This window comes from Kitasatospora setae KM-6054, from assembly GCF_000269985.1.
GTDB classification, from domain to species: Bacteria; Actinomycetota; Actinomycetes; order Streptomycetales; family Streptomycetaceae; genus Kitasatospora; species Kitasatospora setae.
This window is the reverse complement of sequence record NC_016109.1, coordinates 4,902,805-5,356,362: the sequence shown is the minus strand read 5'-3', so window position 1 is coordinate 5,356,362 and position 453,558 is coordinate 4,902,805. Positions and strand designations below refer to the sequence as shown.

The 453,558-nt window shown below is 73.8% G+C and carries 403 protein-coding genes, 5 tRNA genes, 4 pseudogenes and 1 riboswitch (2 of these 413 cut by a window edge); of the genes and pseudogenes, 164 read left to right on the top strand and 248 right to left on the bottom strand.

What is annotated here, in order from left to right; genetic code table 11:
* Together KSE_RS23905 and KSE_RS46390 are read left to right on the top strand one after the other, a co-directional pair.
* A protein-coding gene (locus KSE_RS23905) for a hypothetical protein (RefSeq protein WP_014137922.1) crosses the window boundary here: on the top strand, positions 1–906 show its 3' portion. It extends 63 nt beyond the left edge of the window; the window shows 906 of its 969 coding nt (coding positions 64–969); its start codon lies beyond the left edge, outside the window; the stop codon is at positions 904–906.
* A 431-nt stretch (positions 907–1,337) separates the two neighbouring features.
* The gene (locus KSE_RS46390; RefSeq protein ID WP_014137921.1) at positions 1,338–2,063 is read left to right on the top strand and encodes a hypothetical protein; all 726 of its coding nucleotides are present in this window, start codon (positions 1,338–1,340) and stop codon (positions 2,061–2,063) included.
* 204 nt (positions 2,064–2,267) lie between these two features.
* Here the strand turns inward: KSE_RS46390 and dapC are convergent, their stop codons facing one another.
* Both dapC and fdxA read right to left on the bottom strand, forming a co-directional pair.
* Positions 2,268–3,413 (bottom strand): succinyldiaminopimelate transaminase, encoded by a 1,146-nt coding sequence (dapC, locus tag KSE_RS23895; RefSeq protein WP_014137920.1) that lies wholly within the window; start codon positions 3,411–3,413, stop codon positions 2,268–2,270.
* A 22-nt stretch (positions 3,414–3,435) separates the two neighbouring features.
* Complete coding sequence (gene fdxA, locus KSE_RS23890; protein ID WP_014137919.1) at positions 3,436–3,762, bottom strand: ferredoxin; 327 nt, start codon at positions 3,760–3,762, stop codon at positions 3,436–3,438.
* Between the two features lie 127 nt (positions 3,763–3,889).
* On the opposite strand from fdxA, the gene KSE_RS23885 reads away from it, so the two are divergent.
* Complete coding sequence (locus tag KSE_RS23885) at positions 3,890–4,885, top strand: GNAT family N-acetyltransferase (RefSeq protein ID WP_014137918.1); 996 nt, start codon at positions 3,890–3,892, stop codon at positions 4,883–4,885.
* Positions 4,886–4,970: 85 nt separating this feature from the next.
* Entirely contained in the window at positions 4,971–5,840 is an 870-nt protein-coding gene (locus KSE_RS23880; RefSeq protein WP_014137917.1) for a SirB1 family protein, read from the top strand.
* 20 nt (positions 5,841–5,860) lie between these two features.
* Here KSE_RS23880 and KSE_RS23875 read toward each other — a convergent pair whose 3' ends face one another.
* From KSE_RS23875 to KSE_RS23855, 5 genes are all read right to left on the bottom strand, one after another.
* Complete coding sequence (locus tag KSE_RS23875; protein ID WP_014137916.1) at positions 5,861–6,499, bottom strand: response regulator transcription factor; 639 nt, start codon at positions 6,497–6,499, stop codon at positions 5,861–5,863.
* A gap of 10 nt (positions 6,500–6,509) precedes the next feature.
* Entirely contained in the window at positions 6,510–7,751 is a 1,242-nt protein-coding gene (locus KSE_RS23870) for a sensor histidine kinase (RefSeq protein ID WP_231873217.1), read from the bottom strand.
* A gap of 8 nt (positions 7,752–7,759) precedes the next feature.
* Positions 7,760–8,482 (bottom strand): ABC transporter permease, encoded by a 723-nt coding sequence (locus KSE_RS23865; RefSeq protein WP_014137914.1) that lies wholly within the window; start codon positions 8,480–8,482, stop codon positions 7,760–7,762.
* Positions 8,479–9,492, bottom strand: coding sequence for an ABC transporter ATP-binding protein (locus KSE_RS23860; RefSeq protein ID WP_014137913.1), 1,014 nt, complete (start codon positions 9,490–9,492; stop codon positions 8,479–8,481). The genes KSE_RS23865 and KSE_RS23860 overlap by 4 nt, the downstream gene beginning before the upstream one ends.
* A gap of 132 nt (positions 9,493–9,624) precedes the next feature.
* Complete coding sequence (locus KSE_RS23855; protein ID WP_014137912.1) at positions 9,625–11,742, bottom strand: S9 family peptidase; 2,118 nt, start codon at positions 11,740–11,742, stop codon at positions 9,625–9,627.
* Positions 11,743–11,985: 243 nt separating this feature from the next.
* On the opposite strand from KSE_RS23855, the gene KSE_RS23850 reads away from it, so the two are divergent.
* The 10 genes from KSE_RS23850 (at position 11,986) to KSE_RS23805 (ending at position 24,787) form a co-directional block, all read left to right on the top strand.
* Positions 11,986–12,180: a DUF2304 family protein gene (locus KSE_RS23850; RefSeq protein WP_014137911.1), complete on the top strand. Its 195-nt coding sequence runs from the start codon at positions 11,986–11,988 to the stop codon at positions 12,178–12,180.
* Between the two features lie 68 nt (positions 12,181–12,248).
* On the top strand, positions 12,249–13,136 hold the full coding sequence (gene mshB / locus KSE_RS23845; RefSeq protein ID WP_014137910.1) for an N-acetyl-1-D-myo-inositol-2-amino-2-deoxy-alpha-D-glucopyranoside deacetylase: 888 nt from the start codon (positions 12,249–12,251) through the stop codon (positions 13,134–13,136).
* On the top strand, positions 13,133–13,588 hold the full coding sequence (locus tag KSE_RS23840; protein ID WP_014137909.1) for a DUF6113 family protein: 456 nt from the start codon (positions 13,133–13,135) through the stop codon (positions 13,586–13,588). Before mshB ends, KSE_RS23840 begins: the two co-directional genes overlap by 4 nt.
* A gap of 297 nt (positions 13,589–13,885) precedes the next feature.
* A complete protein-coding gene (locus KSE_RS42985) occupies positions 13,886–16,198 on the top strand; it encodes a hypothetical protein (RefSeq protein ID WP_014137908.1) in 2,313 nt (770 codons plus the stop codon).
* 195 nt (positions 16,199–16,393) lie between these two features.
* Positions 16,394–18,118 (top strand): ABC transporter family substrate-binding protein, encoded by a 1,725-nt coding sequence (locus tag KSE_RS23830; protein ID WP_157850072.1) that lies wholly within the window; start codon positions 16,394–16,396, stop codon positions 18,116–18,118.
* 505 nt (positions 18,119–18,623) lie between these two features.
* Positions 18,624–19,667: an ABC transporter permease gene (locus KSE_RS23825; protein WP_014137906.1), complete on the top strand. Its 1,044-nt coding sequence runs from the start codon at positions 18,624–18,626 to the stop codon at positions 19,665–19,667.
* An 89-nt stretch (positions 19,668–19,756) separates the two neighbouring features.
* Positions 19,757–21,523, top strand: a complete 1,767-nt coding sequence (locus tag KSE_RS23820; protein ID WP_051055366.1) for an ABC transporter substrate-binding protein — start codon at positions 19,757–19,759, stop codon at positions 21,521–21,523.
* Between the two features lie 81 nt (positions 21,524–21,604).
* A complete protein-coding gene (locus tag KSE_RS23815; protein ID WP_014137904.1) occupies positions 21,605–22,582 on the top strand; it encodes an ABC transporter permease in 978 nt (325 codons plus the stop codon).
* A gap of 61 nt (positions 22,583–22,643) precedes the next feature.
* A complete protein-coding gene (locus tag KSE_RS23810; protein ID WP_014137903.1) occupies positions 22,644–23,711 on the top strand; it encodes an ABC transporter ATP-binding protein in 1,068 nt (355 codons plus the stop codon).
* A gap of 11 nt (positions 23,712–23,722) precedes the next feature.
* Positions 23,723–24,787 (top strand): ABC transporter ATP-binding protein, encoded by a 1,065-nt coding sequence (locus KSE_RS23805; protein ID WP_014137902.1) that lies wholly within the window; start codon positions 23,723–23,725, stop codon positions 24,785–24,787.
* Positions 24,788–24,859: 72 nt separating this feature from the next.
* Here KSE_RS23805 and KSE_RS23800 read toward each other — a convergent pair whose 3' ends face one another.
* The 17 genes from KSE_RS23800 to KSE_RS23720 form a co-directional block, all read right to left on the bottom strand.
* On the bottom strand, positions 24,860–25,945 hold the full coding sequence (locus tag KSE_RS23800; RefSeq protein WP_014137901.1) for an ABC transporter ATP-binding protein: 1,086 nt from the start codon (positions 25,943–25,945) through the stop codon (positions 24,860–24,862).
* Positions 25,935–26,987: an ABC transporter ATP-binding protein gene (locus KSE_RS23795; protein WP_014137900.1), complete on the bottom strand. Its 1,053-nt coding sequence runs from the start codon at positions 26,985–26,987 to the stop codon at positions 25,935–25,937. The genes KSE_RS23800 and KSE_RS23795 overlap by 11 nt, the downstream gene beginning before the upstream one ends.
* 17 nt (positions 26,988–27,004) lie before the next feature.
* Positions 27,005–27,919: an ABC transporter permease gene (locus KSE_RS23790; RefSeq protein ID WP_033260404.1), complete on the bottom strand. Its 915-nt coding sequence runs from the start codon at positions 27,917–27,919 to the stop codon at positions 27,005–27,007.
* Between the two features lie 91 nt (positions 27,920–28,010).
* The gene (locus KSE_RS23785; protein ID WP_014137898.1) at positions 28,011–28,937 is read right to left on the bottom strand and encodes an ABC transporter permease; all 927 of its coding nucleotides are present in this window, start codon (positions 28,935–28,937) and stop codon (positions 28,011–28,013) included.
* A gap of 81 nt (positions 28,938–29,018) precedes the next feature.
* Positions 29,019–30,644, bottom strand: coding sequence for a peptide ABC transporter substrate-binding protein (locus KSE_RS23780; protein WP_014137897.1), 1,626 nt, complete (start codon positions 30,642–30,644; stop codon positions 29,019–29,021).
* 176 nt (positions 30,645–30,820) lie between these two features.
* Entirely contained in the window at positions 30,821–31,840 is a 1,020-nt protein-coding gene (locus KSE_RS23775) for an ABC transporter ATP-binding protein (protein WP_014137896.1), read from the bottom strand.
* Positions 31,833–32,888, bottom strand: a complete 1,056-nt coding sequence (locus KSE_RS23770) for an ABC transporter ATP-binding protein (RefSeq protein WP_014137895.1) — start codon at positions 32,886–32,888, stop codon at positions 31,833–31,835. The genes KSE_RS23775 and KSE_RS23770 overlap by 8 nt, the downstream gene beginning before the upstream one ends.
* 16 nt (positions 32,889–32,904) lie before the next feature.
* The gene (locus KSE_RS23765) at positions 32,905–33,858 is read right to left on the bottom strand and encodes an ABC transporter permease (protein WP_014137894.1); all 954 of its coding nucleotides are present in this window, start codon (positions 33,856–33,858) and stop codon (positions 32,905–32,907) included.
* The gene (locus tag KSE_RS23760) at positions 33,851–34,777 is read right to left on the bottom strand and encodes an ABC transporter permease (protein ID WP_014137893.1); all 927 of its coding nucleotides are present in this window, start codon (positions 34,775–34,777) and stop codon (positions 33,851–33,853) included. The genes KSE_RS23765 and KSE_RS23760 overlap by 8 nt, the downstream gene beginning before the upstream one ends.
* 142 nt (positions 34,778–34,919) lie before the next feature.
* The gene (locus KSE_RS23755) at positions 34,920–36,554 is read right to left on the bottom strand and encodes a peptide ABC transporter substrate-binding protein (protein ID WP_014137892.1); all 1,635 of its coding nucleotides are present in this window, start codon (positions 36,552–36,554) and stop codon (positions 34,920–34,922) included.
* Between the two features lie 355 nt (positions 36,555–36,909).
* On the bottom strand, positions 36,910–38,814 hold the full coding sequence (gene typA, locus KSE_RS23750; protein WP_014137891.1) for a translational GTPase TypA: 1,905 nt from the start codon (positions 38,812–38,814) through the stop codon (positions 36,910–36,912).
* Positions 38,815–39,051: 237 nt separating this feature from the next.
* Positions 39,052–41,514: a SpoIIE family protein phosphatase gene (locus tag KSE_RS23745; protein WP_014137890.1), complete on the bottom strand. Its 2,463-nt coding sequence runs from the start codon at positions 41,512–41,514 to the stop codon at positions 39,052–39,054.
* A gap of 156 nt (positions 41,515–41,670) precedes the next feature.
* A complete protein-coding gene (locus KSE_RS23740) occupies positions 41,671–44,442 on the bottom strand; it encodes a SpoIIE family protein phosphatase (protein WP_014137889.1) in 2,772 nt (923 codons plus the stop codon).
* Between the two features lie 214 nt (positions 44,443–44,656).
* A complete protein-coding gene (locus tag KSE_RS23735; RefSeq protein WP_014137888.1) occupies positions 44,657–45,058 on the bottom strand; it encodes an NUDIX hydrolase in 402 nt (133 codons plus the stop codon).
* A 50-nt stretch (positions 45,059–45,108) separates the two neighbouring features.
* Positions 45,109–45,579, bottom strand: coding sequence for a CYTH domain-containing protein (locus KSE_RS23730; RefSeq protein WP_014137887.1), 471 nt, complete (start codon positions 45,577–45,579; stop codon positions 45,109–45,111).
* 118 nt (positions 45,580–45,697) lie between these two features.
* Complete coding sequence (locus tag KSE_RS23725) at positions 45,698–45,901, bottom strand: hypothetical protein (RefSeq protein WP_051055931.1); 204 nt, start codon at positions 45,899–45,901, stop codon at positions 45,698–45,700.
* A 131-nt stretch (positions 45,902–46,032) separates the two neighbouring features.
* Complete coding sequence (locus tag KSE_RS23720; RefSeq protein WP_014137885.1) at positions 46,033–46,851, bottom strand: methyltransferase domain-containing protein; 819 nt, start codon at positions 46,849–46,851, stop codon at positions 46,033–46,035.
* A 149-nt stretch (positions 46,852–47,000) separates the two neighbouring features.
* On the opposite strand from KSE_RS23720, the gene KSE_RS23715 reads away from it, so the two are divergent.
* The 3 genes and pseudogenes from KSE_RS23715 (at position 47,001) to KSE_RS23700 (ending at position 49,571) form a co-directional block, all read left to right on the top strand.
* Complete coding sequence (locus KSE_RS23715) at positions 47,001–47,585, top strand: pyridoxamine 5'-phosphate oxidase family protein (protein WP_014137884.1); 585 nt, start codon at positions 47,001–47,003, stop codon at positions 47,583–47,585.
* A gap of 104 nt (positions 47,586–47,689) precedes the next feature.
* A pseudogene (locus KSE_RS43865) lies at positions 47,690–48,833 on the top strand (dihydrofolate reductase family protein).
* Positions 48,834–48,914: 81 nt separating this feature from the next.
* The gene (locus tag KSE_RS23700) at positions 48,915–49,571 is read left to right on the top strand and encodes an HAD-IA family hydrolase (protein WP_014137881.1); all 657 of its coding nucleotides are present in this window, start codon (positions 48,915–48,917) and stop codon (positions 49,569–49,571) included.
* A 27-nt stretch (positions 49,572–49,598) separates the two neighbouring features.
* Here the strand turns inward: KSE_RS23700 and KSE_RS23695 are convergent, their stop codons facing one another.
* The 3 genes from KSE_RS23695 to KSE_RS23685 all read right to left on the bottom strand — a co-directional run bounded on the left by KSE_RS23695 (position 49,599) and on the right by KSE_RS23685 (position 52,398).
* Positions 49,599–50,384 (bottom strand): alpha/beta hydrolase, encoded by a 786-nt coding sequence (locus tag KSE_RS23695; RefSeq protein WP_014137880.1) that lies wholly within the window; start codon positions 50,382–50,384, stop codon positions 49,599–49,601.
* Between the two features lie 86 nt (positions 50,385–50,470).
* Positions 50,471–51,772 carry an MFS transporter gene (locus KSE_RS23690; RefSeq protein ID WP_106438010.1) on the bottom strand — a complete coding sequence of 434 codons (1,302 nt, stop codon included), beginning with the start codon at positions 51,770–51,772 and terminating at the stop codon, positions 50,471–50,473.
* A 35-nt stretch (positions 51,773–51,807) separates the two neighbouring features.
* Entirely contained in the window at positions 51,808–52,398 is a 591-nt protein-coding gene (locus KSE_RS23685; protein ID WP_014137878.1) for a TetR/AcrR family transcriptional regulator, read from the bottom strand.
* A 53-nt stretch (positions 52,399–52,451) separates the two neighbouring features.
* Between KSE_RS23685 and KSE_RS23680 the strand changes: the two genes are divergently transcribed.
* The gene (locus tag KSE_RS23680) at positions 52,452–53,039 is read left to right on the top strand and encodes a Uma2 family endonuclease (RefSeq protein WP_014137877.1); all 588 of its coding nucleotides are present in this window, start codon (positions 52,452–52,454) and stop codon (positions 53,037–53,039) included.
* On the opposite strand, the gene KSE_RS23675 is transcribed toward KSE_RS23680, so the two are convergent.
* Positions 52,990–53,679, bottom strand: coding sequence for a 2-phosphosulfolactate phosphatase (locus KSE_RS23675; protein ID WP_033259950.1), 690 nt, complete (start codon positions 53,677–53,679; stop codon positions 52,990–52,992). The two genes, KSE_RS23680 and KSE_RS23675, sit on opposite strands and share 50 nt — an antisense overlap.
* Positions 53,680–53,916: 237 nt before the next feature.
* On the opposite strand from KSE_RS23675, the gene KSE_RS45905 reads away from it, so the two are divergent.
* The 3 genes from KSE_RS45905 to KSE_RS23665 all read left to right on the top strand — a co-directional run bounded on the left by KSE_RS45905 (position 53,917) and on the right by KSE_RS23665 (position 58,240).
* Positions 53,917–54,045, top strand: coding sequence for a DUF6408 family protein (locus KSE_RS45905; RefSeq protein ID WP_255518980.1), 129 nt, complete (start codon positions 53,917–53,919; stop codon positions 54,043–54,045).
* Positions 54,046–54,192: 147 nt separating this feature from the next.
* Complete coding sequence (locus KSE_RS23670) at positions 54,193–56,250, top strand: DUF2075 domain-containing protein (protein ID WP_014137875.1); 2,058 nt, start codon at positions 54,193–54,195, stop codon at positions 56,248–56,250.
* Positions 56,251–56,359: 109 nt separating this feature from the next.
* Positions 56,360–58,240 carry a DUF2075 domain-containing protein gene (locus KSE_RS23665; protein WP_014137874.1) on the top strand — a complete coding sequence of 627 codons (1,881 nt, stop codon included), beginning with the start codon at positions 56,360–56,362 and terminating at the stop codon, positions 58,238–58,240.
* A gap of 246 nt (positions 58,241–58,486) precedes the next feature.
* Here KSE_RS23665 and ychF read toward each other — a convergent pair whose 3' ends face one another.
* Positions 58,487–59,560, bottom strand: a complete 1,074-nt coding sequence (gene ychF / locus KSE_RS23660; RefSeq protein ID WP_014137873.1) for a redox-regulated ATPase YchF — start codon at positions 59,558–59,560, stop codon at positions 58,487–58,489.
* Positions 59,561–59,995: 435 nt separating this feature from the next.
* Between ychF and KSE_RS23655 the strand changes: the two genes are divergently transcribed.
* Positions 59,996–60,361, top strand: coding sequence for a DUF6542 domain-containing protein (locus tag KSE_RS23655; protein ID WP_148283150.1), 366 nt, complete (start codon positions 59,996–59,998; stop codon positions 60,359–60,361).
* 87 nt (positions 60,362–60,448) lie between these two features.
* Here KSE_RS23655 and ppgK read toward each other — a convergent pair whose 3' ends face one another.
* Both ppgK and KSE_RS23645 read right to left on the bottom strand, forming a co-directional pair.
* Positions 60,449–61,192, bottom strand: a complete 744-nt coding sequence (gene ppgK / locus KSE_RS23650; RefSeq protein ID WP_014137871.1) for a polyphosphate--glucose phosphotransferase — start codon at positions 61,190–61,192, stop codon at positions 60,449–60,451.
* Positions 61,193–61,333: 141 nt separating this feature from the next.
* On the bottom strand, positions 61,334–62,308 hold the full coding sequence (locus tag KSE_RS23645) for a 4-hydroxy-3-methylbut-2-enyl diphosphate reductase (protein WP_014137870.1): 975 nt from the start codon (positions 62,306–62,308) through the stop codon (positions 61,334–61,336).
* An 84-nt stretch (positions 62,309–62,392) separates the two neighbouring features.
* On the opposite strand from KSE_RS23645, the gene KSE_RS23640 reads away from it, so the two are divergent.
* The 3 genes from KSE_RS23640 (at position 62,393) to KSE_RS23630 (ending at position 65,920) form a co-directional block, all read left to right on the top strand.
* Positions 62,393–63,745: an APC family permease gene (locus KSE_RS23640; RefSeq protein ID WP_014137869.1), complete on the top strand. Its 1,353-nt coding sequence runs from the start codon at positions 62,393–62,395 to the stop codon at positions 63,743–63,745.
* A gap of 9 nt (positions 63,746–63,754) precedes the next feature.
* A complete protein-coding gene (gene xseA / locus KSE_RS23635) occupies positions 63,755–64,981 on the top strand; it encodes an exodeoxyribonuclease VII large subunit (RefSeq protein WP_014137868.1) in 1,227 nt (408 codons plus the stop codon).
* A 273-nt stretch (positions 64,982–65,254) separates the two neighbouring features.
* A complete protein-coding gene (locus KSE_RS23630) occupies positions 65,255–65,920 on the top strand; it encodes an RNA polymerase sigma factor (protein ID WP_014137867.1) in 666 nt (221 codons plus the stop codon).
* On the opposite strand, the gene KSE_RS23625 is transcribed toward KSE_RS23630, so the two are convergent.
* Complete coding sequence (locus KSE_RS23625; protein ID WP_014137866.1) at positions 65,854–66,333, bottom strand: GNAT family N-acetyltransferase; 480 nt, start codon at positions 66,331–66,333, stop codon at positions 65,854–65,856. The two genes, KSE_RS23630 and KSE_RS23625, sit on opposite strands and share 67 nt — an antisense overlap.
* 74 nt (positions 66,334–66,407) lie before the next feature.
* On the opposite strand from KSE_RS23625, the gene KSE_RS23620 reads away from it, so the two are divergent.
* A complete protein-coding gene (locus tag KSE_RS23620; RefSeq protein WP_014137865.1) occupies positions 66,408–66,647 on the top strand; it encodes an exodeoxyribonuclease VII small subunit in 240 nt (79 codons plus the stop codon).
* Positions 66,648–66,842: 195 nt separating this feature from the next.
* Entirely contained in the window at positions 66,843–67,436 is a 594-nt protein-coding gene (locus KSE_RS23615; protein ID WP_014137864.1) for a malonic semialdehyde reductase, read from the top strand.
* A gap of 78 nt (positions 67,437–67,514) precedes the next feature.
* Here the strand turns inward: KSE_RS23615 and KSE_RS23610 are convergent, their stop codons facing one another.
* The gene (locus KSE_RS23610) at positions 67,515–68,048 is read right to left on the bottom strand and encodes a DUF4245 domain-containing protein (RefSeq protein WP_014137863.1); all 534 of its coding nucleotides are present in this window, start codon (positions 68,046–68,048) and stop codon (positions 67,515–67,517) included.
* A gap of 238 nt (positions 68,049–68,286) precedes the next feature.
* Between KSE_RS23610 and glpX the strand changes: the two genes are divergently transcribed.
* Complete coding sequence (gene glpX, locus KSE_RS23605; RefSeq protein WP_014137862.1) at positions 68,287–69,327, top strand: class II fructose-bisphosphatase; 1,041 nt, start codon at positions 68,287–68,289, stop codon at positions 69,325–69,327.
* A gap of 97 nt (positions 69,328–69,424) precedes the next feature.
* On the opposite strand, the gene KSE_RS23600 is transcribed toward glpX, so the two are convergent.
* Both KSE_RS23600 and KSE_RS23595 read right to left on the bottom strand, forming a co-directional pair.
* Positions 69,425–69,775, bottom strand: coding sequence for a WhiB family transcriptional regulator (locus tag KSE_RS23600; RefSeq protein ID WP_014137861.1), 351 nt, complete (start codon positions 69,773–69,775; stop codon positions 69,425–69,427).
* Between the two features lie 244 nt (positions 69,776–70,019).
* A complete protein-coding gene (locus tag KSE_RS23595; RefSeq protein WP_014137860.1) occupies positions 70,020–70,760 on the bottom strand; it encodes a DUF1707 SHOCT-like domain-containing protein in 741 nt (246 codons plus the stop codon).
* 160 nt (positions 70,761–70,920) lie between these two features.
* Between KSE_RS23595 and KSE_RS23590 the strand changes: the two genes are divergently transcribed.
* The gene (locus KSE_RS23590) at positions 70,921–72,582 is read left to right on the top strand and encodes a fumarate hydratase (RefSeq protein WP_014137859.1); all 1,662 of its coding nucleotides are present in this window, start codon (positions 70,921–70,923) and stop codon (positions 72,580–72,582) included.
* An 84-nt stretch (positions 72,583–72,666) separates the two neighbouring features.
* On the opposite strand, the gene KSE_RS42980 is transcribed toward KSE_RS23590, so the two are convergent.
* A complete protein-coding gene (locus tag KSE_RS42980) occupies positions 72,667–72,876 on the bottom strand; it encodes a hypothetical protein (protein ID WP_014137858.1) in 210 nt (69 codons plus the stop codon).
* A gap of 212 nt (positions 72,877–73,088) precedes the next feature.
* Between KSE_RS42980 and KSE_RS23580 the strand changes: the two genes are divergently transcribed.
* The 3 genes from KSE_RS23580 to KSE_RS23570 all read left to right on the top strand — a co-directional run bounded on the left by KSE_RS23580 (position 73,089) and on the right by KSE_RS23570 (position 79,093).
* A complete protein-coding gene (locus KSE_RS23580; RefSeq protein WP_014137857.1) occupies positions 73,089–76,058 on the top strand; it encodes an AfsR/SARP family transcriptional regulator in 2,970 nt (989 codons plus the stop codon).
* Between the two features lie 487 nt (positions 76,059–76,545).
* Positions 76,546–77,283, top strand: a complete 738-nt coding sequence (locus tag KSE_RS23575) for a class I SAM-dependent methyltransferase (protein ID WP_014137856.1) — start codon at positions 76,546–76,548, stop codon at positions 77,281–77,283.
* 52 nt (positions 77,284–77,335) lie between these two features.
* On the top strand, positions 77,336–79,093 hold the full coding sequence (locus KSE_RS23570; RefSeq protein WP_014137855.1) for an ATP-binding SpoIIE family protein phosphatase: 1,758 nt from the start codon (positions 77,336–77,338) through the stop codon (positions 79,091–79,093).
* Here KSE_RS23570 and KSE_RS23565 read toward each other — a convergent pair whose 3' ends face one another.
* From KSE_RS23565 to KSE_RS23555, 3 genes are all read right to left on the bottom strand, one after another.
* Complete coding sequence (locus KSE_RS23565; protein ID WP_014137854.1) at positions 79,094–79,822, bottom strand: HNH endonuclease; 729 nt, start codon at positions 79,820–79,822, stop codon at positions 79,094–79,096.
* A complete protein-coding gene (locus tag KSE_RS23560) occupies positions 79,819–80,742 on the bottom strand; it encodes an AAA family ATPase (RefSeq protein WP_231873216.1) in 924 nt (307 codons plus the stop codon). The genes KSE_RS23565 and KSE_RS23560 overlap by 4 nt, the downstream gene beginning before the upstream one ends.
* Before the next feature lie 85 nt (positions 80,743–80,827).
* A complete protein-coding gene (locus KSE_RS23555; protein ID WP_014137852.1) occupies positions 80,828–81,841 on the bottom strand; it encodes a LysR substrate-binding domain-containing protein in 1,014 nt (337 codons plus the stop codon).
* A gap of 168 nt (positions 81,842–82,009) precedes the next feature.
* Here KSE_RS23555 and KSE_RS23550 point away from each other — a divergent pair, with 168 nt between their 5' ends.
* Both KSE_RS23550 and KSE_RS23545 read left to right on the top strand, forming a co-directional pair.
* Positions 82,010–82,561 carry a peroxiredoxin gene (locus tag KSE_RS23550; protein WP_014137851.1) on the top strand — a complete coding sequence of 184 codons (552 nt, stop codon included), beginning with the start codon at positions 82,010–82,012 and terminating at the stop codon, positions 82,559–82,561.
* A gap of 5 nt (positions 82,562–82,566) precedes the next feature.
* Entirely contained in the window at positions 82,567–83,100 is a 534-nt protein-coding gene (locus KSE_RS23545; RefSeq protein ID WP_014137850.1) for an alkyl hydroperoxide reductase, read from the top strand.
* Between the two features lie 85 nt (positions 83,101–83,185).
* Here the strand turns inward: KSE_RS23545 and KSE_RS23540 are convergent, their stop codons facing one another.
* The 4 genes from KSE_RS23540 to KSE_RS23520 form a co-directional block, all read right to left on the bottom strand.
* Complete coding sequence (locus tag KSE_RS23540) at positions 83,186–84,631, bottom strand: AI-2E family transporter (protein ID WP_014137849.1); 1,446 nt, start codon at positions 84,629–84,631, stop codon at positions 83,186–83,188.
* A 418-nt stretch (positions 84,632–85,049) separates the two neighbouring features.
* A complete protein-coding gene (locus KSE_RS23530; protein WP_014137848.1) occupies positions 85,050–85,724 on the bottom strand; it encodes an aggregation-promoting factor C-terminal-like domain-containing protein in 675 nt (224 codons plus the stop codon).
* 405 nt (positions 85,725–86,129) lie between these two features.
* Entirely contained in the window at positions 86,130–87,461 is a 1,332-nt protein-coding gene (locus KSE_RS23525) for a PhoH family protein (RefSeq protein WP_014137847.1), read from the bottom strand.
* Positions 87,462–87,654: 193 nt separating this feature from the next.
* Positions 87,655–88,449 carry an isoprenyl transferase gene (locus KSE_RS23520; RefSeq protein WP_014137846.1) on the bottom strand — a complete coding sequence of 265 codons (795 nt, stop codon included), beginning with the start codon at positions 88,447–88,449 and terminating at the stop codon, positions 87,655–87,657.
* 336 nt (positions 88,450–88,785) lie between these two features.
* On the opposite strand from KSE_RS23520, the gene KSE_RS23515 reads away from it, so the two are divergent.
* A complete protein-coding gene (locus KSE_RS23515; protein WP_014137845.1) occupies positions 88,786–90,402 on the top strand; it encodes a chitinase in 1,617 nt (538 codons plus the stop codon).
* Positions 90,403–90,521: 119 nt separating this feature from the next.
* Here the strand turns inward: KSE_RS23515 and KSE_RS23510 are convergent, their stop codons facing one another.
* The gene (locus KSE_RS23510) at positions 90,522–91,193 is read right to left on the bottom strand and encodes a prepilin peptidase (protein WP_014137844.1); all 672 of its coding nucleotides are present in this window, start codon (positions 91,191–91,193) and stop codon (positions 90,522–90,524) included.
* Positions 91,194–91,340: 147 nt separating this feature from the next.
* Between KSE_RS23510 and KSE_RS23505 the strand changes: the two genes are divergently transcribed.
* Positions 91,341–92,555, top strand: a complete 1,215-nt coding sequence (locus KSE_RS23505) for a pyridoxal phosphate-dependent aminotransferase (RefSeq protein WP_014137843.1) — start codon at positions 91,341–91,343, stop codon at positions 92,553–92,555.
* A gap of 65 nt (positions 92,556–92,620) precedes the next feature.
* Here KSE_RS23505 and KSE_RS23500 read toward each other — a convergent pair whose 3' ends face one another.
* Positions 92,621–94,450, bottom strand: a complete 1,830-nt coding sequence (locus tag KSE_RS23500) for a phosphoenolpyruvate carboxykinase (GTP) (RefSeq protein ID WP_014137842.1) — start codon at positions 94,448–94,450, stop codon at positions 92,621–92,623.
* A gap of 264 nt (positions 94,451–94,714) precedes the next feature.
* On the opposite strand from KSE_RS23500, the gene trhA reads away from it, so the two are divergent.
* Positions 94,715–95,383, top strand: coding sequence for a PAQR family membrane homeostasis protein TrhA (trhA, locus tag KSE_RS23495; RefSeq protein ID WP_014137841.1), 669 nt, complete (start codon positions 94,715–94,717; stop codon positions 95,381–95,383).
* A 17-nt stretch (positions 95,384–95,400) separates the two neighbouring features.
* Here the strand turns inward: trhA and KSE_RS23490 are convergent, their stop codons facing one another.
* On the bottom strand, positions 95,401–95,673 hold the full coding sequence (locus KSE_RS23490) for a hypothetical protein (RefSeq protein ID WP_014137840.1): 273 nt from the start codon (positions 95,671–95,673) through the stop codon (positions 95,401–95,403).
* A 214-nt stretch (positions 95,674–95,887) separates the two neighbouring features.
* Here KSE_RS23490 and KSE_RS23485 point away from each other — a divergent pair, with 214 nt between their 5' ends.
* Positions 95,888–97,537, top strand: a complete 1,650-nt coding sequence (locus tag KSE_RS23485) for an MFS transporter (protein WP_014137839.1) — start codon at positions 95,888–95,890, stop codon at positions 97,535–97,537.
* Positions 97,534–98,190: a TetR family transcriptional regulator gene (locus KSE_RS23480; protein WP_014137838.1), complete on the top strand. Its 657-nt coding sequence runs from the start codon at positions 97,534–97,536 to the stop codon at positions 98,188–98,190. The genes KSE_RS23485 and KSE_RS23480 overlap by 4 nt, the downstream gene beginning before the upstream one ends.
* A gap of 36 nt (positions 98,191–98,226) precedes the next feature.
* On the opposite strand, the gene KSE_RS23475 is transcribed toward KSE_RS23480, so the two are convergent.
* Positions 98,227–99,255 (bottom strand): NADP-dependent oxidoreductase, encoded by a 1,029-nt coding sequence (locus tag KSE_RS23475; protein ID WP_014137837.1) that lies wholly within the window; start codon positions 99,253–99,255, stop codon positions 98,227–98,229.
* Positions 99,256–99,339: 84 nt separating this feature from the next.
* Between KSE_RS23475 and KSE_RS23470 the strand changes: the two genes are divergently transcribed.
* On the top strand, positions 99,340–100,302 hold the full coding sequence (locus KSE_RS23470; protein WP_014137836.1) for a GlxA family transcriptional regulator: 963 nt from the start codon (positions 99,340–99,342) through the stop codon (positions 100,300–100,302).
* Positions 100,303–100,432: 130 nt separating this feature from the next.
* Here the strand turns inward: KSE_RS23470 and KSE_RS23465 are convergent, their stop codons facing one another.
* The gene (locus KSE_RS23465) at positions 100,433–101,272 is read right to left on the bottom strand and encodes a hypothetical protein (protein ID WP_014137835.1); all 840 of its coding nucleotides are present in this window, start codon (positions 101,270–101,272) and stop codon (positions 100,433–100,435) included.
* Between the two features lie 11 nt (positions 101,273–101,283).
* Positions 101,284–101,952: a papain-like cysteine protease family protein gene (locus KSE_RS23460; RefSeq protein ID WP_014137834.1), complete on the bottom strand. Its 669-nt coding sequence runs from the start codon at positions 101,950–101,952 to the stop codon at positions 101,284–101,286.
* Between the two features lie 253 nt (positions 101,953–102,205).
* On the opposite strand from KSE_RS23460, the gene KSE_RS23455 reads away from it, so the two are divergent.
* Positions 102,206–103,144, top strand: a complete 939-nt coding sequence (locus tag KSE_RS23455) for a hypothetical protein (protein WP_014137833.1) — start codon at positions 102,206–102,208, stop codon at positions 103,142–103,144.
* 18 nt (positions 103,145–103,162) lie between these two features.
* On the opposite strand, the gene KSE_RS23450 is transcribed toward KSE_RS23455, so the two are convergent.
* Both KSE_RS23450 and KSE_RS23445 read right to left on the bottom strand, forming a co-directional pair.
* Positions 103,163–103,927 (bottom strand): SDR family NAD(P)-dependent oxidoreductase, encoded by a 765-nt coding sequence (locus KSE_RS23450; protein WP_014137832.1) that lies wholly within the window; start codon positions 103,925–103,927, stop codon positions 103,163–103,165.
* A 5-nt stretch (positions 103,928–103,932) separates the two neighbouring features.
* Positions 103,933–104,643 carry a hypothetical protein gene (locus KSE_RS23445; protein WP_014137831.1) on the bottom strand — a complete coding sequence of 237 codons (711 nt, stop codon included), beginning with the start codon at positions 104,641–104,643 and terminating at the stop codon, positions 103,933–103,935.
* A gap of 85 nt (positions 104,644–104,728) precedes the next feature.
* Between KSE_RS23445 and KSE_RS23440 the strand changes: the two genes are divergently transcribed.
* Positions 104,729–105,283: a MarR family winged helix-turn-helix transcriptional regulator gene (locus tag KSE_RS23440; protein ID WP_014137830.1), complete on the top strand. Its 555-nt coding sequence runs from the start codon at positions 104,729–104,731 to the stop codon at positions 105,281–105,283.
* A gap of 78 nt (positions 105,284–105,361) precedes the next feature.
* Here the strand turns inward: KSE_RS23440 and KSE_RS23435 are convergent, their stop codons facing one another.
* The 3 genes from KSE_RS23435 to KSE_RS38760 form a co-directional block, all read right to left on the bottom strand.
* Complete coding sequence (locus KSE_RS23435; protein ID WP_014137829.1) at positions 105,362–106,258, bottom strand: GNAT family N-acetyltransferase; 897 nt, start codon at positions 106,256–106,258, stop codon at positions 105,362–105,364.
* A gap of 39 nt (positions 106,259–106,297) precedes the next feature.
* Positions 106,298–108,361, bottom strand: a complete 2,064-nt coding sequence (locus KSE_RS23430) for a thioredoxin domain-containing protein (RefSeq protein ID WP_014137828.1) — start codon at positions 108,359–108,361, stop codon at positions 106,298–106,300.
* A gap of 162 nt (positions 108,362–108,523) precedes the next feature.
* Positions 108,524–109,468: a DUF4357 domain-containing protein gene (locus KSE_RS38760; protein WP_051738454.1), complete on the bottom strand. Its 945-nt coding sequence runs from the start codon at positions 109,466–109,468 to the stop codon at positions 108,524–108,526.
* 83 nt (positions 109,469–109,551) lie between these two features.
* Here KSE_RS38760 and KSE_RS23420 point away from each other — a divergent pair, with 83 nt between their 5' ends.
* Positions 109,552–109,824: a hypothetical protein gene (locus KSE_RS23420; RefSeq protein WP_014137826.1), complete on the top strand. Its 273-nt coding sequence runs from the start codon at positions 109,552–109,554 to the stop codon at positions 109,822–109,824.
* Positions 109,821–110,228, top strand: a complete 408-nt coding sequence (locus tag KSE_RS23415; RefSeq protein WP_014137825.1) for a type II toxin-antitoxin system VapC family toxin — start codon at positions 109,821–109,823, stop codon at positions 110,226–110,228. Before KSE_RS23420 ends, KSE_RS23415 begins: the two co-directional genes overlap by 4 nt.
* A 33-nt stretch (positions 110,229–110,261) precedes the next feature.
* Here the strand turns inward: KSE_RS23415 and KSE_RS40295 are convergent.
* Positions 110,262–110,438, bottom strand: a pseudogene (locus tag KSE_RS40295) (DUF255 domain-containing protein); the annotation flags it as partial.
* Positions 110,439–110,605: 167 nt separating this feature from the next.
* Here KSE_RS40295 and KSE_RS23410 point away from each other — a divergent pair.
* The 4 genes from KSE_RS23410 to KSE_RS23395 all read left to right on the top strand — a co-directional run bounded on the left by KSE_RS23410 (position 110,606) and on the right by KSE_RS23395 (position 115,707).
* Positions 110,606–111,172 (top strand): Uma2 family endonuclease, encoded by a 567-nt coding sequence (locus KSE_RS23410; protein WP_014137823.1) that lies wholly within the window; start codon positions 110,606–110,608, stop codon positions 111,170–111,172.
* Positions 111,173–111,826: 654 nt separating this feature from the next.
* Positions 111,827–113,122: a DUF4041 domain-containing protein gene (locus KSE_RS23405; RefSeq protein WP_231873215.1), complete on the top strand. Its 1,296-nt coding sequence runs from the start codon at positions 111,827–111,829 to the stop codon at positions 113,120–113,122.
* A 161-nt stretch (positions 113,123–113,283) separates the two neighbouring features.
* Positions 113,284–114,261, top strand: coding sequence for a GlxA family transcriptional regulator (locus tag KSE_RS23400; RefSeq protein ID WP_014137821.1), 978 nt, complete (start codon positions 113,284–113,286; stop codon positions 114,259–114,261).
* Positions 114,262–114,405: 144 nt separating this feature from the next.
* A complete protein-coding gene (locus KSE_RS23395) occupies positions 114,406–115,707 on the top strand; it encodes an MFS transporter (RefSeq protein ID WP_051055358.1) in 1,302 nt (433 codons plus the stop codon).
* Between the two features lie 66 nt (positions 115,708–115,773).
* On the opposite strand, the gene KSE_RS23390 is transcribed toward KSE_RS23395, so the two are convergent.
* A complete protein-coding gene (locus tag KSE_RS23390; RefSeq protein WP_014137819.1) occupies positions 115,774–115,965 on the bottom strand; it encodes a hypothetical protein in 192 nt (63 codons plus the stop codon).
* 89 nt (positions 115,966–116,054) lie between these two features.
* Positions 116,055–116,924 (bottom strand): mycothiol conjugate amidase Mca, encoded by an 870-nt coding sequence (mca, locus tag KSE_RS23385; protein ID WP_033260258.1) that lies wholly within the window; start codon positions 116,922–116,924, stop codon positions 116,055–116,057.
* 158 nt (positions 116,925–117,082) lie between these two features.
* Between mca and KSE_RS23380 the strand changes: the two genes are divergently transcribed.
* Positions 117,083–117,520: a DUF4307 domain-containing protein gene (locus tag KSE_RS23380; RefSeq protein ID WP_014137817.1), complete on the top strand. Its 438-nt coding sequence runs from the start codon at positions 117,083–117,085 to the stop codon at positions 117,518–117,520.
* 339 nt (positions 117,521–117,859) lie between these two features.
* Positions 117,860–118,357 carry a transcription elongation factor GreA gene (gene greA / locus KSE_RS23375; RefSeq protein ID WP_014137816.1) on the top strand — a complete coding sequence of 166 codons (498 nt, stop codon included), beginning with the start codon at positions 117,860–117,862 and terminating at the stop codon, positions 118,355–118,357.
* Between the two features lie 132 nt (positions 118,358–118,489).
* Here greA and KSE_RS23370 read toward each other — a convergent pair whose 3' ends face one another.
* The 3 genes from KSE_RS23370 to ilvA all read right to left on the bottom strand — a co-directional run bounded on the left by KSE_RS23370 (position 118,490) and on the right by ilvA (position 121,776).
* Positions 118,490–119,350, bottom strand: a complete 861-nt coding sequence (locus KSE_RS23370; protein WP_014137815.1) for an ABC transporter permease — start codon at positions 119,348–119,350, stop codon at positions 118,490–118,492.
* A 1-nt stretch (position 119,351) separates the two neighbouring features.
* On the bottom strand, positions 119,352–120,371 hold the full coding sequence (locus KSE_RS23365) for a daunorubicin resistance protein DrrA family ABC transporter ATP-binding protein (RefSeq protein ID WP_014137814.1): 1,020 nt from the start codon (positions 120,369–120,371) through the stop codon (positions 119,352–119,354).
* A gap of 193 nt (positions 120,372–120,564) precedes the next feature.
* Positions 120,565–121,776, bottom strand: coding sequence for a threonine ammonia-lyase (ilvA, locus tag KSE_RS23360; protein ID WP_014137813.1), 1,212 nt, complete (start codon positions 121,774–121,776; stop codon positions 120,565–120,567).
* A 91-nt stretch (positions 121,777–121,867) separates the two neighbouring features.
* On the opposite strand from ilvA, the gene KSE_RS23355 reads away from it, so the two are divergent.
* Entirely contained in the window at positions 121,868–122,317 is a 450-nt protein-coding gene (locus tag KSE_RS23355; protein ID WP_051055355.1) for a MarR family winged helix-turn-helix transcriptional regulator, read from the top strand.
* Between the two features lie 22 nt (positions 122,318–122,339).
* On the opposite strand, the gene KSE_RS23350 is transcribed toward KSE_RS23355, so the two are convergent.
* Entirely contained in the window at positions 122,340–123,494 is a 1,155-nt protein-coding gene (locus KSE_RS23350) for a cystathionine gamma-synthase (protein WP_014137811.1), read from the bottom strand.
* Positions 123,495–123,662: 168 nt separating this feature from the next.
* Here KSE_RS23350 and KSE_RS23345 point away from each other — a divergent pair, with 168 nt between their 5' ends.
* Entirely contained in the window at positions 123,663–124,031 is a 369-nt protein-coding gene (locus KSE_RS23345) for a cupin domain-containing protein (protein ID WP_014137810.1), read from the top strand.
* Positions 124,032–124,040: 9 nt separating this feature from the next.
* Here KSE_RS23345 and KSE_RS23340 read toward each other — a convergent pair whose 3' ends face one another.
* The 5 genes from KSE_RS23340 to KSE_RS23315 form a co-directional block, all read right to left on the bottom strand.
* The gene (locus KSE_RS23340) at positions 124,041–124,508 is read right to left on the bottom strand and encodes a DUF1203 domain-containing protein (protein ID WP_014137809.1); all 468 of its coding nucleotides are present in this window, start codon (positions 124,506–124,508) and stop codon (positions 124,041–124,043) included.
* 214 nt (positions 124,509–124,722) lie between these two features.
* Positions 124,723–125,643, bottom strand: a complete 921-nt coding sequence (locus tag KSE_RS23335) for a hypothetical protein (RefSeq protein WP_014137808.1) — start codon at positions 125,641–125,643, stop codon at positions 124,723–124,725.
* Between the two features lie 565 nt (positions 125,644–126,208).
* Positions 126,209–127,495 carry a L,D-transpeptidase gene (locus KSE_RS23325; protein WP_014137807.1) on the bottom strand — a complete coding sequence of 429 codons (1,287 nt, stop codon included), beginning with the start codon at positions 127,493–127,495 and terminating at the stop codon, positions 126,209–126,211.
* A 124-nt stretch (positions 127,496–127,619) separates the two neighbouring features.
* Positions 127,620–127,946: a hypothetical protein gene (locus KSE_RS23320; protein WP_014137806.1), complete on the bottom strand. Its 327-nt coding sequence runs from the start codon at positions 127,944–127,946 to the stop codon at positions 127,620–127,622.
* 501 nt (positions 127,947–128,447) lie between these two features.
* Entirely contained in the window at positions 128,448–129,872 is a 1,425-nt protein-coding gene (locus KSE_RS23315) for a cystathionine beta-synthase (protein WP_202523333.1), read from the bottom strand.
* 268 nt (positions 129,873–130,140) lie between these two features.
* Here KSE_RS23315 and KSE_RS23310 point away from each other — a divergent pair, with 268 nt between their 5' ends.
* From KSE_RS23310 to KSE_RS23300, 3 genes are all read left to right on the top strand, one after another.
* Positions 130,141–131,241: an SGNH/GDSL hydrolase family protein gene (locus tag KSE_RS23310; RefSeq protein ID WP_014137804.1), complete on the top strand. Its 1,101-nt coding sequence runs from the start codon at positions 130,141–130,143 to the stop codon at positions 131,239–131,241.
* 57 nt (positions 131,242–131,298) lie between these two features.
* Positions 131,299–132,570 (top strand): acetyl-CoA C-acetyltransferase, encoded by a 1,272-nt coding sequence (locus KSE_RS23305; RefSeq protein ID WP_014137803.1) that lies wholly within the window; start codon positions 131,299–131,301, stop codon positions 132,568–132,570.
* A gap of 288 nt (positions 132,571–132,858) precedes the next feature.
* Complete coding sequence (locus KSE_RS23300) at positions 132,859–133,812, top strand: hypothetical protein (RefSeq protein WP_014137802.1); 954 nt, start codon at positions 132,859–132,861, stop codon at positions 133,810–133,812.
* 109 nt (positions 133,813–133,921) lie between these two features.
* On the opposite strand, the gene KSE_RS23295 is transcribed toward KSE_RS23300, so the two are convergent.
* Complete coding sequence (locus KSE_RS23295; protein ID WP_014137801.1) at positions 133,922–134,263, bottom strand: hypothetical protein; 342 nt, start codon at positions 134,261–134,263, stop codon at positions 133,922–133,924.
* 172 nt (positions 134,264–134,435) lie between these two features.
* Positions 134,436–135,314 (bottom strand): Bax inhibitor-1/YccA family protein, encoded by an 879-nt coding sequence (locus KSE_RS23290; RefSeq protein WP_033260152.1) that lies wholly within the window; start codon positions 135,312–135,314, stop codon positions 134,436–134,438.
* 169 nt (positions 135,315–135,483) lie between these two features.
* On the opposite strand from KSE_RS23290, the gene KSE_RS23285 reads away from it, so the two are divergent.
* Entirely contained in the window at positions 135,484–136,011 is a 528-nt protein-coding gene (locus tag KSE_RS23285) for a peptidylprolyl isomerase (RefSeq protein ID WP_014137799.1), read from the top strand.
* Positions 136,012–136,074: 63 nt separating this feature from the next.
* Here the strand turns inward: KSE_RS23285 and KSE_RS23280 are convergent, their stop codons facing one another.
* Together KSE_RS23280 and KSE_RS23275 are read right to left on the bottom strand one after the other, a co-directional pair.
* Entirely contained in the window at positions 136,075–138,636 is a 2,562-nt protein-coding gene (locus KSE_RS23280) for an ABC transporter permease (protein ID WP_014137798.1), read from the bottom strand.
* Positions 138,637–138,688: 52 nt separating this feature from the next.
* Positions 138,689–139,462 carry an ABC transporter ATP-binding protein gene (locus KSE_RS23275; protein WP_014137797.1) on the bottom strand — a complete coding sequence of 258 codons (774 nt, stop codon included), beginning with the start codon at positions 139,460–139,462 and terminating at the stop codon, positions 138,689–138,691.
* A gap of 350 nt (positions 139,463–139,812) precedes the next feature.
* Here KSE_RS23275 and KSE_RS23270 point away from each other — a divergent pair.
* Together KSE_RS23270 and KSE_RS23265 are read left to right on the top strand one after the other, a co-directional pair.
* Positions 139,813–139,897, top strand: a tRNA-Leu gene (locus KSE_RS23270).
* Between the two features lie 318 nt (positions 139,898–140,215).
* Positions 140,216–140,584, top strand: coding sequence for a hypothetical protein (locus tag KSE_RS23265; protein WP_014137796.1), 369 nt, complete (start codon positions 140,216–140,218; stop codon positions 140,582–140,584).
* Positions 140,585–140,680: 96 nt separating this feature from the next.
* Here the strand turns inward: KSE_RS23265 and KSE_RS23260 are convergent, their stop codons facing one another.
* The gene (locus tag KSE_RS23260; RefSeq protein ID WP_014137795.1) at positions 140,681–141,586 is read right to left on the bottom strand and encodes a hypothetical protein; all 906 of its coding nucleotides are present in this window, start codon (positions 141,584–141,586) and stop codon (positions 140,681–140,683) included.
* Positions 141,587–141,852: 266 nt separating this feature from the next.
* On the opposite strand from KSE_RS23260, the gene KSE_RS23255 reads away from it, so the two are divergent.
* Together KSE_RS23255 and KSE_RS42305 are read left to right on the top strand one after the other, a co-directional pair.
* A complete protein-coding gene (locus KSE_RS23255) occupies positions 141,853–142,233 on the top strand; it encodes a hypothetical protein (RefSeq protein WP_014137794.1) in 381 nt (126 codons plus the stop codon).
* A gap of 548 nt (positions 142,234–142,781) precedes the next feature.
* Positions 142,782–142,961 carry a hypothetical protein gene (locus tag KSE_RS42305; RefSeq protein ID WP_148283149.1) on the top strand — a complete coding sequence of 60 codons (180 nt, stop codon included), beginning with the start codon at positions 142,782–142,784 and terminating at the stop codon, positions 142,959–142,961.
* Positions 142,962–143,033: 72 nt separating this feature from the next.
* Here KSE_RS42305 and KSE_RS23245 read toward each other — a convergent pair whose 3' ends face one another.
* On the bottom strand, positions 143,034–143,573 hold the full coding sequence (locus tag KSE_RS23245; RefSeq protein WP_014137792.1) for a flavoprotein: 540 nt from the start codon (positions 143,571–143,573) through the stop codon (positions 143,034–143,036).
* On the opposite strand from KSE_RS23245, the gene KSE_RS23240 reads away from it, so the two are divergent.
* From KSE_RS23240 to KSE_RS23200, 11 genes are all read left to right on the top strand, one after another.
* Complete coding sequence (locus tag KSE_RS23240; RefSeq protein ID WP_081539584.1) at positions 143,572–144,828, top strand: helix-turn-helix domain-containing protein; 1,257 nt, start codon at positions 143,572–143,574, stop codon at positions 144,826–144,828. The two genes, KSE_RS23245 and KSE_RS23240, sit on opposite strands and share 2 nt — an antisense overlap.
* Before the next feature lie 139 nt (positions 144,829–144,967).
* Positions 144,968–145,528 (top strand): hypothetical protein, encoded by a 561-nt coding sequence (locus KSE_RS38755; RefSeq protein ID WP_014137790.1) that lies wholly within the window; start codon positions 144,968–144,970, stop codon positions 145,526–145,528.
* Positions 145,518–145,679 (top strand): hypothetical protein, encoded by a 162-nt coding sequence (locus KSE_RS42975; protein ID WP_157850101.1) that lies wholly within the window; start codon positions 145,518–145,520, stop codon positions 145,677–145,679. The genes KSE_RS38755 and KSE_RS42975 overlap by 11 nt, the downstream gene beginning before the upstream one ends.
* The gene (locus tag KSE_RS23230; protein ID WP_033260148.1) at positions 145,676–145,930 is read left to right on the top strand and encodes a hypothetical protein; all 255 of its coding nucleotides are present in this window, start codon (positions 145,676–145,678) and stop codon (positions 145,928–145,930) included. The genes KSE_RS42975 and KSE_RS23230 overlap by 4 nt, the downstream gene beginning before the upstream one ends.
* 240 nt (positions 145,931–146,170) lie before the next feature.
* A complete protein-coding gene (locus KSE_RS23225) occupies positions 146,171–147,037 on the top strand; it encodes a hypothetical protein (protein WP_014137789.1) in 867 nt (288 codons plus the stop codon).
* A gap of 189 nt (positions 147,038–147,226) precedes the next feature.
* A complete protein-coding gene (locus KSE_RS42970; RefSeq protein ID WP_014137788.1) occupies positions 147,227–147,391 on the top strand; it encodes a hypothetical protein in 165 nt (54 codons plus the stop codon).
* Entirely contained in the window at positions 147,392–149,182 is a 1,791-nt protein-coding gene (locus tag KSE_RS23220; protein ID WP_081539582.1) for an asparagine synthase-related protein, read from the top strand.
* Positions 149,176–149,439 carry a PqqD family peptide modification chaperone gene (locus KSE_RS23215; protein ID WP_014137786.1) on the top strand — a complete coding sequence of 88 codons (264 nt, stop codon included), beginning with the start codon at positions 149,176–149,178 and terminating at the stop codon, positions 149,437–149,439. Before KSE_RS23220 ends, KSE_RS23215 begins: the two co-directional genes overlap by 7 nt.
* Before the next feature lie 2 nt (positions 149,440–149,441).
* Complete coding sequence (locus KSE_RS23210) at positions 149,442–149,873, top strand: lasso peptide biosynthesis B2 protein (RefSeq protein WP_051055353.1); 432 nt, start codon at positions 149,442–149,444, stop codon at positions 149,871–149,873.
* Positions 149,870–151,012, top strand: coding sequence for a protein-L-isoaspartate O-methyltransferase family protein (locus KSE_RS23205; protein ID WP_014137784.1), 1,143 nt, complete (start codon positions 149,870–149,872; stop codon positions 151,010–151,012). The genes KSE_RS23210 and KSE_RS23205 overlap by 4 nt, the downstream gene beginning before the upstream one ends.
* A 79-nt stretch (positions 151,013–151,091) precedes the next feature.
* The gene (locus KSE_RS23200; protein ID WP_014137783.1) at positions 151,092–151,454 is read left to right on the top strand and encodes a hypothetical protein; all 363 of its coding nucleotides are present in this window, start codon (positions 151,092–151,094) and stop codon (positions 151,452–151,454) included.
* A gap of 900 nt (positions 151,455–152,354) precedes the next feature.
* On the opposite strand, the gene KSE_RS23195 is transcribed toward KSE_RS23200, so the two are convergent.
* From KSE_RS23195 to KSE_RS23185, 3 genes are read right to left on the bottom strand one after another with little or no spacing between them, the layout of a single operon-like run.
* The gene (locus KSE_RS23195) at positions 152,355–152,900 is read right to left on the bottom strand and encodes a GNAT family N-acetyltransferase (protein WP_051055351.1); all 546 of its coding nucleotides are present in this window, start codon (positions 152,898–152,900) and stop codon (positions 152,355–152,357) included.
* 1 nt (position 152,901) lies between these two features.
* On the bottom strand, positions 152,902–153,435 hold the full coding sequence (locus KSE_RS23190; RefSeq protein WP_014137781.1) for a GNAT family N-acetyltransferase: 534 nt from the start codon (positions 153,433–153,435) through the stop codon (positions 152,902–152,904).
* Entirely contained in the window at positions 153,420–154,703 is a 1,284-nt protein-coding gene (locus tag KSE_RS23185; RefSeq protein ID WP_014137780.1) for a helix-turn-helix domain-containing protein, read from the bottom strand. Before KSE_RS23185 ends, KSE_RS23190 begins: the two co-directional genes overlap by 16 nt.
* A gap of 250 nt (positions 154,704–154,953) precedes the next feature.
* On the opposite strand from KSE_RS23185, the gene KSE_RS23180 reads away from it, so the two are divergent.
* From KSE_RS23180 to KSE_RS23135, 10 genes are all read left to right on the top strand, one after another.
* Positions 154,954–155,361, top strand: a complete 408-nt coding sequence (locus KSE_RS23180) for a hypothetical protein (protein WP_033260339.1) — start codon at positions 154,954–154,956, stop codon at positions 155,359–155,361.
* The gene (locus KSE_RS23175; RefSeq protein WP_014137778.1) at positions 155,358–155,933 is read left to right on the top strand and encodes an ATP-binding protein; all 576 of its coding nucleotides are present in this window, start codon (positions 155,358–155,360) and stop codon (positions 155,931–155,933) included. Before KSE_RS23180 ends, KSE_RS23175 begins: the two co-directional genes overlap by 4 nt.
* A 163-nt stretch (positions 155,934–156,096) precedes the next feature.
* Complete coding sequence (locus KSE_RS23170) at positions 156,097–156,606, top strand: NUDIX domain-containing protein (protein ID WP_014137777.1); 510 nt, start codon at positions 156,097–156,099, stop codon at positions 156,604–156,606.
* A gap of 101 nt (positions 156,607–156,707) precedes the next feature.
* On the top strand, positions 156,708–157,184 hold the full coding sequence (locus tag KSE_RS23165; protein ID WP_014137776.1) for a DUF6415 family natural product biosynthesis protein: 477 nt from the start codon (positions 156,708–156,710) through the stop codon (positions 157,182–157,184).
* On the top strand, positions 157,181–158,035 hold the full coding sequence (locus KSE_RS23160) for a hypothetical protein (RefSeq protein ID WP_014137775.1): 855 nt from the start codon (positions 157,181–157,183) through the stop codon (positions 158,033–158,035). Before KSE_RS23165 ends, KSE_RS23160 begins: the two co-directional genes overlap by 4 nt.
* 299 nt (positions 158,036–158,334) lie before the next feature.
* Positions 158,335–160,128, top strand: a complete 1,794-nt coding sequence (locus KSE_RS23155) for a nucleotidyltransferase domain-containing protein (protein WP_014137774.1) — start codon at positions 158,335–158,337, stop codon at positions 160,126–160,128.
* Positions 160,128–161,249, top strand: coding sequence for a hypothetical protein (locus tag KSE_RS38750; RefSeq protein WP_014137773.1), 1,122 nt, complete (start codon positions 160,128–160,130; stop codon positions 161,247–161,249). Before KSE_RS23155 ends, KSE_RS38750 begins: the two co-directional genes overlap by 1 nt.
* Positions 161,227–162,021, top strand: coding sequence for an SDR family NAD(P)-dependent oxidoreductase (locus KSE_RS23145; protein WP_051055349.1), 795 nt, complete (start codon positions 161,227–161,229; stop codon positions 162,019–162,021). The genes KSE_RS38750 and KSE_RS23145 overlap by 23 nt, the downstream gene beginning before the upstream one ends.
* Before the next feature lie 32 nt (positions 162,022–162,053).
* Entirely contained in the window at positions 162,054–162,503 is a 450-nt protein-coding gene (locus KSE_RS23140) for an NUDIX hydrolase (RefSeq protein ID WP_014137771.1), read from the top strand.
* A gap of 5 nt (positions 162,504–162,508) precedes the next feature.
* A complete protein-coding gene (locus KSE_RS23135; protein ID WP_014137770.1) occupies positions 162,509–162,955 on the top strand; it encodes a hypothetical protein in 447 nt (148 codons plus the stop codon).
* A gap of 886 nt (positions 162,956–163,841) precedes the next feature.
* Here the strand turns inward: KSE_RS23135 and KSE_RS23130 are convergent.
* The gene (locus tag KSE_RS23130; protein WP_051055348.1) at positions 163,842–164,384 is read right to left on the bottom strand and encodes a GNAT family N-acetyltransferase; all 543 of its coding nucleotides are present in this window, start codon (positions 164,382–164,384) and stop codon (positions 163,842–163,844) included.
* Between KSE_RS23130 and cutA the strand changes: the two genes are divergently transcribed.
* Complete coding sequence (cutA, locus tag KSE_RS23125; protein ID WP_331457850.1) at positions 164,383–164,865, top strand: divalent-cation tolerance protein CutA; 483 nt, start codon at positions 164,383–164,385, stop codon at positions 164,863–164,865. The genes KSE_RS23130 and cutA overlap by 2 nt on opposite strands.
* A gap of 7 nt (positions 164,866–164,872) precedes the next feature.
* On the opposite strand, the gene KSE_RS23120 is transcribed toward cutA, so the two are convergent.
* On the bottom strand, positions 164,873–166,126 hold the full coding sequence (locus KSE_RS23120) for a helix-turn-helix domain-containing protein (protein ID WP_051055347.1): 1,254 nt from the start codon (positions 166,124–166,126) through the stop codon (positions 164,873–164,875).
* A 244-nt stretch (positions 166,127–166,370) separates the two neighbouring features.
* Here KSE_RS23120 and KSE_RS23115 point away from each other — a divergent pair, with 244 nt between their 5' ends.
* The 7 genes from KSE_RS23115 to KSE_RS23085 all read left to right on the top strand — a co-directional run bounded on the left by KSE_RS23115 (position 166,371) and on the right by KSE_RS23085 (position 171,551).
* The gene (locus KSE_RS23115) at positions 166,371–167,066 is read left to right on the top strand and encodes an ATP-binding protein (RefSeq protein ID WP_014137766.1); all 696 of its coding nucleotides are present in this window, start codon (positions 166,371–166,373) and stop codon (positions 167,064–167,066) included.
* 186 nt (positions 167,067–167,252) lie between these two features.
* Positions 167,253–168,269 carry a radical SAM protein gene (locus tag KSE_RS23110; protein WP_014137765.1) on the top strand — a complete coding sequence of 339 codons (1,017 nt, stop codon included), beginning with the start codon at positions 167,253–167,255 and terminating at the stop codon, positions 168,267–168,269.
* Positions 168,266–168,913 carry a dTMP kinase gene (locus KSE_RS23105; protein WP_014137764.1) on the top strand — a complete coding sequence of 216 codons (648 nt, stop codon included), beginning with the start codon at positions 168,266–168,268 and terminating at the stop codon, positions 168,911–168,913. The genes KSE_RS23110 and KSE_RS23105 overlap by 4 nt, the downstream gene beginning before the upstream one ends.
* Positions 168,897–169,394, top strand: a complete 498-nt coding sequence (locus tag KSE_RS23100) for a hypothetical protein (RefSeq protein ID WP_014137763.1) — start codon at positions 168,897–168,899, stop codon at positions 169,392–169,394. The genes KSE_RS23105 and KSE_RS23100 overlap by 17 nt, the downstream gene beginning before the upstream one ends.
* Positions 169,395–169,396: 2 nt before the next feature.
* On the top strand, positions 169,397–170,188 hold the full coding sequence (locus KSE_RS23095) for an STM4013/SEN3800 family hydrolase (protein ID WP_051055345.1): 792 nt from the start codon (positions 169,397–169,399) through the stop codon (positions 170,186–170,188).
* Positions 170,189–170,208: 20 nt separating this feature from the next.
* A complete protein-coding gene (locus KSE_RS23090) occupies positions 170,209–170,646 on the top strand; it encodes an NUDIX domain-containing protein (RefSeq protein ID WP_014137761.1) in 438 nt (145 codons plus the stop codon).
* A 440-nt stretch (positions 170,647–171,086) separates the two neighbouring features.
* On the top strand, positions 171,087–171,551 hold the full coding sequence (locus KSE_RS23085) for a hypothetical protein (RefSeq protein ID WP_014137760.1): 465 nt from the start codon (positions 171,087–171,089) through the stop codon (positions 171,549–171,551).
* Between the two features lie 251 nt (positions 171,552–171,802).
* Here the strand turns inward: KSE_RS23085 and KSE_RS23080 are convergent, their stop codons facing one another.
* The 7 genes from KSE_RS23080 to KSE_RS23050 all read right to left on the bottom strand — a co-directional run bounded on the left by KSE_RS23080 (position 171,803) and on the right by KSE_RS23050 (position 179,825).
* Complete coding sequence (locus KSE_RS23080) at positions 171,803–173,170, bottom strand: NAD(P)/FAD-dependent oxidoreductase (protein WP_033258371.1); 1,368 nt, start codon at positions 173,168–173,170, stop codon at positions 171,803–171,805.
* 467 nt (positions 173,171–173,637) lie between these two features.
* Positions 173,638–174,573: a Ppx/GppA phosphatase family protein gene (locus tag KSE_RS23075; protein WP_014137758.1), complete on the bottom strand. Its 936-nt coding sequence runs from the start codon at positions 174,571–174,573 to the stop codon at positions 173,638–173,640.
* The gene (locus tag KSE_RS23070) at positions 174,570–175,235 is read right to left on the bottom strand and encodes a DUF501 domain-containing protein (protein WP_014137757.1); all 666 of its coding nucleotides are present in this window, start codon (positions 175,233–175,235) and stop codon (positions 174,570–174,572) included. Before KSE_RS23070 ends, KSE_RS23075 begins: the two co-directional genes overlap by 4 nt.
* 67 nt (positions 175,236–175,302) lie before the next feature.
* Positions 175,303–175,716 carry an FtsB family cell division protein gene (locus KSE_RS23065; RefSeq protein ID WP_051055342.1) on the bottom strand — a complete coding sequence of 138 codons (414 nt, stop codon included), beginning with the start codon at positions 175,714–175,716 and terminating at the stop codon, positions 175,303–175,305.
* 117 nt (positions 175,717–175,833) lie between these two features.
* Positions 175,834–177,114: a phosphopyruvate hydratase gene (eno, locus tag KSE_RS23060; protein WP_014137755.1), complete on the bottom strand. Its 1,281-nt coding sequence runs from the start codon at positions 177,112–177,114 to the stop codon at positions 175,834–175,836.
* Positions 177,115–177,404: 290 nt separating this feature from the next.
* Positions 177,405–178,145 carry a LysM peptidoglycan-binding domain-containing protein gene (locus KSE_RS45900; RefSeq protein ID WP_014137754.1) on the bottom strand — a complete coding sequence of 247 codons (741 nt, stop codon included), beginning with the start codon at positions 178,143–178,145 and terminating at the stop codon, positions 177,405–177,407.
* A 3-nt stretch (positions 178,146–178,148) separates the two neighbouring features.
* Positions 178,149–178,346: riboswitch (cyclic di-AMP (ydaO/yuaA leader) on the bottom strand.
* 234 nt (positions 178,347–178,580) lie between these two features.
* A complete protein-coding gene (locus KSE_RS23050; protein WP_014137753.1) occupies positions 178,581–179,825 on the bottom strand; it encodes a cytochrome P450 family protein in 1,245 nt (414 codons plus the stop codon).
* 154 nt (positions 179,826–179,979) lie between these two features.
* Here KSE_RS23050 and KSE_RS38745 point away from each other — a divergent pair, with 154 nt between their 5' ends.
* On the top strand, positions 179,980–180,411 hold the full coding sequence (locus tag KSE_RS38745; RefSeq protein ID WP_014137752.1) for an SDR family NAD(P)-dependent oxidoreductase: 432 nt from the start codon (positions 179,980–179,982) through the stop codon (positions 180,409–180,411).
* A gap of 86 nt (positions 180,412–180,497) precedes the next feature.
* Here KSE_RS38745 and KSE_RS23040 read toward each other — a convergent pair whose 3' ends face one another.
* The 3 genes from KSE_RS23040 to KSE_RS23030 all read right to left on the bottom strand — a co-directional run bounded on the left by KSE_RS23040 (position 180,498) and on the right by KSE_RS23030 (position 184,621).
* Entirely contained in the window at positions 180,498–181,490 is a 993-nt protein-coding gene (locus tag KSE_RS23040; protein ID WP_014137751.1) for a MazG family protein, read from the bottom strand.
* A 104-nt stretch (positions 181,491–181,594) separates the two neighbouring features.
* Positions 181,595–183,811, bottom strand: coding sequence for a DUF7927 domain-containing protein (locus tag KSE_RS45895; RefSeq protein WP_014137750.1), 2,217 nt, complete (start codon positions 183,809–183,811; stop codon positions 181,595–181,597).
* Positions 183,812–183,997: 186 nt separating this feature from the next.
* Entirely contained in the window at positions 183,998–184,621 is a 624-nt protein-coding gene (locus KSE_RS23030; protein WP_014137749.1) for a SurA N-terminal domain-containing protein, read from the bottom strand.
* 330 nt (positions 184,622–184,951) lie between these two features.
* Here KSE_RS23030 and KSE_RS23025 point away from each other — a divergent pair, with 330 nt between their 5' ends.
* Positions 184,952–186,676: an amidohydrolase gene (locus KSE_RS23025; protein ID WP_014137748.1), complete on the top strand. Its 1,725-nt coding sequence runs from the start codon at positions 184,952–184,954 to the stop codon at positions 186,674–186,676.
* Positions 186,677–186,685: 9 nt separating this feature from the next.
* Here the strand turns inward: KSE_RS23025 and KSE_RS23020 are convergent, their stop codons facing one another.
* From KSE_RS23020 to KSE_RS23010, 3 genes are all read right to left on the bottom strand, one after another.
* The gene (locus tag KSE_RS23020; protein ID WP_014137747.1) at positions 186,686–188,284 is read right to left on the bottom strand and encodes a serine/threonine-protein kinase; all 1,599 of its coding nucleotides are present in this window, start codon (positions 188,282–188,284) and stop codon (positions 186,686–186,688) included.
* The gene (locus KSE_RS23015; protein WP_033258370.1) at positions 188,281–188,826 is read right to left on the bottom strand and encodes a hypothetical protein; all 546 of its coding nucleotides are present in this window, start codon (positions 188,824–188,826) and stop codon (positions 188,281–188,283) included. Before KSE_RS23015 ends, KSE_RS23020 begins: the two co-directional genes overlap by 4 nt.
* Before the next feature lie 150 nt (positions 188,827–188,976).
* Positions 188,977–191,043, bottom strand: a complete 2,067-nt coding sequence (locus tag KSE_RS23010; protein WP_014137745.1) for an N-6 DNA methylase — start codon at positions 191,041–191,043, stop codon at positions 188,977–188,979.
* Between the two features lie 182 nt (positions 191,044–191,225).
* Between KSE_RS23010 and KSE_RS23005 the strand changes: the two genes are divergently transcribed.
* Complete coding sequence (locus KSE_RS23005) at positions 191,226–191,828, top strand: DUF4352 domain-containing protein (RefSeq protein WP_014137744.1); 603 nt, start codon at positions 191,226–191,228, stop codon at positions 191,826–191,828.
* A gap of 103 nt (positions 191,829–191,931) precedes the next feature.
* Here KSE_RS23005 and mfd read toward each other — a convergent pair whose 3' ends face one another.
* Positions 191,932–195,540, bottom strand: a complete 3,609-nt coding sequence (mfd, locus tag KSE_RS23000; RefSeq protein ID WP_014137743.1) for a transcription-repair coupling factor — start codon at positions 195,538–195,540, stop codon at positions 191,932–191,934.
* A gap of 551 nt (positions 195,541–196,091) precedes the next feature.
* Here mfd and KSE_RS22995 point away from each other — a divergent pair.
* Entirely contained in the window at positions 196,092–197,399 is a 1,308-nt protein-coding gene (locus tag KSE_RS22995) for a nucleotide sugar dehydrogenase (RefSeq protein ID WP_014137742.1), read from the top strand.
* Between the two features lie 31 nt (positions 197,400–197,430).
* On the opposite strand, the gene KSE_RS22990 is transcribed toward KSE_RS22995, so the two are convergent.
* The 7 genes from KSE_RS22990 to KSE_RS22960 form a co-directional block, all read right to left on the bottom strand.
* On the bottom strand, positions 197,431–198,678 hold the full coding sequence (locus tag KSE_RS22990; RefSeq protein ID WP_014137741.1) for a hypothetical protein: 1,248 nt from the start codon (positions 198,676–198,678) through the stop codon (positions 197,431–197,433).
* A 171-nt stretch (positions 198,679–198,849) separates the two neighbouring features.
* Positions 198,850–201,225 (bottom strand): SUKH-4 family immunity protein, encoded by a 2,376-nt coding sequence (locus KSE_RS22985; RefSeq protein WP_231873212.1) that lies wholly within the window; start codon positions 201,223–201,225, stop codon positions 198,850–198,852.
* A gap of 14 nt (positions 201,226–201,239) precedes the next feature.
* Positions 201,240–202,241 carry an HNH endonuclease gene (locus KSE_RS22980; RefSeq protein ID WP_014137739.1) on the bottom strand — a complete coding sequence of 334 codons (1,002 nt, stop codon included), beginning with the start codon at positions 202,239–202,241 and terminating at the stop codon, positions 201,240–201,242.
* Between the two features lie 143 nt (positions 202,242–202,384).
* Positions 202,385–203,491 carry a DegT/DnrJ/EryC1/StrS family aminotransferase gene (locus KSE_RS22975; protein ID WP_014137738.1) on the bottom strand — a complete coding sequence of 369 codons (1,107 nt, stop codon included), beginning with the start codon at positions 203,489–203,491 and terminating at the stop codon, positions 202,385–202,387.
* 55 nt (positions 203,492–203,546) lie between these two features.
* Positions 203,547–204,713: a DegT/DnrJ/EryC1/StrS family aminotransferase gene (locus KSE_RS22970; protein WP_014137737.1), complete on the bottom strand. Its 1,167-nt coding sequence runs from the start codon at positions 204,711–204,713 to the stop codon at positions 203,547–203,549.
* A 58-nt stretch (positions 204,714–204,771) separates the two neighbouring features.
* Positions 204,772–205,755, bottom strand: coding sequence for an NAD-dependent epimerase/dehydratase family protein (locus KSE_RS22965; RefSeq protein WP_014137736.1), 984 nt, complete (start codon positions 205,753–205,755; stop codon positions 204,772–204,774).
* Complete coding sequence (locus KSE_RS22960) at positions 205,752–206,903, bottom strand: Gfo/Idh/MocA family protein (RefSeq protein WP_014137735.1); 1,152 nt, start codon at positions 206,901–206,903, stop codon at positions 205,752–205,754. Before KSE_RS22960 ends, KSE_RS22965 begins: the two co-directional genes overlap by 4 nt.
* 354 nt (positions 206,904–207,257) lie before the next feature.
* Between KSE_RS22960 and KSE_RS22955 the strand changes: the two genes are divergently transcribed.
* Entirely contained in the window at positions 207,258–207,713 is a 456-nt protein-coding gene (locus tag KSE_RS22955; RefSeq protein WP_014137734.1) for a YwqJ-related putative deaminase, read from the top strand.
* Positions 207,714–207,796: 83 nt separating this feature from the next.
* Positions 207,797–208,264, top strand: a complete 468-nt coding sequence (locus KSE_RS22950; protein ID WP_014137733.1) for an SUKH-3 domain-containing protein — start codon at positions 207,797–207,799, stop codon at positions 208,262–208,264.
* On the opposite strand, the gene KSE_RS22945 is transcribed toward KSE_RS22950, so the two are convergent.
* Positions 208,261–209,532 (bottom strand): sensor histidine kinase, encoded by a 1,272-nt coding sequence (locus KSE_RS22945; protein WP_014137732.1) that lies wholly within the window; start codon positions 209,530–209,532, stop codon positions 208,261–208,263. The genes KSE_RS22950 and KSE_RS22945 overlap by 4 nt on opposite strands.
* 322 nt (positions 209,533–209,854) lie before the next feature.
* Between KSE_RS22945 and ppc the strand changes: the two genes are divergently transcribed.
* Positions 209,855–212,650, top strand: coding sequence for a phosphoenolpyruvate carboxylase (ppc, locus tag KSE_RS22940; RefSeq protein WP_014137731.1), 2,796 nt, complete (start codon positions 209,855–209,857; stop codon positions 212,648–212,650).
* 81 nt (positions 212,651–212,731) lie between these two features.
* On the opposite strand, the gene KSE_RS42965 is transcribed toward ppc, so the two are convergent.
* From KSE_RS42965 to KSE_RS22875, 13 genes are all read right to left on the bottom strand, one after another.
* Positions 212,732–212,956 carry a hypothetical protein gene (locus KSE_RS42965; protein WP_033258368.1) on the bottom strand — a complete coding sequence of 75 codons (225 nt, stop codon included), beginning with the start codon at positions 212,954–212,956 and terminating at the stop codon, positions 212,732–212,734.
* A 163-nt stretch (positions 212,957–213,119) separates the two neighbouring features.
* Complete coding sequence (locus tag KSE_RS22930; RefSeq protein ID WP_014137730.1) at positions 213,120–214,352, bottom strand: ABC transporter permease; 1,233 nt, start codon at positions 214,350–214,352, stop codon at positions 213,120–213,122.
* Between the two features lie 77 nt (positions 214,353–214,429).
* Positions 214,430–215,122 carry an ABC transporter ATP-binding protein gene (locus KSE_RS22925; RefSeq protein WP_014137729.1) on the bottom strand — a complete coding sequence of 231 codons (693 nt, stop codon included), beginning with the start codon at positions 215,120–215,122 and terminating at the stop codon, positions 214,430–214,432.
* Positions 215,122–216,723: a peptidoglycan-binding protein gene (locus KSE_RS22920; protein WP_148283146.1), complete on the bottom strand. Its 1,602-nt coding sequence runs from the start codon at positions 216,721–216,723 to the stop codon at positions 215,122–215,124. Before KSE_RS22920 ends, KSE_RS22925 begins: the two co-directional genes overlap by 1 nt.
* 14 nt (positions 216,724–216,737) lie before the next feature.
* Complete coding sequence (locus KSE_RS22915; protein ID WP_014137727.1) at positions 216,738–217,280, bottom strand: hypothetical protein; 543 nt, start codon at positions 217,278–217,280, stop codon at positions 216,738–216,740.
* The gene (locus KSE_RS38740) at positions 217,277–218,062 is read right to left on the bottom strand and encodes a hypothetical protein (RefSeq protein WP_148283145.1); all 786 of its coding nucleotides are present in this window, start codon (positions 218,060–218,062) and stop codon (positions 217,277–217,279) included. The genes KSE_RS22915 and KSE_RS38740 overlap by 4 nt, the downstream gene beginning before the upstream one ends.
* 260 nt (positions 218,063–218,322) lie before the next feature.
* Positions 218,323–218,649: a hypothetical protein gene (locus KSE_RS22905; protein ID WP_014137725.1), complete on the bottom strand. Its 327-nt coding sequence runs from the start codon at positions 218,647–218,649 to the stop codon at positions 218,323–218,325.
* A 67-nt stretch (positions 218,650–218,716) separates the two neighbouring features.
* Complete coding sequence (locus KSE_RS22900) at positions 218,717–218,962, bottom strand: response regulator transcription factor (protein ID WP_051055334.1); 246 nt, start codon at positions 218,960–218,962, stop codon at positions 218,717–218,719.
* Between the two features lie 252 nt (positions 218,963–219,214).
* Positions 219,215–219,790 carry an aminoacyl-tRNA hydrolase gene (pth, locus tag KSE_RS22895; protein ID WP_033258367.1) on the bottom strand — a complete coding sequence of 192 codons (576 nt, stop codon included), beginning with the start codon at positions 219,788–219,790 and terminating at the stop codon, positions 219,215–219,217.
* Between the two features lie 109 nt (positions 219,791–219,899).
* The gene (locus KSE_RS22890) at positions 219,900–220,502 is read right to left on the bottom strand and encodes a 50S ribosomal protein L25/general stress protein Ctc (RefSeq protein ID WP_014137722.1); all 603 of its coding nucleotides are present in this window, start codon (positions 220,500–220,502) and stop codon (positions 219,900–219,902) included.
* 256 nt (positions 220,503–220,758) lie between these two features.
* Positions 220,759–221,739: a ribose-phosphate diphosphokinase gene (locus KSE_RS22885; protein ID WP_014137721.1), complete on the bottom strand. Its 981-nt coding sequence runs from the start codon at positions 221,737–221,739 to the stop codon at positions 220,759–220,761.
* Between the two features lie 164 nt (positions 221,740–221,903).
* Complete coding sequence (gene glmU, locus KSE_RS22880) at positions 221,904–223,349, bottom strand: bifunctional UDP-N-acetylglucosamine diphosphorylase/glucosamine-1-phosphate N-acetyltransferase GlmU (RefSeq protein ID WP_014137720.1); 1,446 nt, start codon at positions 223,347–223,349, stop codon at positions 221,904–221,906.
* Positions 223,350–223,473: 124 nt separating this feature from the next.
* Positions 223,474–223,544 (bottom strand) — tRNA-Gln (locus KSE_RS22875).
* Between the two features lie 246 nt (positions 223,545–223,790).
* Between KSE_RS22875 and KSE_RS22870 the strand changes: the two genes are divergently transcribed.
* From KSE_RS22870 to KSE_RS22860, 3 genes are read left to right on the top strand one after another with little or no spacing between them, the layout of a single operon-like run.
* Positions 223,791–224,777, top strand: coding sequence for an acyl-CoA desaturase (locus KSE_RS22870; RefSeq protein ID WP_014137719.1), 987 nt, complete (start codon positions 223,791–223,793; stop codon positions 224,775–224,777).
* Positions 224,774–225,487 (top strand): TetR/AcrR family transcriptional regulator, encoded by a 714-nt coding sequence (locus tag KSE_RS22865; protein WP_051055333.1) that lies wholly within the window; start codon positions 224,774–224,776, stop codon positions 225,485–225,487. The genes KSE_RS22870 and KSE_RS22865 overlap by 4 nt, the downstream gene beginning before the upstream one ends.
* Before the next feature lie 53 nt (positions 225,488–225,540).
* Positions 225,541–226,392: a DMT family transporter gene (locus KSE_RS22860; protein WP_014137717.1), complete on the top strand. Its 852-nt coding sequence runs from the start codon at positions 225,541–225,543 to the stop codon at positions 226,390–226,392.
* Between the two features lie 7 nt (positions 226,393–226,399).
* On the opposite strand, the gene KSE_RS22855 is transcribed toward KSE_RS22860, so the two are convergent.
* Positions 226,400–227,197, bottom strand: coding sequence for a methyltransferase domain-containing protein (locus KSE_RS22855; RefSeq protein ID WP_014137716.1), 798 nt, complete (start codon positions 227,195–227,197; stop codon positions 226,400–226,402).
* A 118-nt stretch (positions 227,198–227,315) separates the two neighbouring features.
* Here KSE_RS22855 and KSE_RS22850 point away from each other — a divergent pair, with 118 nt between their 5' ends.
* On the top strand, positions 227,316–227,810 hold the full coding sequence (locus KSE_RS22850; protein WP_014137715.1) for a MarR family winged helix-turn-helix transcriptional regulator: 495 nt from the start codon (positions 227,316–227,318) through the stop codon (positions 227,808–227,810).
* A 57-nt stretch (positions 227,811–227,867) separates the two neighbouring features.
* Here the strand turns inward: KSE_RS22850 and KSE_RS22845 are convergent, their stop codons facing one another.
* From KSE_RS22845 to KSE_RS22825, 5 genes are all read right to left on the bottom strand, one after another.
* Positions 227,868–229,409: a polysaccharide biosynthesis protein gene (locus KSE_RS22845; protein WP_014137714.1), complete on the bottom strand. Its 1,542-nt coding sequence runs from the start codon at positions 229,407–229,409 to the stop codon at positions 227,868–227,870.
* 60 nt (positions 229,410–229,469) lie between these two features.
* The gene (locus tag KSE_RS22840; RefSeq protein WP_033258366.1) at positions 229,470–230,375 is read right to left on the bottom strand and encodes a LuxR C-terminal-related transcriptional regulator; all 906 of its coding nucleotides are present in this window, start codon (positions 230,373–230,375) and stop codon (positions 229,470–229,472) included.
* A gap of 186 nt (positions 230,376–230,561) precedes the next feature.
* The gene (gene galE / locus KSE_RS22835; protein WP_014137712.1) at positions 230,562–231,521 is read right to left on the bottom strand and encodes a UDP-glucose 4-epimerase GalE; all 960 of its coding nucleotides are present in this window, start codon (positions 231,519–231,521) and stop codon (positions 230,562–230,564) included.
* Positions 231,522–231,679: 158 nt separating this feature from the next.
* Entirely contained in the window at positions 231,680–232,339 is a 660-nt protein-coding gene (locus KSE_RS22830; protein ID WP_014137711.1) for a LuxR C-terminal-related transcriptional regulator, read from the bottom strand.
* 167 nt (positions 232,340–232,506) lie between these two features.
* Positions 232,507–232,579: transfer RNA gene (locus KSE_RS22825), tRNA-Thr, on the bottom strand.
* A gap of 180 nt (positions 232,580–232,759) precedes the next feature.
* On the opposite strand from KSE_RS22825, the gene KSE_RS42295 reads away from it, so the two are divergent.
* The gene (locus KSE_RS42295) at positions 232,760–234,664 is read left to right on the top strand and encodes an FUSC family protein (protein WP_014137710.1); all 1,905 of its coding nucleotides are present in this window, start codon (positions 232,760–232,762) and stop codon (positions 234,662–234,664) included.
* A gap of 27 nt (positions 234,665–234,691) precedes the next feature.
* Here the strand turns inward: KSE_RS42295 and KSE_RS22815 are convergent, their stop codons facing one another.
* The 9 genes from KSE_RS22815 to rsmI all read right to left on the bottom strand — a co-directional run bounded on the left by KSE_RS22815 (position 234,692) and on the right by rsmI (position 244,146).
* The gene (locus KSE_RS22815) at positions 234,692–236,503 is read right to left on the bottom strand and encodes an ABC-F family ATP-binding cassette domain-containing protein (protein ID WP_014137709.1); all 1,812 of its coding nucleotides are present in this window, start codon (positions 236,501–236,503) and stop codon (positions 234,692–234,694) included.
* A 72-nt stretch (positions 236,504–236,575) separates the two neighbouring features.
* Positions 236,576–237,562 (bottom strand): aldo/keto reductase, encoded by a 987-nt coding sequence (locus KSE_RS22810; protein ID WP_014137708.1) that lies wholly within the window; start codon positions 237,560–237,562, stop codon positions 236,576–236,578.
* Positions 237,563–237,639: 77 nt separating this feature from the next.
* On the bottom strand, positions 237,640–238,566 hold the full coding sequence (locus KSE_RS22805; RefSeq protein ID WP_014137707.1) for a 4-(cytidine 5'-diphospho)-2-C-methyl-D-erythritol kinase: 927 nt from the start codon (positions 238,564–238,566) through the stop codon (positions 237,640–237,642).
* A 2-nt stretch (positions 238,567–238,568) separates the two neighbouring features.
* Complete coding sequence (gene rsmA, locus KSE_RS22800) at positions 238,569–239,453, bottom strand: 16S rRNA (adenine(1518)-N(6)/adenine(1519)-N(6))-dimethyltransferase RsmA (protein WP_014137706.1); 885 nt, start codon at positions 239,451–239,453, stop codon at positions 238,569–238,571.
* A gap of 16 nt (positions 239,454–239,469) precedes the next feature.
* Positions 239,470–240,021, bottom strand: a complete 552-nt coding sequence (locus KSE_RS22795; RefSeq protein WP_051055331.1) for a Uma2 family endonuclease — start codon at positions 240,019–240,021, stop codon at positions 239,470–239,472.
* Between the two features lie 42 nt (positions 240,022–240,063).
* Positions 240,064–240,951, bottom strand: coding sequence for a TatD family hydrolase (locus KSE_RS22790; RefSeq protein ID WP_014137704.1), 888 nt, complete (start codon positions 240,949–240,951; stop codon positions 240,064–240,066).
* A complete protein-coding gene (metG, locus tag KSE_RS22785; RefSeq protein WP_014137703.1) occupies positions 240,951–242,555 on the bottom strand; it encodes a methionine--tRNA ligase in 1,605 nt (534 codons plus the stop codon). Before metG ends, KSE_RS22790 begins: the two co-directional genes overlap by 1 nt.
* Before the next feature lie 113 nt (positions 242,556–242,668).
* Positions 242,669–243,085, bottom strand: coding sequence for a hypothetical protein (locus KSE_RS22780; RefSeq protein WP_014137702.1), 417 nt, complete (start codon positions 243,083–243,085; stop codon positions 242,669–242,671).
* A 215-nt stretch (positions 243,086–243,300) separates the two neighbouring features.
* On the bottom strand, positions 243,301–244,146 hold the full coding sequence (rsmI, locus tag KSE_RS22775) for a 16S rRNA (cytidine(1402)-2'-O)-methyltransferase (RefSeq protein ID WP_033258365.1): 846 nt from the start codon (positions 244,144–244,146) through the stop codon (positions 243,301–243,303).
* 138 nt (positions 244,147–244,284) lie between these two features.
* On the opposite strand from rsmI, the gene KSE_RS22770 reads away from it, so the two are divergent.
* Both KSE_RS22770 and KSE_RS22765 read left to right on the top strand, forming a co-directional pair.
* Positions 244,285–246,045 (top strand): dolichyl-phosphate-mannose--protein mannosyltransferase, encoded by a 1,761-nt coding sequence (locus KSE_RS22770; protein ID WP_014137700.1) that lies wholly within the window; start codon positions 244,285–244,287, stop codon positions 246,043–246,045.
* 169 nt (positions 246,046–246,214) lie between these two features.
* A complete protein-coding gene (locus KSE_RS22765) occupies positions 246,215–247,984 on the top strand; it encodes a penicillin-binding transpeptidase domain-containing protein (RefSeq protein ID WP_014137699.1) in 1,770 nt (589 codons plus the stop codon).
* A gap of 21 nt (positions 247,985–248,005) precedes the next feature.
* Here the strand turns inward: KSE_RS22765 and KSE_RS22760 are convergent, their stop codons facing one another.
* The 5 genes from KSE_RS22760 to KSE_RS22740 form a co-directional block, all read right to left on the bottom strand.
* Positions 248,006–249,544 carry a N,N-dimethylformamidase beta subunit family domain-containing protein gene (locus KSE_RS22760; protein WP_014137698.1) on the bottom strand — a complete coding sequence of 513 codons (1,539 nt, stop codon included), beginning with the start codon at positions 249,542–249,544 and terminating at the stop codon, positions 248,006–248,008.
* 38 nt (positions 249,545–249,582) lie between these two features.
* A complete protein-coding gene (locus tag KSE_RS22755) occupies positions 249,583–250,989 on the bottom strand; it encodes an APC family permease (RefSeq protein ID WP_014137697.1) in 1,407 nt (468 codons plus the stop codon).
* 97 nt (positions 250,990–251,086) lie between these two features.
* The gene (locus KSE_RS22750; protein ID WP_051055920.1) at positions 251,087–252,511 is read right to left on the bottom strand and encodes a penicillin-binding transpeptidase domain-containing protein; all 1,425 of its coding nucleotides are present in this window, start codon (positions 252,509–252,511) and stop codon (positions 251,087–251,089) included.
* An 86-nt stretch (positions 252,512–252,597) separates the two neighbouring features.
* On the bottom strand, positions 252,598–253,947 hold the full coding sequence (locus KSE_RS22745) for an FtsW/RodA/SpoVE family cell cycle protein (protein ID WP_014137695.1): 1,350 nt from the start codon (positions 253,945–253,947) through the stop codon (positions 252,598–252,600).
* Positions 253,948–254,041: 94 nt separating this feature from the next.
* A complete protein-coding gene (locus KSE_RS22740; protein ID WP_014137694.1) occupies positions 254,042–254,545 on the bottom strand; it encodes a DUF1269 domain-containing protein in 504 nt (167 codons plus the stop codon).
* Between the two features lie 159 nt (positions 254,546–254,704).
* On the opposite strand from KSE_RS22740, the gene KSE_RS22735 reads away from it, so the two are divergent.
* Positions 254,705–256,138, top strand: coding sequence for an MFS transporter (locus KSE_RS22735; RefSeq protein WP_014137693.1), 1,434 nt, complete (start codon positions 254,705–254,707; stop codon positions 256,136–256,138).
* 34 nt (positions 256,139–256,172) lie between these two features.
* Here the strand turns inward: KSE_RS22735 and KSE_RS22730 are convergent, their stop codons facing one another.
* Entirely contained in the window at positions 256,173–256,820 is a 648-nt protein-coding gene (locus tag KSE_RS22730; RefSeq protein WP_014137692.1) for a hypothetical protein, read from the bottom strand.
* A complete protein-coding gene (locus KSE_RS22725; RefSeq protein WP_033258392.1) occupies positions 256,817–257,656 on the bottom strand; it encodes an ABC transporter ATP-binding protein in 840 nt (279 codons plus the stop codon). The genes KSE_RS22730 and KSE_RS22725 overlap by 4 nt, the downstream gene beginning before the upstream one ends.
* Positions 257,657–257,749: 93 nt before the next feature.
* On the opposite strand from KSE_RS22725, the gene KSE_RS22720 reads away from it, so the two are divergent.
* Together KSE_RS22720 and KSE_RS22715 are read left to right on the top strand one after the other, a co-directional pair.
* Positions 257,750–259,117: a VWA domain-containing protein gene (locus tag KSE_RS22720; RefSeq protein ID WP_014137690.1), complete on the top strand. Its 1,368-nt coding sequence runs from the start codon at positions 257,750–257,752 to the stop codon at positions 259,115–259,117.
* 2 nt (positions 259,118–259,119) lie between these two features.
* A complete protein-coding gene (locus KSE_RS22715) occupies positions 259,120–260,058 on the top strand; it encodes a hypothetical protein (RefSeq protein ID WP_014137689.1) in 939 nt (312 codons plus the stop codon).
* Positions 260,059–260,116: 58 nt separating this feature from the next.
* Here the strand turns inward: KSE_RS22715 and KSE_RS22710 are convergent, their stop codons facing one another.
* Positions 260,117–262,309: a terpene synthase family protein gene (locus tag KSE_RS22710; RefSeq protein ID WP_014137688.1), complete on the bottom strand. Its 2,193-nt coding sequence runs from the start codon at positions 262,307–262,309 to the stop codon at positions 260,117–260,119.
* Positions 262,310–262,619: 310 nt separating this feature from the next.
* Between KSE_RS22710 and KSE_RS22705 the strand changes: the two genes are divergently transcribed.
* The 3 genes from KSE_RS22705 to KSE_RS22695 are packed head-to-tail and all read left to right on the top strand — an operon-like array spanning position 262,620 to position 265,275.
* Positions 262,620–263,384 (top strand): CPBP family intramembrane glutamic endopeptidase, encoded by a 765-nt coding sequence (locus KSE_RS22705; protein ID WP_231873210.1) that lies wholly within the window; start codon positions 262,620–262,622, stop codon positions 263,382–263,384.
* Complete coding sequence (locus tag KSE_RS22700) at positions 263,381–264,691, top strand: sensor histidine kinase (RefSeq protein ID WP_014137686.1); 1,311 nt, start codon at positions 263,381–263,383, stop codon at positions 264,689–264,691. The genes KSE_RS22705 and KSE_RS22700 overlap by 4 nt, the downstream gene beginning before the upstream one ends.
* Positions 264,631–265,275: a response regulator transcription factor gene (locus KSE_RS22695; RefSeq protein ID WP_014137685.1), complete on the top strand. Its 645-nt coding sequence runs from the start codon at positions 264,631–264,633 to the stop codon at positions 265,273–265,275. Before KSE_RS22700 ends, KSE_RS22695 begins: the two co-directional genes overlap by 61 nt.
* A 10-nt stretch (positions 265,276–265,285) precedes the next feature.
* Here KSE_RS22695 and KSE_RS22690 read toward each other — a convergent pair whose 3' ends face one another.
* Genes KSE_RS22690 through KSE_RS22670 form a run of 5 tightly spaced genes read right to left on the bottom strand, consistent with a single transcriptional unit; the run spans position 265,286 to position 268,767 of the window.
* Positions 265,286–265,912 (bottom strand): hypothetical protein, encoded by a 627-nt coding sequence (locus KSE_RS22690; RefSeq protein ID WP_014137684.1) that lies wholly within the window; start codon positions 265,910–265,912, stop codon positions 265,286–265,288.
* Entirely contained in the window at positions 265,909–266,427 is a 519-nt protein-coding gene (locus tag KSE_RS22685; protein ID WP_014137683.1) for a hypothetical protein, read from the bottom strand. The genes KSE_RS22690 and KSE_RS22685 overlap by 4 nt, the downstream gene beginning before the upstream one ends.
* Entirely contained in the window at positions 266,424–267,134 is a 711-nt protein-coding gene (locus KSE_RS22680) for a hypothetical protein (RefSeq protein WP_014137682.1), read from the bottom strand. Before KSE_RS22680 ends, KSE_RS22685 begins: the two co-directional genes overlap by 4 nt.
* Positions 267,134–268,474 (bottom strand): putative T7SS-secreted protein, encoded by a 1,341-nt coding sequence (locus KSE_RS22675; protein WP_014137681.1) that lies wholly within the window; start codon positions 268,472–268,474, stop codon positions 267,134–267,136. Before KSE_RS22675 ends, KSE_RS22680 begins: the two co-directional genes overlap by 1 nt.
* Positions 268,471–268,767, bottom strand: coding sequence for a hypothetical protein (locus KSE_RS22670; protein ID WP_014137680.1), 297 nt, complete (start codon positions 268,765–268,767; stop codon positions 268,471–268,473). Before KSE_RS22670 ends, KSE_RS22675 begins: the two co-directional genes overlap by 4 nt.
* 377 nt (positions 268,768–269,144) lie before the next feature.
* Here KSE_RS22670 and KSE_RS22665 point away from each other — a divergent pair, with 377 nt between their 5' ends.
* Complete coding sequence (locus tag KSE_RS22665; RefSeq protein ID WP_014137679.1) at positions 269,145–269,684, top strand: hypothetical protein; 540 nt, start codon at positions 269,145–269,147, stop codon at positions 269,682–269,684.
* A gap of 210 nt (positions 269,685–269,894) precedes the next feature.
* Here the strand turns inward: KSE_RS22665 and KSE_RS44910 are convergent, their stop codons facing one another.
* From KSE_RS44910 to KSE_RS22650, 5 genes are all read right to left on the bottom strand, one after another.
* Entirely contained in the window at positions 269,895–270,026 is a 132-nt protein-coding gene (locus KSE_RS44910) for a DUF6126 family protein (RefSeq protein WP_014137678.1), read from the bottom strand.
* The gene (locus tag KSE_RS22660) at positions 270,023–270,433 is read right to left on the bottom strand and encodes an ATP-binding protein (protein ID WP_051055917.1); all 411 of its coding nucleotides are present in this window, start codon (positions 270,431–270,433) and stop codon (positions 270,023–270,025) included. Before KSE_RS22660 ends, KSE_RS44910 begins: the two co-directional genes overlap by 4 nt.
* Before the next feature lie 83 nt (positions 270,434–270,516).
* Positions 270,517–272,253 carry a SulP family inorganic anion transporter gene (locus KSE_RS22655; protein WP_014137676.1) on the bottom strand — a complete coding sequence of 579 codons (1,737 nt, stop codon included), beginning with the start codon at positions 272,251–272,253 and terminating at the stop codon, positions 270,517–270,519.
* Positions 272,250–272,426: a hypothetical protein gene (locus KSE_RS44905; RefSeq protein WP_014137675.1), complete on the bottom strand. Its 177-nt coding sequence runs from the start codon at positions 272,424–272,426 to the stop codon at positions 272,250–272,252. The genes KSE_RS22655 and KSE_RS44905 overlap by 4 nt, the downstream gene beginning before the upstream one ends.
* 161 nt (positions 272,427–272,587) lie before the next feature.
* On the bottom strand, positions 272,588–272,971 hold the full coding sequence (locus KSE_RS22650) for an ArsR/SmtB family transcription factor (RefSeq protein ID WP_231873209.1): 384 nt from the start codon (positions 272,969–272,971) through the stop codon (positions 272,588–272,590).
* 301 nt (positions 272,972–273,272) lie between these two features.
* Here KSE_RS22650 and KSE_RS22645 point away from each other — a divergent pair, with 301 nt between their 5' ends.
* The gene (locus KSE_RS22645; protein ID WP_014137673.1) at positions 273,273–273,623 is read left to right on the top strand and encodes a zinc ribbon domain-containing protein YjdM; all 351 of its coding nucleotides are present in this window, start codon (positions 273,273–273,275) and stop codon (positions 273,621–273,623) included.
* A 74-nt stretch (positions 273,624–273,697) separates the two neighbouring features.
* Here the strand turns inward: KSE_RS22645 and KSE_RS22640 are convergent, their stop codons facing one another.
* Positions 273,698–278,527 carry a DUF7927 domain-containing protein gene (locus tag KSE_RS22640; protein ID WP_014137672.1) on the bottom strand — a complete coding sequence of 1,610 codons (4,830 nt, stop codon included), beginning with the start codon at positions 278,525–278,527 and terminating at the stop codon, positions 273,698–273,700.
* 302 nt (positions 278,528–278,829) lie between these two features.
* Here KSE_RS22640 and glsA point away from each other — a divergent pair, with 302 nt between their 5' ends.
* Entirely contained in the window at positions 278,830–279,852 is a 1,023-nt protein-coding gene (glsA, locus tag KSE_RS22635) for a glutaminase A (protein ID WP_231873405.1), read from the top strand.
* A 46-nt stretch (positions 279,853–279,898) separates the two neighbouring features.
* Here glsA and KSE_RS22630 read toward each other — a convergent pair.
* From KSE_RS22630 to KSE_RS22595, 8 genes are all read right to left on the bottom strand, one after another.
* Positions 279,899–279,975, bottom strand: a tRNA-Ala gene (locus tag KSE_RS22630).
* 149 nt (positions 279,976–280,124) lie between these two features.
* Positions 280,125–281,060 carry a divisome protein SepX/GlpR gene (gene sepX / locus KSE_RS42285; protein WP_148283144.1) on the bottom strand — a complete coding sequence of 312 codons (936 nt, stop codon included), beginning with the start codon at positions 281,058–281,060 and terminating at the stop codon, positions 280,125–280,127.
* A gap of 214 nt (positions 281,061–281,274) precedes the next feature.
* A complete protein-coding gene (locus tag KSE_RS22620) occupies positions 281,275–281,901 on the bottom strand; it encodes a GNAT family N-acetyltransferase (RefSeq protein WP_051055329.1) in 627 nt (208 codons plus the stop codon).
* On the bottom strand, positions 281,898–282,389 hold the full coding sequence (locus tag KSE_RS22615; protein ID WP_014137668.1) for a MogA/MoaB family molybdenum cofactor biosynthesis protein: 492 nt from the start codon (positions 282,387–282,389) through the stop codon (positions 281,898–281,900). Before KSE_RS22615 ends, KSE_RS22620 begins: the two co-directional genes overlap by 4 nt.
* A complete protein-coding gene (gene moaC, locus KSE_RS22610) occupies positions 282,386–282,823 on the bottom strand; it encodes a cyclic pyranopterin monophosphate synthase MoaC (protein ID WP_051055915.1) in 438 nt (145 codons plus the stop codon). The genes KSE_RS22615 and moaC overlap by 4 nt, the downstream gene beginning before the upstream one ends.
* Before the next feature lie 116 nt (positions 282,824–282,939).
* Positions 282,940–284,253, bottom strand: a complete 1,314-nt coding sequence (gene glp, locus KSE_RS22605) for a molybdotransferase-like divisome protein Glp (RefSeq protein WP_014137666.1) — start codon at positions 284,251–284,253, stop codon at positions 282,940–282,942.
* Positions 284,254–284,278: 25 nt separating this feature from the next.
* Positions 284,279–285,199 carry a UTP--glucose-1-phosphate uridylyltransferase GalU gene (gene galU / locus KSE_RS22600; RefSeq protein ID WP_014137665.1) on the bottom strand — a complete coding sequence of 307 codons (921 nt, stop codon included), beginning with the start codon at positions 285,197–285,199 and terminating at the stop codon, positions 284,279–284,281.
* Between the two features lie 9 nt (positions 285,200–285,208).
* Positions 285,209–286,096: a GGDEF domain-containing protein gene (locus KSE_RS22595; RefSeq protein ID WP_014137664.1), complete on the bottom strand. Its 888-nt coding sequence runs from the start codon at positions 286,094–286,096 to the stop codon at positions 285,209–285,211.
* Between the two features lie 78 nt (positions 286,097–286,174).
* Here KSE_RS22595 and KSE_RS22590 point away from each other — a divergent pair, with 78 nt between their 5' ends.
* Positions 286,175–286,747 (top strand): 5-formyltetrahydrofolate cyclo-ligase, encoded by a 573-nt coding sequence (locus KSE_RS22590; RefSeq protein WP_014137663.1) that lies wholly within the window; start codon positions 286,175–286,177, stop codon positions 286,745–286,747.
* Between the two features lie 36 nt (positions 286,748–286,783).
* Here the strand turns inward: KSE_RS22590 and KSE_RS22585 are convergent, their stop codons facing one another.
* On the bottom strand, positions 286,784–289,525 hold the full coding sequence (locus KSE_RS22585) for a penicillin acylase family protein (protein WP_014137662.1): 2,742 nt from the start codon (positions 289,523–289,525) through the stop codon (positions 286,784–286,786).
* Positions 289,526–289,694: 169 nt separating this feature from the next.
* On the opposite strand from KSE_RS22585, the gene KSE_RS22580 reads away from it, so the two are divergent.
* The 5 genes from KSE_RS22580 to mscL all read left to right on the top strand — a co-directional run bounded on the left by KSE_RS22580 (position 289,695) and on the right by mscL (position 294,245).
* Entirely contained in the window at positions 289,695–291,287 is a 1,593-nt protein-coding gene (locus tag KSE_RS22580; protein ID WP_051055327.1) for a potassium/proton antiporter, read from the top strand.
* A gap of 181 nt (positions 291,288–291,468) precedes the next feature.
* The gene (locus KSE_RS22575) at positions 291,469–292,770 is read left to right on the top strand and encodes an MFS transporter (RefSeq protein ID WP_014137660.1); all 1,302 of its coding nucleotides are present in this window, start codon (positions 291,469–291,471) and stop codon (positions 292,768–292,770) included.
* 95 nt (positions 292,771–292,865) lie between these two features.
* A complete protein-coding gene (locus tag KSE_RS40290) occupies positions 292,866–293,201 on the top strand; it encodes an FmdB family zinc ribbon protein (protein WP_014137659.1) in 336 nt (111 codons plus the stop codon).
* A 318-nt stretch (positions 293,202–293,519) separates the two neighbouring features.
* Positions 293,520–293,777: a hypothetical protein gene (locus tag KSE_RS22565; protein WP_033258361.1), complete on the top strand. Its 258-nt coding sequence runs from the start codon at positions 293,520–293,522 to the stop codon at positions 293,775–293,777.
* Positions 293,778–293,828: 51 nt separating this feature from the next.
* Positions 293,829–294,245 carry a large conductance mechanosensitive channel protein MscL gene (mscL, locus tag KSE_RS22560; protein ID WP_014137658.1) on the top strand — a complete coding sequence of 139 codons (417 nt, stop codon included), beginning with the start codon at positions 293,829–293,831 and terminating at the stop codon, positions 294,243–294,245.
* Between the two features lie 63 nt (positions 294,246–294,308).
* Here mscL and KSE_RS22555 read toward each other — a convergent pair whose 3' ends face one another.
* Complete coding sequence (locus KSE_RS22555; RefSeq protein ID WP_014137657.1) at positions 294,309–294,527, bottom strand: hypothetical protein; 219 nt, start codon at positions 294,525–294,527, stop codon at positions 294,309–294,311.
* An 83-nt stretch (positions 294,528–294,610) separates the two neighbouring features.
* Positions 294,611–295,582 carry a sigma-70 family RNA polymerase sigma factor gene (locus KSE_RS22550; protein ID WP_014137656.1) on the bottom strand — a complete coding sequence of 324 codons (972 nt, stop codon included), beginning with the start codon at positions 295,580–295,582 and terminating at the stop codon, positions 294,611–294,613.
* 431 nt (positions 295,583–296,013) lie between these two features.
* On the opposite strand from KSE_RS22550, the gene KSE_RS22545 reads away from it, so the two are divergent.
* Positions 296,014–296,751, top strand: coding sequence for a phosphatase PAP2 family protein (locus tag KSE_RS22545; protein WP_014137655.1), 738 nt, complete (start codon positions 296,014–296,016; stop codon positions 296,749–296,751).
* Between the two features lie 306 nt (positions 296,752–297,057).
* Entirely contained in the window at positions 297,058–299,181 is a 2,124-nt protein-coding gene (murJ, locus tag KSE_RS22540; RefSeq protein ID WP_014137654.1) for a murein biosynthesis integral membrane protein MurJ, read from the top strand.
* A 49-nt stretch (positions 299,182–299,230) separates the two neighbouring features.
* Here murJ and KSE_RS22535 read toward each other — a convergent pair whose 3' ends face one another.
* Positions 299,231–299,431 (bottom strand): hypothetical protein, encoded by a 201-nt coding sequence (locus tag KSE_RS22535; protein ID WP_014137653.1) that lies wholly within the window; start codon positions 299,429–299,431, stop codon positions 299,231–299,233.
* 170 nt (positions 299,432–299,601) lie between these two features.
* The gene (locus KSE_RS22530) at positions 299,602–300,618 is read right to left on the bottom strand and encodes a LuxR C-terminal-related transcriptional regulator (RefSeq protein ID WP_014137652.1); all 1,017 of its coding nucleotides are present in this window, start codon (positions 300,616–300,618) and stop codon (positions 299,602–299,604) included.
* A gap of 297 nt (positions 300,619–300,915) precedes the next feature.
* On the opposite strand from KSE_RS22530, the gene KSE_RS22525 reads away from it, so the two are divergent.
* The 3 genes from KSE_RS22525 to KSE_RS22515 all read left to right on the top strand — a co-directional run bounded on the left by KSE_RS22525 (position 300,916) and on the right by KSE_RS22515 (position 302,509).
* Positions 300,916–301,245 carry a hypothetical protein gene (locus tag KSE_RS22525; RefSeq protein WP_014137651.1) on the top strand — a complete coding sequence of 110 codons (330 nt, stop codon included), beginning with the start codon at positions 300,916–300,918 and terminating at the stop codon, positions 301,243–301,245.
* A gap of 252 nt (positions 301,246–301,497) precedes the next feature.
* The gene (locus KSE_RS22520) at positions 301,498–301,779 is read left to right on the top strand and encodes a hypothetical protein (RefSeq protein WP_148283143.1); all 282 of its coding nucleotides are present in this window, start codon (positions 301,498–301,500) and stop codon (positions 301,777–301,779) included.
* 31 nt (positions 301,780–301,810) lie between these two features.
* On the top strand, positions 301,811–302,509 hold the full coding sequence (locus KSE_RS22515; protein ID WP_051055325.1) for a response regulator transcription factor: 699 nt from the start codon (positions 301,811–301,813) through the stop codon (positions 302,507–302,509).
* A gap of 103 nt (positions 302,510–302,612) precedes the next feature.
* On the opposite strand, the gene KSE_RS22510 is transcribed toward KSE_RS22515, so the two are convergent.
* The 8 genes from KSE_RS22510 to KSE_RS42960 form a co-directional block, all read right to left on the bottom strand.
* The gene (locus KSE_RS22510; RefSeq protein WP_014137648.1) at positions 302,613–304,139 is read right to left on the bottom strand and encodes a SagB family peptide dehydrogenase; all 1,527 of its coding nucleotides are present in this window, start codon (positions 304,137–304,139) and stop codon (positions 302,613–302,615) included.
* A 55-nt stretch (positions 304,140–304,194) separates the two neighbouring features.
* A complete protein-coding gene (locus tag KSE_RS22505; RefSeq protein WP_014137647.1) occupies positions 304,195–306,465 on the bottom strand; it encodes a TOMM precursor leader peptide-binding protein in 2,271 nt (756 codons plus the stop codon).
* A gap of 29 nt (positions 306,466–306,494) precedes the next feature.
* The gene (gene lanM, locus KSE_RS22500; protein WP_014137646.1) at positions 306,495–309,752 is read right to left on the bottom strand and encodes a type 2 lanthipeptide synthetase LanM; all 3,258 of its coding nucleotides are present in this window, start codon (positions 309,750–309,752) and stop codon (positions 306,495–306,497) included.
* 1 nt (position 309,753) lies between these two features.
* Positions 309,754–312,018: an ATP-binding cassette domain-containing protein gene (locus KSE_RS22495; RefSeq protein ID WP_014137645.1), complete on the bottom strand. Its 2,265-nt coding sequence runs from the start codon at positions 312,016–312,018 to the stop codon at positions 309,754–309,756.
* Entirely contained in the window at positions 312,015–314,360 is a 2,346-nt protein-coding gene (locus tag KSE_RS22490; protein ID WP_014137644.1) for an ATP-binding cassette domain-containing protein, read from the bottom strand. The genes KSE_RS22495 and KSE_RS22490 overlap by 4 nt, the downstream gene beginning before the upstream one ends.
* Positions 314,357–315,166 carry an acetyl-CoA carboxylase biotin carboxyl carrier protein subunit gene (locus KSE_RS22485; RefSeq protein WP_014137643.1) on the bottom strand — a complete coding sequence of 270 codons (810 nt, stop codon included), beginning with the start codon at positions 315,164–315,166 and terminating at the stop codon, positions 314,357–314,359. Before KSE_RS22485 ends, KSE_RS22490 begins: the two co-directional genes overlap by 4 nt.
* Positions 315,163–316,401 carry a cytochrome P450 gene (locus KSE_RS22480; protein ID WP_014137642.1) on the bottom strand — a complete coding sequence of 413 codons (1,239 nt, stop codon included), beginning with the start codon at positions 316,399–316,401 and terminating at the stop codon, positions 315,163–315,165. Before KSE_RS22480 ends, KSE_RS22485 begins: the two co-directional genes overlap by 4 nt.
* Before the next feature lie 104 nt (positions 316,402–316,505).
* Positions 316,506–316,670 (bottom strand): hypothetical protein, encoded by a 165-nt coding sequence (locus tag KSE_RS42960; protein ID WP_014137641.1) that lies wholly within the window; start codon positions 316,668–316,670, stop codon positions 316,506–316,508.
* 274 nt (positions 316,671–316,944) lie between these two features.
* On the opposite strand from KSE_RS42960, the gene KSE_RS22475 reads away from it, so the two are divergent.
* The 3 genes from KSE_RS22475 to KSE_RS22465 all read left to right on the top strand — a co-directional run bounded on the left by KSE_RS22475 (position 316,945) and on the right by KSE_RS22465 (position 319,374).
* Complete coding sequence (locus tag KSE_RS22475; RefSeq protein ID WP_014137640.1) at positions 316,945–317,904, top strand: ABC transporter ATP-binding protein; 960 nt, start codon at positions 316,945–316,947, stop codon at positions 317,902–317,904.
* The gene (locus KSE_RS38735; RefSeq protein WP_014137639.1) at positions 317,901–318,710 is read left to right on the top strand and encodes an ABC transporter permease; all 810 of its coding nucleotides are present in this window, start codon (positions 317,901–317,903) and stop codon (positions 318,708–318,710) included. Before KSE_RS22475 ends, KSE_RS38735 begins: the two co-directional genes overlap by 4 nt.
* A gap of 178 nt (positions 318,711–318,888) precedes the next feature.
* On the top strand, positions 318,889–319,374 hold the full coding sequence (locus KSE_RS22465; protein ID WP_051055324.1) for an ATP-binding protein: 486 nt from the start codon (positions 318,889–318,891) through the stop codon (positions 319,372–319,374).
* Positions 319,375–319,545: 171 nt separating this feature from the next.
* Here the strand turns inward: KSE_RS22465 and KSE_RS22460 are convergent, their stop codons facing one another.
* The 3 genes from KSE_RS22460 to KSE_RS22445 form a co-directional block, all read right to left on the bottom strand.
* On the bottom strand, positions 319,546–319,986 hold the full coding sequence (locus KSE_RS22460) for an HPP family protein (protein WP_033258373.1): 441 nt from the start codon (positions 319,984–319,986) through the stop codon (positions 319,546–319,548).
* Between the two features lie 768 nt (positions 319,987–320,754).
* The gene (locus KSE_RS38730) at positions 320,755–321,882 is read right to left on the bottom strand and encodes a hypothetical protein (RefSeq protein WP_014137635.1); all 1,128 of its coding nucleotides are present in this window, start codon (positions 321,880–321,882) and stop codon (positions 320,755–320,757) included.
* Between the two features lie 198 nt (positions 321,883–322,080).
* Positions 322,081–323,046: an AI-2E family transporter gene (locus tag KSE_RS22445; RefSeq protein ID WP_231873207.1), complete on the bottom strand. Its 966-nt coding sequence runs from the start codon at positions 323,044–323,046 to the stop codon at positions 322,081–322,083.
* 467 nt (positions 323,047–323,513) lie between these two features.
* Here KSE_RS22445 and KSE_RS42280 point away from each other — a divergent pair, with 467 nt between their 5' ends.
* Both KSE_RS42280 and KSE_RS22435 read left to right on the top strand, forming a co-directional pair.
* On the top strand, positions 323,514–323,903 hold the full coding sequence (locus KSE_RS42280; RefSeq protein ID WP_014137633.1) for a hypothetical protein: 390 nt from the start codon (positions 323,514–323,516) through the stop codon (positions 323,901–323,903).
* 22 nt (positions 323,904–323,925) lie between these two features.
* Positions 323,926–324,465, top strand: coding sequence for an HNH endonuclease signature motif containing protein (locus KSE_RS22435; RefSeq protein ID WP_033259240.1), 540 nt, complete (start codon positions 323,926–323,928; stop codon positions 324,463–324,465).
* A 342-nt stretch (positions 324,466–324,807) separates the two neighbouring features.
* Here KSE_RS22435 and KSE_RS22430 read toward each other — a convergent pair whose 3' ends face one another.
* The 5 genes and pseudogenes from KSE_RS22430 to KSE_RS22410 all read right to left on the bottom strand — a co-directional run bounded on the left by KSE_RS22430 (position 324,808) and on the right by KSE_RS22410 (position 330,078).
* Positions 324,808–326,097: an MFS transporter gene (locus KSE_RS22430; protein WP_014137632.1), complete on the bottom strand. Its 1,290-nt coding sequence runs from the start codon at positions 326,095–326,097 to the stop codon at positions 324,808–324,810.
* Positions 326,098–326,175: 78 nt separating this feature from the next.
* Positions 326,176–327,633: an NB-ARC domain-containing protein gene (locus KSE_RS22425; protein WP_014137631.1), complete on the bottom strand. Its 1,458-nt coding sequence runs from the start codon at positions 327,631–327,633 to the stop codon at positions 326,176–326,178.
* A 287-nt stretch (positions 327,634–327,920) separates the two neighbouring features.
* Positions 327,921–328,505, bottom strand: a pseudogene (locus KSE_RS38725) (transposase); the annotation flags it as partial.
* Positions 328,506–328,857: 352 nt separating this feature from the next.
* Positions 328,858–328,930, bottom strand: a tRNA-Arg gene (locus tag KSE_RS22415).
* 113 nt (positions 328,931–329,043) lie between these two features.
* Positions 329,044–330,078, bottom strand: coding sequence for an MFS transporter (locus KSE_RS22410; protein WP_014137628.1), 1,035 nt, complete (start codon positions 330,076–330,078; stop codon positions 329,044–329,046).
* 187 nt (positions 330,079–330,265) lie between these two features.
* On the opposite strand from KSE_RS22410, the gene KSE_RS22405 reads away from it, so the two are divergent.
* Entirely contained in the window at positions 330,266–331,027 is a 762-nt protein-coding gene (locus KSE_RS22405; protein WP_033259241.1) for a polyprenol monophosphomannose synthase, read from the top strand.
* Between the two features lie 71 nt (positions 331,028–331,098).
* Positions 331,099–332,016, top strand: a complete 918-nt coding sequence (locus KSE_RS22400; RefSeq protein ID WP_014137626.1) for a YhjD/YihY/BrkB family envelope integrity protein — start codon at positions 331,099–331,101, stop codon at positions 332,014–332,016.
* Between the two features lie 126 nt (positions 332,017–332,142).
* On the opposite strand, the gene KSE_RS38715 is transcribed toward KSE_RS22400, so the two are convergent.
* Positions 332,143–334,365: a D-alanyl-D-alanine carboxypeptidase family protein gene (locus tag KSE_RS38715; protein ID WP_014137625.1), complete on the bottom strand. Its 2,223-nt coding sequence runs from the start codon at positions 334,363–334,365 to the stop codon at positions 332,143–332,145.
* A gap of 300 nt (positions 334,366–334,665) precedes the next feature.
* Between KSE_RS38715 and KSE_RS22385 the strand changes: the two genes are divergently transcribed.
* The 3 genes from KSE_RS22385 (at position 334,666) to KSE_RS22375 (ending at position 336,820) form a co-directional block, all read left to right on the top strand.
* Positions 334,666–335,394 carry a GOLPH3/VPS74 family protein gene (locus KSE_RS22385; protein WP_014137624.1) on the top strand — a complete coding sequence of 243 codons (729 nt, stop codon included), beginning with the start codon at positions 334,666–334,668 and terminating at the stop codon, positions 335,392–335,394.
* A 365-nt stretch (positions 335,395–335,759) separates the two neighbouring features.
* Positions 335,760–336,617 carry a helix-turn-helix domain-containing protein gene (locus KSE_RS22380; protein WP_014137623.1) on the top strand — a complete coding sequence of 286 codons (858 nt, stop codon included), beginning with the start codon at positions 335,760–335,762 and terminating at the stop codon, positions 336,615–336,617.
* Positions 336,614–336,820, top strand: a complete 207-nt coding sequence (locus tag KSE_RS22375) for a DUF397 domain-containing protein (RefSeq protein ID WP_014137622.1) — start codon at positions 336,614–336,616, stop codon at positions 336,818–336,820. The genes KSE_RS22380 and KSE_RS22375 overlap by 4 nt, the downstream gene beginning before the upstream one ends.
* Before the next feature lie 139 nt (positions 336,821–336,959).
* On the opposite strand, the gene KSE_RS22370 is transcribed toward KSE_RS22375, so the two are convergent.
* Positions 336,960–338,066, bottom strand: a complete 1,107-nt coding sequence (locus KSE_RS22370) for an ADP-ribosylglycohydrolase family protein (RefSeq protein ID WP_033259243.1) — start codon at positions 338,064–338,066, stop codon at positions 336,960–336,962.
* Positions 338,067–338,254: 188 nt separating this feature from the next.
* On the opposite strand from KSE_RS22370, the gene KSE_RS22365 reads away from it, so the two are divergent.
* On the top strand, positions 338,255–339,361 hold the full coding sequence (locus KSE_RS22365; protein ID WP_014137620.1) for a tyrosine-protein phosphatase: 1,107 nt from the start codon (positions 338,255–338,257) through the stop codon (positions 339,359–339,361).
* A 198-nt stretch (positions 339,362–339,559) separates the two neighbouring features.
* Here the strand turns inward: KSE_RS22365 and KSE_RS22360 are convergent, their stop codons facing one another.
* On the bottom strand, positions 339,560–342,208 hold the full coding sequence (locus KSE_RS22360; RefSeq protein ID WP_014137619.1) for a bifunctional FO biosynthesis protein CofGH: 2,649 nt from the start codon (positions 342,206–342,208) through the stop codon (positions 339,560–339,562).
* Positions 342,209–342,392: 184 nt separating this feature from the next.
* Between KSE_RS22360 and KSE_RS22355 the strand changes: the two genes are divergently transcribed.
* The gene (locus tag KSE_RS22355; protein ID WP_014137618.1) at positions 342,393–343,640 is read left to right on the top strand and encodes a LolA family protein; all 1,248 of its coding nucleotides are present in this window, start codon (positions 342,393–342,395) and stop codon (positions 343,638–343,640) included.
* Between the two features lie 57 nt (positions 343,641–343,697).
* Here KSE_RS22355 and KSE_RS22350 read toward each other — a convergent pair whose 3' ends face one another.
* A complete protein-coding gene (locus tag KSE_RS22350) occupies positions 343,698–344,003 on the bottom strand; it encodes a hypothetical protein (protein ID WP_148283142.1) in 306 nt (101 codons plus the stop codon).
* A gap of 266 nt (positions 344,004–344,269) precedes the next feature.
* On the opposite strand from KSE_RS22350, the gene KSE_RS22345 reads away from it, so the two are divergent.
* Positions 344,270–345,520 (top strand): extracellular solute-binding protein, encoded by a 1,251-nt coding sequence (locus tag KSE_RS22345; RefSeq protein ID WP_014137616.1) that lies wholly within the window; start codon positions 344,270–344,272, stop codon positions 345,518–345,520.
* Positions 345,521–345,580: 60 nt separating this feature from the next.
* Here the strand turns inward: KSE_RS22345 and rarD are convergent, their stop codons facing one another.
* From rarD to KSE_RS22245, 20 genes are all read right to left on the bottom strand, one after another.
* Complete coding sequence (gene rarD / locus KSE_RS22340) at positions 345,581–346,513, bottom strand: EamA family transporter RarD (RefSeq protein WP_014137615.1); 933 nt, start codon at positions 346,511–346,513, stop codon at positions 345,581–345,583.
* 186 nt (positions 346,514–346,699) lie between these two features.
* Entirely contained in the window at positions 346,700–347,737 is a 1,038-nt protein-coding gene (locus KSE_RS22335) for a 2-oxoacid:ferredoxin oxidoreductase subunit beta (RefSeq protein WP_014137614.1), read from the bottom strand.
* Positions 347,734–349,677 (bottom strand): 2-oxoacid:acceptor oxidoreductase subunit alpha, encoded by a 1,944-nt coding sequence (locus KSE_RS22330; RefSeq protein ID WP_033259244.1) that lies wholly within the window; start codon positions 349,675–349,677, stop codon positions 347,734–347,736. Before KSE_RS22330 ends, KSE_RS22335 begins: the two co-directional genes overlap by 4 nt.
* Positions 349,678–349,831: 154 nt before the next feature.
* Entirely contained in the window at positions 349,832–350,491 is a 660-nt protein-coding gene (locus tag KSE_RS22325) for a response regulator transcription factor (protein ID WP_282916554.1), read from the bottom strand.
* Between the two features lie 34 nt (positions 350,492–350,525).
* A complete protein-coding gene (locus KSE_RS22320; RefSeq protein ID WP_014137611.1) occupies positions 350,526–351,539 on the bottom strand; it encodes a polyprenyl synthetase family protein in 1,014 nt (337 codons plus the stop codon).
* A 231-nt stretch (positions 351,540–351,770) separates the two neighbouring features.
* Positions 351,771–353,408: an NADH-quinone oxidoreductase subunit NuoN gene (gene nuoN / locus KSE_RS22315; RefSeq protein WP_014137610.1), complete on the bottom strand. Its 1,638-nt coding sequence runs from the start codon at positions 353,406–353,408 to the stop codon at positions 351,771–351,773.
* The gene (locus tag KSE_RS22310) at positions 353,405–355,018 is read right to left on the bottom strand and encodes an NADH-quinone oxidoreductase subunit M (protein ID WP_014137609.1); all 1,614 of its coding nucleotides are present in this window, start codon (positions 355,016–355,018) and stop codon (positions 353,405–353,407) included. Before KSE_RS22310 ends, nuoN begins: the two co-directional genes overlap by 4 nt.
* Positions 355,018–356,913 (bottom strand): NADH-quinone oxidoreductase subunit L, encoded by a 1,896-nt coding sequence (gene nuoL / locus KSE_RS22305; RefSeq protein WP_014137608.1) that lies wholly within the window; start codon positions 356,911–356,913, stop codon positions 355,018–355,020. Before nuoL ends, KSE_RS22310 begins: the two co-directional genes overlap by 1 nt.
* Positions 356,914–356,928: 15 nt before the next feature.
* Positions 356,929–357,228, bottom strand: coding sequence for an NADH-quinone oxidoreductase subunit NuoK (nuoK, locus tag KSE_RS22300; RefSeq protein WP_014137607.1), 300 nt, complete (start codon positions 357,226–357,228; stop codon positions 356,929–356,931).
* Positions 357,225–358,076 (bottom strand): NADH-quinone oxidoreductase subunit J, encoded by an 852-nt coding sequence (locus tag KSE_RS22295; protein WP_014137606.1) that lies wholly within the window; start codon positions 358,074–358,076, stop codon positions 357,225–357,227. Before KSE_RS22295 ends, nuoK begins: the two co-directional genes overlap by 4 nt.
* Complete coding sequence (gene nuoI, locus KSE_RS22290) at positions 358,073–358,660, bottom strand: NADH-quinone oxidoreductase subunit NuoI (protein ID WP_014137605.1); 588 nt, start codon at positions 358,658–358,660, stop codon at positions 358,073–358,075. The genes KSE_RS22295 and nuoI overlap by 4 nt, the downstream gene beginning before the upstream one ends.
* 6 nt (positions 358,661–358,666) lie before the next feature.
* Complete coding sequence (gene nuoH, locus KSE_RS22285) at positions 358,667–360,043, bottom strand: NADH-quinone oxidoreductase subunit NuoH (RefSeq protein ID WP_014137604.1); 1,377 nt, start codon at positions 360,041–360,043, stop codon at positions 358,667–358,669.
* A complete protein-coding gene (locus KSE_RS22280) occupies positions 360,040–362,490 on the bottom strand; it encodes an NADH-quinone oxidoreductase subunit G (RefSeq protein ID WP_014137603.1) in 2,451 nt (816 codons plus the stop codon). The genes nuoH and KSE_RS22280 overlap by 4 nt, the downstream gene beginning before the upstream one ends.
* Positions 362,487–363,845, bottom strand: coding sequence for an NADH-quinone oxidoreductase subunit NuoF (gene nuoF, locus KSE_RS22275; RefSeq protein WP_033259245.1), 1,359 nt, complete (start codon positions 363,843–363,845; stop codon positions 362,487–362,489). Before nuoF ends, KSE_RS22280 begins: the two co-directional genes overlap by 4 nt.
* Positions 363,845–364,564, bottom strand: a complete 720-nt coding sequence (gene nuoE, locus KSE_RS22270) for an NADH-quinone oxidoreductase subunit NuoE (protein WP_051055911.1) — start codon at positions 364,562–364,564, stop codon at positions 363,845–363,847. Before nuoE ends, nuoF begins: the two co-directional genes overlap by 1 nt.
* A gap of 17 nt (positions 364,565–364,581) precedes the next feature.
* On the bottom strand, positions 364,582–365,910 hold the full coding sequence (locus KSE_RS22265; protein ID WP_014137600.1) for an NADH-quinone oxidoreductase subunit D: 1,329 nt from the start codon (positions 365,908–365,910) through the stop codon (positions 364,582–364,584).
* On the bottom strand, positions 365,910–366,632 hold the full coding sequence (locus KSE_RS22260; RefSeq protein WP_014137599.1) for an NADH-quinone oxidoreductase subunit C: 723 nt from the start codon (positions 366,630–366,632) through the stop codon (positions 365,910–365,912). Before KSE_RS22260 ends, KSE_RS22265 begins: the two co-directional genes overlap by 1 nt.
* Positions 366,629–367,183, bottom strand: a complete 555-nt coding sequence (locus tag KSE_RS22255; RefSeq protein ID WP_014137598.1) for a NuoB/complex I 20 kDa subunit family protein — start codon at positions 367,181–367,183, stop codon at positions 366,629–366,631. Before KSE_RS22255 ends, KSE_RS22260 begins: the two co-directional genes overlap by 4 nt.
* Positions 367,184–367,260: 77 nt before the next feature.
* Positions 367,261–367,620, bottom strand: a complete 360-nt coding sequence (locus KSE_RS22250) for an NADH-quinone oxidoreductase subunit A (RefSeq protein WP_014137597.1) — start codon at positions 367,618–367,620, stop codon at positions 367,261–367,263.
* Positions 367,621–368,043: 423 nt separating this feature from the next.
* Positions 368,044–368,955 (bottom strand): DMT family transporter, encoded by a 912-nt coding sequence (locus KSE_RS22245; RefSeq protein WP_014137596.1) that lies wholly within the window; start codon positions 368,953–368,955, stop codon positions 368,044–368,046.
* Between the two features lie 195 nt (positions 368,956–369,150).
* Here KSE_RS22245 and KSE_RS22240 point away from each other — a divergent pair, with 195 nt between their 5' ends.
* Together KSE_RS22240 and KSE_RS22235 are read left to right on the top strand one after the other, a co-directional pair.
* The gene (locus KSE_RS22240) at positions 369,151–369,384 is read left to right on the top strand and encodes a type II toxin-antitoxin system VapB family antitoxin (protein WP_014137595.1); all 234 of its coding nucleotides are present in this window, start codon (positions 369,151–369,153) and stop codon (positions 369,382–369,384) included.
* A complete protein-coding gene (locus tag KSE_RS22235) occupies positions 369,381–369,788 on the top strand; it encodes a PIN domain-containing protein (protein WP_014137594.1) in 408 nt (135 codons plus the stop codon). Before KSE_RS22240 ends, KSE_RS22235 begins: the two co-directional genes overlap by 4 nt.
* Positions 369,789–369,858: 70 nt before the next feature.
* Here KSE_RS22235 and KSE_RS22230 read toward each other — a convergent pair whose 3' ends face one another.
* The 6 genes from KSE_RS22230 to KSE_RS22205 all read right to left on the bottom strand — a co-directional run bounded on the left by KSE_RS22230 (position 369,859) and on the right by KSE_RS22205 (position 375,284).
* Positions 369,859–371,136 (bottom strand): geranylgeranyl reductase family protein, encoded by a 1,278-nt coding sequence (locus KSE_RS22230; RefSeq protein WP_014137593.1) that lies wholly within the window; start codon positions 371,134–371,136, stop codon positions 369,859–369,861.
* Positions 371,137–371,231: 95 nt separating this feature from the next.
* The gene (locus tag KSE_RS22225) at positions 371,232–371,927 is read right to left on the bottom strand and encodes a demethylmenaquinone methyltransferase (protein WP_014137592.1); all 696 of its coding nucleotides are present in this window, start codon (positions 371,925–371,927) and stop codon (positions 371,232–371,234) included.
* Between the two features lie 87 nt (positions 371,928–372,014).
* Positions 372,015–372,572, bottom strand: a complete 558-nt coding sequence (locus KSE_RS22220; protein WP_033259246.1) for a hypothetical protein — start codon at positions 372,570–372,572, stop codon at positions 372,015–372,017.
* Positions 372,573–372,636: 64 nt separating this feature from the next.
* Positions 372,637–373,431: an ABC transporter ATP-binding protein gene (locus tag KSE_RS22215; protein ID WP_014137590.1), complete on the bottom strand. Its 795-nt coding sequence runs from the start codon at positions 373,429–373,431 to the stop codon at positions 372,637–372,639.
* Positions 373,410–374,243, bottom strand: coding sequence for an ABC transporter permease (locus tag KSE_RS22210; protein WP_014137589.1), 834 nt, complete (start codon positions 374,241–374,243; stop codon positions 373,410–373,412). Before KSE_RS22210 ends, KSE_RS22215 begins: the two co-directional genes overlap by 22 nt.
* Positions 374,244–374,246: 3 nt before the next feature.
* Complete coding sequence (locus tag KSE_RS22205) at positions 374,247–375,284, bottom strand: ABC transporter substrate-binding protein (protein ID WP_014137588.1); 1,038 nt, start codon at positions 375,282–375,284, stop codon at positions 374,247–374,249.
* A gap of 225 nt (positions 375,285–375,509) precedes the next feature.
* On the opposite strand from KSE_RS22205, the gene KSE_RS22200 reads away from it, so the two are divergent.
* The 5 genes from KSE_RS22200 to KSE_RS22180 are packed head-to-tail and all read left to right on the top strand — an operon-like array spanning position 375,510 to position 380,450.
* Positions 375,510–376,532, top strand: coding sequence for a glycoside hydrolase family 10 protein (locus tag KSE_RS22200; protein WP_014137587.1), 1,023 nt, complete (start codon positions 375,510–375,512; stop codon positions 376,530–376,532).
* Positions 376,522–377,397, top strand: coding sequence for a MurR/RpiR family transcriptional regulator (locus KSE_RS22195; RefSeq protein ID WP_014137586.1), 876 nt, complete (start codon positions 376,522–376,524; stop codon positions 377,395–377,397). The genes KSE_RS22200 and KSE_RS22195 overlap by 11 nt, the downstream gene beginning before the upstream one ends.
* Positions 377,398–377,441: 44 nt before the next feature.
* Complete coding sequence (locus KSE_RS38710; protein WP_014137585.1) at positions 377,442–378,674, top strand: discoidin domain-containing protein; 1,233 nt, start codon at positions 377,442–377,444, stop codon at positions 378,672–378,674.
* Positions 378,658–379,596: an N-acetylmuramic acid 6-phosphate etherase gene (locus tag KSE_RS22185; RefSeq protein ID WP_014137584.1), complete on the top strand. Its 939-nt coding sequence runs from the start codon at positions 378,658–378,660 to the stop codon at positions 379,594–379,596. The genes KSE_RS38710 and KSE_RS22185 overlap by 17 nt, the downstream gene beginning before the upstream one ends.
* Complete coding sequence (locus KSE_RS22180) at positions 379,593–380,450, top strand: N-acetylglucosamine kinase (RefSeq protein WP_014137583.1); 858 nt, start codon at positions 379,593–379,595, stop codon at positions 380,448–380,450. Before KSE_RS22185 ends, KSE_RS22180 begins: the two co-directional genes overlap by 4 nt.
* Positions 380,451–380,456: 6 nt before the next feature.
* Here KSE_RS22180 and KSE_RS22175 read toward each other — a convergent pair whose 3' ends face one another.
* The 4 genes from KSE_RS22175 to KSE_RS22160 form a co-directional block, all read right to left on the bottom strand.
* Positions 380,457–381,056 carry a hypothetical protein gene (locus KSE_RS22175; RefSeq protein WP_014137582.1) on the bottom strand — a complete coding sequence of 200 codons (600 nt, stop codon included), beginning with the start codon at positions 381,054–381,056 and terminating at the stop codon, positions 380,457–380,459.
* A 14-nt stretch (positions 381,057–381,070) separates the two neighbouring features.
* Positions 381,071–382,279: a cyclic dehypoxanthinyl futalosine synthase gene (gene mqnC, locus KSE_RS22170; protein ID WP_014137581.1), complete on the bottom strand. Its 1,209-nt coding sequence runs from the start codon at positions 382,277–382,279 to the stop codon at positions 381,071–381,073.
* A 101-nt stretch (positions 382,280–382,380) separates the two neighbouring features.
* Positions 382,381–383,991 carry a serine/threonine-protein kinase gene (locus tag KSE_RS22165; RefSeq protein WP_014137580.1) on the bottom strand — a complete coding sequence of 537 codons (1,611 nt, stop codon included), beginning with the start codon at positions 383,989–383,991 and terminating at the stop codon, positions 382,381–382,383.
* A gap of 85 nt (positions 383,992–384,076) precedes the next feature.
* Positions 384,077–384,964 (bottom strand): menaquinone biosynthetic enzyme MqnA/MqnD family protein, encoded by an 888-nt coding sequence (locus KSE_RS22160; RefSeq protein WP_014137579.1) that lies wholly within the window; start codon positions 384,962–384,964, stop codon positions 384,077–384,079.
* A gap of 355 nt (positions 384,965–385,319) precedes the next feature.
* On the opposite strand from KSE_RS22160, the gene KSE_RS22155 reads away from it, so the two are divergent.
* Positions 385,320–385,523 (top strand): cold-shock protein, encoded by a 204-nt coding sequence (locus KSE_RS22155; RefSeq protein WP_003998944.1) that lies wholly within the window; start codon positions 385,320–385,322, stop codon positions 385,521–385,523.
* 171 nt (positions 385,524–385,694) lie between these two features.
* Here KSE_RS22155 and KSE_RS22150 read toward each other — a convergent pair whose 3' ends face one another.
* Together KSE_RS22150 and KSE_RS22145 are read right to left on the bottom strand one after the other, a co-directional pair.
* Positions 385,695–386,258: a Uma2 family endonuclease gene (locus KSE_RS22150; protein ID WP_014137578.1), complete on the bottom strand. Its 564-nt coding sequence runs from the start codon at positions 386,256–386,258 to the stop codon at positions 385,695–385,697.
* Between the two features lie 127 nt (positions 386,259–386,385).
* Complete coding sequence (locus KSE_RS22145; protein ID WP_014137577.1) at positions 386,386–387,717, bottom strand: dicarboxylate/amino acid:cation symporter; 1,332 nt, start codon at positions 387,715–387,717, stop codon at positions 386,386–386,388.
* Positions 387,718–388,142: 425 nt separating this feature from the next.
* Between KSE_RS22145 and KSE_RS22140 the strand changes: the two genes are divergently transcribed.
* Positions 388,143–389,336, top strand: a complete 1,194-nt coding sequence (locus tag KSE_RS22140; protein WP_014137576.1) for an MFS transporter — start codon at positions 388,143–388,145, stop codon at positions 389,334–389,336.
* 52 nt (positions 389,337–389,388) lie between these two features.
* Positions 389,389–389,823, top strand: a complete 435-nt coding sequence (locus KSE_RS22135; RefSeq protein ID WP_014137575.1) for a GNAT family N-acetyltransferase — start codon at positions 389,389–389,391, stop codon at positions 389,821–389,823.
* Positions 389,824–389,828: 5 nt separating this feature from the next.
* Here the strand turns inward: KSE_RS22135 and KSE_RS22130 are convergent, their stop codons facing one another.
* The 8 genes from KSE_RS22130 to KSE_RS22095 all read right to left on the bottom strand — a co-directional run bounded on the left by KSE_RS22130 (position 389,829) and on the right by KSE_RS22095 (position 397,295).
* Positions 389,829–390,791 (bottom strand): LacI family DNA-binding transcriptional regulator, encoded by a 963-nt coding sequence (locus tag KSE_RS22130; protein WP_014137574.1) that lies wholly within the window; start codon positions 390,789–390,791, stop codon positions 389,829–389,831.
* A gap of 60 nt (positions 390,792–390,851) precedes the next feature.
* Complete coding sequence (locus KSE_RS22125; protein WP_014137573.1) at positions 390,852–391,199, bottom strand: DUF4229 domain-containing protein; 348 nt, start codon at positions 391,197–391,199, stop codon at positions 390,852–390,854.
* Positions 391,200–391,281: 82 nt separating this feature from the next.
* The gene (locus KSE_RS22120; RefSeq protein WP_014137572.1) at positions 391,282–391,800 is read right to left on the bottom strand and encodes a GNAT family N-acetyltransferase; all 519 of its coding nucleotides are present in this window, start codon (positions 391,798–391,800) and stop codon (positions 391,282–391,284) included.
* A gap of 9 nt (positions 391,801–391,809) precedes the next feature.
* Positions 391,810–393,126 carry an MFS transporter gene (locus tag KSE_RS22115; RefSeq protein ID WP_014137571.1) on the bottom strand — a complete coding sequence of 439 codons (1,317 nt, stop codon included), beginning with the start codon at positions 393,124–393,126 and terminating at the stop codon, positions 391,810–391,812.
* 100 nt (positions 393,127–393,226) lie between these two features.
* Complete coding sequence (locus KSE_RS22110; protein ID WP_051055910.1) at positions 393,227–394,495, bottom strand: MFS transporter; 1,269 nt, start codon at positions 394,493–394,495, stop codon at positions 393,227–393,229.
* A 443-nt stretch (positions 394,496–394,938) separates the two neighbouring features.
* Positions 394,939–395,424, bottom strand: coding sequence for an ATP-binding protein (locus KSE_RS22105; protein WP_014137569.1), 486 nt, complete (start codon positions 395,422–395,424; stop codon positions 394,939–394,941).
* A 423-nt stretch (positions 395,425–395,847) separates the two neighbouring features.
* Positions 395,848–396,711 (bottom strand): formyltetrahydrofolate deformylase, encoded by an 864-nt coding sequence (gene purU / locus KSE_RS22100; RefSeq protein WP_014137568.1) that lies wholly within the window; start codon positions 396,709–396,711, stop codon positions 395,848–395,850.
* Positions 396,712–396,854: 143 nt separating this feature from the next.
* On the bottom strand, positions 396,855–397,295 hold the full coding sequence (locus KSE_RS22095) for an SCO4402 family protein (protein ID WP_014137567.1): 441 nt from the start codon (positions 397,293–397,295) through the stop codon (positions 396,855–396,857).
* Positions 397,296–397,591: 296 nt separating this feature from the next.
* Between KSE_RS22095 and KSE_RS22090 the strand changes: the two genes are divergently transcribed.
* Positions 397,592–398,875, top strand: a complete 1,284-nt coding sequence (locus KSE_RS22090) for an ABC transporter substrate-binding protein (RefSeq protein ID WP_014137566.1) — start codon at positions 397,592–397,594, stop codon at positions 398,873–398,875.
* A 77-nt stretch (positions 398,876–398,952) separates the two neighbouring features.
* Here the strand turns inward: KSE_RS22090 and KSE_RS38705 are convergent, their stop codons facing one another.
* On the bottom strand, positions 398,953–400,143 hold the full coding sequence (locus KSE_RS38705) for a hypothetical protein (protein WP_014137565.1): 1,191 nt from the start codon (positions 400,141–400,143) through the stop codon (positions 398,953–398,955).
* Positions 400,144–400,343: 200 nt separating this feature from the next.
* On the bottom strand, positions 400,344–401,720 hold the full coding sequence (locus KSE_RS22080) for a tetratricopeptide repeat protein (RefSeq protein WP_014137564.1): 1,377 nt from the start codon (positions 401,718–401,720) through the stop codon (positions 400,344–400,346).
* A gap of 255 nt (positions 401,721–401,975) precedes the next feature.
* Between KSE_RS22080 and KSE_RS22075 the strand changes: the two genes are divergently transcribed.
* Positions 401,976–402,680, top strand: a complete 705-nt coding sequence (locus tag KSE_RS22075; RefSeq protein ID WP_014137563.1) for a bifunctional DNA primase/polymerase — start codon at positions 401,976–401,978, stop codon at positions 402,678–402,680.
* 581 nt (positions 402,681–403,261) lie between these two features.
* Here the strand turns inward: KSE_RS22075 and KSE_RS22070 are convergent.
* The gene (locus KSE_RS22070) at positions 403,262–403,951 is read right to left on the bottom strand and encodes a metal-dependent transcriptional regulator (protein ID WP_014137562.1); all 690 of its coding nucleotides are present in this window, start codon (positions 403,949–403,951) and stop codon (positions 403,262–403,264) included.
* Positions 403,952–404,150: 199 nt separating this feature from the next.
* Here KSE_RS22070 and KSE_RS22065 point away from each other — a divergent pair, with 199 nt between their 5' ends.
* From KSE_RS22065 to KSE_RS22055, 3 genes are all read left to right on the top strand, one after another.
* The gene (locus tag KSE_RS22065; RefSeq protein WP_014137561.1) at positions 404,151–404,900 is read left to right on the top strand and encodes a sugar isomerase domain-containing protein; all 750 of its coding nucleotides are present in this window, start codon (positions 404,151–404,153) and stop codon (positions 404,898–404,900) included.
* Positions 404,901–405,073: 173 nt separating this feature from the next.
* Positions 405,074–406,003 carry a DUF4231 domain-containing protein gene (locus tag KSE_RS22060; protein ID WP_014137560.1) on the top strand — a complete coding sequence of 310 codons (930 nt, stop codon included), beginning with the start codon at positions 405,074–405,076 and terminating at the stop codon, positions 406,001–406,003.
* Between the two features lie 2 nt (positions 406,004–406,005).
* The gene (locus KSE_RS22055) at positions 406,006–406,887 is read left to right on the top strand and encodes an alpha/beta fold hydrolase (protein WP_014137559.1); all 882 of its coding nucleotides are present in this window, start codon (positions 406,006–406,008) and stop codon (positions 406,885–406,887) included.
* Between the two features lie 265 nt (positions 406,888–407,152).
* Here KSE_RS22055 and fxsT read toward each other — a convergent pair whose 3' ends face one another.
* The 6 genes from fxsT to pdxH form a co-directional block, all read right to left on the bottom strand.
* Positions 407,153–411,154, bottom strand: coding sequence for an FxSxx-COOH system tetratricopeptide repeat protein (gene fxsT, locus KSE_RS22050; RefSeq protein WP_014137558.1), 4,002 nt, complete (start codon positions 411,152–411,154; stop codon positions 407,153–407,155).
* Between the two features lie 104 nt (positions 411,155–411,258).
* Positions 411,259–412,509, bottom strand: a complete 1,251-nt coding sequence (locus KSE_RS22045; protein WP_014137557.1) for a TIR-like protein FxsC — start codon at positions 412,507–412,509, stop codon at positions 411,259–411,261.
* A 102-nt stretch (positions 412,510–412,611) separates the two neighbouring features.
* The gene (locus tag KSE_RS22040; RefSeq protein WP_014137556.1) at positions 412,612–413,457 is read right to left on the bottom strand and encodes an AAC(3) family N-acetyltransferase; all 846 of its coding nucleotides are present in this window, start codon (positions 413,455–413,457) and stop codon (positions 412,612–412,614) included.
* Positions 413,454–415,835 (bottom strand): FxsB family cyclophane-forming radical SAM/SPASM peptide maturase, encoded by a 2,382-nt coding sequence (locus tag KSE_RS22035; RefSeq protein ID WP_014137555.1) that lies wholly within the window; start codon positions 415,833–415,835, stop codon positions 413,454–413,456. Before KSE_RS22035 ends, KSE_RS22040 begins: the two co-directional genes overlap by 4 nt.
* Before the next feature lie 33 nt (positions 415,836–415,868).
* A complete protein-coding gene (gene fxsA, locus KSE_RS39380) occupies positions 415,869–416,042 on the bottom strand; it encodes an FxSxx-COOH cyclophane-containing RiPP peptide (RefSeq protein WP_014137554.1) in 174 nt (57 codons plus the stop codon).
* Positions 416,043–416,341: 299 nt separating this feature from the next.
* Positions 416,342–417,088, bottom strand: coding sequence for a pyridoxamine 5'-phosphate oxidase (gene pdxH, locus KSE_RS22030; protein WP_014137553.1), 747 nt, complete (start codon positions 417,086–417,088; stop codon positions 416,342–416,344).
* Positions 417,089–417,409: 321 nt separating this feature from the next.
* On the opposite strand from pdxH, the gene KSE_RS22025 reads away from it, so the two are divergent.
* Positions 417,410–418,510 carry a citrate synthase 2 gene (locus tag KSE_RS22025; protein WP_014137552.1) on the top strand — a complete coding sequence of 367 codons (1,101 nt, stop codon included), beginning with the start codon at positions 417,410–417,412 and terminating at the stop codon, positions 418,508–418,510.
* Between the two features lie 180 nt (positions 418,511–418,690).
* The gene (gene serC / locus KSE_RS22020; protein WP_014137551.1) at positions 418,691–419,809 is read left to right on the top strand and encodes a phosphoserine transaminase; all 1,119 of its coding nucleotides are present in this window, start codon (positions 418,691–418,693) and stop codon (positions 419,807–419,809) included.
* 177 nt (positions 419,810–419,986) lie between these two features.
* Here the strand turns inward: serC and KSE_RS22015 are convergent, their stop codons facing one another.
* Positions 419,987–421,084, bottom strand: a complete 1,098-nt coding sequence (locus KSE_RS22015) for an NAD(P)/FAD-dependent oxidoreductase (RefSeq protein WP_014137550.1) — start codon at positions 421,082–421,084, stop codon at positions 419,987–419,989.
* Positions 421,085–421,273: 189 nt separating this feature from the next.
* Here KSE_RS22015 and KSE_RS22010 point away from each other — a divergent pair, with 189 nt between their 5' ends.
* On the top strand, positions 421,274–421,747 hold the full coding sequence (locus KSE_RS22010; protein WP_014137549.1) for a MarR family winged helix-turn-helix transcriptional regulator: 474 nt from the start codon (positions 421,274–421,276) through the stop codon (positions 421,745–421,747).
* 130 nt (positions 421,748–421,877) lie between these two features.
* On the opposite strand, the gene KSE_RS22005 is transcribed toward KSE_RS22010, so the two are convergent.
* From KSE_RS22005 to KSE_RS21985, 5 genes and pseudogenes are all read right to left on the bottom strand, one after another.
* Positions 421,878–422,843 (bottom strand): SDR family NAD(P)-dependent oxidoreductase, encoded by a 966-nt coding sequence (locus KSE_RS22005; protein WP_014137548.1) that lies wholly within the window; start codon positions 422,841–422,843, stop codon positions 421,878–421,880.
* Positions 422,840–424,263 (bottom strand): annotated as a pseudogene (locus KSE_RS22000) (FAD-dependent monooxygenase). The gene KSE_RS22005 and the pseudogene KSE_RS22000 overlap by 4 nt, the downstream one beginning before the upstream one ends.
* Before the next feature lie 371 nt (positions 424,264–424,634).
* Entirely contained in the window at positions 424,635–425,627 is a 993-nt protein-coding gene (locus KSE_RS21995; protein ID WP_014137545.1) for an aldo/keto reductase, read from the bottom strand.
* Complete coding sequence (locus KSE_RS21990; protein ID WP_014137544.1) at positions 425,594–426,556, bottom strand: NAD-dependent epimerase/dehydratase family protein; 963 nt, start codon at positions 426,554–426,556, stop codon at positions 425,594–425,596. The genes KSE_RS21995 and KSE_RS21990 overlap by 34 nt, the downstream gene beginning before the upstream one ends.
* Positions 426,553–427,476 carry a ScbA/BarX family gamma-butyrolactone biosynthesis protein gene (locus KSE_RS21985; protein ID WP_014137543.1) on the bottom strand — a complete coding sequence of 308 codons (924 nt, stop codon included), beginning with the start codon at positions 427,474–427,476 and terminating at the stop codon, positions 426,553–426,555. The genes KSE_RS21990 and KSE_RS21985 overlap by 4 nt, the downstream gene beginning before the upstream one ends.
* 406 nt (positions 427,477–427,882) lie before the next feature.
* Here KSE_RS21985 and KSE_RS21980 point away from each other — a divergent pair, with 406 nt between their 5' ends.
* Both KSE_RS21980 and KSE_RS21975 read left to right on the top strand, forming a co-directional pair.
* A complete protein-coding gene (locus KSE_RS21980; RefSeq protein ID WP_014137542.1) occupies positions 427,883–428,650 on the top strand; it encodes a response regulator transcription factor in 768 nt (255 codons plus the stop codon).
* 190 nt (positions 428,651–428,840) lie between these two features.
* Positions 428,841–429,497 (top strand): ScbR family autoregulator-binding transcription factor, encoded by a 657-nt coding sequence (locus KSE_RS21975; protein WP_014137541.1) that lies wholly within the window; start codon positions 428,841–428,843, stop codon positions 429,495–429,497.
* 270 nt (positions 429,498–429,767) lie between these two features.
* On the opposite strand, the gene KSE_RS21970 is transcribed toward KSE_RS21975, so the two are convergent.
* The gene (locus KSE_RS21970) at positions 429,768–430,358 is read right to left on the bottom strand and encodes a TetR family transcriptional regulator (protein WP_014137540.1); all 591 of its coding nucleotides are present in this window, start codon (positions 430,356–430,358) and stop codon (positions 429,768–429,770) included.
* Between the two features lie 582 nt (positions 430,359–430,940).
* Here KSE_RS21970 and KSE_RS21965 point away from each other — a divergent pair.
* A complete protein-coding gene (locus KSE_RS21965; RefSeq protein WP_014137539.1) occupies positions 430,941–432,707 on the top strand; it encodes a glycoside hydrolase family 35 protein in 1,767 nt (588 codons plus the stop codon).
* A gap of 11 nt (positions 432,708–432,718) precedes the next feature.
* On the opposite strand, the gene thpR is transcribed toward KSE_RS21965, so the two are convergent.
* The gene (gene thpR, locus KSE_RS21960; RefSeq protein ID WP_014137538.1) at positions 432,719–433,279 is read right to left on the bottom strand and encodes an RNA 2',3'-cyclic phosphodiesterase; all 561 of its coding nucleotides are present in this window, start codon (positions 433,277–433,279) and stop codon (positions 432,719–432,721) included.
* Between the two features lie 51 nt (positions 433,280–433,330).
* Between thpR and KSE_RS21955 the strand changes: the two genes are divergently transcribed.
* Positions 433,331–433,864 (top strand): GNAT family N-acetyltransferase, encoded by a 534-nt coding sequence (locus tag KSE_RS21955; RefSeq protein WP_014137537.1) that lies wholly within the window; start codon positions 433,331–433,333, stop codon positions 433,862–433,864.
* A gap of 23 nt (positions 433,865–433,887) precedes the next feature.
* Here the strand turns inward: KSE_RS21955 and KSE_RS21950 are convergent, their stop codons facing one another.
* From KSE_RS21950 to KSE_RS21940, 3 genes are all read right to left on the bottom strand, one after another.
* Positions 433,888–435,162, bottom strand: a complete 1,275-nt coding sequence (locus tag KSE_RS21950; RefSeq protein ID WP_081539892.1) for an MFS transporter — start codon at positions 435,160–435,162, stop codon at positions 433,888–433,890.
* A 461-nt stretch (positions 435,163–435,623) separates the two neighbouring features.
* Positions 435,624–436,058: a MarR family winged helix-turn-helix transcriptional regulator gene (locus tag KSE_RS21945; RefSeq protein ID WP_014137535.1), complete on the bottom strand. Its 435-nt coding sequence runs from the start codon at positions 436,056–436,058 to the stop codon at positions 435,624–435,626.
* 87 nt (positions 436,059–436,145) lie between these two features.
* The gene (locus KSE_RS21940) at positions 436,146–436,691 is read right to left on the bottom strand and encodes a DUF1707 and FHA domain-containing protein (RefSeq protein WP_033257801.1); all 546 of its coding nucleotides are present in this window, start codon (positions 436,689–436,691) and stop codon (positions 436,146–436,148) included.
* A 169-nt stretch (positions 436,692–436,860) separates the two neighbouring features.
* Here KSE_RS21940 and KSE_RS21935 point away from each other — a divergent pair, with 169 nt between their 5' ends.
* Positions 436,861–437,358, top strand: a complete 498-nt coding sequence (locus KSE_RS21935; protein WP_014137533.1) for a hypothetical protein — start codon at positions 436,861–436,863, stop codon at positions 437,356–437,358.
* A 210-nt stretch (positions 437,359–437,568) separates the two neighbouring features.
* Here the strand turns inward: KSE_RS21935 and KSE_RS21930 are convergent, their stop codons facing one another.
* The 6 genes from KSE_RS21930 to KSE_RS21910 all read right to left on the bottom strand — a co-directional run bounded on the left by KSE_RS21930 (position 437,569) and on the right by KSE_RS21910 (position 441,196).
* Complete coding sequence (locus KSE_RS21930; RefSeq protein WP_014137532.1) at positions 437,569–437,988, bottom strand: PIN domain nuclease; 420 nt, start codon at positions 437,986–437,988, stop codon at positions 437,569–437,571.
* Positions 437,985–438,185: a type II toxin-antitoxin system VapB family antitoxin gene (locus KSE_RS21925; RefSeq protein WP_014137531.1), complete on the bottom strand. Its 201-nt coding sequence runs from the start codon at positions 438,183–438,185 to the stop codon at positions 437,985–437,987. Before KSE_RS21925 ends, KSE_RS21930 begins: the two co-directional genes overlap by 4 nt.
* 178 nt (positions 438,186–438,363) lie before the next feature.
* Entirely contained in the window at positions 438,364–439,596 is a 1,233-nt protein-coding gene (locus tag KSE_RS38700) for a tetratricopeptide repeat protein (protein ID WP_051055321.1), read from the bottom strand.
* 36 nt (positions 439,597–439,632) lie between these two features.
* On the bottom strand, positions 439,633–440,559 hold the full coding sequence (locus KSE_RS21915; RefSeq protein ID WP_014137529.1) for a hypothetical protein: 927 nt from the start codon (positions 440,557–440,559) through the stop codon (positions 439,633–439,635).
* 123 nt (positions 440,560–440,682) lie between these two features.
* Entirely contained in the window at positions 440,683–440,841 is a 159-nt protein-coding gene (locus KSE_RS42950; RefSeq protein ID WP_014137528.1) for a hypothetical protein, read from the bottom strand.
* Between the two features lie 130 nt (positions 440,842–440,971).
* The gene (locus KSE_RS21910) at positions 440,972–441,196 is read right to left on the bottom strand and encodes a hypothetical protein (RefSeq protein WP_014137527.1); all 225 of its coding nucleotides are present in this window, start codon (positions 441,194–441,196) and stop codon (positions 440,972–440,974) included.
* Positions 441,197–441,383: 187 nt separating this feature from the next.
* Here KSE_RS21910 and KSE_RS21905 point away from each other — a divergent pair, with 187 nt between their 5' ends.
* Positions 441,384–442,736 (top strand): tetratricopeptide repeat protein, encoded by a 1,353-nt coding sequence (locus KSE_RS21905; protein WP_014137526.1) that lies wholly within the window; start codon positions 441,384–441,386, stop codon positions 442,734–442,736.
* Positions 442,737–442,765: 29 nt separating this feature from the next.
* A complete protein-coding gene (locus KSE_RS21900; RefSeq protein ID WP_014137525.1) occupies positions 442,766–443,275 on the top strand; it encodes an NUDIX domain-containing protein in 510 nt (169 codons plus the stop codon).
* Positions 443,276–443,336: 61 nt separating this feature from the next.
* Here the strand turns inward: KSE_RS21900 and KSE_RS21895 are convergent, their stop codons facing one another.
* Positions 443,337–444,800, bottom strand: a complete 1,464-nt coding sequence (locus KSE_RS21895) for an NCS2 family permease (RefSeq protein ID WP_014137524.1) — start codon at positions 444,798–444,800, stop codon at positions 443,337–443,339.
* Between the two features lie 265 nt (positions 444,801–445,065).
* Between KSE_RS21895 and KSE_RS21890 the strand changes: the two genes are divergently transcribed.
* Entirely contained in the window at positions 445,066–445,347 is a 282-nt protein-coding gene (locus tag KSE_RS21890) for a DUF2530 domain-containing protein (RefSeq protein WP_014137523.1), read from the top strand.
* 84 nt (positions 445,348–445,431) lie between these two features.
* Positions 445,432–447,954 (top strand): HAD-IC family P-type ATPase, encoded by a 2,523-nt coding sequence (locus KSE_RS21885; RefSeq protein WP_014137522.1) that lies wholly within the window; start codon positions 445,432–445,434, stop codon positions 447,952–447,954.
* Between the two features lie 3 nt (positions 447,955–447,957).
* Here the strand turns inward: KSE_RS21885 and KSE_RS21880 are convergent, their stop codons facing one another.
* Entirely contained in the window at positions 447,958–451,245 is a 3,288-nt protein-coding gene (locus tag KSE_RS21880; protein WP_014137521.1) for a sacsin N-terminal ATP-binding-like domain-containing protein, read from the bottom strand.
* A gap of 118 nt (positions 451,246–451,363) precedes the next feature.
* The gene (locus KSE_RS21875) at positions 451,364–452,239 is read right to left on the bottom strand and encodes a DUF3027 domain-containing protein (protein WP_014137520.1); all 876 of its coding nucleotides are present in this window, start codon (positions 452,237–452,239) and stop codon (positions 451,364–451,366) included.
* Positions 452,240–452,659: 420 nt separating this feature from the next.
* On the opposite strand from KSE_RS21875, the gene KSE_RS21870 reads away from it, so the two are divergent.
* A protein-coding gene (locus KSE_RS21870) for an MFS transporter (RefSeq protein ID WP_014137519.1) crosses the window boundary here: on the top strand, positions 452,660–453,558 show its 5' portion. Its footprint extends 577 nt past the window's final position; only the first 899 of its 1,476 coding nucleotides appear in the window; its start codon is at positions 452,660–452,662; the stop codon falls past the right edge of the window.

Genomic DNA, 453,558 nt, shown 5'->3' with positions numbered 1-453,558 from the left:
CGGCGGGTACTGGTCGGGGTGCTGGCGCTGTCGGTGGTCGGCGGCCTGGTGGTCTGGCTGAACCGGGACAAGATCACGCCCCCCGACGAGGGCTGCACGGTCACCACCGCGGCCGGCACCGGCACCCTGGAACTCGCCCAGGCCGCGAACGCCTCGACCATAGCCGCGGTGGCGATGTCCCGCGGCCTGCCCGAGCGGGCGGTGACCATCTCGCTGGCCACCGCCATCCAGGAGTCCAAGCTGTACAACCTGGAGGGCGGCGACCGGGACTCGGTCGGCCTGTTCCAGCAGCGCCCCTCGCAGGGCTGGGGCTCGGTCGACCAGATCATGGACCCGGTCTACTCGACCAACAAGTTCCTGGACGCGCTGGTCAAGGTGAACGGGTACGCGCAACTGCCGCTGACCGACGCCGCCCAGCAGGTGCAGCGCAGCGGCTACCCGCAGGCGTACGCCAAGCACGAGAACAACGCGACGCTGCTCGCCACCGTGCTGACCGGCCGCGAACCCGCCTCGCTGGACTGCGTGGTGCACGCGCTGCCCGCACCCACCCCGACCGACCCGACCGAGCAGGCCCCGACCGCGGCCAACCTCACCGAGCGGGTCCGCCGGGAGTTCGGCAAGGCCGTGACGGTGGCGGGCGCCGACAAGGCCGCCAAGGACCCGCGCGAGGTCCTCGCGCTCACCCCGCAGCCCACCGCCAGCACGGCGGGCTCCGGCGGCCCCGGCCAGACCGGCTGGGCCCTGGCGCACTGGTCGGTGGCGCACGCCGCGGCGCTCGGCGTCGGCCAGGTCGCGTACGACGGCAAGGTCTGGCGGGTGGACAAGCCGCGCGACGGCTGGAAGCCGCTGGCGGGCGCGCCCGCCGAGCGGGTGCTGGTGACGATGGGCGAGCCGGTCGCGAAGTAGCCCCGGCGGCGGCTGTCTTGACGGCGGCGGTGGCGGTGACGGCGGTGGTGGGGGCGGCGGTGGCAACGGTCGTGACGGCGGTGGTGGGGGCTCGACGGTGCGTTGACGCACTGGTGCGCGGGTGACCGCCCACCGGGTGATTCGCGTCAACTCCCGCTGACGCCGGGGCCGTCGGCGGGCACCTCCGAACCGGTGCGCCCCGGGGGCGGCGAAGGCCCGGCCCGCAAGGGGAGTGACGGTTCTGCGCCCGCCGCCACCCGGCCGACACCCCCGCGAGGCCCGAAAAAGGATCGTCCGATCTTTGCCAACCCTTGACCTTGCCCGGCCGAAACCTTCCCGGTGCTCTTTCGGTCATACACGTCGCCCGCCGGGCGGAGCGCTCCCCGCGCCGCCCGCCCGGCGGACCGTTGACCTCACCTCTTAGGAGCACCATGTCCCTCCCCCTGACGCGCCGGATCGCCCAGGCCGCGCTGCTCGTCGCCGCCACCGCGGCGCCGCTGGCGGCCGCGGCGGGCGCCGCCTCCGCCACCGAGGTGGTGCCGCAGACCGACCTGGGCGCCGGCGTGACCAAGCTGGCCGACCTCCCCAACTCGGGGGACGCGGTGCAGGGGGCCACCCACGAGCTGGGCCACGTGGTCGGCACCACCGGCTCCGCGACCCTGGCGGCGGGCGGCCCGGCGGCCGCCGACGCGGCGGGCAACACCGTCGCGCACAACCTGCCGTCCACCGACGACGCGCTCGGCAAGCTCGGCCCGGTCGGCAAGGCCGGCCAGCTGACCGGGTCGCTGCAGACGCTCACCGACAAGGCCGGCCCGGCGATCGAGGACAAGGTCGCCCCCGCCGTCACCGAGAAGGTCCTCCCGGCCACCGACCGGGCCACCGCCACCCCGCTGGCCACCGTCGCCCGCGGCCTGCCCACCGACAAGCTCACCCAGAGCCTGCCGGCCGCCGACAAGCTCGGCCCGGTCACCGGCGCCCTCCACTCGCTGCCGGTCGCCGGCGCCGTCGAGGGCCTGACCGAGCACGAGTCCGCCAACCGCCTCGGCGGCATGCCCGCCCTCGGCGGCGACAGCCCGCTCGGCGGCCTGACCGGCGCCCTCGGCCCGGTCGGCGGCCTGCTCGGCGGCATCCAGGGCGGCGGCCTGCCGATCGGCTGACCCGTCATGCGTGTCGCGGCACGCATGACCTGACACGCATGTCACGACACTCGTGTTCCCACACGTATGTCGCGACATCAATGTCACTGCACGCATGACGCGACACGCATGACGGAGGGGGCGGGCCTGGGGCCCGCCCCCTCCGTCATGTCCGCCGTACGCGGCGCCGGAAAGCGCGCCGCCGGCCCGGAGGCCGGCCCGCGCCTACCGCTTGAGCCGCTCCACCGCCGAGGCCACCCGCTCGTCGGTGGCGGTGAAGGCCACCCGCACGAACCGGTCGCCCACCGGGCCGTAGAAGTCGCCGGGGGCCACCAGGATGCCCAGCTCGGCGAGTTCGGCCACGGTCTCCCAGCACGGCTTGTCCTGGGTCGCCCACAGGTACAGGCTCGCCTCGGAGTGCTCGATCCGGAACCCGTACGCCTCCAGCGCGGCCCGCAGCGCGCTGCGCCGCTGCGCGTACCGGGCCCGCTGCTCGGCGACGTGCGCGTCGTCGGCGAGCGCGGCCGCGGTGGCCGCCTGCACCGGCGCGGGCACGATCATGCCGCCGTGCTTGCGGATCTCCAGCAGTTCGGCGACCACCACCGGGTCGCCCGCCACGAAGGAGGCCCGGTAGCCGGCCAGGTTGGAGCGCTTGGAGAGCGAGTGCACGGCCAGCAGGCCCTCGTGCGAGCCGCCGCAGACCGACGGGTGCAGCACGGACACCGGCTCGGCCTCCCAGCCGAGTTCGAGGTAGCACTCGTCGCTGACCAGCAGCACCCGGTGCTCCCGGGCCCACTCGACGGCGCGGCGCAGGGCGTCCGCGTCGAGCACCCGTCCGGTGGGGTTGGACGGCGAGTTCAGCCAGAGCAGCCGGACCTTCGAGCCGTCCAGCTCGCTGACGTCCTCGTACGCGACCGGTTCGGCGCCGCAGAGCAGCGCGCCGACCTCGTAGGTGGGGTACGCGAGCGTGGGGTAGGCGACCTGGTCGCCGGGGCCGAGGCCGAGTTGGCCGGGCAGCCAGGCCACCAGCTCCTTGGAGCCGACGGTGGGCAGCACGGCCTCGGAGCCGATCTCGGCGCCGCAGCGGCGGCCCAGCCAGCCGGCGATGGCGTCGCGCAGCGACAGCGGGCCCCACACGGTGGGGTAGCCGGGGGTGTCGGTGTGCGCGGCCAGCGCCTGCTGGACCAGTGCGGGGACGGGGTCCACCGGGGTGCCGACCGAGAAGTCGCAGAGCCCGTCCGGGTGTGCCTGGGCGGTGCGCTTGTACGGTTCGAGCTTGTCCCAGGGGAAGACCGGCAGACGGTCGGAGACGCGGCGCGCCGCCCCCGGGTGGCCCGGGAACGGCGCGTGCGTGCTGTCGTTGGTGCTCACAGCGTGGTTGCCACCGATCGGCTCAGTGCTCGGCGTTCTGCGGGGGCAGCGCGGCGATGAACGGGTGGTCGCTCTGGATCAGGCCGAGCTTGGAGGCGCCGCCGGGCGAGCCCAGGTCGTCGAAGAACTCGACGTTGGCCTTGTAGTAGTCCTTCCACTCCTCCGGAGTGTCGTCCTCGTAGAAGATCGCCTCGACCGGGCAGACCGGTTCACAGGCGCCACAGTCCACGCACTCGTCCGGGTGGATGTAGAGGGAGCGCTCGCCCTCGTAGATGCAGTCCACGGGGCACTCTTCGATGCACGCCTTGTCCTTGACGTCGACACAAGGCTGCGCGATGACGTAGGTCACGCTGTCGTTCCTCCTCGGAAGGGCTGCCGCCCTACTGTTTACTCGGTCGCGCGGTGCGCGCGGCGCCGTCGATGCCCGCCCCTAGTATCGCGGGTCTGGGGGCGCAAATGCACAGGAGGTGTGCTTGATGCTCGGTCGAGGGCCGGTGGAGGCCCGTCCGGAGGTCCGGATAGGCCGGTCTGACGTGGGTCGACGGGTGTCGGTCCGGCGTGTCGACAGCGTGGCGGACGGACGTCCGGTGTTCCGCGATGTGATCGGCGTGCTCACCTCGTGGGACGGCGCCGGGTTGACGGTCGAGCCGCGGACCGGCGGGCCGGTGCGCTTCGCCGAGGAGCTGCTGGTGGCCGGCAAGCCCGTCCCGGCGTTCCCGGCCCGCCGCGCGGCCGCGCCCGCCGCCACGCCCGAGGCGCTGCAGCGGACCGCCTCCCGCGGCTGGCCGGCCGTCGAGCGGGAGCAGCTCGGCGAGTGGACGCTGCGGGCCGCCGCCGGGTTCACCAAGCGCGCCAACTCGGTGCAGGCGCTGGGCGATCCGGGCCTGCCGCTGGACGAGGCGCTGGCCCGGGCCGACGCCTGGTACGCGGCCCGGGGGCTGCCGCTGCACGCCGAGGTGACCGTCCCCGGCTCGCCGGACGGGCTGGACGCGCTGCTCGGCCCGGCGATCACCCCGACCCTGGTGCGCACTGCCCCGCTCGGCGCCTTGGCCCGGGCCGGCCGCCCGGCCGACGTCCGGCTGTCCCGGACCGCCGGGCCCGAGTGGCTGCCGCTGTACGGCCTGGCCGACGACGACCCGGCGCGGGCGGCCGCCCTGCGGGTGCTGCACGGCGGCCCCTCGGTCTGGTTCGCCCGGGTCGAGGGCCCGGACAGCGCCCCGCTGGCGATCGGACGGGCGGCCGTGGACGGGCCGTGGGCCTGCTTCAGCGCGATCGAGACCGCCCCGGCGGCCCGCCGCCGCGGCCTGGCCACCGCGGTGATGGCCGCGCTGGCCGCCCGCGCCGCCGAGGAGGGCGCCACCGGCGCCTACCTGCAGGTCGAGGCCGACAACGCGGGCGCGATCGCGCTGTACGACGGGCTGGGCTTCACGACCAGTCACACTTACCACTACGCCCGCCTGCCCCAGCGGTAGCGTGCACCATCTGACGCACCGTCCGACACACCGCCCGAAGCACCACCCGTAGTGAGCAACGACCGCTGCCGAACCGAAGGCCGCAGTGACCGAGCAGAGCAGAACCCGCTTCCGCACCGAGGCCCGGGGCGAACACCCGGACCCGGTGCTGCTGTGCCTGCTCGCCGCCGCCGAGCACACCCTCGGCGATCCCGGCGACAGTGCCGAACAACCGTCCCTGGACGCGCTCCTGACCGCGTGCGAGGCGGCGCTGGAGCGGCACGCCGCGGCCATCCGGCAGGCCGTCGCCGAGCGCCGCCCGAGCGGTCCGGAGGAGACCGCCGCGCTGCTCGCGGCGGTGCTCGGCGGCCGCGAGCGCTTCCACGGCCGGCAGTCCGACTACCTCCGGCTGGAGTCCTCGCTGCTGCCGGAGGTGCTGCGGCGCCGCCGCGGGCTGCCGATCATGCTGGCGCTGGTCTGGTCGGCGGTGGCCGCCCGGGCCGGGCTGACCGTCCACGGCATCGCGCTGCCGGGCCACTTCATCGTCGCGGTCGGCGGCCCGGCCGGCGGCGACGAGTACGTGCTGGCCGATCCGTTCCACGGCGGCCGCCTGCTCGACGTGCCGGACGTCGAGCGTCTGCTGGCCGCCTCGGGCCAGCCGTTCTCGCCCGAACTCCTGACGCCGGCCCAGCCGTTGGACACCGTGCTGCGGGTCCTGGGGAACATCCGCCGCTGGGCGGCGGACCGGCCCGAGCACGCCCGCACCCAGCTCTGGGCCACCGAGCTCGCCCTGCTGCTCCCCCGCCACCCCGCCCAGCTCCGGCTGGAGCGGGCCGAACTGCTGGTGAAGACCGGTGACTTCCTGACCGGCGCGGCCGAGATGGAGGCGTACGCGCAGATCCTGGACGCCTTCGACCCGGAGAGCGCGAAGAAGGTCCGACTGGCCGCGAGGTCGGCCCGGCACCGCCTCAACTGACGCCGCTGTCAGGGCCGTTGCTACAACCAGCCCTTCTCGCGGGCGACCCGCACCGCCTCGGCGCGGTTGCGGGCCGCCGTCTTCTGGATCGCCATCGACAGGTAGTTGCGCACCGTGCCCTCGGAGAGGTGCAGCCGGGCGGCGATGTCCGCGTTGACCGCGCCGTCGGCCGCGGCGGCGAGGACGTCGCGCTCGCGGGCGGTGAGCGGGTTGGCGCCCTCGGCGAGGGCGGCGGCGGCCAGCACGGGGTCGATGACCTTCTCGCCGCGCAGCACCCGCCGGATCGCGTCGGCGAGTTCGGCGGCGGGGGCGTCCTTGACCAGGAAGGCGTCGGCGCCGGACTCCATCGCCCGGCGCAGGTAGCCGGGCCGTCCGAAGGTGGTGGCGATGACGACCCTGGTCCGCGGCCGGACCCGCCGGATCTCCGCGCAGGCGTCGATGCCGGTCATGCCGGGCATCTCGATGTCCAGGACGGCGACGTCGACGTCGTGTGCGGCCACCGCCGCCGCGGCCTCGTCGCCGCGCGCGACCTGGGCGACCACCTCCAGGTCGTCCTCCAGCGAGAGCAGCGCGGCGAGCGCCTCCCGCACCATGCCCTGGTCCTCGGCGAGCAGCACCCGCACCGGCCGTCCACCCGTTCCGCCCGTTCCGTCCGTCACGTCGGGCAGCCTATTGCCCGCTGGGTCCGGGCCGCAGCGGGACGAGGGCGCGCAGCCGGAAGCCCCGGCCGCGGTCGGCGGGGCCGGTCTCCAGCCGGCCGCCGGCCTGGGCGAGCCGCTCGCCGAGGCCGGCGAGGCCGTTGCCGGCCCCGGACTTGCCGGGTCCGGCGCCGTTGTCGACGACCTCCAGGACGGCGTAGCGGCCGTCGTCCTCCCAGGTCTCGTCGAGGTGGACGGCGCACCGGGTGGCGCCGGTGCCGTGCCGGACGACGTTGGTGACGGCCTCGCGCAGCGCCCAGGCGAGCACGCCGGACTCCTCGGCGGCGAGGCCGGGGCGCTCCTCGGCGAGCCGGGGGTCGGCGTCGAGGGCGATCTGGCTGGCGGCCAGCGCGGTGCGGGCGGCGGCGAGTTCGACCGGCAGGGTGGGGCGGCGGAAGCCGCTGACGGCGCCGCGGACGTCGGCGAGGGACTGCCGGGCGACCTGTTCGATGTCGGCGACCTGGGCGCGGGCGGCGTCGGCCTTCCCGGCGTCCATCAGGCGGCCGGTGAGCTCGCTCTTGATCGCGATCAGCGAGAGCGAGTGGCCGAGCAGGTCGTGCAGGTCGCGGGCGAGCCGCAGCCGCTCCTCGGAGGCGGCGAGGTGGGCGACGGCGGCCCGGGCCTCGCGCAGTTCGCGCATGGTGGTGACCAGCCGCTGCATGGCGAGCATGGCGAGTCCGGCCATCAGGCAGGGCAGGCCGATGCTGACCAGCGTCTCGGCGTCGGCGTGGCTGGTGAGTCCGACGGCGGCGAACAGCCCGGTGGTGGCGAGGACGCCGGCCAGCCCGTACCGGCCGGGCAGGATCACCGAGGCGCACACCGAGGTGTACGTGAACAGGGTCAGCCAGGACTCGCCGAGGGTGTACGAGGTGGTGACGGCGATCCCGGCCATCAGGGCGAGCGGCAGGTAGCGCCTGGCCTCGCGGAGGCCCGGGTGGTTGCGGATCACGATCAGCGACAGGTAGCAGGCCAGGAAGGCGGCGAGCGCGACGGCCCCGGCGGTGCTCGCCGCCGGGGTGTGCTGCCCGCCGGTCAGGTCCTGGACGGGGTAGGCCAGGTAGAGCGCCCAGATGGACGTCCAGGCGAGCTTGGCGAGCAACTGCCGCCGGGAGTCCACCGGCACGCCCGGGTAGGTGGTCCAGCGGCCCTCCATGCCCTCCGGCCCGTCCTCCCCGGGGTGGTCGGGGCGGCGGGCCGGTTCGGGGGTCTGCATGCGGGTCATCATGCCCGGCGCGCGTCCTTGCGGTACAGGACGGCCGCGGCGGCGGTGAAGAGCGCCAGGAAGCCGGCCAGCACGGCGATCGGCAGGGTGGCGACGCCCTGGCCGTGGATGAACGAGGCCAGCTGGTTGTAGTCGTAGACCGGGTTGAACCGGGCGTACGCCTCCAGCGAGCCGGAGACCGGGAACCAGGTGCCGCCGAACAGCGCCATCAGCATGTAGACGATCATCACCACGGGCTGCACGGCGTCCGGTTCGGCGGCGTAGCCGAGGGCGACGCCGAGCGCGGCGAAGACGAAGCTGCCGAGCCAGAGCGCGGCGGCCAGGCCGAGCCACTGGGCGGCGGTCAGCTCGACGCCCTCGACCGCGCCGATCGCGAAGACCACCAGGATGGCGGGCAGCGTGGTGACCGCGCAGGCGGCGATCTTGCCGAGCGTGTAGGCCCGCCCGGGCAGCGCGGTCAGCCGCAGCTGCCGGGTCCAGCCGCTCTTGCGCTCCAGCGAGATGCGCTGCGCCGAGCCGGTCAGGACGGCGCCGACCGCGCCGAAGGTGGCCATCGAGACCATGAAGTACGACTTCACCGGGACGCCGCCGGCCACCGTGCCGCCGCTGCCGTAGGCGCTGATGAAGAAGACGTACAGCAGCGCGGGGTAGAGCACGGTGAACATCAGGTACCGCTTGTTGCGCAGGGTGCGCAGGATCTCCAGCCGGACCAGGGTGATCATCGGACGTACTCCTCTTCGCTCGCGGCCCGGTCGGTGTCCTCGGCCCGGTCGGTGTCCTCGGCCCGGTCCTGTTCGCCGGTGATGGTCAGGAACGCCTGCTCCAGGCCGAGGCTGGTGACCTCCAGCCCGCGCGGGTACAGGCCCGCCGCGTACAGCGCGGCGACGCCCGCGTCGGCGTCGGCGGAGCGGATCCGGATGGTGCGCACGCCGTCGGCGCGGGTGCTGACGTCCAGTCCGACGGTGCCGGGCAGCGCGCGCAGCACCGCCTCGTCGACGTCGGGACCGGTGCCGGGGCCGGTGCCGTCGGCCGGGTGCAGTTCGAAGCCGATCCGGCGGGCGCCGGCCCGGGCCTTGATCTCGGCGGAGGTGCCGTCGGCGATCAGCCGGCCCTTGTGCAGGACGAGGACCCGGTCGGCGATCGAGTCGGCCTCCTCCAGGTAGTGGGTGGCGAACAGCACGGTGCGCCCGGCGTCGGCCTGCGCCCGCATCGCCTCCCAGAACCGGCGGCGGACGGTGACGTCCATGCCGGTGGTGGGCTCGTCCAGGACGATCAGGTCGTTGGCGCCGGCCACCGCGAGGGCGAACCGGACCCGCTGCTCCTGGCCGCCGGAGAGCTTGTCGACCCGGCGGTCGGCGAGTTCGGTGATCCCGGCGGTCTCCAGCACCTCGCCGACCCGGTGGCCGCGGGGGTGCACCTTGCAGGCCAGTTCGACGATCTCGCGGACCTTGACGTCGCTCATCAGGCCGCCGCTCTGCAGCATCGCGCCGACCCGGCCGGCCGTGATCGCGGCCCGCGGGGTGCCGCCGAACAGCCGGACGGTGCCGCTGTCGGGTTCGCGCAGGCCCAGCAGCAGGTCGAGGCTGCTGGACTTGCCCGCGCCGTTCGGGCCGAGCAGCGCGACCGTCTCGCCGGGTCGCAGCACCAGGTCGAGGCCGTCCACCGCCTTCACCCGGCCGTAGCTCTTGCTGACGTTCCGGAAGGCCGCGACCTCCCCCGTTCCCGTCGCCATCTGGACCAAGTCCCTTCGAAGCCGTTGTTCTTCCGACTCCTCAAGGCTCCTCCGGACGGGGGTGGCCGCGGCAGTGCCCGGCGTCGTGGCCTCCGCATGACGGATGTCACGGGTCGGGCGGTGACCGGGCCGTCACAGCAGGCCGAGCGACTCCTTCAGGAACCGGACCTGGAGCAGCAGCAGGTTCTCCGCGACCTGCTCCTGCGGGGTCATGTGGGTCACCCCGGAGAGCGGCAGCACGGTGTGCGGCCGGCCGGCCGCGAGCAGCGCGGTGGACAGCCGCAGGCTGTGCGCGACCACCACGTTGTCGTCCGCCAGGCCGTGCACGATCATCAGCGGCCGGCGCAGCGAAGGGGCCATCTCCACCAGCGAGTTGGCCCGGTACGCCGCGGGTTCGGCGGCCGGGTCGCCGTAGTAGCGCTCGGTGTAGTGGGTGTCGTACAGGTCGTGCTCGGTGACGGGCGCGCCGGCCACCGCGGCGTGGAAGACGTCCGGCTCGCGGAGCACCGCGGCGGCGGCCAGGTAGCCGCCGTACGACCAGCCGCGGATGGCGACCTTCGCCAGGTCGAGCGGGAACTCCTCGGCGAGCGCGTGCAGCGCGTCGACCTGGTCCTGGACGGAGACCTCGGCGGTCCGCCGGTTGATCGACTTCTCCCAGCCGGGGCTGTGCCCGGGGGTGCCGCGCCCGTCCGCGACGATCACCGCGAAGCCCTGGTCGGCGAACCACTGCGAGACCAGGTGCGGGTTGTGCGCCCGCACCACCCGCTGGCCGTGCGGGCCACCGTACGGGTCGAGCAGGACGGGCAACTGCCCGTCGACGTCCGGGTCGTAGCCGGTGGGCAGCAGCACCGCGCAGGGGATCCGCCGCTCGCCGGCGAACCGGAACACCGGGCGGGCGGTGGTCAGCGGGACGGCCGCGTGCGAGGCGACGACCAGCGGTTCGGCGCCCTCGCGGTGCACGGTGACGGTGGTGCCGGGGCGCAGCGGGTCGGCGGTGGTGAGCACCGTGGTGCCGCCGCCGCGGACCGCGCCGAGCGCGCCGTCGCCGACCTCCCGGACGCCGTCCGGGCCGGCCTCGAAGACGCCGAGCCAGCCGGGCGGGCGGGTCTCGAACTCGGCGGCCCCGGCGGAGGCGCTGAACAGCACGGTGCCGCCGTCCGTCCCGAGCACCGCGCGGACGTGCAGCCCGGCGTCGGTGAGCGCCCGCTCGTCGACGGTCAGCACCCGGACGCCGTCCCGGTCGGCGATCCGCACCAGCCGCCCGTCGGCCAGCCGCACCGGCGCGCCGGCGAACAGCTCCAGCCAGTCCGGGTCCCGCTCGGTGACCAGCACGGTGGTGGCGCCGGTCGCGGGGTCGGCCTCCAGCACCAGCTGCTCGCGCTGGTCGCGGGCCTGCACCTGGAGCAGCGGCGGCCCGCCGGCCGACCAGTGCACCCGGGCCAGGTACGGGTACGCCGCGCGGTCCCAGCGGATCTCGGTGCGGCGGCCGTCCAGGCCGAGCAGCCAGAGCCCGACCTCGGCGTTGGGGGTGCCGGCCGCCGGGTAGGCGACCTCGACCGGCGGGCGGCCGGGGTTGGCCGGGTCGGCGATCCACCAGCGGCGCACGGGGGTGTCGTCGACCCGGGCGGCCAGCAGCGCGCTCCCGTCGGGGGCCCACCAGTACCCGCGGTCGCGGCCCATCTCCTCCTGCGCGATGAACTCGGCCTGCCCCCAGCTGACCCCGTCCGCCTCGGGCCCGGCCAGCAGCCGGTCGCCGCCGCCGTCGACGGCGCTCACCCGCAGCTCGCCGGCCGGGGTGGCGTACGCGACGTGCGTGCCGTCCGGGCTCGGCCGCGGGTCCAGCAGCGGGGTGGCGGCGGGCAGTTCGCGGGCCGCGCCGGTGCCGGTGTCGACCGCGAACAGCCGGCCGGACAGCGCGAAGACGGCGGTCCGGCCGGCCGCGTCCAGGGCGTAGCCGACGATGCCGGCCGAGGTCTCCCGGCTGCGCTCGCGGCGGGCCAGCTCGGCGGCGGACAGCTCCTCCGCGCCGCCGCCGAGCAGCACCTCGGGGTCGGCGAGCACGGTCTCGGCGCCGGTGGCGGTGTCGAGCCGCCACAGCAGGTTCGCCGGGGCGCCCTCACCGCGGGAGCGCAGGAACAGCACCCGGGCGCCGTCCGGGGAGACGCTGAACGAGCGGGGCGCGCCCGCGCTGAAGCGCCCGGTGCGGGCGTACTGCCGGGGGAAGGTGTCGTGCGGCTTCTCGGTCGTCATGGGGCCGACCCTACGGCCCAGGACCCCGCCGGCCACCCGTTCGGCGCAGCTCACCCGGACGGCGGCGTACGGCCGTTCGGAGGCCCGCTGACCGGGCACGCAGCGGGCGGCGGGCGGGCCGCGACACCCCGGGCGGGCGCACGGAACGTCATTCGGGTGTCACTGATCGGGTATCAGTTGACCATCGTTCCGCCCGCCGCCCCGTCCCCGGGGCCGCGCACCCGAGGAAGGGTGTGAGCCGTCATGGCTTTGTCCGTCTCCGCCGTCGTGCTGATGCTGGTCGTGGTGGTGGTCCTGGTCCGCCGGTCGACCCTGAAGGTGAGCCACGCGCTGGTGTGCGCGCTGCTCGGCTTCTACCTGGCGTCCAGTTCGATCGCGCCGTCGATCCAGCAGGTGACGGCCAACCTGGCCGGGATGCTGAACGGCCTGAACCTCTAGGTCCCGTCCGCGGTGCGCGTGGGCCTGCCTGGGGAGTCCCCTCCGGGCGGGCCGTTAAGCTGCCGGGCATGACCTCCGTACCTCCGGCCGGCGCGCACGGGCTGCTGCTGGTGCACGCGCATCCCGACGACGAGTCGATCAACAACGGCTCCACGATGGCCCGGTACGCGGCCGAGGGCGTCCCGGTCACGCTGGTGACCTGCACGCTGGGCGAGGGCGGCGAGGTGATCCCGCCGGAGCTGGCGCACCTGGCGCAGGACCGCGACGACACCCTGGGCGCCCACCGGATCGGCGAACTCGCCGCCGCGATGCGCGCGCTGGGCGTCACCGACCACCGCTTCCTGGGCGGTCCGGGCCGCTGGCGGGACTCCGGGATGATGGGCGTCGCGGACAACGACGACCCGTCCTGCTTCTGGCGGGCGGACGTGGACGAGGCGGCCGGGCTGCTGGCCGCGGTGATCCGCGAGGTCCGGCCGCTGGTGCTGGTGACGTACGACGAGGACGGCGGCTACGGCCACCCCGACCACATCCAGGCGCACCGGGTGGCGCTGCGCGGCTACGAGCTGGCCGCCGACCCGGCCTTCGGCCCGGAGCTGGGCGCGCCCTGGCGGATCGCCAAGGTCTACTACAACCGGGTGCCCCGCTCGGTGATCGAGGCCGCGCTGGCCGAGACCGCCGCCGCGGCGCCGTTCCCGGGCACCGCGCCGGTCGACCAGATCCCGGGCGTGGTCGACGACCGGCTGGTCACCACCGTGCTGGACAACGCGGCGCACGCCGGGGCGAAGGCGGCCGCGATGCGGGCGCACGCCACCCAGATCACCGTGGCCGGGCGCCACTTCGCGCTCAGCAACGACCTCGGGCAGCCGCTGCTGGCCACCGAGTACTACGAGCTGGTGCGCGGGCCGCTGGGCCCGGGCGGCCCGGAGACCGACCTGTTCGCGGGGGTGGCCCGGTGAGGTTGACGCACGCCCTGCTGGGCACCCGCGAGCAGCGGATGGGCGAGCCGCTGCCGCCGCGCGGCGTCCGGATCGCCGTCTACGCCGTGCTGTTCCTGCTCGGCGCCGCGGTGTCGGTGTGCGGAGCTTTCGTGCAGACCCTGTGGGGCGGCTTCGGCGTGGTCCTGGCGCTGGCCGGCACCGCCGGGCTGTTCTACGGGGGCCTGCGGGCGACCGGCACCAAGCTGGGCGCGGGCTGCGCGCTGGGCGGCTGGTTCCTGGTGCTGGCGGTGCTGCTGGCGCCCCGCCCGGAGGGTGACCTGGTGCTCTCGGCGACGCCGTCCGCCTACCTGTACCTGTTCGGCGGCGCGGTGCTCGGGGTGGTCTGCGCGACCCTGCCGACCCGTTCCGGCTTCCTGTTCGGCGTACCGGCGCCGGAGCCCCGACGGGCCGTCAAGGGCGGCGACCGCTAGCGCATACCGGGGCGATCCGGACCAACCGGATCACCCGGTCGCCGGACGGCCCGGATCCCTTGTCGGTAAGGTGGTGCCCCGGCGGGCCACCCCGCTGTCCGGTCCGAGCGGGCCGGACGGTAGCTTCGGCACCTACTCGCGTGGCGGGGGGCGCCGGCCGCAACCGACACGTGAAGAGCTGTTGTCCCCGGGGCCGGTCGACCCGCCGCACGCCGCACGCCGTCGTCCGGCGGCCGTTCGCCCCGATACGCAGCGGACGGCCCGGCCGGCCAGGCCGCCAACCCGGAGCAGAGCGCATTGAGCAGCCGCGAATCTGACAACGCCCAGCCGCAGCCCCGACGCGGCGGCCCCGACGCGTACCCGTCGGGCACCCCGCCGTACGGCACCGGCCTGCCCGGCGGGCTCGGCGCGGACCAGGCCGCCGGCCGGACCCCGGCGCCGCGCGCCGGGGAGCCCGAGGCGCCGAAGAGCACGGAGACCACGCTGACCACCCGGGTGCGGATCAACATCCCCGGGTCGCGGCCGATCCCGCCGGTCGTCGTGCAGAGCAAGGTCAAGGACGAGAAGCCCGCCGAGCCGAGCGGCCCGCGCCACCGCGGCTCCGCCGGCGACCCGGTGCTCGGCGTGATGGACGCCGGGGCCCGCACCGGCACCCCGCCGACCCTGCCGCCGGAGTGGCAGGAGCCGGCCGCGCCGAAGGCCCCGAAGGGCGGCCCCGACGGCGGCGACACCGGCGAGTGGTTCAAGCCGCGCCAGAAGGGCCGCCCGGAGCCCGCCCCGGCCGCCGCCCCCGCACCCGCCCCCGCCGGGCCCGACCGGTCCGCCGCCGAGCGGTCCGCCGCGGAGCGCCCCGCGCCCGGCGCCGACCGGCCCGCGCCGCGCCCGTCCGGCGCGCCCGCCTCGCCGTTCGCCCCGGCCGACCCGGTGGCCTCCCGCACCGGCGGCCACCCGCTGCCGCGCCAGGAGGACCCGTTCGCGGCCCCGCAGGACCCCTTCCGGGCCGCGGCCCAGGACCCGTTCGCGGGCGGCGCCCCGCAGGACCCGTTCGCCGACCGGGACCCCTTCCAGGACCCGTTCACGGCCCCACAGGCCCGGCCGGCCCAGGACCCGTTCGCCCAGCAGCAGCCGGAGCAGCCCGCCCGGCAGCAGCACCGCCCGCAGCCCGCGCCGCGGCCGAACGGCGCGAACCCCGTGAACGGCGCGAACCCCGCGGGCGACGCGAACCCGGCGGGCGGCGTGAACGGCGCGACCGACCCGTTCGCCGCCCCCCGCCCCGGCCCGGGCGGCGGGCAACCGCAGTCGCAGCCGCCGCAGGCCGCCGGTGAGCCGGAGGACACCCAGATCGGCGGCTTCGACCCGATCACCGGTGACGAGCCGGCGCCGGGCGCCGGGATATCGGACCCGCCGACCACCCAGCTGTTCCTGAAGTCCCCGAACGGCGGCGACCCGTTCGCCGACGACCCCCGGCCCCGCCAGGGCGCGGACGGCGGCGGCCGGTTCGCCGACCAGCCCGCCCCGCAGCCCTTCCCGGGCGGCCCGCGCGCCGCCCAGCCCAAGCCCGCCCCGGCCGCCCCGGCCGCCGAGCAGCCCGCCGGGCCGGGCGCTCCCGCCGCGCCCGCCGCCAAGAGCGCGGGGAACGCGGGGGACGCGGGGGGCGGCAAGAAGAAGGGCGGTGGCGGCCGGAAGCTGCTGGTGACCGCCTTGGTCGCCGTGGTGTTCATCGGCGCGGCCGCGTACGGCGCGGGCCTGATGCTGAACCAGTCGGACATCCCCAAGGGCACCACGGTGCTGGGCACCGACATCGGCGGCGACTCCCGCGACCAGGCGGTGAAGGCGCTGGACGGCTCGGTCGCCAAGGTCGGGCAGCAGCCGGTGCGGGTGAAGGTCGGCGAGCAGTCGCTCACCCTGGACCCGGCCAGCGCCGGCCTGAGCTTCGACACCACCGCGACGGTGGACGCGCTGACCAGGCACAGCTACAACCCGGTCGACGTGCTGGGCTCGCTGACCGGCGACGCCAAGGCGGTCGAGCCGCAGGTGCGGGTCGACCGGGCGAAGCTGAAGGCCGCGCTGGACGACCTGGGCGCCAAGTCCGGGCAGGGCCTGCCGGAGGGCTACGTGCGCTTCACCGAGGCGGGCACCGCCGAGGTGGTCCCGGGCGGCGGCGGCAAGGCGCTGGACTCGGCGGGCGCGGCCGACCTGGTGGAGCAGGCGTTCCGGTCCCGGGCGGCCGGCAAGCCGGACGCCGAGGTGGTGCTGCCGGTGACCGACGCCCAGCCGAAGGTCGGGCAGGACGTGCTGCAGGCCGCCGCCGACGGCCTCGGCAAGCAGGTGCTGGCCGGCAACGTCACGGTCGTGTCGGGCACCGCCCAGTTCGCCTTCGGCCGCAACACCGCCGCCGCCGCGCTGGTGCTGGCGCCGGACGCGACCGGCGCCGTGGTCCTCAAGTGGGACCTGGACAAGCTGGGGCAGGCGGTCGGCACCGTCTTCAGCAAGCAGAAGACCACCCGCAACGGCCAGAAGGTGCCGATCACCGCGCAGGACGTGGCGGACGCCATCGCCCAGGGCGTCACCAAGACCGGCAAGGACCGCACGGTGAAGATCCCGGGCTGACGGCCCGTCCGGCTCCGCGGGCCCGACCGGGGCGCCCACGTGGGCGTTCCCGGTCGGGCCCGTTGGCGAATACTCGCCAATGGCGTCGCGGAACGGGATCAATCGGACGCCGCAACCGGGCGGCCACGTCGCGTTACCAAGACTTGATCCGCCGCAGGTCGACAAGTCAGTTCACCGGTACGCAAGATGTGCCGCGTGCCGAGACCCCGCTTCCTCCCGCTCGCCCTGACCGCCACGGTGGCGGCGCTGTCCCTCGCGCTGTGCTCGTGCAGCTCCACCTCGGGCTCCGCCGATCGCGGCCCGGCGGGAGCGGCGGCCGCGGCGGGTGGCGACGCGCCGCGGATGACCCAGCAGGAGATGAACGCCCAGCCGCGTTCCGCGCTGCGCCAGGGCGGCACCCTGACCTGGGCGATCGACCAGTACTCCAGCCAGTGGAACCCGGTCCAGGCGGACGGCTCCGAGGTGTCCACCAACGACGTGATCAAGGCGTTCCTGCCGACCTTCTGGCGGTCCGACGCGGGCGGCGTGCAGACGCCCAACCCGGCGTACCTGACCGACGTGAAGAGCGAGCTGCGGCAGGGCAGGCAGGTCGTGGTGTGGACGCTCAACCCGAAGGCCCACTGGTCCGACGGCACCCCGATCACCTGGCGCGACCTGCAGGCCAACTGGCAGGCGCTGGGCAACCTGAACACCGACTTCAAGACCGCCACCACCAACGGCTTCGACCAGGTGGAGAGCGTGGTCCGCGGCCAGGACGACTTCCAGGCCGTGATGACCTTCAAGGAGCCGTACTCGGAGTGGCAGGCGATGTTCAACAACGCCGGCAACGCCCCACTGCTGCCGGGGCAGTACATCTCCTCCCCCGAGCTGTTCAACACCTCCTTCAAGAACCGGATCCCGGTCACCGCGGGCCCCTTCAAGGTCGGCTCGCTGGACCCGAAGGCGCGCACCGTCACCGCGGTCGCCGACCCGGGCTGGTGGGGTGACAAGCCGCTGCTCGACAAGATCGTCTTCAAGGCGTACGACACCGGCGCGATGCCGCAGGCCTTCGCCAAGGGCGAGATCGACTTCTACAACAACGGCCCCAACACCGAGGGCTACCAGCTGATCCGGTCGACCGCGGGCGGCGAGGTCCGCAAGGCCGGCGGCCCCAACCTGCGGCACCTGGTGCTCAACGGCCAGAGCCCGCTGCTGACCGAGGCGAAGCTGCGCCAGGCGCTGATCCAGGCGATCGACCGGGCCGAGATCACCCGCACCGACCTGGCCGGCCTGGACTGGCCGTACGTGCCGATGAACAACCACTTCCTGGTGCCGTCCCAGCACGGCTACCAGGACAACTCGAACGGCCTGAGCCGCTTCGACCCGGCCGCCGCGAAGACCGCCCTCGACGCGCTGGGCTGGAAGCCGGGCCCGAACGGCGTCCGCGCCAAGGACGGCAAGGAGCTGGTGCTGCGCTACGTGGCGCCGGCCGCGAACAACCTGGCGGCCAACGAGAGCGAGGAGGTCACCCGGATGCTCGCCGCGGTCGGGGTGACCGTCCAGGTCCAGACCGTGCCGGCCGGCGAGTTCTTCGACGGCTACATCTACAAGCACGACTTCGACCTGACCTCGTTCTCGCTGCTCGGCACGCCCTTCCCGGTCTCCAACTCGATCAGCACCTTCCAGCAGAACTCCGGCTCCAACTGGGCCCAGGTGGGCAGCAAGGCGCTCGACCGGGCGATGGCGGACGCGGCCAAGGCCGAGAGCGTGGACGAGGAGACGGCGGCGCTCAACCGGGCCGACACCGAGGCCTGGCAGGTCGCCGGACTGGTCCCGCTGTACCAGCGGCCGGCCATCTACGGGGTGCGCAAGGAACTGGCCAACCTCGGCGCCACCGGCCTCGGGGATGTCGTCTACGAGAACATCGGCCTGACGAAGTAACGGATTGAACAACCGCGGCGGTAACGCCGCGGCGAGGTCCCGCCAATGGCGGGAAAATGCCAGTCGGGCGACGCACCGCGCGCCACCCGAATTGGGTCACACCTACCCGTGAATTCGCCTTCGCACGCCCCAAAACAGCGATGTCCGATTATCGGACACTCAATTGCACCGACCAATTGCGGTGAATGGCATCAAAACGGACATCGACTCTACGCGCGTCATCCGGACGGGGTTCGGAGACGGGCGTCCTGATAGCGGAGCCGACCGTGCATCGTTACGGACAGGTGAACGCAGGTTGCTCAAGTATGTCCGCTTTTGACCGTCTCGGTCGGTCGATGTCAAGAGTCCGAGAACTACGAAGTGGTTGACATTCCAGCACGAAGGAGGAAATGCGCCATCGACAACTGGGGAACTCTTGACGTTCGATAAACGACTTGCAAGAGTCCATTCATCCAAGTTCTTACTCCTTGCTTCTGCACGGACCACGGTCGGGAGCTTTAGCACCATGACGACGCCTACTGGGGCCACGACGGACGGGAACACCTCCCGTCCCGGGTCGACGTCGGACCTCGCGGACAACGCCAAGGCCGACACGCCCGCCGATCCGGGCTTCCGCGGCCTCTCGCCCGGGAAGCTCATGTGGCGCCGCTTCCTCCGTGACCGCACCGGCGTGGTGAGCGCGTGCGTGGTGCTGTTCTTCGTCGCGCTGGCGCTCTTCGCCCCGCTCATCTCCATGCTGTACGGGAAGGACCCGGAGACCCACTACGGCCAGGAGGACGTCAGCCTGCTGACCGACTCGGGCCTGCCGACCGGTCCGAACGGCGGCATGAGCGGGGACTTCTGGTTCGGCCTGGAGCCCGGCCTCGGCCGTGACGTCTTCACCCTGCTGATCTACGGCATCCGCACCTCGCTGATCATCGCCGTCGCCACCTCGCTGCTGACCACCGTGATCGGTGTCGCGCTGGGCATCGCGGCCGGCTACCTCGGCGGCAAGGTCGACTACTTCATCGGCCGGGTGATCGACGTCCTGATGTCGTTCCCGTCGCAGATCTTCCTGATCGCCTGCATGCCGGTGGTCACCAGCCTGCTGGTCAGCCCGAACGAGAAGAACCCGGACTGGCTGCCGTTCGTCGCGGTCACCCTGGTGCTGTCGCTGCTCGGCTGGATGGGCCTGGCCCGCATCCTGCGCGGCGTGTCGCTGTCGCTGCGCGAGCGCGAGTTCATCGAGGCCGCCAAGGTCACCGGCGCCTCCCCGCTGCGGATCATCTTCAAGGAGATCCTGCCCAACCTGTGGACCCCGATCCTGGTGCAGTCCACCCTCGCGCTGCCGGCCTTCGTGACCGCCGAGGCGGGCCTCTCCTACCTGGGCGTGGGCGTCTCCGAGCCGACCCCGGACTGGGGCCGCATGATCGCCGACGCCTCGGGCTTCCTCCGGACCGACGTCACCTTCCTGCTCTTCCCGGGCCTCGCCATGGTGCTGTTCGTCCTGGCCTTCAACCTGCTCGGCGACTCGGTCCGGGACGCGTTCGACCCGAAGACCAACCGCTGACAGGCCCTCAAGACTCCGGGGGGACGGGTACGCCAGGCCCCGGGCACACCCACGAAGATTTCCGCACAACTATCCCAGGCAGGATGAAGATGAGCTCTCGCAAGACGCGGCTCGCGGCCGCCATTCTCGTGGCCGGGGCCCTGGCCGTCACCACGGCGTGCTCCAGCGGCCACAGCAACAGCGACGGCAGCAAGGCCGGCGCCAGCAAGGCCCCCGTGAAGACCACCTCGATCTCCGTCGGCACCGCCGCGGACTCGAAGGGCCCGGCCGCCGCCGAGCCGGGTGCGAAGAAGGGCGGCACGGTCAACATGATCGACCGCGACGACTTCTCGCACCTCGACCCGGCCCAGATCTACATGAACTACAACGCCGAGGTCTCGCTGCTCTTCACCCGCCAGCTGACGGGTTACAAGACCTCCGAGGACGGCTCGCAGAAGCTGGTCGGCGACCTCGCCACCGACACCGGCACCACCACCGACGGCGGCAAGACCTGGAAGTTCACGCTGAAGGACGGCGTGAAGTGGCAGGACGGCTCGCCGATCACCTCGGCCGACGTCAAGTACTCGATCGAGCGCACCTACGCCTCGTTCATCAAGTCCGGCCCGACCTACATCCAGGGCTGGCTCTCCGGCTCCGACTACCGCTCGGCCTACGAGGGCCCGTACGGCGGCAAGCACCTGGACGCGATCCAGACCCCGGACGACAAGACCGTCGTCATCACCTTCCCCGAGGCCCACACCGACGCCAACTTCACGCTGGCGATGACCGGTTACGGCATCGTGCCGCAGGCGCACGACACCAAGGAGGAGTACGACAAGAAGCCGTTCTCCTCGGGCCCGTACCAGATCACCGAGCACGTCACCGACCGCTCGCTGGACCTGGAGCGCAACCCCAACTGGGACCCGGCCACCGACCCGATCCGGAACGCGTACCCGGACAAGTGGCACATGGCGTTCGGCGTCCAGGCGCAGCAGTCCACCGAGCGCTTCATGGCGGACAACGGCGACGACAAGAACACCTTCTCGTTCCACAACCAGGTCCACCCGACCTTCATCGACCAGGTCAAGGCCGACGAGAAGCTCAAGCCCCGCACCCTCGAGGGCCTGACCCCGTACGTCGACTACTACTACATCAACAACACCCGGGTGAAGGACCAGAAGGTCCGCGAGGCCCTGATCAAGGCCTTCCCGCACCAGCAGACCCGCCAGCTGCAGGGCGGCACCTCCTACGGTGACTACGCCACCGCGTACATGAGCCCGACCGTCCTCGGCTACGAGTCCTACGACCCGTACGGCATCCTGAAGAAGCCGCAGGGCGACCCGGAGGCCGCCAAGGCGCTGCTGACCCAGGCCAACGCCGTGGGCACCAGCATCGTCTACGCGTACAACAACACCCCGCTGCAGCAGAAGGTCACCGAGGCCATCCGCGACGCGCTGGAGAAGGCCGGCTTCAAGTTCGTCCCGAAGCCGCTGGACGCGAAGACCTACTACGACGCGATCGGCCAGGTCAACAACGAGTACGACCTGTACTGGGGCGGCTGGGGCGCCGACTGGCCGACCGGTTACACCTCGCTGCAGCCGGTCTGGGACGGCCGCGCCATCGCGGACGGCGCGTCCAACTACGCGCACCTGAACGACCCGGAGATCAACGCGGCGATCGACGCCGCGCAGAAGGTCGCCGACCCGGTCGAGCAGGGCAAGGCGTGGGCCGCGATCGACAAGAAGCTGCAGGACAAGGCCGTCTCGATCCCGGACGTGTACCAGCGCTCGCTGAGCCTCTACGGCTCGGGCCTGGGCGGCGTCAAGTTCGACACCCTGGCCGGCCTGCAGTCCCCGCTCAACATCTACGTCAAGTAGTAGTCGTCACCGAGCAGTAGCTCACGGCGGGACACCGGCACGATCTGCCGGTGTCCCGCCCCGATCAGGAGAGCCCGTCCGATGCTCCGATTCCTCGTCCGCCGAACCCTCGGCGCTCTCGTCATCCTGCTGATCGTCTCGATGATCACGTACGCGCTGTTCTTCGCGATCCCGGCGGACCCGGCGCGGCTCTACTGCGGCAAGACCTGCACGCCCGAGAACCTCGCCCTGATCAGGCACGACATGGGCTTCGACAAGGCCTGGCCGGTCCAGTTCTGGAACTGGCTGAGCACCATCTTCACCGGTGGCACCTTCAACGGAGTGCACTGCTCGGCCCCGTGCTTCGGATACTCCTTCGCCAAGCAGGAGCTGGTCGGCGGCATCCTCGCGGACCGCTTCCCGACCACCCTGTCGCTGACCGTCGGCTCCGCCGTCATCTTCCTGGTCTTCGGCATCGGCACCGGCATGCTGGCCGCCCGCAAGCAGGGCAAGGCCACCGACAAGATCGCCAGCTCGGCCTCGCTGCTGGCGTCCTCGATGCAGATCTACGTGGCCGGCCCGCTCGCCCTCTGGCTGCTCTGCTACAGCACCAACCTGCTGGAGCTGCCGAAGTACGTCCCGTTCACCGAGGACCCGCTCGGCTGGGCCGGCGGCCTGCTGGTGCCGTGGATCGTGCTGTCGCTGATCTGGACCGCGAACTACACCCGCATGACCCGCTCCTCGATGGTCGAGCAGCTCTCCGAGGACTACGTGCGGACCGCCCGGGCCAAGGGCATGTCCGGCAGCTCGGTGTTCATGCGCTACGCCTGGCGCGGCGCGATGGGCACCATCGTCACCGTCTTCGGCATCGACCTGGGCGTGCTGCTCGGCGGCGCCATCATCACCGAGACGACCTTCAGCCTGCAGGGTCTCGGCGAGCTGGCGATCCACTCGTTCCGCGACTCCGACCTCTCGCTGCTGGTCGGCATCACCGTGGTGGCGGCCACCCTGATCGTCTTCTTCAACATCATCGTCGACGCCGCCTACGCCCTGATCGACCCGCGCATCCGTCTGGCCTGACGGCCACACCCCGGCCGCCCAGCAGTCCCGACCTCACGTACCGCACCGAGGAGCCCAGTCCATGACCACCCAGGCCAAGCCCGAGGAGGTGTCCGCCGGCAGCGGCGGCACGCCGTTCCTCTCAGTCCGCGACCTCTCGGTCCGCTTCAGCACCGAGGACGGCGTGGTCCGGGCCGTGGACAACCTCTCGTTCGACGTCGCCCCGGGCTCCACGCTCGGCATCGTCGGCGAGTCCGGTTCCGGCAAGTCGGTGACCAACCTGGCCGTGCTGGGTCTGCACAACCCGGAGCGGACCGAGATCACCGGGTCGATCAAGCTGGACGGCCAGGAGCTGGTCGGCGCGTCCAACAAGGAGCTGGAGAAGCTCCGCGGCCGGAAGATGTCGATGATCTTCCAGGACCCGCTGACCGCGCTGTCGCCGTTCCACACCATCGGCGTGCAGATCGGCGAGACCTACCGCAAGCACACCGGCGCCTCCAAGAAGGAGGCCCGGGACCGGGCGATCGAGATGCTGACCCGGGTCGGCATCCCGCAGCCGACGCTGCGGGTCGACGACTACCCGCACCAGTTCTCCGGCGGCATGCGCCAGCGCGCGATGATCGCGATGTCGCTGGTCTGCGACCCCAAGCTGGTCATCGCGGACGAGCCGACCACCGCGCTGGACGTCACCGTGCAGGCCCAGATCCTGGACCTGCTGAAGGACCTCCAGCAGGAGATGGGCACCGCGATCATCCTGATCACCCACGACCTGGGCGTGGTCGCCAGGACCGCGCAGGACATCATGGTGATGTACGCGGGGCGGGCCGTGGAGCGCGGCACCGTCCGCGAGGTGCTGAAGACCCCGCAGCACCCGTACACCTGGGGCCTGCTCTCCTCGATGCCGAGCCTGACCGGCGACGTGGACATCCCGCTGCGGCCGGTCCGCGGCACCCCGCCGAGCCTGATCAACCTGCCGTCCGGCTGCCCGTTCAACCCGCGCTGCGACTTCCGCGAGGAGGTCATCGGCGGTGGCTGCACCTCCGAGCGCCCGCCGCTGTCCCCGGCCACCGGGCACGCCGCCGCCTGCCACCTGAAGCAGGTGCAGCGGCAGGACATCTTCATCGACCAGATCAAGCCGCGGCTCGGCTGAGAGGGACTCCCATGAGCAACGAACTGACCCTCAAGCCGACCGTCCCGGCCGTCGGTTCCGGTGACCCGCTGCTGTCGCTCACCGGTCTGAAGAAGCACTTCCCGGTGATGGACGGCTTCCTGTTCAAGCGCCAGGTCGGCGCGGTGCACGCGGTCGACGGCCTGGACCTGGACGTCTTCCCGGGCGAGTCGGTGGGCCTGGTCGGCGAGTCCGGCTGCGGCAAGTCGACCACCGGCCGGCTGGTGACCCGGCTGCTGGAGCCGACCGCCGGCAAGATCAGCTACGCCGGCCAGGACATCACGCACTCCGGCCGCAAGGAGCTCGCGCCGATCCGGTCCGAGATCCAGATGATCTTCCAGGACCCGTACTCCTCACTGAACCCGCGGCACACCGTCGGCTCGATCATCGGCGCGCCGATGGAGATCAACGGCATCAACCCGAAGGGCGGCGTGCAGCGCCGGGTCCAGGAGCTGCTGGAGACGGTCGGCCTGAACCCGGAGCACTACAACCGCTTCCCGCACGAGTTCTCCGGCGGCCAGCGCCAGCGCATCGGCGTGGCCCGCGCGCTGTCGCTGAGCCCGAAGCTGATCGTCGCGGACGAGCCGGTCTCGGCGCTGGACGTGTCGATCCAGGCGCAGGTGGTCAACCTGCTCCAGGAGCTGCAGCGCGAGCTGGGCATCGCCTTCCTGTTCATCGCGCACGACCTGTCCGTGGTGCGGCACTTCTCACAGCGCGTCGCGGTGATGTACCTCGGCAAGATCGTCGAGATCGCCGACCGCAAGTCGCTGTACGAGTCCCCCCGGCACCCGTACACCCACGCGCTGCTCTCCGCCGTCCCGGAGGCCGACCCGGACGACGACCGCGAGCGCATCCGCCTGACCGGCGACGTCCCCTCCCCCGTCAACCCGCCGTCGGGCTGCCGGTTCCGGACCCGCTGCTGGAAGGCGCAGGAGAAGTGCGCGGTGGAGGAGCCGCCGCTGATCCAGCTCTCCGGCAACGCGGGCGGCCACCTGACGGCCTGCCACTTCCCCGAGGAAGCCGCGCCCGCCGTCCCCGCGCAGCGCGCCGAGGTCTGAGCCCCCGGTCGCGTCCCGCGCGAAGGGCCCCACCGAGCGAACCGGTGGGGCCCTTCGCCGCTCCCGCCCGCCTCAGATCAGGTTCTCCCGCTCCCCGGCGAAGTGGCAGGCCGAGTCGTGCCGGGCCCGCCCGTCCAGCCAGTCCCGCACGGTCAGCGCCGGGTCCTCCTTCGCGCACTTCTCCTGCGCCTTCCAGCACCGGGTCCGGAACCGGCAGCCGGACGGCGGGTTGGCCGGCGAGGGCACGTCGCCGGTCAGCACGATCCGGTCCCGGTGCTCGCGCGCCGCCGGGTCCGGCACCGGCACGGCGGAGAGCAGCGCCTGGGTGTACGGGTGGGTGGCGTGCTCGTAGATCTCCAGGTCGGTGCCGATCTCGACCATCCGCCCGAGGTACATCACGCCGACCCGGTCGGAGATGTGCCGGACGATCGACAGGTCGTGCGCGATGAACATGTACGACAGGTTGAACTCGCCCTGGAGCTGCTCCAGCAGGTTGATCACCTGCGCCTGCACCGACACGTCCAGCGCCGAGACCGGCTCGTCGCAGATGATGATCTCCGGCTTCAGGGCCAGCCCGCGGGCGATGCCGATCCGCTGGCGCTGGCCGCCGGAGAACTGGTGCGGGTACCGGTTGATGTACTCCGGGTTCAGCCCGACCACGTCCAGCAGGTCCTGCACCGCCTTGCGGCGGTCGCCCTTCGGCGCGACCTCGGGGTGGATCTCGTACGGCTCGCCGATGATGTCGCCGACGGTCATCCGCGGGTTCAGCGAGGTGTACGGGTCCTGGAACACCATCTGGATGTTGCGCCGCACCGCCTTGAGGGCGGCGCCGGACAGGTGCGAGATCTCCTCGCCCTTGTACTTCACCGACCCGGCGGTGGCGGGTTCCAGGTTCATCAGGACCTTGGCGAGGGTCGACTTGCCGCAGCCGGACTCGCCGACGATGCCGAGCGTCTCGCCCTGCATCAGGTCGAAGGAGACGCCGTCGACGGCCTTGACCGCGCCGACCTGCTTCTTGAACAGGACACCCTTGGTCAGCGGGAAGTGCTTGAGCAGGTCGCGCACCTCCAGGATGGGTTCGCCGCGCGGCACGTCCTGGGCGAACGCGGCCTCCTCGGGGGTGGTCGCCCCGAGCGGGGTGGCACCGTTAACCGTCACGGAGGGTCTCCTTCCAGAAGAAGCAGGCGCTGCGCCGTCCGGCCAGCGGTGTCCCGTCGTCCTCGGTCACCTGCTCCAGCGGCGGCACGTCCTGCCGGCAGACCGCCTGGGCCCGCGGGCAGCGCGGGTTGAACGCGCAGCCCGGCGGGATCCGCAGCAGGTTGGGCGGCAGGCCCTTGATCGCGAAGAGCTCCTGGCCCTTCTGGTCGAGCCGCGGGATGGAGTCCAGCAGCCCGCGGGTGTACGGGTGGGCGGGGCGGGCGTAGAGCTCGTGCACGGGGGCGGTCTCGACGATCCGGCCCGCGTACATCACGGCGATCTTGTCGGCCACGTCGGCGACCACGCCGAGGTCGTGGGTGATCAGGATCAGGCCCATGTGGTACTCGGCCTGCAGTTCGGCGAGCAGGTCCATCACCTGGGCCTGGACGGTGACGTCCAGCGCGGTGGTCGGCTCGTCCGCGATGATCAGGTCCGGCTCCAGGGCCAGCGCCATCGCGATCATGATGCGCTGCCGCATGCCGCCGGAGAACTGGTGCGGGTAGTCGCCGACGCGCTCCTTGGCGGCCGGGATCCGCACCCGGTCCATCAGCTCGATCGCCTTGGCCTTGGCGTCCTTGCGGCTGTCGCCGCGGTGCTTGCGGTACATCTCGCCGAGCTGGTGGCCGACGGTGAGCACCGGGTTGAGCGAGGAGAGCGCGTCCTGGAAGATCATCGCGATCTTCTGGCCGCGGATCTTCCGGCGCTCGTCCTTCCCCATCGTGAGCATGTCCCGGCCGCGGTACAGGATCTCGCCCTTGGGGATGCTGGCCGGCGGCATGTCCAGGATGCCCATGATGGCCTGCGCGGTGACGGACTTCCCGGAGCCGGACTCGCCGAGGACGGCGAGCGTCTCCCCGGCGCTGACGGTGTAGTTGACGCCGTTGACGGCCCTGGCGACGCCTTCCCGGGTCTTGAACTCGACGTGCAGGTCCCGCACGTCCAGCAGCGGCCCGGTGAAGGGTTCCTCGCGGGCCGTGCGGGCCTGGTCGGCGGCGGTGGTCATGGTGCCTTTCCCCTCGCTCAGCGCAGCTTCGGATCGAGGGCGTCGCGCACCGCGTCGCCCAGCATGATGAAGGCCAGCACGGTGACGGAGAGCGCGGCGGCCGGGAAGAACAGGGCGAACGGCGCCTGCCGGATCACCTTCTGGGCGGAGGAGATGTCCACGCCCCAGGAGATGGTCGGGTCCTGCAGGCCGATGCCGAGGAAGCTCAGCGTGGCCTCCGCGGTGATGTAGCCGCCGAGCGCGATGGTGGCGACCACGATCACCGGGGCGATCGCGTTCGGCAGGATGTGCCGGAACATCAGCCGCCCGGTGCCGGCGCCGAGCGCCCGTCCGGCGACCACGTAGTCGGACTGCTTGACGGTGATCACCGAGCCGCGCATGACGCGGGCCAGCTGGGTCCAGCCGAGGAAGGCCAGCGCGATCACCACGGACCACACGTTGCGGGTGGCGAAGGCGTTCAGCAGCACCAGGGCGCCGAGCAGCAGCGGGATGCCGAAGAAGATGTCGGTGACCCGGGAGATCACCGCGTCGATCCAGCCGCCGAAGAACCCGGCCGTCATCCCGGCCAGCCCGCCCAGGACGGTGACCGCCAGGGTGACGCAGATGCCGACCGTGATCGAGGCCCGGGCCCCGTACAGCACCCGGGCGTAGATCGACCGGCCCTGGCCGTCGTAGCCGAACCAGCCGGCCCCGAAGAAGTCGGTGTAGTCGGGCTTGCGCAGGTAGTCCTTGGTCAGGTCGGCGGCCCGCGGGTCGGTGTCGGTGAACAGGCCGGGCCAGATCGCGATGACCACCAGCAGCACGATCAGCACCGCCGAGATGAGGAAGGTCGGCCGCTTGCGCAGGTCCCGCCAGGCGTCGCCCCACAGGCTGCGGGCCTGCTCCCGCTTGACCGGGTCCGGTTCGATCAGCGTCTGCTGCTCGACCGCCATGCCCTGCTGGCCCGCGTAGTCCAGGTGGTCGCTGTCGGTCGGCTGGATGTTCCGCAGCGGGTCGTGGTCGTCGGGGATGTCCCCGTTCCGGTCAGGCATAGCGGATCCTCGGGTCCAGGACGGCGTACAGCAGGTCGACGACCAGGCTGGCCACCAGGTACACCAGCACCAGCACGGTGACGATGCCGACCACCGTCGGGCCTTCCTTCTGGTTGATCGCCCGGTAGAGGACGTTGCCGACGCCGGCGATGTTGAAGATGCCCTCGGTGACGATCGCGCCGCCCATCAGCGCGCCGAGGTCGGTGCCCAGGAAGGTCACCACCGGGATCAGCGAGTTGCGCAGCAGGTGCCGCCCGATGATGGTCGGCCGGGGCAGGCCCTTGGCCACCGCGGTGCGCATGTAGTCGGCCCGCAGGTTCTCGCCGATCGAGGTGCGGGTGAGCCGGGCCACGTAGGCCAGCGACAGCGAGGCCAGCACCAGGCCGGGCAGGATCAACTGGGTGATGTCCTTGGAGTCCTGGACGGTCGGGGTGACCCAGCCCAGGTTGATCGCGAAGATCGTCTGGGCGATGTAGCCGAGCACGAACACCGGGATCGAGATGACGATCAGGGTGAGCACCAGCACCAGGGTGTCCGCGACGCTGCCGCGGTAGAGGCCGGCGATCAGGCCGAGCGGCAGGCCGATCACGATCTCGAAGAAGAAGGCGACCAGGGCGAGCCGGATGGTGACCGGGAAGGCGTCCGCCATGATCTCGGAGACCGGGCGGCCGGTGAAGCTGGTGCCGAAGTCCAGGTGGAAGATGTTGTTCATGTAGTGCAGGTACTGCTTCCACAGCGGCTGGTCGAGGTAGTACTGGTGCCGCAGGTTGGCCACGGTCGCCGGGTCGGCCGCCTTGTCGCCGAACATCGCGGCGATCGGGTCGCCCGGCAGGCTGTACACCATCAGGAAGATCAGCAGCGTGGCCCCGAAGAACACCGGGATCATCTGGAGCACGCGGCGTAGCACGTAGTGGCCCATGGGAGCCCTCCCTCCGAAGGGGTGACGTAGTACCGGAGCCCCGCCCTCCGTGCGGGGAGGACGGGGCCGGTTCCGGGCAGGTCAGCCCTTGACCTCGACCTGGGTCCAGGCCGGGTTGCCGAAGGAGTCGAACGCGACGTTCTGCACCTTGGTGGAGAAGCCGGAGTTGGTCCGGTAGTACCAGAGCGGGATGGCCGGCATGTCGATCGCCAGCTGCGCCTCGGCCTTCTGGTAGCCGGTCGCGGTGTCCTCGACGGACGCGGCCTGGTCGGCCTCGTTGGCGAGCTTGTCGAACTCCGGGCTGGAGTAGCCGGTGTCGTTCGAGGCCGCGCCGGTGCGGTAGACGTCGGCCAGGAAGTTGGCGTTCAGCGGGTAGTCCTGCACCCAGCCGGTGCGGAACAGGCCGTTGATCTGGTGGCCGGTGATCGCCGCGCGGGCGGTCTTGAAGTCGGTCTTCGGGTCGCCGGTGCAGTTCACCCCGGTGGCCTGCCGGATCGAGTTGCAGACCGCGTCGACCCACTCCTTGTGGCCGCCGTCCGCGTTGTACGTGATCTTGATGGCGTTGCCGGGGACGCCGCCGCCCTCGGTGATCAGCTGCTTGGCCTTGTCCGCGTTGTACGTGCAGAAGTCGCCGCAGGTGCCGGCCTTGTAGCCGTCGACGCCCTCGGCGACCCAGGCGCTGGCGGGCTTGCGCGAGTTCTGCAGCACCGTCTTGGTGATGGTGTCGCGGTCGATCGCCATCGACAGGCCCTGCCGGACCTTGTTCTTGTCCTGGCCCTGCCAGTCGGCCTGGTAGAGGGTGAAGCCGATGTTCTGGATCGCGCCCTGCGGGGCGTCGATGGCCCGGTCGCCCAGGTCGTTCTTGTAGTTCGCCAGCGCCGACGGCGGCACCTGGTCCATCACGTCCAGGTTGTTCGACTGCAGGTCCGCGTAGGCGGCCTCGGAGGTGGTGTACATCTTGAAGACGACACCGCCGTTCTTCGGCTTGTCCACGCCCTGGTAGTTGGCGAAGGTCTTGGTGACCACCTGCGAGTTGTGGTCCCAGCTGACGAACTCGTAGGGCCCGTTGCCGACCGGCTTCTGCCCGTAGCCCGCCGGGTCCTTGTAGAAGCCCTCCGGGAGCGGCGAGAAGGCCACGTACCCCAGCTTGAACGGGAAGTACGAGACCTTGTTGTACAGCTTGATGGTGAAGTGCGTGTCGTCCTGGACGGCCAGGCCGGACATCTTGTCGGTGGTCGGCGAGCCGCTCTCCGGGTGGATGTCCTTGTAGCCCTCGATGTCGGCGAACCAGGAGCTGTTGATCTGGTTGTTGTTGGTGTTGGCCGCCCAGTTCCAGGCGTCCACGAAGCTCTTCGCGGTCACCGGCGTGCCGTCGTGGAAGGTCCAGCCCGACTTCAGCGTGACGGTGTAGTTCTGCGCGTCGCTGGTGTCGATCTTGTCCGCGACCTGCATCCGCAGCTTGCCGTTGGACGGGTCGTAGTCGGCCAGCCCCTTGAACAGGTTCTGCACGATGCGTCCGCCGCCGGTCTCGTTGGCGTTGGCCGGCTGCAGCGGGTTCTGCGGCTCGCTGCTCTGGTAGGTGAAGGTCTTGCTGGTGTCGGACGAGCCGCCGCCGGAGCCGCTGCCGCTACTGCCACAACCCGTGGCCACCAGGGCCACGGACGTCGCACTGACAACAGCCCAGCGCACGCGGGTGCCTGCAGGCATGGAGCTTCCTCCTCAGGGGTGTATGACGCATCTCACCTCATGAGAAGGGGCCCGCCGCCACGACGCGACCGCAGTAGGGCCGGACGGGGGAGGGCGCCCGGCGGCGGGGACGCGGCAGGGCCGCGACGGGGCGTCAGTTCACCGCCCGCGTCGCGACCCTGTCGGAGCTTCGGCCGTCAGGCCGCCGCGGTCTCCCGCTCCGCCGCGAAGTGGCAGGCCGAGTCGTGCCGGGCGCCGCCGGCCAGCGGCGCGGGGACGGCCAGCAGCGGCACCTCGGTCGCGCAGCGCTCCTGCGCCTTCCAGCACCGGGTCCGGAACCGGCAGCCGGACGGCGGGTTGGCCGGCGAGGGGATGTCGCCGGAGAGGATGATCCGCTCGCGCTTCTCCCGGTCGGCCGGGTCCGGCACCGGCACCGCGGAGAGCAGCGCCTGGGTGTACGGGTGGGTGGCGTGGTCGTAGATCTCCAGGTCGGTGCCGATCTCGACCATCTTGCCGAGGTACATCACGCCGACCCGGTCGGAGATGTGCCGGACGATCGACAGGTCGTGCGCGATGAACATGTAGGAGAGCTCGAAGTCCTGCTGCAGCTGCTCCAGCAGGTTGATCACCTGCGCCTGCACCGACACGTCCAGCGCCGAGACCGGCTCGTCGCAGATGATGACCTCGGGCTTGAGCGCGAGGCCGCGGGCGATGCCGATGCGCTGGCGCTGGCCGCCGGAGAACTGGTGCGGGTACCGGTTGATGTACTCCGGGTTGAGGCCCACGACGTCCAGCAGGTCCTGCACCGCCTTGCGGCGGTCGCCCTTCGGCGCGACCTCGGGGTGGATCTCGTACGGCTCGCCGATGATGTCGCCGACCGTCATCCGCGGGTTGAGCGAGGTGTACGGGTCCTGGAACACCATCTGGATGTTGCGGCGGACGGCCTTGAGGGCGGCGCCGGACAGCCGGGAGATGTCCTCGCCCTTGTAGAGGACCTGGCCGGCGGTCGCCCGCTCCAGGTTCATCAGGACCTTGGCGAGGGTCGACTTGCCGCAGCCGGACTCGCCGACGATGCCGAGCGTCTCGCCCTTGCGCAGGGTGAAGGAGACGCCGTCGACGGCCTTGACCGCGCCGACCTGCTTCTTGAAGAGGATGCCCTGGGTCAGCGGGTAGTGCTTGACCAGGTCGCGGACCTCCAGGATGGGCTGCTCAGCCATGGAGGGTCTCCTTCCAGAGGTGGCAGGCGCTCTTGCGCCCGGCGAGCTCCGCGCCCTCCCGGTCGGTGACCTGGTGCAGGGCGGGGACCTCGGTGCGGCACAGGTCGGTGGCGGCGTCGCAGCGCGGGTTGAACGCGCAGCCGGCCGGGACCTTGTAGAGGTTGGGCGGCAGGCCCTTGATCGCGTAGAGCTCCTCGCCCTTCTGGTCCAGTCGCGGGATCGACCGGAGCAGGCCCTCGGTGTACGGGTGGGCGGGGCGGGCGTACAGCTCGTGCACGGGGGCGGTCTCGACGATCCGGCCCGCGTACATCACGGCGATCTTGTCGGCCACGTCGGCGACCACGCCGAGGTCGTGGGTGATCAGGATCAGGCCCATGTGGTACTCGGCCTGCAGCTCGGCGAGCAGGTCCATCACCTGCGCCTGGACGGTCACGTCCAGCGCCGTGGTCGGCTCGTCCGCGATGATCAGGTCCGGCTCCAGGGCCAGCGCCATCGCGATCATGATGCGCTGCCGCATGCCGCCGGAGAACTGGTGCGGGTAGTCCCCCACCCGCTCCTTGGCGGCCGGGATCCGCACCCGGTCCATCAGCTCGATCGCCTTGGCCTTCGCCTCCTTCTTGGAGGCGCCCTGGTGCACCCGGAACATCTCGCCGAGCTGGTAGCCGACGGTGAGCACCGGGTTGAGCGAGGAGAGCGCGTCCTGGAAGATCATCGCGATCTTGCGGCCGCGGATCCTCCGGCGCTCCTCGTTGGACATCTTCAGCATGTCCTGGCCGCGGAACATGATCTCGCCGGAGGTGATCCGGCCGGGGGGCATGTCCAGGATGCCCATGATCGTCTGCGCGGTGACGGACTTGCCGGAGCCCGACTCACCGAGGACGGCGAGCGTCTCGCCGGCCGCGACCGAGTAGTTGACGCCGTTGACGGCCTTGGCGACGCCGTCCCGGGTCTTGAACTCGACGTGCAGGTCGCGGACTTCGAGCAGCGGGGTGCCGGGGGCCAGGCGGTCGCCGGCGGTGGCGGTGGTCTTTTCGACTGCGGTGGTCATGATGCGGCCGCCTCTCTCAGCGCAGCTTCGGGTCGAGGGCGTCGCGCACCGCGTCGCCGAGCATGATGAAGGCCAGCACGGTGACGCTGAGCATGCCTGCCGGGAAGAACAGCGCGAACGGCGCCTGCCGGATCACCTTCTGGGCCGAGTTGATGTCGATGCCCCAGGAGATGGTCGGGTCCTGCAGGCCGATGCCGAGGAAGCTCAGCGTGGCCTCGGTGGCGATGTAGCCGCCCAGCGCGATGGTGGCGACCACGATCACCGGGGCGATCGCGTTCGGCAGGATGTGCTTGAACATGATCCGGCCGGTGCCGGCGCCGAGCGCCTTCGCGGCCGTCACGTAGTCGGCCTGCTTGACGGTGATCACCGAGCCGCGCATCACGCGGGTCATCTGGGTCCAGCCGAGGACCACCAGGGCGAAGACCACCGACCAGACCGTGCGGACCTGGAAGGCGTTCAGCATGACCAGGGCGCCGAGCAGCAGCGGGATGCCGAAGACCATGTCGGTGAAGCGGGAGACGATCGTGTCGACCCAGCCGCCGTAGTAGCCGGCCACCATGCCGAGCAGGCCGCCCAGGACGGTGACGCCGGCGGTGACGCAGATGCCGACGACCACCGAGGCGCGGGCGCCGTAGATCATCCGGGCGTAGATCGACCGGCCCTGGCCGTCGTAGCCGAACCAGTCCGCCTGGAAGAAGTGCAGGTAGCTCGGCTTGGTCAGGTAGTGGTTGCGCAGGTCGCCGGCGCGCGGGTCCACCGAGGTGAACAGGCTGGGGGCGATCGCGAACAGCACCAGCAGCAGGATCAGCACCGCCGAGATGAGGAAGACCGGGCGCTTGCGCAGGTCGTGCCAGGCGTCCAGGCCCAGGCTGCGCGGCTTCTCGGCCTTCGCCCCGGCGTCGGCCGGCCCTCGCTGGGCGGGGATGGCGTTCTCTCCCGAAGGGGCGGGCTTCTCGATCAGTTCAGGCATACCGGATCCTCGGGTCCAGGACCGCGTAGAGCAGGTCGACGAGCAGGCTGGCGACCAGGTAGACCAGCACCAGCACGACGACGAAACCGGAGACGGTCGCGCCCTCGTTGAGGTTGATGGCGTGGTACAGCGCGTTGCCGACGCCCTTGACGTTGAAGATGCCCTCGGTGACGATCGCGCCGCCCATCAGGGCGCCGAGGTCGGTGCCCAGGAAGGTCACCACCGGGATCATCGAGTTGCGCATCAGGTGGGTGCCGATGACCTTGCGCTTGGGCAGGCCCTTGGCGACCGCGGTGCGCATGTAGTCGGCCTTCAGGTTCTCCGCGATGGAGGTCCGGGTCAGGCGGGCCACGTAGGCGAGCGAGATCGAGCCGAGCACGATGGCGGGCAGGATCAGCTGGCCCAGGTTCATCGAGTCCTGGACGGTCGGGGTGATCCAGCCGAGCTGGATCGCGAAGACGTTCTGGAACACGAAGCCGAGCACCGGCACCGGGATGGAGATCAGCAGCAGCGTCAGCACCAGGGAGGACTTGTCGAAGGCCTTGCCGCGGCGCAGGCCGGCGAACAGGCCGATCGCGACGCCGAGGACCAGCTCGAACACGAAGGCCAGCAGCGCCAGTCGGACGGTGACCGGGAGGGCCTCGCCGATGACGTCGGTGACCTGGCGGCCGCTCATGGTCTTGCCGAAGTCGCCGGTGAACAGGTTCCCCATGTAGTTGAGGTACTGCTGCCACTTGGAGACGTCGAGTCCCATGTCGTGCTTGAACGCGGCGAGCTGGGCCGGGTCGGCCGCCTTGTCGCCCCACATCGCCGCCGCGGGGTCACCCGGCAGCATGCGGGTCATGAAGAAGATGATCGTGACCGTGCCCAGGAACACCGGGATCATCTGGAGCAGTCGCCTCGCGACGTAGCGCCCCATCGTGCCTCCAATTGACTGCTCTGACGGACTGATCGGTCCCGGTGTCAGAGTTCTGGACGTGACAACGGCCGGTGCCGGGCCGCCCGGTGGGGCGGGGCACGGCACCGGCCGTGTCTGTTCGAGCCGCGCGGTGCCTGCTCGGTTACTTCTGCTTGACCTCGACCTGGGTGAAGACCGGGTCACCGAAGGAGTCGTACTTCACGTTCTGCACGTTCTTCGAGTAACCGGCGGTGGTCTTGTAGTACCAGAGCGGGATGGCCGGCATGTCCTTGGCCAGCTGGGCCTCGGCCTGCTGGTACAGCTCGGCGGTCTTCTCCACCGAGGTGGCCTTGTCGGCCTCGCCCGCCAGGCGGTCGAACTCGGGGCTGGAGTAGCCGCCGTCGTTGGCCGCGGCGCCGGTGCCGTACACGTCGCGCAGGAAGTTCGCGTTCAGCGGGTAGTCCTGCACCCAGCCGGTGCGCATCAGACCGTTGACCTTCTTGTTCTTGATCAGGTCACGCGCGGTCTTGAAGTCCGGCTTGGCGTCGCCGACGCACTCGACGCCGGTCGCCTGGCGGATGGAGTTGCAGACCGCGTCCACCCACTCCTTGTGGCCGCCGTCGGCGTTGTACAGGACGGTGATCTTGTTGCCGGGAACGCCGCCACCCTCGGTGACCAGCTGCTTGGCCTTCTCCGGGTTGTAGGTGCAGGCCTCGCCGCAGGTGTTGTCCTTGTAGCCCATCGCGCCCGGGGCGACCCAGGAGTTGGCGGGCTGGCGGGAGCCGTTGAGCACCGTCTTGGTGATGGTGTCGCGGTCGATCGCCATCGACAGGCCCTGGCGGACCTTGGCCAGGTTCTCCGGCTTCCAGTCGGCCTGGTACAGCGAGAAGGAGATCGACTGGATGGCGCCCTGCGCCTGGTCGACGGCGCGGTCGCCCAGGTCGGTCTTGTACGAGGCCAGGTCGCTCGGGTCGACCTGGTCCAGCACGTCCAGGTTGTCCGAGATCAGGTCCTTGTACGCGGCGTCGGCCTGCGAGTAGTTCTTGAAGACGATGCCGCCGTTCTTCGGCTTGTCGACGCCCGCGTACTTGTCGTTCGCGGCGACGGTGATCGCCTTGTTGTGCTCCCACGAGACGAACTTGTAGGGGCCGTTGCCGATCGGCGACTGGCCGTACTTCGCCGGGTCGGTGAAGAAGGCGTCGGGCAGCGGCGAGAAGGCGGTGTAGCCGAGCTTGTACTCGAAGTACGAGACCGGGCCGTCCAGCGCGATGGTGAAGTGGGTGTCGTCGACGACCTTGAGGCCGGACATCGTGGTGGCCTTCGGGTCGCCCTCGTCCGGGTGGACGTCCGCGTAGCCCTGGATGTCGGAGAACCAGTCGGAGTTGATCTGGTTGTTCTTGACGTTGGCCGACCAGTTCCAGGCGTCCACGAAGGACTTGGCGGTCACCGGGGTGCCGTCGTGGAAGGTCCAGCCGGACTTCAGGGTGACGGTGTAGTTCTGCGCGTCCGTGGTCTCGATCTTCTCGGCGACCTGGTTGCGGAGCTGGCCGTTGCTGGGGTCGTAGTCCACCAGGCCCTTGAACAGGGTCTTGATGACACGGCCGCCGCCGACCTCCATGGCGTTCGCCGGCTGGAGCGGGTTCTGCGGCTCGGTGCTCTGGTAGCTGAACGTGCCCTGGGCGTTGGACGCCCCGCCACCGGTGGAGCCGCTGGACGAGCCGCCACTGCCGCAAGCGGTAGCGGCGAGGGCGACCGCGACGGCCGCGACAACCCACTTGGCCTGGCTGGCACCGCGCATGGGTGTGCCTCCTGAAATCGTGTTGCAGATCACTCGCGGCCTGGCGCGCACCCCTGCGCAGGAGCCTCGACCCGAGCTCGACTGCACCCACTATCGGTCACTCACGGATACGGAAATGACCATTCCGGATTTCAATTTGGTCACATGAACGATGGATGAATCCCAGAAAACGGACATACAAGACATACGCAGACATGGGCGAAACGGACAGTTGTCACGGATGACGATCAGTGACGTCCGATTAACGAACGTCCGGCGCCCGCCGCCCGGTGACCGAACGTCACCGGAAACACGACCGGCCGGCGTCCGCGAGGACGCCGGCCGGTCGGCCGAACAGGGTGCTGCCGGGCGGGTGTCAGCCCTTCTTGGCGCGCGAGGCGGTGCGGCCGCGGTCCTTGGCGTCCAGGACGACCTTGCGGATGCGCACGGTCTCCGGGGTCACCTCGATGCACTCGTCCTCGCGGCAGAACTCCAGCGACTGCTCCAGCGAGAGCTTGCGCGGCGGCACGATGGACTCCGCCACGTCGGCGTTCGAGGAACGCATGTTGGTGAGCTTCTTCTCCTTGGTGATGTTCACGTCCATGTCGTCGGCGCGCGAGTTCTCACCGACGATCATGCCCTCGTACACCTCGGTGCCCGGGTCGCAGAACAGCACGCCGCGCTCCTGCAGGTTGGTCATCGCGAAGGCGGTGACCACGCCGGAGCGGTCGGCGACCAGCGAACCGTTGTTGCGGGTCGTCAGGGTGCCGAACCACGGCTCGTAGCCCTCGTGGATCGAGTGCGCGATGCCGGTGCCGCGGGTGCCGGTGAGGAACTCGGTGCGGAAGCCGATCAGGCCGCGGGACGGCACCACGAACTCCATCCGGACCCAGCCCGAGCCGTGGTTGGACATGTTGTCCATCCGGCCCTTGCGGACGCCCATGAGCTGCGTGACGGCGCCCATGTGCTCCTCGGGGACGTCCACGGTGAGGCGCTCGACCGGCTCGTGGGTCTTGCCGTTGACCTCGCGGGTGACCACCTGCGGCTTGCCGACGGTCAGCTCGAAGCCCTCGCGGCGCATGGTCTCGATCAGGATGGCCAGCGCCAGCTCACCGCGGCCCTGCACCTCCCAGGCGTCCGGGCGCTCGGTCTCCAGGACGCGGAGCGAGACGTTGCCGATCAGCTCGCGGTCCAGGCGGTCCTTCACCTGGCGGGCCGTCACCTTGCGGTCCACCTTGCTGCTGGACTTCGCGTCGGCGCCCTTGCCGGAGCCGCCCTTGCCGACCAGCGGCGAGGTGTTGGTGCCGATGGTCATCGAGATGGCCGGCTCGTCGACCGTGATCAGCGGCAGCGCGATCGGGTTCTCGGTGTCGGCCAGGGTCTCGCCGATCATGATGTCGCCGATGCCGGCGACGGCGCAGATGTCACCGGGGCCGGCCACCTCGGCCGGCTTGCGGGTGAGCGCCTCGGTCATCAGCAGCTCGGAGATCCGGACGTTCTGGATCGAGCCGTCGCGCTTGATCCAGGCCACCGTCTGGCCCTTGCGCAGCTCGCCCTGCTCGACCCGGAGGAGCGCGATGCGGCCGAGGAAGTTGTCGGCGTCCAGGTTGGTGACGTGCGCCTGCAGCGGGGCGTTCTCGTCGTAGACCGGGGCCGGGACGTGCTCCAGGATGGTGGAGAAGAACGGCTCCAGGTTCTCCGAGTCCGCCGGGACGGTGCCGTTCTCGGGCTTGGTCAGCGAGGCGACGCCGTCACGGGCGCAGGCGAAGACGATCGGGAACTCGATCTGGTCCTCGTCCGCGTCCAGGTCCAGGAACAGGTCGTAGGTCTCGTTGATGACCTCGTCGATCCGAGCGTCCGGACGGTCGGTCTTGTTGATGCACAGGATGACGGGCAGGCGGGCGGAGAGCGCCTTGCGCAGCACGAAGCGGGTCTGCGGCAGCGGGCCCTCGGAGGCGTCGACCAGCAGGACGACCGCGTCCACCATCGACAGGCCGCGCTCGACCTCGCCACCGAAGTCGGCGTGGCCGGGGGTGTCGATGATGTTGATCGTGATCGGCGCGCCACCGTCCTTGGGGTGGTACTTGACCGCGGTGTTCTTCGCGAGAATGGTGATGCCCTTCTCGCGCTCCAGGTCGTTCGAGTCCATCATCCGGTCGTCGAGCTGCTGGTGGGCGGCGAAGGCGCCGGCCTGCTTCAGCATGGCGTCGACCAGGGTGGTCTTGCCGTGGTCGACGTGGGCGACGATGGCGACGTTACGAATGTCGTTGCGCGTGGGCATGCGGCGCTGATTCTCCCGGAATCGTGGGTCACGGTGCCCGGCCCGCGTCAGCATTCACCGGTCCACCCACCGGGCACGGCACATGCCTCGGCTTCTTCCCATCGTACGGGGAACGGCCCAATGGAGCCGAAACGGGCCGCGTCGGGGCGGTGGACATCACCACCGGGCCCCGCTCCTTCCCGTACGCACCACCGTCCCGGGGCGCTGTGCGAGCCGCCGGGCCGGCGGCGCGCGGGCCTAGAGCGAGAGCTCGAACCAGACGATCTTGCCCTTGGGGGTGCGCCGGCTGCCCCAGCGCTCGGCCAGCAGGGAGACCAGCTGGAGGCCGCGGCCGCCCTCGTCGGTCTCCTGGGCGCGGCGCTGGCGCGGCTGCGCGTAGGCGTCGTCCCAGACCTCGCAGACCATGGTCTTGTCGCGCAGCAGCCGGAGCCGGATCTCGCCGCGGCCGTGCCGCAGCGCGTTGGTGACCAGTTCGCTGACCAGCAGCTCGGAGGTGTCGACCAGGTCGTCCAGGCCGCGTTCCAGCAGCCAGCCGCAGGCGGCCTCGCGGGCCTTGGCGACCGAGGTCGGCTCGGAGGGGAACCGCCAGTCGCCGACCGAGCCCTTGGGCAGGGCCTTGACCTTGGCCATCAGCAGGGCGATGTCGTCCTCGCCGTGGTGCGGGTTGAGCTCGTCCAGCACCTGGTCGCAGAGTTCCTCGATCCGCTCGGAGCCGGCCTCCAGCGCGGCCCGGAAGGCGTCGATGCCCTCGTCGAGCTGGTGCTTGCGGGACTCCACCAGGCCGTCGGTGTAGAGGGCCAGCACGGCGCCCTCCGGCAGGTCGACGGTGACCTCCTCGAACGGTTCGCCGCCGACGCCGAGCGGCAGGCCGGGCGGCACGGTGATGGTGCGGGCGCCCTGCCCGGGGGCGAGCAGGACCGGCGGGAGGTGCCCGGCGTTGGCGAAGGTGCAGCGCTGTTTGACCGCGTCGTAGACGGCGTACACGCAGGTGGCGAGGTAGACCTCGGCGTTGGAGCGGTCCGGGTCCTCGTCGTTGCCGAGGCCGCGGGCGATCTCGTCGAGGGCGGAGAGCACCTCCTCGGGGTCGAGGTCGAGCATCGCCAGGGTGCGGACGGCGGTGCGGAGTTGGCCCATCGCGACGGCGGCGCGCAGGCCGCGGCCCATCACGTCGCCGATCACCAGCGCGGTGCGGCTGCCGGGCAGCGGGATGACGTCGAACCAGTCGCCGCCGACCTCGGTGTTGTTGTTGCTGGGCAGGTAGCGGCGGGCGATCTCCAGGCCGGAGGCGGCCGGGTTGCCGGGGGGCAGCAGGCTGCGCTGCAGGATCAGCGCGCGCTCGTGCTCGCGGCGGTAGAGCCGGGCGTTGTCGACGCAGACGGCGGCCCGGGCGACCAGCTCCTCGGCGATCGCGACCTCGCGGGCGTCGAACGGCTCGCTGCCGATCGCCCGGGAGAGCTGGACCAGGCCGAGCACCTGGTCGCGGGCGACCAGCGGCACCACCAGGGTGGAGCGCAGCAGCGGGTCGGGGCCGGGCTGCGGGACGACGCTGCGGCCGGTGCGCAGCGCGCGGGCGTGCGGGGAGCGCGGCGGGTAGCAGAGTGTGCCGCCGGCCTCGGCGACCCGGACGCCGGCGCGCTCGCTGCCGAGCACGGACGGGGCGTTGCCGACCACGCTGGAGACGGCGACCCGGCGCAGTTCGCCGCTCTCCGGGTTGGCGCTGAGCGGGGCGGCGTCGCCGGTGAGCAGCGCGGTGTAGAGGTCGACGGTGGCGACGTCGCAGAACTGCGGGACGATCACGTCGAGCAGTTCCTTGGCGGTGGTCTCCAGGTCGAGGGTGGAGCCGATGTGGGTGGACGCCTCGTTCAGCAGGGCGAGGCTGCGGCGCACGCCGGCCGCCTCGCGTTCGGCGATGTGCCGGCTGGTGACGTCCTGGACCTGGCCGGCCACGCCGATCGGGCGGCCGCCGGCGGCGGTGAGCCGGTACAGCGAGACGGCCCAGGTGCGCTGGTCCTCGTCGCGGCCGGCGCCGGTGCGGGCGGCCCGGACCGGGCCGGACAGCCGCAGGTCGAGGACGGACTCCTGGCCGGTGAGGACCTTGCGCAGGGCGAGCAGCAGCCGGTCGGCGTCGGAGGGGCGGAACACGTCGCCGGGGGCGAGGCCCTGGAGGGCGGTGGGGCTGCGACCGACGCCGGCCGCGAAGGCGGCGTTGACGCGTTGCAGCTTGAGGTCGGTGTCGAACAGGAAGAAGCCGGTGGGGGTCTGGCCGATGACCGCCTCGGAGGCGGCCAGGTCGGTCTCGATGGCGCGCAGCCGGCCGAGGTCGACGGCCAGGCAGGTGGCGGAGCCGTCGGCGCTGGCGGGCATCGCGTAGACCTCGGCGAGGCTCTCGGCGCCGGAGAGGTCCCGGTAGGGGGCGGTGCCGACCCACTCCTCGCCGGACAGGATGCGTTCCAGCCGGGCCCGGCCGCGCTGCCACAGCTCGCGCGGGATGAACGCGGTGATCGGGTCGGCGCCGACCGCCTCGGAGGCGGGGACGCCGAAGAACTCGGCGGCCCGGTCGCTCCACTGGGCGATCCGCCCGTCGGCCCCGATCGCGAAGGTCGCGACCCTGATGTAGTCGTAGATGGTGCCCGAGGCGCCCTGTCCCCAGCCGAGCGGCAGCGGGGCGGGGGTCGTCGGGGCACCCGGCTGTTCCGGCACCGCGGCATGACCGCCGCTGCCGTGCGTCACGTTCCGTGCCGGGAAGCTGTTCAACGGACCGACCCCTCCAACCCGCGCCCATCCGGTGTCGAGAAGACCGAGTATTCGATGTCCGAGTATTCATCATTCGGGCACGGGCGCACACGCCCTTCAACGTCACAACATCGAATCGGGTAGTTGAACCTCCGAGTTCGGGAGCTCGAACCAGACGACTTTGCCCAGTCCCTCGGCCCTGGTCCCCCAGCGCAGGGCGAGCCTGCGGACGAGTTCGAGGCCGCGGCCGCCCTCGTCGCCGGCCCCGGCGTGGCGCTCCCGGGGCGGGTCGGGCAGCGGGTCGGAGATCTCGACCAGCAGCAATTCGCCGAGGGTCAGCCGGACGCCGATCGGGGCGCTGGCGTACCGGACGGCGTTCGTGACGAGTTCGCTGACCAGCAGTTCGGCGGTGTCGGTGAGCTCCTCGGCGCCCCAGTCGGCCAGGGTGCCGCGGACCAGCCGGCGGGCCCGGGAGACCGCGGTCGGTTCGGCGGGCAGCGTCCAGCCGGCGGTGGGCTCCTCGGCCCGGCCCTGGCCGAGCCGGGCCAGCAGCAGGGCCACGTCGTCGGGCTCGCGGCCCTGCTCCATGGTGGCGAGGACGGCCTCGCACGCCTGCTGGATCGAGGCGTACGGCTGTTCCAGCACGGTGATCAACCTCCCCAGTCCCACGTCCAGGTCCTTGTCCCGGGACTCGACCAGCCCGTCGGTGCACAGGGCCAGCAGGCTGCCGTCCGGGATCCGCATCTCGATCGACTCGAACGGCACCCCGCCGACGCCGAGCGGCGCGCCGGAGGGCAGGTCGAGCACCTGTCCGGCGCCGCCGGGGAGCGGGCCGCCGGAGCGGGCCGGCTCGGCGTCGGCGCCGGGGACCACCAGGACCGGCGGGATGTGGCCGGCCTTGGTGACGGTCAGGCTGCGCCGGGCGGGGTCGAAGACCGCGTAGACGCAGGTGGCGAGCAGCGCCTCGTCCGGGCCCTGGGCGAGGTCGTCGGCGAGCTCGTGCACGTGCCGCAGGACGACCTCGGGGGCGAGGTCGAGGGCGGCCAGCACCCGGACGGCGGTGCGCAGCCGGCCCATCGTGGCGGCGGCGCGCAGGCCGTGGCCCATCACGTCGCCGACCACCAGGGCGGTGCGGTCGCCGGGCAGCGGGATGACGTCGAACCAGTCGCCGCCGACCTCGGTGCCGCTGGAGCCGGGCACGTACCGGTAGGCGACCTCGACGCCGGTGGGCTGCGGGACCTGCTGGGGCAGCAGGGTGCGCTGCAGGGTGAGGGCGGCGGTGCGCTCGCGGGCGTAGAGGCGGGCGTTGTCGAGGGAGCTGCCGGCCCGGTCGGCGAGTTCGACGGTGAAGGCGAGGTCGTCGCGGTCGAAGCCCTCGCGGTAGCCGGCCCGGCTGACCACCAGCAGGCCGATCACGATGCCGCGGGCCCGCAGCGGGACCACCAGCCGGGAGTGCACGCCGAGTTCGCGGGCGGCCTCGACCTTGGGGTCGCCGGGGAAGGACAGCTCGTCGGCGCCGTTGCCGCCGGAGAGCAGTTCGGGGACGCCGCTGCGCAGCACCCGGCCGAAGACCGAGTCCTCCTCGAAGGTGATCCGGGCGCCGTGCCGCAGCATGGTCTCCACGGCGGGGGCCTGCCGGATCGCGGCGACGCCGAGCTGCAGCAGCGAGGTGCGCCGGTCGTGGCCGTGCCGGGGCAGGTCGTCGCCGTGCGCGACGGCCTGCAGCAGGATCACCCCGGCGTAGTCGGCGAGCCGCGGGACGACCGCGCCGGCCAGCTCCTGGGCGATCATCGAGGCGTCCAGCAGGTCGCCGACCCGGGAGCCGAACTCGTTGAGCAGCGAGAGCCGGCGCCGGGCGCCCTCGACCTTGGCGACCGCCCGGTAGCGCTCGGTGACGTCCATCACGGTGCCGGAGATGCCGAGCACCCGGCCGGAGCGGTCGGTCATCCGGCTGTAGGAGATCGACCGGTAGCCGGAGCGGGCGCTGGCCGGGGAGGCCAGCGTGACGTCGATGACCGGCTCGCCGGTGGCCAGCACCTGGCGCTGGACGGCGGTGATCTCGTCGGCGGAGCGCTCGGGCAGCGTCTCGCCGGTGGTGCGGCCGATGTGCGCCTCGGCGGGCAGGCCGTTCATGTCGGCCAGGGTGCGGTTGACGGCGGTGTAGCGCAGGTCGGTGTCCAGCACGGCGATGCCCAGCGGCGACTGCTCGAACAGGGCGTCCCGGACGGCGAGGTCGCGTTCGACGGCGCGCAGCGCGGCCGCCTCGGTGAGCGCGGCCTGCACGTACGGGGCGCCGTCGCCGTCGACCAGCAGCGAGAGCCGGACCTCCACCTCGACGGGCAGGCCGTCCCGGTCGGCGATCTCGGTGAAGCCGTGCCAGGAGCCGCGGCGCAGCGTCTCGTGCAGCGCGGCGCGGGTGCGCGCGACCTGCTCCGGGTCGGGGATCAGCTCGTCGACGGCGCGGCCGACCAGCACCTCGCTGGGCCAGCCGAGCATCTCCTCGGCGGCGGGGCTCCACAGCACCACCCGGCCCGAGGTGTCGAGGATGACGATGGCCACCCGGACCACGTCCAGCAGGCTGCCGCCCTCGGTGCGGCGGCTGGGGTGCAGCGCGGTCGGCCCCTCCCCCGGGTGCGGCTCCGGCCCGCCGGGGAACGCCCGGGCGGGCCGGCCGCGGGCCGGGGCGCCCCCCGGCCGGGGCTCGCCGGGCGGCGGGACGGGGCCGGCCGTCGGCGCGCTGCCGGGCAGCGCGTCGGGCCGCCCCCGGCGCAGCCGGGCCCGGGCGGCCGCCCGCCCGGCCCCGGCCCGGCCGGGCAGCGCGGCCCCGCGCCGCGCCCCGTGCGCGGGCAGGCCGGACTCCTCCCGCTCTCCCCCGCCGCCACCCGGCTTCGCCACCTACGGGGCCTCCGGCCGTCGCTGGAACGCCCCCGGCGGGCTCGCCGGGGCGCGGGCCGCCGCCACCCCGCGCCGCCAGGGGCTCACGGATCGTGACGAATGCTGCCGAACTCTGCCATACCCAGGGAATCGCACCGCTATCCCGGCATACGGGTCGTCTGTCCGATTGGCGTACAGAGCGGACAGGGCGGGCGCTTCCGGTGCCGGGCCCCGCCTAGCGCAGCAGGCCGTCGCGGTGCAGGTCGTCGAAGAGGACCTGGTCGACCGGGGGGACGCGGTCGCGGTCGGCGTAGCCGAACCAGGCGACCTCCTCGATCTCGCTGCTGGCGGTGAGGGTGCCGGTGTAGTCGGCGGCGTAGCAGGCCATCCTGACCTGGGTGCCGGGGGCCTGGGCGTGGGCTTCGGCCTGGTAGGTGCCGACGTGGCTGACGGTGTCGGGGCGGATGGCGACGGTGAGTTCCTCGGCGACCTCGCGGACCAGGGTCTGCAGGTCGGTCTCGGCGCCCTCGCGCTTGCCGCCGGGGATGTAGAAGGCGTCCTTGCCGCGCGGGCGGGCGCACAGGATCCTGCCGCCCTCCAGCCGGACCCACGCCACCGTGTCGATCAGGGTTGCCATCGCCGTCCTCGTGCTCGTCGTGCCGGCCACCGACCCTACGGCAGGGGGCGTCAGGCGCGTGGCGGGGCGGTGGCGGTGGCCAGGCGCTGGTTCTTGAGGTCGGGGCGGTCGGTGACCTCGGGGCCGAACCAGGGCGGCGGGGTGAAGGCGGCGGCCCGCTCCGGGTCGGCGAACTCGACCTCGACGGTGCGCAGTCCGGCGAGCCGGCCGTGGTAGGTGTCGACCACGGCCTCGTCGGGGCCGAGCGGGACGATCCGGCGGGTCTTGTGGATCCGGGCGTGCTCGGTGGCGGGCCACAGCGCGGCGAACTGCCCGGCGTCCAGCGGGGTCTCCCACTCGCCGCGGACCAGCCCGGTGCCGCGCTTGACCGTCAGCGAGCACGCGTCGCCCTGCTGCCGGACCCGCGCCTCGGCGCCCTCCGGCCCGGTCACCAGGTAGCCCTGCCGGACTTCGGACTCCCGCCCGGCGGGGACCTCCGCGCCGTCTCGGACGAGGAACTTCCGCTCGATCTCGACGCCCACCGGGCCTCCTTCGCGCACGCGACCGGTGCGGCGGGCGCCGCACCGGGTGCCACGCTACGCGGCGGGCCGGGGCGGGAGGGGGGAGATGGGCGGGAAGGGCGGGAGGGGCCGGTCGGGGTCAGGCGGGGCTGCCGGGGCCTCCGGGTTCCGCCGGGTCCTCGGGTTCGACCCAGTAGAGCTGCTTGTGGCCGCGGGCCTCGTACTCGGCGGCCAACTCCTCGGCCCGGGCGCGGTCGAGGCCGCGGGCGAGCAGGAAGCGGTTGCCGTTGTCGTCCTGGCGCACCACCCGGTGGGCGGCCTCCGGGCCGCGTTCGGCGTCCATGCCCACACGGTAGCGGTCCGACCCGGTGGGGGGCAGGTCGGACCGCCCGTCCGGACACCAGGCTGGACGGTGCGTGCTACCGGGCGGTACGCGGTCGGTCAACGTCTCGTTAACTCGATGCGCGCTCCCAACTAGCTTACGCGAACCAGTAGTTCACCGTGCAGCACGGCGAACCAGGCGTCCGGGTCGGCACCCCAGCGGGTCCAGCCGGCGGCGATCCGGTCCAGGTCGGCGGGGGTGGCCAGGCCCTCGGCCAGGGCGGTGTCGGCCAGCCTGGTGCGGGTGGTGCGCTCGGCCCAGCTCTCCGACCACCAGCCGCGCTCGTCCTGGTCGGCGAAGGTCCAACTGCTGGACGAGGGAACCAGGGTGGCGCCGGGCTCGGCGGCCAGTCCGGCGGCCCGGGCCCAGGCCAGCAGCCGACGGCCGGCGTCGGGCTCGCCGCCGTTGATCCGGGCGACCCGCCGGTACAGCGCCAACCACTCGTCCAGTTCGGGCAGTTGCGGGTACCAGGTCATCGCGGCGTAGTCCGAGTCGCGGACCGCGATCACCCCGCCCGGGGCGGTCACCCGGCGCATCTCGCGCAGCGCGGCGACCGGGTCGGGCAGGTGCTGCAGCACCTGGTGGGCGTGCACCACGTCGAACGAGGCGTCGGCGTAAGGCAGTTCGTAGACGTCGGCGACCTCGTACGACAGGTTCGCCAGCCCGCGCCCGGCGGCGTGCCGGGCCGCCTCGGCCAGCACCTCGGCGCCCGGCTCGACGCCGACCACCCGGCCGTCCGGGCCGACCAGTTCGGCCAGGTCCGCGGTGATCGTGCCGGGGCCGCAGCCGACGTCCAGCACCCTCTGCCCGGGGCGCAGTTCGGGCAGCAGGTAGCCGGCCGAGTTGGCGGCGGTGCGGCTGCGGTGCGAGCGCAGGACGGCGGCGGCGTGGCCGTGCGTGTAGGCGGGCATGGCGGAGTCCCTCTCCCTCGAAGGCGGTTCCTCGACGACCCGTCCAGCATAGGAAAACGTTCCATGTTTCGGACAATGTCGTCTCGCATGGCAAGACGGATGAGTGATTACCTCGCCCTCGGAGCCCTTCCGGGAGGAGAATTCTCCGCATGGGAAAGACTTACGAGCGCATCGATGCCAGGCTGCGCGCGTTCATCGAGAAGCAGCCCGTCTACTTCGTCGGCACCGCGCCGCTGGCCGCCGACGGGTTCCTCAACATCTCGCCCAAGGGCCGGGCCGGCACCCTCGCCGTGCTCGACGAACTGACCGTCGCCTACCTGGACTTCGGCGGTTCGCACGCCGAGACCATCGCCCACCTGCGGGAGAACGGGCGGATCATCCTGATGTGGTGCGCCTTCGAGGGCCCGCCGACCGTGCTGCGGGTGCACGGGCGGGGCGAGCCGGTGTTCCGGGACGACCCGCGGTTCGCCGAGCTGCTCGCCCGCTTCGACCCCTCGGCGGACGGCACCGCGCTGCGCGCGATCATCCTGGTGCGGGCCGAGCGGGTCAGCGACTCCTGCGGCTTCGCCGTCCCGTTCATGGAGTACCAGTCCGACCGGACGCTGCTCGCCGAGTTCTTCGACCGCAAGGGCGAGGACCGGTTCAGCGAGTACTGCGAGGGCAAGGAGAACCTCGCCGTCAGCATCAACGGCCTGCCCGGCCTGCCGCTGCCGGTGCCGCCCCGGCCGTCCTGAGCCCTCCTGAGCCCGGCCGAGCCCGGCTGGGAGCGGCGGGCGTGCGGCGGGCGCGGGCGTACGGTGGGAGCCGCTGCCGTCCGCCGACCCCGTGGAGTCCCGCCGTGCCCCGCCCCCACGTCCTGCTCAGCGCCGCGGTGTCGATCGACGGCCACCTCGACGACGCCTCGCCCGAGCGGCTGCTGCTCTCCAACGCCGCGGACTTCGACCGGGTGGACGCGCTGCGGGCCGACAGCGACGCGATCCTGGTCGGCGGCGGGACGCTGCGCGCCGACAACCCCCGGCTGCTGGTCAACTCGCCCGAACGGCGCGCCGCCCGGACCGCCGCCGGGCTGCCCGCGTACCCGCTGAAGGTCACCCTGAGCGCGAGCGGGCGGCTCGACCCGGCGCTGCGGTTCTGGCACACCGGCGGCGCCAAGCTCGCCTACACCACCGACGCCACCGCCCCCGCGCTGGCCGCCGCGCTGGCCGGGGCACCCGGCACCGAGGTGGTCGGCCTGGGCGCGGCCGTGCCGCTCGGCGCGGTGCTGGACGACCTGGGCGCGCGCGGGGTGCGCCGGCTGATGGTCGAGGGCGGCGGCAGCGTGCACACCCGGTTCCTGGCCGAGGGCCTGGCCGACGAGCTGCAGCTGGCCGTCGCCCCGCTGCTGGTCGGCCAGGCCGACGCGCCGCGCTTCCTCTCCCCGGCCGCGTACCCCGGCGGCCCGGCCCGGCGGATGCGACTGCTGGGGGCACGTACGGTGGGGGACGTCGTCCTACTGCGGTACGCCCCGAAGGAGTCCCCCGATGAGCAGCAGTGACCCGGCCGCCGACCTGCGCTGGATGCGCCGCGCGATCGAACTGTCGAAGCGCTGCCCGCCGTCCCGGACGGCCTTCTCGGTCGGCGCGGTGATCGTCGGCGCGGACGGCGAGGTGCTGGCCGAGGGGCACAGCCGCGAGGTGGACGCGGTGAACCACGCCGAGGAGGCCGCGCTCGGCAAGCTCCCGGCCGGCGACCCCCGGCTGCGCGCCGCGACCGTCTACTCCACCCTGGAACCCTGCGGCCAGCGCGCCTCCCGTCCGCACCCCTGCGCGGAGCTGATCGTCGCCGCCGGGGTGCCCCGGGTCGTGGTGGCCTGGCGGGAGCCCTCGCTGTTCGTCGCGGCCTGCCAGGGCACCGCGCTGCTGACCGCCGCCGGCGTCGAGGTGATCGAGCTGCCGGAGCTCGCCGAGGAGGCCCGCGCGGTCAACGCGCACCTGGTCGGCTGAGGCGGCCCGTCCGGCCGGGTTCTCGTAGACTTTGTACGCTGGAGGAACAAACACTCGTACGAGGTCTCCCGAGGAGCCCCGATGCCCGTCCTCACCCCGCCGGTCCGGGCCGTCCTGCTCGACATGGACGGCACCCTGGTCAACTCCGACGCCGTGGTCGAACGCTGCTGGCGCCGCTGGGCCGCACGGCACGGCCTGGACGCCGACGAGGTGATGCGGGTCGCGCACGGGCGGCAGGGCCACCTGACCATGGGCCTGCTGCTGCCCGACCGCCCGGCCGAGCAGAACCTCGCCGAGAACGCGCTGATGCTCGACGAGGAGTCCGCCGACACCGACGGCGTGGTCGAAGTCCCGGGCGCCGCACGGCTGATGGCCTCGCTGGCCGGACTGCCGCACGCCCTGGTGACCTCCGCCGACGACCGGCTCGCCCGGATCCGGATGGCCGCCGCCGGCGTCCCGCTGCCGCCACTGCTGATCACCGCCGAGCAGGTCGGCGCCAGCAAGCCCGACCCCGAGGGCTTCCTCAAGGCCGCCGCCGAACTGGGCGTCGCCCCCGCCGAGTGCCTGGTCCTGGAGGACTCCGAGGCGGGCATCGCGGCCGGCCGCGCCGCCGGCATGCCGGTCCTCGGCGTCGGCCCGCGCGCCGCCGCCCACCGGCCCGACCACCACGTGACCGACCTGACCGGCGTCCGGATCGGCCTCGGCGCGGACGGCGCGCTGGTGGTCGAACTGCCCTGAGGAACCGGGGAGTTCGCGGCAGGCAGGTCAGCCCTGCCGCCACCCGGCCGCGACTGCGGCTGCGGCTGCGGTTCCGGCTGCGGTGCCCGCCAGCAGGGCAGCGGCCACCCGGGCGCACTCCTCCGGGCGGGCCCCCAGCCAGCGGCCGAGGAGGTGGTCGGCGCCCGGCAGGGTGATCCGGTCGTACGGTCGCGCGGCGCCGGTGCGCAGGGCGGCGTCCAGTGCGTCGGTCACCTCGGCGGGGATCACCTCGTCCGTCTCGGGCAGCACCAGCAGCGCCCGGCCGGGGAACGCCGCGAGGGCCGCGAAGGCCGTGCTGCTGCGCCAACTGCCCTGCCTGCGCAGGGTGTTGGTGAACTCCGGATCGGAGAAGGGGAGTTCATGGGTCTCGCGGGCGTAGGCGGCGGGCGCGGCGAGCGCGATCGCCGTGGTGCGGGCGGCGAGTTCGGGCACCCGCAGCAGGTCGGCGACGGTCTGGCCGCTCATCGAGAACCCGACCAGCAGCAGCGGCCCGTCCGGGGCGTGCCGGTCGAGCACCGCCCGGGCCTGCCGGGCCCGGCGGCCCAGCGAGAGCGCCCCGAGCGTGCCGGTGCTCGCGCCGTGCCCGGCGAAGTCGAACACCACGGCGCGGCACCCGGCGGCCGCCAGCTCCCGCCCCAGCGGCAGGCAGCGCTGCCGGTCCCCGCCGCCCGCGCCGTGCATCAGCAGCGCGGTGGGCGCGGCGGCTCCCGGGCCGTCCGGGCCGTCCGGCTCGATCACGGTGCAGGCCAGGCGTTCGCCGTCCGCTTCGACGGTCGACTCGATGAAGTCCATGCGCGGTTCCCCCGGGGCGGATCGACGATCGGGCGGGCCGGTGGCCCGCTGCGGCCGTCCGCCGTGCCGTCCACCGGCCCAGGGTGTCACGCGCCGCCGACAACGGCCCCGCGGAGCGGCTCGTGTCGCGGGCCCGGCAGGGCGGCGGCGGGCAGCAGGCCGAGGGCGGCGACGGCGGCCAGGACGGGCAGGGCGGCGTGCGCCCCGGCACCGGCGCCGGCGGCGGCCGCGATGCCCAGGGTCGGGCCGATGTTCATCGCGGTCTGCTTCAACCCGCCGACCGCGCCCGCGTACCCCGCCGGGGCGTCGCCGACCACGGTGCCGGTCGCCGTCACCATCACCGCCGCGAAGCCCGCGCCCAGCAGCGCCGACGCCACCGCCGTGGCCGCCGTCGAGGCGCCGCCGCCCGGTCCGGCCGGCCCGGCGATGCCCGCCACCAGCAGGGCGACGCCCGCCAGCGCCGTCCGCCGGGGGCCCTGGCCACGCAGCGCCCGCTCGGCCAGCGGGGCGCCGAGCACCATCAGCGCGGTCAGCGGCAGCATGCGCAGCGCCGCGCCCAACGGGCCGGTGTGCAGGGCGTCCTGGAGTCGGAAGGTGGTGCTGAACAGCGTCCCGTACAGCCCCGCCGAGCTGGTCAGCAGCAGCACCAGGGAGGCCGCGACCGGCCGCGACCGGGCCACCGGCCGGGGCACCACCGGGCTCGCGGCCCGCCGCTCGTGGACCACCAGCACCGCCGACAGCGCGGCGGCGCAGCCGAGTTCGGGCAGCACCCCGGGCCAGCCGCGCTCCGGCACCCGGGAGAGCGCGTGCACCAGGACGGCGAGGGCCGCCGCGAGCAGCGCCGCGCCCGCCGGATCGAGCGGCCGACCGTCCGAACTCCCCTGCCCCTTCGGCAGGGTGAGGACCATCGCGGCGATCAGGGCGGCGGCCGGGACGTTGATCCAGAACACCGCGCGCCAGCCGAACGCGTCCACCAGCACCCCGCCGAGCAGCGGGCCCGCGCCCGCCGCGACCGCGATCGCCCCGGTCCGGACCGCGATCGCCCGGCCGAGCCGCTCCGGCGGGCAGCACAGCCGCAGCAGCGCGAGCGTCCCCGGCTGCAGCAGCGCGCCGAACACGCCCTGGGCGACCCGCAGTCCGACCACCCAGCCGACGGTCGGCGCCAGCCCGATCCCGGCCGAGGCCGCGCCGAAACCCAGTACGCCCGCCAGCAGCGTCCGGCGGTGGCCGTACCGGTCGCCGAGCCGGCCGGCCAGCACCAGCAGGGCCGCGACGGCGACCAGGTAGCCGGTGCTGGTCCACTGCAACCGCGCGGTCGTGCAGTCGAGTTCGCGCCGCATGCCGGGCTGCGCCATCAGCAGCACCGTGCCGTCCAGCGCCACCAGCATGGCGGCCCCGGCGCTCACCGGCAGCGCGAGGCGGCTCACGCCGCCGCCGGCCCGAGGTGCGCGGCCAGCACGGCCTCCAGCAACTCCTCCTCACGCCCCTCCCCCAGCACCAGCGCCGTGCTCTCCCAGGCTCGCAGCTGCGCCAGCCCGTGCAGGTTCGCCCACAGCGCGGCCGTCACCAGCGGCGCCCGCGCCCCGTCCCCCGTGCACTCCGCCACCAGCCGCGCCAGCCCTTCGAACAGCGGCCCCGTCGCCTCCCGCAGCGGCGGCCCGGCCGGCTCCGCCCCGTCGCCGCTCAGCAGGTCGTGCCGGAACATCAGCTCGAACATCCCGCGCCGCTCGGCCGCGAACGCCAGGTACACCCGAGCCGCCCCCGCGACCCGCTCCCGCGGGTCCGTTCCCCGCACCGCGGCGAACCGCCCCGCCAACTCCTCGAACCCGCGCCGCGCCACCGCCGACAGCAGCTCACGGTGCGTGGCGAAGTACCGCCGCGGCGCCCCGTGCGACACCCCGGCCCGCCGCGCGATCTCCCGCAGCCCGACCGCCCCCGACCCCTCCGCCAGCACCAACTCGACCCCGGCGTCCACCAGGCGCTCCCGCAGCGGGGGCCGTCCCTCATCGCTCATGGACACTGTCTACCAGCAGCAAGTAGACAGCGTCTACCAGCTACCCTGGGGACATGACCTCACTGCCCGACTGGATGCGCCCGCCGCGCACAGAAGGCTGGTTCGCGGAGGATCTCGACCGCCTGCCCGAGGCGCCGCGCCACACGGAACTGATCGACGGAGCGCTGGTCTTCATGATGTCCCCGCAGCGGTCATGGCACAGCCGCGTCGTCACCGCGCTCACCAACGCCCTCGATGCCCAGGCCCCCGCCGGCATCGAGGTCGAGCGCGAGATGACCGTCCGCTTGGACTCCCGCACCCGCCCCGAGCCAGATCTCCTGCTCGTCACCGTGCCGTTCGACCCAGACCGCACCTGGCACGACCCGGAGAACGTGCTGCTCGTCGTCGAGGTGGTCTCACCCGAATCCGCCCACCGGGACCGCACGGTGAAACTCCGCAAGTACGCCGAGGCGGGCATCCCCCACTACTGGCTGATCGAGGACGAGGCCGGAGCCGCCGTGGCACACGTCTACGAACTCGACGCGCCCACCCGCAGCTACATTCCGACCGGCATCTTCCGTGGGAGCCTCTCCCACTCCGTGCCGTTCGCGATCACGATCGACCTGAGCCGGCTGGTTCCCCGTACGGACGCAGCACCATGAGGCCGTCCTCCGGGGCGGCGGCCATCGCGAAGGGGAAGCGGTCGAGCTCCAGGCAGAGTTCCACGTCGTCCTCGTGGACGCCCTTGCGGACGTACTGGAGGAGGTCGGCGGCGGCGGCGGATCCGGCGGCACGACGGAGGTAGGGGGCGGGGTCGGGGCTGTCGCCGGCGGCCCGGTGGGCGATGTACTCGGCGCAGGCGAGGTCCTCCTCCGCCCGGCCGTCCTCACCGGTGACGACGAAGGTGACCTCCGGACGGCCGTGCAGGGCGCGGGCGGTGGCCTCCGCGACCACGAAGCTCGCGCACAACACCAGGCCGGCGTCCCGGACGGCGAGGGCGCCGACCGTTCCGGCGGTGGTCTTCTGGACGACGGTGCGGCCCGCGAGGTCGGTGCCGCGGATCCGGCCGGGCGAGTTCACGGCATCGAACCCGGGCGCGGGCGCCCCGTCCTTGAGCGCCACCCAGTGCGGGTGACGGTCCTTCAACCCCAGCGCCTCGTCCAGCGATCCGGCCAGCACGATCCGCTCGGCACCCCGCGCGAACGCCCAGGCAGCGGTGGTGAAGGCCCGCATCACGTCGATGACGACGGCGACGGGCGGGGTGGCGGTGAGCTCGCCGATGGCGAGGAAGCGGGTCTCCATGCCCACCATGATCACCCGCGGTACCGGACCGTGTGGTGGATACAGGCGATTCGGGAACGAACCCGCTGTCCCGAACAGGCCGCCATCGGCTAGCGTTGATCCGCACCGCGCCTCCCTCAGGGGATGAACGCGACGCGACCTCGAGGAAATCGACCCTTCGCTCTCGATGGTGTCCACGGCGTGCTCCCGGCGGGAGCCATCCGGCTACGCCATCGGTCACGATCGAAGGGACCCTCGATGGCTGTCGTCGAGTACGCGCGCAAGCACCGCAGTTGGATCCGCGACGTCCTGGTGGGCGCAGCGGCGGGCTTCGGCTCGAACCTGGCATGGATGCTCGCGCAGTTCGTGGTGCACCGTCTCGGCTGAGCCGGGCGCCGGGCGGGCCTTTCGGGGCCCGCCCTTTCCCCGTTCGGCCCACGGGTTAATCTACGGAACGTCATTTGCGGCCCGCCGGGCTTCCTGTCCCGCTCAGCGGGACGTCGAAGGACATGCCCCCACCCGCACGAGTCCATCGTGCGCCTGGGGATCTCCGTGCTCCTGCAACTTTCCGCGGCCGAACTCGGCCGGCTGATCACCGTTCCGGAAGGATCCGGGCGACGCCTGCTCACCGAGCAGTTGGCGGAACGGCACTCCGCAGTCCATGAACGGCCGGCGGGGAACGGTGACATCAACGCCTGGAACAACAGCATTCCCGTCGTCGTCGAAGCCCTGCTCGCCTGCGGCCTCGACGAGGTGGTGGTCCAGATCGAGGTGGATCTGCCGCACACCAACTCGGCGGTCGACCTGGTGCTCTGCGGCCGACACCCAGGCACCGGCGCCGACTCCTACCTCGCGATCGAGCTCAAGCAGGCCCGCCATGCCGTGGTCGATCCCCGCTGTCCGATTGCCGTCGACCTCGGCTTCGGGAACGGCAAGAACAAACTCCATCCGGTGCGCCAGATCCAGCGCTACTGCGAGTACATGATCCGCTACATCTCCCACCTGCGGGAGCACGACGGCAGCCTGCACGGAGTGGCACTGCTGCACAACGCCCGGGACCCTGATGTCGAGGCGCTGTTCGATCTGCCGGAGAACGACTACGGAGCGCTGTACACCCTCGACGACCTGGACCGGTTCCGCCGGGTCCTCACCTCGCTGTTCGGCCCCGCCTCCGGACAGGAGGCCGCGACCGCGCTGGCGAGATCCAGGCAGAATCCGCTGCTCAAGGTGACCGATGTGGCCCGGCAACGGTCTGTGGTCGGCGGTGGTCTGGTGCTCCTGGACGAGCAGCACATGGCGGTCGACCGAATCGTTCGGCACCTGGAGCGGACGAACCCCAACGGCGCGCTGAACGTGGGGCTGTTCGCCGCAGACGACACACCAGGGCAGCGCAAGCGGGTCTTCATCCTCCGGGGCGGCCCGGGCAGCGGGAAGAGTGCTGTCGCCTTGGAGCTCCAGCGTGCGCTCGGCGGCAGGAACCACGAGGCCGTACTCGCGAGCGGATCCCGCGCGTACACGGAGACGCTGCGCGAGATCATGCACAGTTCGGCGAGGCCACGGCACACGGGCGACAAGAAGCGGTCGGCGAAATGGATCTACCAGTACTTCAACAGCTTCACCCGTAGCGCGCCGGACAGCATCGGCACCCTCATCTGCGACGAGGCCCACCGCATGCGCCGCACTTCGACGCACCGCAACACTCCGAAGGAACTCCGGGACGACGACCGCCCCCAGGCGGCCGAACTGCTCAGGGCCGCCCGGGTTCCGGTCTTCCTCCTCGACGACCACCAGTCGATCCGCCCCGACGAGGTGGGCACCGCCGGCTACCTCAGGAATCTCGCGGAGGGCCTCGGCCACCAAGTGGAGGTCATCGACCTCGAAGGCACGTTCCGGGCCGGTGGCAGCAAGCGGTACCAGGCATGGGTGCAGCAGTTGCTGGGACTGGGCGTCTCCGATCCGGTCGTCTGGCGCCCGGACGGCCGGATGGAACTGCTGCTGGCGGACTCCCCGGCGGAGTTGGAGGAGTTCATCCGGGCATGCGGCCACGAGGGATTCACCGCGCGGATGACGGCGGGCTTCTGCTGGAAATGGAGCAACCCCGAGCGGGGTCTGCTCGTCGACGACGTCCGCATCGGAGACTGGCACCTCCCCTGGAACGTGAAACCCACTCACAGCGTGCCGAACGCGCCCACGGCTTCCCTGTGGTCGACCGACCCCCGGGGCATCGATCAGGTCGGCTGCGTCTACACGGCACAGACCTTCGAGTACGACTGGAACGGCGTCATCATCGGACCCGACCTGCTGTTCCGGGATGGCAGGTTCACGGTCAACCGGAGCGCTTCGTGTGACCCCGCGTTCAACCGGACGATCCCTGACGACATCGTCCGCAGGTGCGTGCGCAACGCCTATCACGTACTCCTCACCCGCGGTGTCGTCGGCACCGTCGTCTACGCGGTCGACCCCGAGACCCAGTCGGCGCTGCGGAATCTCATCACGGGCACCATCGGCCTGCAGGACTACAGGCACAGCCGCCCGAAACTCACTGCGGAAGGCCCCCAACTACCGCCCGCCTACCGCGAGCACCAGCGGTAGCCTTGGCAGGTCATAGCTGCGGCCCGCCGGGCTTCCGCTCCGCCTGGCGGAGCAACGAAGGACACGCCCCCACCCGCACGAGTTCCTTCGTGCTGCCCGGGGGCTTTCCTTGCTTTTCCGTGACTCCGCTGCCACGGTCGCCGCCGAATGCCTGTCCGGCGCGCTGTTCTTCCGACTCACCGAGCAGTTCGTCCACGCACACAGGCACCGGCCCAGTGCTTCCGAGGTCCGTTCCTGGGAACGCAGCATCCCCGTGCTGGTCGGCGCACTCAACGACGCCGGGCTCGGCCAAGTGGAAGTGCTCATCGAGTACGACCTGCCGCTGAACAGCAGGCGGGCGGACGCCGTGCTGGCCGGGATCCATCCCGAGACCGGCCAGCCGTCGTACGTGGTCGTGGAACTCAAGCAGTGGAGCAGCGCCGAGCCCGACGACGAGGACCCGTCGCTGTGCCACGTCGACGCGTACGGGCGCGCAGTACTCAACCCGGTCGACCAGGTACGCGGATACTGCGAGTACCTGGTCTCGTTCAACAGCGTGCTGGCCGAGCGCCCCGAGAGCCTGCACGGGGTCGCCTATCTGCACAACGCCACCGAGTTCGGGGTCGGCGGGCTCTACGAGACCCACCAGGACCGGTACGGGTCGCTCTTCACCGGCGGCCGGCGCGGCGAGTTCCTCGACTACCTGCGGGCCCGGCTGGGGCCCGGGGCGGGCGCCGCCGCAGCGGACGAACTCGTCCATGGGAAGGTCGGGCCGTCCAAGCAGTTGATGGCGGTGGCCGCGCGGGAAGTCCGGGAGCGCGAACAGTTCGTACTGCTGGACCAACAGAAGGTCGCCTACCGCACAGTGCTCAACGCCCTCCACCGCTCCCGGCAGTCCGACCACAAGGAGGTCGTGGTCGTCACGGGCGGGCCGGGAACCGGCAAGAGCGTCATCGCGCTCTCGATCCTCGGTGAGATGTACCGGCAGGGGCTCACCGCCCTGCACGCGACGGGTTCCAGCTCCTTCACCACCACGATGCGAAAGGTCGCCGGTCGTCGGAAGCCCGAAGTACGGGACCTCTTCAAGTACTTCAACAGCTTCATGACCGCCGAACGCAACGGCCTCGACGTCCTGCTCTGCGACGAGGCCCACCGTATGCGGGAGACCTCGGCCAACCGCTTCACGTCCGCGGCCAACCGCTCCGGCAAGGCCCAGGTCGAGGAGTTGATCGACGCGGCGCGCGTACCGGTGTTCCTCCTGGACGAGCACCAAGTGGTCCGCCCCGGGGAGATGGGGACGGTCGCCGAGATCGAGGCCGCCGCGGCCGCGAAGGGGCTCACCTGCCGGGTGGTACCCCTCGACAGCCAGTTCCGGTGCGGCGGGAGCGACGCGTACCTGCGATGGGTCCTGCGGCTGCTGGAACTCGAGCCGGGCGGCGGCGACGTCTGGGAGGCCGATGGGAAAATGCAGCTCGTCTTCGCGTCCACCCCGCAGGAACTGGAAGGCTTCCTCGCCGAGCGGCGGGCCCAGGGCTACAGCGCGCGCATGTCGGCCGGTTACTGCTGGAAATGGACGAAGGAGGTGCCCGCGGACGGGGAGCTTCCTGCGGATGTCGTCATCGGCGACTGGCAGCGCCCGTGGAACGTCTACGGGGACCGATCCGTCGGCGGTGCCCCGCCGGCCGCGCTCTGGGCGACCGATCCGGCGGGATTCGGGCAGGTTGGCTGCGTGTACACCGCCCAGGGGTTCGAGTACGACTGGAGCGGCGTCATCCTCGGCCCCGACCTGCTCTGGCGCGGGGACCGCTGGGTCACCGACCGGAAGGCGTCCAAGGACCCGGCCTTCAAATCCTCGACTTCGGACGCCGACGTGCGGCGGCTGATCCGCCACACCTACAAGGTGCTGCTGACCCGAGGCATGATCGGCACAGTGGTGTACTCGACCGACGCCGAGACCCGCGAGAAGCTGCGTGAGCTCACCGGCGCGCTCACGACCCCTGCCGTGCTGTGACCTCCACCAGCTCCGGCACGGACAGCTCGCGTGCCCCGGACGACACGCGGGTGGAGGCGGTCCGGGCCCGCACCGCCTCCGCCGGAACCTCTCCCGGCTCCCGCGAACCCACCCACACCCGCACCCGCCCCAGACGGCAACGTTGGCCTCCAGGACCACTACCAGGTCTCGAAGGCCAACGTCAGACGCTGTCCGGAATCAACCGACAGCGTCCGGGGCAAGTCCGCCCCTCCGGCGGAGGCGGGGTCAGACGTTGAAGCGGAACTCCACGACGTCGCCGTCCTGCATGACGTACTCCTTGCCCTCGATGCGGGCCTTGCCCTTGGCGCGGGCCTCGGCGACGGAGCCGGTGGCGACGAGGTCGTCGAAGGAGGTGACCTCGGCCTTGATGAAGCCCTTCTGGAAGTCGGTGTGGATGACACCGGCGGCCTCGGGGGCGGTGGCGCCCTTGCGGATGGTCCAGGCGCGGGTTTCCTTGGGGCCGGCGGTGAGGTAGGTCTGCAGGCCGAGGGTGGCGAAGCCGACGCGGGCGAGGGTGGCGAGGCCGGGCTCGTCCTGGCCCATGGACTGGAGGAGTTCGAGGGCTTCGGCGTCGTCGAGCTCGATCAGCTCGGACTCGATCTTGGCGTTGAGGAAAATGGCCTCGGCGGGGGCGACCAGGGCGCGCTGGGCGTCCTTGAAGTCCTCGTCGGAGAGGGCGTCCTCGTCGACGTTGAAGACGTAGAGGAACGGCTTCGAGGTCATCAGGTGCAGGTCGCGGACGGCGGTGGTGTCGAAGCCGGCCTCGAAGAGGGTCTTGCCGGTCTCCAGGACGGCCTGGGCGGCCTCGGCGGCGGCGAGGACCGGCGCGGTCTCCTTCTTGAGCCGGGCCTCCTTCTGGAGCCGGGGCAGCGCCTTCTCGATGGTCTGCAGGTCGGCGAGGATCAGCTCGGTGTGGATGGTCTCGATGTCGTCCTTGGGCGAGACCTTGCCGTCGACGTGCACCACGTCGGGGTCGGTGAAGGCCCGGACCACCTGGCAGATCGCGTTGGCCTCGCGGATGTTGGCGAGGAACTTGTTGCCGAGGCCCTCGCCCTCGCTGGCGCCGCGGACGATGCCGGCGATGTCGACGAAGTCGACGGTGGCCGGGAGGATGCGCTGCGAGCCGAAGATCTCGGCGAGCTTCTCCAGCCGCGGGTCGGGGACCCCGACGACGCCGACGTTCGGCTCGATGGTGGCGAACGGGTAGTTGGCCGCCAGCACGTCGTTCTTGGTCAGGGCGTTGAACAGGGTCGACTTGCCGACGTTCGGCAGGCCGACGATTCCGATCGTGAGCGACATGGAGAGTGGTGTCCCGGGGCTTGGAGGGCGTCGAGTGGGCCCGGTGCGGGCCGATCCCCCAGTCTACGGGGCGCGCGGGGGGAGGTCGGAAGCGCGGTGGGGGCGCGCACCGGCCGGACACGGACAATTGGCGCGCGGGAATTACACACGGTGTCGATGATCAGACCGTACGTTGGTCGGGTGGAGCAGAGCATCCGTACCCAGCCGCCAGGGCCGAGAAGGCGACCGCCCGGGCGCGGCGCCGGCGAGGCCGCCGTTCCGGGGCAGAGCGGGCCCCCCGAGTCGCGGTTGCGGTCGGCGTCCGGCGCCCGGACCGGTCCGCCGGCGTTGAAGCGCGCGCTGCAGCGGGTGCTGGCGGCGCGGCAGCGGCGCGGCGGGGGCGGCACCGGGGGTGGAACCGGGAGCGGGAGCGGGCGGCCGGCCCGGCTGACGGCGGTGGGCACCGGGGTCGCGGCGGCCGCCGGGGCGCTGGCGTTCGCCGGGGTCGACCGGCTGCTGTTCGGCGGGCTCGGGGTGCTGTTCGGGCTCGGCTATCTGGTGGTGTGCTTCCAGCTGGCCGTGCGGGTGCGGTACTCGGACCTGGCGGCGGCGCCGATCTGCGGGCCGATCGCGTTCGCGGCGGCGCTGGTGCTGCTGCAGCCCGGCCCGTCGCAGGGCGTGACCGGCGAGGTGGTGGCGCTGGCCGGCGGGCTGGCGCTGCGGGCGGGCTGGCTGTTCGCCGGCACCGCCCTGGCCGCCGCGATCGTCACCGCGCGCTACGTCGCGCAGCGCCGCCACCGCCGGGCCCGCCTGGCGGGCTGAGCCCGGCAGCGGCCGGCACGCGCGGGTCGGCTCCGGCGGGCCGGGGCCGGCAGCGGCCCGGGCGTCAGCCCGGGCGGGGCCGGGCGGTCAGCCCCGGCGGCTCGCGGCCATCGCCGCGCCGACGATGCCCGCGTCGTTGCGCAGTTCGGCGGGGACGACCTCGGCGCGGCGGTCCTTGAGCAGCGGCAGGAACTTCTCGTGCTTACGGCTGACGCCGCCGCCGATGACGACCAGGTGCGGGGAGAACAGCATCTCGACCAGGTCGAGGTACTCGTCGACCCGCTCGGCCCACTGCGGCCAGCTGAGGTCGTGGCGTTCCCGGGCGGCGGAGGAGGCGCGGCGCTCGGCGTCCTTGCCGCGCAGTTCGAGGTGGCCGAGCTCGGTGTTGGGGACGAGCACGCCGTCGCTGAACAGCGCGCTGCCGATGCCGGTGCCGAAGGTGAGGACCAGGACGACGCCGCGGCGGTCGCGGGCGGCGCCGTGGGTGGTCTCGGCGAGGCCGGCCGCGTCGGCGTCGTTGAGGACGGTGGCGGGCAGGCCGAGGGCCTCGCTGAAGCGGGCGGCGGCGTCCAGGCCGATCCAGCCCTTGTCGACGTTGGCGGCGGTCATGGTGCGCCCGTCGACGACCACGCCGGGGAAGGTCAGTCCGACCGGCCCGCGGTGGTCGAAGTGCCGGACGACCTCGCAGACCGCCTCGACGACCGCGTCCGGCCCGGACGGGTGCGGGGTGAGTACCTTGTGCCGTTCCCGGGCGAGCACGCCCTTGTCCAGGTCGACCGGTGCGCCCTTGATGCCCGAGCCGCCGATGTCCACGCCGAAGACCGTCGTCACTGCCGTCGCCTCCCGTACCCGCCGGGGGCGTCCGCTGCCCGCCGGCCCTTCGGACCAACGTACGGGCGGACGGCGGCGGGCGCAGCCGTTCCGGCGGCCGGTGCCCGGGGGCGGGCACCGGCGGCGGGTGCGGCGGGCCGGTCAGAGCTTGCCGGCGGCCTCGGCGCGCAGGTCGCGGCGGAGCTCCTTGGGGAGCGAGAAGGTGAGGTGCTCCTCGGCGGTCTTGACGATCCGGACGTCCTCGAAGCCGTGCGAGGCGAGCAGGTCGAGCACGCCGTCGACCAGGATCTCCGGCACCGAGGCGCCGCTGGTCAGGCCGACCGTGCCGACGCCCTCCAGCCAGGCCGGGTCGATCTCCTCGGCGAAGTCGACCAGGTGGGCGGCCTTGGCGCCGTACTCCAGGCCGACCTCGACCAGCCGGACCGAGTTGGAGGAGTTCTTGGAGCCGACCACGATCAGCAGGTCGGCCTCGGGGGCGAGCTGCTTGACCGCGACCTGGCGGTTCTGGGTGGCGTAGCAGATGTCGTCGCTGGGCGGGGAGACCAGCAGCGGGAAGCGCTGCTTGAGGGCGCCGACGGTCTCCATGGTCTCGTCCACCGAGAGGGTGGTCTGGGAGAGCCAGACCAGCTTGGACTCGTCGCGGACCTTGACGTTGGCGACGTCCTCGGCGCCGTCCACCAGGTGGATCCGCTCGGGGGCCTCGCCCATGGTGCCGACGACCTCCTCGTGGCCCTCGTGGCCGATCAGCAGGATGTCGTAGTCCTCGTCGGCGAACCGGCGGGCCTCCTTGTGCACCTTGGTGACCAGCGGGCAGGTGGCGTCGATGGTGGCGAGCTTGCCGGCCTCGGCCTCGTCGTGCACGGACGGGGCGACGCCGTGGGCGGAGAACACCACGATCGAGCCCCGGGGCACCTCCTCCGTCTCGTCGACGAAGATCGCGCCCTGCTTCTCCAGGGTCTGCACGACGTACTTGTTGTGGACGATCTCTTTGCGGACGTAGATCGGTGCCCCGTACTGCTCCAGGGCCTTCTCCACGGCGATCACGGCGCGGTCGACGCCCGCGCAGTAGCCCCGGGGGGCGGCGAGCAGGACACGGCGCTGAGCGGTGGTCGACATGGCTCCATCGTACGGGCGAGTCCCCCGGGCCCGGACGCGCGTCGGCCCGGTCAAGGCGGGGGCGGGCGGACCTGATCGGGTGGAATGGCGAGGGTGAGCACACAGGCGCGGGCGGCTGAGCTGCGGCGCACCCTCGGGGTGCGGGATCTGATGGTGTACGGGCTGCTGTTCATCGCCCCGATGGCGCCGGTCGGCGTGTTCGGCGTGCTGGACGCGAAGAGCCACGGCGCGGTGGCGACGGTGTACCTGGTGGCGACGGTGGCGATGGGGTTCACCGCGCTGTCGTACGCCGAGATGGTGCGGGCGGTGCCGCGCACCGGGTCGGTGTTCGCGTACGCGCGGGCCGGGTTGGGCGAGGGGCCGGGGTTCGTCGCCGGGTGGATGGCGATGCTCGACTACCTGCTGATCCCCGCGGTGGCTTATCTGTTCGCCGGGATCGCGCTGAACTCGCTGGTGCCGGAGGTGTCGCGCTGGGTGTGGACGGTGCTGGCGGTGCTGGTCACCACGGCGCTGAACCTGGCCGGGGTGCGGACGGCGGCGGTGGTGGGGTTCGCGGTGCTGGCGCTGGAGGTGGTGGTGCTGGCGGTCTTCGTCGTGGCGGCGGCGGTGGTGCTGGTCCGGGACGGGGCGGCCCGGGACTGGGGCTCCCCGTTCGGGGGAGTCGGCGCGTTCTCGTTGACGGCGGTGCTGTCGGCGGTGTCGGTCGCGGTGCTCTCCTACCTGGGCTTCGACGCGATCGCCTCGTTCGTCGAGGAGGCCGTCGGCGCGTCCGCGGCGGTGGCCCGGGCGGTGCTGTGGTGCCTGGCGCTGGCCGGGGTGCTGTTCGTGCTGCAGACCTACCTGGCCGCGGTGCTGGAACCGGTGACGCCGCAGCAGTTGGCCGACGACCCGGCGGCGCAGGGATCGGCGTTCTACGACACCGTGGAGTCCGCGGTCGGGCACTGGCTGCACGTGCTGATCGCCGCGTCCAAGGCGGTCGGCGCGGCGTTCGCGGCCCTCGCCGGGCAGGCGGCGGCCGGGCGGCTGGTGTTCGCGATGGGCCGGGAGGGGCGGCTGCCGCGCGCGCTCGGCGCGGTCGACGGGCGGACGGCGGTGCCCCGGCGGGCCCTGCTGGCCGCCGCCCTGGTCACCCTGGTCGCGGCCGGCTGGGCGGCGAGCCGGGACGACGGGCTCGACCGGCTCACCTCGGTGGTCAACGTCGGCGCGCTGACCGCGTTCGTGCTGCTGCACGCCTCGGTGGTCGGCTGGTACGTGGTGCGCGGGGGCTCGCGGGACTGGCTGCGGCACGCGGTGGTGCCGCTGCTGGGCGTCGCGGTGCTGGTCGCGGTGCTGGTGGAGGCCGCGCACACCGCGCAGCTGGTCGGCGCGGTGTGGCTGGCGCTGGGCCTGGTGGTGCTGTTCGCGCAGCGCGGGCGGGGTGTCGCCGACGGCGGCTAGCCTCGGGGGATGGCCAACACGAGCAGTCCGGAAGCGCCCCTGCCGGTGGGGAAGGTCTCGGCGTTGATCGGCGGGTGGGTCGATCGGCTGGGCGAGGTGTGGGTGGAGGGGCAGATCGCCCAGCTGAACCGGCGGCCGGGGGCCGGGATGGTGTTCCTGACGCTGCGCGACCCGGAGCGGGACGTCTCGCTGACGGTGACCTGCTTCCGGCAGGTGTTCGAGCAGGTCGCGGACGCGGTCCAGGAGGGCGCCCGGGTGATCGTCCGGGCGAAGCCGGAGTGGTACACGGCGCGCGGCACGCTCTCGCTCCGGGCCGCCGAGCTGCGGCTGGTCGGGCTGGGCGAACTGCTCGCCCGGCTGGAGCAGTTGAAGCGGCGGCTGTTCGCCGAGGGCCTGTTCGAGGACGCCCGGAAGAAGCCGCTGCCGTTCCTGCCGGGCTGCGTCGGCCTGGTCACCGGCCGCGGCTCGGCGGCCGAGCGGGACGTGCTGGAGAACGCCCGGCGGCGCTGGCCGGCGGTCCGCTTCGAGGTGCGCAACGTGCTGGTGCAGGGGCCGCAGTCGGTGGGCCAGGTGTGCGCGGCGGTACGGGAGTTGGACGCGCTGCCGGAGGTCGAGGTGATCGTGGTGGCGCGCGGCGGCGGCAGCGTGGAGGACCTGCTGCCGTTCTCCGACGAGGAGCTGGTGCGGACGGTCGCGGCCGCCCGGACGCCGGTGGTGAGCGCGATCGGGCACGAGCCGGACCAGCCGCTGCTGGACTTCGTCGCGGACTTCCGGGCGTCCACCCCGACCGACGCGGCGAAGCGGGTGGTGCCGGACGTCGGCGAGGAGCTGGCCCGGGTCCGGCAGCTGCGGGACCGGGCCCGGCGGCACGTGCTGAACCGGGTCGAGCGGGAGTCGGCGGGGCTCGCCTCGGTGCGCAGCCGCCCGGTGCTGGCGGCGCCCGCCGAGGCGCTGGCGGCCCGCGGCGCCGAGGTCGACGCGCTGCTGGACCGGGCCCGGCGGGTGCTCGGGCTCCGGCTGGACCACGCGCAGAGCGACCTGGGGCACGCGCTGGCCCGGGTGGTCGCGCTGTCGCCGCTGGCCACCCTGGAGCGCGGCTACGCGGTGCTGCAGAAGGCGGACGGCACGGTGCTGACCGACCCCGCGCGGGCCGCGGACGGGGAGGCGCTGCGGGCCCGGGTGGCGGGCGGCTCGTTCGGCGTCCGGGTGGACGGCGGCGCGGGCCGGGAGAGCTGAGCGGGCCGGGAGGACCGGGAGGGCGGGGAGGGCCGGGAGGGCGGGGAGGGCCGGGAGGGCGGGGAGGGCCGGGAGGGCCGGGAGGGCGGGGAGGGCCGGGAGGGCGGGGAGGGCCGCGCGGCCGTCACCGGCTCGCGGGATCGACCGCGAGCCCCCCTCCGCGCGGGAATTCCCGGCCTTTCCGCACGCATCGGCGCGAACTCCTTGCGAGGGGTCGGACCCGGTCATAGTGTGACGGGCCTTCCCTTTTCCGGCGCTTTCCGGAGGTTTGGCATGGACGTCTCCCCGTCGGACAGACCGGTGGTGACGCCCGCGCTGATCGAGGCCGCCAAGTCCGGGAACCGCGACGCCTGGGCGGACATCTACCGGCGCTACCACGGCGCGGTGCTGGCGTTCCTGCTCCGCCGCACCGGCAGCCGCCCGCTCGCCGAGGACCTCGCCCAGGACACCTTCGTCCGCGCGATGGCGGGGATCCGCGGTTTCCACTGGACGGGCACCGACCTCGGCGCGTGGATGTTCACCATCGCCCGCAACGTGCTGCTGGACCACGAGAAACGGCGCTCGACCCGCCGGGAGTCGGCGGTGGCCGCGGTCGCCGACCGGGACTCCGGGGTGCGGGTGGAGGAGTCGGTGATCGCGGCGGCCGAGGCGGAGCGGGTGGGCGCGGCGCTGGCGGTGCTGAACGAGCGGCAGCGGTCGGTGCTGCGGCTGCGCTACTGGGACGGGCTGAGCTCGGTGGAGATCGCCGACCGGACCGGGCTGCGGGTCGGCGCGGTGAAGACCCTGACCTACCGGGCCCGGCTGAACCTGCGGCGCTCGCTGGCCCGGGGCGCGGGCGCCGCCGCCGCGCCCGCGCCGCGCCGGGCGGCGGGTCAGCCGGCCGCCGGGCGGTTCCGGGAGAGCGGCGTGGAGTGCTCGTGGAAGCCGAGCCCGCGGTAGAGCGCCTGGCCGTCCGCCGTGGCGTGCAGGTCGACCCGGGTGGCGCCGGCCGCGTCGAACCAGCCGAGCAGCGCCCCGGTGCAGGCCCGGGCGAGGCCGCGGCCGCGGTGCTCGGGGCGGGTGCAGACGTTGAAGACGAAGCCGAACAGGCCGTCCGGGTGGCCGGGGGCGGGCAGCCGCTGCTCCAGGGTGCCGACGGCGCAGCTGGTGAGCCGGCCGGGGTGCTCCGGGTCGTCGGTCACGTACGCCTGCAACCGGCGCTCGGGTTCGGCGAGTCGGCGCGTCAGCAGGTCGGCGGCGGTGCGCTGCCAGGGGCCGGGGGCGGCCTCCCCCCGCATCGCCTCGAACATCAGGGCGCGGAGTTCGACCAGTTGCTCCGCGTCGGCGGGGACGGCCGGGCGTGGGGTGCTCATGCCCGGCAGGGTAGGGCGGCCCGGGGGGCGGGGCGCAACGGGATTTGTCGGGGGCAGCGCCTACCCTGGGCGGCATGGCAGATCAGCGGGGTGAGCGGGGCGAGGGTCCGGAGGAGTCGCTCGGCTACGAGCAGGCGCGGGACGAACTGCTGGAGGTGGTCCGGCGGCTGGAGACCGGCGGGACGACGCTGGAGGAGTCGCTGGCGCTCTGGGAGCGCGGCGAGCGGCTGGCGAAGGTCTGCCAGCGCTGGCTGGACGGCGCCCGGGCCCGGCTGGACGCGGCGCTGGCCGCCGAGGAGCCCGCCGCGGAGTGAGCGGGGCCGGGTGAGCAGGGCCGGGTGAGCGGGACCGGGTGAGCGGGGCGGCTTCCGGGTGGCTCCCGCGCGGCTGTGACGTGCCTCACCTGGGGTTGCGGGAATGGTTTAAGTTTCACCTATGGTTGGAGCAGGTGTGCGGCTCCCGAGCCGCCGACCCCGACCGCTCCACCAGCTCTGAGGTAGGACACAGACATGACCCTGGCACTCGACGCCGCCGCCCAGGACCTGCTCTTCCGCGAGGCCCGCACCGCCAACACCTTCTCGGACGAGCCGGTCAGCGACGAGCAGATCCAGGCCGTCTACGACCTGGTCAAGTTCGGCCCGACCGCCTTCAACCAGCAGCCGCTGCGCATCGTCCTGGTCCGCTCCGAGGAGGGCCGCGGCCGCCTCCTGCAGCACATGGCCGAGGGCAACCGGGCCAAGACCGCCACCGCGCCGCTGGTCGCCATCCTGGCCGCCGACAACGAGTTCCACGAGGAGCTCCCGTCCCAGCTGCCGCACTTCCCGCAGGCCAAGGACATGTTCTTCTCCGAGCGTCCGGTCCGCGAGTCCTCCGCCGCCCTGAACGGCGCCCTGCAGGCCGCCTACTTCATCATCGGCGTCCGCGCCGCCGGCCTGGCCGCCGGCCCGATGACCGGCTTCGACGCCGCGGGCATCAACAAGGAGTTCTTCGCCGACGGCGAGCACTCGGTGCTGGCCGTGGTCAACATCGGCAAGCCGGGCGAGGACGCCTGGTTCCCGCGCGGCCCGCGCCTGGCCTACGACGAGGTCGTCACCACCGTCTGAGCCCCGCCACGACGCGCGAAGGCCCCCACCCGGCTGCCGGGTGGGGGCCTTCGCGCGTGCTGTCCGGGCGTCAGGCGCTCAGGGGGTCAGGCTCTCGGCGAGCCGGGCCAGCTCCTCGTACGAGGCGGTGCCGGTGAGCACGGTGGTGCCGGTGTCGCCGGCCGGGCGGACCAGCGCCCGGTAGCGGTCGCCCTGCACCCGCTCCCACTCCTGGCCGGCCACCGTGACGGTGCCGTCCGGCTTGGCTCCGGGCACGTTCTGGGCCACCACGTCGTCGCGCTTGCCGTTGCTCTGCTCGACCGCCGCGTACTGGCCGGAGGCGGTGTTCATGCCCAGGTGCCAGGCGGCGTGGCCCTTGTCGTTCGGGCTGTAGCTGACCGAGGTGGCCTTCCAGCCGTCCGGGAGCTGCTGCGGACCGAGCAGCGGGTACGGCGCGGCCCGCTTCGCCGAGGCCAGTTCGACCTGGTACGGCACGGCGTGCACGCCGTTGCCCTTGCCGTCCGCGTTGGGGATCGAGAAGTACGCGACCACCACCACGACGCCGACCGCCGCCATCGACAGGACCATGTCCCGTACCGTCTGTCGGCCCCTCTTGCTGCTGTTGCCTGCCACCCGCCCATGGTAGGCGGCGCTTACGCGGGCGCCGCGCGCCGGTCGGGCGGTCCGGGGCCGGGGCGGTCCGGGGCCGGGGCGGGGCGGGGCGGGCGAGGAGCCGGTAAGGGGCGGGAGAGGCGGGCGCCACAGACACCCGTCCCACCTGCCGATACGATCGCAGCAACCCTCATCGCAGCACCGGTGGCCCTCCGTGTCCTGGTGCTGTCTGGCCGTCGCGTACAGAGAGGTAACGACGATGACCACGCAGTACCCGCACCACCTTCCCTCCGAACTGGTGGTCGCTCCGGAAGCGCCCGACCGCAACCTCGCCCTCGAACTGGTCCGGGTCACCGAGGCCGCCGCGATGGCCGCCGGCCGCTGGGTCGGCCGGGGCGACAAGAACGGCGCCGACGGCGCGGCCGTGAAGGCGATGCGCACCCTCGTCTCCACCGTCTCGATGAACGGCGTCGTCGTCATCGGGGAGGGCGAGAAGGACGAGGCCCCGATGCTCTACAACGGCGAGCGGGTCGGCGACGGCACCGGCGCCGAGTGCGACGTCGCGGTCGACCCGGTGGACGGCACCACGCTGACCGCCAAGGGCATGAACAACGCGGTCGCGGTCCTCGCGGTCGCCGACCGGGGCACCATGTTCGACCCCAGCGCGGTCTTCTACATGGACAAGCTGGTCTGCGGCCCGGAGGCCGCCGACTACGTCGACATCACCGCCCCGCCCGCGGTCAACATCCGCCGGGTCGCCAAGGCGAAGGGCTCCGCCGTCGAGGACGTCACCGTCGTCGTGCTCGACCGGCCCCGCCACACCGACCTGGTCCGGGAGATCCGCGAGGCGGGCGCCCGGATCAAGTTCATCTCGGACGGCGACGTGGCCGGCGCGATCATGGCCGCCCGCGAGGAGACCGGCGTCGACCTGCTGATGGGCGTCGGCGGCACCCCCGAGGGCATCATCGCGGCCTGCGCGATGAAGTGCATGGGCGGCGTCATCCAGGGCCGGCTGTGGCCCAAGGACGCGGCCGAGCGGCAGAAGGCGCTGGACGCGGGCCACGACCTGGACCGGGTGCTCACCACGGACGACCTGGTCAGCGGCGAGAACGTGTTCTTCGTCGCCACCGGCATCACCGACGGCGAGCTGCTGCGCGGCGTCCACTACCGCCAGGAGACCGCGACCACCTCGTCGCTGGTCATGCGCTCCAAGAGCGGGACGATCCGCCGGATCGACTCCACCCACAAGCTCTCCAAGCTGCGGGCGTACAGCGCGATCGACTTCGACCGCGCGAACTAGCGGCACCGGCGGCGCGCGGACCCGGGGTCGTGGCGCGGGGCGGTCGGCCGCCCCGCGCCACGACCCCGCCGTGCGTCCGGGGCGGTGGCGCGGCCGCTCAGCCCGCTATCCGGGCCGGGACCCGGATCTCCGCGTCGCGGCGCCGGCGGCGGGTGAGGACGACCCGGCGCTCGGCGGCGGTCAGGCCGCCCCAGACGCCGTAGGGCTCGGGCTGGGCCAGGGCGTGCTCGCGGCAGTCCAGCAGCACCGGACAGCGGGCGCAGACGCGCTTGGCGTGCTCCTCGCGGGAGAGCCGGGCGGCCGTCGGCTCCTTGGAGGGGGCGAAGAACAGCCCGGCCTCGTCGCTGCGGCAGGCGGCCGAGGTGTGCCAGGGACTGTCGTCCGCGTCCGGCTGGGCCGCCGGGCGGCGGGCGGCGGCGGTGGCGCTGGACTCGATCGGATGCAGCACGGTAACTCCTGACCAGGCTCAAGGCTCGGGGACGGTGTCGCCTCCTGCCCGACTGCCCCGTGCTCCCTCGCCGTGGCGCCGTCGCCGACCCGCGTAGGTCACAGCCGTACAGGAACGATGTGCGAGGGGAACTACCCCGCCGCCCCGGGATTCATGCACACCGCACGCAATCGACTACCCCCCGCACTCGCCGCAACGAGGAGTGCCACAGGGCGAGTTGGGGCCGCGCCGGGAACCGCGCAGGTCAGCCGTCGAGCCGGCGGCGGACCCACTCCTTGAGCGCCTTGCCGCGCCGCGGCCGGGCCTCGACCCCGCCGAACACCGCGGCGCCCTTCACCCGGACGACCGGGGCGTGCGGGTCGGCGGAGGTCTGCTCGCGGACCTCGAAGCCGCCGAACACGCCGGCGCCGCCGCCGTGCAGACTGACGTTCTCGGGCACCCGGATCTCGACGCCGCCGAACACCGAGTACGCCTCGATGACCACCTCGGGGGACTCGAAGACCGCGTCGGTGAGGTCGATCTCGATGCCGCCGAAGACCGCGACCGCCTTGAGGTGCGAGCCGACCCGCCAGCGGCCCTTGCGGGCGGCGCCGCCGAACACCGCGACCATGGTGGACGCCTCGGCCCGGGGCGCGGGCAGCGGGGGCGGGCCGAGCGGGGCGGGGGCGTCCAGCGGGGGCTTGGTGAGGTTGTGCCGGATCGGCCCGGGGTGGCTGGGCAGGTCGCGGGTGAGGGGCTCCAACTCGCCGAAGGTGCGGGCGGCGTAGGCGATCCCGATCCGCTCGGCGTGCTCGTCGGCGGTCAGCCGGCCCTCGGCGTACGCGTCGCGCAGCAGGTCGGCGACGCGTTCGCGGTCGGCGTCGGAGGCGCGCAGTTCGGCGGCCAGGTCGGTACCGGGCGCCTGGGCGGGGACCGGTGCGGGCTCGTTCTTCGGCAGCGGGGAGGGCAGCACGCCCTGCGGGTCCGGCTCGGGAGAGTTGTCCACGTCACAAGCCTAGCGAGCCGCGCACCGAACCGAACGGCGGTTCGAGGCAACGGGCGTGACGCCGGTCACGCAGGCCGACCTGGGCGCGGGGCGGCCGGCGGGTGCGCCTAACCTGGAGGGTGCCTCGTCGACGAAGCCGAAAGAACCGAAGGATCTCCTCATGGCCCCAGAGTTCGCCTACCGCGACCTGCTCCCGCTCGGCACGGACACCACGCCGTACCGCAAGCTCACCTCCGAGGGGGTCTCGACCTTCGAGGCCGGCGGCCGCACCTTCCTGCGGGTCGAGCCGGAGGCGCTGCGGCTGCTGACCGCCGAGGCGATGCACGACATCTCGCACTACCTGCGCCCGGCGCACCTGGCGCAGCTGCGCCGGATCCTGGACGACCCGGAGGCCAGCCCGAACGACCGCTTCGTGGCGCTGGACCTGCTGAAGAACGTCAACATCTCGGCCGGCGGCATCCTGCCGATGTGCCAGGACACCGGCACCGCGATCGTGATGGGCAAGCGCGGCCAGAACGTGCTGACCGAGGGCGCGGACGAGTCGGCGATCGCCCGCGGCGTGTTCGACGCGTACACGAAGCTGAACCTGCGGTACTCCCAGATGGCCCCGGTGACCATGTGGGACGAGAAGAACACCGGCAACAACCTGCCGGCCCAGATCGAGCTGTACGCCACCGACGGGGACGCCTACAAGTTCCTGTTCATGGCGAAGGGCGGCGGCTCGGCCAACAAGTCGTACCTGTACCAGGAGACCAAGGCGATCCTCAACGAGGCGTCGATGCTCACCTTCCTGGAGCAGAAGATCCGTTCGCTGGGCACCGCGGCCTGTCCGCCGTACCACCTGGCGATCGTGGTCGGCGGCACCAGCGCCGAGTTCGCGCTGAAGACCGCGAAGTACGCCTCCGCGCACTACCTGGACAACCTGCCGACCGGCGGCGACGCGAAGACCGGGCACGGCTTCCGCGACCTGGAGCTGGAGCGGAAGGTCTTCGAGCTGACCCAGAAGATCGGCATCGGCGCGCAGTTCGGCGGCAAGTACTTCTGCCACGACGTGCGGGTGATCCGGCTGCCGCGGCACGGCGCCTCGCTGCCGGTCGCGATGGCGGTGTCCTGCTCGGCGGACCGCCAGGCGCTCGGCAAGATCACCGCCGAGGGCGTGTTCCTGGAGCAGCTGGAGACCGACCCGGCGAAGTACCTGCCGGAGACCACCGACGAGCACCTGAACGACGACGTGGTGCGGATCGACCTGAACCGGCCGATGGCCGAGGTGCGGGCCGAGCTGTCCAAGTACCCGGTGAAGACCCGGCTCTCGCTGACCGGCACGCTGGTGGTGGCCCGCGACATCGCGCACGCCAAGATCAAGGAGCGCCTCGACGCCGGCCAGGGCATGCCGCAGTACCTGAAGGACCACCCGGTGTACTACGCGGGCCCGGCGAAGACCCCCGAGGGCTACGCGTCCGGCTCGTTCGGCCCGACCACGGCCGGCCGGATGGACAGCTACGTCGACCAGTTCCAGGCGGCCGGCGGCTCGATGGTGATGCTGGCCAAGGGCAACCGCTCCAAGCAGGTCACCAAGGCGTGCAACGAGCACGGCGGCTTCTACCTGGGCTCGATCGGCGGCCCGGCGGCCCGGCTCGCCCAGGACTGCATCAAGAAGGTCGAGGTGCTGGAGTACCCGGAGCTCGGCATGGAGGCGGTCTGGCGGATCGAGGTGGAGGACTTCCCGGCGTTCATCGTGGTGGACGACAAGGGCAACGACTTCTTCGCCGAGGTCACCGACGGCCCGCTGATCACCAGCCTGCGGGTGCGCTCGGCGGAGTGACGCCGGCCGCGCGCCACAACGGGACGAGCCCCGGCCGGTGAGGGTCGGGGCTCGTTCTGGTCGCGCGGGCGGGGGCGGCGAGGGTCACGGGCAGTTGATGACGATGCCGAGCGGCTCGAAGTCGCCGTCGCCCTTCGGCGCGGCGGGCACCTCGGCGGGCACCTCGGCCGGCTGCTCGGCCAGCACCTGGAGGGCGGTCTCGACCGCGTTCGGGTCGGTGGCGCTGGCGGTGTGCTCGACCGGGGCCGGGGTCTGCCCGGCCTCGGGAACGGCGGTGGTGGTCTCGTCGGCCATGGGGCGGGCCGCCTTTCAACTGAGAGGGTTCCGATCGCCCGGGCGTCTGTCGCCGGGCGCGCGGACAGTATCGTAGGGACCGCTAAATGTCTTATAAACGTCGCACCGCGCATCCGCTTGGTGGACGTTTGCGCGCTTCCTCATAAGCTGTCGCCCCCACACGACCGGGGGCTGTGCGGGGAAGAGACGGTTCATCGGCCACAGGGGAGGACATGGAGCATCAGGACACGCGCTCCGCCGAGGCGTTGCGTTTCCAAGTGCTCGGGCCTGTCCAGGCTTGGCGCGGCGGCGTGCCGCTGGCGCTCGGCTCACCGCAGCAACAGGCCGTCCTGGTCGCCCTGTTGCTCAGCGAGGGCCGTCCGGTGACCACCGACGACCTGGTGGACGGCATCTGGGGGGACCGCACCCCGCCGCAGGCGGTCGCCGCGCTGCGCACCTACGTGTCCCGGCTGCGCTCGGTACTGGAGCCCAACCGGGCCGCCCGCAAGCCCTCCGAGGTCCTGGTCTCGATGACCGACGGCTACGCGCTGCGGATCCCGGCCGACGCCCTGGACTCGACGGTCTTCGAGCAGCGGGTCGCCGAGGCGTCCGCCGCCCGTACCGAGGGGGGGCTGCGCCCCGCCCACGACACCCTGGTCGCCGCGCTCGACCTGTGGCGCGGCCGCCCGCTGCCCGGCGTGCCCGGGCCGTACGCCGAGACCCAGCGCGGCCGGCTGGCCGAGCGGCAGCTCGCGGTGGCCGAGGAGCGCTGCGCGCTGGCCCTGGAGATCGGCCTGCACGCCGACGTGGTGGCCGAGTTGAACTCGCTGTCCAGCGCGTACCCGCTGCGCGAGCGGCTGCGCGAGCTGTTGATGCTGGCGCTGTACCGCAGCGGCCGGCAGGCCGAGTCGCTGGGCGTGTACGCGGACACCCGGAAGCTGCTGATCGACGAGCTGGGCGTGGAGCCGGGCGGCGGGCTGTCCGCGATGCACGCCCGGATCCTGGCCGGCGATCCGGACCTGCTGGCGCCCTCGGCCGCCCCGCCGAAGGCCGCCGAGGAACCGGCCCCGTTCGTGCCGCCCGCCCAACTCCCGGCCGACGTCTCGGACTTCAGCGGACGCGGCAAGATGGTCAACGAGCTCCGGGACGTCCTGAGGGCGGGTTCCGGCCAAGCCGTCGTGGTGACCTCGCTGGCCGGCATCGGCGGCGTCGGCAAGACCACCCTCGCGGTGCACGTCGCGCACTCGCTGCGGCCGGACTTCCCGGACGGGCAGCTGTACGTGGACCTGCGCGGCGCGGGCGCCTCCCCCGCCGACCCGGCCGTGGTGCTCGGCGACTTCCTGCACGCGCTCGGCAGCTCGGACGCCCCCGACTCGCTGGAGCAGCGCGCCGCGCTGTACCGCTCGCTGCTGGCCGACAAGCGGATGCTGATCCTGCTCGACAACGCCCGCGACGCCGGGCAGTTGCGGCCGCTGATCCCCGGCGTCTCCGGCAACGCGGTGATGGTCACCAGCCGCTCCCGGCTGGCCGAACTCCCCGGCGCGCACCTGGTCGACATCGAGGAGCTGACCCCGGACGAGGCGCTCGCGCTGTTCTCGGCGATCGTCGGCGCCGAACGGGTCGGCGCCGAGCCGGAGGCCGCGCTGCAGGTGGTCACCTCCTGCGGGTTCCTGCCGCTGGCGGTCCGGATCGCCGCCGCCCGGCTGGCCAGCCGGCCGCGCTGGAGCGTCTCCGACCTGGCCCGGCGGTTAGCGGACCAGCGCAACCGGCTCCAGGAGCTCCAGCTCGGCAACCTCGCCGTGGAGACCACCCTGGGGCTCGGTTACGCCCAGCTCCGGCCGGACGAGGCCCGGGCCTTCCGGCTGCTCGCCCTGGTCGACTCCCCCGACCTGCCGCTGTCGGCCGTCACCGCGCTGCTCGGCGTCCCCGAACCGGAGGCCGAGGAGCTGGCGGAGGCCCTGGTCGAGGCCAACATGCTGGAGTGCTTCACTCCCGGCCGGTACCGCTACCACGACCTGCTGCGCCTGTACGCGCAGCGGCAGAACGCCAAGCTGGGGGACGAGGAGCAGCAGCAGGCGGCGCTGCTCCGGCTGCTCGACCTGCTGGACGCCACCATGCAGAACGCGCTGCGGGTGATCGAACCGGACGACCTGTACATCGAGCCGCTGCACCGGGCCGACTCGCCGGGCCGGCCGTTCCCCGACAACGACGACGCCCGCGACTGGCTGCGCACCGAGATGTCCGTCCTGCTGAGCGCCGTCGAGGCGGCGGCCAACGCGCCGCTGCCGGTGCTGCGGCCGGCCCTGGACATCCTGCTGTGCCTGGTGTCGGTGATCGAGGAGCCGATCCTGGCGCCGCGGATCCGGACGATGCTCCGGGCGGCGGCGGCCAGTCCGGCGGCCCGGCAGGACCCGCTGGCGCTGGCCTGCGTGCACTCCGCGCTCGGGCAGATCCACCGGGTGGGCGGCGAACTCGCCGATGCCGAGTCGGAGTTGTCGCGGAGCCTGGAACTGCAGTCGACCGACCGCCCGATCCTCCGGCTGATCACGGCGAACGCCCTGGCGATCGTCCTGATCATGGCGGGCCGCCCGGCCGAGGCGCTGTCGCGCTACGAGCAGGCCCGCGAGGTCGTCTCGCACCTGGACGCGCCGGTCAGCGAGGCCCGGCTGCTGGGCAACATGGCCCGCTCGTACGTCGGGCTGGACCGGCACGCGGAGGCGGAGGAGTCGGCGCGGGCGGCGGTGGCGGCGGCCCGGGCGTCCGGGAACGTGCCGTGCCTGGCTGACACGCTCTACCAGTTGGGCGTGGTGCTGCGGGCGGCCGGTTCGCCGGGCGAGGCGGCGCTGCACCTGCGGGAGGCGTACGAGCTGTACCGGCAGCACCGGCACCCGATCTGGGAGGGCTACTCGCTGGCCCGGCTGGCGGCCTGCCTGCTGGCGGACGGCCAGTTCGCGGCGGCGGCGGAGGCGGGCGAGGAGTCGCTGTCGATCGCCCGGGAGATCGAGGCCGCGTACTGCCAGGGGATGGCGAACGCGGCGCTGGGCGAGGCGCTGCTGGAGCTGGGGCAGCCCTCGCGCGGGCTGGCGTGTCTCCGGGAGGCGCTCGCGGTGTTCACCCGGCTCGGTGTGCCCGAGGCCCAACCGGTGCAGGACCTCATCGCCTCTCGGCACACCGAGCCTTCCCCTCCCCCGATCGCGCCGTAGGCTTCCGCTCCCCCCGTGGTACCCCCCTGGTCCCCCCAGGCGGAAGCCTTTCCCCCCGGGGCGTCAGCGTCCCCGCAGCCCCCCGGCTGCGGGAACGCTTTGACGCTTCCCCGGCGCTGAGAAGACTTTGGCAGGTGGCGATTGACGTTCGATAAACGCCGGCGGCAGGCCCACGACAAGACCACCGCCGGGCCGTCGCGCGGCCGCCGCCGGCCGGGTGCCGGTGCAGGTCGCGGGCCTGGCGCGGGGCCGGTCCGGTCGCGCCATGCGGCGCGCGGCGCCCTGGCGCACTACCCTGGCGCACTACCCTGGCGGGCCCCGGTGTGCTTCCCCTGGCGGGCGATAAGCACCCAACGGCGCGCGAGTTGGCCGGAAACGGACTCCACCGTGCGGTGATCGCGTTTATTCTCGAAGGCCAGGGTCGGGCGTGCTGCGCGGGTCACCACGGGCCGGGCGGGACGGACGCGGGAGAGGTGCCCAGATCATCGTGACCAACGAACAGAGCGCGGCCGCCGACAACGCCGACCGGGCGTCCGCGGCGGGTGCGCGCCGGGCCGAACGGGCACGGCAGGCCGCCGTGTTCGACGCCATCGGGGGCCGCTACCAGGAAGTGTTTCCGGCCAGGGCCGGCCAGCTCGCCTCCGGCGACTGGCTGCTGGCCGAACTCCCGTCCGGCGCCCGGGTGCTGGACGTCGGCTGCGGGGCCGGCGACCCGACCGCCCGGCAACTCGCGGACGGCGGGCTGCGGGTGACCGGCGTCGACCTGTCGGAGGGCATGCTGGCGCAGGCCCGGGCCGCCGTCCCGGCCGCCGCCTTCCACCGGCTGGACGTCCTGGACCTCGGCCTGGAGAGCGCCGGAACCCTGTGGGGCGTACCGGAGTTGGGCCCCGAAGGAAACGGTTCGCTGGACGCCGCGACGGCCTTCTTCTCGCTGCTGATGCTGCCCCGCGCCGAGATCGCCGAGACCCTCGGCCGGGTCCGCGCGCTGCTCCGCCCGGGCGGCCTGCTGGCGCTGGGCATGGTCGAGGCCGACCTGGACGACGCGCCGCTGCCGTTCCTGGAGCAGGAGATCCGGGTCAGCGGCTACCTGCGCGAGGAGCTGGCCGCCCTGCTGGCCGACGGCGGTTTCGCGGTCGAGGCGGTGGACAGCCAGTCGTACGCGCCGGCCGGCTCCGCGCAGCCGCCGGAGACCCAGCTGTACCTGCGCTGTCGACGCACCGGCTGACGCGGCTCAGCCCCACGCCCCCGAGACCACATCTGCACAGATCGGGCAGCCCGTGCGCGACCACCTGGAACCCCTGGCGGGGCAGCCGCCCGCCGTTCCCGTCCAGCGGCACCCGCCGCCCGGCGAGGAGCGGCCGGACGAGCCGCCCTCCGGCGCGCCCGGGCGGCTCGCGGAGCGGCTGGCCGCGCTGGACCGGGCGACCCGGCTGATCAACAGCTCGCTGGACCTGACGGCCACCCTGCGCAACCTGGGCCGGGTGCTCGTCCCCGCGCTGGCGGACGCCCTGGTGGTGCTGGTCCGCGACCCGCTGCCGGACGTCGAGCGCGACCCCGGGCCGCCCGCGGCGCTGCGGGTGCTGCACACCTGCGGGACGAGGCTGGGCCGCCGCGCCGGGGCCCGGCCGGTGCCGCCCGGCGGGGCGGTGGAGCGCGCGCTGGCGGCCCGTCCGCCGGGCGGGGCGGCGGCGCTGGACGCCCGGCGCGGCGGCCTGGCCGCCGAACTGCTGGGCGCGCGGGCGCTGGGCCGGCTGCCCGCCGGGGCGGCCCTGCTGGCGCTCCCGCTGCACGGGCGGCAGGCGGCGCTCGGCATGCTGCTGCTGGTCCGCCGCCCGTGGCCGGACGGCGCCCCGGCGGGCTTCGACCCGGCCGAGGCGGCGACCGCCGCGCACCTGGCCACCCACGGCGGCCTGGCGGTGGACACCGCGCTGCGCTACACCCGCGAGTGGGAGATCGCCGACGAGCTGCAGCGCTCGATGCTGCCCGCGCACCTGCCGCAGCCGCACGGCGTCCGGCTGGCGCACCGCTACCTGCCGGGCGAGCGGGGCGCACAGGTCGGCGGCGACTGGTACGACTCGATCCCGCTGCCCGGCAACCGGGTCGCGCTGATCACCGGCGACGTGATGGGCCACTCGCTGACCTCGGCCGCCGTGATGGGCCAGCTGCGCACCTCGGCGCAGACCCTGGCGGGCCTCGACCTGCCGCCGCAGGAGGTGCTGTACCACCTCGACGAGCAGGCCCAGCGGCTGGGCCGCGAACACCACTTGGCGACCTGCGTGTACGCGGTGTACGACCCGATCGCGGGCCGGGTGCGGATCGCCAACGCCGGGCACGTGCCGCCGGTGCTGATCGCCCCGGACGGCACCAGCGAGCTGCTCGACCTGCCGCCGGGCGCGCCGATCGGCGTCGGCGGCGTGGACTTCTCCTCGGTGGAGCTGCCCGCGCCGCCCGGTTCGGCGCTGCTGCTGTTCACCGACGGCCTGGTCGAGACCCGGCGCCGCCCGCTGGGCACCGGCCTGGAGCTGCTGCGGGCCCGGCTGGCGGGCGGCCACCGGCTCACCCCCGAGCAGCTGTGCCAGGAGGCGCTGCGGATCCTGCCGGCGGGCGACCGGGCGGACGACATCGCGCTGCTGGCGGCCGCGTTCGACGGCATCCCGGCCGAGGACGTGGCGCACTGGCACCTGCAGCCCCGGCACGAGACGCCGGGCCGGGCGCGCCGGCTGGCCGGGCACGCGCTGCGCCGCTGGGGGCTCGAACACCTGGCGGAGAACTGCGAGTTGATGGTCAGCGAGCTGGTCACCAACGCGATCCAGCACGCCACCCGGCCGGTGACGCTGCGGCTGGTGCGGACGTCGCTGCTGCGCTGCGAGGTCGGCGACGACTCCCCGGCCCTGCCGCGCAGCCGCCGGGCCGGGCCGGAGGAGGAGCGCGGGCGCGGGCTGCAGATAGTCTCCCGGTGCGCGGACCGCTGGGGGGCGACCCGGCTGGGCGCGGGCAAGGTGGTCTGGTTCGAGCAGCGGCTGGAGCGGGGCTGATCAGCCGCCGAACCCCCCTGGCCGGGACACCAGTTGTTCGAGCGCCGCGAGCACCTCGGGGCCGAGCACGGCGTGTGCCAGCGGGCGGCTGCGGCGCAGCGCGAGGACGGTGCGCAGCACGTCGGCGTGGTGGATCTCGCGCAGCGCGGCGGCGTACTCGGCGGCCTCGGCCGGGGTGCCGGCGGCCCGGTGGGCCAGCAGCAGGGCCTTGACCACGGCGAACATCATCCGGCGGCCGCGGACGAGTTCGGGCCGCTCGTTGAGGCCGAACACCTCGATGGTGGCCTCGCCGCGGACGGTCAGCGGGTCGTACGCGCCGGAGTCCAGGTAGAGCCGCAGGTGGTCGGCCGGGTCCTCGCGGCAGGGGTCGACCAGCAGGCCGTCGCCGGTGGCGGGGTCGCGCGGGAAGAGGTCGCGCTTGCGGTTGCTGTTGCAGTGCGCGCAGGCCAGCAGGTGGTTCTGCCAGTCGAAGGTGCGCAGCGGGGCCTGGGCGATCGGTTCGAAGTGGTCGATGTCGGTGCCGAGGTTGTCGCCGCAGTACATGCAGCGTTCCAGGCCGGGCGCCATCTGCCGGAGCATCAGCCGGAGTTGGGCCTTGGGGCGGACGGCGCGGCGCCAGGCGGCGCGCCCGGTGGCGGTGTCGGGCCCGTCGGCGCGTATCCGGTCGGTGGCGCGGGCGAGTTCGGCGGCCAGCCGGGCCTGGAGCGGCGGCCGCTGGAGCGGGATCACCCGTCCCTGCCGAGCAGCCGGGCGGTGACCTCGTCGATCCGGGCGGTCAGCGAGCTGTTGAGCCTGGCGCCGAGTTCGCGGTACGCGGCGAGCTCGGCGTCGGTGGCCTGCCCGGCGTACATCTTGCGCTCCAGCCGGACCAGCATCCGGCGTTCGGCCTCGGCGGCGGGCGAGTAGGCGCTGGGCAGGGCGAAGAGTTCGGAGAGCGCGGTGTCCTCACCGCTGCCGTAGAGCACCCGCTGCCGGATCTCCTCGTCCAGCCGGTAGGGGGCGCGGTCCTCGTCGGGGCCGGGCAGCCGGACCAGGGCGCCGGGGTCGGCGGCCTGGCAGACGTACGGGCTGTGGGTGGCGACCAGGAACTGGGTGTGCGGGAAGCGCGCGGTCAGCCAGGGGCCGAGCCGCTGCTGCCAGCGCGGGTGCAGGTGCCGGTCGACGTCGTCGAGCAGGACCGGGCCGGGGGTCTCGGGGGCGGCCGCGAGCCAGCTGACCAGGCGGGCCAACGCGGCGGTGCCGTCGCCGAGTTCGTCCAGCGGGAGGTCGGTGCCGGCGCGGGCGACGTGCTGGCGCTCCGGGTCGCTGACCCGCCAGCCGGCCGGCAGCACCTCGGCGAGCAGGTCGGCGTCCAGCGGGACACGGCGGCCCTCGGCGGGCAGCGGGTAGCGGGCCCGGGCGGGGCCGGGCGGGTCGCCGACCCGCCAGCGCGGCGCGGGGTCGGCGCGCACCCAGCCGCGGGCGCCCCAGCGGGCGGGCGGGCCGGAGGGCAGGGCGCCGAGCGCCATCGCGAGGGCGCGCAGCAGGGTGGTCTTGCCGCTGCCGTTCGGGCCGGCGAAGACCGTCCAGCCCGGGCCGGGCGGGATCGCCAGGTCGACCTCGCGCGCGCCGTCGAAGCACTTCACCCCGGAGACCCTGATCCGCGACACGTACACCGGCACCACCCCCTCGGACGGGTTTATGCCCGTGTCCCGGCCGCCGCACGCCCGACCGGCGGGTGAAGGTGACGCGGCGTCAACTCGGCCGGGCGGTGGCGGGGTCACCCGTTCCGGTGGGGCCCTTCGGCACGGCGGGCGGCGCGGCGGGCGGCGCGGCGAGCCGGACCGGCAGGCCGCGCAGGGCCTCGCGGAGGGCGGCCGCGAACCGGCCGTACTCGCCGGTGCGGGCGGAGCCGGGGCGGTGGGCGAGGCCGATCCGGCGGCCGGGGGCGGGCTGGGCGAACCGGACGGCGGCGAGCCGGTCGGTGCGGCCGGTCTCGACGTCGAGCGCGGTGGCGGGCAGCAGGGTACAGCCGAGGCCGCCGGCCACCAGCTGCACCAGGGTGGCGAGTCCGGCGGCCCGGGTGCTGCCGCCGGCCTGCTCGGCGCCGGCCTCGCGGCAGATCTCCAGGGCCTGGTCGCGCAGGCAGTGGCCTTCCTCCAGCAGCAGGACGTCCAGGTCGAGCAGGACGTCGCGGGGGACGTCGACCCGGCCGGAGAGCTCGTGCTCGGGCGGCACCACCAGCACGAAGTCCTCGTCGAACAGCGGGATCTCGGCCACCGGCAGCGGCCCGCCGGCGGGCAGCGCGAGCAGCAGCAGGTCGAGCCGCCCGTCGGCGAGGCCGTTCAGCAGCGAGGGGGTGCGCTCCTCGTGGACGTGCAGTTCGAGGTCGGGGTAGGTGCCGCGGACCAGCCGCAGCACGGTGGGCAGCAGGTACGGTGCGACGGTCGGGATCACTCCGAGGTGCAGCGGCCCGGTGAACGGGCGGCGGGCGGCCTCGGCCTCCTCGGTGAGCGCGTGCAGCGCGGACAGCACCCGGCGGGAGTGCCCGGCGATCCGCTCCCCGAGCGGGGTGATCACGACCTTGCGGGTGGTCCGCTCGACCAGCTGCGCGCCGAGCGACTCCTCCAGCGCGGCGACCGCCCCGGAGAGCGCGGACTGGCTGGTGCCGATCGCGGCCGCGGCGTCCCGGAAGTGCCGGTGCTCGGCGACGGCGGCGAAGGCCCGCAGCTGGGAGACGGTGGGGGTGCGGGGCGTGCTGGGCTTCACGGTGGTGCTTCCTGCCGGTGCGGGTGCGCTGGCCCCAGTCTGCCGCACTGATCGGACTTGCCTATCGCGGGCCGCGGCAGAACCGATTTCACTGATCAGTAACCATGTGCAAGGCTGGGAAATGTCCGCAATCCGGACATCCCTCGTCCCACACCCTGGAGATGCGACGTGCTGACGATCGGCGACAAGTTCCCCGAGTACGAACTCAACGCCTGCGTGGACCTCGACGCCGCGAGCGCGTTCGCCGAGATCAACCACAAGTCCTACGAGGGCAAGTGGCGCGTGGTGTTCTTCTGGCCGATGGACTTCACCTTCGTCTGCCCGACCGAGATCGCCGCGTTCGGCAAGCTGAACGAGGAGTTCGCCGACCGCGACGCCCAGATCCTCGGCGTCTCCGGCGACTCCGAGTACGTCCACCACGCCTGGCGCAAGGACCACAAGGACCTGCGCGACCTGCCCTTCCCGATGCTCGCCGACGTCAAGCACGACCTGATGCGGGCCTGCGGCGTCGAGGGCGCGGACGGCACCGCCCAGCGCGCGGTCTTCATCGTCGACCCGAACAACGAGATCCAGTTCGTCATGGTGACCGCCGGCTCCGTCGGCCGGAACCCCAAGGAGGTGCTGCGGGTCCTCGACGCCCTGCAGACCGACGAGCTGTGCCCGTGCAACTGGACCAAGGGCGAGGACACCCTCGACGCCCAGTCCCTGCTGGCCGGCTGACCCCGATGGCGCTCGACGAACTCAAGGCCGCCCTGCCGGACTACGCCAAGGACCTCAAGCTCAACCTCGGCTCGGTGATCGGCAACTCCGACCTGCCCGAGCAGCAGCTCTGGGGCACCGTCCTGGCCTGCGCGATGGCCACCCGCTCGGCGAGCGTGCTGCGCGAGCTGGAGCCCGAGGCCAGGGCCAACCTGAAGCCCGAGGCCTACGAGGCCGCCAAGGGCGCGGCGGCGGTCATGGCGATGAACAACGTCTACTACCGGACGCTGCACCTGCTCTCCGACAAGGAGTACGGGACGATGCGGGCCGGCCTGCGGATGAACATCATCGGCAACCCGGGCGTCGACAAGGTCGACTTCGAGCTGTGGTCCTTCGCCGTCTCGGCGATCAACGGCTGCGGCCAGTGCCTCGACTCGCACGAGGGCGTGCTGCGCAAGGCGGGCGTCGACCGCGAGGTCATCCAGGCCGCGATCAAGATCGCGGCGACCGTCCAGGCCGTCGCCGCGGTGCTGGACGCGGAGGCGCAGCTGCCCCGCTGAGGGCGGCGGCGGCAGGCACGGTGACGGGTCCGCCCGGGAGAGATCGGTTCTCTCCCGGGCGGACCCGTCGCCGTACGCCGGGCCGCTACTGCTTGCGGGCGGCCTCGATGGCCTGGAAGACCTGCTGGCCGGCCGCGTTGCGCTGGCGGAGGTGGCCGGTGACGGTGTTGGTGACGGCGATCAGCGGGACGGCGACGATCGCGCCGGGGATGCCGCCGAGGATGGAGCCGGCGGCGACGCCGAGGACCACGGCCAGCGGGTGGACCCGGACGGCGCGGCCGAGGATGAGCGGCTGCAGGATGTGGCCCTCCAACTGCTGGACGCCGACCAGGATCGCGAGGGCGATCAGCGCCTTGCCGAGGCCGACCGTGACCAGCGCGATCAGCACCGCGATGGTGCCGGTGACGAGCGCGCCGACCAGCGGCACGAACGCGCCCAGGAAGATGATCACGGCGAGCGGCATCGCCATCGGCACGCCGAGCACGCCGAGCCCGATCCCGATGCAGAGCGCGTCGATGAAGGCGACGACGACGGTGCCGCGGACGTACGCGGTGAGGGTGGCCCACGCCTTGGGGCCGGCGCCGGCCATCGCGTAGCGGGAGTGCCGGGGCAGGCCGCGCAGCACCCAGCTCCAGATCCGGGCGCCGTCGTAGAGCAGGAAGAACGTGGTGAACGCGGTGAGCACCACGCCGGTGAGCAGTTCGACGGCGATGGTGACGCCGGTGAAGCCGGCCGAGGTGAGCTGCTCGGAGTTCTTGCCGATGGCGGTGGTGATCTGGTTGGTGAAGTTGTTGATCTGGTCGGGCGTCAGGTGGAACGGGCCGTTGAGCAGCCAGCCGCGCAGCTTCAGGACACCGGCCTGCACCTGGGTGGTGACCGAGTCGAGGTTGCTGGAGACCTGCCAGAACACGAACCAGCCGACCAGGGCGATGCTGGCCAGGCCGGCCAGGAAGGTCATCGCGGCGGCCAGCGAGCGGGGGACGCCGTGCCGGCGCAGCCAGGAGACGGTGGGTTCGAGCAGCGCGGAGATGAGCAGCGCGGCGACGGCGGCGAAGGCGACCAGCTTGAGGGTGTCGACGACCCGGAGCACCACGTAGAGGGCGACGCCGAGCAGCAGCAGCCGCCAGGTCGACTCGGCGGCGACCCGCAGCGTCCAGGGGACGGCGTCCACCGGGTTGGCGGGCCGGCCCAACGGGGCGAGGGGCGGCTGCTGTTCGTCGGCCTGCGGGGCGCGCGGGGCGGGGACGGTGTCGTCGGCGCGCACGGCCCCTCCTTCCGGTGGTGCGGGCGGGGCGGCCCGGTCCTCGGCCGGTCCGGCGGTGTGTCCGGCGAGTTGGCGGGCGGTCTGCTCGGCGGTGAGCAGGGCGGCCCGTTCGGCGGCGAGTTCGACGGCCTGTTCGGTGGCGAGGGCGTGCGCCTCGGCGGAGATGGCCGCCCGGCGGCGGCGTTCGGCCGCCGCGAACAGTCCGGCGGCGACCGCGCCCACCTTGGCGAGGCCGCGCCAGCGGCTGCCGCCCGTCTCTTCCGTCACTTCCCGGTCTCCCCCGCTGTCGGTCCGCTGTCGGCCGCGGGTCGCGCGGCCGTCGGTGAGGAACGCTACCCGCCGCCGGGGGACCGGGTCTCGGGGGTGTCCGGGCCGCCCGGGAACGGATTCCGGCAAATCGCCTGCTACCGGGAGGTTTTGCCCGGCGGGGTCGGGGAAGGGGTGTGAGCGGGACGGACCTTCCGCCGGCGGACCGGCCGGGAGCGGAGACAACCAGGACCCGCTCCGTTCCCCCGCGTCCGCACCGAGCCGCCGCCGCCCGCGGCGCACTGGTCAGCGCCGCCGGGGCGGGGCGGCCCGCCCCCGGCACGACGACGCGGCCGGCACGACGACGCGAAGGGCAGGACGACGCGAAGGGCCCCGGCTCCCTGTCGCGGGAGCCGGGGCCCTTCGGGGCCGGGTCGGCCTAATACCAGTTGTGGGCCTGCCAGAACGACCAGGCGCCGCAGGGGCTGCCGTAGCGGCTGTTCATGTAGCTGAGGCCCCACTTGATCTGGGTCTCGGGGTTGGTCCGCCAGTCCGCGCCGGCCGAGGCCATCTTGGAGCCGGGCAGCGCCTGGACCAGGCCGTAGGCGCCGGAGGAGGCGTTGGTGGCGGTGTAGTTCCAGCCGCTCTCGCGCTTCACGATCTGGCTGAAGCACTGGAACTGGTTGGCGTCGCCGACGATCTGCAGCGCCATGTCCTGGACCGAGCCGGGGCTGATGGTGGCCAGCACGCTGCGGGCGGCGGCCCGGTTGGCCTCCTCCTTGGCGCGCTTGGCCTCGGCCTCCTTGGCGGCCTTGTCCGCGTCGGCCTTGGCCTGGGCGTCGGCCGCGGCCTTCTGCCGGGCGGCCTCTTCGGCGGCCTTCTTGGCGGCGGCGTCGGCGGAGACCTGCTGGGCGTCGGCCTGCCGGCCGATGCCGTCGCTGACGTTCTGGGCCTGCGCCCCGGTGGGTGCGTCGGCGAGCAGCGTGGCGCTCGCGACGTCGACCGTCTGGACGGCCTTGCCCTCACTACCGGAGGCCGCGCCCACGACGGCGCCGACGGCGGTCACCGCGGTGGCGGAGACGACGGCGACTCCCCGGACCGAGATCCGAGTCACATGGTTTCCTTCCAGCGTCGCCCGTCCTGTGACCGTACGGGCGCGTATCTGCCCCTGGCACTGGCCTCCGTCGAGCTCGGTCACGGGAGGCGCGGGCTCGGCCGTCCGTCCGGGCGGGCCCGGTGGGAGCGGTGTGATCGAGCGGCGTACGGCGCTGCGGTGTTCAGTTGTCCGCCCGCCGACCGGAGTTGCCGGGCGTGCAGGGCCGTACGCGGGGCCTGACAGAACCCTCACCATGCCGCACCCGGGCGTGTCTACGCAATTCCCTGTGCCGTGGCGGATCTCACAAACTTTTCGACCTGCGCGTTTGGTGCACGACCGGTCGAGGCGACGTCAGTTCGACTGACAGCGAAGGGGCCTGACGCTATGCGCCAGACCCCTTTGCCCCGGTGTGTCCCGTTATGCCTACGGCTGGATGTCCTCCAGCATCTCGGTCACCAGTGCGGCGATCGGCGAGCGCTCCGAACGCGTGAGCGTGATGTGGGCGAACAGCGGGTGGCCCTTCAGCTTCTCCACCACGGCGACCACGCCGTCGTACCGGCCGACCCGCAGGTTGTCGCGCTGGGCGACGTCGTGGGTGAGGACCACGCGGGAGTTCTGGCCGATCCGGGAGAGCACCGTGAGCAGCACGTTGCGCTCCAGCGACTGGGCCTCGTCCACGATCACGAAGGCGTCGTGCAGCGAGCGGCCGCGGATGTGGGTGAGCGGCAGGACCTCCAGCATGCCGCGGGAGATGACCTCCTCGATCACGTCCGGCGTGGTGACGGCGGAGAGGGTGTCGAAGACCGCCTGCGCCCAGGGGCCCATCTTCTCGGCCTCGCTGCCGGGCAGGTAGCCGAGCTCCTGGCCGCCGACCGCGTACAGCGGGCGGAACACCATCACCTTGCGGTGCTGGCGGCGCTCCAGGACGGCCTCCAGGCCGGCGCACAGGGCGAGCGCGGACTTGCCGGTGCCGGCCCGGCCGCCCATCGAGATGATCCCGATCTCCGGGTCGAGCAGCAGGTCGAGGGCGATCCGCTGCTCGGCGCTGCGGCCGCGCAGGCCGAACGCCTCGCGGTCGCCGCGGACCAGCCGGACCCGGCCGTCGGGGGCCACCCGGCCCAGCGCGCGGCCGCGCTCGGAGTGCAGCACCAGGCCGGTGTGGACGGGGAGCTGGTCGGCGCCCTCGACCTGCAGCGCGTGGTCCTGCCCGGCGAACAGCTCGTCGACCTGGTCGGCGGGGACGTGCAGTTCGGTCATGCCCGTCCAGCCGGAGGTGACCGCCAGCTCGGCCCGGTACTCCTCGGCCAGCAGACCGACCGAGCTCGCCTTGATCCGCAGCGGCAGGTCCTTGGAGACGACGGTGACGTCGTAGCCCTCGGCCTGCAGGTTGCGGGCCACCGCGAGGATCCGGGTGTCCGCCTCGCCGCCGCCGACCCGGTAGCCGGCCGGGAGGATCGAGGTGTCGGAGTGGTTCAGCTCGACCCTGATCGTGCCGCCGAGCTCGCCGACCGGGATCGGCTCGTCCAGCCGCCCGTGCCGCACCCGGTAGTCGTCCAGCAGCCGCAGCGCCTGCCGGGCGAAGTAGCCCAGCTCCGGGTGGTGCCGTTTGGCTTCCAGCTCCGTCACCACGACGACCGGGAGGACGACCTCGTGCTCCTCGAAGCGCGTCATGGCGAGAGGGTCGGCCAGGAGCACGCTGGTGTCGAGGACGTACGTGCGCCGGTCAGGTGTCCGGCGGCTCTTGGAACTGACCACTAGCCCTCCAGAGCGGGTGACCCGACGTCACCCGCGGCCCACCGGTCCCCCGCGGCCCCGCTGGCCGGGCGGACGGTCTGAGGGGTGTATTCCCAGGCGAGCGGCCCCGCATTCGCGCCGGAGCGAACAGCGGGGGCACCGGGGTTGAACGTTTTCCCCCCCCGCCCCGGGGGTAGGGGTGACCGACCGGGGGTCAGCGCCCCATCCGCCGGTTGCGGAGCTGGTAGTCGCGCAGCGCCCGGAGGAAGTCGACCCGCCGGAAGGCCGGCCAGTACGCCTCGCAGAAGTAGAACTCGCTGTGCGCGGACTGCCAGAGCAGGAAGCCGGACAGCCGCTGCTCGCCGGAGGTGCGGATCACCAGGTCGGGGTCGGGCTGGCCCTTGGTGTAGAGGTGCTCGGCGATGTGCTCGACGTCCAGGATCTCGGCCAGCTCCTCGATCGAGGTGCCGCGGCCGGCGTGCTCCTGGAGCAGCGAGCGGACGGCGTCGGCGATCTCCTGCCGGCCGCCGTAGCCGATCGCGACGTTGACGGTCAGCCCGTCGACGTGCTCGGTCTCCTGGGCGGCGGTCTTCAGCACCCCGGCGGTCTTCGCGGGCAGCAGGTCGAGCGCGCCGACCGGGTGGACCTTCCAGCGGCCGCTGTCGGCCAGGCCGCGGACGGTGTCCTCGATGATGCCGAGCAGCGGGACGAGCTCGTCGGCGGGGCGGGCCAGGTTGTCGGTGGAGAGCATCCACAGGGTGACCACCTGGACGTCGGTCTCCGCGCACCAGCCCAGGAACTCGCTGATCTTGTCGGCGCCGCGCTGGTGGCCGTACGCGGTGGTGCCGCCGGTGGCCTTGGCCCAGCGCCGGTTGCCGTCCAGGATCACGCCGATGTGGTGCGGGGTGTTGGCCAGGTGCACCTCGACCCGGCGGCCGTAGAGGCGGTAGGCCCGGTCCAGCAGGGTGCGCAGCCCCGGCGTCCGTTCCACCACATCGCGCAGACCCATCGTGAACGGCCCCTCCGTGCTGATTGCTCCGGGTGCGAAATCCCTGCGGCAGCCTACTCCGCCCGGGTTTACCGGCGGCAAAACCGCAGGTACCGGTCTTGTCACAGTGCGCGCACGGGACAAGCTACGGAACGGTATCCGAATCCTTAAACGCCCCCTAAACCGGAATCCGGGTCTTGACGCTTGCCTTTGGTCTAGTCCAGCGTGTGGTCAGCACCACAGCGGACCCTCCCCCACAGCGGAGCCGCCGCGACCCCCACCGCGGCGGCTCTACCCCCGACGTTTCCCAGCGTGCCTCCCACACCCCACACCCCCACTCCTGCACTGGAGCCCGTCATGGCCCGTACCCTGCAGCAGCCGTCCCACCGGCGCCGCAACAAGATGCCCGCGGTCCTCGCCACCGCCACCGCGATCGCCCTGGCCGGCACCGGCCTGGCGCTGACCGCGGGCGGCGCGAGCGCCGCCGTCGGCAACCTGGTCAACAACGGCGGCTTCGACTCCGGCCTGTCCGGCTGGAACTGCGTGGGCACCACCAGCACGGTCTCCACCCCGGTCCACTCCGGCACCGGCGCCCTCGCCGCCACCCCCGGCGCGGGCGACACCGCCGAGTGCACCCAGACCGTCTCGGTGCTCCCCAACACCGCCTACACGCTGAACGGCTGGGTCCAGGGCCAGTACGTCTACCTGGGCGCCCGCGGCACCGGCGGCACCGACCCGTCCACCTGGTCGGCGCAGAGCGCCTGGAACCAGCTGAACACCAGCTTCACCACCGGCGCCAACACCACCAGCGTCACCCTGTACGTCCACGGCTGGTACGGCCAGCCCACGTACTACGCGGACGACATCCAGCTGATCGGCCCGGGCGGCACCGCCACCCCGACCCCGTCGGCCTCCGCCACCTCGGCCTCGCCGTCGGCCTCCGCCTCGCCGACCAAGAGCGCCTCGCCCTCCGCGTCGGCCTCGCCGACCCAGAGCGCCTCCCCGTCGGCCTCCGCCTCGGCGTCCTCCTCGCCGTCGCCGTCCGCCTCGGCCACCACCAGCACCCCGCCGAACACCGGCCTGCCGAAGCACGTCCTGACCGGCTACTGGCAGAACTTCGACAACGGCTCGACCGTGCAGAAGCTGTCGGACGTGCAGTCCGCGTACGACATCATCGCGGTCTCCTTCGCCGACGCGACCACCACCCAGGGCGGCATCTCCTTCACCCTGGACCCGGCGCTGGCCACCAAGCTCGGCGGCTACACCGACGCCCAGTTCAAGGCCGACATCGCCGCCAAGCGCGCGGCCGGCAAGAAGGTCGTCCTCTCCATCGGCGGCCAGAACGGCGCGATCTCGGTCGGCAACGCCACCGCGGCGACCAACTTCGCCAACTCGGCGTACAGCCTGATCCAGCAGTACGGCTTCGACGGCATCGACGTCGACCTGGAGAACGGCGTCGACGCGAACTACATGTCGCAGGCGCTGCACACCCTGCAGGCCAAGGTCGGCTCCGGCTTCATCCTGACCATGGCGCCCGAGACCATCGGCATGTACTCCACCGCCGGCGCGTACTTCCAGCTCGCGCTGAACACCAAGGACATCCTGACCGTCGTCAACACCCAGTTCTACAACTCGGGCGGCATGAACGGCTGCGACGGCAAGGTGTACACCCAGGGCACCATCGACTTCATCACCGCGCAGGTCTGCACCCACATCCAGGGCGGTCTGCGCCCGGACCAGGTCGGCATCGGCGTCCCGGCCTCCACCAAGGCGGCGGGCGGCGGCTACGTCAACTCCACCGTGGTGAACAACGCGCTGGACTGCCTGGCCACCGGCAACCACTGCGGCACCTTCGTCCCGCCGGCCAAGTGGCCGACCATCCGCGGCGCGATGACCTGGTCGACCAACTGGGACGCCAACAACGGCAACGACTTCTCCAACAACGTCGGCGCCTTCGCGCACAACATGCAGTAACCCGGAACCAGTGCGCCGCTCCTTGAGGGTGGGGTGGGCGCACGTACCAGGGGCCCGTCCTACCGCTGGGGTAGGACGGGCCCCGTCCGTTCCTCCCCCGGCCGGTGGTGGGCGGCCGGTCAGCGGTGGGCCGCTGCCAGCAGGGCCAGCAGGGTGCCGAGCAGCATCGCCGGGCCGAAGGCGAGTTCGGTGCGGCGGCCGGCCCGGCGGAGGGCGAGCAGGGCCACCGCCCAGAGCGCGGCCAGTACCCACATGTAGAAGAGGCCCCCGTACACCGCGCGCCAGCCGCCGAGTGCCAGTGCGGCGCCCAGGCTGGGGGCGAGTTTGGCGTCGCCGAGGCCCATCGGGGCGAAGAACGCGAACAGCAGGAAGAGCAGGCCGAGGGCGGCGGCGGCCAGTGCGCAGCGCAGCCAGACCTCGGGGTCGGGGTCGGCGAGCGGGACGAGGGCGGCGGTGCCGAGGAACAGCGGCAGGGTCAGCGCGTCCGGGAGCCGTTTGACGGCGGCGTCCACGAAGGCCAGCACGGTGCCGAGCAGCGCCAGCCAGATCAGCAGGGGCAGCCAGCGTCCGGGGGCCCAGGCGCCCAGTGCGGCGCCGGTCGCGGCGGTGGCGGCCTCGACGGCGAGCGGCGGCGGGCCGACCCGTTCGCCGTGCCGGACGCAGCGGCCGAGCGGGGTGGGCAGGCAGCGGCCCGGGGGTGCGCCGGGCGGTACGGCGTGGCGGGCCACCGCCGCCCGCAGCGGCACGCCCGCGAGCAGTCCGAGTACGGCTCCGAGTACTGCCCCGAACATCCGGCCCTCCCCTGGACGGTCCTCCGCCGGCGGCGCTCCGCCGGCGGACCGCCGCGACCCTACCCGTCCGGGGTGGTTCGCCCGTCCGTGTCCAGGTGGCGAACAGCACTCGGTGATCGGTGCGGGGCGGCCCTAGAGTAGGCGGGTATGCAGGTCATCCAGTCCAGCAAGCTCGCCAATGTCTGCTACGACATCCGCGGTCCGGTGCTCGACGAGGCGATGCGGCTGGAGGAGCAGGGCCACCGCATCCTGAAGCTGAACACCGGCAATCCCGCCGCGTTCGGCTTCGAGGCGCCGCCCGAGATCCTCCAGGACATTCTCCGCAACCTCAACTCCGCGCACGGCTACGGTGATTCGAAGGGCCTGCTGTCGGCCCGGCGGGCCGTGGTGATGCACTACGAGGAGCGCGGCCTGCACGGCCTGAGCGTCGAGGACGTGTACCTCGGCAACGGCGTCTCCGAGCTGATCCAGCTCGCGATGACCGCGCTGCTCGACGACGGCGACGAGGTGCTCGTCCCGGCGCCCGACTACCCGCTGTGGACGGCCTCGGTCTCGCTGGCCGGCGGCACCGCGGTGCACTACCGCTGCGACGAGCAGGCCGAGTGGTACCCGGACCTGGCCGACATCGCCGCGAAGGTCACCGACCGGACCAGGGCGATCGTGGTGATCAACCCGAACAACCCGACCGGCGCGGTCTACCCGCGCGAGCTGCTGGAGGGGATCGCCGAACTGGCCCGCCGGCACCGGCTGGTGGTCTACGCGGACGAGATCTACGACAAGATCCTGTACGACGGCGTGGAGCACACCCCGCTGGCCACCCTGGCGCCGGACCTGTTCTGCGTGACCTTCAACGGGATGTCCAAGTCGTACCGGGTGGCGGGTTTCCGCTCCGGCTGGATGGTGCTCTCCGGCGACCGGCACCGGGCCCGCTCCTACATCGAGGGCCTGAACGTGCTCGCCTCGATGCGGCTGTGCGCCAACATGCCCGCCCAGCACGCGGTGGCCGCGGCGCTCGGCGGCCGGCAGTCGATCCGCGAGCTGATCCTGCCCGGCGGCCGGCTGCTGGCCTCCCGGGACGCCGCGTACAAGCTGCTGAACGAGATCCCCGGCGTCTCCTGCGTGAAGCCGAAGGGCGCGCTGTACGCGTTCCCGCGGCTCGACCCGCAGGTCTACAAGATCAAGGACGACGCGCAGATGGTCCTCGACCTGCTGCGCTCGCAGCGGATCCTGATCGTCCAGGGCACCGGCTTCAACTGGCCGGACCCGGACCACTTCCGGCTGGTCACGCTGCCCCGCCCGGAGGAGGTCACGGACGCGGTCACCCGGATCGGCGACTTCCTGTCCGGCTACGCGCAGCCCTGACGCGGGTTCGCCCCGCGTCCCTCCCGGGAGGGACGCGGGGCGAACCGTTTCGCCGTTCGCGCGGGTCAGTCGCCGAGGCGCTTCACCAGCGCCCGGTACTCCTCCCACAGCTCGCCCGGCGTGTGGTCGCCGAACAGCTCCAGGTGGGCCGGGACCAGCGCGGCCTCCTGCTTCCAGATCTCCTTGTCGACCGTGAACAGCAGCTCGCGGTCGGCGTCGGAGATCTCCAGCCCGTCCAGGTCGAAGCCGTCCAGCTCGGGCAGCACGCCGATCGGCGTCTCGACGCCGGCCGCGGTGCCCTCCAGGCGCTCGACGATCCACTTCAGGACGCGGCTGTTCTCGCCGTAGCCGGGCCAGACGAACTGGCCGTCGGCGTTCTTCCGGAACCAGTTGACGTAGTAGATCTTCGGCAGCTTGGCGGCGTCCGCCTGGGCGCCGACCTTCAGCCAGTGCGCGAAGTAGTCGCCCATGTTGTAGCCGCAGAACGGCAGCATGGCGAACGGGTCGCGGCGCAGCTCGCCGACGGTGCCCTCGGCGGCGGCGGTCTTCTCGGAGGCGATGTTGGCGCCGAGGAAGACGCCGTGCTGCCAGTCGAAGGACTCGGTGACCAGCGGGACGGCGGTGGCCCGGCGGCCGCCGAACAGGATCGCCGAGATCGGGACGCCGGCCTGGTCCTCCCACTCGGGGGCGATGGTCGGGCACTGCGCGGCGGGGACGGCGAACCGCGCGTTCGGGTGGGCGGCGGGGGTGCCGGAGGCGGGCGTCCAGTCGTTGCCGCGCCAGTCGGTGAGGTGCGCGGGGGCCTCCTCGGTGAGGCCCTCCCACCACACGTCGCCGTCGTCGGTGAGGGCGACGTTGGTGAAGACGGTGTTGCCCCAGAGGGTCTTGATGGCGTTGGCGTTGGTGTCCTCGCCGGTGCCGGGGGCGACGCCGAAGAACCCGGCCTCGGGGTTGATCGCGTAGAGCCGGCCGTCGGCGCCGAAGCGCATCCAGGCGATGTCGTCGCCGATCGTCTCGACCTTCCAGCCCGGGACGGTCGGCTGGAGCATCGCCAGGTTGGTCTTGCCGCAGGCGGACGGGAACGCGGCGGCGACGTACTTCACCTCGCCCGACGGCGGGGTCAGCTTGAGGATCAGCATGTGCTCGGCCAGCCAGCCCTCGTCGCGGGCCATGGTGGAGGCGATCCGCAGCGCGTAGCACTTCTTGCCGAGCAGGGCGTTGCCGCCGTAGCCGGAGCCGAAGGACCAGATCTCCCGGGTCTCCGGGAAGTGCGAGATGTACTTGGTGCTGTTGCACGGCCAGGCGACGTCCGCCTCGCCCTCGGCCAGCGGGGCGCCGACGGTGTGCACGGCCTTGACGAAGTCGCCGTCCTCGCCGAGCTGGTCGAGCACGGCCTGGCCCATCCGGGTCATCACGCGCATCGAGACCGCGACGTACGCGGAGTCGGTGATCTCGACGCCGTACGCGGCCAGCGGGGAGCCGACCGGGCCCATCGAGAACGGCACCACGTACATGGTGCGGCCGCGCATCGCGCCGCGGAACAGGCCGGCCTCGCCGGAGAAGAGCTCCCGCATCTCGGCGGGGGCCTTCCAGTGGTTGGTCGGGCCCGCGTCCTGCTCGCGCTCGGAGCAGATGAAGGTGCGGTCCTCGACCCGGGCGACGTCGGACGGGTCGGACGCCGCGTAGTAGGAGTTGGGTCGCTTGGTCTCGTCGAGCTTGGTGAAGGTGCCCTGGGCGACGAGCTGCTCGGCGAGGCGGTGGTACTCCTCCTCGGAGCCGTCGCACCAGACGACGCGGTCCGGCTGGGTGAGGTCGGCAATCTCGTTCACCCAGTCCACCAGGCGCTGGTGACGGGTGGGCGCGGACTCGGCGAGCGCAGAGATCTGAGGCGGCACGATCGCTCCGTTTCACACCATCTCGGCCAGGAGACGGCTTCGCGGGGGTTGAGGGTGCTTACACGGTAGACCCGGGCCCACCCCCCTTCTCTGTCAGAATGGCGTCATTGACGAGATTTTTACTACGCGGTGTCTGATTGAAGGGCCTTGCGGCGCTCCTCCGAGGCTCCGGGGAGACCTTGATCACGCGGTCGATTTTGTCCATCACGTATAAAAGTGAGAGTGGCCACTTCACTACGCGCCAGTAACCTACGGTTCCGTAAGATGCTGCCCATGACCGCGGAAGCGCTGGAGCTCGTGAAGCCCAAGTGGCGCGGCTGGCTGCATGCCGGGATGTTCCCGGCCGCCCTGGCCGCCGGAATCGTGTTGATCTGCCTGGCCGACTCGACGGCGGCGCGAGTCGCCTGCGTCGTCTACTCGGTGAGCGCCTGGATGCTGTTCGGGGTGAGCGCGGTCTACCACCGGTTCACCTGGGGCCCGCGCGGCGAGGCGGTGCTGCGCCGGCTCGACCACGCCAACATCTTCCTGATCATCGCCGGGACGTACACCCCGTTCACCATCCTGCTGCTGGACGGCGCGCGGCAGCAGGTGCTGCTGTGGCTGGTGTGGGGCGGCGCGCTGGCCGGGATCGCGTTCCGGGTGTTCTGGGTCGGCGCGCCGCGCTGGCTGTACACCCCGTGCTACCTGGCCCTGGGCTGGGCGGCGGTGTTCTTCCTGCCGGACTTCCTGCACAAGGGCGGCCCGGCCGTCCTGACCCTGATCGTCGTCGGCGGCGTGCTCTACACGGTCGGCGGGGTGATCTACGGCCTCAAGCGCCCGAACCCGTCACCGCGCTGGTTCGGCTTCCACGAGGTGTTCCACGCCTTCACCCTGGGCGCGTTCATCGTGCAGTACGTGGGGGTCTCGCTGGCGGCGTACACCGTCGCCGCCTGAACCCCCAGCTCCCCCCGTCAGTACCTGACCGGCTGGACGGCCCTGCCCTCCAGCCGCTCCCGGGCCCGCCGGCAGCGCTCGCAGTGCGCCGCGTCGGGCCCTTCGCCTGCCGTCCGCTGGTGGGTCCGGCCCCGGAACCGGTAGCCGACCCAGGCCATCACCGCCAGCACCTCGACCGCGGAGACGCCCCAGACCAGGCGGGCTCCGCCCAGCAGGTACCCGGCTATGACGGCCACCGCGGCCAGCACACCGACCACGCCGCTCCAGAACCGCGCCGCACCGTACTCCATTGGCAAACCTCCCGCCGGCCGACAGGTCTTCTGACAGGTCGTCAGAGAACTCCCCACCTACAGTGACATGTTCAGCACGCTCCGAGGGCGAACAGGGGATCAACAACGCGTCAATTCCAGAGGTGGGAATCCCGGAGGTCGCTCTTCGCTTGACGGTCGCCATCTTTTGAGAGTTACTGTCATTTGACTGAGACTCTCCGATGGAGGTTCCGCCATGTCCGCGTCCCCACCGGCCACCCCGTCCCCACCGGCCACGCCGTCCACGCCGTCCGCCCCGCACCCCCGGCGCTGGATCGCGCTGGTCGCGGTCGCGCTGAGCACGCTGGTGATCGGCTTCGACACCACCGTGCTGAACACCGCCCTGCCCGACCTGGCCCGGCAGTTGGAGGCGAGCACCGGGCAGCAGCAGTGGATCGTCGACGCCTACACGGTGGTGTTCGCCGCCGCCCTGCTGCCCGCCGGACTGCTCGGCGACCGGTTCGGCCGCCGCCGCACCCTGGTGCTCGGGCTCGGCCTGTTCGGCGCGGCCTCGCTGCTCGGCACCCTGGCCGGCGGGCCCGCCCAACTGATCGCCGCCCGGGCCGCGATGGGGCTGGCCGCCGCGTTCGTGATGCCGATGTCGATGGCGGTGGTCCCCGCCGTCTTCCCGCCCGCCGAACAGCGCCGCGCCACCGCCCTGCTGACCACCATGACCGCGGTCGGCGTGCCGCTCGGCCCGATCGTCGGCGGGCTGCTGCTGCGGCACTTCCGGTGGAACGCGGTCTTCCTGGTGAACGTGCCGCTGGTGCTGCTCGCCGCGGCCGCCTGCCTGCTGCTGCTCCCGGAGTCCGCCGACCCGGCCGCGCCCCGGCTCGACCCGCTCGCCGCCGCCCTCGCCGCGCTCGGCCTGTCCGCGCTGACCTGGGGCGTCATCGAGGGCGGCGACCTCGGCTGGGCGGACGCCCGGGTGCTCGCCGCGCTGGCCGGCTCGGTCCTCGCACTGGCCTGGCTGGTCCGGCGCAGCCGCCGCCACCCGCACCCGATGCTCGACCTGCGGCTGCTCGCCCAACCGGTGTTCCGCTGGTGCGCCGTCGCCGTCACCCTGGTCTCGGTGGTGCTGCTCGGCGGCTTCTTCGTGCTGCCCGCCTACTTCCAGAGCGTGCTGGGCACCGACGCGCTCGGCAGCGGACTGCGCCTGATGCCGATGATGGGCGGCCTGCTGATCGCCTCCCGGGCCGGCGAACGGCTGGTGCGCCGTTCCTCGCCGCGCGCGGTGATCGCCGCCGGCCTGGCCCTGACCGGGGCGGCCCTGCTGCTGGGCAGCCGCACCTCGGCCGGCGACGGCTACGGGTGGACGGCGCTGTGGCTGGTGCCGTTCGGCACCGGACTCGGCCTGGTGCTGATCACCGCGACCGCCTCCGCGCTGCTGCTGCTGCCCGCCGCCAAGGCCGGGGTCGGCTCCGGGCTGCTGCAGACCCTGCGGCAGGTCGGCGGCGCGGTCGGCGTCGCCGCCTTCGGCGCCCTGCTGGCCGCCGGCTACCGCGCCGAGCTGGACGTCTCCGGCCTCGCCGACCCGGCCGCGCGGCCGGCCCGCGGCTCGGTGACCGCCGCCGACGCGGTCGCCGCCCGGCTCGGCGACCCGGCGCTGGCCGCGTCCGCGCACGCCGCCTACCTGCACGGCATGACGCTGGTGCTGCTGGTCGCCGGGATCGTCGCGGTGCTCTCCGCCGCCTTGGTCGCGGCCCGGATGCCCGGCACCGACCCGGCGCCCGCCGACCCCGCCGACCCCGCCGGCCCGGTGCCCGCGCCGGTGCCGGCCGGCTCCGGCGGGCCGGTGCGGCCGGTGGCCCGGGCGGCGGGTGATCCCGGAGAATCGTCGGCATGACCACCCCGCGCAGCCCCCGGCCCCGCCCGTCCGACCCGGCCCCCTCCTCGCTGGAGGAGCTGGTCGAGGCCCCGCTGTCGCTGCGCGAGCGCAAGAAGCTGAAGACCCGCCAGTCGCTGCGCCGGGAGGCGATGCGGCTGTTCGCCGAGCAGGGCTGGGAGGCCACCACCGTCGACCAGATCGCGGCCGCGGCGGAGGTCTCCCCGTCCACCTTCTTCCGGTACTTCCCGACCAAGGAGGACCTGCTGCTCACCGACGAGTACGACCCGCTGATGGCCGAGGCGATCCGGGCCCGGCCGGCGGACGAGCCGTTCCTGGTCTCGGCCCGGACGGTGCTGGTCGGGCTGGTGCGCCGGATCGCCGCGGTGGAGCGCGACGAGCTGTACCGGCGGATGCGGCTGGCGACGTCCGTGCCGTCCGTCCGGGCCCGGATGCTGGAGGGCTCCGGGCAGCCGCGCGGCCTGCTGCTCGACCTGCTCACCGAACGGGCCGGCCTGGCCGCCCCGACCCTCGAACTGCGGATCACCGCCGCCGCGGTCTCCGCCGCCCTCACCGAGACCTCGCTGCACTGGGCCGACGGCGGCGCCCGCGAGGACCTCGCCGACCTGCTCGACCGCTCGCTGCTGCACCTGCAGGAACTCGGCTCCCGCTGACGGGAGTCCGCCGCCGACCGGGGTCCGCCGCCGGGCTCAGTCGGCGAGCAGCACCAGCTTGCCGGTGACCCGGCCGCCGTCGCCCACCGCGTGCGCCCGCGCGGCGTCGGCCAGCGCGAACGTCCCGGCGATCTCGGCCCGCAGCAGCCCGCGCTCGGCGAGGTCGGCGACGCCCCGCATGCCCTCCTGGTCGGCCTCGACCAGCAGCATCGCCGTCCGCACGCCGAGCCGCTCCGCCGCCTCGGCCAGGCCCTCGGCCGGGACCGGCCGGATCGACACCAGCAGGCCGCCCCGGCGCAGGGTGCGCAGCGAGCGCAGCTGGTAGTCGCCGCCGATGGTGTCCAGCACGACGTCGACGTCGCGGACCGCCTCGGCGAAGTCCACCGCCTGGTAGTCGACCGGCTCGTCCACCCCGATGCCGCGCAGGAACGCGTGCTTGCCCGCGCTGGCGGTGCCGATCACGTACGCGCCGCGGGCCTTGGCGATCTGCACCGCGAGGTGGCCGACCCCGCCGGCGGCGGCGTGCACCAGCACCCGGTCACCAGGCCGGACCCGCGCGGTGTCGACCAGCGCCTGCCAGGCCGTCAGCGCGGCCAGCGGCAGCGCGCCCGCCTGCACCACGTCCACCGCGTCGGGGCGGCGGACGAACGCCCGGGCCGGGCCGACCGCGTACTCGGCGTGCGAGCCGACGCCGTGCGGGTAGGGCAGCATGCCGAACACCTCGTCGCCGGGCGCGAACAGGGTGACGCCGATGCCGACCGCCTCGACCGTGCCGGCCACGTCCCAGCCGAGCACGAACGGGGGGTCGGGCAGGAAGATCTTCGCGGCGCGGTGCCGCCAGTCGGTCGGGTTCAGCCCCGCCGCGCGCACCCGCACCAGCAGCTGGCTCGGGCCCGGCACCGGCCGGGGCAGCTCCACCACCCGCAGCACCTCGGGGCCGCCGAGGGCGTCCTGGCCGACCGCGCGCATGGTGGCCGTGGCCTGGCCGGTCGTCTCGCGGGTCGGCTGGTAGGTCGGCTGGTGGGTCGTCGCGCGGGTCGGCTGGTGGATCGTCTCGTCGCTCATGCCCCCAGCCTGGCGGCCGCCGGGCACCGGCCGGGAGTGGCAAGATGGACACCGTCCGATGGGATCCTGCCAGGAGGTGCCCCCGTGGCCACCAGCCCGACGTCCGCCCCGCACCGGGTCGCCGTGCTCGCCCTGGACGGCGTGTACCCGTTCGAACTCGGCATCCCCCGGCGGGTTTTCGGCTCCACCGACGGCCTGTACGAGCTGGCCACCTGCACCGTCGACGGCCGGCCGGTCCGCACCGACGCCGACTTCGCGCTCACCCCCGACCACGGGCCCGAGGTCCTGGCCGACGCCGACACGGTGGTGATCCCGCCGTTCGGGCCGATCCCCGACACCGCCGAACCCGACCCGGCGGCCAGCGCCGCGCTCGCCCTGGTCCGGCCCGGCACCCGGCTGGTCTCGATCTGCACCGGCGCCTTCGTGCTCGCCGCGGCCGGCCTCCTCGACGACCGCCCCGCCACCACCCACTGGGCGCTCGCCGACCGCTTCCGCACGCTCTTCCCGCGCGTCCGGCTCGACCCCGACGTGCTGTTCGTCGACGACGGCGACATCCTCACCTCGGCCGGCGCCGCCGCCGGCGTCGACCTCTTCCTCCACCTGCTGCGCGCCGACCACGGCGCCGACGCCGCCAACCGGGCCGCCCGGATCTGCGTCGTCCCGCCCTGGCGCGACGGCGGCCAGGCCCAGTACATCGAACGCCCCGTCCCCGCCCCCGGCACCACCGGCACCGCCCCCACCCGCGCCTGGGCCCTCGCCCGGCTGCACCTCCCGCACACCCTCGCCGCACTCGCCGCCCACGCCGCGATGAGCCCCCGCACCTTCGCCCGCCGCTTCCACGAGGAGACCGGCCAGAGCCCCGGCCGCTGGCTCACCCAGCAGCGCGTCGCCCTGGCCCGGCAGCTCCTCGAAGCGACCGACCTCAGCATCGACCAGATCGCCACCCGCGTCGGCTTCGCCAACCCCGTCTCGCTCCGCCAGCACCTGCACACCGCGATCGGGGTCTCCCCGCTCGCCTACCGCCGCACCTTCGCGGGCAAGCGGTAGGCCGGGGCCGGGCTCGGGCACACGTCCGCCGTTCTCCGGGGCGGGGTCCCGGGGAACGGCGGACGGCACGGCGCGGGTCAGTGCGGGTCAGTGCGGCGCGGTGCGGGTCAGTACGGCGCGGTGCGCCCGATCAGTACGCGATGCGCCCCTTGCGCCGCCGCAGGCCGATCGCGGTGCCGGCCAGCGCGGTGAGCCCGAGCGCGGCGCCGGCGACCAGCGGGGCGCCGACCGGGCCGTCCGAGCCGGCGGGGGCCGTCGTCTCCGGGAGGGCGAAGCCGCCCGCCTTGCCGGAGGCGTCGTACCCGGAGCCGGGCAGCTTGTCGCCGTAGCGCTGCCGGACGAGCTGCTGGTAGGAGGCGACGGTGGTGCCGTGCGCGCCGACCGAGCGGCGGGCGTCCTCGTCGAGCGGGAGGACGCGGTCGCCCTTGAGTTCGTACCAGGCGTCGAGCTGGGGTTCGCGGAAGGCGGTGCCGCCGTCGGCGGCGGCCGCGGCCGCGTAGTCGGTCTCGTCGCTGCCGGAGGCGATGTTGACGACCCGCCAGCCGCCGTTCTGCTTGGCGCTCCAGACCGAGGCGCGCTGTCCGTCGGCGGCGACGGCGGCCGTCGCGGTGAAGCCGGCTTCGGCGACCTTCGCTCCGGGCCGGCCCGCCACGAAGTCCGCGCTGAGGGTGTAGACGGGCACGGTGTCGCCGGTGAGCCGGGGTACGGCGGCGGCCGCGGCCTTGGCCTCGTCGGCGGCGCTGATGCCGAGCTGCTGGGTGGGCGGCACGCCCTTGCGGGCGAAGAAGTGGCCCAACTGGTCGAGTACGGCGCTCTGTTGGGTGGCGCTGCGGGCGGCGGCGAGGTCGCCGGCGGCGGGCGCGGCCGGGCCGTCGGCGGCGTGCGCGGCCGGGGCGAGGAGGAGGGCGGGGGCGAGGGCGAGCGCGGCGGCGGCGAGGGCGGTCGCGGCGCGGAGGTGACGGCTGTTCATGGCGGGGCTCCTCACGCGCCGATCCGGTACAGGGAGTGGGTCCAGGAGAACGACCCGTTGCTCACGTAGTAGTTGTAGTCGCCCCAGTTGTAGCGGTAGTTGGACGGCCAGGGGTCGCCCCAGTACAGCCAGTTGTTGCTGAGGTCGTAGCCGTAGAGGACGTTCATGTGGCCGCCGCCGGAGCTCCACTGGATCCGGGTCTCGACCGGCCGGCCGGCGTCGATCTCGCCCTGCACGGTGGTGTAGCGCAGGTAGCCGCTGACGTACGAGCCGCTGCTGATGCCGATCCGGTACAGCGCGTTCTGCACCTCGGCGAGGCTGGCCTGGCTGTTGGGGCAGCTGGAGTTGACCGAGCGGCCGAACGCGAGGTTGCAGAACTGGTTCTGGCTGTAGCTGTAGCCGTAGTAGGTGGCGATGGTGTTGCCGCTCGCCGCCCAGCACCAGTTGCTCTGCTGCTGGGCCTGCATGGTGATGTTCAGGGTCCGCGCGGTGCCGGCCAGCGCCGGGGCCAGCGCCGGGGCCTGCGCCGCGGCGGGGGCGGCCGCGGCGGCCTCGTGCCGGGCGGCGGTGTCGGGGGCCGCCTGGGCGGGGGTGGTGGCGGCCACGCTCAGCGCCGGGGCGAGGACGCCCAGGGCGAGTGCGGCGACCGTCCGGCGGAGCCGGATCGGGAGGTGTGGCATGGGGGTGGTCCTCCTGGCAGGGGCGAGGAGTGGATGTGGGGGGCGGCGTCCGGACGGCGCTGGACGAGCATCCGGCCGGGCCGGTGCGCAGGTCAACGGCCTTCTCCGGCAAGGGAGTCGGGGTGTGAACGGGCCCGGCCCGGGTGTGAACGCGACGGCCCTGGGCAGCACGGATATCGTCCGGGCCGATGACAGGGCGGCCCAGAGGTGTGAATATTCACGGTCAAACCGCGGTCGATCGAGGAGGTGGCCGTTGCAGCAGCCGTCCGCACCGCCCGAGCTGGCCCTCGCCCTGCGCACCGGGCCGTTCCACCTCGCCCTGCGGGCGGCGATCGCCGCCCGCGGCCTCGCCCTGCACCGGCTGCGCGAGCGGCTGGCGCAGCGCGGCGTCCGGGTCGGGGTGACCAGCCTGAGCTACTGGCAGCAGGGGCTGCGGCGGCCGGAGCGGGCCGAGTCGCTGCGCGCCGTCGCGGTGCTGGAGGAGGTGCTGGAGCTGCCCGAGCACTCGCTGACCCGGCTGCTCGGCCCGCGCCGCAGCGCCCCCGGGCCGGCCCCGGCCGGGCCGGCGGTGCGCCCGTACCGGGACCTGATCAGCCCGGCCGAGGCGGTCGACGGGCTGCTCGCGGTGCTGTCCGGGCCGCCCGACACCGGGCTGCACACCATCACCCACATCGAGCGGATCCGGGTCGGCCCGGACCGGCGGCTGCTGCGCCGCGACTCCCAGCACGTGCTGCGCGCGCACCGCGACGGCATCGACCGCTACCTGGCCCTCTACCAGGGCGATCCGGGCGGCGACATCGAACGGGTCCGGGTCCGGGCCGAGGAGAACTGCCGGCCGGGCCGGATCCGCCGCGACCCGGCCGCGAACCTGCTGGTCGCCGAACTGCTGCTGGACCGCCGGCTGCGCACCGGCGACACCCACCTGCTCGGCTACGGCTTCGACGAGGCGCCGTCGGCCGGACCCAGCCACGAGTACGTCCGGGGCTTCAACGCGGGCGCCGGGCAGTACGTCCTGCAGGTGACCTTCGACCCGACCGCGCTGCCCGTCCGCTGCGACCGCTTCACCCAGCGCACCCCGGGCCAGTCCCCGCTGGAGATCGAGGAGTTGACCCTGGACGGCCACCACTGCGCGCACCTGGTGGCCGCCGACCTGCCGCCCTGCCTGCTCGGCCTGCGCTGGGACTGGGAGTGAACCCCCCTTCCCTTGACCCTAGTTGGTGATCCGGCCGCCCGCGACGTCGACGGTCAGGCCGGTCAGCCAGCCCGCGCCGTCGGAGGCCAGGAACAGCGCGGCGTCCGCGACGTCCGCCGGGGTGCCGAGCCGGCCCAGCGGGTGGGTCGCGGCGACCTTGGCCCGCACCTCGGCGGGCATCCGGGCCGTCACCCGCTCGGTCAGGATCGCGGACGGGGCCAGGCAGTTGACCCGGATGCCGTGCGGCCCGAGCTCGGTGGCCAGCTGCCTGGTCAGCATCACCACGCCCGCGTTGGCCACCCCGTACGCCAGGTTGGCGCCGCTGGGCTGCCGACCGGCCGCCGAGGACATGGTCAGGACGGTGCCCGCGCCGCGCTCCAGCAGGCCGGGCAGGAAGGCCCGGACGGTGAGGAACACCGAGGTCAGGTCGGAGTCCAGCACCTCGCGCCAGCGCTGCTCGGTGAGCTCGGCGCTCGGCACCGGGAAGCCCTGGCCGCCGGCGAACGCGGCCAGCACGTCCACCGGCCCGAACCGCTCGGCGACGGCCGCCCGGACCCCGTCCAGCGCGGCGGCGTCGGTCACGTCGGCCGGGGCGGCCAGCGCGGTGCCGCCCGCGGCGGTGATCTCCGCGACCACGCCGGCCAGCGCCGCCTCGTCCCGCCCGACCACGCAGACCGACGCGCCCTGCGCGGCGAACGCCCTGGCGGTGTGCGCGCCGATCCCGCGCGAACCGCCGGTGATCACGGCCGTGCGGCCGGCCAGCTCCGGGTAGCTCCCGGTCATGACGATCAACTCCCCTGGTTGTCACTACGGTTGGAGTGCCGACGGGTGAGCGGCAGCAGCGCGGCGGCGAACAGCAGCCACACCAGCCCGCCGAACCGGACCACCGGCAGCAGGTACATGAAGCCGTCCGCCACCAGGGCGAGCAGCGAGAGCATCCCGGCGGCGGCCACCACCAGGCCCGACCAGGTCACCGCGCGCGGCAGCAGCCCGGCCAGCAGCGCGGAGACCGACACCCCGGCGGCCAGCAGTCCGAACCCGGCCGCGAACGCGGGGCCGCCGGCCAGGAACGACACGTCCGCCAGCGCCCGGCCGAGCGCGGGCGGCGCGTCCGCCGGCAGCCGGCCGGACGCCCACGCGCCGGCCGCCGACAGCACCAGCGCGACCGCCGCCAGCACCCCGCCGACCAGCGTGATCGCCGAGCCCGGCGCGGTGATCCCGAGCGCCCGCAGCCGCCGGTAGAGCACCGCCGCGCACAGCGCCAGCGGCACCGCGGCGGCCAGCAGCAGCAACCCGCCCAGCCGGGCGGCGCCGCCGTGCTCCTGCGCGTACCTGACCACCTCGGCGCCGGTGGCGTCCGGGTGCGGCGTCGCCCGGTTGACCGCCGTGTACGCGACCGTCAGCGCGGCGACGGCGACCGCGGGCGCGAGCAGCGGCGGCCCGCTCTGCGGGCGCCGGGCGCCGGGCGCGGCGGCTCGGGGCGGAGTGCTGGCACTCATGGTTCCTCCGTGGGTCCTGCCGAATCGATGTACTCACGATAATGATTACACTGTGGAACGATTGTCAAACGGCTACGATGTCCCCATGAGTACGGATCGCGAGCAGCCCTGGCACGGCGAAGACACCCCCGGCGACGCCCACGACCCCGGCACCCCCGGCGGCGATCCCGGCACCCCCGGCGGCGGTCGGCCCGGTGGCGGCGCCGCCTTCCTGCTCGCCCAGCTCGGCGCGTACGCCGCCGAGCGCTTCGCCCAGCGGATCGCCGAACTCGACCTCACCCCCGCCCAGGCCGGCCTGCTCCGCCTGCTCGTCCAGCAGCCGGGCCGCAGCCAGCGCGAACTCGCCGACGCCCTGGGCATGCCGCCCAGCCGCTTCGTCCCCTTCGCCGACGGACTGGAGCAGCGCGGCCTGATCGAACGCCGCCGCAACACCGAGGACCGCCGCCTCTACGCCCTGCACCTCACCGACCGGGGCCTGGCCCTGCTCGGCCGCCTCCGCGACACCGCCCTCACCCACGAACGGGACCTCACCCAGGCCCTCACCCCCGAGGAGCACGCCCGGCTCACCGCCCTGCTCACCCGGGTCGCCGCCCAGCAGGGCCTCACCCCGGGCATCCACCCGGGCTACCGGCGGGCATGAGAAAGGGCCCCGCCGCGCGGAACGACGCGACGGGACCCTGACCCGCGGTGGCCGGTACGGCCGGGCGGCGCCCCTCCCCTACCGGAAGGCCACGTGCGCCGAGTCCCCCACCGGGACGTACCCGATCCGCTGGTAGATCGCGTTGCTGGTGGGGTTGGCCAGGTCGGTGTAGAGCAGCACCTCCGCCGCGCCGCCGGCCCGCGCGTGGGCGGAGGCCGCGGCCGTCAGCGCGCTGGCGTAGCCGCGGCCGCGCCGCTCCCGGGGCGTGTAGACCGGCCCGATCCGGGACATCCCGGCGACGGCCGGGCTCGCGCCGGCCATCGAGACGACCCGTCCGTCCGCGTCCTCCCAGAGCAGCAGGGTGCCGGCGGCGATCCGCTGGTCGGCTTCGAGCAGCGGGTCGTCGGGGCCGCGCACCCCGGCCTCGACGCAGAAGGCGGCGAGCCAGCGGCCGAGCAGTTCCCGGTCGGCCGCCGAGGCCAGCCTGGACCGCCCGGCGGGCGGCGCCGGCGGGGGCGTCAACTCGCCGAGCCGGTACAGCCGTTCGTCCGACTCGATGAACCACCCGCGGCCGGTCTGCCGCTCCCAGGCGGCCGCGAAGGCCAGCGCGACCTCCCGCCCGCCGCCGACGTCCCCGAGCTCCCCGGGCTGACCGGGCTGACCGGGCTGACCGGGCGCGGGCCCAGGCCCGGGCTCGGTGGCGAGCAGCCGGGCCAGCTCTCCGGCCGCGTCGGTGGTCATCCGCCCGAGGCGCTGCCCGTACGGCGGGGTGCGCAGGGTGGCGCCGGTGACGGTGCCGTCCGGCTCGCGCCACCAGCCGTAGCGCGGCGGGGTGTCGCCGTAGACGAGCGGGCCGTCCCGTTCGACGCGGTCGACGATGGTGAGCAGCACGGTGTTCTCGGCGGGGTCGGCCGCGAGGAACTCGCCCGCCGCGGCGCGGAATTCGTCCAGCGAGGTGGTGAGGGTCCAGACCATGCCCCATCGTCCCCCACCGCCCCCGCCCGCCACCAGCGGTTATCCCTCGGCCGCCGCGTCCTTCCCGCCGCGCAGCCGGTCGGCCAGGTCGGCGGCGTCCGCGGTCGGGCGCTCGCAGGCGAAGTGCCGGCAGACGTAGGCGGCGGGACGGCCGTCCAGCAGCGGGCGGTCGGCGAGCAGCGGCACCTCGGTGTCGCCGGGCTCGCCGACGGCGACCACCGCGCCGGGCGCGGTGGCCCGCAGCGCGGCCAGGTGCAGCGCGGCGCGGGCGGGGTCGTCGGGGGCGCCGACGACGGCGACCTCGCGGGGGCCGTCGAGCAGCGCCTCGGCGACGGCCAGGCCCCAGCCGGTGAACCGGGGGGCGCGGGTGCCGAGGGTCGAGACGATGCCGAGCGCCCGTTCGGCGGCGGTGCGGTGGCGGTCCGAGCCGGTGTAGGCGGCGTACGTGAGCAGGGCGCCGGCGGCGGCGGTCCAGCCGGACGGGGTGGCGTTGTCGGTGGGGTCCTGCGGGCGGCGGATCAGCTGCTCGGCGTCGTCCGCGGTGTCGTACAGCGCGCCGGACGCCTCGTCGGTGAAGTGCCGCAGCACCAGGTCGAGCAGTTCGCCGGCCAGTTGCAGCCAGGAGCTCTCCCCGGTGACGGCGTACAGCGCGAGGAAGCCCTCGGCGGTGTCCGCGTAGTCCTCCAGCACGCCCGCGTTGGCGCCGGCCCGGCCGTCCCGCGAGGTGCGCAGCAGCCGCCCGTCCGGGGTGAGGTGGACGGCGATCAGCAGGTCGGCGGCCCGCTCGGCGGCCTCGACCAGCTCGGGGCGCTCCAGCAGCGCGCCGGCCTCGGCGAGCGCGGCGATCGCCAGGCCGTTCCAGGCCGCCACCACCTTGTCGTCCCGGGCGGGGGCGGGCCGGTGCGAGCGCGCCTCGAACAGCTTCGCCCGGACGCTCTCGTACCGGTCCCGGTCCTCCGGGTCGGCGAGCAGTTGCAGCACCGAACTGCCGTGCTCGAACGTGCCGTTGGCGGTGACGCCGAACAGCTCGGCCGCGTAGCCGGCGTCCGCCGCCCCGAGCACCCGCTCCAACTGCTCGGGCGTCCACGCGTAGTAGGCGCCCTCGGCGGTCCTCCCGGTCGCCTCGTCCAGCGAGTCGGCGTCCAGCGCGGAGGCGAACCCGCCCTCGGGGGTGCGCAGTTCGCGCAGCAGGAAGTCGGCGGTGCTCAGCGCGACGCGGCGGGCCCGCTCCTCCCCGGTGGCCCGCCACAGGTGCAGGTAGACCCGCAGCAGCAGCGCGTTGTCGTAACACATTTTCTCGAAGTGCGGCACCGTCCAGGTCGCGTCCACCGCGTACCGGGCGAAGCCGCCGCCGAGCTGGTCGTGGATCCCGCCGCGCGCCATCGCCTCGCAGGTCCGCCCGGCCATCCGCAGCGCCGCCGCCGACCCGGTCCGCGCGTGGTGCCGCAGCAGGAACTCCAGCACCATCGACGGCGGGAACTTCGGCGCCCCGCCGAACCCGCCCCGCCGCTCGTCGTACGACTTCGCCAACTCCGCGACAGCCGCGCCCAGTTCACCCTCCCCCGGCACCCCGGCGACCCCGCTCCCCACCGCGTACACCGAGGCCCGCTCCGCCAGGTCCCGACTGATCCGCCCCGCCACCTCCCCGACCTCGGCCCGCCGCCCCGTCCACGCCTTGTCCACCCCCTCCAGCACCTGCCGGAACGAGGGCATCCCGTGCCTCGGCTCCGGCGGGAAGTACGTCCCGAAGTAGAACGGCTCCTTCTCCGGCGTCAGGAACACCGTCATCGGCCACCCGCCCTGCCCCGTCGCCGCCTGCACGGCCTCCATGTACACCGCGTCGACGTCCGGCCGCTCCTCCCGGTCGACCTTCACCGCCACGAACCGCTCGTTCAGGAACCCCGCCGTCCCCTCGTCCTCGAACGACTCGTGCGCCATCACGTGGCACCAGTGACACGCCGCGTACCCCACGGACAGCAGCACCGGCACCCCCCGCCGCTCCGCCTCCGCGAACGCCTCCGGTGACCACTCCCACCAGTCGACGGGGTTGTCGGCGTGCTGAAGCAGGTACGGCGAGGTCGCGTCCGCGAGACGGTTCGGCATGCCCCCCATCCTCGCGCACGAGAGTGACGAAACCTGCCCGCGGCACAACCAGACCGTCCTGTCCCTGGTCCGCTCTTGCCCACGCGGCGAAGTCCCCGGTCAGCACAGCGCTCCGCCACACTTCGATGCAGGCTCACTGCCCGAAGAGCACGCACTCGGCTCTCATGGGCTCTCGGTGGCGGCCTGCGTCTCAGCCTTGCGCACGTCCGCCAGGGAACAGCCGTCGTCGTCCTTCCATCTGTCCACCCCGTTGACGCTGTACCCCGTCATCACGCTGGCAGCCGGGGACGGGTGAGTGAAGGTGTATGCCTGTGTCAACCGCAGGCGCTTGTCGTCCTCAATGACCAGCACCTTCTCCTCCAGGAGCTGTTCGCGAAGCCTGAGAGAAGCCTTGGGCATGGAGTCGGCGACCTCCCTGCGCGCGAAGGAACCCTCCAAAACGGTGAAGCCGTGCGAGCTCTCGTAGCCACTCGCAAAGGCCAGCTTCGCCTTCGTCTTCAGGTGGTACGTGTGCCGCGAAGGGCCCGCGCCGGCCGGGTCCACAGGTACAGGATGCGCACTCAGTTCCTCATCGAAGTAAGTGGCTCCCTGCAGCAGCATGATCGCGAGGGCGTGCTGGCGGTACTCCCCCAGAAAATGGGCATCCTGCGGATCCAGTGCGAGCGGATGCGGCTGGTTGGTGTTGATGACGGCCCGCCCGATTCTGCGGACCAGCGCGATCAGTTCTCCCTCAAGGACAGCAGTCACCGCAGTGCTGAGAGGGTGGTCGCCCGTGCTCGTCAGAACGAAGGTGTAGCTCCAGAAGTCCTTCGCCTTGGCCGTCTGATAGCCATTCATGCGGGTCTGCAGGGAATCGCTTCGGCCGATGTACAAGCGGTGCGGCTTGGCGAGGCTGTCGCCGTTGGGACCGACCAGGACGTAGACACCAGGGCGCGCCAGCTCACCACGCTCGCGGACTTCGCGGTATGCCAGCCGTGGAAAGGCCAAGACATGTCCGGTCCAGCCCCGGCGAGTGACCCGGCGCAACCCAGCAGCAGCACCGTCAACCAGCTCGACTGTGTAGAACTCTCTGGCGTGATCTTTCCCTGGCATGTCGACAAGGCTCACACACAGCTCGGAGTCCCTGTACGCACCCCCCTGCTCCGCGCGTGATCCTCACGGTGTAATAGAGGTTGTCCTAGAATCTGAGCATGAAGCCGACCCGAGCTGGCACCACCGAGAACATCTCCGTGTCCATGCCCACCGAGCTGGTCAGTGAGCTCCGCTCTCGAGCCGGCCGACGCGGCCTGTCCAGCTACATCACCGAGGCCGTCAGGCACCAGCTCGCCATGGACGGGCTCGCCGAGATCGTCGCGGCCCACGAGGAGGAGCACGGCGCGCTCACGGAGCAGGAGGTCGAAGCCGCACGTCGCGAGCTCTTCGGAGACGAGAACGCCGAGAATGCCGAACGGGGCGCTGCGTGAAGGAGCAGCCGGCCCGCTCACTGGTGCTCGACTCCGAGGCGCTCTCCCTGCTCCTGCGCAACGACCGCGGGATGGCGGCTCGCATCGAGGCATCCCGGCAGGTCGGAGTTCCCGTCCTCGTGTCTGCGCTGACCATCGTTGAAGCCGCACGGGGGAAGACCGATCTGGCGCGCTTGAAGTGGGTGCTATCCCGGCTGCGGGTGGAACCGGTCAGCCAGGAGGACTCCCTGACCGCAGTAGCGCTGCTTCAGGACGCAGGCGGGCTGCACGGGCACAAGTACGCGATTGACGCCCTCGTAGCCGCGCTCGCGCTCCGTGTCCCGGCCCCCGTGATCGTTCTGACCTCCGACCGGGACGACTGGTCGAAGCTCTGCGGGAAGCGCGTGATCATCAGAGACGTGTAAGCACCGCCGACTACTGGGTTAGTGAGTTCACTGGCACCAGTGACACGCCGCGTACCCCCCCCCCCCCCCCCGCCGCCGCTCCGCCTCCGCGAACGCCTCCGGTGACCACTCCCACCAGTCGACGGGGTTGTCGGCGTGCTGCTGGAGATAGGGCGACGTGGCATCAGCGAGGCGGCGATACCCGTGCTCCGCAGCATGGTTCGGCTGCAGCGCGAGTACGGAGCGCGAGACAGGGCGCCCTGACCCGCGCGTCTTGACGACAACACGCTGGCACGGCTGGACAGTCCGATCCACAGAGCAGTATCCCCGGGCCGCAGAACAGTACGCTGGGCCGAGCAGGATCGAGCCCGTCGAGTCCACCCAGCGGAGGTGCGCCGATGACCGCCGAGATGGTCGCTCCCCAGTGGATGCACCACCCGATCACCGCTGACGAGTACGGCTCCTGGTCCGAGGAGCAGTGCGCGGGCATCGAGATCGTGGACGGGATGGTCGTCGTGAGCCCGCGCGCCTCCAATCGGCACAACCGCCTGGCCCGGATCCTGGCGAACGCCCTGGATGCGGCCGCCGGTCCGGACTGGAACGCCGACACGGACTTCGACGTCCGCCTGCAGGACGTGCCGCTCACCAACCGGCGGCCCGATGTCGTGGTCTACCGGGCCGAGACCATCGACATCACGCCTACCCGCCCGGAGCACGTCCTCCTGGTCGTCGAGGTCGTGTCATCGGGGTCGGAGACCACCGACCGCATCGTGAAGGCGGATCAGTACGCCCAGGCCGGCATCGCCTTCTACTGGCGGATCGAGCAGACCGCCAACGGCGTCCCTCTCGTCTGCACCTACGTCCTCGACCCCGCGAGCCGGTCCTACCGCGACGCGGACGTGTTCACGGGCGCGATCAGGACGGCCGTCCCGTTCGCCGTCGAGATCGACCTCAGCGTGATCTGACCCCGCTCTCCGGACGCGTGACCGGTCGGCCTCGGAACGGGACGGTTAGCTGGTCTTCAGCCCAGGCGGCTAAGCCCCGAGCCGATCACCATACGTGTCCATGCCGGCACTATTCGGAAAAATGCCAGGCCAGAACCACCTGGTTGTGTGAAGTCACTGGCAGCAGTGACCCGCCGCGAGCCGGGCGCGGTACCCGGCTCGCGGCGGGTGCGCCCGAGGACCGAAGGTTCCGCACTGGAGGCCCGGGACGGCTCCGATGGCCGTGGGCGGAGGGTGCGCCGCATCATGGGTGGCAGTGGTTCGGAACAGTCGTGCCCTTCGTCGGCGACGCGCTGCGCCGCTTCCACCACATGCGGTTGCGTGCACGGTCGTGCGCGCCCTGTCCCTCGCGCCCCAGGAGCCACTGTGGCGAGCCTGCGCTTCAACCCGCCCCCGAACTGGCCTCCCGCTCCCACCGGTTGGACTCCCCCGGCTGACTGGCGGCCCGACCCGTCCTGGCCGGCGCCGCCTGACGGCTGGCAGCTGTGGATCTCCGAGGACCCCGGAGTGTCGGCGGTCAGCCGACCGGCTCCACCACCGGGTTTCGAAGACCGGGGTGCCCGCCCGAAGCTCTTCGGCCGACGTCGCGGGCGGGCGGACGACGAGCTGGCCCAGTTGCGCGAGTGGATCGCTCGGACGCAGGGCCCGGACGCCCTGGAGGCGGTGCGGGCAGTGGTCCTGGCCCGGGCCGAGGCCGAAAGCATCCGGGCGGAGGCCGAGGAGGACGCCCGCGGGCTTCGCTTGGAGGCCCGCGACGCGGTACGCCGGGAGACCGCCGAGATGCAGGCCATCCTCAAGGAAGCGGGCAGGGCGCGGAAGGAACTGGAGCGGGCCCAGCAGGACCTGTCCGAGGTGCGGAACCGTCTGACCGAGGCCCAGGCGCAGATCGTGGTGACCGAGGACGCCGCCCTGTTGCAGCAGGTCGGGGTGTACGACTACCGGCACCCGCTGCAGGACGCGGTCGCCTATCGCACCCGCCTGGACTCGCTGCGGGCGGAGATCAAGGAGATGGTGCGCGCGGGGCAGGCGGTGCGGTCCGTCTCGCAGTGGACCGTCAACGGGTCGCAGCGCGAGGGCAGGAAGATGGTGCGGGACTTCTCCAAGCTGATGCTGCGCGCCTACAACGCCGAGGCCGACCAAGCGGTGCGCACCATGCGCCCGTACCGCGTCGGCCCGTTGGTCGACCGTCTCTACAAGACCCGCGAGACCATCGCCAAGCTGGGCGCCACCATGCAGATCCGCATTGCGGACGGCTACCACGACGCCCGCGTACGCGAGTTGACGCTGACCGCCGACTACCTGCAGAAGAAGGACGAGGAGAAGGAAGCCCAGCGCGAAGCACGGGCCCGCCAGCGCGAGGAGGAGCGGGCGCAACGCGAGTTCGACCGCGAACGCGAGAAGTTGGACAAGGAGCACGACCACGTCCAGACGGCTCTGCGGCGGCTGCGTGAGCGTGGCGACCCGCAGGGTGTCCTGGACCTGGAGAGCAGGCTCGCCGACATCGAGTCCGCCCTGCGCAGCGTGGAGGCCCGGGCGGCGAACATCCGCACCGGCTACGTCTACGTCATCTCCAATGTGGGTGCCTTCGGCGAACACATGGTCAAGATCGGTCTGACCCGCCGACTCGAACCCCTGGACCGCATCTACGAGCTCAGCGGCGCATCCGTGCCGTTCCGCTTCGACGTCCACGCGCTCATCTTCAGCGACGACGCCGTCGGCCTGGAGACCAAACTCCACCAGCACTTCGCGGACCGCCGGGTCAACCAGGTCAACACCCGACGCGAGTTCTTCTACGTCAGCCCCGCGGAAGTCCGGGACGCCCTGCAGGAATACGTCGGACAGCACCTGGTCGAATTCACCGAGGTGCCCGAGGCGCTCGAGTGGAGAGCCAGCGGCGGCAGCCCGGCTTGAGCGACGCGCTGGTGCGTGACCGCGTCCGGGACGTGCCGGCCCGGGCAGGTGTCGCTTCCCAGGACGTGTGCCGCCGGGCCGGACGCCGGGCCGGACGCCGTGTCCGGATGTGACAGCAGCCCGTCATTGTCCCGTCCGGCGGGGCGGCTGAGGATGGGGGCATGTCCAGTATCCGCCGCGTCGTGATCGCGGTCTTCCCCGGTGTCGACCTGCTCGATGTGACCGGCCCCGCCGAGGTGTTCGCGTTGGCCGGGCGGGAGGGCGGGGGCGGGTACCGGGTGGAGTTGGCGGGGCGGGCGCGGGGGGAGGTGGTCACGGCGGCGGGGGTGCGGCTGGTGGCGGACCTGGCGTTCGACGAGGTGGGCGGGGCGGTGGACACGCTGCTGGTGCCGGGGGCGGTCGTGGCGGGGCCCGGCGGGGAGGCCGCGCGGGTGGACGGGGACGTGGTGGCGTGGGTCGCGGCGGTCGCGGCGCGGGCCCGGCGGGTGGTGGCGGTGTGTGCCGGCGCGCACCTGTTGGCGGCGGCCGGGCTGCTGGACGGCCGGACCGCGACGACGCACTGGTCGGCGGCGGCGGGGCTGGCGGCCGGGCATCCCGAGGTGACCGTCGACCCGGATCCGATCTTCGTCCGCTGCGGGGACGTGTGGACCGGCGCCGGGATCAGCTCCGGCATCGACCTGGCGCTGGCGCTGGTCGCCGAGGACCTGGGTGACCGGGTCGCGCAGGCGGTCGCCCGGCAGTTGGTGGTGTACCTGCGGCGGCCGAGCGGCCAGAGCCAGGTCTCCGTCCCGCTGAGCCATCCGCCCGCGGCCCGCCAGGGCGTCGACGAGCTGCGGGTGTTCATCGTCGACCACCTGGACGGCGACCTGTCGACCCCCGCGCTGGCGGCCCGGATGTGCCTGAGCGAACGCCACTTCGCCCGGGTCTTCCGCCAGGAGACCGGGACGACCCCGGGCGCCTACGTGGAGGCCGCCCGGGTGGAGGCGGCCCGCCGCCTGCTGGAGAGCACCGACCGGTCGCTGGAGCAGGTCGCCGCCGACTGCGGACTCGGCTCGGTGGAGACCCTGCACCGCGCGCTGCGCAAGCGGGCCGGCACGACGCCCGCCGCCTACCGCCGACGCTTCCGGGCCGGTGCCTGACCGCCCCCGGAACCCGAACCGCCTGACCACAGGCCCCCGTTCACCCACCGCACCGAGGAGCCGGCGCCCGTCGGCCGATCGGCCGTGCCCTGCTGCCCGTACGCGTGCGCACACGCGTGCCCCCAGAAGAGGAAGGCCCGGACCGTGTTCCTGCCGAAGTCGTTGAGCGTCCTGCGAGAGCGCCCCTACCGCCTGCTGTGGACGGCCCGCAGCATCTCCGCGGTGGGCAACGCCCTGATGCCGGTGACGGTGGTGTTCGCCGTCCTGGGCACGGGCGGCAGCGTGCTGGACGTGGGGGCCGTGCTGACCTGCCAGGCGGTCGGGCAGGTGGTGATGCTGCCGGTGGGCGGGGTCTGGGCGGACCGGCTGTCCCGCAAGCTGGTGCTGCTGGTGACGGACGGCGCGCAGGCGGTCTGCTACGGGTTGCTGGCCGCGATGGTGCTGCTGGGGCAGACGGCGGTCTGGCAGTTCGGGGTCACCTACACGGTGGCCGGGATGGCCTTCGCGTTCTTCACGCCGGCCTCCCGGGCCGTCGTGCCGGAGCTGGTCGGGGCGGAGGACCTGCAGTCGGCCAACGCGCTGCTCGGGCTGACCGACAGCAGCACCAAGGTGCTCGGTCCGGCGCTCGCCGCGGTGCTGCTGGAGGTGACCGGCCCGGGGGCCGCGATCCTGTTCAACGCGGCGAGTTTCCTGCTGAGTTTCGTGCTGCTGGCCCGGATGCGGCTGGCCCGGCCGGCCGAGCCGCCGCAGCGGCGGCGGTTCTTCGCGGAGCTGCGCGAGGGCTGGACGGTGGTGGCGCGGCGCCGCTGGTACCTGGCGAACCTGATCGGCTGGGGCGTGTGGAACTTCGCGATCGCGTTCTTCTTCGTGCTGGGCCCGGTGGTGCTGCAGCAGGGCCGCGGCGGGGCCGCCGCCTGGAGCACGGTGCTGGTCACCGGCGCGGTGGGTTCGATCGTCGGCGGGCTGGTGGCGCTGCGCTTCCGTCCGCGCCGCCCGCTGGTGGCCACCAACGCGACCGCGCTGTTCGGCGCCGTCCCGCTGGCGCTGCTGGCCTTCACCGCGCCGGTCGCCGCGATCGCGGCGGGCGTGGCGCTGGCCTTCGTGATGACGGCGCTGGTCAACGAGGTGCTGGCGACCGTCCAGCAGCAGCTCTTCCCCAGGGAGCTGCTGGCCCGGGTCAGTTCGCTGGACTGGATGATCTCGCTGCTCGCGATGCCCGCCGGCTACGCGGTGGCCGGCCCGGCCACCGAGCTGTTCGGCACCCGCACCACCCTGCTGGCCGCCGCGGCCCTGATCGGCACCCCGTGCGTCCTGCTGAACCTGCTGCCGGGCGTCCGCTCGGTCCGCGCGCTCCCGGACGGCACCCTCACCGTCGCCCCCGCCCCGGAGGACCGGGCGGCCGCCGCACCGACCGGCTGCCCCCGCCCGCCGCTGCGCGCCCGCTGACACCCGCCGCCCACCGACAGCCGACAGCCCCGCACCCGTACGAGCACCTAGGGCGCCCGGACGCGGTCAGTCGTCCTTGGGGTCCGGCTGCTCGGCGAAGTCGATCTTCTTGAAGCGGGCGTTCATCGACTTCAGCAGGAACCAGGTGGCGACGCCGAGGGCGGCGAAGACCACGAAGCCGAGGAGGCCGGGGGTGACCTTGGCCTCGTCGAGGGCCAGGGCGTTGGCGAGCTGGACGGGGTTCACGGGGGTGCTCATTCATCCATGGTGACCCGGCCTTAAGCCGGCCGGGGCACCGGGGGGTGCCGGGCGGGCGCGGCGGGGTGCCGCGCCCGCCCGGGCGGGGGTTACTTGCGGAGGCCGGCGAACAGGTCGGTCTCGGGGAGGTCGGTGTCGACCAGGGACTTGGCGAGCTCGTAGTCCTCGGTGGGCCAGACCTCGCGCTGGATGGCGAGCGGGACGCGGAACCAGGGCCCGTCGGGATCGATCTGGGTGGCGTGCGCGATCAGCGCCTTGTCCCGGATCTCGAAGTAGTCGGCGCACTCGACCCGGGTGGTGATCTCCCGCTCGGCGCGGCCGGACTTCTCCCAGCCCTCGATCCACTCGCCGTACGGGGAGTCGTGCCCGTTCTCGCTGAGGTAGGCGTGCAGGGCGCGGATCCGGCCCATCGGGAAGCCGTGGTTGTAGTACAGCTTGGACGGCTGCCAGGGCTCGCCCGCCTCGGGGTAGGCCGCGGGGTCGCCGGCCGCCTCGAACGCGGCCATGGTGATCTTGTGGGTCATGATGTGGTCGGGGTGCGGGTAGCCGCCGTTCTCGTCGTACGTGGTGATCACGTGCGGGCGGAACTCGCGGATCAGCTTGACCAGGGCGCCGGCCGCGACCTCGACCTCCTCCAGGGCGAAGCAGCCCTCGGGCAGCGGCGGCAGCGGGTCGCCCTCCGGGAGGCCCGAGTCGACGTAGCCGAGCCAGGACTGCCGGACGCCGAGGATCTCCCGGGCGGCGTCCATCTCCTTGCGGCGGACCTCGTGGATGTTCTCCTCGACCCAGGGGTCGCCCTGCAGCTTGGGGTTGAGGATCGAACCCCGCTCGCCCCCGGTGCAGGTGGCGACCAGGACCTCCACGCCCTGGGCCACGTACATCGCCATGGTGGCGGCGCCCTTGCTGGACTCGTCGTCCGGGTGCGCGTGCACCGCCATCAAACGCAACTGCTCGCTCAACGCCTGGTCCCCTTCAGGTACAGGTATGTCCGGTTCGTCTGGCCGGCTCCCCCCGCCGCCTCCGGCGCGGACGTGCCCCTCCTATAGTGACGGACTGGAGGGCCTGTCCATTCCCACCGAAGGACGAACGCCCCTCCGCGAAAGGACCGACCTCCGCCATGGACCACAGCCCTACGCCCGGGACCCGCACCGCGCCGCCCGCCGCACCGCCGGCCGGCCGCTACAGCCGGGACGACGACCGGGCCGCCGACCGCAAGCTGCGGGTGGCCGCCGTGGTCTGCGGGGTGCTGTTCCTGGGGCTGGTCGCCTGGCTCGGCGGCTCGTACCTGGTGCGGGAGACCAAGCTGAACGGTACGGTGCCGACCTTCCAGGCGGTCTCCGACTCCGAGCTGCAGCTGCAGCTCTCGGTGCGCAAGGGCGACGGCGTCTCGGGGGTGTGCACGGTGCGCTCGCAGGGCGCGGACGGCTCGGTGGTCGGCCAGTCGGACTTCCCGGTGCCGGCCGCGGGCGACAGCTACGTCGAGGTGGTCACGCTGCGGACCACCGCCCGCGGCACCACCGCGGAACTGCTCGGCTGCACCCCCGACGAGAAGTGACACCCGCCGCCGGGACGTGACACCCGCCGCCGGGACGTGACGCCCGCCCCCACCGTCCGGACGTGGCGCCCGCCGCCGAGCGGCCGCGCCCGCCGTCGACCGGAAGTGGCACCCGCCCGCGCCGCCTCGCTCACCCTTTCGGTGGGTCCCCGGCCGGGGAGCGCCCCCGGCGGCCCGCAGACCTCCCGTCCGCGCCCGGAACTTGTTAGGCTCGTGGTTTCGCCCCTTCCGCGCCGCCCGGCTCGGGAGCGGGCGTTGCTTTGCATCTGCCCAGGAAATCGACCCACCGCCGCCGTTCCACCCCCGGGGCGGAGCCAGCACCGACGCGAGGAGCACCCTGTGACCCAGACCAACGATGACGTGACCTGGCTCACTCAGGACCACTACAACAAGCTGAAGGCCGAGTTCGACCACCTGACCGGGCCCTGGCGCATCGAGATCGCGAAGAAGATCGAGGCCGCGCGCGAGGAGGGCGACCTCAAGGAGAACGCCGGCTACCACGCGGCCAAGGACGAGCAGGGCAAGACCGAGGCGCGGATCCGCCAGCTGTCCCAGCTGCTGGAGCGGGCGAAGGTCGGCGAGGCTCCGGCCGACTCCGGCGTGGTGGCCCCCGGCATGCTGGTGAAGGTCGCCTTCGACGGCGACGAGGACGACACCATGGAGTTCCTGCTGGCCTCCCGCGAGGTCACCGACGGCGACATCGACGTGTACTCCCCGCAGTCGCCGCTGGGCCGGGCCATCATCGGCAAGTCGGTGGGCGAGGACGCCCAGTACGAGCTGCCGAACGGCAAGAAGGCGCGCGTGAAGATCACCGAAGCCAAGCCGTTCTCCGGCTGACCCGGCCGACCCGACAGCCGGTCCGGGCACCGCGTCCGGTCCGGCCGCCGCGGACGTACGACGACGGCCGCTCCCCCGGGTGGGGGGAGCGGCCGTCGTGCGTGTCGCGGGCGCGGGTGCGAGCGCGGGCGCTCAGCCGGCCGCGCGGCGGTACTTGCGCACCGACAGCCAGGAGAACACCGCCAGGATGACCAGCGACCAGGCGATCGACACCGGCACGGCGTGCTGCATCGGCCAGGAGTCCGGCACCGGGCCGAGCTGGTTGCCGAACAGGCTGCGGCAGGCCTGCACGGTGGCGGAGAACGGGTTCCAGTAGGCGACCGGCTGGAGCCAGTCCGGCATCGAGTCGACCGGCACGAACGCGTTGGAGACGAAGGTCAGCGGGAACAGCCAGATCAGCCCGGCCGAGGTGGCCGCCTCGGGGCTGCGCACCGACAGGCCGATCAGCGCGCCGATCCAGGAGAAGGCGTAGCCGAGCAGCAACAGCAGGCCGAACGCGGCGAGCGCGTCCAGCACGCCGTTGTGGATCCGCCAGCCGACCAGCAGCGCGACCAGGGCCAGCACGACCACGGTGAACGCGGTCTGCACCAGGTCGGCCAGGGTGCGGCCGGTGAGCACGGCGGCGCGGGCCATCGGCAGCGAGCGGAACCGGTCGACCAGGCCCTTGGTCATGTCCTCCGCGATGCCGGCCGAGGCGCCGGCCACCGCGAAGGTGACGGTCTGGGCGAAGATGCCGGCCATCAGGTACTCGATGTACGTCTGGTGGCTGGGCGGGGCGCCGGGGATCGCGATCGCGCCGCCCATGACGTACGAGAACAGCAGCACGAACATGACCGGCTGCATGAGCCCGAAGACCACGATCTCGGGGATCCTGGTCATCCGCCGCAGGTTGCGCTTTGCCACTACCCAGGAGTCGTGCGCGGTGGCGGCGACGCCGCGCCGCGGGGTGACGGGGGCGCCGCCGATGGCGCCCCGGGTGTCGGAGAGTGTCATCTCAGGCGTCCTTCCCCTGGCCGCGGCGGCCCTTCCCGGCCTTGGCCGGCGCGCCGTCCTCGTCCTCGTCGGCCGCGCCGTCCTCGGTGGCGTGGCCGGTGAGCGAGAGGAAGACGTCGTCGAGGGTGGGGCGGCGCAGGCCGATGTCGTCGATCTCGATGGAGCGGGCGTCCAGTTCGCGGATGACGTCGGCGAGGACGCGGGCGCCGCCGCTGATCGGGACGGTGATCCGGCGGGTGTTCTTCTCGACCGCCGGGTCGCCCTTGGCGTACGGGGTGAGCGCGGCGAGCGCCTCGGGGACGAGGTCGGCGGCCCGGACGACGACCTCGATCCGCTCGCCGCCGATCTGGCTCTTCAGCTCGTCGGCGGTGCCGCGGGCGATCACCTTGCCGTGGTCGACCACCGCGATGTCGTGGGCGAGGCGGTCGGCCTCCTCCAGGTACTGGGTGGTGAGCAGCAGGGTGGTGCCCTGCTCGACCAGGGTCTCGATGACCTCCCAGAGGGCGAGCCGGTTGCGCGGGTCGAGGCCGGTGGTGGGTTCGTCGAGGAACATCACCGGGGGCCGGACGACCAGCGCGGCGGCCAGGTCGAGCCGGCGGCGCATGCCGCCGGAGTAGGTCTTGGCGGTGCGGTCCATGGCCTCGGAGAGGTTGAACCACTCCAGCAGCTCCAGCGCCCGCTTCTTCGCGTCCCGGGCGCTCATCTGGTAGAGCTCGCCGACCATCTGCAGGTTCTCGCGGCCGGTGAGGTACTCGTCGACGGCGGCGTACTGGCCGGACAGGCCGATCAGGCTGCGCACCTTGTTCGGGTGCTTGAGGACGTCGACGCCGGCCACGGTGGCCCGGCCGGAGTCCGGCTGGAGCAGGGTGGTCAGGACGCGGACGGTGGTGGTCTTGCCCGCGCCGTTGGGGCCGAGCAGCCCGAGCACGGTGCCCTCGGGGACGTCGAGGCTCACGCCGTCCAGCGCGCGGACGTCGCCGAACGTCTTGACCAGGTTCTCGGCTTCGATGGCTGCCGCCATGGGGCTGCCTCATCTCCTGATGCGAGTCGGTTTTGGGTGGGGATCATCCGATTTGTTACCCGGGCTCGCCGAAGGCGAAGCTCGCGATACATCGCAAGATGCTTCCACTCGCGATATATCGCGTCAAGCCTCGTAGGTGAGCCCGATCACAGCCTGCCACCCGGCACCGACAATCCCGCCCGGGCCGGGCCGCTCAGCGGCTGACCACGTACCCGGCCTCGCGCAGCTCGCCGATCACCAGCGCGCAGTGCTCCGGGCCCTTGGTCTCCAGGTGCAGGTCCACCTCGACCTCGGTCAGGCCCAGCTGCGGGTCGATCCGGACGTGCGCGACGTCCAGCACGTTGGCGTCCACCCGGCCCAGCACGCCCAGCAGGTCGGCCAGCGCGCCCGGCCGGTCGAACAGCCGCACCCGCAGCGACAGGTAGCGGCCCGCCGCGGCCAGGCCGTGCCGCAGCACCCGCTGCATCAGCTGCGGGTCGATGTTGCCGCCGGAGAGCACCGCCACCACCGGGCCCTCGAACCGGCCGGGCTCGGCCATCAGCGCGGCGATCGGCGCCGCCCCGGCGGGCTCCACCACCAGCTTGAGCCGCTCCAGGCCGACCAGCAGGGCCCGGGAGAGCGCGTCCTCGGAGACCGTCAGCACGCCGTCCGCCAGCGAGTTGACCACCTCGAACGGGAGGTCGCCGGGGCGGCCGACCATGATGCCGTCCGCCATGGTGGCGAACCGTTCCAGCGAGACCGGGCGCCCCGCCGCCAGCGACAGCGGGTACGCGGCGGCCGCGGCCGCCTGCACCCCGATCACCCGGACGTCCGGGCGCAGCGCCTTGACCGCGATCGCCACGCCCGCCAGCAGCCCGCCGCCACCGGTGCCGACCAGCACGGTGCGCACCTCGGGGCACTGCTCCAGGATCTCCAGGCCGAGCGTCGCCTGACCGGTGATCACGTCGTGGTGATCGAAGGGGTGGATGAACGCGGCGCCGGTCAGCTCGGCGTACTCGTGGGCGGCCCGCAGCGCCTGGTCGACGTTGGCGCCGTGCAGCTTGACCTCGGCGCCGTACTCGCGGGTGGCGGCGACCTTCGGCAGCGGCGCGGCGAGCGGCATGAAGACGGTGGAGCGCACCCCCAGCAGCGCGGCGGCCAGCGCCACGCCCTGCGCGTGGTTGCCGGCGCTGGCGGCGACCACCCCGGCGGCCCGCTCGACCGGCGAGAGGCCGGCGATCCGCACGTACGCGCCGCGCAGCTTGAACGAGCCGGTGCGCTGCAGGTTCTCGCACTTGAGGTGGACCGGCGTGCCGGCCACTCCGGAGAGGTGGCGGCTGGTCTGCATGGGGGTGACCCGGGCCACCCCGGACAGCATCTTCTGCGCGCCCCGGACGTCGTCCAGGGTGATCGGCCAACTGTGCATGGCGGCAGCCTAGGACGCGGGTGGTTCCGGTGTGCGCCCGGCACGCGTACGCTGCTGGTCACGAGTCGCCCGCACCCCCACGTGAGCCGCGATGAGCCAGCCTGTGCCGGACCTGCCCGCCGATCCCGACGACCTCCGTGCCGAGAGCCAACTCCCCTACCAGGTCGCGGTGTTCGCGCGCCGGATCAGTGTGGCGGGGGAGCTCGACCGGGCCGCGTTCCTGCTGCTGGAGCAGCTCGCCGCCGACGGCCCGGCGAACGTGAAGACGCTGGCGGCGGCGCTCGGGGTGGACTCCTCGACGGTGACCAGGCAGGCCGCGCCGCTGCTGCGGGAGCGGCTGGTGGCCCGGCTGCCCTACCCGGCGGACCGGCGGGCGGTGCGGCTGGCGCTGACCCCGCTGGGGGCCGGGCGGCTGGCCCGGGTGCGCCGCCGGCGGCGGGAGTTGATCGGCGAGCTGACGGCGGGCTGGACGGCCCGGGAGCGGGCGCTGTTCTGCGCGCTGCTGGCCAGGTTCAACGACGGTCTGCTGGACCGCCGTTGAACCCCCGTGAGCCGACGGCGGGTCAGCCGAGCGCCTGCTCCAGGTCGGCGAGCAGGTCGGCGGCGGCCTCGATGCCGACCGAGATCCGCACCAGGTCGGCGGGCACCTCCAGCGGGGAGCCGGCCGCGGAGGCGTGGGTCATCCGGCCGGGGTGCTCGATCAGCGACTCGACGCCGCCCAGCGACTCGCCCAGGGTGAAGAGTTCGGCCCGGTTGCAGACCTCGACGGCCGCCTGCTCGCCGCCCGCGACGCGGAACGACACCATGCCGCCGAACGCCTTCATCTGCTTGGCGGCGATGTCGTGCCCGGCGTGGGTGGGCAGGCCGGGGTAGAGCACCTGGGTCACCTTCGGGTGGCCGGACAGCAGTTCGGCGACCTTCTCGGCGTTCTCCGAGTGCCGGTCCATCCGGACGCCGAGCGTCTTGATGCCGCGCAGCACCAGCCAGGAGTCGAACGGCCCGGCCACCGCGCCCATCGCGTTCTGGTGGTAGGCGACCTCCTCGGCCAGGCCCGGGTCGGCCACCACCAGGGCGCCGCCGACCACGTCCGAGTGCCCGCCCATGTACTTGGTGGTGGAGTGCACCACGACGTCCGCGCCGAACGCGATCGGCTGCTGCAGGTAGGGGCTGGCGAAGGTGTTGTCGACGACCAGCTTCGCGCCGGCGGTGTGCGCGATGTCGGCGACGGCGGCCAGGTCGGTGATGCCGAGCAGCGGGTTGGACGGGGTCTCCACCCACACCGCGCGGGTGGTCGGCCGGATCGCCTCGCGGACCTTCTCCGGGTGGTGCGTGTCGGCGACGGAGAACTCGACGCCCCAGCGGGTCAGCACCTTGGCGAACAGCCGGAAGGTGCCGCCGTACGCGTCGTTCGGGATGACGATGTGGTCGCCGGGCTTGAGCAGGGTGCGCAGCAGGGTGTCCTCGGCGGCCAGCCCGGAGGCGAAGGCGAGGCCGCGCGCGCCGCCCTCGATCGCGGCCAGGCACTCCTCCAGCGCGGTGCGGGTCGGGTTGGCGGAGCGGCTGTACTCGTAGCCCTCGCGCAGTCCGCCGACGCCGTCCTGCTTGTAGGTGGACACCTGGTAGATCGGCGTCACGACTGCCCCGGTCCGGGGGTCCGCTTCCTGCCCCGCGTGGATGGCGAGGGTCTCGAAGCCGTGGGAAAGCTGGTGCTCGGTCATACGGCTGAGCCTAGTGCGGTGGATGGTCCGATCGGGGGTGCCGCGACGGGGCGCCCGGCCGCCGGGTGACCGCCCCGCGTCGCGCGGGGCCGGTCGGGTGCGGAGGATGGAGGGGTCAGCCGCGCCCGCCGGCGGGCGCGGGTCGTTCTCGGCCGGAGGTGAACGGTGATGGCCGGGTTGGTGCGGATGAGTCTGGACGAACCGGAGGAGGTCCGCCCGTTCGAGGGCGGCAAGGGGCAGTTGGCGCTGGTCAACCTGGCGGCCGGCGGCGTCGGCCGGGCGGTCTTCGAGCCGGGCTGGCGCTGGTCGGAGCACGTGAAGCCGATCGCCGGCACGGACAGCTGCCGGGCCGCGCACGCCGGTTACGTGATCTCCGGCCGGCTGCGGGTGGAGATGGACGACGGCGAGGCCGCCGAGTTCGGCGCGGGCGACTTCATGCTCTGCCCGCCCGGGCACGACGCCTGGGTGGTCGGCGACGTGCCCTGCGTGGTGCTCGACTGGCAGGGCTACGCCGACTACGCGAAGCCCCGGAGCTGAGCGGGCCGTTCAGGCCCGCCGCACCTCGTGCAGGAAGCAGCCGTACTCGACGGCCCGCACGTGCAGCACGGCGTTCGCCGGGTCGGCCAGCAACTCGGCGGCGATCAGCGGGAGTTCCTCGGGCTCGCCGATCCGGCCGCCGAGGATCCGGCCGTCCGCCGAATAGGCCCGCAGCACCCGGTGCCCGCCGTGGAAGCCCGCCGGCCAGCCGCCGGGGTGGCCGGCGCACGGCTCGGCGTGCACGAAGACCGGGCCGGTCTCCAGGTACGGCCCGGGGTCGCAGCCGGTCTCGGCGGCCCAGCGCAGCAGCGGCGCGTACGACAGCAGGACGATCCGGTCGCCGGGCCGGGCCCTGGTCAGGCAGCAGCGCAGCGGGTGGCCGCCGGCCTCGGTGGTCTCGGCCGCCCGGGCCCGCCCGGCGTCGTCGGCCCGGCGCAGCCCGGCGAGCACCTCGGCGGGGACGGCCCGGACGTCCAAGCCGATCCCTGCGGTCGCAGGGATCACAGGGGCCTCGGCGGCTTCAGGGGCGGCAGTGGTTTCCATGCCCCCAGCCTGCGCCCGGACGGCGCCCCGGACCGGCGGCTTCCGGACGTCGCACTGCCCCGCGCCACCCGTCCCCGAGCGCCCCGAACGCACCACGGCCCGCCGCAGGGGTTCCTGCGCCGGGCCGTGGCGGCAACTCCCTTGTGGCTCAGGTGAGTTCGGGAGCGAGCTGCTTGATGTCGGCGAATTCGAGACCGCTCTTGTTCATCTGCTCGGCGGTCGGCCGGTCGATGCCGAGCTTCTCCAGTTCGGCGAACTGGGACTCGGTCAGCGGGGTGCCGGGGCCGAAGTCCTCGTAGTCCGTCTCGTCACCCGGCTCCCCGACGAACGAGGAGAACAGCCCGCCGAGTTGGTCCGCGGCGAGCGGGGTGGCGCCGGCCGGTGCGGTGACCTCGCCGGCGCCGGTGGAGATGCCGAAGCGCAGCGGGAGGTGGGTCGACCAGCTGGTGCTGTCGGCGAACTGGGCGACGTCGAAGGTGATCGCCTGGAGGTTGCCGTCCTTGAGCTGCAGGTCGGCGTGGAAGTTGCGGTTCGGCACGCTGTCGAAGCCCTTGTCGCCGGGGAACAGCGGGTAGTTCGGGGCGGTGTCCTTGGCGATCTTGCTGAACGACTCGTACAGGCTCTTGACCAGCGGGCGGGCGGGCGCGGAGACCCGGATCAGCTCGACGCCGTCGGTCTTGCCCTTGTCCTCCAGCCTGATGTTGTCGCCGAAGGCCTTCTTGACCGACTCGCAGGCGCTCCTGGCGATCGACGGGTCGGGGCTGGGCGCGCCCTTCGAGCCGGTGCCCTTGCCGGTGCCTCCGCCGGTGCCGCCCAGCGCGCCGAAGCCGGGCACTTCCTGGGCGAGCTTGCCGAACTCGGCGGTGTCGATCGAGACCCACTTGCCGTCGACCAGGTCCTTGAGCGGGGCGGCCTCGGGCGGCAGGTCGTCGATGCCGGCCGGGTCCTCGCTGGCCAGCTTGGCGATGCCGCGGAAGTCGACCTTGGCGTACGCCTTGTCGCCGATGACCCGGATGTCGGCGTAGGGCTTGCCGTCCTTCTTGCTGTTCAGCGCGTAGTCGAGCGCCATGCCCTTGGTGTCGCCGGTATCCGTGCCGGCCGTGTCGCAGCCGTTCTCGAAGAACCCGGTCTCCTTGAGCGGCTTGTCGAAGCCGACGGTCAGGGAGAGCGAGAGGTCGGAGAGGAGGTCGGCGGCCTTCCGGTCGATCGGGTCGTCCGCGGCCTTGCCGAAGGCGACCAGCTGCTCGGCGGTGGCGTCCAGCGAGAGGTCGACCTTGACGGACTTGGCCTCGCCGATCCGGTCGAACGCCTTCTGGACCTTCTGGCCGGTGGTCAGCTGCTCGACGGTGCCGCAGGCGGCGACGCCGCCGCCGATCAGGACGGCTCCGGTGGTGACGGCTATGGCCGCGCGGACGGAACGGCGGCGAATGGCGCTGTTGATGGCTTGGCTCCTGCTACTGGAGGCGGTTCGGGCCCGGTCGGCCCTGCCGCGGAGGCAAGCTCAGCACAATGGCGCGTCCCCCCGCACGCGAATATTTTTACCATTCGTTTAGACGGCTCTCACATCCCCCCTGCCGTTCCGTGCCCGAACCGGATCCGGTTCGGGCCCGGCCCCCGGACCGCCCGCGGCCGGGTCAGACGGCGCTCCCCGCCACCCAGTCCGCCCAGGCCATGTTCCAGCCGTTCAGGCCGTTGCCCGGATTCACCGTGCGGTCACCGGAGTTGACCACCTCGACCACGTCGCCGACCATCGAGCTCGCGTAGAACTTCGCCGCGCTGGTGGTCGGGTCGTTCCCGCCCTGCACGTCCTGGAGCGCGATGCAGCCGTGGCTGGTGTTGTCGTTGCCGAACTGCGAGGCGGGCGACCAGTAGTTGCCGTGGATGAAGGTGCCCGAGGTGGTCAGCCGCTGCGCGTGCGGCACGTCCGGGATGTCGTACTCGCTGCCGAGGCCGACCGTGCTGGAGTTCATCCGGGTCTGCTGGTACTTCTCGGAGATCACCAGCTTCCCGCCCCAGGTGCGGTGTTCGGGGGCGCCGCCGATCACCGGGTAGGTGGCGGTGACCTGCCCGTCGGTGCGGACGGTGAGGGTGTCGGCCCTGAGGTCGGCGGTGGAGACCTGGCTGCGGCCGACGGTGAAGGTGACGTCCTTGGACTGCGTCCCGTACACGCCCTTGGCGCCGGCCACGTCCTTGAGCCGCAGCTTGAGGGTGACCCGGGTGCCCTTCGCCCAGTACTGCTCGGGGCGGAAGTCGAGCCGGGTGGAGTCGAACCAGTGGCCGACGATCTCCACCGGCGGGTCGGCGACCACGGTGATCGCCTGCTGGACGGCCTTCCGGTCGGTGATCGCCTTGTTGAAGTTGATCGACACCGGCATGCCGACGCCGACGGTGGAGCCGTCCTCGGGGGTGAAGTAGCCGACGAAGGTGTTGGCCGGGGAGGCGGTCGAGAAGCTCGCGTTGGCGTCCGCCGGGCGCTTGTCCTTGTCCACGGCCGAGGCCGCGACGGTGTACGTGCTGCCGCTGGAGAGCTTCGCGGTGGAGGTCCAGCTGGCGCCGTCGGCGGCGAGCTGCCCCGCTATCCGCTTGCCGGTGCCGTCGGTGACGGTCACCGAGGTCAGCGTGCCGTCCAGCACGGTGACGGTGACCGGCTGGGTGAACGGCGCCGCGGTGGCGCCGTCGGCGGGCGTGACGGTGATCTGCGCGACCGAGGCCCTCGGGCTGGTCGACGGGGAGCCGGAGGCCCCGGACGCGGCGGGCTCCGAGCCCGCCGCGGACCCGCCGGACCCGTCCTTGCCGCCCCCGCCGCCCGAACAGGCCGCGACCAGCAGCACCGGAGCGCCCAGCAGCCCGGAGAGCATCCCGCGCCGGCTCCAGTTGCCGCCGCGCGGCCGGTCCTGCTTCTCCCCTGCGGTCACGACCACGCTCCTCGTCCCAAGATCACGCATTTATGTGCAGATCGTACGAGAGTACCCAAGTGCTGCGCAGAACGGACAAAAGCCCGGTCCGGGGGTACCGGACCGGGCTCTCGACCGCTGGGCGGAGGCGTCACTGCACCTCGTACTCGTCCCAGCTCTCGTCGTCGGGGTCGTAGTCGGTGCTGGCGGACTCCCAGGTCGCGGAGGCAAGCTCCACGCCGGGGACGTCGCCGAGCAGGGCGACCGGGTCGACGAAGTGGGCGAGCGAGCCGGTCGGGTCCACCTCGATGGCCTCGACGGCCTGGGCCCGCTCCTCGTCGTCCAGGTACTCGTCGTCGGAGACCTGGGTGAGCGCGGCGGCCTTCAGGGCCCCCTCGTCGGTGATCTCGGCGATCAGCTCGATGGTGAGGCGAACGTAGCGCGGGGCGTCCTGCTCGGGCAGGTCGGTGCTGGTCATGCCAGCGAGCCTAGGGCCTCGCACACCCTTCCGGAAACGAGCGCTCCGGGGGCCGGGGACGGCACGACCCGGGAGCGGCACGAGGAGGGGCCGGCCCGGACGAACCGGACCGGCCCCGCTCTCCTCCGCGCGGGCACCCCCACCCGGGAGCCGCGCGGAGCCGCGCCTCGCGGCGCGACATCTGCCGCGGGAACCGCCGCACCCTGATGACAGGGGCGGGACGACGGCGCCTCCCGCGGACCGGACACGGTGGGCCGGGTCAGGGCCGACCGGTCGTGTCCTTGGTGGTTCCGGAGTCCGGGGAGCCGCTCCCGTCGTCCTTCGCCACCGCTTTCGGCTTTTCTGCCGTGCTTCAAAGATGCCCTGCCCGTGTTAACCCGGTGATGCGCAGTTGTGACGTCCGGGTACCAACCGACCCGGGCCCCGCGCTTTCACCCGGACGGACGAATCCCGCCCCGGGCCGGCGGGCTACCGGGCCGGCGGGCTCAGTGGGCCACGGGCTCAGTGGCCGGCCCGGGAGGTCAGGAAGGCCAGCAGGTCCTGCCGGGTCACGATGCCCTGCGGCTTGCCCTCGACCAGCACCACCACCGCGTCGGCCTTCTCCAGCACCGCCATCAGGTTGGTCACCGACTCGCCGGAACCGACCACCGGCAGCGGCTTGGACATCACCCTGTCGAGGCTGTCGGTCAGCTGGATCCGCCCGCTGAACAGGGCCTCCAGCAGTTCCCGCTCGACCACCGAGCCGACCACCTCGCCGGCCATGATGTCCGGGTGCCCGGCGCCCTGGGAGACCACCGGCATCTGCGAGACGCCGAAGTCCCGCAGCACCCGGACCGCCTCGGCCACCGTCTCGTTCGGGTGCATGTGCACGAACTGCGGGATGCCCTCGTGCTCCAGCGCGTCCTTGCGGCCCAGCACCTCGCCGATGTGCGCCTCGTCGGTCGCGGTCGGCAGGAAGCCGTAGTCGGCCATCCAGTCGTCGTTGAAGATCTTCGACAGGTAGCCGCGGCCACCGTCCGGCAGCAGCACCACCACCACGTCGTCCGGCCCCAGCTCGCGGGCCACCTCCAGCGCCGCCACCACGGCCATCCCGCAGGAGCCGCCGACCAGCAGCCCCTCCTCCTTGGCCAGCCGGCGGGTCATCCGGAACGAGTCCTTGTCCGAGACCGCCACGATCCGGTCCGCGACCTGCCGGTCGTACGCGGTCGGCCAGAAGTCCTCGCCGACGCCCTCCACCAGGTACGGCCGCCCGGTGCCGCCCGAGTACACCGAGCCCTCCGGGTCCGCCCCGACGACCTGGACCTTCCCGCCGGAGACCTCCTTCAGGTAGTTGCCGGTCCCCGAGATCGTCCCGCCGGTGCCGACGCCCGCCACGAAGTGGGTGATCCGCCCCTCGGTCTGCTCCCACAGCTCCGGGCCGGTGGAGTGGTAGTGCGAGGCCGGGTTCTCCGGGTTGGAGTACTGGTCCGGCTTCCACGCGTTCGGGGTCTCCCGGACCAGCCGGTCCGAGACGTTGTAGTACGAGTCCGGGTGCTCCGGCGCGACCGCGGTCGGGCAGACCACGACCTCGGCGCCGTACGCCCGGAGCGTGTTGATCTTGTCCGTGGACACCTTGTCCGGGCAGACGAAGATGCACTTGTAGCCCTTCTGCTGGGCCACGATCGCCAGCCCCACCCCGGTGTTCCCGCTGGTGGGCTCGACGATGGTGCCCCCGGGCTTGAGCGCCCCGGACGCCTCCGCCGCCTCGATCATCCGCATCGCGATCCGGTCCTTCACCGAACCGCCCGGATTGAAGTACTCGACCTTCGCCAACACGGTGGCGCTGATCCCCTCGGCGACCTTGTTGAGCTTCACCAACGGGGTGTCGCCGACCAGCTCGATGATCGAATTGTGGTACCGCACGGGGGTCCTCCCGGTCGATGGCATCACTGATGTGCCGAAACCCCCAGCCTAGGCCCCACCCCCCTGCCCCCACCCCCCACCACGAAACCACCCCACCCAGAACCCGCCACCCCGCCACCGCCCCCACCCACCCACCCACCCACCCACCGCAGGCGCCCCCCACCCCCTCCCCACCCGCCGCAGGCGCCCCCCGTCCGGCAGCCGGGTGGTCCTCCCCCGGCGAGCCGGTACGCGGAGGCGCTCCGGGGGTACCACTGGGGTACCGGTGTGCGGAGTGGAGAGGGGGTTGCCGATGGCCGGCTCGCAGGCGTCGAGGGCCCGGGTGGCGCGGCGGATCGCCACCGCGGCGGCGTACGGGGGTGGTGGGCTGGGGCTGCTGGGGGTGGGTCTGGCGGGGGTGCTGTTGACCGAGAGCCGGATGGCGATCCGGGCGATCGGCGTGCTGGACGGGGACCCGCCGCACGCGGACGGGGTGTACGGCGAGGGTTTCGCCGACCCGGCGGACTCGCGGGAGCCGCTGGTGCTGGCGTTCCTGGGCGATTCGACGGCGGCCGGGCTCGGGGTGCGGCGGGCCCGGGAGACGCCGGGCGCGCTGCTCGCGTCGGGGTTGGCGTCGGTCGCGGAGCGTCGGGTGCGGTTGGTGAACGTGGCGCGTTCGGGTTCGCGCTCGTCGGATCTGGCGCGGCAGTTGGAGCTGGCGCTGCCGCACCGGCCGGACGTCGCGGTGGTGATGGTCGGGGCGAACGACGTGACCCGGCACGCCCCGGCGGCCCGGAGCGTGCGGGAGCTGGGCGAGGCGGTGGGTCGGCTGGTCTCGGCGGGCTGCCGGGTGGTGGTGGGCACCTGCCCGGATCTGGGCACGATCAAGCCGGTTCGGCCGCCGCTGCGCTGGGTGGCGCGGCGGGTGAGTCGGCAGCTCGCGGCGGCGCAGACCATCGCGGTGGTGGAGGCGGGGGGCCGGACGGTCTCGCTGGGGTCGCTGCTGGGCCCGGAGTTCGCGACCCGTCCGGAGCTGTTCGCCTCGGACCGCTACCACCCGTCCGCGCAGGGGTACGCGACGGCGGCGATGGCGCTGCTGCCCTCGGTGTGCGCGGCGCTCGGGCTGTGGCCGCAGGAGTCGGCGGCGGGCGGCGCGGCGGAGCCGCAGGCGGTGCTGCCGGTGGCGGTGGCGGCCGCGGCGGCGGCGGGGCGGTCGGGCACCGAGGTGACGGCGGCGGGCCCGGAGAACGGCACCTGGCGGTGGGCGACGCTGAAGCAGCGCTTCCGACTGGCGCTGCCCCGCGGCGCGGACGCCCAGCCGGCCGGCGCCGTCGACACCGCTGAGCGCTCCGGCCCGGCCGGGTCGGCCAACTCACATCCGGAGGCGGATGACGCCGGAGCTACCAAGCGGTAACTTTCCGGGGAGGTCCACCGACCGACCGCCCCGAGACAGTCCAGCGAGGAGCCCGCCATGCCCGAAGCCGTCATCGTCAGCGCCGCCCGTTCGCCGATCGGCCGGGCGTTCAAGGGCTCGCTCAAGGACGTCCGCCCGGACGACCTGACCGCGCAGGTGATCGGCGCCGCGCTGGCGAAGGTCCCGGAGCTGGACCCGCGGCAGATCGACGACCTGATGCTGGGCTGCGGCCTGCCGGGCGGCGAGCAGGGCCACAACCTGGCCCGGATCGTGGCCGTGCAGATGGGCATGGACTACCTGCCGGGCGCCACCATCACCCGTTACTGCTCCTCGTCGCTGCAGACGACCCGGATGGCGCTGCACGCGATCCGGGCCGGCGAGGGCGACGTCTTCGTCTCGGCGGGCGTCGAGACCGTCTCGCGCTCGGTGAACGGCTCCTCGGACGGCATGCCGGGCACCATGAACCCGCTGTTCGACGAGGCGCGGGCGCGCACCCAGCACCGGGCGGAGAACGGTGGCAACGAGGGGGCGGCGCGCAGCGCCTCGAACGAGGGTGGCGGTGGGCGACGGGCGGGCTGGCACGACCCGCGCGAGGACGGCCTGCTGCCGGACGCGTACATCGCGATGGGCCAGACCGCGGAGAACCTGGCGGCGCTGAAGGGGATCACCCGGGCCGAGCAGGACGAGTTCGGCGTGCGCTCGCAGAACCTGGCGGAGGCGGCGATCCGGTCCGGCTTCTGGCAGCGCGAGATCACCCCGGTGACGCTGCCGGACGGCACCGTGGTGAGCGCGGACGACGGCCCGCGCGCGGGCGTGACGCTGGAGGGCGTCTCGGGGCTGAAGCCGGTGTTCCGCCCGGACGGCACCGTGACCGCCGGTAACTGCTGCCCGCTGAACGACGGCGCGGCCGCGCTGGTGGTCACGTCGGACACCAAGGCGCGCGAGCTGGGCATCACCCCGCTGGCCCGGGTGGTCTCCACCGGCGTCTCCGCGCTCTCCCCGGAGATCATGGGCTACGGCCCGGTGGAGGCGTCCCGGCAGGCGCTGCGGCGGGCCGGGCTGTCGATCGGCGACATCGACCTGGTGGAGATCAACGAGGCGTTCGCGGCCCAGGTCATCCCGTCCTACCGGGACTTGGGCGTCGACCTGGACCGGCTGAACGTGAACGGCGGCGCGATCGCGGTCGGCCACCCGTTCGGCATGACCGGCGCCCGGATCACCGCCACGCTGATCAACTCCCTGCAGTGGCACGACAAGCAGTTCGGCCTGGAGACCATGTGCGTGGGCGGCGGACAGGGCATGGCGATGGTGATCGAGCGCCTGAGCTGACTGGACCAGACCACTGTGGCGCGCGTCTCACCCATCCGGAGTGACGCTGCGTGATTGAGGGCCGGATCACACCGACGGTGCGATCCGGCCCGTTTTTCGCCCCTCCGCGACCGAATGATCGACGCACCGGATTGGATCAACTCCGCAGCGTAGAAAGGTATTACCTAACAATTTGAGGACAAGTAGGAAAGTCACGTACAAATCCGACATCAGCCACTGCAGTTACCGCCGCCGATACGGCAGTGTGGAGGCGTAACCCCGTTCCGCTCCTCGTTGGGAGTACGTTCCGTGAGCGCCGTCTTCCTCTCCCTGCTGCTGGTACTGATCGCCCTGACCGCCGCCGTCCTGCTCCACCTCCGCCTGCTGGCACGGAAGTTGGACGCCAGGCAGCACGCCCCGCAGGTCGACGAGGCGTTGATACGCCACGCCGTCGCCGAGGCGCTCGCCGCCGACCGGGAACGGGAGATCACCGAGGCCCGGGCGTTCTGGGCCGAGCAGGAGGCGCGCGCCGCCGAGGACTCGCCGCTGTTCGACACCCCGTTCACCACCATCGGCGAGGACTGGCCGATCTTCTTCCCCCGCCCGACCGGCCCGCAGGACGCCGCCGACAACAACGGCGTGATGGACCCGGAGTTCGGCGAGGCGCTGCGCCACGCGCTGGAGGACCTGATCAAGGAGGGCCCGGCGGACGAGCCGCCGGCCGGCGGCTCCCGGGCCGCGCACCCCTCGCAGGGCGGCGGCCTCCCCGGCCCGCAGGGCCCCGGCTTCCCGGCTCCCGGCTTCCCGACCCCCGGTGACAGCGGCGACGTGCGGGCCCGCCGCGAGGCCGACCTGCTGGCCACCGGCCTGGAGGCCGGACTGCTGGACGCCGAGGCGGAGCCCGCGGCCGCGCCCGACCCGCGCCGGCACCCCTCGCACCCCGACTTCGTGCCCAGCCCGACCCCGTCCCGCGAGTGGACCGACGACCGGCTGGCCGCGCTCGCCGAGGAGCGGATCGCGCTGACCGACGTCCGCCCGGGCCCGCTCGGCACCCTGGACGTGTACGCCTTCGCCGACGGCACCACGCTCTGCGTCGCGCCCGGCGACCGGGAGGCCGCATACCGGCTGATCGACGCCGTCCGGGCCGGTGAGGACGTCCGGCTGCTCGGCGGCTCCCGGTTCTCCGGCTCGTACTCGCTGACCTTCTCCACCGACGACGAGACGGTCTACGTGCTCGCCGACCGGGTGGTCGCCTCGATCTGACCGGCTCGCCCGGCTCCCGCGACGGGGCGCCGACCGCACGGCAAGGGGTTGCCCGTGCGCTCGGCGCCCCGTCGGCGTTCCCGGCCCGACCGGGATCGAACCGGGCCGGTCAGGCGGTGAGCCGGTCGGTGTCCGCGAGGTCGGCGAGCGCGGCGGCCAGTTCCGCCGGGTGGCCGTCGCCCGCGGCGAGCGCCAGGTCGTGCCCGGTGACGGCGAGCTGGTCGCCGACCGCGAACGCCCCGCAGTCGGGCACCGGCAGCGCGGGCAGGCCCTCCAGCGCCCGGGCGGCGTCGGCCAGCCGGCGGGCCAGGTCGAGCGCGGCGGCGGCCCGGGACGGGTGCCCGGGGACGGCGGCCAGCAGGCGGCTCTGCGGCATCGCCCGGAAGCGGTCGGCGAGCCGGTCGACGGCCTCGGTGAGCCGCGCGGGGGTGGCGGTGGTCTGCTCGGACATGCCCCGAGCCTAGTGCCGCGCCGGGCGGCCTCCGCCGCCCTCGCCGTGCCCCCTCCCCATGGCCCGCCCCGCGGCCGTTCCCGGCTCCGGGGAGGGCCCGGGAACGGCCGCGGCGGGCCGGGGAGGATCGTTCCTCCGCGGCCCGCCGCGTGGTGCGCGCGGAGCGCCGGGGTCAGTCGTCGCCGCGCAGGATCGCGATCAGGCGCAGCATCTCCAGGTAGATCCACACCAGCGACAGCGTCAGGCCGAAGGCGGCCCGCCAGGCCTCCTTCTCGGGGGCGCCCTGCCGGATGCCCTCCTCGATCTCGGCGTAGTCGAGGGTGAGGAAGAACGCGCCGAGCGCGATGCCGACCAGGCCGACCACGATGCCCAGCGGGCCCGAGCGCAGGCCGAACTCGGCACCGAACAGCGAGGCGACCATGTTGACCAGCATCAGCAGCACGAAGCCCATGGCGATCGTGAGACCGATCCGGGTGTACCGGGGGGTGACCCGGATCCGGCCGCTCTTGTAGGCGATCAGCGTCGCCGCGAACACCGCGGAGGTGCCCAGCACGGCCTGGATCGCGATGCCCGGCAGGATCGCCTCGAACGCCTTGCTGATCGCGCCGAGGAAGAAGCCCTCCAGCGCCGCGTAGGCCAGGATCAGGCCGGGGTTGACGCTGCGCTTGAAGCTGACCACCAGGCCGATGACCATGGCGACCAGGGCCGCGCCGATCGCCGGGCCGAAGTTGTCCACCGGCAGGGTGAACCACGCCACCGCGCCGAAGGCGACCAGGGTCAGCAGCGTCATCGCCGTCCGGGCGACCACGTCGTCCATGGTCATCCGGCCGGTCTGCGCCGGGCCGGCGGACGGCGAGTTGTACATCGTGACCAACTGCTCGTCGGTCAGCGGCGGTTGCTGCGCTCCGGCCGCGTACGGGTTGGTGCCCGCGTACGGGTTCCCGTACGCCCCCTGACCGGGCTGGGCGGCCGTCTGCGTGCCGAACCCCGCGTACTGGTTGTCGCGGGTGAAGGACCCCTCCCGCGAGAAGACCGGGTTCCTGCTTCTCATCACATTCCCTCCGGGGCGGCACGGCACCACCCACACAGAGCACAAGAGTAATGGTTTGGCAAAGTATTCCGCGTCGGTCCCAAGGATGATCCCGTGTCGCCTGCGCGGGGGGCCACCGACCGGGCAGGGTGGGTGGCGCACCTGACGCATACCCAGAAAGGCGGCCCCGATGGCCGAGGAACTCTACGCCACCCTGAAGACCAACAGGGGCGACATCGTGATCCGGCTCTTCCCGGACCACGCGCCCAAGACGGTCAAGAACTTCGTGGAGCTGGCGACGGGCGAGCGCCAGTGGATCGACCCGAACACCGGGCAGCCCAGCAACGCGCCGCTCTACGACGGCACGGTCTTCCACCGGGTCATCGAGGGCTTCATGATCCAGGGCGGCGACCCGCTGGGCAACGGCACCGGCGGCCCGGGCTACAAGTTCGCCGACGAGTTCCACCCGGACCTCGCCTTCACCAAGCCGTACCTGCTGGCGATGGCCAACGCGGGCCCGGGCACCAACGGTTCGCAGTTCTTCGTGACGGTCGGCCCGACCACCTGGCTGACCGGCAAGCACACCATCTTCGGCGAGGTCGCGGACGAGGCGAGCCAGAAGGTCGTGGACGCGATCGCCACCACCGACACCAACCCGCGCAACGACCGTCCGGTGCAGGACGTGGTGATCGAGAAGGTCGTCGTCGAGACCCGCTGACGCCCGGCGCGCGGAGGCCGCCCGCCCCCTCGTCGGGGGCGGGCGGCCTCCGTCACGACCGGGTCAGTCGGTCTTGATGCTGCTCAGGATGTCCATCCGGGAGGCCCGGCGGGCCGGCCAGAGCGCGGCGACCATGCCGACCAGCGCGGCGAGGCCGAGGAAGAGGAGCACGCTGCCGTACGGGATCACGGTGGTCAGTCCCTTCAGGTCGGAGGCCAGCAGGCGGGTGGCCGCCCAGGCCAGGAAGCAGCCGAGCAGGACGCCGACGGCGGCGCCGAACAGCGAGATCACCACCGACTCCAGGCGGATCATCCGCTTGATGCCGCGCCGCTCCAGGCCGATCGCCCGCAGCATGCCGATCTCCCGCTTGCGCTCGAACACCGACATGGCCAGCGTGTTGATCACGCCGAGGACGGCGACGATCACCGCCATGCCGAGCAGGCCGTACATCAGGTTGAGCATGGTGGAGATGATCCGGTTGAACTCGTTGACCATGTCCTGGGTGGTGCGGACCTCGATGACCGGGTTGCGGCCGGTGGCGTCCTTGACCGCCTGCTTCAGCGCGGGGGTCGCGCCGTCGGCGCCCTTCACCAGGATCTGCTGGACCAGCGGGCTCTTGTCGTGCGCCTCGATCAGCCGGTTGGAGGCGACCACCGGGGAGACGCCGTCGTTGCGCTCGAAGACGCCGCCGACGGTGAGCGTCACGGCCTCGCCGCCGGGCGCGGTGGCCCGGACCGTGGAGCCGGCCGAGAGGTGGTGGCTGGTCGCGAACTCGTCGTTGACCAGGATCCGGTCCTGCTGGAGGGCCGAGGTGGCGCCCTCCGTCATCTTCAGGTTCACCAGCTGGTCGAAGGCGGCGGCGTCGTAGCCCTCGATGGCCTTCGCCTTGTCGGAGCCCTCGAACTGCCACCAGACGTTGTCGACCTGGCTGACCGCCTTGACCCCGGGCGCCTTGGCGACCAGGCCGGTCAGCTCGGGGGCCAGCTCGCGGTGGTTGGCCATGCCGACCACGTAGTCGGCCTTCATCGTCCCGGCGACCATCGAAGTGACCGCGCTGGTGACCGAGTTGCCGATCACGGTGAGCGCGGTGACCAGGGTCAGGCCGATGGTCAGCGCGGCCGCGGTGCTGGCGGTGCGGCGCGGGTTGCGCACCGCGTTCAGCCGGGCCAGCTTGCCGGGGGTGCCGAACACCTTGGCCAGCACCGGGCCGACCAGCGCGATCACCGGGCGGGACAGCAGCGGCAGCAGCACGAACACGCCGATCAGCGCGAGCGGGGCGCCCAGCTCCAGCAGGTGCTGGGCGCCGGAGCCCTTGCCGTTCGCGCCGGCCAGGATCAGGCCCAGGCCGGCGCCGGCGATCAGCACGCCGATCGTGTTCCGGATCACCAGGCCGCGCTGGGTGCTGGGCTGCTCGCCGCTGCTCATCGCCGCGACCGGGGGGATCCGGGAGGCCCGGACGGCCGGCAGCAGCGCCGACAGCACGGTGACCACCACGCCGGTCACCAGGGTGGCGACGACCGTGGTCGGGGCGACCACCAGCGCGCCGGTCGGCATCCCCTCGTTGAAGGCGTGCAGCAGCGACTGCAGGCCCGCGCCGATGCCGATGCCCGCCAGCAGGCCGCCGACCGAGGCGATCACGCCGATCGCGAGCGCCTCGACCAGCACCGACTTGGTGACCTGGCCGCGGCTGGCGCCGACCGCCCGCAGCAGCGCCAGCTCCTTGAGGCGCTGGGCGATCAGCATGGTGAAGGTGTTGACGATGATGAAGATGCCGACGAACAGCGAGATGCCGGCGAAGACCAGCAGCATGGTCTTGGTGGTGGAGACCGAGTCGTCGACCATCTTGACCTGGTCGTCCTTGAGCTGCTGGCCGCTCTTCAGCTCGACGCCGTCCGCGGGCGCCGCGGCCCGGGCCTGCTCCAGCAGCGCCTGCTCGCCGGTGCCGGCCTTGGCGGTCAGCACCACCGAGCTGAACCGGCCGGGCTCCAGCAGTTCGCGCTGCGCGGTGGCGGTGTCCATCAGCACCAGGGTGCCGCCGGAGGTGACCTGCGGGTCGTCGGTGGTGAAGACGCCGGTCAGCACCGCGTCCCGGGCGGCGCCGTTGCCGGCCACCCGGACGGTGTCGCCGACCCGGTAGCCGGCCTTGTCGGCGGCCTGCCGGTTCAGCGCGACCTCGCCGGCGGTGCGCGGCCCGCGGCCGTCCGCCATCGGGTAGCGGCTGTCCGCGCCGGAGGCGTCCGGGACGAAGTTGACGCCGCGGGCGCTCCAGGACTCGCCGATCAGGTTGCCGTTCTTGTCGGCGACGCCGGTGAAGCCGGAGACCACGCCCCGGGCCCGCTCGGTGCCGGGCAGCGCGGCCAGCCGCTGGACGGTCTCCTGGGTCAGCGCGCCCTTCTCGGGGCGGGGCGCGTCCCGGTCGGCCGGGCCGTCGTCCGGGCCGTCGGCGGAGACCAGCACCGAGACGTCCGAGTAGCTGGTGGAGTAGCTGTTGCGCATGGCCTGGCCCATGGTGTCCGAGAACACCAGGGTGCCGGCCACGAAGGCGGTGCCGAGCAGCACGGCCAGTACCGTCATCAGGAGGCGGCCCTTGTGGGCCAGCACGTTGCGCAGTGCGGTGCGATACATGGGGTCAGTCCCGGGGAGTGGATGCGGTCGGTTCGACTGGGCTGACGCGGGGTCAGCTGGTGCGGCCCTTGGCGTCGAAGCGACGCATCCGGTCCAGGACGCCGTCGGCGGTCGGGCCGTGCAGCTCGTCGACGATCCGGCCGTCGGCCAGGAACACCACCCGGTCCGCGTACGAGGCGGCCACCGGGTCGTGGGTCACCATCACCACGGTCTGGCCGAGTTCGCGCACCGAGTTGCGCAGGAAGGAGAGGATCTCCGCGCCGGAGCGGGAGTCCAGGTTGCCGGTGGGCTCGTCGGCGAAGATGATCTCCGGCTTGCTCGCCAGCGCCCGGGCGCAGGCGACGCGCTGCTGCTGGCCGCCGGAGAGCTGGGCGGGCCGGTGCGAGAGCCGACCGGACAGGCCGACGGTCTCCACCACCCGGTCCAGCCAGGCCCGGTCGACCTTGGTGCCGGCGATGTCCATCGGCAGCGTGATGTTCTCCAGCGCGGTCAGCGTCGGCAGCAGGTTGAAGGCCTGGAAGATGAAGCCGATCTTGTCCCGGCGCAGCCGGGTCAGCTGCTTGTCCTTCAGCCCGACCAGCTCGGTGTCGCCGATGGTGGCCGACCCGGAGCTGACGTCGTCCAGCCCGGCCATGCAGTGCATCAGCGTGGACTTGCCCGAGCCGGACGGCCCCATGATGGCGGTGAACTCGCCCCGCCCGAAGGAGACCGAGACGTCGTCCAGCGCCACGACGCGGGTCTCGCCCTCGCCGTAGACCTTGTTCAGGCCGGTGGCGCGGGCCGCCGCCAGGCCGGTGGGGGCTGCGTACGCGGTCGAGCTGCTCACGGTGGGGACTCCTGTCCGGGAGGGTGGGGTTTCGTCACGGCGCGACCGGCTCGGAACGCTCCTCCGACCGCTACTCCATCCTCGCGGCCGCCCTCCCCCGCCCACGTCGCTCCGCCGAACGGTTGCCCCACCGCCGCCAGGTGTACGGCCCCGGGCGCCTTCTCCTCCTCCGGGATGACCCCTCCCCCGAGGGCCGGCCGGGACTCCGGATGGCCGAGAACCGCCGGAGCGTGGCCGAAACCCCGGACGCTTCGTCAGATGGCATGGAAGCATGACAACTTCCGTCCCAGGAAATATGCGAAACCCTCGCCCGGCCGACTAGGCTCAGGAGTGAGTTCGCCAGCCCCCAGGCCCAGATGGTGGAACGCAGACACGGGCAGCTTAAAACTGCTTGGCCGCGAGGCCGTGCCGGTTCGAGTCCGGCTCTGGGCACCAGCATGCCCACCCACCGTCACCTGCGGTGATGACCCAATCACGGCCCTCGCACTTCGCGTGCGGAAGCGCCTTGGGAGCACGCGAGTCCTTACCTCGGGACGGCGTGCGTCGCGGAACGTGAGAGTGCCGCCGACGAGACCGCCTCGATCCAGGTGGAGTACGACGGGGAAAAGACCGGCGGAGCCAGCGGCGCGAGCGGTTCGACAACACGGACTCGGCCATCGTCTCCGAGGACTCGCCGGACGAGGCAGGCCAGTGCTGTCCACCGGGCCGGACCAAAGGCAAGGCCCGGCGCACCCCACGCAGCGAGGAGCGACCGTGGAGACCGGTATCCCGCTGCTGGACACCGTGCTGCTGTGGGGCGGCGTGGTGACCGTCCTCGCCACCCTCGGCGTCGGCGGGTGGAAGTGCGGCCGCGTGGTGCTGCGGCTGGCCGCGCGGGCGGAGGAGCTGGCGGACGACTGCTTCGGCGAGCCGGCCCGGCCGGGCGTCCCGCCCCGCCCCGCCCCCGGCGCGCTGGAGCGGGTCGCGGCGATCGAGGCCCGGGTCGCGGCCATCGAGCACGAGGTCCACCCCAGCGACGGCGGATCGCTGCGCGACGTCGTGGACCTGGCGAACCGTCGGCTGGCCCAGCTCTGCCCGGCCGAGGCCGACGGCGACCCACCGCCGGCACCGCTGGCGTCCTGAACGGACCGCCCGCCCCCACAGCTCCAGGGGCGGGCGGTTCATGGTCGGCACCATGCCGGCAGCGGAGGCCGGCCCAGGGCGGGCGTTGCAGGGCTGCTATCGGTTCACGCACATGACGTAGAGGTCGATGTCGGAGGTGCTCAGGTCGTCCGTCGCCTGGACCCACCAGCCGTCGTTCGAGCCGGTCTCGGCGGCCTTGGCGGGGCGGCTGGCGACCAGGCTGGCCCGCGGTCCGCTGCCGGAGGCGCCGCCACCGGAGACGATCTTGCCGGTGGGGCACTTGAGGAGGCCGCCGAGGGGGCTCTCGGAGGCCGCGTTGTAGCGGGCGATCGTCAGGTCGGGGACGGGTGCGGAGCAGATCGCGTAGGCCGTGGTGTTCGTCGTGCTGCTCGCCATGTCGAAGCCGCCCACGACCCACTGGTTCATCTGCGCGGAGCCGCTGGCGGCGGCCGGGTAGGACTTGCTCAGGCCGGTGTTGGGGCCACGGACCTCGCCGCCCCCTCCGATGGCGACCTTGCCGGCGGGGCAGGTCATCGCGATGGTCTGCCCGGAGGGCACCTGGGTGGGGGCGCCGCCGACCACCTCGTATCCGGTGGGCATGTAGGCGCAGATGGCGTAGGTCGTGACCGTCAGGGGAGTCTGGGAGGCCCAGTCCCAGCGGGCGTTGGAGGCCCACCCGAATGCTTGGGTTCCGCTCCCCATCGGGAAGCTGCCGACGAGGCTCAACTCATGGCCGCGCCTGGCGGGGTAGCCCGTGCTTGCCTCCCCGCCGCCGCCGATGGCGACCTTGCCGCTGGGGCAGTAGACGGTCTGCTGGCTGAACTGGTTGATCTGCCCGGTCTTCTTGACGATCTCGATCCCGACGAGGGCGGTCCAGTTCGTTCCGCCGTCCCTCGTCGCGGCGTGCGAGGCCGGCGCCCCCGGGCCGGCTGCCGCCGCGAACGCCCCGACCACGACGGCCAATGCGGTGACAACGGACCTGAGCTTCTTCGAAACGCGCATGGGAACTCCCCTGAATGAGCACGCGATCATTACGGGCGGTGATCATTCCATAGCCCAAAGTGCCTCCCTGGTTGTTCGACATCGCCACGTCCGCCTTTCGGGGCGGAGACCCGTGATACCCAACGGATTCGACGCCTGTCCGCTGTCACGGTCGAACGGTGATCGGTTTCGGTCGAACAGCGGCACTCGTGGTGACGGCGCGCGGCCGACCGGCCCGGCGCGGTTTGTGCCATCCTGTCCGGCCCAACCGAGCACGGAGGCTGAACATGACGTCGCTGCACCTGGGCACCGAGGACTTCCAGGGCGTGGTCTTCACCCACGACGGGAGGGTCCGGCTCGACCTGACGGACGGTGGGCTGGACCGCCTGGCCGGCGTGGTCCGGCAGTTCGAGCTGGCGAAGCGGGAGCCGGAGCAGCGCGCGATGTGGCTGCGGAACATCAGCGACGTGGAGTTGGTCGAGCTGGCGACGGGCCGGTGGGGCGGCCCCGAGCAGGACGTCCTGGACGAGGCGGTCCGGCATCTCCAGGCGATGGCCGAGAAGCTGCACCCGGCCCTCGGCGCGGTGAGGGCAGCCGGGCTCATCGACCAGGCCGCCGGGGAGCAGCCGGCGGACGGCTCGACCGAGACGGCCGGGAGCGGGGAGTGACGGCGCCCGGGCTGCCGCTCCCGGAGGTTCCGCGCCGGCCCGGCGGTCCGCCGGTGGGGTGCCTGCGCCGGCCGTGCTCCGAGGGGTGCGGCTGGTGCCACGAGGAGTGGCCCGGGCTGGAACCGGCGGTGATCGTGATCCCGGCCCCCGAGCTGGAGCTGGAGGGCCGGTCGGTGTTCGAGGCACTGGCGGCCTGCGGCCCGGTGGACCTCGACCGCGCCCTCACTGCGAGTGCGGACCGGCGCGAGGAGGAGCGGACGGCGCGCGTACTGGCCGTTCTGGAGGAACATCGGCAAATCGCCCATAGCGATCACGCTTCGGGGGCAGACTCGGCCTTGCTCCCGCCGAACGCCCCCCGAGCGGCGGGGAACTGCGGTGCCCTGCCGATCTCCCCCCCCATCGGCGGGGCACCGCCATGTCGGGGGTGGGCGGTGAATCTGCGCCCCTACACGCGGCCGAACCGCCGCCCGTACCCGCGGGCGGCCCGGGCCCGCCGCCAGATCGAGCGTGTGGCCCGGCTGCGGCCGTGCCCGGTGTGTACGCACCCGGTGCCGGAACACGCCGTCGAGGACGGGCACCGGGTGTGCAGCCGGGGCGACGGGCTGCGGATCTCCTGCCGGGTGTGCGCGGAGCTGTGGGTGCGGGTGCCGATCGCCAGCGCCTTCGGCGAGATGGCCCGGATGCTGGCGATGATGCCGCCGCCCCCGGACTCCTTCGTGCTGGCCTGACCAGCATCCGCCTGGCGCAAGTCCGCCCCGCTCGGCTTAACCGGGCGGCTTTCCGAAGACCGATTCAGCCCGCTACACCGCCTGCTCCACCGCCGCGAGGGCGCGCTCCCATGGGTACGGCAGGCGCTCACCCGGCCGGTTCGGCACGAACCCATCCGGGGGGCCGTACAGCACCCGCATCCCGGCCTCCCGCAGCACCGCCACGCTCCGGTCGAACTGCGGGTGCTGCACCAGCGCGGAGTTGATGCACGGCATCACCACCACCGGAATCCGCTTGCCGGGCGCCTCCGCCGCGAACCCCACCACCCACGACGAGGTGATCCCCGCCGCCAAGCTGTTGACGGAGTTGAACGTCGCCGGGGCGAACAGCACCGCGTCCGCCGGCGGCAGCACGTCCGGCTGCCCCGGACGCCGGTACGCGGTCTTCACCGGGTGCCCGGTCAGCTCCTCCAGCTCGGGCACCCGCTCGTCCAGCCAGTCCCGGGCGGTCGGGGTCAGCCCCACCGCGACGTCCCAGCCCCGGCCCCGGGCCCGGCGGACGACGTCGGGCAGCTCCAGTGCGGGCGGCGCGGCGGACGCGAACAGGTACACAACGGGGCGCGGGTTCGGCATGGGCCCATGCAACACGGCGGCCCCGGCGGGCGGCAACTCTCCGAAGCGGTCCCGCGCCCGCGCTCGACAGCGCTACCGTCGGGACGTGGACCAGGATTTCGGCCGGCGCCTCCAGCAGGCCCGCAAAATGCGGCACATGACGCAAAGCCAGCTCGCCCAGGACGCCGGGGTGTCGACGTCGTACATCGGCGCGATCGAGCAGGGCGCCCGCACCCCGGGCGACGGCGTCGTCGCGGCCCTCGCCCGCGCCATGGGCATGCGCGTACCGGACCTGCTCGGCCAGCCCCGAACCGACGAGCTGCGCCGCGACCAGCTCGCCGCGCTCGTCCAGCCGATCCGCGAGGCCCTCGACCTGTACGACCTCGGCGCCGACCCGGACGTCGCCCCCCGTGACCAGGCCGCGCTCGCCGCGGACACCGACCGCCTGTGCGCGCTGATCCGCGCCTCCGACCTGCGCGCCGCCGCCGCCGAGCTGCCCGGCCTGATCGTGGAGACCACCACCGCCGCCCACACCCACCAGACCCGCCGCCTGTGGCAGGCCCTGGCGATGCAGTACCGCACCGCCTACGACGTGGCCAGCAAGACCGGCTATCCCGACCTCGCGTCGATCGCGCTCGACCGCATGGGCTGGGCCGCCGAGCGGGCCTCCGACGCGGCCGTCGCCGGGCTGCGGATGTACAACCGGGCGATGCTCTACCTGAGGTCCGGGCAGGCCCGCACCGGCATCCGCATCGCGGCCCTCGCCCGCGCCACCGTCGAGCAGGCCGACCCGGGCCTCGACCGGCGCGCGGTCACCGGCCAGCTCTACCTCGCCAGCGCGGTGCTGTCCGCCGGCGCCGGGCAGCGCGACGATGTCGAGGAGTACCTGGCCGCCGCCGACCGGTACGCCGCCGCGACCGGCGAGACCACCACCTTGTGGATGTCGTTCGGCCCGACCAACGCCGCCGCGCACAGGGCCAGTTGCTACGTCGACCAGGGCATGTACCGGGAGGCGCTGGAGGTTGCCCGGCGGATAGAGATCCCCGCGACCTGGGCGACGTCCCGGGCGGCGCACCACCACGCCGAGATGGCCCGCGCGCACCTGTGGCTCGGCCGGCCCGAGGAGGCGTTCGCCCGCCTGCAGACCGCCCGGCAACTCGCCCCGCAGCAGATCCGGCACTCCGCCAAGGTGAAGGACGCCGCGACCGGCATCGTCCGGGCGCACCGCCGCCCGCCCGAGCAGGTCGTCCAGTTCGCCCAGTGGGCCGGCATCTGACGGACTCACACAGAACTGTGTGAGTCCGCCCGCCACCTGTGTCCGACATTGGTCATGACGGATCAGCAGGAGACAGGAGCGGGCGATGACGTTACCTCTCGACACACCACGGTGGGCACCGCCCCTGGGCACGGTCGCCGTGACCGAGGCCGGAATCCACTGGGACGCCGTCGCCGTCCAGCAGGAACCCGGCCTCGCCGCCCTGTCGGTCCTCGACCAGGAGACTGGCCACCGCACCGGTCCCGTCATCTGGGACACCCGCAACAGCACCCTCTACTTCCTCGTCCCGGCCGCCTCGGCCGCCGCAGCGGCGGACCCCGCCCTCGGCACCCGCCCGCTCAGCCGCGGCACCTACATCGGAGTCCCCGGCGTCGACAGGGTCGACCCGACCGGCCTCTGCTGGATCGCCCCGCCCTCACCGACCGACCTGGACCAGCTCGTCGACCCGCTGCGCCTGGCCGCCGTGCTCCGCCACCTCGCCACCGCCCGGTGGGTCACCCGGGCGGTGGCCGGCGGCCGCGAGGTGGACATCCTCGCGAGCGACGAGCAGCTCGCGGGCCGGGCGTGCATCGTGTGCCGCACCACCCGCAGGCCCCTCCACCCGGATGGCGTCGTCACGCTGCAGGCGGGTGCCGGGGTGGTGCGCGACTACGACACGGTGGTGTGCACCCGGGACCTGGAGGCCGGCCATGGCCAGTAGCCCGTCCCAGCGCCCGCAGCAGGATGCCCGGTACCGGCCGTGCGGGGCCTGTGCCCGCTGCCGGACCGGCGTCGGCCGCGACCAGAACCCGGCTGTCTCGGACTGCTGGGACGACTACCTCACCGCCGCCACCACTCAGCGGTCCGCGTGAGCACCGCGGTGTTCGACGCCGCCGCGCGCTACGCCGCCTCCACCGGCGCCGAGGCGGCGATACAGCGTGTGGGCTGCGGGTGCTATCGCGTGGCCGCGCCCGCCAACCCTGATTCGTTGGCGGACTGCTGGGCCGTGCTGGGCCTCGCCAGGGCGGCGGGCTCCTGCATCACCGCCCGCACCTGGACAGGTGGCGGCAGCATCGCAGCGATCATCCACGAGCCGCACTGTCGAGCCGGGAGGCCCGCGTGAGCAAGCAGCCCGAGATCTATCGCGCCGCGGTGGCCCGTACGTCCCGCCTGTGCGCGGTCTGGCCTCGCCGGGCGGCCGTGTAGGCACCACGAACTCCCGGGGTTGCTCCCCCGGGGGCCGCCGCGTCCATCGGCGGACAACGGCGTGCTGTCGGGCGCGCCGGGCCTCCCCCTCCCATGGGTCGGGTGGGGGAGGCCACCACAGCTGAGCGGTTGCCAGAGCCCCGAGACAGGACCGAGGATGACGAGCTTTCTGATCAGCAACGAGGCGGGGTCGGCCGGTCGGGCGTTCACCGTCCGGGCCGAGGAGGCGCTGTACGCGGCTGCTCCCCGGATCGTGGAGCTGTCGGCGCTGCCGCTGCCGGACGAGGTGACCGTGCGCCTGGTGCGCCCCGGCGCGGTGCCGGGCATCACGAGGGGGCACTTCACGATCGTCGGCCGGATGGTCTCGGCCGAGTTCGAGGCCGAGGAGCACCGGGCCGCCGCGCTGAAGCTGGCGGCCACCCAGGGCGCGATCACCGGCCTGATGACTCGGCTGTGCTGGCCGCTGATCGGCGGGCAGATGGTGCTCGGGCCCGTCGGCCCGGAACTGCTGGTCGTGCACCGGATGCACGCGGGGAACCGCACCTCGCAGCGGGCTTTGACCCAGACTCTCGGGCACGAACTCGTCCACGCTGCCGAGTTCCTGCGGTTCCCGGGTCTCGTCCCGATGTGGGTCCGGCAGATGGTCGAGGCCCGGATCGGCCGGCGGCCGGCGCGGGACGTCCTGCCGGTGCCGGAGGTCAGCGAGGGACACGCGATGTGGGTGCACCGCCGCCTGGTCGCCGAACTCGGCGGTGTCGAGGACCACTTCCCCGGTGACCCGAAGGCGAAGCTGCGATTTCGCGCCCTGCGCAGGGTGGCCGAGTTCCTGCCGATCGTCCCGGATCGGTCGCTGTACCTGCGCGGCCAGCAGTTCATGTCGGCCCTGCACGACGCCGGCGGCCCGGCGATGCTGAGCAGCATCTTCGACGGCGAGGACACCGTGCCGACGTCCGCCGAACTCGACAGCCCCGCGCTGTGGCTGGCCCGGCACCGGGCCGAGGCATCCCCGCCGCCTGCCGCGTGATCCGGACGGCCATCCCCTCCGCCGCCCCGGTGCCTGCGCCGTCGGGGCGGCGGCCATCTGCTCCGCCGGGCTGTCCGCCCGGCGGCACACGGCCGTCCACCACGATGGGCGGCCGGAACAACATCGGTACCCGGTACGGGTATTGAACACAGCGCGGCTGCTGCCGCGCCGAGAAGACAGGAGATCCTGATGGAGACGAAGCAGAGCGTCGAGGAAACCGACGGGCACGAGGAGTACGAGGCGCCGACCGCGACGCTGGCCGGGACGGTCGGCTCCTTGGCCGCCGGCTCGTACTCGTCGGGCATCTCCGACGACGGCGACTACTACACCACCAAGTACCAGCAGCAGGGCTGAGTGTTCGGACAGTGGTTCACCGTGCTGCCGGGGAAGCCCCCGGCAGCACGGCCTGCTGCTGCTCTCGTCCAAGCCGGCGCCGAAGTGCTGGCCTGGGCCGATGATCAGCCATGGATCGTCGGGCGCGCCGGAAGCGACCGGGTCACCAGCACGAGCGCCGGCCGGTACCGGGTCGCCGTGATCGGCGATCACCGGGTGGAGGCCGCCGAACTCGCCGACCGTGCAGGGGCGCTGCGGCCTTCGGGCCGCTGGGAGCGGCTACTGGAGCTGCCCGGCAGCTACCACCTGGTGGTGCTGGACGGCTCGGTGACGTGGCTGTTCGGCGACTCTGCGGGACTGCGCCCGGTGTTCGCCACCGTGCAGTCCGGCGCGGTGTTCCTCGGTTCCCGTGCCCGGCCGCTGGCCGCGCTCGGCCACCGGCATCTGGACGTCGACCACTTGGCGGTGCAGCTCCTCGCGCCCGCCCCGCCGCTGGCCCTCGCGGAGTCCGGCACCAGCCCCTACCGGGGCGTGTCCGAGTTGCCGCCGGGCACTGCGGCGCGCATCGACGCGTCCGGGGCACTGCGCACCGAAGCGTGGTGGACGGTGCCCGACGACGACGTTGGCGCCGCCGACGGGGCGGTGCTGCTCCGCGAGGCGCTGCGCGGAGCAGTCGCCGTCCGGTGCGAGGCCGACGCCCCGGTCGCGGTCGAGCTGTCCGGCGGCCTGGACAGCTCCGCCCTCTCGGCGCTCGCCTTCGAGCGGGTCGGACCGCGCACCCTGAACCTGTCGAGGGCGTCCGCCGACCCGGCCAACGACGACCTGCGGTGGGCTCGGCTGGTGACGGCCGCTCAGCCCGGTGCCGGGCACCGTGTCCTGGCGGTCGGCGAGGTGCCCGGGCAGTTCGACGGCTGGCAGCAGGCGCTCCCGCTGGACTCCCCGGGGCCCACCGCGGTGAGCCCGGCCCGGGCGGCGTTCCTGTGGCAGCAGGCGCTCGATGGCGGGGCCCGGGTCTTGCTGTCGGGGAAGGGCGGCGACGAGGTGCTGCTGCCGCCCCTGACGTACCTCGGCTCGGCTCCGCGGCTGCTGGCGCGCCAGCACCGGCGGGGGTGGACGGCACTGCGCGGCACCCGGGTGCGCGACGTCCGGGCCGAAGCCGCGTTTCCCGGGCCGTACCGCGCGGCCGTCGCCGGGGCGCTCGACGGCGCGATGGACTGGGAGTCCGGCCCGTGGGTGCCGAGGTGGCTGACCGTCACCGCGCGCCGGCGGCTGGAGGAGAGGCTGCGGGACGCCGCAGCCGGAGCGAGGCCGCTGCACGACCGGCCGCACCAGCACACCGCGGTCGCGGCGCTGCGGGCGATGGCCCGCTGGAACCGGCTGCAGGCGGATGCCGCAGGCACCTTGGGCCTGCGGATGGCCTACCCGTTCCAGGACCGGGCGGTCCTGGATGCCGCCCTGTCCGTACGCGGCCACCACCGCTCCTCGCCGTTCGCGTTCAAGCCCCTGCTGACGGGGGCGCTGCGCGACGTCCTGCCCGCCGAAGTCCTCACCCGGCGGACGAAAGGCGGCTACAACGCCGATGACCGCGCCGCCGCCCGACGGCACCGCCGCGGCCTGGCCTCGCTGCTGCTGCGCGACAGCGCGCTCGCCGACCACGGCCTGGTCGACCCCGCCGCCCTCGCTCCGGCGGTCCGGGAATGGGCGGCGGCCGAGGGCACGGACGAGCTGACGCTGCTGATGACCCTGAACGCCGAGGTGTGGGCGCGCACCGCCGAGGGCCGCCCGCTGACCGAAGGAGCCGTGCTGTGCTGACCCTCTCCCCCGGCGCCCGGCTGCTCACCGCGGCGGACACCGGCCGGGGCACCCTCGTCACCGCCGCCGGCGACGTGTGGACGCTCAACGCCACCGCCGTCACCGTGCTCCAGGCCATGGAGCGGGGAGGCGGCGCCGAGGCCGCGGCCGTCGCTCTGCTCGCACGTTTCCCCGAGCAGGGAGCCGCTGCTGTCCGCCGTGACGTCGCCGACGTCCTGGACGCCCTGCGCCGGCACGGGGTGGTGACGGATCGGTGAGCGTGGTCACTGCCCTTCCGTCCCGCGTCCGGCTGCGCCCCGGCGAGCGCCTGGTCGCTCTCGCCTCCGGGCTCGCCGCCGTCTGGACCACCCGGGGCGGCCGCCCCGACGGGCGGCTGCACACCGTCCTGAACCGGGCGCTGCGCGGCCGGCTGCCGCCGTCCACCCCCGAGCAGGCCGAGCACGCCGTGCAGGCCGTCACCACGGCCTTCCTGTGGCTCGGTGGCACAACGGCGTGCCTGCCCAGGTCGGTGGCCGCCGTCCTGTACTGCCGTTTCCACGGGCACGCCCCCACGCTGGTGATCGGCCTGCGGCCGGGCACCGCCGACGTCCACGCCTGGATCGAAGCCGCAGGCGAGCCCGCCGCCGAGCCGTTCGACCCGCGCCCCGCCTACCTTCCCGTCACCGTCTACCGGCAAGGAGCCGCCCTGTGACCACCACCGCCCCGACCGCCTGGCAGCAGGCCGCCGACGCTCTCGTGCAGGATCTGCGCGGCAAGGGCGCCGTCCGCACCGATGCCGTCGCCCGCGCCCTTCGAGAAGTCCCCCGGCACCTGTTCGTCTCCGGCCACTACGGGCCCGGCGGCTTCACCGCCGTCGACCCCGAGCAGCCCACCCCGGAGACCCTGGCGATCGTCTACTCCGACCGCGGCCTGACCACCCACGTGCCCGACGACACCTCGGGCACCTCCTCCTCGACGTCGCAGCCGTCGATCGTGGCGAAGATGCTGGAGGCCGCCGACCTGCACCCCGGGATGGACGTGCTGGAGATCGGCGCGGGAACGGGCTGGAACAGCGCGCTGATCGCGCACATCACCGGCGGCCCGGTGACCGCCGTCGAGCACTCGGAACCGGTCGCCACCGAGGCCCGCGCCGCGCTGGAGCGGGCGGCCGTCCCGGGGGTCCGCGTCCACACCGGGGACGGCTATCTCGGGTACCCCAGCAACGGCTACTTCGACCGGATCATCGTCACGTGCGGCATCGCGGGCATCCCCCCGGCGTGGCTCGACCAGCTCACCCCGAACGGCATGATCCTCGCACCGCTCGCGCACGGGGGCGTGCACCCGCTGACGCGGGTCTACGCCCCCGGGCCGGGCGGCACCCCGACCGGGCGCCTGGTCACGATGGCCGACTTCATGACCGCCGCCGGCCCCTTGTACGGCGGCCGACCCGTGCCGCCGTCCTCCCGGGGCTCGTACCTGCCGGTGCCCGCCGGCCGGGTCGCCGGGCCGTTCCCCGGCGGCCTGGACCGGGACGCCTTCGCCGACCTGTGCATGTTCCTGGCCGGGCACGACCCCCGGGTCACCTGCGCCGCCTCCGAGGACGGCACGTACGGCGGGTGCGCCGTCGTCACCGAGGACGAGACGGCCGGGGTGTTCGTCCAGCCGGACGGCCTCTACTCGGCCGGGAGCGACGCCGAGACCGCCGCGCTCGTCCGGACCACCGCGGACCGTGCGGCGGCCTGGGACGTGAGCGGGCGGCCGCCCCTCATCGCCTGGTCCTGCAGCATGCAGCTGGCCGGTCCCTCCTCTGACCCGCTGCTGGTGCCCGGCCGGTGGCACATCGCCGAGTGACCGACCCGCCCGCCCCTCGCTGGGACGCCTGCTGGCGGGCTGACCGCGAACCACCCTGCCACGGAAGGACACCACCCTGATGAGCACCACCGCCCCCGCCACGTGCCGGATCGCTGCCGACCGGGCCGCCGCCGACGGTGGCCTGTGCAAGCCGGCGATCCCGAGCCGCAGCCCCGCCCTGGCCGAGGGCGACTCCCTGGCCTACCTCATCTTGACCCGCCGCGAGGGCGAGGGCCCCGTCCGCTTCGAACTCGGCGCCACCGGCCGCGGCCCGGCCGGCCAGGATCTCGCCGACCGCCTGTGCAAGCAGATCCGGGCCTGGGACGGGGATCGCGAGGCCCGCCCCACCATCAAGCTGTACCCGGCCGGGACGCCGGACTCCAAGATCGGCAACGGGTACATCATCGACAAGCCGGGCTGCCGGGTGGCCATCTCCTACTGACCGAGCACGTACTCCGTCACGGCCCCGGCAGTCTTCGCCGGGGCCGTTCCCTTGCCCGGCTTTGGCTTCTCCGCTGGGGGAACGGAAGTTGACGTGCCGTCAGGCTGGCGGCTTCCCGCCGCGGCCGATCTCTTTCGGGTGATGTTTGCTCCGGACGGCAATCCGATCGGGCATAGTGTCAGCGGGCAACACAGACCGCCCGTGTCCATGCTCCGCAAGCTGGATGTGGGGTGGATAGGAGGGCTCGGCAGTACGCTGCCGGGCCCTCTTCCCGTTTCCCCCCGGGAGGTCCTTCCCGGCCTGCGCCGACAGGGGGCGGACTTCGGCCAACTTCTCGGAACAGTGGCCGGATCGCTCCAAGCCCCAGGCACCCACCCCCAGACCCCCCCTCACCCTGCGTGACCTGCCCATGCTCCCAAGCGTGCTCCCACGGGAGCACGGGGGCGGTTATATCCGGGGAGATCCGGGCTGGAACGGGGAGATGCGGGCTCGTTTTCGCAGGCCGGCAGATCGTCGCAGGTCAGCGGGGGCACTCCCTGCGGTTCGAGTCCGGCTCTGGGCACCAGCATGCCCACCCACCGTCACCTGCGGTGATGCCCCGCTCACCGACTTCGGGTACCGCTTCGCGACCCAGCCATTGAACAACTCGTTCACAACGAATCCTTCACCAGGCAGCGTTCATCGCCGACCCTGGAGCCATGACCGACCCCTCCCCCGGCACGAAGGGTCCGGTCGGCGAAGACCCGGATCTTGCGGTCCGCGGCCGGAGCCATCACGCCGTGGTAGCCGCAGTGGAACCACCGGGGCGGGCAGCGCTCCGACTTGACCTTCCGAACAGGATCGCCGCCCGGTCGTCACGGCCTTTGCCGAGTGCGCCCGGGTGCCGTCGACCCCGCCGGCTCAGAGGGCGACGGGCCGGAGCATGGAGACGTAGCGTGGCGACCCGGGGTGCTGGATGATCCCCATCTTCGTGTAGCCCCACCGCTCGTAGAGGGCCCGCACCCGCGGGTGGTCCTCCTCGACCAGGAGGTGCACCCGCTCCTCGGGACGGTGCGACAGCAGCTCCTCGTGCAGGGTGTGGGCGATGCCGGTCCCCCTGGACTCCGGGAGCACCATGATCTCGCAGAACGCGAACGTGCGGCTGTCCGTCTCCGCGAGGTCGGCGCCGGGCTCCGTCTCGATCAAGCCGCCCCACCGGTAGTCGGCGGTGCGGGCGAACCCGTAGGCGTAGCCGACCGGCCGGCCGTCGACCTCCCCGAGCGCACAGCCCCAGCGGGGAGCGGCGGCCTGGCGGTGGAGACGGCCGGTGAACGCCTCCATCGAGAAGAACGGGTCACCCGCCTTCTCCTCGGCGTAGATCCGGTCGTAGAGGTCGAGCAGCACCGGCTCGATCTCGGGCAGATCCTCGGCGGTGTAGTGGGCGACGGCCATGCTCCGGAGGGCCATGTCAGCTCAGTTCCCGCACCATCACGGCGTAGAGCGGGGAGTCCGCGAAGGGGCGGCGGTCGCCCACCTTCGCGTATCCCCAGCTCTCGTAGAGTGCCTGGACCTTGGGGTGTTCGGTATCGACGAGGAGCACTGCCAGGGCCTCCGGCCGGTCCGCGACCAGCTCATCGTGGAGGCGGGTGGAGTGCCCCTGCTTCTGCCAGGCCGGGCGGACCATCAGCTCGGACACCGCGAACGTGCTGGAGTCCTCCGGCGCGGGGACGATGTGCTCGCGCCACCACTCGCGGCCGGCCGAGAGGGGCGCCCCGTAGATGAAACCGATGGGCTCTTGGCCGTCGTACGCCACCACACAGGAGAAGCCCTCCATGCTGCTCCAGTGGTTGACGAACCACGGAAAGCGCTGGTTGAACTCGTCATCCATCACGTCGGCGTAGACCTCCGCGTGGATGGCGATCAGCATCTGGCGGAACGGGTCGTTCACGTCGTCGGCACGGTAGTGACGCAGGTGGGTCGCGTCGGTCACGTTCGGCTCCATTCGGCGCGGTAGCGATCCCCCCACTCTTGCGCAGCCGGGGCGTTCGTGGAAAGGGTCAACAGCTCGCGGTGGAAGTCTCCGAGGAGGGTGCGCATCCGCCCTGGCAGGGGGTCGCCGGCCATGACGTCGAAGACCGAGGACGCGGTGTGGACGGCGAGGTCCACCTCATCCTGGTGGAGTTGTGTCAGGGCGAGGCGGGCGGTGGCGAGTGCTCGGTTGCGGCGGAACTGGGCGGGCAGCAGTGCGAGGGCCTGGTGGCTGGCGCTTTCGGCGCTGACTGCGTCGCCGAGCCGGTCCTGGACGATCGAGGTGAGGGCCTGGAGTTCGGCAGCGCCGTAGAACGCGAACCAGCTCGGGCAGGGCTGGTCGCCGCGTGCGCGGCCGAGGGAGTCCGCTGCCAGGCCGATGGAGCGGAGGGCGCTCTGGCGGTCGTTCAGGCCGGCGCTGCCGATGGCTGTTCGGGCGTGGGCGAGCGAGGCGAAGGCGGGGTCGCGGCGGGTGATCCCGGTTCGCTGTGCGGCGCGGGCGGCTGCGACGGCGTCGGGGTAGTTCCCTAGCTGGTTGGCCAGCATCGCGATCATGTTCCAGGTACGGAAGACGGCCACGGGGTCTCGGGCGAGGCCGGCCAGTCGCATGCAGGTGTCGAGGTGCTTTTGGGCTTGGTCGAGGTCTCGGGCATCGATACAGGACCAGGCGGCGACGGCGGTGTAGTCGGCGGCGACACTGAACAGCCGGCTGCGGATCCGTTCGCTGGCGCTACCAGTTCGTTGGAGTGCCATCACCTCGGCTGCACCAGCGAGGGCGGCTTTCTCCAGCGCGCCGTGTCCGCCTCGGTGGTCGTCCAGGGCGTCGAGGGTTTCGAGGCCCGCGCGCAGGCGGATCACGTCGGATGTGCCGATGGTTGTCCGGGGCGCTGCGGTGGCGGGGGATGGGGTGAGACCGGCTGCTGTGGTGGCGGTGGCAGCGATCCCCTTGAGGAAGGTCTGACGCCTCACGTCGTTCTCCGTCGGTGGGGGTGCGGGGGTGGCTCCCCGTGGCTGGAAGCCGAGTTCCTCGGCCGTGCAGTCGAATACTTCCTCAAGTGAGCGGCGCTGGAGTCCGCGTGGCCAGGTGACTTTGCCTCTCACCCAGTCCCGCACGGTGCGCTCGGAGCAGGTGCCGTAACGGCCGGTGAGCGTCTTGATCACGTCGTTCACCCGGTGGGCCAACTCGACTTGACTGAAGCCCAGTTCGAGCATGCGTCGCTGAATTTCCAGGTTATCCCCCACGCACCGAGAGTAGCGACAGGGTGACGATCCGCGCCGGGCTTCGAGTAAAGGGAAAGTCAAAACTTCCGGGTGCTTGCGCGCAGTCGGATCCGAAACCACCCTGCCCCTGGCGGTCGCCCCCCCGTTTGACTGGATGCAGCCGACCCGGCGAGCCGCGCGAGCGGATCACGGAAGAGTCCGGGTCGACGTCGCGCCCGGCACGCCCCCCGACGTGCTGGGCGCGGCTCCAACCGTCCACAGGAGCTACCCGATGCGCAGCGCCCTTGTGTACCTCTGCACCGACGACAAGGTCAGCCGTCCCCTCATGGCGGGGTGGTGCGAGCAGCGCGCCGCCGCCGAGGGCATCCCGGTGACCGAGACCGTCCTCGACACCGACGGCCTGCTCCCGCCGGCCGAACGCCCCGGCTGGCAGCACGTGATGGCGCTCGTGGCCGGTGGTCACGTCGTGATGGTCGTGACCCTCGACCGCACGATGCTCGCCGTCGGCCGCAAGGACTGGGACCGGCTCGCGGCCTCCGTCGCCCAGCACGGGGCTGTTCTGGTCACCCATCGGACGCCCGGACCGTCCTTCCCGCCCACGGACGGGGCGCAGCAGCTCCCGCCCGCCCCCGCCGCTCCCCCCGCGGTGGAGCTGGTCGACGCCGGGGCGCAGCGGTGAAGGCCGACCCGGGGCGGGCGAATCCCGAGCTCACCGCGCGGATGACGGTCGAGGCCACCGCGGCGGAGCTGGAGAGCCGTCTGCACGCCGTCCCCGTCGTGCGGCACAGGGCGCGGACGGTGCTGCTGGAGGAGTGGGGGCTGGCCAAGGGCGACGTCCTGGATGCGTTGCAGATGCTGTCGGAGTTGGTCGCCAACGCGGCGCGGCACAGTCCGCCCGGCATGCACCACGTCGCTCTCCATCTGGCCCCGGACGGCACCGCCCTGGTGATGGAGGTGCACGACCTGAGCCGCGCGGTGCCGTACGTCCCGGCCGGTGCCCGCGAGGACGGGGTGCGGGAGAACGGCAGGGGGCTGCTCATCGTCGCCGACCTGGCCGAGGGCTGGGGCTGGGTGCCGACCTCGGGCGGCAAGAAGGTCTGGGCGCAGCTGCGGCTGGCCGTGCCCGTCCAGCCCCCGCACCCGAGGCGCGCGGTCCAGGGCGTGCCCGAGGCAGTGCTGCGCCGAGCCGCCGTCACCGCGGGGCTCCAGGTGTCCCGCCTCTGCGCGGTCAGGCGGCCCCGGGTCGCGTAGCGGTCCAACGAGTCTCCCGGGGCGGCACTGCCCCGGGTGCCGCCGGCTGCGGTCGGCGGTTGAGCGGGCCCCGCTGCACGGGCGGGGCCCGCTGGTCGCCCCGTCGCTGCGGATTCGACGGGGCGACCGCATCCAACTCGCTTCATCTACTGGGGGGTACCTCATGACACACGCCGAGATCCCGCACGACGGGCAGCCGAGGCGCCGGGTCGGCTGCCTGACGCTGATCCTCGACCAGGAGGACCGCGTCCTGTTCTCCGTCACGACGTACAAGCAGCGGCCGATCCTGCCGGGCGGTGCCGCCGGCAAGGACGAGCGCTTCGACCGGGCGGCCGCCCGGGAGCTGCGGGAGGAGACGGGCCTCGTCCGTCGCCTCTCGCACTTCTTCGCGGTCGACCAGACCCCGGAGAACGGGGAGACCGGCTCGAACGAGGGCCTGAACCTGGTCTTCGACGGCGGGGTGATCACGGACGAGGAGCTGGCCGCGCTGGCCGTGCCGGAGGCCGCCGCCGGGGAGATCGCCGGCCACGTGTGGCTGCGCGAGGACGAGTTCGACGGTGCTCTCCTCCCGGCGACCGCCGCCCGCGTCAGGGCGGTGCTGGCCGCCCGGAAGGCGCGCCAGCTCCTCCCGCTGCTGCACCACGGCGTGCCCGTCTCCGAGCTGCCCGCCTGACCGGCTGCGGGCCACCGGCGGACGGCCCGCAGCCTTCACGTGCTCCCCGGCCTGGCGCGGCCAGGCCGGGGAGTTCCACCCTCGCTCCCCTGGAGGACGCAGTGCACCCCACTCCTGATGAGCCGGTCCGGCTCGACGCGGCGGCCGTCGCCGCAGCGCTGGACCGCGTGGACCTGCTCACGGTCGGCGCCCAGGTCGGCGGGCCGCCGCCCGAGGACGGGATGGTGGAGCTGCTGGACGAGCTGGTCGGGCACCTTGCCCTGCTGGTCGCGGAGGTGGACGCCGCCTACGGTGCCCTGCCGGAGCTCTCGGCGGTGCGGGGCTCGGTCGAAGCGGCGCTTCACGGCGGCCGCCGCCTGCTGGGCAACCCGCCGTCGGATCTGTTCGCGGGCGTCGTCCTCTTCGGGGTGTACTGCCGGGTGCTGTCGACCTTGCGGTGGGTGCACCCTCGCCTCGAGGAGGACCGCCTGCCCGGCGTGCCGTACGGCGGGATCCGGCGCGGCGGCGGCCCGCCCGGTCGGCACCGGCACGCCCAGATGCGGGCTCCGCGCGGGCGGCGGCCGGGGGCGGGCCGGTGAGCGCCGTCGGGCTGGGCCCCCGGGAGGCCCGCCACTGGCTGGAGACGGAGCTGGGAAGGCTCGGCTACGACAGGAAGCGGCCCGAGTACACCGAGGACGGCCGGCACTTCCGGCCGGTGCTCGGGACGCCGGGTTGGTGCATGGTGATCTGGGCGCCGCCGGAGACGTGGCCGCCCGGTGCGCTCGCGTGCTGGCGCGTCGTCTGGCACCCCGCGGCAGAGTTCTCCCGCGACAGCCGCAAGGAAGTGCCGAAGGGCGCGGCCGGGCACTGGGAGGAGAGCACCGCCGCGGTGCTCGCGGCACTGAGGAGCCTGGGTCTCCAGGCTGCGGTCACCGGCCCGCACCGCGGTTCGGAGCGCTTCGGCTCCCGCGCCTTCCTGGCTTGGGAGCTGCCGCCCGGTGCCGTCGCCGACTGGCCGCCGGCCGGAGCCTGGGACGGGGTGCCGCCGACCCGGCCGAACTTCATCGACGGGTGGCCCCAGTGGGCCGAAGGCCCCGCCCCCGGTGATGAGGTCGCCGGGGCGTTGCGGGCGGTCGCCGAGAGGCGCCGCGGTGCCGGGGTAGCGGACATCGGGCGCCGGTCGGTGCTGGACACCGACAGTCCGCTGTGGCCGCCCGGCGCGCACATGTCGGCCCACGTCACGTGGTGGCCGGATCCGGAGTTCGCGCGGGCCTACGGGGAGCCGCTGCCCCCGGCCGCCGCCGAGCACTGGCGGGCCGGCGTCGGCCAGCTCCTCGGCGACCTCGCCGCGATCGGCCGCTACCAGTTCCGGACCGCGTGGGAGCACCCCGGCGCGCGCCACGACGGTGCCGGCGTCATCGTCTGGCGCGGCCCGAGCCGGCCCAGCTGATCTCCGCCGCCCCCAGACCCTGCGCCCTCAAGACCTTCTGAACCTCATCCTCCCTGGCGGGGCTAACGACTCAGGCCGGGGCCCCAACCATCTCGGACCTAGACGAGCTCTCGGAGGACACTGTGTCCCTCTCTCACTCGCTCACTTCTGCCACGGTCGCGCTCAGTGGGCCGGACAACTCGGGGAAGACGAAGCAGCTCGGGATACTGCTGCGGCGTCTCGGCCCGGCCGGAACGTCCGGCGGGACGCTAGACGCCCACGACCCGCGGTGGCCGGCCATCGTTGCGGGCCCAGGCGGCATGGGCGGCTGGTGGTGGGAGCACGGGCCGGTGGAGGAGGTCGCCGACGTCCTGGCCAGCTCCTACCTGGAGCGCGTCCGCCGGCTCGGCGACGCCCAGGTGCGCCTCGTCGACCGGGGCATCCCGATGCTGGAGGCGACCCTCGCCGCGACCGTCGCCGTCCGGGAGGGCCTGAGCGCCGACGCGGCGGCGGGCCGGGCGCTCAAGCTGCTGGAGCCGTTCCGCGCGGACCTCGCCGGGGCGGAGGCCGCCGAGTTCGGCGTGCTGCTCCTCCACCACGAGGACCCGGAGGTCGGCACGGCCCGGGCGCTGTCGCACGAGAAGTCGGTGACGCCGGGGTACGCGGCGTACCAGCGGCACCTGCACACCCAGCTTCACCGCCTGGCCGCCGACGGCCGGTGGTCGAACGTCATCGTGGTCAACGGGCGGCCGGTCGTCGAGGTCCAGGACGAGCTGCGCCAGCTCGTCCACCCGGTGGTGCCGACCGTTCCGGCGCGGGCGCTGCCCGGCGTCCGGATCGTCGCCCTCGGCGGGCTGTCCGAGTGCGGCAAGAGCAGCGCCGGGGAGTACCTGAGGGTGCAGCACGGGCACGCCCGACTCAAGATCGGTTACCTGTTGGAGGAGGCCGCCCGGTGGGCCGGGGTCGCCGACCCGTACCGGCTCCACCCGGTGGTGCGGGCGGAGCTGCTGGTCGATGCCCTCGACCGGTACTGCGCGGCGCACCACTTCCTGGACCGGGTCACCGTCGAGTCGCTGCACGAGTACGACAGCACGGCGGAGCTGCGCCGGATGCTGGGCGACCAGCTCTCGATCGTCTACCTTGACGCGGAGCCGGAGGTCCGGGCGCGGCGCGGTACGGCCGGCCCGCTCGACGTGGTTGACCGGGACGAGGTGAAGGTGTCGCGCGGGGCCGACCGGATCGCCGGCCTCGCGCACCTGGTGGTCGACAACAACGGCTCCCGGCTGCGGCTGGAGCGGCAGCTCGACATGGTCGCCCTCGGCTCCCGGTGGCCGCTGCGGACGCCGACCGTCGCGCCGGTCAACACCCTCGGCCTGCCGGTGAACCTGGAGGCGTACCTGTCGGCGCTGCTGGACCGCACCACCGTGCAGCAGCCCCCGGTGATCGACCTGCTGGCCGTCACCGGCAGCGGCGCCCGTGGCAAGTACCAGCGCGGCTGGTCCGACCTCGACGTGTTCGTGATCGCCGACCCGGCGGGCACCGCCGAGTTGCGGCGGGTGCTGGAGCAGTTGGAGGCCGACCTCGGCGGGGTGAAGCTCGGTCTGACCGTGCTCACCGAAGGCGAGTGCCGCAGCGGCATGGTGACGTCGCGTCTGCTGCACGTCCTCGCTCTCCTCGGCTCCGGGTCGCTGGCCGCGCAGTGGTGCCGGCCGGGCCTGGTGCTGCCCGCGCCGGACCTCACGGCGGACGTCGCCGCGTCGGTGAAGGCCGGTGTGCAGGGTGCGGTGGAGATCCGCCGTCAGCTGCTCAAGGGTGCGCCGGACCTGCGGGCCCTGTACAAGGTCACCGCGCTGCTGGCGAAGGTCATGCTGCGGTTCGACGGGGTCGAGGTGTCGGCGGACGACGACGCGCTGGCCGCGCTCCTCGGCCAGGCGGCGGGGGCGGGGCCGCGGCTGGTGAACGAGGACCGCAGCGACCGGGACCAGGCCGTCGCCCTCGCGGAGCTGGAGCTGGTCCGCGACGCCCGCCGGAAGCGGGAGCAGGCGGTCGTCCTCGCGGAGCTGGTGCTGGGGCACTGGCTGGCGACCACGGCCCTGCCCGCCGGTGGCCGGTGATGGGCGCCCGCGCCCGGGCCTTCGAGAAGCCGCTCGGCGCGGCGGAGGCGGACGCCGAGGCCGCGGGCTGGCGGGCCGTCGAGGACGTCCTCCCGGTGCCGCGGCTGCTGCGCCGCACGTCCCTCGGCGACCGGGTCGTCCTGGCCTACGAGGACGTCCTCAGCACCGGCCGGATGCTGCTGGGCGACGTGATCGCGGTCGCCGACCGCAGTCCGCTCGGCGGGCCCCGGGTCGTCGCCCTGGTCGACGCGGTGTGCGACAGCCTGGTCCTGAGCATCCGGAAGACCGGCAGCACGGCGCCGCTGTCCTCCTGCGTGCCCGGCCTGTACGCCGAGCGCATCCGGCCGGGCGGCCGGGTCGACGAACGGGTCCTCTCCGACCGGCTCACCGTTGCCTCCAGCAGTACCGGTCGGCCGGTGCGGGTGCGGGACCTCACCGGGTTCTCCGCGACCGTCAACGGCGTCCCGATGCTGCTCGACGTCCCGGACGCCGTCGCCTTCGCCCGGGACCGCCTCGGCGGCGGCCGGGCCGTCCTCGCCGCGCTCACCCAGGGCGACCCGACGGAGCCGAACATCGCGGGCGACCCGCTGTGCTGGCTGGACTTCCAGTACGCCGGGTGCAACAGCGTGGCCGGTGACGTCGCCGTGCTGCTCTGGTACCTCCTCGGCATGGGCGGCTGGCTCGTACCCCGGTACCAGCCCGACGTGTTCACCCGCACCCTGCCGCTGCACCTCCCTCCAGTGGCCGTGCCGCGCCTCGACCGGGTCGTCCTGGACGAGGAGCAGCGCCGGGTGGAGATCAGCTACACCTGGGAGGTCGGCGCCGGGCGGGAGGCCGCGATCGGCCGCCTCTTCGAGCGGCTGCACACCGACCTCGGCGAGGCAGCCGGCCTCGACCCGGACGCCCTCCTCACCCAGCTCCGCCCGTTCCTGCTGCTGCGCCTGCTCGGCGTCGTCCCGCTCGCACAGCTCACCGAGGCCGACCTCCTCCTCCTGCTGGCCAAGGTGGCGGAAGTCCACGCCGCCGCCGAGGCGTTCACCCGCACCTCTCCGCTTCCGCCGACGGACACCGCCGGCCTCGACGATCGGACGGACAACCATGACCGTGTACCCGTCGACTGAACAGCCCCTCTCCCGGCTGCCGCTCCAGGGCCGCACCGCGCTGGTGACCGGCGCCGCGACCGGCATCGGGGCGGCGATCAGCCGGGCCCTGGCCTCCGCCGGGGCGGCCGTCGCCGTCGCCCACCTCGCGCAGATCCCGCAGGCCCGCGCCGTCCTCGGCGACGTCCGCCGCGAAGGCAGGGCCGGCATCGAGGTGAGCGCCGACCTCACCGAGCCGGACGCGGTGCGGGCGCTCGCCAGCCAGGTGGAGAGCGAACTCGGCCCGGTCGGCATCCTGGTGAACTGCGCCGGGGCCTACCCGCGCGTCGCGTGGCAGACCCTCGACGAAGCGCAGTGGGCCGCCGCGATCGAGACCAACTTGACGATCCACTACCGGACTTGTGCCGCCGTCAGCCCCGGTATGGTGGCGCGGGGGTGGGGCCGGATCATCAACATCGGCTCCGTCAACGCGAGGGCGGGCCGGGCCGGGCTGACGGCCTACAGCGCGGCGAAGGCCGGGCTGCTCGGCCTCACCCGGTCGCTGGCGCGCGAGCTGGGCCCGGACGGGATCACCGTCAACGCGGTGGTGCCCGGGGCGATCCAGGTCGAGGCGGAGAACGCTCTCCCGCCGGAGCACCGAGTCCAGCCGGAGGAGCAGATCCGCCGGCAGTGCATCCCGCGCCGGGGCCGGCCGGAGGACGTCGCCGCGGCGGTCGCCTTCCTCGCCAGCCCCGCCGCGTCGTTCACCACCGGTCAGTCGTTGCACATCGACGGGGGTTGGCTCCTCCACTGACCGCCCGACCCACCGAGTAGAGAGTCACCACCATGTCCAAGAAGCACCGCGCCCGGGCCGTCCTCCTCACCCCCGGCGACACCCTGCTCCTGATCGGCCGGGTGCGCCCGGGCCTCGACCCGTACTCCGTCGTCGTCGGCGGGGGCGTCGAGGAGGGCGACGCGGACCCGGAGGCCGCGGCCGTCCGCGAGGTCTACGAGGAGATCCACGGCCGCGCGAAGATCGTCCGGCACCTCTACGCCCTGGAGGACGAGAAGGAGCGCCAGGACTTCTACCTCGCCACCGTCGCGGAGTGGTCGTTCGACGACAAGAGCGGCCCGGAGTTCACCCAGGAGGGCCGGGGCGAGTACACCCTCCTGGAGCTGCCGCTCACCGTCGCCGCGATCGACGCGGCGAACCTCATGCCCCCGGAGTTCGCCGCCGTCCTCCGCGGCCTGGTCGAGCGCGACGAGCTGGTGCCCGTCGCCCAGGGGGCGGAGTAGCCGGGGTGAGCGGACGCAAGCTGTGGCCGGAGGTGCCCCCGCCTGGGCTGGCCGACGAGATGGCCGCGGCGCTGGCGGCGCAGGGGCACGCGCCCGGGGTCGCCACGCCGACGGACAGCGCGCCGAAGTGGAAGCGGGACATCCTGACGGTGCTGGCGGCGGCGGATGCGGCCGGGGTGCTCAGGACGTGCCCGCACCTGCCGGAGAAGGCGCAGGCGTGTGCCGTCCTCGCGGAGGCGCCCGACATCCTGGTGTGCCTGTTGTGCTACCGGGAACTCACTCCGCGGCGGGTCTGCCCGGACTGCAAGGGTCCGTCAGGCTCGGCCAGTGCGGAGGGCGGCGTCGAGGACGTGATCACCGGTCCGACGATGATCTACTCCCGAATGAGGTGCGCCCGCTGCGCGCGGTCGGCCCCGGCGCCGACCGCACCGGGCGGGACGTTCGGTAGCTGAGTGCACCCCTGCTGTTGCGGCCCCGGCGGTCCTCGCCGGGGCCACAGTTCTGCCCGGCGGGCCCTGTATCCCGTCGGATTTACAGGAGTTGACGAAGGGTCAGATTGGCCGTTTGCGGTCGCGTGCACGCTCATTCGGGTGATGTTTGCGGCGGATGGCAATCCGATCGGGCAGAGTGGCAACTGGCAACAGAGGCCGCCCGTGTCCATGCTCCGCAGGCTGGATATGGGGTGGACGAGGGGGCCCGGCAGCACGCTGCCGGGCCCCCTCTCCGTTCCGCCCGGGGCCTGCGCCGAGGGGCGGTTTCCGGCCGTCTTCACGGCGGGATGGCCGGATCACTCTGCATCCAGGCGCTCGACCCCCACGAAGCCGCCTCACCCTGTGTGACCTGCTCGTGCTCCCAAGCGTGCTCCCACGGGAGCACGGGCACGGTTATATCCGGGGAGATCCGGGCTGATTCGGGGAGATGCGGGCCCGTTTTCGCAGGTCGACAGATCGTCGCAGGTCAGCGGGGGTGACCCTGGCGGTTCGAGTCCGGCTCTGGGCACCAGCATGCCCACCCACCGTCACCTGCGGTGATGCCCCGCTCACCGACTTCCGATACCGCTTCGCGACCCAGCCATTGAACAACTCGTTCACAACGAATCCTTGACCAGGCAGCGTTCATCGCCGACCCTGGAGCCATGACCGACCCCTCCCCCGGCACGAAGGGTCCAGGCGGCGCAGACCCGGATCTTGCGGTCCGCGGCCGGAGCCATCACGCCGTGGCAGCCGCAGTGGAACCACCGGGGCGGGCAGCGCTCCGACTTGACCTTGCCGAACAGGATCGCCGCCCGGTCGTCACGGCCTTTGCCGAGTGCGCCCGGGTGCCGTCGACCCCGCCGGCTCAGAGGGCGACGGGCCGGAGCATGGAGACGTAGCGGGGCGACCCGGGGTGCTGGATGATCCCCATCTTCGTGTAGCCCCACCGCTCGTAGAGGGCCCGCACCCGCGGGTGGTCCTCCTCGACCAGGAGGTGCACCCGCTCCTCGGGACGGTGCGACAGCAGCTCCTCGTGCAGGGTGTGGGCGATGCCGGTCCCCCTGGACTCCGGGAGCACCATGATCTCGCAGAACGCGAACGTGCGGCTGTCCGTCTCCGCGAGGTCGGCGCCGGGCTCCGTCTCGATCAAGCCGCCCCACCGGTAGTCGGCGGTGCGGGCGAACCCGTAGGCGTAGCCGACCGGCCGGCCGTCGACCTCCCCGAGCGCACAGCCCCAGCGGGGAGCGGCGGCCTGGCGGTGGAGACGGCCGGTGAACGCCTCCATCGAGAAGAACGGGTCACCCGCCTTCTCCTCGGCGTAGATCCGGTCGTAGAGGTCGAGCAGCACCGGCTCGATCTCGGGCAGATCCTCAGCGGTGTAGTAGGTGACCTTGAGCCGGGTGGCCATGTTGCTGCTCCTGTCCCCGATGATGGCGGTGGTGCTGTCGCAGCGTTCCACGGCGCTACGCCTCTGGGAAGAACGCCGCACTCTCCTCGGGCTGTCCCTCGTGGCGGAGTTGACGACGCCTGGCCTGGCGGCCAGTTGCGGGTTCTACGCTCAAGGCATGACGACTAACGATCACATCATGGTGACGACGACCCATGACGATGAGGCGAAGGCGCGGGAACTCGCTGCGGCGGTCGTGCGCGAGCGCCTGGCCGCGTGTGCGCAGGTGTACGCGATCAGCTCGGTGTACTGGTGGGAAGGTGAGGTGCAGTCCGGGCCGGAGTGGCGGGTCGATTTCAAGACCCGCGCTGAACTCGGAGACAGGCTCACGGCGTTCATCGGCGAGCAGCACTCGTACGACACCCCGGAAATCATCGTTGTACCGATCGTGTCGGGCAGCGCGTCCTACCTGGAGTGGATCAACGCCGAGACGGCGGGCTGACTCGCACTCACCCGAGCGCGCCCCGGATCTCTTCGCGGAAGGTCCGGGCCTCGCGCTGTTCGGGGAGTTGGTCGGCCAAGGCGTTGAGCCGGAGCTTGCCCATCGTGGTCTCGGTCTCCAGGGTCGCGGCCAGTGCGCGGCGGCCGACCTCGACGGCCTGGTCGACGGAGCCGGCGACGAGGTATCCGGACGCGACATCGCCGAGGACGGCGACGCGCATCTTGGTGTCGGCGGAACCGAGGTCGGCCAGGGTGTCGTCGGCGGCTTGGGTGAGTTCCCGGTGCCGTAGCTTCGCGTAGGCGGCGACCCGCATCGAGCCGAGCCGGGCTGGGCCGAAGAACGCGACCCACGCCTGCTCCCCGGCCGGGTTGGCGTAGTCGAAAGCGGTGGCGGCCCGGTCGAGGGCCCGGACGGCGGCCTCCTGGTCGCCGACTGCGGCGGCCTCCTCCGCTTCCCGGGCGCACAGCCATGCGCGGGCGGTGGCGTATCCGGGGCCGCGGACCTGTTCCTGGGCGGCTGTGAGCATCTGGCGGGCCTTGTCGGGGCCGACCCCGTACGAGGTGTATCCGAGGACGAGGGCGTTGACGGCACCATGGCCGGCGCGACGACCGGCCAGTGCCGCGGTGTTGTAGTACTTCATGGCGGTCCGGTGGTCGCCGAGGTCCCAGTGCACCCATCCGGCGAGGGCTGCGGCCTCTCCAGCGGCGATCATCAACTCTCGCTGGTGAGCTCCGGCATTGGGCAGCAGGCTGGTGATGGTGTCGAGGTGGGTGGAGAGCCGGGCAGCGAGAAGCCGCGCCGGCATGTGCTCCTCGGCGGTGAACATCTCCGCCGTGTTCTCCACCAGCCGAGCCGTGGTCGTCTTGTCGACAGGGCCACCGTCCAGGGCCGCAGCGAGTCGGCCCCATGGTTCGGCAGCGAGACCCGTGACCAGCGCAAGGCCGCTGATAAAGGTCCGCCTTTCCACTTCGTCCTCCTCTGGTTCCTCTACCAGGTCGGGCATCTGATCGAGTCGCCGTGCCCGCCGGCTGTAGGCCACTGCTGCCTGCACCTCCTCCAGGCTGATCCCGTACGCGTCTACGATCAGCTGAAAATCGGTGCTGGTAGGAATACGTTTCCCCGTCTCCCACCGCTTGATCCGCTCAGGATCGAACCACTTCCCGAAGAAGGTCTCGACGTGCTTGGCCTGCTCTGGCCGGCTCCGGCCCGCGTTCTTACGACAGCGGAGCAGCAGTTCGCCGATCGCTTGAATCTCCATCATGAGGCTTCCCCCGAAGAAGCGTTGAGTGAGGGGACCATCCTGGCCCCCTCACATGGCCCCTGCAGGAAAACGCACCCCTCCGTGGCCCCTACGGGTCAGGCGTGGCCGCAGTTGACTCGGTATGGCCGCTCGGGAAGGTCGCGCAAGCACCCTGCTGGGTCTCCGAGATGGCCGCCGCCGCCCGGACTTGCCCCCGGCAGGCCCGGATGGCGGCTCCAACTGTGTCGTCCACACAGGAGCCCCCATGCGCAGCGCCATCACCTACCTCTGCACCGACGACAAGGTCAGCCGCCCCCTCTTGGCGGGGTGGTGTGAGCAGCGCGCCGCTGCCGAGAGCGTCCAGGTGACCGAGACCGTCCTTGACACCGACGCCCTGCTCCCGCCGGCCGAGCGCCCCGGCTGGAAGCACGTGATGGCACTCGTGGCCGGTGGTCACGTCGCGATGATCGTGACCCTCGACCGCACGATGCTCGTCGTCGGCCGCAAGGACTGGGACCGGCTCGCGGCCTCCGTCGCCGCGCACGGAGGCGTTCTGGTCACCCATCGGACACCCGCGCCCTCGTTCCCGCCCACGGACGGAGTTCAGCAGCAGCTCTCGCCCGTCCCCGCTGCCCCTCCCACGGTGGAGCTGGTCGCCAACGCGGCGCGGCACAGTCCGCCCGGCACGCACCACGCTGCTCTCCGTCTGGCGCCGGACGGCACGGCCCTGGTGATGGAGGCGCACGACCTGAGCCGCGCGGCGCCGTACGTCCCGGCCGGCGCCCGCGCCGACGAAGTCCGGGAGAAGGGCCGCGGGCTGCTCATCGTCTCCGGCCCTGGCCGAGAACTGGGGATGGGTGCCGACCTCCGGCGGCAAGAAGGTCTGGACGCAGCTGCCACTGACCACACCCCGTGCCCCCGTACCCGAAGTACGCCGAGCAGGGCGCGCCCCACGCGGTGAGCTGAGCTCCGTCGCCTCACTTCGGCCGGCCTGCCCAAGTCAAAGGCCCTGGTGAACAGCTCTGGCGGCTTCACCAGGCACGTCTCACCGGCCTCCACCGCGCCGGATCATCCCGTCGCGCGGCAAGGCGCCTCTCCGTCTCGTGAACAGGAGCGTGTCGTGTCTCAACTCGCAACCCTGCCAACCATGTTCCCGCCAGAGTCCGGTCTGACGGCGCTGAGGAACTTCGCCGCGCTGCGCGGCCAACTCCGGGTGTCGTTCGGCCCGGCGTGCAACATCGGCTGCTGGTTCTGCCACAACGAGGGCGACGTGCCTCCTCGCACCACCCGCGAGGACCGCACCCAGCAGCCGCGCCGGCGGGCGCTGTGCGCGGAGCACTACCTCGCCGTCATCGGCGGCCTGACCAAAGCGGGGCTGCGCCGCGTCTACTTCACCGGCGGCGAGCCACTGCTGTCGAAGCTGGCGCGCCCGGTCCTGGAGGGCGTCGGCGTCTTCGCCGCGCCGGACGTCAGCTTCTCCCTGATCACCAACGGGATCCTGGTGCCCCGGAACCTGGCGTGGCTGCGGGACACCGCCATCGGCAAGGTCAAAGTGTCGCTGCACTACCTGAGCGACGAGTCGTTCCAGGAGATCGCGAAGACCAGGCTGCCGGTCTCCGCCGTGCTGGCCGGCATCGACGCCGCCCGGGACGCCTTCGAGCGGGTGGAGCTGAACACGCTGCTCCAGCGGCAGAGCGAGCACGAGATCCTGTCGATCCTCGTGTACGCGCTGGAGCGCCGGCTGCCGATCCAGTTCATCGAGCTGGTCGACACCGACTTCAACGCGGCCGGGCAGAGTGCCGCGGTCTCCGCCGACGGCCTGATGGCCCACCTTCGGACTCTGACCGGCCAGGAGCGGGTCGAGGTCATCGGAGTCGGCCAGGGGCGGCGGGTCTTCACCGTCGACGGCATCGAAGTGGAGGTGATCCACCGACAGCTCGGGCGTCACCACGTCGGCCAGTGCGGCGCCTGCCCGGTGAGGCCGCAGTGCGTCGAGGGGTTCTGGGCCCTGCGCTTGGACCACTCCGGCGGCCTGCAACCGTGCCTGCTCCGGGAAGACCTGCGCCTCGACGTCACCCCGCTGCTGGCCGCCGACGACCCCTCCGCCACGGTCGCCGCCGCTACCGCCAGGCATCTGGCCTCGTTCACGGAGGGAACCCTGTGACCATCGACCTGCCCGTCTGCTACCGACCGCCGGTCACCGGGCGCTCGGGCGCCCTGGTCGTCCTGGAGGGCATCAGCGGCTCCGGGAAGTCCACCCTCTCCGGCCTGCTCGCGCAGCGGCTCGGCGCGGAGGTCCTGCACGTCATCCCGAATCCGCTCGCCGGGCTGATCGGCTACGTCAACGACCACGGCGGCACCCTCACCCAGTTCGCCTTCCACCTGGCGGGGCTGCTCGACGGGGCGGACTCCGCCCGCCGCGCGCTGGTGAGCGGCAGCCTGGTCGCCGACCGGTGGACCGGGTCGGTGGTGGTCAACCACGCGGCGGTGAACCAGCTCGACCTGGAGGTGGCCGCCGCCCAGTTCGCGCCCTACCTCGGATACCTGCCACGGGCAGACCTGACGGTGTACCTGGAGACCTCGGAGAAGGAGATCCGGCACCGGATGGAGACCCGGCCGGCCCGCCCGGCGACGGACCGGTTCCTGGTCCGGCGCCCGCAGCTGCTGCCGCGTGTGCAGGAACTGTACCGGCGGTTCGCCGCCACCGACCCGACCGGCATCGCGATCAGCACCGACGGGCGCAGCCCGGACGAGCTGACCGAGGAGATCCACGCCCTGCTGGAGGTACGCCGTGCTCAACCCCGTTGACCTCTCCAAGGTGATCCGCCCCGACAGCGTCAGCGGCCGCGACCCCGACGAGATCCACAAAGCGGTCGCCTGGTGGGTGGGGTCCTGCCTGGTGCTCACCGCCAAGGTGCACGGCGTCGTGCTGGTCGACGACGGCACCGAGCTGGCCAAGGCGTACTCCGCGCTCTTCGCCCAGGGCGCCATCAACTGCCGGAGCTACGCGGCGACGGTGTCCGTTCTCGGCGAGGGCGACGAAGACCTGCTGGCCTACGGCGTGCGGACGTTCCAGGTCCCCGGCGCCCGGATCAGCAGCGCCGGAGACCAGGTGGTGATCCGTCTGCTCGCCGCCGACGGCACGGTCATCGGGATCGGCTCGGGTCTGGAGAAGATCAGCGACCTGATCGCCCGGGACAAGGTGCCGCTCCCGGTCAACGACCGGGCCCGGGGCCACATCGTCTACCGCCTGGACCTCGCCACCCACTACGCCGCCGCGAAGGGATGACCATGATCGACGCCGCCGAACACATCAGAGCGGGGCGCGGCATCCTGTTCGTCACCCTGGACTCGCTGCGGTACGACGTCGCCCGCGCCGCGATGCACGCCGGCGACACCCCGCGCCTCGGCGGGCTGCTGCCGGGCGGCCAGTGGGAGGAGCGCCGGACGCCGGGGACGTTCACCCTGCCCGCCCACATCGCGTTCTTCTCCGGCTTCCTGCCCAAGCTCCCGCAGCCGCAGCAGCCCCCGCGGCTGTGGGAGTGCCGCCCGCCGGCGTTCAAGACGGTCGACCCGGGCACCTTCGTGTTCGACGCGCCGAACCTCCTCGTGGGGCTCGGCCAGCACGGCTACCGCACGGTGTGCGTCGGCGGGGTGACGTACTTCTCCAGGGAGACGCCGCTCGGGGCGGTACTGCCCGGCATGTTCGACGAGGACTACTGGCGGCCGGAGTTCTGCTCCCCCGAGCCCGACTCCACCCGCTACCAGGTCGAGCACGCCTTGGAGCTGGCCGGCACCAGGCAGGACCGGCCGCTGTTCCTCTTCGTCAACGTGTCGGCGACGCACGTCCCCCACGGTCACTACCTGGGCAACAGCTCCGACAGCTGGGCGTCACAGGCCGCCGCGCTCGCCTACGCGGACGAGCACCTGGGGAACCTGATCGACGGCCTGACCGGCCTGGGGAGGTGGCTGGTCATCCTGTGCGCCGACCACGGCGACGCCTTCGGTGACGACGGCTACCACGGGCGCGGGATCGTCCACCCGGCGGTGACGAACGTGCCGTTCGCCTGCATGGTGGTCTGACCCCGGCTTACCCTCCCAGCATGGCCAACACGTTGCCCGACCGCGATGCGGCCGTGGTCGTCGCCCGCGACGACCACGGCCGCATCGCGGTGCTGAACGCCCCGTTCCCGCTGCACGGCGGCGAGTACCTGTTCCTGCCCGGCGGGCGCGCCGAGGGCGGCGAGTCGCCCGGGGATTGCGCGAGGCGGGAGCTTCGCGAGGAGGCCGGCATCATCGCCAAGACCTGGACGCCCCTCGGCTCGTACGCCATCGTGCCCGGCTCCACTGCCCGCCTCCACCTGTTCGAGGCCCGGGACCTGACCGTCGGCGCGCAGCAGCTCGCGGACGACGAGAACGACTTCACGCTGACGTGGTGGTCGATGGAGGACGCGCTCGCGGCGGTCCACGAAGGACGGTTCCTGCTCCAGGGCGGCCCGCTGGCGCTGCTCCTCGCGGATCGGCAGCCGGTGGCGGCCTGAGTGCTTCGTCGCGGCCTCGGCATGGCTCGTCGGGGCCGTCATGCTGCCAGGGCCCGGAAGCCGGCCGCGGCCACATGGGCTGTTTCCAGTCGATCACCGGAGGAGGCGTCCGGAATGCATCGCCTGAGGGCGGCGACGGTGCGTCACCCGAGGTCGGAGCGCCGTGTTCCCGCAGAAACACTCGGCCCCGTTTCGGCGAGCTGATCCGGGCCAGATCGGGGGGACCCGGGGAGATTCGCGCAGGTCACGGGAGCGTCGCAGGCCAGAAGCGGTACGACCTCCGGTTCGAGTCCGGCTCTGGGCACCAGCATGCCCACCCACCGTCACCTGCGGTGATGCCCCGCTCACCGACTTCCGGTACCGCTTCGCGACCCAATCATTGAACAACTCGTTCACAACGAATCCTTGACCAGGCAGCGTTCATCGCCGACCCTGGAGCCATGACCGCCCCCTCGCCCCGCCCCGACCACCAACCCGCCCCAGCCGGCGACCCGTTCGCCCCGCCCGACCCCGAGGCGGCCCGCGCCGGGCGGGTGTACGCCTCGCTGCTGCGGATCGCCGAACGGCACGCGGCCGACGCCGGGCAGCGGGCCCGGCAGAGCAACCCGGTGATGCCCGCTCCGCACGAGGCGGTGCGCCTGGTCGCCTTCCTGCTCAGCGGGGCCGCGCTCGCCGAGGAGGGCGAGCCGGAGGTCGACCGGGCCGACCTCACCGCGGCGCTCACCCTGCTGCCGCTGGTCCGGGCCGAACTCGACGAACTGGAGACCGGGCTGCTCACCATGGCCCGCGGCCGCGGGATGACCTGGCAGGAGATCGCCTTCGGCCTCGGCCTGGGCACCCCGCAGGCGGCCCGCCAACGGCACGAGCGGCTGGCCGGACGGACCGCGCCGACCGGCCAGGAGTGAGCGCCGGCACCGAGCGCCGGGCACCGGGCGCCGGGCACCACCGACACCCCCGGCACGCCCGAAGGCCCCCACCCGGTGGAGGGTGGGGGCCTTCGTCAACTGCCTGCTGTACTCCGCCCGGTGGCGGGGCCGGCTGAGCACCACGGAGGTCGTGGTCCGGCGGCGCTGCCGGGCGGAGGGCCTCCGACTCGTACCCGACCTGTGTCGGGTCTGGTCGCTCCTTCGTCCGCGGGCGGCTGCCCGCGGGCGGGCTACTTGCTGGCGGCGAGTTCCTTCTCCGGCGCGGCCGCGGCGGCCGGCTTCGGGGCGGGAGCGGTCGCCTCCTGGAAGGCGTCGAACGGCTTCTCCATCTCGGAGAGGCCGACCGTCTCGCGCTTGAGGAACATCGCCAGGGTCCAGTCGGTGAAGACCCGGATCTTGCGGTTCATGGTCGGGACCATCGCGCCGTGGTAGCCGCGGTGGAACCACCAGGCCAGGCGGCCCTTCAGCTTGACCTTGCCGAACAGGATCGCCACGCCCTTGTGCAGGCCGAGGCCGGCCACCGCGCCGAGGTTCTTGTGCTTGTACTCGGCCTGCGGGAAGCCGCGCATGCCCGCGATGACGTTGTCACCGAGGACGGCGGCCTGCCGGACGGCGTGCTGCGCGTTCGGCGGGCACCAGGCGCCCTCGCCGGCGGCCAGGTCGGGGACCTGGGCGTTGTCGCCGGCCGACCACACGTAGTCGAAGCCCTGGACCTGGAGGGTCGCCGCGGTGTCCACGTGGCCGCGCGGGCCGAGCGGGAGGCCGAAGCGGTTGACGACCGGGTTGGGCTTGACGCCGGCGGTCCACACGATGGTGGAGGCGTCGAACTCCATGCCGTTCTTCAGCACCACGTGCTGGTCGACGCAGGAGTCCATCGAGGTCTCGATGTAGACCTCGATGTCGCGCTCCTCCAGCCGGCCCTTGGTCCACAGGCCGAGGTCGGGGCCCATCTCGGGGAGGATGCGGTTGGCCGCCTCCACCACGACGAAGCGCATGTCGTCCCGGCTGACGGTCTTGTAGATCTTGGCGGCGTCGCGCGCCATGTCCTCGATCTCGGCGACGGTCTCGATGCCGGCGAAGCCACCGCCGATGACCACGAAGGTCAGGGCCTTGCGCCGGACGTCCTCGTCCGTGGTGGACTCGGCCTTGTCGAGCTGCGCCATGACGTGGTTGCGGAGGCTGATCGCCTCCTCGACCGTCTTCATGCCGATGCCGTGCTCCGCCAGACCCGGGATCGGGAAGGTGCGGGACACCGAGCCGGTCGCGACGACCAGGTACTCGAAGGGCAGTTCGTAGGAGTCGCCGGCCGCGGGCTGGATGGTGGCGACCTTGCGGGCGTGGTCCACCTCGGTCACGTGACCGGTGAGCACCTCCGCCTTCTTCAGGGCGCTGCGCAGCGGTGCGACGAGGTTGCGGGGGGCGACGTTGCCGCCGGCCGCCTCGGGAAGGAAGGGCAGGTACGTCATGTACGACCGCGGGTCGACGACCGTGACGGTCGCTTCGCCGTAACGCATCTTCTTGAGGATGCGCATCGCGGCATACAGGCCGACGTAACCACCGCCGACAATGAGGATGCGAGGACGCTCCGTGGTGCTCATATCCGAAAGTATCCACCCCCGCCTGACGGACCATTCGTGAGGCCCGTCACAAGCTTCTGGACACCTGGTGCTACACTGCGCGCCCGCACTTCCGCCCCGGTGGGCTCTCCCCGCCCCCGGCGGCCGCCCGGCGCGAGCGGCCGGCCACCCGGTGCCGCGCTGAGCAGCAACGATCCTTGTGCCGCACGGGTTCCCGAGTGGGGTTTCGATTTCTCCGAGATGAACACCGGGTTGCCTGCGATCCCATGAGCAACCCGCTGGCGGCACCTTCGGTCCCACATTTCGGACGGACTGGACACCCGGGTGGCGCGAAAGGCTGGATTGCCATGTGAAGAAATTCACGAAGCTTCTTCGGCCGACACGCCGGAAGGCCCCCGGACGGCCTCCGGACGGCCCGCGCGGAGCCGTCCGCGGGGTCGTCCGGGGCCGCCGGGGGCCTTCCGGGGAGCCGTCCGGGGGACGCCCGTTCAGGCGATCGACCAGGCGATCCCGTCCAGGATGTCGTGCTCGGAGACCAGCAGCTCGGCGGCCCCGGTGCGCTCCATGATCTCCAGCAGCACCAGCGCGCCCGCCGCGATCACGTCCACCCGGCCGGGGTGCATGACGGGCACCGCGGCCCGCTCGGCGTGCGAGGAGCGCAGCAGCCACTCGGCGGTCTCCCGCACCCGCGCGACGTCCAGCACCGCGTGGTGGATCCGCTCGGAGTCGTAGCCGGGCAGTTCCAGGGCGATCCCGGCGACGGTGGTGACGGTGCCGGCCAGGCCGACCAGGGTGGCGCCGGAGTCCAGCGGGACGGCCTCGGCGACGGTGTCCAGCGCGGCCCGGATGTCGGACCGGGCGGCCTCGATCCGCGCCTCGGCGGGGTGCCCGCCGGCGAAGTGGCGCTCGGTCATCCGGACGCAGCCGATGTCCATCGAGTACGCGGCCCGGACGTCCCGCTCGCCGAGCACGAACTCGGTGGAGCCGCCGCCCAGGTCGAACACCAGGTACGGCGGCCGGTGCGGGCCGCCGAGCAGTTCCCGGGTGGCGCCGGTGAAGGAGAGCCGGGCCTCCTCGTCGCCGCTGACCACGCTCGGGGTGACGCCCAGGATCTCCTTGACCCCGGCGGCGAACTCGGCGGCGTTCTCGGCGTCCCGGGAGGCCGAGGTGGCGACCATCCGGATCCGGTCCGGGGCGACGCCGTGCTCGGCGATCACCTCGGCGTACTCGCGGCAGGCCGCGAAGGTGCGGGCCAGCGCCTCGGGGTGCAGCCGGCCGGTCCGGTCGACGTCCTGGCCGAGCCGGACGATCAGCATCCGCCGGTCCAGGTCGGTGATCTCCCCGGTCTCCGGGTCGAGGTCGGCGATCAGCAGGCGGATCGAGTTGGTGCCGCAGTCGATGGCGGCGACCCGGGTGGCGGTCACGACTCCTCCGCCTCCGCCTCGGCGGCGGCCTTGCGGGCGGCCCGCTCGGCGCTCAGCGCCTCCTTGGCGGCGATCGTGTCGGCGTGGTCCCGGCCCGCGTTCTTCGCCCGGTTGCGCAGCACCCGCTCGCCGGCCGCCTCGACCTCGGCGGGGCTGACGCACGGGCCCTTGGCCCACCACTGCTCCAGCATCCCGATCGCCTCGTCGCCGAGCGGGTTGACGCCCTCCCCGGCGGCCAGCGAGTGGCCGACCAGCACGTGCAGGCACTTCACCCGGTCGGGCATCCCGCCGGCGCTGGGGAAGCCCTCCAGCACCTCGATCGCGTCCCGGCGGGCGATGTAGTCCTCGTGCGCCCCCCGGTACGCGGCGGCGAGCTCCGGGTCCTCGGCGAGCCGGGCGGTCTGCTCCTTCATCACGCCGTCCGCCTCCAGGGTGCCGATCAGCGAGGCGGCCCGCGGGCAGGTCAGGTAGTAGAGCGTCGGGAACGGCGTGCCGTCGGGCAGCCGGGGCGCGGTCTCCACCACGTCCGGGTTGCCGCACGGGCAGCGGTGGGCGACGCCGCGCAGCCCGCGCGGCACCCGGCCGAGCTGGGCGGCGATGGCGGCGACGTCGTGGTCGGACACCTCGGGGGCGTCGGGCGCGGGAGGGTTCTGGTTGCTCATCAGGAGTCTGTTCGTCAGGGGGCGGGGGTCGGGGTGTCCGTGGAGGTGCGGGGAGGCGCGGGCGGGGTCAGGGCACCGGCTGCGGCGCGGGCAGCGCGGCGTCGGCGGCGTCCACCGAGTCCCAGAGCGCGGCGTACCAGGGCTTGACGGCCTTCGGGCGGGCCGCGGCGTCCGCCGGGGCGGACTTCGCGCCGGGCGGGGGCGGTGGGGCGACCGAGACGAACGCGGTCTCGCCGGGCAGCGCGTAGTGCAGCCGTTCCCTGGCCTGCGCCTTGACGTACTCCGGGTCCTGCCAGCGGGCCTTCTCCCGGCGCAGCTCGTCGACCTGCTGGCGGGCGTGCTCGGCCTTGGCCCGCTGGTCGGCGATCTCGCCGCGCTGGGCGATGTACTGCCGCGCCGGGTAGGCGAGTATCGCCACCAGGGAGCACAGCACGAGCACCAGCACGGTGGCCCGGCTGGTGAAGCGCGGTCGCGCCGCCAACCCGGGAATCCTCCACTTGGCCATGTCTGCTCGCCCCTCCTGCGCATGCCGGTGCCCCGGTCCCCACCCTACGCGGTGGGGACCGGGGCACCGGTCACAACAGGCTCGGTACCGGTCTCAGCCCTTGAAGCGGGGGAAGGAGGAGCGGCCCGCGTACTCGGCGGCGTCGTCGAGGATCTCCTCGATGCGCAGCAGCTGGTTGTACTTGGCGACGCGCTCGGAGCGGGCCGGGGCGCCGGTCTTGATCTGGCCGCAGTTGGTGGCGACGGCGAGGTCGGCGATGGTGACGTCCTCGGTCTCGCCGGAGCGGTGCGACATCATGCAGCGGTAGCCGTTGCGCTGGGCCAGCTCGACGGCGTCCAGGGTCTCGGTGAGCGAGCCGATCTGGTTGACCTTGACCAGCAGCGCGTTGGCGGTGCCGGTCTCGATGCCCTTGCGCAGGCGCTCCGGGTTGGTGACGAACAGGTCGTCGCCGACCAGCTGGACCTTGTCGCCGATCGCGTCGGTGATGGCCTTCCAGCCGTCCCAGTCGGACTCGTCCAGCGGGTCCTCGATGGAGACCAGCGGGTAGTCGGCGACCAGCTCGGCGTAGTACGCGATCAGGTCGGCCGAGGAGAGCGCCTTGCCCTCGAACTGGTAGGCGCCGTCCTTGAAGAACTCGGACGCGGCGACGTCCAGGGCGAGCGCGACGTCCTTGCCCGGGGTGTAGCCGGCCTTCTTGATGGCCTCGGTGATGAGGTCCAGGGCCTCCCGGTTGGAGTCCAGGTTCGGGGCGAAGCCGCCCTCGTCGCCCAGGCCGGTGGAGAGGCCGCGCTCCTTCAGCACGCCCTTGAGCGTGTGGTAGACCTCGACGCCCCAGCGGACGGCCTCGGAGAAGGACTCCGCGCCGATCGGGGCGATCATGAACTCCTGGATGTCGACGTTGGAGTCCGCGTGCGAGCCGCCGTTGAGGATGTTCATCATCGGGACGGGCAGCACGTGGGCGTTCGGGCCGCCCAGGTAGCGGAACAGCGGCAGGTCGCTGGCCTCGGAGGCGGCGTGCGCCACGGCGAGCGAGACGCCGAGGATGGCGTTGGCGCCGAGCGAGGACTTGTCCGGGGTGGCGTCCAGGTCGAGCATGGCCTGGTCGATGAGGCGCTGCTCGGTGGCGTCGTAGCCGACCAGCTCGGGGCCGATCTGCTCGATCACGGCGAGGACGGCCTTCTCGACGCCCTTGCCGAAGTAGCGGTTCTTGTCACCGTCGCGGAGCTCCAGGGCCTCGAAGGCGCCGGTGGAGGCACCCGACGGGACGGCCGCGCGACCGGTGCTGCCGTCGTCGAGACCGACCTCGACCTCGACCGTGGGGTTGCCGCGGGAGTCGAGGATCTCACGGGCTACGACGACATCAATGGACGGCACGAGGCATCTCCTAGCGGAAGCGGATGTGTGGTCGTTACGACCAGAGCCTAGCCGTACACCGCCGCTGGGCCACTCTCGGCCGGGCCCCGTCTCACGGTGTGGCCGGACTACCCCCCGGTAGTTCACCTGTTTGACGGCCGCCGCACCGCTCCCGGCGGCGCGAACCGCGCCGCGCGTGCCGGGGGCGGACGGGGTGTCAGGGGACGCGGCCCTCGTCAGGGCGGCGGCGGGGCCTCGTCAGGCCGCCGGCCGTGCGCGTCCCGGATGCCGGGATCCGGCGCCCCGCGGGGTCAGAGCGCGAGCACCTGGCCGGGGACGATCAGGTCCGGGTCGGCGCCGATCAGCTGGTGGTTGTCCCGGTAGATCCGCTCCCAGCCGCCGGCCACCTGCCGGGCGACGGCGATGCCGGAGAGCGTGTCGCCCTCCCGGACGGTGTAGCCGCCGGCGGTGGCGTCCTGCGGGGCGGCCTGCGGGGCGGCGGCGGGCTGGGAGTCGGTGGAGCGCGGCTGCTCGGCGGGCCGGGTGGGCGTGGCGGTGGGCTTGCCGCCGGGCTTGGCCGGCTTCGTCGGCGGCTGGCCCTTCGGCGGCTGCGGTGCGGGGGTGCGCTCGCCGGAGCGCGAGGCGGCGTCGTCGGAGACGTCGGCGGGCGCGCCGCCCTTGGCGAGTCCGGCCCGCTTGGAGCAGACCGGCCAGGCGCCGGGGCCCTGGCCGGCGAGCACCCGCTCGGCCACCGCGATCTGCTGGGCGCGGCTGGCCTGGTCGGCGCGGGCCGCGTACTGGGCGCCGCCGTAGGCGCGCCAGGTGGAGGAGGTGAACTGCAGGCCGCCGTAGAAACCGTTCCCGGTGTTGGTGTTCCAGTTGCCGCCGCTCTCGCACTGGGCGACGCGGTCCCAGGTGTCGACGGGTGCGGCTGCCGCTCCGGTGGCGGCGAGCAGGGGCAGGGCCAGGCCGACCGAGGCCACGCCGGCGGCGGCGATGACCTTCTCGGCCTTGGTACTACGGCGGTGACGGGCAGCGTTGGAGAACAGCACGGGACTTCCTCTCCGCACGCCTGCGAGGTGAGCTGTCGGGTTCGGACCGGGAGGCTGGCCCGGCCGCCGGACGGTTCGGACGCGGTTGCGCCCGCTCCTCGGCGGCTTCACCCCAAGCCGTTGGGACGACGGCGTTCACACTGGTTCCCCCGCTCCTGTCCGGTACCTGGTCGATGGCCCGAGGACGCGGCGGACAGGACTCGGCGTACCGCGGTCGGGGCCCGGCAGCTGCGGGCATGTCGGAGAGTAGGCAAAGCTGACGAGCAATCACAAGCTCATATCACCATGATCACGCCGAAATTACGGATCTTCGATTCGGGTATACGAACGATCCGCTTATGTCCTGATTTCTCCCGAGCAGGCGTGCGACGCGCGCCCCCGCCCCGGCGCGTCGTCGACCCGGTCGTACGGCGTGTCGGGTGGGTTGAAACGGCGTCAGCGGGGCGTGAAGGAGATCGGGAGGTCGCGCAGACCGCGCATGATCAGCCCGCCCCGCCAGCGCAGTCCGGCCGGATCGGCCGCCAGCCGAACGTCCGGAAGCCTGGTCAGTAGGCTGCCGATCGCGTACTGCCCCTCAAGCCGGGCCAGCGGGGCGCCGATGCAGTAGTGGATGCCGTGACCGAAACCGAGGTGCGGGTTGTCGGCGCGGGCCAGGTCGAGGGTGTTCTCGGCGGCGAACCGGGCCGGGTCGCGGTCGGCCGCGGCGAGCACCACCAGCACCGGGTCGCCGACCGGGATGTCCACCCCGCCGATGGTCAGCGGGGCGGTGGCGAAGCGCCAGGTCGCCAGCTCCACCGGGCCGTCGTAGCGCAGCAGTTCCTCGACGCCGGTGGCCAGCAGGCCGGACTCGCCGCGGGCCAGCGACCCCTGGAGCAGCGCGCGCTGGTCCGGGTTCCGCAGCAGCGCGTACATGCCGTTGCCGATGAGGTTGATGGTGGTCTCGAACCCGGCGAAAAGCAAGATGAAGGCCATCGCCGCGGCCTCGTTCTCGGTGAGGTGCTCACCGTGGTCGCCGGCCCGGATCAGGCCGGAGATCAGGTCGTCGCCGAGGTCGGCCCGCTTGCGGTGGATCAGGTCGGCCAGGTAGCCGCGGATCTGCTTGACGGCGCGGCCCACCCCTCCCCGCTTCCCGCCCGTGTGACGGATCATCATCCCGGCCCAGTCGCGCAGGTCGTCCTGGTCCTCGGGCGGGACGCCGAGCAGGTCGCAGATCGCGTAGATGGGCAGCGGGAAGGCGAACTCGTGGATCAGGTCGGCCTCGCCGCGGCCGGCGAAGGAGTCGATCAGCCGGTCGGTGATCTCCCGCACCCGCGGTTCGAACTCGGCCACCCGGCGCGGGGTGAACGCCTTGGAGACCAGCCGGCGCAGCCGGGTGTGGTCGGGCGGGTCGATGTTCAGCAGGTGGGTCATCAGGTCGGCCTGCCGCTCGCCCGGGATGCCGACCCGTCCGCTGCGGTGGGCCTGCTCGCTGTGGTGCGCCGGGTTCTTCGACAGCCGGGCGTCCGCCAGCGCCTGCCGGGCGTCCGCGTAGCGGGTGACCAGCCAGGCGTCGACCCCGCTCGGCAGGGTGGTGCGGTGCACCGGGGCGTGCTCGCGCAGCCAGGCGTACGCCGGGTAGGGGTCGGCCGCGAACTCCCAGGTGAAGAGTTGCGGATGGGCGGCGCGGGGCTGATCGGGCATGTCTTGACCGTATCGGGAAGCGCCGTCGCGTGAGTCTGGTCACCTGGTGGGTATTCCCTGTTGCGGAGCGTCGGGGCGTGCCTACGATCCTCCGATAACCACAGTGGGCGGCGTGCGGGCCGGCCACGGGTTCGCTCTGAGAGGGGAGCAGACCATGCGGGTAACCGGTGCGGTGGTGGTCGTCGCGGTGCTCGACGGGGGTTCGGGGGCCGACCTGGCCCGCCGGTTCTCCGCGGCGGGCGCGGCCGGCCTGCTCATCGCCGACCTGCGCCCCGGCGTCGCCGAGGACCTGGCCGCCGAACTCGACCGCCCCGGCTGCCCGGCGGTCGGCGTCTCCGGCGACATCCACCACCCCGCGGACATCGCCGCCCTGGTCGACACCGCCGTCAAGCACCTCGGCCCGATCGACCTGTTCGCGGTGGCCGGCCCGGAGGGCGAGCGGATCGTCCAGCTCGCCGACCTGCCCGGCCACCTGAACCCGCTCGCCGAACTGCTCGCCCTGGTCGGCGAGGCGATCGGCGAGGTGGTCGGCGAAATCGTCCCGGCCCAGCGCCGCCCGGTCGCGGACGTCCCGCTGGCCGGCTAGCCGGCCGCGGCGTACACGCCGTTGCCGATCGGGTTGACGGTCGTCTCGGACCCGGTGAAAAGCAGGATGCAGGCGATCGCCGCCGGTCAGTCCCGCAGCCCCTCCGCCGCCCGGACCGCCGCGCGGTAGCGGCGGGCCGCCGCCCGCAGGGCCGCGTCCACGTCCACCCCCCGGTCGTGGGCGCGCTGCGCGACGGCCAGCAGCAGCTCGCCGGCCGACTCGGCGGTGAGTTCGCCGGGGAGCGCGTACGGCGCGTCCGGCACGCCGGTGAAGTCCGCCCGGCGCACCCGGGAGACCAGCTTGGCCGCGTACGCCAGCGCGGGCAGGCCGGCCGGCACGCCGTCGAGGACGGACTCGCGCTGCTTCTCGGCCGCCTTCAGCTGCTCCCAGTTGGCCTCGGTCTCGGCGGAGCCGGTCACGCTCACGTCGCCGAAGACGTGCGGGTGGCGGTAGATCAGCTTGTCGACGATGTCCCCCGCGACGTCGTCGACCGAGAACGGGTCCTCGGCGTGCTCCTCGGCGATCCGGGCGTGGAAGAAGACCTGCAGCAGCACGTCGCCGAGTTCCTCGCGCAGGGTCTCCCGGTCGCCCTCCTCGATCGCCTCGACCAGCTCGAAGGTCTCCTCGACCAGGTACTTCACCAGGCTCCGGTGGGTCTGTTCGGCGTCCCACGGGCAGCCGCCGGGCGAGCGCAGCCGGTCCATCACCGAGGCCAGGTCGAGCAGCCGGGCGCCGGGCAGGTCGTACGAGCCGGGCAGCAGTTCGATCTCCGGGTGCTCGCCGGCCTCCTCGACCGCGATCCGGGCCAGCGCGTCGGTCAGCCCGGGGTCGCCGTCCGGGCTCTCCAGCCAGACGGCCGGGGCGGCGGCGAGCAGCAGGCGGGCCAGCGCGGGCGCGGAGGGGCGCTCCAGCACCTCCGGTTCGACCCCGGCCGCGCGCAGGGCGGCCAGCTGCGGGTGGTCCGCGTCGCCGGCCAGCACCCGGGGCGCGGAGCGGAGCGCCTCCCAGGCGGGCCAGGAGAGCAGGCCGGGGGCGACGCGGTGGGTGGTGGTCAGCAGGATCAGCTTCGGAGTCTCCACGGGGTCGAACCTACCGGCCCGGAACGCGCCGCAGGACCGCGGCGCCGTGGGGCGCAGCGGTCCTGCGGGGTCCTGCGGGGTTGTGCGCGGCGGGGCGGCCGGGCTCAGTGCCGGCGACGGCTCCGGGTGGCCAGGACCATCAGGCCGGCCAGCACGCAGCCGAGCGCGGCCAGGCCGATCAGCGGGAGGGCGCCGGTGCTGCCGGTGTCGGGCAGGTGGCCGCTCTCGGAGGGGCTGGGCACCGGCTGCGGGGTGGTGCTGCCGGTCGGCGCGGGCGACGGGGACGGCGACGGGCTGGCGCTCCCGGTCGGCGACGGCGAGGGCGACGGCGACGGGGAGGGGCTGGGGACGGTCACGGTGACCGTCGCGCCGCAGGCGGTGTCGGTGCTGCCCTGGGCGCAGTTGTTGCGGTAGGTCGAGGAGGTGACGGTGTTGTCGAGGGTGGTGTCGGCGGTCAGCCCGGGCTTGACGGTCACCGTGTAGGTGATGGTCGCGCGGCCGCCGACCGGCAGGTCGCCGGTCCAGTGCAGGGTGGTGCCGGTGACGGTCGCGGTGCCGAGGTCGGCGGCGGCGTCGTTGTTGTACGTGGCGTCGGCCAGCACGTCGGCGAGGCTGTCGTCGAGGGTGACGCCGGTCGCGGCGACCCGTCCGGTGTTGGTGACGGTGACCTGGTAGGCGACGGTGTCGCCGGGGGCGGCGCTGGTCGGGGTGGCGGTCTTCGCGATCCGGTACTGCGGCAGGTCGACGACCGTGTTGCGGACGGTGTTGCTGGTGCGGCTCTGGTCGCGCTGGGTCTGGCTGCCCTTGAAGGCGAGGGTCGCGGTGTCGTCCAGCTTGGTGCCGCCGGTGGCGGACTGGTCGACCGTCACGTCGAAGGAGACGTTCGCGGTGGCGCCGGGGGCGAGGTCGGGCACGGTGCAGGTGACGGTCTGGCCGCTGGCCGAGCAGTTCGGGTTGGAGCCGGCCTGGTAGGTGGTGCCGGCGGGCAGCTGGTCGGTGACGGTGACGCCGGTGGCGGTGTCGAGGTTGGTGGTGGTGCCGTCGGCGTGCTGGTTGGCGACCGTGAAGGAGTAGGTGATGGTGTCGCCGGGTTCGACGTTGCCGGGCGGGTTGTCGTCGGTGCTGCCGGCCGGGCTGTTGGCCTTGGTGATCTGCAGGTCGGGTTCGAGCGCGTCGACGGCCAGCCAGGCGACCTGCGGGTGCAGGGCGTCGCCGGAGCCGTTGATCTGCAGGACGGCCTGCTCGGCGCCGGCCGGGATCTTGCCGGTGACGTCGATCATCCGGGCGTCGTAGCCGTAGTTGTTGACCGGGTTCGGGTCGCGGGTGGTGATGTTGGTGCCGGAGCCGTCGGCGGCGACCCGGTCGATCCGGCTGGCGAAGGCGTTGTCGGTGGAGACGCCGGTCGGACCGGGCATCGGCAGCAGGGTGAGGTCGGCGGTGCTGGAGCCGACGGACAGCTGGTCGCCGGCGATCTGCACGTCGCCGTCGCCGACCACCACGCCCAGGGTCCCGGGCGGCGCGGTGGTGGCGGGGGTGCGGATGCCGCCGAGGGTGAGGGTGGCCAGGTTGTCGGGGTCGCGCAGCAGCTGGAAGCCGTCCCAGACGTTCAGGTAGCGCAGCGGGTCGGCCGCGTTCTCGTACGCGACGACCAGCGACCAGCCGCCCCAGCAGCCGACGTTGTTGCCGCCGAAGTTCTGCGCGGAGGAACGGCCTTCGCACGCCTGGATGTCGGCGACGGTGTAGCTGCCGGGGCCGGCCGCCTGGACCTCGGCGGTGACGTCCTTGACGCCCGCGCCGGCCAGCAGCGGTTCGGGCGGGTTGCCGCCGGCCTGCTGGTCGAACCAGTCGTAGGTGTCGGCGGTCAGCTGCTGGTACGAGGAGCTGCCGGGGACCTTCCAGGACACCCGGTTGCCCAGGTTGATGTCACCGGAGTGGCCGCCCATGGTGCTGGTGTTGGTCGGGTTGAACTGCCAGTACAGCCGAGCCGAGAGCACCTTGGCCCCGGCCGGGACGACCAGGTCGGCGGCGGAGGCGTTGTCGCCCGGCGCGTTCGGGTCGGACTTCACGTACATGACCCGGTTGTTGTTGCTGCCCTCGGTGTCGTTGCAGGGCGAGCCGTCACTGGGGTCGCAGGTCAGCACCGAGTTGGCGGCCATCGTCAGGTCGCCGTGCGCCAGCAGGCTCACCGCCGGGTCCGGCCCGATCGGCCGCTGGGTGCCCGCCCCGCGCAGCGCGGCCGGCACCGCCGGGACGGCGGGGGCCGCCGCGAGCGGGACCAGCAGCCCGGCGACGGGCAGCGCCGCGCACAGGGCGCGCAGCATTCTCGGCAGGGGTGAACGGCGCTGAACCACGAGTGACCTCGCAACCGGTACGACGAACTGGGCAGGGAACCCCAGCGTCACCGGCTCCGGGTCGGGATCCGGGCGGACACGCAGAAACGATCACTCGTCCGGCGCAGGAACCTGCCGGGGCACGCCCGCGGTGCCTGCGGCCGGTCGGGGTTGGCGTCAGAGCGTCCGGACGGTCTTCGGCAGCCAGTCCTCGGTGCTGTCGGTGAGGCCGATCCGGGCGGTGTCCCAGCTGCCGTAGCGCGGGTTGACCTCGACGTGCAGCGCGGTGCCCGCGTCCACCAGCGCCTTGCGGATCGCGGCGTCGCCCGCGTCGCCGTTCGGGTCCTGGCCGCCGGCCAGCTTCACCAGGCCGATCTGCTGGCGGTAGAAGCCGTCCACGTCGCCGGCCGGGACGCCCTGCTTGGCGCGCAGCAGTTCGGTGAGCTTGGCCTCGCCGCCGAGGGTCTTCGCGTCGGCGGTCCGGGCGCGGTCCACCTCGGCCTGGCTGACGCCGAGTTGACGGTCCGCCAGGGCCTGGGCGATCAGCTTGCCGAGGATCAGGTCGGAGACCGCGTGCCGGGCCAGGCCGGGCTGCTCCTCGGTCGCGGCGCCGCTCGCCGCCGCGCCGTCCCGCACCGCCGCGACCCGGGCCTCGACCTGGGCGATGCTGATCCGGTCCGTGCCGACCACGGCGGCCGCCCCCTGCCGCGCCGGCGCGGTGCCGCAGGCGGAGAGCGCGGCGGCGGCGACCGCGACGCCGAGGACGGCGAGCGGTCGGCGGACGGAGCTGGTGCGGATCACTGGGGCCTCCTGGGGGGATGGAGCGCGGTCCGGTGGTGCTCGGCGCGAGTGGCTGGGACGAACACTATTGACCGCCGCCCCCGGGTGCCAGACCCCGCGCGCGCCGCGCCCCCGCGCGTCGGATCCGGCCGTCGCGGGAACGGGGTGTTGCCGCGGTGTGGCGGCGCGTGGCGCCGGGCGTCCCCCGGTGAACATCCGCCACCGGTGCTTGATCGGCCGCGCGCGGGGGTGACAGCGTCCTCGTCCGTCGTCCGGTCCGGTCGCCCGTAGGAGGTTGTCGTGTGCGTGTTCTGCCCGTCCGATTCGGATGGCGGCCCTTCGCGGCGGAGCGTGGCCGCCGCGCTGCTCGGCGGCGCCGCGCTGGCGCTGGTGCCCGGGGTGGCCGCGGCGGGCGAGGCGGGCGGGCGGCCGGTGTCGGCGGGGCGGCCGCGCGGGGTGGCGGACCGGGTCTGGCACAACGGGAACGTGGTCACGCTGGACGGGCGGGACCGGGTGGTGTCGGCGGTCGCGGTGAAGGACGGGCGGATCCTGGCGGTGGGCGGCGACCGGGAGGTGCTGCGGTACGCCGACCGCGGCACCGAGCTGGTCGACCTGCGCGGCCGGACGGTGCTGCCCGGCTTCTTCGACGCGCACAGCCACCTGCCCGCGCCGGGCCTGATCGACCTGTACTGGGCGGACCTGTCGAGCCCGCCGGTCGGCGGGGTGACCGACCTGGCCTCGCTGGCCGCCGCGCTGCGGGCCAAGGCGGCCGGGACGGCGCCGGGCGGCTGGGTGTTCGGCTGGGGCTACGACCAGACGCTGCTGCGCGAGCGGCGCCACCCGACCGCCGCGGACCTGGACCGGGCCGACGCCGACCGGCCGATCTGGGCGCAGCACACCAACGGCCACATGGGCGTGGCGAATTCGGCCGCGCTGGCCCGGGCCGGGATCACCCGGGACACCCCCGACCCGGCCGGCGGGGTGATCGTCCGGGACGCCGCCGGGAACCCCACCGGGCTGCTCCAGGAGACCGCGCAGGGCCTGCTGACCCGGGTCCAACCGGCCTGGAGTGCCCAGCAGTTGAGCGCCGGCGCGGCCCGCACCAGCGAGCTGTACGCGGCCGGCGGCGTCACCAGCACGGTGGTGGCGGGCGGGGACGCGGCGACCTACGGGGCGCTGCGGGCCTGGCAGCGGGCCGGGCTGGTGCGCCAGCGCGCCCTGCTGATGCTGGGCGGCGACCCGCTGGCCCCGGGCGGGCTGCCGCTCGCGGAGGGCGAGGGCGACGAGTGGGTGAAGGTGTCGGGCTACGGCGAGGTGGTCTACGACGGGTCGATCCAGGGCTGGACCGGCTACCTGCGCGAGCCGTACCACACCGTCCCGGAGGGCCTGCCGACCGACTACCGGGGCTACACCAACTACGGCCGGGACGTGCTGCTGCGCCGGGTCGCGGCGGTCTACGCCGAGGGCCGCACCGCGCGCCTGCACGCCAACGGGGACGCCGCGATCGACGACCTGCTCGACGCGTACGAGGCGGCGATCGCCGCGCACGGGCCGCGCGACCACCGGCTGCGGGTGGAGCACGCGCAGACCGCGACCGAGGACCAGCTGCGGCGGATGCGCCGCCTCGGCGTGACCGCGTCCTTCTTCGTCTCGCACACCTACTACTGGGGCGACCAGCACCGGGACATCTTCCTCGGGCCCGAGCGCGCCCGCCGGATCAGCCCGCTGCGCTCGGCGCACCGGCGGGGCGTGCGCTACAGCCTGCACCTGGACACCCCGGTGGTGCCGCAGCGGCCGCTGGACGCGGTCTGGTCGGCGGTCAACCGGCTGACCCGCAGCGGGCAGGTGCTCGGCCCGGAGCAGCGGGCCACCCGGCTGGAGGCGCTGCGCGGGGTGACCTCGGAGGCGGCCTGGCAGCACTTCGAGGAGGACGTCAAGGGCACCCTGGAGCCCGGCAAGTACGCCGACCTGGTGGTGCTCGGCGCGGACCCGCTGCGGGTGCCCGCCGAGGAGATCAAGGACGTCCCGGTGCTGGAGACCGTGGTGGGCGGCGCGAGCTGGACGCCGGGCGGCTGAGCCGGGCCGTCAGGTGGCGTACGGGTTGGTGGTGGTGCGGTGCCGGCCGAGCTGTTCGAGGTGGGTGCGCAGGCGGCGGACGTCGGGGTGGTGCGGGCCCTGGCGGCGCTCGGTCTCCAGCAGGAGTTCGAGCAGGTGCTGCCAGCCGGTCTCGGTGTGGCCGAGGGCCGCGAGCAGCAGGCCGGCCCGTTCGCGGGCCTCGGTGCGGTGCGGGGAGTCGGCCGGGAGGGCGGCGAGGAGGGCCTGGTACTCGGCGAGCGCCTCGGCGGGCCGGCCGAGGTGTTCCAGGCAGCGGGCGGTGTGCCGGCGGTGGTCGGGCAGCGCCGGGTCGCGGGGGTCGGCGGTGGCGGTGAGCCGCCGCAGTTCGGGCAGCGCCTCGGCCCAGCGCCGCCCGGCCAGCAGGGTGCGGGCCCGGATCGCCCGGACGGTGCGGACCAGCGGCGCGTCCTCGCCCTGTTCGGCGGCGGCCCGGGGCAGCAGCCGGGCGGACAGGTCGAGCACCTCGGTGTGCCGCCCGGCGTCGACCAGGTCGGAGAGCCGGGCGCAGGCCGCCCCGAGGGTCTCCGTCCCGGGCGCGGCGGCGGGCGAGGCGAGCGGCGGGGCGGCGGGCGGGGCGAGCGGCGGGGGTGCCGCCGGGAGCGGCGGGGCGGGCGGCGGCGGGGGTGCGGCGAGCACCGGGGCGGGCTGCGGGTGGTGCGGGTAGCGGTAGGGGTCGCCGGGGTCGGGGACGGCGGGCAGCCGGGTGCGGACCCGGTCGGTGGGGGCGGGCAGCATCGGCAGCAGCACGGCGTGCACCTCGGCGGCGTCGGCGGGCCGCTCCTCGGGGCGCTTGGCGAGCAGCCGCAGGACGAGCGCCTCCAGCGCGGCGGGCACCTCGGCGCGCAGCCGGCGCAGCGGGACGGGCGGGTCGTCGACCTGGCGGCGCAGCACGGCGAGCGCGGTGGGGGCGGGGAACGGCGGGGCGCCGGCCAGCATCTCGTGCAGCATGCAGCCGAGCGCGTACAGGTCGCTGCGGCGGTCGGCGAGGGCGGCCATCGCCTGCTCGGGGGCCATGTAGGCGGGGCTGCCGATCGGGCTGCCGGTGAGGGTGAGCCGGGTGGCGCCGGGGTCGAGCGCGGTGGCGATGCCGAGGTCGAGCAGGACCGCCCGGCCGTCCGGCCGGATCATCACGTTGCTGGGCTTGAGGTCGCGGTGGACGACCCGCGCGCCGTGCACGGCGGCGAGCGCGGCGCACAGCTGCCCGGCGACGGCGACGGCCTGCCCGACCGGGAGCGGGCCCTCCTCGGCGACCAGGTCGGCCAGGCTGAGCCCGGGGACGCGCTGCATCACCAGGTACAGCTCCTCGCCGTCGGTGCCCGCGTCGTAGACGGTGACCAGGCCGGGGTGGTCGAGCCCGGCGCCGATCCGGCACTCGCGCAGGAAGCGCTGCCGCAGCAGGTCGGCCTGGCTGTCGCCGCGCCCGGCGGGCTGCGGCAGGGTGTCGGTGCGCAGCAGTTTGACGGCGACCGCGCGCTCCAGCCGCTGGTCGCGGGCGGACCAGACCTGGCCCATCCCGCCCTGCCCGATCTTCTCGTCGAGCAGGTAGCGCCCGCCGACGACCCGGCTCACGGCTGCCCGTCCCCGGCCTGCCGGCGCAGCAGTTCGCCGAGCTCGCGCAGCTCGGCGGCCCCGGTCGGCGCGGCGGGCGCGGGCTGGGCGGGCGCGGGCTGGACGGCGGCCGCGGGCTGGGCGGGGAAGGCCGGCGCGGGGAGGGTCGGCGCGGCGGGCGGGTAGCCGGGGTACGAGTGCGGGTGCGGGTGCGGGTACGGCGACAGGTGGGCGGCAGCCTTCGCGGCGGCCCTCGCGGCGGGCCACTGGTCGCGCCGGTTCATCAGCAGGAAGTGCACGGGCGTGCCGAGGAGGAGCGGCAGCACCAGCAGCCCGGTGGTCAGGTTGCCGATCGGCTCGCCCTTGGGCGTGAACGCGGCGGCGACGAACATCCCGACCTGCATCAGGCCGATCACCGCGGCGCCCGCCAGGTCGGCCGGGCGCCGCCGGTCGACGGCCAGCACGGCCGACGGGACCATGCCGAGCAGGCCGAGGCTCAGCACCGGGACGAGGGCGAGCAGCACCGTCAGCCCCTTCCGGTACGGAACGACGCGGGCGGGCATGCGGGCTCCTCGGCGACGGCGGGACGTGCTGCGCACACGCTACCGCCACGAACCGACCGACCGGGAGTCCGTTTCCGACCCGTCACCCGCCCCGTCTCCCGGCCCGTCACCCGGCCCGCGCGACCGGCCGGCCGGGTGTCCGACGGCCGGTCAGGCGGGTTCGCCCGCGCCGGAGGCGAGGGTGTCGGTGAGTGCCCTGGTCAGGGTCCGGGCCTCGGCGGCGGCGGCGGCGAGCGCCTCCTCGTAGGCGGCGATCCGGCGGAACGCGGCGCCGAGGGCGCGCTGCCGCTCGATCGGGACGCGCGGCAGCTCGACCCGGCGGATGTCCAGCCGGCTGGTGGTGGAGGCGTAGCTGCTGGCGCGCCGTCCGGCGCCGGTGGCGCGCAGTTGGCCGGCCAGGAAGTCGGGGTCGAGCAGGTCGGGGTCGGGGCGCAGCAGGTGCAGCCGGGGGCCGAGCGCGGCGCCGAGGTAGGGGCTGCCGGGGTGCACGGCCCGGGCGCCCTCGCCGCCCAGCACGGGGACCAGGACGTCGCCCTGACGGACGGTCGGCTCGTCGTCGTCGGTGGCGGCGCTCGGCGGGGCGCCGGTCTGCAGGTCCTGGTCGGTGAGCAGCGGGGTGCGGCCGCCGGGGCGGGCCGGGGCGCCCTGGCCGGAGGAGTGCACCCGGAGGGCGCCGGAGCGGGCGAGTTCGCCGATGCTGACCTGCGGCGGGGCGGGCCGGTCGGGGGCGGCGGGGGCGGCGGCGGGCAGCGCGGTGTCGAGGTCGGCGAGCCGGGCGAGTTCGGCGGCGAGCCGGGCGCGCAGGCCGGTGAGCAGGTCGGGGGCGGCTCCGGCGGGGGCGGCGGGCAGGTGGCGGGCGGGGGTGAGGTCGGTCTCGTCGTCGAGCAGGTCGAGCGCGGGCACGGCCCGGGACCGGCCGGGCCGGTCGGCGGGCAGCGGGCCGCCGGTGCGGGCGGCGGCGTCGAACGCGCGCCAGGCGGTCAGCACGGTGTCGTGCAGGGCGGCCCGGTCGGCGCCGTCCTCGGTGGCGTCCAGCAGCAGCACGTGCCGGAACTCGTCGCCGGGTTCGGGCCCGCGCAGCACCCACACGTGCAGCGGGACGCCGTAGGGCGGGGCGGCGCCGGCCGGCAGCGCGGCGACGGCGCGCAGGGCGCCGGAGCGGACGAGTTCGGCGCGCACCCGGCGGCCGGCCCGGCGGGAGGCGACGGTCGGCGGGAGCAGCAGGACGGCGGTGCCGCCGGGGCGGGTGTGCGCCAGGCAGTGCAGCACCCAGGCGAGTTCGGACTCGCCGCGCGGCGGGACGAGCCGGCCGGGCCAGCGCGCGTCGTACTGCAACTGGTCGTGGCCCCAGTCGCGTTCGTTGTACGGCGGGCGGCAGAGCACGGCGTCGGCGGCGCGGCCGGGGAAGGCGTCGGCGCGCAGCGCGTCACCGGGGCGGACGTCCAGCGGGAGCGGGCCGGGGGCGTCGGCGGGGGCGGCCAGGGCGAGGCGGAGCAGGGCGACGCCGGCCAGCGCGGGGTCGCCCTCCTGGCCGAGGCGTTCGGTGCCGGGGGCGGCGAGCAGGACGCCGCCGGTGCCGCAGGCCGGGTCGAGCACGGCGGCGTCCGCCGGGGGTGCGGCGAGGGCGGCGAGCAGGGCGGCGGTGTCGGCCGGGATGGGCGGCTGGAGGCGGGGGTTGGCCTCGGCGTGCCGGGCGAGCAGGTGCCCGTAGGCGGCCTCGGGGCCGGTGTCGGCGGTGAGTTCGGCGAGCAGCCGGGCCAGGTCGAGGTGGGTGGCGCCGGCGATCAGCGGCAGGTCGAGGGTGGCGGGGGCGTCCGGGCCGAGGGCGGCGGTGGCGGTGCGGCGCAGGGCCCTGGGGAGGGCGGTGGCGAGCCGGGTGTCGGGCTCCCGGTCGAGGTCGGCGCGGGCGGCGGGGTCGCGGTGCAGCAGCAGCAGGACGGCGCCGGCGGTGACCAGCGGGGCGGCGGCCGGTCCGGCCGGGTCGCGGAGGGTCTCCAGTTGGCGCCAGATCCGTTCCAGCAGCGGGAGTTCGGCGAGTTTGCCCTGGTCGCGGAGCCACTGCTCGACCTGGTCGAGGCGGAAGGTCGGGCTGGTCTCGGTGCCGCCGGCCGGCTTCGGGAAGTCGGGGTGGCGGCGGCGCCAGTTGGAGACCGCGGCGCGGCCGACCCCGGCGAGCCGGGCGATCTCGGCGGCCGTCACCTCGGGGCGGTCCGGCATCGGCGGTCTCCTTCACTGCGGTGTGGCCCCACAGCATAGTCAGGATCGAACGGCCAAGGGTTCACACGTGAACAGAGACGTTTCGTGAATCGTGATTGACACTGTTCACAGCAGAGTGGTTCAGTAGAGCCATCGCCGGAACGACCACCGGCCCACCGCAGACCTCCTGGGGGGAACCCGCCATGTCCGTCCGCCTCCGCACCCGCCGCTCCGCCGCCGTCCTGCTCGGCGCGGCCCTGCTCGCCGCCGCCACCGCCTGCGGCCCGACCGACAACTCGGTCGCCACCTCCCCCAAGAGCACCGCCGCCGCCCCGGCCGCCGGTGGCGGTGGCGGCTCCGCCCCGGCCGCCGACGCCAAGGCCCCGGCGGTGGCGAAGACCGGGGACACCATCGCCCTGAAGGGCACCGAGAAGGGCAACACCGCGGACGTCACGGTGGTGAAGGTCGTCGACAACGCCAAGGGCGCGGACGAGTACACCCGGCCCGCCGCCGGGAAGCGCTACGTCACCGTCCAGTTCCGGATCAAGGCCACCGGCACCGCCGCCTACTCCGACTCCCCGCACAACAGCGCCAAGCTGGTCGACTCGCAGGGCCAGAACTTCGAGGCGACCATCGCCGAGACCGACGCCGGCCCGGAGTTCCCCGTCCCGCTGGCCATCGCCCCCGGGGACAGCGCGCTGGGCTGCGTCACCTTCGAGGTCCCGGCCGACGCCAAGCTCGACAAGGCGCAGTTCACCCTGGACAGCGGCTTCGCCCAGCAGGCCGGCCAGTGGAAGCTGTCCTGACCCGGCCGGGCGCGGGCACCGGAACGCGGACGGGGGCGCCGGGGGGCGCCTTCCGGCCGCCCTCCGGCGCCCCCGTCGACGGGTGCGCTCGGTCCGGGTCCCGCTACCGCCTGAGGTCCTCGAACATGGCACCCAGGAACTCGGCGCACCAGGACAGCAGTTCCCGGCCGACCAGCGGCTTGCCGCCGATCCGGCCGCCGCTGCCGGGGCGCGGCACCAGCAGTTGCCGGGCGGTGGCCTTGACCTGGGTGCGCGGGTAGAGCCGGTTCAGCCGCAGCTCCTGCGACTCCCGCAGTTCGACCGGCCCGAACCGGACGAAGGTGCCCTGCAGGGTGATGTCGCCGATCCCGCAGCGCCGGGCGAACAGCCGCAGCCCGGCCACCAGCAGCAGGTTCTCCACCGGCTCGGGCAGCTTGCCGTACCGGTCGGTCAGCTCCTCGCGGACCTGCGCGATGTCGGCCTCCGAGTTGACCGCCGCGATCGAGCGGTACGCCTGCAGCCGCAGCCGTTCCCCCGGCGCGTAGTCGTGCGGGACGTGCGCGTCGACCGGCAGCTCGATCTTCACCTCCAGCGGCTCCTCCTCCGGCTCCCCGCCGCCGCCCTCCAGCGACTCGCGGAACTCGGCGACCGCCTCGCCGACCATCCGCATGTAGAGGTCGAAGCCGACGCCCGCGATGTGCCCGGACTGCTCGCCGCCGAGCAGGTTGCCGGCGCCGCGGATCTCCAGGTCCTTCATCGCGACGTACATGCCCGCGCCCATCTCGGTGTGCTGGGCGATGGTGGCCAGGCGCTCGTGCGCGGTCTCGGTGAGCGGCTTCTCCGGCGGGTACAGCATGTACGCGTAGCCGCGCTCGCGGCCGCGGCCGACCCGGCCGCGCAGCTGGTGCAGCTGGGACAGGCCGAAGGTGTCGCCGCGCTCGACGATCAGGGTGTTGGCGTTGGAGATGTCGATGCCGGACTCCACGATGGTGGTGGAGACCAGCACGTCGAACTCCTTCTCCCAGAAGTCGACGACGACCTTCTCCAGCTGGGTCTCCCCCATCTGCCCGTGCGCGGTCGCCACCCGGGCCTCCGGCACCAGCTCCTTCAGCCGGGCGGCCGCCTTGTCGATCGACTCGACCCGGTTGTGGATGTAGAACACCTGGCCCTCGCGCAGGAGTTCGCGCCGGATCGCGGCCGAGATCTGCTTCTCGTCGTACGGGCCGACGAAGGTCAGCACCGGGTGCCGCTCCTCCGGCGGGGTGGTGATGGTGGACATCTCGCGGATGCCGGTGACCGCCATCTCCAGGGTGCGCGGGATCGGCGTCGCCGACATCGTCAGCACGTCCACGTTGGCCCGCAGCTTCTTCAGCTGCTCCTTGTGCTCGACGCCGAAGCGCTGCTCCTCGTCGACGATCACCAGGCCGAGGTCCTTGAACCTGGTCTCCGAGGAGAACAGCCGGTGGGTGCCGATCACCACGTCCACCGAGCCGTCGAACAGGCCCTCCAGCACCGCCTTCGCCTCGGTGTCGGTCTGGAACCGGGACAGCGCCCGCACGTTCACCGGGAAGTTCGCGTACCGCTCGGCGAAGGTCGAGAAGTGCTGCTGCACCAGCAGCGTGGTCGGCACCAGCACCGCCACCTGCTTGCCGTCCTGGACGGCTTTGAAGGCCGCTCTCACTGCGATTTCAGTCTTGCCGTAGCCGACGTCGCCGCAGATCAGCCGGTCCATCGGGACGGACTTCTCCATGTCGGCCTTGACCTCGCCGATGGTGGTCAGCTGGTCGGGCGTCTCCGCGTACGGGAAGGCGTCCTCCAGCTCGCGCTGCCACGGCGTGTCCGGGCCGAAGGCGTGGCCGGGGGCCGCCATCCGGGCCGAGTACAGCTTGATCAGGTCGGCGGCGATCTCCTTGACCGCCTTCTTGGCCCGCTGCTTGGTCTTCGCCCAGTCCGCGCCGCCGAGCCGGTGCAGCGTCGGCGCCTCGCCGCCCACGTACTTGGTGACCTGGTCGAGCTGGTCGGTCGGCACGAACAGCCGGTCGCCGGGGTGGCCGCGCTTGGCGGGCGCGTACTCCAGCACCAGGTACTCGCGGGTGGCGCCCTGCACGGTGCGCTGCACCATCTCGACGTACCGGCCGACGCCGTGCTGCTCGTGCACCACGTAGTCGCCGGCCGCCAGCGCCAGCGGGTCGATCGCGTTGCGGCGGCGGGACGGCATCCGGCGCATGTCCTTGGTGGAGGACTTCTGGCCGGACAGGTCGGTCTCGGTGACGACGGTGAGCTTCAGCTCCTCGTCGACGAAGCCGTGCTCGATCGAGCCGCACGACACGTAGACGACGTCCCGGGTCGGGGCCTCGGCGAGGTCGGCGACCAGCCGGGCCGCGATGCCCTCGTTGCCGAGCACCTCGGCCAGCCGGGAGGCCGGGCCGTGGCCCTCGGTGACCATCACCACCCGCCAGTCGGCGGCCAGCCGGTCCTTGGCGTCGGCGATCGCCCGCGCCGTGTCGCCCCGGTACGCCTCGACGGCGTGCATGCCGAGGGTCAGGGTGTCGGCGTCGCGTTCGAGGACGCCGCTGACGGCGGAGTCGCTGGTGGCGAACGGGCTGACCGACCACCACGGCAGGCCGATGCCCGCCGCGTGCTCGCGGACGTCCGCCAGCGACCACAGCGAGGCGGCCGAGACGTCGATCGCCTCCAGGTCGATCGGGCGGTCGGCGCCCGCCGCCGCGGCCACCCAGGACGCGGCCAGGAACTCCTGGCTGGTGGCGACCAGGTCGGCGGCCCGGGTGCGGACCCGCTCCGGGTCGCACACCACGGCGACCGAGCCGGCCGGGAGGACGTCCAGCAGCAGCTCCATGTCGTCCACCAGCACCGGGGCCAGCGACTCCATCCCCTCGACCGCGATGCCCTGCGCGATCTTGTCCAGGATCTCGCCCAGCTCCGGGTGCTCGGCGGCCAGTTCGGCGGCCCGCGCGCGCACCTGGTCGGTCAGCAGCAGCTCCCGGCAGGGCGGCGCCCACAGGCCGTGCTCGGCGATCTCCAGCGAGCGCTGGTCGGCGACCTTGAAGTAGCGGATCTCCTCGACGTCGTCGCCCCAGAACTCCACCCGCAGCGGGTGCTCCTCGGTCGGCGGGAAGACGTCCAGGATGCCGCCGCGCACCGCGAACTCGCCGCGCTTCTCGACCAGTTCGACCCGGGCGTAGGCGGCGGCCGCCAGCCGGCGGGCCACCTCCCCCAGGTCGTACCGCTCGCCGGTGCGCAGCGCCACCGGCTCCAGCTCGGCCAGGCCCTTCACCTGCGGCTGCAGCACGCTGCGCACCGGGGCGACCACCACCTGCACCGGCCCGGCGGCCGGGTCGTCGGCGCGCGGGTGGACGATCCGGCGCAGCACCGCCAGCCGGCGGCCGACGGTGTCCGAGCGCGGGGAGAGCCGCTCGTGCGGCAGCGTCTCCCAGGCCGGGAACTCGGCGACCGCGTCGGCGGGCAGCAGCGAGCGCAGCGAGGCGGCCAGGTCCTCGGCCTCCCGCCCGGTGGCGGTCACGGCCAGTACCGGCCGGCCCCGCTCACCGCCGCGGCCGGCCAGCGAGCGGGCCAGCGCCGCGATCGCGAACGGCCGGGCGGCGGGCGGGCCGACAAGGTCGAGGTGCTGCCTGTGCCCCGTGGCCGCCGCCTCGATCGCCTCGGCGAGGGCGGCGTCCCGTACGACGACATCGAGCAGTCCGGACAGGCTCATACGTCAGTTTCTCCACGACGGGGAGTGGCCCGGCACAGCGACGGCCGGGCAGCGCGAGAGGCCCGGAACGCGGTGCGCCCGGGGGGTGTCCAGCCTACGCCGAGCCGCCGCCCGGTACGCGGTGCGGCGTCCCCGGCTGCCCTTCCGGGCGGATTCGTCCTGACTCACCGGTATCCGAAGTGGCTTGTCCAGAGATCATGCGGTCGACACATTGCTGTCACTGTGCGTCCATGGTGGGCGCGCACCATGGATCTCAGCGCAGGCCGCATCCAACCGTGGGGGATGGCTGCGGAAGCGCGATCGCACCTTCGATGGGGGTCGGGAGTGCGAAGGCCGGGCGACCCTGGGTGGGGGCGCCCGTGCCACTCACGCCGAGGACCGCGGCACCTGCTCCCGGGCGGGTGCCGCGGGTCTCGGCGTCCTGCGTTTCCGGGCCCCTCCCGCCGCTCCCGCACCACTTCGGGCGAAGCCGCCCGCTCGGCGGGGCCGCTCCGTACCCTCGTGTGAAGAAGGTGTGGGGACGCCGGCCATTTCCAGGGGGTTTACTTCGCATGCGCGTTGTCATCGCAGGTCAGGGCTATGTCGGCCTCCCGCTCGCGGTTCGCGCCGCCGAGGTGGGCCACCGGGTCGTCGGGTACGACGTGGACGAGCGCCGGGTGAAGCGGCTCGCGGTCGGCGAGTCGTACGTCGAGGACATCCCCGCGGCGCGGCTGCGCCCGCTGCTCGACAGCGGGACGTACCTGCCCAGCGCCGAGCCCGCCGACGTCGCGGACTTCGACGTCGCAGTGATCACCGTCCCGACGCCGCTGCGGGACGGCGTGCCCGACCTCTCCTACATCGAGGCGTCCGCGCGGCTGCTGGCCCGGCACCTGAAGCGCGGCGCGACCGTCGTGCTGGAGTCCACCACCTACCCGGGCACCACCGAGGAACTGCTCGCCCCGCTGCTGGAGGAGGGCTCCGGGCTGCGGGCCGGCCAGGACTTCCACCTCGGCTACAGCCCCGAGCGGATCGACCCGGGCAACCCGGTGTGGAAGCTGGAGAACACCCCGAAGGTCGTCTCCGGCACCACCCCCGAGGGCCTGGCCGCCGTCGCCGACTTCTACGGGCAGCTGGTCGAGCGGACGGTGCCGGTCTCCTCCTGCAAGGAGGCGGAGCTCACCAAGCTGCTGGAGAACACCTTCCGGCACGTGAACATCGCGCTGGTCAACGAGCTGGCGATGTTCGCCCACGACCTCGGCATCGACGTCTGGGAGGCGATCGACGCCGCCTCCACCAAGCCGTTCGGCTTCCTCCGCTTCACCCCGGGGCCGGGCGTCGGCGGCCACTGCCTGCCGATCGACCCCTCCTACCTGTCCTGGCGGGTGGAGCGCGCCCTCGGGCAGTCCTTCCGGTTCGTCGAGCTCGCCAACGACGTCAACAGCCACATGCCCGACTACGTGGTGCGCCGCCTCACGGAGGCGCTCAACCAGCGCCGCCGCAGCGTCAACGGCTCCCGGGTGCTGATCCTCGGCCTCGCCTACAAGGCCAACACCGGCGACGCCCGGGAGACCCCGGCGGCCCGGGTCGTCGACCTGCTCACCCGGCAGGGCGCCGAGGTCCGCGCCGCCGACCCGCACGTCGTGGCCGGCGTGCACGTCGCCGAACCGCACGTCCCCGGCCAGCGCACCGCCGCCCACGAGGGCGGCCCGCTCGCCGCCGTCCGGCGCGTCGAGGCCACCCCCGAGGAGCTGGCGGCCGCCGACGCCGTCGTCCTGCTCGCCGACCACGACGAGTTCGACTACGAGGCGGTCACCACCCACGCCCGGTACGTCCTGGACTGCCGGCGGCGGCTGGCGGGGGCGGCGGTCGAGGTCCTGTAGGCGCCCCCGCCCGGCCCCCGACCCGGGCGGGTCAGCCCTTGCGCTGGATCCGGTTGCGGTCCGGGCGGGTGTCGTGGTCGATGCCGTCGTCGACGATGACGATCTTCGGGACGATGCGGTCCTCGACGGTGGCGTCCGGGCCCTTCGCGGGCTCCGGCGCGGCCGCGGGCTCGGCGGGCGCGGCCGCGGGCTTCGGCGGGAGCGGGTCCTTGCTGAAGCTCGCGGGCTTGGCGGGCGGGGCCGGGGGCGTGGCGGGGGCCGCCGGGGTGTAGGGCTTGCGGGGGTCGCCCTGGGCGGGCCGGACCGGGCCGAGGACGGTGGTGGGCTGGTCGACGGCCGGGGCGGCGGGCTTCGCCGGGGCGGCGTCCGCGGGGCCCGCGGCGTCCTCGGGGTCCTCGATGGCGCCGACGGCGGCGCCGGTGAGGGAGGCCAGGGTGCCCTTGATGTGGTCGAGGTGGGTCTGGACCTTGTCGAGGCGCTTGGTGAAGTCGGCCTGCTCGCGCTCGCTGGCGGCCCTGATCCGGTCGGCCTTCTCCCGGGCGGCGGCGAGCGCGGCGTCGGCCTTGGCCTGGGCGTCGCCGTCGAGGCGGCGGGCCTCCGCGAGCATCGCCTCGCGGTGCTGCTCGGCCTCCTTGACCCGGGCGTCGGCGGCGGCGGTGACCTTGGCCACGGCGGCGTCGGCGGCGGTCTCGGCGGCGGCGAAGTCCTCGTCGGCCTTGCGGCGGCGCTCGGCGAGGGCGGTCTCGGACTGCTCGGAGGCGTTGGCGGCGGCGACCCGGACCCGGGCGGCGTGGCCGGTCGCGGCGTGCACGACGGCGCGGGCCTCGGCGTCGGCCTCGGCCCGGACCCGCTCGGCCTCGGCCCGGCTGCGCTCGTCGGTGCGGCGGACGAACTGGTCGGTGTCCTCCCGCAGCTTGAGGGCGAACTCCTTGGCGGCCTTCGCGGCGGCCTCGCCGGCCTCGTGCGCGGCGTCCCGGGCGTCCTCGCCGGAGCGCTTGGCCTTGGCGTGGATGGCGTCGGCCTCGTTGAGGGCGATGCCGAGCAGGGCGGCCGCCTGGTCGCTGAGCTCGGCGAAGTCGGGGTCGGGGGCGTCCTCGGCGGCCTGCCGGATGTCGGCGAGGCGCTTCTCCATCTCGCGCAGGCCGCCGCCCAGGACGCTGAGCCGCTCCCACGCCTCGTCGCGCTTGCGACTGAGGGCGGTGACGGCCTCGTCGACCTGGTCGGGCGCGTAGCCGCGCCGGGAGACGGTGAAGCCGTACTGGGACACGGCGTCGCTCATTTCGGCTGTTCTCCTCGTGCTCGCGGGCTGCGCGGCCCCGCCGGGTGCGTGGTTCGACTGGGTCGGCTGAACCGTCCCATTGACCTATTTTGCGCAGATACGAACGCAAACCAAACAGGGACCGGTCGCGCGGCCGGGGGAACCGGCCGCGCGGCCCGGGGGACGACGGGGCTACAGCAGGCCGTCCCAGAGCTGTTCGACCAGGACCGCCCACCAGCTCTCGGGGGTGTGCAGGGCCGCCGGGTCGAGGGCCATCAGCTGGGCCTGGAGGTCGGTGGTCCAGCGGCCGGCCTGCTCGGGGTTGAGGCCGAGCCGCAGCCGCCACATCCGGGCCAGCACCGCCAGCGAGGCGACGAACTCGGGGACGCCGGAGTTGACGAACCGCGGCGGCTCCGCCGGGTTCTCCAGGTCGACCGCGACCACCGCGGCGGTGCCGTACTGGACGCACAGCTGCCGGCCGTAGTCGTTGCCGAGCACCAGGTAGCCGCCGAAGTCCGGGCCGGGCGGCAGGCCGCGCTCGGCGGCGAGCTCGGCCAGCGTCGGGATCGGCCGGCCCTCCTGCGCCTGGGCCCAGAAGAACGGCGCGAACTCGCGCGGCAGACCGACCCACATCAGGACGTGGGCGACCACCTCCGGGACGCCCTGCCGGGCCACCGCGCGCTGCTCGAACCGGAACATCGACGGCCCGAACATGCCGCCGAGCTCCGCCGCGAGCTGCTGCGGCGGCGGGGGCGGCACCTGCGGGACGCTGCCCGGCGCGGGCAGCGGCACCCGGACGGTGCGCGGGCGCGGCGGGGCCGAGACCAGCTGGTGCAGCTGCTCGACGTGCTCGCTGAGCACGTTCATGCCGGCCTGCCGGGCGGCCGCGTCCCGGCCGTACGGGGCGGTGTGGCTGATCCGGGCGTTCGGCCAGGACGCCCGGACCATCCGGGCGCAGTAGCCGCCGGGCAGGTCGCACAGCTCCAGGTCCGTGTGCACCTCCAGCACCTGGTCCGGGGGCACGCCGAGGCGGCGCAGCTCCTGCAGCGCCTTCCACTCGGGGTGCGGGGTGCCGAGCTCGGAGGTCATCACCAGGTTCAGCTCGGAACCGTCCGGGCCCCGGTAGTTGACCACCGCGGTGGTGCCCGGGCCGACCGTCGGCGGACCGGCCGGCGGCGGGGCCGCCGGGCCGCCCGGGGCACCGGGCGGGAAGCACTGGCCCTGCGGCCCGCCGGGGAACGGCGGCGGGGGCGCCTGGAACGGCGGCACGCCCGGACCGGGCCCGCCCGGCGCCGGGAACGGCGGGGTGGCGCCCGGCGGCAGCTCGATCGCCGGGGCCAGCTGGGTGGCCTGGTAGGCGACCGCGGCGGCCTCCGGCGCGGCCGGGGCGCCGGGCGCGGGCGGCGCGGCGGGCGGGGCCGCGGGCGCGGCGCCGTCGGGGCGCAGCCCGGCGGGCGCGGGCGGCGGCGGGGCGCCCGGGCCGGAACGGCCGCCGGTGTGCTGGGCCGGGCCGCCGCCGGCGGACAGCAGGTCGGCGGGAGGGGGCGGCGGGGGCGCGCCCGGACCGGAGCGGCCACCGGTGTGCTGCGCGGGGCCGCCGCCGGCGGGCAGCAGGTCGGCGGGCGGGGGCGGCGGCGGGGCGCCGGGGCCGGAGCGGCCGGTCTGGCCGGGCGCGGGCGCGCCGGGGGCGCCGGGGGCACCGGGCAGGCCGGGGGCACCGGGCAGGCCGGGGGCGCCGGGCAGGCCCATCAGGCCGGGCGGGCCGTCGGTGGCGAGCATGGTCGCGGCGTAGTTGACCCCGGGCCCGGACGCGGCGGGCGCGGGCGCGGGCGCGGGCCCCGGCGGTACCGGCCCCGGCGGCACCGGCGTGCCGGGTGCCGGGGTGCCCGGGCCGCCGACCGGGTACGGCGGGGTGGCACCGGGCGGCGGCGGAGGCGGCGGCGGGGCGAGCACGGTGGCGGCCTCGGAGCCGGGCGGCGGCGGGACGGGCGTGCCGGGCCCGGGGGTGGGCGTACCGGTGAAGTAGCTGGGGCCCTCCCCGCCGGCCTCCGGCACCGCCTGCGCGACGGGCGGCTGCGGCTGCGGCGACTGCGGGGACTGCTGCTGCGGTGCGGGCGGCACCGGCCCGGGCGGCGCCGGGGTGCCGGGCGCGGGGCCGCCGAGGCGGCCGGCCTCGGCTGCGATCGCGGCGGCGCCCGCCTCCTGGAGCCACTGCGGGGGGCTGAGCAGGAAGGAGGTGGCCTCGACGGCGCCGCGCACCGGCTTGGCGGCGCCGGCCGGGTGGGGTTCGCTCGCGCTGCCGTACAGCTCCTCGTACTGCCGGACCACCTCGTTGACCGGCAGCGGCGGCCAGAGCGTGCTGGCGCCGCTGTCGCGGGCGATCACCAGGCGCGGCGAGGTGCCGGGGCCGCCGGTGTGCTCGCTGCCGTCGAGGGCCCAGCAGACGTAGCCGAGGTCGAACTCGCGGACCTTCACCTCGCGGTGCTGCGAGCGCGGCACCCCGGCGTTGATCCAGTCCTCGGCGGTCTCCTGCGCCTGCGCGTACGTGGTCACCACGTCTCGTCCCACCCCTGTCGTTCTGGTCAGTTCACCGGGACGGCGCGGGCGAAGCCGCCGTCCACCATGAGTTCGGCGACGGTCTCCAGCTCCGCGGGGCTGCCCGCGAGGCGCAGCAGGAACGCGTCGAAGCTGTCGCCGCAGGGCAGCAGGAGGCGCCGGACGCGCTGCTCGACGGGCTCGTCGGAGCCGTCGTCGCGGGCGTCGTCGTAGGGCAGGAAGCCGACCGAGCCGGTGCCCTCGCCGCGGACCTTGACGGTGAGCAGGCCGCCCTGGAGGTAGGCGACGGCGAGGTGGTCCTTGGTGAGGTGGTCGCGCAGGCACTTGTTGGCGTACACCAGGTCGTCGGTGCCGTACTCCTCGCTGAGGGTGAGGAACGGCTGGTCGACCAGCAGGCCGAGGTCGACGTCGAGGGCGACGCCGGCCGGGGCGCGGCCGCCGGCCAGCTTGAGGAAGTCCCGGTAGGCGGGCGGCAGCGGGTGGCCGAGGCGCTGTTCGGCGCGCTGGACGAGGTCCTCGGTGACGGCGACCGGGTCGCCGCCGTCCTTGGCGAGCGGGAAGTGCGCGGGGCGCTGGTCCTGGAGCGGGCGGGTGCCGCGGCGGGTGTGGTCGGCGGTGGAGCGGGCCAGACCGCCGTGGTGCCGCAGCAGGGCCTTGACCTCGACCGGGACGAGTTCCATCCGGCGCCAGCCGCCGGCCGCGCCGCCGACCGCGTGGTGCCAGGTCCAGCCGGGCGGGGTGGCGACGGCGCAGTCCAGGTCGGCCCAGAGCTCGTGGCCCTGGGTGTAGAGCGCGGCGTTCGCCGACACGTAGTCGGTCAGGCGCAGTTCGTCGACGCCGAAGCCGGCCGGCGGGTCGGCGACCTCGGCGGCGGCGGCCGCGTACGGCGAGAAGTCGGGGTACCCGTTCTCGTCGACGCGCACGCCCCCGGGGTGCCGCTGGGCCCGGACCGGGTCCGGGAACTGCACCACCTGGCCCGCGTACGCCGCGTTGGGCGCGGCGGCGGTGCCGGGCCGACCTGTCGTCATCTGTGGTCCCCCACTGGCAGAAGCCGATTTCCTCGGCACCAGGGTAGGGCAACGGCCGTTCGCGTTCAGGGGCACGGGGGTACCCGGCCGGGCGGTGGGCGGCCGGGTGCCGGCGGCGGGTCGGCGGTCGCGGAGCGCGGCGGTCAGCGGTGGCGGAGCGCGGCGGCCAGCGCCTCGGCGACCCGGGTCTGCTGGTCCTCGGTGAGCTGCGGGAACAGCGGCAGGGTGAGCAGCTGTCCGGCGGCCCGCTCGGTGACCGGGAAGGCGCCCTCGGCGTGGCCGAGGTGGCGGAACGCGGGCTGCAGGTGCACCGGGACGGGGTAGTGCACGCCGGCCCCGATCCCGGCCCGCTGGAGGGCGGCCAGCACGCCGTCCCGGTCGTGCTCGACGCGGACGGCGTACAGGTGCCAGACGTGCTCGTTGCCGGGCAGGGTGCGGGGCAGCGTGATGCCGTCCAGGCCGCCGAGCAGTTTGTCGTAGCGCTCGGCGGCGGCCCGCCGGGCCTCGTTCCAGCCGGGCAGCCGGCGGAGCTTGGCGCGCAGCACGACGGCCTGCAGGGTGTCCATCCGGGAGTTGAAGCCGAACGTCTCGTGGACGTACTTGCGGGCCGAGCCGTGGTCGCCGATCAGCCGGACCGCGTCGGCGAGTTCGGCGTCGTCGGTGACGACGGCGCCCGCGTCGCCGTACGCGCCGAGGTTCTTGCCGGGGTAGAAGCTGGTCGCCGAGATCCGGCCCCAGCTGCCGGACGGCCGCCCGTGCCGGCGGGCACCCTGCGACTGGGCGCCGTCCTCGACCACCGGCAGTCCGTCGGCGATCTCCAGCAGGGCGTCCACCGGGGCGAGTTGGCCGTTCAGGTGGACCGGGAGCAGGGCGACGGCGTCCCGCACCCGGGCCGAGGTCTGCTCGACGTCGATCAGCAGGTGCTCGTCGTCGACGTCCACCAGCACCGGGGTCAGTCCGGCCCGGACCACCGCCTCGGCGGTCGCCACGAAGGTGTTGGCGGGCAGCACCACCCCGCCGCCAGGCTTCAACTCCAGCGCGCGCAGCGCGAGTTCCAGCGCGTCGGTGCCGTTCGCGGTGCCGACCGCGTGCCCGACTCCGGAGAACTCCGCGTACTCCCGCTCGAACGCGGCCACGTCGGGGCCCTTGATGTAGGCGCCGCTCGCCAGCACCGCGTCGAAGCCCGCGCGGACCTCGTCGGCGATCTCGGCGTGCGAGGCGTGCAGGTCGACCAGGGGGATGTTCGTCACGGCGTGGGCCTCTCTTCGGCGGGAGCGGGACGCGGGCCGGCCGCGCGGGGGCCGGTCACGGCCGCAGCGCGGCCTTGAGCGCGGCGACGACGTGGTCCTGCTGCTCGTGGGTGAGCGAGTGGTACAGCGGCAGGATCAGCGTCCGCGCGGTGATGGTCTCGGTGGCGGGGAGCGGCACCCGGGCGGTGCCCTTGTACGGGGCCTCCAGGTGGGCGGCCATGATGCCGCGCCGGGCGGAGACGCCGGCGGCGGCGAGCCGGGTGAGGACCTCGGCCCGGTCGGGGGCGCCGTCCGGGAGCAGCAGCCACAGCGACTGGAAGTTGCCGGTGCCGTGCGCCGGGTCGGCGACCAGTCCGGCGGCGAGCTCCGGGCCGAGCAGGTCGCGGTAGCGGGCGGCGAGTTCGCGCCGCCGGGCGACCATCGCGGGGAGCTTGCCGAGCTGGACCAGGCCGATCGCCGCCTGGACGTCGGTCATCCGGTGGTTGTAGCCGATCTCGTCGTAGGTCTCGACGACCCCGGCCCCGCCCGCGCCGGCGTGCCGGTCGGCGGCCGAGACGCTCATCCCGTGCTCGCGCAGCCGCCGCAGCCGGGCGGCGAGTCCGGCGTCCCGGCAGGTGACCATGCCGCCCTCGCCGGTGGTGAGCAGCTTGCGCGGGTGGAAGGAGTACGCGGCGATGGCGGCGCCCGCGCCGGCCGGGCGGCCGCGGTAGGTGGAGCCGGCCGCGCACGCGGCGTCCTGGACGACGGTGACGCCGCGCGGTTCGACCAGGGCGGCGATCGCGTCCAGGTCGACCGGGACGCCGCCCTGGTCGACCGCGATGACGGCCCGGGTCCGCTCGGTGAGCAGCGGGGCGACGGTCTCCGGGGTGAGGTTGCCGGTGGCCGGGTCGACGTCGGCGAAGACCGGGGTGCCGCCGACGTAGGTGACGGCGTTGGCGGTGGCGATGAAGGAGAGCGAGGGGACGACGACCTCGTCGCCGGGGCCGACGCCGGCGCCGATCATCGCCAGGTGCAGGGCGGTGGTGCAGGAGGAGACGGCGATGGCGTGCGGCACGCCGACGGCCTCGGCGAACGCCCGCTCGAAGGCGGCCACCCGGGGGCCCTGCGCGACCCAGCCGGAGCGGACCGCCTCGGCGGCGGCCCGGGCCTCCTCCTCGCCGAGCCACGGGATCATGACGGGGATGACGGGGGCGGCCGGGGTGACGGGGGTGCTGCTGGACATGGTGGTGGTGCTCCTTCGCCTCACGCACGGTTTCGCTTCGAACGGGACCGCCCGGCGGTCAGACCTGCGCGCGCCACCAGCCGACGAGCTTGCGCAGCCCGTCCTCCAGCCCGAGTTCGGGCTTCCAGCCGAGGTCGCGCTCGGCGGCGGAGACGTCGGCGAGCCGCCGCACCACGCCGCCGGCGGTGTCCCGGGCCGGGCCGTGCTCGACGTCCAGGTCGGAGTCCATCGCGGCCAGCAGCGCGTCGGCGAGGCCGCGCAGCGAGACCTCGCTGCCGGAGGCGATGTTGTAGACCCGGTCGGTGACGGGGGCGGCGGCGGCCAGCAGGTTGGCCCGGGCGATGTCCTCGGTGTAGACGAAGTCCATGGTCTGGGCGCCGTCGCCGAAGATCAGCGGGGGCTTGCCGTCGGCGATCCGCTCCATCCAGCGGATGAACACCTCGGTGTAGCGGCCGTGCACGTCCATCCGCGGGCCGTACACGTTGAAGTACCGCAGCGCGACGTAGTCCAGGCCGTGCATGGCGTGGAAGCTGCGCAGCAGGCCCTCGTTGAAGACCTTGGCGGCGCCGTACAGGGTGTCGTTGTGGTACGGGTGCTGGGTCTCGGGCGTCGGGAAGGTGTCGGCGAGGCCGTAGACCGAGGCGGTGGAGGAGGCGACGACCTTGCGCACGCCGGTCTCGGCGGCGGCCTCGACCACGTCGAAGGTGCCGTCGACCATGACCTCCAGGGCGAGCCGGGGTTCGGCGGCGCACTGGGTGATCCGGATCGCGGCGAGGTGGAACAGCACGTCGGTGTCGTCGCCGAGCAGTTCGCGCAGCAGGGCCCGGTCGCGGATGTCGCCGTCGACGACCCGCAGCTGCCCGGGGGCGGCGAGCTCCTCGGCGCGGGCCAGGTTGGCCATCCGGCCGCGGACGAAGTTGTCGAGGACGACGACCTCGCGGGCGCCGGCCTCGATCAGCTGGTCGACGACGGTGGAGCCGATGGTTCCGGCACCGCCGGTGACCAGGCAGCGGGAGCCTTCGAGGGGGACGGCGGCGTTCATCGCGCGGTGGCCTTCTGCTGGGCGGGAAGCTGGCGGGTGAGCAGGGCGGTGTCGTCGGCGGGGCCGCCGAGGGCGCCGTCCGCGTCGACCGGGACGGTCGCGCCGCCGAGTTCGAGGCTGCGGGAGGCGGCGTGCAGCAGGCGCAGCACGCGCAGCCCGGCCCGGCCGTCGGTGAGCGGGGCGCGGCCCTCGGTGATGGCGGCGGCGAACTCGGCCATCACGTTGCGCAGCGCCTCCTGCTCGACCAGCGCGGGGGCGACCACGTCGCCGACCCGGTAGGAGATCAGGGCGCGGTGCCGGATCGCGTCGGTGAGCTCGTCGGGCGGGGTGAGGTCGACGCCGCGGTCGTGGACGGCGAGCCGGGCCTGCGGGTTGAGGTCGTCCCAGACCAGGGTGCGGCGGGAGCCGCCGATCAGCGTGGTGCGGACCTTGGTCGGGGAGAGCCAGTTGACGTGGCAGTGGGCGAGCGCGCCGTTGGACAGGCGCAGCGTCAGGTAGGCGACGCAGGCCCGGCCGGCCCCGATCGGGTCGGCGGCCTGGGCGCTGACGCCGACCGGTTCGACGCCCGGCGGCAGCACGAAGTCGAGGATGGAGAGGTCGTGCGGGGCGAGGTCCCACAGCACGTCCACGTCGGGCTGGACCAGGCCCAGGTTGATCCGCACCGAGTCGAAGAACTGGACGTCGCCGATCTCGCCGCCGTGCACCAGCTCGCGGATCCGGCGGACCACCGGCGTGTAGCAGAAGGTGTGGTCGCACATCAGGGCCAGGCCGCGCTCCTCGGCGAGGGCCACCAGGTCGGCGGCCTCCTCGACGGTGGTGGTGATCGGCTTCTCCACCAGCACGTGCTTGCCGGCCTCCAGGGCGGCCCGGGCCAGCCGGTGGTGCGCGCCGGCCGGGGTGGCGATGGCCACCGCCTGCACCCGCTCGTCCGCGAGCACCTGCTCGTACGAGGTGGTGGTGGCGACCGTGGAGTACTCGCCGAGGACCTTGCGGGAGCGCTGCTCGTCGAGGTCGCACAGCCAGTGCAGCCGCAGCGCGGCGGTCTGCTGGGCGTTGCGGACCAGGTTCGGGCCCCAGTAGCCGGCGCCGATCACGGCCAGGCCGATCCGCCGGTCGGGTTGCTGTTCGGTGCTGCCCGGTGTGGGCACGTGTTCCCCTGGCGCCTCGTGCGCCACGACGTTCGACCCCATCGCAAGACCCCCCTTGCCGCCGCGTCGCTCGAACGGTACCGGCCCGGCCGGGCCCATCGGGGCACAATCGGCAAAACCGGTGCAGCCCACCAGGGGCGCGCGGGGCGGCAGTTCGGCCCTCCGTACACCTCCGCGCGCCCCGTGTCCCGACCCCGGCGCGGCGCGGCGCGAAACGGTTTGGCAGGCTGGATGCTCTGGGGTGAGGATTCACTGTCAGTGGGGACGGCTACCCTGCGTGATCCACACCGTCCGTCAGCAGACCCCCGGCAGCGGAGAACTGCCGGTGCGCCGCACCAACGCCGAGGAGCAGTCATGGACCAGTCGGGCCCGCCGCCCGTGTTGCGCCACCAGCGCGACAGCCTGCTGCCCGCCGTCGCGGCCGCGCTGTCGCTGCGCGGCGGCGAGGTGCACACGCTGGCCGGGGAGAAGTCCGAACTGCCGCCGATGCTGCACCCGCTGGTCGGCGAGTTCCTGGCGGCGCTGCCGGTGGACAAGCGCGAGCGCTTCGCGGGCCGCTGCCCGGAGGCCGCGCTGCTCTCCCAGTACCTGGGGCAGGTCGACGCGTCCCGCTCGAAGCGGGCCGCGCGCAAGCCGATGACGGTGCAGGAGGCCCGCAAGGCGCTCAAGGGGGCCCGGATGACCACGCTGCGGATCCGCGAGGAGGGCGACCCGGCGCACGGCACGCACGCCCCGCCGTGCCGCTCCTGCGCCCCGCTGCTGGACCACCTGAACGTGGCCAGCGTGGAGGTCGGGCCGCCCGCCCGCTGAGAACCCCCCGCCCTGTCCCCGACGCACCGGAGCACGCCCTGAACGCCAGCACCGTCCGCACCCAGCCCCGCTTCCCGGCCGACGTGGCCGCCGCCCTCAAGCAGGCCGGCTGGCACCCGGGCCGCTGGGAGATCCGGCAGGCCGAGCAGTGGGCCGACGCCCTGGTCGCGTACGGCGGCCCGCTGGACCCGCAGCACGCGGTGTTCCCGGCCGCGATCGAAGCCTGGGCGGAGTTCGGCGGCCTGGCCTTCGACGTACCGGGGCCGGGCGACACCCTGGCCCGCACCCCGTTCCTGCTCGACCCGCGCTGCGGCCTGCACGCCCCGCGCACCCTCGCCGACCTCGGCCGCGCGCTGGACACCCGGCTCGCCCCGCTCGGCGAGGAGCGGTTCGGGCAGGCCCTGCTGGCCATCGACGAGCACGGCCGGGTCTACAGCCTCGACCACGCGGGCGAGTGGTTCCTCGGCCCGAGCGTCGACCGGGCGATCGGCACCCTGGTCCTCGGCCGCGCCCCGTCCCGGCTGCGCACCGCCCCGGCCGAGGGAGGCTAGTCCAGGGGCTTGAGCGCGCGCCGCAGCCGGGACGGCAGCACCGCCTCGACCCGGAACCCGCCGCCGTCCTCCGGCCCGGCGTGGAACGCCCCGCCGAGCGCGACCACCCGCTCGCGCATGCCGACCAGCCCGTTGCCGCCGCTGGGCAGCGCCACCGGCGCCGCCCCGCCCGGGCACTCGTTGACCACCGACACCCGCACCCCGTTCGGCACGTACGCCAGCAGCACCGCGACCCGGGCCCCGCCGGCGTACTTGTGGGCGTTGGTCAGACCCTCCTGGACCACCCGGTACGCGGTCTGCTCGGCCTCGGCGACGTACTCCAGCCGTTCGCCGCTGACCGTCAGCGACACCGCCATGCCGGCCACCCGGGACTGCTCGACCAGCTCCGGCAGCTCCGGCAGGCCGCCGACCGGGGCCTCCACCTGCTCCTGCGGCTCGGTCATCCGCAGCACGCCGAGGATCTCGCGCAGCTCGTCCAGCGCCTGCCGGCCGGTCTCGCCGATCAGCTGGGCGGACTGCTGGGCCCGCACCGGGTCCTTGGGGACGATCCGCTCCACCGCGGCCGCGTGCACCACCATCAGGCTGACCCGGTGCGCGACCACGTCGTGCATCTCGCGGGCGATCCGGGTGCGCTCCTCGGCCCGGGCCCGCCAGGCGCGCTCCCTGGCCTGCTCGGCGAGCAGGGTCAGCTCGGCCTCCAGGCCGAGCGCGCGGTCCTGCAGCGACTCGACCAGGCGGCGCCGGGCGCCCACGTACAGGCCGGTCACCATCGGGGCGACGGCCATGCCGACCGCGACGAACGCGGCGATCACCGGGTAGACCCAGGTCGGCGGGAGCTGCTCGGCCGGCGGCGGGTTCTTGGCGGGCGCGGTCATCGCGAACAGCACCATGCCGAAGGTCTCCACCATGGCGACCGCGGACAGCACCACCACCCGGACCCGCCGGGTCGGCCACTCCCAGGTCGCCGCGAGCGTGTACAGCGACACCACCAGCAGCACCACGCCGAAGAACCCCGGCACGAAGACCAGCGCCACCACCACCGGCACCACCGGCCAGCGCCGCCGCACCAGCAGCGACGCCCCGGCGAGCGCCCCGAGCACCACGCACAGCACGGTGACGGGCGGGCCCGCGTGCAGTCTGTCCCGGACCAGTCCGTACGCCCCGGCGGCGCACTCCGCCGCCGACACCGCCGCCAGCGCGACGTCCAGCGCCGCGCTCCGCCTCCGTGCCCACCACCACAGGCCGTCCCCCGCCGGCTTCTCACTCATGACCGACACGATACGCAAGGGGCCCGGGCCGGACGGCGCCCTCCCGCCCGTCCCGCGCCCCCTCGCCCGCCGGGGCCGCGAACGCCCGGGCCGCACCACCGAACGCCCCCGGCCGCACCGCCGCGCGCCCCGGGCCGCAGCGCCGCACGCCCCGGGCCGCACCGCCCGGCGGGCCGACCTGTCCGCCATCCGGCCACCTCTCCGTGCTGGCACCCCGTGCCACCTATGCTGTTGCCCGTCGGACAGCGCGGTCCGCACCCGTCACCCGCACCGCGGTGATGTCAGAGCCGTTGCCGAACCCCACCACCACAGGGAGACAGCCGTGACCGCTCCGGTCCCCACTCCGGCGGACAGCCCCTCCTCGATCGCCGACGCGGACAACGCCGCGCTGCGTGCGGACATCCGCCGCCTCGGCGACCTGCTCGGGGAGACCCTCGTGCGCCAGGAGGGCCCCGAACTGCTGGGCCTGGTCGAGCAGGTGCGCCTGCTGAGCCGCACCGACGGCGAGGCGACGGCGCAGCTGCTCGCGGAGATCGACCTGGACACCGCCGCGAAGCTGGTGCGCGCCTTCTCGACCTACTTCCACCTGGCGAACGTCACCGAGCAGGTGCACCGCGGCCGCGAGTTCGCCGCCCGCCGGGCCCTGGAGGGCTCGGTGCTCTCGCAGACCGTCGACCAGCTGAAGGAGGCGGACCCCAAGCACCTGGCCGACACCCTGGCCAACCTCTCGGTCCGCCCGGTGTTCACCGCGCACCCGACCGAGGCGGCCCGCCGCTCGGTGCTGAACAAGCTGCGCCGGGTCGGCGAGCTGCTGGAGCGGATCCACCGCGAGCAGGCCGCCACCGGCCGGGTCGACAGCGCCCGGCAGACCTCGGCCCGCCGCCAGGCCGACCGCCGGCTCGCCGAGGTGATCGACCTGCTGTGGCAGACCGACGAGCTGCGGATCGCCCGCCCGGAGCCCACCGACGAGGCCCGCAACGCCGTCTACTACCTGGACGAGCTGTACCGCGAGGCCGTCCCGGAGGTACTGGAGGAGCTGCACGAGGAGCTGGCCCGGGTCGGCCTGACCCTGCCCGAGGGCGTCCGCCCGCTGACCTTCGGCACCTGGATCGGCGGCGACCGCGACGGCAACCCGAACGTCACCCCGCGGGTCACCTGGGACGTCCTCAACCTGCAGCACGAGTACGGCATCAAGGACGCCCTGGAGGCGGTCGACGACCTGCGCGCCTCGCTCTCCACCTCGGTCCGGCTGGCCGGCGCCTCCGAGGAGCTGCTGGCCTCGCTGGACGCCGACCTGGCGCACCTGCCCGAGCTGAGCCCGCGCTACAAGCGGATGAACGCCGAGGAGCCGTACCGGCTCAAGGCCACCTGCATCCGGATCAAGCTGGAGAACACCCGCGACCGCCTCGCCGCCGGCACCGCGCCCACCCCGGGCCGCGACTACGTCGGCACCCGCGACCTGATCGCCGACCTGCGCCTGGTCCAGGACTCGCTGCGGGCGCACCGCGGCGGCCTGATCGCCGACGGCCGGCTGGCCCGGACGATCCGCACCATCGAGGCGTTCGGCCTGCAGCTCGCCACCATGGACGTCCGCGAGCACGCCGAGGCCCACCACCACGCGCTCGGCCAGCTCTTCGACCGACTCGGCGAGGAGGCCTGGCGCTACACCGACATGCCGCGCGAGTACCGCCAGCGCCTGCTCTCCAAGGAGATGCGCTCGCGCCGCCCGCTGGCCCCCACCCCGGCGCCGCTGGACGCCGCGGGCGCCAAGACGCTGGGCGTGTTCACCACCATCCGCGAGGGCTTCGAGCGCTTCGGCGACGAGATCGTCGAGTCGTACATCATCTCGATGTGCCAGGGCGCGGACGACGTCTTCGCGGCCGCCGTGCTGGCCCGCGAGGCCGGCCTGATCGACCTGCACGCGGGCATCGCCAAGATCGGCATCGTGCCGCTGCTGGAGACCACCGACGAGCTCCAGGAGGCCGACCGGATCCTGGACGAGATGCTCTCCGACCCGTCGTACCGGCTGCTGGTGTCGCTGCGCGGCGACGTCCAGGAGGTCATGCTCGGCTACTCGGACTCCTCCAAGTTCGGCGGCATCACCACCTCACAGTGGGAGATCCACCGCGCCCAGCGCCGGCTGCGCGACGTCGCGCACCGCTACGGCATCCGGCTGCGGCTCTTCCACGGCCGCGGCGGCACCGTCGGCCGCGGCGGCGGCCCCTCGCACGAGGCGATCCTGGCCCAGCCGTGGGGCACCCTGGAGGGCGAGATCAAGGTCACCGAGCAGGGCGAGGTGATCTCCGACAAGTACCTGCTGCCCTCGCTGGCCCGGGAGAACCTGGAGCTGACCCTCTCCGCCACACTGGCCGCGTCCGCGCTGCACACCGCGCCCCGGCAGGCCCCGGAGGAGCTGGCCCGCTGGGACGCCGCGATGGACCGGGTCTCCGAGGCCGCGCACACCGCCTACCGGGCCCTGGTCGAGCAGGAGGACCTGCCGAAGTACTTCTTCGCCGCGACGCCGGTCGACCAGCTCGCCTCGCTGCACCTCGGCTCGCGCCCGTCCCGCCGCCCCGACAGCGGCGCCGGGCTGGACGGCCTGCGGGCCATCCCGTGGGTGTTCGGCTGGACCCAGTCCCGGCAGATCGTGCCCGGCTGGTACGGCGTCGGCTCCGGCCTGGCCGCCGCCCGCGAGGCCGGCCTGGGCGACGTGCTCGACGAGATGCACGGCAACTGGCACTTCTTCCGCAACTTCCTGTCCAACGTCGCGATGACGCTGGCCAAGACCGACCTGCGGATCGCCCGGCACTACGTCGAGCAGCTCGTCCCCGCCGAGCTGCACCACGTCTTCGAGCAGATCGTCGCCGAGCACGACCTCACCCTGCGCGAGGTGCTCCGGCTGACCGGCGAGAGCGAACTGCTGGAGCACAACGACGTCCTGAAGCAGACCTTCACCGTCCGCGACGCCTACCTCGACCCGATCTCCTACCTGCAGGTCGCGCTGCTGCGCCGGCAGCGCGAGGAGGTCGCGGCCGGCCGCCCGGAGGACCCGCTGCGCGCCCGCGCGCTGCTGCTCACCGTGAACGGCATCGCGGCCGGCCTGCGCAACACCGGCTGACCGGGCCCCGCCCGCGCGAACGGCGGCCCGCCCCCTCGCTCTCCGAGGGGGCGGGCCGCCGCCGTTCGTCGCGTCGCGCGCTCAGGCGCCGCGGCGCTTGCGCAGCCACGTGGCCGCGCCGCCGGCCACCACCACCAGGCCGCCGCCGACCGCGTACAGGCCGGCCGAGCCGACCGAGCCGGCGGGCGGGGCCAGCCGGGCCGCGGCGGGCTCGGGACCGGTGGTGGGCTCGGCGGCCGCGGCGGCCCCGGCGGCCCACCCCCCGGCGGCCAGGCACAGCACGGTGCCTCCGACGACCTTGCCCACGCGCTTTGACCGGATCACGGTCTTTACCCCCATAGACGGCACTTCAATCCTTCGCTGTACCGGTTCCGACGGTATCCGATCGGGTGACGTTTCTGACCCCAGGTCAGCTTCCTCCCGGCAAGCGTTGCATGAACGTTGTGTACGGAACGTGGTCGGGGCCCGGTCACCGGCGGAGCGCCTCGGCCGGCTCCACGGTGGCGGCCCGCAGCGACGGGTAGAGGCCCGCCAGCAGGCCGACCAGACTGCCGGCCAGCGGCGCCGGCAGCACCGTCCAGGTCTGCAGGACGGCGGTCCAGTCCCGGGCCAGCGCCACCGACACCACCACGGCCACCCCGATCGCGGTGCCGACCAGCCCGCCGAGGGTGCCGAGCACCGTCGACTCGGTGAGGAACTGCGCGGCGACGTGCCGCGGCCGGGCCCCGAGCGCCCGGCGCAGCCCGATCTCGCCGGTCCGCTCCAGGACGGCGACCAGGGTGGTGTTGGCGATCCCGACCGCGCCGATCACCAGGCAGATCGCGGCCAGCAGCAGGAACAGGCCGGTCAGGTCGTCGGCGACGGAGTCGCGCAGGCCGTGCGGGTCGGGCGGGGCGGTGGCGGCGAACAGGCCCGGCTGCTCGGGGCGCAGCGCGGTCGGGGCCTGCCCGGCGACCAGCGGGGCGGCGCCGACGTCGGTGCGCACCAGCATCCGGGCCCGGCCCTGTTCGAGCGGCTGCGGGTCGCCCCACAGCGTCCGGGCGGTGGTGTCGGGCACCAGCACGCCGAGCAGGGTCTGCGGGAGCCGCCGGGTGTCGCCGATGATCCCGATGACGGTGAAGCCGACGCCGTTGACGAAGACCGCGGGCTGGGCGTCGAGCCGGCTGATGCCGAGCCGGGCGGCGGCGGTGGAGCCGAGGACGGCGACCCGCATGCCGTGCTCGGCGTGGAAGCGGTTGTAGGTGGTGCCGGCCTGCAGCCCGGTCTCCATCGCGTCGAACAGGCCCGGGGAGGCGGCGTACAGGCCGAGGCCGCCGCCGTCGTCGCTGCCGGCGGCGGGCGAGGAGGAGATCCGCGGGTTCTCCAGCGGGGCCGGCCAGTAGACGCCGGCGGCGCGGGCGCCGTTCAGCCCGGCGACCCGGGTGTCGGCGTCGGCGGGGAAGTCCACGGGGGCGCGCGGGTCGCCGCGCTGGCCGGGGGCCGGGGCGCCGTTGTCGACCAGCGTGACGGTGGTGTTCTCCAGCAGCGAGAAGCGCTTGCCGATCTGCCCGGAGGCGGTGGAGGTGAGGCCGAGCACGGCGACGAACGCGCCGACGCCCAGCACGGTGCCGAGCAGGGTCAGCACCGAGCGGCCGGGCCGCTGCACCATGCCGGACAGCGCCTCGCCGAACAGGTCGGCGAGGGACAGCCGGGACAGCGGCACCCGGTCGTCCGCCGCGGGCCGCTCCGGGCTCCGCGGGGGCCGCTCCGGGCTCCTCCCGGGGCGCTTCAGCGGGCTCTTCACGGGGCGGCCACCTCCTCCGCGTCGTGCAGTCGGCCGTCCCGGATGGTGACGGTGCGCCGGGCGCGCGCGGCGACGTCCCGGTCGTGGGTGATGACCAGCAGGGTCAGGCCGCCGGCGTGCAGTTCCTCGAAGAGCTCCATCACCTTGCCGGCGGTCGCCGAGTCGAGGTTGCCGGTGGGTTCGTCGCAGAGCAGCAGCGAGGGCTGGTTGACCAGGGCCCGGGCGATCGCGACCCGCTGGCGCTCGCCGCCGGACATCCGGGACGGCAGCGCCTCGATCCGGTGCCCGAGGCCGACCCGTTCGAGCACGGCGCGGGCGGCGGCGCGCCGCCCCTCGCGCGGGGTGCGGTTGTAGACCTGGCCGAGCACCACGTTCTCCAGGGCGGTCCGGTAGGGCAGCAGGTGGAAGGACTGGAACACGAACCCGATCCGGGCGCCGCGCAGCGAGGTGCGCCGCGACTCGGGGAGCGCGCCGGTGTCGATCCCGTCGAGCTCGTACGTGCCGCCGCTGGGCCGGTCGAGCAGGCCGAGCAGGTTGAGGAAGGTCGACTTGCCGGAGCCGGAGGGGCCGGTCACCGCGACGTACTCGCCGCGGGCGATCTCCAGGTCGGCGGGGTGCAGCGCGGTGACCGGCGGCGGGCCGGGGAAGGTGCGTGACACTCCGTGCAGCCGGATGACCGGGGCCGCCATCAGCCGGCCCCGACCCCGGCGCTCGTACCGCCCGCGCCGCCCGTACCGCCGGACGCCCCGGGCGGGCGGGCCTGCGCGACGCCGACCAGCACCTGGTCACCGGGCTGCAACTCGCCTTCCTTGGCCGTGACCTGGACGAAGTTGTCGGCGATCACCCCGGCCGTCACCTCGACCTCGCGGCGGCTGCGGTCGGCGGCGACCACGGTGACCGTGGTGCGGCCGTCGACCGAGGAGCTGATCGCCGAGGACGGCACCGCCAGCACCTCGCCCGAGGTGGCCGCCTCGACGATGGTGATCCGCACGTCCTGCCCGTCCAGCCCCGGGTCCCACGGGCTGTCCGGGAGGACCGTGACCGGCGCGTACGGGCTGCCCCCGGCCCCGGCCCCGGCCGCGGGCTCCTGGCCGGCGCCCGCGACGGCGCCCGTGCCCGTGCCGGCGCCCGGGGTGACCGGCGCGCCGACCCCGCCGACCTTGGCGGCCAGCTCCCGGCCGGTCGACTCGGACAGCACGGTGACCTTCATCCCCGGCTTGACCAGGGCCGCGTCGGCGGGCGGCAGGTGGCCGGTGAGGTTCAGGCCGCCCGCGGTGAGCGTCATCACGGGGGCGGCGACCTTGTCGCCGACCTTCGCCGGGACGGCGGCGACCCGGGCCGGCAGCGAGGGCAGGAACAGCACCTCGGAGAGCGGCAGTTGCGGCCCGTCCTTGGCCTGGGCCTGCGCCAGCTCCTGCTGCTTCTGCGTCAACAGGGTCTTCGCGCGCGCCAGTCGGGTGGCACTGTCAGCGGCCGCCGGGGCGCTCGCCCCGCCCTTGCCGCCACCGGTGTCGGCGGTGCCGGCGGTGCCGGCGGCCGCGGTGGCGCCGTCCTGCAGGTCCTGGACGACCTGCTGCTGCTCCTGGACGGCCTGCTGGGCGGTGTGCACGGCCGCGGCGGTGGCCTCGCCGGTGACCGCCGCCGGGTAGCCGAGCTGCTGGTACAGCCTGCCGACCGCGGTCTTGGTGCCCGCGCCGAACACGCCCTTGGCGTCGCCGCCGGTGGAGATGCCCAACCCCTTGAGCACGTTCTGCAGTTGGGCGATGTCGTCGCCGGACTGGCCGGGCTGCATGTCCCGGTAGGCGGGGATCGTCCCGGGCAGCACGAACACCGGCCGCCCCGACACCTCCGCGATCACCTGCCGGCTCTGCACGGTGTCGCCCGCGGCCGCCTTCAGCGCGCTGACCACGGGCGTGCCGCCGCCGGGCCCGCCGGTCGAGGGCGCCACCGCGGCGGGCTGCACGGCGAAGGTCTGCCCGGCGGCGAACGTCCCGCGCAGCACCGTGGTGTTGGCCAGCACCCGCTGCACCACCGGCGCGGTCAGCACCGACGCGGCGGGCGGCTTGGCGTCCGCCGCGGCCTGCTCCGGCGACTTCACCAGCGTGGCCGCGCCCAGCCCGGCCCCGGAGACCACCGCCGCGCCGACCGCGACCAGCACCACCAGCCGGCGCCGGCGGCCCGTCCCGCCCGTCGGCCCCGGCCCCGGCCCCGGTCCTGGCTCCGGTCCCGGCCCCGATCCGTCCTGGTCGGCCGGCCCGTCCTGGTCCGGCTTCGCCCTGCGCAGCGGCATGGTGCGCTCCCGCCTCACGGTGTCCTCCCGTCGTCCCGCGGTTCGCAGGGCACGGGCTTGCGGCTGTTGGTGACGACCCAGCGGCCGTCGACCCGGTTCAGGGTCAGCACGGCGAGCTGCCGGCGCTTGTCGGTGAGCTGGCCGGGCAGCGGCGCGCCGGTGCGGTCGTCGTGGATCCGCCAGCCGGACAGCTCCACGCAGTCGTAGACCAGCCGGCTCTGCCCCTCGGCGGCCATCCCGACCAGCCGGTGCTCGACCGTCCCCTCGTTGTGCTGGTGCGCGCGGCGCGCCTCGGCGAGGGTGGCGCGGGCGGCGTCCAGCCAGGGCGGCCCGGCGTGCCCGGCCAGCCCGTCGTCGGCCGCGCCGGGGTTCCGGTAGGCCGCCAGCCAGGCGTCCCAGTACCCGAGGTAGGCCGCCCGAACCTCGCCGTCCGGCTCCTCCAGCCGCTCCCCGTCCGGCCCGACCCCGTACGGCGGGGCCGCCCGCTCCGGCGCCCCGCAGCCGGCGGCGGCGAGCGCGAGCACCAGCAGCACCCCGGCGGCGGCCCGGGCCCTCACTGGCCCTTGCTCCGCAGGATCTCGGCGGCCTTGCGCACCTGGCCGGCCTTGAAGTCCTTCTCGGCCTTCAACTGCTGCTGGTGCTGCTCGATCTGCTGCTGCTGGATGGCGCTCTGCACGGCGAACGCGATACCGGGCAGGTTGGTCTGCTTGGTGCAGGCGACGTCGGCCTTGGCGGTGTCGATCTCCCGCTGGGTGACCTGCGGGCCCCAGGCTTCGACGCTGAGCGCCTTCGGGGTGCTGTAGGTGAAGCCCTTCTGCTTCATGCAGTCCGACCAGGCCCTGATGCCGTCGACGACCCGGCTGTCACTGGCGGTGCGCTGGTAGGAGTCGCCCATCAGGTCGTCGTAGACCGACCCGGCCGGCTTGTCGAGGCCCGCCCGGATCGTGCGGAACGCCTCCCCGCCGCAACCGCCCTGCGGGACGTTGCCGGGCGCCGCGTTGCCCGCGCCGTCGCTGCCGGTGAGGGCCGCCAGCTCGCCGGGCTGCATCCGTGGGCCGTCAGTGGGCTTGCCCTTGAGCGCGGCGGCGGACCGGAACCCGTACTGAGCGGCCTGGGCCTCGTCCAGGTAGCCGTAGTCACCGGCGGTCTCCACCGGTTTGCCGACCGGCAGGGTGGTGTCGGTCTTCCAGCCGGCGAAGCCGAGCCGGTGCATGCAGTCCTGGGTCAGCAGGTCGGTGGCCCGGTCGATGGTCCGGTCGCCGTCCGCGTCCTTCAGGAAGGCGACCAGCGGCAGTTCGGCCAACTGGGTACCGGAGGTCGGCGTGGGCGTGGCCGTCACTTTCGGCGGCTGCCCGGCCGGCTGGCCGCCCCCTCCGCCCCCTCCACCGGTGCCACCGGTACCGCCCGAGGACGAGCAGCCCACCAGAGCCGCCGCCGACAGCAGGAGCGGCAGCACGGCCGCCGGAAAACGCTTCTTCATCACCGGGATTCCTCGACACGGAAGGCGGATAGGCTTCTGCCGCGGTGCCCCTCGCCCTCATTGCGGGAGGGCGAGGGACACCGAGGTGTTCACCGGCGGTGTCGGTCACCGCCGGTGGGTCAGCAGTGGGTCGGCTGGGCGTACCCCTGGGTCAGGTAGAACTCGGCGCTGTAGCCGGTCACGCCGGTCGCCTTGTCCGTGTTCCAGTCCCAGAAGCTGTTGCCGCCCACGGTGGTCCCGCCCTTGTAGCAGTGCGAGACGTTGCCCTGGCCCGGGTAGCCCACGCCGTAGGCGGTGGCGCTGGTGTTGGAGTCGGCCCGGAGCTTCACGGCGGTGGTGTAGTCGCCGGGCAGGTCGGTGGCGTTGGCGGCGCCGACGCCGAGCGAGAGCGCGGCGGTGGCCGCGACGGCCACCGCGAGTGCGCGCAGCGAGCGGGTCTTGAGCATGGCGGATCCCCTCATCGCGAGAGTGGTTCGGTCGGCCCGGATTCGGGCTCGAACCAATTCCAGCGGCTCAACCGCACCGGCACCATTGGCCGTTCGGACACACTTGGTGGTGCAGGCGCTGCGCCATCAGCGCCGCCCGGGTGCGCGTCTCCGCCCCGGTCTTGATCAGGATCCGGGCCAGGTGGGCCTTCACCGTCGAGCCGCTCACGACCAGCCGGTCGGCGATCTCGGCGTTCGACAGGCCCTTGCCGAGCAGGTCGAAGACCTCCCGTTCCCTGGCTGTCAGCTCCTCGTAGGCGATAGCGGTTTCCATGGATATCCCCCCAGACATTGCGGGCGCCCGCCCGAGGGCGGACGCGGTGCACGGAAACCATCTAAGCATCGGCCGAACGGGCGGGGGGCATACCAACTGGCATGCCCCCCAAGGAAATTGACTATCAGTAACGTTGGAATCACCAAAAGTTGACTATTGTGGAAGGCCACCGGAGGGCGCCCTCGGGGCCCGTCGGCCCGCCATCACCCTCCGGAATCGAATGTGACCTCGGTCACAACTCCTCCCCCGGGGTCAGGAGTTGTAGTTCTGCTGGGCCCGCTCCAGGCCGTCCGAGAGCAGCGCCTCGACGGCGTCGGCGGCGCGGTCGACGAACCAGTCGAGGTCCTTGCGCTCGGTGGACGAGAAGTCCTTGAGGACGAAGTCGGCGACCTCCATCCGGCCGGGCGGGCGGCCGATGCCGCAGCGGACCCGGTGGTAGTCGGGGCCGAGCGACTTGGTCATCGACTTGAGGCCGTTGTGGCCGTTGTCGCCGCCGCCGGTCTTCAGCCGCAGGGCCGCGTAGTCGAGGTCGAGTTCGTCGTGGACGGCGACGATCGCCGAGGTGGGGACCTTGTAGAAGTCGCGCAGCGCGGTGACCGGGCCGCCGGAGAGGTTCATGAAGCTCATCGGCTCGGCGAGCACCACCCGCCGGCCGGCCAGCCGCCCCTCGGCGACCTGGGCGCGGCTCTTGTGGGCCTTGAACTTCGCGCCCGCCCGCTGGGCCAGCAGCTCGACCACCATGAAGCCGATGTTGTGCCGGTTGCGGGCGTACTCCTTGCCGGGGTTGCCGAGGCCCACCACCAGCCAGGGGCCGTCGTACTCGCTCATGCCGCTCCTCACGCGGGTGTTCTCCGTACCGTCACATCATCCCGGACACGCCGCTGCCCCGGCCGTCCCGCGCGGGGCGGGGCGGCCGGGGCAGCGGCAGGGGCGGTGGTCAGCCCTCGACGACCTCGGTGGCCTCGGCCTCGTCGGCGGCCTCGTCCTCGGTGGCCTCGGGGGCCTGGGCGCCGATGACCTGGAGCACGACGGCGTCGGCCTCGACGGCCAGCGAGACGCCGGACGGGAGGGCGATGTCGCCGGCGGTGATGGCGGCGCCGGCCTCCAGGCCCTCGACCGAGACGGTGACCGACTCGGGCAGGTGGGTGGCCTCGGCCTCGATCGGGAGGGCGTTCAGCACGTTCTCGATCAGGTTGCCGCCGGGGGCCAGCTCGCCCTCGGTGTGGACCGGGATCTCGACGGTGACCTTCTCGCCGCGCTTGACCAGCAGCAGGTCGACGTGCTCGATGGTGCGCTTGATGGCCTCGCGCTGCACGGCCTTCGGCAGCACGAACTCGTCCTTGCCCTCGATCGGGACGACCAGCAGGGCGTTCGGGGTCTTGAGCGCCATCATCAGGTCGTGGCCCGGCAGGTTCAGGTGCACCGGGGCGTGGCCGTGGCCGTAGACGACACCGGGGACGAAGCCGGCACGGCGGGCACGACGGGCGGCACCCTTGCCGAACTCGGTGCGGGACTCGGCGGCAAGGCGGATCTCGGACACGACTGCACTCCTCGTGAAGCGAAGGGGTGCAGGAACGACAGAACCGCCGGGCCACACCCTCAATACCAGTTGGGGGGACGCTCGGCGGTTCGATCAAGGCGCATCGTTCTCGCGCGTCGATCACGGAGCACCGAATGGGCATCCCTCGCCGAGCAGTCTCCCAAGACTAACCGGGGTGTGGCGCGGACGTGAAATCGGCCCCCGGCTCCGTGTCGGAGCCGGGGGCCGGTCGCGGGGCCGACGCGCCCGCGAAAGGTCAGTGCACGCCCTCGAAGAGGCTGGTGACCGAGCCGTCCTCGAACACCTCGCGCACCGCGGCGGCGATCGACGGGGCGATCGACAGCGTGGTGATCTTGTCCAGCTGGAGCTGGGCCGGGGTCGGCAGGGTGTTGGTGAACACGAACTCGCTGACCCGGGAGTTCTTCAGCCGGTCCGCGGCGGGGCCGGAGAGCACGCCGTGGGTGGCCGCGACGATGACGTCGGCGGCGCCGGCGTCGAACAGCGCGTCGGCGGCGGCGCAGATGGTGCCGGCGGTGTCGATCATGTCGTCGACCAGGACGCAGACCCGGTCGCGGACGTCGCCGACCACCTCGGCGGAGAGGATGGTGTTGGCCTGCGTCATGTCCCGGCGCTTGTGGATGATCGCCAGCGGGGCGTCCAGCCGGTCGCACCACTGGTCGGCGACCTTCACCCGGCCGGCGTCCGGGGAGACGATGGTCAGCTTGGAGCGGTCGGGGACCCGGTTGCCGACGTAGTCGGCCAGCATCGGCAGCGCGAACAGGTGGTCCACCGGGCCGTCGAAGAAGCCCTGGATCTGCGCGGTGTGCAGGTCCACGGCCATCAGCCGGTCGGCGCCGGCCGTGCGGAGCAGGTCGGCGATCAGGCGGGCCGAGATCGGCTCGCGGCCGAGGTGCTTCTTGTCCTGGCGGGCGTAGCCGTAGAACGGCAGGATCGCGGTGATGCTGCGGGCCGACGCGCGCTTGAGCGCGTCGATCATGATCAGCTGCTCCATGATCCACTGGTTGATCGGAGCCGTGTGGCTCTGGATCACGAAGCAGTCCGCGCCGCGGGCGGAGTCCAGGAAGCGGACGTAGATCTCGCCGTTGGCGAAGTCCAGCGCCTTGGTCGGGACGAGTTCGGTGCCCAGTTCGCGGGCGACCTCCTCGGCAAGTTCGTGGTGGGCACGGCCGGAGAAAAGTTTCAGCTTCTTCTCGCCGGAGGTCGTGATCCCGCTCACTGCACCGTCTCCTCGTGTATTGCCACTCTGGGTGAGTACGCCGAGGCACGGCCGAAGAGGCCCGATGGCGCACGTATGTACTTCAGGTTACGCGCCCCGCGCGCGGTCCGACGGCCGGGGACCACTCCTCAAGATCCCCGACCGCCCCGTCCGACCGCCCGGTCCTACTGCGCCCCACCTGCCTCGGCGGCCGCCCGGGCGGAGGCCGAACCGGGCCGCTTCCGCTCGACCCAGCCCGGGATGTTGCGCTGCTGGGCGCGCGCGACACCGAGCGAACCCGCAGGTACGTCGTGGGTGATCACCGATCCGGCGGCCGTGTAGGACCCGTCACCGACCGTCACCGGAGCGATGAACATGTTGTCGGAACCCGTGCGGCAGTGGGCCCCGATGACCGTCCGGTGCTTGTCGACGCCGTCGTAGTTGACTGTGACGGACGCCGCACCGATGTTGCTGCCCTCGCCGATCGTCGCGTCCCCGATGTACGACAGGTGCGGGACCTTCGCCCCTTCGCCGAGCTCCGAGTTCTTGATCTCGACGTAGGTGCCGGCCTTCGCCTTCCGGGCCAGCTTCGTGCCCGGCCGCAGGTACGCGTACGGGCCGACGGACGCCTCCGGGCCGATCTCGGCGCGGTCGGCCGTGGTGTTGCTCACACGGGCGCCGGCGCCGACCGAGGTGGCGGTCAGCGTGCTGTTCGGGCCGACCTCGCAGCCCTCGCCCAGGTGGGTGGCGCCGTGCAGCTGGGTGTTCGGGTGGACCAGCGCGTCCGGCTCGTACGTCACCTGGACGTCCAGCCAGGTGGAGGCCGGGTCGACCACGGTCACGCCGGCCCGCATGGCGTTCTCCAGCAGGCGGTCGTTGAGCAGCCGGCGGGCCTCGGCGAGCTGCACCCGGTCGTTGATGCCGACGATCTCCCGGTGGTCGGCGGCGACCACCGCGCCGACCCGGTGGCCCTCGCGGCGGAGGATCTCCAGGGTGTCGGTCAGGTACTCCTCGCCCTGCGCGTTGTCGGTGCCGACCAGCGAGAGGGCGAGCGCCAGCAGCTTGGCGTCGAAGGCGAACACCCCGGAGTTGATCTCGTCGACCGCCAGCTGCTCGGCACTGGCGTCCTTGTGCTCGACGATCGCGGCGACCGCGCCGTCCGGGCCGCGCAGGATCCGGCCGTAGCCGGTCGCGTCGGGGACCCTCGCGGTCAGCACGGTGACGCCGTTGCCCTGGGCGGCGTGCGCGTCGGCCAGCGCGGCCAGGGTGGCGCCGGTGAGCAGCGGGGCGTCGCCGGTGGTGACCAGCACGGTGCCGTCCAGCTCCACGCCGTCGGCGGCGAGCGCCTCCAGCGCGGTGCGCACGGCGTGGCCGGTGCCGTTCTGCTCGGTCTGGACGACCGGGCGGGCGGCCGGGTAGTGCTCGGCCAGGTGGGCCTGGACCAGCTCGCGCAGGTGGCCGATCACCACGACCAGCTGACCGGGCGTCAACTCCCCGGCGGCACTGACCGCGTGGCCCACCAGGGAGCGCCCGCAGATCTCGTGCAGCACCTTCGGCAGCGCCTTGGACTTCATACGCGTGCCGCCGCCGGCGGCGAGCACGATCACGGCAGCGGGCTGGTTGGCACTCACGCGGGGAGACTCCTCGGTCTGATGCGGGGTTGAGGGCGCACCGAGAATACCGAGAGAAAAGGAACGGAAACCGTCCGAAACGGTACGGGGCCGATCGGAACGGGCCCCAGCAGGCCCGGCAGGGCTCCGCCGCTAGGATTCGAACCCAGACAAAGGCCTCCAAAGGGCCCTGTGCTGCCATTACACCACGGCGGAAAGGCGCGCTCGCGCGCCCAGCACAGCCTACGGGTTGACGGCCCGTAGCTCCACCACCTTCCGCCAAGGCACGCGAACGACGCGCGGCACCCCGTCCGACGACCGGCCGGGATCCGGCGGGCGAACAGTGCGACACGTGCGCCCCGGGGCCTTCCGCTTGCCCCGGAGCGGTACCTACGATGCCGTAGGTTACGGAAACGTAGGTACCAGGTACCCGCCGGTCCCCCTCTCCCCCCGGGAAGCGCCATGACCATCCAGGCCGGGCAGGCGCCGCCGCGCGCCGCCGAGGACGCCCGCACCGCCGAGGACGCCCGCACCGCCACCACGCTCTCCGCCACCAGGGGCGGCGAGAGACAGGGCGCGCTGGAGCGCGCCACCCTGGGCCTGTTCATCGCCCTGCCGTTCGCGGCGCTGCTCGCCGCCGTCCCGCTGGCCTGGGGCCGCGGGCTGTCCTGGCTGGACGCCGGCCTCGCGGTCGGCATGTACTTCCTCACCTGCCACGGCATCACCGTCGGCTACCACCGCTACTTCACCCACGGCGCCTTCAAGGCCAACCGGCCGCTGCGGCTGGCCCTGGCGGTGGCCGGCTCGATGGCCGTCGAGGGCCCGCTGGTGCGCTGGGTCGCCGACCACCGCAAGCACCACCGCTACTCCGACAAGGACGGCGACCCGCACTCGCCGTGGCGCTACGGCGAGAACCTGCCGGCCCTGCTCAAGGGCCTGTGGTGGGCGCACACGGGCTGGCTGTTCGACGAGGAGCAGACCCCGCAGCTCACCTACGCGCCCGACCTGGTCCGCGACCCGGCGATAAGGGCGGTCTCCCGGCTGTTCTGGCTCTGGACGCTGCTCTCGCTGGCCCTGCCGCCGCTGGTCGGCGGCCTGGCCACCTGGAGCTGGCAGGGCGCGCTGTCCGCCTTCTTCTGGGGCTCGCTGGTCCGGGTCGCGCTGCTGCACCACGTCACCTGGTCGATCAACTCGATCTGCCACGCGGTGGGTTCGCGCCCGTTCCGGTCCCGCGACCGGTCCGGCAACGTGTGGTGGCTGGCGGTGCTGTCCTGCGGCGAGTCCTGGCACAACCTGCACCACGCCGACCCCACCTCGGCCCGGCACGGCGTGCTCCGCGGCCAGGTCGACTCCTCCGCCCGGGTCATCCGCTGGTTCGAGCGGGCGGGCTGGGCGCGCGACGTCCGCTGGCCCGGCGCGGAGCGGATCGCCGCCCGCCGCGCCGCATGAGTCAGCGCCTACAGCATGATGGAGGGGTGAACGGGACCAACGGAGACAGCACCGGCCATCGACAGCCCTCGCGCCGCGGCGGGGGCAAGACCGGCGGCCGGGTGCGGATGACCGGCAAGCAGCGCCGCGAGCAGCTGCTGGAGATCGGCCGGTCGGTCTTCGCCGAACGCGGCTACGACGGCACCTCGGTGGAGGAGATCGCCGAGCGCGCCGGGGTCTCCAAGCCCGTGGTGTACGAGCACTTCGGCGGCAAGGAGGGCCTGTACGCGGTGGTGGTCGACCGCGAGATGCAGCTGCTGCTCGACATGGTCACCGGCGCGCTCACCGGCGGGCACTCCCGCGAGCTGCTGGAGCAGGCCGCGTTCGCGCTGATGGACTACATCGACACCTCGACCGACGGCTTCAAGATCCTGGTCCGGGACTCCCCGGTGGCCCAGTCCACCGGCTCGTTCGCCTCGCTGATCGGCGACATCGCCACCCAGGTCGAGGACATCCTGGGCCTGGAGTTCAAGTCCCGCGGCTTCGACCCCCGGCTGGCCCCGATGTACTCGCAGATGCTGGTCGGCATGGTGGCGCTGACCGGGCAGTGGTGGCTGGAGGTCCGCAAGCCCGGCAAGGCGGAGGTCGCCGCCCACCTGGTCAACCTCGCCTGGCACGGCCTGGAGGGCCTGGAGCGGCACCCCAAGCTGGTCGGCGAGCGGAAGAACTGACGCCCGGCCCGGGCCCCGGCGGGGCCGGGCCGACCCGCACGACAGGAGCGCCCGTGGCGGTCTTCCTGCTGGCCCTCGGCGCCGCCTGCTGCCTGGGCGCCGGGTTCGTCCTGCAGCAGCACGCCGCCCAGCGCGCGCCCAGCGGCGACCTGCTGCGCTGGCGGCTGCTGCTCGACCTGGTGCGGATGCCGGACTGGCTGCTCGGCATCGCCTTCATGATCGGCGGCCAGGTGCTGTCCGCGCTGGCCCTCGGCGCGGGCGAGGTGGCCCTGGTCGAGCCGCTGCTGGCCACCAACCTGGTCTGGGCGATGCTGCTGGCCGGCCGGCTCACCGGCACCCGGCTGGGCCGCTCCGGCTGGATCGGCGTCGCGCTGATCGCCCTCGGCGTCACCGCGTTCATCGCGGCCGGCCGGCCCGAGGGCGGCGGCCCGGCGGCCGGGCCGCTGCGGCACTGGCTGGTGGTCGGCACCGTCGCCGGGCTGGCCCTGCTGCTGGTCTCGGTGGCCCGCCGGCTGCCGCTGTTCGAGGAGGCCACCCTGCTGGCGCTGGCCGCCGGCCTGCTCTACGGCCTCCAGGACGCGCTGACCCGGACCACCTTCGACCGGGTCGACCGGGACGGCGCGGCGGCCGCGCTGGCCTCCTGGCCGCCGTACGCGGTGCTCGGGATCGGCGTGGTCGGCCTGCTGCTGGTGCAGTCCGCGTTCGAGGCGGCGCCGCTGCGGATGTCGCTGCCCGCGCTGACCGCCGCCCAGCCGCTGGCCGGGATCGCCTGCGCGGTCGGCTTCCTCGGCGACCGGCTGCGGCTCTCCCCGGGGGCGCTGGCCTGGCAGAGCGCCGGGATGGCCGCGATCGTGGTCGGCGTGGTCGTGCTGGGCCGCCACCCGGCGCTGCCGGGCGCGAAGTGAGCCCCCGTCAGCCCTTCACGGCGACCGCGAGGACCCGGCGGAACGGGAACAGCGTGCCGTGCCGGGTCGCCGGGTACGCGGCGCGCAGCAGCGCCCCGTACTCGGCCAGGAACGCGGCCCGTTCGGCCGGCTCCGGCAGCAGGTCGAGCACCGGGCGCAGGGTGGAGCCCTTGACCCACTCCAGCACCGGGTCGGGGCCCGGCAGCACCATCGTGTACGTGGTCTCCCAGACGTCGGCGGCGCAGCCGGCCGCGAGCAGCGTCCGGGCGTAGCGGTCGGGTTCGTGGCAGGAGGCGTCCGGGCGGGCGGCGGCCAGCCGGTCGCGCCAGCGCGGGGTGCGGCGCAGGTCGGCGAGCAGGGTGTGGCTGGGGGCGGCGAAGTTGCCGGGCAGTTGGAAGGCGATCACCCCGCCGGGGCGCAGCGCGGCGGCCCAGCGCGGCAGCAGCTCCAGGTGGTCGGCGGTCGGGGTGTCCATCCAGTGCAGGGCGGCGTTGGAGGCGATCAGGTCGGGCCGCTCGGGCGCCGGGTCGTACGCCGCGACGTCCTGCTCGCGGTAGGCGGCGGTGGGTTCGCCGTCGGCGCCGCGGGCCTTCGCCAGCAGCTCGGGCGAGGTGTCCAGGCCGATGAGCCGGGCGTCCGGCCAGCGGCGGCGGAGCGCGGCGGTGGAGTTGCCGGGGCCGCAGCCGAGGTCGAGCACGGTGGGGGCGGGCGGCAGGTCGGGGACCCGGGCGAGCAGGTCGGCGAACGGGCGATTGCGCAGGTCGGCGTAGCGCAGGTACTGGTCGGCGTCCCAGTGGGCGGGCATGGCGGGCTCCCGAAAGTATCTCGACGTCAAGATATCTCTGTTACGGTCGAGATTTCCTTTGTTATCTCTTGATGTCAAGAGACTTCACATCGACACACCCCCCGATACACTGATCGCCATGGAGGACGAGGTCGACCGCCTGGTCGCAGCATGGCGCCGAGAGCGCCCCGACCTCGACGTGGAACCGCTAGAGGTCCTCAGTCGGGTGAGCCGGCTCGCCCGCCACCTGGACCGGGCCCGCCGCACCGCCTTCGCCGAGCACGGCCTCGAACCCTGGGAGTTCGACGTCCTCACCGCGCTGCGCCGCGCCGGGGACCCCTACCAGCTCTCCCCCGGCCAGCTCCTCACCCAGACCCTGGTCACCTCCGGCACCATGACCAACCGGATCGACCGCCTCACCGCCAAGGGCCTGGTCGTCCGCCTGCCCGACCCCGACGACCGGCGCGGCGTCCTGGTCCGCCTCACCGACGCCGGCCGCGACCAGGCCGACCAGGCCCTGGCCGGCCTGCTCTCGCACGAGCGCGAGATCCTCGCCCAGCTCGCCCCCGCCCAGCAGACCGAACTCGCCGCCCTGCTCCGCAGCCTGGTCGCCCCCTTCGACCGCGCCGGCTAGTGCCGCCCCGGGCGCGCGAAGGGGGCCGGGCCGAAGCTCCCGCCAGTCCCCCGCCCGCTAGAACCCGTCCGGGTACGGCGTCGCCAGCGCGGGCGTCCTGGCGGGGGCGGTCTGGTAGCCGGGCAGCAGCGCCGCCAGGCGCTCGCGGACCTCGGGGTCGGAGTTGACGGTGGCCGCGCCGTACAGGCCGGTGAGGCCGCCGGCCAGGTCCTCGGGGGCGGTGGCGTGGTCGGCGGCGGTGGCGAAGATCCGCGGGTGGGCGGTGGGGAGGCGCTCCTCGGCGTCGGAGAACAGCGCCTCGTTGAGCTTCTCCCCGGCGCGCAGGCCGGTGTAGCGGATCTCGACCTCGTCCGCGCCGAGTTGGACCTGTTCGGCGAAGTTGTGCACCAGGTCGACGATCCGGACCGGCTCGCCCATGTCGAGGACGAACACCTCGCCGCCCTCGGCCATCCGCCCGGCCTCCAGGACCAGGCCGACCGCCTCCTCGATGGTCATGAAGAAGCGGGTGACGTCGGGGTGGGTGACGGTGACCGGGCCGCCGCTGCGCAGCTGCTCCTCCAGCACGGAGAGCAGCGAGCCGCGCGAGCCGAGCACGTTGCCGAAGCGGACGGCGGCGAAGACGCCGGTGCCGAGGTTGCGGGCGTCCCGGGCGTTGGCCTGGACGATCAGCTCGGCCAGCCGCTTGCTCGCGCCGAGCACCGACGTCGGGTCGGCGGCCTTGTCGGTGGAGATCAGCACGAAGCGCTCGACGCCGGTGGCCAGCGCGGCCTCCACCAGGTGGTCGGTGCCGAGCACGTTGGACTTGACCGCCTCGCTGGGGTGGCGCTCCAGCAGCGGCAGGTGCTTGTGCGCGGCGGCGTGGAAGACCACGTCGGGGCGCAGGTCGCGGAAGATCTGCTGGATCCGGGGGCGGTCCCGGATGTCGGCGATCACCAGCGACTCGTCGGTGAGCAGCGCCTCGCCCCAGATGTCGAGCTGGAGCCGGTGCAGGTTCGACTCGTCGTGGTCGAGCATGTAGAGCGCGGCCGGCCCGAACGCCTGGACCTGCCGGCACAGTTCGCTGCCGATCGAACCGCCGGCGCCGGTCACCAGCACCCGGCGGCCCTCGATCACCGTGCGGACGTCCGGCGAGACCACGTGCACCTCGTGCCGGCCGATCAGCCGGTTGACGTCCAGGGTGCGCATGTCGGAGCCGACCACCTCGCGGCGCAGCGCCGACAGGAAGGACGGCAGGTAGCGGACGGCGGCGCCGGCGGCGGCCGCGGCGGTGGCGAGTTCGCGGACCCGCTGGTGCGGGAGGCCGGGGATGGCGAGGACGACGACCTGGGCGTCGTGCGCGAGGGCCAGCCCGGTGAGTTCGGCGAGCGGGCCGAGGACGGGGCTGCCGGAGACGTCCAGGCCGGCCTTGGCCGGGTCGTCGTCCAGGACGCCGACCGGGGTGAGGCCGAACTCGGGCGTCCGGCCCAGGTCGCGGACCAGGGCGGTCCCGGCGGCGCCGGCGCCGACGACCAGGGTGCGCAGGCCGGTCGAGCCGGCCCGCTGGGCGGGCAGGCGGGTACGGTCCCCGTCCGGGCGTGCGGCAGTGGGGTGCGGCGACATCTGAACCTCCGGTCTCCCTGGACTCGCGGAGTGGAACGTGCGGGATGGGGCGCGGCTGGTTCAGCCCGCGCCGGGGCCTGCGGTCGAGGCCACGGTCGGTGGGGGGACGGGGGCGGGCGGTTCGGACGGCGCGATCCCGGCCCGGCGGGCGACCGCGACCGCCGCGAGGGTCGAGTGGACGCCCAGCTTGCCCAGGACGTTCTGCATGTGGGTGCGGACGGTGTGCGGGGAGAGGAACAGCCGCTCGGCGACGGCCTGCCGGCCCAGGCCGGCGACCATGCAGCGCAGCACCTCCTCCTCGCGCGGGGTGAGGGCGGCGACCAGCCGCTCGCTCTCCGAGCGGTCCCGGCGGGCCGAGGTCAGCTCCCGGACCACTCCGGTCAGCAGTGCGGGCGGCAGGTGGGTCTCGTCCCGGCGCACGCCGCGCACCACGGTCATCAGCGCGCCGAGCGAACTCTCGCGCGCCACCCAGCCGTTGGCCCCGGCCTGGAGGGCGCGGGCGGCCCGCTGCGGGTCGTCCGCGGCGGCCAGCAGGACGGCCCGGACATCGGGGTGGGCCCGCCGGATCCGGGCGACCAGGGCGATCCCGTCGGTCAGCGACCTGGCCTCCTCGGGCCGGCCGGCGGACGGTGCGGTGGGCGCGGCGGCCGGCGGTGCGGCGGCCTGCGCGGGCACCCCGGTGGCGGGCGGCCCGGCGGCGGAGCGCCCGGCGGACCCGGGCGGGGTGCGCCGGGGCGCGGGTAACGCCGCCTGGGCGCGGGGTGGCGGCGCGGCGCCCAGGTCGACGTCGACCAGCACCACGTCGTACGGGCGGTGTTCGGCCACCGCCCGTTCCAGTGCGCGTTCGGCCGCCGCCGCGCTGCCCGCCGCCCCGACGTCCACGTCGGGTTCGGCGGCCAGTGCCGTGGCGAGCGCCTCGGCGAAGATCCGGTGGCCGTCGACCACCAGGACGCGCGTACGCCCCATCGTCCTGCCCCCCTGCTCGTGGCCCGACCCCCACCGGTGCCGCACTCAGCCTACGGGCGGGCGCCGCCACGGCGTGGGGGTTTGGTGAAGTTCCTGTACACAGGGTCTTCGGGGCTTTCGGGCCGGCCGGGGAGCCGCCTGGTCACCGGCCGGGGATCCGCCAGGTCAGGCGCGGCGGCGAGGGGTTCAGGCGCGGTGGGCGAGGGTGAACTCCCAGGCGTCGGCGACGATCCGGTCCAGTTCGGGGCGCTCGGGCGTCCAGCCGAGGGCCTCCCGGGCGCGGTCGGCGGCGGCGACCAGCACGGCCGGGTCGCCGGGGCGCCGCCCGGCCGTCCGGACCGGGATCTCGCGGCCGGTGACCCGCTTGACCGACTCGATCACCTCGCGCACCGAGAAGCCGGTGCCGTTGCCCAGGTTGCAGATCAGGTGCTCGCCCGGCTTGGCCGCGGCCAGCGCCAGCAGGTGCGCCCGCGCCAGGTCGGCGATGTGGATGTAGTCGCGCACGCAGGTGCCGTCCGGGGTCGGGTAGTCGTCGCCGAACACCGCGATGTCGGGGCGCTGGCCGAGCGCCGCCTGGAAGACCAGCGGGATCAGGTGCGACTCCGGCTCGTGCCGCTCGCCGAACCGCCCGTACGCGCCCGCCACGTTGAAGTAGCGCAGGCTGACGGCGGCCAGGCCGTGCGCGGTCGCCTCCGAGGTGATCAGGTGGTCGACCGCCAGCTTGGTCGCGCCGTAGGTGTTGGTCGGCGAGGTGCGGGCGGTCTCCTTGATCGGGACCTCCTCCGGCTCCCCGTAGACCGCGGCGGTGGAGGAGAAGACCAGCGTGCCGACGCCGGCCTTGCGCATCGCCGTCACCAGTTCGAGCGAACCGGCCACGTTGTTGCGCCAGTACTTCTCCGGGTCCGCCACCGACTCGCCGACCTGCGAGGAGGCCGCGAAGTGCAGCACGCCGTCGAAGGACGGGTCCAGCACCTCGGCGGCGTCCTGGATCCGGCCGCGGACGAACTCGGCGCCGTCCGGCACGCCCGCCGCGAACCCGGTCGACAGGTCGTCCAGCACCGTCACCGAGTGCCCCGCCTCCAGCAGGTGCGCCGCCACCACGCTCCCGACGTAGCCGGCTCCGCCCGTGACCAGGTACTTGCCCATGCCTCTTCGACCTCCGCACAACTCTCGGGTGTTCCTCGTCCGGAGCATAGAACACCCGCCCCGGGGCCCCCGTCCGGAACGTCGGGCCGCCCGCACCGCCGGCGCCCGGCCGCCGGCCGCCGCCCCCGCCGCCCGTGGGCGCCGAACTCCGCTTCCTCTCAGGCCAGTTGGTCGAGCAGCCCGGTCCGGGCCGCCAGCGCGGCGGCCTCCAGCCGGGAGCGCGCGCCCAGCTTGGTCAGCACCCGCTGGACGTGCGTGCGGGCCGTCGACGGCGCGATCCGCATCGCGGCGGCGATCGCCGCGGTGTCCTCGCCGTCCGCGATCCGGGCCAGCACCTGGACCTCCCGCCGGGTCAGCAGCCGCAGCAGCCGCAGCGCCTCGTCGTCCGGCTCCGCCACCGGCCACAGCAGGTGCTCGAACGCGGCCCGCAGCACGTCCACCGCGACCGCCACCTCGCCGGCCCGGACCCGGGCGATCGCCCGGTCCACCACCTCGATCCGCTCGTCGCTGCGCACGTAGCCGGCCGCCCCCGCGGCGAACGCCGCCGCGACCCGCCCCGGCGCGCCCAGCGGCCCCAGCACCACCACCGCGATCTCCGGCCGCTCCCGCCGCAGCCGGCGCAGCGGCTCGAACGGATCCTCCGGCCCGCCCGCCGTCCCCAGCAGGCACACCTCCGGGCGGCGCCCCGCCACCAGCTCCGACACCGCCGCGCTCGGCGACCCGACGCCCAGCACCCGGTGCCCGCGCTGCTGCAGGGCCGAGCCCAGCGCCTCGGCCATCAACCGGTGGTCGTCCGCCACCACGAGCCGCGCACTCATCCGTCCCTCCCCTCCCGGCTCGACAGACGCACCATCAGAGCGCACAATCGCCCGGCCCGCCAGAGGCCCTCCGGAACCGGTCCCGGGGAAACGCGCGGGCAGGGAGGACCCGGACGGGGAGGGGAAAACGCGGAAGGCCCCGCCTCGCGGCGGGGCCTTCCTGTCTGAGCCCCCATGCGGAATCGAACCGCAGACCTTCTCCTTACCATGGAGACGCTCTACCGACTGAGCTATAGGGGCTTGTTGCTCCGGGCACCTGGCGGTTCCCCTTGCGACGAGGAAGACATTACATGCTCCGCCGACCTCATGGGAAATCGGCTTCGGCCTGGTCGGAGGGCTAAACTGCCCGAGAAGACCCGATCTGCCGTGCAATGTCGCCCAGCAGCCGCGAACTCCCGTGCAGCGAAGGCGCGTGATCCTGTGCCAGCCCCCGGCCGCAGCCGTGCTTCCGGCGACCCCTCCGCCTGGTGGGCGCTGGCCCTGCGGCCGACCCGGCCGGCCGTGCCGTGGGCGCTGATGGCGCGGGCGGCGCTGGGGATGGCGGTGCCGCTGGGGCTCGGGCTGCTGTTCGACCGGCTGTCGCTGGGGGTGTTCGCGGCGCTGGGCGCGATGCACGCGACGATGAACGACCGGGTGGAGCCGCTGCGGCTGCGGGCGCCCCGGATCGCCCTCGCGCTGGCCGCCTCGGCGACCGGCATGCTGATCGGCGCGGAGCTCCAGCACCGGGGCGCGGGCGGGCTGGAGACCGGGCTGGCACTGACCGCGGTGGGCTTCGCCGGCGGGGCGCTGTCGGCGACCGGGCCGCGCGGCTCGGCGGCCGGGATGCTGCTGCTGGTCTCGGCCTCGCTGGGCGGCGGGATGGCGCTGCCGCACCCGTGGTGGGCGGCGCCCGCGATGATGCCGTGCGGCGCCGCGCTGGTCCTGCTGCTGGGGGTGCGCTACCGCACCGACGTCCGCTCGGACCCGCGGACCCGGGCGCTGGCCGAGGTCTACCTGGCGCTCGGCGGCCTGCTGACCGCCCTCGGCACCCCGGACGGCGCGGCCGCCCGCCGACTGCTCACCGGCCGGCTCAACCAGATGCAGGACCTGCTGCCGCCGCCCCGCCCGGGCCGCCGCGAGTCGGCCCGGCTGCACTGGCTGCGCCGCTCGTACGAGGCCGCGCTGGGCGCCACCGAGGCGGCGGCCGGGCTGCTGTGGGCCTGGCGGCCGGTCCCGCCGGAGGTGGCCGCGCTGCCGGCCCGGCTGGCCGCGCAGATCACCGGCGGCCCCGAGCCCGGGTACCCGCACTGGCGGCCCGACACGCCGTCCCGGACGGCGTTCGACACCGCGCTGCGGGCCGCCGCCGACACCGTCGCGGGCCGCTGGGCGCCGCTGGACACCGCCGTCCCGCCGCCGCCGGACCCGTGGCGGCTGCGGGTGCGGCTGCTGTCCCGCGGCTCGGTGCGCTACGGGCTGCGGGTGGCGCTGTGCGTGGCGGTCGCCGAGGCGGCGGTGAACGGGCTGACGCTGAGCCGCAGTTACTGGGTGCCGATGACGGTGGCGTTCGTCCTCAAGCCGGACCTCGGCTCGGTGTTCCAGCGGGCGGTCAGCCGGGCGCTCGGGACGGTGCTGGGCATCGCGGTGACCGCGGTGCTGCTCGCGGTCACCACCGACTCCTGGGCGCTGAGCCTGGCGGTGGCGCTGTGCGTGGCGCTGCTGCCGTACTCGGCGGCCGTGCACTACGGGGTGAACACCATCGTGATGACGCCGGTCGCGCTGCTGCTGGTGCAGCTCGGCGGCGAGAGCGGCGCCGCCGAGTTCTGGCCGCGGGTGCTGGACACCGCGCTGGGCAGCGGCATCGTGCTGCTGTTCGGCTACCTGCTGTGGCCCGAGCGGCCCTCGCACCGGATCGAGCCGGGCATCGTCACCGCCGCGGCCGCCGTCCGGGCCTACCTGGCGGCGGTGGCCCGGGTCGAGCCGGTCGCCGAGGTGTGGCTGCGCCGCACCGCCTACCGGGCGCTGGCCGACGCCCGGCAGCAGGTCAACCTGGGTCTGGCCGAACCCCCGCCGGCCGGGCGGCTGGCCGAGCAGTGGGTGCCCGCCACCGCCGCGCTGGAGCGGCTCTCCGGGGCGGTCGCCGCGTACGCCGCGCAACTGCGCTACGGCGGGCGGCGGCCCGAGCCCGAGGTGATCGAACGGGTGCTGGACTCGCTGGACCGGCTCACCGGCGCCGCCCGCGCCCACCGCCCGCCGGCCGGCCTCGCCGCCCGGCCGACCGGCCCGCACGACCCGGAGCGCAGCGCGCTGGCCCGGGCCGCCGACGAGCTGGACGTGCTGCTCGGCTGAGCGGCGCCGCCCGCCGCGGCCCGGCGGTCAGACCTGCTCGGCCAGCTCCAGCCAGGACAGCTCCAGCTCCTCCTTCTCCTCCCGGACCTTGCGCAGCTTCGCGTCCAGCTCGGCGACCTTGGAGAAGTCGGCGGCGTGCTCGGCGAGTTGGGCGTGCAGCTTGGACTCCTGCTCGTCCAGCTTGGCGATCTGCCGCTCCAGCTTCTGCAGCTCCTTCTTCGCGGCCCGCAGGTCGCCCGCCGACAGGCCGGAGGTCTCCGGCGCGGCCGGCAGCTGGGCGGCGGCGCTCGCGGCGGCGGCCTCGGCCATCGCGGTGCGGCGCTCCAGGTACTCGTCGACGCCGCCCGGGAGCATCCGCATCCGGCGGTCGCCGAGCAGCGCGTACGCGGTGTCGGTGGTGCGCTCGACGAAGAACCGGTCGTGGCTGATCACGACCATCGAGCCGGGCCAGCCGTCGAGCAGGTCCTCCAGCTGGTTGAGGGTCTCGATGTCGAGGTCGTTGGTGGGCTCGTCGAGGAACAGCACGTTCGGCTCGTCCATCAGCAGCCGCAGCAGCTGGAGCCGGCGGCGCTCGCCGCCGGAGAGGTCGCCGACCGGCGTCCACTGCTTGTCCTTGCCGAAGCCGAACTGCTCGCACAGCTGCCCGGCGCTCATCTCCCGGCCCTTGCCGAGGTCGACCCGGCCGCGGACCTGCTCGACGGCCTGGAGGACGCGGGTGGTCGGGTCCAGCTCGGCGACCTCCTGCGAGAGGTACGCCAGCCGGACGGTCTTGCCGACCTTGATCACGCCGCCGGCCGGCTGCACGTCGCCCTCGGTGGCGTACGCGGCCTGCATCGCCCGCAGCAGCGAGGTCTTGCCGGCGCCGTTGACGCCGAGCAGGCCGATCCGGTCGCCGGGGCCGAGCTGCCAGGTGAGGCGCTCCAACAGCAGCTTGTCGCCGGCTTTGACGGTCACGTCCTCCAGGTCGAAGACGGTGCGGCCGAGCCGGGCGTTGGCGAACTTCATCAGCTCGGACTTGTCGCGCGGCTCCGGCACGTCCGCGATCAGCGCGTTCGCGGCCTCGATCCGGTAGCGCGGCTTGGAGGTGCGGGCGGGGGCGCCGCGGCGCAGCCAGGCCAGCTCCTTGCGGGCCAGGTTCTGCCGCTTCTGCTCCTCGGTGGCCTCGATCCGGGAGCGCTCGGCGCGGGCGAACACGTAGTCCGAGTAGCCGCCCTCGTACTCGCGGACCTCGCCGCGCTGGACGTCCCACATCCGGGTGCAGACCTGGTCCAGGAACCAGCGGTCGTGGGTGACGCAGACCAGCGCGGAGCGGCGGTTCTGCAGGTGCTTGGCGAGCCAGGCGATGCCCTCGACGTCGAGGTGGTTGGTGGGCTCGTCCAGCACCACCAGGTCGGGCTCGCCGAGCAGCAGCTTGGCGAGCGCGATCCGGCGGCGCTCGCCGCCGGAGAGCGGGCCGATCACGGTGTCCAGGCCGTCGGCGAACCCGGGCAGGTCGAGGCCGCCGAACAGGCCCTGGATGATGTCGCGGATCCGGGCGTCGCCCAGCCACTCGTGGTCGGCCCGGCCGGCGATCACCTCGTGCCGGATGGTGGCCTCGGGGTCCAGCGAGTCGTGCTGGGTCAGCACGGCCAGCTGCAGCCCGCCGGAGTGGGTGATCCGCCCGCTGTCCGGCTCCTCCAGCTTGGCGAGCATCCGGATCAGCGTCGTCTTGCCGTCACCGTTGCGGCCCACCACACCGATCCGGTCGCCCTCGCTGACGCCGAGGCTGACCCCGTCCAGCAGGGCCCTGGTGCCGTACACCTTGGTGACGGACTCGATGGTGGCGAGGTTGACGGCCACGAAGCTGCACTCCTGAGGAAGGGGCTGGAACGAGCCTCCAGCCTAGTGCCGCGCGCGGCCGTCCCCTCCTCGCTACCGGGCCTGGTCCAGCAGCGCGCGCTGCTCGGCGGTCAGTTCCAGGTCCAGCGCGGCCAGGCTCTCGTCCAGCTGCGCCACCGAGGACGCGCCGACCAGCGGGATCGCCGGCAGTTCGCCGCCGAGCAGCCAGGCCAGCACCACCTGGTTGCGGGTGGCACCGGTCTGCTTCGCCACGGTGTCGAGCGCGGCGAGGCGGGCCGGGGTGCCCGCGTGGTCGAAGGACGGGCCGAGCGGCTTGTCGGCCCGGACGTAGCCGCCGCCGAGCAGCGGGGAGTACGCGACCAGGGTGAGCTCGGGGCTCTCCTTGAGGTAGGTGACCAGGTCGCCCTGGACGGCGGCCTGGTCGCCGTCCGCGCAGGTCAGGCCGGGCAGGTCGCCGCGCCGCCGCAGGTAGGTGTGCCCGTACTGGAGCACCTCGTACCCCGGGAGCCCGGCCCGCGCGGCGAGGTTCCGGGCCCGCTCGACCCGCCACGACCAGTGGTTGGAGACGCCCAGCAGCCCGACCGTCCCCTCCCGCACCAGCGCGCCGAACGCCTCGACCGTCTCGGCCGGCGACACCGTCCGGTCCTCGACGTGCGCGTACAGCAGGTCGAGCTTCTCCACCCCGAGCCGTTTCCGGCTGGCCTCCGAGGACGCCCGGATCACCTCCGCCGACAGGCCCTCGCCGTTCTCGACGAACCCGGTGCCGGGCGCCTTCGGCCGGGCCCCGAGCTTGGTCGCGATCACCACCTCGTCGGTGATCCCGCGGCTGGCCCGCCACCGCCCGAGCAGCTCCTCGCTGGCGCCGCCCTGGCTGTCGTCCTGCCAGTACGCGTAGTTGTTCGAGGTGTCGATGAAGTTGCCGCCCGCCGCCACGTACCGGTCCAGCACGGCGAACGAGGTCGCCTCGTCGGTGAGCGTGCCGAACAGCATCGCCCCCAGGCTCAGCACGCTGACCTCGCGACGGGTGCGCGGATCGGTTCCGATGGTGCGCTTGCGCATCCGGGATTCCCCTCGTCTCCGCGGCCCGCCCGGTGCGGGCCGCGATGACGAGTCTGGAACCCGGAGCGCGCTCCAGGTCAAGCAGAGGTGTGGACCACCCGGGCGCCCGGGACCGGGCCGTGGGTGGGGTGGGCGGTGCGGCAGGTGCCGGAGGCGCGGAGGGCGGCGGCGATGTGGGCGGCGGCGTCGGCGTCCTTGGCGAGGAAGGCGCAGGTCGGGCCGGAGCCGGAGACCAGGGCGGCCAGCGCGCCCGCCTCGGTGCCGGCGTGCAGGGTGTCGGCGAGGGAGGGGCGCAGCGAGACGGCGGCGGCCTGGAGGTCGTTGGCGAGGGCGGCGGCCAGCGCGACGGGGTCGCCGTCGGCGAGGGCGGCGAGCAGCGCCGGGTCGGCGTCGGGGGTGGGGACCTGGTCGATCGAGGAGCCGAGGCCGGACTCCTCGCGCAGCCGGTCGCACTCGCGGAAGACCGCCGGGGTGGAGAGGCCGCCGTCGGCGACCGCGAACACCCAGTGGAACGTCCCGGCGACCGGCAGCGGCTCCAGCAGCTCGCCCCGGCCGCGGCCCAGCGCGACGCCGCCGAGCAGCGCGAACGGGACGTCGGAGCCGAGTTCGGCGGCCAGTTCCAGCAGGACGGGCAGCGGGGTGTCCAGGCCCCACAGCGCGTCGCAGGCGAGCAGCGCGGCGGCGCCGTCCGCGCTGCCGCCGGCCATCCCGCCGGCCACCGGGATGGCCTTGTCGATGTGCAGGTGCACGCCGGGTTCGGCGAGGCCGTGGCGGGCGGCGAGCAGCCGGGCGGCGCGGGCGGCCAGGTTGCTGTCGTCGAGCGGGACGGCGGCGGCGTCGGGGCCGTCGCAGCTGAGCGTGACGCCCGTGCCGGGGGTGGCGGTGACCTGGTCGCCGAGGGCGACGGCGAAGAAGACGTTCGCCAGGTCGTGGTAGCCGTCGGGGCGGACCCCGCCGACGCCGAGCTGCACGTTGACCTTGGCGGGGACCCGGACCGTGACCATGCTCAGTGCTCCTCGGTGGTCTTCGGCTTGTGCTCGGCGATCGCGGCGAACTGCTCGACGGTGAGCATCTCGCCGCGCAGCGTGTGGTCGATCCCGGCGCCGCGCAGCGCCTCCTCGGCGGCGGCGGGGGAGCCGGCCCAGCCGGCCAGCGCGGCGCGCAGGGTCTTGCGGCGCTGGGCGAAGGCGGCGTCCACGACGGCGAACACCTCGCGCCGGGTGGCGGTGGTGGCCGGCGGGTCGCGGCGGACCAGCGAGACCAGGCCGGAGTCGACGTTCGGCGCGGGCCAGAACACGTTCCGTCCGATCGCCCCGGCGCGCTTCACGTCCGCGTACCAGTTGGCCTTCACCGACGGGACGCCGTACACCTTGTTGCCGGGCTTGGCGGCGAGCCGGTCGGCGACCTCGCTCTGCACCATCACCAGGGTGCGCTCGATGCTCGGGAAGTGCTCCAGCATGTGCAGCAGCACCGGCACGGCGACGTTGTACGGCAGGTTCGCGACCAGCGCGGTCGGCGCCGGTCCGGGCAGCTCGGTGACCTCCATCGCGTCGCTGAGCACCAGGTCGAAGCTGTCGGCCTTGGCGGGCATCCGCCCCCGCACGGTGTCCGGCAGGTGCCGCGCCAGCACCGGGTCGATCTCCACCGCCGTGACGTGCCGCGCCACCTCCAGCAGCGCCAGCGTCAGCGACCCGAGCCCCGGCCCGACCTCGACCACGGCGTCCTCGTCCGTCACCCCCGCCGCCCGGACGATCCGCCGCACGGTGTTCCCGTCGATGACGAAGTTCTGCCCGCGCTGCTTGGTCGGCTTCACGCCGAACGCCTCGGCCAGCGCGCGGATGTCGGCGGCCCCCAGCAGGTGGCCGTCGGAGGTGGGTTCGGTGGTGCTCACCCGCCAAGGATAAGGGTCAGCGCCTGACGAGCCGCTTCAGATCGATCTCGACGGGGAACGGCAGCTCGGTGCGGAGCGACCCTTCGTGCACGGCGACGGGGAGGTGGACGCCCTGCTCCGGGTCGAGCCGGAACTCGTGCACGACGGGGACGTCGTCGTCCCCGCGCTCGACGCGCCAGTAGGACGGGACGCCGCCTCCGGCGTACTGCGCCGGTTTGCGGAAGCGGTCGGTGGATCGGGTGGCCGGGACCACGACCTCCACGGTGAGCAGCACCGACCTCAGCGGCAGGGTGACAGTGGTGCGGACGTCAAGGCCCGATGCGTCGTACACCACCATGTCGGGCCGGACCCAGTTGCACGGATCGAACACCAGCGTGGTGGGGCCGATCACTGACACCGGCTCCACCGCCTGCGGGCGAACCGCCGCGTTCAACGAGTCTCGAACGCGGTCGTGCCACCAGTCGTGCAAGGGCACCGGGGTGACCAGCCCGTCCACCAGCTCCCAGCTGAACGGGAACTCGGTGTCGCCGATCTCTTCGCCGGTCCAGCCACGCGCGGGCGCGTTCATCCACTTGCTCCACACGCCGCCAGGGTAGCGCTGCGGGCACCCTCAGTAGCCGAAGGCCCGGGCCGTGTTCGCCGCGATCGCCGTCGCCAACTCGTCCTCGCCGAGCGCCAGGTGGTCGGCCATCGCGCGCAGGGTGACCGGGATCAGGTACGGGGCGTTGGGGCGGCCGCGGTAGGGGTGCGGGGTGAGGAAGGGGGCGTCGGTCTCGATCAGGACGCGGTCGAGGGGGGTGGCGGTGAGGGCTTCGCGCAGGGCGTGGTTGGCCTTGTAGGTGACGGGGCCGGCGAAGGAGAGGTACCAGCCGTGTTCGGCGCAGGTGCGGGCCATCGCGGCGTCGCCGGAGTAGCAGTGGAAGACGGTGCGTTCGGGGGCGCCCTCTTCGAGGAGGAGGGCGATGACGTCCTGGTGGGCGTCGCGGTCGTGGATGACCAGGGCCTTGCCGTGCCGTTTGGCGATCTCGATGTGCCGGCGGAAGGACTCCTTCTGCAGGTCGACGCCCTCGGGGCCGGTGCGGAAGTAGTCGAGGCCGGTCTCGCCGACGGCGAGGACGTGCGGGAGGGCGGCGAGCCGGTCGATCTCGGCGAGCGCCTCGTCGAGGGCGTCCTGCCCGCCGGGGGTCCGCCGCTGCCCGGACCAGCCGTCGGGGTCGCCGAGGAAGATCCGGGGCGCCTCGTTGGGGTGCAGGGCGACGGCGGCGTGCACCTGCTCGTGCTCGGCGGCCAGGTCGGCGGCCCAGCGCGAGCCGGGCACGTCGCAGCCGACCTGGACGACGGTGGTGACGCCGACGGCGGCGGCCCGGGCCAGGCCCTCGGCGGGGGTTCCGGACTGCATGTCGAGGTGGGTGTGCGAGTCGGCGACCGGGACGGCCAGCGGCTCGGGGAGCGGCGGCGGGGTGCGGTCCTGCTCCTTCTTGCCCTTGCTCGCGGCCATCAGGCGGGCTTCTCCTCGAGCCGGGGGAAGAGGATCTCGCCCTTGGTGACGGTGGCCCCGGCGGGCAGTCGGCCCCAGTCGGCGACGGTGGCGATCCGCTGGTCGGCGAGGGCGCCGAGCGCGGGCTCGGCGCCGAGCGAGTCCCAGAGCTCGGCGGCGGAGTCCGGCATCAGCGGGTTGAGCAGGACGGCGGTGGCCCGCAGCGCCTCGGCGGCGGTGTACAGGACCGTGGCGAGCCGGGCCTGTCCCTCCGCGGTGGTGTCCTTGGCGACCTTCCAGGGCTCCTGCTCGGTGAGGTAGCCGTTGACCAGCTTGACGAACTCGAAGACGGCGGCGATGCCGCCCGCGAAGTCGAGTTCCTCGCCGATCTTCCGGTCGGCCTCGGCGGTGGCCTTCACCAGCGCGTCGGCGAGGGCCTGTTCGGCGGGGCCGTGCGCGGTGGCGGCGGGGAGCGCGCCGTCGAAGTACTTGCCGACCATGGCGGCGACCCGGGAGGCCAGGTTGCCGAAGTCGTTGGCGAGTTCGGAGGTGTAGCGGGCGGTGAAGTCCTCCCAGGAGAAGGACCCGTCGGTGCCGAACGGGATGGCCCGCAGGAAGTAGTAGCGGTACGCGTCGACGCCGAAGTGCGAGGTCAGGTCGGTGGGCGCGATGCCGGTGAGGTTGGACTTGCTCATCTTCTCGCCGCCGACCATCAGCCAGCCGTTGGCGACGACCCGGCGCGGCAGCGGCAGTCCGGCGGCCATCAGCATGGCGGGCCAGATGACGGCGTGGAAGCGCAGGATGTCCTTGCCGACCAGGTGCACGGAGGCGGGCCAGAGCCGGGCGAAGCGCTCGGGGTCGCTGCCGTAGCCGGCGGCGGTGATGTAGTTCTGCAGGGCGTCGACCCACACGTACAGGACGTGCTTGGCGTCCCAGGGCAGCGGGACGCCCCAGTCGAAGGTGGAGCGGGAGATCGACAGGTCCTTGAGGTCCTGCTCGACGAAGCGCAGCACCTCGTTGCGGGCGGAGGCGGGCTGGATGAAGTCCGGGTTGGCGGCGTAGAACTCCAGCAGCTTCGGGCCGTACGCGGAGAGCCGGAAGAAGTAGTTCTCCTCCTCCAGCCACTCGACCGGGCGCTTGTGGACCGGGCAGAGCTTCTCGTCCTCGGTGGTGCCGGGCAGCAGTTCGCCGGGGAGCTTGTACTCCTCGCAGCCGACGCAGTACGGGCCGGTGTAGCTGCCCTGGTAGATCTCGCCCTTGTCGTACAGGTCCTGGACGAACTCCTGCACGCGGTCGGTGTGCCGGGCCTCGGTGGTGCGGATGAAGTCGTCGTTGGCGATCCGCAGGTGCTCCCAGAGCGGCTTCCAGGCTTCCCCGACCAGCTTGTCGCACCACTCCTGCGGGGTGACGCCGTTGGCCTCGGCGGTGCGCAGGATCTTCTGGCCGTGCTCGTCGGTGCCGGTCAGGTACCAGACGTCCTCGCCGCGCTGCCGGTGCCAGCGGGTCAGCACGTCGCCCGCCACGGTCGTGTACGCGTGGCCCAGGTGGGGCCGGTCGTTCACGTAGTAGATCGGGGTGGTGACGTAGTACGCGTCGCTGCTGGTGTGCTCTTCCAAGGCCGCCATACCCCGGAATCCTAGTGGCCCGGCCGCACCGCCCCGGACCGCCCCGCACCGGCCGCACCGCCCCGGACCGCCCCGGACCGCCCCGGTCGGGGGCGGTCCGGCGGGAGGCGCGGTCAGCCGGTGCGGCGCAGCCAGCGGAGCCAGCGGAGCCCGGCCCGCAGCCGGGCGGGCACCGGCGGGCCCTCGGGTTCGGCGGTGGGGGCGTAGCCGGAGCCGTTCTTCATGACGGCGGCGACGCCGGCCACCCGGCCGGCCCGCATGATCCGGACCCGCTCGCCGCCGCAGCCGGGGCAGACCAGCTCGCGCAGCGGGGAGGGGACCCGGACGCCGTTCGCCGTGTACTCGACCACGGTGTGGCCGTCCTTGGCCGTGTGGTGCTCGATGTCGTACGCCTGCTCCCAGCCGTAGCCGCAGTTGAGGCAGGCGAAGGAGTACGCCTCGTGGACCGTCTGCACGGGCGCGGGACGGCTGGTCGTGCCGAGTCCGCTGGGTGCTCCGCCGTTCCGGGGGCTGTCGATCGTGTCGCTCATGCGCGCCACCTCGCTTCGCTCGGAGCCCGTCGCCCGGTCCTGGCGGCCGGGTGCGGGGTGCTGCATCCCAGGAAATGCCCGGGCGGCTGCGTCCGATGCCCGGCTTGCCAAGTCTTGGCCCCGAATTGGCCCACCGCTGGGGTGCTCATTCCAACGTACGCGCGATTTCGGCCATTGCCATACAAGCTGACCGGCCGGGCCGCCGGGGCCCCGGCTCAGGGCGCGTGCTTGGCCGCCACCACCGCGTCGAACACGACCGACTTGCGCAGCCCCAGCTCGACGGCGACCGCCGCGATCGCCTCCTTGCGGCGCTCCCCGGCCTCCTCCCGGCGGGCCACCCGCCGGGCCAGCTCGGCCGGGCCGACCTCCTCGGGGGCGGCGGGCGGGGCGCCGGCCACCACCACGGTGATCTCGCCGCGGACGCCGTCCGCCGCCCAGGCGGCGAGCTCGGCCAGCGGGCCGCGCCTGACCTCCTCGTAGGTCTTGGTCAGTTCCCGGCAGACCGCGGCGGAGCGCTCGGCGCCGAACGCCTCGGCCATCGCGGCGAGCGTCTCGGCGATCCGGTGCGGGGCCTCGAAGAACACCATGGTGCGCGGCTCGGCGGCGACCTGGGCGAGCTGCCGGGCCCGGTCGCCGGCCTTGCGCGGCAGGAAGCCCTCGAAGGTGAACCGGTCGACCGGCAGCGCGGAGAGCGCCAGCGCGGTCAGCACCGCGGACGGTCCGGGCACCGCGGTGACCTTGATCCCGGCCGCGACGGCGGCGTCCACCAGCCGGTAGCCGGGGTCGGAGACCGAGGGCATGCCCGCGTCGGTGACCAGCAGCACCCGGGAACCGTCCAGCAGCGCGGCCACCAGCTCGGGCGTGCGGGCCACCTCGTTGCCCTCGAAGTACGAGACCACCCGGCCGGCCGGGACCACGCCCAGCGCCTGGGTCAGCCGGCGCAGCCGCCGGGTGTCCTCGGCCGCGATGACGTCGGCGCCGGCGAGTTCGGCGCGCAGTCGGGGCGGCGCGTCCTCGACGTCGCCGATGGGGGTACCTGCCAGTACGAGAACACCAGTCACGTGCACCATCCTCCCCTACCGGGCGGCCCCTCGTGGCTGGTGGAAGGGGCGCGGGTCGCAAGCGAGGGCCGGGGACCCCTTGTGACTTCCGCCGTTGCCCCTACGATGTGGCCCGTGAACGGCGACATGGAGAGTGGTATGGACCACCCCGAGCGGGGCGGCGTGACCGTGCTTGAACCGGCCGACCCGGCCGCCGTTCCGGCGCCGCGGACGGAGCCCGAACCGGCCTCCCGGTGGGCCCGGGCGCTGGCCGGCGCGGGCTACCGGGCGCTGCGGCGCACGCCGCTGGAGCAGCAGTTGGTGCCGCCGATGCCGGACGGCCCGGGCGTCACGCCCGCGACCGTCCCGCCGTCCCCGCTGCTGGTGCGGCTGGGCGTCCGGCTGCCCGACCCGGTGTGGTCCTGGCTGTGCCGGTGGGCCGGCTGGCTGGGGCCGCTGGCGGTGGCGCTCTTCGCGGGCGTGCTGCGCTTCGCGAACCTGGGCAGCCCGCACGCGCTGATCTTCGACGAGACGTACTACGCGAAGGACGCGTACACGCTCTGGGACCGGGGCTTCGAGGGCAACTGGCCCTCCGACGCCAACGCGCTGATCACCGCGCCCAACCCGGTGGTGTCGCCGAGCGACACCGCGGCGTTCGTGGTGCACCCGCCGGTCGGCAAGTGGATCATCGGCCTGGGCGAGCAGTGGTTCGGGATGACCCCGTTCGGCTGGCGCTTCATGGTGGCCGTGCTCGGCACCCTCTCGGTGCTGATGCTGGCCCGGATCGGCCGCCGGATGTTCCGCTCGACCCTGCTGGGCTGCGTGGCCGGCCTGCTGCTGTCGGTCGACGGCCTGCACTTCGTGCTCAGCCGCAGCGCGATCCTCGACCTGATCGTGATGTTCTGGTTCCTGGCCGCGTTCGGCCTGCTGCTGGTCGACCGGGACAAGAGCCGCGCCAGGCTCGCCGCCCGGCTGGAGCAGGGCCTGGGCGCCGACTGGTGGCACCTCGGCTGGCGCCCGTACCGGCTGGCCGCGGCGGTCTGCCTGGGCCTGATGACCGGCACCAAGTGGAGCGGCGCCCCGGCGATCCTGGCCCTGGTGCTGCTGGCCGGCTTCTGGGACTCCTCGGCCCGCCGGCTGGCCGGCGGCCGGGTCGGCCTGCGCGACCTGTGGGACTTCGCCTGGTCGGCGGTGTCGGTCGGCCTGACCGCCGGCGTCACCTACCTGGCGACCTGGACCGGCTGGATCCTCTCCTCCCCGGAGAGCGGCAAGGGCGGCTACCTGCGCGACTGGGCCGCGCTGAACCCCAGCGACACCTGGGGCTGGATGCCGGACTGGGCCCGCAGCCTGTGGCACTACCACCACGAGATCTGGCACTTCAACGTCAACCTGCACGACCCGCACACCTACCAGTCCAACCCGTGGAGCTGGCTGCTGGTCGGCCGCCCGGTCTCGTTCTTCTACGAGTCGCCGAAGAACGGCCAGGCCGGCTGCACCACCGCCGAGTGCGCCCGCGAGGTGCTCGCCATCGGCACCCCGTTCCTGTGGTGGGCGGGCATCGCCGGCCTGCTCTACTGCCTGTACCGCTGGGTGATGCGCCGCGACTGGCGGGCCGGGGCGATCCTGTGCGCGCTGGCCGCCGGCTACCTGCCCTGGTTCAACTACCAGGCGCGGACGATCTTCCTGTTCTACGCGGTCTGCTTCGTCCCGTTCCTGGTGCTCGCGGTGACCATGATGATCGGCGGCATCCTCGGCCGCTCCGACGCCTCGCCCGACCGCAGGCTGGCCGGGGCCACCGGCGCCGGGCTGCTGGTCGTCGCGATCATGTGGAACTTCCTGTACTTCTACCCGATCTACACCGGGCAGACGATCCCGATGGACGAGTGGCGGGCCCGCATGTGGCTCGACACCTGGATCTGACCCGGCACCCGCACCGCACCGCCGCCCGCTCCCGGCGGCCGCCACACCCGCTCACATGTACCGGAACTGTCACAAACCGCTTCGGTGTCGTGAGTGCACGGAAGATGTCTGCCTATGGTGTCGTGGCCGCCGGTCCCAGCCGGCCACCACACACCATGGGGGACTCCACGTGAACAAGGGCGCGAAGATCGGCGTCTCCGTCGTCGCCGCAGCCGTGCTCGTCGGCGGCGGCTACGGGGCGTACGCCCTGGTCGGGGGCGGCGGGTCCGGCAAGGACGAGGCGAAGAAGCCGCGCACCGTGGTGGCCGAGCCGCCCAGCCAGGAGCTCGCCGCGTCCGGCGCCAAGGCGTTCCTGGAGGCCTGGGCCAAGGGCGACCTGTTCGCGGCCGCCAAGCTCACCGACGACCCGGACAAGGCGCAGGCCGCCCTGCAGTCCTTCCAGGACAAGGTGAAGCCGAGCGCCGTCCACCTCACCGTCGGCGGCCCCACCACCGCGCCCAGCCCGGCCGCGTCCAAGTCCGCGAGCGCGCCCGCCTCCGGCGCGGCCACCGCCTCCGCCGCCGCGAGCGCCCCGGCGGCGCCGACCGGCGTGCTGGAGAGCTTCAAGGCTTCGGTGGAGTTCGCCGAGACCGGCACCCCCTGGAACTACGACGGCGTCCTCGGCGTGGTCAAGATGAGCGACGGCACCGCCGCCGTGCACTGGGCCCCCAGCGTCATCCACCCCAAGCTGGACGCGAACGAGACGATCACGGTCAAGCCGCTGTACGCCGCGCCGTCCACCGTCACCGACCGCAAGGGCAAGCCGCTCGGCGGCTACCCCTCGCTGACCGGCCTGCTCAACCAGCTCCGCTCGGCGGCCCCGCAGGGCGGCGACCCGGCGGACGCCGGCAGCGGCGTGGTGATCACCTCGGCGGCGGACGCCGGCGCCGGCGCCGGCGCCTCGCCCAGCCCGAGCGGCTCCCCGGCGGCCGGCGGCGGTGCCAAGACCGCCGACGAGAAGCTGTTCACCCTCAAGGAGCCCAAGGCCGTCCCGAACCTGAAGCTCACCCTGGACGCCGACCTGCAGGCCGCCGCCGAGCAGGCCGTCGCCGGGCAGGGCGGCAAGCCCGCCTCGCTGGTGGCGATCGAGCCCAGCAGCGGCGGCATCCTGGCGTACGCGTTCTCCCCGTCGACCGGCCAGAACCGGGCCTTCTCCGGTGCGACCGCGCCCGGGTCGACCATGAAGGTGCTGACCTCGGCGGCGCTGCTGGAGGCGGGCGTCACGCCGACCACCCCGATGCCCTGCCCCGAGACCACCATGGTCACCGGCAAGTCGATCTCCAACGACGAGCCCGGCGCGCACCCGGACTACACGCTCACCGACGCGTTCGTGAACTCCTGCAACACCTCCTTCATCGAGAAGGGCAAGGACGTCCTCAAGCCGAACAGCCTGCCGGCGATCGCCAAGGACGTCTTCGGCCTCGGCCTGGTCTGGCGGACCGGCCTGTCCAACTTCGACACCGACATCCCGGTCGAGGGCAACATGGCGGGCGCGGCCAGCGAGTTCATCGGCCAGGGCAAGGTCCGGGCCAACCCGCTGGGCATGGCCTCGGTCGCGGCGACCGTGCAGTCCGGGGTGTTCCGCCAGCCGATCCTGGTGCCCGGCATGGAGCAGAAGAAGGCCGCCCGCAACCTCTCCCCCGAGGTGCTGGGCAGCCTGCAGTCGCTGATGGTGCAGACCGTCCGCTCCGGCACCGCCGCCGTGGTCAAGCCGGCCCTGCCGGCCGGTTCCGGCGCGAAGACCGGCACCGCCGAGGTCGACTCCAGCGCCGACGCGAACTCCTGGTTCACCGCCTACTCCGGCAACCTCGCCGTCGCCGCCGAGGTCCAGGGCGGCGGCCACGGCTCGGCGGCCGCCGGCCCGGCGGTCTCCAAGGTGCTGCACGTCGGCAACAAGTAGGCCCCGGCGGGCGGGCCCCGGCTACCCGGTCGCCGCGAACCTCCGCAGCAGGTTCGCGGTGACCGCCCGGGTGAAGTCCCCCGCCCGGCCGTCGATGCCGTGGACCGCGCTGCCGCCCGCCGGTCCGGTCGCCTCCAGCGACTCCACCCAGCGCATGGTCCCGGTGGCGAAGACCAGCGCCCCGCTGCCCGCCGTGTAGAGGGCGCTGTCCGCGTACGAGTGCCGGCCCTCGCAGACCACCGGGGAGTGCGCGAGGATCCGGATCCCGGCGGGGGTCGGGGAGGACGGGTCGACCCGGTCGTACTCGACGCCGACCAGGTGCGGGAAGCTGTCGCCGTTCTTGGCGCCGGTGCCGGCGAACAGCCAGTGCCCGGCGTCGGTGACGACGTACGGGGCGTCGACGGGGTAGCCGTCGTAGCGGACGCCGAGCAGCGAGGACTCGGGGTCGGCGCCGGGCGGGGAGCGGAAGTCGGTGGTGGCGGGGTGGCCCGCCCGGTAGCCGGGGTCGTCCTTCCAGGCGCCCTTCCAGCAGACCACGGTGCGGTCGGGCCCGGTCGGCGAGGGCTCGTAGCGGACCCGCCGGTAGCAGCAGTTGGCGCCGAGGACGGCCAGGTGGGTCCCGGCGTCGCGGGCGGCGGTGACGTGGGCCCGCTGCTCGGGCGACCAGTACTCGTCGTGGCCGAGCGAGAGGACCGCCCTGGCGCCGTGCAGCAGTCCGGGGTCGGCGGCGAGGTCGATGCCGGTGGTGTACGACAGCGGGACGCCGAGCTTCTCGGCGAGCGCGATCAGCGGGGCCTCGTAGACCAGGAACAGCCCGGCGCCGTCGTCGTACTGGTAGGGCCGGTCGAAGGTGACCTGGAGCGAGCGGGTGGGCAGGCCGCCGGTGGGGCCGTTGTACAGGTTGTAGCCGCCCCACTCGTTGTACGCCTGCCAGGTGGTGACGGCGTTGACCACGACGGCCGTCCCGGCGGTGCTCCGGGAGCGGACGGTCAGCGGGACGTAGCGCTGCCCGGCGCCGCCGACGGCGTCGAGCCGCAGCAGGTAGCAGCCCTCGGGCCAGCCGGTGGTGTCCACGGCGGTGGTGCGGGACCAGCCGGTGCTGACCGTCCGGGTGGCCTTGTCGACGGTGAACGGCGCCTGCCGGGTGCCGGGTTGCGGGTCGGAGCGCCAGACCTTCCGGGCCCGGGCGCCGCCGTACCAGCCCATCCGGTAGGCGGTGACGGTGTAGCCGGGGGCGGTGGTGGACACGTGCAGCCCGAAGCTCTCGCCGGGCAGGACGCTGACCCGGTCGGCCCAGCCCTCGATCGCCGCGGCGGGCCCGGCGCCGGTGATCCGCCAGTCCGGGTCGCCGGGCCTGGCGTTCTCCGCGGCGCTCGCCGACGGGCCGGGGCCCGGCGCGGCGGCGGAGCCGGTGGAAGGGCCGGCGGCGGCCTCGGCACTCGCGGTGCCGGAAGCCGGGGCGGCGGGCCGGTCGGGGCGGCCGCCGGGGCCGCAGGCGGTGAGGCCCGCCGCGGCACCCGCGGCCAGCCCGAGGAAACGGCGGCGTCCGGTGGTGCCCAAGGTGTCACTCCCGTGTTCGAACGTTCGGCCCCGCCAGCCTAGGGAGTGCGGGCCAGCCGGGAGTGCTTGGCGCTGTAGCCGAAGTAGAGGACGGCCGCGCAGGCCAGCACGATCGCGAAGGCGACGAAGGTGTCGGTGTGCAGCTTGGTGATCAGGTAGACGCAGCAGGCCGCGCTGAGCAGCGGGGTCACGGGGTAGAACGGGACCTTGAAGCCGCGCGGGAGGTCGGGGCGGGTCCGGCGCAGCACGATGATGCCCACCGACACCGCGCTGAACGCCACCAAGGTGCCCATCGAGGTCATGTCGGCGAGCAGTTTCAGCGGGAAGACCGCGGCGAGCACCGCCACCGCGGCGCCGACCACCAGGGTGTTCCAGACCGGGGTGCCGGTGCGGGCGGAGACCCGGGTGAAGGGCGGCGGCAGGAGTCCGTCGCGGCCCATCGCGTAGAGGATCCGGGTCTGGCCGTAGATCACCACCAGGGTGATCGAGAAGATCGAGACGATCGCGCCGCCGGCGAAGACCAGTGCGGGCCAGGTCTGGCCGGTGACGTTCTGCAGGATCTGGGCGAGGCCGGCCTGCTGGCCGTCGAACTGCTCCCAGGGCTGGGCGCCGATCGCGGTGACGGCGACGGCGAGGTAGAACACGGTGACGACGACCAGCGAGATCAGGATGGCCAGCGGCAGGGTGCGGCGCGGGTCGCGGACCTCCTCGCCGGCGGTGGAGACGGCGTCGAGGCCGATGAACGAGAAGAAGATGGTGGAGGCGGCGGTCTGCACGCCGTCCCAGCCGTTGGGCGCGAACGGGGTGAAGTTGCCGGCGGTGAAGCCGGTCAGGCCGACGGCGACGAAGAGCACCAGGATCGCCAGCTTGATCGCCACCATCACGGCGTTGACCTTCGCGGACTCGCCGACGCCGCGGATCAGCAGGACGGTGACCAGCACCACCAGCACCACCGCGGGCAGGTTGAAGACGCCGCCCTCGCCGGGCGGCGCGGTGAGCGCGGCGGGCAGGTGGACGTCGAAGGCGAGGTCGGAGAACTGGTTGAGGTACTGCCCCCAGGTCACGGCGATCGCCGAGGCGGAGACGCCGTACTCCATCAGCAGGCAGACGCCGACCCCGAAGGCGACGAGCTCGCCCATGGTGGCGTACGCGTACGAGTAGGAGGAGCCGGAGACCGGGATCGCGGAGGCGAGTTCGGCGTAGCAGAGCGCGGTGAGGCCGGCCGTGACGGCGGCGATCACGAAGGACAGCACGACCGCGGGGCCGGCCTCGGGGACGGAGGTGGTGAGGACGAAGAAGATGCCGGTGCCGACGGTGGCGCCGATGCCGATCGCGGAGAGCTGCCAGAGCCCGATGGAGCGGCGCAGCTGCCCGGCGCCGGTGCCTCCTGCTTCGGCGATCAGGGTGTCCACGGGCTTGCGCCGCAGCAGGGGGGTGGTGCTCATCGGTGTCCTTCTGGTGGGGAAGGTGGGGAAGGCGGGGAAGGTGGGGAATCAGACCGGGACAGTAGCAAATCACCGCTTTTCCGCCGTTTGCGCCGGGTCACTTGTCGAGCACGGCCTGCATGACGGACTTCGCGATCGGCGCGGCGAGCCCGCCGCCGGTGACGTCGGTGGCCTGGCTGTCGGCGATCACGACGGCGACCGCGACCGGCGGGACGGCGGCGGAGCCGGACGGGCGGGCCCAGGCGATGAACCAGGCGTACGGGGTGCCGGAGTTGTCGACGCCGTGCTGGGCGGTGCCGGTCTTGCCGCCGACCTCGGCGCCGGGGATCCGGGCGTTGCGGCCGGTGCCGTTCTCGACCACGTTGACCATCAACTGCCTTAGCTGCTGGGCGGTTCCGGCGCCGAACGCCTGGTGGTACAGGCTGGGGTGCATCAGTTGGACCTGGCTGCCGTCGGCCTTGGTGAGCCTGTCGACGAGCTGGGGGTACATCACCTGGCCGTCGTTGGCGGCCCCTGCGGCGACCATGGCCATCACCAGCGGGGTGGCGGCGGTGTCGTACTGGCCGATCGAGGAGAGCGCCAGCTGGGACTTGTTCATGTCGGTGTCGAAGTTGGAGCGGGCGGCCCGGACCGGGGTGTCGAGCCTGGCGTCGTTGAAGCCGAAGTTCCCGGCCATCGCGGTCATCCGGTCGAGGCCGGTCTGCACGCCGAGGTAGCCCATCACGCTGTTGCAGGAGAGCGTCATCGCCTCGTCGAGCGAGAGCCCGGCCTGGTCGCAGGCGGTGGTGTCGTTGTTGAGCGGGGTGGTGGTGCCGGGCATCACGTACGGGTAGGGCGCGCCGGTGGGGGCGTCGATGTCGGTGACCACGCCGTTGGCGAGCGCGGCGGCGGCGGTGACCACCTTGAAGGTGGAGCCGGGCGGGTAGATCTGCCGCAGCGCCCGGTTGAGCATCGGCTGGTCGGGGTCGTCCTGGAGCTTCTTCCAGGCCGCCTGGTCGGCGTTCGAGGTGCCGGCGAAGCTGCCGGGGTCGTAGCTCGGGGTGGAGGCGAGGGCGAGGATCCGGCCGGTGGCGGGTTCGATCGCGGCGACGGCGCCCTTCTGGTTGCCGAGGCCCCGCAGGGCGGCGCGCTGGGCGGCCGGGTCGATGGTGGTGACGACGTCGCCGCCGGGCTGCTGCTGCCGGGTGACGGCGTCCCAGACCGCCCAGCCGGCCAGCCGGGGGTCGGTGCCGGAGAGCAGGTCGTCGTCAACACCCTCCAGCTGGGTGTTGCCGTAGGTCTGGGACGAGTAGCCGGTGACCGCGGCGTACAGCGGGCCGTCGGTGTAGGTGCGCTGGTAGGCGTACCGGCCGCCGGTCGCGCTGGAGCCGGTGACCGGCTGCCCGCCGACCAGCAGGTTGCCGCGGGGCTGGGCGTAGCGCTGGATGGTGGCGCGCTGGTTGGCGCTGTTGTGGTCGAGCTCCTTCTTCTGGAACACCTGGACCCGGGTGGCCTGGAGGGCGAGGGCGACGATCAGCAGCATGCAGAAGGTGCCGGCCCGGCGGCCGGTGGTGGAGATGCCGGGCAGTCCCTGCGGCCCGCCGTTGGTGCCCTCGGGGCGGGTGAGCCTCACGCGTTCTCCTCGGGGGCGGGCCGCCGGGCGAGGTCGCTCATCCGCACCAGCAGCGCCACGATGATCCAGTTGGTGACCACGGACGAGCCGCCCTGGGCGATGAACGGCAGCGTCATGCCGGTCAGCGGGATCAGGTCGAGGACGCCGCCGGCCACCACGAACACCTGGATGGCGACCAGCGCGGCCAGGCCGATGGCGAGCAGCCGCCCGAACGGGTCGCGCAGCGCGATGCCGGTCCTGAAGCCGCGGGAGACCAGCAGGGCGTACAGCAGGAGGACCGCGAACAGGCCGGTCAGGCCGAGTTCCTCGCCGACGGTGGCCAGGATGAAGTCGGACTTGGTGGCGAAGCCGATCAGCGCGGAGTGGCCCAGGCCCAGGCCGGTGCCGAGCTGGCCGCCCCAGGCGAAGGCGAACAGCGACTGGGCGATCTGGTTGGCGCCCTGCCCGGCCTCGATCGAGGCCAGCGGGTGCAGCCACTCGGTGACCCGGCTGTGCACGTGCGGGGAGAGCCAGCCGACGCCGACGGCGGCCAGCGCGGACAGCAGCAGGCCGATCACGATCCAGCCGGTGCGGGCGGTGGCCACGTACAGCATCACCACGAACAGGCCGAAGAACAGCAGCGAGGTGCCGAGGTCGGTCTCCAGCACCAGCACGCCGACGAACGCGGCCCAGATCAGCAGCACCGGGCCGAGCACCCGGCCGAGCGGCAGCTGGAACCAGAGCACCTTGCGGCCGGTCAGCGCCAGCGCGTCGCGGTGCGCGGCCAGGTAGGCGGCGAAGAAGACCGCGAGCAGGATCTTGGCGAACTCGCCGGGCTGGAAGGACAGCGGGCCCAGCGTGATCCAGATCCGCGAGCCGTAGACCGGCGGGAAGAACACCGGCAGCACCAGCAGGACGAGGGCGACGAACGCGCCGACGTACGCGTAGCGCTGGAGCCGGCGGTGGTCGCGCAGCAGGAGCAGCACCGCGATGAACAGGCCGACGCCGAGGGTGGACCAGAGCAGCTGGGTGGGGGCGGCGGTGCTGCCGGGGTTGCGGTCCAGCCGGTAGATGACGACCAGGCCGATGCCGTTGAGCAGCACCGCGATCGGCAGCAGCAGCGGATCGGCCCACCTGGCCCGCCAGCGCACCGCGGCGTGCGCGAGCAGGGCGAGCACGCCGAGCGCGGCGCCGTACTGGGCGGCGTCCGGCGGGGCCTTGCCGTCGATGTTGACGCCGACCTCGACGTAGCCGAAGACCGCGAGGCCCACGGCGGCCAGCACCAGCACCAGTTCGGTCCAGCGCCCGGTCCCGGCCGGGCGCGCGCGGGGCACCCGGGCCGCCCGGGTCGCGGAGTCAGTCGCCACCGGCAGCCGTCCTCGGCAGCTCGTAGGGGCACGGACGGCGGGGTGCCGGGCGTCACGGCGCCCGGCACCCCGCCGGAGGGGTCCTGCGGTGGTGTCAGAGCGTGGACGCGGGGTTGGCCGCCTTGGCGATCTCCCGCAGGTGCTCCTCCTCGTCGTGGCTGAGCGAGGTCTGGATCAGCTCGCCGCCGAACTGCGCGACCGCCGGGATCACCTTGTCCTGGGTCGCCGAGCGGACCAGCGCGAACACCGCGGCCTTGCCGGGCTCCAGCTTCTCGCCGACCTGGCGCATGAAGTTGTCGTCGACGCCGGTGTCGGTGGAGGCGCCGACCGCCGCGCCGGTCGCGCCGCCGATCGCCGCGCCGAGGAACGGCATGAAGAACAGCAGGCCGATCACCCCGCCCCAGAGCGCGCCGGAGGCCGCGCCCAGGCCGGTGTTGGACACCGCCTGGTGCAGCTTGATCTTCCCGTCCTCGCGGCGCTCGACCACGACGACGTCCTCCAGGTCGACCAGCTTCTGCTTCTGCAGGCCGACCAGTTCGTCACGGACCCGCTGCGCGGTGGGGACATCCGGGTAGGCGATGGCGAACAGGTTGCTCACGGCGGGCTTCCTTCCGACAGGCTTGGGGCACGTCTCCCAGCACCCTAGCCAGGATTTGCCGTATTTAATCCCATCCGTTCCGGTGTGTCCGTTTCCGGCGGGCCGGAAATTGGTCTGGACCTTGCCGCGGTTCGGTCCGCTTGCGAACATGAGGCGCGGATGCCGGAACGGGGAGGCCGAGCGGTGCGGTCAGTGTCATCGGCGCGGTCGGCGCAGCGGGTTCCGCGGGTACCGCCGGCGCCGTCCGGGCGGGAGCCCGGCCTGCTGTCCCGGGAGCACCGGGCGGCCACCGCCTGCTTCACCGCGGTGATGTTCCTGGCCGGGTTCGCCGCCCTCGCGGTGGTGCCGGTCCTGCCGACCGCCGTCGCCGACCTGCACGGGCTGACGCTGTTCCCGCTGGTGGCCGGCGGCTTCGTGGCCGCGAGCCTGCTCGGCGGGGTGCTCGGCGGCGCCTGGTCCGACCGCTCCGGCGCGCGCGCCCCGCTGGCCGCCGCGACCGCCCTCACCGTCGCCACCCTGCTGGTCTCCGCCGCCGCGGGCACGGTCTGGCAGCTGGCCGCCGGGCGCTTCCTGGACGGCCTGGCCGCGGGCGCGGTCGCCGTCGCGGTCAACGCCGCCATCGGGCAGGCGTACCCGGAGCGGCTGCGCGCCCGGGTGCTCGCCCTGATGAGCACCTGCTGGGTCGTCCCCTCGCTGGTCGGGCCGCCGCTCGCCGGGGCGGTCAGCGCGCTCTGGTCCTGGCGCGCCGTGTTCTACGGCCTGGCCGCGCTCACCGCGCTGCCCGCCCTGCTGCTCGTCCTGGTGCTGCGCCGCCTCCCCCGACCCGCCGCGCCCGCCGAACGGCCGCCCCGGCCGCCGCTGCTGGTCGCCGCGGCGGTCAGCGCGGGCGCGGCGGTGGCCCAGTACGGCGTCTCCGGCCGGGACGGGCGGCACCTGTCGGCCGCCGCCGCGGGCGCCGCCGTGCTGGTCGTCCTCGCGCCCCGGCTGCTGCCCGCCGGCACCTGGCGGGCGGTGCGCGGGCTGCCCGCCACCGTGCTGCTGCGCGGCCTGGGCTCGGGCACCTTCTTCACCCTGGAGGCGTACGTCCCGCTGATGCTGGTCACCGAGCGGGGCGTCGACCCGGTGGTCAGCGGGCTGGCGTTCACCGGCTCGGCGCTCGCCTGGGCCGGGGCCTCCTGGGCGCAGGGCCACCTGCTCGACCGGGTGCCCCGGCACCGGCTGGTGGCCGTCGGCGCGCTGGTGCTGACCGGCGCCGTCGCCCTGGCCGTCCTCGGCACCCTGCCCGGGCTGCCCGCGCTGACCGCCGCGCCCGCGATGCCGCTCGCCGCGGTCGGCATGGGCCTGGCCGCCCCCGCGCTGACCGTGCTGTCGCTCACCCACAGCCCGGCCGGGCGCGAGGGGCGCACCAGCGGCGCGATGCAGACCAACCAGAACCTCGGCCAGCTCGGCGTCCTCGCGCTGGCCTCCGCCGTCCTGAACGCCTGCCTGGCCCTCGGCGGCGGCCGACTCGACGGCTACCGGGCCGCGTTCGCGCTGCTCCTGCTCCCCGCCGCGCTGCTCGCCGCGCTCGCCGCCCGGGCCCGCGCCGACTGACCGCGTACCCCGATCGTGCCTCGGCCGCCGCGGTTCAGCCGCCCCGGCGGACCGCCGCCGCGACCGCCACCCGGCAGCAGGCCGCCGCGAGCAGCGCCGCCACCGGCAGCGTCCACCACGGCGCGCCCGGCTCGTGCCGCCGCGCGCCCAGCACCAGGGCCCGCACCACCGCGTTGGCCGGCGACCCCGGCACCAGCAGCACCGCGACCACCCCGGCCAGCCCGAGCGGCACCGCGTACCCGCCCAGCACCACCGGGCGGTTGCACACCGCGCCCACCGCCGTCCCCGACAGCACGCACACCAGCGTCGCGAGCACGCCCGCCGCGGCCGCCGGGCCCGAACCCCCGCTGCCCACCAGCAGCACCGCGGCCAGTCCGAGCGCGCCCAGCCCCAGCCCGGCCAGCGCGGCCGCCAGCAGGGCCGCCAGGTGCACGCGCGGCCGGCCCGCCGCCGCGACCAGGCAGGCCCGCGACTGCGGCGGCTCCGCCCCGACCGCCGCCCGCACCAGCCAGCCCGTCACCGGCACCAGCAGCCCGGCCGAGAACGCCGCCGCCGACAGCGCGTCGTCGCCGGCCGACACCCCGAGCCCCATCAGCACCACGTACGCCAGCCCGGGCCCCAGCCAGCGCTGCGAGCGCACCAGCAGTTCCAGGTGGTAGCGGGTCAGCACGCGCAGCGTCACGAGGGGGTCCCTTCGGTGGTCGCGGGTCCGACCGCGTGGACGTGCACGGCGGGCGTCGCGTGCAGCAGCCGGCGCAGCAGCGCGTCGGAGTGCGCGGCCGCCACCTCCAGCCGGACGGTGCCGTCGGCGCGGGGTTCGCGCGCGGGGCGGCCGGGGAGGTGCTCGGGGAGGCGCTCGGCGCGGACCACGACCGCGGTGCGGGGGCCGTCCGGCTCGGCGGCGGGGAGCGGGGCGGGGCGCAGGGCGCCGTCCCGGACGAGGTGTCCGGCGGTGGTGAGGCCGGCCAGCCGGCCGGGGTCGTGGTCGACGAAGACCACCAGGCCGCCGGCGGCGGCCCGTTCGGTGACGGCGGCGTCGAGTTCGCCGCGGGCGGCCTGGTCGAGCCCGGTCCAGGCTTCGTCCAGCAGCAGCAGGTCGGCTTCGGCGAGCAGGGCCTGGGCGACGGCGACCTTCTGGCAGGTGCCCTTGGAGAGCCGGCCGATCGGGGTGCCCGCGTGGCGGGCGATGCCGAAGCGCTCCAGCCAGTGGTCGGCCCGGCGCAGGCTCTCGGCGGCGGTGAGGCCGCGGGCCCGGCCGAGGTGGCGCAGGTAGTCGCGGGCGTCGAACGGCAGCGCGGGCGGGAAGCGTTCGGGGACGTAGGCGCGGCTGCCGGGGGCGTCGACGGTGCCGCGGTCGGCGCGCTCGATGCCGGCCAGCACCTTCAACAGGGTGGACTTCCCACTGCCGTTGGCGCCCTCGATCCGGATCACGCCGCCCGCGTCCAGGGCCAGGTCGACGTCGCGCAGGATCCACGGGCCGCCGCGCCCGTAGCGCTTGCCGACTCCGGTCAGACGCACCGTCACGCTCTCTCCTCGCCCGTCCCGCCCGTCCGTTCAGGGTAGGTGCCGCCCACCACCCGCGTTGGGCGAATCGAACTGACGGTCCTTAGGATGCGGCGGGTGATCACCACCACCACACCACGACGGACGGCCCGCGCGGCCGCCCTGCTCGGGGCCCTGGCGATAGTCGCGGGGACCGTGCTGGGCACCCTCCCCGCGCACGCCGACGAGCCCGGGGCCCCGCCCGCCGCGACCGAGGCGCCCAAGGTCGACCTGATCCTGGACGGCTCGGGGTCGATGCGGACCATCGACATCCAGGGCAAGAGCCGGATGGAGGTCGCCCAGCAGTCGATCGCCGAGGTCATCGACGCGCTGCCGAACGAGACCGAGTTCGGCATCCGGACCCTCGGCGCGACGTACCCGGGCAGTGACCAGAAGGAGGGCTGCAAGGACACCCAGCAGCTCTACCGGGTCGGGAAGACGAACAAGGTGGAGGCCAAGACGGCCGTCGCCACCGTCCGCCCGACCGGCTGGACCCCGATCGGGATCGCGCTGCGCGCCGCCGCGCAGGACCTGGGCACCGGTCCGACCACCCGCCGGATCGTGCTGATCACCGACGGCGAGGACACCTGCGCCCCGCCGGACCCGTGCGACGTCGCCCGCGAACTGGCCAGCCAGGGCATCCACCTGGTGGTGGACACACTGGGCCTGGCGCACGACGACAAGACCCGGCAGCAGCTGATCTGCATCGCCAACGCGACCGGCGGCACCTTCACCGACGTGCGCACCCAGGAGCAGCTGACCAAGCGCGTCAAGCAGCTGGTCAACCGCGCCCAGGACACCCACGCGATCACCCCGGCGAAGGTCTCCGGCACCGACAAGTGCGCGGACGCCCCGCTGCTGACGCCCGGCGTCTACACCGACCGGGAGAAGTTCTCCGAGCACCGGGTCTACCGGGTGCCGGTGAAGGCGGGCGAGGAGCTGCGCGCCTCGGTCAGCGTCACCCCGGACCGGGCGGTCGCCCGGGACTACGGCGTGCTGCTGCGGGCCACCGACAGCGGCGGCCAGGAGCTGGTGCGCGGCAGCGACGCCGGCTCGGGCCGCACCGACGTGGCCTCGACCGGCCTGCGCTGGTCGGCGGCCGAGGACGACGACTCCGCGTCGGCGTCCCCGTCGACCGGCTCGACCGGCTCGAAGGGCGCGAAGGGCACGTCGTCCGACGTGCTGTCGGGCACCCGGACGGTCTGCCTGGTCGTCAGCAACTCGTTCGCCGCGCAGGCGGGCGTGCAGGCCGACCCGGGCCTGCCGCTGGAGCTGACGGTGGACGTCGCCGCCGCCTCCCCGGCCCCGGACGGGCCCGCGATGGGCCTGGGCCGCGGCTGGATCCTGCTCGGCGTCCTGACCCTGGCCGGCCTGCTCGCCGGTCTGATCTTCGGCTGGCTGGCACGCTGGCGGATCGCCGTCTGGCGGGAGAACTGACGATGCGTACGCTCCGCACCGCCGCGGCCTCGGCCGCCGCGCTCACCGGGCTGCTCCTGCTGGCCCCGGCGCCGGCCTCGGCCGCGTCCCCGTCCGCCTCGCCGTCGCCGTCCGCGTCGGCCTCCGGCTCCGCGAAGCCGGTGCTGAACTCGGTCGGCACCAGCTTCCTGACCGCGACCACCCTGGCGGCCGGCCAGGACGCGGACGTCCCGGTCTCCACCGGTGACTACCTGTACTGGGCGTTCCCCGCCTCGGAGGGCCAGACGCCGACCGTGCAGGTCACGGTGACCCTGCCGGAGGCCGCCGACCGGCACGGCCCGCAGACCTGGTCGGTCGAGCTGTTCGACGGCCTGCGCCGCCGGCAGTCCTGCACGGCGGGGCCGCAGGACGGCACCGCCGAGCAGAGCGCGCCCTCGCTGGGCCTGAGCTGCACGCTGCGGCAGATCCGGTCCTGGGCCGAGCCGTGGTCCGGCGACCCGCTGCCCGGCACGTACTACGTCCGGCTGTCCACGCCGGACATCCCGCAGACCGACCTCGGCCTGGCCGCGACCGTCCACGTGCACGTCGCCACCAAGGGCGGCGCGGACGACGCGCAGCCCGAGGGCGGCACGCTGAAGGACCCGCTGGTGCCGCCGGTGAACGCCGGCGCGACGGCGGCGGGCCCGGCGGCCACCCCGGCGCCGAGCGCGAGCGCCTCGCACGCGGCCGCGCCGGTCGCGGAGGAGAGCCACTGGTACTCGGACCTCTTCTCCGGCTGGAACACCCGCTGGTGGTGGACGGTCGCCGGCGGTGTGCTGGCCGCGCTGGCCGGCGTGCTCGGCTACACGCTGACCCGGCACCCGCGCGGCCACCGGCACCACCCGCAGCGGTCGGCCCCGGTCCCGCCGCAGGCCGGCCCGGCGCCGCACCAGCACCCGCAGCGGTCGGACAACTGGCAGTAGCGGCAGGCGCGGAGGGGTGCGCCGGGCGAGGCCCGGCGCACCCCTCCGTCGGTTCCGGCTACCTGCCGATGGTCTGCAGGATCCGGGCCGCCGACATCCCGAGCTCCGGGGTGACGGCGGTCGGCGGGGCGAAGTGCCGGCGCAGCACGTCCTCCGTGTAGCGGTCGCACTGCTGGTGCCAGTTGAGGACGGCGGCCATCCAGTCCTCCAGCTCGCGGACGTATCCGTCGAGGGCCCGGGCGGCCTCGGCGTCGAGGGCGAAGTCCTGCTTGAGCAGCGGGAGTTCGCTGTCGACCACGTGCCGGAACTGGCTGAGCCGGGAGGCCATCAGGTCGGCCACGATGTCGGCGGCGACGGGGTAGTCGCAGGAGAAGAAGTTCTCCACCACCCGGACCAGGTTGTGGAACTCGCCCTCGTACTCGACCTCCTTCTGGTACGAGTGCAGGTCGTTGACCAGGCAGCCGTAGTCGGCGGCGGAGTTCTCGATCGCCCGCAGGGTGCCGCTGGCGTACACCTCGGCGGGGATGGTGTCGCCGCGGCCGAGCCGGGACAGGCTCATCGTCAGGTCGGAGCCGAAGGTGGCGCGGCGCATCTCGATGTAGTCGACCGGGTCGGGGATCCGGTTCTGCGCGGTGTTGGCGAGCTCCCAGAGCCAGCTGTCGAGCATGTCGCCGACGGCCTGCCGGAACTTGGCCCGGGCGCCCTGGTCGAACGGGGCGACGGTGCGCCGCCAGAGGTCGGCGAGGCCGGTCTCCAGCGCGTTGCGCGGCGCGAACGGCAGGGTGCCGTCGAGCGTCATCAGGGCGTGCAGCCGCTCGCCCTGGGCCTTCGCGCCGAGCAGGTCGCGCGGGCGGCCGTAGACGGCGGGGTAGTAGTCGTCGGCGTAGGTGCCCCAGGTCAGCCAGGCGGAGGAGAGGTCGAGCTCGGCGGGGGTGCCGTCGGGGTCGATGCCGGCCGCGCAGAGCGGGAAGTCGTAGTCGCGGAGCTTGGCCTCGGTCCAGATGTCGGAGGCGGGCACGCCGGGCTCGGGGTCGAGCAGGCCGGTGCTGCGGGCCCAGCCGACCACGTACGCGCGGGCGGCGTCCAGGTGCGGGTTGATCGACAGCGGGAACGGCATCGGGAAGTCGGGCAGCAGGGCCGGGCCGGTCTTCCGGTACGGGGTGTGGGCGAGGCCGCGCAGGCCGCGCAGGCCCGCCGTGAGCCGGATGTTCGCCGCCGAGGTGCCCAGGCCGGTGGGGCCGGTGGCGGGCGCGGCGGCGCCGCCGCCGTTCATGTACCGGCTGGAGCGCATGTGCCACTCGTGGCCGCCGGACTGCCAGTCCTGCATGCCCTTGACGTAGGCCAGCACCCGGCCGGCCTCCTCCGGGTCCAGCGCGTGCTCGGCGCAGAGCGGGGCGAGTTCGGTGAGCGCGGTGTTCTCGAACTGCTGGAGCCGGGAGGTGAGCAGGTCGTTGACGGCGTCGGCGGCCTGCTGGGTGGAGCAGCCGAGGAAGGTCTCCAGGACCAGGACGCCGTTGCTGAGCTCGCCCTCCTCGCCGATCTCCCGCTCGTACGAGAACAGGTCGTTGCGCAGGTGCACGCTGTCCGAGAAGGCGTCGCGCAGCACGCGCAGCGGCCGGGAGTGCGCCACCGACTCGGGGACCTCGGCGTTCGCCGCGTACTCGATCAGGCCGGCCGACCAGGGGGCGCCGCCGACCTTGCGGCGCATCTCGATGTACTCGACCGGGTTCGAGATCCGGCCCTCGTTGATGTTGGAGAGCTCCCAGAGCGACTCGTTCAGCAGGTTCCGGGTGGACTCGGCGAACCGGGCCCGCCAGTCGGCCGACATGTGCGGGACGGTGCGCCGCCACAGGTCGGCCAGGCCGGCCTCGACCGGGTTGGTGGGCTCGGGGTAGCCGGCCTCGGGGTCCATCGGCATGAAGGCGGGCAGCCGGTCCAGGTACGCCTTGCCGCCCTCGCGGTCCAGGGTGCGCTTGAAGGTCTCCAGGAAGTGGTCGTCGAAGAAGAAGACCCAGGTGTACCAGTCGGTGACCAGGTCGAGCGCCTCGGGGCCGCAGTCCGGGTGGGTGTAGGAGCAGAGCAGCGCGTAGTCGTGCGAGTCGAGGTCGTGCTCCTCCCAGACGCCGGAGCCCTCCAGCATGCCGAAGCCGCGCGCCCACTCCTTGGTGTGGACCCGCGCCCTCTCGTAGTGCGGGTTGATCCGGGCCGGATACGGCACGTAGAAGTCCGGCAGTTCGAACGGCTGAGCCACTGGGTCCCGCCCCTAGGTGTGCGTCTGGTGGTGTGCGGCTGGTGGTGCTCGTCGACAGGGTGCGACGTGGTGCCTAACGAGCCCGTGGGCCCGCGGTCACCGATACCCCGCTGAGCCACCCGGATTCCGAAGTCCACTCGTACGGGTGATCTCCGGCGGGTTCGCCCGCGCGCCTCCGTGACAGCGGTCCGGGCGGCCGGGGGGTGCAGCTGGCTGCACCCCGGTCGGGCAGGTGGGTGCAGTGGATCGGGGCCGCGCGCACGGAATCGTCGGGGGTGGCAGGAGAAGGCGGACGAGAGGCGGGGTGGACGTGCGGACGCGATGGGTCGGGCCGGCGGTGCTGTTCCTGGCGGTGGCGTTCCCGGCGGCGGGGCTGCTGGGGGCGGTGCAGCCCGCGACGGGGCTGCCCGCGGAGGTGCTGCAGTTGACGCAGTTCGGGCCGCTGCTGGGGGTGGCGGCGGTCGCGGCGTGGCGGCCGGCGCTGGTCCGCCGGCTGCTGGCGGGGCGGCCGGGCCGGGCGGGCGGCCCGGCGGCGGCGCTGCTGCTGCTGGCGGGGGTGGCGGTGCCGGGGCTGGCGGCGGCCGGGGCGGCGCTGTGCGGGGTGCCGGTGGCGGTGCGCGACCCGGGGTCGCTGGCGGCGCCGTTCGGGGTGGTGGCGGCGGCGCAGCTGCTGGGCGCCTGCGGGGAGGAGATCGGCTGGCGCTGCCTGCTGCAGCCGCTGCTGCGGGAGCGGTTCGGGCCGTGGGTGTCGTCGGTGGCGGTGGGGCTGGCCTGGGGGTGCTGGCACGTCGGGGTGTTCGCGCAGGCGCCGGCCTACGCGGCGGGGTTCCTGACCGCGACGGTGGCGATGTCGGTGCTGCTGGGCTTCGCCTGGGAGCGGATCGGGCGGTGGCGGCTGCCGCTGGCTGGCGGGTTCCACGCGCTGGTGAACCTGGGCCTGCTGCTGTTCCTGGACCAGGAGTCGGGCGCGTCCGGCCCGATGCTGCTGTTCGGTGCGGCGGCAGTGCTGGTGGCGCTGCCCTGGGTCCTGACGGTCCGTCGGCCGGCCCGCACGGATAGCATCGCGCTGATATGACCATCCGACCGCGTACTGTCGCGCCGCGTGCCGTCGCGCCGCGTGCCGTCGCTCTCCGGGCCGCGCTGCGCGCCCTCGGCGGCTGCCAACTCGCCTCGCTGCGCTCCCTGGTGACCTCCGTCCGGGGCGTCGCCGCGGCCGGCGCGCTGACCCTGCTGCCGGTCGGCCTCGGCCTGCCGCTGATGGCGCCCGCCGCCCGGCTGGTGCGCCGCGGCGCCGACCGCGAGCGCGCCGCGCTGGCCCGCTGGACCGGCCACGCCACCGCCGCGCCCGAACCGCTGCCCGACACCGGCCTGGTGGCGCTGCTGGGCGCGCCCGGCTTCCGCCGCGAGCTGGCCTGGTCCTGGCTGAGCCCGTGGGCCGGCGGCATGCTGGTCGCCGTCCCGCCGACGCTGGTCGGCTACGGCCTGTCCGGCGCGCTGGTGCAGCCCTTCGTGTGGCGGCTGCTCGGCCCGGGCAACTGGTACGCCTTCGTCCCGGTCGACTCGACGGCGAACGCGGTCGCCGCCGCCGTGCTCGGCCTGGGCTTCGCCGCCGCCGGGGTCTGGCTGGCCCCGGGCGTGCTGGAGCGCTACGGCACCTGGACGGCCCGGCTGCTGGACGGCCCGGACCGGGACCGGCTGGAGCGCCGGATCGACCAGCTGACCGACAGCCGGTCCGTCGTCCTGGACACCCAGGCCGCCGAACTGCGCCGGATCGAACGGGACCTGCACGACGGCGCGCAGGCCCGGCTGGTCGCCCTCGGGCTGACCCTGGACCGCGCCGAGCACCTGCTCGACGAGGACCCGGCCACCGCCCGGCGGCTGCTCGGCGAGGTCCGCGCCACCTCCGAGCGCGCCCTGCAGGAGCTGCGCGACCTGGTGCACGGCGTGCTGCCGCCGGTGCTGGCCGACCGCGGCCTGGCCGACGCCGTCCGCTCGCTCGCCCTGGACTCCTTCCTGGACGTCGGGGTCGACGCCGCACTGCCCGGCCGGCTGCCCGCCCCGGTCGAGGCCGCCGCGTACTTCGCCGTCGCCGAGCTGCTCGCCAACGCGGCCAAGCACTCCGGCGGCAGCCGGGTGGACGTCGAACTGCGCTGCGCGGACGGCCTGTTGCGGGTCACCGTGCGCGACGACGGCCGGGGCGGCGCCGACCCCGGGCGCGGCAGCGGGCTGGCCGGCGTGCGCCGCCGGCTGGCCGCCTTCGACGGCACCCTCGCCCTGGACAGCCCGCCGGGCGGTCCGACCACCGTGATCCTGGAGCTCCCGTGCGCGTCGTCCTCGCCGAAGACCTCTTCCTCCTCCGCGACGGCCTCGCCCGCACCCTGACCGAGCACGGCTTCGAGGTCGTCGCCGCCGTCGACAACGGCCCCGAACTGCTGCGCGCCCTGCGCGAGGAGGCCCCCGACGTCGCGGTGGTCGACATCCGGCTGCCGCCCACCCACACCGACGAGGGCCTGCAGGCCGCGCTGACCGTCCGCCGGGAGCGCCCGGGCCTGCCGGTCCTGGTGCTCTCCCAGTACGTGGAGCAGCTGTACGCCCAGGAGCTGCTCGCGGACGGCCGCGGCGCGGTCGGCTACCTGCTCAAGGACCGGGTCACCCGCACCGCCCAGTTCGTCGACGCCGTCCGCACCGTGGCCGCGGGCGGCACCGTGATGGACCCCCAGGTGATCGCCCGCCTGATGGCCCGCTCCACCGCCCGCGGCACCACCGCCGACCTCACCCCGCGCGAACTCGACGTGCTGCGCCTGATGGCCGAGGGCCACTCCAACGCCGCCGTGATGGCCGCCCTGCACATCGGCGAGAGCGCGGTCGCCAAGCACACGGCCGCGATCTTCGCCAAGCTCCGGATCGAGCACACCCCCGACAGCAACCGCCGGGTGCTGGCCGTCCTGGCCTACCTGAAGCGCTGACCCGCCGGCCTCACCGCCGGTAGGGGTTCGCCTGCCGCGGGTCCGGCGGCTGCGGGTACGGGGGTTGGGCCTGCTGCTGGTACGACTGCGGCTGCGCGTAAGGGAGTTGGGCCTGCCCCGAGTACGACTGCGGCTGCGGGTACGGGGGTTGCTGCGGCCGGACCTCGATCAGGCCGACCTCCTCGAACCGGGCCGTCTCCCAGCGCACCCGCCACCCGCGCCGCGCCGCGAGCGCGGCCAGCCCGTCGAGGCCGGTGCCCCGGTAGTAGTGCCGGCGCAGGGTGGTCTCGGGCACCAGCGAGGGGCCGGCGAACGCGCACGGGTACGTCCCGCTGTCGTTCCTCGCCTGCCGCTTCGCGACCTCCTCCCGGGCCCGCGCGATCGCCCGGTCCAGGGCCTCCCCCGTCCAGGTCTCCCACTCCTCGCGGGTGCCGCGCCGTTCGAGCCGGTACCGACGCGGGGTGAGCACGATCTTGTGCGACAGCGGCTCGGTGCTGGGGTCCTCGAAGTCCAGCGGGACCAGCCGGATCGGGATCCAGAGCCACTGCAGGCAGAACTGCAGCGCCAGCGTGAGGCCGGAGCGCCGGCGCGGCCCGGTGTCGAGGCCGGGCGGGGCCGGCGGGTGCCAGGTGCTCATGCGGTTCCCTCCGGGAGCGGCTGCGTGATCACGAGCTTCCTGCTGTCCGCGCTCTCCCAGACGACCTGCCAGCCGCGCCGGGCGGCGAGCACGGCGACGCCCTCGGCGCCGATGCCGCGGTAGTAGCGCCTGGGGATCGTGGTGTGGCAGGCGCGGTGGAGCCAGGCGGGGTTCTTGCCCTTGGCCAGCTGCGCGAGGTGCTCGTCGTACGCCCACATCACCTTGTTGGTCGCCTCGGCGATGCCCCGGTCCATGGCCCGGTCGGCCCAGGCTTCCCACTCCTCGCGGGTGCCGTGCCGTTCGAGCCGGTAGCGGCTCGGGGTGAGGACGTACCGGCCGAACGCCGGTTCGGCCCGGCAGCCCTTGGAGTTCTGGTCGGTGAGGACGAACGCGGCGATCCGGACCGGCAGCCAGAACCACTGCAGTGCGAACTGCAGCCACAGTCCGACGGCGGAGCGCCGGGGCAGCGGCCCGGTGCGCGTTCCGGGCGGGGCCGGCGGGTGCCGGTCGCTCATCCGAACATCTCCGTGATCCGGTCGGCGGACTCCCGGCTGAGCGCCGGCGCGACGCGCTGCTCGCCGGGGCGGACGAGTTCGACGCTCTCGACGACCGTGGCGAGCGCCGTCATGTAGTCCGCGAACTCGCTCAGGGTGGGGGTGCTGACGGTCATGGTGACCAGCGTGTCAGCCTGCGGCACCGGGATGTACGCGGTGGCCCCGGCGAGTTCCAGCCTGGCCCGGCCGCCCTCGCCGTCGTCGAACTCGTTGACGGTGCCGTACGCGGCGACCACCACCGGGCCGACCGGGGCGTCCACGGTGAAGACCTCGTTGGCGGGTTCGAGGGAGAGCAGTTCCTCGATCGAGCCGGCCACCGCCTCGGCGTCCGCGGTGTCGACCTGGTCGACCTGGATGACCAGGGTGCCGGTGCTGATCCGGCCGTCGTCGAGGCCGCCGAGCAGGAAGCCGGAGTAGACGGCGCCCGCCGCGGCGGCGGTCCGCGCGATGTCCCGGTACCAGGAGGCCACGGTGTCGCGCTGGAAGTCGGTGCCGCCGACCCAGACCTCCCGGGCGACCTCGGCGATGTGCGCCTCCCGGTCCTCCTCGGGCAGTTCGAGGCCGAGCGAGTGGAAGAGCACCGGCACGTTCCAGTACAGCATCGGCTGGTCCGCGGCGGGCTCCGCCGCTGCTTCCCGCCGGGCTTCCGGCGTGGTGTTCTCGGTCATCAGGATCCCGTCAGGTGGCCGATGATCTTGGGCGCGTTCAGGGCCAGGCCGATGCCCTTGAACGCGATCTGCGGCCCGGTCGACCACAGGGACTTGGCCGCGAGGCCGCCGCCCTCGGTGAGGATGACGCCGGGCAGGGAGCGCAGCGGCGTCTTGGTGATCAGCGGGCTGATCGCCATCTTGTGCATGAGGTTGCCCTCCTCGGTGGCGGCGACCACGCCCTGCCAGGAGGCCTTGGCGACCTTCTGGGTGTTGGAGACGACGCCCGCGCCCTTCACCACGACCGGGGCGACGCCCTCGGCGCCCTTGATCGCCGTACTGGCCGCCTTGATGCCCTTGAACGCGCCCGTCCCGAGCGGTACGACGCCCAGTCCGTCCAGCGCGAGGGTGGTCCAACTGACGTTCGCGCCGCCGAGTTTGGCCATGCCGTGGGCGCCGAGCGCGACCGCCGAGGCGGCGCCGGAGGCGATGCCGAGGCCGGCCGCGAGCGGCGGGCACCACATGGTGGCGAGCGAGGCGATGCCGAGGACCGCGGAGACGCCGCTGGCGATGTCGCCGATCTTCATCAGCGTGTCGGCGTGGTCGGTCGCCCACTTCTTGATCGACTTGCCGATGTCCTTGAACTTGTTGCCGATCTTCTCCCAGGCGCTGATGTCGGGCGCGTTCTGGTTGGCCCGGCGCAGCGACTTCGCGGTCCGGCCCGCGTCGTCCTGGTGGTGGTAGTAGAGCTCCTCGGCCTGCTTGATGATGGCGTCGAGCTCGTCCTTGATCGCCTGCAGGTCGCGGCCGGCGGCCTCCAGCGCGTCGCCGGCGGCCTGGTACTCGGCGTTCGCGGTGTCGATCCGGTTCTGCGCCTGGGCGAAGGTCGCCTGGTCGTCGAACTTCATGCCGATCAGGCCGAAGGCCGGGTTGTCGGCGGCCTTGTCGTAGCGGTCGGAGGCCCGTTCGCGGTTCTTCTTGGCGGAGTCGAGGCGGGTCTTCGCGTTCTCGGCCTCCTGCTCGTAGCGCCGCGCGCTGTCCTGGTACGAGGCGAGCTGGGTGCGCCAGTTGGTGAGCGCGGAGGACGCCTGGCGCATCGCGTCGACGCTGTCCTCCAGGTAGCCGGGCAGCTCGCCGACCTTGCCGGCGAACGCCTTGGAGGCGTCGCCCTCCCAGAGCGAGCCGCCGCGGCCGACCGCGACCAGGGTGCGGTGGGCGCTGTCCATCGCGGTGGCGGCCTTGTTGAGCTTGGTGACCAGGCCGTCGACGTTGTCGGGGTTGCCGGGGGCGGGGTTGAAGCCGAGCGCGGGGAAGTTCCGGTCGAACCCGGCGATCATCGTGAGCGGGCTGAAGTCGTTCACGCGGGGCTCCCGCTGAACATCGCGCGCAGCGCCTCTTCGGTCTCGCCGTAGTTCTTGCAGGTCTGGTCGAGCTTGGCCTCCAGGGCCTCGACGCCCTGCGAGATCCGGGTGATGGCGTCCTGCCAGCTGTCGTCGAAGTCGTCGCAGGCGCGGTCGAGGTCCTTGGTGCCGGTCGTCTTCGGGCCGGTGTCGCGCATCGCCCGCAGCGCCTCCCGCATGTCCTGCTGACTGTCCTTCAGCTGCTGCATGAGCTTGGAGAGTTCGTCGACTTCGACGCGGAAGTAAGCCCCCATGGCGCGCTGGTCCCCCTAGGTCTCCGAATAATTCAGGCCATCAGATTAGAAGCGCGTTCCGGGCCGTGTACAAGCGGGTAGCCGCCACCACACCTCCTTCACGTCCACGGCACGACCACCCCATCTTGTGGAGCCCGCACCACCCCTCCGACCAGGCACGATGCCGTCGACGGACACATCGCCCCGCCCGCCCGTCCCGATACCAACCCATGGGGAACCGGGCCGACCGACCACCGGAAAACCTTGATCCTTTACCGAAACGCGGTCCACCGGAAGAACGCGCCCGCACCCCTCCTCGGACCGGCGTTCGAGCGGACTATGATCCCGGGAACCGCCCGTCCGCACCCGGACGGAGCACGGGAACCACGGGGGTAGCGATGACCACTGGCCGCGCCTGGCACCGCAGGCCGCTGACCTGGGCCCTGGTCGTGCTGCTCGCCCTCGGCGGCGGCCTGGTCGGCGCCCGCGAGGCCTGGGGCGACTGCTGGCCGATGCACCCGCACGACGCCCGCGCCTACCGGCAGTACGACTGCGCCAACCTCGGCGGGCCGCGCAACCTGGCCACCCTGCTGCGCTACTACGCCGTCACGCTGCCGCCGGACGCCACCGGAGTGCGCTACTACAGCGACGACAACTCGGCGACCGGCCCCGACGTCCTCTTCCTGCGCTTCACCGCCCCGGCCGGCACCGCCGCCGACTACCTCGCCGCCCTGCACGGCACCCCGGTCGCCCTCACCCCGGACGCCGCCCTCCACGAGACCGCCCGACTCCGCCACCGCGACCACGTCGACTGGGAGTTCCCGCCCGGCCTCGACCACCGGGTCCTCAGCTTCGGCCCCACCCCGGCCGGCACCGCGGTCAGCACCCCGGACGGCGCGGCCACCGCGATCGTCCGACTGACCGTCCTCAAGCCCTGAGACCGCCGCTCAACGCCCCGGGTGCAGCAGCGCCCCGCCGATCACGCACTGGCCGGAGACCGGTTCGCCGCCCTCCGCCGCCCTCTCCGGCTCCCAGCGCACCGGGGCCGCCGCGTGGTGGGCCGGCGGGAGTTCGGGGCGCAGCTCGCTGCCGACCCTGACCCGCAGGTCGGACGGGCCCCGGCCGGGCCGGGGCGTTCCCCCGCCGCGCTACTTCCGGCCGCCGACGGCGAACAGCAGGATCACGAACCCCGCGAAGAGGTGGGTTCCGGCGATGTAGACCAGGGCGCGGACGACCATCGCCCGGCGCTTGCCCTTCTCGTCGCGGACGGCGTCGCTCATGGCAGCTCCAGCGGGGTGCTCGGGTTCGGGGTCGGGTCGAGGGGCAGCCGGGCCCGGACGGCCTTGCCGCCGCCGGGGGCCGGCAGCAGGGCCAGCGTGCCGCCGAAGCCGGCGGCCAGGTCGGCGAGGGCGGCCAGGCCGCCGCGCTCCCCCGGCCCGGGGAGCGCGGCGGGGTCGGGGTGCCGGTCCTGGACGGCGACCTCCAGCCGGCCGGCCTCCAGGGCGAGCACCAGGTCGAAGGACGGCGAGCGCGGCGCGGCGTGCCGGACGGCGTTGACGGCGAGTTCGGTGACGGCCAGCACGGCGGCGTCGTGCACGCCGGTCCGCGGCCGGACGCCCCAGCCGGTGAGCACGGTGACGGTGACCCGCCGGGCCAGCGCGACGCTCGGCGGCCGGTTCTCCAGCACCGCCCGGTAGTACTTCCCGCCCGGCCGCCCCTGCGCCGGGACCGGTTCCGCCCCGGGTTCGTGCCGCCGCCGCCAACGCCCGATCACCGGGCCGCCCCCGGCCCGGGCAGACCAGGCTCGGCCCAGTCCGGCTCGGGCAGACCGCGCTCGGACAGACCGGGCTCGGGCGGACCCAGCTCGACCGAGCCCCGCCCACGTTCCCCGGCCAGGTGCCGCCGTGCGCAGGCGACCGCCTCGGGGGTGCTGCCGAAGACCCGGCCCTGTTCGCGCAGCCGGTCCAGCACGCCGAGCGCGTCCAGCGGCCGCCGGTGCTCCGCGCGCAGGCCGGTGACCAGCACCAGGGTGCCGCGCCGTTCGAGTTCGGCGATCGCGTCGCCGAGCACCGCCGCGCCGCTGGCGTCGATCGCGCTGACCCGGGACATCCGGAGGATCGCCACCCGGCTCCGGGCCTCCGCGGTCAGTTCGCGCAGGAAGCGGTGCGCGGCGGCGAACAGCAGCGGCCCGTCGATCCGGTAGGCCACGACGTGCTCCCCGAGCGGCTCGCCGGACAGCGGCACCCGTTCGACCCGGGCGGCCCGGGCGACCTCGGCCAGGGCCAGCGCCCCGGCCAGCAACAGGCCCGCCACCACGGCGGTGACCAGGTCGAAGGCCAGCGTCGCGGCGGCGGTCAGCAGCAGCACGGCCGCCTCGCCGCGTCCGCTGCGGGCCAGCGCCCGCAGCCCGCCGAGCCGGACCATCCGGGCGGCGGTGGCGATCAGCACGCCCGCGAGCGCGGCGAGCGGGATGCCGGCCACCAGCGGCGCGGCGGCGAACACGATCACCGCGAGGACGGCGGCGTGCACCAGCGCCGCCAGCCGGGAGGCCGCGCCGGAGCGGACGTTGACGGCGGTCCGGGCGATCGCGCCGGTCGCGGCCACGCCGCCGAACAGCGGGGCGGCCAGGTTGGCCAGCCCCTGGCCGAACAACTCCCGGTCGCCGTCGTGCCGTTCGCCGTCGCCGAGGGCGTCCGCGGCGGTCGCCGACATCAGCGACTCCAGCGCGGCGAGCGCGGCGACGGCCAGTGCGGAGGGCAGCAGCGCGGGCACGTCGGCCGCCGTGAAGAAGTCGAGCGAGGGTGCGGGGAGCCCGGCGGGCAGGTGGCCGATGGTCGCCACCGGCAGGTCGAGGAACCGGGTCAGCAGGGTGGCCGCGACGACCGTGAGCAGCGAGAACGGGATGGCGGGCCAGCGCCGTCCGCCGACCAGCAGCACGGCGGCGACCCCGAGCGCCAGAGCGGGCGCCGCCCCGTGCGGGGCGGCGAGGAAGGCGTCGGCCGCCCGGGCCGCGACCACCGCCGGGTTGTCGCCCGCCGGCTTCGGCACGCCGAGCGCGCCCGGCACCTGCTGCAGCGCGATCACCCCGGCGATGCCGAGGGTGAAGCCCTCCACCACCGGCACCGGCACGTACGCCATCCAGCGTCCGGCCCGGGCCAGCGCGAGCAGCACCAGCAGGACGCCCGCCAGCAGGCCGACGGTCAGCACCCCGTCCGGGCCGTAGCGGTGCGTGATCGGCACCAGCACCACGGTCATCGCGCCGGTCGGCCCGGAGACCTGGAGGTGCGAGCCGCCGAAGACGGCCGCCAGCGCGCCCGCGACCACGGCGGTGGCGAGTCCGGCGGCGGCGCCCGCGCCGGAGGAGATCCCGAAGCCGAGCGCGAGCGGCAGCGCGACGACCGCGACGGTCAGTCCGGCGGTCAGGTCGCGGCGCGGGGAGCGGCCCAGCGTGGCGAGGGTCCGGCGGTCCGGCAGGACGGCCAGCAGCCGGGCCCGGACGGCGTTCACGCCCGGTCCGGCGGCAGTGCGATCCCGTGCCGGTCGGCGATCCGCCGCAGGGCGTCGGCCCGCCCGGCGTAGGCCCGGGCGCCGTCCTCGGCCCCGGCGGCGCGCGCCTCGGTCTCGGCCCGGCGGGCTCCGGCGAGTTGGTCGCGCAGTTCCGCGTCGAAGATCCCGGACACCCTGGCCTCCTCCGGCCGCTCCCGGCCCGGCCCGATCAGGTGCGCCGGCCGCCGGTCCCACAGCAGGCATCATGTATGGACTTTACGAATTTCGCAACTAAACGTTTACGCATGTCGTGGGCCCGGAGATCCACTTCCGGGGCCCCGCGGAACGGAGGCGCTCAGCCCTTGGCCGGAGCAGCCGGAGCGGCCGGGGGGATCGACCCGGCCGGCGCGCGCAGGCTGTCCAGCAGCTCGGCCTGCCCGGTGATCACGCCGCCCAGGATCTCCCGGGCCACCCGGAGGAGTTCGGCGACCTGCGGGCTGGTCAGGCTGTAGTGCACGGTGCTGCCCTCCCGCCGGGCGACCACCAGGTTGGCCCGGCGCAGCACGGCGAGCTGCTGGGAGAGGTGCGCGGCTTCCACACCGGTCTCCGGCAGCAGTTCGGCGACGGCGTGCTCGCGCTGGCTGAGCAGTTCCAGCACCCGGATCCGGACGGGGTGGCCGAGCGTCTTGAAGAACTCGGCCTTCACTTGGTAGAGCGGCGTGCTGACCACCGGGGTCACGCGGGGGGTGTCGGCGCCCACTTCCTCACCCCATCTCGGTCGCTTCCCGGCACGGTGCCGTCACCCACGACCTTAGCATCCGGGCGGCGGCACCGAGCGGGAGCGCACTCCCCCGGCGGCCGCCCGCCGTCCGCCCGCCGACCGCCCCCGGGCCCCCGAACCAACGACCTTCGCAGTTGCTCATATGCGCAATCACGAGGTGGCGAACGGCGCGGCCGGGCCCACCGGACGGCCGCCCCGCACCGGCCGCCCCCGCTCCCGCCGTGCGCCGCACGGCAGTTCGCCCGCTAGGGTGGGCGAAATGAGCGAGAACCTCCCCCCTTGTCCGAAGTGTTCCGGCGAGTACACCTACGCGATGGACGCGCTGGTGGTCTGCCCGGAGTGCGGCCACGAGTGGTCCCCGACCGAGGCTCCCCCGGCCGGCGACGGCGGCCGGGTGGTCCGGGACTCCGTCGGCAACGTGCTGAGCGACGGTGACACCGTGACCGTCGTCAAGGCGCTCAAGGTGAAGGGCAGCCCGTCCGGCATCAAGGCCGGCACCAAGGTCCGCAACATCCGGCTGGTCGACGGCGTCGACGGCCACGACATCGACTGCCGGATCGAGGGCTTCGGCGCGATGCAGCTGAAGTCCGGCGTGGTCAAGAAGGTCTGACCGGGGACGGGGTCAGCCCCCGCACCGGACGGCTCCGGTGCGGGGGCTGACCCCGTCACAGCGCTACCGCGCCGCTACGACCGGCGGCTCCGGCGCCGCAGCGTCCCGGCGGTGAGCAGGGTGCCGGTGGCGACGGCGAGCGCGGCGGCCATGCCCGCGTACCAGACCAGGCCGCCGGTGCCGGTGTCCGGCAGCGGCGCGGGGCCGGGGTGCGGGCCGGGCGCGGGGTTGGCCGGGGTGACCTCGCCGTGAGTGGCGCAGTCGGTGTCCTTGCCCCCGGCCGGGCAGTTGGACGCGGCGGGGCCGACGACGGCGTTGTCCAGCGCGTGGTCGCCGTTGTCGGGGTCGTCGACCGTCACCGAGTAGGTGACGACGGCCTGCGCGCCGGGCGCCAGGTCGCCGGTCCAGGAGAGCACGGGTGCCGCGTACGACACCGTCCCCGAACTGGCCCGCGCGTCACCGTCGTACGCCGCGTCGTCCAGCAGCCCGCCCAGGTCGTCCTGGAAGGCGGCGCCGGGGTAGGCCGCGGTGCCGGTGTTGGTCACCGTGACGGTGTACGACACCGTGCCGCCGGGGTCGACGCGGTCGGTGGAGGCCCGCTTGACGATCGCCAGCTGGGCGACCTCGTCCGCCGTCGAGCAGCGCGGATCGGTCGACCCGGCCGGGCAGTTGGAGCCGTCCGGCCCGACCACCGCGTTCTTCAGCTCGTGGTCGCCGCCGTCGGGGCTGTTCACCGTCACCGAGTAGGTGACGGTCACCGACCCGCCCGCCGGCACGTCCCCGCTCCACGACAGCACCGGGGCCGCGTACGACACCGTGCCCGAACTCGCCTGCGCGTCACCGCCGTAGGCCGCGTCGTCCAGGTCACCGCTCAGGTCGTCAGTGACGACCGCCCCGGGGTACGCCGCGGCGCCGTCGTTGCCGATGGTGACGGTGTAGGTGACCTTGTCGCCGGCCTTGACCGGGTGCTCGGCGTCCGAGGTCTTGGTGATCGCCAGCTCGGCGACGCCGTTCTCGGTGCTGCACTGCGGGGCGCTGCGCAGCGGCGGGCAGTTGGAGCCGATCGGGCCGGAGACGGCGTTGACCAGCCGGTGGTCGCCCTGGTCGGGGTTGCCGACGGTGATCGAGTAGGTGATCGTCACGGTCTGCCCGGCCGCCACGTCGCCGTGCCAGGAGAGCAGCGGCGCCGCGTACGACACCGTGCCCGAACTGGCCTGCGCGTCACCGTCGTAGACGGCGTCGTCCAGGTCGCCGGTGAGGCTGTCGACCAGGACGGCGTTCGGGTAGTCGGCGGTGCCCTCGTTGGTGACGGTGACGGTGTAGGTGACCTTGTCGCCGGCCTTGACCGGGTTCTTGGCGTCCGAGGTCTTGTCGATCACCAGCGAGGCGACGTCGTCGTTGGTCGAACAGGCCGGGTCGGTCGAACCGGCCTGGCAGTTGGAGCCGTCCGGGCCGACGACGGTGTTGGCCAGCTCCTTGTCACCGGTGTCGGGCCGGTTGACCCGCACCGAGTAGGTCAGTGTGACGGTCTCGCCCGGCGCCACGCCGCCCGTCCAGGACAGCACGGGCGCCGCGTAGGTGGCGACCCCGGGGTCGCCGCCGGTGCTGGAGACCACCACCGCGTCGTTGTCGTACACGGCGTCGTCCAGGTCCCGGCTGAGGTCGTCGCTCAGCTGCGCGGCCGGGTACGGGGCGGTGCCGGGGTTGGTGACGGTCACCGTGTAGGTGACCTTCGCCCCGGGCCGGACGGGTGCGCGCCGGCTGTCGGAGGTCTTGCTGATCCGCAGCGCGGCGATCCGGTCGCGGGTGGAGCAGCGCGGGTCCCTGGTGCCCTTCGCGCAGTTCGAGGCGTCGGGCCCGACGACGGTGTTGGCCAGCTGGTAGTCGCCGGTGTCGGGGTTGTTGACGGTCACCGAGTAGGTGACGGTCACCGATCCGCCCGTCGGCACGTCCCCGTTCCAGCTGACCACCGGGGCCGCGTACGAGACCGTCCCCGAGGTCGCGCTCGCGTCGTTGCCGTAGGTCGCGTCGTCCAGGTCGCCGGTCAGGTCGTCGGTGACGACCGCCCCGGTGTACGCGGCCTTGCCCGGGTTGCCGATGGTCACCGTGTAGGTCACCTTGTCCCCGGCCTTCACCGGGTTCTTCGCGTCCGAGGACTTCGCGATCACCAGCGCGGCGACCTTGTCATCCGTCGAACAGCGCGGATCGGCCGACCCCGCCGCACAGTTGGAGCCACTGGGCCCGACCACCGCGTTCTTCAGCTCGAAGTCACCGGTGTCCGGGTTGTTGACCGTCACCGAGTACGTGACGGTCACCGACCCGCCCGCCGGCACGTCCCCGCTCCAACTGACCACCGGAGCCGCGTACGACACCGTGCCCGAACTCGCCTGCGCGTCACCGCCGTACACCGCGTCGTCCAGGTCGCCGCTCAGGTCGTCCGTGACGACCGCCCCGGTGTACGCGGCCTTGCCCGGATTGCCGATGGTCACCGTGTAGGTCACCTTGTCCCCGGCCTTCACCGGGTTCTTCGCGTCCGAGGACTTCGCGATCACCAGTTCGGCGACGCCGTCGCTGGTCGAGCAGGCCGCGTCGGCGGAGCCGGGCGGGCAGTTGGAGTCGGGCGGGCCGACCACCGCGTTGGCGAGTTGCTTGTCCCCGGTGTCGGGGTTGTTGACGGTCACCGAGTAGGTGACGGTCACCGACCCGCCCGCCGGCACGTCCCCGCTCCACGACAGCACCGGGGCCGCGTACGACACCGTGCCCGAACTCGCCTGCGCGTCACCGCCGTAGGCCGCGTCGTCCAGAGCACTGCTCAGGTCGTCCGTGACGACCGCCCCGGTGTAGTCGGCCTGGCCGGGGTTGCTGATGGTCACCGTGTAGGTGACCTTGTCGCCGGCCTTGACCGGGTTCTTGGCGTCCGAGGTCTTGCCCAGGTGCAGTTCGGCGATCGGCACGCTCGCGCTGCAGGAGCCGTCGGGCGCGCCGGGCGGGCAGTTGGAGTCGGCCGGGCCGGTGACGGTGTTGGCCAGCTTGCCGTCGCCGGCGTCGGGGTTGTTGACGGTCACCGAGTAGGTGAGGGTCACCGACCCGCCCGCCGGCACGTCCCCGCTCCACGACAGCACCGGGGCCGCGTACGAGACCGTCCCCGAGGTCGCGCTCGCGTCACCGTCGTACGTCGCGTCGTCGAGGACCGCCGACAGGTCGTCCGCCACCGTCGCGCCGCTGTAGGCGTGCCCGTTGGGGTTGGTGACGGTCACCGTGTAGGTGACCTTCTGGCCGGGCTTGGCGGTGGCGGTGTCGGAGGTCTTGGTGATCTGCAGGCTGTTGACGTTCTCGTGGGTGGTGCAGCCGGGTTCGGTGCCGGTGGGGCAGTTGGAGGCGCTGCTGCCGGTGACGTGGTTGTCGAGCTGCCCGTCGCCGGTGTCCGGGGTGTTGACCGTCACCGTGTAGGTGATCGTGGCGCTCTCGCCGGGTTGCAGCGTCCCGGCCCAGGAGAGCGTCGGCGCGGCGTAGGAGACCGTCCCGGCGGTGGCGGCCGCGTCGTTGTCGTACGCGGCGTCGTCGAGCACCGCGGTCAGGTCGTCGGCGGCGGTGGCGTCGACGGCCACCGCGCCGGTGTTCTGGACCACCACGCGGTAGGAGACCTGGTCGCCGGGCTTGACCGAGCTGCCGGAGGCGGGGGTCGCGGTCTTGGTGATCGTGTACTGCGGGACGGCGAAGACGACGTCCGCGCACTCCGTCCAGTTCATGCCGATCAGGTTGCTGTTGGCGTCCGGGCAGTTGTGGTACGTCCCGGCAGTGGACGAGGTGACGTCCACGCTGAGCGTGCACATGGCCTGGCCCTTCACCAGGTCGCCGGAGAGGCCGACCGTGCTGCCCCCGGCGGTGGCGGTGACCGCGCCGTTGGTGCAGGTGGTCGAGGTGTTCGCGGGGTTCGCCACGACCAGGCCGGCGGGCAGGTCGTCGGTGAACGACCAGCCGTCCTTCTCCAGCAGGTCGGTGGTGTTGGTGACGGTGATGGTCAGCGTCGAGGTGCCGCCGACGACGACGGCCGCCGGCGAGAACGCCTTGGTGGCGGTCGGCGTGACGTCCAGGATCTCGATGTCGTCGAACGCCGCGTCGTTGCCGGCGCCGGTCGCGGCGGCGTTGCGCATGATCACGCCGACCGTGCTGCCGGAGTACAGGATCGGCTTGTCCGCGGCGCCGTGCACGACCCCGATGGGGTACTGCTTCCCGGTCGGGTAGGTGAACCGCTGGGCGCGCGGGTTGGTGCACGGGTTGATCGGCGTCGCCGACACCGGGTACTCGGTCGTGCCGTCGGTCAGGTAGAAGTTCGTCAGCGGGTCCGCGTAGGCCCCGTCGTAGCAGACCGCGCCCGAGGTGCCGGAGCCGGTCAGGAAGCGGTTGGAGTTGACCAGCGGGATCTGCTGGACGGTCCGGAACTGCACGTCGTTCGCGGTGTAGCTGCCGTCCTCCGACCAGGCCGCGACGCCGTGGTTCAGGCCGGCGGCCGTGTCGTCCTCGCCGCTGTACTGGCCCATCGCCCTGGTGACGTTGGCCAGCGTGTCCCAGTTGATCGGCGCGCCGCACTCGGTCGGCACGGTACCCCGGTCGACGTCGTCCATCACCCAGCCGTTGCAGTACGCCAGCCAGACCGGGTCCGCCGTGTAGGTCTCACCTGAGGTGCCGGTGTAGGAGGTGATCCGGACCGGTCCGGAGCCGGCCGGGACGTTCTCGAAGTCCTCGGCGTACACCGGGATCGGCGCCGCCGGCACCCCGGCGACCCGGACCGCCCCCGCCGCCGGGTGGCCCTGCGCCGCGCGCCCGCCGTGGCCGGTGCGGTCCGCGGCCGCGACCGGAGCCGTGCCCAGCGCGCTCAGCGCGAGGCCGAGCGCCACCGCCACGGCCGATTCCCAGCGCGTCCGTCCCCGGCCCCCGGCCGGTCTCAAGCGGAGCATTCGACGCCTCTCCCTCAGGACTGATTAACCGTCAAGAGGAACTTTGGGTGGGATTCTCACCATTTCCTCAGCCAGGGCTCCCGACACGCGGGGTCCGCCCCCCGAACGGCCTCCCATATGGCCCAGCCCGCTTGCGCCCCGCCTCCGGGCCCGGTCCGGGCGCGGCGGGCAGGATGAAACCCACCGAAACAGGATGAAAACGCCCCGGCTGACCGGGGCGGGGCAGCGGGAGGCACCGGTTGGAGAGCGTGATCCACGACGCCGAGGACATCGTCGACCCGAAGGCGGCCCAGGCCGCCGTCTCGACCGGGCGGCTCCCCTCGGACGAGGCCGTCCGGGCGGCACTGTCCCGGGTGCACCGGCGCTTCCGGGACGACCGCGGCGGGAAGGTCGCCGACTACATCCCCGTGCTGGCCGAGGCCGATCCGGAGCTGTTCGGCATCGCGCTGGCCCACGTCGGCGGCAGCCTGCACGCGGTCGGCGACGCGGAGCACCTGTTCTCGATCCAGTCGGTCTCGAAGGCCTTCGTGTTCGCCCTGGTCGACCAGGAGCTCGGGCACCACACCGTCCGCCGCCGGATCGGCGTCAACAGCACCGGCCTGCCGTTCGACTCGGTGCTGGCCGTCGAGCTCAACCACGGCAGCCCGATGAACCCGATGGTCAACGCCGGGGCGCTGGCCACCGCCGCCCTGGCCCCGGGCGACAGCCCCGAGGAGCGCTGGGAGTTCGTCCGCCGCGGCCTGTCCCGCTTCGCCGGCCGCGAACTGCGGCTGGACCAAAGGGTGTACGCCTCCGAGGCGGCCACCAACCAGCGCAACGAGTCGATCGCCCGCCTGCTGGACAGCTACGGCGTCCTGGCCCGCGACCCGGCCACCACCACCGACCTGTACACCCGGCAGTGCTCGCTGGCGGTCTGCGTCCGCGACCTCGCGGTGATGGGCGCCACCCTGGCCAACGGCGGCGTCAACCCGCTCACCGGCGACCGGGTGGTCAGCCCCGGGGTCTGCCGCGACACCCTCGCCGCGCTGGCCACCTCCGGCCTCTACGAGCGCAGCGGCGACTGGCTGTACGAGGTCGGCATGCCGGGCAAGAGCGGCGTCTCCGGCGGCATCGTCACCGTCGCCCCGGGCAAGGGCTCCATCGCGGCCTTCTCCCCCCGCCTCGACCCGGCCGGCAACAGCGTGCGCGGCCAGCGCGTCACCCACTACCTGTCCGGGGCCCTCGGCCTCGACCTCTTCGCCTCCACCCCCCACCCGGGCAGCGGCGGGTGAACCCGGAAAGCAGAAATCCCGCCCGGTCTCCCGGGCGGGATTTCGTTGGTGGAGCTGAGGGGATTCGAACCCCTGACCCCCTCGATGCGAACGAGGTGCGCTACCGGACTGCGCCACAGCCCCAACAAGAAAGAACTCTATCACCTCTGCCGGGGTACTCGTGACCATGGTCGCCGCGGCCCGGCCACCGGGCCTGCGGGTACGCGAACGCCCCGGCGCGGGTGGGGCGTTGCGGCCGGGGCGGACGGGGTGGAGCGGGACGGGCGGGGCCGCTACTCGTTGGCGGCGCGGGGGCGGGTGGCCCAGTCGGCCCGGGCGGACGGGCCGGGCTCGCCGTACTGGTCGAAGAGCGGGGTGGCGGGGCGGCCGGAGTCCCAGGTGTTGGGGCCGGAGAGGTCGAGGCCCCGGGTGGTGCGGGGCGCCACCGGGGCGGTGACGTAGGTGGGCAGCGGGACGGGGACGGGCTCCCAGGAGTCCGGCCCGGCGGCGGCCCGGGCCCGGACGCCGTCGACCCACTCCTCGTGCTCGGTGGCCTCGGCCAGCACGGTGGCCCGGGTGGTGCCCGGGTCCGCGGCGGGCTCGGCGGCGGGCACCGGGCGGGCGGCGGGCCGCTGCTCGGCGGCCGGGCGGACGGCGGTCCGCTCGCGTTCGCGTTCGCGCAGCCGCTCGGCGGCCTGCGCGGCCTTGGCCCGGTCGAACTTCACCTCGTAGCGCTGCCGCTCCAGCCGGCGCAGGTGGCCGATGTAGACGGTGAGCAGCGCGCCGGGGACGGCGGGCACCCAGAGGAAGGCGAAACCGGCCACGGCGGCGACCACCGCGCCCAGCGCGAAGGCCAGGAACAGCATGGTGACCATCCGCCGCCGCCGGGCGAGCAGCCGGGCCCGCCGCTCGGCGGACCGCCGGTCGTCGTGGTCCCGCTCGCGCTCGCGCTCGGGCCGCTGTTCGGCGGCGGCCGGGGCGGGGGCGCCGACGGGGGTGGCGGCCGGAGCGGCGGCGGGCGCCGCGGCGGGTCCGGTCGCGGGTCCGGGGTCGGCGAGGGCCCCGTCCGGGTCGTCCCCGGCGGGGTGCTGCTGGTCGGCGGTCTGCTCGCCGAGGGCTCGGGCCGCGCGCCGCTCCATGGCCGATCGACCGGCCAGCAGGCGGATCGCCGTACTGAAGCGTTCCGTCGGACGCGACTCGTTGAGCTCGTCCTGCCGGCGGAGCCACATCGGCACCAGATAGGCAGCCCAGGCCCCTACGATGACCGCGTAGATAAGGCCGCTACTGCTCACGTTTCCCACGGTAAGGGCGCGGGCGAAGGCGCTGCAGCAATTTGGCGCGGCGTGTCGTGCGATCAAGCTGATTCTCAGACTATTTTGCCGCCATTTGTGGCGGCTCGCCCCGACCCCGATGCCATATCGATATCTATATTCGAACAGGTATTCAATTACTTTGCGGCGGCCGGTTCCTGAGTCCGTGCCAGCGCCGCAGCAGCCCGTCGGCGGCCTCCTCGGCGGTCAGCGCGTAGACCAGGTGGTCGCGCCAGTCGCCGTCGATGTGCAGGTAGCGCGGGCGCAGGCCCTCCTCGCGGAAGCCCAGCTTCTCGACCACCCGGCGGCTGGGCCGGTTCTCCGGGCGGATGCAGACCTCGACCCGGTGCAGACCGAGGTCGCGGAAGCAGTGGTCGACGGCGAGCGCCACGGCGGTGGGCATGATGCCGCGGCCGGCCACCGCCTCGTCCACCCAGTAGCCGACGTTGGCGGAGCACATCGAGCCCCAGGTGATCCCGCCGACCGTCAACTGGCCCACCAGGCGGCCCTGGTGGAGCACCACGAAGGGCAGCATCCGGCCGGCGTTGGCCTCGGCGCGCAGGTAGCGGACCATCTGCCGGTAGGTCGGCCGGGGCAGCGGGGCCCGACCGGGCGGGGCGGGCGGGACGGTGGCCTCCCAGCGGCGCAGCCAGTCCCGGTTGCGGCGGCTGACCTCCTGCCAGTCGGCCTGGTCGCGGCGGCGGATCGGCCGCAGCGTGACGTCCCCCTCGACCAGTTCGACGGGCCAGCCGGCGTTCAGTGCGCACCGCCCGCGGGTCGCGGGTGGTCGCCGCCGGCCAGCTGGTCGACGGCGTGCGGCAGCAGCGGGGCCAGCACGGCCAGGCCGTCGCGGACGCCGCCGGTGGAGCCGGGCAGGTTGACGATCAGGGTGCGCCCGGCCAGGCCGGCCAGGCCGCGGGAGAGCGCCGAGGTCGGCACCTTCGCCCGGCCGTGCGCGCGGATCGCCTCGGGGATGCCGGGGATCTCCCGGTCGATCACCCGGGCGGTCATCTCGGGGGTGAGGTCCTGCGGGGAGATGCCGGTGCCGCCGGTGGTCAGCACCACGTCGTAGCCGGCGGCGACGGCCGCGCGCAGCGCCGCCTCGACCGGTTCGCCGTCCGGGACGACCCGCGGGCCGTCGGTCTCGAAGCCCATCGCGCGCAGGCCCTCGACCAGCAGCGGGCCGCCCCTGTCCTCGTACACGCCGGCCGAGGCCCGGTTGGAGACGGTGACGGCGAGCGCCCTCACTTGGCGTCCGCCCGGTGCCAGTCGCCGCTCTTGCCGCCGGTCTTGCTGAGCACCCGGACGTCCTCGATGGCGGCGGCCTTGTCGACGGCCTTGACCATGTCGATGACGGTGAGCGCGGCGGTGGCGACGGCGGTCAGCGCCTCCATCTCGACGCCGGTGCGGTCGGCGGTGCGGACGGTGGCGGTGATCTCGACGGCGGTGTCGGTGACGGCGAGGTCGACGGTGGTGCCGGTGAGCGCGATCGGGTGGCAGAGCGGGATCAGCTCGGGCGTCCGCTTGGCGCCCATGATCCCGGCGATCCGGGCCACCGCGAGGGCGTCGCCCTTCGGGACGCCCTCGCCGCGCAGCAGTTCCACCACCCGGGGGGCGACCCGGACGCGGCCGGCCGCCACCGCGACCCGGGTGGTGGCGGCCTTCTCGGAGACGTCGACCATCCGGGCGGCGCCGGTGTGGTCGACGTGGGTGAGGCGGTCGCCGGGGGGTGTGTCGGTCACGAGTGGGCTCCAGTGGCACGGTGCGAATCTCGCGCTACCGTACAGCCCCGCCCGGGTCAGTCCGTGAGAAGGACCACATCGACGGCGCTTCCGGCGGCCAGCGCGGTGCTGTCCTCGGGGACGGTGATCAGGCAGTCGGCCCGGGCCAGCGCCCCGACCAGGTGCGACCCCTCGCCGCCGACCGGCGAGACGGTGCCCGCCGCCGGGTCGTACCGGCCGCGCAGGAACTGCCGCCGCCCGGCCGGGGAGCGCAGCGCGGCGGTGGTCGCGGCGCGGACCACCGGGCGGTGCACGTCGGGGGCGCCGAGCATGGTGCGGATCACCGGGCGGACGAACAGCTCGAACGAGATGTACGCGCTGACCGGGTTGCCGGGCAGCGCGAGCAGCGGGACACCGGGCCCGGCGCCGATCCGGCCGAAGCCCTGCGGCTTGCCGGGCTGCATCCGCAACCGCCGGAAGTCCACCCCGCCGTAGTCGGCGAACACCTCCTTGACCACGTCGTACGCGCCGACCGAGACGCCGCCGCTGGTGACGATCAGGTCGGCCCGGCCGAGCTGGTCCTCCAGCACCGCCCGCAGCGTGCCGGCCTCGTCGGGGACGCCGCCGACCCGGAAGGCGACGGCGCCGGCCGCGATCGCGGCGGCGGTCAGCGTGAAGGAGTTGGAGTCGTGGATCCGGCCGGGCCCGGCCGGCTCGCCGGGCTGGACGAGTTCGCTGCCGGTGGAGAGCACGACCACCCGGGGGCGGGGGGAGACCCGGACGGTGCCGCGGCCGATCGCGGCGAGCAGGCCGAGCTGGGTCGGGCCGAGCACGGTGCCGGCCTCCAGCACGGTGTCGCCGGCGGTGACGTCGCTGCCCCGGCGGCGGATGTGCGCGCCCTCGGCGACCGGGCGCAGCACCCGGACCTCCTCGTCGGCGACGGGCGCGCCCATCGCGTCGGCGGCCTGCCCGGTGCCGGTGCCGCCGTCGGTCCACTCGACCGGGGCGACCGCCTCGGCGCCGGGCGGGAGGGGGGCGCCGGTCATGATCCGGGCGGCCTGGCCGGGGCCGACCCTGGGCAGGTCGGCGGCGCCGGCCGCGATGTCGCCGACCACGGCCAGCACCGACGGGTACCGCTCGGTGGCGCGCACGGTGTCGGCGGTGCGCAGCGCGTAGCCGTCCATCGAGCTGTTGTCGAAGGGCGGCAGGTCGTCGCCGGCCCGCACGTCCTCGGCGAGCCGGCAGCCCTGGGCGTCCAGCAGTCGCAGCTCGATGGGCGGCAGCGGGGCGACCGCGGCCAGGACGTCGGCGAGGTGCTCGTCGACGGTCCACAGGCGCGGCGAGGCCGGGGAGCCGGCTCCCTCGCAGCAGGGGTCGTGCTTCCCGGTCATCGCCTCACGCTCCTTCGCGGGTGGGTCAGCCCTGCATCTCGGTGGCGACGAACTGCCGCAGCCAGCTGCGGAACTCGGGGCCGAGGTCGTCGCGCTCGGCGGCCAGCCGGACGATCGCCCGGAGGTAGTCGGCGCGGTCGCCGGTGTCGTAGCGGCGGCCCTTGAACAGCACGCCGTGCACCGGGCCGCCGTTGGACTCGTCGCGGGTGGCCAGCTCGCGCAGCGCGTCGGTCAGCTGGATCTCGCCGCCGCGGCCGGGCGGGGTCTCGCGCAGCACGTCGAAGACCGCCGGGTCGAGGACGTACCGGCCGATGACCGCGTAGTTGGAGGGGGCGTCGGCGGTGTCGGGCTTCTCGACCAGGTCGGTGACCTGGAAGACGTCCTCGCCGATGCCGGTGGCCTTGACGGCGGCGCAGCCGTACAGGTGGATCTGCGCGGGGTCGACCTCCATCAACGCGACGACGGAGCCGCCGAGTTCCTGCTGCACCTCGATCATCCGGGAGAGCAGCGGGTCGCGCGGGTCGATCAGGTCGTCACCCAGCAGGACGGCGAACGGCTGGCCGGCGACGTGCTGTTCGGCGACCGAGACGGCGTGGCCGAGGCCCTTGGGGTCGCCCTGCCGGACGTAGTGCATGCTGGCCAGCTGGACCGACTCCTGGACCCGGCGCAGCCGCTCCTGGTCGCCCTTGCGGCTGAGCAGCTCCTCCAGCTCGTAGGCCCGGTCGAAGTGGTCCTCCAGGGCACGCTTGTTGCGGCCGGTCACCATCAGTATGTCGGAGAGGCCGGCGGCCGAGGCCTCCTCGACGACGTACTGGATGGCCGGCTTGTCGACGACCGGGAGCATCTCCTTGGGCGTGGCCTTCGTGGCGGGGAGGAACCGGGTGCCGAGGCCGGCAGCCGGAACGACTGCCTTGGTGACCGGCTGGCGGGCGTGCTTGTTCGTCATGCGTCGACCTTACTGAGGCGGGCATTCCACCCGGCTGAGAGCGGAGTGAAGCGATGATTGGGACCTGTCACCTGTCGGGCCCGGACCGACGGTGGTCACGTGCGGGGTGAGGGAGGCCCCGCCGGGGCTGGGAGACACCTTACCGGGCGCCGGTGAAGCGTTCGGACCGGTCAACTCGGGCGGCAGCTGGTCGGTGGAGCGCCAGCAGTCGCCGCCGGCCGCGCGGGCGGCGGCCAGCGCGCGGTCGGCGGCCCGGAGCAGGACGGCGGCGTGCGCGCCGTCCCGGGGCAGCACGGCCAGGCCGACGGACGCGGTCAGGCCGCTGCGCTCGTCGGGATCGGCGCTCTCGCCCGGGTGGCGGTCCGTCAGCCGGTGGCGGCGGACCGACCAGCACAGCCGCTCGGCGACCTGCGCGGCGCCCTCCGGGCCGGTGTCCGGCAGCAGGGCCAGGAACTCCTCGCCGCCGTATCGCCCCAGGGTGTCGCAGCCGCGGATCTCCATCGCCAGCCGCTGGGCGAGGTCGCGCAGCATCGCGTTGGCGCGGGCCCGGCCGTGCTCGGCGACCACCCCGTCGAAGCCGGCGACCTCCACCAGCAGCACGGCCAGCGGGCGCGGGTCGATCGCGGTGGCCTCGGCCCGGCGGGCCCGCTCGATCTCGCGGTCCAGGGTGAGCTGCAGGTGGCGGTAGTTCCACACGCCGGTCAGCGGGTCGCAGGAGGCGGTGCGGACCAGTTCGTCCCGTTCCTCGGTCAGTTCCGTGATCTTCGCCAGAAGTTCCGCCTCCCGGGCGCCGTGCGCCGCCCCGGAGCGGCGGCGGCGCAGCACGAGGACGCCGGCGGCCGCCGGGGCGGCCGCGCCGAGCGCGGCCAGGGCTTGGAGCAGGAACGGGCTGGACATGCGGCGGCCTCGGCGTGTCAGGCTCGTGTCAGTGCACGGCTCGGAGCTGAAGGGAATCGAACAGTGACTGCGGATCGGTTGTCCAACGACAAGGCGGCGTTGAGGACACGGCTGCTCGCCGAGCGGCGGGCGCTCGACGGCGCGGAGCGCGCCGCCGCCGCCGAGGCGCTGGCCGGACACGCCGCCGCGCTGGTCCCGCCGGGCGGCACCGTCGCCGCGTACGTCTCGGTCGGCGCCGAGCCCGGCACCCGCCCGCTGCTGGGCGCGCTGGCCGCGGCGGGCGTCCGGGTGCTGCTGCCGGTGCTGCTGCCCGACAACGACCTGGACTGGGCGCCGTACGAGGACGACGGGCGGCTCGCCCCGGCCGGCCGCGGGCTGCTGGAGCCGACCGCCGCCCGGCTCGGCCCGGACGCGGTGCTCGACGCGGACGTCGTGCTGCTGCCCGGCCTGGCCGTCGACCGGCGCGGCGTCCGGCTCGGCCGCGGCGGCGGCTCCTACGACCGGGTGCTGGCCCGGCTGACCCGGGCGGGCGCGGCGCCGCTGCTGGCCACCCTGCTGTACCCGGACGAGCTGCTGCCGGAGGTCCCCGCCGAGCCGCACGACCTGCCGGTGCACGCGGCGGTGACCCCGGAGGGCGTGACCCGGTTCTGACCCGGTTCTGCCCCGGCGAGGCCGACCGGACAGGACCTAGTTGGTCAGCGTCAGCGTGTTCCGGCCGGCCTTGCCGACCGCGTCCTTGGTGTAGGCCCAGGGCAGCAGTTGGCCGGAGGCCCAGAGCGAGGTCTGGTCGTTGTAGTGGGGGTGGTAGGCGTGGCCGGAGGCGCCGCCGACGTTGATCCAGCGGGAGGCGTCGAAGTCGCTGAGGTCGACGACCATCCGCATCGAGGGGATCCAGTCGACGTCGTAGCCGGCGGCGGCGTTCCAGCCGGTGGCGTCGACGGCCGCGCTGCCGCCGGAGAGCTTGTAGGGGCCCCGGTTGAGCAGCTTGTGGACGAGGCCGGAGGCGAGCGAGGAGTCGTCGCTGCCGAGGGTGGGCTCCTCCAGGGTGAGCTGGTGCAGGCGGCCCCAGCTCCAGGTGGAGATGTCCTTGCTGAGGCGCGAGGTGAGGTCCTGGCGGGCGTCCTTGAGCGCCTCGGCGAGCAGGTTGTCGAGGCCGTGCTGCGGCACGTGGTCGGAGTCGATGTAGTCCCACCAGGGCGACTTCGGGTCGGCCAGCTGCTGCCGGACGACCTCCATCCAGCGGTCGCCGCCGTCCGGCTGGGCCTTCGAGGCCGAGCGGGTGCCGCACTCGGTGACAGCCTGCGCGGCGCCGCCGAGGGCGTCGTCGGGCAGGGTGTTGTCGCGCTTCTGCCGGACCAGCAGGCAGTCGCCCTCGACCCGGAGGTCGGCGGGGAACTTCTGCCCGAAGGCGAGGGTGAGCAGCGCCCGCCAGACGCCGTTGTAGTACGCGGCGGCGGCGGAGTCGGCGTCCTGGCGGTAGTTCCAGTCCTTGAGCAGGTCCTGGGCCTCGCGCACGTAGGGGTCGTCGATCCGGACCTCGAGCAGCAGCGGGACGAGCTCCTTGGCCAGCACGCTGGTGTTGTCGAGCTGCAGGGACTGCATGTCGTCCAGCGAGATCTTGCCGCCGTTCTTCAGCTTGGCCTGGATCTGGTCGGCGATCTCCTTGGCCCGGGTGCCGTACTCCCAGTCGGTGGTGAGCAGCGGCTTGTAGTTCTGGTCGACGACGGCCTGGTTGGCCGTGACGATGTAGCCCTCCGGCGGGTTGTACGCGTAGGGCAGCGACTTGAACGGCAGGTAGCTGCTCTTCCAGGCGTACGAGGAGTCCCAGCCGGGGGCGGGGTAGCGGCCGTCGCCCTTGCCGCGGACCGGGATCAGGCCGGGGGCCTGGTAGCCGATGTTGCCCTTGGTGTCGGCGTAGAGCAGGTTCTGCGCGGGGACGGCGAAGTCCTGCGCGGCGGACCGGAAGGAGGCGAAGTCGGTGGCCCGGTCGAGCTTGAAGACGGCGTCCATGGTCCTGCCGGGGACGAGCGCGGTCCAGCGCAGCGCGACGCCGTAGCCGGCCGCCCGGTCGGGGGCGGCGTTGCCGGCGGGGGCGTACTGGCCGACCTTCTGCTCCTCGGAGGACTGGTCGGAGATCAGCGGCATGCCGTCCTGGGTGGTGCGGACGGTGATGGTGCGGTCCTCGCCGCCGGCCACCTTGATGGTCTCCTTGCGGACGGTGAACTTCACGTCCTTGCCGTCGAGGAGGTAGCTGTCGGGGCCGGTGACCTTCTCCAGGTACAGGTCGGTGACGTCGGCGCCGAGGTTGGTGAAGCCCCAGGCGACGTCCTTGTTGTGGCCGATGACCACGCCGGGCATCCCGGCGAAGGTGTAGCCGGCCACGTCGTAGCCGCAGGCCGGCGAGACGGTGCGGCAGTGCAGGCCCATCTGGTACCAGATGGACGGCATGCCGGGGCCGAGGTGCGGGTCGTTGGCCAGCATCGGCTTGCCGGTGGTGGTGTTCGTGCCGGACACCACCCAGGAGTTGGAGCCGATGCCCTGGCCCTGCGGGCCGAACGGCTCCGGCAGCGCGGCCAGCCGGCCGGACAGGTCGCCGATCAGCGCCTGGGTCGCGGCCCGGGCCTGGGCGCTGCTCGCCGGGGTGGCGGCGGCGGGCGCGGCGGGCACCACGGCGCCCTCGCCGGGGGTGTAGGTGCCGTCGGCGGAGAGCTTGCCGGTCTTCACGATGGTGCCGTTGCGGTCGTACGGGTACTGCGGGTAGAGCTGGTCGATCTGCTCGGTGCCGAAGTCCTGGGTGAGCAGCGAGCGGTCGATCTCCTCCTGCAGGTTGCCGGAGAGGCTCCAGGCCATCGCCTTGAGCCAGGCCACCGAGTCGACCGGGTCCCACTTCTCGGGCCGGTAGCCGGAGTTGACCGTGCCGAGCAGCGCGTACTCCAGCGAGGCGCCGGCGCCGCCGGGGTGCTCGGCGAGCCAGGCGTTGACGCCCTCGGTGTAGGCGGTCAGGTTGCGCTTGGTGTCCTCGGAGAGGACGGTGTCCCACTCCTTCTGGGCGACCTGGCGCCAGCCCATGGTGCGCAGGAAGGTGTCGTTCTCGACCGAGGAGGAGCCGAACATCTCGGAGAGCCGGCCGGCGGTGACGTGCCGGCGGACGTCCATCTCCCAGAACCGGTCCTGGGCCTGCACGTAGCCCTGGGCGCGGAACAGGTCGGCGTCGGTGTCGGCGTACAGCTGCGGGATGCCCTTGTCGTCGCGGACCACGTCCACCGGGGCGGACATGCCGGCCACCTTGACGGTGCCGCTGACCTGCGGGAAGGAGGAGCGGACGGTGTCGACCGCCCACCAGCCGCCGCCGACCAGACCCGCGATCAGCAGCACGGCGAGCAGGATCATGATCAGACGTGCGCGCCGGAACTTCTTCGAGCGGGGCATCCGAGTCCTTGTTTGAGGGAGCGTGGCGGCCGTGAGCCGTGACAGGTCACCACATTAGGGCGAGCGCGCCGGCCGCCGTGCACGGGGGACACCGGCGGCGGTTCGACGGCACCGCTGGGACCCTACCGGGCGGTGCGGGATCAGCGGACTAGCGTAAAGATCAAGTAAAATGTTAGGATGGGTAACGATCCGTCAGTCGCTCCTTCCCTGCCCGAGGTGCCCCTGCGTGACCGTTGACCACCTGAACACCCTGCTGCTCGAGTCCGCCGTGATCCTGCTGTTCGCCGTGGTGGCGGTGCGGATCTCCACCCGCTCGGGGCTGCCCTCGCTGCTGATCTACCTCGGTATCGGCGTCGCCCTGGGCCAGAACGGCATCGGCATAAGCTTCAACAACGCCGAACTCACCCAGGTCCTGGGCTACGCCGCCCTGGTGGTCATCCTCGCCGAGGGCGGGCTCAAGACCAGCTGGCAGGCCATCAGACCGGTGGTCCCCGCCGCGGCCGTGCTCGCCACCCTCGGCGTCGCGGTCTCGGTCTTCGTCACCGCCGCCGGCGCGCACTGGCTGGTCGGCCTGGAGTGGCGCACCGCGCTGCTGCTCGGCGCGATCGTCTCCTCCACCGACGCCGCCGCGGTCTTCTCGGTGCTGCGGATGGTGCCGCTGCCCAAGCGGCTGACCGGCCTGCTGGAGGCCGAGTCCGGCTTCAACGACGCGCCCGTGGTGATCCTGGTGGTCGCCTTCGCCACCACCGGCGAGCTCGACCCCTGGTACGTGCTGGTCGGCACCATCGTCGTCGAGCTGGCGGTCGGCGCGGCGGTCGGCCTGCTGGTCGGCAGGCTCGGCGCGTACGCGGTGCGCCGGGTCGCGCTGCCCTCCTCCGGCCTGTACCCGATCGCGGTGCTGGCGCTGATCGTGCTCGCCTACGCGGGCGGCGCCCTGCTGCACGCCTCCGGCTTCCTCGCCGCGTACCTCGCCTCGGTGGTCCTCGGGAACTCCAAGCTGCCGCACGGCCCCGCGGTGCGCGGCTTCGCCGACGGGCTGGCCTGGATCGGGCAGATCGGCATGTTCGTGCTGCTCGGCCTGCTGGTGACGCCCGCCAGCATGGGCTCGGCGGTGGTGCCCGGGCTGGTGGCGGGCGCGGTGCTGGTGTTCGTCGCCCGGCCGCTGTCGGTGCTGCTGACCATGACGCCGTTCCGGATCCCCTGGCAGGAGCAGGCGCTGCTGTCCTGGGCCGGGCTGCGCGGCGCGGTGCCGATCGTGCTCGCCACCATCCCGCTGGTGGCCGGCGCGGCCGACGCCCAGCAGCTGTTCAACGTGGTGTTCATCCTGGTCGTGGTCTTCACCCTGCTCCAGGGCCCGACCCTGCCGCTGGTGGCCAAGTGGCTGCGGATCGGCGAGGGCGACATCGGCCAGGACCTGGGCATCGAGTCCGCCCCGCTGGAGAAGCTGCACGGCCACCTGCTGTCCGTCCAGCTCTCCCCCGGCTCCCGGATGGCCGGCGTCGAGGTCTCCGAGCTGCGGCTGCCCAAGGGCGCCGCCGTCACCCTGGTGGTCCGCGAGGGCTCCAGCTTCGTGCCCGACCGGATGACGGTGCTGCGCGAGGGCGACGAGCTGCTGGTGGTCACCACCGACGAGGTCTCCGAGGCCGCCGAGCGCCGGCTGCGCGCCGTCGACCGGGGCGGCAAGCTCGCCGGGTGGCTGCACAACGCGGAGGCGCCGTCCACCGGCAACCGGCCTTCCAACCCCAGGAAGAAGACCGGCTGAACACAGGAAGCGAAGGCGGAACACCCTGATATACGCTTGTACATTCTGATCCACCCTGATTTTCCGCATCCGCCTGATGCAGGGTCGGCGCGGCGGCCCCGGTCGGCGCGCGAGAGGACGACCCTCGGCGCCCGGCCGGTCCCACCCGCGCGGCGCTACCAGGCGGCAGAGAGGACCGACCGTGGCGGCCCGCCGACCGGTCGACGACCCCAGCACCCCCCACGGCACCGGCTACGGCGCGCTGCTGCGCACCGCCGGCGCCTGGACCTTCCTGCTCCCCGCGCTGGTCGCCCGGCTGCCGTACGCCATGCTCAGCCTGGGCATCGTGCTGCTGGTCCACCAGTCCACCGACTCCTACGGCCTGGCCGGCGCGGTCGCCGCGGTCGCCGCCGTCGCCCAGGCGCTGGTCGGCCCGCAGACCGGCCGGCTCGCCGACCGGCACGGCCAGGCCGCCGTCCTGGTGCCCGCCGTGGCCGTGCACGCCGTCGCGGTCGCCGCGCTGATCGCGCTGGCCCGCTCCGGCGCCCCCGACTGGACGCTGTTCCTGGCCGCCGCGCCGGCCGGCGCCGCCGTACCGCAGGTCGGCGCGATGGTCAGGGCCCGCTGGGTGCACCGGCTGGACGAGCGGCCCGCCCTGTTGAACACCGCGTTCGCCTTCGAGTCCGTCACCGACGAGTTCACCTTCGTGGTCGGCCCGATGCTGGCCACCGGCCTCGCCACGCTGGCCGACCCGGCCGTCGGACTCGCCGCCGAGGCCACCCTCACCCTGCTCGGCGGCCTGGCCTTCGCCGCCCGCCGCGACACCGCGCCCGCGCCCACCGGCCCCGCCGCCCCCGGCGACCGGCGCGCCTCCGCGCTGGCCTCCCCCGGCGTCCGGCTGCTGGCCGGCGCCTTCCTCGGCCTCGGCACCGTCTTCGGCACCCTCCAGGTCTCCATCACCGCCTTCGCCCAGGACGCCGGCGCCGAGGGCCTCAGCGGCCTGGTCTACGGCCTGTTCGCGGCCGGCTCGATGGTCGCCGGCGTGCTCTACGGCCTGGTCCCGTGGCGCAGCGGCGCCGCCGAGCGGATGGTCGGCTGCTACGCGCTGCTGGTGCTCGGCTGCTCCACCCTGTGGGCGATGCCCAACCTGGCCGCGCTGTCCGCCGCCGGGCTCTTCTGCGGCCTGGCCATCGCCCCCACCCTGATCACCGGCTACACCCTGGTCGAGACCCTCGTCCCGGCCGGCGCCAAGACCGAGGCGTTCACCTGGCTCACCGGCGCGATCGGCCTGGGCCTGGCGCTCGGCTCCACCGCCGCCGGGCAGCTGATCGACCACGCCGGCGCCCGGCCCGGCTTCACCGTCGCGCTGGCCGGCTCCGGCCTCGGCCTGGTGGCGCTCGTCACGATGCGCCGCCTGCTGCTCGCTCCGGCCCCCGCGCCCCGTACCGTGGCACGGGGCGGCGCCGCCCGCGAGGAGGCGGTCGGGACCGCCCCGCGCGGCTGAGCCGCTGGACTCCACCAGCGGAATGCCGCATCATGGACCGTCGTTAGCACTCATGGCGTGAGAGTGCCAGGGGGAGTGACAGGAGGAAGCGGAAAGTGCCCACGTACCAGTACCAGTGCACCGAGTGCGGCAACGGCCTCGAGGCGGTGCAGAAGTTCAGCGACGACGCGCTGACCACGTGCCCCGACTGCCAGGGGAAGCTGCGCAAGGTCTTCTCTGCGGTGGGCGTGGTCTTCAAGGGCTCCGGCTTCTACCGCACCGACAGCCGCTCCAGCTCCAGCAGCTCGGTGAGCGGCTCGTCCTCGACGGCGGCGACGTCCTCGGCCTCCTCGACCGCGTCGACCGGCTCGTCCTCGACCGGCGGCAGCGGCTCCGCCGCCTCGACGAGCTCCTCCGCCGGCTCCTCCAGCTCCGCGTCCACCGCGAGCTGACCCCGCCGCCGCTCGCCGCGGAAGCCCCCGTCCGGCCTCGCCGGGCGGGGGCTCCGTGCTGTCCGGGGGGGGTTCGCGGGGCCCGCGGGGCCGGGTTACGCGGGTTCCTCCGGACGGTGGGGAGGGGCCGGTCACGGAGGTTCCGCCGAACGGCGCAGCGGTTCACCCGCCGGGGTGAGGGCGGTTTTCCACAGGGCCGGGTTGTCCACAGGGTGGGGAAATCCGCGGGACGGGTCGGCGGGCCGGCCGCAGGATGGCTGCCGCGGCCCCGTCCGGGGGCCGCGCCGCCCGACCCGCCCGACCGGAAGGACCGCCGCCGTGACCTCCTCCGTACTGCCCCCGCTGCCCGCCGTCCTGGTGCCGCCGCGCCGCGCGGTGCCCGATTTCCCGCCGATCCGGGCCACCGCCCGGGGCCGCCACCGCGTGCGGCGGGCGCTGCTCCGGTGCCCGGGGCCGGTGGCCGCGGGCGCGCTCGCGCTGGCCGCCGCGCTGCTCTGGGGGGCGCCGCCGCCCGCGCCGCCGCCCGGCGGCGGGCCCGCTCCCGGGGCGGCCGGCTGCCCGTCGGCGTCAACCTGACGCCGGTGGGTTCACCCGTGACCTTCGCCGGAGTCCGCCGTTCGACGCGGCATGAAAGGCTTCAAGGAATTCCTGCTCCGCGGCAACGTGGTGGACCTGGCCGTCGCCGTCGTCATCGGCGCGGCCTTCACCAGCGTCGTCAACGCGTTCGTCAAGGGCGTGATCAGCCCGCTGGTCGGTCTGTTCGGCACCAAGGACCTGGCCGCCTACAGCTCCTGCCTCAAGGGCCCGTGCGAGGTGGACGCCGCCGGCAACGTCACCTCGGGCATCTTCATCCTGTGGGGCTCGGTGCTCAGCGCCGCGCTCAGCTTCCTGATCACCGCCGCCGTCGTGTACTTCCTGCTGATCCTGCCGATGAACCACTTCATGCGGAAGCGCAAGTCGGTGGAGGAGGAGGCCCTGGAGGCCGAGGCGAAGGAGGTCGAACTGCTCACCGAGATCCGCGACGCGCTGGTCCGCCGCGGCTGACCACGCCCGACTCGGCCCGGGCCGGGGCGGCCCGCCCGGCCCGGGTCGCTTCTCCGGCCCGGGTCACTTCTCGCCGTGGTGCGGGGGCCGCTGGCTGCGGTACCAGTCCAGGCCCCGCTCCCCCGTCGACTCGCCCCAGCCGCGGTCGGTGTCGTCGGAGGTCTGCTGCTCGAACGGGTCCTTGAAGACCAGCCGGGGCGCGGGCCGCCGCTCGGCGGGGGCGGCGGGGGCGGCGTCGGGGGTCTCGGGGGCAGTCCCGGGGGTGGCGTCGGAGGGGCTCATGGCCCCCACTGTAGGACCGCCGCGCGGGCCGGCGGGGGCGCGGTCGCCCGCGCCCCCGGGGCCGCCCCGGGCCCGCCGCCCGGTCACGCGGCCTCGAAGCCGGCGTGGTCGGCGATCTTCTTCAGCTCGGCGAGGGCGTGCTTCTCGATCTGGCGGATCCGCTCGCGGGTGAGGCCGTGCTGCTTGCCGACCTCGGTGAGGGTCCGCTCGCGGCCGTCCTCCATGCCGTAGCGGCTGCGGATGATGGACGCGGTGCGGTCGTCGAGGCGGCCGATCAGGCCGTCCAGCTCCTCGCGGCGCAGCATCACCATGACCGCGTCCTCCGGGGAGACCGCGCCGGTGTCCTCCACCAGGTCGCCGAACTGGGTCTCGCCCTCGTCGTCGACCGCCATGTTGAGGCTGACCGGGTCGCGGGCCCAGTCCAGCACGTCCTTGACCCGCTGCTCGGTGGTGTCGAGCTCGGCGGCGATCTCCGCCGGGTCGGGCTCACGGCCGAGCTCCTTGGCCTTCTCGCGCTGGACCTTGCGGATCCGGCCGAGCTCCTCGACCAGGTGCACGGGCAGCCGGATGGTGCGGGACTGGTCGGCGATCGAGCGGGTGATCGCCTGGCGGATCCACCAGGTCGCGTAGGTGGAGAACTTGAAGCCCTTGGAGTAGTCGAACTTCTCCACGGCGCGGACCAGGCCGGCGTTGCCCTCCTGGATCAGGTCGAGCAGCGGGAGGCCGCTGCGCGGGTAGCGGCGGGCGACCGCGACGACCAGGCGCAGGTTCGAGCGGATGAAGACGTCCTTGGCGCGCTCGGCGTCCTCCGCTATCGCCCGGAGCTCCTCGGTGCTGACGCCGTCGAGGCCCTCCCCCTCGTCGAGCAGGTGCTGGGCGAAGACCCCGGCTTCGATGCGCAGGGACAGCTCGACCTCCTCGGCGGCGTCGAGCAGGGGCGTCCTGGCGATCTCGTCGAGGTACATGCCGACCAGGTCGCGGTCGGCTTCGAGGTTGGTCGGGCGGGCGGTGCGAGTCCGATCGGCCCTGTCGCGAACGACGGCACGGGTGGCCATGCTTGCTCCCTCACTGACGCTGCCGGGCGCGCTCCGATCCGCAGCTCGGCACAACCGTGTGGGCCGTTCGTGGCTCACACGTAACGATCCAACGCACAGAAATCGGACAACATTCCCAAGTGGCTCAGTTTTTCGCCAGCGATGCAGTATGCTGCCGGATTTCATCCGCGCGGTACACGCAGCGTGACCCGGGACGCACGCGGGGCGTCCGGCGGGCGGGCCCGGCGGGAACCGGCCGGACGTCCACCGGGCGTCCACCCGTCGGCACCGGATCGGCGCGGGACCTTCGCCGCATATCCGCACAACCGATGCGCAATCGCTATCGCACCAGCGCCGGTTCGGCTCCCGCCGCTGGGAAGGTGTCTGTCATGCACCAGTCCACCGCCCCTCGGGCCCGGGCCCGACGGATACAGCGGGTACAACGCGCGAGGGTGCTCCGTTGTGCCTGGCCGGCCCTGGCGGGCCTGCTGGGGTTCGCGGCGCTGCTGGTGCTGGTCCGGGCCGGCTGGGCGCCGCTGGCCCGGCTGGACCGCGGCTGGGTGGCGGCGCTGCACCGCTGCGCGCTGCGGCACCCGGTGGCGGCGGCGGCCACCCAGACGCTGGCCGACCTGGGCGCGCCCTGGGTGACCCGGACCCTGCTCGGGGCGGCCGCGCTCCGGCTGTGGGCGCTGGGCGCCCGGACGCTGGCCCTCTGGGCGGCCGGCGCCGCCGCGCTGGCCTGGGCGGCGGCCGCGGCCGGCCCCGCGCTGGCCGGCCGGGCCGGGCCGCACTTCGACGACCAGGTGGCGCTCGCCGCCGGGGCGTCCTTCCCGTCCGGGCCCGCGCTGACCGCCGCGGTGACCTGCGGGGCGCTGCTGGCGCTGGTGTGGCCGCGGGCCGAGCGGCCGCTGCGGGCGGCGGCCGGCACCGCCGCGGGGCTGGCCGTCGCGCTGGTCGGCTGGACCGGCACCGCGCTGGGCACGCACTGGCCGAGCGACGTGCTGGCGGGCTGGGCGGCGGCGGTCGCCGTGCTGGCCGGGACGGCGCTCGCGGTCGAGCTGTGGCGTCCCGGCCGGCTCGGCCGGGACGCCCGGCTGCTGCGCCGCCGGGCCGGCCCCCGGGTGCAGCGGGTGCTGGCCGCGCCGCTGCCGGCGGAACCCGCCGCGGAGCGTGATCCGGGCCGCCCCTGACGGCCCGTGAGCAACGTCACACCGCGTTGCCCGCATCCTCCGGGCGGGGGAACCGCGTCGTCGGCATTCCGCGTGTTTCCGGGCGCAAACGGGGTTCTCCGGGCGCTGCGGCAAGGCCCCCGGGGAGTGCCGCGACCGGCTCGGACGGCCGGACGGGCGGCACCCGACTCCCCATCGGGTGCCGAAGTGGGGCAGACTTCTGCGGCTGGTGCACCCTGCAACCGGCAGGCGGAGCGCGGGCCAGGACCGACAGCTCCCGCACTCACCCACGCAACGCCGGACGGGCACCGATCGACGGGGGGTCCGATGACCATGCACACCGCGGACGGCTCCGGCGACCCGTACCAGGCGCAGCAGGCGGCCCAGCAGCCGCCGCCCCAGCCGTACCCGCAGCAGGCGCAGCAGCCCCAGCAGCCGCCGTACCCGCAGGCGCAGCCGTACCCGCAGCAGGCGCAGGACCAGCCGACCATGCAGCTCGGCCGGATCCCCGCGTCCGCCCTCGAACAGCCCTGGCCGCCGCTGCCCGCGCAGGCGCCGCCGCCCGTCCCGATGCGGGTGCCCGGGCCGCCGGTGCCGTCGCAGCGGTCGGGCGGGGAGGGGGCCGCCGAGCCGCCCGCCGCCAAGAAGCCCGCCTCCACCGGGCGCAACGGCCTGATCATGGCGCTGGGTTCGCTGGCCTCCCGGGCGCTGGGCTTCGTGCGCAGCGCGGTGATCGTGGCGGCGCTGACCAACGGCCCGGTCGGCGAGGCGTTCAACGTGGCGAACTCGCTGCCGAACATCGTCTACATGATGCTGATCGGCGGCGCGCTGGCCTCGGTGTTCGTGCCGGAGCTGGTGCACGCGATGCAGACCCACCAGGACGGCGGCACGGCCTACACCGACCGGCTGCTCACCCTGTGCGGCGTGATCCTGGTGGTGCTGACGCTCGGCGCGTTCCTGTTCGCCCCGCAGATCGTCGACCTGTACTCGGAGTTCGACGGCACCCAGCGCGAACTGGCGATCGACTTCGCCCGGTACTGCCTGCCGCAGATCTTCTTCTACGGCGTGTTCACCCTGCTCGGGCAGGTGCTGAACTCCCGCGACCGGTTCGGCGCCATGATGTGGACGCCGGTGCTGAACAACGTCGTCGCGATCGGCGTGTTCGGCGCCTACCTGGCGATCGGCCGGCACGCCTACCAGGTCGGCGACGTGACCGACGGCGACACCATGCTGCTCGGCCTCGGCTCGACCCTGGGCATCGTGGTGCAGGCCGCCGCCCTGTTCCCCTCGCTGCGCTCCTCCGGCTTCCGCTACCGGCCCCGCTTCGACTGGCGCGGCGCGGGCCTGACCCGGCCGCTGCGCTCGGCGGGCTGGGCGCTGCTGCTGGTGGTCGCCACCCAGCTGTCCTTCGCGGTGATCACCAGCCTGGGCACCGGCGCGGGCAAGCAGGCGCACGACGCGGGCATCGCCGGCGGCCACGGCTACGCCGCCTACGCCAACGCGTACCAGCTGTTCGTCGTCCCGCAGGGCGTCATCACCATCTCGCTGGTGACGGCGCTGCTCCCGGGCATGTCGCGGGCCGCGACGGCCGGCGACTTCCGGAGGATCGGCGAGGACCTGTCGGGGATGCTGCGCTCCTCGGCCGCGATGATCGTCACCGCCGCGGTGCTGTTCCTGGCGCTGGCCCCGCAGATCGCGATGGCCGCGTACGGCTACGGCTCCGGCCCCACCGTGCACGCCGACGCCATGGTCGTCGCCTCGCTGCTGATGGCCTTCTCGATCGGCCTGCCCGCGTTCTGCGCGCAGTACGCGCTGGCCCGCGGCTTCTACGCGATGGGCGACGCCCGCACCCCGTTCTGGCTGACCCTGGTCACCACCGGCACCAACGCGCTGATGTGCTGGATCGCGTACGAGGCGCTGCCGCTGCGCTACAAGGTCGTCGGCATGGCCTTCGCACACACCACGGCCGCCGTGGTGTCGGTCGCGGTCACCGGCACCGCGCTCGGCCGCCGGCTCGCCAAGGGCGCGGCCGGCGCTGCGGCCCCGTCGGCCCCGGCGGCCGCGCCGGTGCCCGCGCCGCGCTCCGACAGCACCATGGTGCTGCGCACCGACGCCTTCGCCCCCGGCGCCGACGCGACCGTCGACCTCGGCACCCGCCGGCCGGCCCGGCGCGGCAGCGGGCTGGAGGGCGGCCGGCTGGTCGTGCTGCACGTCGGCCTGGTGCTGGCCTGCGCGCCGGGCGCGCTGGCCGCGCACTGGCTGGCGGGCCGGTTCGGCGAGGGCCTGTTCGGCAGCCTGGCCGGCCTGGTCGCGGGTTCGCTGGCCGTCCTGGTGTCGCTGTTCGCGCTGGCCCGCCCGCTCGGCGTCGGCGCCTCGGTGGCCCCGTTCGCCCGCAAGCTGCGCATCCCGTACCCGACCCCGGCGCCGACCAGCGGCAAGCACCGCCGCTGAGCGCACCGCCCGGCTGAGACCCGCGGGCCTCAGCGGGTCGCGGCAGGTCTCAGCGGGTCGCGGCGGCGAACGACGCGACGATGCCGCTGATGACGGTGCCCAGCGGTGTGGCGGCGATCAGGACGCCGAGGGTGACGGCGCTGACCACGGTGACCGTCTCGTCGAGGCGGGAGCGGGCCTGGGTGCGCCGCCGGAGCCGGACGAGAACGATGATCGCGAGCAGCGCGGACGCGCTGACGGTGTACCGCACACCACACCCCTGGGAACGGACCGGAAAGACTCCGGCGAGCCTGCCCCGGCCACCGCGCCCGCCGCACCCGGAACCGGCGGACCGTCCCCGGGAAACCGTCCCCACCGGCCACCGACCGCCGTGTTCCGGCCACGCGCCGCCCGGGCTGCGCCGCGCCGTGCCGTCGCGGGCTACGCCGGGGCGTCCTCGGCCGCCTCCAGCCAGCCGAGGGCGGCGACCTGGATGCCGGCCTGGAAGCGGCTGCGGGCGTCCATCCGGATCATCAGGTCGGCCATCATCCGGCGGACGGTGCGCAGCGAGACGCCGAGGCGCTGGCCGGCCCGTTCGTCGGTGAGGCCCTCGGCGAGCAGGCGGAGGAGTTCGCGTTCCTGGCCGGTGAGGCCGCGGGGGTCGCGCTGGGGGCTCTCGCCGAGCGGGCGGGCGTGTTCCCAGACCTGGTCGAAGAGGGCGCGCAGGGCGGCGACCACGCCGGGGCTCTGGAGCAGGGCGGCGCCCTTGCGGGGGTCGTCGGGGTCGATCGGGACGATCGCGGTGGCGTTGTCGACCACGATCATGCGCAGCGGGAGGGTCGGGGTGGTGCGGACGGCGCCGCCGAGGCCGTGCAGCCAGCGGGCGTACTGGACGGTGGCGGGGTCGTTGCGGACGCTGTCCTGGTAGACGGTGCGCATCCGGACGCCGCGTTCCAGGGTCTCCTGGTCGAGGGCGCGGCTGGCCTCCATGACGGGGGCGGGCTGCGGGCCGCCGGGGGCGAAGGCGAGGACCTCGGCGGTGGCGTCGGAGGCGAGCTGGATCAGCCGGTCGCGGACCTGGTCGAGGCTGGCGAGCAGTTCGAGGCCGCGCTGGTCGCCGCCGCCGGGGGCGTGGATGCTGGCGTACTCGGCGATCAGACCGGCCATCGCGGCGCGGCTGCGTTCGGCCTCGCGCTGGCGGCGGGCCTCCTCGGCCTCCTGGTGGGCGAGCAGGGTGGCGAGGCCGCGTTCCGGGTTGACGGCGCGCCAGCGGGTGCCGCAGCTGGCGGGGCGGGTCAGGGCGAGGTCGGCGAGCCGGTCGAGGGCGTCGCCGACCTCGGCCTCGGTGGAGTCGAGGTGGCCGGCCAGGCCGCCGGTGTCGAGGTCGGGGTGGAGCAGCATGGCGCGGTAGACGGCCTCGCCGAACGCGTCCAGCCCGATCGGGCCGCCGGCGGTCAACAGCCGGTCTTCCGCGCGTTCCGCCGGGTGTGCGTCCGCGTGGTTCTGCCCATGTCGCTGCCTCCCGCGCGCCGGGTCTCGGCGCGGCCCCCGGATTCCTGCCGTTGTCCCGCGGCTTCCCGCTGACGGGGCGTCACTGTGCGCCCACCGACGGCGAGAAGAAGCGGCTTGCGGAGATTCTGTCGCACTGGTGGGCGAGGAGTGAAGAGTGCCGGGCAACTGTCATATTCGTGCCAGGCGGGGATGTGACACCCGTCGGGCGGCCCGGATCGGGTCGCGGTTTGCCAGGCTGGAGTGATGTACGCGATCCGTCTGGAGCTGGTTGCGCCGTCCGCCGGGGGCGGGTGCGCGGAGTCCGCCGGGGCCGGTCCGGTGCGGGCCGCGCTGCTGCGGCTGCCGCTGGCCGGGGCCCGGGTGTGCCACGTCCGGGTGCGGGAGCGGGCGGACGGGCTGGCGGCGGTCTGCTTCCTGACCGCGCCGTCGCTGCTGGCCGCGGAGCACGCGCTGCGGGCGGGCACGGCCGCCCTGGTGGGGCCGGACGGGCCGCTGGGCGGCTGGTCGGTGGCACTGTGCGAGGCCGATCCGTGGATCGCGCTGGGCCGCTGGCAGGACCGCGCCCACCGCTGACCGGGGCCGGCCGCCGGGCCGGGCGAGCTGACCCCAGAGTGCCACGGCACTCTGGTGCCAGCTCCGGCTACTGACACGGAGGTGCCATCGGGAGCACTCTCGTTGTTGTCGGAAGGACGACGGAGCGGAAACCGCGGGAGCAGCCCCCGGCGGGGGACGCGGACCGCACCGGACGCCGGACGACGGCTCTTTCACCACGCTCCCCGGTGGCAGCCCGGGGATCAGCCGAACGCGAGAGGATCGGGCACTCCCATGTCGCTGAACTTCCGTTTTGTCGCGATTGCCGTACTTGGCGCACTCACCGTGGGCGGCGTCGCCACCGCCGCCGAACTGGCCGGGCCGGCCCGGCCGGCCACCGTGGTGACGGCGGACGCGGCGGTCGCGGACGGCCCGCGGCAGCCGGTCGACGCGGGTGCGCAGTCGTCGGTGGTCGGCCCCGGCGTGACGGACCCGACCCCGGTGCCGTCGGGCAGCCCGACCCCGACCGCCACCCCGTCCGGCCCGCAGCAGTCGGGCACCTGGGGCTGGGGCTGACCGAGCCGGAACGGACCGCGGAGGCGCACGGATGACGACCGCACTGGAACGCCCGCCGGCACGGCGGGTCATGACGGACGGGTTCCCGCTCGGCGGGGCGGCGGCGGTGGCGGTGACGGCGACCAGGATCCTGCTGGCCGACGGCCACCACCTGTTCCGCTCGGGCCTGGGGGCCCTGCTGGACCGGGAGGAGGACCTCGCGGTGGTCGCCGAGGCGGCCGGCTGCGAGGAGGCCGCGGCGGTGGCCGCCCGGGCGCGGCCCGCGCTGGCGGTGCTGGGCCTGGAGCCCGAGCAGGCCGACGGCGCGGTGCTGGCCCGGCAGGTGCAGCAGGCGGCGCCGGGCGCGGCGGTGCTGCTGCTGGTGCCGGCCCTGCCGCGGACGGCGGAGTCGCGGCGGGCGCTGGTGGAGGGCGCGGCCGGGGTGCTGGTGAAGGACGTGCAGGCGCCGGCGCTGATCGCCGCGGTGCGCGAACTGGCCCGCGGCGGCCGGGTGTACGACCCCCGGCTGGTGCTGGACGTGGTGCGGGCCGGGCAGGCCGGGCCGCTGAGCCGCCGGGAGCTGGCGGTGCTGGGCGAGATCGCCGAGGGCAGCACGGTGCGGGAGGCGGCCGCGGCGCTGTCGCTCTCGCCGGGGACGGTGCGCAACTACGTCTCGGCGGCGATCGCCAAGACCCGGGCCCGCAACCGCTGCGACGCGATCCGGATCGCCCGCGAGTGCGGCTGGCTGTAAGAGGGCTCACGGAGGAACACGCAGGCTCGCCGACGACCCGTCAGATTCCCGCTGACGGGTCGCAGGCGTGCCCGCGTGCTCGCGCTTGTGCTCGTGCTCGTGCTCAGAAGTTCTCGCCGAAGCCCTCTCCGCCGCGGGCGGCGTCCACCACGTCGGCGAAGCCGTGCGCGGTGCGCGGCACGTTGTCGGGCCGGCTGCCGATCAGGAACTCGCCGACCGAGGACTCGGCCGTCCAGTCCAGGCCGAGCGCGCGGGCGGCGGCGTCGGTGTCGCCGGAGCCGAGGCCGCAGGGGGCGAGGCCCATCGCGGTGGCGACCAGGTAGAGGGTCTGGTAGAGCACGCCGACGTGCTTGAGGGTCAGCGCGTACGCGATCTGGCTGTACTTCCAGGAGAGCCGGCCGAACCGGCTGGTGACGGTGAGCAGCACCTGCGGGTCGACGGTGCAGGCGGTGGCGCGCCAGGCGGCGGTCACGAGTTCGCTGAACGCGGCCTCCTCGCCGGGGTGTTGGAAGGGGCGGGGGCGCAGCCGGTGGGCGGCGGCGTCGTAGCGGTAGACGCCGGGCTCCAGGCCGACGCACTTGACCACCGAGAGGTAGACCTCCAGTTCGCCGGTGGCGCCGCCGGCCGGGTAGGGGCGTTCGACGCCGTCGTAGCCGTGCGGGTCGGCGGGGTCGCCGGGGATGACGCGGCGGACCCGGGCCACCCGGTAGAGCAGTTCGGCGAGTTGGTCGACGGTGACCGGGGTGTCGGCGTAGCTGCGGACCGAGCGGCGGCCTTCGAGGACCTCGCTGAGCGCGGGGTCGCGGGCGACCACGGTGTTCCAGTCCGGGACGGGCAGGTCGATGCCCTCGCCCTCCTCGCGGGCGCCGGGGGTGGAGACGGCCGGCAGCTGCGGGACGTCCTGGTGGGCGAAGACGCCGCCGGTCGGGTAGTCGTGCCGGCCGGGGCGGCTGCGGGCGTGGAACAGCAGGTCGTGGAAGTCCCAGAGCGGGGCCTCGCCGCCCTGGCCGGCGTCCAGGAAGCCGCCGCCGGCCAGCAGTCCGGCCAGCGCCTCGCCCTCGCCGGGGGACATTCCGGCGAGCAGCGCGGCCTCGGCGGCGGTGCGGGAGGTGCTGAGCGCGGCGACGAAGGCGCCGGCCGCGGCCTGGTGCAGGGTGAGCCGGAACGGGGCCATCGGCGATTCGAGGACGCAGCTCTCGCCGTCCGCGCCCTGGCCGTCGGGCAGCCGGCGCAGGTAGGCGAACCGGGAGAGCACCAGCGGGCCGGTGGGGCGGGCGAAGCCGGGCAGCGCGGCGGCGCGGGCGATCGGGACGGCGGTGGCCAGCGGGGTGCCGAGCGGGCCGGCCACGGTGGTGGTGACCAGGTACGGGAAGCGTTCGAGCAGTTTGAGCAGCCGGACGTGGTCGAGGGCCAGCAGGTCGAGGTCGGCGTCGGCACGGGTGAGGTCGAGCAGCGCGGCGACGGTGCGCTCGCCGAGCGCGTGGACGCGCTGGCGGCCCCACGGGTGGGCGAGTTCGACGTCGGCGCCCTGGGCGGTGACCTCGACCTCGGGGCGGAGCCGGAGCAGCCGGCGCAGCGGGTGGTGGCCCCCGGTGGCGGGGGCGGGCGGCAGGGTGTCGATGACGGTCATGGTGTACCTCCCCGGAGGGGCGGGACGGCCGGGCCCGGCCGTCCCGCGTGTGCGGTCAGATGAAGATGGGGATCGGGTTGAGCTCGCTCTCCGGGGTCGGGGTGTCCAGCCAGCCGAGCCGGACCGGGACGTCGTAGAGCCGGCCGGGCGCGAACCTGGCCCAGAAGTGCCGCATGCCGGGGACGATCACCCGGGCGACGGGCAGCCCCACGTCGGGGCGGGTCTGGTCGGCGACCAGGAACTCCATGCCGCGGTCCTCGACGATCTTCTGGACGAGCGCCAGGTCGTCGGCGAGGTCGGCGCCCGCGAGCGGGAGCCAGCTGGCCGGGGTGGAGCGCGGTGCGTGCGGGTCGGGCAGCAGGTAGGGCTGGTTGGCGGTGGTGGCGGTGGTCCACCACGCCTTCTGCTCGGGGTCGGCGCCCGCGTAGTTGACCCGGCCGTGCTCGTCGCCGGCCACCGGGCCGAGGAACTGGTTCATCTCGGTCAGGGCGCGGGTGAGCGCGATGTGCGGGTCGAGGTGGGCGCCGAAGGCGATCAGCACGTCCTCGTTGGTGCCGCCGCCCGGCTTGGCGTCGGTCCGGCGGGAGAACGCGCCGACCACCGGGATGCCGAAGTCGGCGGTCAGGTCGAGCGCCCAGATCTCCCGGCGCAGGCCGCGGTAGACCTCGCGGAGCTGGTCGATGTACGGGTCGCCGAAGGCGTCGAGGTCGACGGCGGGGCGCTGGACCCGGTTGTACCACCAGAGCGCGACGGCGTCCCGTTCGACGAGTTCCAGGAAGCCCTGGAGGACGGCGTCCTCGAAGGAGGTGCCGGCCGCGCAGCCGTTGGAGTCGCCGGCGGCGTAGAACCGGCCGCCGTGCCGGTAGCCGTAGTACATCGCCTGGGTGGGCAGCCAGCGCTGCCGCCGCTCGGTGAGCGACCAGGCCGGGGACCACTCGATCGGGTCGTCGGCGCGGAACGGCACCGGGACGACGTTGAACATGGACTGCTTGACGTTCCAGCGGTCGCGCTCGGCGTACTGCTTGGCGGAGTAGAGCAGGGTGCGCTCGGGGTGGATCGCGGCGTCGCCGAGTTCGGCGAAGGTGGCGGTGCGGCGGGCCTCGTCGCCCTGGAAGACGCCGGAGAAGCGCTCCATCGCCTCGCCGAGCGCGGAGGCCCTGGCCTGCACGTCGGTGCGGCCCTTGCCGCAGGAGACCGAGCGCAGGCCGGTGCGCAGCTGCTTGAGGTCGCCGCTCTGCCGGGACAGGTTCTGCCCGGAGACGTAGACCCGCAGGCCGGTGGGGGTGCGGGCGGCCGGGACGAGGGTGGTGACGACGCCGGTGATCGGGCTGAGCTGGGGGCGGTACTTCTCCAGCATGTCCTCGGGCGAGGCGGAGCGGTGGCCGCCGTCGGCGGTGAACGCCTTGGGGCGGGACTCGAAGGCGACCGGGGCGAGTTGGCGCGCGGCCACCAGCGTGTCGTCGCCGCAGGACGGGCACTGCGGGCGGCGCACCAGGACGTGCTTCTCGCTCTCCAGCAGCACGGTGTCCAGGGTGGTGACGGCGGGCCGCTCCGGGCGGGCGCCGGCCAGCCACTTGGCGGTCTCCAGGGCGGCGAGCTGGGTGCCCAGGGCCAGGGTGGCGGGCAGGTGGGCGCCCGCGGTGGAGATCGGCTCGTCCTGGCCGAGGCGGTGCTGGAGGTAGCTGAGCGACTGCCGGTTGGCGGAGAGCCGGTGCGCCAGGCACTCCCAGCAGCCGGAGCCCTCGGCGCCGCCGGGGCCGTCCGGCTGGAAGACCGGGCCGACCCAGACGATCGAGCCGACCGGGCGGGCCAGCAGCCAGGGGCGGCCGTCGGCGAGGGCCTGCCGGTTGCGCTCGGCCAGGCCGGGGTGCAGGTAGTCCTCGGTGAGCGCGACGGTGAACTCGGCGTCCTGGTCGACGGTGACGCCCGCGGCGGCGAGCGCGGCCAGGAACGGCGCGGGGTCGAGTTCGCCGTGCACCTCGATCCGGACGGTGGCGGCGCGCAGCGCGGTCATCGCGGCGTCGCCGTCCTGCCCGGCCATCTCGAAGAAGGCGGCGCCGGGGCGGTCGGTGCCGGGGTCGGCGGCGGTGACCCAGCCGCCGGCCCGGAGCTTGTCGACGCCCGCGCGGAGCTTGTCGGCGGGCACCACGCCGTCCAGGGCGGCGCCGATCTGCTCGGCGGTGCGGGTGCCGTCCAGCAGCGGGGCGAGGGCCTGGGCGAGCCGGCCGTCGACCACCGAGACGCCGCGCTCGGAGACCAGGTAGACGGCCTCGCCGTCGACCACGTACGGAGTGAAGTGGCGTTTGAAGCCGATGAGTTCGGACATGGCGGGGTACTCCTCGAAGCGGCGCGCGGTCAGCGCAGGGTGGCGAGCGGGGCGGCGGAGGCGTCGTGCAGGCGCAGCAGCAGCAGGCCGACGGCGACGGTGCCGTCCAGCGCGCCGAGGTTGACGGCGTCGTGCGCGGCCCGGTCCGGGAACCAGGTGCCGTGCAGGCGGTGGCGGGTGAGCAGTTCGCGGACCATCAGGGCGGCGGCCTCCCGGCCGTCGTAGAACGGGCCGTCCAGCAGCGCCTCGGCCTCCTCGGGGAGGGTGTGCACCAGGCCGGCCTCGGCGGCGGTGAGCGCCTCGGTGGCGGCGGAGAGCAGGGCGCGGCCGGTGAGGGCGGCGAGTTCGGGACCGGTGACGGGCGGGGCGAGCACGCCGAGGTCGTCCTGGTCGACGGCGTCGGCGCCGAGCGAGACGGCGCTGTCCAGGCAGGCGAGCCGGCCGGCCCGGGTCGCGGTGTCGAAGCGGTGGGCGTGCAGCCGGGCCCGGACGTCCGCGGGGTCGGCGAGCAGCGCGGGGGCTTCGGCGAGGGTGCGGGCGAGCGCGGCGGCGACCGAGTCGGAACCGCCGGGGACGAGCTGCTGGAAGTCGAACGCGGTGTGCTCGTCGGCGAGCCGGTCGAGCGCGTCGGCGGCCAGGGTGCGGATCGCCTGGTCGGTGTCGGGGTGCGCGCCGGCGGCGCGGCGCAGCCGCAGCAGGTTGAGCAGCAGTCCGGCGGTGCCGAGCGGGACGTCGGCGTGCGGGGTCCGCATCGGGCGGCCGGGGCGGCTGGAGGCGGACTCGGCGACCGTCATCGCGCCGGGCACCAGGGCCTGCGCGGCGGTCAGGAAGTCGGCCTCGCCGAGCAGCAGGCCGCCGCGGGCCAGGCCGTGGATGATCGCGCCGGGGCCGAAGAAGCCGCCGGGGACGGGCGCGCCGGAGGCCAGCCGGGAGTCGCCGGCGAAGGCGAACGCCTTGGGCTCGGCCGGGTCGATCAGCGCGGCGGCCTCGGCGAGCAGGGCGTGCGCGGCCCGGTGGAAGCGCGGTTCGCCGGTGGCGGACCAGAGTTCGGCGAGGTAGAGGGCGATGCCGAGGGTGCCGGAGGTCAGGTCGGGGCCGAGCACCTCGACCTGGCGCAGGCCGGTGCCGGGGTACCAGCCCTGGGCGACCCAGCCGGTGCCGCGGCGGGCGGCCAGGATCCGGTCGCCGATCGCGACGGCCTCGGCCAGCAGTTCGCCGGGGGCGGGCGGTGCGGCGGCGGGCGGTGCGGCGGCGGCGGGCGGCCGGACCGGCTCGGCCGGGGGTTCCTCGGTGCCGGACCGGGCGGCGTCCACGCAGCCGGAGAGCACGGCGACGTGGGTGTCCAGGTCGAAGCCGTCGAGTTCGGCGACCCGCTGCTGCAGGCGCTGCCAGCCGGTGGAGCGGAAGTGGCCGGGGATCTCGCGGCCGTCGGCGGTGAACACCGAGGAGGAGGTGGTCAGCGAGCGGAAGAACGGGATGTCCAGGGTGCGGAAGGAGTCGAGCTCGGCGAGCACCACCTCCAGCAGGTCGCCGCGGTCCGGGTCGCCGGAGCGGGCGGTGACGGCGCCGCGCAGGGCGCCCGCGATGACGGTCTCCCGGGTCGCGCCGTCGTCCAGCGCGAGCGGGCTGGTGGAGGCCCGCAGGATCTTGTAGCCGTCCCAGGTGTGCCGCCAGATGTAGCGCACCCAGACGCCCCGGAATCCGCTCAGCGGCCCTTCGGGGTCGGCGAGTTCGGCCCGGATCCGGTACAGCGCGTCGTGCATCTCGCGGTAGCCGTCGACCACCTCGGCGCTGTACTGCCACGGGTCGGCGGGCTGCCCGTCGTGCACCGGGCGGTAGGCGGTGATCGGCAGCGCGGGGACGCCGGGGACGACCTCCAGGCTGCCGACCCGGGACAGGCAGCCGATGTCGAGGGCGTCGGTGCGGCCGGCCGGGGTCCACGCCTGGAAGGCCATCGCGGTGCGCACCACGGTGGTCTCCAGCTCGTCCAGCAGGGCGTGCTGGGCGTCCTTGAGCACCGGCGGGTTCTGGACGCGCGGGTAGAGCAGGCACTCCAGGTCGATCAGGACCGGGTGCTCGCCGTCGGCGAGCAGGTTGTCGGCCCACATGTCGCGGCCTTCGAGCAGCTGCACCAGCCGGATGGTCATGCCGAGGCGGCGGTAGAACCGGGCGAAGCCCGCGCGGTCGGCGCAGGGGCGGGACGGGACGAGCTCCTCCCAGCCGTAGTCGCCGGAGCAGTCGGTGCTGAGCGAGGCGGCGTGGCCGTCGTCGCCGCGGTCGGAGCGGATCAGCACGGTGCGCAGCGGCAGGTCGAGCGAGAGCTCCCGGTTGAGGCGCTCGACCAGGCCGAGGAAGGCGGTGGCGTGCCGCATGTCCTTGGGCTTGTAGACCACGCCCGCGCCGCTCTCGAAGCGCAGCAGCGCGACCGAGCGGCCCTGGGCGTGCCGGTCGCCGGCGTCGCCGTGCACGGAGTCCAGCGCGCCCGGGTCGGTGCCGCCCCACATCTCGGCGACCAGGCTCGCCCGGTCGGCGGAGAGCCGGGCGAACATCTCGGTGTACATCTCCTGCCACTGGCGGCAGACCGTGCCGATCAGGTAGGCCAGCGCGGGCAGCCGCTCCAGCCGGGCCAGCCAGCCGGCGGCGGAGGCGTCCGGGCCGCCCTCGGCGTCCCAGGCGGTGGCGCGCGGGCGGCCGGTGGCGAGCTGGAACTCCTGGCAGAGCGTCAGGTTGGCGACCTCGACCAGCCGTCCGGTCAGCGTGCCGACCACGTCGGCGCGGCCCTTCGCGGTGACCGGGACGCCCAGCACCGAGCCCGCCCCGGCCGGCAGCAGCGCGTCGGCGGCGGCCCGGAAGCCGGCCGCGACCGCACCGGGCCCGGTGGCGGGCGCCTCGCTCTGGGCGCGCAGGAACACGGCCAGCGGGTACGCCCAGCCCGGCAGCTTCGCCGGGTCGGTGAGGCGGACGCGGCGCAGGCCCTCGCCGAGCGGGCGGCCGGTCTCGGCCAGGTGGTCGAGCAGCACCCCGGCGGAGCGCTGGTCGCCGGCCGCGCGGCGCAGCCAGGTCTCGACGGCGGCGGTGCGGCTGCGCCGGTCCTCGGCGGGGTCGGGGGTGAACAGGGCCTGTCCGTCGTCGCGGGCGGCGGCGCGTTCCTCGAAGCTCGCCGCGGCGGCGATCACGGCGTGCAGCCGCTCGTCGGCGCCGGGCAGGCCGGGCAGCAGGGCGGCCGTCGGGGCCGGGTGGCCCGGGGTTCCGGCGGTGCGGAGCCAGGTCTGAACGTCGAGCGACATCTCACATCTCCTGGAAGCGGGCGAGGCGGGTGAACAGCGGGTCGGTGCCGAGAAGTTCGCGGTAGGTGCCCTCGGCGGACACCCGGCCCCCGTCCAGCACGTAGATGCGGTCGGCGGTGCGGATGGTGCTCAGTCGGTGGGCGATCACCAGGCGGGTGCGGTCGAGGCCGGCGACGGCGTCGGCGACCCGCTGCTGGGTGGCGTTGTCGAGCGCGGAGGTGGCCTCGTCGAGCAGCAGCACGGCCGGGTCGCGGACCAGGGCGCGGGCCAGCAGCAGGCGCTGCACCTGGCCGCCGGAGAAGCCCTGGGCGTCCTCGCCGACCCTGGTCCCCAGGCCCATCGGCAGGGCGCGCAGTTCGTCGGCGATGCCCGCGAGTGCGGCGGCGCGCCAGATCCGCTCCTCGTCGGTGTCGGGGTCGGCGCCGGCCAGGTTCTCCAGCAGCGAGCCGCGCAGCATCCGGCCGTGCTGGAGCACCGAGCCGAGCTGGCGGCGGACCAACCGGGCGTCCAGCGCGGCGAGTTCGCGGCCGTCGTAGCGGACCGCGCCGGACTCCGGCCGCTCGAAGCCGAGCAGCAGCCGGATCAGGGTGGACTTTCCGGCGCCGGACGGGCCGACCACGGCGACGAACTCGCCGGGTTCGGCGCGCAGCGACACCCCGTCCAGGGTGGGCAGCGCGCTGCCCGGGTAGCGGAACACCACGTCGTCCAGGGCGAGTCGGCCCTTCAGCCGACCGGGGTCGGCGAGCTGTCCGGCCCGTTCGGCGGCGTGCGCGGCGGGCTCGGCGAGGATCGGCCGCAGCCGCTCCAGCACCGGGGCGACGCCGTACGCGCCGGCCGCCGCGTGGGTGACCTGGCCGAGCGCCAGGGCGACCTGGCCGGCGGCCACGCCGGCCGCCATCAGGTGCCCGGCCTCGGCGGCCGGGCCGTACGTCGCCCCGGCCAGCAGGACGGCCAGCAGCAGCGGCTGGAGCGCGGTGGTGAGGGCGCCGGAGAGCGCCTCGGTGCGCATCGCGGCGGCGTCGGCGCGCTTCTGCCCGGCGAACGGGACGGCCCAGCGGGCGAACGCCTGGATCTCCCGGCCGGCCGTCTGGATCTTGTCGATGCCCAGCAGCAGGCCGTACAGCACGCCCTGCAGCTGCCCGTGCGCCTCGTACACCAGCGATTCGTGCTCCTGGCGGCGACGGCCGAGCAGCAGCAGCACGGCCGTCACCGCCAGCACGGCGAGCAGCAGCAGCCCGCCGAGCCGCCAGTCCACCAGCAGCAGGACCGTCAGCCCGGTGACGGCGAACACCGCACCGAGCACGGCGCCCACCAGCACCTCCGAGAGGGCCTGGCGGGCCTGCGCCACCGCGTTCGCCCGGTGCACCAGGTCACCCGTGGTGTAGTCGCGGAAGAACCGCGCGTCCTGGGCCAGCAGCCGGTCCCAGACAGCGGGTTCGAGCGCGTGCTGCACCCGGCTGGTGAGCCGGACGGCCGCGGTGTTGCGGACCAGCGTGAGCAGCCAGGACGCCACCACCGCGGAGCCCAGCAGCACGGCCAGCCAACGCACCGGGTGCCGTTCGGCCAGCAGCAGGCCGGGCAGCAGCACTCCGGTGGAGAGCGGGACGAGCAGGCCGAGCAGCGCCGACACCAGACCGGCCAGGCTCAGCGCCGCCAGGTCCCGGCGGGCACCGGGCACGGCGAGCGCGAAGCGCAGCAGGTCGGCCGGGGTCGGGCACCCCGGTGGCAGCGGCGGGTACAGCAGCAGCGCCTGGCGGCTCAACTCCGTACGTGCGTCGGCCCGTTCGGAGTCCGGGTCGTGGCGGCGGTGCCGCCCGGCCCGGGGTATCAGGGCGATCGGCCGGCCGTCCTCGGCGGCGAACGCCACCATCGGCCCGGCCGTGCCGGCCTCGTCCCCGCCGGCCAGGGTGACCGGGCGCCAGCGGACTCCGGCCCGGCGCAGCAGCGCCGTGACCGGGTCGGCGGCGTCCCGCACCCCGGCGGGAACCTCCTTCGGCACCGGCACCCCCAGCGCCCGCAGCACCTCCCGCGCCTGGTCCGCGCGGTGGCGCGGCGCTGTCGGCGCGGCTCCGCCGCGGCGCGGGGAGGCGTGCGGGCGGGCGGTGGTGCCGGTGGTGCCGGTGGTGCCGAACTCCGCCAACGCGTCCGCGAGTGCGGTCCGGTTGGCGGCCGCGGTGGCGTCGGCCCGGGTCGCCGGGCCGCGCTCGTGGTCCGCCGCGGCAGTCCTGGTGCCGCCCGCGGGGGCGGCGGCGGTGGTGGTACTCATGCCTGCTCCTCCGTCCGGACGGGCTGGTCCTGGGTGGTCTCGGTGGTCTCGGTGGTCTCGGTGGCCTTCGCCTGGGCGGCCTCGCGCAGCAACTCGCGGTAGGGGCCGTCCTGTTCGGCGAGTTCGGCGGGCGGTCCCTGCTGGACGATCCGGCCCTCGCGGATCACCACGACCCGGTCGGCGGCCTGGATGGTGCTCAGCCGGTGGGCCAGCACCAGGCAGCTGACGCCGCGCCGGCGCAGGTGCCCGTTGACGGCGGCCTCGGTGTGGGCGTCCAGTGCGCTGGTCGCCTCGTCGAGCACCACCAGCGCCGGGTCGAGGGCCAGCGCCCGGGCGATCTCCAGGCGTTGGCGTTCGCCGCCGGACCAGTTGCGGGCGTCCTCGTCGATCCGGGCGTCCAGTCCGCCGCGGCGGCGAACGAGTTCGGCGGCTTCGGCGTCGGCCAGCGCGCGGTGCAGGACGTCCTCGCCGGCGGACGGGTCCCAGAGCGTCAGGTTCTCCCGGACGGTGCCCTCGAAGAGCCGCAACTGCTGTTCGACGTAAGCGACTTGGCTGGTGACGACGGCGCGGTGCCAGTCGTCGCGGGGCCGGCCGTCGAGCAGTACCTCGCCCTTCCAGGGCCGCAGCACGCCGGCCGCGAGCCGGGCCAGCGTCGACTTGCCGCTGCCGCTGCCGCCGACCACGGCGACCCACTCGCCGGGGGCGATCCGCAGCGAGATGCCGGCCAGCGCGGGCGGGCGGTTCGGGTCGTAGCCGAACTCCAGGTCGCGCAGCTCCAGTTCGCCGCGCAGCCGGACGGGTTCGGCGGGGGCGTCGAGGACCGGCGCGAGGTACGGGTCGACCTCGCTGGTCTCGATGTCCTCCAGCAGCGCGTTCTGCGCCCGGGCGACGGTGAACTCGGATCCGGTGCCGACCAGTTGGGAGACCGGCAGGAGGAATCCGTTCAGCAGCAGCAGGAAGGCCAGCAGGGTGCCGAAGGAGAGCGAGCCGGCCAGCAGCAGCGCCGTTCCGGCGACCACCGCGGCCGCGGCGGCGGCCGAGTTGAGCGCGCCGGGCAGCGAGAGCGGCACCAACACGCTGCGGGCGACCTGCTGCCCGGTGTGCGCGGCGCGGGCCTGCCAGCCGGCCCAGGAGCGGAACAGCGCGTCCTCGGCGCCCTCCGCCTTGACCGTCTCGATCGCCGACACCCCGGCGAACGCGACGCCGTCGCGCTTGTGGCCCTCGGCGTGCAGCCGGTGGATGGTGCCGCCGCGCCGCCGGTCGGCCGAGCGCAGCGCCAGCGCGTCCAGCACGGCGACGGCGAGCGGGATCGCGGCGAGCCTCGGCGCCAGCCAGAGCAGCGCGGTCAGGTGGACGGCGGCGGCGGCCAGCGAGGAGAGCGCGCCGGCCACCCGGTAGGACAGCAGGTTGGCCAGGCCGTCGTTGAGCTGCACCCGGGTCACCAGGCCGCCGAGCTGGCGGCGGTGGAAGAACGCTCCGGGCAGCCGCAGCATCCGCCACAGGAAGGCCGCCGAGGAGCGGGCGGCCATCGCCTCCAGCACCCGGTTGACCAGCGCGGAGCGCAGCCAGTTCCCGGCCAGCACCAGGCCGGCCACCGCCAGCCCGGCCAGCGTCAGCGGCACCGCCCACTGGCTCGCGCCGCCGTTCACCACGGTCGACAGGTAGGTGCGCAGCAGGAACGCGGACGCCACCCCGGGCAGCGTCATCAGCATGCCGACCAGCACGGCCGCCAGCATCGGCCAGGCGTACGGGCGCATCCGGGCGCCGAGCGAGCGCAGCAGCGGGAAGCGGCGGCCGCCGCGTTCGAAGTCGGGGCCCGGCTCGAAGCCGACGGCGATGCCCGCGAAGGAGTCCCAGAACTCCGCCGGGGTCGCCGAGTAGGAGCCCAGCGACGGGTCGTTGACGTGCACCCGGCCGCGCTTGACGCCCTCGAAGACGGCGAAGTGCGGGCCGGTGACCAGCACCATCGACGGGACGGGCACCGCGTCCAGTCCCTCCAGCCGCTCGCCCTCGCGGCGCACCACCCGGCGGCCGCGGGCCAGCAGCCCGTACCGCCCGGCGGCCCGGGCGACGGCGGCGGCGCTGACGCCGTCCCGGCTGACCCCGCAGGCCCGGGACGCCTCGTTCAGCGTCACCCGCTTCCCGAACGCGCCGAGCACCACGGCCAGGCAGGCTGCCCCGCAGTCCTGCTCCTCCATCTGCGGCACCACGGGCGTGCGCAGGTAGGTGCGCCGCTTGGGGGCCTTCACCGGGTCGGGTGTCCGCGCCTTCGGCGGGCCGCTGTTGGCGGCCAGCGGCTCGGTCGCGGGCGGTTCGGCGGTGGCGGTCCGCACCGGCTTCATCGCTTGGCCTCCTGCCCGAGCACGGCCTGGTACGGGTGCCGGCTGCCGAGGTCGACCCGGACGTCCAGCGCCAGCGGGCCGTTCAGCGCGACGCCTCGCGGCAGCCGGGCGTACGCCACCCAGACCGGCGCGCCGCCGGCCGGCAGGCCGGGGACGGCGACCGGCAGGGTGCCGTCGAGCGAGTCGGCGCGGACCGGCAGCGGCTCGACCCGGTCGACGACGGCGCGGACCGCGCCCCCGCCGGGCACCGGGACCAGCACGGGCAGGCCGGGGACGAGCCGGGCGGCGTCCTTCGGGTCGCTCGCCAGCAGCCGGACGGTGGCCGGGGCGCCGGCCGGGTCCATCGCCAGCACGGGGGTGCCGGGGGCGAGTTGCGCGCCGGGCGCGGCCAGCAGCGCGCTGACGGTACCGGCGCCCGGCGCGGTGAGTTCACCGTCGCCGACCAGCGCGAGCACCTGCCCGGCGGTCACCGCGTCGCCCGGCCGGACCTCGAACTCGACCAGGCTGCCCGCGCGTTCGGCCGCCACCCGGACGGGGGCGTCCCCGTGCGCGGCGACGGCGGCCACCGTCATGGTGTGCGGGAGGCGGCCCCACACCGCCCAGCCCGCGCCCGCGCCGACGGCCAGCACCAGCGCGGCGCCGGCCAGCCACAGCCGGGGGCCGATCAGCCGCACGGGCTGGTCCAGGCCGGGTTCCAGGACGGCCGCGGCCCGCGCGGCGGCGACCGCCGCCGTCCGGGCCTCCGTGCCCCTCCCCGGGTGCCGGTGATCGTTCTCCGTGGTCGGTCGCTCCGTCGCGGTGCTCATGCCGCCACCTCCATCAGTTCGGTGCGCGGCGGGCAGGCCACCGGCAGTTCGCGCACCCCGCCGAAGGCGAACTGCTCGTTGCCGCGGGCGGTGGCGTCGGTCAGCGTGGTGCTCAACTCCCGTACGGCGTCGGCCTCGGCGAGGCCGCGCAGGACGGCGGAGCCGGCGATCAGCGAGAGCGGCGCGCCCAGGCAGTGGTGCGGGCCGTGGCCGAAGGCGAGGTGCTGGCGCTCGGGGCGGTCGGGGTCGAAGCGGTCGGGGTCGGCGAAGCGGCGCGGGTCCCGGTTGGCGGCGGCGTACAGCAGCATGGCGACGCTGCCGGCCGGGACGACGGTGTCGCCGAGGACGACCTCCCTGGTCAGCGCGCGGGCGCTGGCCCGGACGGGGCTGCCGAGCCGCTGGGCCTCGTCGAACACGGCGGCGGCCAGCGCGGGTTCGGCGCGCAGCCGGGCGGCCAGGCCCGGGGTGCGGATCAACTCCCAGGCGGCGACCGCGAGTCCGGAGGTGAGCGTCTCCAGCCCGTTGGCGAGCAGCATCACCACGAAGGCGAGCAGTTCCTCGGTGTCGAGCCGGCCCTCGCCGCGCGCGGTGGCCAGCCGGCTGATCAGGTCGTCGCCGGGCGCGGCGGCCCGGGCGGCACACAACTCCTCGACGTAGGAATGGAATTCGGTGAACTCGGCGTCGAGCGCGGCGGCCTCGGGGCCGTCGCCGAACGGGTCGAGCATGGCGCGGGCGACCAGGCCCGCCCAGCCGGTGATCCGGCCCTGCTCGGAGTCGGGGACGTCGAGGATCGCGCAGGAGACGGCGACCGGCAGCGGAACGGCCAGGTCGGCGACGAGTTCGAACGAGCCGGAGGCGACCAGCGGGGCGAGCAGCCGGGCCGCGGTGGTCTCGATCCGCTCGCGCATCTGCTCCAGCCGGCGGTGGCTGAACGCGGCGGTGGCGAGCCGCTTGAGCCGGGTGTGATCGGCGCCGTCGCGCATCGGCAGCATCCGGTTGACGACCTTGAGCAGCGCGGTGTTGCCCGCCCTGGGCAGGCCGACGGTGGTCGGGTCGACGTGGGTGCCGGGGTTCATCAGGACGGTCAGGACCTCCTGGTACCCGGAGACGACGTACAGCGGGCCGAGGTCCAGCACGGGCGCCTCGGTCAGCAGCCGGCGGTAGAGCGCGGGTGGGTCCTGCTGAGCGGCGGGCTGCTGGATGAACCGCGTCAGCTCGTGCCGGAGGCTGTCCATGCCCGGCTCTCCTTCGGTCTGGCTTCGGACGGGGTTTCGCGGGGCCGGACGGGGGTGCGGGGGTGGGCCGCCGGTGGGCGGACCACCCCCGCACAGGTCCCGAATTACTCGGCCGCGACCTCGGCGACGGCGTTCGACACCGAGCTGAAGCTCGACACCGGGCAGGCGGCGGAGAGCAGCGAGGAGACGGAGACGCCGCCGTTGACGGTGTCCAGCTCCTCGACCTCGATGTCGAACTGCTCGTCCTTGTTGATCTCGTTCTGCGCCATGGGAATCTCCCTCGGTTTCGCGGCGCCGGCCCGCTTCTCGGGTCGGCCGCCTCGGTTTCTCCTTTTCTCGCCCCGGGCTTTCCCGGTTTCGCTTTCCCCGGTTCCGCTCTCGGCGATGTCTCAACTATGACCGGGATCCGAAAGTCCGTGCAGTAGGAGATGTCAGATTCGGCGGGGCGTAAATGTCACCACCCGGGATGACATTTTGTACATGTTCTGACCTGCGGCGATGCGCTACTTGCCGGGCGGGCCCGGCACGCGTCACGCTTCCCGCATGACACCTCTTTCCGAGAATTCCCCGGCCGTGGAGGTAGTGGATCTGCGGCGCGGCTACGGCGACTACGAGGCGGTGCGCGGAATCTCCTTCTCCCTCGCCCGCGGCGAGCTGTTCGCCCTGCTCGGCACCAACGGCGCGGGCAAGACCACCACCCTGGAGGTACTGGAGGGCTACCACCCGCCGACCGCCGGGACGGTCCGGATCTTCGGCCTGGACCCGTACACGGCGGGCGCGGAGGTCCGCCGGCGCACCGGGACGATGCTCCAGGAGGGCGGCTTCTTCAAGGAACTGACCGTCAAGGAGACGGTCGACTGCTGGCGCGCCTTCACCAGCCGGGCCCGGCCGACCGCCGAGGTGCTGGCCAGGGTCGGCCTGGAGCCGAAGGCCGGCACCCGGATCGCCCAGCTCTCCGGCGGCGAGCGCCGCCGGCTCGACCTGGCGCTGGCCGTGCTGAACGACCCGGAGCTGCTGTTCCTGGACGAGCCGACCACCGGCATGGACCCGGAGGCCCGGCGCGCCACCTGGCGGCTGGTCAAGGAGCTGCGGGCGGCCGGCACCACGGTGGTGCTGACCACCCACTACCTGGAGGAGGCCCAGCAGTTGGCCGACCGGGTGGCCATCATGGACCGCGGCCTGATCGCCGCCACCGGCACCGTCGCCGAGGTGCTGGCCGGCCGCGGCGACCTGATCACCCTCCCGCTGCCGCCCGGCCACCGCCTCGCCGACCTGCCCGAACTGCTCGGCACCGCACCGGTGTTGACCGACGGCCTGGCCGGCTACCGGGTGCCCCGCTCGGCGCCCGCGCTGGCCGCGCTGCACGGCTGGGCGGCGGCCCGCGGCGTCGAACTGGACGGCCTGGAGGTGCGCGCCGGCTCGCTGGAGGACGTCTTCCTCGACCTCGCCGCCGCGTCCGGCACCTCCGCCGCGTCCACCACTCCGCTGGGAGCGTCCCGATGACCTGGTCCGCTTACGCCAAGGGGCAGTTCGCCCTCTCCTGGAAGGTGTTCTGGCGCAACCGGCGCTCCACCTTCATCGGGTTCCTGCTGCCGGTGCTGCTCAACCTGGTGATCGCCGCGCCGCTGCGCGACAAGGAGATCGGCGGGGTGAACGCCGCCGGGTACGTCGCGGTCGGGCTGCTCGGGCTGGCCCTGGTGACCTCGTTCGTGAACCTGCTGGGCAGCGTGGTGTCACGCCGCGAGGAGCTGGTGCTCAAGCGGCTGCGCGGCACCGAGTGCCCGCCGAGCGCGATCTTCGCCGGGCAGCTGGGCGCGGGCGGGGTGGTGGTGCTGATCCAGGCGCTGGTGCTGGGCGGTGTCGCGGTGGGCTGGTTCGGGGCGCCGCTGCCGGCCGACCCGCTGCTGCTGCTGCTCGTGCTGGCCGGCGGCTACCTGCTGTTCTCGGTGCTGGCGGTGGCGCTGTCCGGGGTGACGCCGTCGACCGAGTCGGCGCCGCTGGTGGCGACGCCGGTGCTGGTGCTGTGCATGTTCGGCGCGGGCGTGTTCACCCCGGTCGCGGGGCTGCCCGACTGGCTGCGGCAGCCGGCCGGGGCGCTACCGCTCTCCCCGGTGGTCCGGGGGCTGCGGACCGCTTGGTTCGGCCGCGAGTTCGGCGCCGAGACCTGGACGGGCGGGCCGCTGCCCGAGCTCGACCTGCTGCACGGCTGGGCCGCGGCCGGGCCGTCGCTGCTGCTGGTGGCGGCCTGGCTGGCCGCCGTCGCGGTGCTCTCCCGCCGCCTGCTGCGCTGGGAGCCGCGCCGCGGCTGACCGCCCGTCAGGTGAACGCCCGTTCACCCCCTTCGACCGGTCCGCCCGTCCGAAGTGCCCGGAGCCCCGGGGACTTCCGGCCGTGGCGGGCCGTCGGCGTCCGGCCGGATCCTGGGTGGTGCGGGTCGTCTCCTGTCGTCGTCGGGTGCCCGCGCGCACCACCACCGGGAGGCCCGCGATGTCCCGAAACCGGCCGCAGCTCAGCCTGTTGACGCTCGACAGCACCCCCGAATCGGTCGCCGGGGCCCGCCGCCACACCGCACAGGTGCTGGAGTGCTGGCGCGCCCGGGTCGAACTCTCCGACGCCGCCCGGCTGGTGGTCTCCGAGCTGGCCACCAACGCGGTCCGGGCCCGCTCCGACCGCAACGGCTTCACCCTCTCGCTGGCCCTGCGCGACGGCGCCCTGCTGGTCCAGGTCGGCGACCCGGACCCCCGCCCGCCCCGCCCCCGCCCGGCCGGCCCCGACGCGACCGGCGGCCGCGGCCTGCACCTGGTCGACGCGCTCTCCACCCGCTGGGGCTACTACCGCACCCGGCCGCACGGCAAGGTCGTCTGGGCCGAACTCCTCGCCGAGGCCGAGGCCGGCACCGGCCCCGGCCCCACCCGGGTCGACGCCCGGCAGCCGCTGCTCCCGGCCACTCCCCCGTCCGCCGAACGCTGTTGACGCCTTGGCGCACCCGGCGGCTGATGTTGCGTCATCGATGTCACGGCACGGATGCGCTGTCACCGATGCCCTGACACCGGTGACGCAACATTGGTGTCGCGACATCCGTGACCCGACATTGATGACGCGACATCCGTGTCACGACACCAATGCCGTGTGATCGATGCCGTGTCACCAAGCGACGGGGTAGCGCACCGGATGCCCGCCGACCCGGTGCGGCAGCAGCCCGAACAGCACCAGCACGGCGGTCGCCAGCGCCAACAGCGGCAGGAACACCAGCGGGCGCGGCGCCTGCAGCACCACGATCACCGCGGTCGCCGCCGCCGGCGAGTGCGGCACGTGCGCGAGCAGCATCGCCACCAGCGCCAATCCGCCCGCGACCGCCGCCGCCCACGGCCCCGACCCCGCCACCGCCAACACCCCGAACCCCACCACCGCCGACAGCAACTGCCCCCCGACCAGGTTCCGGGGCTGCGAGATCGGCAGCCCGGGCGCCCCGTGCACCAGCGCCGCACTCGCCGCCAGCGGCGGAATCAGCACCGGCTGGTGCAGCGCCACCCCGAATCCCACCAGCACCAGCAGTGCCCCCATGGCAAAGCTTCCGGCCCGCATCGCCTGCCACGCGCGTGTTCCCCAGGTGGCCGCGTTCGAGGTGACGGACATGCCCAGGCTCCCTGATCAGGTGATGTACAGATCTCAGGATCCTAAACAGACTGTTGACACTTCAAGAATTCCTTTGCCTCAGTGGCAAGAATCGCTCACCTGACCCCGATGGCCCGGCGACACCGCTCCTCGGCGGCTCCGGGCTGCCCGTCGGCGTCCGAGGCGTCGGCGGCCGAGGCGTCGGCGTCCGACAGGGAGGCGTCCGCGCACCCGTCGGCAGCGCCCCGGACCACAGGTGCGCGCTGGCGGGACGCGGGGGCCGACCGCGCCCACCGCACCGCCCCCGCCGCCACCACGACGCCCGGTGCCGGCCGCCGGCCGCCATACCGGCGTGGCTCTTTCGCCCGCGGGGTCATGTCCGTCTGGCCCGCCCCGAGGCCAGGCCGTTGCACATCCCACCCCGGAACCGCCCGCCCTGCCGACGGGCACCGCCGGCGCACCGGAGTCCAGGGCCACCACGCGCTTCACCGCAACGCGATCCCGCCGCGGGGACCGGCCCCGGCAGCGCCGTGCAGCCCTGCCGCAGACCGGGGCCCGGCCCCGTTCCGGTTCCGCGGGAGCACCCGCTTCGGCGGCGTGCTCCGCGATCCGCCCGGCCGTGGGCTGCCGCTCCACCGGCAGGGCTGCCCGGGCACCGGTCGCACGCGCCGGGGGGAGGGAGCCTTGACCACCGCACCGGCCACGCCGAGGGCCGCGAGGGTGAAGTCGGCGGCCCGCCTACCGGTCCCACGGCGCGGGCCCGACCGCCGGCGGCAGCAGGCAGGCATCGAGGCGCGCCAGCTCCCGAGGCAGCCCGCTCCGGCCCCGGGACACCGCCGGCCCGGGCCTCAGCCCCGGCTCAAGCCCGAGCCTGGCCCTGGGCCTCGGTTCGGGCGGCAGCGCCGTCCGGGCCGAACGGAGGGCGCTCCGGGCCTGCTGGGCGCCGACCCTCGCAGCCGGCCAGCCTCCGGCGATCGCGGGTGCCCGGCGGGCCCGGCCCAGGCAGGGCCCGCAGGTGCCGGGTCGCGGGATCGGGTCGCGGCACTCGACGCATTCGGCGGGGCCGGTACGCGGCGCGGAGAGCGCAGGACCGGAGGCGGGACCGGGAAGCGTGCCGGGCTCGGGCGGCAGCTTGCGTTGCAGTCGGGAGCGCAGCACGGCCACCGCCGAGTGGATCGGCACCGGCAGGCCGGGCAGCAGGGCCCGGGCCAGGTCGTCCGCCGTGCTGCCGCGCCGCTGCCACTCGACGACCAGCGGGGCCAGCTCCAACGCCTCCGCCTCGCCGATCCGCAGCCGGGGCTCCGGACGGACGACCCGGAGCAGCAGAGCGGCCGCACCCCGCACCGCCTCGTCCGCCGCCTCACACTCCGTCCCCGCCCCCACCCCCGCTTCCGCCCCTGCTTCGACGGTCGGCTCACCGACCGGTTCGGGGTCCGGGAGGGAGGGTTTTCCCTCCCGGGTCTTTTCCCTTAGGCCGTCAGGTCGCCCGGGTCCCGGTGCACCGGGACCCGGAAAGGCGGGATCCGGTGCGACCTGCGGCGGAGCGTCGAACCGGACCGGCTCCGGGGCGGCGGGCTGCGGGGTGTCGAAGAGGTGGGACTGGCTGACGAGCCGTCCGCTGGAGAGCCGGAACGCGATGACCCAGTAGAAGCCGCCGGCCCGCAACTCGCGGAGCATCCGGGCGATTCCGGCCCGCCCGTCCGGCCCTTCGGCGGCGAGTTGGCGGCCGTCCTTGTCGCAGCCGTCGGGGCTGGTGAGGAGCTGGACCGCGAGGCCGTACGCGCCCTTGGAGAGGCCGGAGCGCTCGGGTCGCAGGTGCGGGAAGGGGTCGAAGGCGCGCGTGGGCGCGCTACGATGCAAGAGCATGGGGAGCGTTCACTCCTGGTGCCGGGCCCCGGGGTGTTGGTAGCACCGCCGGGGTCAACTTTTTGTGGTCCGGGCACGGAACGTAACACACTTCCCACGCCCCGGAGGAACCGGTCGAATGTGATCGTCGAGGCGTCAAAACCAAAGCTCAAAGCAGCAATTGACGAATCATCGAAAGCACTGCGTACCGCTCGGGCGTCACCACTCCCGCACCAGCTTCACCACCCCGACCGCGGCGGCGGTGAGCGGCACCGCCAGCAGGGTGCCGAGCAGGCCGCCCAGCGAGGCGCCCGCCGCGATCGTCAGCAGGACGACCGCCGGGTGCAGCATCACCGTCCGGCTCTGCACGGCCGGCTGCAGGATCGCCCCCTCCAGCGCCTGCACGCCCAGCACGATGCCGAACGCCCAGAGCGCCTCCCCCAGGCCGCCGTCCGCGAACGCCACCACCACCGCCGTCAGACCGGACAGGAACGCCCCCGCGTACGGCACGTAGGCGCCGACGAACACCAGCGCGCCCAGGCCCAGCGCGTGCGGCACGCCCAGCAGGGTCAGGCCCAGTGCGATGAAACCGGCGTCGATGCCCGCGATGATCGTCGTCCCGCGCATGAAACCGGACATCGCGCCGTAGCCGGTCCGCGCCACCCCCAGCACCTTCTCCTCCTGCCCGGCCGGCGCGATCCGGCGCAGCGCCGCCACCAACTGCGGCCGGTCACGCAACAGGAAGAACGCCAACGCCAGCGTCAACACCCCGCAGGCCAGCACCTGCGCGGCCAACCCCACCCCGCCCAACGCCCCGGAGACCACGCCCGCGCCCAGACTCCGCCCCAACTGCTCCAGCCCGCTCGCCGCACCGCGCACCGCCTGCGCGAACGGATCCGTCCCGGACGCCCGCTCCGCCGCCGCCCGCAACGAGGCGGCCAGGCCGGCCGCCGCGTCCGAGATCAGCCGCACCACCACCCACAACGCCCCACCCACCACGACCACCAACAGCAGACAGCCCGCCGCCGCGGCCGGCGCCCGCGGCAACCCCCGCACCACCAACCGCCGACTGACCGGCTCCACCAGCGCGGTGATCAGCACCGCGATCAACAGCGGCACCACCGCCGCCCGCAACAGCACGCACAGCGCGACCACCAACGCCACCACCGCGGCCGCCACCAGCACCGCCGCCCCCCAACGCGACGCCGACCGCCAACCCGACCCCTCCGCGACAGGTTCCCGCCCGAAATCCACCGAGGTCCACCCTTCCGCCGCCACCACCACCGCCACCCGCTCTGCGCCGAATCCTCCCCCCTCACCCCCACCCCCAGACGGCCCTACACCCCCAGCCACCCCCTTTCACCCACCCGGCGCACCCCCACTGGCGCCCCCGCCCTGACGGGGCGGGGGCCCGTACGACACGGTCGCACTCGTGCCCCGGACAGGAATCGAACCCGCAGCACCGGCTTGAGAAGATCCCCCAGGGCAGGGCCCTGGCCTGCGGAAATCCGCACCTCACCTACCTTGAGCCGCAAAGACTCCCGTCATCGCTCCACGCTGACCCGCAAGGCTTCTCACTCCCGTGTGCACTGAACGCGCACCACGACAGCGCCGAATCACCGCGAGCAGCTCTCCACCTGAGGCACATGAGCGTGGCAAGGCCAACCTGCCATTCGGCACCCAGCCCTCCTGGAGGAGGAGTACGCCGGGGCTGGCCGCTCACCACCGCGTTCGGCGACAACCGGCCCCGCGGGTACGTCCTCCACGCCGAGCAGGACCGCTCCACCCCGACCGCCGCGATGCGCCGCGCCGCCGAGCTCTACCACCAGCACAAGGCGGACTGCGTCGTCATCGGGACCAACCACGGCGGCGACTACCTACCGGCGCTGCTGATGGAGGTCGACACGACGGTGAACCGACCCATCGTCCACGCCACCAGGGGCACGCGGGCCCGCGTGCACCACGTCGGCCCGGCCCGGCTGTACGCCGAGTTGGAAGAGCAGCCGTGGAGGTGCAGCGCATCGAGCCGGGAAGGATCATGAACATGACTGGCAATATGGGGATATGAGTGACCGTCCAGAGCTTCCCGAAAGCCTCAAGCGCGACCTTGCCCTTGAAGTGGGCTTCACGTGCCCGTTTCAGGGTTGTCAGTTCCCCGTCCAAGATCGCTGCCACATCATCGACCACGCCAAGGGCGGACCCGATGTCTTCGGGAACCTCCTGAGTGCGTGCTCCGCCCACCATCGGATGCACACTCTCGGACAGATCACCTCTCAGGACCTTCGCGTGATCAAGGCTCGACTGGCATGGGAGTCGGATCGGTACACCGGAACCGAAACGACCTTCCTCTCCCTTTTCGCGCAGAACCACGGCACCTACTTCGCGCATCCTGCCGCGACCCGGACGTGCCTCCGCAACCTTGTGGCCGACGGCTACATCGAGAGGGTGGAGTCCGGTCCGGACGCAGCCCGAGAAAGCGCGCAGGGCCGGGACCTTTGGCACCTGACCGAAGTGGGGCGTCACTTCGCGCGCGCATGGGCGGAGTCGAAGGCCCTGCAGAACACCTTCCACGGCTCTGGCCTGAGGGCCCGTCCGGGAGCGTAGGCCGCCTCTGGCCGTCCGGCTGCCCGCGCCGGTGATGACGCCGATCACCGGCGCGGGGGCGCTGCTCCGGAGAACGTCCGCATGGCCCACCGCTCCCTGCCGCCGACGTCCCCCTCGAACGGTTCCACCCTGGCAGGCGTGCTGAATGCCTACCGGGACGCCGCAGGCCCCCGCCCCCGAGGGGGTGGAGGGCCTGCGGCCTGCGGTCGCACTCGTGCCCCGGACAGGAGGCGCGCCGCCGTGCTCGTGATACTCGATTCACGCGCGAGCGCGCCAGGTGGGCCGGCTCCGGCCACCTGACGCGCTCGTCCGGTTCGTTCCGTACGGCCGCTCGCCGCCTCGTCAGGGAACGGCGTCCTCCTGCGGGGCGGCGTCTTCCCGCAGCTCGGGATCCTCTCGCGGCGCGGCGTCTGCCCGCGGCGCCATCGAGACCAGGGCGAGGACCGCCGAGACCAGGCCCAGCAGGCCGCAGACCCACCACACCCCGCGATGCAACGCCTCCCAGACCGCGACGCCGAAGACCGGGCCCAGTGCCAGTCCGAGCCCGAACGACGCCTGGTGCGCGGCGATGTAGCGGGCCTTCACCGTGTCCGGGAAGGTCGCCGGGTACGAGAACATCATCGGTCCGCTGAACATCGCCCCGAACGCGACCAGGAGCGTGGCGATGAAGAGAACGGTCACGTTCAGTGCGGCCAGCGCGTACCCGATCAGCCCGATGCCGAAGACCGCCTGACCGAACGCGCTGACCCGGTGGGCCGGACGGTTCTGGGTGTACGAGGTCACCTTCAGTTCGAACAGGATGAGCGTCAGCGACGAGACCACCAGAACGGCGCTGTACACCGCGGTGGGATATCCGTCGGCGGTGATCTGCAGCGGCAGGGCGACGTAGTACTGGCCGTAGATCAGGGCGCCGAGCAGCATCGAGAGCAGGAAGAGCAGGAACCGGCCGTCCCGCAGAAGAGCGAGATAGGCACTCCGGGTGGGGACGTTCGTCCGCTCCTGGGCCCTGGTCGACGTGCCGGCCGGGAAGAAGATCAGAGCCAGGCCGGCGTACGCCAGGGCCGTCAGGCCGTCCACCCAGAACAACAGGTCCCAGTCGACCAGCACCAGCGCGGCCGCGATCAGCGGGCCGAGTGCCGAGCCGGCGCTGATCGCCGTGCGCTGCATGGCGAAGGCCATCACCCGGTTCTCGGCCGGCATCAGCTCCGCCAGCAGCACGGACGACGCCGGACGATAGGCCTGGGTGGCGAGACCGGCCAGTCCGACGACGACCAGCAGCACTCCGTAGAGCGCCGGCGTGGCCAGCCAGGGGACTGTCGAGATCAGAACCGCCGAGACGGTCATGGCACCGATGATCGTGTTCCGCGGACCCGCTCGGTGCGTCACCTCCCCACCGGTCAGGGTGCCCAACACGGCTCCCGCGCTGTAGACGGTGAGCGCGATGCCGGCTTGACCGACCGAGAAACGGTTCACGGTCAGATAGAGCAGCAGAAAGCTCTGCGCGAAGGCACCGGCCTGGTTGACCAATATGCCCCCGAGCAGGTATCTGACCGGAACCGGGGTAGCTCGGAAACTCGCGAGAACGCTCGGCGAATCCGGACGTTTATCAGAGTTCGTTGTGATGCTCGCCATGGGCACGATCCCAGCGGAGACGGTAATTGACCGCCAGGACGCCGATGCCGGAACAATCAATTCCGTGGCCGGGGCGCCTCATCCGCAGTCGTACCAGAAGCCGCTGAGGGCAGGCTCGTGGGGGACCGGTCCGGATCGCGGGACCGAGCGCAGCACGGGTCGCCGCGGCACCTCCGGCGCGCGCGCACTGCGGCGCTCGACGTCGAGCATCTCCCGGAGGAACGCCCCGACCAGCCGCAGCGAGTAGTAACGTCCGGTCGTCGCGGACCGCCAGAGCAGGCCCGCGTCGACGCTCGACTCCAGCCTGGTTTCGGCCGTTGCCTGCGGTATGTCCAAGACCGAGGCGGCGGTGGCCGCCGTGGTTCCGTCGGACAGGTGGTGGGTCAAGAAGAGCAGGGCCGAGCGGGTATCCGCCGGCAACCGTCGGTAGGCGGCGGCGAGCCGGTCGCGGAGCTTGACATCGCCGACAGCGATCAACTCCAACGCCAGGTCCGGACGGCTCAGCTGGTCGGCGACCGAGCGGATGGTCTGCTCGGGCCGCGCCGCGAGCCGGCGGCCGAGCAGGTTGAGCGCCAGCGGGGAGTTGCCGCAGGCGTCGGCGACGGCGGATACGGCATCGCCCTCGGCCCGCATCCGCGCCGCCCCGGCGATCCGGCTGAGAAGGGTGACCGACGCCTCGTTGCTGAGGGCACAGAGCTCAACGCGATGCGTGTCGTCGAGTCCGAGCAGCCGGGCCCGGCTGGTGACGAGGGTCAGGCTCTGTCCCGACGCGCCGATCAGCGGGCGGATCTGCTCCTCGTCCTTGACCCCGTCGAGCAGGACGAGCAGTCGGCGTTCCGCAAGCATCGAGCGATAAAGACTGACCTGCTGGATCGGGTCCGCGGGGAGTAACTCCGGCGGCAGGCCCAGCGCGTGGAGAAAGCCGGTCGCGACGTGGTGGGCGCCCGCCCCGGGATCCGTACAGTTCAGGTTCGCGAAGAGCTGGCCGTCCGGGTAGTCGTTCGATGCCATGGCGGCCAGGCGCAGCGCGAGTGCGGTCTTGCCCATACCGACCGGACCGGTGATCAGCAGCGGACGTCGGTGGTCGGCGTCGAGCCGCATGCGGCTTATCGCCTCGGCCGTGATCGACTCCCGGCCGACGAACGTGGTGAGACCCCGGGGGATCTGCTTCGGCCGCGGCAGGCGCGTCACGGCGGGAACGGACCTTCGCCCGCGCTTGCCGGTCGCGCTGGAATGCCGCCCGGCCGATGCGGCGTCCACCTGGTGGACGCCCAGATGCCGGGCGAGCCAGCGCCAACGGTGTTCCCACTCCTGCTGATCGCCACCGCATGCCGCGACGAACGCCAGTGTCACCGGCAGTGTCGGAAGACGATGGCCGCTCGCGGCGCTGGAGAGGACCGACGGGGCGAAGAGCGCGACCTTGGCAAGATCCCGGTAGCTCGGCTTTCCGGAGCTTTCTCGCAGAGCTCGCAGGTCATTGGCGAACTCCGCCAGTGGCCCGGCATCGGGGTCGATCAGACGTTCAGGCCTGGCCACGACTCTCCTCGCATCACATCGCAGTGCGGCGCACGGGGACGGTCTGGAGTGTGCGGGTATTCGCGTCTAATCTCCGGCCGGCGTACTTTCGTACGGGTTTGCGACGCGCATAGGCCCACCCTCGTGGAGCCACTTTGAACGGCTTTCAGGCGTCTCCACCATAGTGGATCTCCCACTGACTCGATAGGATGATGGAAGGTGTGGGCTGGGTCACAGGGCGTCATCTAGGTATTGCCGCCAGCCCGAGGCGGTTCCATCACGAATGAGGTGTTCTCAACCGGTTTGGCCTAGTGGTTGACGATTGGTCCAGTTGTGGTCTGGTTGGACTGCACTCGTCCGGCGGCAAGGCGGCCGTCGAAGAGCTGGTCGAACTCGTTGAGGGCGGCCTGCCCGTTGGGGAAGTGCCCGCAGGCGGTGGCCGCGCGGCGGTAGCGGGCGTTGAGGGACTCGATGGCGTTGGTGGTGCAGACGACTTCGCGGATGTGGTCGGAGAAGGCGAGGAAGGGCACGGACTCGGCCCAGGCGCGTTCCCGCACGGCCGGGATGGAGCCGTACGTGGGCCACTTCGCGGCGAGCTCGTTCAGGCGCCGGCGGGCGTCGGCCTCGTTGACGGCGGTGGAGACGGGCTTGGGTTCGGCGGTCACCTCGGCCCAGTCGGCGCGCGACGCGTAGCGCGGGCTGGACCTGATCAGGTGGACTACGCACTGCTGTACGACGGTCTGCGGTCAGACGGTGTTGACCGCGTCGGCCAGTCCGGTCAGTCCGTCGCAGACCAGCATCAGGACGTCCTTCACGCCGCGGTTGCGGATCTCGGTCAGGACGGTCTGCCAGTACGTGGCGCCTTCGCCACCGCCGCCGGCCGACTCCCCGACGCCGCCCGCGTCCACCTCACCGCCGTCGGCCGCACCCTCGCCGCACCCGAGGGCTACAGCGCCCGCGACCTCGCCCGCCACCGCCTCGCCGACGGCCTGCCCGCCGGACAGCGCCACCGGCTCGCGGCCATCGCCGCCGAGTCCGGCGTCGGCGGCCCGGCCACCCTGACCACCGACCGCGACAACCGGATCACCGCCGCCCTCGCCCGGGCCGGCACCGTCATCACCACGGCCGCCGCCAACGTCCCCCCTCGAACCGCTCCCTCCCGGCAGGCATGCTGAACGCCTACCGGAACGCCGCAGGCCCCCGCCCCCGAGGGGGTGGAGGGCCTGCGGGCTGCGGTCACACTCGTGCCCCAGACAGGAATCGAACCTGCGACACCGGCTTTAGGAGAGCCGTGCTCTATCCCCTGAGCTACTGAGGCGAGCCACCGGTGTGACCGCCCCATAGCCTAGCGGATCGCCCCCGCCGGGCGGCCCGCGCTTTTCCGGGGGTCGCCAGGGGCCGCCGGGGGCCGGGGGCGGCGGGGCCGGCCCGTCAGGGGCGGATGAGCCCGGGCGGGCGGGTGGTGCGGATCGCGCGGCTGGCGATGCTCGCCGCCGCGAGCAGGGCCAGGGCGGCGGTGTAGCCGGCCACCGTGCCGCGGGGGCCGGCGAGGTCGAGTGCCAGGCCGGTCAGGGCGGCGCCGACAGGGAGGCTGCCGAAGGAGAGGAAAGCGGTGAAGCTCTGGACCCGGCCCATCAGTTCGGCGGACGTCGCCAGCAGCACGTGCTTGCGCTGGATCACGCCGACGACCGACACCTGGAAGGAGATCGCGCCCCACAGCAGCCCCACCCCGAGCGGCGGCAGGCCGAGCAGCAGGACGGGGAAGAGCAGCGCGGTCAGGACGTGCTTGCCGATCACGGCGGCGGCCATCCCGAGCCGGTCCTCCAGCCGGTTGGCCACCAGCGATCCGGCCAGGCCGCCGGCCGCCGCCACGGAGAACACCAGCCCGATCCCGGCGCCCTGCTGCCCGCCGCCCCGCAGCAGCACGATCATCAGCAGGCCGACGCCCGCGAACAGCAGGTCGCCGGCCGAGTTGAGCAGCGTCAGGTCGCGCAGCAGCGGGTCGCGCAGCAGGCTGCGGGCCCCCGCGAGCAGCCCGCCCCGCGGCGGCTCGTCCGACGGCACGCCCGACGGCGCGTCCGGGCCCAGGTGCGTGCGGATCCGCCCCAGCAGCACCGCGATGACGGCGAACGAGAGGGCGTCCACCAGGAACGGCGCCGCCGGCCAGACCCGGTGGAACAGGACGGCGGCGGCGGGCGGTCCGAGGATCGCGGCCGTCCGCTCCGCCGACTCCGCCTGCCCGGTCGCCGCGCCCAGCTGCCCCGGCGCCACCAGAACGGGCAGCGCCGCCTGCTGCGCCACCGAGAAGACGACCGTCGCGCAGCCGTTGGCGAACGCCACCGCGTAGAGCTGGGCGGCCGTCATCGCCCCCAGCGCCTGGGCCGCGGGCACGGTGGCGAACGCCAGCATGCCGACCAGCGCCGAGCCCAGCAGCAGCGGCCGCCGGTCGCCCGGCGACCCCCGCACGGGCGTCCGGCGGGTGCCCGGCGGGTGTCCGGCCGGAGGTGCGGGAGAATCAGGCCGTCCCGACCTGCCCGCACCCGCTCCCGCACCCGACGACCTGGGGCACCCCGTACCGTGACCTACCGTGGAGATCGCGCGCACGCACGCGTGCGTGCCGCTCCGGCCAGCCGATCCTGAAAGGCACCCACCTGTGAGCTCCTCCCCGGAGACCCCGTTCGCCGGTCTCGGCAAGATCCTGGTGATCATCCCGACCTACAACGAGGCCGAGAACGTCGAACGGATCGTGTCCCGAGTCCGCGCCGCCGTCCCCGAGGCGCACGTGCTGGTCGCGGACGACAACAGCCCGGACGGCACCGGCAAGCTCGCCGACGCCGTCGCGGACGCCGACGACCACGTCAAGGTGCTGCACCGCAAGGGCAAGGAAGGTCTCGGCGCGGCCTACCTGGCCGGGTTCCGCTGGGGCATCGACGGCGGCTACGACGTGCTGGTCGAGATGGACGCGGACGGCTCGCACCAGCCGGAGGAGCTGCCCCGGCTGCTGACCGCGCTGCGCAGCTCCGACCTGGTGCTGGGCTCCCGCTGGGTGCCCGGCGGTGCGGTGGTGAACTGGCCGAAGTCGCGGCTGCTGCTCTCCAAGGGCGGCTCGACCTACTCCCGGCTGATGCTGGACGTGCCGATCCGGGACGTCACCGGCGGCTACCGGGCCTTCCGCAAGGAGACCCTGCTGGGCCTCGGCATGGACCAGGTGGCTTCGCAGGGCTACTGCTTCCAGGTCGACCTGGCCTGGCGCGCGGTGAAGGCCGGCTTCAAGGTCGCCGAGGTGCCGATCACCTTCGTCGAGCGCGAGCACGGCGCGTCCAAGATGAGCCGCAACATCGTGGTCGAGGCGCTCTGGCGGGTCACCGCCTGGGGCCTGGACGAGCGGCTCTCCAAGCTCACCCGGAAGAAGTAGGCGGTCGCCCGCGCGCCCCGCCGGCCGGTGAGGATGGAGACCCGGCCGGCGGAGCGTGCGGAGGTTGCGGCGTGACGGAGTCGACAGAACCCCTGCGACGGGCGGAGCAGGACCCCTCCCCCGGCCCGGGCCGGTGGGACGCGGCGAAGGCCCGGGCGGCCCGGCTCGCCGAGACCGCGAAGGGCGCCCCCGAGCGGATCCCGCTGGTCGGCCGGGCGGTCAGCAACCTGATCCGGGTCAACCTGCTGGACAACGCCACCCGGCTGGCCGCCCAGGCCTTCCTCTCCGCGCTGCCCGCCCTGTTCGTGATCGCGGTGTTCGCCCCCGCGACCCTCAAGCACAGCGTCACCGGCTCGCTGCGCGACCAGCTCGGCCTGGAGGGCACCGCCCAGCAGCAGGTCCAGCAGCTGATGAGCACCCCGGCGGACGGCGCCGCGCAGAGCTTCGGCGTGCTCGGCGCCGTGGTCACCCTGGCCTCCGCGACGGCCCTCAGCCGGGCCCTCCAGCGGGTCTGCGAACGGGCCTGGGAGATGCCGAAGAACAGCGCCCGGCTGGCCCTGTGGCGCTGGGTGGTGTGGCTGCTCGGCTGGCTGGTCTTCCTGGTCGTCCAGGTGCCGCTGCGCAAGGGCTTCGGCGCCGGCCCGTGGCTGGGCGTCCCGCTGCTCTTCCTGGCCTCCACCGGCGTGTGGTGGTGGACCCAGCACCTGCTGCTCGGCGGCCGGATCCGCTGGTACCCGCTGCTGCCCGGCGCGGTGCTGTGCGGCGTCGGCGAGGTCTGCCTCGGCGTCGCCTCCCAGGTGTACCTGCCGCACGCGATGACCACCTCGGTCGAGAAGTTCGGCCCGTACGGGGTGGTGTTCACCGCGCTGTCCTGGCTGATCGTGCTGTTCAGCGCCGTCACGCTGGCCCTGGTGCTGGGCCGGGTGCTCGCCGAGGAGCCGGTCCTGAGCCGCTACCTCGGCACCCGCACCGAGCCCGGCCGCTGGTAGGCCGGGGGCGGCAGGAGGCCGGGGACGGCAAGAAGCGGGGCACGGCGAGAGAGCGGGCACGGCAGGACGAAAGCGGAGCGGCCCGGACGGGAAGTCCGGGCCGCTCCGCTTTCGCCGTGCCCGGGCTCAGCCCAGGCGCAGCAGCCGGGCCGAGATCGACGCCGGCGCGAGGTCCTTCTGCAGGGTGACCGGCACCTCGACCCGGCCGTCGCCCTCGCCCGCCGCGAGGGTGCCGATCCGGGTGCCGGCCGCCAGGGTGTGGGCGATCGTGCCGACCGGGGCCAGGGTGACCTTCGCGGTGACGCCGTTCCAGCCCGCGACGGTCAGGTCCTTGGCGGCGACCAGCGGCACCCGGCCGCCCACGCCGTCGTCCACGTAGCCGACCACGTCGCCCTGCTTGGCCAGGGTCTGCCCGGCCAGCGCGGCCTGCGCGGCCACGTTGATCCGCTGGCTCGGCGGCTGGGCGGCGCGCACCAGGCTCATCTCCTCCTTGGTCTGCGGCTGGCCCAGCGTGACGCCGAGGATCATCCGCTGCACGCCGCCGATCTCCTTGACCGCCGCCCACATCAGGCAGGACTGGGCGGGCGTCGACGAGCCGGTCTTCACGCCGATGTTGCCGTTCTTGCCGAGCAGCGCGTTGGTGTTGAAGACCCGCTGGCCGTTGAACTTGGTGTCCGGCTCGGCGACGATCTGCTTGAAGATCTCCAGCTGCATGACCTTCTCGGCCAGCTTCAGCTGGTCCTTGGCGGTCGACTTGGTGTTGTTGTCGTAGCCCGCCGGGTCCGCGTAGGTGGTGTTGGGCATGCCGAGCTGCGCGGCGGTGGCGTTCATCTTCTTGACGAACTCCTCCTCGCTGCCGGAGTCCCAGCGGGCCAGCAGCCGGGCGACGTTGTTGGCCGAGGGCAGCATCAGCATCTCCAGCGCCTCGTACTCGCTGAGCTGCTGGCCCTCCTTCAGCGTCACCGTCGACTCGTCCGCGTTGCCGGACTCCTGGGCGGCCTGCTTGTCGACGGTGAGCGTCGGGCCGCTCTCCCCCTTCTTCAGCGGGTGCGCCTGGAGGATCAGGTACGCGTTCATCACCTTGGTGACGGACGCGATCGGCACCGGCTTCTCCTCGCCCGACCCGCCCAGCGGGCCCACGCCCACCACCTCGGCCGCGGCCTGGCCCTTGGCCGGCCACGGGATGTTGGGCTGCTCGCCGCCGAAGGTGAACGAGTCGGCCAGCGAGAGCTTCGCCGCGGGCGTCGGCAGCGGCCGCAGCAACTGCGCCGCGACCAGCACGCCCACCACCACGGCCAGGAACACACCCCAGATGGTGATCCGCTTCAGCGCCCGCCGCAACGGCGTCATCGGACGCGCGCTCAGCGCCTTCAGCACCTCCAGCGCCTCGATGGTGCTCTCCGGCCCGGCCGCGGCCTCCGCGGCGGGCACCGGAACGGGCGCCTGGGCGGGCGGCTGGACGGGGGCGGCAACGGGCGCGGGCGCGGGCAGCGGCTTGGTCCGCGCCTCGGGCTTCGCGGCCGGGACGGGCTCGGTCCGCGCCTCGGGCGCGGCGGCGGGCTCGGGCTCGGGTGCAGGCTTCGCGGTGGGCGCGGGGAGCGGCTTGGTCTTCGCCTCCGGCCCGGCGGCCGGCTCGGCGGCCTCCTTGGGCAGCCGCAGCATCACGGTCCGCTCGGGGCGGTCCTTCTCGACCCGCAGCGTCATCGTCGGCTCGGGCTTCGCGGCGGACGCGGCGTCCTCGACGTCGGCCTTCGCCGGCTCCTCCGCCTCCGCCTCCGCCTTCTCCTTCGGCTTCGCCTTCTCCGCCGCGGCCAGGTCGGACATCCGCAGCGTCATGGTCGGCTGCGGACCGGCCGGAACGCCCTCCGGCTCCGACTCGGGCTCTTCCTCGCTCCCGGCCTCGGCCTCGGCCGGCTCCTCGGGCGCCGTCGGCAGCCGCAGCATCATGGTCGGCTCGGCCTTCGCCTCCGCCGCCCGGAGCGCCATCGTCCGCCGCGGGTCGGCCGGAGCCGGCGCCTCCCCGGCCGGCTCCCCGTCAGGCTCCTCGGTCCCGTCCGGCTCCGCCGTCTCGTCCTCCGCCGTCTCGTCCTCCGCCGTCTCGTCCTCCGCCGTCTCGGATTCGGGGGCCGGTTCGTCCCGAGGGGTGGGACGGGGGTCGGTCAGGGCGGCGCTGGACTCGGGGAGGTCGGCCGGGAGGCGGAGGCTGGTGGTGGGGGTGTCCGCATCGCGGACGCGGAGGTGGACGGTTCCGTTGCCCGCCGCGCGCTCGCCGGGTTCGTGCGGGGCCTCCTCGGTCTCGGCCGACCGCGCCTCGCCGTCACGCCGCTCGCTCTGCGGGGACTCGCCCACGTAACCCACTCCTCCTCGTCCGCCCGGCACCGCCGGTCCGATCACACAAGCTGGTTTTTTTCGGGCGGGTTCTCGACCCGGCCCGGCACCTGTACAGTCTCCGGCACCGAACCCGCGAGGGCCCGCCGCACCCCGCCCGACCGGCGGTTTTTCCTGCCCGTACGGGCCGTTGCCCGGTGGGACGCGGAGCCGTCCGGCGGTGGTTCCACCCTGCCCGGGCAAGGTCACGATTCGGAGGCGTACTCGACAAGCCTGTGTGAGAGGCGTCACCCTGTCATTCATCCACGCGGGGAGGCTTGGATGGGCAGAGGCCGTCGAACCATTCCCGAGGAGTTGCTGTTGCTGGCGCTGGACCCGGCCACGGGTACCACCGCGCAGCCGCAGACCCTCGACCTCGGACTTGCCGGGGCGCAGCTCGTCGAGCTGTCCCTGGCCGGAAGGATAGTCCCGGACGGGGACCGGATCGCCGTGGTGGTGCCACGGCCGACCGGTGACCCGACACTTGACCACGCATTGGAGCTGTTGCGCCGACGCGGCAGTCCGGTGCGCGCCGCGCACTGGATCGGCGGTCCGCGCCTGGGCCTGCGGCAGACGTACCTGGCGCACCTGGAGAGGTGCGGCATGGTGACGGCCGTCGCGGGGCAGGTCTGCGGGGTGTTGCCGACGACGCGCTACCAGGCGTCGGACGACTGCACCAACGCGGCGATCAAGCAGCGGCTGGACACGGCGATCCGCACCGGCGTGCCGCCGGACCCGCGGACGGCCGCGCTGGCGGCGCTGGCGCACGCGGTCGGCCTGGGCAAGCACCTGTACCCGGGCAACGAGGGGCGGTCCTCGCGCTCCCGGCTGCGGGACCTGATCAGGTACGACCCGCTGGGCGGCATGGTGGCCCACGCGGTGATGGACGTGCAGAACGGTCTGCCCGCCCAGCAGCAGCAGGGCAGGTCGGCACCGGCGGGTTCGCGCGGTCCGGCCGGTCGTCCGGCGGCCGCGGGGCGCGGGGTGGCCAGTCGGGTGGGCGCGCGATGAGCGGCGCACGCCGTTAGCGATCGGTTCGACGAGTGGGCGGGCGGCCCGGTGCGATGCACCGGGCCGCCCGCCCTTCGGCGTTCCGGGGTGTTCCGCGCGGAGCGCTCCGGAACCCCCCGGAACGCCCCGGAGCGCCAGCGCCCGACCGCCCGTCAGGGGCCGTCTAGCGCAAGCGGATCCCTATACCGGGTAGGCGCGCCGTGCGCAAGCCCCGGGATCCCGATTGAGCTATTTTCCGACGGTCTGTTCTACTGCGGTACCGCGATTCCTGGGCACGGACCGCAGTTGAGGTGTCATGCTGCTCAGCGTCAGGGGGGTTGGTACCAATTACCGCACTGTTGCCAGAAGTAGGCCCGGAGGTCGATGTGTCCGCCAGCGTGAACCCGACGGTCCGCCGTCGCAGGCTCGGCGCCGAACTCCGGCGCCTGCGCGAGCTCAAGGGGATGACCGCCGAAGAGGTGGCCGGCCGCCTGATGGTCTCCCAGTCGAAGATCAGCCGGCTGGAGAACGGCCGCCGCTCGATCAGCCAGCGGGACGTCCGCGACCTGTGCGACGTGTACGAGGTCGAGGACGAGCGGGTCCGCGCCGGGCTGATGGAGATGGCCAAGGAGTCCCGGCAGCGCGGCTGGTGGCACGAGTTCGGGGACATCCCGTACAGCGTGTACATCGGCCTGGAGGCCGAGGCGTCCTCGATCCGGGCGTACGAGTCCTCGTTCGTGCCGGGGCTGCTGCAGACCCGCGAGTACGCGGAGGCGGTGGTGGCCGGGACGCAGCCGGACACCGACCCGACCGCGATCCGCCGCCGGGTGGACGTCCGGCTGAAGCGGCAGCACCGCATCCGCGGCGAGGACCAGTTGGGCAGCCTGTGGGTCGTCATAGACGAGGCCGTGCTGCGCCGCCAGGTCGGCGGGAAGGTCGTGATGGCCGAGCAGTTGTACCAACTGGTCGAGCTGGGCGAGCGGGCGAACATCAACTTGCAGGTCATTCCGTTCACCCACGGCTCGCACCCCGGCATGACCGGCACATTCTCCTTGCTGGAGTTCCCGGAGTCGGCGGATTCCACGGTCGTCTACTTCGAAGGAGTGACGAGCGATCTCTACCTGGAGAAGGACGCCGACGTACGCCGCTATACCAATCTGTACGACCACCTGAGGGCCGCGGCGCTGAGCGTCGCGGAGAGCAGGTCGATGATCACCACCATCGCAGAGGAGTTCATGAAATGAGCAAGGCCACCGAGAGCCTGACCTGGCGCAAGAGCAGCTACAGCGGCGGCAACGGCGCGTGCGTCGAGATCGCCGTGCCGGGTCCGGCCTCGATCGCGGTCCGTGACTCCAAGGACCCGCAGGGGCCGCAGCTGCGCTTCTCCGGCGAGTCCTGGGCCGCGTTCGCCGCGGCGGCCGGCACGGGCCGCTTCGGCGAGGTCTGAGTCCGCCGCACGGCTTCGGAGGTGCCCGCCGCTTCCCGCGCGGCGGGCACCTCCGCGTCCGGAGCCGTCCGGAGCCGTCCGGAGTGCCCGGTGGAACCCCTGGTGGAGCCCCCGGTGGAGCCCCTGCCGGAGTCCGGCGTCAGCCGGTCGCGGCGACCGGGTAGCGGGTGCTCCAGGCTTCGGTGCCGTGCAGTTCGGGGCCGTGCAGCAGTTCCAGCACCAGGTCGTCGGCGAGTTCCAGCACGGTGCCCCGGCCCTCCAACTCGGCCAGCAGGTCCGGCGGGAGGGCGGTCTCGCCGTGCAGGGCGCCGAGCAGGTTGCCGCAGATCGAGCCGGTGGAGTCGCTGTCGCCGGAGTGGTTGACGGCCAGCAGCAGGCCGCTGCGGACGTCCTCGGCGACCAGCGCGCAGTACAGGCCGATGGCGAGCGCCTCCTCGGCGACCCAGCCCTCGCCGAGCTCCTCGACCCGCTCGGGGGACGGCGCCCCGGCCCGGACGGCGTCCAGCGCGGCGCGCAGGGCGGCGGTGGTCTCCTCGTGGCCGGTGCGCTCGGAGAGCAGGGCCAGCGCCAGGTGCACGCCCTCCTCCAGGGTGCCGCCGCGGGCGACCGCGTGCACGATCACCGCGAACGCCCCGGCGGACAGGTAGCCGGTGGGGTGGCCGTGGGTCAGCACCGAGCACTCGACGGCGAGCTGGAAGACCAGCGCCGGGTCCCAGGCGGTGAGCAGCCCGAACGGGGCGGCCCGCATCACGGTGCCGCAGCCCTTGGAGCCGGGGTTGCGCGGCTCCTCGACGGTCGGCAGCGGCCCGTTCTCGGTGCCCGCCAGGCCGGACAGGCAGGCCTGCCCGGGGGCGCGGCGGGCGTACAGCCACTCCTCGCGGCCGAGCCAGCCCAGGTCCTTGCGGCGCTCGTCCGGCCCCCAGTCCTGCTGGGTGGCGTACCAGCGCAGGTAGGCGCGGTGCACGTCGGACGGCGGGTGCCAGGCGCCGCTGTCGCGGCTGATGTGCGAACGGATCAGGCCGTCGACGGTGAACAGCGTCATCTGGGTGTCGTCGGTGATCGCGCCGCGCCGCCCGTAGGCGGGGACGTAGCCGGCCACGCCGGCCTCGCCGTGGACCGCCCGGATCTGCTCCAGCTGCTCGAACTCGATGCCGCCGCCGAGCGCGTCCCCGATCGCGCCGCCGAGCAGACAGCCCCGGACCCGGCTGCGGAAGTCCTGCTGCTGGGCGCGTGACCACAGAGGCATCACGGGACGGAACCCTTTCGGTCGGTGGAGACGGACACCGGCGCGGACGCGGACAGTAGACGCACTTTATTCGAAGGAGCGCGCGAAACGGCGATCCGTCCCGAACATCGATTCGTTCAACCGTCCGCCGTGGTGCGGACACCCGCAGGTCACCGGGCCCGTGGCCGGTGTGCCTACGGTCGGCGTCCATGACCTCCCCCCGCACCAGGCTGGTCGCCGCGGCCGCCCTCACCGCCGCGCTGACCGTCACCGCCCCCGGGTTCGCCGCCCCCGCCCTCGCCGCCCCGTCCGCCGACCCGGCGCAGCACTCGGCACAGCACTCGGCGCACGCGATCCCGTTCACCGCCGCGACCGCCGTCCAGCAGGCCGACGGCTCCTTCACCCTGTCCTGGACCGCCCCGGGCGCCCGGCACGTCACCGTGTACGCGGGCACCGACCAGGAGCACGTGCCGCACCGCGCGGCCGTCGCGCGCGGCGCCGGCAGCGCCACCGTCACCGTCTCCGGCCTCGGCGCGGCCGACCGCTGGTACTTCGAGCTGGTCCCGGACCGGGGCGCCCCGCTGGTGGTCGCCGACCGCTCGCTGCACCTGGCCTCCGCCCCCAACTTCCGCGACCTGGGCGGCTACCGGACGGCGGACGGCCGCTGGGTGCGGCTCGGCCGGGTGTACCGCTCGGACGACCTGTCCAAGCTCACCGACCAGGACCTCGCCAAGCTGCGCCGGCTGGGCATCCGCACCGTCTTCGACCTGCGCACCCCGGCCGAGCGGCAGGCCGCCCCGGACCGGCTGCCGGCCGGCGCGCGGAGCGTGGCGGCGAACGTCCTGGGCACCGCCGACACCGGGCAGTTCAACGTCACCAGCCCGCAGGCCGCGGTCGACGCGATGATCGCCGGCGAGCGCACCATGGTCTCCGCCGACAGCGCCCGCGCCGCCTACGGGCAGCTGCTGGACGCCGCCGGCGGCCGCGGCGCGGTGCTGTTCCACTGCACCGCCGGCAAGGACCGCACCGGCTGGGGCGCGGCCGCGCTGCTGACCGCGCTCGGCGTCCCGGCGGAGACCGTCCGGGCCGACTACCTGGCGTCCAACACCTACCGGGCGCAGGCCAACGCCGCGGTCCTGGCCCAGCTGCCGCCCGCCTACCAGGCGCTGTACCGGCCGCTGCTGGACGTCCGCCCCGAGTACCTGGCGGCCGGCTTCGACGAGGTGGCGGCCCGCTACGGCACCTTCGACGCCTACCTGGGGCGGGGCCTCGGCGTGGACGCCCGGGAGCTGCGCCGGAGCCTGCTGGCGGGTTAGGGCCCAGTGCCGCGTCAGGCAACCTTTGCCGTCAAGGAGCGGCGTCCGGTGCGTGCTATCGGCGTGCCGGCCGGAAGTCCTCGTACTGGATGTACTTGGGCTTTCGTCCGGTGCGGCGAGCGGGCCCCTCCTGCCCGGTGGCGGGCAAGGAGGGCGCGTGCCGGGCGTCGCGACGGGCGAAGGTTGCCTGACGCGGCACTAGTCCGCCAGGGGCAGCAGCGCGGGCAGGTGCCCGTCGGAGGCCAGCGCGGCCGCGCGGCGCTCGGCGGGCACCTCGCCGTAGGTGGTGGTGCGCTGGCGGGCCGGGCGGCCGGCCAGCGCGGCGATCGCCTCCAGGTCGCGGACCGACCGGTAGGAGCCCCAGGAGGAACCCGCCATCCGGGAGATGGTCTCCTCCATCAGGGTGCCGCCGAGGTCGTTGGCGCCGGAGCGGAGCATCTCGGCGGCACCCTCCGCGCCGAGCTTGACCCAGCTGGTCTGGATGTTGGTGAGATGCGGGTGCAGCAGCAGCCGGGCCATCGCGGTGACCGCCCGGTTGTCGCGGGCGGTCGGTCCCGGCCGGGCGATGCCGGCCAGGTAGACCGGCGCGTTGGTGTGCACGAACGGCAGCGTGACGAACTCGGTGAACCCGCCGGTGCGCTGCTGGAGTTCGGCGAGCAGCCGCAGGTGGCCCAGCCAGTGCCGCGGACTGTCGACGTGGCCGTACATCATCGTCGAGGACGAGCGCAGGCCCAGCTCGTGCGCGGTGGTGACCACCTCGACCCAGGTCGCGGCGGGCAGTTTGCCCTTGGTCAGCACCCAGCGGACCTCGTCGTCGAGGATCTCGGCGGCCGTGCCGGGGATCGAGTCCAGCCCGGCGTCCTTGGCGCGCAGCAGCCACTCGCGGATCGGCAGGCCGGTGCGGGTCGCCCCGTTGACCACCTCCATCGGGGAGAACGCGTGCACGTGGATGCCGGGCACCCGCTCCTTCACGGCCCGCGCGATGTCGAAGTAGGCGGTGCCCGGCAGGTCCGGGTGGATACCGCCCTGCATGCACACCTCGGTCGCGCCGACCCGCCAGGCCTGCTCGGCCCGTTCGGCGACCTGGTCGAGCGAGAGGGTGTAGGCGTCGGCGTCGGTGCGGCGCTGCGCGAAGGCGCAGAACCGGCAGCCGGTGTAGCAGACGTTGGTGAAGTTGATGTTCCGGGTGACGCAGTAGGTGACGTCCTCGCCGACGGTGTCGCGGCGCAGGTCGTCGGCGATCCGGGTGAGCGCGTCGAGCGCGTCGCCGTCGGCCTGGAACAGCGCCAGCGCCTGGTCGTCGGTCAGTTTGACCGGGTCGTCGGCGGCGGTGGACAGCGCGGCCCGCAGGTCCGCGTCGAGCCGGCGGGGGACGGCCGGCGCGGCCTGTTCGCGCAGCGCCTCCCAGTCGCCGTACACGTCGTCGAAGTCGGAGCGCCGGTCGCCGGTGCGGCCCTCGGTGTCGACGGTGCGGAACAGGTCGGTGCGGCCGCCGCCGGTCATCGGCTCGTCGGGCTCCTGCCAGGGCAGGCCGACCGGGATCCGGCCCTCGACGGCCAGGCCGGTGGCCGGGTCGGCGAGCGCCCGGACGTGCGGCAGCAGCCGCGGGTCCAGCCAGGGTTCGCCGCGCTTCAGGTACTCGGGGTGGATCGTCAGCCGCTCGCGCAGGGTGAACCCGGCGGCGGCGGTGCGCGCGGCCAGTTCCTCGACGTGCGGCCAGGGGCGCTCCGGGTTGACGTGGTCGGGCGTCAGCGGGGAGACCCCGCCCCAGTCGTCCAGGCCGGCGCCGATCAGCAGCGCGTACTCGGCGTCCACCAGGTTCGGCGGGGCCTGGATCCGGGCGGCCGGGCCGAGCACCAGCCGGGCCACCGCCACCGCGGCCGCCAGCTCGGAGAGTTCGGCGTCCGGCATGGCGCGCATCGCGGTGTCCGGCTTGGCCCGGAAGTTCTGCACGATCACCTCCTGCACGCCCTGGTAGGCGCGGGCCACCTTGCGGATCGCCAGCAGCGACTCGGCCCGCTCCAGGTGGGTCTCGCCGATGCCGATCAGCACCCCGGTGGTGAACGGGACCGCGCTGCGCCCGGCGTCCTCCAGCACCCGCAGCCGGACGGCGGGCTCCTTGTCGGGCGAGCCGTGGTGCGGGCCGCCGGGCTCGGACCAGAGCCGGACGGCGGTGGTCTCCAGCATCATGCCCATCGACGGGGCGACCGGCTTGAGCCGCTGGAAGTCCGTCCAGGACAGCACGCCCGGGTTGAGGTGCGGCAGCAGCCCGGTCTCCTCCAGCACCCGCACGGCCATCGCCCGGACGTACGCCAGGGTGTCGTCGTAGCCGTGCGCGTCCAGCCACTCGCGGGCCTCCGGCCAGCGCTCCTCGGGGCGGTCGCCGAGCGTGAACAGGGCTTCCTTGCAGCCGAGTTCGGCGCCCTTGCGGGCGATGTCCAGCACCTCGTCCGGGGAGAGGTAGAGGCCGTGGCCGTCCTTGCGGAGCCTGCCGGGGACGGTCGCGAAGGTGCAGTAGTGGCAGCGGTCCCGGCACAGCCGGGTCAGCGGGATGAACACCTTCCGCGAGTACGTGATGACGCCCGGGCGGCCCGCCTGCTCCAGGCCCGCGTCCCGGACCCGGGCCGCGACCGCGCACAGCTCGGCCAGGTCGTCGCCGCGGGCCTGGAGCAGCACCGCGCCCTCCGCCGCGTCCAGCGCCACGCCGTCCCGGGCCCGGCGCAGCGCCCGCCGCATCGCGGTCGCGGTCGGGGCCCCGGTCTCGGTCGCGGTCGCGGTCGGCGCCGCGGCGGCAGCCGGGGTCGGCGGGGGCGTGGCGGCGGGCCCGGACGGGGGCTGAGGAATCATGGACCGACCCTACGCGAGAGGTAGACCTCCGGGACTACGGAACCCTGACGCCGTCTCAGGGTCGACGCGCCCCGGATACGACGCGAGACGTACCCCGATCTGCTGCCGCCGGGCGACGCGGCCGGACGCCCCGGACGGCTCTAATGGGAACCGTCAGCACACAGGCACTCGGAAGGGGGCTGCGATGGACCACGACTCCAGCGCAGAACACGACATGACGACGCCGCTGCGGATCGCCCCGGCGGCCCACGAGGGCGGCGGACGGCCCGGCCGGCCCGCGAAGCGCCGCACCGCCGTCCGGATCGGCGTGCCGGTGGCGGTCGCCGCGGTCGTCGCGGCCGGCGTCGGGCTGGTGCCCGCGCTCGCCAGCGACGAGGCGCCCGACCTGCCGTCGATCACCGCCCAGGACCTGGTCGCCAAGGCCCTCGCCGCGGACACCGACACCTTCTCCGGCACCGTCCGGGTCAGCGCCGACCTCGGCCTGCCCACCGCGCTGACCGACGCCGCGTCCGGCTCCGGCCCGCTCGGCAACCTGGCCCGCAGCGCCGGCGCCACCGTCGGCGGCGCCGACCCGCAGCTCAAGGCCGTCGAACTGCTCGGCGGCGCGCACACCCTGACCATCGCCTCCGACGGGCCCGACCGGCAGCGCTTCACCCTGGCGAGCGAGAAGTCCGGCTACGAGCTGGTCCACAACGGCGGCCAGCTCTGGGCCTACGACCGGGACTCCCAGCAGGCCCTGCACTTCACCGGTACGGGCGACGGCGGCGACGGGCACCGGAAGGACGCCGGGGGCGGGCTGGGCGCGGTCACCCCGCAGGAGGTCGCCAAGCAGTTCCTGGAGCACTCCGCGGCGACCACCTCGGTCACCGTCAGCGGCACCGAGCGGGTCGCCGGGCACGCCGCGTACCGGCTCAGCGTCAAGCCCAAGCAGGCCGGCTCGACCATCGCCGAGGTGCGGATCGCGATCGACGCCGAGAAGGGCGTGCCGCTGGCCGTGCAGCTGCGCACGGTGGACGGCGCGACCGCGTTCGACGTCCGCTTCGGCACCCTGTCGTACGCCAGGCCGGACGCCAGGACCTTCGAGTTCACCGCCCCCAAGGGCGCCAAGGTCACCGAGCGGTCCGCGGGCGAGCTGCCCCGCAACGCGCTGGCCGACGTGCTGCCCGAGCTGCCGAAGGCGCCCGCCGAGGACGCCGCGAAGGGCGCGGGCGAGAACGCGGGCGGCGTGATCGGCGAGGGCTGGACCGTCGTCGTGCACGGCGACGCGGGCGCCGGCGCGGCGAAGGGCCTGGCCAAGTTCGCCGGCCGGCACGTCGACGGCGGCACGCTGGTCTCCACCCGGATCGTCAACGCGCTGGTCACCGACGACGGCCGGGTCTACGCCGGCGCGGTCACCCCGGAGGTGCTGGAGCGGGCCGCGAAGCAGAAGTAGCGGCCCCGCGCCCCGAGGGCCCCCGGTCATCCGGCCGGGGGCCCTCGGCGTCCGCCGTCACGGGTGCGCGGCCGCCGGTGGGCGCCGGTGGGTGGAGGCGGCCGCGAGCGCGAGGGCGGGCAGGCCGGACGGGGGCACCAGGAAGAGCGCGGACCCGTCCGCGGTGACCAGCCGGACGCCCGCGGTCAGTCCGTGCAGGCGGGCCCGGTGGGAGTGCCGCAGCTCGACCCGGTCCAGCCGGTAGGGCGGCAGCAGGTCGACCGGGTCGCCGCCGCTCGGCCGCCAGCGGATCACCGCGGGCCGGCCGGACTCCCGGAGGATGAGCAGCTCACCGCTCTGCGACCCGCACGTCTCCCGGCGCACCGCGGGAACGTGGTGGGACACGGGTCGGGCGAGGTGCACCATCGGAGTTCCTCCCGCGCGCCGGGACAGCTGCGGCCGGGTCGCGCAGCACGGACGTTAGCAGCCCGGCAGTCCGGTTGAGGAGATCCCGAGGAGGCGTTCTTCGCGCGTGCCCGCCCGGTCCCGGCCCTTGACGCGGACCGGGGCCGGACGGTGGGATGGTGGGCCGCCGCGAACCGTTCGTCCGTTGTTCGCCCGCCCGTTCGTTCGACCCCGCTGGGAGTGCCGTGCCGATCCGCCGCCGTCAGGTCCTGCTCGGCGGACTGGCCGCCCTGGGCGGCACCGCACTGGCCAGGTACGGCTCCGCGGAGGCCAGTTCGACGGACGGCCCGGCGGGCCTGCTGGAGGTCGCCACCGGCTGGACCGCGGGCCCCGAGCAGAACGGCCTGCAGGCGATGCTCGCCGCCCTGAAGGGCCGCGCGCCGGACGTCACCTTCGTCTCCGGCGACCGCTCCAACCCGACCGGCACCGACCTCGCCGCCCGGCTCGCCGACGGCCCCCCGCCGGACAGCTTCCGATGTTCCGGCGGCGCCGAACTCGCCGACCTGGCACCCCACTTGGAGCCCCTGGACGCCCTCGCCCGGGCTCACCGCTGGACGGCCGGCCTCCCCGCTCCGCTGCTGCCCCGGCTGCGCGCCCAGGGCGCCCTGTACGCCGTCCCGGCCGGGGCCCGCCGCACCAACCTGCTGTGGACCAACCAGCGGCTGCTCGCCGACGCGGGCGCCGCCCTCCCGGCCGCCGACCCCGGCGCGCTGCTCGCCCGGCTCCGCCGGGTCGCCGCCACCGGCACCGTCCCGCTCGCCGTCGGCGGCCCCACCGAGGTGCTGCAACTCGCCGAGACCGCCCTGCTCGCCGCCCACGGACCGGACGGCTTCGCCGCCCTCTGGCAGCCCGGCGGCCCCTGGAGCGCCCGCGCCACCACCGACGCGCTGCGCACCCTGGACGACCTGCTGGCCCTCGCCGCCCCGCCCGCCGCCGACGCGGACTGGACCGACGCCGCCCACCTGCTGGGCACCGGCCGGGCCGGCTGGCTGCTGACCGGCGACTGGGCCGACAGCTGGCTGCGCGACACCCTCGACCTGCGCCCCGGCACCGACTACGGCTGGGCCGCCGCCCCCGGCACCGGCGACCTGTTCCAGGCCCGGGTCGACGCCTTCGCCCTCCCCCGCGGCGCCCGCCACCGGGCCGCCGCGCTCGCCTGGCTCGACGTCTGCGCCGGCCTCGACGGCCAGGTCGCCCTCAACGGCGCCCGCGCCGCCGTCCCCGCCCGCACCGACCTGCCCGAGCCCACCCGCGCGCTGTTCGGCCCGTACGCCCGCTGGTCGCTGGACGAGTGGCGCGGCCGCCGCCCGGTCGACTCGCTCACCCACGGCGGCCTGCTCACCGCCCGCCGCCGGCAGGCCGCCCAGGCCGCCGCGCGCGCGTTCACCGCGCACCGCGACAGCACCCGGCTGGCCCGCGACCTCGCCGCGCTCTGACCGGCCGGCCCGGCGGTCGGGCAGCCGGCCGGCCAGGTGGCCGGGCGTCCGGCCGGCCGGTCAGCTCACGACCGGCTCCGGCCTGGCTGCCGGGGCCGCCCGGCGGTCGTCGCGGATCCGGCGCAGCGCGTCCGCGCTCAGCACCACCAGCGCGACCCAGACCAGCGCGAAGCCCGCCCAGCGGGCCGGCGCCATCGACTCGTGGAACACCGTGACGCCGATCAGGAACTGCGACACCGGCGCCAGGTACTGGATCAGCCCGAGCGTGGTCAGCGGCACCCGCAGCGCGGCCGCGCCGAAGCACATCAGCGGCACCGCGGTGATCAGCCCGCTCAGCACCAGCAGGGCGCTGTGCCCCCAGCCGCCGGTCCCGAAGCTGCCCTCGCCGCGCACCGCCAGGTACCCCAGGAACGCGAGCGCGAACGGGAACATCACCGCGCTCTCCACCGCGAGGCTCTCCGCCCCGCCGAGCGCCACCTTCTTCTTGATCAGCCCGTAGGTGGCGAACGAGAACGCCAGCGTCAGCGCGATCCACGGCGGCCGCCCGTACGCCAGCGTCAGCACCACCACGGCCGAGGCGCCCACCCCGACCGCCGTCCACTGGGCGGGGCGCAGCCGCTCGCGCAGCACCAGCACGCCGAAGGCGATCGTCACCAGCGGGTTGATGAAGTAGCCGAGGCTGGTCTCCACCACGTGCCCGGAGTTCACGCCCCAGATGTAGACGCCCCAGTTCACCGAGACGGTGACCGCGGCGAGCGCCAGCAGCGCCAGCCGCCGGGGCTGCCGCAGCAGCGGGCGGATCCACGCCCAGCGGCGCCGCGCCAGCAGCAGCGCGGCGACCGCCACCAGCGACCACACCATCCGGTTCGCCAGGATGTCCGCCGCCCCGGCGGGCTGCAGCAGCGGCCAGAACAGCGGGAACAGCCCCCACATCCCGTACGCCGCGAAGCCGTTCCACAATCCGACCCTGGCCTCCCGCGAACCCTCCGCCATGGCCTGCCCTTCACCCGCGCGCCGTTCCGTCCCCCGAAAGGTAGCGGCCCGACCGCGGGGATGTCATCCCCGTATCCCGGTTTGGCTCCTGACAGGCCGGGAGGGCGGGTGGCCGGGAGGCCCGGAACAGCGGGAGGCCCGGGGGACGGCGGCCGTCCCCCGGGCCTCCCGGCCGCCCGCGGGCCGCTACTCGCCGACCGTCCAGGTGCTGCCGCCCGCCAGCAGGGCGGCCAGGTCGCCGCGGCCGCGCTGCTGCTCGGCGAGGGCCAGCTGCTCGTTCAGCTGGGTGTCGTAGACCGGCCGCCGGACGTCGCGCAGCACGCCGATCGGGGTGTGGTGCAGGGTGTCCGCGTCGGCGAGGCGGGTCAGCGCGAAGGCCGTGCTCGGGCCGGCCGCGTGGGCGTCGTGGACGATCGCGGTGCCCTCGTCGCGGGGGGCGATCCGCAGTTCGCCGTCGGGGTCGCGGACCACGTGGTGCCCGGCGCCGACCAGCACCGGCTGCCCGTGTTCGAGGCGGATCAGCGCCTCGTCGCGGGTGCCGGGCTCCTTGAGCAGTTCGAAGGCGCCGTCGTTGAAGATGTTGCAGTTCTGGTAGATCTCCACCAGCGCGGTGCCCTCGTGCCGGGCGGCGGCCCGCAGCACGTCCTGCAGGTGCCGGCGGTCGGAGTCGATGGTGCGGGCGACGAAGCTCGCCTCGGCGCCGATCGCCAGCGACAGCGGGTTGAACGGGGCGTCCAGCGAGCCCATCGGCGTCGACTTGGTGATCTTGCCGACCTCGCTGGTGGGCGAGTACTGGCCCTTGGTCAGGCCGTAGATCCGGTTGTTGAACAGCAGGATCTTCAGGTTGGTGTTGCGGCGCAGCGCGTGGATCAGGTGGTTGCCGCCGATCGACAGCGCGTCGCCGTCGCCGGTGACCACCCACACCGACAGGTCGGGGCGGGAGGCGGCCAGGCCGGTGGCGATCGCCGGGGCGCGGCCGTGGATCGAGTGCATCCCGTAGGTGTTCATGTAGTACGGGAAGCGCGAGGAGCAGCCGATCCCGGAGACGAAGACGGTGTTCTCCCGCCGGATCCCGAGCTCGGGCATGAACGCCTGCACGGCGGCGAGGATCGCGTAGTCACCGCAGCCCGGGCACCAGCGCACCTCCTGGTCGGTCTTGAAGTCCTTCGCGGTCTGCGGCCCGTCCGCCTTCGGGACGAGGCGCAGGGCGGGGAAGTCGGTCATCGGGTCTCCTCCGCGTCGAGGCTGCCGAGCGCGGCCTGCAGCACGTCGGCGAGCTGGGCGGCCTTGAACGGCAGGCCGCGGACCTGGTTGTAGGACTGGGCGTCGACGAGGTACCTGGCGCGCAGCAGCAGGGCGAGCTGGCCGAGGTTCATCTCGGGGACGATCACCCGCTCGTAGCCGCGCAGCACCGCGCCGAGGTTGGCCGGGAACGGGTTGAGGTGGCGCAGGTGCGCCTGGGCGACGTCGCCGCCGTCGGCCCGGACCCGGCGCACCGCCGCAGTGATCGGGCCGTAGGTGGAGCCCCAGCCGAGCACCAGGACGCGGGCCCGCCCGGACGGGTCGTCGACCTCGACGTCCGGGACGGCGATGTTGTCGACCTTGGCCTGCCTGGTGCGGACCATGAAGTCGTGGTTGGCCGGGTCGTAGGAGATGTTGCCGGTGCCGTCCTGCTTCTCGATGCCGCCGATCCGGTGCTCCAGGCCGGGCGTGCCGGGCACCGCCCAGGGGCGGGCCAGCGTGTGCGGGTCGCGCTGGTAGGGCCGGAAGGTGCCGTCCGGGCCGTTCGGTTCGGTCGCGAACTCGACCCGCAGGTCCGGGAGTTCGTCGATCTCCGGGAGCTTCCAGGGCTCGGAGCCGTTGGCCAGGTAGCCGTCCGAGAGCAGGAACACCGGGGTGCGGTAGGTCAGCGCGATCCGGGCCGCGTCCAGCGCCGCGGTGAAGCACTCGGCGGGCGTCGCGGGGGCGACGATCGGCACCGGCGCCTCGCCGTTGCGGCCGAACATCGCCTGCAGCAGGTCGGCCTGCTCGGTCTTGGTCGGCAGGCCGGTCGAGGGGCCGCCGCGCTGGATGTCGACCACCACCAGCGGCAGCTCCATCGACACCGCCAGCCCGATCGTCTCCGACTTCAGCGCCACGCCGGGCCCCGAGGTCGTGGTCACCCCGAGCGCGCCGCCGAACGCGGCCCCGAGCGCGGCGCCGATCCCGGCGATCTCGTCCTCCGCCTGGAAGGTGCGCACGCCGAAGTTCTTGTGCTTGGCCAGCTCGTGCAGGATGTCCGAGGCCGGGGTGATCGGGTACGAGCCGAGGAACACCGGCAGCCCGGAGCGCTCCCCCGCCGCCACCAGCCCGTACGACAGCGCCAGGTTCCCGGAGATGTTCCGGTAGGTGCCGGCCGGCAGCTTCGCGGGCTGCACCTCGTAGGAGACCGCGAAGTCCTCGGTGGTCTCGCCGAAGTTCCACCCGGCCCGGAACGCCGTGACGTTGGCCTCGGCGATCTCCGGCTTCTTGGCGAACTTCTGCCGCAGGAACAGCTCGGTGCCGTGGGTGGGCCGGTGGTACATCCACGACAGCAGCCCGAGCGCGAACATGTTCTTCGCCCGCTCGGCGTCCTTCCGGGCCAGCCCGCTGTCCTTCAGCGCCTCCAGCGTCAGCGTGGTCAGCGGCACCGGGTGCAGCCGGAACGCCTCCAGCGAGCCGTCCTCCAGCGGCGAGGCGGCGTAGCCGACCTTGGCCAGCGCCCGCTTGGTGAACTCGTCGGTGTCGACGATGACCTCGGCCCCGGCGGGCAGGTCCGGCAGGTTGGCCTTCAGCGCGGCCGGGTTCATCGCGACCAGCACGTCCGGCGCGTCGCCCGGGGTGAGGATGTCGTGGTCCGCGAAGTGCAGCTGGAACGAGGAGACCCCCGGCAGCGTCCCGGCGGGGGCCCGGATCTCGGCCGGGAAGTTCGGCAGCGTGGACAGGTCGTTGCCGAACGCGGCCGTCTCCGAGGTGAAGCGGTCCCCGGTGAGCTGCATGCCGTCGCCCGAGTCGCCCGCGAACCGGATGATCACCCGGTCCAGCCGCCGGATCGGCTTGGCGGCCCGCCCGGCCGACACCCGCGCGGAGCCCTCCGGGCCGTCCGAGCCGTCCACCGCTTCTGACTGATCGACCTGACTGGTCACTGCCGCAGACCTCCTCGTCGGAAAGCCAGCCGCGGGCGTGAGCCGTGTGCCCCGTCCGCCTGGCGCACCACAGGGCATCCTAAGCGGGCGGAGCACAGCTGGAGGGGAACTCGCGCAGACGGTTCCGGCGGGTCAGCGGGCGGGTCGGCGGGGGTCAGGACTCCAGGTAGGCGAGGACGGCGAGAACCCGCCGGTGGTCCTCCTGGCTCTGCCCCAGGCCGAGCTTCTGGAAGATGTTCGACACGTGCTTCTCGACGGCGCCGTCGGAGACCACCAGCTGCTTGGCGATCGCCGCGTTGGTGCGGCCCTCCGCCATCAGGCCGAGCACCTCGCGCTCGCGCGGGGTGAGGCCGGCCAGGGTGTCGACCTGCCGGCTGCGGCTGAGCAGCTGCTGCACCACCTCGGGGTCGAGCGCGGTGCCGCCCGCGGCGACCCGGGCGACCGCGTCGACGAACTCGCGGACCTCGGCGACCCGGTCCTTGAGCAGGTAGCCGACGCCGCGGATGGAACCGGCCAGCAGCTCGCCCGCGTACTGCTCCTCGACGTGCTGGGAGAGCACCAGGACGCCCAACCCGGGGTGCCGGGCGCGCAGTTCGACGCAGGCCCGGACGCCCTCGTCGGTGTGCGTCGGCGGCATCCGGACGTCCGCGACGACGACGTCCGGCAGCTCGCCCGCCGCGTGCAGCTCCCCGACCGTCCGGACCAGCTGCTCGCCGTCCCCGACCCCCGCCACGACCTCCATCCCACGATCCGTCAGCAGCCGTGTCAGCCCCTCGCGGAGCAGCACGGAGTCCTCGGCGATCACCACGCGCAACATGGCACCGACCCTAGCGCGCCGTGCGGGGGCGTCACATCGTCCGGATCGCGACGGTGTCGCAGAGCTCCTGGAGGGCGGCCTTGGCGGGGCAGTCGGGCAGCGTGTCGAGCAGGGCGCGGGCCTCCTCGGCGTAGCGCAGGGTCTCGCGGCGGGCCCGCTCCAGTGCCGGGTGGCGGCGCAGCAGGCGCAGCGCCTCGGCGTGGGCGGCGTCGTCGGCGGCGAGGTCGGTGTCGAGGAGCTCGCGGAGCCGGACGTCCTCGGGGTCGTCCGGGTCGGCGGGGGTCTGCCGGAGCATCAGCACCGGCAGGGTGGGGACGCCCTCGCGCAGGTCGGTGCCGGGCGTCTTGCCGGACTCGTGGCCGTCGCTGGCGATGTCCAGGACGTCGTCGGCGAGCTGGAAGGCGGTGCCGATCCGCTCGCCGTACTGGGTGAGCAGGTCGACGATCCAGCGCTCGGCGCCGGCCATCAGCGAGCCGAAGCGGCAGGCGACGGCGATCAGCGAGCCGGTCTTGCCGGAGATGACGTCCAGGTAGTGGCGGAGCGGGTCGTCCTCGGGGCGGGGCCCGGCGGTCTCCAGGATCTGGCCGGTGACCAGCCGCTCGAAGGCGTCGGACTGGATCCGGACGGCCTCGGTGCCGAGGTCGGAGAGCACCTGCGAGGCCCGGGAGAACAGGAAGTCGCCGGTGAGGATGGCCACCGAGTTGTCCCAGCGGCTGTTGGCGCTGGGCGCGCCGCGGCGCACCGGCGCCTCGTCCATCACGTCGTCGTGGTACAGCGTCGCGAGGTGGGTCAGCTCGACCACCACCGCGGAGGGCACCACGCCGGGCGCCGTCGGGTCGCCGAACTGCGCGGCGAGCATCACCAGCAGCGGCCTGAACCGCTTCCCCCCGGCCTCGATCAGGTGGCTGGCGGTCACCGTGATGAAGGGCACGTCACTCTTGACGGCCTCGATCAGGGCGGCCTCCACGGCCTCCATCCCGGCCTGGACGTCACGGGTCAGATCGCGGTCCTGCACGCTCAGCCCGAAGGGCCCCACGACGGTCACGCTGACCACTCCTGTCCCTGGTCGATCCAGCGGGCCGGTCCCTCAGCGCCGCCGATGCACATACAAGGCAGCGTATCCGGTCCGGAGTGGATCACTGCACGGGCATGGGCCCGACTTCCCTGGTGGCGGGAGGTGGGCCGTGGACGTTCCGGTTCGCGCCGCTCCACGGCTCCGGCCCCCGCCCGGGGCGGGCGGGGGCCGGGGGGCCGGTGCGGGCCGGTCAAGGGCCGGTCAGCGGGCGAACAGCGAGGCCTTGGAGGCCAGGTCCAGGAAGTACTGCGGGAGCAGGCCCAGACCGAGGGTGACCAGCACGCCGACGCCGATGGCGGTGGCGGTGAGCGGGCTGGGCACGGCGACCGCGGGGCCGGAGGGCTGCGGGTCGGAGAAGAACATCAGCACGATGACCCGGATGTAGAAGAACGCGGCGACCGCCGAGGAGAGCACGCCGACGATGACCAGCGGGGTGGCCCCGCCCTGCGCCGCCGCCTCGAAGACCGCGAACTTGCCGGTGAAGCCGGAGGTCAGCGGGATGCCCGCGAAGGCCAGCAGGAACAGCGCGAACACCGCCGCGAGCAGCGGCGAGCGGCGGCCGAGGCCGGCCCAGTTGGACAGGTGGGTGGCCTCGCCCTTGGAGTCCCGCACCAGGGTGACCACGGCGAACGCGCCGAGCGTCACGAAGGAGTAGGACAGCAGGTAGAAGAGCACCGCGGCGACGCCGCGCCGGTCGGTGGCGATCAGGCCGGTCAGGATGAACCCGGCGTGCGCCACCGACGAGTAGGCGAGCAGCCGCTTCACGTCCTGCTGGGTGACGGCGAGGATCGCGCCGACCACCATGGTGAGGATCGCCACGCCCCACATCACCGGCCGCCAGTCCCAGCGCAGGCCGGGGAAGGCGACGTAGAACAGCCGCAGGAAGGCGCCGAACGCGGCGGTCTTGGTGGCGGCGGCCATGAAGCCGGTGACGGGCGTCGGGGCGCCCTGGTAGACGTCCGGCGTCCAGGTGTGGAACGGGACCGCGCCGACCTTGAAGAGCAGGCCGACGGCGAGCATCGCCAGGCCGATCAGCAGCAGCGCGTCGTTCTGGGTGGTGACGGCGAGCGCGGGGGTGACCGGCGCGACGCCGGAGACCACGTCGGCGATCTCGCCGAGCTGGACCGAGCCCGCGTAGCCGTAGACCAGCGCGGTGCCGAACAGGAAGAACGCCGAGGCGAACGCGCCGAGCAGGAAGTACTTGACGGCGGCCTCCTGCGAGAGCAGCCGGCGCCGGCGGGCGATCGCGCACATCAGGTACAGCGGGAGGGAGAGCACCTCCAGCGCGACGAACATGGTCAGCAGGTCGTTCGCGGCCGGGAAGAGCAGCATGCCGCCGACCGCGAACAGCGTCAGCGGGTAGATCTCGGTGGTGCGCAGGCCCTCCCGGGTGGCCTGGCGCTCCTGCTCGCCGCCGGGGACGGCGGCGGCCTGGGCGGCGAACGCGTCGACCCGGTGGCCGTTGATCCGCGGCTCCAGCCGGCCCTCGGCGTAGGTCAGCACCGCCAGCACCGCGGTCAGCAGGATGACGCCCTGGAGGAACAGCGCGGGGCCGTCGATGGCGACCGCGCCCATCGCCAGCAGGCCGGACTCGGTGGTGGCGTGGCCCTGGGCGGCCAGCACCACCACGGCGGTGAAGGCGCCGCCCAGGCCGAGCAGCGACACGCCCAGCTGGGCGGAGGCGCGGGCCCGGCGGGGCAGGAACGCCTCGACCAGGACGCCGACCAGGGCGGCGCCGAACACCACCAGCATCGGCGAGAGCTGCCCGTACTCGACGTGCGGCGCGGGGATGCTCGGACTGTTGCCGCCGGCGGCGGCCAGCGCGTGGGTGGAGATCACTTCTGCTCACCTCCGTTGGTGGCGGCGACCGGGTGGGCCGGTGCGGGGTCGGTGCGGTGCACCTGGCTGAGGGTGTCGTCGACGGCCGGGTTGACCAGGTCGGTGAGCGGCTTCGGGTAGACGCCGAGCAGCAGGGTCAGCGCCACCAGCGGGGCGACGACCGCGAGTTCGCGGACCTTGAGGTCCTTGACGCCCTCGACGCCGGCCTTCACCGGGCCGGTCATGGTGCGCTGGTACAGCAGCAGGGCGTACAGCGCGGCCAGCACGATGCCGAAGGTCGCGACCACGCCGAGCGCCGGGTAGCGGCTGAAGGTGCCGACCAGGACCAGGAACTCGCTGACGAACGGCGCCAGGCCGGGCAGCGAGAGGGTGGCCAGGCCGCCGATCAGGAAGGTGCCGGCCAGCACCGGGGCGACCTTCTGCACGCCGCCGTAGTCGGCGATCAGGCGGGAGCCGCGGCGGGAGATCAGGAAGCCGGCCACCAGCATCCACGCGGCGGTGGAGATGCCGTGGTTGACCATGTAGAGCGTCGCGCCGGACTGGCCCTGGCTGGTCATCGCGAAGATGCCCAGGATGATGAACCCGAAGTGCGAGATGGACGCGTAGGCGACGAGGCGCTTGATGTCCTTCTGGCCGATCGCGACCAGCGCGCCGTAGACGATGCCGACCAGCGCCAGCACCATGATCACCGGGGCGAAGGTCTTCGAGGCGTCCGGGAACAGGCCGAGGCAGAACCGCAGCATCGCGAAGGTGCCGACCTTGTCGACCACCGCGGTGATCAGCACGGCCGTCCCGGCGGTGGACTCGCCCATCGCGTTCGGCAGCCAGGTGTGCAGCGGCCAGAGCGGGGCCTTCACCGCGAAGGCGAAGAAGAAGCCGAGGAACAGCGCCCGCTGCGCGTTGGGCTCGATCACCAGCTGCCCGGAGGAGATCGCGTCGGTCAGCCCGGTCAGGCTGAACGTCGCGTGCCCCTGGTCGCCGGCCACCACGTACAGGCCGATCACGGCGGCCAGCATGACCAGGCCGCCGAGCAGGTTGTACAGCAGGAACTTGACGGCCGCGTAGGACCGCTGCCGGTCCGCGTCCGGGCCGCCGGCCCGGTCGCCGAAGCCGCCGATCAGGAAGTACATCGGGATCAGCATGGCTTCGAAGAACACGTAGAACACGAAGACGTCGGTGGCCAGGAAGGACACCAGCACCATCGACTCGACGGCCAGGATCAGCGCGAAGAACGCCTGGGTGCGCCGCTTGGACTCGAACGAGCCCTCGGGGGCCGCAGGGTCCGCGTCGTGCCAGCCGGCCAGCATCACCAGCGGCACCAGCACGGCGGTCAGCAGCACCAGGGCGGTGCCGATGCCGTCCGCGCCGAGCGAGAAGCTGATTCCGAACGAGCGGATCCAGCTGTACGACTCGGTCAGCTGGTAGCGGGCGCCGCCGGTCTCGAAGGAGGCGGCGACCGCGGCGGCCAGGCCGAGGGTGGCGGCCGAGACCGCCAGCGCGACGGCCTTGGTGGTGCGCCGCCGGGACTCGGTGGTCCCGGCCGGGAGGGCGGCGGTGAGCACCGCTCCGGCGGCCGGGACGGCACAGGTGGCGGAGAGGAGGTAGCTCATCAGACCGACCTCATCAGGAGAGTGGAGGCGACCAGCACCAGCGTGCCGCCGAACATGGAGAGCGCGTACGTGCGGACGTAGCCGGTCTGGATCCGGCGCAGCCGACCGGAGATCCCGCCGATCGCGGCGGCCAGGCCGTTGACGAAGCCGTCCAGGCCCCGGCTGTCGAACCAGACCAGGGTGGCGGCCAGCGCGGTGCCGGGCCGGACCAGGACGGCGTGGTTGAAGTCGTCCTGGAGCAGGTCGCGGCGGGCCGCCCGGGTGAGCAGCGAGCCGACCGGCGCCTGGACCGGGACGGGGCTGCGCCCGTACATCTGCCAGGCCAGGCCGGCGCCGAGCAGCATGCAGGCGGTGGCCAGGCCGGTGACGGTCCACGGGCTCAGCGGGGAGTCGCCCTCGGCGTGGCCGGTGACCGGCTCCAGCCAGTGCAGGAAGGAGCTCCCGTAGACGAACAGGCCGCCCGCGAAGACCGAGCCGAAGGCCAGCACGACCATCGGGACGGTCATCGACTTCGGGGACTCGTGCGGGTGCGGGTCGTTGCCCTCGGCGTCGGGCTGCCAGCGCTTCTCGCCGAAGAAGGTCAGCACCATCACCCGGGTCATGTAGAACGCGGTGACCGCGGCGCCGAGCAGGGCGCACAGGCCGAGGATCCAGCCCTCGGTGCCGCCCTTGGCGAACGCCGCCTCGATGATCTTGTCCTTGGAGAAGAAGCCGGACAGGCCGGGGAAGCCGATGATCGCCAGGTAGCCGAGGCCGAAGGTGGCGAAGGTGACCGGCATGTACTTCCGCAGGCCGCCGTAGTGCCGCATGTTCACCTCGTCGTTCATGCCGTGCATGACCGACCCGGCGCCGAGGAACATCCCGGCCTTGAAGAAGCCGTGGGTGACCAGGTGCATGATCGCGAAGGCGTAGCCGATCGGGCCCAGGCCCGCCGCCATGATCATGTAGCCGATCTGCGACATGGTCGAGCCGGCCAGGGCCTTCTTGATGTCGTCCTTGGCGCAACCGACGACGGCGCCGAACAGCAGCGTCACGGCGCCGACCACCACCACGGCGGTCTGCGCGTCCGGCGCCAGGTCGAAGATCGCGCCGGAGCGGACGATCAGGTAGACGCCGGCGGTGACCATGGTCGCCGCGTGGATCAGCGCGGAGACCGGGGTCGGGCCCTCCATCGCGTCGCCCAGCCAGGACTGCAGCGGCACCTGCGCGGACTTGCCGCAGGCGGCGAGCAGCAGCATCAGGCCGATCGCGGTGAGCTTGCCCTCGCTCGCGTCGCCCGCGGTGGCGAACACCGGTTGGAAGGCGAACGAGCCGAACTCGACGAACATCAGCATGATCGCGATGGACAGGCCCATGTCGCCGACCCGGTTGACGACGAACGCCTTCTTGGCGGCCGTCGCGGCGCTCGGCTTGTGCTGCCAGAACCCGATCAGCAGGAAGGACGCCAACCCGACGCCCTCCCAACCGACGTACAGCAGCAGGTAGTTGTCGGCCAGAACCAGCACCAGCATGGCGGCCAGGAACAGGTTCAGGTAGGCGAAGAAGCGGCGGCGGCGCTCGTCGTGCGCCATGTAGCCCACCGAGTAGAGGTGGATCAGCGTGCCGACGCCGGTGATCAGCAGCACGAAGGTGATCGAGAGCTGGTCGAGCTGGAAGGAGACGTCGGCCTGGAAGCCGTTCACCGGGATCCAGCTGAACAGCCGCTCGGTGACGGCGCGGTGCTCGGCGTCGCGGCCGAGCATGTCCGCGAACAGGGCGAGTCCGGCGGCGAAGGAGAACGCGGCCAGCAGGGTCGCGATCCAGTGCCCGGCCCGGTCCAGGGCCCGGCCGCCGAGCAGCAGCAGGGCAGCGCCGGCCAGCGGCGCCGCGACCAGCAGCGGAATGAGAGAGTTCACTGAGGGGCCCTCCGCCTACAGCTTCATCAGGTTGCTGTCGTCGACCGAAGCGGAGTGCCTGGTCCGGAAGATGGAGACGATGATGGCGAGGCCGACCACGACCTCGGCCGCCGCGACCACCATGGTGAAGAACGCGATGATCTGGCCGTCCAGGTTGCCGTGCAGCCGGGAGAAGGTGACCAGCGCCAGGTTCGAGGCGTTGAGCATCAGCTCGACGCACATGAACAGCACGATCGCGTTGCGCCGCACCAGCACGCCGGAGGCGCCGATGGTGAACAGCAGCGCGGCGAGGTACAGGTAGTTGACCGGGTTCACTCCGCCTCCTCCTTGGTCGGGACCGGCACCGTCTCCAGCGCCTGGCGGGGGCCGGACACCTGCGGGCGGGCGGAGGACGGGCGGCCCAGCCAGTCGGCCGTGGTCTCCTCCAGCTCGGCCATCCGGTCGAGCATCTCCCGGCTGACGTCGCGGACCTGGCCGCGCTCGCGCAGGGTGCCCATCACCGAGTCCTCGGCGACGGTGCCGTCCGGCAGCAGCGCCGGGATGTCCACCGCGTTGTGCCGGGCGTACACGCCGGGGGCGGGCAGCGGCGGCACCTGGATGTTGTCCTTGACCCGCTGGGCGGCCAGCTGGCGCTGGGTCGGCGGGGCCTTCACCTTCTCGCGGTGGGTCAGCACCATCGCGCCGACCGCCGCGGTGATCAGCAGCGCGCTGGTCACCTCGAAGGCCCACACGTACTTGGTGAAGATCAGCCGGGCCAGGCCCTGCACGTTGCCCTCGGCGTTCGCCCCGGCCAGGCCGGTGAAGTCGCGGAGCTTCGCGTTGGCCAGGCCGGCCACCAGCAGCACGCCGAAGCCCAGGCCGCAGAGCGCCGCGGCGACCCGCTGGCCCTTCAGCTGCTCCTTCAGCGAGTCCGCCGCCGAGACGCCGACCAGCATCACCACGAACAGGAACAGCATCATGATCGCGCCGGTGTAGACGACGATCTGCACCACGCCCAGGAACACCGCGCCCTGCGCCAGGTAGCAGACCGCCAGCGCGATCATCGTGGCCGCCAGGCAGAGCGCCGAGTGCACGGCCTTGCGCATCAGCAGCATGCCGAGCGCGCCGCCGACCGCGATCACGGCCAGCACCCAGAACTGCACGGCCTCGCCGGTGGAGGTCATGACCGCTCCTCCTTCTCGTGCTCGTGCGCGTGCCGCTCCTGCCGGACGGTGCCGGGCGCCGCGCCGGTGACCTCGCCCCGGTAGTAGGCGCCCTCGTCGGCGCCCGGGAAGATCGAGTGCGGGGAGTCGACCATGCCCTCGGTCAGCCCGACCAGCAGCTGCTCCTTGGTGAAGATCAGGTCCTGCCGGGAGGAGTCCGCCAGCTCGTACTCGTTGGTCATGGTCAGCGCCCGGGTCGGGCACGCCTCGACGCACAGCCCGCACAGGATGCAGCGGGCGTAGTTGATCTGGTAGACCGCGCCGTACCGCTCGCCGGGCGAGTAGCGCTCGTCGTCCCGGTTGTCGGCGCCCTCGACGTAGATCGCGTCGGCCGGACAGGCCCACGCGCACAGCTCGCAGCCGACGCACTTCTCCAGGCCGTCCGGGTGCCGGTTCAGCTGGTGGCGGCCGTGGAAGCGCGGAGCGGTGGGCTTCTTGTACTCCGGGTACTGCTCGGTGAGCCGCTTCTTGAACATGGCCTTGAAGGTCACGCCGAAGCCGGCGGCCGGCCCGAGGACCGACTTCTCTGACGGTTGGTCAGGCATCGCGGATCAGCTCCCTTCGGAAGGGTCGGCCCCGTTGAGGGCGTCCTGGAGTTGCGGGGTCCGGCGGCGGCGGCGCGGCACCGGCGGCAGTTCCTGCCCGGGCAGCGGCGGGACGGGGTAGCCCCCGGCCATCGGGTCGAACGCGGGGGCCGGCTCCGGCGCCGGCGCGGGCTTCTTCCGCACCAGGTCGACCACCAGCGCGACCAGCAGCACCGCGCCCAGCGGGGCGCCCACGTACAGCACCACGTTGGCGAAGTCGTAGCCCTCGTTGCGCAGCGCCCGCACGGTGGCGACCATAACCAGCCAGACCAGCGAGACCGGGATGAGCACCTTCCAGCCCAGCTTCATGAACTGGTCGTAGCGCAGCCGGGGCAGGGTGCCGCGCAGCCAGATGAAGAAGAACAGCAGCAGCTGGATCTTCAGCACGATCCACAGCATCGGCCACCAGCCGTGGTTCGCGCCCTCCCAGAAGGTCGAGATCGGCCACGGGGCGCGCCAGCCGCCCAGGAACAGCGTGGAGGCGACCGCCGAGACGGTGACCATGTTGACGTACTCGGCCAGCATGAACATCGCGAACTTCAGCGAGGAGTACTCGGTGTTGAAGCCGCCGACCAGCTCGCCCTCGGCCTCCGGGAGGTCGAACGGCGCCCGGTTGGTCTCGCCGACCATCGCGATGACGTACACGATGAACGACACCGGCAGCAGCACCGCGAACCAGGTCGGCTGCTGCGAGGCGACGATCTCCGAGGTCGACATCGAGCCCGAGTAGATGAACACCGCCGCGAACGACAGGCCCATCGCGATCTCGTAGCTGATCATCTGCGCGGACGAGCGGATGCCGCCCAGCAGCGGGTACGTCGAGCCGGACGACCAGCCGGCCAGCACGATGCCGTAGATGCCCACCGAGGCGGTGGCCAGGATGTACAGCAGCGCGATCGGCAGGTCGGTCAGCTGGAGCGGCGTCCGGGTGCCGAAGATCGACACCTCGTTGCCGGCCGGGCCGAACGGGATCACCGCGAACGCCATGAACGCGGGGATCGCCGCGACGATCGGCGCCAGCACGTAGACCGCCTTGTCGGCGCCCTTGACCACCAGGTCTTCCTTCAGCGCCAGCTTCACGCCGTCGGCCAGCGACTGCAGCAGGCCCCACGGGCCGTGCCGGTTCGGGCCGATCCGCAGCTGCATCCAGGCGACGACCTTGCGCTCCCAGACGATCGCGATCAGCACCGTCCCGACCAGGAACGCGAAGCAGAACACCGCCTTCAGCAGCACCAGCCACCACGGGTCGCGGCCGAAGAAGCCGAGCGTCTCGGCGTTGGCGGCCAACGGACCGGCCAGCGGACCGGCCAGCGGACCGGCGAGGGGGGCAGCGAGGGGGCTCATGATTCCTCCGCCGGGGCGATGGTGACCAGGTGGCCGACCGTGGTGCCGAGCGCGCGGTACGCGCCGCCGTCCGGCGTCGAGTTGAGCGGCAGCCAGACCGTGCGGTCCGGCATCGCGTCGGTGACCGCCAGCGGCAGGGTCAGCGAGCCGGCCGGGCCGGTGACCCGGAGCGCGCCGGCCGCGGTGGCGCCGATCTCGGCGGCGGTGGCGGCGGAGAGCCGGGCGACGGCGGCGTGCCGGGTGCCGGCCAGGTGGGTGTCGCCCTCCTGGAGGGTGCCGTGGTCCAACAGCATCCGGTGTCCGGCCAGCACGGCCTGCCCGGTGGCCGGGCGGGGCAGCGCGGCGGGGTGCGCGGCCGGGGCGGCCGGGCGGTCGCCCCGCCACGGGGTGAAACGGTCCAGCTCGATCCGGGCGGCCCGGACGTCGGGCAGGCCGATCGGCCGGTCCAGCGCGTCCGCGACCATGGTCAGCACCCGGACGTCGGAGTGCGGCTGGCTGCGCATCAACTGGTCTGGCTTGAGCGCCGGTTCGAACATCCGGACCCGGCCCTCCCAGTCCAGGAAGGTGCCGGCCTTCTCGGCGACCGCCGCGACCGGCAGCACCACGTCGGCGCGCGCGGTGACCGCGGACGGGCGCAGCTCCAGCGAGAGCACGAAGCCGACCCGGTCCAGCGCCTCCTCGGCGAGCGCCGGGTCCGGCAGGTCGTCCAGGCCGACGCCGCCGAGCACCAGCGCGTCCAGCTCGCCCGCGGCGGCGGCGGCCAGGATCTGGCCGGTGTCGCGGCCGGGGCGGGACGGCAGTTCGGCCTGGCCCCAGTGCGCGGCGGCCTCGGCGCGGGCGGCGGGCACCGCGACGGCCCGGCCGCCGGGCAGCAGCCCGGGCAGCGCGCCCGCCTCGACGGCGCCCCGCTCGCCGGCCCGGCGCGGCACCCAGGCGAGCTTCGCCCCGGTGGCGTGCGCCAGCCGCAGCGCGGCGGTCAGGCCGCCGGCGGTCTGCGCGAGCCGCTCGCCGACCAGCAGGACGGCGCCCGGGGAGCGCAGCGCGTCGGCGCAGCGCCCGGCGTCGTCGGCGAGCACCTCGTCGCCGGCCAGCGCGGCCAGCCACTCGACCTCGGTGCCGGGGGCGGCGGGCAGCAGCGCGCCGCGCAGCTTGGCCAGGCCGCGGGTGGCGTGGGTGGCGATCGAGAAGACCCGCAGCCCGGACGCCCGGTTGGCCTTGCGGAGCCGGAGGAAGACGATCGGCGCCTCCTCCTCGGCCTCCAGGCCGACCAGCAGCACGGCGGGCGCGGCCTCCAACTCCCGGTAGCTGACGGCGTCCCCGTCCAGGTCGACGCCGTGGCCCGCGACCGCGGCGGCCAGGAAGTCGGCCTCCTCGCCGCTGTGCGGCCGGGACCGGAAGTCGACGTCGTTGGTGCCGAGCGCGATCCGGGCGAACTTGCCGTACGCGTAGGCGTCCTCGACGGTGACCCGGCCGCCCGCGAGCACCGCGGCGCGCGCCCCGCGCAGCCCCTCGGCGGCCCGGGCCAGCGCCTCCGGCCAGGAGGCGGCGACGAGTTCGCCGTCCGCGCCGCGGACCAGCGGGGTGCCGAGGCGGTCGCGCTGCTGGGCGTAGCGGAACGCGAACCGGCCCTTGTCGCAGTTCCACTCCTCGTTGACCTCCGGCTCGTTGCCGGCCAGCCGCCGCAGCACCTTGCCGCGCCGGTGGTCGGTGCGCTGCCCGCAGCCGGCCGAGCAGTGCTCGCACACGGACGGGGAGGACACCAGGTCGAACGGGCGGGAGCGGAACCGGTAGGCGGCGGAGGTGAGCGCGCCGACCGGGCAGATCTGGATGGTGTTGCCGGAGAAGTACGAGTCGAGCGGCTGGTCGACGCCGGTGCCGATCTGCTGGAGCGCGCCGCGCTCGACCAGGTCGATGAACGGGTCGCCGGCGATCTGCTGGGAGAACCGGGTGCAGCGGGCGCACAGCACGCAGCGCTCGCGGTCCAGCAGCACCTGGGTGGAGAGCGGCAGCGGCTTCTCGTACGTCCGCTTGACGCCCTCGAACCGGGTGTCGGTGTCGCCGGTGGACATCGCCTGGTTCTGCAGCGGGCACTCGCCGCCCTTGTCGCAGACCGGGCAGTCCAGCGGGTGGTTGATCAGCAGCAGTTCCATCACGCCGCGCTGCGCCTTCTCGGCGACCGGCGAGGAGAGCTGGGTGCGGACGACCATGCCCTCGGCGACCGGGATGGTGCAGGAGGCGACCGGCTTGCGCTGCCCCTCGACCTCCACGATGCACTGGCGGCACGCCCCGGCGGGGTCGAGCAGCGGGTGGTCGCAGAAGCGCGGGATCTGGGTGCCGATCTGCTCGGCGGCGCGGATCACCAGCGTGCCCTTGGGGACGCTGACCTCGACGCCGTCGATGGTGAGCGTGACCAGCTCGGTCTGGGTGGAAGGCTCCGTGACCGTCACGCGTGCACCTCCCTCTCGGTGGCGGACTCGTGGGCGGGGGCCCGGCCGGCCCAGACGGTGGAGGCCGCCGGGTCGAACGGGCAGCGGTGTTCGTTGAGGTGCTGCTCGTACTCGGCGCGGAAGTGCTGGAGCGAGGAGACGATCGGGCTGGCCGCACCGTCGCCCAGCGCGCAGAAGGACTTGCCGTTGATGTTGTCGGCGATGTCCAGCAGCTTCTCCAGGTCGCCGGGGGCGCCCTGGCCGGCCTCGATCCGCTTGAGCAGCTGGACCAGCCAGTAGGTGCCCTCGCGGCACGGGGTGCACTTGCCGCAGGACTCGTGGGCGTAGAACTCGGTCCACCGGGTGACGGCCCGGACCACGCAGGTGGTCTCGTCGAAGACCTGGAGGGCCTTGGTGCCGAGCATCGAGCCGGCCGCGCCGACGCCCTCGTAGTCGAGCGGGACGTCCAGGTGCTCCTCGGTGAACATGGGGGTGGAGGAGCCGCCCGGGGTCCAGAACTTGAGCCGGTGCCCGGCCCGGACGCCGCCGGTGATCTCCAGCAGCTGGCGCAGCGTGATGCCGAGCGGCGCCTCGTACTGGCCGGGGTTGGTGACGTGCCCGGAGAGCGAGTACAGCGTGAAGCCGGGCGACTTCTCGGTGCCCAGCGACGTGAACCAGTCCTTGCCGCGGGCCAGGATCGGCGGCACCGAGGCGATCGACTCGACGTTGTTCACCACGGTCGGGCAGGCGTACAGGCCGGCGATCGCCGGGAACGGCGGGCGCAGCCGGGGCTGGCCGCGGCGGCCCTCCAGCGAGTCGAGCAGCGCGGTCTCCTCGCCGCAGATGTACGCGCCGGCGCCGGCGTGCACGGTGATGTCCAGGTTGATCCCGGAGCCCTGGATGTCCTTGCCGAGGTACCCGGCCGCGTACGCCTCGGCGACCGCCGCCTGGAGGCGGCGCAGCACCGGGACGACCTCGCCGCGCAGGTAGACGAACGCGTGCTCGCAGCGGATCGCGTACGAGGCGATGACCATGCCCTCGATCAGCGCGTGCGGGTTGGCGAACAGCAGCGGGATGTCCTTGCAGGTGCCCGGCTCGGACTCGTCGGCGTTGACCACCAGGTAGTGCGGCTTGCCGTCGTTCTGCGGGATGAACTGCCACTTCATGCCGGTCGGGAAGCCGGCGCCGCCGCGGCCGCGCAGGCCGGAGTCCTTGACCAGGGCGATGACGTCGTCCGGGGGCATCGCGAGGGCGGCGGCCAGGCCGTCGTAGCCGCCGTGCCGGCGGTAGGTGTCCAGGGTCCAGGGGCGGTGGTCGTCCCAGGAGGCGGACAGCACCGGGGAGAGCAGCTTCTCGGCCGGTTCGGCGGAGGTCATCACGCTTCCGTCCCTTCGTGCCGGGGGGCGACCACCTTGGCGCCCGGGGTGCCGGGCAGCGCCTCGCCCTTGGCGAGCCGCAGGCCGGCCAGCGAGGGGGCGCCGCCGGCGCCGGACTCGTCGTTGGCACCGGGGCGCTCGTCGGCGAAGCCGGCCAGGATCCGGGAGCTCTCCTTGAACGAGCAGAGCTTGGCGCCCCGGGTGGGGCGGACCTCCTGCCCGGCCCGCAGCCGGTCGACCAGCTCCTTGGCGCTCTCCGGGGTCTGGTTGTCGAAGAACTCCCAGTTGACCATCACCACGGGGGCGTAGTCGCAGGCCGCGTTGCACTCGATCCGCTCGATCGAGACCGAACCGTCCTCGGTGGTGCGGTTGTTGGCGATGCCGAGGTGCTCGGAGAGCTCGTCGAAGATCTGGTCGCCGCCGAGCACCGCGCACAGCGTGTTGGTGCAGACGCCGACGTGGTACTCGCCGGCCGGGCGGCGCCGGTACATCGTGTAGAAGGTGGCGACCGCGGTGACCTCGGCGGTGGTCAGCTCCAACTGCTCGGCGCAGAACCGGATCCCGGTCGGGGTGACGCAGCCGTCCTCGGCCTGCACCAGGTGCAGCAGCGGCAGCAGGGCGGACCGGGACTGCGGGTAGCGGGAGATCAGCTCCCGTGCGTCGGCGGCGAGTCGGGCCTCGACCTCCGGCGGGTAGGGCTTGGCCGGCAGCGCCGGCAGGCCGAGTTCTGTGCTGCTCACCGGTCCACGCCTCCCATCACCGGGTCGATCCCGGCCACCGACACGATCACGTCGGCCAGCGGGGCGCCCTCGCACATCGCGGCCATCGTCTGCAGGTTGGTGAACGACGGGTCGCGGAAGTGCACCCGGTAGGGCCGGGTGCCGCCGTCGCTGACCACGTGCACGCCGAGTTCGCCCTTGGGCGACTCCACCGCGGCGTAGGCCTGGCCCACCGGCACCTTGAAGCCCTCGGTGACCAGCTTGAAGTGGTGGATCAGGGCCTCCATCGAGGTGCCCATGATCTTCCGGATGTGGTCCAGCGAGTTGCCCATGCCGTCCGGGCCGACGGCCAGTTGGGACGGCCAGGCGATCTTCTTGTCGGCCACCATGACCGGTCCGGGCCGCAGCCGCTCCAGGCACTGCTCGACGATCCGCAGCGACTGCTTCATCTCCTCCAGCCGGATCAGGAACCGCCCGTAGGAGTCCGCGGTGTCGGCCACCGCGACGTCGAAGTCGTAGGTCTCGTACCCGCAGTACGGGTCGGACTTGCGCAGGTCGTGCGGCAGCCCGGTGGCCCGCAGGATCGGGCCGGTGGCGCCGAGCGCCAGGCAGCCGGGCAGGTCGAGGAAGCCGACGTCGACCAGCCGGGCCTTGAACACCGGGTTGTCGGTGGCCAGCTTGTCGTACTCGTGCATCCGCGAGCGCAGCAGGTTGACGCCCTCGCGGATCTTGTCGACCGCGCCGGGCGGCAGGTCCTGGGCCAGGCCGCCGGGGCGGACGTACGCGTGGTTCATCCGCAGGCCGGTGACCAGCTCGAAGATGTCCAGCACGACCTCGCGGTCCCGGAAGCCGTAGATCATCAGGGTGGTGGAGCCGATCTCCATGCCGCCGGTGGCCAGCGCCACCAGGTGCGAGGAGATCCGGTTCAGCTCCATCATCAGCACCCGGATCACGGTGGCCCGCTCGGGCACGTCCGCGGTGATGCCGAGCAGCTTCTCGACGGCCAGGCAGTAGGCGGTCTCGTTGTACAGCGGGGTGAGGTAGTCCATCCGCGTCACGAACGTGGTGCCCTGCACCCAGGAGCGGAACTCCATGTTCTTCTCGATGCCGGTGTGCAGGTAGCCGATGCCGCAGCGGGCCTCGGTGACCGTCTCGCCGTCGATCTCCAGGATCAGCCGGAGCACGCCGTGGGTGGACGGGTGCTGCGGGCCCATGTTGACGATGATCCGCTCGTCGTCGGCGCCGGCCACCGCCTCGGCGACCTCGCCCCAGTCGCCGCCGGTGACGGTGAAGACCCGTCCCTCGGTGGTGTCCCGGGCGCCTGCTTCGTAGTGGGTGCTGCTCATCAGCTGTACGCCCTCCGCTGGTCGGGAGCCGGGATCTGGGCGCCCTTGTACTCGACGGGGATGCCGCCGAGCGGGTAGTCCTTGCGCTGCGGGTGCCCCAGCCAGTCGTCCGGCATCATGATCCGGGTGAGCGCCGGGTGGCCCTCGAAGACCAGGCCGAAGAAGTCGTAGGTCTCCCGCTCGTGCCAGTCGTTGGTCGGGTAGACGCTCACCACGGACGGGATCCGCGGGTCCGCGTCGGGCGCGGTGACCTCCAGCCGGATCAGCCGGGTGTGGGTGATCGAGCGCAGGTGGTAGACCGCGTGCAGCTCCCGGCCCTTGTCCTGCGGGTAGTGCACGCCGCTGACGCCCAGGCACAGTTCGAAGCGCAGCGCCGGGTCGTCGCGCAGCGTCCGCACCGCCTTCAGCAGGTGCGCGCGGTCCAGGTGGAAGGTCAGCTCGCCGCGGTCGACGACGGTCTTCTCGATGACGTCCGCCGGGTCGAGGCCCTGCTCCTCCAGCGCGCCCTCGAACTCGTCGGCCACCTCGTCGAACCAGCCGCCGTACGGGCGCTCGCTGGCGCCGGGCAGCACGATCGGCGCGGTCAGGCCGCCGAACCCGGAGGTGTCGCCGGTGCCGCGGGCGCCGAACATGCCCTGCCGGGAGCCGACCACCTCGACCGGGATCTCCCGCCGGGTCGCGGGCACCTCGGGCTTCCCGGCGGACTTCTCGGAGTCGCTCATCGCAGCAGCCCCCGCATCTCGCTGGTCGGGACGGCCTGGAGCGCGAGGCGCTCGGCCTCCTCCTCGGCCCGGCGCTTGTGCACGCCGAGCTTCTCGTGCTGGATCTTCTCGTGCAGCTTGATGATCGCGTCCAGCAGCATCTCCGGGCGGGGCGGGCAGCCCGGCAGGTAGATGTCCACCGGGACGATGTGGTCGACGCCCTGGACGATCGCGTAGTTGTTGAACATGCCGCCGGAGGACGCGCAGACGCCCATCGAGATGACCCACTTGGGGTTCGGCATCTGGTCGTAGACCTGCCGCAGCACCGGCGCCATCTTCTGGCTGACCCGGCCGGCGACGATCATCAGGTCGGCCTGCCGGGGCGAGCCCCGGAAGACCTCCATGCCGAACCGGGCCAGGTCGTAGCGGCCCGCGCCGGTGGTCATCATCTCGATCGCGCAGCACGCCAGGCCGAAGGTGGCCGGGAAGAGCGACGCCTTCCGCACCCAGCCCGCGGCGGCCTCCACGCTGGTGAGCAGAAAGCCGCTCGGCAGCTTCTCCTCGATACCCATCAGTTCCCTCTCAATGCCCTCGACTCCGGTGGCTTGTACGCCCGTTCACGAGCGCCGCGCGCGGCGGCGGCCGGTGGTCAGTCCCACTCCAGGCCGCCGCGGCGCCAGACGTAGGCGTAGGCGACGAACACGGTGGCGATGAACAGGAGCATCTCGACCAGCCCGAAGATCCCCAGGGCGTCGAAGCTGACCGCCCACGGGTAGAGGAAGACGATCTCGATGTCGAAGACGATGAACAGCATCGCCGTCAGGTAGTACTTGATCGGGAACCGCCCGCCGCCCACCGGCTGCGGGGTCGGTTCGATGCCGCACTCGTACGCCTCCAACTTGGCCCGGTTGTAGCGCTTCGGGCCGGTGAGCGAGGCCATCACGACGGAGCCGACCGCGAACGCCGCCGCGATGGCACCGAGTACGAGGATCGGCGCGTAGGCATTCATGCCCCGCTCCCTCCGTCCAGTCGTCCTTGACTGCAGATCGGAACCACCAGGTCACCAAGGGTGAAACGATGATCCACTTCGTGAGATCCGGCTCCATGTGAGGCAGTTCACAAAGCCAGGTTGGAGCGCATCCTATGCCTGTCCGCTTGTGATCTGCGACACGCAGTTCCCGATGATCTTTGTGATCTTCGCCACCCGACGAAGGCCCGCGAAACCGGATCGATCACCACTGTTCGACCAGCAGTGGGCAGATGACCACATACAGTCGCAAGGCACCGCGAAACGAGCACCGTTCGGCCACGCCCCATATCAATTCTGCTGCGGTCCAGGCAAATTTCGGAGTGATCCGGTTTGCGTGATAGTGGATCTCACCCGCGAGGTGGACCCGGGACGGCGGCCGCTTGACCCTTCGTTCACAAGCCCTCAGGACCCGGCCGGCCACCGCGGCGCCCGCCGCCGCCCCCACTCGGTCCCCGCCAGCACCGCCACCGCCCCCAGCAGCGCGAGCGGCCCCGGCCGGTCCCCCGCCAGCAGCACCCCGCACAGCGCCGCCCACAGCGGCTCGGTCCCCAGCAGCAGGCTCACCCGGGACGGCGAGGTCGCCCGCACCGCCCACAGCTGCACGAAGAACGCGAACAGCGTGCACAGCAGCGACAGGTACAGCAGCAGGCCCCAGCGGGCCGCGTCGAAGGACGCCGCCACGCTCAGCGGCGACGGCCCGGCGAACGGCGCCGCCGACACGAACACCAGCGTGGCGAAAGCGAGTTGGACCCAGGTCAAGGCCAACGCGTCCACCCCCCGGACCGCCCGCAGCCGAGCCGTCGCCAACACGTTCACCGTCCGCGCCACCGCCGCCCCCAGCACCAGCAGGTCACCCGCCGACGGCGCCCGCAGCCCCCCGTCCCCGGTCAGCAGCGCCACCCCCAGCACCGACAGCCCCGCCGCCGCCAGGAACGCCCCCGACGGCGCCGACCGCCGCAGCACCGCCTCCGCCAGCGGCGTGAACACCATCGTCAGACTGATCACCAACCCCGCGTTGGTCGCCGACGTGTGCACCGCCCCGTACGTCTCCAACAGGAACACCGCCCCCAGCACCACCCCCAGCACCGCCCCGCCGCCCCACTGCGCCAACGACAACCCCCGCAACCGCCGCCACGCCACCACCCCCAGCACCGGCAGCACCACCCCGAACCGCAACGCCAGCACCGCCACCACCGTCTCCGGCTCCGCGACCCGCTTCACCACCAGGAAGCTCGACCCCCACACCACCGCCACCGCCACCAACGGCAGATCCCGCACCACCTGCGGACGGACACCAACGGACACCACGGCCACGGCACGGCTCCCGGAAGACTCGACGGGGCCCGCACGGCATCGGACGGGACGGTTCGGAGGCGCCACTCTCCCGCACCCGCGAGGCGGCGGGCAAGCGCTTTCCCGCCCGCCGCGGGCCCCGGCGCCGCACCCGGAGCGCCGATGTGGATGACATATGCTGGATGTCAACATCGCCCACATTCCCGGAGGCGCGGAGTGAGCATCACGCAGATCGACATCGACGACGAGGCCCTCGCCGCGGCGATGAGACTGATGGGCACGACCACCAAGAAGGACACCGTGAACAACGCCCTCCGCGAGTACACCGCGCGGATGAGGCGGCTGGAGGCGGCGGAACGGCTGGCCGCCAGGGGCGCCCGGGGCGAGTTCGACGCGGCCGCGGCCGCCCGGGCCGCCGCGAAGCGGGCCCGCCAGGAGGGCCTCGGTTGATCGGCTACCTGGTCGACGCCTCGGCCCTGTGGCACCTGTTCCGCACCCCCGGGGCGCTGCGCGCCTGGGAGGGGCACATCGCCGCCGGGGTGCTGCACGTCTGCGAGCCCACCCGCGCCGAGTTCCTGTACTCCGCCACGGGTCCGGCCCACCGCGACGAGCTGGCCGACGAACTGGACGCCCTGTGCGGCACCGCCGCGGTGCCCAAGTCCGCCTGGCGGTGGGTGGATTCCGCCCAGTACCGGCTGACGCAGCGGGGCCTGCACCGCTCGGCCGGTGCGATCGACCTGCTGGTCTGTGCCACCGCCGCCCACCACGACCTGACGGTGCTGCACGTCGACAACGACTTCACCACCGTCGCGTCCGTCGTGTCCGACGTCCGCGAGCGGGACGCCCGGCACTGAGCGGGGCCCACGCGAAAGGCGGCGGGCAAGCGCTCTCGCGCCGCCCGCCGCCTTCCCGGAGCCCGTGCCGTCAGGCGCGGGGCGCCACCTTGGTGAGGCCGTTGATGATCCGGTCGGCGACGTCGCCGCCGCTGGGGTCGGTGAGGTTGGCGAGCAGCTTGAGGACGAACTTCATCAGGACGGGGTGGGTGAGGCCGCGTTCGGCGGCGATCCGCATGACCTTGTCGTTGCCGATCAGCTTCACGAAGGCGCGGCCGAGCGTGTAGTAGCCGCCGTAGGTGTCCTTGAGGAGCTGGGGGTAGCGGGCCAGGGCGCGTTCGCGGCCCTCGGGGGTGATCCGGGCCATCGCCTGGACGATGACGCCGGCGGCGAGCTGGCCGGATTCCATCGCATAGGCGATGCCCTCGCCGTTGAACGGGTTGACCATGCCGCCGGCGTCGCCGACCAGCAGCAGGCCCTTGGTGTAGTGCGGCTGCCGGTTGAAGGCCATCGGGAGGGCGGCGCCGCGGATCGGCTCGGTCATGTTGTCCGGCGTGTAGCCCCACTCCTCGGGCATGCTGGCGCACCAGCTCTTCAGCACCTCGCGCCAGTTGAGGTCGCCGAAGGCGGGCGAGGAGTTGAGGATGCCGAGGCCGACGTTGGAGGTGCCGTCGCCCATGCCGAAGATCCAGCCGTAGCCGGGCAGGAGCTTCTTCTGGCCGCCGCGGGTGTCCCAGAGTTCCAGCCAGGACTCCAGGTAGTCGTCGTCGTGCCGGGGCGAGGTGAAGTACGTCCGGTAGGCGACGCCCATCGGCCGGGACTCCATCCGGTGCAGGCCCATGGCGAGGGAGAGCCGGGTCGAGTTGCCGTCGGCGGCGACCACCAGCGGCGCGTGGAACTCGACCTCGCGCTTGTCCGGGCCGAGTTTGGCGGTGACGCCGGTGATCCGCCCGGCGCGGTCCTTGACCGGCCCGCTGACGTTGCAGTTCTCGTACAGCCGGGCGCCGGCCTTCTGGGCCTGCCGGGCGAGCAGTTCGTCGAAGTCGGCGCGCTTGCGGACCAGCCCGTAGTCGGGGAACGCGGCCAGGTCGGGCCAGTCCAGCTCCAGCCGGACGCCGCCGCCGATGATCCGCAGGCCCTTGTTGCGCAGCCAGCCGTCGGCGGACACGTCGATGCCCATGTCGACGAGTTGCTTGACGGCGCGCGGGGTCAGGCCGTCGCCGCACACCTTCTCGCGCGGGAACTCGGTCTTCTCCAGCAGCAGCACGTCCAGGCCGGCCTGGGCCAGCCAGTAGGCGGTGCTGGCACCGGCCGGACCGGCGCCGACCACGATGACGTCGGCGGTGGACTCGACGGCGGTCTCGGTCATACGGGCTTCTCTCCTGAGCGCGTCGGGGTCACGGAGTCGGGGGCCGACCCCTCGTCAGCGCCTTTCCGGCGGACGGGGTGCCGAACCACCGCAGTCTACGGCGCCTTGAAGCCGCGGTGGAGGGCGACGATGCCGCCGGTGAGGTTGCGCCAGGCGACCTTCGTCCAGCCCGCGCGCTGCAGTTCGGCGGCCAGCTCGGGCTGGTCCGGCCACTCCCGGATCGACTCGGCGAGGTACACGTACGCCTCCGGGTTGGACGACACCCGGGTCGCCACCGGCGGGAGCGCCCGCATCAGGTACTCGGTGTAGACCGTGCGCAGCGGCGTCCAGGTGGGGGTGGAGAACTCGCAGATCACCAGCTTGCCGCCGGGCTTGGTCACCCGCAGCATCTCGCGCATCGCCGCCTCGTGCTCCTGCACGTTGCGCAGCGCGAAGGAGATGGTCACCGCGTCGAACGACTCGTCCGCGAACGGCAGCCGGGTCGCGTCGCCCGCGGTCAGCGGGAGTTCGGGGTGGCGGTTCTTGCCCTCGGTCAGCATGCCGATCGAGAAGTCGCACGGCACCACGTCGGCGCCCGCCTCCAGGAACGGCAGCGAGGACGTGCCGGTGCCCGCGCCGAGGTCCAGGATGCGCTGGCCCGCGACGGCGCCGACCGCGTCGGCCACCGCCCGGCGCCACAACCGGGCCTGGCCCAGCGAGAGCACGTCGTTGGTGCGGTCGTACTTGGCCGCGACGTCGTCGAACATGGCGGCGACGTCCTGCGGCTGCTTGTCCAGATGGGCTCGGGTCACGCCCCCATTGTTCACCTTGCGACGCCGCGGGCGGTCACCAGGGCTCGCCAGCGGCCCCGGCGTCGCCCGGAAGGTGGCGGGCCCGGCTCAGCGCAGGGCGCGGCGGCCGCCCTTGCGGCGGCGGCGGGAGCGCTTGCCGTGGGTCAGCGCGGGCATCCCCTCGGCGGCGAACGCCACCGTGAGACCGGCCTGTCCGCGTTCCGCGCCGGCCCGGCCGCGGCGGATCCGCCACAGGCAGAGCGCGCACGTCAGCACCGCCGCGGGCACGCTGGTCTGCGCCAGCACCACGCCCACCGGCTGCGGGTAGGTGCGCCCGCAGACCCGCACCGCGGACGGGTCGTCGGCCGCCCGCTCCAGGCAGACGCTCTCGCCGACCCGGGCGTCGGCGGGCAGCCAGAGGTCGGCGGCGGTCAGCCGGCGCCCGTCGACCTGGTAGGCGACCTGGCTGTAGGTGCCGCTGCCGCCGGGCAGCTGGGTGACCGTCCCGTCGACCCGGACGGGGTGCGCGTCGATCCGGTCGGCCTGGTCGGCCTGGCGCCAGCCCAGCAGGCACATCGCGACGGCCACCACCGCGCTCAGCACGGCCCCGACGTACCAGCCCCGAGCCGGTCGGGTCCGGAGGCGTTCGGGGGTCGCGGCTCGCATGCGTCCTGTTCCTGGCTCGGGTGGTGGTCTGAACCGGGATGGTAGCCGCAAAGCCCTCCCCAGGTCACGGGGAGTCAGAAAGCGGGGGCTCCGCGGGCGCTCCCCGCCCGCCGCCGTCCGGGACGCCGAGCGCGGCCAGCAGGCGCTCGCGGTGGGCGGCGAAGTCGGGGGCGCCGCGGCGGTCCGGGCCGGCCGGGCCGGTGAGCGGGAGGTCGAGGGAGAAGCGGCCGTCGGTGAGGACGAGGACCCGGTCGGCGAGCAGCAGCGCCTCGTCGACGTCGTGGGTGACGAGCAGCACGGCGGGGCGGTGCCGGGCGCACAGGTCGCGCAGCAGGGCGTGCATCCGGATCCGGGTGAGCGCGTCGAGGGCGCCGAACGGCTCGTCCAGCAGCAGGAGTCCGGGCTCCCGGACCAGGGCGCGGGCGAGGGCGGCGCGCTGTGCCTCGCCGCCGGAGAGGGTGCCGGGCCAGGCCCGTTCCCGGCCGGCCAGGCCGACTTCGGCGAGGGCCGCCCGGCCGCGGGCGAGCGCGGCGTCCCGGGGGCCGGGCAGGCCAAGCACCACGTTGTCCAGGACCCGGGCCCAGGGCAGCAGCCGGGCGTCCTGGAAGACCACCGCGCTGGGTTCGGGGACCTCCACCAGGCCGTCCCCGTCCGCGCCGTCGTCGAGGTGGCCGACGGCGCGCAGCAGGGTGGACTTGCCGGAGCCGCTGTGGCCGAGCAGTGCGGTGAACCCGCCCTGCGGGATGTCGAGTTCGATGCCGTCCAGGACGGTGCGCCCGCCGTAGGAGCGGCGCAGGCCGCGCAGCCGCACCCCTCCGGCGGGGGCCGTCGGGCCGGTCAGCCGAGTGTCGTGCGCCATCGCAGGACTCGCCTCTCCAGGAGTCGGACCAGGGTGTCGGAGGCCAGGCCGAGCAGTCCGTAGACGACCAGGCCGACCACGATGACGTCGGTCTGGCCGAAGGTGCGGGCCTGTTCCATCAGGTAGCCGATGCCGCTGTCGGCGTTGATCTGCTCGCTGACCACGAGGACCAGCCAGGAGACGGTGACCGCCAGCCGCAGGCCGGTGAAGAAGCCGGGCGCGGCGCCGGGCAGGGCGATCCGGCGCAGGAAGCCGAGGCGGCCGAGGCCGACGGTGCGGGCGAGTTCGGCCCAGCGCAGGTCGAGGCCGGTGAGCGCGGCGTGGGTGTTGACGTAGACCGGGAAGAAGGTGCCGAGCGCCACCAGGATGATCTTCACCTCCTCGCCGATGCCGAACCAGAGGATGGCCAGCGGGACGAGGGCGAGGATCGGCAGCGCCCGGAACAGCTGGGCGGTCCCGTCGATCAGGGCCTCGCCGAGCCGGGACAGCCCGGCCGCCAGGGCGAGCAGCACGCCGGCGGTGGTGCCGAAGGCGAGCCCGAGGGCGGCGCGCTGGAGCGACACCCAGAGGTGGTGGCCGAGTTGGCCGCTGCTCAGCAGCTCCCAGCCCTGCTGTCCGACCGCGCCGGGCGGGGCGAGGGTCTGCGGGTCCAGCAGGCCGGTGGCGGAGCAGAGCTGCCAGAGCGCGAGCAGCAGCAGCGGGCCGAGCGCGCGGGCGAACGGGATCCGCCGCCGGGCGCCGGGCCCCGGCGTCCGGCCGGCGCGCCCGGCGCGGGGGCGCCGGGCGGTGGCGGGGGCTCGGGTGGCCGTCATCGGTCAGCCCTTGGCCGCGGCGGCCTGGACGGCGTCGAAGCGGCGGTCGAAGACGCCCGAGACGTCGAAGGGGCGGATCACCCCGGCCTCGACCAGCACGTCGGCGATCTTCTGCAGCCGGGCGGCGGCGGTGGCCTGGTCGGGGACGGTGGCGGTGCCGTTGTTGGCGACCACGGCGCGGCCGACCTCGGCGGGCAGCTGCTGGGACTCCACGTAGTAGGACTGCACCCAGGCGTCCTTGTGCTGGGTGATCCACAGTTCGGCGCGGGTGAAGCGGGCGGTGAGGTCGGCGAGGGCGGCGGCGGTGGCGTCGTCGGCGACCGCCTTGGCGGGGGCGATGAGCAGTTGCAGGCCGCTGGTGAGGCCCTTGTCGCCGTCGAGTTCGTGGGCGCCCTTGTCCTGGTAGCCGGTGGCGTACTTGCTGACCAGCGGTTCGGTGAGGGTTCCGGCGTCGACCTGGCCGGCGGCCAGCGCGGCGGGGATCTCCGGCGGGTTGAGCTTGACCAGGGTGACGTCGCCGGGCTTCAGGCCGGCGTTCTTGAGGGCGTTGAGCACGGCGGGCTGGAAGGTGGTGCCCTCGGTGTAGGCGATCTTCCGGCCCTTGAGGTCGGCCACGGTCCGCGCGGTGCTGCCGGGCGAGGTCCAGAGGTGGACGGCGTCCGGGCTGTTCTGCACCAGGCCGATCACCTGGGCGTTCTGCCCGTGCGCGTTGGCGAAGACCACCGGCGCGTCGGAGACGAACCCGGCGTCGGCGGCGCCGGCCCGGAACGCCTCCAGGACGGCGGGCCCGCCCTGGAACGAGGACCAGCTGATCCGGTACGGCAGGTCCTTGTCCTGTCCGGCGGCGGCCAGGGTGGTCTTCAGCAGGTCGTTCTGGTCGGCGACGCGCAGCGTGAGGCCGGCCGGCACGGCGGTGGGCAGCGGCTTGTCGACGGGCCCGGCCGGTGCGGCCCGGCCGGCGGTGGAGGCGCAGCCGGTGAGCACCGCGGCGGCGAGTACGGCGGTGCCGAGGGCGGCGGCGGTCTGGCGGTAGGTGGGCATGGCGGGACTCCCGGACGGGCCGTGTGGGCGGGGGGTGAGGTGGCCTCATGCTGGGTGCGGGGTTCCGCCGGTGTCAACGAAATCCTGTAAATAACTTTCAATCTCACCCGGTAAATTGCAGAAGTGTTTCCCAGCGTTGCTCAGTACTACGCGATGACCTGGTTATTCTCCGATCGGTATGAAAGTTATTTACGAGTCTCCGCCACCTGGCTAGGGTCGGTCACCGTGCGCTCCTGCTACCTCCTCGATCCGGGCTCGCCGTCGCTGCCCCGGCTGCTGGACCGGGCCGCCGCGGCCGGCCTCGACACCGTCGTCACCGGGCTCGACGCGGTCACCCCCGCCCTCGCCGACCGGGCCCGCCGCCTCGGCCTGCGGGTGTACGGGAGCTTCGCCTGCTTCCGCGGCCCCGACGGGCCGCCCGCCGTCGACCAGGACGGGCGGCCCTGGCAGCCGATGGAGTGGTACACCGGCGTCCGCCCCAACGACCCGGCCTGGAACGCCCGCCTCGCCGACCGGCTCGCCGCCGCGCTGGCCACCGCCCCGGTCGACGGGCTGCTGCTGGACTTCCTGCGCTGGCCGCTGCACTGGGAGCTGGAGCTGCGCCCCGGCGCCCGGCCCCGCTCCGCCTCCTACGACCCGGACACGCTGCGGCAGTTCACCGCCCGGACCGGCCTGCGCCCACCCGGCTCCGGCGCGGCCGCCGCCCGCTGGATCGCCGCGCACCACGCCGCCGCCTGGGAGGAGTTCCGCACCGACGCCGTCACCGACGCCGCCCGGCTGCTCGCCGGGACGGCCCGCGCCGCCCGCCCCGGCCTCCCGGTCGGCGCCTTCCTGGTCCCGGCCGCGGACGAGGCCGAGCGCCGCGCCGCGGTCGGCCAGGACGCCGGCCGGCTGGCCGGCCCCCTCGACCTGCTGCTGCCGATGGCGTACCACGCGATCCTGCACCGGGGACCCGACTGGCCGGCCCGGGTCGTCCGGGCCACCGGGTCCGCCGTCCCGCTGGTGCCCGTCGTGCAGACCACCTCCGCCGCGGCCGCCGTGCTCGGCCGGGACGCCGACTGGGGCCCGCCGGTCGGCGACGCGGGGTTCGCGGCGCTGCTCGACCACACCCTGGCGGCCGGCTCGGGCAGCATCTGCCTGTTCCCCGGCGAGGGCCTCGGCCCGGCCCGGTGGGACGCCCTGGCCGACCGGCTGGCCGGGACCAGGCCGCCGCACCGCCCGTTGGAAGGACCGCCCCGTGCCCGATGACCTCCTCGCCCGCGTCCGCGACCGCCGCGACCAACTGCCCCGGGCCGAACGCGGCATCGCCGACCTGGTGCTCGCCGACCCCGGCGCCGCCGCGACCCGCACCATCACCGAACTCGCCCGCGCGGCCGGCACCTCCGAGGCCACCGTGCACCGCTTCTGCCGCAGCCTCGAACTGCGCGGCTACGCCCAGCTGCGGCTCGGCCTGGCCGCCGAGGCCGAACGGCTGCGCGCCGACACCCGCCCCGACCTCGGCCTGGGCACCGACCTCGGCCCGGACGACACCCCCGAGCAGCTGGTCCGCAAGGTCGGCTGGGCCAACGCCCGGGCCGCCGAGGAGACCGCCGCCGCCCTCGACCCGGCCGTGCTGGCCGCCCTCGGCGACCGGGTCCGGCGGGCCCGCCGGATCCTGGCGGTCGGCGTCGGCTCCAGCGCCCTGGCCGCCCTCGACGCCACCCAGAAGCTGCAACGCCTGGGCTACCCCGCGGTGTTCGCCAGTGACGTGCACGCCGCCCTGATGACCGCCGCGCTGCTCGGCCCGGACGACCTCGCCCTCGGCATCAGCCACTCCGGCCGGGCCCGCGAGGTGGTCGAGGTGCTGGAGGAGGCCCGGCTGGCCGGGGCCGCCACCGCCGTCGTCACCAGCAACCCCCGCTCCCCCGCCGCCGCGCCCGCCGACCTGGTGCTGCGCACCGCCGCCCGGGAGACCGAGTTCCGCAGCGGCGGCACCGCCTCCCGCACCGCCCAGCTCACCGTGGTGGACGCCCTGTACGTCACGCTCGCCCAGCACGACCACGCCCGGATCCTGGACGGCCTGGAACGCGCCCACGACGCCATCCGCCGCCACAGCCTGCGCCGCCCCCGCTGACCCCGTCCGCCGTCACCGGCACCCCGCCCGCAAGGAGCCCGCCGATGCCCGCCACCCCCCGCCCGGCCCCCGCGCCGCGCCGCGTCCTGACCCTGCTGCTGGCCGTCGCCGCCGCCCTGCTGCCGCTCGCCCCGGCCCCGGCGCACGCCGCCCCGGCCGGTTTCACGCTGTACGACGACACCGCGTACGCCACCGCCGCCGTCGGCCACGGCGCGGTGCCCGCCAACCTGGTGCCCAACCGGGTCTGCACCCCGCTGGTGGCCGGCGGCGCGCTGCCCGCCGAAGCGGACTGGAAGGCCCTGGTCGCCCAGTACGACACCCACCCGGACGCCCCGCTGGTCCTCGACTGCGAGAGCCTCTACCTCACCGGCACCGCCGCCATCGCCGCCGACCACCTGAACCGGCTCGCCACCCTCCAGGGCTGGGCCCGGCAGGTCGCCCCGACCCAGACCATCGGCTGGTACGGCCTGCTGGGCAACACCGCCACCGCCCACCAGGGCCTGTACCGGCAGCTGATCGCCCAGGACCGGAACACCGCGTTCTTCCCGTCCGCGTACACCTACGCCACCGGCTACGACGGCTGGCTGTCCACCCTGCGGGGCAACCTGGCCGCCGCCGCGCAGATCGACCCGGCGGTCCCCGTCCTGCCGTACGTCTGGCCGCAGTACCACGACGGCACCGGCGCGCTCTCGCTCACCTGGGTGCCCGCCGCCCAGTTCGCCTTTCAGCTCGCCACACTGCGCGACCTGGGCCTGCCCGGCGCCGTGATCTGGGGCGGCTCCAACCCCGCGGTCTGCGACACCGCCTGCCAGGACGGCGCCGGCGCCCAGGGCTGGCTCCCCGCCACCCGGGCCTTCCTGGACTGGTCGGCCGGTCCCGAGGCCACCGCCCAGGACCTCGCCGCCGGCCGGCCGGTCACCGTCTCCAGCAGCTACGACTCCACCCTGACCGGCCCGAACGCCGTCGACGGCAACCCGTACACCCGGTGGGCCAGCAGCTACGCCGACCCGCAGGAGATCACCGTCGACCTCGGCTCGGTCCGCGCCGTGGAGGGCGTCCGGCTGGTGTGGAACACCGGCTACGGCAGCGCCTACCGGGTCCGGCTCTCCACCGACGGCACCGCCTGGACGACCGTCCGCACCGTCACCGGCGGCACCGGCGGCGTCGAGTACCTGACCGGCCTGCACGGCACCGGCCGCTACCTGCGGCTCGAACTCACCGCCCGGGGCACCGCCTACGCCTACTCGCTGTGGAGCCTCGATGCCTACGCCGTCTGACACCCTCGACCGGCTGCCCCCGACCGAGCGCCGCCACCCGCTCAGCACCGGCCTCGACACCCTCGGCACCCGGGCCCTGCTGGAGCTGATCAACGCCCAGGACGCCACCGTGGCCCCCGCCGTCCGCGCCGCCCTGCCCGCGCTCACCGCCCTGGTCGACAGCGCGGTCGCCGCCCTGGACCGCGGCGGCCGGGTGCACTACTACGGCGCGGGGGCCGGCGGCCGGATCGCCCTCGGCGACGCGCTGGAACTCGGCCCCACCTACGGCGTCGGCCCCGAGACCCTGGTCGCCCACCTGGCCGGCGGCCCGCGGGCCGCCGACCGGGCCGCCGAGCACGCCGAGGACGACGCCCCCGACCCGGCCGACCCGGACCGCCCGGGCCCCGCCGACCTGGTCATCGGCGTCACCGCCAGCGGCCGCACCCGCTACGTGCTGGCCGCCCTCGCCGCCGGCCGCGCCACCGGCGCCACCACCGCCCTGCTCACCGGCGACCCCGACACCCCGGGCGCCGCCCACGCCGACCTGCTGGTCGTCCTCGACACCGGGCCCGAGGTGGTCACCGGCTCCACCCGGATGAAGGCCGGCACCGCGCAGAAACTCGCCCTGAACGCCTTCTCCACCGCGCTGATGGTCCGCACCGGGCGGACCTGGTCGAACCTGATGGTGGCCGCCTCCGCCCGGAACGGGAAGCTCCGCGACCGCGCCGTCCGCACCCTGGTCACCTCCTGCCAGGTCAGCGCGGCCGAGGCCGCCGACTGCCTGGACGCCTGCGCGGGCGAGACCGCCACCGCCCTGGTCGCCCTCGCCACCGGCCGGCCGCCCGCCGACGCCCGCACCGCCCTCGCGGCCCACCGGGGCCGTCCCTTCGCCGCCGTCCGCGCCCTCACCCGCGCCCCCGGGAGCACCGGGAGCACCGGGTGACCCTGCACCTGGGGATCGACGCCGGCGGCAGCCACACCCGCGCGGTCCTCGCCGACCGGACCGGTACCGTCCTCGGCCGCGGCGCCGCCCCCGGCGCCAACCCGGCCGGCGGCGACCCCGGCACCGCGCTCGCCCACCTGGCCGCCGCCGCCACCGCCGCCCTCGGCGGCCGGCCGCCCGGCGCGGTGGCCGGCTGCGCGATCGGCCTGGCCGGCCACCGCGCCCTGCCCGACCCGGCCGCCTTCGCCGAACGCTGCCGCGCGGCCCTGCGTCTGGACGTCCCGGTCCTGCTGGTCCCCGACACCGTCCCCGCGCTGGCCTCCGGCGGCGTCGCCGACGGCACCGGCACCGTGCTGATCGCGGGCACCGGCGCGATCTGCGTCCGGCTCGACGCGGGCCGGACCGCCGACCGGCGCGGCGGGCTCGGCTGGCTGCTCGGCGACGAGGGCAGCGGGTTCTGGCTGGGCAGCCAGGCGCTGCGCCGGGCCCACGCCCGCCCCGGCGGGCCGCTGGGCGGCCTGGTCCGCGCGCACTGCGCCGCCGACACCCCGGACGGGCTGCTCCGCTGGGCCTACGCCGGGCCGCCCCGGCGACTCGCCGAACTGGCCGCCCCGGTCTGCGCCCTGGCCGCCGCCGGCGACCCCGACGCCCGCGCGCTCACCGACCGCGCCGCCGACCACCTGGCCGCCCTGGTCCGCGCCACCGCCCGCCCCGGTGCCCCGCTCGTCCTGAGCGGCTCGGTCGCGGCCTCACCGGGCCCGCTGCGCGACCGCCTCACCGACCTGCTCGCCGACCTCTCGCCCCGCTTCCCCCGCACCGATCCGGCCGCCGCGGCCGCCGCCCTGGCGCACTGAGCGCCGCTACGCCCGCCGGTACACCAACCGCCCGCCCAGCACGGTCGCGAGGCAGGCCGCCCCGCCGCCGTCCAGTTCCTCGACCGTCGCCGCGGCGAACACCGCGAAGTCGGCGGCCGCCCCGACCGCCAGCGGCCGGTGGACGGCGTTGGCGAGCGGGCGGCCGGCCAGCGGGTCGAGCGGGCCGGGTCCGGTGTCCGGTCCGGGGAGGTGGCGCAGGCCCGAACGGGCCGTCGCGGTGCGGACGGCGGGGCGGTGCAGCGGTCCGGCGAGGGCCGTCGCGCCGTGGCCGAGCAGCCGCTGCAGGCCGCGCCGGGCGCTGCCGCCCCACTGCCCGTCGGTGAGCCCGGCGGGGGGCGGCAGCGGGTGGTCGCCGAGTTCCTCCCGGGGGTCGGGGTGGTAGGCGTGCTCCAGCAGCCAGGCGGCGTGCGGGTTGAGCAGTCCGGGGACCAGCACGCCGGGCCAGTCGCGGACCCGGGCCGGGCCGTCCGCCAGTGCGGCGTACGGCCCGATCGCGGTGACGGTCGCGCCGTCGACGAGCACCGCCGCGTCCCGGAGCGTCCGGGTTCCGGTGTGCAGCAGTCGGGCCCGGTGCAGGGTCGGCACGGCGGCGCGGGGGGTCAGTTGGCGGCGAGGATGGTGAGTTCGGGGTGCGCGGTGCCGCCCTCGATCGCGGTGGAGGCGATGTGCGAGGCGACCCGGGGGTCGACCGGGTCGTTGGCCGGGTCGTCGAGGACCCGCAGGTGCTCGTAGGTGGTGGCGCGCTGGGCGGGCACCCGGCCGGCGGTGCGGATCAGGTGGATCAGCTCGTGCAGGTTGGAGCGGTGCTTGGCGCCGGCCGCCGAGACGACGTTCTCCTCCAGCATGACCGAGCCGAGGTCGTCCGCGCCGTAGTGCAGGGAGAGCTGGCCGGCCTCCTTGCCGGTGGTGAGCCAGGAGCCCTGGATGTGGGCGACGTTGTCGAGGAAGAGCCGGGCGATCGCGATCATCCGCAGGTACTCGAAGACCGTGGCCTGGGTCGAGCCCTTCAGGTGGTTGTTCTGCGGCTGGTAGGTGTAGGGGATGAACGCCCGGAAGCCCCCGGTGCGGTCCTGGACGTCGCGGATCATCCGCAGGTGCTCGATCCGCTCGGCGTTGGTCTCGCCGGTGCCCATCAGCATGGTGGAGGTGGACTCGACGCCGAGGCGGTGCGCGGTCTCCATGATCTCCAGCCAGCGCTCGCCGGACTCCTTCAGCGGCGCGATCGCCTTCCGCGGCCGCTCCGGCAGCAGTTCGGCGCCGGCGCCCGCGAACGAGTCGAGGCCGGCGGCGTGGATCCGGGTGATCGCCTCCTCGATGGAGACGCCGGAGATCCGCGCCATGTGCTCGACCTCGGAGGCGCCCAGCGAGTGGATCACCAGCTGCGGGAACGCCGCCTTGATCGCGGCGAAGTTCTCCTCGTAGTACTCGACGCCGTAGTCCGGGTGGTGCCCGCCCTGGAACATGATCTGGGTGCCGCCGAGCTCGACGGTCTCCGCGCACCGGCGGAGGATCTCGTCGAGCTCCCGCGACCAGCCCTTGTCGCTCTTCGGCGGCACGTAGAACGCGCAGAACTTGCACGCCGTCACGCAGACGTTGGTGTAGTTGATGTTCCGCTCGATGATGTACGTCGCGATGTGCTCGACGCCCGCGTACCGCCGCCGGCGCACCGCGTCGGCGGCCGCCCCGAGCGCGTGCAGCGGCGCCGAGCGGTAGAGCTCCAGCGCCTCCTCGGCGGTGATCCGGCCGCCCTCGGCCGCGCGGTCCAGTACGGCCTGCAGCTGGGTGGCGGAAAGGTTCTGCTCGGACACCTGGCGGGCCTGCTTTCGTCGTCGAAGGGGCGGACCAGCCCAGCCTACGCCAGCACATTTCCGCCCCGGCGCAGGCCCGTTCCGCGCCCGTCCCGCCCCCTTCACTGCTTGACCAGGTCGCCCTCCGGGTTGCTGCCGAGCTCCGCCTCGGTGACCGCGACGTGCAGGCCGCCGCCGGTCAGCAGGGTGTACGCCTGCTTCTCCGGCACGCCGGTGCAGGCGCTGTCCGCGCCGTCGGGGCGCTCCTGGAGCAGCACCCGGCCGTCCTCGACCGAGAGCAGGGTGAGCACGCCCCGGCAGACGGTGCTGCTGAGCTGCGAGGCGTTGCTGGTGCGGCCGACGTCCTGGCCGACCCGGCCGGGCGCGAACGTCACGGTGAAGGTGGACGCCAGCGGGACGAGCTTGGTGGTGATGGTGCCCTTGAACGTCCCGACGAAGGCGGCGGGCAGCGCCTTGCCGTCCGCCGGCGCCGTCCCGCCGCCGCTCGGGCCGCCGCTCGGACCGGGGGTGGCACTCGGACCGGGGGTGGCACTCGGGCTGGGGCTGGGGGTGCCGCTCGCGCTCCGGCCGGGCCCGGGCGTCGTCCCGCGCGGCCCGGGCGTGCCGGTCCCGGCCGCCGCGTCCTGGCCGGGCGGGCCGCTCGCCTCCGGGGTGGCGGCGGACCAGGGCAGCTTGCCGCTCAGCGCCAGCCCGCCGTAGAGCCCGCCCGCGAGCACGGCGACGGCGGTGGCCGCGGCCCAGCGGCGCCGGGCCCGCCGCCGCCGGGCGGCCCGGCCGCCGTCCAGCACGGTCGGGGTGCGGTCCACCGGGGCGGGCCCGGCGTCGCCCTCCAGGTCGAGGAGTTCGACGGCGGCCCGGCCGACCGCGGCGGCCAGCGGCCCGGGCAGCCAGCCCTCGGGGCCGTCGGCGGCGGCGGGGGCGAGCCGGGCGCGCAGCTGCGCGGGGGTGGGGCGGGCGGCGGGGTCCTTGGCGAGGCAGGCGGCGACCGCGTCGCGCAGCTCGCCGCGCAGCCCGTCGAGCACGGGCTCCTCGTGCAGGACGCGGTAGAGCAGGACGGCGGCGCTGACGCCCTCGCCGAACGGGGCGGTGCCGGTCGCGGCGAAGGCCAGCAGCGCGCCGAGCGAGAAGACGTCGCCGGGCGGTCCGGCGGGCGTGCCGGCGGCCTGCTCGGGCGACATGAAGCCGGGCGAGCCGACCACGTAGCCGCTGTGGGTGAGGGCGGCGGCGTCCAGCGCCCGGGCCACGCCGAAGTCGATCAGCCGGGGGCCGTCCAGGGTGAGCAGCACGTTGGACGGCTTGACGTCCCGGTGCACCAGGCCCAGCGCGTGCACCTGCTCCAGGGCCTCGGCGAGCCGGGCGCCGAGGGCGTGCACCGAGGCGGCGGGCAGCGGGCCGCCGGTCCGGACGGCCTCGCCGAGGGCCGGTCCGGCGACGTAGCCGGTGGCGACCCAGGGGTGCGGGCCCTCGGTGTCGGCGTCCAGCACGGGGGCGGTCCAGCGGCCGCCGACCCGGCGGGCGGCGGACACCTCCTGGCGGAACCTGGCCCGGAACTCGGGGTCGTCGGCGAGTTCCGGGCGCACCACCTTGACGGCGACGGTCCGGCCGCCCGCGGTCCGGCCCAGGTAGACCCGTCCCATGCCGCCCGCGCCGAGCCGGCGCAGCAGCCGGTAGTCGCCGATCACCGACGGGTCGTCAGCCGCCAGCCGTTCCATGCCCGTCCGCCTCCCGCCGCCGGGGGCCGCCGCCCCGGCCGGGTCCGATCATCGCAGGGCGGCCGCGGCCCGGTACACGCTTCGCTCAGACGACGACCGGCGCGGTCTCCAGCAGCCGGACCGGCACGTCGGGGGCGAAGCCGCTGTCGTGCGCGACCCGGCGGGCGAACTCGGCGATGCCGGCCAGCTGGCGGGCGCCGAGCGAGAAGTCCAGCGCCTTGGAGAAGTACGTCTCCAGCAGCGGGGCGTCGAACTCCTCCCAGCGGGCGGCCTGCTCGGCGACCTGGGCGGCCTCGGCCAGCGAGAGGTCGCGGGACTCCAGGAAGGCGCGGTGCACGGCGGTGGTCAGCTCGGGGTGCCGCTCGGCGTAGTCGCGGCGGGCGGCCCAGACCGCGAAGACGAACGGGAGGCCGGTCCACTCCTTCCACATCGCGCCGAGGTCGTGCACGGCCAGCCCCTGCCGGGGGGCCTGCTCCAGCGAGGCGCGCAGCGCGGGGTCGCCGATCAGCACGGCGGCGTCGGCGTCGGCGAGCATCGCGTCCAGGTCGGGCGGGCTGGAGAAGTACTCGGGGCGGACGCCCTCGCGCTCCTCCAGCAGCAGCCGGGCCAGCCGCACCGAGGTGCGGCTGGTGGAGCCGAGGGCGACCCGGCGGCCGTCCAGCTCGGCCAGCGGGACCTTGCTGACGATCACGCAGGACATCACCGGCCCGTCGCTGCCGACCGCGATGTCGGGCAGGACGACCAGCTCGGCGGCGTTGCGCAGGTACTCCACGCAGGTGACCGGCCCGATGTCGAGCGTGCCGGCCACCAGCCGGTCGCTGAGCTTCTCCGGGGTGTCCTTGCTGAGGTCCAGGTCGAGCAGGTTCCCCGTGCGCGCGAGGCCCCAGTAGAGGGGCAGGCAGTTGAGGAACTGAATATGGCCGACCCGGGGCCTGACCGCGGTCTCCGACCGGTCCGCGTCCCGACTGCTCACCGTGTGCTCCCTTGCCGTTGGTGCTCTCCCGGCAGGGTATGCCCGCTGATTGGGACGCTCCGCATCCGGTCTCCGACACACCGTCCGACACCGCTGTTCACCCCTGGTCGGGGCAGCCACCGCGTGCTACCGTTCCCCTCAGTTGCAGTTTGATTCCCCTTGCAGTACTTGGAGCCTGCGGAGCATGTAACCGCAGGCTTTTTGTAATTTTTCAGCAGTATCAGGCGTCAATTGAGCATTGATTGAAGCACTGTGCGAAAAAACTCCGGACTCGTCCGGAGGCGGGGCGATCAGCGCAGCGGACCCGGGCGCCACAAGGTGTGGCGTCCACAACGTCCCTCGCAAGGAGAACGGTATGGCGACCGGAACCGTCAAGTGGTTCAACGCCGAGAAGGGCTTCGGCTTCATCGCCCAGGAGGGCGGCGGCCCCGACGTCTTCGTCCACTACTCCGCCATCAACGCGAGCGGCTTCCGCTCGCTGGAGGAGAACCAGGCGGTCAGCTTCGACGTCACCCAGGGCCCGAAGGGCCCGCAGGCGGAGAACGTCACCCCCGTCTGAGACGGGATCTCCCAGTGATCGCTCACGGCCCCTCGGGTCCGTACGAGTAGCAGTTCCCAAGGAGGCCCGCCCCGGCGGGCCTCCTGCCTTTTCCGGATATCCCCGCCGCATTCCCCCCGGCGCCCCCGCATTCCCCCGCGCCGCCGCTTTCCGGGCCCCGGCCGCAGCCGCTCAGAAGCGGGAGGTGTCCACCCGCAGCCCGAACGGCGCCGGCAGCTCGATCGGCTCCCCGAACGGCAGCGGCCCGACCGCCCGGGTGTAGCCCAGCGCGCCCGGCTCGGAGAACAGCGTGCAGGCCCGGTCCTGCCGGTCGATCAGCAGGTACAGCGGGGCCCCGTACTCGGCGTACCGGCGCCGCTTCACCACCCGGTCGGTGTCCGCGTTCGACTCCGAGGTCACCTCGACCACCAGCAGTGTCTGATCGGGCAACAGGGCCGCGGCGCCCTTCCCCAGTGCCTCGGGCACGACCGCGACATCGGGGATGTACCAGTTGCTCGACCCCGGCAGGTCCAGGTCCCCCGAGCCCATCACGCAGTCGAGCTCGAAGACCCTGGCCGTCAGCTGGCGGCGCAGGTGGCTGGCGATCGACTCGTGGTCCCACCCCGGCGACATCGGCTCGATGATCCCTTCCACGATCTGGACGCGGTCACCGGCGTGGTGCTGGATCGCGTACTTCAACGCCTGCTCCGGGTCGACCGAGCCGTACGGTTCCTCATCGCTGGGCAGCGCACTCATCGGCCCCTCCTTCAGTCGCCTCCCACGCTACCGACCGCCCCGACCCGCCCCAAGCGTCCTCACCCCAACGGGCGAAGGCCCGCACCCTCCCGAGGTGCGGGCCTTCGTGTTCGTGGGGCGGGGCCGGTCAGGCGGTGACGGGCTCCTTGGTGGCCTGGGCGGGGATGCCGGCCGGGCGGTCCTCGGCGAGGAGGTCGCCGGTGGGGGCGTTGTAGGCGGTGAGGTCGAGGGTCTTCTCACGGGCGGAGACCAGGATCGGGACGACGACCTGCCCGGCCACGTTGGTGGCGGTGCGCATCATGTCGAGGATCGGGTCGATCGCCAGCAGCAGGCCGACGCCCTCCAGCGGGAGGCCGAGGGTGGAGAGGGTGAGGGTCAGCATCACGATCGCGCCGGTGAGGCCGGCGGTGGCGGCGGAGCCGATGACCGAGACGAAGGCGATCAGCAGGTAGTCCTTGATGCCGAGCTGGATGCCGTACACCTGGGCGACGAAGATCGCGGCGAGCGACGGGTAGATCGCGGCGCAGCCGTCCATCTTGGTGGTGGCGCCGAACGGGACCGCGAACGAGGCGTACTCGGACGGGACGCCGAGGCGCTCGGTGACGCGGCGGGTGACCGGCAGGGTGCCGACCGAGGAGCGGGAGACGAAGGCGAGCTGGATCGCGGGCCAGGCGCCCTTGAAGAAGTTCAGCGGGTTGAGGCCGGCGGCGAAGCGCAGCAGCAGCGAGTAGACGCCGAACAGGACGATCGCGCAGCCGGCGTAGACGTCGATGGTGAGGGTGGAGAAGGGCTTGAGCAGGTCCCAGCCGTAGATGGCGACGGACTTGCCGATCAGGCCGAGGGTGCCGAGCGGGGCGAGCCGGATGACCCACCACAGGGCGGTCTGGACGAGTTCGAGGACGGCCTCGGAGAGCTTGCGGACCGGCTCGGCCTTGTCGCCGAGCTTGAGCAGGGCCGCGCCGACGACCACGCCGAGGAAGACGATCTGGAGGACGTTCACCTTCAGGAAGGCGTCGGCGATGTTGGTCGGGATGATGCCGGTCAGGAAGTCGACCCAGGTACCGCTCTTGTCCACGCCCTTGACGCCCGCGGTGGAGAGGTTGGCGCCCTTGCCGGGGTCGGTGAGCAGACCGAGGCCGAGGCCGACGGCGACCGCGATCAGCGAGGTGGCGAGGAACCAGAACAGCGTGCGGGCGGCCAGCCGGGCGGCGTTGGTGACGTTCCGCAGGTTGGCGACCGAGACGATGATCGCGGTGAAGACGAGCGGCGGGACGGCCAGCTTGAGCAGCTGGACGAAGGTCTTGCCGATGGTGTCGAGGGTGGTCTTCAGCCAGGACACGTCGCCGGACCTGGCGATCCAGCCGAGCAGCAGGCCGAGGACGAGGCCGCCGACGATCTGGACCCAGAAGGGGGTGCGGCGGAGGCGTCCCAGCAGGGTGGGCGCGGGCGCGGTGGACATGGGTGTGCGTCTCCGGGGGGTGGTGGAGCGAGGCGGGGGGAGGAGCGGAGGCGGCGGCACGACGGACGCGGGACCGGGCGGGGAGACCCGGGAGGACCGGAGGGGACCGGTCGGCGTCAGGAGTGGCGTGCCGCCCGCATACAGCCGCCGGAGCGACAGCGGCGCGGGCCGTCCACGGCACCGGGCAGACGCGGGCAGCGCGGCATGAGCGGGGTGCTCGTCCCGGCCTGGCGCGCGGCGTCTGCGGTGGTCATGAGCGGCACATTAGCAACAAACCTTTGAGATGTTCAAAGTACTTGTTTGAGATCGTTACCGAACCACCCTTTCCTGACGGGCCATCAGCGATCACCGGGCAGCTTTGACGCCGATCAGTTATACGTATAACTTGAAGCGACCCCCGGACCAGACCCCCCGGAAGGACGCCCATGGGCTACGCCGCACTGCTCCGCGCCCCGCACGTCGCCCGGCTCCTGTTCGGCACCCTGCTCGGCCGGCTCCCGGCCGGCATGACCGCCCTGGTCATCGCGCTCGCCCTGCGCGAGGCCGGCACCCCGTACAGCCGGATCGGCCTGGCCACCGCCGCGTACGCGATCGCCGCCGCCGTCGGCGGGCCCGTGCTGGGCCGGATCGTCGACCTGACCGGGCAGCCCCGCGTCCTGGTCGCCTCCGCCGCGCTGGCCGGCACCGGCTACGCGCTGCTCGCCCTCGCCCCCGGCGACGCGCTCGCCGCCCCGCTCGGCGCCGCCGTCGCCGGGCTCTGCATGCCCCCGCTGGAACCCTGCCTGCGCTCGCTCTGGCCCGACGTCGTCGCCGAGGACCAGCTCGACACCGCGTACGCCTTCGACTCCGCCTCCCAGCAGGTGCTGTACGTCGCCGGGCCGCTCGCCGTCGCCGGGATCGCCGGCGCGCTCTCCCCCACCGCCGCGCTCTGGACCGCCGCCGTGCTCGGCCTGCTCGGCGCCCTGGTGGTGGCCGGCTCCGCGCCCGCCCGGGCCTGGCAGGCCCCGCCCCGGGCGGCCGGCGCCGGACTGCTCGGACCGCTGCGCTCCCCCGGCCTGGTCCTGCTGCTGCTCGGCCTGGCCGGCGCCGGCTGGGCGGTCGGCGCGCAGAACGTGCTGTTCATCGCGTACGCCGAACAGCACCCCGGCGGCCTGCCCGGCGGCGCCGGCACCCTGCTCGCGCTGGCCGCGCTGGCCGGACTGCTCGGCGCCCTCGGCTACGGCGCCGCCCGCTGGCGGGCCGGCACCGCGACCCGCACCTGGGTGCTCGCCCTCGGCATGGCCGCCTGCTACCTGCCGCTGCTGCTCCTGCCCGGCCCCTGGCCGATGGCCGCCGCCGCCTTCGTCTCCGGCCTGGGCCTGGCCCCGCTGCTGGCCGCCGCGTTCGTGCTGGTCGCCGAACTGGCCCCGACCGGCACCGTCACCGAGGCGTTCGCCTGGCTGGTCACCCTGTTCGCCACCGGCAACGCGGCCGGCTACGCGGTCTCCGGCGCCCTGGTCGACGGCTCGCTGCACGCCGTCGCGCTCTGCGCGGTCGGCGGCATCACCCTCGGCGGCGCCCTGCTGCTCGCCACCCGCACCCGGCTGCGCCCGGCCGCGGCCGTCCCGCTCCCCGCCTGAGCCCCGCCAAAGCGCTCGCCCGCACTGCCCCCGACCTGCTTGGATGCGCCGCATGACGCGCTTCGACCTCCCCGCCGGACACTCCGTCTCCACCGACCCCGCCCGCCTGGACCGGGCGGCCGTGCACCGCTGGCTCTCCGAGGACGCCTACTGGGCGCTCGGACGGCCCCGCGAGAAGCAGGACCTGGCGATCGACCACTCGCTCAACTTCGGCCTGTACGAGGACGCTTCGGGCGCGCAGGTCGGCTACGCCCGGGTGGTCACCGACCACGCCACCTTCGCCTGGCTGTGCGACGTGTTCATCGCCCCGGAGGCCCGCGGCCGCGGCCTGGGCACCGCGCTGGCCGCCGCCGTCCGCGACGAGCTGGCCGCGCTCGGCCTGCGCCGGCTGCTGCTCGCCACCCGGGACGCGCACGAGGTGTACGCCAAGGTCGGCTTCGCGCCGATGAGCCGGCCGGAGAAGTGGATGGTCCTCGGCGAGCAGTAGGCCGCTCAGGCCGGGGCGGTGGAGCCGCGGACCACCAGGGCGGTCGCCAACGGGGCCACCGGCGGCGGGGCTTCGCCGCCCAGCAGGGCGGCCAGCAGGGCCAGCCCGGCCCGGCCGAGCCGCTCGCCCGGCAGGTCGACGGTGGTCAGCGGCGGGCTCAGCAGCTCCGCCACCGGGACGTCGTCCATCCCGACCACCGAGAGGTCCGTCGGGATCCGCAGCCCCAGCTCGCCGGCCGCCCGGTACAGGCCGGACGCCACCACGTCGTCGTCGCAGACCACCGCGCGCGGCGGCCGCGGCCCGGCCAGCAGCTCGCGGGCGGCCCGGGCCGCCTCCCGGCTGCCGTCGTTCAGGCTGACCGCGAGCTCCCTGACCTCCAGGCCGAGGCCCGCCGAGGCGGCCGCGAACGCCGCCTGCCGGACCCGGAAGGTGTGCGCCGAGTGCGCCGAGCGCAGGTAGCCGAAGCGCCGGTGCCCCAGCCCGACCAGGTGGTCGACGGCGGCCCGCATGCCCGCCGCCAGGTCGAGTTCCACCGTCGGGCGGCCCGGGTGGGCCGCCGGGTCGGCGTCCAGGAACACCGCCGCGGTGTCCGCCGGCAGCGCGCCGAGCTGCCGGTCGTCGGGCGAGCAGACCAGCAGCCCGTCGAACCGGCCGGCGGCGGCCGCCTCGGCCAGCACCGCCGCGTCCCAGCCGCTGGAGACCACCACCGCGAGGCCGTGCCGGGCCGCCTCCTCGTGCACGCCGGTCAGCACCCGGCCGAAGAACGGGCCGAGCAGGTTGGGCACGGCCAGCAGCACCATGCCGCTGCGCCCCAGCCGCAGCTGCCGGCCGGCGGCCTGCGGGCGGTAGCCCAACTCCCGGGCGGCGTCGTGGATCCGCTCCCTGGTGGCCGCCGAGACCCGGTGCCCGGAGCTGCCGGAGAACACCAGCGAGACCGTCGCCTGCGAGACGCCCGCCAGCCGGGCCACGTCACGGCCGGTCGGGCGCCGGCGCGCGCCCCCGCCGGGCGGGCTGTCCGCCAACGCCGGTCAGCCGGCCTGGGTCTGCCGGGCCGGCTGGGCCTGCTGGGCGACGGCCGCCCGGGCCGCGTCGTCCGCCTCGTCCTCGGCCGCGTCGCGCAGCACCGAGCGGGACTTGCGGTTCTCGATCCGCTCGGCGATCTGCGCGGACATCTCGTCGCGCTGCTTGCTCAGCAGGACGTAGCTGAGCGCCGAGGAGGCCACCGCGGCCAGCGCGAACAGCAGCAGCAGGCCCATCGTGCCGACCACCGGGATCACCTCGAAGTGGCCCAGCAGCAGCGCGACCAGCAGGCAGGCCAGGAAGATGCTCACCCGCAGGGAGGTGTAGCGGAGCGTGGCGTGGTTCTTGCTGCTCACCGGGTTCGTCCTTCGCTGCCGGGTCGCGCCGAAGGGCGCGCGGGGGTAATGGCCCTCCCAGTGAAGCACGACCTCACACCGCTCAGGCGCGCAGGTCGAGCCACATCGTGACGTCGTCCCGGTCGTCCCCGGGGGCGACCCGGATCGCCCCCGGCACCCGGCCCACCTCGACGTAACCGCTGCGGCCGTAGAACTCCTCCAGGCCGTGCCCGCCGCGCAGCGTCAGCCGCAGCCCGGCCAGCCCCCAGCCGCGGGCCACCCGCTCCGCCTCCGCCAGCAGCAGCGCGCCGTAGCCCCGGCCCTGGAAGTCCGGGTGCACCATCACCCGCTTCAGCATCCGCCAGTGGTCCATCAACCCGAACCGCATGTCCTCGAAGAACAGCACCGCGGCGACCCGGCCGCCCGGCTCGAACCCCACCAGCAGCCGGTCCGGGCCGAGCGCCCCGAACTGCCGCTCCGCGACCGGCCGCACCTCGGCGGCCGCCACCGGCGGCACGAACCCGACCGCGCCCCCGGCGTTGGAGACCTCGGTCCACAGCGCGGTGACCTCCTCGCGCAGCGCGGGGGTCGGCTCGGGGTCCAGGACGAATCGCAGGCTCATGGGCCCAGCCTAGGCGGGGGCACCGACCGGGCCGCCCCGGCGCAGCAGCACGCAGCAGCCGACCGCGACCGCGCACAGGCCGCCCGCCGCGTACCAGGTCGCGTCGTAGTCGCCGAAGCTGTCGCGGGCCAGGCCGGCCAGGCCGGCGACGGCGGCGGCGCCGAGCTGGTGGGCGGCCAGCACCCAGCCGAAGACGACCGGGGCGTCGGCGCCGAAGTGGCGGCGGCAGAGCGCGACGGTGGGCGGGACGGTGGCGACCCAGTCCAGGCCGTAGAAGATCACGAAGGCCAGGATCGGCGGCCGCAGGCTCTCCCCGAACAGGGCGGGCAGGCAGGCCAGCGAGAGTCCGCGCAGGGTGTAGTAGGTGATCAGCAGCCCGGTGGAGTCGAAGCGGTCGGTGAACCAGCCGCTGGCGACCGTCCCGGCGATGTCGAAGAGGCCGATCAGGGCGAGCAGCGAGGCGCCGGTGGTCACCGGCATGCCGTGGTCGTGCGCGGCCGGGATGAAGTGGGTGCCGACCAGGCCGACCGTGGTGGCGCCGCAGATCGCGAAGGACCCGGCGAGCAGCCAGAAGACCCGCTGCCGGAGCGCCGTCCGCAGCACCCGCAGCGTGCGGGCGACCGCCGAGCCGCCGGCCGCGGCCGGCGCCGGGGCCTCGGTCGCGCCGTAGGGCAACTGGCCGACGTCAGCGGGCCGTTCGCGCATCAGCAGCAGGACGGGGACGGCCACGGCGGTGGCGCAGAGCGAGACCAGCACGACCGCGGTGCGCCAGCCGTGCCGCTCGACCAGGGCGGCGAGCAGCGGCATGAAGACCAGGTTGCCGGCCGCCCCGGCGGCGGTCAGCACGCCGGTGACCAGGCCCTGCCGGGCCTGGAACCAGCGGCCGGAGACGGTGGTGGCGAAGGCCCCGGCCATCGAGCCGCTGCCGAGCCCGACGACGACGCCCCAGCCGAGGACCAGCTGCCAGGGCCGGGTCATCAGGATGCTGAGGCCGCTGCCGGTGGCGATGGCGAGCAGCGCGCAGACCACCACCGGGCGGACGCCGAAGCGGTCCATCAGGGCGGCGGCGAACGGCGCGGTGACGCCGTACAGCGCGAGGTTCACCGAGACCGCGCTGGAGATGGTCGCGCGCGACCAGCCGAACTCGTCGTGCAGCGCGTCCATCATCAGGCTGGGCGCGGACCGGAACCCGGCCGAGCCCATCAGGACGAGCAGCGAGACGGCGACCACGATCCAGCCGTAGTGGATGCGGGGCGCGCGCGGGGCGCCGGGGCTGCGGGAGGCTGCGGGGGCGGGGGATTCGGCGGTGAGCTGCGGTTCCTTCACCCGTCCGAGTCTCCCGACCGGACCGGCCCTCCCGCGACGGCCCCGACTGCCACGGATGCCCGAATTCCTGACAGCCGGGGCCGGCCCCGGGGCGGTCCGCTCAGTGCCCGGAGGCGACCATCTCGCCGTCGGGGACCCGGCGCAGTTCGCGGATCGGCCGGCTGAGCAGCAGCGCGGCGGCGGTGGCCAGGGTGACGACGCCGCCGATCAGGTAGACCCGGGTGGTGCCGAACAGCTCGACGGCCGGGCCGGCCAGCGCCGAGCCGAGCGGGAACATGCAGACCGAGCCGGCCACCTCGTACGCGTGGATCCGGTTGAGCACCTCGCCGGGGACCTGGGTCTGCACGCTGGTGGCCCACATGACGCCCCAGAAGCTGATGCCGATGCCGGAGACCAGCTGGGCGGTGCCGAGCAGCGGCCAGGGCAGGCCGGCCGCGAAGGCGAACTGCTGGACGGCGAACAGGAACACGGCGCAGGCGCCGGCGGCCAGCGGGCGGGTCGGCTTGAGCCGGATCGCCAGCACGCCGCCGATGATGGTGCCCGCGCCGAGCATGCTGTTGATCACGCCGTAGACCACGACGCCGTCGCGCTTGGCGATGTCGCCGACCACCACCGGGGCGAGCGGGCCCCAGGACAGGACGGTGAAGACCATCCAGATCAGGATGACGCCCCACATCCAGCTGCGGGACCAGAACTCGTGCCAGCCGGCCACCAGGTTGCGCCACAGGCTGTCGCCGGGCGGCGGCGCGGGGACGGGGCCGAGCCGCAGGGCGAACAGGCAGCCGGCGCTGACCGCGTACATCACGGCGGCGAGCACCATCACCCAGCCGGTGGAGAGGGTGATCAGCGCGGCGGCCAGCGAGGGGCCGGCCAGGCCGGCCAGCGCCTCGGAGATCCGCAGCACGCCGTTGGCGCCCTGCACGTCGCGGGAGACCAGCGGGACGGTGGAGGCGGCGCCGGGCTGGAACATCGCGGCGGCGGTGCCGGCCAGCGCGAGCAGCAGGTAGAGCTGCCAGAGCTGGTCGAGGCCGCGGAAGAACAGCACCGCGAGCAGGACCCGGGTGAGGAGGTTGAGCAGGTCGGCGAAGATCATCAGGCGCCGGGCGGTGAACCGGTCGGCGAGCACGCCGCCGAACAGCACCAGGCCGGCGAACGGGCCGAGCAGGAAGGCCATCGCGAAGCCGACTTCGGAGGTCTTGTAGTGGGCGGTGATCAGGCCGGCCGAGACGGCGACCGGGAGCATCGCGTCGCTGAGCAGCCCGGCGGTGCGGGCGGTGAAGTAGAGCCGGAAGCTGCCCGACCAGATGGCGGGCGCCTTCGCCGTACTGACCTGCGGGGTGGGGGCGGTATGCAGTTCGGGTGCGGTCACGACCTCAGTTTTGGTGTAGACCACTACCGGTTTCCAGTGATTTTGGGTCACGATGCGGCCTCTGCCCCGTCCGTCGCCCCGCCCGCGACCCCGCCCACCTGGGGCGGACCCGGAACCGGCGGGCCGCCGCGCGTGCCCCGAGCACGGCACGGCGGCCCGCCGTCCGGTCGGCGTCCGGACCCTGAAAGCCGTGACGCCGGGGCGGCCCGATCTCGCCGAGGTTCCGGGCGGAGTCGGCCAACGACCCCCTGAGTGTCGGCACCGCCCGGGCTCCCTCGGCGTCCCCTCGCAACGGGCGCCGCACCCAAGAGTGATCAGTCGGATACGTCACGTCAATGGGTTGTCCGAAATTCAGACCGGATCATCCGGGGTGTGGACAGCGCGCGACCGGCGCGCGGCAGCGCCCCGGGCGGGCGCGCGGGCCGGCACCGCCGGGCGGCCGCTCAGCGCGCCGGGACCGGCGAGGCGACCGGGGCCGCCGAGGCCGCCGGCCGCGCGGCGAGCGCGCCGACCGCGCCGTCCGGATCGCCGATCTCGCACCACACCCGCTTGCCGGAGCCCTCCGGGTACCAGCCCCAGCGCTCGCAGAGCAGCTCGACCAGCTCCAGGCCGCGGCCGTTGGTGGCGTCCTGGTCGGCGCCCGCGTGCCGCGGCGCGGGGGCGGTGCGGCTGGCGTCGGCGACCTCCACCCGGACGGCGGGCGGCACGGCGGCGGGGTCGGCCGGCACCAGCAGTCTGAGCACCGCCGGGGAGCCGGTGTGCACCACCGCGTTGGTGACCAGCTCGGAGACCACCAGCACCAGGGTCTCGGCCACCGCGGAGTCCTGGTCGATCCCGGCCGCCCGCAGCCGGTCCCTGACCCACCGCCGGGCCCGTGACACCTCAGCCGGGTCCGCCTGGACCGCCAGCTGTACCTGGAGTACCTGCACCGTTCCACCACCCGCACTAGGTATTCGGCCCGTTTGGTCCCGCCGGTCCGGTCGGCCGCTCCGCCGAGCGGAGGCCACCGACCCGCGACTGCCCATGGCATCGACACGAATACGCCCCAGAATGATTCCGCGGCCGGATCGCAGCAAGAGCTTCGGGCATATTCCAGCGTTCGGGGGACGGCTCGGTGCATACTGTCCCGCTCACCCGGCCGGGGTTCGCACGACCGGTCGGCGGCACCGGCCTCACGGGTACCCAAGACCGTACCTCCCGCGACAGCCCGGAACCGGGGCGCCACGAGCGAACCACCCTTCCTACAAATGTCCACCGGTGCTCGAACACCCGGGTGCGGCCGGGCAGATGGGCACGTCGGGCCGGACGGCGGCCGGGGCCCGGAGTCCGGGGCTCGGAGTCCGGGCCCCGGGTCAGGCGAACACCACGGTGCGCGAACCGTTCAGCAGCACCCGGCGCTCGCTGTGCCACTTCACCGCGCGGGCCAGCGCCTGGCACTCGACGTCCCGTCCCAGCGCGACCAGTTGATCGGGCGTCACGTCGTGGGTGACCCGGGCGACCTCCTGCTCGATGATCGGACCCTCGTCCAGGTCGGCGGTGACGTAGTGCGCCGTCGCGCCGATCAGCTTCACGCCCCGGGCGTGCGCCTGGTGGTACGGCTTGGCGCCCTTGAAGCTCGGCAGGAAGGAGTGGTGGATGTTGATGACCCGGCCGGACAGCGCCTTGCACAGGTCGTCCGAGAGCACCTGCATGTAGCGGGCCAGCACCACCAGGTCGACCCGCTCGGCGGCGACCAGGTCGAGCAGCCGCTGCTCGGCGTCCGCCTTGGTGTCGCGGGTGACCGGGAGGTGGTGGAACGGGATGCCGTAGGACTCGGTCAGCTCGCGGAAGTCGGTGTGGTTGGAGACCACCCCGGCGATCTCCACCGGCAGCGCCCCGATCCGGGTGCGGAACAGCAGGTCGTTCAGGCAGTGGCCGAACTTGGAGACCATCAGCAGCACCCGCATCCGCTCGGCGGACGCGTGGATCTGCCACTCCATCCGGAACGAGGCGCCGATCGCGGCGAAGCTCGCCCGGAGCTTCTCCGCGGTGACCGGCTCCTCGGCGGAGAAGTGCACGCGCATGAAGAACAGTCCGGTGCCGGCGTCACCGTACTGCTGGCTGTCGATGATGTTGCAGCCCGTCATGAACAGGTAGCTGGACACCGCGTGCACGATGCCCTGCTTGTCGGGGCAGGACAGCGTCAGGACGTACTGCGAGCGGGCGGTCTCTTCCATGGGTGCGCGGGACCCCGTTTCTGGGCTCGGATGGTGACGGCGACCGCCCAGCCTGGCACAGATCGGGCGGCCGCGGCCGCGCCGCCCGGCACCCGAGACTCCGGCGCGCCGCGCCGGGCGGGCCCCGCCCGGCGCGGCCCGGTTCAGCCGCGCGCGGTCAGCCGGGCCAGCTCGTCCAGCGGGAGCGGCGGCGACTGCGGGTCGTCGCCGTCGGCGACGGCCAGCCGGTGGTGCGCCTCGCGGGCCGCGCGGACCGCCTCCGACCAGTCCGGGTGGGCCAGGTAGGCGGCGGCCGGGGCGTCCTCACCGACCTGGTGCACGACCAGCAGCACCCGCAGCACCGCCGCGTTCACCGCGACGGCCTCCGCGGAGTCCCGGAAGACCGAGCCGACGTACTTCTCCGCCGACCAGCGGTCCAGCCAGCTGTCCTCCACCAGCCGGTACACCGCGTCGGAGGGGTCGCCGTACCCCGCGCGGCCGCCCTCCAGCCAGGCCCGCTGCTGGAAACCGAGGTCGGAGAGCATGTGCAGCGCCGAGCGGATCCGGGCCCGCCAACGCCACCAGGGCAGATCACTCAGAGGCATGACGCCCATCGTGCTGGAGCGCGCGCCCGTTCGAGAAGTGTTTCGGGCAGACCGCTGCGGAGAATCGATGCTGTCGGACACGGGAGCCGATCGTACGTTCCCCTCCGGGTGCGGCTCCACTCCCGCCTCTACACGCGTCACCGACCGGCAACGCTCCGTGTTCCTCCCTCGTTGGCGGTCCGTTCACTTTGCGTCCCTCTCGGCGTGCGCGGTGACGACCACCCTTGATCCGCCGAGCCTGCGCAACGGAGCCCGGGAACCCCGAAGCAGCATGTCCAGGGAGGACAAGAGCCACCATGACGCGGACCGGAACCCCCCACCCGCTACCCGCCGTCAGCGGACGCCGCCGCACCACCGCCGCTCTCGCCGCCTCGGCCGCGGTCCTGCCCGCCCTGCTCTCCGCCTGTGGCGGACCCGCCGCCGCCGACGCCGCCGGCAAGGACGTCACCGTGATGACCTGGGCCCCGTCCGGCACCGGCGCCGCGGACCGCCCCGGCATGACCGCGCTCGCCGACGCCGTCGGCCGCCAGCTCAACGACCAGGGCGGCCTGGCCGGCCGCAAGGTCCGCGTCCTGACCTGCAACGAGCACGACAGCACCGACGGCGCCACCGCCTGCGCCGAGCAGGCCGTCAGCGCGCACGCGGTCGCCGTGGTCGGCTCGGCCAGCCAGTACGGCAGCAGCTTCATGCCGATCCTGGAGCAGGCCGGCATCCCGTTCATCGGCGGCTACGGCCTCTCCGGCCCGGAGTTCAGCAGCCCGCTGTCCTACCCCGTCAACGGCGGCCTGCCCGCCCTGGTCGCGGGCAGCGGACGCCAGCTGGTCGAGGCCGGCTGCAAGCAGATCTCGCTGATCCGCCCGGACAGCCGGGCCGGCGACGCACTGGTCAACTACCTCGGCGGCGCCGTCCGGCAGACCGACGTCAAGCTCACCGACATCAAGGCCCCCGAGAAGTCCAACGACTACTCGGCGTACACCCGCCGGGCCATCGGCGACGACCGGCCGGGCAACTGCGTGCTCTCCGCGCTCGGCGCCGAGCCCACCGCCAACCTGCTCGACCCGTACCGCCGCGCCAACCCGAAGAACACCCAGCTCGCCTCGGTGATCGGCTCGTTCCAGCAGTCCGTGGTCGACTCCACCGGCGGCGACAGCGGCCCGCTGCACGGCGCGTACGCCACCGGCTGGTTCCCGGCCGAGTCCTCCAGGGTCTGGGACGGGCTGCGCGAGACCGTCCGCGGCTACGGCAACGGCGCCACCATCGACGTCTCCGACCCCGGCGTGCAGACCACCTGGGTCGCCTACGAGGTGCTCCGGCAGGCCGCCGGCCGGATCGACAAGAGCCGGACCATCACCCCGAAGGCGCTGCAGGTCATCCTGGACAGCGGCGACCCGATCGACACCGCCGGAGCCACCCCGCCGCTCGGCTGGGGCGTCACCAACATGCTGCCCAGCGCGAACTCGCCCCGCCTGGTGAACACCTCGGTCACCTTCCAGCGGGTCCAGAACGGCCGCCTGACCGAGCAGCGCCAGGGCTTCACCGACATCCGCTGGGTCCTCACCAACGGCAGGCCCCCGGCCTGACCGGGCGACCGGCCGGGCGACGCGGCGGGGCCGCGACGAGCAACCCTCGTCGCGGCCCCGCCGCGTCGCCCCCGCCGCTACAGCTCGCTCGCGCTCTTGCCCTGCAGCCCGGTCTTGCCGGCGATCGCCCCCCACAGGCTGGACGCCTGCTCCTTCGCCGTGGTCGCGGTGCCGCTCGCGGTGTTGCCGTTGCGGTAGTGCTCGTTGTCCTTGGCCTTCGCCGGGTCGCAGCCCGCCACCAGGTCGCCGGCCCAGCCGGCGTACTCGGTGTCGGCGGTGGCGGAGGCCTGCCACGCCTGCTGGAGCTGGGCGACCAGCTTCGGGCCGTCGGCGAGCTGGTCGACCTTGAGGTCGCCGAGCTTCTTGAGCAGGTCCTGGCGCTGCGCGGCGGCCGCGGTGAGGGCGGCCTGCGACTCGGGCAGGCTCTGGCACTTGCCGACCGCGGTGACCGCGTTGACCACCGAGGTGCGGCTGGCGCTCGCGGTGCCCAGCAGGTCGGACATCGCCTGCGCCTGCGCCTTCGTCTCGGGGCTGACCGCGGCGTTCCCGCTGTTCGCGCTGGGCGCGGCCGCGCTCTGGGTGGCCGCGGTGCCGCCCTTGGCGGTCTTCTCGTCCTTCTTGTCGCCGCCGCCGCTGGCCAGCACGCCGACCAGCACCGCGATCACCGCGACGCCGGCCACGCCCGCGCCGATCAGCACCTTCTTGTCGGGCTTGCGGCCGCCGCCCGCCGCCGGCTGCGGCTGGTAGCCGCCGGGGGCGTACCCCTGCGGCGGCTGCTGCTCGTAGCCCTGCTGCTCGTAGCCCTGCTGCGGGGCGCCGTAGCCCGGGACGCCGCCGCCGAAGGTCTGCGGAGCGGGGTAGCCGGGCTGCGGGGCCTGCGGGGGCTGCTGGGGTGCGAAGGCGGGCGGCTGGGCCGGGAAGCCGGGCTGGGTGCCCGCCGCGGGGCCGCCCACGGACGGGCCGCCGGACGGGTAGGGCGGGAGGTACTGGGTGGCGCCCTCGTCGGCCTGCGGGGCCGCCGCGGGCTGCTGCGCGGGCGCGCCCCAGTACTCCGGGCTGCCGCTCTGGCCGAGCGGCGGCGCGGACTGCTGCTGCGGGACGGGGGCCTGCGGCGGGACGGGCTGCTGCGGCTGGGCGTACGGGGGCTGCGCGTACGGCGGCTGGGCGGCCTGCGCCGGATTGCCCTGGCCGTCTGCGGCGGGCTCCGGGCGGAACAGGTCGTCGAGATTGAAGTCGCCGGAGTTGGGATACGAGCGGCGCTGGCTCAACGCGATTCCTCACCTGTGCACGGCACCGGGATCCCGGGCCTCTCGGTTGCCCCGCCGGACCGGTTGTGCTGACGGCGGACCACAACTGCGAGGCCACGCTACCGGTTCACCGGCACAGGTGACTACGCGGGCCGCTGTTCTGTGCTATTGCTTCACGTTCGCGCGGCCCGGCCCCGGCGCCGGCCGGGGCCGGGCTCCGGCTACGCCGCCTCCCCGTCCATCCGGGCGTGGAACTCGCGCACCGCGCGGTGGCCGCGGTACGGCTCCAGCCGGGTGCGGAAGTCGTCCAGGTACTCGACGCCGCGGTTCGAGCGCAGTCCGCTGAGCAGCCGGACCGCCTCGGTGCCGGTCTCGCAGGCGCGTTCGAGGTCGCGCTGCTGGAGCTGGGCGGTGGCGAGCAGCACCAGGTCGACGGCGCGCCGGCGGACCCGGTGCGCGGGGTGCAGTTCGAGCGCGGTGCGGGCGTAGTGCTCGGCCCGCTCGCCCTGCTGGAGGTCCCGGTGACAGTGCGCCAACTCGTCGGCGAGGTACGCCTCGTCGAAGTGCACGATCCAGTCCGGGTCGTCGGCCGGGTTGCGGCGCTCCATCGCGGCCAGCGCCTTCGCCGCGACGTTCTCGCAGGCGTACGCGTCGCCGAGCAGGGCGTGCCCGCGCGCCTCGGCGGCGTAGAACATCGCCATCGCGGTGGGGGTGGCCACCGTGCGGGCGCCCTCCTGGGCGGCGCGGGCGAGTTGGGCGATCTCCCGGGGGTTGCCGAGGGTCGCGGCGAGGTGGCTCATCGAGGCGGCGAGCACGTAGCCGCCGTAGCCGCGGTCGTCGGCGGCCTGGGCCAGGCGCAGCGCCTGGATGTAGTACCGCTGGGCGAGTCCGGGCTGGCCGGTGTCGACCGCCATGTAGCCGGCCAGTTCGGTCAGCCGGGCGACGGCGCCGAAGAGCTGGCGGCCGGTCTCGTCGCGGTAGGAGCCGCCGAGGAAGCCGGAGACCACGCTGTTCAGGTAGTGCACCACGACCGGGCGGACGTGGCCGCTGCCGAACCGGTGGTCGAGGTCGACCAGCATCTGCGTGGTGGCCCGGATCGCGGCCACGTCGGCCAGCCCGACCCGGGTGCCGCCGGTGCGGGCGACCACCGGGTCCGGCGGGGTGATCAGCCAGTCCCGGCTGGGCTCGACCAGCGCGGAGGCCGCGACGGTGGTGCCGGCCAGGAAGTCCCGCTTGCCGACGTCGCTGCGCCAGAGCTCGCAGATCTGTTCCAGCGCGGCGCCCAGGCTGGGCACGAACTGCAGGCCGACGGCGGAGCTGAGGCTCTTGCCGTCGGCCATGCCGATCTCGTCCACGGTCACGCCGCGGCCGAGCTTGCGCCCGAGCGCCTCGGCGATCACCGCGGGGGCCTGCCCCCGGGGTTGTTGCCCGCGCAGCCAGCGGGCGACCGAGGTCTTGTCATAGCGAAGGTCGAGTCCGTGCTCGGCTCCGCAGAGGTTGACCCGGCGGGCCAGGCCCGCGTTGGAGCAGCCCGCCTCCTGGATCAGCTGCTGCAGACGCTCGTTCGGCTCTCGTGCGACGAGTGGTCTCGCGGCCATGGGATTTTTCCGCCTCCCCAACGCCGTCCGGACCCGACCGGAGGGCGACGACTGTGCAACACCATGCGGAATACCCACGGTGACGTACCCGCTCCCCACGCGCCCGGGTGAATGCCCCTGTGCGCCCCCACTGCGCCCGTTACCGCCCCTGCTCGATTGACGGGTTCCGACCAGGATCACCGTCCCGGGTGACAACGCGCGCGCCGTTCGAAGCGTTCGGCCCCCGGCCGTAACCCGCACTCACGGACGGTAGTTGTGCTGCACGTGGACAACACCCCGGGAGCCCCCGAACAGAACCTGCCGCCGCTGCTGATCGAAGCCGTCCGCTACGCCGAGGACCGGCACTGGGAGGTCGCGCCGGGCAGTTGGCTGCTCGACGGCGACGGCCCGGCCCGCTGCTCCTGCGGCGAGGAGGGCTGCGCGCTCCCCGGTGCGCACCCCGTCGGCGCGGACTGGCGGCGGAAGGCGAGCGCCGGGCCCGGGGTGGTCCGCAAGTGGTGGACGGAGAACCCGGAGGCGTCGATCCTGCTCCCCACCGGCCGGGCGTTCGACGTGCTGGACGTGCCGGAGGTGGCGGGCTGCCTGGCGCTGGCCCGGATGGAGCGGATGGGGCTGCAGCTCGGCCCGGTGGTCGCGGTGCCGGCCGCGCCCGGGCGCACCGGGCGGCGGCTGCACTTCCTGGTGCTGCCCGGGGTGGTCGACAAACTGCCGGACCTGCTCCGGCAGATCGGCTGGTCGCCGGAGCGGCTCGACCTGGTGGCGCGCGGCGAGGGCGACTGGGTGGTGGCCCCGCCGTCCCGGGTCGGCGGGTACGCGTCGGCGCAGTGGGCCCGGCCGCCGTCCGCGCTGAACCGCTGGCTGCCGGACGCGCTGGAGCTGATCAGCCCGCTCGCGTACGCCTGCGGGCGCGAGGCCGCGGCCCCGCGCGCCGTCCAGCGCCCGGCGGCGGCCGTGCGCTGACCCCCCGAGCGTGCCCCGGCCGATCCCGGCGGGGGCGTGTCCGCGCGGCACCCCGCGCGGCCGCGGCGGGTCCGGCCCCCGATCCGGGGGCGGGGCCCGCCTCCGGCGTGCCCGGGGGCGGCTCCGGCCGGTCCGGAGCGCGATCTTCCGGAACCGGTCGTCATACCCGCAGGTCAACGGGGGAAGCCCACCGATCGGGTGACATCGCTCAAGGATTGGCCGCCGCTGCCGAGGGGATCATCCTCAGCGTCGGCACCGAACGGACGGGGGCCAGCGGAAGGAGCGGAGCGAGGAACGGCGAGGAACGGCCGAGGGCCGGGGAGGGGCCGCCGGGAGGGGGTTCGGACGGGGAAGCCGAACGCGGCGGCGGGCGGGGAGACCGGCGGGGAGCCGGTGGGGACACCGACAGGGGAGGGCGGGCGGGGAACGGGGCGGGAGGGAGGGCGTGGGCGGGCGCGGCCGGGGAGCCGCACGCGACCGCGACCGGCGGGGGAACGGCGCAGGGCCCGGTGTGGGGACACCGGGCCCTGCACTGCGCGCCTTGTGCCGCGCGCCCCGCGCTGCGCGCCGTGCGCCGGACCCTAGGGCTGCGCGACGAACACGTGCGCGGCGATCTCCTTGCCGAGCTCGGCCGCGCTCTCGCCGGTGCCGACCAGCACGCCGCCGGCCGCCGGGGAGACCCGGACCGTCGCCCCGGGGCGGACGCCCGCCCGGCGCAGGGTGCGCATCAGCTCGCCGTCGGTCTGGATCGGCTCGCCGATCCGGCGGACCACCACGTCCGTCCCGTCCTCGGCGGCCACGGCCTCCAGCGTCACCAGCCCGGCGTCGTAGCCCTCGCCCTCGGCCTTGGTGTCGCCGAGCTCGTCCAGGCCCGGGATCGGGTTGCCGTACGGGGACTGGGTGGGGTGGCCGAGCATCGCGAGCACCTTGCGCTCGACGGTCTCGCTCATCACGTGCTCCCAGCGGCAGGCCTCCTCGTGCACCTGCTCCCACTCCAGGCCGATCACGTCCACCAGCAGGCACTCGGCGATCCGGTGCTTGCGCATCACCCGGACGGCCAACTTGCGGCCCTCGCCGGTCAGTTCGAGGTGCCGGTCCTCGGCGACCTGGAGCAGGCCGTCGCGTTCCATCCGGCCCACCGTCTGGCTCACCGTCGGGCCGGACTGCTCCAGCCGCTCGGCGATCCGGGCGCGCATCGGGGTGATGCCCTCTTCCTCCAGCTCCAGGATGGTGCGGAGGTACATCTCAGTGGTGTCGATCAGCCCTGACATCGCCCCTGGCTCCGTTCTTCGGTGTCCTCACCGCCAATTCTGACGTACCCGGGTAACAACCAGGTGCGCGAGCCGGCTATGCCCGCACTCTTCCGTGGCTGTTGACAGCCGGGTCCGGCGCGGGCCACCGTGCACGCCGTAGCTTTCTCCCACCAGCGGTCTGGACCACCGGCCGCGCCCGAGCCCGTACGGAGCAGAGATGAGCGAACTGGTCGGCCGGTACCTGGACGCCGCCGTGGCCCACCTGGAGCGGATCCGCGCCGAGGAGGGGGAGAACATCGAGGCCGCCGCCGAGCTGCTGGCCGAGGCCGTCGAGCACGGGCGGCGGATCTTCACCTACGGCGCCGGGCACTCCTCGCTGGCCGCCCAGGACGTGGTCTACCGGGCCGGCGGGCTGGTCGTGATGAACCTGCTGAACGTGCCCGGGATGACCGGCGTCAACGTGATGCCCGCGCACCTGGGCAGCGCCCTGGAGCGGGTCTCCGGCCTGGCCACCACCACGCTCGACCTGACCCCGGCGCGCAGCGGCGACCTGCTGTTCGTGATCTCGCTCTCCGGCCGCCAGGTGATGCCGGTCGAGCTGGCCCGGCACGCCCGCGACCGCGGCCTGAAGGTGATCGGCGTGACCTCGCTGGCCTACCCGGGCGCGGTCAGCTCCAACGACCCGTCCGGCACCTACCTGAAGGACAACTGCGACGTCGTCCTGGACAGCAAGATCGGCCTCGGCGACGGCGAGCTCGACCACCCCGGCGCGGGCGCCCCGTTCGGCTCGGTGTCGACCATCACCACCAGCGCCCTGATGCAGTCGGTGACCGCCTCGGCGATCGCCAAGCTGGCCGACCGCGGCATCACCCCGCCGCTGTTCCGCTCCGGCAACGTGGACGGCGGCACCGAGTGGAACAACAAGGTGATCGCCGACAACGCGGACCGGATCTTCTACGCCTGGTAGCCCGCGCCCCGATCCGCCCCCGGACCGTGGCGCGGACCCGCCCCATTCGGCCAACTCCGGTACGCCTCGTGTGAGTTCGCCCGTCACTGGGCAGGACTCCCGAGACCGGTGGGACTTGCGCTGCGGGGGCGGGGATGGCGGCTGGGGCTGGGGCTGGGCGTTCGATCGGCTTCGTGCGGGAGCAGGACCTGCTCCCGCGCGTCTTCTGGGCCGCCGACGGCGCGTCCCTGCAGGGGCAGGCCCGGGCGGTGGCGCTCTCCCGCTGGGAACTGCTGCTGCTGGTCGGCGCCGCCTTCGCCGGCTCGGCGGACGGCGCGGTCTGGGCCTGGGCCGCCGCCGCGGCCTACCTCGGCGCGCTGTTCATCGCCGTCACGGTGGCCCGGCAGAACCCGCAGCGGCTCTGGTACGACGGCCGGGCGGTCGCCGAGTCGGTGAAGACCCTGGTGTGGAAGTACGCGGTGCGGGCCGACTCCTACCAGCCGCCGCCGCGCAAGCTGCCCGACGCCGACCGCCTCTACGACATCCAACTGTCGGGAATCCTGGGCGAGTTCGACACCGACCTGGTCTCCCCCGGAGTCACCGCCGAGCTCAGCACCTGGCGCGCCCCGGCCCGCCACCCGCAGATCACCGAGACCATGGAGCGGCTGCGCGACCAGCCGCTGCCGGTGCGCCGCGAGGTCTACCTGCGCGAGCGGGTGCAGAGCCAGCGCCAGTGGTACCAGGCCAAGGCCATCCAGTGCCGCAACGCGACCCGCCGGGTCGGCCGGCTCGCCATCGTGCTGCCCGCCCTCGGCCTGCTGCTCGCCGTGCTGCGGGCGCTCGGCGAGTTCAGCTTCGACGCGCTCGGCTCGATCTCCGCCGTCGCCGCGTCCATCTCGGCCTGGGCCCAGCTCCGCCAGTACCGCCCGCAGGCCGCCGCCTACACCCTGGCGGCCGCCGAACTCTCCAAGGTGGAAGCCCAGTTGGCCGCCGCCGACCTGGGCGCCGCGGACGCCGAGGAGATCTGGGCCCGGCTCGCCCGGGACGCCGAGGACGCCATCTCCCGGGAGCACACCACCTGGCAGGCCCGCCGCGAGGTGCGCAGCCTCGACATCCCCAGCTGACCATGGAGAGCCGCGTGGCGACACGGAAGATCGATACGCCGGACGGCGGCGTCCTCGCCGTCGAGACGTCCGGGGACCCTTCCGGCAGGCCCGTGTTCCTGCTGCACGGCACCCCCGGCAGCCGGGTCGGCCCGGCCCCGCGCGGCGCCGTGCTGGCCCGGATGGGGGTCCGGCTGATCTCGTTCGACCGCCCCGGCTACGGCGAGTCCACCCGACTGCCCGGCCGGGACGTCGCCGCCGCCGCAGCCGACGTCACGACCATCGCCGACGCGCTCGGCCTCGACCGCTTCGCCGTGGTCGGCCGCTCCGGCGGCGGCCCGCACGCGCTGGCCTGCGCCGCGCTGCTGCCCGAGCGGGTGCTCAGGGCCGCCACCCAGGTCTCGCTGGCCCCGCGCCACGCGGACGGCCTCGACTGGTTCGACGGCATGACCCCGTCCAACGAACGCGCCTACCGCCAGGCCGAGTTGGGCCCGCCCCGGATCTCCGGCCCGTTCCAGGTCCGGTCCCGGGTGATCCGCCGCGACCCGGCCCAGCTGATCCGCAACCTGGTGCCCGAACTCTCCACACCGGACCGCACCGTGGTCGCCGACATCGGCATCCGCCGGATGCTCCACTCCACCTACCGGCAGGCGTTCCGGTACGGCGCCGACGGCTGGATCGACGACGTGCTGGCCTTCATCGCCGACTGGGGCTTCACCGTCGACACCATCGGCGTCCCGGTCCGGATCTGGCACGGCGCCGACGACAAGTTCTCCCCCGTCGGCCACTCCTCCTGGCTCGCCGACCACATCCCCGGCGCCCAGCTCTACCTCGAACCGGGCGCCGCGCACTTCGGCTCCCTCAAGGAGATGACCGGCGCCATCCGCTGGGCCGCCCACGCCTAGCCGCGCGGGGCGCGGCGAAGCGCAGGCCCGGCACGGACAAAGCCCAGCGGGGCGGCGACCAGGCCCAGGAAGCACAGCAAGGCGGCAGCCCGGCGAAGCACCGGCACGACACCGCACAGCGGGGGCACGACACCACGCCAGCACGGGCACAGCACCGCGCAGCGGGAGGCGGGGCGCGGGCCGGGGGAACCATGCGTGAGTGGTGTGCCGCGCGGTTCCCCCGGCCCGTTCCTGCCCCGGTCCCTCTCCCGCCCGCGCCCCCGCCTTACAGCGGTTGCGGTTCCAGGTCGCGGTTGCTGCGCTGCCAGCTGCGGGCGGCGACGACGGACGGGTGGTCCTCGCCGAAGAGTTCGACGAGGCCGGCGACCGCCTGCATGCGCAGGGCTTCGGCCTCGCCGCGGCGGCCGGCCGAGCGGAGGGTGACGGCGAGGTTGGCGCGGCAGATGAGGGCGTCGGGGTGGGTGGCGCTGTAGCGCTCGACCAGGCCGTCGTAGGCGGTGCGGCCGAGTGTCTCGGCCTCGTCGTACTGGCCGTTCTCGGCGAGCGCGTTGGCGAGGTTGATGTTGGCGTTGAGGACGAAGGGGTGGTCGTCGCCGAGTACGCGGGCGAGGCCGGCGGCGGCGGTGCGGCCGTGGGCGATGGCGCCTTCGAGGTCGCCGGAGCCGCGGAGGTAGATGGCGAGGTTGTTCTCGCAGGCGAAGGTGAAGGGGTGGTCGTCGCCGAAGAGCCGCTGGTGGCCTTCGTAGGCGTCGGTGGCGATGTCCCGGGCGGTCTCCTTGTCGCCGGCGGCGCTGTGGTCGGCGGCGAGGTTGAGCCGGCAGGCGAGGGTGTCGGCGAAGTCGGGGCCGAACAGGTCGACGTACCGCTCGTAGGTGCGTTCGGTGAGTTCGCGGGCTTCGGCGTACTGGCCGGCCCGGCGGAGCGAGACGGCGAGTGACTTGGCGTTGCGGAGTTCCTCGGGCAGGTCGGACTGCGGGAGGTCGGCGAAGGCTTCGGTGACCTCGCGGAGCAGTTCGACCGAGCCCTTGTAGTCGCCCATCTCGCGCAGGTCGCGGGCCAGGTTGGACTTGGTGCCGAGGGTGTAGGGGTGGTGCGGGCCGCGGACGGCGGAGCCGCGTTCGACGGTGTCCTGGTCGAGCTCGCGGGCGGCCAGCGGGTTGCCGACGAGGCGGTGGTCGATGGCGAGGTTGTTGGCGACGGTGAGGGTGCGCGGGTCGTCCTCGCCGAAGAGTTCGACGAACTGGTTGTAGGTGTCCTGGTCGAGGGCGAGCGCTTCCTGGAACCGGTTGAGGTAGCGCAGGTCGGCGGCCATCGAGTTGGCGGTCATCAGGGTGTACGGGTGGTGTTCGCCGAGGAGTTCGCGCTGGCCGAGCAGGGTGGCCTGGTTGAGGGCCAGCGAGTCGCCGTAGGAGCCTTGGGAGCGCAGCACGTTGGCGATCTGCAGGCGCAGGCTGAGGATCTGCCGGCGCCAGATCTTCTGTTCGGCGGGGTCGGGTTCGGTCTCGGCGCGGACCGTCCAGGCGGCGTCGAGCTGGCGGCCGAGTTGCAGGGCCTGTTCGAGGTCGACGCGCTTCCACAGGTAGCGGACCCGGTCGATGAGCAGTTCGCGGACCTCGCGCTCGTCGCAGTCCTGGGCCCTGGACGGCGTGAGGTGCGGCCAGATCTTCTCCAGGGTGGGCCAGTTGGCGGGGTCGTCGGTGTCGCCGCGCTGGGGCCGGGCGTTGACCAGGATGCGGTGCACCTGGTGCATGGCGAGGTTGCGTTCGGCCTCGGGCATGCCGCTGCGGACGACGGCCTGGACGAGGCGGTGCACCTGGAAGGAGTCGGAGCCGGCGTCGGTCTTGGCCAGCGCGTAGCGGCTGACGGCGCGCAGCACCTTGCCGAGCAGGAAGGTGTCGGTGAGTTCCTCGTCGTAGGGGACGAGGGCGAGCCGCATCTGCTCGGAGAAGAAGAACTGCCGCAGCGAGATCGGCTCGGGGGCGAAGAACGCGCAGAGTTCGAGCAGCCGGACGGCGGCGGGCGACTGCTCGCGCAGCCGGGTGATGGAGACGTTCCAGGTGAGGCCGACGGGGGTGGGGTAGTCGACGGGGGTCTCGCCGGCCGCGAGGACCTTGGTGGCCTCGGCCTTGAGCTGGTTGACGTAGGTGTCGACGGGGGTGCGGGTGGTCTCCAGCCAGGCGGCGGCGACCTCGACGGCGAGCGGCAGGTCGCCGACGGCCTCGGCGACCCGGTCGGCGTCGGGGCGGGACAGGCCGCGGACCCGGCGGGTGAGGTGGTCGACGGACTCGGTGCGGTCGAACACGTCGACGTTGAGCACGCCGGCCTGCCCGGACCAGCCCTGGTTGCGGGAGGTGACCAGGATGTGGCCGGGGCCGTCGGGGAAGAACCGGCGGATCTCGGCGGGCTCGTCCGCGTTGTCGAAGATCAGCAGCCAGTTGGAGGTCGGGATGCCCTGCCGGAGCGCGTCGCGGGCGGCCTGCGCGGCCTCGCTGACGTTGTCGCCGACCCGCAGTCCGAGCCGTCCGGCGAGGTCGGCGAGGTCGACGACGACGTTCTCGCTCTGCTCGGCGTCGATCCACCAGACCAGGTCGTAGTGCGACATGTAGCGGTGCGCGTACTCCAGCGCGACCTGGGTCTTGCCGACGCCGCCGAGGCCGTACAGGGTCTGCGGCGGCGGCAGCACCGCGGTGGTGCCGCCGGCGAGTTGGGCCCGCAGGTCGTCGAGGACCTTGACCCGGCCGGTGAAGGAGTGGTTGCGCTGCGGCACCTCCCAGTGGGTGGGCTTGGTGCCGGGGAAGCGCGGCGCGCCGGGGCTGCGCTCGGGCGGTTCGGTCTCGGTGCGGCCGAGGGCGCGCAGCAGGGCGGTGGCGGCGGCGGGCTCGTCGCGGCCGATCAGGTCGACCGGGTTGCGGTTGTTGTAGGGCGCGTTGAGGCGGACGTCGGAGACCCGGACCGGGATCAGCTGGCGCCGGGCGCCGGCCGGGTCGGCCAGCACGGTGCGGTCCCACAGCGCCTGGGCCTGCGGCGACTGCAGGTAGGCGGCGGAGAGCAGCGCGACGGTGCGGTAGGCGGAGTCGATGCCGCGCCCGGTGGCCTCGCGCGGGTTGGCGCCGGCCCCGGCGTCGCGCGGGACGACCCGGTAGCCGGCGTCGGTGAGCAGCGCGGAGATCCAGTCGGCCCAGGCCCGGTCCTCGGGGACGTAGCTGAGGTACAGGTCGGCGGGGGCGGTGGGGCGGCGGCGGGCGAAGCCGTCGAGGAAGCGCAGCCGCAGGTCCTCGGCCATCGGCGGCAGTCCGGCGACCCGGCCCTGGGTGATCTCCCGGGTGAGCCGCTCGTTGGCGGCGAGCATCGAGCCGGGCAGGCCGGGCTGGTCGCCGAACGGGGCGAGGATCTCCTCGTACGCGTAGAACGGCCGGTAGGGGATCTCGACGCCGGCCCAGTAGCGGGCCAGGTCGGACTCGCCGAAGCCGGCGGGCAGGCCGGCGAACTTGATCCGGGCCAGCGCGCGGCCGGCGTCGGCCTTCTCCTTCTCGCCCTCGTCGATCCGCATCGGGACGGGCATGATCCGGATGTCGCGGTCGCCGTAGCGGTCCTCGATGACCCGGGCGATCCGGGAGGCGCCGTCGATCGACTGGTCGCTGAGGGTGAAGCAGACCACCAGGTCGTCGGGCATCTCGACGGTGCAGATGTCGGCGGTGTCGGTGAGGCCGGTGCGGCTGTCGATCAGCACGTAGTCGTAGCGGCGCTTCATGTCGGCGCGCAGCGACTGGATGAACCGGCGGCCCTCGTAGCGCTCGTAGAGCAGGTCCCAGTCGAGCCGGGCCACCGAGTAGTCGCGGTTCTGCTGGCCGGCCGGGACGAGGTCGATCCGGCCGCCGCCGGGGAAGTGCGGCCAGGCCAGCGAGAGGGCGTGCGGGTGGATCCGGGCGAAGTCCTCGATCCACTCGGGGTCGCGGTCGACCGGGCGGCGGGCCTCTTCGAGGTAGTCGCCGAACAGGTCCATGATGCCGGTGGTGGCGGCGACCACCTCGGGGTTGAGGAACGGCCGGAAGAACTGGGCGAGGCCGGGGGCCTCCAGGTCCCAGTCGACGACCAGCACCCGGTAGCCGTTGGCGGCGAGGATCCAGGCGCTGTTGGCGAGCGCCATGGTGCGGCCGGTGCCGCCCTTGTAGGAGTAGAAGGTGATGATCCGGCCGTGCCGGTTCTCGATGGTGGCGTCGCGGCGGCGGGCCTGGATCTGCGGGCCCTTCGTCGGCCTCTCGGTCATGACGTTCCCTCCCCCGGGCCCTTGGGTGCCCGTCGTGGTGCGCACGCCGTGCTCACCGGCCGGAGTCCCGACCGCCCGGTGCCTTGCTGGTGCCGTGCCCGGGCTCAGGGCCCGATGCTGGGTCTGCGGTCGACCGGCCCGTCGTCGTCGGGTCCGCCGCGCTGCTGCTGCTCGTGGGCGGTGCAGGCGCGCATCACGGCGCGTTCCATCTCGCCGCGGAACTCCTCGATGCTGCCGGGGGTGCCGCCGCCGCCCTCGTCGCGCAGGCTGGGCCGGCGGCGGGCGCCGCGGCTGACCGGCAGCACGCCGTCGCCGAGGTCGTTGAGCATCCGCTCGTGGTCGCGGCTCTGCTGGTCGTCGCGGTTCCAGGGTTCGATGACGGCGACCGTGCCGTGGTTGCGCCGGTCGAGCCGGCGCACCAGGTCGGAGCGCCGCCCGTCCAGGAAAGCCCAGCGGTCGACCAGCAGCACGCAGGGGGCGGGCGGCCCGCCGGCCAGTAACTGCTCGGCCTCCTCGTCGAACTCCCGGACGGTGGGCAGGAAGCCCATGCCGCGGGCGATGTCGGCGGCGTCCTGGGCGAGCGGCCGGGAGGAGTCGGGGCGGTAGGGCTGCCAGTCGGTGCGCTGTTCGCCGTACCAGGTGGCGGAGCGCTGCGGGGGCAGTTCGCGGTCCTGGTAGGAGAAGACCGAGATCCGGACCTGGTCGGCGGTGTCGGGCTGGTCGAAGGCGGACGGCTGGGACTCGAAGTCGAGCACCTGGCCGGTGGGGATGACGGTCTGCTCGGCGACGTCGACGATCCGCCGGGCGAGGCGCCACACGGCGGTGTGGTACTCGGAGCTGAACGCGGCGATCTTCATCAGCGCGTACAGGCCCTCGGTGGCGTACTCGGCGCCGAAGCTGTCGTGGTTGAACTGGAGTTCGCCGGCCACCCGGGGCAGCTGGTAGTGCTCCATCGAGACCCAGAGCGCCGGGACGATGCCGGTCATCCGCTCGGCGGTGGGCCGCCGCTGGTAGACCGAGCGGCGGCTGAACAGGTGCCACTCCCGGCCGCACGCCTCGGACTTGAAGTAGCGCGGCGAGTACAGCGGCACGAAGACCCGGCAGCTGGCCAGCTCCCGGGAGAGCCGCTCGGCCCACTTCTGGCCCTGGTGCATGGAGCGGTCCATGAACCCGACCGGGTGGCCGGACGGCGCGTCGGTGATCTGCAGGATCGCCTCGCACAGGTCCTGGTAGAGCTTCGCCACCCACAGGTTGGGGTCGGCCGCGCCCCGCGAGTTGATCCGGGGCGTGTGCGCGTAACTGAGGAAGAAGTACGGCCTGGGCGCGTCCTTCCTCTGGCCGGCCCCGCTGTTCACACGCGCCTCCCCCGAGCCCGCCTGTCACTGTTCCCCCGAAAGGGTCTCAAGTGTAGGAAGACCGGCGGTCCGAATGGAATAGGGCCTTGATCTGATCCGGACTCAACCCGCCCTGTTCGGATACCACTTGGCGGCGAGGTCGACCGCCTCCCGGATCGGCATCAGGAAGCTCGGGGCCCGGCCGACCGGGCCCCGGCGCAGCGCGTCGCCGAGCTCCCGGTCGAGCAGGTCGCCCATCGCGGGGAAGTGCCGGTCGAACAGCCGGACGCCGGTGAACCGGAGCAGTTCGCGCTCGCCCGCCGGGCCGCTCCGCACGCAGGTGTACTGCTGCTCGGGCCGGTCGGGCTGCCAGTACTCCAGCAGGTGGAGGGGGGTGCAGCACCACACCGGCACGCCGATCATCAGGCAGCGGGCGCCCGCCCGGTAGAGCCGGCCGGCCGGCGAGTCCTCGCCGAGGTGGCACTCCAGCAGGTGTCCGGCGGTCAGGTCGGCGGCGGCGGGCCCGAGCGCGGTGAACGAGGTCTGCGGGTGCGCGCTGCGCAGCGCGCCGGGCCGCAGCCTGACCTCCTCGGCGAGCCGGCCCATGGTGGGCGAGGCGGGGGTGCGCAGGCGGTCCCAGGCGAGCATCCCCCGGTGGTATTCGGCCAGTTCGGCGGGGGTCAGCCCGGCGGTGGCGGCCCGGTAGTACGGGGAGGTGCGGGAGTTCTCGGGTGTAGCGGTGTACACGACCAGCGTGCCGCGCGCCCCCAGCGCCCGGACGAGCGCCTCCACCACCCCGCGCGCGCCCCCCTCGACCGGTCCGACCGCCCGCAGCGAGGACTGCACCAGCAGCACCTCGCCCTCCCGCACGCCCAGCTCCCGCAGCTGCCCGACGAGCGCGCCGACCGGCTGCGGGCGCCCCGGCGGCTCCGCGGGCGCCCCGGCCGGGCGGACCACCGTGCCGGTCACCGCCGGGCCGCCGCGCCCTGCCAGGCGGCCAGGTCGGCGGCGACGGCCTCCCTGGCGGCCCGCTCGGCGGCGGCGCCGACCGGCACCGCGAGCGCGGGGGCGAGCCCGGTGCGCATCCCGGCGGCGAAGCGCTCGCCGAGCGGGGTGAGCGAGCCGGAGCCCGCCAGCGTCTCGATCGCGTCGGCGGTGTGCGCCCGCCAGGTGGCCAGCTGCCGCCGGGCCGCCGTGGCGGCGTCGCCCCGGATCCCGTCGTACGCCCGCACCCGGCTCGCCCAGTACGCGGCGACCGCGAGGTGCGCGTAGGTACCCTGCAGCAGCCCCTCCAGCGGGCGCGGGTCGGGCCGCCACGGCGCGCGGTAGAGCCGCTCGTCGGCCGGGTCGTACAGGTCGTACAGGTCGAGCACGGCACCGAGCTTGACGTGCTGGAACTCGTGCGCGAGCAGCAGCGCCAGCACCGGCGCGGTGGTCGGCCGGGCGATCCCGACCGCCCCGTACGCCTGCCGGGCGGCGGCGCTGACGTCCCGGCCGTCCGGGCCGGGGGCGAGCGGGGTGACGGTGGCCAGGCCGGCCGCGATGCCGGCCGCGTAGCCGGGCAGGTCCCGGCCGAGCAGTTCCCACGCCTCCCGCAACGCGCCCGTCCAGTCGAGCAGTTCGGCGTCCGCCAGCCGGTCGGCGGCGGGCCACTGGTGGCTGTCGCGCTGCGGGTCGGTGTCCTCCAGGGCGAGCGTCCAGCCCGGCAGGGCGACCTTGCGGACGGGCTGCCACAGGTGGTCGCCGGCCCGGTCCCAGCCGACGGTGTGCTCCCCGCAGCGCAGCCCGTCCGGGCCGCCGCGCAGCACCGCCTCGCTCCGGCCGTCCAGCCGCAGCCGTCCCAGCGTCGGCAGGTGCAGCCAGCCCGCCCGGACCGGCAGCACCAGCTCGAACTCGGCCCGCCCGCGGGCCGCCGCCGCCGCCGCCAGCTCGGCCAGCCCGCCCAGGTCGGCCCGCTGCTCCCCGCCCAGGCAGCGCACCGCCCAGGCCCGGGTGTACGGGTGGGCGAGCACCGCGTCCAGCGCGCCCGGCGCGGTGCGGTCGGTCTCCGCCAGCAGCTGCCAGGCCGGGCTGCCGCCGGCCGCCCCGACGGCGGTCACCAGCCGCCGGGAGAGCTCCAGTTGGGCCCGGCCGAGGGCGGCGACGGCGTCCGGGCCGCCGAGGCCGTCGGCCAGTTCGTCCAGGTGCGCGGCGGTCAGCGGCCGGCGCTGCTGGGCGGGCACGGCGACGGGGGCCGAGACCCGGTCCCGGATGGTGGTGATGAGCTTCAAGAGGTCCCCGCAGTACACCGACGGGTGGTCGAAGCCCCCGCCGGTCCGGTATCGGTGGGCGTAGAGGCCGCCGCCGCAGCTGCGCACCACCGGGCAGGCCCGGCACTGCGCGGCGAGGCCCGCGAGGCCGGACTGCCGCTCCCGCATGCCCGGGTGCCGGGCGACCTCGTCCAGGCTGTGCGCGAACACGTCGAAGCCGGTGGCGGGCGCGCCGTCGTAGGCGGTCTTGAGGCTGTCGGCCTGCTCCAGCGTCCCGTCGGTCTCGACGACCACCAGGTCCGCCGGGTCCAGGCCGAGCGACTCGGTGAGGCTGGAGCGGCCGCGCAGGGTGCGGTGCACCGAGTCGAAGATCCGCACCGGCACCGGGCGGCCGCGCTCGCTCCAGTGCCGGTGGACCGCCAGCAGCCAGTCCGCGTACGGGGTCGGCCCGGCGCCCTCGGGGGCGACCGGCGGGTGGTCCCAGGTGGCGTGCGGCAGCAGGAAGTCGATCCGCGGCGGCCGCTCGGCGACCAGCGCCTCGTACACCGCGACCGGGTCGTTGGCGACGTCGATGGTGCACAGCAGCCCGGCGTACAGGTGCCGGAACTCCGGCTCGCGCAGCAGCGCGAGGGCGGCCAGCACCTTGGCGTGGCTGGAGCGGCCGTCCGGGAAGAGCCGGTGCCGGTCGTTGGCGAGCCGGTCGCCGTCCAGCGAGACGCCGACCTTGATCCCCTGCTCGGCGAAGAGCTCCAGGAACCGGCGGTTCAGCAGCACCCCGTTGGTGTGGATCCGCAGGTCGAGCGCGCAGCCGGCGGGCAGTGCGGCGCGCAGCAGCTCAGCGGCCCGGCGCAGCCGCTCCGGCCCGGCCAGCAGCGGTTCCCCGCCGTGCAGCACGACGTGCACGGCGGGGAGCCGGTGAGTGCGGGCGTGCTCGCCGATCCGTCCGGCGGTCCGCTCCAGCACCTCGTCCGAGGCCGCTCTGGCCTTGCGGCTCCAACTCGTGTCGGCGTGCTCGTACACGTAGCAGTGGTCGCAGGCCAGGTCGCAGCGACTATGGACTTTCAGTACGAATTGACTGAAAGGCACTGTTTCGGACATCTCGGGCGAACCGATTCGGCAGTTACCGCGCGGTCAGATGGACGACTGGAAAGCCGCGACCGCCACCTGGCGGGACGCGGCGGCGGGCAGCACCCGTTCGATCTGCGCGGTGAGGTCCTCGACGTCCAGCGCGGCGAGGTCGGCCAAGGCGGCGCGCTCGAAAGCGGCCTGAGGCTCGGACAGGTCTGCGGCAAGTGCAGTGGTCATTGGCGTTGCCTTCTTCAAGTGAGGCGTGCGAATGGAAGTACCGCGCGCGCGGGGACGACGGGCCCCGCCCGCTGGAACCGCGCGCGCGGGAAAAACATGCCCGCCCGCGGAGTCAGCAAAAGCATATCCGCCGCGGCTTCCCACCGAAGCCCGGTTGAAACCTCTGGATCAGGTCTTCTGCCGTCTGACCAGGCAGAGTTGACGCGACATCAGTTTCCGCAGGTCAGCCATTCGGCGGTATACCGACACACCCGCTCGTGCTATCGGCGCCCGCACTGGAGTGCCACCGCCCGCCCCCGTCAGGGGCAGAGCCGCTCGACCCGCCAGCCCTCGCCGTCGGCGACGTAGCGCAGCCGGTCGTGCAGGCGGTTCTCCCGGCCCTGCCAGAACTCGACGGTGCGGGGGACCACCCGGTAGCCGCCCCAGAACGGCGGGACCGGGACGCCCTCGCCCTCGGGGTAGCGGGCGGCCAGGTCGGCGTAGCGCCGCTCCAGCACCTCGCGGCCGGCCACCGGGCTGGACTGCTCGCTGGCCCAGGCGCCCAGCTGCGAGCCGTGCGGGCGGGTCCGGAAGTAGGCGGCGGTCTCGTCCCGGCCGACCTTCTCGACCCGGCCGGCCACGATCACCTGGCGGGCCAGCGCGATCCACGGGAACAGCAGCGCGGCGTTCGGGTTGGCCGCCAGGTCGGTGCCCTTGCGGGAGCCGTAGTTGGTGAAGAACACGAAGCCGCGCCCGTCGTAGCCCTTGAGCAGCACCGTCCGGGAGGACGGCAGCCCGTCGGCGTCGGCGGTGGAGAGCACCATCGCGTTCGGCTCGGCCACCCCGGCCTCGCCCGCCTCCTGGAACCAGTGGGCGAACTGCCGGTAGGGGTCCTCGGCGAGTTCCTCCTCGGCCAGGCCCTCGTGCCGGTAGTGCTCGCGCATCGCCGACAGGTCCGGCCAGGGCCGCTCGGCGGGGCCGCCGGGGTCGGCGGGGCCGGCCGCGGCGGCGGCGGGCAGGGACGTGGCACTCGGTTCGGCGTTCGGGTGGCGTTCCGCGGTAGGCACCCTCCCATCATCCCGTACGACAAGCGCCGGGCGCCGCTACGTCCGGGCAAACACCTGGGGATATGGTGACTCGCCACCGCTTCACCACCCGCTGCCCGGGGAATCGTCCGGCTATCGCCCGGGACGCCCCGAAAATCCGCCGAGGACGCCGGAGACGACAGGGGTTCGAGCGGCCCGTGGGGGAAACATCACCGTCGTGGTGTATGGCGCAATGCACTCCGTGCCTGACAATCTGACACCGAGTGCCAACCACCATCGGCCACCGGCGCGCCGCCCCACCACGGCCGCGTGCCGCGTCGGATCACTGAAGGAGCCGTTCAGATGTCGGATTTCGTACCCGGCCTTGAAGGTGTAGTCGCCTTCGAGAGCGAGATCGCCGAGCCCGACCGCGAGGGCGGGGCGCTGCGCTACCGCGGGGTGGACATCGAGGACCTGGTCGGCCAGGTCTCCTTCGGGCACGTGTGGGGCCTGCTGGTGGACGGCAAGTTCGCCCCCGGCCTGCCGGCCGCCGAGCCGTTCCCGATCCCGGTCCACTCCGGCGACATCCGGGTCGACGTGCAGTCCGCCCTCGCCATGCTGGCCCCGGTCTGGGGCCTCAAGCCGCTGCTGGACATCTCCGCCGAGCAGGCCCGCGACGACCTCGCCCGGGCCGCCGTGATGGCGCTGTCGTACGTGGCCCAGTCGGCCCGCGGCCAGGGCCTGCCGATGGTGCCGCAGCGCGAGATCGACAAGGCCGAGACGATCGTCGAGCGGTTCATGATCCGCTGGCGCGGCGAGCCGGACCCGAAGCACGTCAAGGCCGTCGACGCGTACTGGACCTCGGCCGCCGAGCACGGCATGAACGCCTCCACCTTCACCGCCCGGGTGATCGCCTCCACCGGCGCGGACGTCGCGGCGGCGCTCTCCGGCGCGGTCGGCGCGATGTCCGGCCCGCTGCACGGCGGCGCGCCGTCCCGGGTGCTCGGCATGATCGAGGAGATCGAGCGCACCGGCGACGCGGCGGGCTACGTCCGCAACGCCCTCGACAAGGGCGAGCGGCTGATGGGCTTCGGCCACCGCGTCTACCGCGCCGAGGACCCGCGCGCCCGGGTGCTGCGCCGCACCGCCAAGGAGCTCGGCGCGCCGCGCTTCGAGATCGCCGAGGCGCTGGAGAAGGCCGCGCTGGAGGAGCTGCACAACCGCCGCCCCGACCGCGTGCTGGCCACCAACGTCGAGTTCTGGGCCGCGATCATGCTGGACTTCGCCGAGGTCCCGGCGCACATGTTCACCTCGATGTTCACCTGTGCCCGCACGGCCGGCTGGTCCGCGCACATCCTGGAGCAGAAGCGCACCGGCCGACTGGTCCGCCCGGCCGCCCGCTACATCGGCCCGGCCGCCCGCAAGCCGGAGCAGATCGAGGGCTGGGAGCAGATCGCCGGCTGACCCACTTCCGGGTGAAAAGCCGATCGGCCGTCGGCGCCGGCACGGCCGCCACCGGGCGCGCGCACCCCCTCTGACCAGGGGTCACGCGTCCCGGTGCGGCCTGTCCGGGGCGGCCAAGATCACGTCTCAGCGGCCGGACGGGCGTACCGCGGGCGGCTATCCGGGGGATAGGCTGCGGCCGTGGCTCAGATTCAGATCCCCGCCGACAATCTGCCCAACGACGGCCGCTTCGGCTGCGGCCCCTCCAAGGTGCGCCCCGAGGCCCTGAGTGCCCTCGCCGCCACCGGAACCTCCCTGCTGGGCACCTCCCACCGCCAGGCGCCGGTCAAGAACATCGTGAAGCGCGTCCGCCAGGGCGTCGCCGAGCTGTTCTCGCTGCCCGAGGGCTACGAGGTCGTGCTCGGCAACGGCGGCTCCACCGCGTTCTGGGACATCGCCGCGTTCGGCCTGGTGCGCGAGAAGTCGCAGCACCTGGACTTCGGCGAGTTCTCCTCCAAGTTCGCCTCCTCCGTGAAGGCCGCCCCGTGGCTGGCCGAGCCGACGGTGATCAAGACCGCCCCGGGCACCCACCCGCTGCCGGTCGCCGAGGCGGGTGTGGACGTCTACGGCCTCACCCACAACGAGACCTCCACCGGTGTCGCGATGCCGATCCGCCGCCCCGAGGGCGCGGACGCCGGCTCGCTGGTCCTGGTCGACGCCACCTCCGGCGCCGGCGGCCTGCCGGTCGACATCCGCGAGACGGACGTCTACTACTTCGCCCCGCAGAAGTCCTTCGCCTCCGAGGGCGGCCTCTGGCTGGCCACCTTCTCGCCGGCCGCGCTGGAGCGCGCCGCGGAGATCGCCGGCTCCGGCCGGTACATCCCGCCGTTCTTCGACCTGCCGACCGCGATCGACAACTCGTCGAAGGACCAGACGTACAACACCCCGTCCATCACCACCCTCTTCCTGCTGGCCGACCAGCTGGAGTGGCTGAACGGCCAGGGCGGTCTGGAGTGGGCGGTGGCCCGCACCGCGGAGTCCTCCTCGATCCTGTACTCCTGGGCCGAGAAGTCCTCCTTCGCGCAGCCCTTCGTGGCCAAGCCGGAGGAGCGCTCGCAGGTCGTCGGCACCATCGACTTCGACGACTCGATCGACGCCGCCGCGGTCGCCAAGGCACTGCGTGCCAACGGCATCGTGGACACCGAGCCCTACCGCAAGCTGGGCCGCAACCAGCTGCGCGTCGCGATGTTCCCGGCGATCGACCCGGCGGACGTCGAGAAGCTCACCGGCGCGATCGACTACGTGGTCGGCCAGCTCTGACCGCGTCCTGAACGCCGAAAGGCCGCCGTCCCGCGCCGGGTGCGCGGGGCGGCGGCCTTTTCGGTGCTCGGCGGGGGCGCCGTCCCGTTCCGGCCCGGTCGTCGTCGTGCTCCGGCGCGGGGCTGGGCCGGGTGGTGATCGGGGCTGGGGCTTTGTCGGGCGAGCCCGGTGGCGCCGTCAGGCGGCGTTGGGGCCGAACTGGCCGAGGAAGCGGCCGGTGAACAGGTCCGCGCCCTTGAACTCGACGACCATCGACACCGGGGCGACGAACGGGCCCTCGGGCGAGGGGAGTTGGCCGACGCCGCCCTTGGAGCCGAGCGGCAGCAGGATCATCGGGAAGCCGAGCGGCCGGTAGGTCTCGGTGGGGGGCTCGCCCTTGAGCTGGGCGATGATGTTCTTCGCCACGACCTCGGCGTGCTGCATGGCGAAGCCCGCCATCTTGTTCTCGGCGATGTCGGTGAGGTCGCCGATCGCGTACACCGTGGTGTAGCCCTTGACGTGCAGGTTCTCGGTGACGGGGACCTGGCCGCGCTCGTTGCGGGCGGTGAGCTTGCCGTCGGCGAGGTAGCCGCTGTTGGTGGTGGTGCCGAAGGCGCGGTACCAGACGTCGGCGGTGATCGAGTCGCCGGCGGTGGTGGTGACGGTGAACTCGCCGGCCACACCGGGCTCGGTGCTCGGCTCCGCGGTCAGGCCGGTGCCCAGCCGGACCTCGACGCCGAGGGCGGCGAGCTGGTTGTCCAGGTCCTCGACGACCGCGGCCTCGAAGCCGGGCAGCAGCCGGGCGGCCGGGTCGACGACGGTGACCTGCTTGTCCGGCCACACCTCCTTGATCTCGCCGGCCAGCTCCAGGCCGACCGGGCCCGCGCCGAGGATCAGGATCCGCTCGGCGTCGACCAGCTCGGCGTGCGAGCGGCGGAAGTCCTCGATCGCGCCGGCCGCGGTGTCCGAGGTCGGATTGGCCGGGTAGGCGTAGTCGGAGCCGGTGGCCAGCACGATGTAGTCGGCCGGGACGTGCTCGCCGGAGGCGAGGGTGACGCCGTTGGCGTCGACCGAGACCGCGGTGTCGCGGATGGCGCGGCCCTTGGTCAGCAGGGTCTCGAACGGGAAGAACACGTTGCCGGCCCAGTCGGGCCGGGTGACGGCGCGCAGCGAGCCGGCGACGTTGACGAAGGAGTCACGGGGGTCGATCAGGACGACGTCCGCCTCGGACTCCAGCGCCTTGGCGACCGCGGCGCCACCGTAGCCTCCGCCCACGACGGCGACAGTACGACTCATGGTTTTCACGCTCCAGACTGAAAGGAAAGGCTTGAGTTCGCTCTACGAACCTTACTTATTCGTACTACGAACTTCAATCGGAATGAGTTTCATGAACTACAAATTCCGGTGAAGGAACCATGGAGGGACGTGAAGGCGATCGGAAGTTCGTCAGGCGAACTTTCGGTATTCCTGTGGTAGGATCCCCGCGTGGCGAAACAGGAGGACGACCGGATCGGACTGGTGGCCGCCCTGGTGCGGTCCTCGTTCCTGGTGGACGCCGTCTACGCCGAGTCCGGCCGCGAGCACGGCCTGACCCCGCAGCAGGGGAAACTGCTGTGCGTCCTGATGGCGCAGCCGTACGGCATGAGCGAGTTGAGCGGAATGCTCAGGCTCGCCAAATCCAGCCTCACCGGGCTGGTGGACCGCACCGAGAACAACGGGCTGGTGCGGCGCGAGGCCGACCCCCGCGACAGCCGCGCGGTGCAGGTCGCGCTCACCCCGAAGGGCGCCCGGCTCGCCGACCGCTTCTACACCGAGGCGTGCGGCCGGATCGAGCGGCTGGCGGACGGGCTCGACCCCCGGGAGCAGGAATCCCTCGCCGAACTGCTCGGCCGCGTGGTGCTGGACAACAACGTGCCGGTGGTCTTCGTCGAGCCCGAGAGCGGGCCGGCCCGCCCCTGAACGACCCGCCCCGCCCCGCCCCGCCCCGGAACGGGCCGGGCCCGGGACGCGGTCAGGCCGCGGTCAGGTCCGGCTCGGCGCGGGCGAGGCCCACCGCCGACTGGACGCGGTTCGACGTGCGGGGGCCTCCTCAGGTGAGCAGGGTGCCGCCGGTGGCGTCGATGAAGGCGCCGGTGATCCAGCGGGCCTCGTCGGTGGTGAGGAAGGTGATGACGTCGGCGACGTCGCCGGCGCCGCCGACCCGCTTGAAGGCGGACAGCTGGGACATCGCGGCGACGGCGTCCGGGTTGGCGAAGATCGCGCCGCCGTTGTCGGTGATGCCGGGGGCGACGCTGTTCACGGTGATCCCGCGCGGGGCGAGGATCAGCGCCAGGTGCAGGGTGAGCTGCTCGATCGCGCCCTTGGTCATGGCGTAGGCGAGCTGGTCGGGGGCGGCGGTGCGGGTCACCGCGGAGGAGACGTTGACGATCCGTCCGCCGTCGGGCATCAGGGCGGCGGCGCGCTGGGTGAGGAAGTACGGGGCCTTGGCGTTGACCGCGAAGTAGCGGTCGAACTCCTCGGGGGTGAGGTCCTCGGGGGCGGAGCCGGTCGGGGTGACGGCCGCGTTGTTGACCAGGATGTTCAGCCGGGCCTCGCCGGTGCGCTCCTCGAGGCCGCGTTCGAGGCCGAGGAAGAGGGTGTGGACGTCGCCGGGGACGCCCAGTTCGGCGCGGACCGCGAAGGCCCGGCCGCCCTCCTTCTCGATCAGGGCCACGGTGTCCTCGGCGGCCTGCCGGTCGGCGGTCCAGTGCACCGCGACCAGGGCGCCCTCGCGGGCGAGCCGGATCGCGGTGGCCCGGCCGATGCCCCGGGAGGAGCCGGTCACGAGTGCCGTCTTGTCGGTGAGCCTGTCCACGGTCGACCTTCCGGGTTGCGGGGTGGGGTACGGGCGGGGCGCGGCGGGCGCGCCGGGCGCCGGCGGGGCGGTGGGCGCGGGCGGCGCCGGGGTGTCGGGGCCGCTGATGGTGCGGGCGCCGCCGGCCCGCGGTTCGGCGGCGGGGAGGAGCCCGACCGGTCCGGCGCCGACCGCCGGCACCTCGGTGTCGACGCGGGTCACGGGCGCCGCCCGAGGGCGGGGCCGAACCAGCGGGCGAGCGCGCCGGGCAGGTCGTGGTGGCTGCCGGGGGCGGCCCAGGCCACGTGGCCGTCCGGGCGGACCAGCAGCGCGGCGGTGCCGTCGGCCGGGCCCGGCGGCGCAGCACCGGGTTGTCCTCCAGGTCGAGCAGGACGCCGCGGCCGCCGCGCAGCAGCGCGGTGCTGGTGGTCCCGGTGCCGTCGGCGGTGGTGAGCGGCAGGTGCGGCAGGCGGCGGCCGAGCAGCGGGTTGGCGCCGCCGCCGACCTCGTAGCGGATGTCCTTGTCGCTGACCTCGGCGGCCAGGTGGCGGGTGGCGCCGGGGAGGCCGACCAGTTCGGCGAGCACCTCGCGCAGCGGAACGGCCTCCTCGCCGCCGGGCACCGGCCGGCTCTGCGCGCGGGTGTCGGCGAGCAGCGCCCGGCCGACCGGGTGCCGTTCGGCGTGGTAGGTGTCGAGCAGGTCCTCGGGGGCGTCGCCGCGCAGGACCGAGGCCAGTTTCCAGCCGAGGTTGTGGGAGTCCTGGAGGCTGGTGTCCATGCCCTGGCCGCCGGCCGGCAGGTGCACGTGGGCGGCGTCGCCGGCCAGCAGGACCCGGCCGCGCCGGTACGCGGAGACCTGCCGGGAGGCGTTGCCGAAGGCGCTGACCCGGACCGGTTCGGCGTGCGAGACGTCGATGCCGGTGAGCCGCTTCCACAGGTCGGCGACCTCCTCGAAGGCGGGCGGGCCGGTGCGGCGGCGGGGCGGGATGCCGTGCTCGCCGACGATGATCCGGTGGATCCCGCCGGGCAGCTCGGCGACCGTCACGAAGCCGCCGCCGGCGTGTTCGCCGGTCGTCCGGGGTTCGAGGTCGACGCCGCGCAGGTCGGCCAGCAGCATCTCGGTGGTGGCGGCGGTGCCGGGGAAGTCGAACCCGGCGTCCTCGCGCACCGCGCTGCGGCCGCCGTCGCAGCCGACCAGGTAGCGGGTGGCGAGTTCGTACTCGGTGCCGTCGTCCCGGCGGACCGTCAGGGTGACGGTGTCGCCCTCGTCGCGGTGGCCGAGGTAGTCGTGGCCGCGCCGCAGGTCGGCGCCGAGCTCGCGGGCCCAGTCCTCCAGGACCTGCTCGGTCGCCGACTGCGGGATGGTGCGGGCCGGCCGCAGGTGTGGGGCGAGCACGCCCGGGTCGAACGGGACGCCGCCGAAGTGGCCGGTGTCGGCGGTGTCGTGGGGCTCGAACCGGCGCAGCAGGCCGCGCTGGTCGAACACCTCCATGGTGCCGGTGGTCAGGCCGATCCCGCGGGGCTCGCCGGTGCGGGCGCGGTGGCGTTCCAGCACCGTCACGTCGGCGCCCGCCAGGCGGAGTTCCCCGGCGAGCATCAGCCCGGCTGGTCCTGCTCCGACAACGACCACCGAAGCGTCCATGAATCTCTCCTTCTCAGGGCCGGCGGCGGGGCCGCCGACAGCGGCAGTCCCGCCGCGCCGTCGAACAGGCACGCCACCGGGAGCGAGCGCAGCGTGATGAGCGGCTCCGCGACGCCCGCCAGGGCGGTGGCGGCGGAGTGCCGGGGTCCGACGAGCACGTCGCGGACGGTCCAGCCGGACGGGAGGGGCGGGGCGCCGGTGCCGGTGCCGGTGCCCTTCAGGTGGGCCTCCCTGCGGGTCCGCGACCGGCCGAAGGCGACCGGCCGGCGGGCCTCGGGGGGCCGGCGGCTCGCGCCGCTCGGCCGGGTGCGGGGCGGGCCCGCACACCTCGACCGCCTCCGGTCCCGGGGTGGGCGGTGGCGGTGGCGGGGTTACCAGGCGTACGCCTCGGGCGCGGGCTTGGCGCCGTTCGGGCCGGGCGCCGGGAACAGCTGGTCGAGCCGGTGCAGCACCGACCCGTCGAGCCGGACGTCGAGCGCGCGCAGCGAGCTGTCCACCTGGTCGACGGTGCGCGGGCCGATGATCGGGCCGGTGACGCCGGGCTGGGCCAGCAGCCAGGCCAGTCCGACGTGGGCCGGGTCGGCGCCCAGGTCGGCGCAGAGCTTCTCGTACGCCTCGACGGTGTCGCGGTGCTGGGCGAGCGCGGCGGCGGAGTGGCCGCTGACGCCGCGTCCGGCGCCGCCCTCGCGCTGCTTGCGCAGCACCCCGCCGAGCACGCCGCCGTTCAGCGGGCCCCACGGGATCAGGCCGATGCCGTAGTTCCGGGCGGCGGGCAGCACCTCGAGTTCGGCCCAGCGGGTCATCAGGTTGTACCGGGTCTGCTCGCTGACCAGGCCGAGGAAGTGCCGGGAGCGGGCCGCCTCCTGGGCCTGCGCCAGGTGCCAGCCGGCGAAGTTGGAGGAGCCGAAGTACAGCACCTTGCCCTGCTGGCGCAGGACGCCGAGCGCCTCCCAGATCTCGTCCCAGGGCGTGTCCCGGTCGATGTGGTGCATCTGGTAGAGGTCGATGTGGTCGGTCCGCAGGCGCTTCAGCGAGGCTTCGCAGGCGCGCCGGATGTTCAGCGCGGACAGCCGGCCCTCGTTGGGCCGGCTGCCGGTCGGGATGTAGACCTTGGTGGCCAGCACGGTCCGGTCGCGGCGCTCCGGGTCGCCGGCGAACCAGCGGCCGATGATCTCCTCGGTGCTGGTCTCGCCCGGGCGGGTGCCGTAGACGTTGGCGGTGTCGAAGAAGTTGACGCCCTGTTCGTGGGCGCGCTGCATGATCGCGTGGCTCTCGGCCTCGTCGGTCTCGGTGCCGAAGTTCATCGTGCCGAGCACCAGCCGGGAGACCGTCAGGCCGCTGCGTCCGAGCTTGGCGTACTCCATGGGTACCACTCCTTGAACTGGGTGAGGTCCGTTCCGGGGGCGCGGCCCGGGCGTCGGCCCAGGTCCGTCCAGAGCGGCGTGCTGTCGAACCAGTGGTCGTCGGCGAGCATGGCCAGCGCGTGGGCGGCCGCCGGGTCGGCGGCCACCCGGGCGCGGGCCTGTTCGAGGGTGAGCGGGGCGGACGGCGGGCGGGGTCCGCAGCGGGCGGCGGCGGCCAGCAGCGCGGCGGCCGGCACCGGCTCCGGGTGGGCCAGGTGGTAGACGGGCGAGCGCAGCCGTCCGGCCGGGGCGTGCCCCACCGCGGCCACCAGGGTGCCGAGTTCGTCCGCGGCGATCACCGAGTGCCGGGTCCGCCAGCCGGTCGGGGTGACGGCCAGCCGGGCCAGCAGCCGCCGCAGTCCGGGGACCACCCAGCGGTCGCCCGGCCCGTACACCAGGTGCGGGCGCAGCACCGTTCCGCCGTACGCCAGGACCGCCTCCTCGGCCTCCGCGCGGGTGCGCGAGGTCGGCGAGCCGGGGCGGCGGGTGAGCTGTTCGGGCCGCTCGCCGAGGTAGCGGCCGCGGCCGTAGACGGAGGCGGTGCTGACGTACACGACGCGCTCGACGCCGGCCCGGGCGGCCTCGGCGAGCAGCGCGGCGGTGCCGAGGGCGTTGACGGCCCGGTTCCGCTCGGGGCTGCCGCCGACCGCCGAGGCGCAGTGCAGCAGCACCTGGACGCCGTCGCACAGGCCGCGCAGCGACGCCGGGTCGCCGAGGTCGGCCCGCACCACCACCCCGGCGGCGGACGGCGGCGCGGGCCGGCGGTGGTGGGCGGCGAGGACCAGGGCGCCGCCGTGGCGGGCCGCCGCGCGGGCGACGTGGGAGCCGAGGAAGCCGGCCGCGCCGGTGATCAGGGTGCGGCCCGGCGGCCGGGGTCCGGGGGCGTTCACCGGGTCCGGTCGCGCAGGGTCAGGCGGGTGGTGAACACCGTCCGGCCGTCCTGGACGCCGCGCACGTGGACGTGGGCGTCGCCGGCCAGGTCGACGCCCGTCCGCTCGGCCTCGATGCCGCAGAACTCGTCGAGCTCGGCGTAGGAGTGGAAGGAGCTGTCCAGGTCGACCACCAGGCCGTCGGGCCGGCCGGTGACGGCGTGCGCGGCCTGCCGGGCCCCCTCGATCAGCAGCATGCCGGGGACGTGGTCGACCGGGTGGTCGAAGAAGATCGGGTGCTCGCAGTCGACCCGCAGCCGCCAGCGGCCGGGGCCGCCCTCCGGGTGCGCGCCGAGCACCACGTTCTCGGGCTGGCGGCGGCCGACCGTCGCCGGGTCCACCGCCGGCCCGGCGGGCCGCGGGATCCAGGTGGGGAGGTCGCCGCGGAGCCGGGCGTACACCGCCGGGGTGGTGAAGGCGACGGCCGCGCCCGCGGTGGCCAGCGGCACGCCGTCCACCAGCACGGTCATCTCGAAGCGCATGCCGGTGACCCGGAAGCCGCGGCGGGTGATCCCGTGGGCGACCACCCGCAGTTCGACCTCGGTGGGGGCGGGGGTGGCGACGAGCAGCTCGGCGGCGGCCGAGAAGCGGATGGACTGCAGGAGGAACCGGGTGCCGAGCTGGACCCCGTACTCGGCGTGCGCGAGCAGCATCCCGGCCTGCCGGACCGACTCCATCAGCAGCAACGGGTCCTGGTAGCCGCCGGACTGCGCGAACAGGGCGTGCCCGCGCGGCCACTGGGCCCGCACCACGAACGCGTCGGGCTCCGGTGCGGCGCGCCAGTCCGTGAGCAGCACTTCCGATACGGAGGCGCGGTGCACGTACTGACGCGGAACGATCGTGGTGAGCCCGGTCCGGACGGTGTCGAGAAGATCGGTCATCCTCAGCGCTCCTGTCTGATTCTGGGCAGGGCCGACCCATCGGCTGCGTGTCCGCAGCCAGCCCCCGCTCAGCCATAAGATACAGACCGACCTGTCGGGTAACACAAGTAAAAACAGTTTCGCCGTAATGTTTTTCCTCGGCCCGCCACCTCGCCATCCCGCCTCCCGCGCAGCCCAGCGGCCCTCTCGACACGCCCGGCGACGGCTCGAACACGCTCATGATCAACCAATCCGCACCAAATCGGTGCATAGCATCCACATCTCGCCCCCGGCAGGCCGGGGCGTCCCGGCGGACTCGGCCGCCACCTGCGACGACCCGATGTGCGATTGACATCCAGACAAGTCTGTTTGGTAACGTCGAAGCACGCCCGGGTTCCATGCGAACACCTGGCAGACAGGGGGACAGATGAACCTGCAGACGACGGGCCTGCCCGAGCCGCTCGCCGCACGGCACCGCACCGCACCGCACACCCACCGCCCGGCCCCGGGAGTGCACGTCCCGGTCGAGCACCGGGCGCTGCGCATCCTGGTGGTGCAGAACGAGGAACGCGCCGCCGGCGCCCTGGTCCAGGACCTGGCCCGGCGCGGCTACCGGGCCGAGAGCGTCGCCACCGGCGGCCAGGCCCTGCGCGTCCACCACCGGGCCGACCTGATCCTGCTCGACCTGGACCTCACCGACCTGGACGGCCTCGAAGTCTGCGGCGGCATCCGGGCGGTCAGCGACACCCCGATCATCGCCGTCACCGAGCGCGGCAGCGAGCTCGACCGGGTCCTCGGCCTCCAGGCCGGCGCCGACGACTACATGGTCAAGCCGTACGGCTTCCACGAACTGCTGGCCCGGATCGGGGCCGTGATGCGCCGATTCCGCCCGGTGCGGACCTCCCGCACCATCGACCACGGCCCGCTGCGGATCGACGCCTCGACCCGCCGGGTGACCCTGCACGGCGAGTGGGTGGAGCTCACCCGCAAGGAGTTCGACCTGCTGCACGCGCTCGCGGCGCAGCCCGGCGCGGTGGTCTCCCGGCGGCAGCTGATGACCCAGGTCTGGGACGACGCCTGGTCGCCCAAGGGACGCACCCTCGACACCCATGTCAGCAGCCTGCGAGGCAAGTTGGGGTCCAGCGACTGGATCGTGACCGTCCGCGGCGTGGGGTTCCGGCTGGGCTGTCCGTGAGCCGGCGCACCGCCACCCCGGTGCCCCGCCCCCTCCCCCGCCGGGCCGACGACGCCCCCGGCCGCACCGCCGCCCGGAACACCGGACTCCGCCGACCTGCCTGCGTGCCACTAGGATGCAGACAGGTCGGCATATTTTTTTCCCTCGACACCGGAAGCATCCACAGCACAGCGAGCACAAGGACACAGGTATGGCGAAGCAGGAACGCGGCACGAGATCCCGGCGGGCGATCCTGGAAGCCGCGGCCGAGGTATTCGACCTGCGCGGCTTCGACGCCGCCAGCACCAACGAGATCCTCAGCCGGAGCGGACTGACCCGCGGCGCTCTCTACCACCACTTCCCCTCCAAGGAGGCCATCGCCGTGGCCCTCTTCGAGGCGCACCGCGAGGGCCTGACGCTCCCCCCGCACACCAGCAAGCTGCAGGCGATCGTCGACCTCTCCTTCGCCTTCGCCGCCCGGCTCCAGACCGACCCGGTGCTGCGCGCCAGCGTGCGGCTCGCGGTCGAGCAGACCTCCTTCACCCGCCCGGCCAACTCGCCCTACGACCAGTCCAACGCGGTCATCCGCCAACTGCTCGGCGAGGCCGCCACCCAGGGCGAGACGCTCCCCGGACTCGACCTGGACGAGGCCACCGAGGTGATCGTCGGCGCGTTCACCGGCATGCAGGTGATGTCCCAGGTCCACAGCAACCGGGCCGACCTGCAGCAGCGCCTCGGCTCGCTGTGGCGGCTGCTGCTGCCCGGCCTGGCCAACCCCGGCATGATCTGCAACCTGCGGCTGACCCCGCTGCCCGAAGCCGCCGCCCCCGAGCCCGAACCCGCCCCCGAAGCCCCCGCCGTCGACTGACCCGCACCGCACCGCCGGGACGACACCGCCGGACCCCGGGCCCCGACCCCGGACCGGACGCCACCGCATCGCAGCACCGCGCACCGCGCACACCACCCCGCAGCGCCCCGCCCGCAGCGCCCCGCCCCGGCGGCCCGGCACCCGCCGAACCGCCCGGCCGGGAGAACCCCGTGCCCCGTACCGCGCCGGCCCCGAGTCGCCAACGCCCGTACGGGGCACCGCCGTTCGCCGCCCCGGCACCGCCGGCCCGGCAGCACCGGCCCCGCCGCGCTACGGCTGCTGCACCGCGCCCTCCGGCACCGCGGCCGAACCGGCCAGCGCGGCGGAACCGGCCAGCGCCCGGCCCCAGATCCGCTCGGCGCGCTCGGGCGCCCACCAGGCGGCGTCGGTGCGGCCGAGCGACTCCAGGCCGGCGGTGACGACCACCGCGAGGTCCGCGAGCAGCAGTTGGTCGGCGGCCTCCGGGTCGGCGGCGGCGACCCGGCCGTGGAGCTGTTCCAGCATCTCCTCGCGCAGCCGGGGCGGCCCGTCGGTGCCGTCGACCGAGACGAGCATGCCGGCGCGCACCAACTGGTCCGCCGCCAGGGCCTGGCCGAGCGCGACGCTGAACCGGACCGGCGCCGCCTCGTCCCGCTCGGCGAAGCTGTGCTCGATCATCGCCAGCACCCGTTCCCGCGCCTGCGCGTGCACCTCGGCGACCAGCTCGGCGATCGACTGGAAGTGGTGGTACAGCGCGCCGCGGCTCACGCCGGCGGTCTTGCAGATGTTCACGAGGCCGGCCTCGGCCAGCCCTCCGTTCGCGATGAGTTCCACCGAGGCACGTACGAGTGCCTGCCGGGTGGCGCTGGAGCGCGGCTGCATCCTGCCTGCCTCCTCGTCGGAACGAACGAAGGGTCGAACGGAGACGAGCACCCTGGATCCCCGGTGCTCAACCCCAACTAACCATATAACCCTGCCTGTTTTTACAGAACATCCCAGAGCGTACTCAGGGCACAACAGGGCGGCAAATACCACGCTTGACCTGTATGTCCCCGGACATTTTCTTGACAGTGTCGACATTCCTCTGACATAGACCGACATGTCTGTATGTTTTCTGCGAGGGGAGAACTCCCGCGTCGAGGGGCGGGAGGAGGCCGCCGTCGGCAGGCGGGGCCGGTGGGGCGGAGCGGCTGGGCCGCTGCGGCTACTTCTGCAGGAGCGCGCTGACGATCACCACGGCGAGCAGCAGGACGAACGCGCCGGTGACGATCCGCATACGGGTCTTCGGGTCCACCCCCCGAGACTAATCCGCCGCACGCCCGGCCCCGAAATCAGGTCCCCGCCGACCACCCCCGCCGCACGCCCTCGCCGACCGCGTCCGCCGACCGCACCCGACCGCGCCCGCCGACCGGCCCCGCGCATGTCCTGGCGGCTACCGGCCGCCGGTTTGGGCAGGCTAGGGGCATGCTCACCTACGACTCGACCGGTTTCCGCCTGGACGGCCGCCCGCTGCGCGTCCTGTCCGGTGCGGTGCACTACTTCCGCAGCCGCCCCGAGCAGTGGGCCGACCGGCTCGCGGCGGTGCGGGCGATGGGGCTGAACACGGTCGAGACCTACGTGCCGTGGAACCTGCACGAGCCCGCGCCGGGCCGGTTCGCCCGGGTCGGCGAGCTGGGCGCGTTCCTGGACGAGGCCCGGCGGCAGGGCCTGTGGACGATCGTCCGCCCCGGCCCGTACATCTGCGCCGAGTGGGACAACGGCGGGCTGCCCGGCTGGCTCACCGCCCGGCTGGGGCGGCGGGTGCGCACCGGCGACCCGGAGTTCCTGGCGGCGGTGGGGGCGTTCTTCGACGTGCTGCTGCCGCAGGTGGTGGAGCGGCAGTGGGGGCGGCCGGACGGCAGCGTGCTGATGGTGCAGGTGGAGAACGAGTACGGCGCGTTCGGCAGCGACGCCGGCTACCTGGCCGCGCTGGCCCGGGGGCTGCGCGAGCGCGGCGTGAGCGTGCCGCTGTTCACCTCGGACGGGCCGGAGGACCACATGCTGGCGGCCGGCACCGTCCCCGGGGTGCTGGCGACCGTCAACTTCGGCTCCGACCCGGAGCGCGGCTTCGCCGCGCTGCGCCGCCACCGCCCCGAGGACCCGCCGTTCTGCATGGAGTTCTGGAACGGCTGGTTCGACCAGTGGGGCCGCCCGCACCACACCCGGGGCGCCGACGACGCGGCCGACAGCCTGCGCCGGATCCTCGCGGCGGGCGGCTCGGTCAACCTGTACATGGCCCACGGCGGCACCAGCTTCGGCACCTCCGCGGGCGCCAACCACGCCGACCCGCCGTTCAACTCCACCGACTGGACGCACTCCCCGTACCAGCCGACCGTCACCTCCTACGACTACGACGCCCCGCTGGACGAACGCGGCCTGCCCACCGCCAAGTTCGAGGCGTTCCGGCAGGTGCTCGCCGAGTTCGCCGCCGAACACCCGGACGAGGCACGCCACCTGGACGGGCGCACTCCCGAACTCCCCTCCCCCGCGCCGGTGCTGGCGGCCCGCGAGGTGCTCCTCGACGAGTACGCCGCGCTGCCGTTCGGGCCCGCCGTGGAGTCGCCCGTGCCGCCGCTGTTCGAGGAGCTCGGGCTGGAGCACGGCCTGGTCCGCTACACCGCCTCGGTGCCCGCGCTCAGCCCCGAACTGCCGCTCACCGTCGAGGGGTTGCGCGACCGGGCCGGCCTGCGCGTCGACGGGAGGCACGTCGCCTCGCTGGAGCGCGGGGTCGCCGCCGAACCGGTCGCGGCCGGCGGCGGGGCCCGGATCAGCCTGCTGGTCGAATCGCTCGGCCGGGTCAACTACGGGCCGCTGCTCGGCGAGACCAAGGGCGTCACCGGCGTCCGGCACGAACGGCAGTACCTGCACGGCTGGCGGGCCGAACCGCTCGCCCTCGACCCGCTGCCCGCGGCCGCCTGGGGCCCGGGCGCCCCGGCGCCCGAGACGCTGGCCCGCGGCACCCTGCGGCTGGACGCCGCCGGCGACGCCTTCCTCGCCGTCCCCGAGGGCGGGCACGGCTACCTCTGGGTGAACGGCTTCCTGCTCGGCCGCTACGACGCGCGCGGCCCGCAGCGCACCCTGTACTGTCCCGGTCCGCTGCTCCGCCCGGGCCCCAACTCCCTCGTCCTGCTGGAGCTCGGCACCGCCGCACCGGCCCGGATCGAGCTCCGCGCCGCTCCCGAACTCGGCTGAGCGGCCCGGCCTCACGTGCCGAGCGGCCAGCCCTCCAGCGCGGTGTAGCGGGCCGGGCCGTAGCCGGTCTCGCTGCGCATCAGCTGGATCCGCCCGGCCGGCCACTCGGTGCCCCGGAACCCGCGCAGCGCGCCGGCCATCGTCCGCAGGTCGGCCGGGCCGCCCGCGCCGCGCCGCCGGGTGGTGCCGGCCCGGGCCAGGGTCAGGTGCGGGTGGAAGCCGCGCTCCTCGTCGGTGGCGCCCAGCTCGTGCTGGACGGCCGCGGCCAGCTCGCGCAGCTCCCGGACGTCCCCCTCGACGCCCGCCCACAGCGCCCGCTCGCCGAAGGTCCCGCCGCCGGCCAGCCGCAGCCGGTGCGCGGGGTGCCCGCCCGCGACCCGGGCCAGCGCGTGCTCCAGCGCGGGCACTTCATCGGCCGGCACCTCGCCGAGGAACGCCAGGGTGAGGTGCCACCCGGCGGGCTCGGTCCAGCGCAGCCCGCCCGCGCCGGGCAGTTCGCGCAGCGGCGCGGCGGCGTCGGCGAGTTCGAGCTTGGCGGGGGGCGGAGGGTTCACCGCGACGAAGAGCCTCATCCCGTCATATTGCCTTACCGGCCGGGCGGCGCCATCGGATAGAAAGACCCCATGCGCATCCGCACCGGAGGACCCGACTCCGCCCAGGACCTGCTCGCCCTGATCGACGGCGCCGTCGCCTGGCTGACCGCCCGCGGCCGCACCGGCCAGTGGGGCACCGTCCCGTGGTCGCGGCGCCCCGAGTCGGTGGCCCGCGCCGAGCGCTCCTGCCGCGAGCAGCTGGTCCGGATCGCCGAGCCCGCGGGCGGCGGCGCCCCGCTCGGCATCTGCGTCCTGTCCGAGCAGCCCCCCTCGTACGCGGACACCGCCGACCGCCCCCACCTGTACGTCCACTGGCTGGTCACCGACCGCGCCCGCAGCGGCTCCGGCATCGGCGCGGCCCTGATCGCGGACGCCCGCCGGGAGGCCCGCGCGCGCGGCCTCGACCTGCTCCGGGTGGACTGCTACGCGGGCGGGGACGGCCGGCTGGTCGAGCAGTACGAGCGGCTCGGGTTCACCCGCGCCCACGCGTTCACCGTCGACCGGCCGGACGGCCCCTGGCCCGGGCAGGTCCTGGAGCAGTCCGTCCCCGCCACCGAGGGCTGAGCCCCGGCGCGGCGCCGGCGGCGCTAGCAGGCGGTCGCCAGGTCGCCCTTCTGCACCACCGAGAACACCCGGCCGCGGGTCCGCACCGGGTGCGGGTCCAGGCGCAGCCGCAGGCCGCTGATCCGGCCGAGGACGAGCGCGACCACGCCGGCCGCGGCGGCCGAGACCAGGCCGCAGGCGAGCAGGCCGAGGCGCGGGCCGTACTCGGCCGTGATCCAGCCGACCAGCGGGGCGCCGATCGGGGTGCCGCCGGTGAAGACCAGCACCAGCAGGCCCATCACCCGGCCGCGCATCTCCGGGTCGGTGCCGAGCTGGAGGGCCGAGTTGACCGAGGTGTTGAAGGTCAGGCCGAACACGCCGATCAGGGTGAGCAGCAGCGCGAACGTCCAGTAGCCGGGCGCGAGCGCGGCCAGCACCTCCAGCGCGCCGAAGGCCAGCGCGGCGAACACCAGGCGGCGCAGCCGGGGCGCGCCGCGGCGGGCGGCGAGCAGGGCGCCGGTCAGCGAGCCGACCGCCATCGCGGTGTTGAGCAGGCCGTACGCGCCGGCGCCGACGTGGAAGGTGTCGTGCGCGAAGCCGGCCAGCAGGGTCGGGAAGTTGAACCCGAAGGTGCCGATGAACCCGGCGAGCACCATCGGCCAGAGCAGTTCGGGGCGCTCCCGGACGTACCGCAGGCCCTCGCGGAGCTGTCCGCGCTCGCGGGCGATCCGCTCGACCGGGCGCAGCTCGGCGCCGCGCATCGCGAGCAGGCCGCCGATGACCGCGACGAAGGAGAGCGCGTTGACGGCGAACGCCCAGCCGCTGCCGACCGCGGCGATCAGCGCGCCGGCGACGGCGGGGCCGACCAGGCGGGCGGTCTGGAAGTTGGCTGCGTTCAGGCTGACCGCGTTGGCGAGGTCCTTGGCGGGGACCATCTCGCTGACGAACGCCTGCCGGGTCGGGTTGTCGACCACCGTGACCAGGCCGAGCAGCAGCGCGAACAGGTACACCGCGACGGGCGTGACCGCGCCGGTGATGGTGAGCAGGGCGAGGCCGGCGGCGAGCAGGCCCATCGCGCCCTGGGTGGCGATCAGCAGCCGGCGCTTGGGCAGCCGGTCGGCGAGGACGCCGCCCCAGAGGCCGAGCAGCAGCATCGGCAGGAACTGCATGGCGGTGGTGATGCCGACCGCGAACGGGCTGCCGGTGAGGCTGAGCACCAGCCAGTCCTGGGCGATGCGCTGCATCCAGGTGCCGGTGTTGGAGACCACCTGGCCGGCGAAGTAGTACCGGTAGTTGCGGACGCGCAGGGACGAGAACATCCCTCCCGGGCGGGTGAACCGGCCCGGCGAAGCGGCGGGGGTCTCCGCCGCGGTGGGATGCTCGGGTTCGTCGTCGCCGCTGCCCGGCAGGCCCGCGGGGGCGGGCGCCTGGCTCCGCGCGGCGGGGGCGCCGGTCGGCGCGGTCTCGGTGGCGGCCGCTTCGTCGGTGAGCGGTTCCTCGTGGCGCACGCCCGCGAGGCGGGTGGTGGTCGGGCGCCGGGTGTCGGTGCGGAGGTCGGTGCGGATGGTCGCGGTGCGGATCGCGGCGGCGCGGGCGGCCGGCGGTGTCAAGGTGGTCTCCCCTCGGCGCGCCGCGACCGTTCGTCCGGTCGCGGCGCGTTCTGTGGCGCTGGTGGGTCCTGCGGTGATGCGGTTCTCCTTCGGGTGCCCGGGACGGGACGGGTGCTGGACGGGGTCGGGGCGGATCCCGGTCGGGTGGATCCTGGTCGGGCCGGTCGGTGCTACAGGTTGGCCAGCTTGTAGAGCACGGGCGCGGCGGCCTTGAGCCGCTCCCACTCCTCCTCGTCGAGGCCCTCGGCGAGCCCGGCCAGCCAGGCGTTGCGCCGGCGGCGGGACTCGTTGAGGATCTCCTCGGCCTGCTCCGTACTGCTGACCACCACCTGCCGGCGGTCCTCCTGGTGCGGCTCGCGCCGCACCAGGCCCTTCTCCTCCAACATCGCGATGATCCTGGTCATCGACGGCGGCTGGACGTGCTCCCTGCGGGCCAGCTCGCCCGGGGTCGCCTTGCCGCAGCGGGCGAGGGTGCCGAGCACCCCCATCTCGGTGGGACTCAGCGACTCCTCGACCCGCTGGTGTCGCAACCGTCGGGCCAGGCGCATCGCGGACGACCGCAGCTGGCTGACCGCCAGCAGGTCGTCCTCGGACATCTCGGGCATGTCATTAGACTACGTCATTACCGAGTCTAAGGAAAATTGATTTCGATCACCGCGCGGCGCCGCCCCGCGGCCCCCGGAACCGCCCGGTCAGTCGGCGCTGAGGTGGAAGCCCAGCCGGCCGAAGCGCAGCCGGTCGCCGGCCCGGACCACGGTGCCGCCGGCCACCCGGCGGTCGTTGACGAAGGTCCCGTTGCTGGAGCCCAGGTCGTACAGCACCCAGTCGCCGGCCTCGAAACGCAGCTCGGCGTGGTGCCGGGAGACCGTCGAATCGCCCAGCCGGAGGTCGGAGCCGGTCATCCGGCCGATCCGCAGCCGCCGCACGGCCGGGTCGGGCAGCCGCAGCCTGGTCAGCTGCTCGGCCTGCCAGGTCTGCCGCAGCCGGACCTGCAACGCGGAGACCCTCGCCACCCCGCGCAGCAGCAGCCGGGAGACCCGGCCGTACGTGCGCAGGTCGCCGACCACCTCGGCGAGCTCGGCGCGGCTGCGGGCGGTCAGCACCAGCTCCATCCGGCGGATGAAGGTGTCGTGCGAGAGCCGGCCGCTGCCGACCCCGTCCCGCAGCACCTCCAGCGCGCTGTCCCGCTCGGACTGCGAGGGGCGGGCGAGCTGGGTGCTGAACTCCTGAGCGGCCATAGCGTGATTGTCGGGCGGCCGGTCCGTACTGTCCAGCACGCTCCCGGCGCCCCCCGAATCCGGCACGGGGCACCGCTTTTCGGACCGATCCCGATCAACTCCCGCCCGCCGCACCGCCGTCCTGGCAGGATCCGGCACAGCATCCGCCACCAGCCCCGGGAGCCCCGCCGTGCCCGTGATCGCCGTGACCGGGCACCTGGACCTCGCCCCGGCCACCTGCCACGCCGTCCGCACCGCCCTGGACGCCTACCTCGCCCCGTACCCCGCCGCCGAGTTGACGGGCGCCTCCTGCCTGGCCCCGGGCGCCGACACGCTCTTCGCGGACGCCGTCCTGGCCCACGGCGCCCGGCTGATCGCCGTCCTCCCCGGCCCCGACTACCCCGCCCCGTACGCCACTTCGGCCGAACGCGCCGCCTTCGACCGGCTGCGGGCCGCCGCCGCGCAGGTCCTGGTCCTGCCCGCCGCCCGGCTCGACCCGGCCGCGTACGTCGCCGCCAACCACCGACTGCTCCTGCTCGCCGACCGAGTCCTCGCCGTCTGGGACGGCCGCCCCGGCAACGGCCCCGGCGGCACCGCCGACATGGTCGCCACCGCCCGAACCGCCGGCCTGCCGGTCGACGTCCTGTGGCCCCCCGGCTCGACCCGCACCGGCGGCCGCCGCTCCTGAACCGTCTGACGAATCAGGGGCGTTCGCGCCCGACGATCACCCCACCCCCCGAACCCCCGCACAGCCCACGTCAGTTCGGGCCGTACGACTACCCACACTCCCGAACCGTCTCACGACTCCAGCCGGTTCGGGCCACCGAACAGGGACACCGCGTCCCGAATCACGGGCAGCCCGAGCGCCGGCGTCAGCCCCGGCCGCCCGGGTAGGGACTCAGTCGGCCGTCCCCGCCGGTACCACCCAGCGGGCGGGCTGCCCGGTGATGGCGGCGATCATGTCGTAGTCGCCGTCGTAGTGCAGGACGGTGACCCCGTGCCGCTCCGCCGTGGCCGCGATGAGCAGGTCCGCCATCGACAGCGCCCTGTGGTTCCCGCGGAACAGTGCCTGCTGCTGCACCTGCTTCGCCCGGTCCCACACCTCATCAGGACACGACAGGTAGTCGAAACCCCGAAGCAGGTGGCGCAGCCGCTCGGCCTCGGCCAGGGTGCGGGCGCTGTACAGCACCTCCATCTCCACCGTCGGACTGATGGCGAGCAGGGCCCGCTGGGAGAGGTCGTCCAGCACCGGCCGTACGGCCGGCTTCCCCCACCGGGCCAGGGCCGACTTGTCGATCAGGAAGCGCTCCCTACTCACGCCACCGCCTGGCCGCCGGTCTCGCCGAGGAGGTCGAACTCCCCGCTGGCCACGGCGTCCGCGAACTCTATCCGGCGGGCGAGCTTGACGGCTTCGAGCAGGGCGGCGTTCACCGTGGCGACCTTGGTGGAGGTCCCGAACAGTTGCTGCGCCTCAGCGAGGAGCTCGTCGTCGAGGTCGATGACCGTACGCGTCATGATCGTCCTTCCGTCGACTACTGGACTCCAATGATATCAAATCCGCCTCTCATCCGATATCGAACAGCACGACGGCCCTCCCCCGCCGGAGCGGGGAAGGGCCGTCCTGACCGGGCCCGGGTCAGAGCAGGCCGAGGCCCATATCCGCACTCGGTGAGGGGCGGCCGGCCAGACGGGGTTACGCCGGAACCGGGGGAAGATCCGAAAGGACACGTCTGGCTTGGTCCCGCGCGCGGAAACCGAGGCTGATGAGGGTGATGCTCTCCCCAGCTCCGAGGGGCGTCCGGCCGTGCGGTGTGAGCGCGCCGTCGAAGACGACGCCGCTGCCCGCTGCGAGGTCGCATTCGAGGTGGCCGGCGGCGCTGATGAAGACGGTGGTGCTGGCTTTGGCCGTCCCGGTGCGGCGGGTACGTGCGAGGCAGATGATCAGGTTGGCTTCGCCGAATCCGGCTTCGTCCACGTGGAAGTCGAGGGACTGTCCTTCCGTGTAGCCGATGTAGACGCCGGTGTGCGGTTGCTCGACGTCCAGGCCGGTGGACCGGGCCACGATCGCGGCCAGGTCGACCTGGGCGGCGAAGTGGTTCGCGGCGTCGCAGACGGCCGCGTTGCGCTTTCCGTTGTGCCGGTAGCCGTCGGCGGCGAGGGCCTTCTCGGCTTCCGCAGCCATGGCGGCGACCAGTTCGGTGGGGAAGGGCTGGTCCCACAGGTGGCGGGGCTGTACCCGCTGGTGCAGGGCGAGGCTCTGCACCGCACCCCGGACGGCCGTCAGGTCGTCGTGCCATCGGGTCGGGTCGCTCACGGTGGTGCGGGCCTGGAGCCAGGCTGTCCACTCGCGGCTCCACTCGCCTGGTCCCGCGACGACCGGAGCTGACACGGGGGTGCTGCCGATCAGGGTGTCCAACCGGTCGAGTGCGGCTTGCGTGGACTCGACCAGTTCGGTGTTCCCCTTGGCGATCCGCAGCCGCAGCGCCTCTTGCAGATGTGTACGGGCGCCGGTGAGGTCGCCGCGCTCCATGAGGTGCTTGCCGAAGTGCTGGAGCGCGTAGTCGAGGAGTTCCGGGCACTGGCTCCGCGCGGTGTCCAGGGCGCTGCGGTAGAGCGTCTCCGCGGTCTCGATATCGCCCGCGTAGCGGTGGGCGTCGCCGAAGTTGAGTTCGGTGGCGACGACGGCCCGGACGTTCCCGCTGGTGATGGCCAGTTCGAGCGACCGTCGAAGGAACGTGTGTGCCTCGTCGTAGTCCCCGAGGCTCATCTCGGCGATGCCGATCCACCGGGTCAGGACACGAATCCGGTCGGGCTCGGGGCTGGTGGCCAGCTCCTCCCGAAGCCCCTTCAATGCGGTGGTCAGCTCGGCCCGGTCGGTGGGGACCATCCGCAGGTCTGCGTCTTGTCTGATGAGGTGCTGGAGCACTGGGCCTTCCCTCGTTCGGTTGCGGTCAGCCTGGCACTACAGCTGGTCGATCTGCTGGCGCAGTCCGGTCAGCAGGTCCACCCCGTGCGGGGTGAAGTGCCCGGCCAGGTTTTCGAGTTCGCGCATGAGGTAGTGGGCCGCCGGCAGTCCTTCGTCGTAGGCGTTGCGGAAACTCGCCCGCTCGTCGGCGGTCAGGTCGTCGCGGTCGAGCTCGGTGCGGCGGAACCGGAGCAACTGGTTGTAGACGCAGGTCGCGTGGAAGGCGCGGTCGATCTCCCAGGACTGGTTGCGGGCGACGCCCTGACCGGCCCGCCACGCGATTTCGATCTTCGGTGAGGTCTCGGAGGAGTACCCGTCGGCGAAGACCTGGTGCTGGTGGATGTGCAGGGCGATCGACTGGTGCGTCCCCTCGTGCAGCAGGTTCTCCGCCAGGAAGAGGGGTGACGGCTGCGGGCTGACGGTGTTCGGCGGGATGTGGTGCCGGGCCTTGTCGGAGAACACGATGACGTACGGGAGCGCCGGGTCGCTGGAACTGGTCAGCAAGGAGGCGGAGACACCGGGCTTGAGGCCCACCCAGAGCATGCCGCGAACGAACTCGCGCATGCGCTCGAAGCCCTCGGGGTGAACCAGCGACAGGCGGTCCAGCGCAGTCGTCAGCGCGGCGCGGCGCTCGTCGGTGTGCTCCACGATCCGGTAGTTCGCCAGGCTCACGTCGTCGGCGATCTCACGGGGCAACTCGGCGTCGAACCAGTCGAAGGCGGCCCCGGCGACGGTCAGCTGTTCGCTGCGCAGGGTGCGGGCGTGCTCCGCGTAGGGCGTGCCCGAGCGCAGGATGCGGCCCATCAGCGCGAACGGGAGGACCGACTCCGCACCCTCTTCCCGGAGTCGGGTCAGTTCCGGGTCGCTGCGGGTGAGGTCGAAGAAGGAGCCGGACGGAACGCGGGCGGCAATCGTGGTCGACACGGTGGACTCTCCTCGGACGGAACGTGCGGAAGACGGATCGGGAGGGGAGCAGGCCGACTCGGCTGTGTGCACCGAGCCGACCCGCCGAGCCGCCAACGAGGCGGCGTCACTTCAGGGTTGAGGTCAGCTCTCGGTGACCGGGGCGAAGTCACCGTCCGGGACCATGTGGTCCAGGGCGCGGGTCAGGCCGGTGACCGCCGGCGCGAAGTCGCCGTCCGGGACGGAGTGGTCCAGCCGCCGGGTCAGGGCGGTGATCTCCGGGGCCTGCTTGATGTCGCTCATGTGCTTCTCCCATCGGATTCGCTCTGCCCGTCCGGAGATGGGCGGGCAGCCGCGCAGGGTGGTGCGGCCCAGCCCGCCGGAAGCGTCCTTCCGAAGGGCCGGGAGTTCGTGAGCGCCTTGGGGCGCAAGGTCAGGTGCGGCCGGAGAGGATCAGCACCGTCGCCAGGGCCGGCAGCACCAGCAGGGCAATCAGGTAGGCCACCACGACGACCGGTTCGGGGGTGGGAAGTCGGCGGGCGGCCCGCTCGGCCGCCGCGCGGTACTTGTCCTGCCCCACGAGGCGGAAGGGCGGGGGCTTGTCGGTCTCCCCGTTCGTGTGGCGGCCGACGAGCTGGGCAGCAACGTTGTCAGACATGCGACCTCCAGGACGTGAGCTGGCCAGGACCGTGTGACGCTCTTGGCAGCGCTCCTGGCGGTATGCGGAGAAGCCGATTGCGTTGAGCGCCTTGACAGTCAGTGAACCGGGCGACCAGCACAATCGGTACGCTTGCCAGCACGTAGAGTGGTTTAAGCGGTTTACAGCGCCACCTGGGGGACTGGTCGTGGGCCCGAGCAACGAGCCCAACCACCTTCTGAGAGAAGCGATTTCAAGCACTCGCTGGACGTACGAGGCGCTTGCCGCTGCCGTGCGACGGATCGGCGCCGAGAACGGCGAGAGCCTGCGGACCAGCAAGTCGGCCGTGGCGCACTGGGTCAAGGGCAGGCAGCCGACCGGGCAAGTGGGCCAGTACGTCGCCGAAGCTCTCTCCCGGCGTGTCGGACGATCGGTCACGACAGTGGAGATCGGGTTCGCCGAGCCCTCGGAATCACTTGCCAGCAGCCACGATCCGATCGAGGCAGCCACCATCCTCGGCCGCGCCGATGTCGAGCGCCGCAACTTCCTTGCGATGGCGGCATTTTCGGCCGCCGGTGTCGCCATGCCCCTGGGCTACGACCCCGAGCCGATCTCACGCCTGATGCGGACTCGCACCACCGCCACACGGGTCGGTGTCGAAGAGGTCGAGGTCGTTCGACAGATCACGGCAGTGTTCAGCTCGGCAGACGAACGGCTCGGCGGAGGACACGGGTTGACCACTGTCACCGCGTATCTCGCCGACACGGCCGCTCCCATGCTCAGTGCCCGGTTCCCCAACGAAGGCGTCCGACAGCAAGCCTTCGGGGCCGTTGCCGAACTCGCCTACCTGGCAGGTTGGAAGCATCACGACCTCGGGCAGGAAGGCGCTGCCCAGCGCTACTACCAACTCGGCTACCAACTCGCCGTCGAAGCCGACCCGTACGGCCATGCAGGCTGGATGATGCGCGCGCTCGCCCACCAGGCGCTCAGCCTCAAGCAGCCGCGCAACTGCCTCGCGCTGATCGAGAACGCCCTCCGGCGAAGCGTCGGGCGCGTGGACGGGCAGACCGAGGCCCTGCTCCACATCACCCACGCGAGGGCGTTCGCGGCCACACGCGACAAGCCGTCCGCAGCCCGCGCACTGTTGGCCGCAGAGGACGCCCTCACCCGGCACGACGACCCGCAGCCGAGCTTCTCCCTCGTGAGCGGCCCGGCCGCCGGCACCGTCGCCAGCCACACCGCCCGGACCCTCACCGACCTCGACGACCACGCGGGCACCGAGCAGCAGCACCGGGCGGCGCTGATCCGTTGGGACTCCGAGAAGTACAAGCGGGTCCACGCCCTCACCTACGCCGACCTCGGGGACAGCTTGGCTGCCCAAGCCCGAGCCGACGAGGCGGTGGGCACCTGGAGCCGCGCGCTCGACCTCATGGAGGGGATGACCTCCGACCGGACGAGAAAGGCGATCAGCTCGATCCGGCCGCAGTTGGCGATCTACCGTAGTCGCGGAGTCCCAGGGGCCAGCGACCTGGAACGCCGAGCACGCGAGGCACTGACCTGACAGCCCCACCGCCGGAAGGAACCGAACCCGTGGCACAGACAAGCACCGATCAGCCCGTCGCGCTCAAGCCCGCCACGGAGTCGATGACCCTGCTGGTCGCCGCGGTGATCGTCCACGACCGCGAGGCCCGGCGAGTGGTCCTCCTCCGGCGCGGCCCGAAGGCCAAGTTCGCCCAGGGCATGTGGGACCTCCCCGTCGGCAAGAACGAGCCGGGCGAGCCGATCACCCGGACCGCCGCGCGCGAACTCGCCGAGGAGACCGGACTCGTCGTGTCGCCCGACGCCCTGAACCTGGTGCACGTCATCCACGGAGCCCGGGGTGTCGAGGCCCCCAACGGCTTCCTGACCGTGGTGTTCGCCGCCCACGAGTGGTCAGGCGCCCTCCGCAACGGCGAGCCCGGGAAGCACTCCGAGGTCGCCTGGGTGAGTACCGAGGCGCTTCCCCAGGAGTTCGTCTCCACCACGGGGACGGCCCTCGACAGCTACCTCCGCGACGGCGCCGGCGGCGTCTCGCTCGACTCGTGGCCGGCCGGATCCTGACGGCTCGACGCAGACGGCCCCGCACTCCTCGGAGGAGTGCGGGGCCGGAGCGGCGAACAGGTCAGAGCAGGCCGAGGGCCGGCATCAGGTAGTAGAAGGCGAAGACGGCGGCGACGCCGTACAGCGCGATCGGGACGGTGCGGGCGCGGCCGGCGACGACGCGGAGGAGGCAGAAGGTGATGAAGCCGAAGCCGATGCCGTTGGTGATGGAGTAGGTGAACGGCATCATCACGATGGTGATGAAGGCGGGCATCGCGATGGTGTAGTCGGACCAGTCGATCTCCTTGATGGAGTTCGCCAGGATCAGGAAGCCGACGGTGACCAGGGCGGGGGTGGCGGCCTGGGCGGGGACCATGGTCGCGAGGGGGGTGAGGAAGAGGGCGAGCAGGAAGAGCGCGCCGGTGACGAGGGAGGCGAAGCCGGTGCGGGCGCCCTCGCCGACGCCGGCGGTGGATTCGACGAAGCAGGTGTTGGCGGAGGCGGAGGTCGCGCCGCCGGCGGCGGTGGCGATGCCGTCGACCATCAGGACCTTGTTGATGCCGGGGAGGTCGCCCTTCTCGTCGAGCAGGTGGGCTTCGTCGGCGACGCCGAGGATGGTGCCCATCGCGTCGAAGAAGCAGCTCATCAGCACGGTGAAGACGAACAGGATGCCGGTCAGGACGCTGACGTGCTGGAAGCCGCCGAACAGGCTGAAGTGGCCGACCAGGCCGAAGTCGGGGGTGGCGACCGGGTTGCCGGGCCAGGCCGGGACGGTGAGGCCCCAGGTCTCGGCGGAGAGGTCGGCGAACTCCTGGATGATCACCGCGGCGGCGGTCATCACGGCGATGGAGATCAGGATGGCGCCGGGCACCTTGCGGATGACCAGGGCCATGGTGAGCAGCAGACCGAGGATGAAGATCAGCACGGGCCAGCCGTGCAGGTGGCCGCCGATGCCGAGCTGGAGCGGGACGGTGGTGTGGGCGGCGTCCGGGATGCGGGTGACGAAGCCGGAGTCGACCAGGCCGACCAGGGTGATGAACAGGCCGATGCCGATCGCGATGGCCTTGCGCAGGCCGAGCGGGACGGCGTTCATGACGCGCTCGCGCAGGCCGGTGGCGACCAGCAGCATGATCGCGATGCCGGCCAGGACGACCATGCCCATGGCGTCCGGCCAGGTCATCTGGGGGGCGAGCTGGAGCGCGACGATGGTGTTGACGCCCAGGCCCGCGGCGAGGCCGATCGGGACGTTGCCGATGACGCCCATCAGCAGGGTGGTCAGGCCGGCGGTGAGCGCGGTCGCGGTGACCAGCTGCCCGCCGGCGAGGTGGGTCCCGTTCATGTCCGTGGCCGAGGCCAGGATGATCGGGTTGAGCACCAGGATGTACGCCATCGTGAAGAAGGTGGCGACACCACCGCGGATCTCCCGGGGCAGGGTGGAACCCCGCTCGGAGATCTTGAAGAAGCGGTCCAGGGCGCCGGACGGGGCCTGCGGCGCGTTCTGGGAGGGCTCGGGCGACGCGGTGGTCGACTGGGCCTGCGGAGACATGTCGGGGGTCCTCGATCGGGAGAGGCCGGGGGAGGCCGGGGATTCCGGGATGTCCGGGTGGGGGGATGACGAGGGGTTATAAGGGGGATTTCAGTATGGAGACACCGGTCGTGCACGCGCCATCTTCGCGCGTAGAACGCACCCGTTACGGTCATTTCCGCTCACGCTCGGACGCCGCCCGGTTGCACTCCGCCGCACCCGGGCCGTGCCGCGACCCGTACCCGGGCCGTACCGCGCACCGCACCCGCCCCGTAGGCTAGGCACCATGCCGAAGACCGCCCTGCGCTCCGCCCCGCCGCCCCTGGAGGGCAACGACGTCGCCATCGTCGGCACCGGGACGGTGCTGTGGTTCGTCGGGTTCGTGGTGCTGGTGCCGTTCCAGGGCTGGCTGTCCGATCACGACCACGGCAGCTGGCCGTGGGTCTGCCTGTCCGGCGGCCTGCTCGGCCTGATCGGCCTGAAGTACTGCACCGCCCGCCGGGCCGCGATCCGCCGCGCCCGCGCCGCCGAGGCGGAGGCGGGGACGGCCGTCGAGCCCTCCCGGTAGCACCGGCCCCGGCCCGCCACCCGTCCGGCCGGAATCGGTCCCAGGCGGGACGCACCGGACAAATCGCCCCCCTAGAGTCGTGCCATGACGCACTCAGCGGAAGGCACCGCCGCGCCCGGCCCCGTCCCGGGCGAGGGCGCGCACCCCACCGGCGCGGGCGGCGCGTACCAGCCCGGGCTGAGCGCGGCCGAGGTGGCCGAGCGGGTCGCCCGCGGGCAGGTGAACGACGTTCCGGTGCGTTCGAGCCGCTCGCTGCGGGAGATCGTCCGGGCCAACGTGTTCACCCGCTTCAACGCGATCATCGGGGTGATGTTCGGCATCATCCTGGTGGTCGGCCCGATCCAGGACGGCCTGTTCGGCCTGGTCATCGTCGCCAACACGGCGATCGGCATCGTCCAGGAGCTGCGCGCCAAGAAGACCCTGGACAGCCTGGCGCTGATCGGCGAGGCCCGCCCGCAGGTCCGCCGGGACGGCGCGGCCGTGCAGGTCGGGACCGGCGAGGTCGTGCTGGACGACACCGTGCTGCTCGGCATCGGCGACAAGGTCGTGGTGGACGGCACGGTCACCGAGGCGGACGGGCTGGAGATCGACGAGTCGCTGCTGACCGGCGAGCCCGACCCGGTCCTCAAGCAGCCCGGTGACCACGTGATGTCCGGTTCCTTCGTGGTGGCCGGCGCGGGCGCGTTCACCGCGACCAGGGTCGGCAAGGAGGCGTACGCCGCCAAGCTCGCCGAGGAGGCCAGCAAGTTCACCCTGGTCAAGTCGGAGCTGCGCACCGGCATCGACCAGATCCTCCGGTTCATCACCTACCTGCTGGTCCCGACCGCGATCGGCCTGGTGATCAGCCAGCTCGCCGTGCAGCGCAACGACTGGCGGGAGGCGGTCCGCCGGATGGTGGCCGGCATCGTGCCGATGGTGCCCGAGGGCCTGGTGCTGCTGACCTCGGTGGCCTTCGCGATCGGCGTGATCCGGCTCGGCCGCAAGCAGTGCCTGGTCCAGGAGCTGCCCGCGATCGAGGGCCTGGCCCGGGTGGACACGGTCTGCCTGGACAAGACCGGCACCCTCACCGAGGGCGGCATGGACCTGGTCGACCTCCGCCCGCTCGACGCCCCTCCCGCGGCGCCCGCCACACCCCCGCTCGAAGCCCCGCAGGACCCGCCCGGCCCGACCGACCGGGCCGACCCGCCCGACCCGGTCGACAAGGCCGACCCGGTCGACAAGGCCGTGCTGGCCGAGGCGCTCGGCGCGATCGGCGCCGCCGACGCCCGCCCGAACCCCAGCATGCAGGCGGTGATCGACGCGTACGGGCCGCCGCCGGAGGGCCGCTGGCGGGTGCTGGAGGCGATCCCGTTCTCGTCGGCCCGCAAGTGGAGCGGCGTCCAGTTGCTGGAGCCCGGCGGTACCGAGGGCAGTTGGCTGCTCGGTGCCCCGGACGTGCTGCTGCCGGCCGGCTCGCCGGCGCTCGCGGAGGTCGACGAGCTGGGTGCCCAGGGTCTGCGGGTGCTGCTGCTGGGCCGCAGCCCGCTGCCGCTGGACGACCCGGATCCGGCCGCCGGGCTGCGGCCGCTGGCCCTGCTGGTGCTGCGGCAGCGGCTGCGCGGGGACGCGGCGGAGACGCTGCGCTACTTCCGCTCGCAGGACGTCCGGGCCAAGGTGATCTCCGGCGACAGCGCGGTCTCGGTGGGCGCGGTCGCCGCGCACCTCGGTCTGCCGGGCGCCGAGACGGCGACCGACGCCCGCACGCTGCCCACCGACCCGGCCGAGCTGGCCGAGGCCGCCGACCGGACGGCGGTCTTCGGCCGGGTCACCCCGCAGCAGAAGCGCGCCCTGGTCGGCGCCCTGCAGTCGAAGGGCCACACCGTCGCGATGACCGGCGACGGCGTCAACGACGTGCTGGCGTTGAAGGACGCCGACATCGGTGTCGCGATGGGCACCGGTTCGGACGCGACCCGGGCCGTCGCCCAGATCGTGCTGCTGGACGACCGCTTCGCGACGCTGCCCTCGGTGGTCGCGGAGGGCCGCCGGGTGATCGGCAACATCGAGCGGGTGGCCGGCCTGTTCCTGGTGAAGACCGTCTACTCGGTGCTGCTGGCGCTGCTGGTGGTCTTCACCCAGGTCCCGTACCCGTTCCTGCCCCGGCACTCGACGGTGCTCTCCTCGCTGACCATCGGCATCCCGGCGTTCTTCCTCGCGCTGGCCCCGAACAACGAGCGCGCCCGCACCGGTTTCGTCCGCCGGGTGCTGCGGCTGGCCGTCCCGGGCGGGGTGATCTGCGGCGCCGCCACCTTCACCGCCTACGCGCTGGCCCGCGGCGACGACGAGACGACCCTGAAGGCCGACACCTCGGTCGCCACCCTGACCCTCTTCATCAGCGCGATCTGGGTGCTGGCGATCGTCGCCCGGCCGTACACCTGGTGGCGGCTGCTGCTGATCGCCGCGATGTCCGGTGCCTTCGCGCTGGTCCTGGTCGTGCCCTGGCTCGCCGACTTCTTCCAGCTCCAACTCGTCGGCTGGCGCGACCCGTTGACCGGGGTGGCGATCGCCCTGGTGGCGGGCTGCCTGCTGGAGGTCACCTCCCGGGTCCTGGTCGAGCGGAGGCCGGCCTGAGCGCTACTCGTAGTCGCGGGCCGCGAGCAGCTCGTAGGCGCGGTCGGGTTCGGTGAGGGCGGCCAGGACCTCGAAGCGGCGGTGCCACTGGTGGACCGACCAGGCGAGGCCGGCGGCGAGGCCCTCGGGGGTGGCGGCGTGCAGCAGGCCGGGGACCGGCGGGACGTCGAACTCGTCGTCCTCGTCGGCGGCTTCGGCCTCCTCCGGGTCGTAGGGGAGCTCGGGGGCGGCCACCCCGGTGTCCCAGCGCCAGGCGACGTGGGCCTCCTCGCCGTCGGGGCCGACGACCAGCAGTTCCTCGTGCTCCTCGTAGACGGCGGGGCAGCCGGGCAGCAGTTCGCGGACCACGGCGGGGGTGCGGTGCAGGGTGCCCTCGGAGAGCACCCGGCCGCCGGCCACCTCGCTGGCCAGCGAGACGTGCAGCCGTTCGGCGAGCGCGGGGGCGAGCAGCGGGTGGACGGGCAGCACGGCGTGGCCGTGCAGCAGTTCGACCAGGTCGGGGGCGTCGGCGACGACCGCGTCGGCGGCGTCGACGATGACGGTGCGGTCGTCCCGGCGCCCGGTGGCGCCGTCCAGCGGGGCCAGCGCCCGGACGACGTCCAGGGGTTCGACGCGCTCGGCCGGGAGGGCCGCCAACAGGCTGTAGATGCCGTGCAGTTGGCGGTGGCTGACCTCGGAGAGCGGGTCGGTGAGCCGGTCGATCAGCTCGTCGGGGCCGTGCGGTTCGGCGAGCAGCGCGTTCAGCGTGGTGCGGACGCCGAGCGCGTGCAGGAACTGCGGGTCGAGCGTGGTCCTGGCCTCGTCGTAGAGGCCGCGCAGCAGCGGGTCGGCGCCGGCGGCGCGCAGCCCGGCGGGTTCGCGGCCGTCCAGGACGGGGTGGTCGCGCAGCCACCAGGCGGTGTACGGGGGCAGGTCGGTGTAGCTGCCGTCGGGCAGCAGGGTGCGCACCGGGGTGACCACGGCGTCCCGGTAGGGGGGCTGGGCGAGCAGGGCGAGGGCTTCGGGCCAGGCGTCGTCGGCGACCAGGTCGAGGTCGCGGACGGCGAGCAGTTCGGCGGCGACCGGCGGGACGCCCAACTCCCCGGCGTCGTCGGCGTGCAGGGATTCGAGGGCGTCCTCGCACCAGTCGGCGAGGCCGTCGGGGGCCTCGTCGATCAGGCCGGTGGGGGCGCCGCCGGCGGCGCGGTCGGCGGGGGCGGTGGGGTCGAGGCGCTCCAGGTCGTCGGGGTCGAGGACGACGTCCTCGGCGCGGACGAGGGTGAAGGCGGTGAGCGCGCCGGCCGCGGCCAGCACCTCGGGGCCCCAGCGCTCCAGCAGGTCGTCGTCGACGAAGGCGGCCTCGTCCTCGTCGACCAGGTGGGCCAGCGGGCTGTCGGGGAGCAGGAGTTCGCCGGCCCGGGCGAGTTCGCCCTCGTCGTCGGGGAGGGCGAGGCGGGCCAGCCAGGGGTGTTCGCCGGCGGCCGGGGCGGCGGCCTTGACCAGGGCGAGGACGGCGTCGGCGAGGTCGACGGCGGCGTCGTAGTCGTCCTCGCCGAGTTCCAGCGAGCGGGCGACGGCGGCCCGCACCTCGGGGGTGTCCAGCACGCCGGCGGGGGTGGCGGTGGCGGCGCCGAGCCGGGCCAGCAGCGGGTGCGCGGCGTCGGGGTGGGCCAGGCGCAGGTCGAGCAGGTCGAGGGCCTCGGCGAGGGCCTCGGGGTAGCCCTCGTAGCCGGCCCAGTCGGCGGCGTCGGAGGGCAGCAGGACGCGGCGCGGGCCGGTGATCGTGCGGCCGTCGGCGAGCGGGACGGGCAGCGCGCCGAGGGCCTCCGGGTCGGCGCCGGCCAGCGCCGCGTACAGGCCGCGCCACCAGGCGGGTTCGCGGTCCAGGCCGCCGAGCTGGTCGACCACCTCGGCGAGCGGGGTGCGGCGCACCCCGAGGACGCGCAGTTCGGTGCGGCGCTCCAGGCCGGCCGGGAGCAGGCCGGGGAAGATCGGGGCGAGCGCCTCGACCACCGAGTGGTCGGCGCCCTCCAGCACGACGGCGTCGCGCGGGCGCAGCGCGGGGGTGCCCTCCTCGGTGCCGGGCGGGTGCGGCAGGAAGGGCGTCTCGGGCAGTCGGGCGAGCACGGCGGCGCGCAGCGCGTTGTCGAGGGCGCCCTGGCCGAGCGGGGCGGGGACGAGGTCGAGCGAGCCGGGGTCGGCGCCGCGGGCGCGCAGCAGTTCGGCGTAGGCGTCGGCGGCGCGCTCGGTGAGGAAGTCGGTGAGCGGGCCGGGCGCGACGTGCCGCCGGGTCGGGTCGAGCGGGTAGGAGGCGATCAGCAGCGCGGGCACGCCGAGCGGTTCGTCGCTGGGCGTGGGGGCGTGCACGACGGGGGTGGTGCGCGGGCGCTGCGGCCGGCCGGCCTCGTCGACCGGGACGGCCCAGGTGAGCGTCCAGTGCGGGCGGGCGCGTTCCTCGGTGGTGCGGTCGGCGAGGAGTTCGGGGGCGGCGGTGCCGGCCGCGCTGACGGTCTGCCAGGTGGTGGCGCGGCCGTCGTCGGTGATGGTGACGGCGGGCAGCTGCTCGGGGCGCTGCGGGTGCTCGGTGCGGGTGAGGACGCGGACGCCCTCGGGGGTGTCGACGACCACCTCGGCGAGGCCGGGCAGGGTGAGCAGCAGGGCGTCGTCGACCTCGGCGAGCAGCCGGCGGGTGAGGTCCTCGGCGGCGGCGTCGCGCAGTGGCAGGACGACCACGGTGTGGTAGCCCTCGGGGGCTTCGCCCTCGGCGGCGAACGGCACCCGGAGCACCGGCAGGTGGCCCTCGCGCCGGGTCAACTCCTCGGTGAGCTCCGGGATTTCGGCGACCAGCGCGCGGGCGTCGGTGAGCGACCAGCGGACGCCGCCGGTGTGCCCGAGCACGGCGGGCTCGTCGCTGACGGCCAGCACGGCGGCGAAGCCGACGCCGAACCGGCCGACCACGGCCCGCTCGCCCTCGCGCTTGGCGGAGGCGCGCAGGGTGGAGAGCGAGGCGACGCCGGCCGCGTCCAGCGGGGCGCCGGTGTTGGCGGCGGCGAGGACGCCGTCGCGCAGGGTCAGCCGGAGCCGTCCGGCGGTGCCGGCCCGGGCGGCCGCGTCGGCGGCGTTCTGGGCGAGTTCGACGATCAGCCGGTCGCGGTAGCCGCCGAGCGCGAGCTCCTCCTCGGCGTTGGCGTCCTCGCGGAACCTGGCGGGCGCGGCCGTCCACGCCGCGAGGACGGTGTGCCGCAGCCCGGCCGTGTCGAAGACGTCCGGTTCCTCGGGGGACGCCGCGTTGCCGATGATCCGAGACTCCACGTGCCGAGCCGCCCTTCGCGTGGTCTGCGTACGAGTCGGCATTCTGCCAGGGCGCTGCGACGGTCCACGCACAGTGGGTCACCCGCGCTGCGGCCCCGCGGCGCGGGTGACCCGGTGCTCAGGCGTGGCCGAGTTCCTCGGCGGGCGCGTCCGGTTCGACCGAGCCGGAGGCGCGGTCGGGGTGCAGCGGGAGGGGTTCGACGACGGTCTCGTCGAGGATCAGCTCGCTGGGGACGGGCGGGGCGGGCAGCACGGCGGCCTCGGAGTGCGCGCCGCAGCCGTAGGCGAGCGAGACGACCTGGCCGTCGGCGGGGCCGAACTCGTTGCCGCAGACGCCGAACGCCTGGCCGAGCGAGCCGCCGATCGGGACGAGGAAGCCGCAGGTGTCGCAGGAGGCGGGGGCGGACTGCGCCATCGGCGTCTGCGGGCCGTACGCGGTCTCCCAGCGTTCGGCGGCCTGGTGCAGGCCGCGCCGGGAGAGCACCCGGGGGCGGCCGAGGCCGAGCTCCCCGGCGATCGCGCCGATCTCGGCGCGGGCGGGCGCGGGCTGGACGCCGTCGGCGGGCTCGTCGTCCTCGTCGGCCTCGGCGAGCGCCGAGTTGGGGGCGATCTCGTCCTCGCCGGTCCAGCCGGGCTCCAGCCGCAGGTCGTCGGCGCCGGTGGGCAGCAGGTCGCCGGGGCCGAGGTCGCCGGGGAGCAGGCGCTCGCTCCACGGCACCCACTGCGGGGCGAGCACGGCGCCCTGTCCGGGCAGCAGCGCGACCTCGTCCAGGGTCACGTTCTTGGCGCGCGGGGCGCGGGCGACGGTGACCGCCCAGTGCCAGCCCCGGTACGCCGGGTCGAGGCACTCGAAGGTGTGGGTGACGACGCGCTCGGCGTCCGCGCTCGCCTTCACGTGGGGGCCGACGACGGCCTCTCCGACGCTGTCCACCACTGCCTGGCGGGCGAGGTCGACGGCCTCTGCACAGAGCCGGTCAGGGGTACGGCTTCGCATCGCAGCACTCACGGCGTCGGTTCTCTCCCAGTCCTGTCATCCTGCGGCCCGCTGGCGGCGCCCGGTAGGCGGGCCCGCGCCGGATGCCGCTGCCACGTCTCCGGGGCGGCCCCCGCGAGCACGGGGCCGGTCCATTCTGCTAGACCCGAGGCCGCTCCGTGGCCGGGCCGCGCCGCCCAGGTCGGCCACCCCCCTGCGGGAAGCCGGGCATGCGCGTAGTGCAGGCTACCCGCCGGTCGGTGGTGCAGCACAGTCCGGGGCTCGGGGGCGGGCGCGCCGACGCCCCGACAATCACTCGTTAGGTCGGCGATTCTCGGGCAGGATGGGGGTGTGGCGGAGGAGATCCCGCCGCGGCGCGAACCGGGTTCCGGGCAGGCCGAGGGCCGTTCGGGGGCCTCGGCCGTGTCGCGGCAGCATCCTGTGGCCCCCGGCGAGCCGGAGGCGGATGCCACCTGTCCGACGGTCCGTCAGGACGGCCCGCCCGCCACGAGCACGGAGGCGGACGCGGGCACGGAGGCGGACGCGGGCACGGACGCCCCGACCGTGCGGGCCCGCGGCTTCTGGGCCCGGGGCGCGTCGGCGGCGGGGGCGCGCACCGGCCGGGTGGTGCACGGGACGGGCCGCCGGATCCGGCGGGCGACGTCGGCGGAGGGCGCGGGCGAGTCGGGCCTGGCGAAGCTGATCGAGCTGCACGCGCTGAACTCGTTCGGCGACATGCTGATCACGGTGGCACTGGCGTCCACCATCTTCTTCTCGGTGCCGACCGGCGAGGCCCGCGGCCGGGTCGCGCTGTACCTGCTGATCACGATGGCGCCGTTCGCGGTGCTCGCCCCGGTGATCGGCCCGCTGCTGGACCGGCTGCCGAACGGCCGCCGGTCGGCGATGGCGATGTCGATGCTGGCCCGGGCCGCGCTGGCCTGGGTGATGGCGGGGGCGGTGACCGGCGGCGGGCTGGCGCTGTACCCGGAGGCGCTGGGCGTGCTGGTGGCGTCCAAGGCGTACGGGGTGGTGCGCAGCGTGGTGGTGCCGCGGCTGCTGCCGGCCCGGCTGTCGCTGGTGAAGGCGAACTCGCGGGTGACGCTGGCGGGTCTGCTGGCGACGCTGGTGGCGGGCGGGGTGGGCGGGCTGCTGCACCTGATCGGTCCCGGCTGGCCGCTGCGCGGGGCGTTCGTGGTGTTCGTGATCGGCACCCTGATGGCCTTCCACCTGCCGCACCAGGTGGACTCGGCCAAGGGCGAGCAGCGCGCGGAGCTGCACGCCGAGCCGCACGCCGAGCCGCACCGGGCGCGGCCGAAGGGCGTGCTGCGGGCGGTCGGGCC

What these genes read in the sequence shown, in the direction of transcription:
- KSE_RS46390 (WP_014137921.1), top strand. Translation starts at nt 1,338, where the DNA reads ATGTCCCTCCCCCTGACGCGCCGGATCGCCCAGGCCGCGCTGCTCGTC.
- KSE_RS23885 (WP_014137918.1), top strand. Translation starts at nt 3,890, where the DNA reads ATGCTCGGTCGAGGGCCGGTGGAGGCCCGTCCGGAGGTCCGGATAGGC.
- KSE_RS23870 (WP_231873217.1), bottom strand. Translation starts at nt 7,751, where the DNA reads ATGCAGACCCCCGAACCGGCCCGCCGCCCCGACCACCCCGGGGAGGAC.
- KSE_RS23865 (WP_014137914.1), bottom strand. Translation starts at nt 8,482, where the DNA reads ATGATCACCCTGGTCCGGCTGGAGATCCTGCGCACCCTGCGCAACAAG.
- KSE_RS23860 (WP_014137913.1), bottom strand. Translation starts at nt 9,492, where the DNA reads ATGGCGACGGGAACGGGGGAGGTCGCGGCCTTCCGGAACGTCAGCAAG.
- KSE_RS23855 (WP_014137912.1), bottom strand. Translation starts at nt 11,742, where the DNA reads ATGACGACCGAGAAGCCGCACGACACCTTCCCCCGGCAGTACGCCCGC.
- KSE_RS23850 (WP_014137911.1), top strand. Translation starts at nt 11,986, where the DNA reads ATGGCTTTGTCCGTCTCCGCCGTCGTGCTGATGCTGGTCGTGGTGGTG.
- mshB (WP_014137910.1), top strand. Translation starts at nt 12,249, where the DNA reads ATGACCTCCGTACCTCCGGCCGGCGCGCACGGGCTGCTGCTGGTGCAC.
- KSE_RS23825 (WP_014137906.1), top strand. Translation starts at nt 18,624, where the DNA reads ATGACGACGCCTACTGGGGCCACGACGGACGGGAACACCTCCCGTCCC.
- KSE_RS23820 (WP_051055366.1), top strand. Translation starts at nt 19,757, where the DNA reads ATGAGCTCTCGCAAGACGCGGCTCGCGGCCGCCATTCTCGTGGCCGGG.
- KSE_RS23815 (WP_014137904.1), top strand. Translation starts at nt 21,605, where the DNA reads ATGCTCCGATTCCTCGTCCGCCGAACCCTCGGCGCTCTCGTCATCCTG.
- KSE_RS23810 (WP_014137903.1), top strand. Translation starts at nt 22,644, where the DNA reads ATGACCACCCAGGCCAAGCCCGAGGAGGTGTCCGCCGGCAGCGGCGGC.
- KSE_RS23805 (WP_014137902.1), top strand. Translation starts at nt 23,723, where the DNA reads ATGAGCAACGAACTGACCCTCAAGCCGACCGTCCCGGCCGTCGGTTCC.
- KSE_RS23795 (WP_014137900.1), bottom strand. Translation starts at nt 26,987, where the DNA reads ATGACCACCGCCGCCGACCAGGCCCGCACGGCCCGCGAGGAACCCTTC.
- KSE_RS23790 (WP_033260404.1), bottom strand. Translation starts at nt 27,919, where the DNA reads ATGGCGGTCGAGCAGCAGACGCTGATCGAACCGGACCCGGTCAAGCGG.
- KSE_RS23785 (WP_014137898.1), bottom strand. Translation starts at nt 28,937, where the DNA reads ATGGGCCACTACGTGCTACGCCGCGTGCTCCAGATGATCCCGGTGTTC.
- KSE_RS23780 (WP_014137897.1), bottom strand. Translation starts at nt 30,644, where the DNA reads ATGCCTGCAGGCACCCGCGTGCGCTGGGCTGTTGTCAGTGCGACGTCC.
- KSE_RS23775 (WP_014137896.1), bottom strand. Translation starts at nt 31,840, where the DNA reads ATGGCTGAGCAGCCCATCCTGGAGGTCCGCGACCTGGTCAAGCACTAC.
- KSE_RS23770 (WP_014137895.1), bottom strand. Translation starts at nt 32,888, where the DNA reads ATGACCACCGCAGTCGAAAAGACCACCGCCACCGCCGGCGACCGCCTG.
- KSE_RS23765 (WP_014137894.1), bottom strand. Translation starts at nt 33,858, where the DNA reads ATGCCTGAACTGATCGAGAAGCCCGCCCCTTCGGGAGAGAACGCCATC.
- KSE_RS23760 (WP_014137893.1), bottom strand. Translation starts at nt 34,777, where the DNA reads ATGGGGCGCTACGTCGCGAGGCGACTGCTCCAGATGATCCCGGTGTTC.
- KSE_RS23755 (WP_014137892.1), bottom strand. Translation starts at nt 36,554, where the DNA reads ATGCGCGGTGCCAGCCAGGCCAAGTGGGTTGTCGCGGCCGTCGCGGTC.
- typA (WP_014137891.1), bottom strand. Translation starts at nt 38,814, where the DNA reads ATGCCCACGCGCAACGACATTCGTAACGTCGCCATCGTCGCCCACGTC.
- KSE_RS23735 (WP_014137888.1), bottom strand. Translation starts at nt 45,058, where the DNA reads ATGGCAACCCTGATCGACACGGTGGCGTGGGTCCGGCTGGAGGGCGGC.
- KSE_RS23725 (WP_051055931.1), bottom strand. Translation starts at nt 45,901, where the DNA reads ATGGACGCCGAACGCGGCCCGGAGGCCGCCCACCGGGTGGTGCGCCAG.
- KSE_RS23720 (WP_014137885.1), bottom strand. Translation starts at nt 46,851, where the DNA reads ATGCCCGCCTACACGCACGGCCACGCCGCCGCCGTCCTGCGCTCGCAC.
- KSE_RS23715 (WP_014137884.1), top strand. Translation starts at nt 47,001, where the DNA reads ATGGGAAAGACTTACGAGCGCATCGATGCCAGGCTGCGCGCGTTCATC.
- KSE_RS23700 (WP_014137881.1), top strand. Translation starts at nt 48,915, where the DNA reads ATGCCCGTCCTCACCCCGCCGGTCCGGGCCGTCCTGCTCGACATGGAC.
- KSE_RS23695 (WP_014137880.1), bottom strand. Translation starts at nt 50,384, where the DNA reads ATGGACTTCATCGAGTCGACCGTCGAAGCGGACGGCGAACGCCTGGCC.
- KSE_RS23690 (WP_106438010.1), bottom strand. Translation starts at nt 51,772, where the DNA reads ATGCTGGTGGCGCTGGACGGCACGGTGCTGCTGATGGCGCAGCCCGGC.
- KSE_RS23685 (WP_014137878.1), bottom strand. Translation starts at nt 52,398, where the DNA reads ATGAGCGATGAGGGACGGCCCCCGCTGCGGGAGCGCCTGGTGGACGCC.
- KSE_RS23680 (WP_014137877.1), top strand. Translation starts at nt 52,452, where the DNA reads ATGACCTCACTGCCCGACTGGATGCGCCCGCCGCGCACAGAAGGCTGG.
- KSE_RS23675 (WP_033259950.1), bottom strand. Translation starts at nt 53,679, where the DNA reads ATGGAGACCCGCTTCCTCGCCATCGGCGAGCTCACCGCCACCCCGCCC.
- KSE_RS45905 (WP_255518980.1), top strand. Translation starts at nt 53,917, where the DNA reads ATGGCTGTCGTCGAGTACGCGCGCAAGCACCGCAGTTGGATCCGCGAC.
- ychF (WP_014137873.1), bottom strand. Translation starts at nt 59,560, where the DNA reads ATGTCGCTCACGATCGGAATCGTCGGCCTGCCGAACGTCGGCAAGTCG.
- KSE_RS23645 (WP_014137870.1), bottom strand. Translation starts at nt 62,308, where the DNA reads ATGTCGACCACCGCTCAGCGCCGTGTCCTGCTCGCCGCCCCCCGGGGC.
- KSE_RS23640 (WP_014137869.1), top strand. Translation starts at nt 62,393, where the DNA reads ATGGCGAGGGTGAGCACACAGGCGCGGGCGGCTGAGCTGCGGCGCACC.
- xseA (WP_014137868.1), top strand. Translation starts at nt 63,755, where the DNA reads ATGGCCAACACGAGCAGTCCGGAAGCGCCCCTGCCGGTGGGGAAGGTC.
- KSE_RS23630 (WP_014137867.1), top strand. Translation starts at nt 65,255, where the DNA reads ATGGACGTCTCCCCGTCGGACAGACCGGTGGTGACGCCCGCGCTGATC.
- KSE_RS23625 (WP_014137866.1), bottom strand. Translation starts at nt 66,333, where the DNA reads ATGAGCACCCCACGCCCGGCCGTCCCCGCCGACGCGGAGCAACTGGTC.
- KSE_RS23620 (WP_014137865.1), top strand. Translation starts at nt 66,408, where the DNA reads ATGGCAGATCAGCGGGGTGAGCGGGGCGAGGGTCCGGAGGAGTCGCTC.
- KSE_RS23615 (WP_014137864.1), top strand. Translation starts at nt 66,843, where the DNA reads ATGACCCTGGCACTCGACGCCGCCGCCCAGGACCTGCTCTTCCGCGAG.
- glpX (WP_014137862.1), top strand. Translation starts at nt 68,287, where the DNA reads ATGACCACGCAGTACCCGCACCACCTTCCCTCCGAACTGGTGGTCGCT.
- KSE_RS23590 (WP_014137859.1), top strand. Translation starts at nt 70,921, where the DNA reads ATGGCCCCAGAGTTCGCCTACCGCGACCTGCTCCCGCTCGGCACGGAC.
- KSE_RS42980 (WP_014137858.1), bottom strand. Translation starts at nt 72,876, where the DNA reads ATGGCCGACGAGACCACCACCGCCGTTCCCGAGGCCGGGCAGACCCCG.
- KSE_RS23580 (WP_014137857.1), top strand. Translation starts at nt 73,089, where the DNA reads ATGGAGCATCAGGACACGCGCTCCGCCGAGGCGTTGCGTTTCCAAGTG.
- KSE_RS23545 (WP_014137850.1), top strand. Translation starts at nt 82,567, where the DNA reads ATGGCGCTCGACGAACTCAAGGCCGCCCTGCCGGACTACGCCAAGGAC.
- KSE_RS23520 (WP_014137846.1), bottom strand. Translation starts at nt 88,449, where the DNA reads ATGGGTCTGCGCGATGTGGTGGAACGGACGCCGGGGCTGCGCACCCTG.
- KSE_RS23515 (WP_014137845.1), top strand. Translation starts at nt 88,786, where the DNA reads ATGGCCCGTACCCTGCAGCAGCCGTCCCACCGGCGCCGCAACAAGATG.
- KSE_RS23510 (WP_014137844.1), bottom strand. Translation starts at nt 91,193, where the DNA reads ATGTTCGGGGCAGTACTCGGAGCCGTACTCGGACTGCTCGCGGGCGTG.
- KSE_RS23505 (WP_014137843.1), top strand. Translation starts at nt 91,341, where the DNA reads ATGCAGGTCATCCAGTCCAGCAAGCTCGCCAATGTCTGCTACGACATC.
- trhA (WP_014137841.1), top strand. Translation starts at nt 94,715, where the DNA reads ATGCTGCCCATGACCGCGGAAGCGCTGGAGCTCGTGAAGCCCAAGTGG.
- KSE_RS23490 (WP_014137840.1), bottom strand. Translation starts at nt 95,673, where the DNA reads ATGGAGTACGGTGCGGCGCGGTTCTGGAGCGGCGTGGTCGGTGTGCTG.
- KSE_RS23485 (WP_014137839.1), top strand. Translation starts at nt 95,888, where the DNA reads ATGTCCGCGTCCCCACCGGCCACCCCGTCCCCACCGGCCACGCCGTCC.
- KSE_RS23480 (WP_014137838.1), top strand. Translation starts at nt 97,534, where the DNA reads ATGACCACCCCGCGCAGCCCCCGGCCCCGCCCGTCCGACCCGGCCCCC.
- KSE_RS23475 (WP_014137837.1), bottom strand. Translation starts at nt 99,255, where the DNA reads ATGAGCGACGAGACGATCCACCAGCCGACCCGCGCGACGACCCACCAG.
- KSE_RS23465 (WP_014137835.1), bottom strand. Translation starts at nt 101,272, where the DNA reads ATGAACAGCCGTCACCTCCGCGCCGCGACCGCCCTCGCCGCCGCCGCG.
- KSE_RS23460 (WP_014137834.1), bottom strand. Translation starts at nt 101,952, where the DNA reads ATGCCACACCTCCCGATCCGGCTCCGCCGGACGGTCGCCGCACTCGCC.
- KSE_RS23450 (WP_014137832.1), bottom strand. Translation starts at nt 103,927, where the DNA reads ATGACCGGGAGCTACCCGGAGCTGGCCGGCCGCACGGCCGTGATCACC.
- KSE_RS23445 (WP_014137831.1), bottom strand. Translation starts at nt 104,643, where the DNA reads ATGAGTGCCAGCACTCCGCCCCGAGCCGCCGCGCCCGGCGCCCGGCGC.
- KSE_RS23440 (WP_014137830.1), top strand. Translation starts at nt 104,729, where the DNA reads ATGAGTACGGATCGCGAGCAGCCCTGGCACGGCGAAGACACCCCCGGC.
- KSE_RS23435 (WP_014137829.1), bottom strand. Translation starts at nt 106,258, where the DNA reads ATGGTCTGGACCCTCACCACCTCGCTGGACGAATTCCGCGCCGCGGCG.
- KSE_RS23430 (WP_014137828.1), bottom strand. Translation starts at nt 108,361, where the DNA reads ATGCCGAACCGTCTCGCGGACGCGACCTCGCCGTACCTGCTTCAGCAC.
- KSE_RS23420 (WP_014137826.1), top strand. Translation starts at nt 109,552, where the DNA reads ATGAAGCCGACCCGAGCTGGCACCACCGAGAACATCTCCGTGTCCATG.
- KSE_RS23410 (WP_014137823.1), top strand. Translation starts at nt 110,606, where the DNA reads ATGACCGCCGAGATGGTCGCTCCCCAGTGGATGCACCACCCGATCACC.
- KSE_RS23400 (WP_014137821.1), top strand. Translation starts at nt 113,284, where the DNA reads ATGTCCAGTATCCGCCGCGTCGTGATCGCGGTCTTCCCCGGTGTCGAC.
- KSE_RS23390 (WP_014137819.1), bottom strand. Translation starts at nt 115,965, where the DNA reads ATGAGCACCCCCGTGAACCCCGTCCAGCTCGCCAACGCCCTGGCCCTC.
- KSE_RS23380 (WP_014137817.1), top strand. Translation starts at nt 117,083, where the DNA reads ATGGACCACAGCCCTACGCCCGGGACCCGCACCGCGCCGCCCGCCGCA.
- KSE_RS23370 (WP_014137815.1), bottom strand. Translation starts at nt 119,350, where the DNA reads ATGACACTCTCCGACACCCGGGGCGCCATCGGCGGCGCCCCCGTCACC.
- KSE_RS23365 (WP_014137814.1), bottom strand. Translation starts at nt 120,371, where the DNA reads ATGGCGGCAGCCATCGAAGCCGAGAACCTGGTCAAGACGTTCGGCGAC.
- ilvA (WP_014137813.1), bottom strand. Translation starts at nt 121,776, where the DNA reads ATGCACAGTTGGCCGATCACCCTGGACGACGTCCGGGGCGCGCAGAAG.
- KSE_RS23355 (WP_051055355.1), top strand. Translation starts at nt 121,868, where the DNA reads ATGAGCCAGCCTGTGCCGGACCTGCCCGCCGATCCCGACGACCTCCGT.
- KSE_RS23350 (WP_014137811.1), bottom strand. Translation starts at nt 123,494, where the DNA reads ATGACCGAGCACCAGCTTTCCCACGGCTTCGAGACCCTCGCCATCCAC.
- KSE_RS23345 (WP_014137810.1), top strand. Translation starts at nt 123,663, where the DNA reads ATGGCCGGGTTGGTGCGGATGAGTCTGGACGAACCGGAGGAGGTCCGC.
- KSE_RS23335 (WP_014137808.1), bottom strand. Translation starts at nt 125,643, where the DNA reads ATGGCGCTCGACTACGCGCTGAACAGCAAGAAGGACGGCAAGCCCTAC.
- KSE_RS23320 (WP_014137806.1), bottom strand. Translation starts at nt 127,946, where the DNA reads ATGACCAGCACCGACCTGCCCGAGCAGGACGCCCCGCGCTACGTTCGC.
- KSE_RS23315 (WP_202523333.1), bottom strand. Translation starts at nt 129,872, where the DNA reads ATGCCATCGACCGGGAGGACCCCCGTGCGGTACCACAATTCGATCATC.
- KSE_RS23310 (WP_014137804.1), top strand. Translation starts at nt 130,141, where the DNA reads ATGGCCGGCTCGCAGGCGTCGAGGGCCCGGGTGGCGCGGCGGATCGCC.
- KSE_RS23305 (WP_014137803.1), top strand. Translation starts at nt 131,299, where the DNA reads ATGCCCGAAGCCGTCATCGTCAGCGCCGCCCGTTCGCCGATCGGCCGG.
- KSE_RS23295 (WP_014137801.1), bottom strand. Translation starts at nt 134,263, where the DNA reads ATGTCCGAGCAGACCACCGCCACCCCCGCGCGGCTCACCGAGGCCGTC.
- KSE_RS23290 (WP_033260152.1), bottom strand. Translation starts at nt 135,314, where the DNA reads ATGAGAAGCAGGAACCCGGTCTTCTCGCGGGAGGGGTCCTTCACCCGC.
- KSE_RS23285 (WP_014137799.1), top strand. Translation starts at nt 135,484, where the DNA reads ATGGCCGAGGAACTCTACGCCACCCTGAAGACCAACAGGGGCGACATC.
- KSE_RS23280 (WP_014137798.1), bottom strand. Translation starts at nt 138,636, where the DNA reads ATGTATCGCACCGCACTGCGCAACGTGCTGGCCCACAAGGGCCGCCTC.
- KSE_RS23260 (WP_014137795.1), bottom strand. Translation starts at nt 141,586, where the DNA reads ATGCGCGTTTCGAAGAAGCTCAGGTCCGTTGTCACCGCATTGGCCGTC.
- KSE_RS23255 (WP_014137794.1), top strand. Translation starts at nt 141,853, where the DNA reads ATGACGTCGCTGCACCTGGGCACCGAGGACTTCCAGGGCGTGGTCTTC.
- KSE_RS23240 (WP_081539584.1), top strand. Translation starts at nt 143,572, where the DNA reads ATGGGCCCATGCAACACGGCGGCCCCGGCGGGCGGCAACTCTCCGAAG.
- KSE_RS23245 (WP_014137792.1), bottom strand. Translation starts at nt 143,573, where the DNA reads ATGCCGAACCCGCGCCCCGTTGTGTACCTGTTCGCGTCCGCCGCGCCG.
- KSE_RS42975 (WP_157850101.1), top strand. Translation starts at nt 145,518, where the DNA reads ATGGCCAGTAGCCCGTCCCAGCGCCCGCAGCAGGATGCCCGGTACCGG.
- KSE_RS23225 (WP_014137789.1), top strand. Translation starts at nt 146,171, where the DNA reads ATGACGAGCTTTCTGATCAGCAACGAGGCGGGGTCGGCCGGTCGGGCG.
- KSE_RS42970 (WP_014137788.1), top strand. Translation starts at nt 147,227, where the DNA reads ATGGAGACGAAGCAGAGCGTCGAGGAAACCGACGGGCACGAGGAGTAC.
- KSE_RS23200 (WP_014137783.1), top strand. Translation starts at nt 151,092, where the DNA reads ATGAGCACCACCGCCCCCGCCACGTGCCGGATCGCTGCCGACCGGGCC.
- KSE_RS23195 (WP_051055351.1), bottom strand. Translation starts at nt 152,900, where the DNA reads ATGGCCCTCCGGAGCATGGCCGTCGCCCACTACACCGCCGAGGATCTG.
- KSE_RS23190 (WP_014137781.1), bottom strand. Translation starts at nt 153,435, where the DNA reads ATGGAGCCGAACGTGACCGACGCGACCCACCTGCGTCACTACCGTGCC.
- KSE_RS23180 (WP_033260339.1), top strand. Translation starts at nt 154,954, where the DNA reads ATGCGCAGCGCCCTTGTGTACCTCTGCACCGACGACAAGGTCAGCCGT.
- KSE_RS23170 (WP_014137777.1), top strand. Translation starts at nt 156,097, where the DNA reads ATGACACACGCCGAGATCCCGCACGACGGGCAGCCGAGGCGCCGGGTC.
- KSE_RS23155 (WP_014137774.1), top strand. Translation starts at nt 158,335, where the DNA reads ATGGGCGGCTGGTGGTGGGAGCACGGGCCGGTGGAGGAGGTCGCCGAC.
- KSE_RS38750 (WP_014137773.1), top strand. Translation starts at nt 160,128, where the DNA reads ATGGGCGCCCGCGCCCGGGCCTTCGAGAAGCCGCTCGGCGCGGCGGAG.
- KSE_RS23145 (WP_051055349.1), top strand. Translation starts at nt 161,227, where the DNA reads ATGACCGTGTACCCGTCGACTGAACAGCCCCTCTCCCGGCTGCCGCTC.
- KSE_RS23140 (WP_014137771.1), top strand. Translation starts at nt 162,054, where the DNA reads ATGTCCAAGAAGCACCGCGCCCGGGCCGTCCTCCTCACCCCCGGCGAC.
- cutA (WP_331457850.1), top strand. Translation starts at nt 164,383, where the DNA reads ATGTTGCTGCTCCTGTCCCCGATGATGGCGGTGGTGCTGTCGCAGCGT.
- KSE_RS23130 (WP_051055348.1), bottom strand. Translation starts at nt 164,384, where the DNA reads ATGGCCACCCGGCTCAAGGTCACCTACTACACCGCTGAGGATCTGCCC.
- KSE_RS23120 (WP_051055347.1), bottom strand. Translation starts at nt 166,126, where the DNA reads ATGATGGAGATTCAAGCGATCGGCGAACTGCTGCTCCGCTGTCGTAAG.
- KSE_RS23115 (WP_014137766.1), top strand. Translation starts at nt 166,371, where the DNA reads ATGCGCAGCGCCATCACCTACCTCTGCACCGACGACAAGGTCAGCCGC.
- KSE_RS23110 (WP_014137765.1), top strand. Translation starts at nt 167,253, where the DNA reads ATGTTCCCGCCAGAGTCCGGTCTGACGGCGCTGAGGAACTTCGCCGCG.
- KSE_RS23095 (WP_051055345.1), top strand. Translation starts at nt 169,397, where the DNA reads ATGATCGACGCCGCCGAACACATCAGAGCGGGGCGCGGCATCCTGTTC.
- KSE_RS23090 (WP_014137761.1), top strand. Translation starts at nt 170,209, where the DNA reads ATGGCCAACACGTTGCCCGACCGCGATGCGGCCGTGGTCGTCGCCCGC.
- KSE_RS23085 (WP_014137760.1), top strand. Translation starts at nt 171,087, where the DNA reads ATGACCGCCCCCTCGCCCCGCCCCGACCACCAACCCGCCCCAGCCGGC.
- KSE_RS23080 (WP_033258371.1), bottom strand. Translation starts at nt 173,170, where the DNA reads ATGAGCACCACGGAGCGTCCTCGCATCCTCATTGTCGGCGGTGGTTAC.
- KSE_RS23070 (WP_014137757.1), bottom strand. Translation starts at nt 175,235, where the DNA reads ATGAGCAACCAGAACCCTCCCGCGCCCGACGCCCCCGAGGTGTCCGAC.
- KSE_RS23050 (WP_014137753.1), bottom strand. Translation starts at nt 179,825, where the DNA reads ATGCCCGATCAGCCCCGCGCCGCCCATCCGCAACTCTTCACCTGGGAG.
- KSE_RS38745 (WP_014137752.1), top strand. Translation starts at nt 179,980, where the DNA reads ATGCGGGTAACCGGTGCGGTGGTGGTCGTCGCGGTGCTCGACGGGGGT.
- KSE_RS45895 (WP_014137750.1), bottom strand. Translation starts at nt 183,811, where the DNA reads ATGCTGCGCGCCCTGTGCGCGGCGCTGCCCGTCGCCGGGCTGCTGGTC.
- KSE_RS23015 (WP_033258370.1), bottom strand. Translation starts at nt 188,826, where the DNA reads ATGCCCGCCCGCGTCGTTCCGTACCGGAAGGGGCTGACGGTGCTGCTC.
- KSE_RS23010 (WP_014137745.1), bottom strand. Translation starts at nt 191,043, where the DNA reads ATGCCGGACCGCCCCGAGGTGACGGCCGCCGAGATCGCCCGGCTCGCC.
- KSE_RS23005 (WP_014137744.1), top strand. Translation starts at nt 191,226, where the DNA reads ATGTCCGTCCGCCTCCGCACCCGCCGCTCCGCCGCCGTCCTGCTCGGC.
- mfd (WP_014137743.1), bottom strand. Translation starts at nt 195,540, where the DNA reads ATGAGCCTGTCCGGACTGCTCGATGTCGTCGTACGGGACGCCGCCCTC.
- KSE_RS22995 (WP_014137742.1), top strand. Translation starts at nt 196,092, where the DNA reads ATGCGCGTTGTCATCGCAGGTCAGGGCTATGTCGGCCTCCCGCTCGCG.
- KSE_RS22990 (WP_014137741.1), bottom strand. Translation starts at nt 198,678, where the DNA reads ATGAGCGACGCCGTGTCCCAGTACGGCTTCACCGTCTCCCGGCGCGGC.
- KSE_RS22980 (WP_014137739.1), bottom strand. Translation starts at nt 202,241, where the DNA reads ATGACGACAGGTCGGCCCGGCACCGCCGCCGCGCCCAACGCGGCGTAC.
- KSE_RS22970 (WP_014137737.1), bottom strand. Translation starts at nt 204,713, where the DNA reads ATGTCCAGCAGCACCCCCGTCACCCCGGCCGCCCCCGTCATCCCCGTC.
- KSE_RS22965 (WP_014137736.1), bottom strand. Translation starts at nt 205,755, where the DNA reads ATGAACGCCGCCGTCCCCCTCGAAGGCTCCCGCTGCCTGGTCACCGGC.
- KSE_RS22955 (WP_014137734.1), top strand. Translation starts at nt 207,258, where the DNA reads ATGGACCAGTCGGGCCCGCCGCCCGTGTTGCGCCACCAGCGCGACAGC.
- KSE_RS22945 (WP_014137732.1), bottom strand. Translation starts at nt 209,532, where the DNA reads ATGAGTGAGAAGCCGGCGGGGGACGGCCTGTGGTGGTGGGCACGGAGG.
- KSE_RS22925 (WP_014137729.1), bottom strand. Translation starts at nt 215,122, where the DNA reads ATGGCGGCCCCGGTCATCCGGCTGCACGGAGTGTCACGCACCTTCCCC.
- KSE_RS22920 (WP_148283146.1), bottom strand. Translation starts at nt 216,723, where the DNA reads ATGCCGCTGCGCAGGGCGAAGCCGGACCAGGACGGGCCGGCCGACCAG.
- KSE_RS22905 (WP_014137725.1), bottom strand. Translation starts at nt 218,649, where the DNA reads ATGCTCAAGACCCGCTCGCTGCGCGCACTCGCGGTGGCCGTCGCGGCC.
- KSE_RS22900 (WP_051055334.1), bottom strand. Translation starts at nt 218,962, where the DNA reads ATGGAAACCGCTATCGCCTACGAGGAGCTGACAGCCAGGGAACGGGAG.
- pth (WP_033258367.1), bottom strand. Translation starts at nt 219,790, where the DNA reads ATGAGCGAGTACGACGGCCCCTGGCTGGTGGTGGGCCTCGGCAACCCC.
- KSE_RS22870 (WP_014137719.1), top strand. Translation starts at nt 223,791, where the DNA reads ATGACCATCCAGGCCGGGCAGGCGCCGCCGCGCGCCGCCGAGGACGCC.
- KSE_RS22865 (WP_051055333.1), top strand. Translation starts at nt 224,774, where the DNA reads ATGAGTCAGCGCCTACAGCATGATGGAGGGGTGAACGGGACCAACGGA.
- KSE_RS22855 (WP_014137716.1), bottom strand. Translation starts at nt 227,197, where the DNA reads ATGCCCGCCCACTGGGACGCCGACCAGTACCTGCGCTACGCCGACCTG.
- KSE_RS22850 (WP_014137715.1), top strand. Translation starts at nt 227,316, where the DNA reads ATGGAGGACGAGGTCGACCGCCTGGTCGCAGCATGGCGCCGAGAGCGC.
- KSE_RS22845 (WP_014137714.1), bottom strand. Translation starts at nt 229,409, where the DNA reads ATGTCGCCGCACCCCACTGCCGCACGCCCGGACGGGGACCGTACCCGC.
- KSE_RS22840 (WP_033258366.1), bottom strand. Translation starts at nt 230,375, where the DNA reads ATGGGGCGTACGCGCGTCCTGGTGGTCGACGGCCACCGGATCTTCGCC.
- galE (WP_014137712.1), bottom strand. Translation starts at nt 231,521, where the DNA reads ATGGGCAAGTACCTGGTCACGGGCGGAGCCGGCTACGTCGGGAGCGTG.
- KSE_RS22830 (WP_014137711.1), bottom strand. Translation starts at nt 232,339, where the DNA reads ATGAGTGCGCGGCTCGTGGTGGCGGACGACCACCGGTTGATGGCCGAG.
- KSE_RS22810 (WP_014137708.1), bottom strand. Translation starts at nt 237,562, where the DNA reads ATGCGCAAGCGCACCATCGGAACCGATCCGCGCACCCGTCGCGAGGTC.
- KSE_RS22805 (WP_014137707.1), bottom strand. Translation starts at nt 238,566, where the DNA reads ATGGTCACGGTCCGGGTCCCCGCCAAGGTCAACGTGCAGCTCGGCGTC.
- KSE_RS22795 (WP_051055331.1), bottom strand. Translation starts at nt 240,021, where the DNA reads ATGAACGCGCCCGCGCGTGGCTGGACCGGCGAAGAGATCGGCGACACC.
- KSE_RS22790 (WP_014137704.1), bottom strand. Translation starts at nt 240,951, where the DNA reads ATGGCCGCGAGCAAGGGCAAGAAGGAGCAGGACCGCACCCCGCCGCCG.
- metG (WP_014137703.1), bottom strand. Translation starts at nt 242,555, where the DNA reads ATGGCGGCCTTGGAAGAGCACACCAGCAGCGACGCGTACTACGTCACC.
- KSE_RS22780 (WP_014137702.1), bottom strand. Translation starts at nt 243,085, where the DNA reads ATGAGCGACACGATCGACAGCCCCCGGAACGGCGGAGCACCCAGCGGA.
- KSE_RS22770 (WP_014137700.1), top strand. Translation starts at nt 244,285, where the DNA reads ATGGACCACCCCGAGCGGGGCGGCGTGACCGTGCTTGAACCGGCCGAC.
- KSE_RS22755 (WP_014137697.1), bottom strand. Translation starts at nt 250,989, where the DNA reads ATGAGCACCACCCCCCTGCTGCGGCGCAAGCCCGTGGACACCCTGATC.
- KSE_RS22750 (WP_051055920.1), bottom strand. Translation starts at nt 252,511, where the DNA reads ATGCTGCTGATCGTCGCCCTCGCCCTCCAGGCCACCCGGGTCCAGGTG.
- KSE_RS22735 (WP_014137693.1), top strand. Translation starts at nt 254,705, where the DNA reads ATGCCGGAACGGGGAGGCCGAGCGGTGCGGTCAGTGTCATCGGCGCGG.
- KSE_RS22720 (WP_014137690.1), top strand. Translation starts at nt 257,750, where the DNA reads ATGCGGCGGGTGATCACCACCACCACACCACGACGGACGGCCCGCGCG.
- KSE_RS22715 (WP_014137689.1), top strand. Translation starts at nt 259,120, where the DNA reads ATGCGTACGCTCCGCACCGCCGCGGCCTCGGCCGCCGCGCTCACCGGG.
- KSE_RS22700 (WP_014137686.1), top strand. Translation starts at nt 263,381, where the DNA reads ATGACCATCCGACCGCGTACTGTCGCGCCGCGTGCCGTCGCGCCGCGT.
- KSE_RS22690 (WP_014137684.1), bottom strand. Translation starts at nt 265,912, where the DNA reads ATGAGCACCTGGCACCCGCCGGCCCCGCCCGGCCTCGACACCGGGCCG.
- KSE_RS22685 (WP_014137683.1), bottom strand. Translation starts at nt 266,427, where the DNA reads ATGAGCGACCGGCACCCGCCGGCCCCGCCCGGAACGCGCACCGGGCCG.
- KSE_RS22680 (WP_014137682.1), bottom strand. Translation starts at nt 267,134, where the DNA reads ATGACCGAGAACACCACGCCGGAAGCCCGGCGGGAAGCAGCGGCGGAG.
- KSE_RS22670 (WP_014137680.1), bottom strand. Translation starts at nt 268,767, where the DNA reads ATGGGGGCTTACTTCCGCGTCGAAGTCGACGAACTCTCCAAGCTCATG.
- KSE_RS22665 (WP_014137679.1), top strand. Translation starts at nt 269,145, where the DNA reads ATGACCACTGGCCGCGCCTGGCACCGCAGGCCGCTGACCTGGGCCCTG.
- KSE_RS44910 (WP_014137678.1), bottom strand. Translation starts at nt 270,026, where the DNA reads ATGAGCGACGCCGTCCGCGACGAGAAGGGCAAGCGCCGGGCGATGGTC.
- KSE_RS22645 (WP_014137673.1), top strand. Translation starts at nt 273,273, where the DNA reads ATGAGCGAGAACCTCCCCCCTTGTCCGAAGTGTTCCGGCGAGTACACC.
- sepX (WP_148283144.1), bottom strand. Translation starts at nt 281,060, where the DNA reads ATGTGGCTCCGCCGGCAGGACGAGCTCAACGAGTCGCGTCCGACGGAA.
- moaC (WP_051055915.1), bottom strand. Translation starts at nt 282,823, where the DNA reads ATGGTCGACGTCTCCGAGAAGGCCGCCACCACCCGGGTCGCGGTGGCG.
- glp (WP_014137666.1), bottom strand. Translation starts at nt 284,253, where the DNA reads ATGACCGGGAAGCACGACCCCTGCTGCGAGGGAGCCGGCTCCCCGGCC.
- galU (WP_014137665.1), bottom strand. Translation starts at nt 285,199, where the DNA reads ATGACGAACAAGCACGCCCGCCAGCCGGTCACCAAGGCAGTCGTTCCG.
- KSE_RS22595 (WP_014137664.1), bottom strand. Translation starts at nt 286,096, where the DNA reads ATGTCCAGCCCGTTCCTGCTCCAAGCCCTGGCCGCGCTCGGCGCGGCC.
- KSE_RS22585 (WP_014137662.1), bottom strand. Translation starts at nt 289,525, where the DNA reads ATGCCCCGCTCGAAGAAGTTCCGGCGCGCACGTCTGATCATGATCCTG.
- KSE_RS22580 (WP_051055327.1), top strand. Translation starts at nt 289,695, where the DNA reads ATGTTAGGATGGGTAACGATCCGTCAGTCGCTCCTTCCCTGCCCGAGG.
- mscL (WP_014137658.1), top strand. Translation starts at nt 293,829, where the DNA reads ATGAAAGGCTTCAAGGAATTCCTGCTCCGCGGCAACGTGGTGGACCTG.
- KSE_RS22555 (WP_014137657.1), bottom strand. Translation starts at nt 294,527, where the DNA reads ATGAGCCCCTCCGACGCCACCCCCGGGACTGCCCCCGAGACCCCCGAC.
- KSE_RS22550 (WP_014137656.1), bottom strand. Translation starts at nt 295,582, where the DNA reads ATGGCCACCCGTGCCGTCGTTCGCGACAGGGCCGATCGGACTCGCACC.
- murJ (WP_014137654.1), top strand. Translation starts at nt 297,058, where the DNA reads ATGACCATGCACACCGCGGACGGCTCCGGCGACCCGTACCAGGCGCAG.
- KSE_RS22525 (WP_014137651.1), top strand. Translation starts at nt 300,916, where the DNA reads ATGTACGCGATCCGTCTGGAGCTGGTTGCGCCGTCCGCCGGGGGCGGG.
- KSE_RS22520 (WP_148283143.1), top strand. Translation starts at nt 301,498, where the DNA reads ATGTCGCTGAACTTCCGTTTTGTCGCGATTGCCGTACTTGGCGCACTC.
- KSE_RS22515 (WP_051055325.1), top strand. Translation starts at nt 301,811, where the DNA reads ATGACGACCGCACTGGAACGCCCGCCGGCACGGCGGGTCATGACGGAC.
- KSE_RS22510 (WP_014137648.1), bottom strand. Translation starts at nt 304,139, where the DNA reads ATGACCGTCATCGACACCCTGCCGCCCGCCCCCGCCACCGGGGGCCAC.
- KSE_RS22505 (WP_014137647.1), bottom strand. Translation starts at nt 306,465, where the DNA reads ATGTCCGAACTCATCGGCTTCAAACGCCACTTCACTCCGTACGTGGTC.
- lanM (WP_014137646.1), bottom strand. Translation starts at nt 309,752, where the DNA reads ATGTCGCTCGACGTTCAGACCTGGCTCCGCACCGCCGGAACCCCGGGC.
- KSE_RS22495 (WP_014137645.1), bottom strand. Translation starts at nt 312,018, where the DNA reads ATGAGTACCACCACCGCCGCCGCCCCCGCGGGCGGCACCAGGACTGCC.
- KSE_RS22490 (WP_014137644.1), bottom strand. Translation starts at nt 314,360, where the DNA reads ATGAAGCCGGTGCGGACCGCCACCGCCGAACCGCCCGCGACCGAGCCG.
- KSE_RS22485 (WP_014137643.1), bottom strand. Translation starts at nt 315,166, where the DNA reads ATGAGCACCGCGACGGAGCGACCGACCACGGAGAACGATCACCGGCAC.
- KSE_RS22480 (WP_014137642.1), bottom strand. Translation starts at nt 316,401, where the DNA reads ATGGACAGCCTCCGGCACGAGCTGACGCGGTTCATCCAGCAGCCCGCC.
- KSE_RS42960 (WP_014137641.1), bottom strand. Translation starts at nt 316,670, where the DNA reads ATGGCGCAGAACGAGATCAACAAGGACGAGCAGTTCGACATCGAGGTC.
- KSE_RS22475 (WP_014137640.1), top strand. Translation starts at nt 316,945, where the DNA reads ATGACACCTCTTTCCGAGAATTCCCCGGCCGTGGAGGTAGTGGATCTG.
- KSE_RS38735 (WP_014137639.1), top strand. Translation starts at nt 317,901, where the DNA reads ATGACCTGGTCCGCTTACGCCAAGGGGCAGTTCGCCCTCTCCTGGAAG.
- KSE_RS22465 (WP_051055324.1), top strand. Translation starts at nt 318,889, where the DNA reads ATGTCCCGAAACCGGCCGCAGCTCAGCCTGTTGACGCTCGACAGCACC.
- KSE_RS22460 (WP_033258373.1), bottom strand. Translation starts at nt 319,986, where the DNA reads ATGCGGGCCGGAAGCTTTGCCATGGGGGCACTGCTGGTGCTGGTGGGA.
- KSE_RS38730 (WP_014137635.1), bottom strand. Translation starts at nt 321,882, where the DNA reads ATGCTCTTGCATCGTAGCGCGCCCACGCGCGCCTTCGACCCCTTCCCG.
- KSE_RS22435 (WP_033259240.1), top strand. Translation starts at nt 323,926, where the DNA reads ATGAGTGACCGTCCAGAGCTTCCCGAAAGCCTCAAGCGCGACCTTGCC.
- KSE_RS22430 (WP_014137632.1), bottom strand. Translation starts at nt 326,097, where the DNA reads ATGGCGAGCATCACAACGAACTCTGATAAACGTCCGGATTCGCCGAGC.
- KSE_RS22385 (WP_014137624.1), top strand. Translation starts at nt 334,666, where the DNA reads ATGGGCAGAGGCCGTCGAACCATTCCCGAGGAGTTGCTGTTGCTGGCG.
- KSE_RS22375 (WP_014137622.1), top strand. Translation starts at nt 336,614, where the DNA reads ATGAGCAAGGCCACCGAGAGCCTGACCTGGCGCAAGAGCAGCTACAGC.
- KSE_RS22370 (WP_033259243.1), bottom strand. Translation starts at nt 338,066, where the DNA reads ATGCCTCTGTGGTCACGCGCCCAGCAGCAGGACTTCCGCAGCCGGGTC.
- KSE_RS22365 (WP_014137620.1), top strand. Translation starts at nt 338,255, where the DNA reads ATGACCTCCCCCCGCACCAGGCTGGTCGCCGCGGCCGCCCTCACCGCC.
- KSE_RS22360 (WP_014137619.1), bottom strand. Translation starts at nt 342,208, where the DNA reads ATGATTCCTCAGCCCCCGTCCGGGCCCGCCGCCACGCCCCCGCCGACC.
- KSE_RS22355 (WP_014137618.1), top strand. Translation starts at nt 342,393, where the DNA reads ATGGACCACGACTCCAGCGCAGAACACGACATGACGACGCCGCTGCGG.
- rarD (WP_014137615.1), bottom strand. Translation starts at nt 346,513, where the DNA reads ATGGCGGAGGGTTCGCGGGAGGCCAGGGTCGGATTGTGGAACGGCTTC.
- KSE_RS22335 (WP_014137614.1), bottom strand. Translation starts at nt 347,737, where the DNA reads ATGACCGACTTCCCCGCCCTGCGCCTCGTCCCGAAGGCGGACGGGCCG.
- KSE_RS22310 (WP_014137609.1), bottom strand. Translation starts at nt 355,018, where the DNA reads ATGAGCTACCTCCTCTCCGCCACCTGTGCCGTCCCGGCCGCCGGAGCG.
- KSE_RS22295 (WP_014137606.1), bottom strand. Translation starts at nt 358,076, where the DNA reads ATGACCTCCACCGGCGAGGCCGTGCAGTTCTGGGTGCTGGCCGTGATC.
- nuoI (WP_014137605.1), bottom strand. Translation starts at nt 358,660, where the DNA reads ATGCCTGACCAACCGTCAGAGAAGTCGGTCCTCGGGCCGGCCGCCGGC.
- nuoH (WP_014137604.1), bottom strand. Translation starts at nt 360,043, where the DNA reads ATGAGCCCCCTCGCTGCCCCCCTCGCCGGTCCGCTGGCCGGTCCGCTG.
- nuoF (WP_033259245.1), bottom strand. Translation starts at nt 363,845, where the DNA reads ATGACCTCCGCCGAACCGGCCGAGAAGCTGCTCTCCCCGGTGCTGTCC.
- KSE_RS22265 (WP_014137600.1), bottom strand. Translation starts at nt 365,910, where the DNA reads ATGAGCAGCACCCACTACGAAGCAGGCGCCCGGGACACCACCGAGGGA.
- KSE_RS22260 (WP_014137599.1), bottom strand. Translation starts at nt 366,632, where the DNA reads ATGAGCGACTCCGAGAAGTCCGCCGGGAAGCCCGAGGTGCCCGCGACC.
- KSE_RS22255 (WP_014137598.1), bottom strand. Translation starts at nt 367,183, where the DNA reads ATGGGTATCGAGGAGAAGCTGCCGAGCGGCTTTCTGCTCACCAGCGTG.
- KSE_RS22250 (WP_014137597.1), bottom strand. Translation starts at nt 367,620, where the DNA reads ATGAATGCCTACGCGCCGATCCTCGTACTCGGTGCCATCGCGGCGGCG.
- KSE_RS22230 (WP_014137593.1), bottom strand. Translation starts at nt 371,136, where the DNA reads ATGACCGAGACCGCCGTCGAGTCCACCGCCGACGTCATCGTGGTCGGC.
- KSE_RS22220 (WP_033259246.1), bottom strand. Translation starts at nt 372,572, where the DNA reads ATGCGAGCCGCGACCCCCGAACGCCTCCGGACCCGACCGGCTCGGGGC.
- KSE_RS22215 (WP_014137590.1), bottom strand. Translation starts at nt 373,431, where the DNA reads ATGGCGCACGACACTCGGCTGACCGGCCCGACGGCCCCCGCCGGAGGG.
- KSE_RS22210 (WP_014137589.1), bottom strand. Translation starts at nt 374,243, where the DNA reads ATGACGGCCACCCGAGCCCCCGCCACCGCCCGGCGCCCCCGCGCCGGG.
- KSE_RS22205 (WP_014137588.1), bottom strand. Translation starts at nt 375,284, where the DNA reads ATGCCCACCTACCGCCAGACCGCCGCCGCCCTCGGCACCGCCGTACTC.
- KSE_RS38710 (WP_014137585.1), top strand. Translation starts at nt 377,442, where the DNA reads ATGCCCGCCACCCCCCGCCCGGCCCCCGCGCCGCGCCGCGTCCTGACC.
- KSE_RS22185 (WP_014137584.1), top strand. Translation starts at nt 378,658, where the DNA reads ATGCCTACGCCGTCTGACACCCTCGACCGGCTGCCCCCGACCGAGCGC.
- KSE_RS22165 (WP_014137580.1), bottom strand. Translation starts at nt 383,991, where the DNA reads ATGGAACGGCTGGCGGCTGACGACCCGTCGGTGATCGGCGACTACCGG.
- KSE_RS22155 (WP_003998944.1), top strand. Translation starts at nt 385,320, where the DNA reads ATGGCGACCGGAACCGTCAAGTGGTTCAACGCCGAGAAGGGCTTCGGC.
- KSE_RS22150 (WP_014137578.1), bottom strand. Translation starts at nt 386,258, where the DNA reads ATGAGTGCGCTGCCCAGCGATGAGGAACCGTACGGCTCGGTCGACCCG.
- KSE_RS22145 (WP_014137577.1), bottom strand. Translation starts at nt 387,717, where the DNA reads ATGTCCACCGCGCCCGCGCCCACCCTGCTGGGACGCCTCCGCCGCACC.
- KSE_RS22140 (WP_014137576.1), top strand. Translation starts at nt 388,143, where the DNA reads ATGGGCTACGCCGCACTGCTCCGCGCCCCGCACGTCGCCCGGCTCCTG.
- KSE_RS22135 (WP_014137575.1), top strand. Translation starts at nt 389,389, where the DNA reads ATGACGCGCTTCGACCTCCCCGCCGGACACTCCGTCTCCACCGACCCC.
- KSE_RS22120 (WP_014137572.1), bottom strand. Translation starts at nt 391,800, where the DNA reads ATGAGCCTGCGATTCGTCCTGGACCCCGAGCCGACCCCCGCGCTGCGC.
- purU (WP_014137568.1), bottom strand. Translation starts at nt 396,711, where the DNA reads ATGGAAGAGACCGCCCGCTCGCAGTACGTCCTGACGCTGTCCTGCCCC.
- KSE_RS22095 (WP_014137567.1), bottom strand. Translation starts at nt 397,295, where the DNA reads ATGCCTCTGAGTGATCTGCCCTGGTGGCGTTGGCGGGCCCGGATCCGC.
- KSE_RS22090 (WP_014137566.1), top strand. Translation starts at nt 397,592, where the DNA reads ATGACGCGGACCGGAACCCCCCACCCGCTACCCGCCGTCAGCGGACGC.
- KSE_RS22080 (WP_014137564.1), bottom strand. Translation starts at nt 401,720, where the DNA reads ATGGCCGCGAGACCACTCGTCGCACGAGAGCCGAACGAGCGTCTGCAG.
- KSE_RS22070 (WP_014137562.1), bottom strand. Translation starts at nt 403,951, where the DNA reads ATGTCAGGGCTGATCGACACCACTGAGATGTACCTCCGCACCATCCTG.
- KSE_RS22065 (WP_014137561.1), top strand. Translation starts at nt 404,151, where the DNA reads ATGAGCGAACTGGTCGGCCGGTACCTGGACGCCGCCGTGGCCCACCTG.
- KSE_RS22055 (WP_014137559.1), top strand. Translation starts at nt 406,006, where the DNA reads ATGGAGAGCCGCGTGGCGACACGGAAGATCGATACGCCGGACGGCGGC.
- fxsT (WP_014137558.1), bottom strand. Translation starts at nt 411,154, where the DNA reads ATGACCGAGAGGCCGACGAAGGGCCCGCAGATCCAGGCCCGCCGCCGC.
- KSE_RS22035 (WP_014137555.1), bottom strand. Translation starts at nt 415,835, where the DNA reads ATGTCCGAAACAGTGCCTTTCAGTCAATTCGTACTGAAAGTCCATAGT.
- fxsA (WP_014137554.1), bottom strand. Translation starts at nt 416,042, where the DNA reads ATGACCACTGCACTTGCCGCAGACCTGTCCGAGCCTCAGGCCGCTTTC.
- KSE_RS22025 (WP_014137552.1), top strand. Translation starts at nt 417,410, where the DNA reads ATGTCGGATTTCGTACCCGGCCTTGAAGGTGTAGTCGCCTTCGAGAGC.
- KSE_RS22015 (WP_014137550.1), bottom strand. Translation starts at nt 421,084, where the DNA reads ATGAGTCGTACTGTCGCCGTCGTGGGCGGAGGCTACGGTGGCGCCGCG.
- KSE_RS21995 (WP_014137545.1), bottom strand. Translation starts at nt 425,627, where the DNA reads ATGGAGTACGCCAAGCTCGGACGCAGCGGCCTGACGGTCTCCCGGCTG.
- KSE_RS21985 (WP_014137543.1), bottom strand. Translation starts at nt 427,476, where the DNA reads ATGACCGATCTTCTCGACACCGTCCGGACCGGGCTCACCACGATCGTT.
- KSE_RS21980 (WP_014137542.1), top strand. Translation starts at nt 427,883, where the DNA reads ATGAACCTGCAGACGACGGGCCTGCCCGAGCCGCTCGCCGCACGGCAC.
- KSE_RS21975 (WP_014137541.1), top strand. Translation starts at nt 428,841, where the DNA reads ATGGCGAAGCAGGAACGCGGCACGAGATCCCGGCGGGCGATCCTGGAA.
- KSE_RS21970 (WP_014137540.1), bottom strand. Translation starts at nt 430,358, where the DNA reads ATGCAGCCGCGCTCCAGCGCCACCCGGCAGGCACTCGTACGTGCCTCG.
- KSE_RS21965 (WP_014137539.1), top strand. Translation starts at nt 430,941, where the DNA reads ATGCTCACCTACGACTCGACCGGTTTCCGCCTGGACGGCCGCCCGCTG.
- thpR (WP_014137538.1), bottom strand. Translation starts at nt 433,279, where the DNA reads ATGAGGCTCTTCGTCGCGGTGAACCCTCCGCCCCCCGCCAAGCTCGAA.
- KSE_RS21955 (WP_014137537.1), top strand. Translation starts at nt 433,331, where the DNA reads ATGCGCATCCGCACCGGAGGACCCGACTCCGCCCAGGACCTGCTCGCC.
- KSE_RS21950 (WP_081539892.1), bottom strand. Translation starts at nt 435,162, where the DNA reads ATGTTCTCGTCCCTGCGCGTCCGCAACTACCGGTACTACTTCGCCGGC.
- KSE_RS21945 (WP_014137535.1), bottom strand. Translation starts at nt 436,058, where the DNA reads ATGCCCGAGATGTCCGAGGACGACCTGCTGGCGGTCAGCCAGCTGCGG.
- KSE_RS21940 (WP_033257801.1), bottom strand. Translation starts at nt 436,691, where the DNA reads ATGGCCGCTCAGGAGTTCAGCACCCAGCTCGCCCGCCCCTCGCAGTCC.
- KSE_RS21925 (WP_014137531.1), bottom strand. Translation starts at nt 438,185, where the DNA reads ATGACGCGTACGGTCATCGACCTCGACGACGAGCTCCTCGCTGAGGCG.
- KSE_RS42950 (WP_014137528.1), bottom strand. Translation starts at nt 440,841, where the DNA reads ATGAGCGACATCAAGCAGGCCCCGGAGATCACCGCCCTGACCCGGCGG.
- KSE_RS21910 (WP_014137527.1), bottom strand. Translation starts at nt 441,196, where the DNA reads ATGTCTGACAACGTTGCTGCCCAGCTCGTCGGCCGCCACACGAACGGG.
- KSE_RS21895 (WP_014137524.1), bottom strand. Translation starts at nt 444,800, where the DNA reads ATGTCTCCGCAGGCCCAGTCGACCACCGCGTCGCCCGAGCCCTCCCAG.
- KSE_RS21890 (WP_014137523.1), top strand. Translation starts at nt 445,066, where the DNA reads ATGCCGAAGACCGCCCTGCGCTCCGCCCCGCCGCCCCTGGAGGGCAAC.
- KSE_RS21885 (WP_014137522.1), top strand. Translation starts at nt 445,432, where the DNA reads ATGACGCACTCAGCGGAAGGCACCGCCGCGCCCGGCCCCGTCCCGGGC.
- KSE_RS21875 (WP_014137520.1), bottom strand. Translation starts at nt 452,239, where the DNA reads ATGCGAAGCCGTACCCCTGACCGGCTCTGTGCAGAGGCCGTCGACCTC.